The organism is Streptomyces sp. NPDC027663, from assembly GCF_055566415.1.
Map to the genome: position 1 here is coordinate 12,131 of NZ_JBVHSK010000001.1, position 456,783 is coordinate 468,913.

At 71.6% G+C, this 456,783-nt stretch carries 389 protein-coding genes, 8 tRNA genes, 1 other RNA gene, 10 pseudogenes and 1 riboswitch (1 of these 409 running past the window's edge); of the genes and pseudogenes, 226 read left to right on the plus strand and 182 right to left on the minus strand.

Annotated features, from left to right (window positions below):
* Nucleotides 1-354: 354 nt before the first annotated feature.
* The 3 genes from ACZ4SF_RS00050 (at nt 355) to ACZ4SF_RS00060 (ending at nt 3,178) form a co-directional block, all read left to right on the plus strand.
* Nucleotides 355-1,224, plus strand: coding sequence for a ComF family protein (locus tag ACZ4SF_RS00050; RefSeq protein ID WP_468375975.1), 870 nt, complete (start codon nt 355-357; stop codon nt 1,222-1,224).
* Nucleotides 1,225-1,537: 313 nt separating this feature from the next.
* The gene (gene hpf, locus ACZ4SF_RS00055) at nt 1,538-2,230 is read left to right on the plus strand and encodes a ribosome hibernation-promoting factor, HPF/YfiA family (RefSeq protein WP_468375978.1); all 693 of its coding nucleotides are present in this window, start codon (nt 1,538-1,540) and stop codon (nt 2,228-2,230) included.
* A 201-nt stretch (nt 2,231-2,431) separates the two neighbouring features.
* Complete coding sequence (locus tag ACZ4SF_RS00060) at nt 2,432-3,178, plus strand: response regulator (protein WP_468375980.1); 747 nt, start codon at nt 2,432-2,434, stop codon at nt 3,176-3,178.
* Between the two features lie 8 nt (nt 3,179-3,186).
* Here the strand turns inward: ACZ4SF_RS00060 and ACZ4SF_RS00065 are convergent, their stop codons facing one another.
* Nucleotides 3,187-4,362, minus strand: a complete 1,176-nt coding sequence (locus tag ACZ4SF_RS00065) for a winged helix-turn-helix domain-containing protein (RefSeq protein ID WP_468375983.1) — start codon at nt 4,360-4,362, stop codon at nt 3,187-3,189.
* Nucleotides 4,363-4,413: 51 nt separating this feature from the next.
* Nucleotides 4,414-4,983 (minus strand): GNAT family N-acetyltransferase, encoded by a 570-nt coding sequence (locus ACZ4SF_RS00070; protein WP_468375986.1) that lies wholly within the window; start codon nt 4,981-4,983, stop codon nt 4,414-4,416.
* A gap of 253 nt (nt 4,984-5,236) precedes the next feature.
* On the opposite strand from ACZ4SF_RS00070, the gene secA reads away from it, so the two are divergent.
* Entirely contained in the window at nt 5,237-8,047 is a 2,811-nt protein-coding gene (gene secA / locus ACZ4SF_RS00075) for a preprotein translocase subunit SecA (RefSeq protein ID WP_468375989.1), read from the plus strand.
* 217 nt (nt 8,048-8,264) lie between these two features.
* Here secA and ACZ4SF_RS00080 read toward each other — a convergent pair whose 3' ends face one another.
* Nucleotides 8,265-8,924: an Rv3235 family protein gene (locus ACZ4SF_RS00080; protein WP_468375991.1), complete on the minus strand. Its 660-nt coding sequence runs from the start codon at nt 8,922-8,924 to the stop codon at nt 8,265-8,267.
* 330 nt (nt 8,925-9,254) lie between these two features.
* On the opposite strand from ACZ4SF_RS00080, the gene ACZ4SF_RS00085 reads away from it, so the two are divergent.
* A complete protein-coding gene (locus ACZ4SF_RS00085) occupies nt 9,255-9,767 on the plus strand; it encodes a DUF6912 family protein (RefSeq protein WP_468375993.1) in 513 nt (170 codons plus the stop codon).
* 48 nt (nt 9,768-9,815) lie between these two features.
* Nucleotides 9,816-10,484, plus strand: a complete 669-nt coding sequence (locus ACZ4SF_RS00090; protein ID WP_468375995.1) for an HAD family hydrolase — start codon at nt 9,816-9,818, stop codon at nt 10,482-10,484.
* Nucleotides 10,485-10,726: 242 nt separating this feature from the next.
* Here ACZ4SF_RS00090 and ACZ4SF_RS00095 read toward each other — a convergent pair whose 3' ends face one another.
* Complete coding sequence (locus ACZ4SF_RS00095; RefSeq protein WP_468375997.1) at nt 10,727-11,293, minus strand: DJ-1/PfpI family protein; 567 nt, start codon at nt 11,291-11,293, stop codon at nt 10,727-10,729.
* A gap of 768 nt (nt 11,294-12,061) precedes the next feature.
* On the opposite strand from ACZ4SF_RS00095, the gene ACZ4SF_RS00100 reads away from it, so the two are divergent.
* On the plus strand, nt 12,062-17,005 hold the full coding sequence (locus ACZ4SF_RS00100) for an NAD-glutamate dehydrogenase (protein WP_468376000.1): 4,944 nt from the start codon (nt 12,062-12,064) through the stop codon (nt 17,003-17,005).
* 87 nt (nt 17,006-17,092) lie between these two features.
* On the opposite strand, the gene ACZ4SF_RS00105 is transcribed toward ACZ4SF_RS00100, so the two are convergent.
* The 6 genes from ACZ4SF_RS00105 to ACZ4SF_RS00130 form a co-directional block, all read right to left on the minus strand.
* Nucleotides 17,093-18,364: a hypothetical protein gene (locus tag ACZ4SF_RS00105; protein WP_468376003.1), complete on the minus strand. Its 1,272-nt coding sequence runs from the start codon at nt 18,362-18,364 to the stop codon at nt 17,093-17,095.
* 92 nt (nt 18,365-18,456) lie between these two features.
* Nucleotides 18,457-19,686 carry a hypothetical protein gene (locus tag ACZ4SF_RS00110; RefSeq protein WP_468376006.1) on the minus strand — a complete coding sequence of 410 codons (1,230 nt, stop codon included), beginning with the start codon at nt 19,684-19,686 and terminating at the stop codon, nt 18,457-18,459.
* 60 nt (nt 19,687-19,746) lie between these two features.
* Complete coding sequence (locus ACZ4SF_RS00115) at nt 19,747-21,411, minus strand: glycosyltransferase family 2 protein (RefSeq protein ID WP_468376009.1); 1,665 nt, start codon at nt 21,409-21,411, stop codon at nt 19,747-19,749.
* Entirely contained in the window at nt 21,408-23,618 is a 2,211-nt protein-coding gene (locus tag ACZ4SF_RS00120; RefSeq protein WP_468376011.1) for a CDP-glycerol glycerophosphotransferase family protein, read from the minus strand. Before ACZ4SF_RS00120 ends, ACZ4SF_RS00115 begins: the two co-directional genes overlap by 4 nt.
* Before the next feature lie 102 nt (nt 23,619-23,720).
* Nucleotides 23,721-24,668 (minus strand): ABC transporter ATP-binding protein, encoded by a 948-nt coding sequence (locus ACZ4SF_RS00125; protein ID WP_468376014.1) that lies wholly within the window; start codon nt 24,666-24,668, stop codon nt 23,721-23,723.
* Nucleotides 24,661-25,575 carry an ABC transporter permease gene (locus tag ACZ4SF_RS00130; protein WP_468376016.1) on the minus strand — a complete coding sequence of 305 codons (915 nt, stop codon included), beginning with the start codon at nt 25,573-25,575 and terminating at the stop codon, nt 24,661-24,663. The genes ACZ4SF_RS00125 and ACZ4SF_RS00130 overlap by 8 nt, the downstream gene beginning before the upstream one ends.
* 206 nt (nt 25,576-25,781) lie before the next feature.
* On the opposite strand from ACZ4SF_RS00130, the gene ACZ4SF_RS00135 reads away from it, so the two are divergent.
* Nucleotides 25,782-26,420, plus strand: coding sequence for a TetR/AcrR family transcriptional regulator (locus ACZ4SF_RS00135; RefSeq protein WP_468376018.1), 639 nt, complete (start codon nt 25,782-25,784; stop codon nt 26,418-26,420).
* Between the two features lie 182 nt (nt 26,421-26,602).
* On the opposite strand, the gene galE is transcribed toward ACZ4SF_RS00135, so the two are convergent.
* The 3 genes from galE to ACZ4SF_RS00150 form a co-directional block, all read right to left on the minus strand.
* Nucleotides 26,603-27,583 carry a UDP-glucose 4-epimerase GalE gene (gene galE / locus ACZ4SF_RS00140; RefSeq protein WP_468376021.1) on the minus strand — a complete coding sequence of 327 codons (981 nt, stop codon included), beginning with the start codon at nt 27,581-27,583 and terminating at the stop codon, nt 26,603-26,605.
* 41 nt (nt 27,584-27,624) lie between these two features.
* Nucleotides 27,625-29,226, minus strand: a complete 1,602-nt coding sequence (locus ACZ4SF_RS00145) for a glycosyltransferase family 2 protein (RefSeq protein WP_468376024.1) — start codon at nt 29,224-29,226, stop codon at nt 27,625-27,627.
* A gap of 82 nt (nt 29,227-29,308) precedes the next feature.
* On the minus strand, nt 29,309-30,580 hold the full coding sequence (locus ACZ4SF_RS00150; RefSeq protein ID WP_468376027.1) for a glycosyltransferase 87 family protein: 1,272 nt from the start codon (nt 30,578-30,580) through the stop codon (nt 29,309-29,311).
* Nucleotides 30,581-30,811: 231 nt separating this feature from the next.
* Between ACZ4SF_RS00150 and ACZ4SF_RS00155 the strand changes: the two genes are divergently transcribed.
* Nucleotides 30,812-32,425: a glycosyltransferase family 39 protein gene (locus ACZ4SF_RS00155; protein ID WP_468376030.1), complete on the plus strand. Its 1,614-nt coding sequence runs from the start codon at nt 30,812-30,814 to the stop codon at nt 32,423-32,425.
* Here the strand turns inward: ACZ4SF_RS00155 and ACZ4SF_RS00160 are convergent.
* Nucleotides 32,373-32,864: a MarR family winged helix-turn-helix transcriptional regulator gene (locus ACZ4SF_RS00160; protein ID WP_468376032.1), complete on the minus strand. Its 492-nt coding sequence runs from the start codon at nt 32,862-32,864 to the stop codon at nt 32,373-32,375. The genes ACZ4SF_RS00155 and ACZ4SF_RS00160 overlap by 53 nt on opposite strands.
* A 124-nt stretch (nt 32,865-32,988) precedes the next feature.
* On the opposite strand from ACZ4SF_RS00160, the gene ACZ4SF_RS00165 reads away from it, so the two are divergent.
* A complete protein-coding gene (locus ACZ4SF_RS00165) occupies nt 32,989-33,402 on the plus strand; it encodes an organic hydroperoxide resistance protein (protein ID WP_468376035.1) in 414 nt (137 codons plus the stop codon).
* 104 nt (nt 33,403-33,506) lie between these two features.
* Here ACZ4SF_RS00165 and ACZ4SF_RS00170 read toward each other — a convergent pair whose 3' ends face one another.
* The 7 genes from ACZ4SF_RS00170 to ACZ4SF_RS00200 form a co-directional block, all read right to left on the minus strand.
* Nucleotides 33,507-35,738 carry a bifunctional glycosyltransferase/CDP-glycerol:glycerophosphate glycerophosphotransferase gene (locus ACZ4SF_RS00170; protein ID WP_468376038.1) on the minus strand — a complete coding sequence of 744 codons (2,232 nt, stop codon included), beginning with the start codon at nt 35,736-35,738 and terminating at the stop codon, nt 33,507-33,509.
* A gap of 8 nt (nt 35,739-35,746) precedes the next feature.
* Nucleotides 35,747-37,948, minus strand: a complete 2,202-nt coding sequence (locus ACZ4SF_RS00175) for a bifunctional glycosyltransferase/CDP-glycerol:glycerophosphate glycerophosphotransferase (protein ID WP_468376040.1) — start codon at nt 37,946-37,948, stop codon at nt 35,747-35,749.
* Between the two features lie 125 nt (nt 37,949-38,073).
* Nucleotides 38,074-40,287 (minus strand): bifunctional glycosyltransferase/CDP-glycerol:glycerophosphate glycerophosphotransferase, encoded by a 2,214-nt coding sequence (locus ACZ4SF_RS00180; protein WP_468376043.1) that lies wholly within the window; start codon nt 40,285-40,287, stop codon nt 38,074-38,076.
* Between the two features lie 153 nt (nt 40,288-40,440).
* Nucleotides 40,441-41,349, minus strand: coding sequence for a carbohydrate ABC transporter permease (locus ACZ4SF_RS00185; protein ID WP_468376046.1), 909 nt, complete (start codon nt 41,347-41,349; stop codon nt 40,441-40,443).
* Nucleotides 41,346-42,626, minus strand: a complete 1,281-nt coding sequence (locus ACZ4SF_RS00190) for a carbohydrate ABC transporter permease (protein ID WP_468376048.1) — start codon at nt 42,624-42,626, stop codon at nt 41,346-41,348. Before ACZ4SF_RS00190 ends, ACZ4SF_RS00185 begins: the two co-directional genes overlap by 4 nt.
* 70 nt (nt 42,627-42,696) lie before the next feature.
* Nucleotides 42,697-44,076: an ABC transporter substrate-binding protein gene (locus ACZ4SF_RS00195; protein ID WP_468376050.1), complete on the minus strand. Its 1,380-nt coding sequence runs from the start codon at nt 44,074-44,076 to the stop codon at nt 42,697-42,699.
* 304 nt (nt 44,077-44,380) lie between these two features.
* A complete protein-coding gene (locus ACZ4SF_RS00200) occupies nt 44,381-48,217 on the minus strand; it encodes an FHA domain-containing protein (protein WP_468378238.1) in 3,837 nt (1,278 codons plus the stop codon).
* 411 nt (nt 48,218-48,628) lie between these two features.
* Here ACZ4SF_RS00200 and ACZ4SF_RS00205 point away from each other — a divergent pair, with 411 nt between their 5' ends.
* The 4 genes from ACZ4SF_RS00205 to ACZ4SF_RS00220 all read left to right on the plus strand — a co-directional run bounded on the left by ACZ4SF_RS00205 (nt 48,629) and on the right by ACZ4SF_RS00220 (nt 54,726).
* Nucleotides 48,629-50,377 (plus strand): serine/threonine-protein kinase, encoded by a 1,749-nt coding sequence (locus ACZ4SF_RS00205; protein ID WP_468376052.1) that lies wholly within the window; start codon nt 48,629-48,631, stop codon nt 50,375-50,377.
* A 383-nt stretch (nt 50,378-50,760) separates the two neighbouring features.
* Entirely contained in the window at nt 50,761-51,987 is a 1,227-nt protein-coding gene (locus tag ACZ4SF_RS00210) for a serine/threonine-protein kinase (RefSeq protein ID WP_468376055.1), read from the plus strand.
* 400 nt (nt 51,988-52,387) lie between these two features.
* Nucleotides 52,388-53,494, plus strand: coding sequence for a peptide chain release factor 2 (prfB, locus tag ACZ4SF_RS00215; protein ID WP_468376058.1), 1,107 nt, complete (start codon nt 52,388-52,390; stop codon nt 53,492-53,494).
* A 296-nt stretch (nt 53,495-53,790) separates the two neighbouring features.
* Nucleotides 53,791-54,726: a hypothetical protein gene (locus ACZ4SF_RS00220; protein WP_468376060.1), complete on the plus strand. Its 936-nt coding sequence runs from the start codon at nt 53,791-53,793 to the stop codon at nt 54,724-54,726.
* Between the two features lie 214 nt (nt 54,727-54,940).
* Here the strand turns inward: ACZ4SF_RS00220 and ACZ4SF_RS00225 are convergent, their stop codons facing one another.
* On the minus strand, nt 54,941-55,141 hold the full coding sequence (locus ACZ4SF_RS00225; protein ID WP_189995963.1) for a hypothetical protein: 201 nt from the start codon (nt 55,139-55,141) through the stop codon (nt 54,941-54,943).
* A gap of 235 nt (nt 55,142-55,376) precedes the next feature.
* On the opposite strand from ACZ4SF_RS00225, the gene ftsE reads away from it, so the two are divergent.
* The 5 genes from ftsE (at nt 55,377) to ssrA (ending at nt 59,348) form a co-directional block, all read left to right on the plus strand.
* Complete coding sequence (gene ftsE, locus ACZ4SF_RS00230; protein WP_031159396.1) at nt 55,377-56,066, plus strand: cell division ATP-binding protein FtsE; 690 nt, start codon at nt 55,377-55,379, stop codon at nt 56,064-56,066.
* Between the two features lie 37 nt (nt 56,067-56,103).
* A complete protein-coding gene (gene ftsX / locus ACZ4SF_RS00235) occupies nt 56,104-57,021 on the plus strand; it encodes a permease-like cell division protein FtsX (RefSeq protein WP_468376063.1) in 918 nt (305 codons plus the stop codon).
* A 67-nt stretch (nt 57,022-57,088) separates the two neighbouring features.
* Nucleotides 57,089-58,258, plus strand: coding sequence for a S41 family peptidase (locus tag ACZ4SF_RS00240; RefSeq protein WP_468376065.1), 1,170 nt, complete (start codon nt 57,089-57,091; stop codon nt 58,256-58,258).
* Between the two features lie 68 nt (nt 58,259-58,326).
* Nucleotides 58,327-58,869: an SsrA-binding protein SmpB gene (smpB, locus tag ACZ4SF_RS00245; protein WP_468378240.1), complete on the plus strand. Its 543-nt coding sequence runs from the start codon at nt 58,327-58,329 to the stop codon at nt 58,867-58,869.
* 110 nt (nt 58,870-58,979) lie between these two features.
* Nucleotides 58,980-59,348: a transfer-messenger RNA gene (ssrA, locus tag ACZ4SF_RS00250) on the plus strand.
* A 47-nt stretch (nt 59,349-59,395) separates the two neighbouring features.
* Here the strand turns inward: ssrA and ACZ4SF_RS00255 are convergent.
* On the minus strand, nt 59,396-60,610 hold the full coding sequence (locus tag ACZ4SF_RS00255; RefSeq protein ID WP_468376068.1) for an MFS transporter: 1,215 nt from the start codon (nt 60,608-60,610) through the stop codon (nt 59,396-59,398).
* 107 nt (nt 60,611-60,717) lie between these two features.
* Here ACZ4SF_RS00255 and ACZ4SF_RS00260 point away from each other — a divergent pair, with 107 nt between their 5' ends.
* The 11 genes from ACZ4SF_RS00260 to ACZ4SF_RS00310 all read left to right on the plus strand — a co-directional run bounded on the left by ACZ4SF_RS00260 (nt 60,718) and on the right by ACZ4SF_RS00310 (nt 74,888).
* Nucleotides 60,718-61,695: a LysR family transcriptional regulator gene (locus ACZ4SF_RS00260; RefSeq protein WP_468376070.1), complete on the plus strand. Its 978-nt coding sequence runs from the start codon at nt 60,718-60,720 to the stop codon at nt 61,693-61,695.
* A gap of 157 nt (nt 61,696-61,852) precedes the next feature.
* Complete coding sequence (locus tag ACZ4SF_RS00265) at nt 61,853-62,602, plus strand: hypothetical protein (protein WP_468376073.1); 750 nt, start codon at nt 61,853-61,855, stop codon at nt 62,600-62,602.
* A 19-nt stretch (nt 62,603-62,621) separates the two neighbouring features.
* A complete protein-coding gene (locus ACZ4SF_RS00270; RefSeq protein ID WP_468376075.1) occupies nt 62,622-64,781 on the plus strand; it encodes a bifunctional polysaccharide deacetylase/glycosyltransferase family 2 protein in 2,160 nt (719 codons plus the stop codon).
* Between the two features lie 216 nt (nt 64,782-64,997).
* The gene (locus tag ACZ4SF_RS00275) at nt 64,998-66,371 is read left to right on the plus strand and encodes a nitrate/nitrite transporter (protein ID WP_468376078.1); all 1,374 of its coding nucleotides are present in this window, start codon (nt 64,998-65,000) and stop codon (nt 66,369-66,371) included.
* Between the two features lie 87 nt (nt 66,372-66,458).
* A complete protein-coding gene (locus ACZ4SF_RS00280; RefSeq protein WP_468376081.1) occupies nt 66,459-67,610 on the plus strand; it encodes a uroporphyrinogen-III synthase in 1,152 nt (383 codons plus the stop codon).
* 181 nt (nt 67,611-67,791) lie between these two features.
* On the plus strand, nt 67,792-68,385 hold the full coding sequence (locus tag ACZ4SF_RS00285) for a CGNR zinc finger domain-containing protein (protein WP_468376083.1): 594 nt from the start codon (nt 67,792-67,794) through the stop codon (nt 68,383-68,385).
* Between the two features lie 248 nt (nt 68,386-68,633).
* Nucleotides 68,634-69,221 (plus strand): sigma-70 family RNA polymerase sigma factor, encoded by a 588-nt coding sequence (locus ACZ4SF_RS00290; RefSeq protein ID WP_030348495.1) that lies wholly within the window; start codon nt 68,634-68,636, stop codon nt 69,219-69,221.
* Between the two features lie 62 nt (nt 69,222-69,283).
* Nucleotides 69,284-70,054 carry an anti-sigma factor family protein gene (locus tag ACZ4SF_RS00295; protein ID WP_468376087.1) on the plus strand — a complete coding sequence of 257 codons (771 nt, stop codon included), beginning with the start codon at nt 69,284-69,286 and terminating at the stop codon, nt 70,052-70,054.
* A gap of 60 nt (nt 70,055-70,114) precedes the next feature.
* Complete coding sequence (locus ACZ4SF_RS00300) at nt 70,115-72,478, plus strand: HelD family protein (RefSeq protein ID WP_468376090.1); 2,364 nt, start codon at nt 70,115-70,117, stop codon at nt 72,476-72,478.
* 389 nt (nt 72,479-72,867) lie between these two features.
* Nucleotides 72,868-74,283, plus strand: a complete 1,416-nt coding sequence (locus tag ACZ4SF_RS00305; RefSeq protein ID WP_468376092.1) for an NAD-dependent malic enzyme — start codon at nt 72,868-72,870, stop codon at nt 74,281-74,283.
* Between the two features lie 323 nt (nt 74,284-74,606).
* On the plus strand, nt 74,607-74,888 hold the full coding sequence (locus tag ACZ4SF_RS00310; RefSeq protein WP_014673024.1) for an HU family DNA-binding protein: 282 nt from the start codon (nt 74,607-74,609) through the stop codon (nt 74,886-74,888).
* A 194-nt stretch (nt 74,889-75,082) separates the two neighbouring features.
* Here ACZ4SF_RS00310 and murA read toward each other — a convergent pair whose 3' ends face one another.
* Nucleotides 75,083-76,423 carry a UDP-N-acetylglucosamine 1-carboxyvinyltransferase gene (gene murA / locus ACZ4SF_RS00315; RefSeq protein ID WP_468376095.1) on the minus strand — a complete coding sequence of 447 codons (1,341 nt, stop codon included), beginning with the start codon at nt 76,421-76,423 and terminating at the stop codon, nt 75,083-75,085.
* A 278-nt stretch (nt 76,424-76,701) separates the two neighbouring features.
* Here murA and ACZ4SF_RS00320 point away from each other — a divergent pair, with 278 nt between their 5' ends.
* The 7 genes from ACZ4SF_RS00320 (at nt 76,702) to ACZ4SF_RS00350 (ending at nt 86,928) form a co-directional block, all read left to right on the plus strand.
* Nucleotides 76,702-77,274 (plus strand): YqgE/AlgH family protein, encoded by a 573-nt coding sequence (locus tag ACZ4SF_RS00320; RefSeq protein WP_468376097.1) that lies wholly within the window; start codon nt 76,702-76,704, stop codon nt 77,272-77,274.
* Between the two features lie 29 nt (nt 77,275-77,303).
* Nucleotides 77,304-77,591, plus strand: coding sequence for a DUF3039 domain-containing protein (locus ACZ4SF_RS00325; RefSeq protein ID WP_189294548.1), 288 nt, complete (start codon nt 77,304-77,306; stop codon nt 77,589-77,591).
* A gap of 199 nt (nt 77,592-77,790) precedes the next feature.
* Nucleotides 77,791-79,428 carry a beta-N-acetylhexosaminidase gene (locus ACZ4SF_RS00330; RefSeq protein WP_468376100.1) on the plus strand — a complete coding sequence of 546 codons (1,638 nt, stop codon included), beginning with the start codon at nt 77,791-77,793 and terminating at the stop codon, nt 79,426-79,428.
* Nucleotides 79,429-79,785: 357 nt separating this feature from the next.
* The gene (locus ACZ4SF_RS00335) at nt 79,786-80,679 is read left to right on the plus strand and encodes an FAD binding domain-containing protein (RefSeq protein ID WP_468376103.1); all 894 of its coding nucleotides are present in this window, start codon (nt 79,786-79,788) and stop codon (nt 80,677-80,679) included.
* Entirely contained in the window at nt 80,676-83,033 is a 2,358-nt protein-coding gene (locus ACZ4SF_RS00340; RefSeq protein WP_468376106.1) for a 2Fe-2S iron-sulfur cluster-binding protein, read from the plus strand. The genes ACZ4SF_RS00335 and ACZ4SF_RS00340 overlap by 4 nt, the downstream gene beginning before the upstream one ends.
* Nucleotides 83,030-85,339, plus strand: a complete 2,310-nt coding sequence (locus ACZ4SF_RS00345) for a xanthine dehydrogenase family protein molybdopterin-binding subunit (RefSeq protein ID WP_468376109.1) — start codon at nt 83,030-83,032, stop codon at nt 85,337-85,339. Before ACZ4SF_RS00340 ends, ACZ4SF_RS00345 begins: the two co-directional genes overlap by 4 nt.
* A 434-nt stretch (nt 85,340-85,773) precedes the next feature.
* A complete protein-coding gene (locus ACZ4SF_RS00350; protein ID WP_468376112.1) occupies nt 85,774-86,928 on the plus strand; it encodes an SUKH-4 family immunity protein in 1,155 nt (384 codons plus the stop codon).
* A 13-nt stretch (nt 86,929-86,941) separates the two neighbouring features.
* Here the strand turns inward: ACZ4SF_RS00350 and ACZ4SF_RS00355 are convergent, their stop codons facing one another.
* Nucleotides 86,942-87,730 carry a VOC family protein gene (locus ACZ4SF_RS00355; protein ID WP_468376114.1) on the minus strand — a complete coding sequence of 263 codons (789 nt, stop codon included), beginning with the start codon at nt 87,728-87,730 and terminating at the stop codon, nt 86,942-86,944.
* Nucleotides 87,731-87,922: 192 nt separating this feature from the next.
* Between ACZ4SF_RS00355 and ACZ4SF_RS00360 the strand changes: the two genes are divergently transcribed.
* Together ACZ4SF_RS00360 and ACZ4SF_RS00365 are read left to right on the plus strand one after the other, a co-directional pair.
* Nucleotides 87,923-88,228, plus strand: a complete 306-nt coding sequence (locus ACZ4SF_RS00360; protein WP_468376117.1) for a hypothetical protein — start codon at nt 87,923-87,925, stop codon at nt 88,226-88,228.
* A 292-nt stretch (nt 88,229-88,520) separates the two neighbouring features.
* A complete protein-coding gene (locus ACZ4SF_RS00365; protein WP_468376119.1) occupies nt 88,521-89,189 on the plus strand; it encodes a DUF998 domain-containing protein in 669 nt (222 codons plus the stop codon).
* A 53-nt stretch (nt 89,190-89,242) separates the two neighbouring features.
* Here the strand turns inward: ACZ4SF_RS00365 and ACZ4SF_RS00370 are convergent.
* The 3 genes and pseudogenes from ACZ4SF_RS00370 to ACZ4SF_RS00380 form a co-directional block, all read right to left on the minus strand.
* Nucleotides 89,243-89,485: pseudogene (locus ACZ4SF_RS00370) on the minus strand (RNA polymerase subunit sigma-70); the annotation flags it as partial.
* Between the two features lie 246 nt (nt 89,486-89,731).
* A tRNA-Cys gene (locus ACZ4SF_RS00375) sits at nt 89,732-89,803 on the minus strand.
* Between the two features lie 17 nt (nt 89,804-89,820).
* Nucleotides 89,821-89,918, minus strand: a tRNA-Gly gene (locus ACZ4SF_RS00380).
* A gap of 176 nt (nt 89,919-90,094) precedes the next feature.
* Between ACZ4SF_RS00380 and ACZ4SF_RS00385 the strand changes: the two genes are divergently transcribed.
* The 4 genes from ACZ4SF_RS00385 (at nt 90,095) to dapE (ending at nt 96,181) form a co-directional block, all read left to right on the plus strand.
* Nucleotides 90,095-91,540: an MFS transporter gene (locus ACZ4SF_RS00385; RefSeq protein ID WP_468376121.1), complete on the plus strand. Its 1,446-nt coding sequence runs from the start codon at nt 90,095-90,097 to the stop codon at nt 91,538-91,540.
* Between the two features lie 178 nt (nt 91,541-91,718).
* Nucleotides 91,719-93,518: a DEAD/DEAH box helicase gene (locus ACZ4SF_RS00390; RefSeq protein ID WP_468376123.1), complete on the plus strand. Its 1,800-nt coding sequence runs from the start codon at nt 91,719-91,721 to the stop codon at nt 93,516-93,518.
* Between the two features lie 722 nt (nt 93,519-94,240).
* On the plus strand, nt 94,241-94,882 hold the full coding sequence (locus ACZ4SF_RS00395) for an IclR family transcriptional regulator (protein WP_468376125.1): 642 nt from the start codon (nt 94,241-94,243) through the stop codon (nt 94,880-94,882).
* Between the two features lie 243 nt (nt 94,883-95,125).
* Complete coding sequence (gene dapE / locus ACZ4SF_RS00400) at nt 95,126-96,181, plus strand: succinyl-diaminopimelate desuccinylase (protein ID WP_468376127.1); 1,056 nt, start codon at nt 95,126-95,128, stop codon at nt 96,179-96,181.
* On the opposite strand, the gene ACZ4SF_RS00405 is transcribed toward dapE, so the two are convergent.
* Nucleotides 96,162-97,730 (minus strand): PucR family transcriptional regulator, encoded by a 1,569-nt coding sequence (locus tag ACZ4SF_RS00405; protein ID WP_468376130.1) that lies wholly within the window; start codon nt 97,728-97,730, stop codon nt 96,162-96,164. The two genes, dapE and ACZ4SF_RS00405, sit on opposite strands and share 20 nt — an antisense overlap.
* An 87-nt stretch (nt 97,731-97,817) precedes the next feature.
* Here ACZ4SF_RS00405 and ACZ4SF_RS00410 point away from each other — a divergent pair, with 87 nt between their 5' ends.
* The 3 genes from ACZ4SF_RS00410 to ACZ4SF_RS00420 are packed head-to-tail and all read left to right on the plus strand — an operon-like array spanning nt 97,818 to nt 100,512.
* Entirely contained in the window at nt 97,818-98,582 is a 765-nt protein-coding gene (locus ACZ4SF_RS00410) for a chorismate synthase (protein WP_468376133.1), read from the plus strand.
* Nucleotides 98,579-99,688 carry an o-succinylbenzoate synthase gene (menC, locus tag ACZ4SF_RS00415; RefSeq protein WP_468376136.1) on the plus strand — a complete coding sequence of 370 codons (1,110 nt, stop codon included), beginning with the start codon at nt 98,579-98,581 and terminating at the stop codon, nt 99,686-99,688. Before ACZ4SF_RS00410 ends, menC begins: the two co-directional genes overlap by 4 nt.
* 32 nt (nt 99,689-99,720) lie before the next feature.
* Nucleotides 99,721-100,512 (plus strand): S16 family serine protease, encoded by a 792-nt coding sequence (locus ACZ4SF_RS00420; protein ID WP_468376139.1) that lies wholly within the window; start codon nt 99,721-99,723, stop codon nt 100,510-100,512.
* A 57-nt stretch (nt 100,513-100,569) separates the two neighbouring features.
* Here ACZ4SF_RS00420 and ACZ4SF_RS00425 read toward each other — a convergent pair.
* The 5 genes and pseudogenes from ACZ4SF_RS00425 to ACZ4SF_RS00445 all read right to left on the minus strand — a co-directional run.
* Nucleotides 100,570-100,766 (minus strand): annotated as a pseudogene (locus ACZ4SF_RS00425) (hypothetical protein); the annotation flags it as partial.
* Nucleotides 100,767-100,867: 101 nt separating this feature from the next.
* Nucleotides 100,868-101,680, minus strand: a complete 813-nt coding sequence (locus ACZ4SF_RS00430; RefSeq protein WP_468378243.1) for an ABC transporter permease — start codon at nt 101,678-101,680, stop codon at nt 100,868-100,870.
* A gap of 32 nt (nt 101,681-101,712) precedes the next feature.
* A complete protein-coding gene (locus ACZ4SF_RS00435; RefSeq protein WP_468376142.1) occupies nt 101,713-102,960 on the minus strand; it encodes a betaine/proline/choline family ABC transporter ATP-binding protein in 1,248 nt (415 codons plus the stop codon).
* Nucleotides 102,953-103,600 carry an ABC transporter permease gene (locus tag ACZ4SF_RS00440; protein ID WP_468376146.1) on the minus strand — a complete coding sequence of 216 codons (648 nt, stop codon included), beginning with the start codon at nt 103,598-103,600 and terminating at the stop codon, nt 102,953-102,955. The genes ACZ4SF_RS00435 and ACZ4SF_RS00440 overlap by 8 nt, the downstream gene beginning before the upstream one ends.
* A gap of 36 nt (nt 103,601-103,636) precedes the next feature.
* Nucleotides 103,637-104,116, minus strand: coding sequence for an Lrp/AsnC family transcriptional regulator (locus ACZ4SF_RS00445; protein WP_468376149.1), 480 nt, complete (start codon nt 104,114-104,116; stop codon nt 103,637-103,639).
* Between the two features lie 122 nt (nt 104,117-104,238).
* Between ACZ4SF_RS00445 and hppD the strand changes: the two genes are divergently transcribed.
* Both hppD and ACZ4SF_RS00455 read left to right on the plus strand, forming a co-directional pair.
* Nucleotides 104,239-105,387, plus strand: coding sequence for a 4-hydroxyphenylpyruvate dioxygenase (gene hppD / locus ACZ4SF_RS00450; protein WP_468376152.1), 1,149 nt, complete (start codon nt 104,239-104,241; stop codon nt 105,385-105,387).
* Nucleotides 105,388-105,422: 35 nt separating this feature from the next.
* Nucleotides 105,423-106,271, plus strand: a complete 849-nt coding sequence (locus ACZ4SF_RS00455) for a phage baseplate protein (RefSeq protein WP_468376155.1) — start codon at nt 105,423-105,425, stop codon at nt 106,269-106,271.
* Between the two features lie 297 nt (nt 106,272-106,568).
* Here ACZ4SF_RS00455 and ACZ4SF_RS00460 read toward each other — a convergent pair whose 3' ends face one another.
* The gene (locus tag ACZ4SF_RS00460; protein WP_468376158.1) at nt 106,569-108,038 is read right to left on the minus strand and encodes a tetratricopeptide repeat protein; all 1,470 of its coding nucleotides are present in this window, start codon (nt 108,036-108,038) and stop codon (nt 106,569-106,571) included.
* A 92-nt stretch (nt 108,039-108,130) separates the two neighbouring features.
* Here ACZ4SF_RS00460 and ACZ4SF_RS00465 point away from each other — a divergent pair, with 92 nt between their 5' ends.
* The gene (locus tag ACZ4SF_RS00465; RefSeq protein WP_468376161.1) at nt 108,131-109,537 is read left to right on the plus strand and encodes an FAD-binding oxidoreductase; all 1,407 of its coding nucleotides are present in this window, start codon (nt 108,131-108,133) and stop codon (nt 109,535-109,537) included.
* A 103-nt stretch (nt 109,538-109,640) separates the two neighbouring features.
* Here ACZ4SF_RS00465 and ACZ4SF_RS00470 read toward each other — a convergent pair whose 3' ends face one another.
* The gene (locus tag ACZ4SF_RS00470) at nt 109,641-110,054 is read right to left on the minus strand and encodes an SsgA family sporulation/cell division regulator (RefSeq protein ID WP_468376163.1); all 414 of its coding nucleotides are present in this window, start codon (nt 110,052-110,054) and stop codon (nt 109,641-109,643) included.
* Between the two features lie 232 nt (nt 110,055-110,286).
* Between ACZ4SF_RS00470 and ACZ4SF_RS00475 the strand changes: the two genes are divergently transcribed.
* Entirely contained in the window at nt 110,287-112,020 is a 1,734-nt protein-coding gene (locus ACZ4SF_RS00475; protein WP_468376166.1) for an RDD family protein, read from the plus strand.
* A 75-nt stretch (nt 112,021-112,095) separates the two neighbouring features.
* Nucleotides 112,096-112,821 (plus strand): RDD family protein, encoded by a 726-nt coding sequence (locus tag ACZ4SF_RS00480; protein ID WP_468376169.1) that lies wholly within the window; start codon nt 112,096-112,098, stop codon nt 112,819-112,821.
* 58 nt (nt 112,822-112,879) lie between these two features.
* On the opposite strand, the gene ACZ4SF_RS00485 is transcribed toward ACZ4SF_RS00480, so the two are convergent.
* Nucleotides 112,880-113,116, minus strand: a complete 237-nt coding sequence (locus ACZ4SF_RS00485) for a hypothetical protein (RefSeq protein WP_468376172.1) — start codon at nt 113,114-113,116, stop codon at nt 112,880-112,882.
* A gap of 364 nt (nt 113,117-113,480) precedes the next feature.
* Here ACZ4SF_RS00485 and ACZ4SF_RS00490 point away from each other — a divergent pair, with 364 nt between their 5' ends.
* Entirely contained in the window at nt 113,481-115,838 is a 2,358-nt protein-coding gene (locus tag ACZ4SF_RS00490; protein ID WP_468376175.1) for an immune inhibitor A domain-containing protein, read from the plus strand.
* Between the two features lie 121 nt (nt 115,839-115,959).
* Complete coding sequence (locus ACZ4SF_RS00495; RefSeq protein WP_468376177.1) at nt 115,960-116,286, plus strand: hypothetical protein; 327 nt, start codon at nt 115,960-115,962, stop codon at nt 116,284-116,286.
* Nucleotides 116,287-116,517: 231 nt separating this feature from the next.
* Here ACZ4SF_RS00495 and ACZ4SF_RS00500 read toward each other — a convergent pair whose 3' ends face one another.
* A complete protein-coding gene (locus tag ACZ4SF_RS00500; RefSeq protein ID WP_468376180.1) occupies nt 116,518-117,111 on the minus strand; it encodes an isochorismatase family protein in 594 nt (197 codons plus the stop codon).
* A 95-nt stretch (nt 117,112-117,206) separates the two neighbouring features.
* Nucleotides 117,207-118,553 carry a nicotinate phosphoribosyltransferase gene (locus ACZ4SF_RS00505; RefSeq protein ID WP_468376183.1) on the minus strand — a complete coding sequence of 449 codons (1,347 nt, stop codon included), beginning with the start codon at nt 118,551-118,553 and terminating at the stop codon, nt 117,207-117,209.
* A gap of 147 nt (nt 118,554-118,700) precedes the next feature.
* Between ACZ4SF_RS00505 and clpS the strand changes: the two genes are divergently transcribed.
* The 8 genes from clpS (at nt 118,701) to ACZ4SF_RS00545 (ending at nt 124,220) form a co-directional block, all read left to right on the plus strand.
* On the plus strand, nt 118,701-119,009 hold the full coding sequence (gene clpS, locus ACZ4SF_RS00510; protein WP_014672994.1) for an ATP-dependent Clp protease adapter ClpS: 309 nt from the start codon (nt 118,701-118,703) through the stop codon (nt 119,007-119,009).
* A gap of 12 nt (nt 119,010-119,021) precedes the next feature.
* Nucleotides 119,022-119,627: a DUF2017 domain-containing protein gene (locus tag ACZ4SF_RS00515; protein ID WP_468376185.1), complete on the plus strand. Its 606-nt coding sequence runs from the start codon at nt 119,022-119,024 to the stop codon at nt 119,625-119,627.
* A gap of 398 nt (nt 119,628-120,025) precedes the next feature.
* Nucleotides 120,026-121,444 carry an amino acid permease gene (locus ACZ4SF_RS00520; protein ID WP_468376187.1) on the plus strand — a complete coding sequence of 473 codons (1,419 nt, stop codon included), beginning with the start codon at nt 120,026-120,028 and terminating at the stop codon, nt 121,442-121,444.
* A gap of 132 nt (nt 121,445-121,576) precedes the next feature.
* Nucleotides 121,577-121,999: a M67 family metallopeptidase gene (locus ACZ4SF_RS00525; RefSeq protein WP_468376190.1), complete on the plus strand. Its 423-nt coding sequence runs from the start codon at nt 121,577-121,579 to the stop codon at nt 121,997-121,999.
* Nucleotides 122,000-122,088: 89 nt separating this feature from the next.
* Nucleotides 122,089-122,184 (plus strand): putative leader peptide, encoded by a 96-nt coding sequence (locus tag ACZ4SF_RS00530; RefSeq protein ID WP_311737150.1) that lies wholly within the window; start codon nt 122,089-122,091, stop codon nt 122,182-122,184.
* Nucleotides 122,185-122,305: 121 nt separating this feature from the next.
* Nucleotides 122,306-122,584: a MoaD/ThiS family protein gene (locus ACZ4SF_RS00535; protein ID WP_468376193.1), complete on the plus strand. Its 279-nt coding sequence runs from the start codon at nt 122,306-122,308 to the stop codon at nt 122,582-122,584.
* A gap of 17 nt (nt 122,585-122,601) precedes the next feature.
* Nucleotides 122,602-123,552, plus strand: a complete 951-nt coding sequence (locus tag ACZ4SF_RS00540; RefSeq protein ID WP_468376195.1) for a PLP-dependent cysteine synthase family protein — start codon at nt 122,602-122,604, stop codon at nt 123,550-123,552.
* Nucleotides 123,553-123,740: 188 nt separating this feature from the next.
* On the plus strand, nt 123,741-124,220 hold the full coding sequence (locus ACZ4SF_RS00545) for a hypothetical protein (protein WP_468376198.1): 480 nt from the start codon (nt 123,741-123,743) through the stop codon (nt 124,218-124,220).
* 216 nt (nt 124,221-124,436) lie between these two features.
* Here ACZ4SF_RS00545 and ACZ4SF_RS00550 read toward each other — a convergent pair whose 3' ends face one another.
* The gene (locus tag ACZ4SF_RS00550; RefSeq protein WP_468376201.1) at nt 124,437-124,895 is read right to left on the minus strand and encodes a type II toxin-antitoxin system PemK/MazF family toxin; all 459 of its coding nucleotides are present in this window, start codon (nt 124,893-124,895) and stop codon (nt 124,437-124,439) included.
* A gap of 239 nt (nt 124,896-125,134) precedes the next feature.
* Between ACZ4SF_RS00550 and ACZ4SF_RS00555 the strand changes: the two genes are divergently transcribed.
* A complete protein-coding gene (locus ACZ4SF_RS00555; RefSeq protein WP_468376203.1) occupies nt 125,135-125,887 on the plus strand; it encodes an MBL fold metallo-hydrolase in 753 nt (250 codons plus the stop codon).
* A 160-nt stretch (nt 125,888-126,047) separates the two neighbouring features.
* Here ACZ4SF_RS00555 and ACZ4SF_RS00560 read toward each other — a convergent pair whose 3' ends face one another.
* Nucleotides 126,048-127,313 carry a PTS transporter subunit EIIC gene (locus ACZ4SF_RS00560; protein ID WP_468376205.1) on the minus strand — a complete coding sequence of 422 codons (1,266 nt, stop codon included), beginning with the start codon at nt 127,311-127,313 and terminating at the stop codon, nt 126,048-126,050.
* Between the two features lie 182 nt (nt 127,314-127,495).
* Complete coding sequence (locus ACZ4SF_RS00565) at nt 127,496-128,824, minus strand: PTS transporter subunit EIIC (protein ID WP_468376208.1); 1,329 nt, start codon at nt 128,822-128,824, stop codon at nt 127,496-127,498.
* Nucleotides 128,825-129,008: 184 nt separating this feature from the next.
* Between ACZ4SF_RS00565 and ACZ4SF_RS00570 the strand changes: the two genes are divergently transcribed.
* The 3 genes from ACZ4SF_RS00570 to ACZ4SF_RS00580 all read left to right on the plus strand — a co-directional run bounded on the left by ACZ4SF_RS00570 (nt 129,009) and on the right by ACZ4SF_RS00580 (nt 130,576).
* Nucleotides 129,009-129,242, plus strand: a complete 234-nt coding sequence (locus ACZ4SF_RS00570; protein ID WP_069780600.1) for a PTS sugar transporter subunit IIB — start codon at nt 129,009-129,011, stop codon at nt 129,240-129,242.
* A 77-nt stretch (nt 129,243-129,319) separates the two neighbouring features.
* The gene (gene rph, locus ACZ4SF_RS00575; protein ID WP_468376211.1) at nt 129,320-130,054 is read left to right on the plus strand and encodes a ribonuclease PH; all 735 of its coding nucleotides are present in this window, start codon (nt 129,320-129,322) and stop codon (nt 130,052-130,054) included.
* A 114-nt stretch (nt 130,055-130,168) separates the two neighbouring features.
* On the plus strand, nt 130,169-130,576 hold the full coding sequence (locus ACZ4SF_RS00580) for a prefoldin domain-containing protein (protein ID WP_468376214.1): 408 nt from the start codon (nt 130,169-130,171) through the stop codon (nt 130,574-130,576).
* 103 nt (nt 130,577-130,679) lie between these two features.
* Here the strand turns inward: ACZ4SF_RS00580 and ACZ4SF_RS00585 are convergent, their stop codons facing one another.
* Genes ACZ4SF_RS00585 through ACZ4SF_RS00600 form a run of 4 tightly spaced genes read right to left on the minus strand, consistent with a single transcriptional unit; the run spans nt 130,680 to nt 134,029 of the window.
* Nucleotides 130,680-131,414 carry a DUF1707 SHOCT-like domain-containing protein gene (locus ACZ4SF_RS00585; RefSeq protein ID WP_468376216.1) on the minus strand — a complete coding sequence of 245 codons (735 nt, stop codon included), beginning with the start codon at nt 131,412-131,414 and terminating at the stop codon, nt 130,680-130,682.
* Between the two features lie 9 nt (nt 131,415-131,423).
* Nucleotides 131,424-132,386 (minus strand): ABC transporter ATP-binding protein, encoded by a 963-nt coding sequence (locus ACZ4SF_RS00590; RefSeq protein ID WP_468376219.1) that lies wholly within the window; start codon nt 132,384-132,386, stop codon nt 131,424-131,426.
* 1 nt (nt 132,387) lies between these two features.
* Complete coding sequence (locus ACZ4SF_RS00595) at nt 132,388-133,227, minus strand: ABC transporter permease (RefSeq protein WP_468376222.1); 840 nt, start codon at nt 133,225-133,227, stop codon at nt 132,388-132,390.
* Between the two features lies 1 nt (nt 133,228).
* Nucleotides 133,229-134,029 (minus strand): ABC transporter permease, encoded by an 801-nt coding sequence (locus ACZ4SF_RS00600; RefSeq protein ID WP_468376225.1) that lies wholly within the window; start codon nt 134,027-134,029, stop codon nt 133,229-133,231.
* Between the two features lie 1,485 nt (nt 134,030-135,514).
* Between ACZ4SF_RS00600 and ACZ4SF_RS00605 the strand changes: the two genes are divergently transcribed.
* Nucleotides 135,515-138,328: a transglycosylase domain-containing protein gene (locus ACZ4SF_RS00605; protein WP_468378246.1), complete on the plus strand. Its 2,814-nt coding sequence runs from the start codon at nt 135,515-135,517 to the stop codon at nt 138,326-138,328.
* Nucleotides 138,329-138,347: 19 nt separating this feature from the next.
* On the opposite strand, the gene ACZ4SF_RS00610 is transcribed toward ACZ4SF_RS00605, so the two are convergent.
* The 3 genes from ACZ4SF_RS00610 to ACZ4SF_RS00620 all read right to left on the minus strand — a co-directional run bounded on the left by ACZ4SF_RS00610 (nt 138,348) and on the right by ACZ4SF_RS00620 (nt 139,527).
* Entirely contained in the window at nt 138,348-138,668 is a 321-nt protein-coding gene (locus tag ACZ4SF_RS00610; RefSeq protein ID WP_225810301.1) for a DMT family transporter, read from the minus strand.
* Between the two features lie 34 nt (nt 138,669-138,702).
* Nucleotides 138,703-138,766, minus strand: a riboswitch (guanidine-III (ykkC-III) riboswitch).
* 55 nt (nt 138,767-138,821) lie between these two features.
* Complete coding sequence (locus ACZ4SF_RS00615; RefSeq protein ID WP_393879221.1) at nt 138,822-139,124, minus strand: GroES family chaperonin; 303 nt, start codon at nt 139,122-139,124, stop codon at nt 138,822-138,824.
* A 73-nt stretch (nt 139,125-139,197) separates the two neighbouring features.
* Nucleotides 139,198-139,527, minus strand: coding sequence for a DUF3618 domain-containing protein (locus ACZ4SF_RS00620; protein ID WP_468376228.1), 330 nt, complete (start codon nt 139,525-139,527; stop codon nt 139,198-139,200).
* A gap of 102 nt (nt 139,528-139,629) precedes the next feature.
* Here ACZ4SF_RS00620 and bcp point away from each other — a divergent pair, with 102 nt between their 5' ends.
* The 4 genes and pseudogenes from bcp (at nt 139,630) to ACZ4SF_RS00640 (ending at nt 141,316) form a co-directional block, all read left to right on the plus strand.
* Nucleotides 139,630-140,097 (plus strand): thioredoxin-dependent thiol peroxidase, encoded by a 468-nt coding sequence (gene bcp, locus ACZ4SF_RS00625; protein ID WP_468376231.1) that lies wholly within the window; start codon nt 139,630-139,632, stop codon nt 140,095-140,097.
* 125 nt (nt 140,098-140,222) lie between these two features.
* Nucleotides 140,223-140,528, plus strand: a pseudogene (locus ACZ4SF_RS00630) (HNH endonuclease signature motif containing protein); the annotation flags it as partial.
* A complete protein-coding gene (locus ACZ4SF_RS00635) occupies nt 140,525-141,220 on the plus strand; it encodes an HNH endonuclease (RefSeq protein WP_468376233.1) in 696 nt (231 codons plus the stop codon). The pseudogene ACZ4SF_RS00630 and the gene ACZ4SF_RS00635, both read left to right, overlap by 4 nt.
* Before the next feature lie 11 nt (nt 141,221-141,231).
* A tRNA-Leu gene (locus ACZ4SF_RS00640) sits at nt 141,232-141,316 on the plus strand.
* 41 nt (nt 141,317-141,357) lie between these two features.
* Here the strand turns inward: ACZ4SF_RS00640 and rdgB are convergent.
* Nucleotides 141,358-141,960 (minus strand): RdgB/HAM1 family non-canonical purine NTP pyrophosphatase, encoded by a 603-nt coding sequence (gene rdgB / locus ACZ4SF_RS00645; protein ID WP_468376235.1) that lies wholly within the window; start codon nt 141,958-141,960, stop codon nt 141,358-141,360.
* A 250-nt stretch (nt 141,961-142,210) separates the two neighbouring features.
* Nucleotides 142,211-143,584, minus strand: coding sequence for an SGNH/GDSL hydrolase family protein (locus tag ACZ4SF_RS00650; protein ID WP_468376238.1), 1,374 nt, complete (start codon nt 143,582-143,584; stop codon nt 142,211-142,213).
* A gap of 197 nt (nt 143,585-143,781) precedes the next feature.
* Here ACZ4SF_RS00650 and ACZ4SF_RS00655 point away from each other — a divergent pair, with 197 nt between their 5' ends.
* Nucleotides 143,782-145,095, plus strand: a complete 1,314-nt coding sequence (locus ACZ4SF_RS00655) for a DUF445 domain-containing protein (RefSeq protein ID WP_468376241.1) — start codon at nt 143,782-143,784, stop codon at nt 145,093-145,095.
* Nucleotides 145,096-145,155: 60 nt separating this feature from the next.
* Nucleotides 145,156-146,700, plus strand: a complete 1,545-nt coding sequence (locus ACZ4SF_RS00660) for an MFS transporter (RefSeq protein ID WP_468376243.1) — start codon at nt 145,156-145,158, stop codon at nt 146,698-146,700.
* Nucleotides 146,701-146,744: 44 nt separating this feature from the next.
* Here the strand turns inward: ACZ4SF_RS00660 and ACZ4SF_RS00665 are convergent, their stop codons facing one another.
* Nucleotides 146,745-147,197 carry a hypothetical protein gene (locus tag ACZ4SF_RS00665; protein WP_468376246.1) on the minus strand — a complete coding sequence of 151 codons (453 nt, stop codon included), beginning with the start codon at nt 147,195-147,197 and terminating at the stop codon, nt 146,745-146,747.
* Nucleotides 147,198-147,348: 151 nt separating this feature from the next.
* Between ACZ4SF_RS00665 and ACZ4SF_RS00670 the strand changes: the two genes are divergently transcribed.
* On the plus strand, nt 147,349-148,299 hold the full coding sequence (locus ACZ4SF_RS00670) for a GlxA family transcriptional regulator (protein ID WP_468376249.1): 951 nt from the start codon (nt 147,349-147,351) through the stop codon (nt 148,297-148,299).
* 30 nt (nt 148,300-148,329) lie between these two features.
* Here the strand turns inward: ACZ4SF_RS00670 and ACZ4SF_RS00675 are convergent, their stop codons facing one another.
* Nucleotides 148,330-148,632: a hypothetical protein gene (locus tag ACZ4SF_RS00675; RefSeq protein ID WP_468376252.1), complete on the minus strand. Its 303-nt coding sequence runs from the start codon at nt 148,630-148,632 to the stop codon at nt 148,330-148,332.
* Nucleotides 148,633-148,812: 180 nt separating this feature from the next.
* Here ACZ4SF_RS00675 and ACZ4SF_RS00680 point away from each other — a divergent pair, with 180 nt between their 5' ends.
* Both ACZ4SF_RS00680 and ACZ4SF_RS00685 read left to right on the plus strand, forming a co-directional pair.
* Entirely contained in the window at nt 148,813-149,238 is a 426-nt protein-coding gene (locus tag ACZ4SF_RS00680) for an Hsp20/alpha crystallin family protein (protein ID WP_468376255.1), read from the plus strand.
* 295 nt (nt 149,239-149,533) lie between these two features.
* Complete coding sequence (locus ACZ4SF_RS00685) at nt 149,534-150,019, plus strand: DUF2267 domain-containing protein (RefSeq protein ID WP_468376257.1); 486 nt, start codon at nt 149,534-149,536, stop codon at nt 150,017-150,019.
* A 68-nt stretch (nt 150,020-150,087) separates the two neighbouring features.
* Here the strand turns inward: ACZ4SF_RS00685 and ACZ4SF_RS00690 are convergent, their stop codons facing one another.
* From ACZ4SF_RS00690 to ACZ4SF_RS00705, 4 genes are all read right to left on the minus strand, one after another.
* Nucleotides 150,088-151,062 (minus strand): hypothetical protein, encoded by a 975-nt coding sequence (locus ACZ4SF_RS00690; protein ID WP_468376260.1) that lies wholly within the window; start codon nt 151,060-151,062, stop codon nt 150,088-150,090.
* Nucleotides 151,063-151,092: 30 nt separating this feature from the next.
* Nucleotides 151,093-152,091 carry an SRA domain-containing endonuclease gene (locus ACZ4SF_RS00695; protein WP_468376263.1) on the minus strand — a complete coding sequence of 333 codons (999 nt, stop codon included), beginning with the start codon at nt 152,089-152,091 and terminating at the stop codon, nt 151,093-151,095.
* Between the two features lie 42 nt (nt 152,092-152,133).
* Nucleotides 152,134-155,271, minus strand: a complete 3,138-nt coding sequence (locus tag ACZ4SF_RS00700; RefSeq protein WP_468378249.1) for a DEAD/DEAH box helicase — start codon at nt 155,269-155,271, stop codon at nt 152,134-152,136.
* A 206-nt stretch (nt 155,272-155,477) separates the two neighbouring features.
* Complete coding sequence (locus ACZ4SF_RS00705; RefSeq protein ID WP_468376265.1) at nt 155,478-156,488, minus strand: tetratricopeptide repeat protein; 1,011 nt, start codon at nt 156,486-156,488, stop codon at nt 155,478-155,480.
* A 151-nt stretch (nt 156,489-156,639) separates the two neighbouring features.
* Between ACZ4SF_RS00705 and ACZ4SF_RS00710 the strand changes: the two genes are divergently transcribed.
* From ACZ4SF_RS00710 to ACZ4SF_RS00720, 3 genes are all read left to right on the plus strand, one after another.
* Entirely contained in the window at nt 156,640-157,833 is a 1,194-nt protein-coding gene (locus tag ACZ4SF_RS00710) for a permease (protein ID WP_468376268.1), read from the plus strand.
* Nucleotides 157,830-158,720, plus strand: coding sequence for a TIGR03943 family putative permease subunit (locus tag ACZ4SF_RS00715; protein ID WP_468376271.1), 891 nt, complete (start codon nt 157,830-157,832; stop codon nt 158,718-158,720). Before ACZ4SF_RS00710 ends, ACZ4SF_RS00715 begins: the two co-directional genes overlap by 4 nt.
* 153 nt (nt 158,721-158,873) lie before the next feature.
* Complete coding sequence (locus tag ACZ4SF_RS00720) at nt 158,874-159,692, plus strand: class E sortase (RefSeq protein WP_468378252.1); 819 nt, start codon at nt 158,874-158,876, stop codon at nt 159,690-159,692.
* Between the two features lie 143 nt (nt 159,693-159,835).
* Here ACZ4SF_RS00720 and ACZ4SF_RS00725 read toward each other — a convergent pair whose 3' ends face one another.
* Nucleotides 159,836-161,227: an MFS transporter gene (locus tag ACZ4SF_RS00725; protein ID WP_468376274.1), complete on the minus strand. Its 1,392-nt coding sequence runs from the start codon at nt 161,225-161,227 to the stop codon at nt 159,836-159,838.
* 146 nt (nt 161,228-161,373) lie between these two features.
* On the opposite strand from ACZ4SF_RS00725, the gene ACZ4SF_RS00730 reads away from it, so the two are divergent.
* From ACZ4SF_RS00730 to ACZ4SF_RS00745, 4 genes are all read left to right on the plus strand, one after another.
* Entirely contained in the window at nt 161,374-161,913 is a 540-nt protein-coding gene (locus ACZ4SF_RS00730) for a winged helix-turn-helix transcriptional regulator (RefSeq protein ID WP_468376277.1), read from the plus strand.
* 32 nt (nt 161,914-161,945) lie between these two features.
* Nucleotides 161,946-162,269 (plus strand): DUF6412 domain-containing protein, encoded by a 324-nt coding sequence (locus ACZ4SF_RS00735; protein ID WP_468376280.1) that lies wholly within the window; start codon nt 161,946-161,948, stop codon nt 162,267-162,269.
* A 117-nt stretch (nt 162,270-162,386) separates the two neighbouring features.
* Nucleotides 162,387-163,097 (plus strand): YidC/Oxa1 family membrane protein insertase, encoded by a 711-nt coding sequence (locus tag ACZ4SF_RS00740; protein WP_468376283.1) that lies wholly within the window; start codon nt 162,387-162,389, stop codon nt 163,095-163,097.
* Nucleotides 163,098-163,251: 154 nt separating this feature from the next.
* Nucleotides 163,252-164,109: a fumarylacetoacetate hydrolase family protein gene (locus ACZ4SF_RS00745; RefSeq protein WP_468376286.1), complete on the plus strand. Its 858-nt coding sequence runs from the start codon at nt 163,252-163,254 to the stop codon at nt 164,107-164,109.
* Between the two features lie 139 nt (nt 164,110-164,248).
* On the opposite strand, the gene ACZ4SF_RS00750 is transcribed toward ACZ4SF_RS00745, so the two are convergent.
* Nucleotides 164,249-164,758 carry a heme-degrading domain-containing protein gene (locus ACZ4SF_RS00750; RefSeq protein ID WP_468376289.1) on the minus strand — a complete coding sequence of 170 codons (510 nt, stop codon included), beginning with the start codon at nt 164,756-164,758 and terminating at the stop codon, nt 164,249-164,251.
* A complete protein-coding gene (locus ACZ4SF_RS00755) occupies nt 164,758-165,831 on the minus strand; it encodes a Gfo/Idh/MocA family protein (RefSeq protein ID WP_468376292.1) in 1,074 nt (357 codons plus the stop codon). Before ACZ4SF_RS00755 ends, ACZ4SF_RS00750 begins: the two co-directional genes overlap by 1 nt.
* A 48-nt stretch (nt 165,832-165,879) precedes the next feature.
* On the opposite strand from ACZ4SF_RS00755, the gene ACZ4SF_RS00760 reads away from it, so the two are divergent.
* From ACZ4SF_RS00760 to ACZ4SF_RS00820, 13 genes are all read left to right on the plus strand, one after another.
* Entirely contained in the window at nt 165,880-167,187 is a 1,308-nt protein-coding gene (locus tag ACZ4SF_RS00760; protein ID WP_468378253.1) for an ROK family transcriptional regulator, read from the plus strand.
* 261 nt (nt 167,188-167,448) lie between these two features.
* On the plus strand, nt 167,449-168,390 hold the full coding sequence (locus ACZ4SF_RS00765; RefSeq protein ID WP_468376295.1) for a hypothetical protein: 942 nt from the start codon (nt 167,449-167,451) through the stop codon (nt 168,388-168,390).
* Between the two features lie 182 nt (nt 168,391-168,572).
* Entirely contained in the window at nt 168,573-169,328 is a 756-nt protein-coding gene (locus ACZ4SF_RS00770; RefSeq protein WP_468376298.1) for a GntR family transcriptional regulator, read from the plus strand.
* 202 nt (nt 169,329-169,530) lie between these two features.
* Nucleotides 169,531-170,655 (plus strand): TIGR03364 family FAD-dependent oxidoreductase, encoded by a 1,125-nt coding sequence (locus ACZ4SF_RS00775; protein WP_468376301.1) that lies wholly within the window; start codon nt 169,531-169,533, stop codon nt 170,653-170,655.
* Nucleotides 170,656-170,660: 5 nt separating this feature from the next.
* Nucleotides 170,661-171,359, plus strand: a complete 699-nt coding sequence (locus ACZ4SF_RS00780; protein ID WP_468376304.1) for an HAD family hydrolase — start codon at nt 170,661-170,663, stop codon at nt 171,357-171,359.
* A 1-nt stretch (nt 171,360) separates the two neighbouring features.
* Nucleotides 171,361-172,416, plus strand: a complete 1,056-nt coding sequence (locus ACZ4SF_RS00785) for an ABC transporter ATP-binding protein (protein WP_468376307.1) — start codon at nt 171,361-171,363, stop codon at nt 172,414-172,416.
* Complete coding sequence (locus tag ACZ4SF_RS00790) at nt 172,409-173,278, plus strand: 2-aminoethylphosphonate ABC transporter permease subunit (protein ID WP_468376309.1); 870 nt, start codon at nt 172,409-172,411, stop codon at nt 173,276-173,278. The genes ACZ4SF_RS00785 and ACZ4SF_RS00790 overlap by 8 nt, the downstream gene beginning before the upstream one ends.
* Nucleotides 173,265-174,062 (plus strand): ABC transporter permease, encoded by a 798-nt coding sequence (locus tag ACZ4SF_RS00795; RefSeq protein WP_468376312.1) that lies wholly within the window; start codon nt 173,265-173,267, stop codon nt 174,060-174,062. The genes ACZ4SF_RS00790 and ACZ4SF_RS00795 overlap by 14 nt, the downstream gene beginning before the upstream one ends.
* A 43-nt stretch (nt 174,063-174,105) precedes the next feature.
* On the plus strand, nt 174,106-175,161 hold the full coding sequence (locus tag ACZ4SF_RS00800) for a 2-aminoethylphosphonate ABC transporter substrate-binding protein (RefSeq protein WP_468376315.1): 1,056 nt from the start codon (nt 174,106-174,108) through the stop codon (nt 175,159-175,161).
* Nucleotides 175,162-175,216: 55 nt separating this feature from the next.
* The gene (locus ACZ4SF_RS00805; RefSeq protein ID WP_468376318.1) at nt 175,217-176,335 is read left to right on the plus strand and encodes an alkaline phosphatase family protein; all 1,119 of its coding nucleotides are present in this window, start codon (nt 175,217-175,219) and stop codon (nt 176,333-176,335) included.
* A 77-nt stretch (nt 176,336-176,412) separates the two neighbouring features.
* Entirely contained in the window at nt 176,413-177,192 is a 780-nt protein-coding gene (locus tag ACZ4SF_RS00810; RefSeq protein WP_468376322.1) for an HAD-IIA family hydrolase, read from the plus strand.
* 115 nt (nt 177,193-177,307) lie between these two features.
* Nucleotides 177,308-177,853 carry a hypothetical protein gene (locus ACZ4SF_RS00815; protein ID WP_468376325.1) on the plus strand — a complete coding sequence of 182 codons (546 nt, stop codon included), beginning with the start codon at nt 177,308-177,310 and terminating at the stop codon, nt 177,851-177,853.
* Between the two features lie 8 nt (nt 177,854-177,861).
* Entirely contained in the window at nt 177,862-178,533 is a 672-nt protein-coding gene (locus tag ACZ4SF_RS00820) for a class F sortase (RefSeq protein WP_468376328.1), read from the plus strand.
* A 36-nt stretch (nt 178,534-178,569) separates the two neighbouring features.
* Here the strand turns inward: ACZ4SF_RS00820 and ACZ4SF_RS00825 are convergent, their stop codons facing one another.
* Nucleotides 178,570-179,250: a FadR/GntR family transcriptional regulator gene (locus ACZ4SF_RS00825; RefSeq protein WP_468376331.1), complete on the minus strand. Its 681-nt coding sequence runs from the start codon at nt 179,248-179,250 to the stop codon at nt 178,570-178,572.
* Between the two features lie 176 nt (nt 179,251-179,426).
* Nucleotides 179,427-179,500 (minus strand) — tRNA-Lys (locus ACZ4SF_RS00830).
* A gap of 186 nt (nt 179,501-179,686) precedes the next feature.
* Here ACZ4SF_RS00830 and ACZ4SF_RS00835 point away from each other — a divergent pair.
* The 5 genes and pseudogenes from ACZ4SF_RS00835 (at nt 179,687) to ACZ4SF_RS00855 (ending at nt 185,240) form a co-directional block, all read left to right on the plus strand.
* Nucleotides 179,687-180,997 (plus strand): peptidoglycan-binding protein, encoded by a 1,311-nt coding sequence (locus ACZ4SF_RS00835; protein WP_468376333.1) that lies wholly within the window; start codon nt 179,687-179,689, stop codon nt 180,995-180,997.
* 102 nt (nt 180,998-181,099) lie between these two features.
* Nucleotides 181,100-182,236 carry an SPFH domain-containing protein gene (locus ACZ4SF_RS00840; protein WP_468376335.1) on the plus strand — a complete coding sequence of 379 codons (1,137 nt, stop codon included), beginning with the start codon at nt 181,100-181,102 and terminating at the stop codon, nt 182,234-182,236.
* Between the two features lie 113 nt (nt 182,237-182,349).
* Complete coding sequence (locus ACZ4SF_RS00845; protein WP_468376339.1) at nt 182,350-182,955, plus strand: lytic polysaccharide monooxygenase auxiliary activity family 9 protein; 606 nt, start codon at nt 182,350-182,352, stop codon at nt 182,953-182,955.
* A 119-nt stretch (nt 182,956-183,074) separates the two neighbouring features.
* A complete protein-coding gene (locus ACZ4SF_RS00850) occupies nt 183,075-183,542 on the plus strand; it encodes a DUF3592 domain-containing protein (protein ID WP_468376342.1) in 468 nt (155 codons plus the stop codon).
* A 40-nt stretch (nt 183,543-183,582) separates the two neighbouring features.
* Nucleotides 183,583-185,240: pseudogene (locus ACZ4SF_RS00855) on the plus strand (AMP-binding protein).
* Here ACZ4SF_RS00855 and ACZ4SF_RS00860 read toward each other — a convergent pair.
* The 6 genes from ACZ4SF_RS00860 to ehuB all read right to left on the minus strand — a co-directional run bounded on the left by ACZ4SF_RS00860 (nt 185,206) and on the right by ehuB (nt 189,406).
* Nucleotides 185,206-185,279 (minus strand) — tRNA-Lys (locus ACZ4SF_RS00860). The pseudogene ACZ4SF_RS00855 and the gene ACZ4SF_RS00860 sit on opposite strands and share 35 nt — an antisense overlap.
* Nucleotides 185,280-185,379: 100 nt before the next feature.
* Complete coding sequence (locus tag ACZ4SF_RS00865) at nt 185,380-186,132, minus strand: IclR family transcriptional regulator (RefSeq protein ID WP_468376345.1); 753 nt, start codon at nt 186,130-186,132, stop codon at nt 185,380-185,382.
* Between the two features lie 197 nt (nt 186,133-186,329).
* A complete protein-coding gene (ehuA, locus tag ACZ4SF_RS00870) occupies nt 186,330-187,127 on the minus strand; it encodes an ectoine/hydroxyectoine ABC transporter ATP-binding protein EhuA (protein ID WP_468376348.1) in 798 nt (265 codons plus the stop codon).
* A complete protein-coding gene (gene ehuD, locus ACZ4SF_RS00875) occupies nt 187,117-187,767 on the minus strand; it encodes an ectoine/hydroxyectoine ABC transporter permease subunit EhuD (protein WP_468376351.1) in 651 nt (216 codons plus the stop codon). Before ehuD ends, ehuA begins: the two co-directional genes overlap by 11 nt.
* Nucleotides 187,764-188,483, minus strand: coding sequence for an ectoine/hydroxyectoine ABC transporter permease subunit EhuC (gene ehuC, locus ACZ4SF_RS00880; RefSeq protein WP_468376353.1), 720 nt, complete (start codon nt 188,481-188,483; stop codon nt 187,764-187,766). The genes ehuD and ehuC overlap by 4 nt, the downstream gene beginning before the upstream one ends.
* Nucleotides 188,480-189,406 (minus strand): ectoine/hydroxyectoine ABC transporter substrate-binding protein EhuB, encoded by a 927-nt coding sequence (ehuB, locus tag ACZ4SF_RS00885; RefSeq protein ID WP_468376356.1) that lies wholly within the window; start codon nt 189,404-189,406, stop codon nt 188,480-188,482. The genes ehuC and ehuB overlap by 4 nt, the downstream gene beginning before the upstream one ends.
* 47 nt (nt 189,407-189,453) lie before the next feature.
* Here ehuB and ACZ4SF_RS00890 point away from each other — a divergent pair, with 47 nt between their 5' ends.
* Nucleotides 189,454-189,948 carry a DUF3830 family protein gene (locus ACZ4SF_RS00890; protein ID WP_468376359.1) on the plus strand — a complete coding sequence of 165 codons (495 nt, stop codon included), beginning with the start codon at nt 189,454-189,456 and terminating at the stop codon, nt 189,946-189,948.
* 92 nt (nt 189,949-190,040) lie between these two features.
* A complete protein-coding gene (gene gcvH / locus ACZ4SF_RS00895; RefSeq protein WP_468376362.1) occupies nt 190,041-190,433 on the plus strand; it encodes a glycine cleavage system protein GcvH in 393 nt (130 codons plus the stop codon).
* Here the strand turns inward: gcvH and ACZ4SF_RS00900 are convergent.
* Both ACZ4SF_RS00900 and ACZ4SF_RS00905 read right to left on the minus strand, forming a co-directional pair.
* Entirely contained in the window at nt 190,409-191,827 is a 1,419-nt protein-coding gene (locus ACZ4SF_RS00900) for an amidase (protein WP_468376365.1), read from the minus strand. The genes gcvH and ACZ4SF_RS00900 overlap by 25 nt on opposite strands.
* A gap of 16 nt (nt 191,828-191,843) precedes the next feature.
* Nucleotides 191,844-192,797, minus strand: coding sequence for a D-2-hydroxyacid dehydrogenase (locus tag ACZ4SF_RS00905; protein WP_468376368.1), 954 nt, complete (start codon nt 192,795-192,797; stop codon nt 191,844-191,846).
* 127 nt (nt 192,798-192,924) lie between these two features.
* On the opposite strand from ACZ4SF_RS00905, the gene ACZ4SF_RS00910 reads away from it, so the two are divergent.
* The 5 genes from ACZ4SF_RS00910 to ACZ4SF_RS00930 all read left to right on the plus strand — a co-directional run bounded on the left by ACZ4SF_RS00910 (nt 192,925) and on the right by ACZ4SF_RS00930 (nt 195,740).
* The gene (locus tag ACZ4SF_RS00910; protein ID WP_468378255.1) at nt 192,925-193,710 is read left to right on the plus strand and encodes a maleate cis-trans isomerase family protein; all 786 of its coding nucleotides are present in this window, start codon (nt 192,925-192,927) and stop codon (nt 193,708-193,710) included.
* Nucleotides 193,707-194,444 (plus strand): maleate cis-trans isomerase family protein, encoded by a 738-nt coding sequence (locus ACZ4SF_RS00915; RefSeq protein ID WP_468376371.1) that lies wholly within the window; start codon nt 193,707-193,709, stop codon nt 194,442-194,444. The genes ACZ4SF_RS00910 and ACZ4SF_RS00915 overlap by 4 nt, the downstream gene beginning before the upstream one ends.
* A 124-nt stretch (nt 194,445-194,568) precedes the next feature.
* The gene (locus ACZ4SF_RS00920) at nt 194,569-194,937 is read left to right on the plus strand and encodes a hypothetical protein (protein WP_468376374.1); all 369 of its coding nucleotides are present in this window, start codon (nt 194,569-194,571) and stop codon (nt 194,935-194,937) included.
* Nucleotides 194,938-195,106: 169 nt separating this feature from the next.
* Entirely contained in the window at nt 195,107-195,676 is a 570-nt protein-coding gene (locus ACZ4SF_RS00925) for a bifunctional DNA primase/polymerase (protein ID WP_468376376.1), read from the plus strand.
* Nucleotides 195,667-195,740: transfer RNA gene (locus tag ACZ4SF_RS00930), tRNA-Lys, on the plus strand. The genes ACZ4SF_RS00925 and ACZ4SF_RS00930 overlap by 10 nt, the downstream gene beginning before the upstream one ends.
* A gap of 337 nt (nt 195,741-196,077) precedes the next feature.
* Here the strand turns inward: ACZ4SF_RS00930 and ACZ4SF_RS00935 are convergent.
* Nucleotides 196,078-197,328 carry a M6 family metalloprotease domain-containing protein gene (locus ACZ4SF_RS00935; protein ID WP_468376379.1) on the minus strand — a complete coding sequence of 417 codons (1,251 nt, stop codon included), beginning with the start codon at nt 197,326-197,328 and terminating at the stop codon, nt 196,078-196,080.
* Nucleotides 197,329-197,649: 321 nt separating this feature from the next.
* Between ACZ4SF_RS00935 and ACZ4SF_RS00940 the strand changes: the two genes are divergently transcribed.
* On the plus strand, nt 197,650-199,455 hold the full coding sequence (locus tag ACZ4SF_RS00940) for a putative bifunctional diguanylate cyclase/phosphodiesterase (RefSeq protein ID WP_468376382.1): 1,806 nt from the start codon (nt 197,650-197,652) through the stop codon (nt 199,453-199,455).
* Here the strand turns inward: ACZ4SF_RS00940 and ACZ4SF_RS00945 are convergent.
* The 5 genes from ACZ4SF_RS00945 to ACZ4SF_RS00965 all read right to left on the minus strand — a co-directional run bounded on the left by ACZ4SF_RS00945 (nt 199,434) and on the right by ACZ4SF_RS00965 (nt 205,624).
* Entirely contained in the window at nt 199,434-200,531 is a 1,098-nt protein-coding gene (locus ACZ4SF_RS00945; protein WP_468376385.1) for an LLM class flavin-dependent oxidoreductase, read from the minus strand. The genes ACZ4SF_RS00940 and ACZ4SF_RS00945 overlap by 22 nt on opposite strands.
* A gap of 150 nt (nt 200,532-200,681) precedes the next feature.
* Nucleotides 200,682-202,019, minus strand: a complete 1,338-nt coding sequence (locus ACZ4SF_RS00950) for an AAA domain-containing protein (RefSeq protein WP_468376388.1) — start codon at nt 202,017-202,019, stop codon at nt 200,682-200,684.
* A complete protein-coding gene (locus tag ACZ4SF_RS00955) occupies nt 202,016-203,605 on the minus strand; it encodes a hypothetical protein (protein WP_468376390.1) in 1,590 nt (529 codons plus the stop codon). The genes ACZ4SF_RS00950 and ACZ4SF_RS00955 overlap by 4 nt, the downstream gene beginning before the upstream one ends.
* Nucleotides 203,596-204,783, minus strand: a complete 1,188-nt coding sequence (locus tag ACZ4SF_RS00960) for a hypothetical protein (RefSeq protein WP_468376393.1) — start codon at nt 204,781-204,783, stop codon at nt 203,596-203,598. Before ACZ4SF_RS00960 ends, ACZ4SF_RS00955 begins: the two co-directional genes overlap by 10 nt.
* Nucleotides 204,680-205,624, minus strand: a complete 945-nt coding sequence (locus ACZ4SF_RS00965) for a phosphatase PAP2 family protein (protein ID WP_468376395.1) — start codon at nt 205,622-205,624, stop codon at nt 204,680-204,682. The genes ACZ4SF_RS00960 and ACZ4SF_RS00965 overlap by 104 nt, the downstream gene beginning before the upstream one ends.
* 251 nt (nt 205,625-205,875) lie before the next feature.
* On the opposite strand from ACZ4SF_RS00965, the gene ACZ4SF_RS00970 reads away from it, so the two are divergent.
* The gene (locus tag ACZ4SF_RS00970; protein ID WP_468376397.1) at nt 205,876-206,472 is read left to right on the plus strand and encodes a histidine phosphatase family protein; all 597 of its coding nucleotides are present in this window, start codon (nt 205,876-205,878) and stop codon (nt 206,470-206,472) included.
* Nucleotides 206,473-206,636: 164 nt separating this feature from the next.
* Here the strand turns inward: ACZ4SF_RS00970 and ACZ4SF_RS00975 are convergent, their stop codons facing one another.
* A complete protein-coding gene (locus ACZ4SF_RS00975; protein WP_468376400.1) occupies nt 206,637-208,178 on the minus strand; it encodes a hypothetical protein in 1,542 nt (513 codons plus the stop codon).
* 266 nt (nt 208,179-208,444) lie between these two features.
* On the opposite strand from ACZ4SF_RS00975, the gene ACZ4SF_RS00980 reads away from it, so the two are divergent.
* From ACZ4SF_RS00980 to ACZ4SF_RS00990, 3 genes are all read left to right on the plus strand, one after another.
* Complete coding sequence (locus ACZ4SF_RS00980) at nt 208,445-208,864, plus strand: hypothetical protein (RefSeq protein ID WP_468376403.1); 420 nt, start codon at nt 208,445-208,447, stop codon at nt 208,862-208,864.
* Between the two features lie 34 nt (nt 208,865-208,898).
* Nucleotides 208,899-209,768: a spermidine synthase gene (locus tag ACZ4SF_RS00985; RefSeq protein WP_468376405.1), complete on the plus strand. Its 870-nt coding sequence runs from the start codon at nt 208,899-208,901 to the stop codon at nt 209,766-209,768.
* A 155-nt stretch (nt 209,769-209,923) separates the two neighbouring features.
* Nucleotides 209,924-210,274 (plus strand): hypothetical protein, encoded by a 351-nt coding sequence (locus ACZ4SF_RS00990; RefSeq protein WP_468376408.1) that lies wholly within the window; start codon nt 209,924-209,926, stop codon nt 210,272-210,274.
* Between the two features lie 151 nt (nt 210,275-210,425).
* On the opposite strand, the gene ACZ4SF_RS00995 is transcribed toward ACZ4SF_RS00990, so the two are convergent.
* On the minus strand, nt 210,426-210,935 hold the full coding sequence (locus tag ACZ4SF_RS00995) for a hypothetical protein (RefSeq protein WP_468376411.1): 510 nt from the start codon (nt 210,933-210,935) through the stop codon (nt 210,426-210,428).
* Between the two features lie 99 nt (nt 210,936-211,034).
* Here ACZ4SF_RS00995 and ACZ4SF_RS01000 point away from each other — a divergent pair, with 99 nt between their 5' ends.
* The 4 genes from ACZ4SF_RS01000 (at nt 211,035) to ACZ4SF_RS01015 (ending at nt 215,268) form a co-directional block, all read left to right on the plus strand.
* A complete protein-coding gene (locus ACZ4SF_RS01000; RefSeq protein ID WP_468376414.1) occupies nt 211,035-211,742 on the plus strand; it encodes a response regulator transcription factor in 708 nt (235 codons plus the stop codon).
* Nucleotides 211,739-213,142, plus strand: a complete 1,404-nt coding sequence (locus ACZ4SF_RS01005) for a sensor histidine kinase (RefSeq protein ID WP_468376417.1) — start codon at nt 211,739-211,741, stop codon at nt 213,140-213,142. The genes ACZ4SF_RS01000 and ACZ4SF_RS01005 overlap by 4 nt, the downstream gene beginning before the upstream one ends.
* A 136-nt stretch (nt 213,143-213,278) precedes the next feature.
* Complete coding sequence (locus ACZ4SF_RS01010) at nt 213,279-214,757, plus strand: glycoside hydrolase family 18 protein (RefSeq protein ID WP_468376420.1); 1,479 nt, start codon at nt 213,279-213,281, stop codon at nt 214,755-214,757.
* A gap of 61 nt (nt 214,758-214,818) precedes the next feature.
* On the plus strand, nt 214,819-215,268 hold the full coding sequence (locus ACZ4SF_RS01015) for an SH3 domain-containing protein (RefSeq protein ID WP_468376423.1): 450 nt from the start codon (nt 214,819-214,821) through the stop codon (nt 215,266-215,268).
* 42 nt (nt 215,269-215,310) lie between these two features.
* Here the strand turns inward: ACZ4SF_RS01015 and ACZ4SF_RS01020 are convergent, their stop codons facing one another.
* The 4 genes from ACZ4SF_RS01020 to ACZ4SF_RS01035 all read right to left on the minus strand — a co-directional run bounded on the left by ACZ4SF_RS01020 (nt 215,311) and on the right by ACZ4SF_RS01035 (nt 220,068).
* A complete protein-coding gene (locus ACZ4SF_RS01020) occupies nt 215,311-216,741 on the minus strand; it encodes a GH1 family beta-glucosidase (RefSeq protein ID WP_468376426.1) in 1,431 nt (476 codons plus the stop codon).
* Between the two features lie 95 nt (nt 216,742-216,836).
* The gene (locus ACZ4SF_RS01025; protein WP_468376429.1) at nt 216,837-217,724 is read right to left on the minus strand and encodes a carbohydrate ABC transporter permease; all 888 of its coding nucleotides are present in this window, start codon (nt 217,722-217,724) and stop codon (nt 216,837-216,839) included.
* Nucleotides 217,721-218,746, minus strand: a complete 1,026-nt coding sequence (locus ACZ4SF_RS01030; RefSeq protein ID WP_468376432.1) for a carbohydrate ABC transporter permease — start codon at nt 218,744-218,746, stop codon at nt 217,721-217,723. Before ACZ4SF_RS01030 ends, ACZ4SF_RS01025 begins: the two co-directional genes overlap by 4 nt.
* Complete coding sequence (locus tag ACZ4SF_RS01035; protein ID WP_468376435.1) at nt 218,743-220,068, minus strand: ABC transporter substrate-binding protein; 1,326 nt, start codon at nt 220,066-220,068, stop codon at nt 218,743-218,745. The genes ACZ4SF_RS01030 and ACZ4SF_RS01035 overlap by 4 nt, the downstream gene beginning before the upstream one ends.
* Before the next feature lie 418 nt (nt 220,069-220,486).
* Between ACZ4SF_RS01035 and ACZ4SF_RS01040 the strand changes: the two genes are divergently transcribed.
* Both ACZ4SF_RS01040 and ACZ4SF_RS01045 read left to right on the plus strand, forming a co-directional pair.
* On the plus strand, nt 220,487-221,542 hold the full coding sequence (locus ACZ4SF_RS01040) for a LacI family DNA-binding transcriptional regulator (protein ID WP_468376438.1): 1,056 nt from the start codon (nt 220,487-220,489) through the stop codon (nt 221,540-221,542).
* 138 nt (nt 221,543-221,680) lie between these two features.
* Complete coding sequence (locus tag ACZ4SF_RS01045; protein WP_468376441.1) at nt 221,681-224,194, plus strand: OmpL47-type beta-barrel domain-containing protein; 2,514 nt, start codon at nt 221,681-221,683, stop codon at nt 224,192-224,194.
* A 42-nt stretch (nt 224,195-224,236) separates the two neighbouring features.
* Here ACZ4SF_RS01045 and ACZ4SF_RS01050 read toward each other — a convergent pair whose 3' ends face one another.
* The gene (locus ACZ4SF_RS01050) at nt 224,237-224,836 is read right to left on the minus strand and encodes a TetR/AcrR family transcriptional regulator (protein ID WP_468376443.1); all 600 of its coding nucleotides are present in this window, start codon (nt 224,834-224,836) and stop codon (nt 224,237-224,239) included.
* An 83-nt stretch (nt 224,837-224,919) separates the two neighbouring features.
* Here ACZ4SF_RS01050 and ACZ4SF_RS01055 point away from each other — a divergent pair, with 83 nt between their 5' ends.
* On the plus strand, nt 224,920-226,395 hold the full coding sequence (locus ACZ4SF_RS01055; RefSeq protein ID WP_468376446.1) for an MFS transporter: 1,476 nt from the start codon (nt 224,920-224,922) through the stop codon (nt 226,393-226,395).
* Here the strand turns inward: ACZ4SF_RS01055 and ACZ4SF_RS01060 are convergent.
* The 4 genes from ACZ4SF_RS01060 to ACZ4SF_RS01075 all read right to left on the minus strand — a co-directional run bounded on the left by ACZ4SF_RS01060 (nt 226,391) and on the right by ACZ4SF_RS01075 (nt 229,268).
* Nucleotides 226,391-226,463 (minus strand) — tRNA-His (locus ACZ4SF_RS01060). The two genes, ACZ4SF_RS01055 and ACZ4SF_RS01060, sit on opposite strands and share 5 nt — an antisense overlap.
* A 114-nt stretch (nt 226,464-226,577) precedes the next feature.
* The gene (orn, locus tag ACZ4SF_RS01065; RefSeq protein ID WP_468376449.1) at nt 226,578-227,180 is read right to left on the minus strand and encodes an oligoribonuclease; all 603 of its coding nucleotides are present in this window, start codon (nt 227,178-227,180) and stop codon (nt 226,578-226,580) included.
* Nucleotides 227,181-227,411: 231 nt separating this feature from the next.
* Entirely contained in the window at nt 227,412-228,620 is a 1,209-nt protein-coding gene (locus ACZ4SF_RS01070) for a helix-turn-helix domain-containing protein (RefSeq protein WP_468376452.1), read from the minus strand.
* A 378-nt stretch (nt 228,621-228,998) separates the two neighbouring features.
* Nucleotides 228,999-229,268, minus strand: coding sequence for a hypothetical protein (locus ACZ4SF_RS01075; RefSeq protein ID WP_468376455.1), 270 nt, complete (start codon nt 229,266-229,268; stop codon nt 228,999-229,001).
* A 326-nt stretch (nt 229,269-229,594) separates the two neighbouring features.
* Between ACZ4SF_RS01075 and ACZ4SF_RS01080 the strand changes: the two genes are divergently transcribed.
* Together ACZ4SF_RS01080 and ACZ4SF_RS01085 are read left to right on the plus strand one after the other, a co-directional pair.
* On the plus strand, nt 229,595-230,122 hold the full coding sequence (locus tag ACZ4SF_RS01080) for a universal stress protein (RefSeq protein ID WP_201830499.1): 528 nt from the start codon (nt 229,595-229,597) through the stop codon (nt 230,120-230,122).
* Nucleotides 230,123-230,267: 145 nt separating this feature from the next.
* Nucleotides 230,268-230,825: a hypothetical protein gene (locus tag ACZ4SF_RS01085; RefSeq protein ID WP_468376459.1), complete on the plus strand. Its 558-nt coding sequence runs from the start codon at nt 230,268-230,270 to the stop codon at nt 230,823-230,825.
* A 148-nt stretch (nt 230,826-230,973) separates the two neighbouring features.
* On the opposite strand, the gene glmS is transcribed toward ACZ4SF_RS01085, so the two are convergent.
* The 3 genes from glmS to ACZ4SF_RS01100 form a co-directional block, all read right to left on the minus strand.
* Nucleotides 230,974-232,791: a glutamine--fructose-6-phosphate transaminase (isomerizing) gene (gene glmS / locus ACZ4SF_RS01090; protein ID WP_468376461.1), complete on the minus strand. Its 1,818-nt coding sequence runs from the start codon at nt 232,789-232,791 to the stop codon at nt 230,974-230,976.
* A gap of 46 nt (nt 232,792-232,837) precedes the next feature.
* Entirely contained in the window at nt 232,838-233,095 is a 258-nt protein-coding gene (locus ACZ4SF_RS01095) for a hypothetical protein (protein WP_468376464.1), read from the minus strand.
* Nucleotides 233,096-233,273: 178 nt separating this feature from the next.
* Entirely contained in the window at nt 233,274-234,146 is an 873-nt protein-coding gene (locus tag ACZ4SF_RS01100) for a DUF4429 domain-containing protein (RefSeq protein ID WP_468376467.1), read from the minus strand.
* A 62-nt stretch (nt 234,147-234,208) separates the two neighbouring features.
* Here ACZ4SF_RS01100 and ACZ4SF_RS01105 point away from each other — a divergent pair, with 62 nt between their 5' ends.
* Complete coding sequence (locus ACZ4SF_RS01105) at nt 234,209-235,810, plus strand: beta-N-acetylhexosaminidase (protein WP_468376469.1); 1,602 nt, start codon at nt 234,209-234,211, stop codon at nt 235,808-235,810.
* Nucleotides 235,811-235,872: 62 nt separating this feature from the next.
* On the opposite strand, the gene ACZ4SF_RS01110 is transcribed toward ACZ4SF_RS01105, so the two are convergent.
* The 10 genes from ACZ4SF_RS01110 to ACZ4SF_RS01155 all read right to left on the minus strand — a co-directional run bounded on the left by ACZ4SF_RS01110 (nt 235,873) and on the right by ACZ4SF_RS01155 (nt 248,999).
* Nucleotides 235,873-237,651 (minus strand): IucA/IucC family protein, encoded by a 1,779-nt coding sequence (locus tag ACZ4SF_RS01110; protein WP_468376471.1) that lies wholly within the window; start codon nt 237,649-237,651, stop codon nt 235,873-235,875.
* Entirely contained in the window at nt 237,648-238,187 is a 540-nt protein-coding gene (locus ACZ4SF_RS01115) for a GNAT family N-acetyltransferase (RefSeq protein WP_468376473.1), read from the minus strand. The genes ACZ4SF_RS01110 and ACZ4SF_RS01115 overlap by 4 nt, the downstream gene beginning before the upstream one ends.
* Nucleotides 238,184-239,461: a lysine N(6)-hydroxylase/L-ornithine N(5)-oxygenase family protein gene (locus ACZ4SF_RS01120; RefSeq protein WP_468376475.1), complete on the minus strand. Its 1,278-nt coding sequence runs from the start codon at nt 239,459-239,461 to the stop codon at nt 238,184-238,186. The genes ACZ4SF_RS01115 and ACZ4SF_RS01120 overlap by 4 nt, the downstream gene beginning before the upstream one ends.
* Nucleotides 239,445-240,887, minus strand: a complete 1,443-nt coding sequence (gene desA / locus ACZ4SF_RS01125; protein ID WP_468376477.1) for a lysine decarboxylase DesA — start codon at nt 240,885-240,887, stop codon at nt 239,445-239,447. The genes ACZ4SF_RS01120 and desA overlap by 17 nt, the downstream gene beginning before the upstream one ends.
* A gap of 112 nt (nt 240,888-240,999) precedes the next feature.
* A complete protein-coding gene (locus ACZ4SF_RS01130; protein ID WP_468376479.1) occupies nt 241,000-241,854 on the minus strand; it encodes a siderophore-interacting protein in 855 nt (284 codons plus the stop codon).
* A gap of 119 nt (nt 241,855-241,973) precedes the next feature.
* A complete protein-coding gene (locus ACZ4SF_RS01135) occupies nt 241,974-243,020 on the minus strand; it encodes an ABC transporter substrate-binding protein (RefSeq protein WP_468376482.1) in 1,047 nt (348 codons plus the stop codon).
* Between the two features lie 228 nt (nt 243,021-243,248).
* Nucleotides 243,249-244,409 carry an acyl-CoA dehydrogenase family protein gene (locus ACZ4SF_RS01140; protein ID WP_468376485.1) on the minus strand — a complete coding sequence of 387 codons (1,161 nt, stop codon included), beginning with the start codon at nt 244,407-244,409 and terminating at the stop codon, nt 243,249-243,251.
* Nucleotides 244,410-244,414: 5 nt separating this feature from the next.
* The gene (locus tag ACZ4SF_RS01145; RefSeq protein ID WP_468376488.1) at nt 244,415-245,356 is read right to left on the minus strand and encodes a hydroxymethylglutaryl-CoA lyase; all 942 of its coding nucleotides are present in this window, start codon (nt 245,354-245,356) and stop codon (nt 244,415-244,417) included.
* Complete coding sequence (locus ACZ4SF_RS01150; protein ID WP_468376491.1) at nt 245,353-247,371, minus strand: acetyl/propionyl/methylcrotonyl-CoA carboxylase subunit alpha; 2,019 nt, start codon at nt 247,369-247,371, stop codon at nt 245,353-245,355. Before ACZ4SF_RS01150 ends, ACZ4SF_RS01145 begins: the two co-directional genes overlap by 4 nt.
* 11 nt (nt 247,372-247,382) lie before the next feature.
* Nucleotides 247,383-248,999: a carboxyl transferase domain-containing protein gene (locus tag ACZ4SF_RS01155; protein WP_468376493.1), complete on the minus strand. Its 1,617-nt coding sequence runs from the start codon at nt 248,997-248,999 to the stop codon at nt 247,383-247,385.
* Between the two features lie 97 nt (nt 249,000-249,096).
* Between ACZ4SF_RS01155 and ACZ4SF_RS01160 the strand changes: the two genes are divergently transcribed.
* The 4 genes from ACZ4SF_RS01160 to ACZ4SF_RS01175 all read left to right on the plus strand — a co-directional run bounded on the left by ACZ4SF_RS01160 (nt 249,097) and on the right by ACZ4SF_RS01175 (nt 252,620).
* Nucleotides 249,097-249,693 (plus strand): SACE_7040 family transcriptional regulator, encoded by a 597-nt coding sequence (locus ACZ4SF_RS01160; RefSeq protein ID WP_468376496.1) that lies wholly within the window; start codon nt 249,097-249,099, stop codon nt 249,691-249,693.
* Between the two features lie 175 nt (nt 249,694-249,868).
* Nucleotides 249,869-251,026, plus strand: coding sequence for an acyl-CoA dehydrogenase family protein (locus ACZ4SF_RS01165; protein WP_468376499.1), 1,158 nt, complete (start codon nt 249,869-249,871; stop codon nt 251,024-251,026).
* A gap of 35 nt (nt 251,027-251,061) precedes the next feature.
* Nucleotides 251,062-251,928, plus strand: coding sequence for an acyl-CoA thioesterase II (tesB, locus tag ACZ4SF_RS01170; protein ID WP_468376502.1), 867 nt, complete (start codon nt 251,062-251,064; stop codon nt 251,926-251,928).
* A gap of 311 nt (nt 251,929-252,239) precedes the next feature.
* Nucleotides 252,240-252,620, plus strand: a complete 381-nt coding sequence (locus ACZ4SF_RS01175; protein WP_468376505.1) for a hypothetical protein — start codon at nt 252,240-252,242, stop codon at nt 252,618-252,620.
* Between the two features lie 67 nt (nt 252,621-252,687).
* On the opposite strand, the gene ACZ4SF_RS01180 is transcribed toward ACZ4SF_RS01175, so the two are convergent.
* Both ACZ4SF_RS01180 and ACZ4SF_RS01185 read right to left on the minus strand, forming a co-directional pair.
* On the minus strand, nt 252,688-253,476 hold the full coding sequence (locus ACZ4SF_RS01180; RefSeq protein ID WP_468376508.1) for a phosphatase: 789 nt from the start codon (nt 253,474-253,476) through the stop codon (nt 252,688-252,690).
* 62 nt (nt 253,477-253,538) lie between these two features.
* Nucleotides 253,539-255,179 carry a PucR family transcriptional regulator gene (locus ACZ4SF_RS01185; protein WP_468376511.1) on the minus strand — a complete coding sequence of 547 codons (1,641 nt, stop codon included), beginning with the start codon at nt 255,177-255,179 and terminating at the stop codon, nt 253,539-253,541.
* A 174-nt stretch (nt 255,180-255,353) separates the two neighbouring features.
* Between ACZ4SF_RS01185 and ACZ4SF_RS01190 the strand changes: the two genes are divergently transcribed.
* The 11 genes from ACZ4SF_RS01190 (at nt 255,354) to ACZ4SF_RS01240 (ending at nt 271,149) form a co-directional block, all read left to right on the plus strand.
* Nucleotides 255,354-256,814 (plus strand): sodium:solute symporter family protein, encoded by a 1,461-nt coding sequence (locus ACZ4SF_RS01190; protein ID WP_468376513.1) that lies wholly within the window; start codon nt 255,354-255,356, stop codon nt 256,812-256,814.
* A 56-nt stretch (nt 256,815-256,870) separates the two neighbouring features.
* On the plus strand, nt 256,871-257,851 hold the full coding sequence (gene speB / locus ACZ4SF_RS01195; RefSeq protein ID WP_468376516.1) for an agmatinase: 981 nt from the start codon (nt 256,871-256,873) through the stop codon (nt 257,849-257,851).
* Nucleotides 257,848-259,536, plus strand: a complete 1,689-nt coding sequence (locus tag ACZ4SF_RS01200; RefSeq protein WP_468376519.1) for a thiamine pyrophosphate-binding protein — start codon at nt 257,848-257,850, stop codon at nt 259,534-259,536. The genes speB and ACZ4SF_RS01200 overlap by 4 nt, the downstream gene beginning before the upstream one ends.
* A 38-nt stretch (nt 259,537-259,574) precedes the next feature.
* Complete coding sequence (locus ACZ4SF_RS01205; RefSeq protein ID WP_468376522.1) at nt 259,575-259,910, plus strand: hypothetical protein; 336 nt, start codon at nt 259,575-259,577, stop codon at nt 259,908-259,910.
* A 394-nt stretch (nt 259,911-260,304) separates the two neighbouring features.
* On the plus strand, nt 260,305-261,648 hold the full coding sequence (locus tag ACZ4SF_RS01210; protein ID WP_468376524.1) for a VanZ family protein: 1,344 nt from the start codon (nt 260,305-260,307) through the stop codon (nt 261,646-261,648).
* 157 nt (nt 261,649-261,805) lie between these two features.
* Entirely contained in the window at nt 261,806-262,729 is a 924-nt protein-coding gene (locus ACZ4SF_RS01215) for a serine hydrolase (RefSeq protein WP_468376527.1), read from the plus strand.
* Between the two features lie 423 nt (nt 262,730-263,152).
* Nucleotides 263,153-264,073 (plus strand): serine hydrolase, encoded by a 921-nt coding sequence (locus tag ACZ4SF_RS01220; RefSeq protein ID WP_468376529.1) that lies wholly within the window; start codon nt 263,153-263,155, stop codon nt 264,071-264,073.
* 53 nt (nt 264,074-264,126) lie between these two features.
* A complete protein-coding gene (locus ACZ4SF_RS01225) occupies nt 264,127-265,185 on the plus strand; it encodes an esterase-like activity of phytase family protein (protein ID WP_468376532.1) in 1,059 nt (352 codons plus the stop codon).
* A gap of 214 nt (nt 265,186-265,399) precedes the next feature.
* Entirely contained in the window at nt 265,400-269,119 is a 3,720-nt protein-coding gene (locus tag ACZ4SF_RS01230) for an ABC transporter ATP-binding protein (protein ID WP_468376534.1), read from the plus strand.
* A gap of 135 nt (nt 269,120-269,254) precedes the next feature.
* Nucleotides 269,255-269,647: a hypothetical protein gene (locus ACZ4SF_RS01235; protein WP_468376536.1), complete on the plus strand. Its 393-nt coding sequence runs from the start codon at nt 269,255-269,257 to the stop codon at nt 269,645-269,647.
* A gap of 92 nt (nt 269,648-269,739) precedes the next feature.
* A complete protein-coding gene (locus ACZ4SF_RS01240; protein ID WP_468376539.1) occupies nt 269,740-271,149 on the plus strand; it encodes a S28 family serine protease in 1,410 nt (469 codons plus the stop codon).
* A 21-nt stretch (nt 271,150-271,170) separates the two neighbouring features.
* Here the strand turns inward: ACZ4SF_RS01240 and ACZ4SF_RS01245 are convergent, their stop codons facing one another.
* Entirely contained in the window at nt 271,171-273,030 is a 1,860-nt protein-coding gene (locus ACZ4SF_RS01245) for a glycoside hydrolase family 3 protein (protein WP_468376542.1), read from the minus strand.
* Between the two features lie 189 nt (nt 273,031-273,219).
* Here ACZ4SF_RS01245 and aroA point away from each other — a divergent pair, with 189 nt between their 5' ends.
* On the plus strand, nt 273,220-274,455 hold the full coding sequence (aroA, locus tag ACZ4SF_RS01250) for a 3-phosphoshikimate 1-carboxyvinyltransferase (RefSeq protein WP_468376545.1): 1,236 nt from the start codon (nt 273,220-273,222) through the stop codon (nt 274,453-274,455).
* 145 nt (nt 274,456-274,600) lie between these two features.
* The gene (locus ACZ4SF_RS01255) at nt 274,601-275,197 is read left to right on the plus strand and encodes an RBBP9/YdeN family alpha/beta hydrolase (protein ID WP_468376547.1); all 597 of its coding nucleotides are present in this window, start codon (nt 274,601-274,603) and stop codon (nt 275,195-275,197) included.
* A gap of 64 nt (nt 275,198-275,261) precedes the next feature.
* Here the strand turns inward: ACZ4SF_RS01255 and ACZ4SF_RS01260 are convergent, their stop codons facing one another.
* Nucleotides 275,262-276,062 (minus strand): sugar phosphate isomerase/epimerase family protein, encoded by an 801-nt coding sequence (locus ACZ4SF_RS01260; RefSeq protein ID WP_468376549.1) that lies wholly within the window; start codon nt 276,060-276,062, stop codon nt 275,262-275,264.
* A gap of 230 nt (nt 276,063-276,292) precedes the next feature.
* Nucleotides 276,293-276,466: a hypothetical protein gene (locus ACZ4SF_RS01265; RefSeq protein WP_468376552.1), complete on the minus strand. Its 174-nt coding sequence runs from the start codon at nt 276,464-276,466 to the stop codon at nt 276,293-276,295.
* Nucleotides 276,467-276,608: 142 nt separating this feature from the next.
* On the opposite strand from ACZ4SF_RS01265, the gene ACZ4SF_RS01270 reads away from it, so the two are divergent.
* Nucleotides 276,609-277,961, plus strand: coding sequence for a hypothetical protein (locus ACZ4SF_RS01270; RefSeq protein WP_468376554.1), 1,353 nt, complete (start codon nt 276,609-276,611; stop codon nt 277,959-277,961).
* A gap of 70 nt (nt 277,962-278,031) precedes the next feature.
* Here the strand turns inward: ACZ4SF_RS01270 and ACZ4SF_RS01275 are convergent, their stop codons facing one another.
* Together ACZ4SF_RS01275 and ACZ4SF_RS01280 are read right to left on the minus strand one after the other, a co-directional pair.
* Nucleotides 278,032-278,217, minus strand: coding sequence for a YxiG-like protein (locus ACZ4SF_RS01275; RefSeq protein ID WP_468378257.1), 186 nt, complete (start codon nt 278,215-278,217; stop codon nt 278,032-278,034).
* A gap of 117 nt (nt 278,218-278,334) precedes the next feature.
* Nucleotides 278,335-279,384, minus strand: a complete 1,050-nt coding sequence (locus ACZ4SF_RS01280; protein WP_468376557.1) for a LacI family DNA-binding transcriptional regulator — start codon at nt 279,382-279,384, stop codon at nt 278,335-278,337.
* 264 nt (nt 279,385-279,648) lie between these two features.
* Here ACZ4SF_RS01280 and ACZ4SF_RS01285 point away from each other — a divergent pair, with 264 nt between their 5' ends.
* Genes ACZ4SF_RS01285 through ACZ4SF_RS01295 form a run of 3 tightly spaced genes read left to right on the plus strand, consistent with a single transcriptional unit; the run spans nt 279,649 to nt 282,775 of the window.
* On the plus strand, nt 279,649-280,800 hold the full coding sequence (locus ACZ4SF_RS01285; protein ID WP_468376560.1) for a Gfo/Idh/MocA family protein: 1,152 nt from the start codon (nt 279,649-279,651) through the stop codon (nt 280,798-280,800).
* Nucleotides 280,797-281,948: a dihydrodipicolinate synthase family protein gene (locus ACZ4SF_RS01290; protein WP_468376562.1), complete on the plus strand. Its 1,152-nt coding sequence runs from the start codon at nt 280,797-280,799 to the stop codon at nt 281,946-281,948. Before ACZ4SF_RS01285 ends, ACZ4SF_RS01290 begins: the two co-directional genes overlap by 4 nt.
* Nucleotides 281,945-282,775 (plus strand): sugar phosphate isomerase/epimerase family protein, encoded by an 831-nt coding sequence (locus ACZ4SF_RS01295; protein ID WP_468376565.1) that lies wholly within the window; start codon nt 281,945-281,947, stop codon nt 282,773-282,775. Before ACZ4SF_RS01290 ends, ACZ4SF_RS01295 begins: the two co-directional genes overlap by 4 nt.
* Nucleotides 282,776-282,786: 11 nt before the next feature.
* Here the strand turns inward: ACZ4SF_RS01295 and ACZ4SF_RS01300 are convergent, their stop codons facing one another.
* Nucleotides 282,787-283,515: a VC0807 family protein gene (locus ACZ4SF_RS01300; protein ID WP_468376568.1), complete on the minus strand. Its 729-nt coding sequence runs from the start codon at nt 283,513-283,515 to the stop codon at nt 282,787-282,789.
* A 193-nt stretch (nt 283,516-283,708) separates the two neighbouring features.
* Nucleotides 283,709-283,936 (minus strand): annotated as a pseudogene (locus tag ACZ4SF_RS01305) (dienelactone hydrolase family protein); the annotation flags it as partial.
* A gap of 221 nt (nt 283,937-284,157) precedes the next feature.
* On the opposite strand from ACZ4SF_RS01305, the gene ACZ4SF_RS01310 reads away from it, so the two are divergent.
* The 3 genes from ACZ4SF_RS01310 to ACZ4SF_RS01320 are packed head-to-tail and all read left to right on the plus strand — an operon-like array spanning nt 284,158 to nt 286,612.
* Complete coding sequence (locus tag ACZ4SF_RS01310; RefSeq protein ID WP_468376571.1) at nt 284,158-284,829, plus strand: DUF4097 family beta strand repeat-containing protein; 672 nt, start codon at nt 284,158-284,160, stop codon at nt 284,827-284,829.
* Between the two features lie 38 nt (nt 284,830-284,867).
* Nucleotides 284,868-285,830, plus strand: coding sequence for an ATP-binding cassette domain-containing protein (locus ACZ4SF_RS01315; RefSeq protein ID WP_468376574.1), 963 nt, complete (start codon nt 284,868-284,870; stop codon nt 285,828-285,830).
* Nucleotides 285,827-286,612 carry an ABC transporter permease gene (locus tag ACZ4SF_RS01320; RefSeq protein ID WP_468376575.1) on the plus strand — a complete coding sequence of 262 codons (786 nt, stop codon included), beginning with the start codon at nt 285,827-285,829 and terminating at the stop codon, nt 286,610-286,612. The genes ACZ4SF_RS01315 and ACZ4SF_RS01320 overlap by 4 nt, the downstream gene beginning before the upstream one ends.
* Before the next feature lie 135 nt (nt 286,613-286,747).
* Here ACZ4SF_RS01320 and ACZ4SF_RS01325 read toward each other — a convergent pair whose 3' ends face one another.
* Both ACZ4SF_RS01325 and ACZ4SF_RS01330 read right to left on the minus strand, forming a co-directional pair.
* On the minus strand, nt 286,748-287,722 hold the full coding sequence (locus tag ACZ4SF_RS01325) for a CorA family divalent cation transporter (RefSeq protein ID WP_468376578.1): 975 nt from the start codon (nt 287,720-287,722) through the stop codon (nt 286,748-286,750).
* Nucleotides 287,723-287,871: 149 nt separating this feature from the next.
* Nucleotides 287,872-288,387 (minus strand): hypothetical protein, encoded by a 516-nt coding sequence (locus ACZ4SF_RS01330; RefSeq protein WP_468376580.1) that lies wholly within the window; start codon nt 288,385-288,387, stop codon nt 287,872-287,874.
* Nucleotides 288,388-288,440: 53 nt separating this feature from the next.
* On the opposite strand from ACZ4SF_RS01330, the gene recD2 reads away from it, so the two are divergent.
* On the plus strand, nt 288,441-290,717 hold the full coding sequence (recD2, locus tag ACZ4SF_RS01335) for an SF1B family DNA helicase RecD2 (protein ID WP_468376583.1): 2,277 nt from the start codon (nt 288,441-288,443) through the stop codon (nt 290,715-290,717).
* Between the two features lie 178 nt (nt 290,718-290,895).
* Nucleotides 290,896-292,185, plus strand: a complete 1,290-nt coding sequence (locus ACZ4SF_RS01340) for a citrate synthase (protein ID WP_468376586.1) — start codon at nt 290,896-290,898, stop codon at nt 292,183-292,185.
* A 628-nt stretch (nt 292,186-292,813) separates the two neighbouring features.
* Here ACZ4SF_RS01340 and ACZ4SF_RS01345 read toward each other — a convergent pair.
* Nucleotides 292,814-295,090 carry a heavy metal translocating P-type ATPase gene (locus tag ACZ4SF_RS01345; protein WP_468376589.1) on the minus strand — a complete coding sequence of 759 codons (2,277 nt, stop codon included), beginning with the start codon at nt 295,088-295,090 and terminating at the stop codon, nt 292,814-292,816.
* Nucleotides 295,091-295,177: 87 nt separating this feature from the next.
* On the minus strand, nt 295,178-295,417 hold the full coding sequence (locus tag ACZ4SF_RS01350) for a heavy-metal-associated domain-containing protein (RefSeq protein ID WP_468376593.1): 240 nt from the start codon (nt 295,415-295,417) through the stop codon (nt 295,178-295,180).
* A gap of 232 nt (nt 295,418-295,649) precedes the next feature.
* Between ACZ4SF_RS01350 and ACZ4SF_RS01355 the strand changes: the two genes are divergently transcribed.
* Entirely contained in the window at nt 295,650-296,411 is a 762-nt protein-coding gene (locus ACZ4SF_RS01355; RefSeq protein ID WP_468376596.1) for a chaplin, read from the plus strand.
* Between the two features lie 323 nt (nt 296,412-296,734).
* Here the strand turns inward: ACZ4SF_RS01355 and ACZ4SF_RS01360 are convergent, their stop codons facing one another.
* Together ACZ4SF_RS01360 and ACZ4SF_RS01365 are read right to left on the minus strand one after the other, a co-directional pair.
* Nucleotides 296,735-297,013 (minus strand): hypothetical protein, encoded by a 279-nt coding sequence (locus ACZ4SF_RS01360; RefSeq protein ID WP_468376599.1) that lies wholly within the window; start codon nt 297,011-297,013, stop codon nt 296,735-296,737.
* 73 nt (nt 297,014-297,086) lie between these two features.
* Nucleotides 297,087-297,731 (minus strand): hypothetical protein, encoded by a 645-nt coding sequence (locus ACZ4SF_RS01365; RefSeq protein WP_468376600.1) that lies wholly within the window; start codon nt 297,729-297,731, stop codon nt 297,087-297,089.
* Nucleotides 297,732-298,189: 458 nt separating this feature from the next.
* On the opposite strand from ACZ4SF_RS01365, the gene ACZ4SF_RS01370 reads away from it, so the two are divergent.
* From ACZ4SF_RS01370 to ACZ4SF_RS01380, 3 genes are all read left to right on the plus strand, one after another.
* Nucleotides 298,190-298,675: a hypothetical protein gene (locus tag ACZ4SF_RS01370; RefSeq protein ID WP_468376603.1), complete on the plus strand. Its 486-nt coding sequence runs from the start codon at nt 298,190-298,192 to the stop codon at nt 298,673-298,675.
* 218 nt (nt 298,676-298,893) lie between these two features.
* Nucleotides 298,894-299,175 (plus strand): hypothetical protein, encoded by a 282-nt coding sequence (locus tag ACZ4SF_RS01375; RefSeq protein WP_468376606.1) that lies wholly within the window; start codon nt 298,894-298,896, stop codon nt 299,173-299,175.
* Between the two features lie 231 nt (nt 299,176-299,406).
* Complete coding sequence (locus ACZ4SF_RS01380) at nt 299,407-299,694, plus strand: hypothetical protein (protein ID WP_468376608.1); 288 nt, start codon at nt 299,407-299,409, stop codon at nt 299,692-299,694.
* A 139-nt stretch (nt 299,695-299,833) separates the two neighbouring features.
* Here the strand turns inward: ACZ4SF_RS01380 and ACZ4SF_RS01385 are convergent, their stop codons facing one another.
* From ACZ4SF_RS01385 to ACZ4SF_RS01405, 5 genes are all read right to left on the minus strand, one after another.
* The gene (locus ACZ4SF_RS01385) at nt 299,834-300,178 is read right to left on the minus strand and encodes a hypothetical protein (RefSeq protein ID WP_468376611.1); all 345 of its coding nucleotides are present in this window, start codon (nt 300,176-300,178) and stop codon (nt 299,834-299,836) included.
* A 256-nt stretch (nt 300,179-300,434) separates the two neighbouring features.
* A complete protein-coding gene (locus ACZ4SF_RS01390) occupies nt 300,435-300,788 on the minus strand; it encodes a hypothetical protein (protein ID WP_468376614.1) in 354 nt (117 codons plus the stop codon).
* Nucleotides 300,789-300,955: 167 nt separating this feature from the next.
* Nucleotides 300,956-301,291: a hypothetical protein gene (locus ACZ4SF_RS01395; RefSeq protein WP_468376616.1), complete on the minus strand. Its 336-nt coding sequence runs from the start codon at nt 301,289-301,291 to the stop codon at nt 300,956-300,958.
* Nucleotides 301,292-301,442: 151 nt separating this feature from the next.
* Entirely contained in the window at nt 301,443-301,685 is a 243-nt protein-coding gene (locus ACZ4SF_RS01400) for a hypothetical protein (protein ID WP_468376618.1), read from the minus strand.
* A gap of 262 nt (nt 301,686-301,947) precedes the next feature.
* On the minus strand, nt 301,948-303,360 hold the full coding sequence (locus ACZ4SF_RS01405; protein ID WP_468376620.1) for a condensation domain-containing protein: 1,413 nt from the start codon (nt 303,358-303,360) through the stop codon (nt 301,948-301,950).
* A 161-nt stretch (nt 303,361-303,521) separates the two neighbouring features.
* Between ACZ4SF_RS01405 and ACZ4SF_RS01410 the strand changes: the two genes are divergently transcribed.
* Entirely contained in the window at nt 303,522-304,565 is a 1,044-nt protein-coding gene (locus ACZ4SF_RS01410) for a zinc-dependent alcohol dehydrogenase family protein (protein ID WP_468376623.1), read from the plus strand.
* Between the two features lie 78 nt (nt 304,566-304,643).
* Here the strand turns inward: ACZ4SF_RS01410 and ACZ4SF_RS01415 are convergent, their stop codons facing one another.
* Complete coding sequence (locus tag ACZ4SF_RS01415) at nt 304,644-304,844, minus strand: helix-turn-helix transcriptional regulator (RefSeq protein WP_468376626.1); 201 nt, start codon at nt 304,842-304,844, stop codon at nt 304,644-304,646.
* A 463-nt stretch (nt 304,845-305,307) separates the two neighbouring features.
* On the opposite strand from ACZ4SF_RS01415, the gene iolC reads away from it, so the two are divergent.
* The 5 genes from iolC (at nt 305,308) to mmsA (ending at nt 311,442) form a co-directional block, all read left to right on the plus strand.
* Nucleotides 305,308-306,258, plus strand: a complete 951-nt coding sequence (gene iolC / locus ACZ4SF_RS01420; protein WP_468376628.1) for a 5-dehydro-2-deoxygluconokinase — start codon at nt 305,308-305,310, stop codon at nt 306,256-306,258.
* Between the two features lie 74 nt (nt 306,259-306,332).
* Nucleotides 306,333-307,202, plus strand: a complete 870-nt coding sequence (locus tag ACZ4SF_RS01425; RefSeq protein ID WP_468378260.1) for a Cgl0159 family (beta/alpha)8-fold protein — start codon at nt 306,333-306,335, stop codon at nt 307,200-307,202.
* A 7-nt stretch (nt 307,203-307,209) separates the two neighbouring features.
* Nucleotides 307,210-308,049, plus strand: coding sequence for a 5-deoxy-glucuronate isomerase (gene iolB / locus ACZ4SF_RS01430; protein ID WP_468376631.1), 840 nt, complete (start codon nt 307,210-307,212; stop codon nt 308,047-308,049).
* The gene (gene iolD, locus ACZ4SF_RS01435) at nt 308,046-309,923 is read left to right on the plus strand and encodes a 3D-(3,5/4)-trihydroxycyclohexane-1,2-dione acylhydrolase (decyclizing) (RefSeq protein ID WP_468376634.1); all 1,878 of its coding nucleotides are present in this window, start codon (nt 308,046-308,048) and stop codon (nt 309,921-309,923) included. The genes iolB and iolD overlap by 4 nt, the downstream gene beginning before the upstream one ends.
* Nucleotides 309,924-309,939: 16 nt before the next feature.
* On the plus strand, nt 309,940-311,442 hold the full coding sequence (mmsA, locus tag ACZ4SF_RS01440; protein ID WP_468376637.1) for a CoA-acylating methylmalonate-semialdehyde dehydrogenase: 1,503 nt from the start codon (nt 309,940-309,942) through the stop codon (nt 311,440-311,442).
* A gap of 53 nt (nt 311,443-311,495) precedes the next feature.
* Here mmsA and ACZ4SF_RS01445 read toward each other — a convergent pair whose 3' ends face one another.
* On the minus strand, nt 311,496-312,326 hold the full coding sequence (locus ACZ4SF_RS01445) for an SCO4651 family lipoprotein (protein WP_468376640.1): 831 nt from the start codon (nt 312,324-312,326) through the stop codon (nt 311,496-311,498).
* Between the two features lie 431 nt (nt 312,327-312,757).
* Here ACZ4SF_RS01445 and ACZ4SF_RS01450 point away from each other — a divergent pair, with 431 nt between their 5' ends.
* From ACZ4SF_RS01450 to ACZ4SF_RS01465, 4 genes are all read left to right on the plus strand, one after another.
* Nucleotides 312,758-314,221, plus strand: coding sequence for an APC family permease (locus ACZ4SF_RS01450; RefSeq protein ID WP_468376642.1), 1,464 nt, complete (start codon nt 312,758-312,760; stop codon nt 314,219-314,221).
* A gap of 366 nt (nt 314,222-314,587) precedes the next feature.
* Nucleotides 314,588-317,278, plus strand: a complete 2,691-nt coding sequence (locus ACZ4SF_RS01455) for a CocE/NonD family hydrolase (protein ID WP_468376645.1) — start codon at nt 314,588-314,590, stop codon at nt 317,276-317,278.
* Nucleotides 317,275-318,129, plus strand: a complete 855-nt coding sequence (locus tag ACZ4SF_RS01460; protein ID WP_468376647.1) for an ABC transporter permease — start codon at nt 317,275-317,277, stop codon at nt 318,127-318,129. Before ACZ4SF_RS01455 ends, ACZ4SF_RS01460 begins: the two co-directional genes overlap by 4 nt.
* A gap of 109 nt (nt 318,130-318,238) precedes the next feature.
* Nucleotides 318,239-320,287 carry an AMP-dependent synthetase/ligase gene (locus ACZ4SF_RS01465; RefSeq protein ID WP_468376650.1) on the plus strand — a complete coding sequence of 683 codons (2,049 nt, stop codon included), beginning with the start codon at nt 318,239-318,241 and terminating at the stop codon, nt 320,285-320,287.
* A 60-nt stretch (nt 320,288-320,347) separates the two neighbouring features.
* Here ACZ4SF_RS01465 and ACZ4SF_RS01470 read toward each other — a convergent pair whose 3' ends face one another.
* Nucleotides 320,348-320,746, minus strand: coding sequence for a rodlin (locus tag ACZ4SF_RS01470; protein ID WP_468376653.1), 399 nt, complete (start codon nt 320,744-320,746; stop codon nt 320,348-320,350).
* 247 nt (nt 320,747-320,993) lie between these two features.
* On the opposite strand from ACZ4SF_RS01470, the gene ACZ4SF_RS01475 reads away from it, so the two are divergent.
* The 3 genes from ACZ4SF_RS01475 to ACZ4SF_RS01485 all read left to right on the plus strand — a co-directional run bounded on the left by ACZ4SF_RS01475 (nt 320,994) and on the right by ACZ4SF_RS01485 (nt 323,286).
* Nucleotides 320,994-321,392 carry a rodlin gene (locus tag ACZ4SF_RS01475; RefSeq protein ID WP_468376654.1) on the plus strand — a complete coding sequence of 133 codons (399 nt, stop codon included), beginning with the start codon at nt 320,994-320,996 and terminating at the stop codon, nt 321,390-321,392.
* 238 nt (nt 321,393-321,630) lie between these two features.
* Nucleotides 321,631-321,858 carry a chaplin gene (locus ACZ4SF_RS01480; RefSeq protein ID WP_468376658.1) on the plus strand — a complete coding sequence of 76 codons (228 nt, stop codon included), beginning with the start codon at nt 321,631-321,633 and terminating at the stop codon, nt 321,856-321,858.
* Between the two features lie 114 nt (nt 321,859-321,972).
* Entirely contained in the window at nt 321,973-323,286 is a 1,314-nt protein-coding gene (locus ACZ4SF_RS01485; RefSeq protein WP_468376660.1) for a chaplin family protein, read from the plus strand.
* A gap of 235 nt (nt 323,287-323,521) precedes the next feature.
* Here the strand turns inward: ACZ4SF_RS01485 and ACZ4SF_RS01490 are convergent, their stop codons facing one another.
* Both ACZ4SF_RS01490 and ACZ4SF_RS01495 read right to left on the minus strand, forming a co-directional pair.
* Nucleotides 323,522-324,778 (minus strand): FAD-dependent oxidoreductase, encoded by a 1,257-nt coding sequence (locus tag ACZ4SF_RS01490; protein ID WP_468378262.1) that lies wholly within the window; start codon nt 324,776-324,778, stop codon nt 323,522-323,524.
* Nucleotides 324,778-326,061: a carboxylate--amine ligase gene (locus ACZ4SF_RS01495; RefSeq protein WP_468376662.1), complete on the minus strand. Its 1,284-nt coding sequence runs from the start codon at nt 326,059-326,061 to the stop codon at nt 324,778-324,780. The genes ACZ4SF_RS01490 and ACZ4SF_RS01495 overlap by 1 nt, the downstream gene beginning before the upstream one ends.
* Before the next feature lie 181 nt (nt 326,062-326,242).
* Here ACZ4SF_RS01495 and ACZ4SF_RS01500 point away from each other — a divergent pair, with 181 nt between their 5' ends.
* Nucleotides 326,243-327,598, plus strand: a complete 1,356-nt coding sequence (locus tag ACZ4SF_RS01500; RefSeq protein ID WP_468376665.1) for a glycoside hydrolase family 26 protein — start codon at nt 326,243-326,245, stop codon at nt 327,596-327,598.
* Here the strand turns inward: ACZ4SF_RS01500 and ACZ4SF_RS01505 are convergent.
* From ACZ4SF_RS01505 to ACZ4SF_RS01545, 9 genes are all read right to left on the minus strand, one after another.
* Entirely contained in the window at nt 327,595-328,719 is a 1,125-nt protein-coding gene (locus ACZ4SF_RS01505) for a GNAT family N-acetyltransferase (RefSeq protein WP_468376668.1), read from the minus strand. The genes ACZ4SF_RS01500 and ACZ4SF_RS01505 overlap by 4 nt on opposite strands.
* Entirely contained in the window at nt 328,716-329,369 is a 654-nt protein-coding gene (locus tag ACZ4SF_RS01510; RefSeq protein ID WP_468376671.1) for a YveK family protein, read from the minus strand. The genes ACZ4SF_RS01505 and ACZ4SF_RS01510 overlap by 4 nt, the downstream gene beginning before the upstream one ends.
* On the minus strand, nt 329,366-330,532 hold the full coding sequence (locus tag ACZ4SF_RS01515; RefSeq protein ID WP_468376674.1) for a glycosyltransferase: 1,167 nt from the start codon (nt 330,530-330,532) through the stop codon (nt 329,366-329,368). Before ACZ4SF_RS01515 ends, ACZ4SF_RS01510 begins: the two co-directional genes overlap by 4 nt.
* Complete coding sequence (locus ACZ4SF_RS01520; protein ID WP_468376677.1) at nt 330,529-331,290, minus strand: polysaccharide deacetylase family protein; 762 nt, start codon at nt 331,288-331,290, stop codon at nt 330,529-330,531. The genes ACZ4SF_RS01515 and ACZ4SF_RS01520 overlap by 4 nt, the downstream gene beginning before the upstream one ends.
* Entirely contained in the window at nt 331,274-333,337 is a 2,064-nt protein-coding gene (gene murJ, locus ACZ4SF_RS01525; protein ID WP_468378264.1) for a murein biosynthesis integral membrane protein MurJ, read from the minus strand. The genes ACZ4SF_RS01520 and murJ overlap by 17 nt, the downstream gene beginning before the upstream one ends.
* Before the next feature lie 334 nt (nt 333,338-333,671).
* Nucleotides 333,672-335,033: an O-antigen ligase family protein gene (locus ACZ4SF_RS01530; RefSeq protein ID WP_468376680.1), complete on the minus strand. Its 1,362-nt coding sequence runs from the start codon at nt 335,031-335,033 to the stop codon at nt 333,672-333,674.
* A 3-nt stretch (nt 335,034-335,036) separates the two neighbouring features.
* Nucleotides 335,037-336,458 carry a sugar transferase gene (locus ACZ4SF_RS01535; RefSeq protein ID WP_468376682.1) on the minus strand — a complete coding sequence of 474 codons (1,422 nt, stop codon included), beginning with the start codon at nt 336,456-336,458 and terminating at the stop codon, nt 335,037-335,039.
* Nucleotides 336,455-337,630 (minus strand): glycosyltransferase, encoded by a 1,176-nt coding sequence (locus tag ACZ4SF_RS01540; RefSeq protein ID WP_468376685.1) that lies wholly within the window; start codon nt 337,628-337,630, stop codon nt 336,455-336,457. The genes ACZ4SF_RS01535 and ACZ4SF_RS01540 overlap by 4 nt, the downstream gene beginning before the upstream one ends.
* A 53-nt stretch (nt 337,631-337,683) precedes the next feature.
* Nucleotides 337,684-338,778 (minus strand): DUF3344 domain-containing protein, encoded by a 1,095-nt coding sequence (locus ACZ4SF_RS01545; RefSeq protein ID WP_468376688.1) that lies wholly within the window; start codon nt 338,776-338,778, stop codon nt 337,684-337,686.
* Nucleotides 338,779-338,990: 212 nt separating this feature from the next.
* On the opposite strand from ACZ4SF_RS01545, the gene ACZ4SF_RS01550 reads away from it, so the two are divergent.
* The 8 genes from ACZ4SF_RS01550 to ACZ4SF_RS01585 all read left to right on the plus strand — a co-directional run bounded on the left by ACZ4SF_RS01550 (nt 338,991) and on the right by ACZ4SF_RS01585 (nt 344,258).
* Nucleotides 338,991-339,230 carry a chaplin gene (locus ACZ4SF_RS01550; protein WP_468376689.1) on the plus strand — a complete coding sequence of 80 codons (240 nt, stop codon included), beginning with the start codon at nt 338,991-338,993 and terminating at the stop codon, nt 339,228-339,230.
* Between the two features lie 188 nt (nt 339,231-339,418).
* A complete protein-coding gene (locus tag ACZ4SF_RS01555) occupies nt 339,419-340,408 on the plus strand; it encodes a hypothetical protein (protein ID WP_468376692.1) in 990 nt (329 codons plus the stop codon).
* A 133-nt stretch (nt 340,409-340,541) separates the two neighbouring features.
* On the plus strand, nt 340,542-340,829 hold the full coding sequence (locus tag ACZ4SF_RS01560) for a hypothetical protein (RefSeq protein WP_468376695.1): 288 nt from the start codon (nt 340,542-340,544) through the stop codon (nt 340,827-340,829).
* 156 nt (nt 340,830-340,985) lie between these two features.
* Complete coding sequence (locus tag ACZ4SF_RS01565; protein ID WP_468376698.1) at nt 340,986-341,489, plus strand: DUF5949 family protein; 504 nt, start codon at nt 340,986-340,988, stop codon at nt 341,487-341,489.
* Nucleotides 341,489-342,073: a vitamin K epoxide reductase family protein gene (locus tag ACZ4SF_RS01570; RefSeq protein WP_468376700.1), complete on the plus strand. Its 585-nt coding sequence runs from the start codon at nt 341,489-341,491 to the stop codon at nt 342,071-342,073. Before ACZ4SF_RS01565 ends, ACZ4SF_RS01570 begins: the two co-directional genes overlap by 1 nt.
* Nucleotides 342,074-342,172: 99 nt before the next feature.
* The gene (locus ACZ4SF_RS01575; RefSeq protein WP_468376702.1) at nt 342,173-342,685 is read left to right on the plus strand and encodes a hypothetical protein; all 513 of its coding nucleotides are present in this window, start codon (nt 342,173-342,175) and stop codon (nt 342,683-342,685) included.
* A gap of 231 nt (nt 342,686-342,916) precedes the next feature.
* A complete protein-coding gene (locus ACZ4SF_RS01580) occupies nt 342,917-343,408 on the plus strand; it encodes a tyrosinase family oxidase copper chaperone (protein ID WP_468376705.1) in 492 nt (163 codons plus the stop codon).
* The gene (locus ACZ4SF_RS01585; RefSeq protein WP_468376708.1) at nt 343,392-344,258 is read left to right on the plus strand and encodes a tyrosinase family protein; all 867 of its coding nucleotides are present in this window, start codon (nt 343,392-343,394) and stop codon (nt 344,256-344,258) included. Before ACZ4SF_RS01580 ends, ACZ4SF_RS01585 begins: the two co-directional genes overlap by 17 nt.
* A gap of 287 nt (nt 344,259-344,545) precedes the next feature.
* Here the strand turns inward: ACZ4SF_RS01585 and ACZ4SF_RS01590 are convergent, their stop codons facing one another.
* Entirely contained in the window at nt 344,546-344,833 is a 288-nt protein-coding gene (locus ACZ4SF_RS01590) for a chaplin (RefSeq protein WP_468376711.1), read from the minus strand.
* 213 nt (nt 344,834-345,046) lie between these two features.
* On the opposite strand from ACZ4SF_RS01590, the gene ACZ4SF_RS01595 reads away from it, so the two are divergent.
* The gene (locus ACZ4SF_RS01595; RefSeq protein ID WP_468376714.1) at nt 345,047-345,607 is read left to right on the plus strand and encodes a DUF2087 domain-containing protein; all 561 of its coding nucleotides are present in this window, start codon (nt 345,047-345,049) and stop codon (nt 345,605-345,607) included.
* Between the two features lie 151 nt (nt 345,608-345,758).
* Here ACZ4SF_RS01595 and ACZ4SF_RS01600 read toward each other — a convergent pair whose 3' ends face one another.
* Complete coding sequence (locus ACZ4SF_RS01600; protein WP_468376716.1) at nt 345,759-346,718, minus strand: D-2-hydroxyacid dehydrogenase family protein; 960 nt, start codon at nt 346,716-346,718, stop codon at nt 345,759-345,761.
* 244 nt (nt 346,719-346,962) lie between these two features.
* Between ACZ4SF_RS01600 and ACZ4SF_RS01605 the strand changes: the two genes are divergently transcribed.
* Nucleotides 346,963-347,211 carry a hypothetical protein gene (locus tag ACZ4SF_RS01605; protein ID WP_468376719.1) on the plus strand — a complete coding sequence of 83 codons (249 nt, stop codon included), beginning with the start codon at nt 346,963-346,965 and terminating at the stop codon, nt 347,209-347,211.
* 826 nt (nt 347,212-348,037) lie between these two features.
* On the opposite strand, the gene ACZ4SF_RS01610 is transcribed toward ACZ4SF_RS01605, so the two are convergent.
* Together ACZ4SF_RS01610 and ACZ4SF_RS01615 are read right to left on the minus strand one after the other, a co-directional pair.
* Nucleotides 348,038-348,286, minus strand: coding sequence for a DUF7660 family protein (locus tag ACZ4SF_RS01610; RefSeq protein WP_468376722.1), 249 nt, complete (start codon nt 348,284-348,286; stop codon nt 348,038-348,040).
* A gap of 51 nt (nt 348,287-348,337) precedes the next feature.
* Nucleotides 348,338-349,092, minus strand: a pseudogene (locus ACZ4SF_RS01615) (GntR family transcriptional regulator).
* A 79-nt stretch (nt 349,093-349,171) separates the two neighbouring features.
* Between ACZ4SF_RS01615 and ACZ4SF_RS01620 the strand changes: the two are divergent.
* The 11 genes and pseudogenes from ACZ4SF_RS01620 to ACZ4SF_RS01670 all read left to right on the plus strand — a co-directional run bounded on the left by ACZ4SF_RS01620 (nt 349,172) and on the right by ACZ4SF_RS01670 (nt 359,659).
* A pseudogene (locus ACZ4SF_RS01620) lies at nt 349,172-349,449 on the plus strand (hypothetical protein).
* Between the two features lie 12 nt (nt 349,450-349,461).
* On the plus strand, nt 349,462-349,770 hold the full coding sequence (locus ACZ4SF_RS01625) for a hypothetical protein (protein ID WP_468376725.1): 309 nt from the start codon (nt 349,462-349,464) through the stop codon (nt 349,768-349,770).
* 199 nt (nt 349,771-349,969) lie between these two features.
* A complete protein-coding gene (locus ACZ4SF_RS01630) occupies nt 349,970-350,191 on the plus strand; it encodes a hypothetical protein (RefSeq protein ID WP_468376728.1) in 222 nt (73 codons plus the stop codon).
* Between the two features lie 7 nt (nt 350,192-350,198).
* Nucleotides 350,199-350,930 carry a GntR family transcriptional regulator gene (locus tag ACZ4SF_RS01635; protein ID WP_468376731.1) on the plus strand — a complete coding sequence of 244 codons (732 nt, stop codon included), beginning with the start codon at nt 350,199-350,201 and terminating at the stop codon, nt 350,928-350,930.
* Nucleotides 350,927-351,229, plus strand: a complete 303-nt coding sequence (locus ACZ4SF_RS01640) for a hypothetical protein (protein ID WP_468376733.1) — start codon at nt 350,927-350,929, stop codon at nt 351,227-351,229. The genes ACZ4SF_RS01635 and ACZ4SF_RS01640 overlap by 4 nt, the downstream gene beginning before the upstream one ends.
* A gap of 1,051 nt (nt 351,230-352,280) precedes the next feature.
* Nucleotides 352,281-352,595: a hypothetical protein gene (locus tag ACZ4SF_RS01645; protein ID WP_468376736.1), complete on the plus strand. Its 315-nt coding sequence runs from the start codon at nt 352,281-352,283 to the stop codon at nt 352,593-352,595.
* Nucleotides 352,596-352,778: 183 nt separating this feature from the next.
* Nucleotides 352,779-352,952 (plus strand): annotated as a pseudogene (locus tag ACZ4SF_RS01650) (tyrosine-type recombinase/integrase); the annotation flags it as partial.
* A gap of 138 nt (nt 352,953-353,090) precedes the next feature.
* Nucleotides 353,091-355,148, plus strand: a complete 2,058-nt coding sequence (locus ACZ4SF_RS01655; RefSeq protein ID WP_468376739.1) for a GNAT family N-acetyltransferase — start codon at nt 353,091-353,093, stop codon at nt 355,146-355,148.
* Complete coding sequence (locus ACZ4SF_RS01660; RefSeq protein ID WP_468376742.1) at nt 355,145-355,624, plus strand: ASCH domain-containing protein; 480 nt, start codon at nt 355,145-355,147, stop codon at nt 355,622-355,624. Before ACZ4SF_RS01655 ends, ACZ4SF_RS01660 begins: the two co-directional genes overlap by 4 nt.
* Nucleotides 355,625-355,832: 208 nt before the next feature.
* A complete protein-coding gene (locus tag ACZ4SF_RS01665) occupies nt 355,833-357,788 on the plus strand; it encodes an ATP-dependent nuclease (protein WP_468376745.1) in 1,956 nt (651 codons plus the stop codon).
* The gene (locus ACZ4SF_RS01670; RefSeq protein ID WP_468376747.1) at nt 357,785-359,659 is read left to right on the plus strand and encodes an ATP-dependent helicase; all 1,875 of its coding nucleotides are present in this window, start codon (nt 357,785-357,787) and stop codon (nt 359,657-359,659) included. Before ACZ4SF_RS01665 ends, ACZ4SF_RS01670 begins: the two co-directional genes overlap by 4 nt.
* Before the next feature lie 211 nt (nt 359,660-359,870).
* Here the strand turns inward: ACZ4SF_RS01670 and ACZ4SF_RS01675 are convergent, their stop codons facing one another.
* The 4 genes from ACZ4SF_RS01675 to ACZ4SF_RS01690 all read right to left on the minus strand — a co-directional run bounded on the left by ACZ4SF_RS01675 (nt 359,871) and on the right by ACZ4SF_RS01690 (nt 364,336).
* A complete protein-coding gene (locus ACZ4SF_RS01675) occupies nt 359,871-360,257 on the minus strand; it encodes a hypothetical protein (protein WP_468376750.1) in 387 nt (128 codons plus the stop codon).
* A gap of 511 nt (nt 360,258-360,768) precedes the next feature.
* The gene (locus ACZ4SF_RS01680) at nt 360,769-363,033 is read right to left on the minus strand and encodes an nSTAND3 domain-containing NTPase (RefSeq protein ID WP_468376753.1); all 2,265 of its coding nucleotides are present in this window, start codon (nt 363,031-363,033) and stop codon (nt 360,769-360,771) included.
* 467 nt (nt 363,034-363,500) lie between these two features.
* Nucleotides 363,501-363,878: a hypothetical protein gene (locus tag ACZ4SF_RS01685; protein WP_468376756.1), complete on the minus strand. Its 378-nt coding sequence runs from the start codon at nt 363,876-363,878 to the stop codon at nt 363,501-363,503.
* Entirely contained in the window at nt 363,875-364,336 is a 462-nt protein-coding gene (locus ACZ4SF_RS01690; protein WP_468376758.1) for an NUDIX hydrolase, read from the minus strand. Before ACZ4SF_RS01690 ends, ACZ4SF_RS01685 begins: the two co-directional genes overlap by 4 nt.
* Before the next feature lie 18 nt (nt 364,337-364,354).
* Here ACZ4SF_RS01690 and ACZ4SF_RS01695 point away from each other — a divergent pair, with 18 nt between their 5' ends.
* From ACZ4SF_RS01695 to ACZ4SF_RS01745, 11 genes and pseudogenes are all read left to right on the plus strand, one after another.
* Nucleotides 364,355-365,134 (plus strand): GntR family transcriptional regulator, encoded by a 780-nt coding sequence (locus ACZ4SF_RS01695; protein WP_468376761.1) that lies wholly within the window; start codon nt 364,355-364,357, stop codon nt 365,132-365,134.
* Between the two features lie 139 nt (nt 365,135-365,273).
* The gene (locus tag ACZ4SF_RS01700) at nt 365,274-365,630 is read left to right on the plus strand and encodes an SCO3933 family regulatory protein (RefSeq protein ID WP_468376764.1); all 357 of its coding nucleotides are present in this window, start codon (nt 365,274-365,276) and stop codon (nt 365,628-365,630) included.
* Between the two features lie 2 nt (nt 365,631-365,632).
* Nucleotides 365,633-366,988 carry an FtsK/SpoIIIE domain-containing protein gene (locus ACZ4SF_RS01705; protein WP_468376766.1) on the plus strand — a complete coding sequence of 452 codons (1,356 nt, stop codon included), beginning with the start codon at nt 365,633-365,635 and terminating at the stop codon, nt 366,986-366,988.
* 83 nt (nt 366,989-367,071) lie between these two features.
* A complete protein-coding gene (locus ACZ4SF_RS01710) occupies nt 367,072-367,236 on the plus strand; it encodes a hypothetical protein (protein ID WP_190219733.1) in 165 nt (54 codons plus the stop codon).
* Nucleotides 367,236-367,907, plus strand: a complete 672-nt coding sequence (locus ACZ4SF_RS01715; protein ID WP_468376768.1) for a DUF2637 domain-containing protein — start codon at nt 367,236-367,238, stop codon at nt 367,905-367,907. Before ACZ4SF_RS01710 ends, ACZ4SF_RS01715 begins: the two co-directional genes overlap by 1 nt.
* A gap of 19 nt (nt 367,908-367,926) precedes the next feature.
* On the plus strand, nt 367,927-368,118 hold the full coding sequence (locus ACZ4SF_RS01720) for a mobile element transfer protein (RefSeq protein WP_468376771.1): 192 nt from the start codon (nt 367,927-367,929) through the stop codon (nt 368,116-368,118).
* Between the two features lie 12 nt (nt 368,119-368,130).
* A complete protein-coding gene (locus tag ACZ4SF_RS01725; protein WP_103784904.1) occupies nt 368,131-368,286 on the plus strand; it encodes a hypothetical protein in 156 nt (51 codons plus the stop codon).
* Nucleotides 368,287-368,303: 17 nt separating this feature from the next.
* Nucleotides 368,304-368,619: pseudogene (locus ACZ4SF_RS01730) on the plus strand (SpdD-like protein).
* Between the two features lie 88 nt (nt 368,620-368,707).
* Complete coding sequence (repSA, locus tag ACZ4SF_RS01735) at nt 368,708-370,114, plus strand: replication initiator protein RepSA (RefSeq protein ID WP_468376774.1); 1,407 nt, start codon at nt 368,708-368,710, stop codon at nt 370,112-370,114.
* Entirely contained in the window at nt 370,111-370,308 is a 198-nt protein-coding gene (locus ACZ4SF_RS01740; RefSeq protein WP_468376777.1) for a helix-turn-helix transcriptional regulator, read from the plus strand. Before repSA ends, ACZ4SF_RS01740 begins: the two co-directional genes overlap by 4 nt.
* A complete protein-coding gene (locus ACZ4SF_RS01745) occupies nt 370,308-371,702 on the plus strand; it encodes a tyrosine-type recombinase/integrase (RefSeq protein WP_468376780.1) in 1,395 nt (464 codons plus the stop codon). Before ACZ4SF_RS01740 ends, ACZ4SF_RS01745 begins: the two co-directional genes overlap by 1 nt.
* Before the next feature lie 177 nt (nt 371,703-371,879).
* Here the strand turns inward: ACZ4SF_RS01745 and ACZ4SF_RS01750 are convergent.
* Nucleotides 371,880-371,952: transfer RNA gene (locus ACZ4SF_RS01750), tRNA-Arg, on the minus strand.
* 321 nt (nt 371,953-372,273) lie between these two features.
* On the opposite strand from ACZ4SF_RS01750, the gene ACZ4SF_RS01755 reads away from it, so the two are divergent.
* The 9 genes from ACZ4SF_RS01755 (at nt 372,274) to ACZ4SF_RS01795 (ending at nt 383,962) form a co-directional block, all read left to right on the plus strand.
* On the plus strand, nt 372,274-373,881 hold the full coding sequence (locus ACZ4SF_RS01755; RefSeq protein ID WP_468376781.1) for a dynamin family protein: 1,608 nt from the start codon (nt 372,274-372,276) through the stop codon (nt 373,879-373,881).
* 507 nt (nt 373,882-374,388) lie between these two features.
* A complete protein-coding gene (locus ACZ4SF_RS01760; protein WP_468378266.1) occupies nt 374,389-376,350 on the plus strand; it encodes a YfjP family GTPase in 1,962 nt (653 codons plus the stop codon).
* A gap of 481 nt (nt 376,351-376,831) precedes the next feature.
* Complete coding sequence (locus tag ACZ4SF_RS01765) at nt 376,832-377,335, plus strand: single-stranded DNA-binding protein (RefSeq protein ID WP_468376784.1); 504 nt, start codon at nt 376,832-376,834, stop codon at nt 377,333-377,335.
* Between the two features lie 282 nt (nt 377,336-377,617).
* Nucleotides 377,618-379,024, plus strand: coding sequence for a Cys-Gln thioester bond-forming surface protein (locus ACZ4SF_RS01770; RefSeq protein ID WP_468376786.1), 1,407 nt, complete (start codon nt 377,618-377,620; stop codon nt 379,022-379,024).
* A 524-nt stretch (nt 379,025-379,548) separates the two neighbouring features.
* Nucleotides 379,549-380,163, plus strand: coding sequence for a DUF1326 domain-containing protein (locus ACZ4SF_RS01775; protein ID WP_468376789.1), 615 nt, complete (start codon nt 379,549-379,551; stop codon nt 380,161-380,163).
* Complete coding sequence (locus tag ACZ4SF_RS01780; RefSeq protein ID WP_468376792.1) at nt 380,160-380,924, plus strand: DUF2182 domain-containing protein; 765 nt, start codon at nt 380,160-380,162, stop codon at nt 380,922-380,924. Before ACZ4SF_RS01775 ends, ACZ4SF_RS01780 begins: the two co-directional genes overlap by 4 nt.
* A gap of 280 nt (nt 380,925-381,204) precedes the next feature.
* The gene (gene ettA, locus ACZ4SF_RS01785; RefSeq protein ID WP_468376795.1) at nt 381,205-382,869 is read left to right on the plus strand and encodes an energy-dependent translational throttle protein EttA; all 1,665 of its coding nucleotides are present in this window, start codon (nt 381,205-381,207) and stop codon (nt 382,867-382,869) included.
* A gap of 5 nt (nt 382,870-382,874) precedes the next feature.
* Nucleotides 382,875-383,288 carry an acyl-CoA thioesterase gene (locus ACZ4SF_RS01790; protein ID WP_468376798.1) on the plus strand — a complete coding sequence of 138 codons (414 nt, stop codon included), beginning with the start codon at nt 382,875-382,877 and terminating at the stop codon, nt 383,286-383,288.
* Nucleotides 383,285-383,962 (plus strand): DUF8185 domain-containing protein, encoded by a 678-nt coding sequence (locus ACZ4SF_RS01795; protein ID WP_468376801.1) that lies wholly within the window; start codon nt 383,285-383,287, stop codon nt 383,960-383,962. Before ACZ4SF_RS01790 ends, ACZ4SF_RS01795 begins: the two co-directional genes overlap by 4 nt.
* Before the next feature lie 26 nt (nt 383,963-383,988).
* On the opposite strand, the gene ACZ4SF_RS01800 is transcribed toward ACZ4SF_RS01795, so the two are convergent.
* From ACZ4SF_RS01800 to ACZ4SF_RS01815, 4 genes are all read right to left on the minus strand, one after another.
* A complete protein-coding gene (locus ACZ4SF_RS01800; protein WP_468376804.1) occupies nt 383,989-384,954 on the minus strand; it encodes an ABC transporter ATP-binding protein in 966 nt (321 codons plus the stop codon).
* A 28-nt stretch (nt 384,955-384,982) separates the two neighbouring features.
* The gene (locus ACZ4SF_RS01805; protein ID WP_468376807.1) at nt 384,983-387,787 is read right to left on the minus strand and encodes an FtsX-like permease family protein; all 2,805 of its coding nucleotides are present in this window, start codon (nt 387,785-387,787) and stop codon (nt 384,983-384,985) included.
* Nucleotide 387,788: 1 nt separating this feature from the next.
* Nucleotides 387,789-391,118 carry an FtsX-like permease family protein gene (locus ACZ4SF_RS01810; protein ID WP_468376810.1) on the minus strand — a complete coding sequence of 1,110 codons (3,330 nt, stop codon included), beginning with the start codon at nt 391,116-391,118 and terminating at the stop codon, nt 387,789-387,791.
* Nucleotides 391,119-391,433: 315 nt separating this feature from the next.
* Nucleotides 391,434-391,838, minus strand: coding sequence for a globin (locus tag ACZ4SF_RS01815; RefSeq protein WP_468376813.1), 405 nt, complete (start codon nt 391,836-391,838; stop codon nt 391,434-391,436).
* Between the two features lie 78 nt (nt 391,839-391,916).
* Between ACZ4SF_RS01815 and ACZ4SF_RS01820 the strand changes: the two genes are divergently transcribed.
* Nucleotides 391,917-392,894 (plus strand): methyltransferase domain-containing protein, encoded by a 978-nt coding sequence (locus tag ACZ4SF_RS01820; RefSeq protein WP_468376815.1) that lies wholly within the window; start codon nt 391,917-391,919, stop codon nt 392,892-392,894.
* 6 nt (nt 392,895-392,900) lie between these two features.
* Here ACZ4SF_RS01820 and ACZ4SF_RS01825 read toward each other — a convergent pair whose 3' ends face one another.
* The 4 genes from ACZ4SF_RS01825 to ACZ4SF_RS01840 form a co-directional block, all read right to left on the minus strand.
* Entirely contained in the window at nt 392,901-394,553 is a 1,653-nt protein-coding gene (locus tag ACZ4SF_RS01825) for an FHA domain-containing protein (protein WP_468376817.1), read from the minus strand.
* A 66-nt stretch (nt 394,554-394,619) separates the two neighbouring features.
* Complete coding sequence (locus ACZ4SF_RS01830) at nt 394,620-395,999, minus strand: vWA domain-containing protein (protein WP_468376820.1); 1,380 nt, start codon at nt 395,997-395,999, stop codon at nt 394,620-394,622.
* Nucleotides 396,000-396,099: 100 nt separating this feature from the next.
* Nucleotides 396,100-397,419, minus strand: coding sequence for a PP2C family serine/threonine-protein phosphatase (locus ACZ4SF_RS01835; protein WP_468376823.1), 1,320 nt, complete (start codon nt 397,417-397,419; stop codon nt 396,100-396,102).
* Nucleotides 397,420-397,422: 3 nt separating this feature from the next.
* Nucleotides 397,423-399,609, minus strand: coding sequence for a serine/threonine-protein kinase (locus tag ACZ4SF_RS01840; protein ID WP_468376826.1), 2,187 nt, complete (start codon nt 399,607-399,609; stop codon nt 397,423-397,425).
* Between ACZ4SF_RS01840 and ACZ4SF_RS01845 the strand changes: the two genes are divergently transcribed.
* Nucleotides 399,569-399,877, plus strand: coding sequence for a hypothetical protein (locus tag ACZ4SF_RS01845; protein WP_468376829.1), 309 nt, complete (start codon nt 399,569-399,571; stop codon nt 399,875-399,877). The genes ACZ4SF_RS01840 and ACZ4SF_RS01845 overlap by 41 nt on opposite strands.
* 1 nt (nt 399,878) lies before the next feature.
* Here ACZ4SF_RS01845 and ACZ4SF_RS01850 read toward each other — a convergent pair whose 3' ends face one another.
* The 11 genes from ACZ4SF_RS01850 to ACZ4SF_RS01900 form a co-directional block, all read right to left on the minus strand.
* Nucleotides 399,879-401,159 carry a coiled-coil domain-containing protein gene (locus tag ACZ4SF_RS01850; protein WP_468376832.1) on the minus strand — a complete coding sequence of 427 codons (1,281 nt, stop codon included), beginning with the start codon at nt 401,157-401,159 and terminating at the stop codon, nt 399,879-399,881.
* A 40-nt stretch (nt 401,160-401,199) separates the two neighbouring features.
* A complete protein-coding gene (locus tag ACZ4SF_RS01855) occupies nt 401,200-402,228 on the minus strand; it encodes a glutamate ABC transporter substrate-binding protein (RefSeq protein ID WP_468376835.1) in 1,029 nt (342 codons plus the stop codon).
* 14 nt (nt 402,229-402,242) lie between these two features.
* Entirely contained in the window at nt 402,243-403,691 is a 1,449-nt protein-coding gene (locus ACZ4SF_RS01860) for a hypothetical protein (RefSeq protein ID WP_468376837.1), read from the minus strand.
* 252 nt (nt 403,692-403,943) lie between these two features.
* On the minus strand, nt 403,944-405,395 hold the full coding sequence (locus tag ACZ4SF_RS01865; protein ID WP_468376840.1) for a purine-cytosine permease family protein: 1,452 nt from the start codon (nt 405,393-405,395) through the stop codon (nt 403,944-403,946).
* Nucleotides 405,396-405,543: 148 nt separating this feature from the next.
* Entirely contained in the window at nt 405,544-406,530 is a 987-nt protein-coding gene (locus ACZ4SF_RS01870) for an N-acetylglucosamine kinase (RefSeq protein ID WP_468376843.1), read from the minus strand.
* Entirely contained in the window at nt 406,521-407,786 is a 1,266-nt protein-coding gene (locus tag ACZ4SF_RS01875; RefSeq protein ID WP_468376845.1) for a 6-phospho-beta-glucosidase, read from the minus strand. The genes ACZ4SF_RS01870 and ACZ4SF_RS01875 overlap by 10 nt, the downstream gene beginning before the upstream one ends.
* Before the next feature lie 90 nt (nt 407,787-407,876).
* Nucleotides 407,877-408,770: a carbohydrate ABC transporter permease gene (locus tag ACZ4SF_RS01880; RefSeq protein WP_468376848.1), complete on the minus strand. Its 894-nt coding sequence runs from the start codon at nt 408,768-408,770 to the stop codon at nt 407,877-407,879.
* A gap of 2 nt (nt 408,771-408,772) precedes the next feature.
* Complete coding sequence (locus ACZ4SF_RS01885) at nt 408,773-409,714, minus strand: carbohydrate ABC transporter permease (protein WP_468376851.1); 942 nt, start codon at nt 409,712-409,714, stop codon at nt 408,773-408,775.
* Nucleotides 409,714-411,057, minus strand: coding sequence for an ABC transporter substrate-binding protein (locus ACZ4SF_RS01890; protein WP_468376854.1), 1,344 nt, complete (start codon nt 411,055-411,057; stop codon nt 409,714-409,716). The genes ACZ4SF_RS01885 and ACZ4SF_RS01890 overlap by 1 nt, the downstream gene beginning before the upstream one ends.
* Before the next feature lie 150 nt (nt 411,058-411,207).
* The gene (locus ACZ4SF_RS01895; RefSeq protein WP_468376856.1) at nt 411,208-412,419 is read right to left on the minus strand and encodes an ROK family transcriptional regulator; all 1,212 of its coding nucleotides are present in this window, start codon (nt 412,417-412,419) and stop codon (nt 411,208-411,210) included.
* Nucleotides 412,420-412,654: 235 nt separating this feature from the next.
* Complete coding sequence (locus ACZ4SF_RS01900; protein ID WP_468376859.1) at nt 412,655-413,482, minus strand: hypothetical protein; 828 nt, start codon at nt 413,480-413,482, stop codon at nt 412,655-412,657.
* A gap of 596 nt (nt 413,483-414,078) precedes the next feature.
* On the opposite strand from ACZ4SF_RS01900, the gene ACZ4SF_RS01905 reads away from it, so the two are divergent.
* Complete coding sequence (locus ACZ4SF_RS01905; protein WP_468376862.1) at nt 414,079-414,510, plus strand: hypothetical protein; 432 nt, start codon at nt 414,079-414,081, stop codon at nt 414,508-414,510.
* A 187-nt stretch (nt 414,511-414,697) separates the two neighbouring features.
* On the opposite strand, the gene ACZ4SF_RS01910 is transcribed toward ACZ4SF_RS01905, so the two are convergent.
* The gene (locus tag ACZ4SF_RS01910; RefSeq protein ID WP_468376865.1) at nt 414,698-415,804 is read right to left on the minus strand and encodes a mechanosensitive ion channel family protein; all 1,107 of its coding nucleotides are present in this window, start codon (nt 415,802-415,804) and stop codon (nt 414,698-414,700) included.
* A 316-nt stretch (nt 415,805-416,120) separates the two neighbouring features.
* On the opposite strand from ACZ4SF_RS01910, the gene ACZ4SF_RS01915 reads away from it, so the two are divergent.
* A complete protein-coding gene (locus ACZ4SF_RS01915; protein ID WP_468376868.1) occupies nt 416,121-416,657 on the plus strand; it encodes an HNH endonuclease in 537 nt (178 codons plus the stop codon).
* A 107-nt stretch (nt 416,658-416,764) separates the two neighbouring features.
* On the opposite strand, the gene ACZ4SF_RS01920 is transcribed toward ACZ4SF_RS01915, so the two are convergent.
* From ACZ4SF_RS01920 to ACZ4SF_RS01940, 5 genes are all read right to left on the minus strand, one after another.
* A complete protein-coding gene (locus ACZ4SF_RS01920) occupies nt 416,765-417,376 on the minus strand; it encodes a hypothetical protein (protein ID WP_468376870.1) in 612 nt (203 codons plus the stop codon).
* A 23-nt stretch (nt 417,377-417,399) separates the two neighbouring features.
* A complete protein-coding gene (locus tag ACZ4SF_RS01925) occupies nt 417,400-418,719 on the minus strand; it encodes a hypothetical protein (RefSeq protein ID WP_468376873.1) in 1,320 nt (439 codons plus the stop codon).
* Nucleotides 418,719-419,489, minus strand: a complete 771-nt coding sequence (locus tag ACZ4SF_RS01930; RefSeq protein ID WP_468376876.1) for an ABC transporter ATP-binding protein — start codon at nt 419,487-419,489, stop codon at nt 418,719-418,721. The genes ACZ4SF_RS01925 and ACZ4SF_RS01930 overlap by 1 nt, the downstream gene beginning before the upstream one ends.
* A 268-nt stretch (nt 419,490-419,757) precedes the next feature.
* A complete protein-coding gene (locus ACZ4SF_RS01935) occupies nt 419,758-420,846 on the minus strand; it encodes a zf-HC2 domain-containing protein (protein ID WP_468376879.1) in 1,089 nt (362 codons plus the stop codon).
* The gene (locus tag ACZ4SF_RS01940; protein WP_468376882.1) at nt 420,843-421,451 is read right to left on the minus strand and encodes an RNA polymerase sigma factor; all 609 of its coding nucleotides are present in this window, start codon (nt 421,449-421,451) and stop codon (nt 420,843-420,845) included. The genes ACZ4SF_RS01935 and ACZ4SF_RS01940 overlap by 4 nt, the downstream gene beginning before the upstream one ends.
* 154 nt (nt 421,452-421,605) lie before the next feature.
* Between ACZ4SF_RS01940 and ACZ4SF_RS01945 the strand changes: the two genes are divergently transcribed.
* The 3 genes from ACZ4SF_RS01945 to ACZ4SF_RS01955 all read left to right on the plus strand — a co-directional run bounded on the left by ACZ4SF_RS01945 (nt 421,606) and on the right by ACZ4SF_RS01955 (nt 424,294).
* On the plus strand, nt 421,606-421,851 hold the full coding sequence (locus ACZ4SF_RS01945; RefSeq protein WP_468376885.1) for a hypothetical protein: 246 nt from the start codon (nt 421,606-421,608) through the stop codon (nt 421,849-421,851).
* Nucleotides 421,852-423,942: a 4-alpha-glucanotransferase gene (malQ, locus tag ACZ4SF_RS01950; protein WP_468376887.1), complete on the plus strand. Its 2,091-nt coding sequence runs from the start codon at nt 421,852-421,854 to the stop codon at nt 423,940-423,942. It abuts the gene before it with no gap.
* Between the two features lie 70 nt (nt 423,943-424,012).
* Nucleotides 424,013-424,294, plus strand: a complete 282-nt coding sequence (locus tag ACZ4SF_RS01955; RefSeq protein WP_468376890.1) for a hypothetical protein — start codon at nt 424,013-424,015, stop codon at nt 424,292-424,294.
* 215 nt (nt 424,295-424,509) lie between these two features.
* On the opposite strand, the gene ACZ4SF_RS01960 is transcribed toward ACZ4SF_RS01955, so the two are convergent.
* The gene (locus tag ACZ4SF_RS01960) at nt 424,510-425,010 is read right to left on the minus strand and encodes a MarR family winged helix-turn-helix transcriptional regulator (protein WP_468376893.1); all 501 of its coding nucleotides are present in this window, start codon (nt 425,008-425,010) and stop codon (nt 424,510-424,512) included.
* Between the two features lie 109 nt (nt 425,011-425,119).
* Here ACZ4SF_RS01960 and ACZ4SF_RS01965 point away from each other — a divergent pair, with 109 nt between their 5' ends.
* Together ACZ4SF_RS01965 and ACZ4SF_RS01970 are read left to right on the plus strand one after the other, a co-directional pair.
* Nucleotides 425,120-426,070, plus strand: a complete 951-nt coding sequence (locus tag ACZ4SF_RS01965) for an EamA family transporter (RefSeq protein ID WP_468376896.1) — start codon at nt 425,120-425,122, stop codon at nt 426,068-426,070.
* A gap of 34 nt (nt 426,071-426,104) precedes the next feature.
* Nucleotides 426,105-427,127 (plus strand): DMT family transporter, encoded by a 1,023-nt coding sequence (locus tag ACZ4SF_RS01970; protein WP_468376899.1) that lies wholly within the window; start codon nt 426,105-426,107, stop codon nt 427,125-427,127.
* Here ACZ4SF_RS01970 and ACZ4SF_RS01975 read toward each other — a convergent pair.
* A pseudogene (locus ACZ4SF_RS01975) lies at nt 427,099-427,808 on the minus strand (MmyB family transcriptional regulator). The gene ACZ4SF_RS01970 and the pseudogene ACZ4SF_RS01975 sit on opposite strands and share 29 nt — an antisense overlap.
* Here ACZ4SF_RS01975 and ACZ4SF_RS01980 point away from each other — a divergent pair.
* Nucleotides 427,722-428,645, plus strand: a complete 924-nt coding sequence (locus tag ACZ4SF_RS01980; RefSeq protein ID WP_468376902.1) for a LysR family transcriptional regulator — start codon at nt 427,722-427,724, stop codon at nt 428,643-428,645. The pseudogene ACZ4SF_RS01975 and the gene ACZ4SF_RS01980 overlap by 87 nt on opposite strands.
* 23 nt (nt 428,646-428,668) lie before the next feature.
* Here ACZ4SF_RS01980 and ACZ4SF_RS01985 read toward each other — a convergent pair whose 3' ends face one another.
* From ACZ4SF_RS01985 to ACZ4SF_RS02005, 5 genes are all read right to left on the minus strand, one after another.
* Entirely contained in the window at nt 428,669-429,145 is a 477-nt protein-coding gene (locus ACZ4SF_RS01985) for a DUF1203 domain-containing protein (RefSeq protein WP_468376905.1), read from the minus strand.
* Between the two features lie 159 nt (nt 429,146-429,304).
* Nucleotides 429,305-431,878: an aminopeptidase N gene (gene pepN, locus ACZ4SF_RS01990; RefSeq protein WP_468376907.1), complete on the minus strand. Its 2,574-nt coding sequence runs from the start codon at nt 431,876-431,878 to the stop codon at nt 429,305-429,307.
* Between the two features lie 188 nt (nt 431,879-432,066).
* The gene (locus tag ACZ4SF_RS01995) at nt 432,067-432,321 is read right to left on the minus strand and encodes a hypothetical protein (RefSeq protein WP_468376910.1); all 255 of its coding nucleotides are present in this window, start codon (nt 432,319-432,321) and stop codon (nt 432,067-432,069) included.
* 308 nt (nt 432,322-432,629) lie between these two features.
* Nucleotides 432,630-433,649 carry an aspartate-semialdehyde dehydrogenase gene (locus ACZ4SF_RS02000; protein ID WP_468376913.1) on the minus strand — a complete coding sequence of 340 codons (1,020 nt, stop codon included), beginning with the start codon at nt 433,647-433,649 and terminating at the stop codon, nt 432,630-432,632.
* Nucleotides 433,650-433,767: 118 nt separating this feature from the next.
* Complete coding sequence (locus ACZ4SF_RS02005) at nt 433,768-435,891, minus strand: TerD family protein (protein WP_468376916.1); 2,124 nt, start codon at nt 435,889-435,891, stop codon at nt 433,768-433,770.
* Nucleotides 435,892-436,035: 144 nt separating this feature from the next.
* Here ACZ4SF_RS02005 and ACZ4SF_RS02010 point away from each other — a divergent pair, with 144 nt between their 5' ends.
* Both ACZ4SF_RS02010 and ACZ4SF_RS02015 read left to right on the plus strand, forming a co-directional pair.
* Nucleotides 436,036-436,569: an RNA polymerase sigma factor gene (locus tag ACZ4SF_RS02010; protein WP_468378269.1), complete on the plus strand. Its 534-nt coding sequence runs from the start codon at nt 436,036-436,038 to the stop codon at nt 436,567-436,569.
* Between the two features lies 1 nt (nt 436,570).
* Nucleotides 436,571-437,548 (plus strand): hypothetical protein, encoded by a 978-nt coding sequence (locus ACZ4SF_RS02015; protein ID WP_468376919.1) that lies wholly within the window; start codon nt 436,571-436,573, stop codon nt 437,546-437,548.
* A 154-nt stretch (nt 437,549-437,702) separates the two neighbouring features.
* On the opposite strand, the gene ACZ4SF_RS02020 is transcribed toward ACZ4SF_RS02015, so the two are convergent.
* Both ACZ4SF_RS02020 and ACZ4SF_RS02025 read right to left on the minus strand, forming a co-directional pair.
* Nucleotides 437,703-440,999 carry a S8 family serine peptidase gene (locus ACZ4SF_RS02020; protein ID WP_468376922.1) on the minus strand — a complete coding sequence of 1,099 codons (3,297 nt, stop codon included), beginning with the start codon at nt 440,997-440,999 and terminating at the stop codon, nt 437,703-437,705.
* A 154-nt stretch (nt 441,000-441,153) separates the two neighbouring features.
* Nucleotides 441,154-441,696, minus strand: coding sequence for a CGNR zinc finger domain-containing protein (locus ACZ4SF_RS02025; RefSeq protein ID WP_468376925.1), 543 nt, complete (start codon nt 441,694-441,696; stop codon nt 441,154-441,156).
* Between the two features lie 106 nt (nt 441,697-441,802).
* Here ACZ4SF_RS02025 and ACZ4SF_RS02030 point away from each other — a divergent pair, with 106 nt between their 5' ends.
* The 6 genes from ACZ4SF_RS02030 (at nt 441,803) to ACZ4SF_RS02055 (ending at nt 448,392) form a co-directional block, all read left to right on the plus strand.
* Entirely contained in the window at nt 441,803-442,249 is a 447-nt protein-coding gene (locus ACZ4SF_RS02030) for a VOC family protein (RefSeq protein ID WP_468376928.1), read from the plus strand.
* Nucleotides 442,250-442,251: 2 nt separating this feature from the next.
* On the plus strand, nt 442,252-443,331 hold the full coding sequence (locus ACZ4SF_RS02035; protein ID WP_468376931.1) for a pyridoxamine 5'-phosphate oxidase family protein: 1,080 nt from the start codon (nt 442,252-442,254) through the stop codon (nt 443,329-443,331).
* 9 nt (nt 443,332-443,340) lie between these two features.
* On the plus strand, nt 443,341-443,829 hold the full coding sequence (locus ACZ4SF_RS02040) for an NUDIX hydrolase (protein WP_468376934.1): 489 nt from the start codon (nt 443,341-443,343) through the stop codon (nt 443,827-443,829).
* Nucleotides 443,830-444,029: 200 nt separating this feature from the next.
* Complete coding sequence (locus ACZ4SF_RS02045) at nt 444,030-445,802, plus strand: TIGR03767 family metallophosphoesterase (protein WP_468376937.1); 1,773 nt, start codon at nt 444,030-444,032, stop codon at nt 445,800-445,802.
* Nucleotides 445,803-445,896: 94 nt separating this feature from the next.
* Nucleotides 445,897-447,057 (plus strand): serine hydrolase domain-containing protein, encoded by a 1,161-nt coding sequence (locus tag ACZ4SF_RS02050; RefSeq protein ID WP_468376940.1) that lies wholly within the window; start codon nt 445,897-445,899, stop codon nt 447,055-447,057.
* 141 nt (nt 447,058-447,198) lie between these two features.
* Nucleotides 447,199-448,392, plus strand: coding sequence for a glycosyltransferase (locus tag ACZ4SF_RS02055; RefSeq protein ID WP_468378272.1), 1,194 nt, complete (start codon nt 447,199-447,201; stop codon nt 448,390-448,392).
* Nucleotides 448,393-448,411: 19 nt separating this feature from the next.
* On the opposite strand, the gene ACZ4SF_RS02060 is transcribed toward ACZ4SF_RS02055, so the two are convergent.
* The 3 genes from ACZ4SF_RS02060 to pepN (ACZ4SF_RS02070) all read right to left on the minus strand — a co-directional run bounded on the left by ACZ4SF_RS02060 (nt 448,412) and on the right by pepN (ACZ4SF_RS02070) (nt 453,233).
* Complete coding sequence (locus ACZ4SF_RS02060) at nt 448,412-449,218, minus strand: SGNH/GDSL hydrolase family protein (protein ID WP_468376943.1); 807 nt, start codon at nt 449,216-449,218, stop codon at nt 448,412-448,414.
* Nucleotides 449,219-449,393: 175 nt separating this feature from the next.
* Nucleotides 449,394-450,443: a hypothetical protein gene (locus ACZ4SF_RS02065; RefSeq protein ID WP_468376946.1), complete on the minus strand. Its 1,050-nt coding sequence runs from the start codon at nt 450,441-450,443 to the stop codon at nt 449,394-449,396.
* A gap of 207 nt (nt 450,444-450,650) precedes the next feature.
* Nucleotides 450,651-453,233, minus strand: coding sequence for an aminopeptidase N (gene pepN / locus ACZ4SF_RS02070; RefSeq protein ID WP_468376949.1), 2,583 nt, complete (start codon nt 453,231-453,233; stop codon nt 450,651-450,653).
* Between the two features lie 142 nt (nt 453,234-453,375).
* On the opposite strand from pepN (ACZ4SF_RS02070), the gene ACZ4SF_RS02075 reads away from it, so the two are divergent.
* On the plus strand, nt 453,376-454,038 hold the full coding sequence (locus ACZ4SF_RS02075; protein ID WP_468376952.1) for a mycothiol-dependent nitroreductase Rv2466c family protein: 663 nt from the start codon (nt 453,376-453,378) through the stop codon (nt 454,036-454,038).
* A gap of 129 nt (nt 454,039-454,167) precedes the next feature.
* Here the strand turns inward: ACZ4SF_RS02075 and ACZ4SF_RS02080 are convergent, their stop codons facing one another.
* On the minus strand, nt 454,168-455,595 hold the full coding sequence (locus ACZ4SF_RS02080) for an FGGY family carbohydrate kinase (protein WP_468376955.1): 1,428 nt from the start codon (nt 455,593-455,595) through the stop codon (nt 454,168-454,170).
* A 201-nt stretch (nt 455,596-455,796) separates the two neighbouring features.
* Nucleotides 455,797-456,783, minus strand: the 3' portion of a protein-coding gene (locus tag ACZ4SF_RS02085; protein ID WP_468376958.1) for a 2-hydroxyacid dehydrogenase. It continues 39 nt past the right edge of the window; the window shows 987 of its 1,026 coding nt (coding positions 40-1,026); the start codon falls outside the window, past its right edge; the stop codon is at nt 455,797-455,799.

Consider the following 456,783-nt stretch of genomic DNA (forward strand, 5'->3'; position numbering starts at 1 on the left):
GTCCTCGGTTCCCCGCCCCGTGCCCGGCGTTCCCTGGCCCGCTCTCGGTTCCCCGCCCCGTGCCCGGCGTTCCCTGGCCCGCTCTCGGTTCCCCGCCCCGTGCCCGGCGTTCCCTGGCCCGCTCTCGGTTCCCCGCCCCCTGCCCGGCCTCCCCTGCCCCGCTCTCGGTTCCCGCCCCCCGCCCGGCCTCCCCTGCCCCGCCCTCGGTTCCCTGCCCCGCCCGGCGCCCCGAGGACCGTGTTCCTCTGGGCTTCCCCCGTGCGAGTGACGCGTCGGGCGCGGTGCTCCGAGTTGTCCACAGGGCGTTGTCCACAGGGGTGGCCGGTCCGTGTCGGCGTTGGCACAGTGGTGGGCATGCGGGGGTGGTGGCAGGACCTCACCGACCTGGTGCTCCCGGCCGACTGCGCCGGCTGCGGGGCACCTCGTACGGCGCTCTGCCCGCGGTGCCGGGCCGCGCTGGACGGCGGCGCGGCACGGCGGGCGCGGCCGGTGCCGGAGCCGGCCGGGCTGCCGGCGGTGTACGCGGTGGCTCCGTACGCGGACGAGGTGCGTGCGCTGCTCCTGGCGCACAAGGAGCGAGGTGCGCTGGCGCTCGCCGGCACGCTGGGTACGGCGCTGGCGGGAGCCGTGCGGGCGGGGCTGGGCAGGCGCGGCGCGCGTACGGAACCGGGCGGGCGGCCCGGGAGCGGGCCCGTTCTGCTGGTTCCCGTGCCCTCCGCGCGGTGGGCCGTGCGGGCGCGCGGGCACGATCCGGTGCGGCGGATGGCGCTCGCGGCGGCCGGGGAGCTGCGGCGCACCGGGACACGGGCCCTGGTGGCGGCCGTGCTGCGCCAGCGGCGCGCCGTCGCGGACCAGGCCGGCCTGAACGCGCGGCGGCGCCTGGAGAACGTCGCGGGCGCGCTGGAGGTGACCGCCGGGGGCGGCCGGCTGCTCGGTGCGGGCCGCATCGTCCTGGTCGACGACCTCATGACGACGGGGGCCAGTCTCGCGGAGGCGGCGCGGGCGCTGCGGGAGGCGGCGGTATCCCGTCGTGATGGCGGTGCGGTCGTGTATGCGGCCGCAACTCGGGAAGGTAGGGAGGAACGACGGATCAGCGCCGGGCCGGAGAGGACCGAGTGGATGCACACTGCACCTGAAATGGTGGTGCCGGACGCCTTCGGGCAGGTTGTCAGCGCCGCCGTGATCGCCGCCCCTCTAGATTCTTTCGAAATAAGCAGGAACTGACCGTCGACCTGCATCGTTGCAGGTAGTGAGACGGGTAATTCACCTGAACGGAGGTACGCCGTAGTAGAGGGTGACGACATCCGTCCGGGCGAGATATGTTCGGTTGTGAGGAAAGGCGCAGGCCACACCTCTCATATCCGAATGCCGCGCTGCGGGTTTTCCGCAATCACCCGCGCCGGTGGGGTGCAGATCTCGCCCAATGGGGGAGGAGGAGGTGGAAGTCACCGAGTCCGAGGTCCGGTGATCACCGGACCTGGTGCAAAAGGGAGATGCTCCGCCGATGCAGCGGAGCGATCCGGGAACGGAGTTCTGCGTGGACATCGTCGTCAAAGGCCGCAAGACCGAGGTGCCCGAGCGGTTCCGCAAGCACGTGGCCGAGAAGCTGAAGCTGGAGAAGATCCAGAGGCTCGATGCCAAGGTGATCAGCCTCGACGTCGAGGTGTCCAAGGAGCCGAACCCGCGACAGGCCGACCGCAGTGACCGGGTGGAGATCACGCTCCGCACCCGCGGTCCGGTGATCCGGGCGGAGGCAGCGGCCAGCGACCCGTACGTGGCACTCGACATGGCGGCGGAAAAGCTGGATGCGCGGCTGCGCAAGCAGCACGACAAGCGGTTCTCGCGCCGAGGCGCGCGCCGGATCCCGGCAGCAGAGGTCGCCGACCACGTCCCCGGCGTGGCGACGCTGAACGGCGACGGCCTTCTCGTCCAGGCGGAGGAGACAGAGGGCGTGCCGACCAAGAAGATCGGCCCGCTGGAGGTCAAGGGCGAAGGCCCCCTCGTCGTCCGCGAGAAGACCCACGTCGCCTCCCCGATGAGCCTCGACCAGGCTCTTTACGAGATGGAACTGGTCGGCCACGACTTCTACCTGTTCGTCGACTCCGAAACCAAGGAGCCGAGCGTCGTCTACCGGCGCCACGCCTACGACTACGGCGTGATCCACCTCAGCACGGACCCGATGGTCACTGAGGCACAGCCCCACGCGGCAGGGGGCACGCTGGGCGGCTGACGCCCGGCCGAAGCTGATCCGGTGCCCCTGGAGCGCGTGTGCGCCCCCAGGGGCACCGGTGTGCGACCACTTCGCGCCCCGCACGTCACCCCGGTGACGCCCGGGCATGAAATCATGGCCACACCGGCCCAACCGGTGGGCCGCTGCCTTGGGTTGGCGATGGCACAGGACCACAGGCCACAGCCTTCAGGGGGAGGAACGATGGCGGACACCTTCGGACCGATGCGGGACGGGGCTGCCGACGACCATGACATCGGCATGAGCCAGGGCGCCGGCTCTCCGCGCAAGGAGCCGATCAGAGTCCTGGTCGTGGACGACCACGCCCTCTTCCGGCGGGGTCTGGAGATCGTGCTCGCGGCCGAGGAGGACATCCAGGTCGTCGGCGAGGCGGGTGACGGCGCCGAGGCCGTGGACAAGGCCGCCGACCTGCTGCCCGACATCGTGCTGATGGACGTCCGCATGCCCAAACGCGGCGGCATCGAGGCCTGCACCTCCATCAAGGAGGTCGCCCCCAGCGCGAAGATCATCATGCTGACGATCAGCGACGAGGAGGCCGACCTCTACGAGGCGATCAAGGCGGGCGCCACGGGATACCTCCTCAAGGAGATCTCGACCGACGAGGTGGCCACCGCCATTCGCGCGGTGGCCGACGGTCAGTCGCAGATCAGCCCGTCGATGGCGTCGAAACTCCTCACCGAGTTCAAGTCGATGATCCAGCGCACCGACGAGCGCCGGCTGGTGCCGGCGCCCCGGCTGACCGACCGGGAACTGGAGGTGCTCAAGCTCGTCGCCACCGGGATGAACAACCGGGACATCGCCAAGGAGCTGTTCATCTCCGAGAACACCGTGAAGAACCACGTCCGCAACATCCTGGAGAAGCTGCAGCTGCACTCCAGGATGGAGGCCGTGGTCTACGCGATGCGGGAGAAGATCCTCGAGATCCGCTAGGGCGGCGGCTATCCGAGCAGACCGGCGAGTTCTCTGGCCAGGGGCTCGCGCAGCTCGGCTGCGTCCACGCGCTCCACACGGACGTCCGTGCAGTTCACCCATGCCGCTGCCTCGACCAGAGCCTGGGCGACCCCCGGGACCGCCTTCGGGCCCTCCAGGGTCACCTGCCTGGCCACCAGCGTGCGGCCCTCACGGGCCGGGTCGACACGCCCGACCAGCCGGCCGCCGGCGAGTACCGGCATCGCGAAGTAGCCGTGAACACGCTTCGGTTTGGGGACGTACGCCTCCAGACGATGACTGAAGCCGAAGATCCGCTCCGTCCGCGCCCGCTCCCAGATCAGCGAGTCGAACGGCGACAGCAGCGTGGTGCGGTGCCGGCCGCGTGGCGGCGTCGCCAGAGCCTGCGGATCGGCCCAGGCCGGCTTGGACCAGCCCTCCACCTCCACCGGCACCAGACCCGAGTCGGCGATCACCGCGTCGACCTGCTCGCCCTTGAGGCGGTGGTAGTCGGCGATGTCCGCGCGGGTGCCGACACCGAGGGACTCACCGGCCAGCCGGACCAGCCGGCGCAGACACTCGGCGTCGTCCAGCTCGTCGTGCAGCAGTGCCTGCGGGACCGCGCGCTCGGCCAGGTCGTAGACCCGCTTCCAGCCGCGCCGCTCCACGCACACCACCTCGCCGTACATCAGCGCCCGCTCCACGGCGACCTTGGTGCCCGACCAGTCCCACCACTCGTTCGTCTTCTTCGCGCCGCCCAGCTCCGTGGCGGTCAGCGGGCCCTCCGCGCGCAACTGCTTGACGACCTGGTCGTAGGCGCCGTCGGGGAGTTCGTGGTTCCAGTGCGGGCGGTTGCGGTAGGCGCGACGGCGGAAGGCGAAGTGCGGCCACTCCTCGATGGGGAGTATGCAGGCCGCGTGCGACCAGTACTCGAAGGCATGGACGTCCGACCAGTACGCGGCCTCCACGGTCTTGCGGCCCACCGCTCCCAGGCGCGCGTACGGCACGAGTTCGTGGGAGCGGGCGAGGACCGAGATCGTGTCGAGCTGGACCGCGCCGAGGTGGCGCAGCACCCCGCGGACACCGGACCGCCGGTCGGGCGCGCCGAGGAAGCCCTGGGCCCGCAGGGCGATACGGCGGGCGTCGTCCGCGGTGAGGGTGGTGGTCGGGCGCGGAAGGGTCGTCATGTGTCGGACGATAGAGGGTGCCACTGACAGTCCGTCCTGAGCTGCGCTTTCTCAGGAACGCGCGGGCAGGTACGGGGCTGTGGACGGCAGGCCCAGGTCCGAGGGGAGCAGGGAGCCGACCCAGCAGTCCCGTCGTACCCCTTTGTTGTTGAGCGCGGAACGCAGGGTGCCCTCGACGGTGAAACCCGCGTGTTCTGCCACCGCGCGGGAGGCGACATTGCCGACCTCGGCGCGCCATTCGACCCGGTCGACGCCGACCGTGGTGAAGATCCAGCGGCAGGCGGTGAGCGCGGCCTCGGTGATGTATCCGTGGCCGCGGTGTTCCCTGGCCGCCCAGAAACCGATCTCGGCCACGGCCGGCCCGCGCATCGTCAGGTCGAGCACGCCGGCCAGTTCCCCGCCGCCGAGAAACACGCCGAAGGCGAACGCCGAACCCTGCGACCAGCCGTCGGGAACCAGTTCCTCCGTGAAGCCGCGCGCGTGTTCGGGCAGGTAGGGCGAGGGGATCGTGGTCCAGCGCTGGATGTCGGGATCCTGGGCGGCCGCGTACACCGCCTCGGTGTCGTCCGGTCCGACGGCGCGCAGGCGGAGACGGTCGGTGGTGAGCGTGACGGGTTCCATCGGCCGATTCTGATCCGAGCGCGCCGAGGCGGCCATGCGTTTGCGCGATCCGTGAGCGCGCGATCACATTTCGCACATTTCCTTGCGCCGATGCGGCACTATCCGGATTCCCCGTCCGTTGTCCTGGGTGAAGCAGCCGCCAGACCGCCAGGCCCTCCCGGCGCAGCCGGGTCCTCGCATACGATGGCCGTTGCTCAGTATGTAGAAGGAAAACCGACCGTCCCAGGCCCGACCGGCAAGGAGACCAGCCCCCGTGTCCGTCCTCTCGAAGATCATGCGTGCAGGCGAAGGCAAGATCCTGCGCAAGCTGCACCGCATCGCGGACCAGGTCAACTCCATCGAAGAGGACTTCGTCGACCTCTCCGACGCCGAGCTGCGAGCCCTCACCGAGGAGTACAAGCAGCGGTACGCCGACGGAGAGAGCCTGGACGACCTGCTCCCCGAGGCGTTCGCCACCGTGCGCGAGGCCGCCAAGCGCGTCCTCGGCCAGCGCCACTACGACGTGCAGATGATGGGTGGTGCCGCCCTCCACCTCGGCTACGTGGCCGAGATGAAGACCGGTGAGGGCAAGACCCTCGTCGGCACGCTGCCCGCGTACCTGAACGCCCTGTCCGGGGACGGCGTCCACCTCATCACGGTCAACGACTACCTGGCCGAGCGCGACTCCGAGATGATGGGCCGCGTCCACAAGTTCCTGGGCCTGTCCGTCGGCTGCATCCTCGCCAACATGACGCCGGCCCAGCGCCGCGAGCAGTACGCGTGCGACATCACCTACGGCACGAACAACGAGTTCGGCTTCGACTACCTGCGCGACAACATGGCGTGGTCGAAGGACGAGCTGGTGCAGCGGGGCCACAACTTCGCCATCGTGGACGAGGTCGACTCCATCCTCATCGACGAGGCCCGTACGCCGCTGATCATCTCCGGCCCGGCCGACCAGGCCACCAAGTGGTACGGCGACTTCGCCAAGCTGGTCACGCGCCTCAAGCGCGGCGAGGCCGGCAACCCGCTCAAGGGTCTCGAGGAGACCGGCGACTACGACGTCGACGAGAAGAAGCGCACGGTCGCCATTCACGAGGCCGGTGTCAGCAAGGTCGAGGACTGGCTGGGCATCGACAACCTCTACGAGTCGGTGAACACCCCCCTCGTGGGCTACCTGAACAACGCCATCAAGGCCAAGGAGCTCTTCAAGAAGGACAAGGACTACGTCGTCATCGACGGCGAGGTCATGATCGTCGACGAGCACACCGGCCGTATCCTCGCCGGCCGCCGCTACAACGAGGGCATGCACCAGGCGATCGAGGCGAAGGAAGGGGTGGACATCAAGGACGAGAACCAGACGCTCGCCACGATCACCCTGCAGAACTTCTTCCGTCTCTACTCGAAGCTCTCCGGCATGACCGGTACGGCGATGACCGAGGCCGCCGAGTTCCACCAGATCTACAAGCTCGGCGTGGTCCCCATTCCGACCAACAAGCCGATGGTCCGCATGGACCAGTCGGACCTGATCTACCGCACCGAGGTCGCCAAGTTCGAGGCGGTCGTCGACGACATCGCCGAGAAGCACGAGAAGGGCCAGCCGATCCTCGTCGGCACCACCTCCGTCGAGAAGTCGGAGTACCTCTCGCAGCAGCTCAGCAAGCGCGGCATCCAGCACGAGGTGCTGAACGCCAAGCACCACGAGCGCGAGGCGTCGATCGTCGCCCAGGCCGGCCGCAAGGGCGCCGTGACCGTGGCGACCAACATGGCCGGCCGTGGTACGGACATCAAGCTCGGCGGCAACCCCGAGGACCTGGCCGAGGCGGAGCTGCGCCAGCACGGCCTCGACCCCGAGGAGCACATCGAGGAGTGGGCGCACGCCCTGCCCGCCGCCCTGGAGAAGGCCCAGCAGGCCGTCAAGGCCGAGAAGGACGAGGTCGAGGAGCTCGGCGGCCTGTACGTGCTGGGTACAGAGCGGCACGAGTCCCGGCGGATCGACAACCAGCTGCGCGGCCGTTCCGGCCGTCAGGGTGACCCCGGCGAGTCCCGCTTCTACCTCTCCCTCGGCGACGACCTGATGCGCCTGTTCAAGGCCCAGATGGTCGAGCGCGTCATGTCGATGGCGAACGTGCCGGACGACGTGCCGATCGAGAACAAGATGGTCACGCGTGCGATCGCCTCCGCGCAGTCGCAGGTCGAGCAGCAGAACTTCGAGACCCGTAAGAACGTCCTGAAGTACGACGAGGTGCTCAACCGGCAGCGTGAGGTCATCTACGGCGAGCGCCGGCGTGTCCTGGAGGGTGAGGACCTGCAGGAGCAGATCCAGCACTTCATGGGCGACACGATCGACGCGTACATCGCAGCCGAGACCGCCGAGGGCTTCCCCGAGGACTGGGACCTGGACCGGCTGTGGGGCGCCTTCCGGCAGCTGTACCCGGTGAAGGTCACCGTGGATGAGCTGGAGGAGGCGGCCGGTGACCGGGCCGGTCTGACCGCCGAGTTCATCTCGGAGTCCATCAAGGAAGACATCCAGGAGCAGTACGCGGCCCGTGAGGCGCAGCTCGGTTCCGAGATCATGCGTGAGCTGGAGCGCCGGGTCGTGCTGTCGGTGCTGGACCGCAAGTGGCGCGAGCACCTCTACGAGATGGACTACCTCCAGGAGGGCATCGGCCTGCGCGCGATGGCGCAGAAGGACCCGCTGGTCGAGTACCAGCGCGAGGGCTTCGACATGTTCACCGCGATGATGGACGGCATCAAGGAGGAGTCCGTCGGCTACCTGTTCAACCTGGAGGTCCAGGTCGAGCAGCAGGTCGAGGAGGTCCCGGTAGAGGAGGCCCAGCCGGTCGCCGAGGGCGTCCAGGACACCGTGCCGGCGCAGGCGGGTGCGCGTCCGGAGATCCGTGCGAAGGGGCTGGACGTTCCGCAGCGGCGGGATCTGCACTTCTCCGCGCCGACCGTGGACGGTGAGGGCGGCATCGTCGAGCGTGACCTCGAGGACGACGAGCCGGTGCGCTCCGAGGCGGACGGGCTCACCCGGGCCGAGCGGCGGCGCCAGGCGAAGGGCGGCCGGCGCCGTAAGAAGTAACGGTCGCCCGCGGCGCTCACGCCGTTGGTTCAGGGCCGGGTCTCCTCTCGGGGAGCCCGGCCCTTCCATGTTCCGGAAGCCCTGCTCCTCTGTTTTCCCGGAGCCCGGCTCCTCCGGTTTCCGGGTGCCCTGCACTTCCGTGTCGCCATGCGGCACGGCTGCCCGCGGCTGGGTACGACCGGCCGCCGCTGCGCCGTGGGTGCGCCTGTCCGCTGGGCTACCGCGTCCCCGTTTCCACCGCCGTGCAGCGCCAGCGGAGGTCCTTGCCCAGCTCCAGGCGGAAGGCCATCGCCCGTAGCTGGTCGCCGGCGGCGATGCGGGCGAAGACCTCCAGGGCGCCTTCGCTGGGGACGTAGTAGCCGATGTCGTGGACGACCGGGCGGGGGCCGAGGCTGCGCAGGGGGCTGCGTTCGGCCAGGCGGGCCAGCTCGTCGTAGGCGCGGCCCGCGGTGTGGCGAAGCATCCAGTGGACGGGGCGCCGACCGCTCAGGACGGCCAGCAGGCGGTCGGCGAAGAGGTCGGTGGGGCGCAGCTGCCGAACGGCCGTCCCGGGCGCGGTACGAGGCGTCTCGGGTGCGGACTGAGGCCTTCCCGGCCCGGTACGGAGCGTCTCGGGCGCGCTGCGGGGCCCGACGGGCCCGGTACGAGGCGTCTTCGGCCCGGTACGAGCCACCTCCGGGCGCATGCCGGCCGACGGACCGGTGATGGCCGTCGGACCGGTGCCGGCCGTCGGGCGGGTGGCAACCGTCAAGCGGGTGGTGGCCGTCGGGCGGGTGGGCGTGCGGGGTGGGGCGCCGCCGGGGCGGCGGGAGTCGCGGCGGGTCGGCGGGCGGTGCCGCGGGCGGGGCTGGGCGGTGCGGCTCATGACCTTGTTCATGGGGGTCCCCGTTCGGCGGGCCCGGGTGATACCGGGCGGTAACTCGCTGTCGGGGTTCTTGTACGGGGTGAGGGAGGGGCCCGCAAGGAAGCCGCGGAGCGCGGCGGAGGAGCCGGAACGTTCACCTATCCGAGGGAGGGCGGGAGGTCTGGAGCCCGAGAACGAGCGGTGGAAGAGGGTGAGTTCCGGGCGTGGAGGTGACGCCTGTGTGGGTGCGGAGAGGGGCCCGAAAGGGGACGGGCGCACGTATCCTGAAGGCCCTCCGGGAGACGCGCCAGCCGCTCTCCCCGGGGCTCCAGCGGCACCTTCGACCAGGAAAGAGCGGCCCGTATGCGCGTCTACGTCCCCCTGACCCTCCCCGCTCTCGCCGAGGCGTACAAGACGGGTGAGCTGGGGAGCGGCCCGTTCGTCGCGTATGCCGTCACGCCCGCGCTGCGCGAGTGGTACCTCTCGGAGGACGTCGAGGAACTGGAGTACGCGGCGCTCGGCCGGGCGGCGCTGGCCTCGCTGCGGCTCCTGGCGGCCGATCCCGGTGCGGTACGGCGCCGGGTCGTGGTCGCCGTGGACGTGTCCGACAATGCCGTGCGCGTCGACCCGGACCGCGCGCTCGAACCGTCCGCCCTGGGTGAGGTGACCGTGACCGCGACGGTGCCGCTCGCGAAGGCGGCCTCCGTGCACGCCGACGCCGACGACGCGGAGGCGGACGTGACCGCGGCGGCACAGGCGCTGGAGGCGGCGGACGGCGGGGACGACGCCGCGCAGTTCGTCGTGGACGGGGCGGACGACCACGAGCTGCTCTGGTACGCCACGCAGGAGATTCCCCACCTGGTCGGACGGGTCTGACCTGGGCCGCAGCCGTGATTGTCAGTGGCGGCGGGTACGGTCTTGGACATGGGGATGCACGGAAGCGCGCACATCGTCTGGGACTGGAACGGGACGCTGTTCCACGACAATGACGCGATCATCGGGGCGACGAACGCGGCCTTCGCCGAGCTGGGGCTCGCGCCGATCACGCTGGAGCAGTACCGCTCGCTGTACTGCGTACCGGTGCCGAAGTTCTACGAGCGGCTGCTCGGCCGGCTGCCGACCGACACCGAGTGGGAGCTGATGGACGGGGTCTTCCACCGGCACTACTCCGAACACCGAGTCCGGTGCCGGCTCACCGAGGGCGCGGAGGAACTGCTCGCGGGGTGGCGGTCGGCGGGGCACAGCCAGTCACTGCTGAGCATGTACGGGCACGAGGAACTGGTGCCGCTCGTGCGGGGCTTCGGGATCGAGGCGCACTTCATACGCGTCGACGGCCGCACGGGTCCCTCCGGCGGCAGCAAGGCCGAGCACATGGTGCGGCATCTGGAGGCACTGGCGGGAGCGGTGGCGACGGAGCGGACCGTGGTGATCGGGGACGCGGCGGACGACGCGGTCGCCGCGCGGTACGTGGGAGCGCAGGCCGTGTTGTACACCGGCGGGTCGCACAGCCGGGCCAGCCTGGAGGATGCCGGGGTCCCGGTGGTGGACACGCTGGCCGACGCGGTGGCGGAGGCGCGGAGGATAGCCGCTTAGGAGCGCCCCCGCAGGGGCGCGGCGAACCGGGCGACCAGCCATCCGCCACCGGGCGACGTACCTGCGATGGGGACCGGGCGACCAGTCAGGAGGGATCCGTCACCGGGCGACGTACCTGCGACGGGGACCGGGCGACCAGTCGGGAGGGATCCGTCACCGGGCGACGTACCTGCGACGGGAACCGGGCGACCAGCGGGACGGACCCGTCACCGGGCGGCGTACCCGCAGGCGCCCGCGCCCGCTCAGCCCACCGGCGCCTTGGACCGCAGCACGTTCAGGAACTCCCGCATCCATGCCGGGTGGTCCGGCCAGGCCCGGGCGGAGACCAGGGTGCCGTCGACGACCGCCTCGGCGTCCTGGAAGCTCGCTCCGGCGACCTGCATGTCCGGCTCCAGCGCGGGGTAGGCCGTGACCCGGCGGCCCCGGAGGGAGTCGATCGCGGCGGTGAGCAGCGGGCCGTGGCAGATCTGGGCGACCGGCTTGTCCGCGTCGAAGAACGCCTTGAGGATCTTGCGCAGTTCGCCGTCGTTGCGCAGGTACTCGGGGGCCCGGCCGCCGGGGATGACGAGGGCCGCGTAGTCCCCGGGGTCGACCTCGGAGAAGGCCAGGTCGGCGGGCCAGGTGTAGCCGGGCTTCTCGGTGTACGTGTCGTAGTCGGGTTCGAAGTCGTGGACGACGAAGCGGAGGGTCTTGCGGCTGGGGGCCGCGATGTGGACGTCGTAGCCCTCCTCGCGCAGCCGCTGGTAGGGGTACAGCACCTCCAGGGACTCCGCTGCGTCGCCGGTGACGATCAGGATCTTCGTGGGCATGGTCGGCTCCTCAGTGGCAGACTCCGGGCTCTGTGACTGCGTGGGCAGAACTCCGGGGCGGGGGCACACCGTCCGGGCACCGCGCCTCCGCCGTCCTGGGCACCGTGCCCCCGCCGGGCGCGCTTGCCAAGAGGGCCCGGCGCTTTCAGGGTGCGACCGCAGCGCCGCAGGCGCGACCGGATGCGCCGCCCGGGGTGCACCACACCGGGCGCACCACCCTGCCGCAGGACGCCCCCCCCCGGCACAGTCCCGCAGCCGCCCGCCCCGCCACCGCGCGACCGGGCCCTGTCGACCCGACACGCCGCCCCTTCGCCGGTTACGTCACCCGCCCCCACCCCGCCGCTGTGCAGAACGTCAAACTTCACCCCTTGGTTTTGTACACATACGGCTCATGACGGGCCCCGGGTAAGTGGCGATAGCCTTGTGGCGTGATCAGCGCGATATCTCGCGGGGGCGACGCTGCCCCTGCCCTGCGCCCGGGTTGCACGGAACACCTCCGTGACCGGGCGGCGGTCGCTGGTCTTCGCGGGCGGGACGGGGGCGCGAACGCCCCCAGGGCGCCGAGGGCGATCCCGGATGCGGTGGCGCCGAGAGCAGCGTCACACCCGGCGGACGTGTCGACAATGGCCGAATACCCCCCGCTCATCTCACCTCGAGGCATAGCGTCGGAACTGACCGGACACCCCGGGACGTGGCGTTATGTCGCAGGGAAAGAGACCGTACTTCCTTCTACGTCACGCAACGGCGCGCGACAGGAGCCAGAGGACAATGCAGACCAAGCTGGACGAAGCCAAGGCCGAGCTGCTCGAGAGGGCCGCCCGGGTTGCTGAGAACAGCCCGGTCGGGGGGCACCTACCGACCGGGACGACGAGCGAGGGCACTCCCGGCACCCCGGACACGGAATCGGTGCTCGCGTTCCTCCAGCGTTACTACCTGCACACCGCCCCGGAAGACCTCACCGACCGCGACCCGGTCGACGTCTTCGGCGCCGCGGTCTCGCACTACCGTCTCGCCGAGAACCGCCCGCAGGGCACCGCGAACGTCCGGGTGCACACCCCGACCGTGGAGGAGAACGGCTGGACCTGCAGCCACACGGTCGTGGAGGTCGTCACCGACGACATGCCCTTCCTCGTCGACTCGGTCACCAACGAGCTGACCCGGCAGGGACGCGGCATCCACGTCGTCATCCACCCGCAGATCGTCGTCCGGCGTGATCTGACCGGCAGGCTCATCGAGGTGCTGCCGACCCCGGCGACCGGCGAGCTCCCGCACGACGCGCACGTCGAGTCCTGGATCCACGTCGAGATCGACCGGGAGACCGACCGCGCCGACCTGAAGCAGATCACCGGCGACCTGCTGCGCGTCCTGTCCGACGTCCGCGAGGCCGTCGAGGACTGGGAGAAGATGCGCGACGCGGCGACCCGGATCGCCGACGGCCTGCAGAGCGAGCCCGTCCCCGGTGACCTGCCCCGGCCCGAGGTCGAGGAGGCCCGCGAGCTGCTGCACTGGCTCGCCGCCGACCACTTCACCTTCCTCGGCTACCGCGAGTACGAGCTGCGCGACGACGACACGCTTGCCGCCGTGCCCGGCACCGGTCTCGGCATACTGCGCTCGGACCCGCACCACGCAGAGGACGACCAGCACCCGGTCAGCCCCTCCTTCGAGCGGCTCCCGGCGGACGCCCGTGCCAAGGCCCGCGAGCACAAGCTGCTCGTGCTGACCAAGGCGAACAGCCGCGCCACCGTGCACCGGCCGTCGTACCTGGACTACATCGGCGTCAAGAAGTTCGATGCGAAGGGCAACGTCGTCGGCGAGCGCCGCTTCCTGGGCCTGTTCTCCTCCGCCGCCTACACCGACTCGGTGCGCCGGGTCCCGGTGGTGCGCCGCAAGGTCGACGAGGTGCTGGCGCGCGCCGGGTTCTCGCCCCACAGCCACGACGGGCGCGACCTGCTCCAGATCATGGAGACCTACCCGCGTGACGAGCTGTTCCAGACGCCCGTCGCCGAACTGCAGTCCATCGTCACGAGCGTGCTCTACCTGCAGGAACGCCGCCGGCTGCGGCTGTACCTGCGCCAGGACGAGTACGGCCGCTACTACTCGGCCCTCGTCTACCTCCCGCGCGACCGCTACACCACCGGCGTCCGCCTCAGGATCATCGACATCCTGAAGGAGGAACTGGGCGGCATCAGCGTCGACTTCACCGCCTGGAACACCGAGTCGATCCTGTCCCGGCTGCACTTCGTCGTCCGCGTCCCGCAGGGCACCGAGCTGCCCGAGCTGTCGGACGCCGACAAGGAGCGCATCGAGGCCCGCCTGGTGGAGGCCGCCCGTTCCTGGGCCGACGCGTTCGCCGAGGCGCTGACCGCCGAGTGCGGCGAGGAGCACGCGGCCGAGGTGCTGCGCCGCTACAACCACTCTTTCCCCGAGGGCTACAAGGCCGACCACTCCCCGCGTGCCGCGGTCGCCGACCTGGTCCACCTGGAGCAGCTGAGCGAGGACAAGACGTTCTCGCTGAGCCTGTACGAGCCGGTGGGTGCCGCGCCCGACGAGCGCCGCTTCAAGATCTACCAGAAGGGGGGTACCGTCTCCCTCTCCAAGGTCCTGCCGGTGCTCAGCCGTCTGGGCGTCGAGGTCACCGACGAGCGGCCGTACGAGCTGCGCTGCGCGGACCGCACCACCGCCTGGATCTACGACTTCGGTCTGCGCATGCCGAAGTCGCTCGGCGGCCACAGCGCGGACCACCTGGCGGACGACGCCCGCGAGCGCTTCCAGGAGGCGTTCGCCGCGACCTGGACCGGCCAGGCCGAGAACGACGGCTTCAACGCCCTCGTGCTGAGCGCCGGGCTGAACTGGCGGCAGGCGATGGTGCTGCGCGCCTACGCCAAGTACCTGCGGCAGGCCGGCTCGACCTTCTCGCAGGACTACATGGAGGACACCCTCCGCAACAACGTCCACACCACCCGGCTGCTCGTCTCCCTGTTCGAGGCGCGGATGTCCCCGGAGCGGCAGCAGGCCGGCCTGGAGATCACCGACGCGCTGCTGGAGGAGCTGGACGCGGCCCTGGAGCAGGTCGCCAGCCTGGACGAGGACCGCATCCTGCGGTCCTTCCTGACCGTCATCAAGGCGACCCTGCGCACCAACTTCTTCCAGGAGGCGCTCGGCGGCCAGCCGCACGACTACGTCTCCATGAAGTTCGACCCGCAGGCCATCCCGGACCTGCCCGCGCCGCGCCCGGCCTACGAGATCTGGGTGTACTCACCGCGGGTGGAGGGCGTGCACCTGCGCTTCGGCAAGGTCGCCCGCGGTGGTCTGCGCTGGTCGGACCGGCGTGAGGACTTCCGTACCGAGATCCTCGGCCTGGTCAAGGCGCAGATGGTGAAGAACACCGTCATCGTGCCGGTGGGCGCCAAGGGCGGCTTCGTCGCCAAGCAGCTGCCTGATCCGAGCGTGGACCGGGACGCGTGGCTGGCCGAGGGCATCGCCAGCTACAAGACGTTCATCTCGGCGCTGCTCGACATCACCGACAACATGGTGGCCGGCGAGGTCGTGCCGCCGCAGGACGTCGTGCGGCACGACGGCGACGACACCTACCTGGTGGTCGCGGCCGACAAGGGCACGGCGACGTTCTCGGACATCGCCAACGGGGTCGCCGAGAAGTACAACTTCTGGCTCGGTGACGCCTTCGCCTCCGGCGGCTCGGCCGGCTACGACCACAAGGGCATGGGCATCACCGCGCGCGGCGCCTGGGAGTCCGTGAAGCGGCACTTCCGCGAGCTGGGCGTGGACACGCAGAGCGAGGACTTCACGGTCGTCGGCATCGGTGACATGTCCGGTGACGTGTTCGGCAACGGCATGCTGCTCTCGGAGCACATCCGCCTGGTCGCGGCCTTCGACCACCGGCACATCTTCATCGACCCGACGCCGGACGCGGCCACCTCCTACGCCGAGCGCCGCCGCCTGTTCGAGCTGCCCCGCTCCAGCTGGGCCGACTACGACACCCAGCTGCTGTCGGCGGGCGGCGGGATCTTCCCGCGCAGCGCCAAGTCGATCACGCTGAACAGTCATATCCGCGAGGCCCTCGGCATCGCGGACAAGGTCACCAAGATGACCCCGGCCGACCTGATGAAGACGATCCTCAAGTCGCCGGTGGACCTGCTGTGGAACGGCGGCATCGGCACGTACGTGAAGGCGTCGTCGGAGTCGAACGCGGACGTCGGCGACAAGGCCAACGACGCCATCCGCGTCGACGGCGCGGACCTGCGCGTCAAGGTCGTCGGCGAGGGCGGCAACCTGGGTCTCACCCAGCTGGGCCGGATCGAGTTCGCGCTGCACGGCGGCCGGATCAACACCGACGCGATCGACAACAGCGCCGGTGTGGACACCTCCGACCACGAGGTGAACATCAAGATCCTGCTCAACGGCCTGGTGGCGGACGGCGACATGACCGTCAAGCAGCGCAACAAGCTGCTCGCCGAGATGACCGACGAGGTCGGCGCGCTGGTCCTGCGCAACAACTACGCGCAGAACACCGCCCTGGCCAACGCCCTGTCGCAGGCCAGCGCCATGCTCCACGCCCAGCAGCGGTTCCTCCGCCACCTGGTGCGCGAGGGCCATCTGGACCGGGCGCTGGAGTTCCTGCCGACCGACCGGCAGATCCGTGACCGTCTCGCCCAGGGCCACGGCCTGACCAGCCCGGAGACGGCCGTCGTGCTGGCGTACACGAAGATCACGGTCTCCGAGGAGCTGCTGCAGACCTCGCTGCCGGACGACCCGTACCTGCGCGGCCTGCTGCACGCGTACTTCCCGACGGCCCTGCGCGAGCGCTTCGCCGAGGCGATCGACAACCACCCGCTGCGCCGCGAGATCACCACGACCGTGCTGGTCAACGACACGGTCAACACGGGCGGTACGACGTATCTGCACCGCCTGCGCGAGGAGACCGGGGCCTCCCTGGAGGAGATCGTCCGCGCCCAGACCGCGGCCCGCGCGATCTTCCGCTCGGCGCCGGTGTGGGACGCGGTCGAGGCGCTGGACAACAAGGTCGACGCGGCCGTCCAGACCCGCATCCGGCTGCACTCGCGCCGCCTGGTCGAGCGCGGCACCCGCTGGCTGCTCAACAACCGTCCGCAGCCGCTGCAGCTCGCCGAGACGGTCGAGTTCTTCGCCGAGCGCGTCGAGCAGGTCTGGCAGCAGATGCCGAAGCTGCTGCGCGGGGCGGACCTGGAGTGGTACCAGCACGTGTACGACGAGCTGTCCGCGGCCGGCGTCCCGGACGAACTGGCCGCCCGCGTGGCCGGGTTCTCCTCGGCCTTCCCGGCGCTGGACATCGTCTCGGTGGCCGACCGCATGGGCAAGGAGCCGCTGGACGTCGCCGAGATCTACTACGACCTCGCCGACCGGCTCGACATCACCCAGCTGATGGACCGCATCATCGAGCTGCCCCGCGAGGACCGCTGGCAGTCCATGGCCCGCGCCTCCATCCGCGAGGACCTCTACGCGGCGCACGCGGCGCTCACCGCGGACGTCTTCGCGGCGGGCAACGGCACCTCGACGCCTGAGCAGCGGTTCACGGCGTGGGAGCAGAAGAACCAGGCGATCCTGGGCCGCGCCCGCACCACGCTGGACGAGATCCGCGGTTCGGACTCGTTCGACCTCGCCAACCTGTCGGTGGCGATGCGCACGATGCGGACGCTGCTGCGCACGCACTCGTAGCCGTACGGCGATGAAGGCGCCCCGGGCCGGTGACGGTCCGGGGCGCCTTCACCGTTTCCGGGAAGCGGCGGCCGGACCGGGGCCAGGTCAGTGGATGCAGCGGGCGGGGCCGGCCGGTTCCTCGGTGGTGCTGCCGGCGCCGGGGACGCACTGTGCCGGGGCCGCACGCCGCCACAGGCGTTCGAGGGCGAGGGGCAGACCGATCACGGGGATGAGCCAGACCTGGACGTAGAGCCGGTCCTGTTCCACGGCCAGCGGGTGGGCTGCCATGGTCGCGAATCCGGTCAGGCCCGTCGCCAGGACGCACAGGGCCACCGGGACCGAGCGCTTCCACACCCCCCACGCGCCGAACGCGAGCAGCGTGAGCAGCAGCGGGGCGAGGGCTTCCTTCTGCAGCCACTGCCACCAGTAGTTGATGTCGAGGCGGACGAGCGAGCGCCAGGGGGCGGCGACCTTGGGGTGGGTCCAGTGCAGGGTGAACATGTCCTGCAGCGAGTCGGTCATGCCGGGCAGCCGGAGCACCCTGCTGACGACGACCGCTGCCAGTGTGCCGGCCGTCGAGAGCACGGCCAGCGTCCAGGTGCCGCGGTGCCGTGTGCGCCGGACGAAGAGCAGGGCGGCGTACGCGGCTGCCGTCAGGAACGGCGCCACGATCAGGAAGCTCGAGTACTTGACGGCGAACCCGAGGGCGAGAGCCCCGCAGAAGAGCAGGGTGCCCCGGGCGATGCGGTTCTGCAGCAGCCAGACCGAGGCCAGCAGCATGGCCGTCATCAGGGCGACCACCGGCCCCTCGGACAGGGGGCGGCCGCCCCACATCGCGAGCGGTGTGACGTAGTACAGGAGCTGGCCGAGCACGGCGGCCGGCGGTGGCGCGCGCAGGGCTCGCAGCAGCAGGCAGACGAGGAATCCGGCGGCCGCCGTGAAGGCGAGCGCCACCGCGGTCAGGCCCGCCTTGGCGCCGAGCAGCGCCACGAACGGCGCGGCCATCAGCGGGTAGGCGGGCCGGGTGTGGAAGATGCGGTCGTACTTCGGGCCGGCCGGGGCGAGGCCGTTGCGGTACTCGGCCTCGCAGCTGCGCCGGTATTCCGCCTCGCGGCCCGGCTCGCGGAACTTCGTCTGGTCCAGCATCCGGTTGCGGTGCACGAGCGCCGCGGTGTCGGTGCAGTAGGCCGTCAGGGCCTTCTTCCGGGCCTGCTGGGGCGAGTCGCCGAGGAACTCGTAGGCCTCACGGGCATAGCGGTACGAGTCGTTGGAGAACCGGGTCGCCGGATAGGCGAAGACGTGCAGGGCGAGGAAGATCACGGCGGCGAGCGCGGGCAGTGTGCGCAGCCGGGCCGGGGAAGCCGTTGCGCCGTCCAATGGTCTCTCCCGTCCGGTCGTCCGAGAATATGGGGTAGCCGGGCATTTCGCGACAACCCAGCATATCGATGCGGTTTCCGGCGAACCGGGTGTCAGGGTGCCGGGCGGAAGAGTACGAGCAGGCCGGCGCCGTACCAGCCGGCGAACGCCGCTCCGCTCACGTACATCAGCCGGCGTACCGGCCAGCGGAGTCTGGCGAGGGAAGGTGCGAGCAGCAGGAACAGGACCGGCAGGAACGGCAGCATGAAGCGGGGCTTGGAGAACGGCGCTCCGGAGACGCCGACCAGCAGCACCCAGGAGGCCGCCACGAGCAGCACCAGGGGCCAGGGCACCCGCCGGTTCATGACCAGCGCGACGACTCCGATGGCGACGGCGGCCATCGTCATGAGCACGGTCACGTACCGCATGTCGGGCGAGTGCGCCCCCATGGCGTGGTCCAGGAAGTCGAGGGTGCCGGCGCCGAAGTCGAAGGACTGGCCCCAGGCTTTCTGGGCCTCGAACCAGCCCGTGACCGAGCCGATCCTGCTGCCGAGGTAGAGCCAGCTGCCGATCAGGCCCAGCGGGGCGAGCACCGTCGCGGCCAGCGGCCGCAGGCCGTCGCCGCGGGGGACCAGCGCCGTGAGCCCTGTCAGGGCGACGACCGCGACGAGCACGGACGCGGTGGGGCGTACCGTTCCGGCCACGGCGCACAGCAGCCCCGCCGTCACCCAGCTCCGGGCGAGCAGCGCCACCAGCGTCCACATGAGCATCGCGGTGAAGACGGCCTCCGAGTAGGGGATCCAGAGCACGAACGCGTACGGCGAACCGGCCCACAGGGCCACGCACGCGTAGGCGGCGGGGGAGCCGACGACGGCCCGCGCCAGCGTGTGCACCCCGCTCGCCGCGACTGCCCCGGCGACCCAGGAGATCAGCACCCCGGCGTAGGCGAAGGACAGTCCCGTCATCAGGTGCAGTCCGCGGATCAGCCCGGGGACGAAGGGGAAGAAGGCGAGCGTGCTGTAGCCGGGCAGCCCGTCGGCGCGGCGGGGGAGCCGGTCGGGGTAGCCGTGCGCGGCCACGGACAGGTAGTTGGCCGCGTCCCAGCGCTGCAGCAGGCTCGTCACGCTGTGGCCCAGGTGCCGGTTCAGCAGCAGCAGGACGACGAAACCGAGGACGGACAGCGTCAGGTAGAGCGCCACGGCCACGCACGTCTCCCGTAGGACGAACGTGATGCGTACGGGGTGCCGGCGCATCGCCGAGCAGAGCCGTGTCCACCAGCCGCCCGGTGCACCGCCGGACGGCGCGAGACTGCTTGCGGCGGACGGAGGGACCAGCTGGGCCACGGGAACTCCACGTGAGTGCTGTGCGGTACGACCGGCGGAAAAGGTGTCCTGCGCCTGCTTTTACCTCAACAGACTCGCAACCAGCCGCGCGGCGCTCCGTACCCGCGGCCGGGCCACCCGTCGGACCACCGGACGGATCACCCGAGCGGTCACCCCCACCGGCCGCCAGCGAAGCTGGAGGCGGCCGGGGTTGCGGCCCTCCGGTTCGACGGTGAGCCGGTGGGGAGCGGCACCGGAGCGGTAGTCGATGCGCGCCGTGCAGGTGGGGAAGGCCAGGGGTGCCAGCAGCAGTCCCGTGTTGCTCAGGCCCTGCTGGTCGAGGCGGACCAAGGGGTGGCGTACGCCGTCGAAGCCCTGGAGGGGGAGCGGTGCGGCGGCCAGGTCGAGGCGGACGGTGCCTTCGAAGACGCCGGGGCGCACCGGGTCGAGGCGGAAGGGGACCGTCATCCGGCGCCGGCCGGGTGTCAGCAGCAGGCAGGCGCGCTGTGGACCGACCGGCAGGCGCAGCCCGGGGTCGTAGGTGCGGATCGCGAGGGCGAGGGACGCTCCCGGGCCGGGGGTCAGCTCCGTGATCTCGTGCCGGAACTGGGCCGCGGGAAAGGGGCGGGTGTCCAGCTCGAGCTCGGACAGGTCGAGTTCGCGGCGGGCCCGGTCCGTGGCCGGGACGCTGCCGCCCCAGTACGGGACGCCCGTCCCGTCGGCCGTCACCTGTCGCGGCGCCACCCCGTGCCCCAGACCGCGCGCCGCCAGCTGTGCCTCGGCCGGGCGGCCTTCCCGCAGCAGTTCCAGCACCACCCGGTCGGGCCGCGGCAGCCGTTCGTACGCGCCGGGGGACAGCGTGTCCAGGTAGGGGTTCATGACGTCCGCGAAGGACGCCAGCCACTCCTCGTCCCGGTAGGGCAGGTCGCCTGCGTACATCCGGAAGTCGTGCTTGAGGAACTTGTAGTCCTTGTCCTCGCGCAGCCCCGCGTGCCCGCTGCTCACCAGGAAGTCGTCGATCAGACGCTGGACGTGCACGCGGTCGCGGACGTTGGCGATCTTGTGCCGCTGGTTGGAGATGGAGGCGGAGTCCGCCGCGGCGAACGGCTCGATGTACCAGACGTACACCGGGTCCGGGATGATCGTGAACGCCCGGGCCAGGCAGTACGCCTGCGCCGAGAACAGCTGGTCCTCGTAGTGGATGCCCTCGGGGAAGCGCAGCCGGTGGCGGTCCAGGAAGGAGCGGGCGTACATCTTGCTGGTCGACAGGTGCTCGAAGAGCAGCCGCGGATCCGCCTCGATGCCCTCGACCGTGCGGCGCTTGCGCACCAGGTGAGGCATCCAGGTCGAGCGGCGCCCGCCGTCCACCCGGACCCGGCGCACCGCGCCCATGGTGAAGTCCACCTCGCGTTCGCGGTGGGCCGCGAGCAGCAGCTCGACCGCCCGCGGCGGGAGCTCGTCGTCGCTGTCCAGGAACATCAGGTACGGCGCCCGGGCGACCTCGATGGCCCGGTTGCGTGGGGCGCTGCATCCGCCGCTGTTCTCCGGCAGGCGCACGTAGCGGATGCGGTGGTCCTTCGCCGCCAGCGCCCGGGCCACGGCCGGGGTGTCGTCGGTGGAGTGGTCGTCGCTGATGACGATCTCGATGTTCGCGTGCGTCTGCGCGCGCAGCGAGTCGACGGCGCGGGGGAGGCGGTCCGCGTCGTTGTACACGATGACCGTGACCGTGACGTCGGGGCGGGTCATGCCGCGGCCTCCTCGGGACTCGGGGCGGGGGTGCGGTCCTCGACGGGGAGCACCGGCGGCAGCGACTCCTCCGGCTCGCCCAGGAACACCCGCCGTACGACCCGTTCGGCGGCGCGCCCGTCGTCGTACTCGCAGAACCGGCGCCGGAACGCGGCCCGCGCCTTGGCCGCGCTCTCGTCCCGCCAGGCCCCGGAGAGGAAGATCTCGGTGAGTTCCTCCTGGGTGCGGGCGACCTGGCCGGGGTGTTCGGCCATCAGGTCGAAGTAGACGCCCCGCGTGGTGCGGTAGGTCTCCCAGTCGTCGGCGTGGATCACGATCGGGCGGTCCAGGTTGGCGTAGTCGAACATGATCGACGAGTAGTCCGTGACCAGCGCGTCCGCGGCCAGGCACAGCTCCTCGACGGGGTCGTACGAGGACACGTCGATGATCCGGCCGGAGCGGCGCAGGCCGGTCAGCGGGGAGGCGGCCCCGCCGTAGAAGTAGTGCGCGCGGACGAGGAGGACCGTGTTCTCGCCGAGGCGGTCGGCGAGGGCGGCGAGGTCCAGCCGGGGGGTGAAGCCGGCCTCGTAGTCGCGGTGGGTGGGGGCGTACAGGACGGCCGTCTGGCCGGGGGCGATGCCGAGGCGTTCGCGGGCCGCGCGCACCGCCCGGGCGTCGGCGCGGTAGAAGACGTCGTTGCGCGGATAGCCGTGGTCGAGGGTGGTGTAGCGGGCCGGGTAGGCGCGCTCCCACATACGGGTGGAGTGGCTGTTGGCGCTGACGCTGTAGTCCCACTTGTCGATGCGCGCCAGCAGGGCGGCGAAGTCCAGGCCCTTCGCGGCGGCCGGATGGTCCATCTGGTCCAGGCCCATGCGCTTGAGCGGGGTGCCGTGGTGGGTCTGGAGGTGGACCTGGCCTGGGCGCTTGACCACCGCGTTGGGGAAGTTGACGTTGTTCGTCAGATACGTGGCGGTGGCCAGCGTCTCCCAGTAGCGGCGGGTGCCGGGGAGGACGTGGTCCGTGCCGGGCGGCAGCAGGGCCGCGTTCTCCTTGTTCACCACCCAGACCTGGCGGACGTGCGGGGCGAGTTCGGCGAGCTTCGCGGCGATCGCGGCCGGGTTGCAGGCCACGCCGCGGTCCCAGTAGGCGGCGAACACGGCGAGGTCCGGGTCGAGCGAGCGGCTCAGGGCCCGCCGGTACTGGTGGTCGCGGACCTTCGCGCCCAGCCGCCGCTTGCGGGTGCGTACGGCCGTGCGGGCGGCGCGGCGGGCCCGGTTGGCGGCCTGGAACGCCCGGTACCTGGTGTACGCGCCCTCCTCCAGCAGCCCGTGCCGTACGCCCTCCAGGCCCCCCGGGCGTCGGTGGCCCTCGGGGCGCCAGCGGACGGCCGCCAGGGAGGCGCGGCGGAAGAACTCGCGGGCCACGGGGTCGGGCAGGTCCTCGCGGGCGAAGGTGCGGAGCAGGTCACGCACCATCAGGTCGTACAGCACCACGCGGGCGGCCCGGCGGCCCCGGGTGAGCGGGAGCAGGGACTCGTAGCGGTCGATGAGCGCGAGCCGGTCCTCGGGTGCCAACGGCGGCAGGCTCTCGGGGCGCAGCACGCGGTTCTCGTAGGCGGCCTGGTTCAGACAGGCGACGCGGCCGGCGTGCAGCAGGGCCGCGTGGGCGGCGCGCGGTTCGTCGTCGGTGGTGAGCAGGTCCTCGTGCGCCCGCCAGAACTCGGTGCGCAGGGCCCGGTTGCCGAGCAGCGGGGCGAGCCGCAACAGGTCGGCGGCCTCGTGCAGGGGGCGACCGGCGCGGCCGACGGCGGCGAGCCGGCGGCCGTCGCGGGAGGGGGCGGCGGCGGTCCGCCAGGTGGTGGTCACGTGATCGAACAGGAGTACGTCGACGGGTCGTGAGGTGTCGGTGGCGTCCAGTTCGGCGGTCCGCTCGGCGATCAGGCGGGGCGCGCCGGCCGGCAGTCCGTCCTTGGCGTGCACGAAGTGCAGCCAGCGGCCGGACGCGCGGGCGGCACCGGCCGAGCGGGCCGCGGCGTCCCGGGTGCCGTCCGGGAGGGGGACGACGACGATCTCCGGGGCGTGGTGCTCGGCCGCCTCCCGTGCCCAGTCGCCGACCGCGGCGACGATCACCTCGGCGTCGGTGAGGGGGTGGGCCGCCAAGGAGTCCAGCAGCTCGGTCAGATGCCCCTGTGCGTTCGGCCCGTAGACGATCACGCTCAGCTGGGGCATCGCAGCGGCTCCTTCGGCTCGTCGTCTCCGAGTGCACCTTCCCTAACATACTGTCACTAAGCGGATGAAAGGGATAATCGTAGTTAGGCCGAAAAGTACGGATCAGGAGGGAAGAGGCACTTTCGCCGCCTCGGGGTTGCCCGCGGCCGGATTCTCCGGTGCCCTCGCGGCCGGCGTCTGCGGCTTCGCCGCGGCCGGAGTCTCCCCCTTCGCCGCGGCCGGCGCCTCCGGCTTCTTGGCAGCGGGCTTCTTCGGGGCCGGCTTCTTGTCGCCGGTGAAGGCCTCGTACTCCTTCATGACCTCCTCCGTCGGCCCGTCCATGCGCAGCTCGCCGCGCTCCAGCCACAGCACCCGCTCACAGGTGTCCCGGATCGACTTGTTGTTGTGGCTGACCAGGAAGACCGTGCCCGCGTGCTGCCGCAGCTCGCGGATCCGCGCCTCGGAACGCTTCTGGAAGGAGCGGTCACCGGTGGCCAGCGCCTCGTCGATCAGCAGGACGTCGTGGTCCTTGGCGGCGGCGATGGAGAACCGGAGACGGGCCGCCATGCCGGAGGAGTACGTGCGCATCGGCAGGGTGATGAAGTCGCCCTTCTCGTTGATCCCGGAGAAGTCGACGATGTCCTGGTAGCGCTCCTTGATCTGCTCCCGGGACATGCCCATGGCGAGGCCGCCGAGGTGCACGTTGCGCTCGCCCGTGAGGTCGTTCATCAGGGCCGCGTTGACGCCCAGGAGGGACGGCTGGCCGTCGGTGTAGATGTGTCCGCTCTCCACCGGGAGCAGTCCGGCGACCGCCTTGAGCAGGGTCGACTTGCCGGACCCGTTGGTGCCGATGAGCCCGATCGCCTCGCCCTTGTACGCGACGAACGACACCTTCTTCACCGCGTGCACCTTGCGCACGCCGGCCGCCTTCTCGGTCTGCTTGCGGCGCAGGATGCGGTTGAGGGCGGCGGTGGCGGTGCCGCGGCCCGCGCCGGTGCCGTTGACCCGGTAGACGATGTCGACGTCGTCGGCGACGACGGTGGGGACCTTCTCTTCGCTGTGCTCAGCCACGGCCGTACGTCTCCTCAGCCTTCCAGAAGTAGATGAAGCCGCCGACGCCGGCGAGCAGGGCCCAGCCGGTGGCCGCCGCCCACACGTGCGGGGGCAGCGACCTGGCGTGGAAGCTGTCGATCAGGGCGAACCGCATCAGGTCGATGTAGACGGCGGCCGGGTTGAGCTGGAGCAGGACGGTCACCAGGTGGGGCAGCTTGTCATGCTCGGTGATCTTGTCGATGCTCCACATCACGCCGGAGACGTACATCCAGGTGCGCAGCACGAAGGGCATCAGCTGGGCGATGTCCGGGGTCTTGGCGCCCATCCGTGCCACGAGCATCGACACGCCGGCGTTGAAGGTGAACTGGAGCACCAGGGCCGGGACGGCCAGCACCCAGGAGAGGGCGACCGGCACGCCGAAGACGAGCAGGATGACGACCAGCGCGGCCATCGAGAACAGCAGCTGCTGGAGCTGCTGGAGCGCGAACGAGATCGGCAGGGCGGCGCGCGGGAAGTGCAGGGCGCGGACCAGGCCGAGGTTTCCGGAGATCGCGCGGGTGCCGGCCATGATCGAACTCTGCGTGAACGTCCAGATGAACACGCCCGTGACCAGGAACGGGACGTAGTCCGGCACGTGCTGCTTGGTGCCGAGCAGCACGCCGAAGATGAAGTAGTAGACCGCCGCGTTGAGCAGCGGGGTCATGACCTGCCAGACCTGGCCGAGCTTCGCCTGGCTGTACTGCGCGGTGAGCTTGGCGGTGGCGAAGGCGCTGATGAAGTGGCGCCGGGCCCACAGCTGGCGGACGTACTCCGGCAGGGTGGGGCGGGCGCCGCTGACCGACAGCCCGTGCCGGGCGGCCAGAGCCGCGAGGTCGTCGTCGGCCGGGGCCTGTGTCGGGGGCGGTGTGTGGAGGACCTGGCTCACATCCGCTGCTTTCGCTCGGGGGAGGGGGGTGCTGCGTATCCGACTGTCGCCGGGGCGGCCGCGTCCGTTCCCGTCGACCGGCGTTTCCTTACGCTTCTCTTCACGTTCTCTTACGTCGGGACGGGACCGTATCGTCGCCACGTGAGACTAGGCCCAGTGGACGTCGGAACGCAACCGTTTCGTCGCAACGCCCTATGCTGTGCGGTATGACGACGAACGCCGCCGGATCCGCCGACGAGCCGCCGACGCGCCCACGCCGCCGGGTCCCCGCCGGAGCGGCCGTGCTCCGGGAGGACGTGACCGAGGCCATCCGGGCAGCCGTCTTCGAGGAACTGGCGGCCGTCGGGTATGCGCGCATGTCCATCGAGGGAATCGCGCGGCGGGCCGGGGTCGGCAAGACGGCGGTGTACCGGCGCTGGCCCTCGAAGCTCCATCTGGTCCTGGACGTCGTCTCGGCGATGGCGGTGACGGGCTTCCCGGTCCCCGACACCGGCTCCCTCGAGGGCGACCTGCGCCTCCTCTACGAGGTCACCTCCCGTGCCCTGCGCCACCCCGTCGCGTCCCAGATCATCCCCGACCTCCAGGCCGAGGCCGCGCGCAGCCCCGAGATCGCGGAGGCCTTCCAGAAGGCGCTGCGGGACGGGCAGGAGGGGGTGGCCAGCAAGGTCGTGGCGGCGGCGGAGAAGCGGGGGGAGCTGCGGCCGGGAGTGGATCCCGACCTCGCCCTGGATCTGATCTCGGGGCCGCTGTACTGGCGCTCGGTGGTGGTCCGCTCGCCGAAGCTGCCGAAGGGCTACCTGGAGAAGCTGGCGCGGGCCACGGCGGGGGCGCTCAGGGCGTTGTGAGGCGCGCTGCGGCTGCCCGCGGGCCACGGCGCCTCGAACGGCCGGCGGCGCGGCAGCACCGTGGGGGCGCGGGGAACTGCGCGCCCAGCCCCTGCGCACACCCCCTGCGGGCCGGCAGACGAGGACCCGCACGGCAACGGCGGGTCTTCTACGACCGCGCACGCATGGCAACGGCGGGCCTTCTACGACCGTGCCGCCTCCGGATGCCACCGCACCCAGCCCTCCCACGCCGAAGTGATCATGTCCTGGACGTCGTACTTGGCGTGCCAGCCCAGTTCCGTGCTGATGCGGTCGGCCGCGGCGACGACGCGGGCCGGGTCGCCGGGGCGGCGCGGCGTGACGGTCGGGGGGCGGTCGTAGCCGGTGACCGCGTTGATGCGGTCGATCATCTCGCGCACGGAGACGCCCTCGCCGCGTCCGATGTTGAGAGTGAGATCGGTGCCGGGGGAGGACTGCAGGGCGCGGGCGACCGTCACGTGGGCCTCGGCCAGGTCGACCACGTGGATGTAGTCGCGGACGCAGGTGCCGTCGGGGGTCGCGTAGTCGTCGCCGAAGATGCGCGGCGGGGTGCCCTCGGTAAGGCGTTCGAAGACCATCGGGATCAGGTTGGACACGCCGGTGTCGGCGAGTTCCGGGGTCGCCGCCCCCGCGACGTTGAAGTAGCGCAGGGACGCCGTGGCGAGGCCGGTCGCCCGCCTGGTCGCGCGGACGAGCCACTCGCCGGCCAGTTTGGTCTCGCCGTAGGGGGAGAGCGGGTGGCAGGGTGTCTCCTCCGTCACGAGGTCGACGTCCGGCATGCCGTAGACGGCCGCTGAGGAGGAGAACAGGAAGGACGGGATCTCCGCCGAGATCACGGCCTCCAGGAGGATCCGCAGGCCCTCCACGTTCTCCCGGTAGTAGTGCAGCGGGCGGTCGACCGAGTCACCCACCTGTTTCTTCGCCGCCAGGTGGACGACCCCGGTGATCTCGTGCTCGGCGAGGGCGCGAGCGAGCCGGTCCGCGTCCAGGACGGAGCCGCGCACCAGCGGCACCTCGGCCGGCACGCGCTCGGCGATGCCCGTGGACAGGTCGTCGTAGACGACGGCACGCTCGCCCGCCTGCGTCATCGCCCGGACGACGTGTGCCCCGATGTATCCGGCACCGCCGGTGATCAGCCAGGTCATGTGCGGCCGTCCCCTCGTCAGCTCGTCGGTCGGTCCGAGTCTCAGTGAAGCAGGCGGCGGAGCCGGCCGCGGACCACCTTCAGCACGCCCCGTGCACCGGTCGCCACACGCAGCGCCAGCGCGCCGGAGTGAGTGGCGTGCGGGTGCGCCAGGAGTACGCCGTGCCGGACGCTCAGGAGGGCGCACCGGCGCAGCCGGCCGGCGCCCGTCACCGCGTGCGCCGTGACCTCCCGCTCCGCACCGTCCGCGAACCGCAAGGTCAGCCGCAGGTCCCAGGTGTCGTTGCCGAACGCGCCCAGGGCGACGGGCAGCTCGGCCCACCACAGGTCCGCGCCGGAGGGCGTGAGGGTTACCGTCGTGCGCCCGCGCGTGCGGCCGTCCGCCCGTGCCTGCCACACCACATCCACCTCGCGCGGGCCCGCCTCGGCGATCCGCCCGTACAGCTCGTGCAGCCGCAGGCGCAGCAGTGAGGCACGCGCGCGCGGACGCAGTTCCGCCTCCACCGCGAGGGGGAGCGCGGCAACGGGCAGGGTCAGGAGTGCGGCCAGGGAGACCTGGGGCAGGTCGGGCGACCATACGGGGGTGCCGTCGCCTGTGCGGGCGTAGGGCGGGAGCAGCCGCGCCGGGCGGGCGGCGAGTTCACGCAGCCGGGGCAGGTCGCGCGGCTCGGGCGAGGCCAGGACGACCCGGGCGAGCAGGCGGCCGGGAGCGGCGGGGTTCCGCTCCCAGTCGGTCGCGTCGTAGCGCTCGAGGTACGCGCGGGTGTACGTCCACCATGCGCGCCGGTAGGGGGCGTCGTGCAACGCCAGCTCACGTGCGTACATGCGCACCTCGTGGTCGAGGAACTTGGCGCGCGCCGCCCGCGCCAGCTCCTTCTGCCCGGCGCCCAGCAGAATGTCGTACGCCAGTGCGCACGCCTCGACACGCGCCGTCCAGTTGTCGATGCGCGCCCGGTCCAGCGAGAGTGACAGCTCCTCGGCCGACCGGCGCACCTGCCACACGTACACCCGGTCCGGTACGAGCACGATGCGCGGGCTCGCGGCCAGTACCCGCGCGGTGAACACGAAGTCCTCGTAGAGGAAGCGGCCCTCGGGGAAGCGGATGCCGTGGTCGCGCAGGAAGCCGGTGCGGTACAGCTTGTTCACGCACAGCGTGTCGTGGACCAGCCGGGGGCGCTGGGAGGGGCGCGCGAGCACGGCGGGCGCCGTGTAGAGGGCACCCTGCCAGGGCTGTTCCCGGCCGGCAGGCAGTTCGCGGCGTACGCACAGCCCGCTCGCCACCTCGGCGTCCGCCTCCTCGGCCGCCGCCAGCAGCGCGTCCACCGCACCGGCCGGCAGCACGTCGTCGCTGTCCAGGAACATCACGTACGGCGCCCTCGTCGCGTCCATCCCGGTGTTGCGCGGGCTGCCGCAGCCGCCGCTGTTCACACCCCGGCGCACCACCCGCAGCCGCGGCTCGCCGTCGGCCAGCCGGGCCAGCAGCTCGGCGCTGCCGTCGGTGGAGCAGTCGTCCACGGCGATCACTTCGGCGACCGCGGGGCCCTGCGCCAGCGCCGAGCGCACGGCCTCGCCCACATGGGCGCGGTCGTTGTAGCCGATGACGACGACGGCGACCTCGGCGGCCGGAGACGGTGACGGTGCCATTGCCGGTGCGGGGTGCGGGTCTCGCGGTTCTGGGTGCATGGGTTCCACGGGCCGAAAACAGTGAAATGTGCGGTATACCCCGTTACGAGACGCTTAGTGCTCGATCCGGAAGACGGTCCGACCCTGGCCGGGGTTCCGTGACCGCCGCGGTCTTTCCGGCCGGCGGCCGCGCGGCCCGCCACAGCCGCAGGAACGACAGCACCGCGGCGGCCGTCAGCAGCCCGTTCCGGGCCAGCATCAGCAGGCAGCCCGCCCAGGTGCCGTCGACGACCTCGCGGTAGTACAGCGGGAACGCCACCGTGCTCAGCGCGGACGCCGCCAGGATCAGCGCCGCCACCGGCCGCTGGCTGGTGTGCCGCGAGGTCAGGCACACGGCGGCGAGCCCGATCAGCCAGATCATGTACTGCGGGCTGATCACCCGGCTGGTGACCGTGAACAGCAGCACCGCGCTCAGTGCCGCGTCGTACGGCGTGGCCTCGCTCCAGTGCCGCGCCCGCACCCGCCACAGCAGCAGCAGCCCGAAGGCGAGCGCGGTGAGGGCGAGGCAGACGGTGGCGACAGCGACCACGTGCGGGCCGACGAGTTCGATCGCGCCGTACCGGTAGCGGGTCCGGCCGGACCAGCCGGCGTGCCGGGCCAGGTTGAGCGCCGTACCGCCGAGCGACTCGATCTGCACGCCCCGGCCGCCCTGCTCCCGCAGGAAGGACAGCGGGTGGGCGAAGAAGACCGCGAGCAGCCCGAGGCAGGCGACCCCGGCGCCCGCCGCCCATGCCCACGCCGTGCGGGTCGTCCGTCCCCGGGGCGTGCCCAGCAGCGCCAGCGCCGGCCACACCTTCACCAGGCCGCCCAGCGCGGCGAGCACGCCGCCCGCGCGCGCGGAGCGCGCCGATGCCAGCAGGGACAGCACGGCGAGGGCGGTGACCTGGACGTCGTACCGGGCGAGCGGCAGCTGCAGCAGCAGCGGCAGACCGCCGATCCACACGGCCGCGCCGAGCAGACTGCGTCCGGTCCGGACGCCCGCGCGGATCAGCGCCGCCGCGGTCAGCGCGTCCACGGCCAGCGTGAGCGTCACGAACGCCTGAAAGTACGTCAGTCCCGGCAGCAGACCCGGCGCCAGCAGGACCGCGCCCGCGCCCGGCGGGTACTGCCACAGCGTGTCGTGCACCGGGAAGGCGCCGTGCGCGAGGACCTCGTACCACTGGAAGTACAGCCGCCACACCTCCCGGGTCACCGAGCCGCTGCCCAGCAGCCGGGCGCTGTTGTGTTCGAGCAGCCACAGCATCAGGGCCCGGGTGATGAGCCACATGGCGGTGATGGCGAGGACCGGGCCGGAGGTGACACGGAGACGGTTCATCACATGGGAGCGTAGGCGGTGCGGATGGTGTATCCATGCTGATACGCCGTCAAGCGGCGCAAATATTGGCTAATCGCAAGAGATCGGGCCATGGTGAACGTCGGGCTTCCTGCGAAACCGCAGTCGCGTCGGGCGGCTGGAGCGACCACTGCCGCGCCGACCGGTGCAACGAGCCAGGCACCGCAACGGGTACCGTGGCGCGCCCGGGCGCGGCTGAGCCGGGCCGTCGCCGTGGCCGTGCCCGCGCTGGTGATGCTGCTGCTCGGGCTCTGGCGGCTCGACCGCGGCGGCATGTGGCGGGACGAAGCCGTCAGCTATCAGGTCGGGCGGCGTACGGTGCCGCAGATCTGGCGGCTGCTGCACGAGGTCGACGCGGTGCACGGCCTGTACTACCTCTTCCTGCACGCCGTCCTGGCCGTGCACCCCGGCGAGGTCGTCCTGCGCCTGCCGTCGGTGTGCGCGGCGGCCGTCACGGCGGGGCTGGTGGCCGCGCTCGGCACGCGACTGGCCCGCCCGCGCGTCGGGCTCTGGGCGGGCCTGCTGTACGCCGTCACGCCGATGGCCGGCCACTACGCCCAGGAAGGCCGCTCGTACGCCCTCGTCGCGGCCGGCGTCGCGGGTGCGACCCTGCTGCTCGTGCGGGCCGTCGAGGGGGGTTCCTGGTGGCCCTACGGCGCTCTCCTCGGCCTCACCTGCTGGCTGCACGAGTTCGCGGTCCTGCTGCTCCTCGCGCACGCGGCGACGCTGGCGCTGGCGCGGGCGGGGCGACGGGTGTGGCGGGGGTGGGGGTGTGCGGCGGGGGCGGTCGTCCTCGGGCTGCTTCCGATGGTGCTGGTGTCGCAGGGGCAGTCGGCGCAGGTGGCATGGCTGAGGCCGCCGACGATGGACACGGCGGAAGCCCTGCTGCGAAGATTCCTCGGCCCGACGGACGGGGTGTACCGGGTCTGTCTCGTGCTGGCTCTGCTGGGCCTGCTGGGGCTTGTGGGGCGGCGGGGGAAGGTCACGTGCGCGGGGGTGGGGCTGCCGCTGGCGGTGGTGCCGCCGGTGGTCCTGATGCTGGCGTCACAGGTGTCGCCGCTGTACGTCGACCGGTACGTGCTGTTCGCGCTGGCGGGGGCGCCGTTGGTGGTGGCGGCGGGGGCCGAGCGGGTGGCCGGGGCGGTGGGGCGCCTGCGGGCCGGTGGACGCCGTATGCCCGGCGTCCCCGGAGCCCCCCGCCACTCCTGGCTCCGCTCCGCCGGCGGGACCCCCGTCGCCCTGCGCGGCACCTGCCCCCACCACGGTGGCAGGCTCACCCCGCACTCCCTTCCGCGAGCCCCCTACGTCACCCTCACCGGCATCCTCGCCATCGCCCTCTCCCTCGTCCACCAGTTCCCCGTCCTGCACAAGGACCGGGATCCCGGGCGGCGGGCCGACGACCTCGCCGCCGTCTCGCGGGTCGCCGGGCGGGCGATGGGGCCCGGGGACTCCGTGGTGTTCCTGCCGGTGCAGCTGCGGAACGTGGCGCTGACGTATCCCCGGGCCTTCCGCGGGGTGCGGGACGTGACGCTGGCGGCCGGGGCGGCCGGGTCGGGGACGCTGTACGGGCGGGAGGCCGGGCCGGCCGAGGTGCGCCGGAGGCTGGCGCGGCTCGACCGGGTCTGGGTCGTCGCGGACCGCAGGATCCTCGCCGGCCGCTGGGCCCCGCGCAGCCCCGTCGAGCGGGCGAAGTACGCCGTGCTGCAGCAGGAGTTCACCGGCCGTGAGCAAACGGTGCTGCACGGGGTGACCGTACGGCTGTACGTCCGCCCGGTCAGCGCCCGCCCCGCGCCTCCGCCTGCGCCGCCGCGTCCAGCGCGGTCGTGAGCTGGTCGAGCCGGGCGCGCAGTTCGACGATCTCCTCCAGGGCGAAGCCGGTCGCCGTCATGATCCGGCGCGGCACCTCCAGGGCCCGCTCGCGCAGCGCCACGCCCTCCTCGGTGAGGTGGACCCGCACCGACCGCTCGTCCTCGGCGCTCCGCTCGCGCCGTACCAGTCCGGCCCCCTCCAGCCGCTTGACCAGCGGGGAGAGTGTGCCCGAGTCGAGCCGCAGCTGCTCGCCGAGCTTCTTGACGGGCAGGTCGCCCTGCTCCCAGAGCACCAGCATCACCAGGTACTGCGGGTAGGTGAGCCCGAGGTCCTTGAGGATCACGCGGTAGACGCCGTTGAAGGCGCGCGACGCGGCATGCAGCGAGAAACAGATCTGGCGGTCCAGGCGGAGCCAGTCCGTGCCGGGGGTTTCGGGGGTGGTGGGCGTGGCGGTCATGTCTCCAGGGTAGCTCTTGCGGACCATTTAGTTGTGCACAACTTAATTGTGTGCTCTACTTGTGGTCGTACGGCGGCCGGGACAGGCGCCGCCGGAACACCGACTTCGCAAAGGGATGGTCTTCATGGACGCGCTCTACACCGCCGTCGCCACCGCCACCCACGGCCGCGAGGGCCGTGCCGTCTCCTCCGACGGCAAGATCGACCTCAGGCTGGCCCCGCCGGTGGAGCTGGGCGGCAACGGAGAGGGCACCAACCCGGAGCAGCTCTTCGCCGCCGGCTACGCCGCCTGCTTCGGCAGCGCCCTCGGCCTCGTCGGCCGTCAGGCGAAGGTCGACGTCAGCCAGGCGGCCGTGACCGCCGAGGTCGGCATCGGCAAGCAGGGCGAGGGCTTCGGGCTCAAGGTGACCCTGCGGATCGAGCTGCCCGACACCGTGGACGAGGCGACCGGCCGCAAGCTGGTCGAGACCGCCCACCAGGTCTGCCCGTACTCCAACGCCACCCGCGGCAACATCGAGGTCGACCTCGTCATCGAGTAACCCCCTCAGCGGCCCACGGGGGTGCGGCCCTACGGGGTGGAGAAAGCGCGGACGCCGGGCACCCGGCGTCCGCGCTTCCGTGTGCCGTGATCACGGCTCGCCCGTCACCTCGGCGAGTGCACCCGTTCCGTGGCGGGTGCGGGCACGACCGCGGCCGCCCGAGGACCCGGCAGCTGCTCGCCCAGCAGCACCGTGCGGACGACGCGCTCGGCGGCGTGCCCGTCGTCGAACTCGCAGAACCGGGCGCGGAAAGCGGCCCGCAGGCCCGCCGACTCCTCGTCCTGCCAGGTCCCCGAGGCGAACAGCCATGCCAATTCGCGGTAGGAGCGGGACACATGGCCCGGCGCCTCGGCGGTGATGTCGAAGTAGGCGCCCCGGCTCGCCGCGAACGCGTCCCAGTCGTCGGCGTGGATCACGATCGGCCGGTCCAGGTTGGCGTAGTCGAACATCAGGGCCGAGTAGTCGGTGACCAGCACGTCGGCGGCGAGCATCACGTCCTCGACGTGCGGCTCGTCCGTCGCGTCGACCAGCACGCCGCGCGCATGCAGATCGGCGAGCCCGAGGCCGCGCGCCGTGCCCGTGGCGAGGGAGGGGTGCAGGCGGACGACGAGGGTGTGGCCGGCGCCGAGGTCCGCGGCGAACCGGGCCAGGTCGATCCGGTCGACGTGCCCGCCCCGCCGGTACTCGCGGCGGGTCGGGGCGTACAGCACGACCGTGTTCCCCTCGGGGACGCCGAGCCGCGCGCGGACGGCCGCGGCACGCCCGGCGGGGGCGTCGACGAGCACGTCGTTGCGCGGGCTGCCGGTCCGCAGCGAGGTGAAGTGGCAGGGGTAGGCCCGGTCCCACACCAGCTCGGAGTGCCGGTTCGCGACCAGGCTCAGGTCCCAGCGGTCGGCGCGGTGCAGCATCTTCGGCACGCTGAACCCGTGCCGGGCGCCGGGCTTGTCCAGCAGGTCGGCGCCCATGTACTTGAGCGGGGTGCCCTGGTGGGTGTGCAGGTGGACGCTGCCGGGGCGCTTGGCCAGGGAGCCGGGCCAGTTGACGTTGTTCACCCAGTACGTGGCCCGCGCCATGACCGCGTGGTAGCGCCGCGAGCCCGGCGTGACGTGGTCGATGCCGGGCGGCAGCGCGTCCACCGCGTCCTCCCGCACCACCCACACGCCCCGGATGTGCGGAGCGAGTTCCCGGGCCTTGGCGTGGATCGCGGCCGGGTCGCCGTGCACGCCCGCGTGATGGGACGCCGAGTAGACGGCGAGGTGCGGGTCCAGCGGGAGCCTCGACCGGACGCCGTACCAGCCGCGCCGGGCCGCCTCCGCCGCCCTGCCCACCGTCCGCCGCTTGCCGGCGCCCGCCAGCCTGCGCAGCCCACGCGCACCGCGCAGCGCCGCGTACGACGCGTACGGCGCCGACGCCAGCAGCCGCATCTCGGTGCCGCGGTCGCCGTCCGGCGGGGTGAAGCCCTCGGGACAGTGACGCTGGTGGAAGGCGCGCATCTCGCGGTAGAAGTCGCCGCGGTCCGCCACGGTCACCCGGTCCTCGCGCGCGATCACGAACAGCATGTGGTCCAGGGCCCGTTCGAACAGCAGCGGCCGCGCCCACGCGAGGTCCTCGCGCTCCTCGACGAACGCGAACAGGCCCTCGTACTGCGCGAAGATGTCGAAGTGCCTGCGTCCCGGGGTCTTGGTGATCGCGCCCTGCCGGCGCTGCCGGTACTCGACGCCGATCCGGTTCAGACAGGCGATGCGCTCCGCAAGCACCATCGACCGGTAGGTGACCGGCGCGTCCTCGTACAGACCCGGCGCGTACTGCAGGCCGTGCCCCTGGAAGAACGCACGCCGGTACGCCTTGTTCCAGGCGACCAGGAACAGGCGGATGTACTGCGGGCTCTGCCGGAGGCCGAAGACGTCCTGGCCCGCTGCCGCCAGCAGCGCGGAGGCGTCGCTGGGGCCGCCCCGGCCCCACCAGTGGGTGCGGACGTGGTCGAAGACCAGGATGTCCGGGTCCTCGGCGCTCCGCAGCCGGTCGGCGACGGCGGCCAGCAGACCCGGGGTGTAGAAGTCGTCGCTGTCGAGGAAGAGGACGTAGTCGCCGCGCGCCTGCTCGAGCCCCGCGTTGCGGGCCCGGCCGAGGCCGACGTTCTCGGGCAGGTGCAGCACCCGCACCCGCTCGTCGCGCTCCGCGTACTCGTCGAGGATCGCGCCGCAGCCGTCGGGCGAGCGGTCGTCGACGGCGATCACCTCGAAGTCCGGGTACGACTGTCCGAGCACCGAGTCGATGCACTCGTGCAGGAAGCCCTGCACCTTGAAGACGGGGACGATGATGCTGAAGCGGGGCACTGCTGAGCTCAGCTCCTTACGAGGGTGGAGGCGGCGGGGGCCGGGACGCGCTCCGCGAGCGGGACCACGGGCGGGATCGACTCGGGCGGCTCGCCCAGCAGCACCCGGCGTACGACACGCTCGGCGGCGTGCCCGTCGTCGAACTGACAGAAGCGCTCGCGGAAGGCGGACCTGGCCGCGGCGGACTCCGCACCCGACCACGAGCCGTCGCGGAAGACCCGGGCCAGCTCGCCGGGCGTCCGGGCCACCGGGCCCGGCGGGCTCTCCATCAGGTCGAAGTAGACGCCCCTGAGCTCCCGGTAGACCTCCCAGTCGTCCGCGTACACGACGACCGGCCGGTCCAGGTTGGCGTAGTCGAACATGATCGACGAGTAGTCGGTGATCAGCGCGTCCGCGGCCAGGCACACGTCCTCGGACGAGCGGTGCGCGGTCACGTCGATGATCCGGCCGGCGGTCCGCGCGGCGCCCCGGTCGTAGAAGTAGTGGGCGCGCAGCAGGACGACGAAGTCCTCGCCGATCTCCTCGCAGAAGGCCTCCAGGTCCAGGCCCGTCTCGAAGCCGGTGTGGTGGTCGCGGTGCGTGGGCGCGTAGAGCAGGGCCGCCTTGCCCTCCGGGATCCCCAGCTCGCGCCTGACGCGGGCCACGTCGTCCGCGGTCGCCGTGTAGTAGACGTCGTTGCGCGGATAGCCGTACTCGAGGGTCTCGTGCACGGCCGGGAAGGCCCGTTCCCACATCTGGGTCGAGTGCCGGTTGGAGGTGAGGTTGTAGTCCCAGCGGTCGACGCGGGACAGCAGCTTGGCGAAGCTGCCGGTCGCGGCGGCCACCACGGGGTACGCCGCCTGGTCCACGCCCATCTTCTTCAGCGGGGTGCCATGCTGCGTCGACAGGTGCACGCTGCCCTCGCGCTTGACGACGGCGTCGGCGAAGTTGGCGTTGTTCACCAGGTACTTGGCGCGGGCGAGCACGTCCCAGTACTTCGCGCTGCCCATCACCGCGTACTCGACGCCCTCCGGCATGGTGCGCGCCTGGTCCGGCTCGACCAGGAACACCGAGCGCAGGTGCGGGGCGAGTTCGCGGGCCTTGGCATGGATCGCGGCGGGATTGCAGGCGTAGCCGCGGCCCCAGTAGGCGCTGTAGACGACGAGGTCGGTGTCCAGCGGGCGGCGCAGTGCGCGTGCGTAGCGCAGGCGCGTGCGCACCATGCGCGGGCGCGGGAGGCGGCCGGCCGCCCTGGACGCCGACCGGTTGACGCCGCGCAGGGCACGGAAGGCCGTGTACGCGCCGGTCGCCAGCAGCCGGTGCTGCACGCCGACGCTGCCGCCCGGCATGCGGAAGCCGGCCGGGCGGTGCCGGCGGTAGAGCCTGCCCGCCAGCCGGAAGTAGGCGCGGCGCTTGGCGGGCAGCCGCCGGGGGTGGGCGGCGGTCTTCAGCACCGCCGCGAAGAGCTGCTCGAACAGGTGGGACGTCCGCTCGGCGGACACGCCCTGTTCGGCGGCGCGGGTCAGCACCAGGTCGGTCTGGGCGAGCAGTTCGAAGTGGTGCTCCCCGGGACGGCCGAGCCTGCTGCCCTGCCTGCGCGCCAGATGCCGTACGACGACCTCGCGCAGGACCGCCACCTTCTCGGCCTTCAGCATGACCAGACCGCCGAAGCCGACGTCGGTGAAGTGGCCGTCCGGGAAGGTGAGTTGCTGCTCGGCGAGGAAGGTCCTGCGGTAGGCGGCGCTCCACGCCGGGAGCTGCACGCCGGTCAGCTGCGGCGCCTCGTCGGGGGAGAAGACGCCGTCCGGTGTCTTCGCCAGGAGCGGCGCGGCCGGGTTGGTGGTCTCGCCCTCCCACCACGGGACGCGCTCGTGCTCGACGTGCAGGACGTCGACGTCGCCCGTCTCGGCCAGGCGGGCGTCCAGCGCCGCCAGGGCGCCGGGGGCGAGGACGTCGTCGCAGTCCAGGAACAGCAGGTACGCGCCGGTCGCCGCCCGCATCCCGGCGTTGCGCGCCCCGCTCGGACCGGCGGACGGCGGCGAGTGCACGGGGGTCACCCGGCAGTCCCGCTCGGCACAGCCGGCGGCGACCCCGGCGGCCGGGGCGTCGGGGTCGCCGCAGACCGGGATCAGCTGCAGGTCGCCGAAGGACTGGCCGAGGACGGAGTCCAGCGCCTGGGACAGCCGGCCGGCGACCCCGTGGGACGGGACGATGATGCTGAAGCGGGGCATTCTGTTCTCTCTGTCGTCTTGCGGACGCGGCCGGGCCGCCCCGCCGGACGCCAGGTGGACGGCCGGCTCGGGGTGGGCCGCGTCGAGCCGAGGGGCATGGGAACTCCCGGGAGGACCAACGGTGTTCAGAGGCTCTCGGTGACGGGGAGGGGGCCGGAAGGTTGCGGCACGGTGGCCAGCGGGGAGCGCGCGCACGCCGACGGCGCCGGGAACCGGTCCGCGAGCGGCACCACCGGCGGCAGCTCCGTCTCACCCAGCACCACACGCCGTACGACCCGCTCGGCGGCGCGTCCGTCGTCCCAGGGGCAGAAGCGCTCCCGGAACGCCGCCCGCAGCTGCGCCGAGCGTGAGCCGCGCCAGTGTCCGGTGGCGAAGATGTCGATCAGCTCGTCCTCGCTGCGCGCCACCGCGCCCGGCGGAAAGGCCCGCAGGTCGAAGTAGGCGCCCCGGGCCGCCTCGTACGCCGCCCAGTCCTCGGTGTGCACCACGATCGGCCGGTCCAGGCCCGCGTAGTCGAACATGACCGACGCGTAGTCGGTGAGCAGCACGTCCGAGGCCAGGCACAGGGCGGACAGGTCCGGGCGGCCGGAGACGTCGATGATCCGGGTGCCATGGGCGGGAACGGGGGTACGGGCCAGGACGACGAAGCGCGGGCCCAGGCGGCGCAGGATCCGTTCCAGGTCGAGCAGCGGGTGCTGGGTGCGCCGGTGGTCGCGGTGTGCGGGCGCGTACAGGATCGCGACGGCGCCCTCCGGGATGCCCAGCGACGCCCGCAGCCGGGCCACGTCCGCCGCGGTCGCCCGCTGGAAGACGTCGTTGCGGGGCAACCCGTACTCCAGCGTGGTGTAGCGGCCCGGATACACCCGCTCCCAGGTCAGGGTGGCGTGCCGGTTGCCGGACAGGACGTAGTCCCACTGGTCGACACCCCGCAGCAGCTCCGCGAAGTCGGTGTCCCGGGCCGCCGCCGGGCGCTCCTGGAGATCGAGGCCCGCGTGCCCGAGCGGGGTGCCCGCTCGGGTCTGCACGAAGACCTGCCCGGGCCGCTTCCGCAGCCGTCGCTCCGGACAGGCGTCGCTGACCAGGTAGCGGGAGCGGGCCAGCGCCGTCCAGTACGCGGCCGTACCCGGCCGCAGCCGGCGCGGGCCCGGCGGCACCGCGCTCTCCTGCCCGGGCCGGGCGATCCACGCCGTGCGCAGCTGCGGGGCGTGCGACCGGAACGCCTCCTCCAGCGCGGCCGGATCGCCGTGCCCCTCCTGGGCGGCGAACACCGCCCGGTCAGGCCGCAGCGGCAGGCGCAGCTGGAAGCGGTAGTGCAGCCGGAGCGCGGCCGTGCGCAGGGCGCGGGCCGACTTCACCGCGGACTTGACCGTGCGCCGCCGGACGGCCGCGGCCAGCTGGAGGGCCCGGAACGTGCGGTGCAGCCCGAAGCGGACCAGGGCGTGCCGCAGCCGGATCCGCCCCCCCGGCACGCGGTGGCGGCGGTAGTGGACGCGGGCCCGGCGCAGGAAGTCACCGTGGCTGCCGTGCGGCAGCCGGCCCCGCCTGGTGAACACCGCGGCGTAGTGGTCGACCATCCGCCGGAACAACTCCGGCCGCCAGCGGTCGAGTTCGGGCCGCTCGTCGACGTACGCGAACACCCGGTCGTACTGCTCGAACACATCGAAGTGCTTGCGGCTGGTGGTGCCCAGGATGCTGCCCTGCCGGCGCTGCCGGTAGTGCACGCACACGCGGTCCAGGGTGGCGATCGACTCCGCCGTCATCAGCACCGGGAAGGTCCAGGGGGTGTCCTCGTAGTAGCCCGGCGGGAACGCGAACGCGCGGTCCTGCACGAACTCCCGCCGGTAGGCCTTGTTCCAGGCCACCATCAGCACCCGCAGTAGCCCCGGCCGGTCCTCCAGCCGGAACGGCGCCGGACCCTGCTCGGTGAGCTGGGCGGAGAGCTGGTTGCGTACCGTCAGGCCGTCCCAGTGGGTGCGCGCGTAGTCGAAGACCAGGACGTCCGGGTCGCCGGTCTCCTTGAGGCGGTCGGCGACCGCCCGCAGCGCGTCCGGGGTGAGCGTGTCGTCACTGTCCAGGAAGACCAGGTAGTCGCCGGCCGCCTCGGCCATGCCCGCGTTGCGGGCGCGGCCGAGTCCCTGGTTCTCGGCCAGGTGCACGGCCTTCACCCGCGCGTCCCGGGCCGCGTACTCGTCGATGATCGCGCCGCTGGCATCGGGTGAGCAGTCGTCCACGGCGATCAGTTCCAGATCGGGATACGACTGCGAGAGCACCGAGTCCAGGCACTCGGAGAGGTACGCCTGGACCTGGTACGCGGGAACAATGACACTGAACCTGGGCAAGGGACATCCATGGGTCGGTCGGCGCGGGCGTTCTGCCCGGGAACGGCCGATGGAGTGAATTGGTTACGGTTCGTACGGCATCCGGGGGACACCGCGTGAACGCCGAAGGGCGGGCCCCTGAAGACCCGCCCCTCGAAATCGCCCGCCGCGTGGCTACTTGACCGCGCCCGCCATCACACCGGACACGAACTGCCGCTGGAACGCGAAGAACACGGCCAGCGGGATCACCATGGAGATGAACGCACCGGGCGCCAGTACGTCGATGTTGTTGCCGAACTGCCGTACCTGCGTCTGCAGGGCGACCGTGACCGGCTGCGTGCCCGACTTGGTGAACACCAGCGCGACCAGCATGTCGTTCCACACCCACAGGAACTGGAAGATGCCGAGGCTCGCGATCGCCGGACCGCCGAGCGGCATCACCACCCGGGCGAACAGCCGGAGTTCGCCCGCGCCGTCCAGCCGGGCCGCCTCCAGCAGCTCCCGCGGGATCTCCGCGAAGAAGTTCCGCAGCAGGAACACCGCGAACGGCAGTCCGAAGCCGGTGTGGAACAGGATCACCCCGAGGATCGTCCCGAACAGGCCGATCCTGCCGAACAGTTCGGCGATCGGGATCAGCGCCACCTGCACGGGCACCACCAGCAGACTCACCACGCCCAGGAACCACCAGTCCCGGCCCGGGAACTCCATCCACGCGAACGCGTACCCGGCCAACGCGCCGATCACGACGACCAGGACGGTCGCCGGCACCGTGATCAGCACCGTGTTCACCAGCGAGTTGGTGATGTCGCCGTTCTCCAGCAGCTTCTGGTAGCTGTCCACGGTGAGCTGGGACGGCTTGCTGAGCACCGTCCACCAGCCGCTCGCGCTCATGTCCTCCGGCGTGCGCAGCGAGGAGATGAGCAGGCCGATGGTCGGCACCAGCCAGAACAGGCTCACGACGAGCAGCACCACCCGGACCAGACCGCCGCTCAGCTTCCCGGCGATCCGGGAGCCGACCGACTCCCTGGCCCCTGCCGTCCGGACCGGGTCGGCCTTCCGGACGCTTCCGGCGGTCGCCGTCATCGCCGCACCTCCCGCCGCAGCCTGCGAATGTTGAAGAGCATCACCGGGATCACGAGCAGCAGCAGGAACACCGCGATCGCGCTCGCGATGCCCGGCTGACTCTCCGCGAAGCCCTTGCGGTACAGCTCCAGCGCCAGCACGTTGGCATCGTCCTGGGAGGAACCCGGCGCGATGATGAACACCAGGTCGAACACCTTCAGCACATTGATCATCAGCGTGACGGTGACCACCGCCAGGACCGGGGCGAGCAGCGGCACGGTGACCCTGCGGAACACCTGCCACTCGCCCGCACCGTCCACCCGTGCCGCCTCCAGCAGCTCCCGGGGCACACCCGCGAGCCCGGCCGCGATCAGCACCATCGCGAAGCCCGCCCACATCCACACGTACGCCCCGATGATCGAGGGGGTGACCAGCGCCGGGCCGAGCCACGCGACCCCGTTGTACGGCTCCCGGAAGTTGCTCGCCGGCAGCCGCAGCCGGGCCCCGTCGGCGGACGCGGGCAGCGTGAACGTGCCGTCGCCGGCCGCCTCGGTGGACGCCACCACCTCGCCGTCCTTCACGGCCTCGATACGCATCCCGGCGTATCCCACCTCGGACGGGTCGGGCGCACCCAGCCGGCCCACGCCCTTGCCCCGGGTGAAGTCCTGCCAGGTGGTGCCGGTGACCTTCCCCGGCTCCGTCCTCGCCGCGGCGGCCTTCTTCACCCCGTCCGGCAGCTGGTCCGGGGCGACACCGACGAGGGGCAGGCCGACCGGCTGCCCGGCGTGGACGGCGGCCTTGGTGACGAAGCCTCCTTGGTCCGCCTGGAGCGGCGAGTTGCGGCCCGGGTGGGCCTTCGGGAACGCCGACGACTGCGCGAACGTGTCGTGCACACCGACCCACACGGCGTTCGCGACACCCTTGTCCGGGTCCTGGTCGTACACCAGCCGGAAGATGATCCCGGCGGCCAGCATCGAGATCGCCATCGGCATGAAGACGACCAGCTTGAACGCCGTTCCCCAGCGCACCCGTTCGGTCAGCACCGCGAAGATCAGCCCGAGGGCGGTGGAGACCGTCGGCGCGAACACCACCCAGATGACGTTGTTCTTCAGGGCCGTCCGGATGCCGTCGTCGGTGAAGAGCGCCTTGTAGTTGTCGGCCCCGGCGAACCCGTCACCGGAGGCGTTGTAGAAACTGCGGACGATCGAGTACCCGATCGGGTAGACCACGAGCGCGCCGAGCAGCACCAGCGCGGGCAGCAGGAACAGCGCTGCCACGGCCTTGCGGGTACCGGTCACGCTCTTGCGACTGCGAGGCGCGGCGGGGCCCGGTGGGGCCCCGGCCGCCGCTGCCGACGCCATCGCCGGATCAGCTCCCGCTTCCGTACGCGGCCGCCGCGTCCTTCTCCAGCCGCGCCTGGGCGCCCGCGACGTCCTTCGGGTTCTTCAGGAAGTCCTGCAGGTCCTTCCACTCACCCTTGCCGGGGGTACCGCCGAAGGCCTGCGGGGCCTGGTCGGACATGTCGAAGCGGAAGGCGTCGCCGGACGCGATCAGCGCCTTGGCGATCTTCTGCTGGACCTCGTTCGGGTACGCCGACACCGGCACGTTCTTGTTCGGCGAGAGGTAGCCGCCGAGCTTCGCCTGGATCGTCGCCGCGTCCGGCGAGGCCAGGAAGGTGGCCAGGGCCTGCGCCGCCTTGGAGTCCTTCAGGATCACCGCCGCGTCACCGCCGGAGACCACCGGCGCCGCGGAGCCGACCGCGGGGAACGGGAACACCTTCGCGTCCGTGCCCACCTTCGCCTTGGTCTCGCCGATGTTGACCTGCACGAAGTCGCCCTCGTAGACCATCGCGGACTTCGGCTGGTCACCGCCGGTGAAGGTCTGGGTGACCGACTGCGGGAACTCCGTCTGCAGTGCACCGCTCTGGCCGCCGGCCAGGTAGTCCTTCTTGCCCCACAGCTGGGCCAGCGTGGTGAGTGCCTGCTTGACCGACGGATCGGTCCACTTGATCTTGTGCTGGGCGAGCTGGTCGTACTTCTCCGGGCCCGCCTGGGACAGGTAGACGTTCTCGAACCAGTCGGTCAGCGGCCAGCCGTCCGCGCCGGCCACGGAGAAGGGCGTGACACCGGAGTCGTACACCGCCTGCGAGGTGGTCAGCAGGTCCTGCCAGGTCTTGGGCTCCTTGGCGCCCGCGTTCTCGAATACCTTCGCGTTGTACCAGATCAGCGACTTGTTGGCCGCCTTGTAGTAGACGCCGTACTGCTTCCCGTCGACCTTGCCGATGTCCTGCCAGCCCTGCGAGTAGTTCTTCGCCAGCTCCTTCTGGCCCTCCGGTCCGACGGGCTTGGCCCAGCCCTTCTCCACGGCCTGCTTGATGGCGCCGGGCTGCGGCAGCAGCGCGACGTCCGGCGGCTGGCCGCCCGCGACCTTCGAACCGAGGAAGTTGATGATCGGATCCTGTGCGGGCACGAACGTGACCGTGGCGCCCGTGCGTTTCTCGAACTCGGCGAGAACCTTCTTGAAGTTGGCCTGCTCGGCACCGGTCCAGACGGCGGCCACCTCCAGATGGGCGCCGTTCAGCTTCGGCAGGGTGACGGTGGAGGTACTGGGTTCGCCGCTCTTGCCTCCGTCGCCCTTCTTGTCGTCGTCACCGCTGGAACAAGCGGAGAGCGCGAGGGCTCCCGCGAGCAGTGCGGCGAGTGTGGTGACGGCCCTGTGGGTCCGGAACGTGCTGCTCTTGCTGCGCATCACTTCCCCGTTCGTCGTTCTCCGTTGAACGTCGTTGAACGTCAGAACTCTGTCCCGTGCGGTCCGGTCTACGCCGGGCCGCTCGGGACGGGCAAGAGCGCCTGCGGTGCCAACCGGCTCATCGTGACCGGCTCGTGACCAGGGGCGTATGCGTACGGGTTTCCGCCGACGCCGGGGACGGCGCAGTCACCGGGGCCTGAGAGGTTCACCTGGAGGGGGGACGGCGCCGCGTGGCGGGCACGCGGCGGACGGAGGCGGACCGACGGCGCGTGGTGGGGCGGCTGTGGCTGGTGGCCCGCTCCGGTCAGAGCAGTGACGGGACCTCCGCCGCCGCGACCTCCCGGGCCGCCCGCTGCACCGCGCTCGCCAGCAGTGCCAGGTCGGTCGGGCCGTTGCCCAGCTCCCGCACCGGCCGGCGGGCCGGCGGGTCGCCCATGCGCTGCCAGTCCAGCGGCACCACCGTGGGCCGCTGCGTCGCGGTCCGCGGGATACGGCCCGTCACCCGGCCGCCCTGGAAGCCGACGGTACGACCGTCCGGGTGCGTGAGCCGCCCACGACCCGGTGCCGGTTCGTCCGGCCCCGGCTGGGGCGCGTCCAGAGAGACCCGCAGGGCCGCCCGGCGCGCGGGCTCCGACTCCGCGGTACGGCCACCGGTCCCGGCCGCGGCCACCAGATGCACGCCCAGCCGTGCACCCTCCCGGGCCACCGCCTCCAGCGCCCGCATCACCGAGCCCGCGGCGGGCCGGCCCGGGGAGCCGAGCGCGGGGGAGACCAGCGCGTCCAAGTCGTCCACGACCACCACGAGCCGGGGCAGCGGCGGCGTCGCATCGGCGCGTTGCCGGGTGCGGCCCGGCCGCAGGCGCAGGGTGGAGCTGGGCGGGGTCTCGATGTCACCGGACGACGCGGCCGCGGACATGGACGCGGAACCGCGGGGCGGGCGCGCGTCCGGGGAGACGGGCGTGTCCGCGGCGGCCGACGTCCGCTGCGCCACCATCCGGCCGGACACCTCCCGCCCCGCGTGCCACTGGGCGAAGTCCGTCCGGCCCAGCAGCTCCGCCCGCCGCTTCAGCTCGGCGGTCAGCGACTGCGCGAACTCCCGCATGCGCACGGGGTCGTTGGCGATGAGGTGCGTGGTGGCATGCGGTATGTCGGTGCAGACGCGCAGGCCCTCGCCGCGCCCGGCTCCCGTGCCGATCCCGTCCCGGCCGTCGAGCAGCACCACGGCCAGCCGGTCCGGGCGCTCGGCCGCGGCCAGCGAGGCGACCACGGCCCGCAGCAGCTCGGTACGACCGCTGCCGGCCGGCCCCTCGACCAGCAGATGCGGTCCGTCGGCCACGAGGTCGGCGGTGACCGGCCCGCGCGGCCCGGCACCCAGTACCGCCCGCGCCCGGCCGCCCAGCGACTCGGTGTCGTCGGCCGCGTCCGCCCAGCGGGCCATCAGCGACGCCGGGGTGGCCCGGGCCAGCCCCAGCTCGTCCAGCAGCCGTGCCGACTGCGGCAGCGGTGCGGACACGCGTGTGTGCCGTTCACCGGCCGGGCCGTCCGGCCGCAGCGGCGCCAGCGCCCGCGCGAACCGCTCCGCCCAGGCGGCGGAGACGGCATCGACGGTGGCGGGGACCCCGGGGCCGACGGGACCGGCCGGCGCGACCCGCAGCAGCTGCAGCGCGGCAGCGACATCCCCGCTGAGCAGGGCCACGGCACCGCAGTGCCGGAACGTCGGCGTCGCGGCGCACGCGGCTTCGTACGTCTGTGTGACAGGGGAGGCCGGCGAAGCGGGTTCGGTCTCGGCGAGACACACCACATGGACCCCGGCCCGCGGCCCGGCCACGGCCAGCCGGGCAAGGGCCTCCTGCAGCCCGGCGCCCCCCGGATCCCCGTCCACGACGACGACGGTGAAGGGCCCGCCGAACCCTCCGGCACCGTCCGCCCCGGCGTCGTCCTTGGCCCACGAGGGACGACGGGTGGGCGTGGCCGGGCCGCCGGAGGCGCCGGGATGGGCAGCGGCGCCGTGGGCGTCGGCGCCGGGGTGTGCTGTGATGCCGGGGCGGGCTTCGGTGCCGGCGTGCGCGGAGACCGCTCCGTGGAGTGTGCTGTGGCCGGGCAGGGAGTGTCCGGGACCGCCAGGGGCTGCGGGGCCGGCGCCGGAGCGGCCGTAGGACGGACCGGGCGTGGTCGGGGTGGGCATGCCGGCCGGGGGTATGGCCGTGTCCGGGGCCGGGGCACCGGAACCGGACGTGCCGGACGGCGTGGCCGGCCCGGGGGGCCCGGTCGTCGTCGCGCCGTCCACGACGCGTGCCGTGGTGGGGTGGGCCGCGGTCCGGCCCGTCGCCGCGTGGTCCTCCACCCGGCGCAGCAGTTCCTCCGTGCGGGCCGCCGCCTGCTCGCGGTCGTAGGCCAGCAGCAGACGGCAGTCCTGGCCATGGCCCGGCCGGACATGCGGGAGCCAGCCCAGCCAGGCCCACTCGGCCGTGCGCTCGGCCACCGGCCGCGAGCGGTCCGCGCTGATCAGCACTATTTCCAGCAGGTCGGGGGAGTGCAGCGCGGCGAGCTGGGCCAGCACCGAACGGGTCAGCCCGGACAGCCGGGGCCGCGGACCGGCCAGGCCCAGCGCACCCGCCTCACGCAGCGCCGCGGTCACCGGCACCGCAGGCAGCAGCCCCGAGCCGTCCGGCACGCTCCGGTCGGCCGTGCCGAGCCGCACGGTCAGCGCCTCGGAGTGACCCGGCCCGCGCTCCCAGAGCCGGGGGCCGGGACCGAGCGCGGCCAGCAGCAGGGCCGCCGGGTCCGGCCAGGTCTCCGGCTGCCGGAACGCACCGGCTGCCGGGGCGTCACCGGCGCGGGTGGCCGTGCCGTCGTAGGCCTCCCGGCTGCTCGGCTGCTCCCCGCGCCCGCCTGCCAGCCGGCGTGCCCAGGCGCCGAACCCGCGCCGCCGGGCCTCCTGCGGGGCGTCGGTACCCCTGAGCGGTGTGTCCTTGCGCCCGCCCACCCGCGCGTTCTCACCGGCGTACGCGGCACCCGCCCCGCCGACACCGAAGCGTCCCGCGTGGGTGTCCCCGCCGGACGCCGTTCCGGCAGCACCGGCTCCGTCGCCCCGACTCTCGACGCCCGGCGCCCCGGCCTGTCCCGGTACGGCCGGCGCCTGTCCACGCCGGTGCTCCTGAGCCCCGGCACCACCGCCGGAGGCGTCCCAGCCGGCGGAACCGTAGGGGTCGTAGTCGTGATGCGCGCCCCCGGATGCCCCGAGTGCACCCTCATGAGCCCGGCCGATCCCACCGGAAGCCCCTGCGCCCGCACCGCCGGAAGCACCCGCGCCCGCGATCTCGGAGGCGCCCGTGCCCGCGCCGCGGGGAGCGCCGGCACCGTCACGCGACGCGGCTGCCCCGCCGGGGCGACCCGCACCCGGCGACGCTTCCCGTACGGCCGGTGCGGGCGTGCGGTCGGAGCCGGATGCGGACCGGGCACCTTCCGGCACGACCCGTACGCACCCCTCCCCGTCGGGCACCGTCCGCACCCTGGCCCGCGGTCCCCCGGACGGAGTGACCCGCAGGGCCGACTCCCCGATCCGCAGCAGGCCCCCGGCAGGGAACCGCACGGGCCGTTCCGTCAGCCGCACGCCGTCGAGCGACGTGCCGTTCGTGGAGCCGAGGTCGGCGACCGAGACGCGGCCGTCCGCGCCCACGGTGACCGCGCAGTGCAGGCGGGAGACGTCGGGGTCGTCCAGCGGGACGTCCGCGTCGGCGGAGCGGCCGACGGTGATCCGGCCGCCGTGCAGCAGGTGGACCCCGCCCGCGTCGGGACCCGCGATCACGTGGAGCTGGGTCGGGGCGTCGTCCAGCTCGGGGTGCGGCTCGGCAGCGGCAGGGGCACCGAGGGACAGCACGGCGCCGTCGACCAGCGGCGGCTCGCCGAGCGTGGCGCGGCGCGGATCGAGCCGCTCCGTGCCCGCGTACAGGACGACGGTCGCGCCGCCGGTGTCCCGGCCGCCCTGTCCGCCCTCACCGGTGACCGCGCCGGCCAGCGCCGACGCCACCGCGGCCAGCTCCGTGCCCGTCGGCGCCGTGACCAGCACGTCGCGGCTCGCGGCGCGGCCCCGTTGCGGGGACGGGCCGAGCGGGTCTACGACGGTCAGCCGGATCTGCATCGGCGTCAGCGGTCCCTTCTGCGCGGGTCTGCGCGGGCGCGGACTTCCCCCCACCCCCACGAGCACGTCGGCCAGCAGCCGCTGGAACCGTCCCAGCGAGCTGCTTGGAGGCATCCTCGCACCTGCCACCGACAACGCGCCCGGGACCCGGGCACAAGTGATCTTGATTGGTCGGCTCTGCCCCCAAAAGTGCCTGACCAGGGCACCACCGGCGATCAGTTGAGATCGGTCACGTCCGGCCCCGGCAACCAGGAGACCGGCCCAGGCGTCTTTCCGTCGAACACCCCGAACATGCTCGGGAACGCATACGTAGTGCCTCGAAGAGCCCCACTACAGTTGGGTCGGAACACCGAAACGCAGGCAAGCAAGCAAGCAACAGCAAGCAACAGCAAGCAGCAGGGAGCGCGTGACGTGCGGCCAGTCGGCAGCAAGTACCTGCTTGAGGAGCCGCTCGGACGCGGCGCCACAGGCACCGTCTGGCGTGCCCGCCAGCGCATGACCGCGGGCGCCGAGGCGGCCGTGCCCGGGCAGCCGGGAGAGACGGTCGCGATCAAGGTCCTCAAGGAGGAACTGGCGAGCGACCCGGACATCGTGATGCGCTTCCTGCGGGAGCGCTCCGTCCTGCTCCGGCTCACCCACCCCAACATCGTCCGGGTCCGCGACCTGGTCGTCGAGGGCGATCTGCTGGCGCTGGTCATGGACCTCGTCGACGGCCCCGACCTGCACCGCTACCTGCGCGAGAACGGTCCGCTCACCCCGGTCGCCGCCGCGCTGATGACGGCCCAGATCGCCGACGCGCTCGCCGCGAGCCACGCCGACGGCGTCGTCCACCGCGACCTGAAGCCCGCGAACGTGCTGCTCATGCAGGACCAGGGCCAGATGCACCCGATGCTGACCGACTTCGGCATCGCCCGCCTCGCCGACTCCCCGGGCCTGACCCGCACCCACGAGTTCGTCGGCACGCCCGCGTACGTGGCGCCGGAGTCCGCCGAGGGCCGCCCGCAGACCTCCGCGGTCGACATCTACGGCGCCGGCATCCTGCTGTACGAGCTGGTCACCGGGCGTCCGCCGTTCTCCGGCGGCAGCGCCCTCGAGGTCCTGCACCAGCACCTGAGCGCCGAGCCGCGCCGCCCCTCCACCGTCCCGGAACCGCTGTGGACGGTCATAGAGCGCTGCCTGCGCAAGAACCCGGACGAGCGGCCGAGCGCCGAGAACCTCGCGCGCGGCCTGCGGGTCGTCGCCGAGGGCGTCGGCGTGCACGCGAACGCCGCGCAGATCGCCGCCGCCGAGGGCGTCGGCGCGCTGCTCGCGCCCGACCCGGCCCCGACCGCCGTGCCGGGCGTGCCCGGTGCCGCCGACCCCACCCAGGTGCTGCCCACGAACGCACCGCAGGGGGCGTACGGCCAGCACGATCCGAATGCGGCGACCAGCGTGCTGCCGCACACCGGCGGGCCGGCCGGCGCCGCCGACCCCACCGCAGTCCAGCCGCACACCGGCGCGGCGGACCCGACGGCCGTCATGCCGCCCGTCCCGCCGGGCCAGTACGGCCAGCAGGGGCAGCAGGGCCAGTACGGTCAGCAGGGGCAGCAGCCCGAGCAGCCCGAGCAGCCGCACCCCTGGCAGACGCAGCTGCGAGCCGCCCGCGACCGCAACGAGCAGACGCAGATCCAGTACCTCGACCCGAACGAGGACCCGCTGCGCCGCCGCCCCCAGCGGCAGGTGGCCCGGCCCCAGCAGCAGCCGCGCCAGGCCCCGCAGGCCCGCCCGCAGCAGCCGCAGCCGCGCGGCCGGCAGCCCCAGCAGGCCCCGGGGTACGGCTATCCGCAGCAGCAACCCCAGCAGTACGCCCCGCCGCCGCAACCCCAGCCGCAGCGGTACGCGCCCCCCGCCCGGCCCGAGCCGCAGCGGCCCGCGCGGGAGCCCCGGGCGCCGCGGCAGCGCAGCGCCAACCGGATGAAGATCCCCGGCCTGGGCTGTCTGAAGGGCTGCCTGTTCACGATCGTCATCCTGGTCGTGGCGAGCTGGCTCATCTGGGAGCTGACCCCGCTGCACACCTGGGTCGGCCAGGGCAAGGGCTACTGGGACCAGATGACCGAGTGGATCGGCAAGGTCGGCGACTTGATCAAGGGCCTGGGCGGCTCCTCCGGCAGCGGAAACTGACCAAGGGAAACCGGCCCCGGGAAACCGGGGCGCTGGAACCGGGCACCGGAATGCCGGGACCCGGTCGCCGGAGACCGATCACCGGAGTACCGGGACCGGGCCGCTGGGGACCGATCACCGGAATCCGGGGCCCAGTCGCCGGAGACCGATGTGCGGAATGCCGGGACCGGGCTGCCGGAGACCGATCACCGATGCCGGGACCCGGTCCCCGGAGACCGATCGCCGGAACCGGCCCTCAGGAACGGACCGCCGCCACCATCACCGGAATTCGATCGCCGGCTTGGGGATTTGTCGACATCCGACGGGTGATTTCTGTCTCCGCGGTGAAGGTTGGCTCGCCGGACGCGTAGTTTTGTCGGCAACACGCGTCTGTAGGAGCAGTCTTGGCACGGAAGATCGGCAGCCGGTACACCGCGAACCAGATCCTGGGGCGGGGCAGCGCCGGCACGGTGTGGCTGGGCGAGGGACCCGACGGTCCCGTCGCCATCAAGCTCCTGCGCGAGGACCTCGCCTCCGACCAGGAACTCGTCGGACGCTTCGTCCAGGAGCGCACCGCGCTGCTCGGCCTGGAACACCCGCACATCGTCACCGTGCGTGATCTGGTGGTCGACGGCAACGACCTGGCCCTGGTCATGGACCTCGTGCGCGGCACCGACCTGCGCACCCGGCTGGAACGGGAGCGGCGGCTCGCCCCCGAGGCGGCCGTGGCGGTCGTCGCCGACGTCGCCGACGCGCTGGCCGCTGCGCACGCGGCCGGGGTCGTCCACCGGGACGTCAAGCCCGAGAACGTCCTGCTCGACATGCAGGGTCCGCTCGGGCCGGGCGGATCCCACCCCGCCCTGCTCACCGACTTCGGCGTCGCCAAGCTGATCGACTCGCCGAAGCGGACCCGGGCCACGAAGATCATCGGTACGCCCGACTACCTGGCCCCGGAGATCGTGGAGGGGCTGCCGCCCCGGGCCGCCGTGGACATCTACGCGCTGGCCACGGTCCTGTACGAGCTGCTGGCCGGCTTCACCCCCTTCGGCGGCGGACACCCCGGTGCGGTCCTGCGCCGGCACGTCACCGAGACCGTCGTACCGCTGCCCGGCATCCCCGAGGAGCTGTGGCAGCTACTGGTCCAGTGCCTGGCCAAGGCGCCCGCCTCCCGGCTGCGCGCCTCCGAGCTGGCGGCACGGCTGCGCGAACAGCTGCCGATACTGGCCGGGATGCCGCCGCTGGACGTGGACGAACCGGGGCCCGCCGAGGAGGAGACGGACGATCCGGCCCCGGCGGCGCCGGTGGACGGTGAGCCGGTACGGCGGCGGGGTGCGGTCTCCCTGGTCCCCGGAGCCAGGCCGGACTCCAACCGGGACACGCATACGTCGATGCGGGTGCCCGCGCCGGACGAGCTGGCCGGCGGGGCCCACGGGACCGCGCGCGCTCCCCGGCCCACCGGTGCGCCCCGGCCGGGCTCGGCCCGCCACAGGGCAGCGGTGCGGCGGCGCAGGGTGACTCTGGGAGTGGCCGGGGTGGTGGTGGCCGCTGTGGTGGCCGTCGGTGCGTGGTTCGCGTCGGCCGACGGGGACGACCAGCCGGCGCCGGCCACGCACAGCACGTCGGCCCCGTGATCCACCCAGGGGGCTCCGCCCCCTGGACCCCCGGTCCTGCCCACCCACCCACCCGACTCGGTCGGCTGTGACGGCACCCTCTCGGTCCACCGGTCTGTGGCGGCGCCTTCTCGGTCCACCGGTCTGTGGCGGCGCCTTCTCGGTCCACCGGTCTGTGGCGGCGCCTTCTCGGTCCACCGGTCTGTGACGGCACCCTCTCGGCCCCCCGGCCTGTGGCGGCACCCTTCGGACCGGTCGGCTGGGACGGTGGTCTCTCGGTAGGTCAGGTGGGTCGGGTGGGTCCGGTGAGTCGGGTGGGCGGGCGGGAAAAGGGGGGCCGGGGGCGGAGCCCGTAGGGGGGCGCTGCAGTGCTGGGTACCGTTCGGCCGAGGTCGCTTGCCGTAGCCGTTACGCTGGAGGCGTGGCAGTCGTCGATGTATCCGAAGAGCTGAAGTCCCTCTCCTCGACCATGGAGTCGATCGAGGCCGTCCTGGACCTCGATGCGATGAGGGCAGATATCGCCGTGCTCGAGGAGCAGGCGGCGGCCCCGTCCCTGTGGGACAACCCGGACGAGGCGCAGAAGGTGACCAGCAAGCTTTCCCACCTTCAGGCCGAGGTCAGGAAGGCGGAGGCGCTGCGCGGCCGCATCGATGACCTCGCGGTCCTCTTCGAGATGGCCGAGGAGGAGAACGACCCGGACACCCGGGCCGAGGCCGAGTCCGAGCTGGCCGCGGTGCGGAAGGCGCTGGACGAGATGGAGGTCCGTACCCTCCTGTCCGGCGAGTACGACTCCCGCGAGGCGCTCGTCAACATCCGTGCCGAGGCCGGCGGCGTCGACGCCGCGGACTTCGCCGAGCGGCTGCAGCGCATGTACCTGCGCTGGGCCGAGCAGCGCGGCTACAAGACGGAGCTGATCGAGACGTCGTACGCGGAAGAGGCCGGCATCAAGTCGACCACCTTCGCCGTGCAGGCGCCGTACGCCTACGGCACCCTCTCCGTCGAGCAGGGCACGCACCGCCTGGTGCGCATCTCGCCCTTCGACAACCAGGGCCGCCGCCAGACCTCCTTCGCGGGCGTCGAGGTGCTCCCGGTCGTCGAGCAGTCCGACCACGTCGAGATCGACGAGAGCGACCTGCGGATCGACGTCTACCGGTCCTCCGGCCCCGGTGGCCAGGGCGTCAACACGACCGACTCCGCGGTCCGGATCACCCACCTCCCCACCGGCATCGTGGTCTCCTGCCAGAATGAGCGGTCGCAGATCCAGAACAAGGCCACCGCGATGAACGTCCTCCAGGCCAAGCTGCTGGAGCGGCGCCGGCAGGAGGAACAGGCCAAGATGGACGCCCTCAAGGGCGACGGCGGCAACTCGTGGGGCAACCAGATGCGTTCCTACGTGCTGCACCCGTACCAGATGGTCAAGGACCTGCGCACCGAGCACGAGGTGGGCAACCCGGAGGCCGTGTTCAACGGTGAGATCGACGGGTTCCTGGAGGCCGGGATTCGCTGGCGCAAGCAGCAGGAGAAGTAACTTTGTCGACATGACAACTGCCGCCCCGAGGGCGGCAGTTGTCATTTGTCTGGGTTTTACATCACACTCACAGGCTTCAACTCCCCGCAAACGCCACCCCACTGGACATTGCGCCCGCAACGCCCTTGACGTTGCTTTGAAAAATCGGAAGGGTGAGCCGCGGCATGCGTACTTGAGGGGCGCATGTGAACCGGGGGAATCGAGTTGACGCGCATTCGTCACCAGCTGCCTCCGTCGATCACGGCACGCCCCACGCGACGCCTCATTGACGAACAGCTACTGGGGGTAGCAACCATATGACGAAGAAGACGCGGATCCGGGTCGCGCGGATAGCCGCCGGCGCCGTGATCGCGGCCGGTGCATCGCTGACCGCGGCCGGCGCGGCTTCCGCCCTGGACCTCGACGTCCAGGCGGGCCCGATCAGCCTCGGTGTGAGCGGCGTCGGTGCCGACGGTGGCAACACCGACGGCGGCACCACGGACGGCGGCACTGACGGTGGCTGCCCGATCGGCATCTGCACCACCGACGGCGGCACCACGGACGGTGGCACCACCGATGGTGGCTCCACGGACGGTGGCACCACCGATGGTGGTTCCACGGACGGTGGCTCCACCACCGACGGCGGCACCGTCACCATCGGCGGGTCCACCACGACCGACGGCGGCACCACGGACGGCGGGTCCACCGACGGCGGCACGACCGACGGCGGGTCCACCGACGGCGGCTCCACCAGCACCGACGGCGGCAACGGCAACTCCGGCGGTAACGGCAACGGCGGCAACGGCTCCGACGGCGGCAACGGCAACTCGGGCGGCAACGGCAACTCGGGCGGTAACGGCAACGGCGGCAACGGCTCCGACGGCGGCAACGGCAACTCGGGTGGCAACGGCAACTCGGGCGGCAACTCCGGCGGCGACAGCGGCACCAGCGGTTCCACCACCGGCGGTGACTCCGGCAGCACCGGTGGCTCCGGCGACGGCGGCTCCGGCACCGGTGGCAACCACACCACCCCCGAGGGCGGCAACAACAACGTCCCGCAGGACGAGGGCTCCTCGGCGCTGACCGACACCGGTTCCGACACCACGGCGCAGGGCGGCGACAAGCAGCTCGCCGAGACCGGTGCCGGCCAGACCGCGTTCCTGCTCGTCGGCGCCGCGACGATGATCGCCGGCGGCATCGGCTTCCGCATCCTGCCGCGTCTGGTGACCGGACGGGGCGGCGCCGCCGCCTGAGCGTAGCGATACGTTCACGCACCGCGCGCACAGTGCAGAGGTAAGGGCCCGGAGCAGGCGCTCCGGGCCCTTACGGCGTTTTCTCGTCCCGCGCGTAGAGGTTTCCGCCTCCAGTGCGTACAGCGCCTCTGCGTTTCCGTGTTTCCGCTTCCAGCGCGTACGGCGGCTGGGGTTCTGCGCGCTCACGCGCCCAGCGGCGCTCGTGCGCGCTTTCTCACACGGTCTGGTGCGCCAGCAGCGCCACCGCGGCGATCAGAACCGCCAGCAGTGCGATCAGTGCCATAGGGTTCAGCCCGTTCAGGCCGCCGAAGAAGCCCTCCTGCTGCAGTCGCTCGCGGTTGGCACGGCACACCGGGCACCGGCCCTCGCTCACGGGCGCCGCGCAGTTCGCGCACACCAACCGGTCGTACGTCATGCGCTCGCCCTCCTTGCACCGGCCATCACACGTACAACGTTCACGGGAACGAGAACGTTCCCCTCCCACTGTGCCAGGTTCCCGCGGTGCGTGCGCGGGCCCTCCGGAGAGGGCCGGGGGCAGGGGCCGGTACAAAAACGTACAACTCTTGCCCAACCTGAACCTGCGACTGCACTTGCACACCCGGTTCGCGTATGGTCACGCTCATCTACCCCCGGCGACCCGTGGTGCATCCGTGATCCGATTCGACAACGTCTCCAAGGTCTACCCCAAGCAGACCCGCCCCGCACTCAGGGATGTCTCCCTCGAGGTGGAGAAGGGCGAGTTCGTCTTCCTCGTGGGGTCCTCCGGCTCCGGAAAGTCCACCTTCCTGCGGCTCGTCCTCCGCGAGGAGCGGTGCAGCCACGGCCAGGTGCACGTGCTGGGCAAGGACCTCGCCCGCCTCTCCAACTGGAAGGTGCCGCAGATGCGCCGCCAGCTGGGGACCGTGTTCCAGGACTTCCGGCTGCTGCCCAACAAGACGGTCGCCGAGAACGTGGCCTTCGCGCAGGAGGTGATCGGCAAGTCCCGTGGCGAGATCCGCAAGTCCGTGCCGCAGGTGCTCGATCTCGTCGGGCTCGGCGGCAAGGAGGACCGGATGCCGGGCGAGCTGTCCGGTGGTGAGCAGCAGCGCGTGGCCATCGCGCGCGCCTTCGTCAACCGGCCCAAGCTGCTCATCGCCGACGAGCCCACCGGCAACCTCGACCCGCAGACCTCCGTCGGCATCATGAAGCTGCTCGACCGCATCAACCGGACGGGCACCACCGTCATCATGGCGACGCACGACCAGAACATCGTGGACCAGATGCGCAAGCGCGTCATCGAGCTGGAGAAGGGCCGCCTCGTCCGCGACCAGGCCCGCGGCGTCTACGGCTACCAGCACTGACCGCACCCAGCTTCCCGAAAGGCCTGAAGAACCCGCCATGCGCGCCCAGTTCGTCCTGTCCGAGATCGGTGTCGGTCTCCGCCGCAACCTGACGATGACCTTCGCCGTCATCGTGTCCGTCGCCCTGTCCCTGGCCCTGTTCGGCGGCTCGCTGCTGATGAGCGACCAGGTGAGCACCATGAAGGGCTACTGGTACGACAAGGTCAACGTCTCGATCTTCCTGTGCAACAAGCACGACGCCGAGAACGACATCAACTGCGCCAAGGGTGCGGTCACCGAGGACCAGAAGAAGCAGATCATCGCGGATCTCAAGGACATGCAGGTCGTCGAGCAGGTGACGCACGAGTCGCAGGACGAGGCGTACAAGCACTACAAGGAGCAGTTCGGCAACTCCCCGCTGGCCGGCTCGCTGACGCCGGACCAGATGCAGGAGTCGTACCGGATCAAGCTCAAGGACCCGCAGAAGTACCAGGTGATCGCCACCGCGTTCAACGGGCGGGACGGCGTGCAGTCGGTGCAGGACCAGAAGGGCATCCTGGACAACCTCTTCCAGCTGCTCGGCCTGATGAACCAGGGTGCGCTGTTCGTGATGGCGCTGATGCTGCTGATCGCGCTGCTGTTGATCGTCAACACCGTGCGGGTGTCGGCGTTCAGCCGCCGGCGCGAGACCGGCATCATGCGCCTGGTCGGTGCCTCGGGCTTCTACATCCAGGCGCCGTTCATCGCCGAGGCGGCCGTCGCCGGTCTCATCGGCGGCAGCCTCGCCTGTGTCTTCCTGGTGGCCGGCCGGTACTTCACCATCGACCACGGGATGGCCCTGGCCAGCAAGCTCCAGCTGATCAACTTCGTAGGCTGGGACGCGGTGTTGACCAAGCTGCCGCTGATCCTCGCCACGAGCGTTCTGATGCCGTCGCTTGCGGCGTTCTTCGCGCTGCGCAAGTACCTGAAGGTGTGACGCATGCCAAGAGGGCCGTACGGGCATCCGGCCGTACGGCCCTTCGAGTTGTCCTAGACTCACCGCCATGTCAGGCCGTGACCTGTTCTGTCAGCCCCGTCGCATCCGCCGCGGGGCCGCCCTGACATTGGTCTTCGCCGGTGTGCTGATCACCGGCGCCGCCACCGGCTCCTTCCCGGAACCCGGCGACGCGGCGGGCAGGGCCGCCGCGGGACCGGCGGGCCCGGCCAGCCGGCACGAGGCCGTCGAGCGGGCCGCCGCCGAGGCGATGGCCGACGGCAAGTCCCCGATGGAAGCCGCCGAGCGGGCCGTCAGCCGCAGTGGGGACCGCTGGGGCGCCGTCTACTCCGAGGGCGACTACGAGGAGTTCCGGGACGCGCTCGACGGCCGGTACACCGGCGTCGGGCTGTGGGCGCGGCAGGAGGCGGACGGCGGGATCGCGGTCACCAAGGTGCAGCCCGGCTCGCCCGCCGGCGACGCCGGGATCCGCGCCGGCGACCGGCTGAGCAGCGTCGACGGCAACCGGGTCGAAGGGCGTCCGGTCACCGAGGTGATCTCGTTACTGCGCGGCGACGCCGAGGACGCCCCGGCGGGTACGACGGTCACCCTCGGTCTCGAACGCGGCACGCGCGCGTGGACGAAGACCCTGCACCGGGCCCGGCTGTCCACCGACTCCGTCACCGTGCACCGGCTGCCCGGCTCGGTCACCGTCCTGAAGGTCGCCGCATTCACCAAGGGCACCGCCGACGCGGTCCGCGAAGCCCTGGAACCCACCCCGGCCGACGGCCGGACCGTCCTCGACCTGCGGGGCAACTCCGGCGGCCTGGTCACCGAGGCGGTGGACACCGCCTCCGCGTTCCTGGACGGCGGCCTGGTCGCCACCTACGACGTCGACGGCGACCAGCGCGCCCTGCACGCCGACCCGGGCGGCGACACCACCCGGCCCCTGGTCGTCCTCGTCGACGGCGGCACCATGAGCGCGGCCGAGCTGCTCACCGGCGCACTGCAGGACCGGGGCCGCGCGGTCGTCATCGGCTCCCGCACCTTCGGCAAGGGGTCCGTCCAGATGCCGACGAAACTGCCCGACGGCTCGGTGGCCGAGCTGACCGTCGGCCACTACCGCACCCCCTCCGGCCACGCGGTCGACGGCCGGGGCATCACCCCCGACCTGGAGGCGGGGGCCGAGGCCCTGGAACGGGCCGAGACGGTCCTCGCCGGCCTCGGCGACCCGTCGTAGCCGCCGTTAATACGCTTCCCTCGCACCCCCTGTGTGGTGCGAAAATGGTCGGCACTATGAGCAAGGGAATGTACGTACCCAAGGAGTCCCAGCCCAAGCAGGGCGGGGCAGCCGCGAAGGCGAGGGACGGCGAGAAGGGCGGCAAGCGCAAGATCGTCGCCCAGAACAAGAAGGCCCGCCACGACTACGCGATCATCGACACCTACGAGGCCGGTCTCGTCCTCACCGGTACCGAGGTCAAGTCGCTGCGCGAGGGACGCAGCTCGCTGGCCGACGGCTTCGTCCAGATCGACCGGGGCGAGGCGTGGCTGCACAACGCCCACATCCCCGAGTACCACCAGGGCAGCTGGACCAACCACTCCGCGCGCCGCAAGCGCAAGCTGCTCCTGCACCGGGAGGAGATCGACAAGCTGGAGTCCAAGGCCCAGGAGACGGGTCACACGATCGTGCCCCTCGCCCTGTACTTCAAGGACGGTCGCGCCAAGGCCGAGATCGCCCTCGCCCGAGGCAAGAAGGAGTACGACAAGCGGCAGACCCTGCGGGAGCAGCAGGACCGGCGCGAGTCCGACCGGGCGATCGCGGCGGCGCGGCGCAGGCAGCGGGGCGTCTGACCCGGCCGCCCGGAATAGGCTGGCACCCTCGTGCGTTGGTCACGTACGATGGGACTGCACTCCACAGAGGGTGCGCGCCCCCTCCCCGGAGGGGATTGAAAAAACAACATGGGGATGATCGGTTTCGACAGCGGCTGTCGAAGCAGGGGAAGCGTGTCGAGGAAGCGGCAATGATCTCGTAAACCATATGTCGCAAAAAATAATCGCCAACACCAAGCGCGATTCCTTCGCCCTCGCTGCCTAAGTAGCGACTTGCGAAGTGTCAGCCCGGGGCTGTTCCCGACCCGGATCCTGGCATCAGCTAGGGAACTAAACCTTGATCCCGGTCACGGGGTGAAGAGGGAAATCAAACAGTGACTGAGCCCGTCGGCGACTTGTTCGCGTGATCGCCGGGGCCGAGAAAATCACAGCGAACTGCACACGGAGAAGCCCTGATTCCGCACCGTTGGACGCGGGTTCGATTCCCGCCATCTCCACTTACCCCATGTGGGCACAGGCCCCGTCGCTGCGAGCGGCGGGGCCTTTGTCATGCCTGTGTGGTGTCGGCCGCGCTGATGAGCAGTGCAAGAGCGGCCGCCGCGGCCGGCACGGCGTAGGCGGTGACGGGGGAGAGGTGCTCCGCCGCCCAGCCGCCCGCCGCGGAACCGCAGGCGATACCGGTGAGCAGACCGGTCACGACCAGGCTCATGCCCTCGTTGAGCCGGTCGGCCGGAGTGCGCCGCTGCACCACCGTCATGGCCGTGACCATGGTCGGCGCGGTCGCCATCCCGGCGACCAGGAGCGCACCGGCGAGCACCACCAGCGAACCCGTGGCGGCCGCCGCCCAGGGCAGGAGCATGAGGACGGCCATGGCCGCCAGGCACCGGGTCAGCCGCGGCCCGGCCGGCTTCAGCGCCCCGTACGCAAGACCTGCCGCGCACGAGCCCGCCGCCTGCAGCGCGAGCACGGCGCCGGCCGCCGCGCGATGCCCCTGCGCGTCGGCATGGGCGATCGTGACGACCTCCATCGCACCGAACACCGCACCGGTGGCCGTGAAGCAGGCCAGCAGCGGCAGGAGGCCAGGGCTGCGCAGCGGGGACGGCCCCCGCGAAGCCGCCCGGGCGGGCGGTTCGGTCGCCCGACGGCTGGTGAACAGCAGCATGCCGGCAAGCAGCAGCCCCGCTCCCACGAGTGTCCCCGCCTCCGGGAAGAAGGTGCCGGTCAGGAAGGACGCGAGCACCGGTCCGAGCATGAAGCACAGCTCGTCGGCGGCCTGCTCGAAGGAGTTCGCGGTGTGCAGCGCGTCCGGGTCGTCACGCAGCAGATGGGCCCAGCGGGCGCGGGACAGGCCGCCGATGTTCGGGGTGGCCGCGGTGCCTGCGTAGGCGGCGAACAGCGTCCAGTCCGGCGCGTCGCAGCGGACGCACAGCAGCAGGGCGAGGCTGCCGAGCACGGAGACGATCGTCGCGGGCACGGCGATCCGGGCCTGCCCGTGCCGGTCGACGAGCCGCGCGAGGAACGGCCCGGCGAGCGCGGTCGCCGCGAGCCCGGTCGCGGTGACGGCACCGGCGAGGGCGTACGAGCCCCGCGATCCGGCGATCATCACGACCGCACTCACGCCGAACATGCCGATGGGCAGACGGGCGAGAAGGTTGCCGACGGTGAACGCGCGGGTGCCGGGAAGGGCGAAGAGGTGCCGGTATAGGTCGAGTCGACTTCTTTTCTGCTGTATTCGGGCGTCGTGGAGGGTCTGTTGCGGCATGGGTCAACGGTCGCCGGAAGTGGATCAGTAGGTCCAACACCTGCTGAGAGCCGATTCACGCACCTGCGTTGTCAGTACTCACGCACGCACGTTGTAGGTTCGCCGCCATGTCCGCACCCGCCCACATAGACCCGCGCCTGCTGCGGGCTTTCGTCGCCGTCGCCGAGGAACTGCACTTCACCCGGGCCGCGGCCCGCCTGTACGTCGCCCAGCAGGCGCTCAGCAGGGACATACGGCGCCTGGAGCGCGAGCTGGGTGCCGAGCTGTTCGTGCGGACCACCCGGCAGGTCACGCTGACCCCGGACGGCGAGCGGCTGCTGCCGTTCGCGCACCGGATCCTCGCCGCCCAGGACGACCTGCTCGCCGCGTTCGCCCCCGGCCAGGCCCGCCCGCTGCTGGTCGACCTCAACTCGCCGGCCCTGGTCACCGGCCGCCGTGTGCTGCACCGGGCCCGCGAACTCGCCCCCGACTGCGAACTGATGGCCCGCTACGAGAGCGGCCTGACCGGAGCCGCCGCCGAACTGCTGGCCGGCCGCCTGGACGCCTCCTTCGGCCGCTTCGCCGGCCTCGATCCGGCGCTCCGCTCCGCCCTGGAGCAGCAGCCGGTGCGGTACGAGCCGATGACCGTCGTCCTGCCCGAGGAACATCCGCTGACCGCGCTGCCGGAGGTGCCGCTGGCCGCACTGGCCGGGGAGGCGGTCTACGCCGGCGCCGGGAATCCCCGCACGCGGGAGTGGACCGACCTGGCCCTGCGGCTCTTCGAGGGCCGGGGCATCCGGCCGGCCCCGCCGCTCCCGCTGGCCGTCGGGGACGAGGAGTTCAGCCGCATCATGGCGAAGACCCGGGCCCCGGTGCTGGCGGTCGTGGACTTCCCGGCCTTGCCCGGCACGGTATGCCGCCCCCTTGTCGACCCCGTCCCGCTGTCGCCGGTCTCCCTGGTGTGGCGGAAGGGGCTGGTTCATCCCGGACTGACCGCCCTGCGGAGCGCGGCGGCCGAGATCGCCCGGGTGGAGGGGTGGTTGACGCGGCCCACTGATGGATGGATTCCAGCCATGGACGAGGCCGTGATGTCGGTCGGCGACTGAGGGCGTGGCGACCGGCATCGCTCCGCGTGCGCTACATTCATGGCCCGGGCGCAGGCCGGTGGTGAGGGCGCTCGGACCGGGTGGGGGCCTGGTTCGCATGACGGGCGCCCGAGATCCCGAGCGCGCCCGGAACTGTCCCGTGGGGGGATGTACGAGCGTGAAGAAATGGCCAGAAGACACCCAACTGGAAAGCGCCGAAGAGGCGCCCACCGGATGCGGTCTGCCCACGGCTGAGAGCGACGAGCGGATGCTTCCGGACACGGGGACGGAGTCCGGTGAGCCGCACGACGTGACCGTCGAGCTGGACGGCGTCCGGATCGGTCCCGGAGACGGGGAACCGGTGGCCGTGGGTGGTTCACAGGGCTCCGACGGGCCCGTTTTCGTGGACGAGTCCGGTCGCCGTAGCCGCCGTTTCCGGCGTCTCGGCGTAGGTGTGGGCGTCGCCTGCGCCGGTTACGCCGCCGTCATCGTCGCGACCCTGCTGTCGGGCAACTCCGCCGCCCCCTGGCTGCCGGTGCCGGGACAGAACGAGGGCAGGCCGGCCGGCAAGGTGGACACCTCGCCGCGGCCCAGTGCCTCCACCGCCCTGGCCCCGCCGGGAACCGGCACGGTGACGGGGCCGGCCGAAGGCGCCGCGGCGACCGGCATCGCCGTGTCCGGCAACGGAACGCCCGCCACCCCCGGTGCCCCTGCCTCGGCCTCCGGGGAGCCGGCGGCCGGAACCTCCTCCGCGCCCGGTACCGCCGACGGCACCACGGACTCCCCGTCCCCGGCGGCGCCGTCCACCGACGTGACCCCGGCCCCGTCCGCCTCCGCCACCGCTCCGGCACCCTCGCCGTCCACGCCGGGCCGTACCCACACCCCGCCCGGCCGCACCCGGCACCCGCACCCCAGGCTCCCGCTCTGACCGGCAGAAACACACGCTGATGGCCACACGTCCCCGCCGCCCCCGCCGTGCTCGGATTCCGCTGCGGTACCTGCTGCCCCTGCTGGTCCTGGGCGCGACCCTGGCGATGCTCATGCTGCGCGGCTATGTGCACAACGAGATACTCGCGGACCACCGCGTCCGGCCCGCGGCGGCCGACGACGAGGTGCCGCGCAGGATCCTGGACGGCGGGCCGGTCATCGACACCCGCCACGGCCGCAGCAGCAGCCTGCGCATACCCGACCACCGCATCGTCCTCACCTTCGACGACGGACCCGACCCCACCTGGACCCCGAAGGTGCTCGACGTGCTGAAGAAGCACCACGCGCACGCGGTCTTCTTCGTCACCGGCACCATGACCTCCCGCCACCCCGAGCTGGTCCGGCGCATGGTCGCCGAAGGACACGAGGTCGGCCTGCACACCTTCGGCCACCCCGATCTGTCGTACCACTCCACCAAGCGCATCGACTGGGAGCTGTCCCAGAACCAGCTGGCGCTCGCCGGCGCGGCCGGCATCCGCAGCTCGCTGTTCCGGCCGCCGTACTCCTCCTCGGCGAACGCCATCGACAACAGGTCGTGGCCGGTCACCCGGTACGTCGGCAGCCGCGGCTATCTCACCGTCGTCGACGACACCGACAGCGAGGACTGGCGCAGGCCGGGCGTCGAGGAGATCATCCGCAGAGCCACGCCCCACGGCGGCCGGGGCGCGGTCGTCCTCCTGCACGACTCGGGCGGTGACCGGCACCAGACCGTCCAGGCGCTCGACGTGCTCCTGCCCCGGCTGCAGCAGCAGGGCTACACCGTCCAGACCCTCACCGGCGCGCTGCGGGCACCGAGCGCGGACTCCCCGGTCACGGGCCCCGACCTGTGGAAGGGGAAGGCCTGGGTCTTCCTGGTGAAGGCGTCCGACCACGCCACCACCGGTCTCGTCGCCGGTCTCGCCGCCGTCGGTTTCCTCGTCCTCGCCCGCTTCGGCCTGATGCTGCTGCTGTCCGGCGCGCACGCCCGCCGTACCCGGCGGCGCGACTTCCGCTGGGGCGAACGGCCGGTCACCGAGCCGGTGTCGGTGCTGGTGCCGGCGTACAACGAGGCCAAGTGCATCGAGAACACGGTCCGTTCGCTGATGCGCAGCGAGCATCCGATCGAGGTGCTCGTCGTGGACGACGGTTCTTCGGACGGCACGGCGGAGATCGTCGAGGCGATGGGCCTGCCCGGCGTCCGGGTGATCCGCCAGGAGAACGCGGGCAAGCCGGCCGCCCTCAACCGGGGCCTGGCGAACGCCCGGTACGATTTGGTCGTGATGATGGACGGCGACACCGTCTTCGAACCGGCCACCGTCCGCGAACTCGTCCAGCCCTTCGCCGATCCGCGCGTCGGCGCCGTCGCCGGCAACGCCAAGGTCGGCAACAAGAACACGCTCATCGGCGCGTGGCAGCACATCGAGTACGTGATGGGCTTCAACCTCGACCGCCGGATGTACGACGTCCTGCGCTGCATGCCGACCATCCCCGGCGCGGTCGGGGCGTTCCGCAGGTCCGCCCTGGAACGCGTCGGCGGCATGAGCGACGACACGCTCGCCGAGGACACCGACATCACGATGGCCCTGCACCGCGACGGCTGGCGCGTGGTGTACGCAGAGAAGGCCCGTGCCTGGACCGAGGCACCGGAGTCGGTCCAGCAGCTGTGGTCCCAGCGTTACCGCTGGTCCTACGGCACCATGCAGGCCATCTGGAAGCACCGCCGCGCGCTGTTCGAGCGGGGCCCGTCGGGCCGGTTCGGCCGGGTCGGGCTGCCGCTTGTCTCCCTCTTCATGGTCGTCGCCCCGCTGCTGGCCCCGCTGATCGACCTGTTCCTCGTCTACGGGCTGGTCTTCGGCCCGACCGGGAAGACGATCGTGGCCTGGTTCGCCGTCCTGGCCGTCCAGGCGACCTGTGCGGCCTGTGCCTTCCGTCTGGACCGTGAGCCCCTGACCCCGTTGCTCTCCCTCCCCCTCCAACAGCTCCTCTACCGCCAGCTCATGTACGTCGTCCTGCTCCAGTCCTGGATCACCGCCCTCACCGGTGGCCGCCTGCGCTGGCAGAAACTCCGCCGCACGGGCGGAGTGGCGGCCCCGCCGGAGGCACCGGCCGAGCGGCGGCCGGAGGGGGCCCCGGTGGGCTGACCGGCAGGGCACCGCCTTGGCGCGGCACCGTGGTGCTCCGCGCCCGGGGACACCGGGGCCGGCCGCCTCACCGGCCGCTGTCCGCCCGAGTGAGAGCAACGTTCCCTTCCGGTCACCCACAGCCACAGGGCCGGAAACGCGCCCTCCCTACCTTCGGGCTCAGTCAGCGGTCGGCAGAGCGAGCGGACCGAGCAGCCGGAGCACCGTGGAGGCGTGATGACAGTCCCAGCCCGAACCCGTCGCAGTGGCCGCTGGATCGAGCGCTGGGATCCGGAGGACGAGGCCTTCTGGGAGGCGACCGGGGAGCGGATCGCCCGCCGGAACCTGTGGTTCTCCGTGATCAGCGAGCACATCGGGTTCTCCGTCTGGACCATGTGGTCCGTGCTGGTCCTGTTCATGGGCCCGGAGTACGGCCTCACTCCCGCCGACAAGTTCCTGCTGACCTCGATGGTCACGCTGGTCGGCGCGGTCGTCCGGGTGCCGTACACCTTCGCGGTGGCCCTCTTCGGCGGCCGTAACTGGACGGTCGTCTCGGCGGGCCTGCTGCTCGTCCCGACCGTCGTCGCGTTCGCGGTGATGGAGCCGGGGACGTCCTTCTCCACCTTCCTCGTGGTGGGCCTGCTGGCCGGGATCGGCGGCGGCAACTTCGCCTCCTCGATGACCAACATCAACGCCTTCTTCCCGCTGCGGAAGAAGGGATGGGCCCTCGGCCTCAACGCGGGCGGCGGCAACATCGGCGTGCCCGTCCTCCAGCTCGTGGCGCTCGCCGTCATCGGCGCGAACGGCGGCCCGCGGCTGCTGCTCGGGATCTACATCCCGCTGATCGTCGTGGCCGCCGTGCTCGCCGCGCTGTTCATGGACAACCTGGCCTCGGTGCGCAACGACACCGGTGCGGCCCGGGACGCCGCGAAGGACCCCCACACCTGGATCATGGCCTTCCTCTACGTGGGCACCTTCGGCTCCTTCATCGGCTACAGCTTCGCCTTCGGCCAGGTGCTGACCAACCAGTTCGGCCGGACCCCGCTGCAGGCGGCGTACCTCACCTTCATCGGCCCGCTGCTCGGCTCCCTGATCCGCCCCGTCGGCGGCCGGCTCGCCGACCGCTACGGCGGCGCCCGCATCACCCTGTGGAACTACGTCGGCATGGCCGCCGCCACCGCCGTCCTCGTCGTCGCCGGCATGCAGAAGTCGCTGCCGCTGTTCGTCTCCGTCTTCGTCGTCCTGTTCGTGCTCAGCGGGCTCGGCAACGGGTCGACGTACAAGATGATCCCCGGCATCTTCCAGGCCAAGGCGGTCGCCCAGGGCCTTGCGGGCGAGGAGGCCGTCCTCCACGGCCGGCGGCTGTCCGGCGCCGCCATGGGGCTCATCGGTGCGGTCGGAGCGCTCGGCGGGGTCGGCATCAACCTCGCCTTCCGCCAGTCCTTCCTCTCCTATGGCTCCGGAACCGGCGCGTTCGTCGCCTTCCTCGCCTTCTACGGTGTGTGCTTCGCGGTCACCTGGGCCGTATACCTTCGCCGCCCGATCACGCAGGTTTCGGCCACGGCGTCCACCTCGGAGGCGAAGACCCAGCTCAGCTATGCCGAGGTGTGACGTAACACCGGTGACATCAAGCCGAACCGAGCCTGTCACGCTTCGTTGACAGGCTCGATCGGCGTGCCGGTCAGCTAGGAGAGCCCCATGTACGACGTAGAGCAGCAATCCGAGCACGGCCCCCTCGCCGGGTTCACCGTGGGCGTCACCGCCGCGCGCCGGGCCGACGAGCTGGGCGTCCTGCTCCAGCGGCGCGGTGCCGTGGTCCTGCACGCCCCCGCCCTGCGGATCGTGCCGCTCGCCGACGACGGCGAACTGCTCGCCGCCACGAAGGAGATCATCGACCAGGTGCCGGACGTCGTCGTCGCCACCACGGCGATCGGCTTCCGGGGCTGGGTGGAGGCCGCCGACGGCTGGGGGCTCGGCGAGCAGCTGCTCGGCGGGCTGCGCGGGGTACGGCTGCTGGCCCGGGGCCCGAAGGTCAAGGGCGCCATACGCGCGGCCGGCCTCACGGAGGAGTGGTCACCCTCCTCGGAATCCCTGGCCGAGGTGCTCGACCGCCTCCTGGACGAAGGCGTGGACGGCCGGCGCATCGCCGTACAGCTGCACGGGGAGCCCCTGCCCGGTTTCGTGGAGTCCCTGCGGGCCGCCGGCGCGGAGGTCGTCCCCGTGCCGGTCTACCGCTGGATGCCCCCGGAGGACATCAGCCCCCTGGACCGTCTGCTCGACGCGGCCGTCACCCGCGGCCTGGACGCCGTCACCTTCACCAGCGCCCCCGCCGCGGCCTCCCTGCTGTCCCGCGCGGAGGAGCGGGGCCTGCTGGACGAGCTGCTGACGGCCCTGGCCCACGACGTCGTGCCGGCCTGCGTCGGCCCGGTCACCGCGCTGCCGTTGCAGGCCCGCGGGGTGGACACGGTCCAGCCGGAGCGCTTCCGCCTGGGCCCCCTGGTCCAGCTCCTCTGCCAGGAACTTCCGGCCCGCGCCAGGCCGTTGCCGATCGCCGGGCACCAGATGGAGATCCGCGGTCACGCCGTCCTGGTCGACGGCGACCTGAAGCCGGTCCCCCCGGCCGGCATGTCCCTGCTGCGCGCCCTCTCCCGCCGCCCCGGCTGGGTGGTGGCCCGCGCCGACCTGTTGCGCGCCCTGCCGGGCACGGGGCGCGACGAACACGCCGTGGAGACGGCGATGGCCCGCCTGCGTACGGCGCTCGGCGCCCCGAAGCTGATCCAGACGGTGGTGAAGCGCGGTTACCGGCTGGCCCTGGACCCGGCGACGGACGCGAAGTACGCGGACACCTGAGCCGGTGCCGGCTTCCCGCTCGCTGGGGAAGTTCGCCGGGGCGGGCCGGCAAGAAGGGCCGACCGGGCAACAGCACGGGGTACCAGGGGTTCCGGTGCACCCTCCGGACGGGCAGGGTGGGGGGAGGGACGGGACGGGTCCCTGCCCGCTTCGCGGTTTCTGCCTAGGCGGTGACTGGCACATGGCACTCGGTGGCGTCATGCCCCCCTACGAGTTGCGGTTCGATGCCGGGCGGGTCTGTCTGGACCTGCTCGCCACCACGCATCCGGGCGAACGGCTGGACGGGGTCGGGTCGTTGTGCGCGTGGATCGGGGGTGCCGGGCTCGTGCCGGCCGGTACGCCGCTGAGCCATGCCGACGGCTCCTGGGTGGCCGGGTTCCGGGAACTGCGGGGGCACCTGGGGCTGTTGGTGCGGGGGATGCAGGGCGCCGACACGGGGGCGTACGGGCGTGCCCTCGGGCGGGTCAACGAGGTCGCCCGGGGTGCGACTCCCGCCCTCGTCGCCGTCCGTGCGGAAGACGGCTGCCTCGTGCGGCAGTTGGCCGGTGCGCCCGAGTGCGCCGAGCTGCTCGCCGTCGTGGCCCGGGACACCGTCGAGTTGCTCACCGATCCCGTCGCCCGGGCCGCCGTACGGGAGTGCGAGGGCGACAATTGCCCCATCGTGTACCTGGACACGTCCCGCGGGCGCCGTCGGCGCTGGTGCTCCAGCGAGGTCTGCGGGAACCGGGAGCGGGTGGCCCGGCACCGGCGGCGAGCCGCGCTCGAGCGCGCCTGACGGGGCCGGGAGGGCCGTGGGGCGGAGTGATTTCCGTAACACCACGTTTTCGTTGCCGTCTACACGGGTAGCTCACGGCGCCTCCGGCGATGTGTCGGAAATGCAAAGATCACGCGGTGGGAATGTGTCTCCATGTCCCGCTCGTCACGTCACCGCAGAGAAATCTGTCACTCCGGTTTGAACACAAGGCGGCCCCGCTCCGTACGGGTGGGCGAGCGACCGACTGGGGGAACCCCCGGACACCGGAGGTGGGCGTGCGCAAGGATGCGGCCGTGGCCAATGAACGTGGAGCGAGGGCCCGACATCGCATGTCCTCATCGCAACCCTCCGAACCAGACGAGGAGCTGATGCGTGCCCTCTACCGGGAGCACGCAGGGCCCTTGCTCGCGTATGTCCTGCGGCTGGTCGCCGGTGACCGGCAGCGCGCCGAGGACGTCGTACAGGAAACGCTCATCCGTGCCTGGAAGAACGCCGGTCAGCTCAATCGGGCGACCGGTTCGGTACGCCCCTGGCTGGTGACGGTCGCACGCCGCATCGTCATCGACGGCCACCGCAGCCGGCAGGCCCGGCCGCAGGAGGTCGATCCGTCGCCGCTGGAGGTCATCCCCGCGGAGGACGAGATCGACAAGGCGCTGTGGCTGATGACGCTGTCGGACGCGCTCGACGACCTGACCCCGGCCCACCGGGAGGTGCTGGTCGAGACGTACTTCAAGGGGCGTACCGTCAATGAGGCGGCCGAGACGCTCGGTATACCGAGCGGCACGGTCCGTTCCCGGGTGTTCTACGCCCTGCGGTCGATGAAGCTGGCACTGGAGGAGCGGGGGGTGACGGCGTGATGAGCAACGGGTACGGGGGGATGCAGGGATTCGGACCAGGTGGTCCGGGTATGTCTGGTCCCATGAGCCCCAGTCAGGGATCTTCGGTGCCGAGCGAGCACGAGACCGTCGGCGCCTATGCCCTCGGGATCCTCGACGACGCCGAGGCAACCGCTTTCGAAGCGCATCTCGCGGGCTGCGAGTGGTGCGCCCAGCAACTGGACGAGCTGGCCGGGATGGAGCCGATGCTGGCCGCGCTCGCGGACCTGCCGGGCTCCGGCGGCACGACCGCCATCGGCGAGTCGCTGTCCGCCAGGCCGAGTCCCCGGCTGGCGGAGAAGCTCGTCGACGAGGTGGCCGAGCGGCGCGCCCAGAAGCGCCGGCGCAGCTTCTACATGATCGCTGCGGCCGCCGCGCTGATCATCGCCGGTCCGCTGGCCGCGGTGGCGGTGGGCGGCGGCTCGGACGAGGGCAAGCAGGTCGCCACGGCGACACCGGCCCAGCAGACGTTCCGGACGATGACCGACAAGAAGTCGGGCACGGACGCGTCGACCCACGTCAGCGCGACCGTCGCCACGGCGCAGAAGGCCTGGGGCACCGAGGCCGTTCTGGAGCTGAAGAACGTCAAGGGGCCGCTGAAGTGCTCCCTGGTGCTCGTGGCGAAGAACGGGCAGCGCGTGACCATGTCGTCGTGGTCCGTCCCGGACTGGGGGTACGGCATCCCGAACGCCACGTCCGAGAACGCGAAGAACCCGCTGTACATCGGCGGTGCCGCCGCGTTCCAGCCGAACGAGATCGATCACTTCGAGGTGGTCACCTTCGAGGGCAAGAAGCTGGTGCAGGTGGACGCGTAGCCTCTCCCGGCCCCCTTCGCGTACGGTTGACGGCTGCCCAGCACGTCAGAAGGGGGCCCGGTGGCCGCTCAGGTTCAGCAGTCCGCGGTCGGCTCGGTACACGACGCACACGATTCCGTGCGTGACCGAGAGATCAGCGTCGAACAGGAACACCTGGACCGGGTGTACCGGCGGCTCGAGGAGAAGATCCACGACGCCGAGTTCCTGCTGAGCGACGCGGCCAAGCGCGGCCAGGTCGGCACGCCCGGCGCGCTGGCCGAGCGGGACGCGCAGGTCTACCGGGCCGGCATCCACCTGAACCGGCTGAACAACGAGTTCGAGGACTTCCTCTTCGGGCGCATCGACCTGCTGCTCGGCAAGGACGGCAAGAAGGGTCCCGACGGCGCCTACACCTCGGTGGAGCCCGCCGAGGGCGCCGTACGGAACGACAACACCGCCGACATCGCCGAGACCCTGCACATCGGCCGCATCGGCGTCCTCGACGAGGACTACGCGCCGCTGGTCATCGACTGGCGGGCGCCCGCCGCGGCGCCCTTCTACCGTGCCACGCCGGTGGATCCGGGACGGGTGGTCCGGCGCCGGGTCATCCGGTCCAAGGGGCGCCGGGTGCTCGGCGTCGAGGACGACCTGATGCGGCCGGAGCTGACGGCCCACCTCGACGGCAGGGAACTGCCGGTCATCGGGGACGGTGCCCTCATGGCCGCACTCGGCCAGGCCCGCAGCCACACCATGCGGGACATCGTCTCCTCCATCCAGGCGGAGCAGGACCTGGTCATCCGCGCCCCCGCCGCCTCCATCACCTATGTCGAGGGCGGCCCGGGCACCGGGAAGACCGCCGTCGCCCTGCACCGCGCCGCCTACCTGCTCTACCAGGACCGGCGGCGGTACGCGGGCGGCATCCTGATCGTCTCGCCGACCCCGCTGCTCGTCGCCTACACCGAGGGCGTGCTGCCCTCGCTCGGCGAGGAGGGCCAGGTCGCGATCCGTGCGATCGGCTCCCTGGTCGACGGCGCGCAGGCCACGCTGTACGACTCGCCGGCCGTGGCCCGCGCCAAGGGCTCGTACCGGATGCTGAAGGTGCTGCGGAAGGCCGCCCGGGGTGCCCTGGAGCTGGGGCCGGCCGCTCCTGCGGGGCAGCTCGCCCTGGACGAGGGCACCGAACCGGAGCCGGTCACCGGCCCGCCCGCCCGGCTCCGTGTGGTCGCCTTCGGGCGCAGGCTGGAGCTGGAGGCCGACGAGCTGGAACGTATCCGCCGTACCGCCCTCGGCGGCACCGCGCCCGTCAACCTGCTCCGCCCCCGTGCCCGCAGGCTGCTGCTGGACGCGCTGTGGGCCAGATCCGGCGCCGCCACCCGGCACGCCGACCCGGAGCTGGCCGCCGAACTGCGCGCCTCCTTCGACGAGGACGTCACCACGGAGGACAGTTTCATCGGCTTCCTCGACGCCTGGTGGCCCGAGCTGACCCCGAAGGCCGTGCTCGCCGCCATGGCGGACGAGAAGCGGCTCGGCCGCTGGGCCCGGCGGATCCTCAACCCCGGCGAGGTCCGCAAGGTCGCCCGCTCCCTGAAGCGGGACGGCCACTCCGTGCACGACATCGCCGTGCTCGACGAGCTCCAGGCGATCCTCGGCGCGCCGCCCCGGCCCCGGAAGAAGCGCGACCTGGACCCGCTGGACCAGCTCACCGGCCTGGAGGAGCTGATGCCGGTGCGCGAGGAGACCCAGCGGGAGCGTGCCGAACGCCTCGCGCAGGAGCGCACCGAGTACGCGCACGTCATCGTGGACGAGGCGCAGGACCTCACGCCGATGCAGTGGCGCATGGTCGGCCGCCGGGGCCGGCACGCCACCTGGACGGTCGTCGGCGACCCGGCGCAGTCCTCCTGGTCCGACCCGGACGAGGCGGCCGAGGCCCGCGACGAGGCCCTGGGCACCCGGCCCCGGCGCCGCTTCCAGCTGACCGTGAACTACCGCAACCCGTCCGAGATCGCCGAGCTGGCCGCGAAGGTGCTCGCCCTCGCCATGCCGGGCTCCGAGGCGCCGAGCGCCGTACGGTCCACCGGGGTCGAGCCGCGCTTCAGCGTCGTGCGGGACGGCCTGGAGCGGACGGTCCGGGCGGAGGCCGAGCGGCTGCTCGGGCTGGTCGACGGCACCGTCGGCGTGGTCGTCGCGATGAACCGGCGCGAGGAGGCCAGGCGCTGGCTGGCCGGGCTCGGCGACCGGGTCGTGGCGCTCGGCAGCCTGGAGGCCAAGGGCCTGGAGTACGACGCGACGATCGTCGTCTCGCCCGCGGAGATCGCCGACGAGTCCCCGGCCGGCTTGCGCGTGCTCTACGTGGCGCTGACCCGCGCGACGCAGCAGCTGACGGTCGTCTCGGGGGAGCGGGACGAGCCGGACGCAGCCGGGGTGCCGGACCTGCTGCGGGACTAGGTCCCGAGGTGCTCCCGGATGAACTCCCGGATGAACTCTCGGCGCGGGAATGGCCGTCGGCGATCCGTTTGTTAGCCTTGATGTGGCACCGGCCCGATCCAAGCCCCCGGGCCCAACCTTTGTCCCTGCGAGGGACCACTTGCCGCGAGGCGAGCATGGCGGGTCGGTGTCACTGAACTTCGAGAGACCCACGTCCGATGTGACGTGGGTCTCTTTCTTTTGCCTGATCACTTCTCGTATGGTGGAAGTGGTTTTCCGAAATACGCACCCGGCTGGAAGCGCGCGTGAACAAAACGTCCGTAACCCAGGGCGACTACCACGTACTGAGCGGTAGGTGCGACGATCGGACGGCACAACTCGCGACACGGTGAAAGCAGAGGAAGTCGGCCATGGCAACGGCGCCCAGCGTCTCCTACTCGATGACCATCCGGTTGGAGGTGCCCGCGAGCGGAACAGCCGTCTCGCAGCTCACCACCGCCGTGGAGTCCTCCGGAGGCTCGGTCACCGGCCTCGACGTCACCGCGTCCGGGCACGAGAAGCTCCGTATCGACGTCACCATCGCGGCCACCTCCACGGCCCACGCCGAGGAGATCGTCGAGAAGCTGCGCGGTATCGAGGGCGTCACGCTGGGCAAGGTCTCGGACCGTACGTTCCTCATGCACCTCGGCGGCAAGATCGAGATGGCGTCGAAGCACCCCATCCGCAACCGTGACGACCTGTCCATGGTCTACACGCCCGGTGTCGCCCGCGTCTGCATGGCCATCGCCGAGAACCCCGAGGACGCCCGCCGCCTCACCATCAAGCGCAACTCCGTTGCGGTCGTGACGGACGGCTCCGCGGTGCTCGGCCTCGGCAACATCGGCCCGAAGGCCGCGCTGCCCGTCATGGAGGGCAAGGCGGCCCTCTTCAAGCGCTTCGCCGGCATCGACGCCTGGCCGATCTGCCTGGACACCCAGGACACCGACGCCATCGTCGAGATCGTCAAGGCGATCGCCCCCGGCTTCGCCGGCATCAACCTCGAGGACATCTCCGCGCCGCGCTGCTTCGAGATCGAGGCCCGGCTGCGCGAGGCCCTCGACATCCCCGTCTTCCACGACGACCAGCACGGCACCGCCATCGTCGTCCTCGCCGCCCTGACCAACGCCCTGCGCGTCACGGACAAGGCCATCGAGAACATCCGGGTCGTCATGTCCGGCGCCGGCGCGGCCGGCACGGCCATCCTCAAGCTGCTGATCGCGGCCGGTGTGAAGAACGCCGTCGTCGCCGACATCCACGGTGTCGTCCACGCGGGCCGTGAGGACCTGGTGGGCGCCCCGGCCGACTCGCCGCTGCGCTGGATCGCCGACAACACCAACCCCGAGGGCCTGACGGGCACCCTCAAGGAGGCCGTCCGCGGCGCCGAGGTCTTCATCGGCGTCTCCGCCCCGAACGTGCTCGACGGCGATGACGTGGCCGCCATGGCCGACGGTGCCATCGTGTTCGCGCTCGCGAACCCCGACCCCGAGGTGGACCCGGCGATCGCCCGCCAGACGGCGGCCGTCGTGGCCACCGGCCGCTCCGACTTCCCGAACCAGATCAACAACGTGCTGGTCTTCCCGGGCGTCTTCCGCGGCCTGCTGGACGCCCAGTCCCGCACGGTGAACACCGAGATGATGCTCGCCGCCGCAAAGGCCCTGGCCGACGTGGTGACCGAGGACGAGCTGAACCCGAACTACATCGTCCCCAGCGTCTTCAACGACAAGGTCGCGGGCGCGGTGGCCGGAGCGGTCCGCGAGGCCGCCAAGGCCGCCGGCGCGACGGCCTGATCCACCGCGTGCCGTACCGTGCAGGGGCTGTGAGGATCACCACGGCAGCCCCTGCGACGGCGCGTCGTGGAACCACCGGATGCCGGGCGCGCTCTAGGGTGACGGCCGAGCGGGCGCTTTTCGTGTGACTCCCCAGGGTGTTCCCACGACTCCTACGGGTGCCGGATTGGCTTTCCCGCCGCAGGTAGGGGCAGGATGCTCCCCCAGGGACTACGTCCAGGGGGCACCCCCAAGGGGCGCGAGCGCATCGGCATCGCAGTGCCTACTATGCGGCCCCGCCGCGTGGCACACCCCAACGGCAAGAAAAACACGGGAGTAACAACATGAACCGCAGTGAGCTGGTGGCCGCGCTGGCCGACCGCGCCGAGGTGACCCGCAAGGACGCCGACGCCGTGCTGGCCGCGTTCGCCGAGACCGTCGGCGAGATCGTCGCCAAGGGCGACGAGAAGGTCACCATCCCCGGCTTTCTGACCTTCGAGCGCACCCACCGTGCCGCTCGCACCGCGCGCAACCCGCAGACCGGCGAGCCCATCAACATCCCGGCCGGCTTCAGCGTGAAGGTCACCGCGGGCAGCAAGCTCAAGGAAGCCGCCAAGGGCAAGTAGGCGCAAGCGCTCCGCTGTGAGCGCCGTCCCACGTGAGCGCCGTGGGCGACTGCCGGTCCGCCGTGGCTGGTCGCGCAGTTCCCCACGCCCCTTCCGGGGCGTGCCTCAGCCGGAGACGCCGAAAGGGCGGCCCCCCTTCCACCGAGGGGAGCCGCCCTTTTGCCGTTTGCGGGGCCTGACCGGAGTTCTGCGGCCTAACCGAGTGCCTTGCCCGGCAGCTCGACCTTCGCGCCCAGTTCCACGAGCTTCTCCATGAAGTTCTCGTAGCCGCGGTTGATCAGGTCGATGCCGTGGACCCGGGACGTGCCCTCGGCGGCGAGGGCCGCGATGAGGTACGAGAAGCCGCCGCGCAGGTCGGGGATGACCAGGTCGGCGCCCTGGAGCTTGGTCGGGCCGGAGACGACCGCGGAGTGCAGGAAGTTGCGCTGGCCGAAGCGGCAGTCCGAGCCGCCCAGGCACTCGCGGTAGAGCTGGATGTGGGCGCCCATCTGGTTCAGGGCCGAGGTGAAGCCCAGACGGGACTCGTACACCGTCTCGTGGATGATGGACAGGCCCGTGGCCTGCGTCAGGGCCACCACCAGGGGCTGCTGCCAGTCCGTCTGGAAGCCCGGGTGGACGTCCGTCTCCAGGGCGATGGACTTCAGCTGGCCGCCGGGGTGCCAGAAGCGGATGCCCTCGTCGTCGATCTGGAAGGCGCCGCCCACCTTCCGGTAGGTGTTCAGGAACGTCATCATCGAGCGCTGCTGGGCGCCGCGGACGTAGATGTTGCCGTTGGTCGCGAGCGCGGCCGAAGCCCAGGACGCGGCTTCCAGGCGGTCGGACAGGGCGCGGTGGGTGTAGCCGCCGAGCTTGTCCACACCGGTGATGCGGATGGTCCGGTCGGTGTCCATCGCGATGATCGCGCCCATCTTCTGCAGCACGCAGATGAGGTCCTCGATCTCCGGCTCGACGGCCGCGTTGGACAACTCCGTGACGCCCTCGGCCAGTACGGCCGTCAGCAGCACCTGCTCGGTCGCGCCGACGGACGGGTACGGCAGGCGGATCTTCGTACCGCGCAGGCCCTTCGGCGCCTCCAGGTACTGCCCGTCGGCCCGCTTCTCGATGGTCGCGCCGAACTGCCGCAGCACGTCGAAGTGGAAGTCGATGGGACGGCCGCCGATGTCACAGCCGCCCAGGCCCGGGATGAACGCGTGGCCGAGGCGGTGCAGCAGCGGGCCGCAGAAGAGGATCGGGATACGGCTGGAACCCGCGTGGGCATCGATGTCAGCCACATTGGCGCTCTCGACGCGCGTCGGGTCCATCACCAGTTCGCCGGGCTCCTCGCCCGGACGGACCGTCACCCCGTGCAGCTGGAGCAGGCCGCGGACGACCCGCACGTCACGGATGTCCGGAACATTGCGCAGTCGGCTCGGCTCGCCGCCCAGCAGGGCGGCGACCATGGCCTTCGGCACGAGGTTCTTCGCACCGCGGACACGGATCTCGCCCTCCAGCGGGGTTCCGCCGTGGACAAGCAGGACATCGTCGTTGACGGTCATGAATCTCGCGTTCCGATGAGTTGGTCAGGGGCCGGCCGATCACTGTGCGCAGGGGCCGGGAAGACAGGGTAATCGCCGATTACCCCCCGCCCGTAAGCCCAAGTACGCCCCAGTCCCGTCATAGCTGTGTCACAACACGAACCGTTCCCCACCGGACACATGGGGTCACCGGCGCGCGGTCGTCCGCCCGCCGGCTTCCCGTGCGCCCTGAGCTGCCCTCACTCCCACGCCCCGGATTGGCTCCCCACACCAGGGCAAGATGCGGGATCATGTCTGGCATGACCGAGGTGTCCTCGCTCACAGGGCGGCTGCTCGTGGCCACTCCCGCCCTGGCGGACCCGAACTTCGACCGCGCGGTGGTGCTCCTTCTCGACCACGACGAGGAGGGCTCCCTGGGTGTCGTCCTCAACCGCCCCACCCCGGTGGACGTGGGCGACATCCTGGAGGGCTGGGCCGAGCTGGCCGGGGAGCCCGGCGTCGTCTTCCAGGGCGGGCCGGTCTCGCTGGACTCGGCTCTCGGCATCGCGGTCATCCCGGGCGGCGCGAGCGGTGACGGAGCTCCGCTCGGCTGGCGCCGGGTGCACGGCGCGATCGGCCTGGTCGACCTGGAGGCCCCGCCGGAACTGCTCGCCTCCGCCGTCGGGTCCCTGAGGATCTTCGCCGGATACGCCGGCTGGGGCCCGGGCCAGCTGGAGGACGAGCTGGTGGAGGGCGCCTGGTACGTCGTCGAGTCCGAACCGGGCGACGTGTCCTCGCCGGCCCCGGAGCGGCTCTGGCGCGAGGTGCTGCGCCGTCAGCGCAACGAGCTGGCGATGGTGGCCACGTATCCGGACGACCCGTCGCTCAACTGATGCCTGTGAGCTTCAGTACCCTGGCTGGTATGAGCACTCTTGAGCCCGAGCGCGGGACTGGTACGGGGACACTCGTAGAGCCGACGCCGCAGGTGTCCCACGGCGACGGCGACCACGAGCGCTTCGCCCACTACGTCCAGAAGGACAAGATCATGGCGAGCGCCCTCGACGGCACCCCCGTCGTGGCGCTGTGCGGCAAGGTCTGGGTGCCGGGCCGCGACCCGAAGAAGTACCCCGTGTGCCCCATGTGCAAGGAGATCTACGAGTCCATGGGCAGCGGTGGCGACGAGGGCAAGGGCAAGGGCGGCGACAAGTAGCCCCCGGCCCGCCTGCCGGTGATGAGGTCCCCGGGACCGCGTTGTGAAGCGCGGCCCGGGGACCTTTCCGCTTTTCGGATCGCAAGTGGTCCAGACCTCTTGTGAGGGGCCCGCGCAATCCCTAGCCTTCGCTCTGTTGTGCAGGGTGAAGCAGGCGTTGCGTGCTACGCAACGCACCGCGGGGTGAGGGGCTGATCTCATGGAACTGATTCCGGCGCCGGATGCCGTCGAGGGACCGACGCGGCGCCATGTGACGCTCGACCACGACACCACCCTGTGGGCCGGCCCGGGTACCGACCGCACCGAACGCTGGCTGCGGGCCACGCTCGGCGCCGCCCTGGGCCTGCCGCTGCGGCCCGGCCCGCAGGACGGCCGCAACGGAGTGCGGCTGCTCCTGGACGACACCCTGGAAGCCGAGGCGTACCGGCTCGGCGCCGTCCCGGACCGGGGCGTGGAGATCCGCGGCGGCGGGCCCGCCGGCGTGTTCTGGGGCGCGCAGACCCTGCGCCAGCTCCTCGGCCCCGACGCCTTCCGGCGTGCCCCCGTACGCCCGGACACCACCCTCGCCGTCCCCCACCAGGTCATCGAGGACGCCCCGCGCTTCCGCTGGCGCGGCCTGCTCCTCGACGTGGCCCGGCACTTCATGTCCAAGGACGGCGTGCTGCGCTATCTGGACCTGATGGCCGCCCACAAACTCAACGTCCTGCACCTCCACCTGACGGACGACCAGGGCTGGCGCATCGAGATCAGGCGGTATCCCAAACTGGCCGAGACCGCTTCCTGGCGGGCCCGGACGCGATTCGGTCACCGCGCCTCACCGCTCTGGGAGGAGAAGCCGCACGGGGGTCACTACACCCAGGACGACATCCGGGAGATCGTCGCCTACGCCGCCGAACGGCATATCAGCGTCGTCCCGGAGATCGACGTACCGGGCCATTCGCAGGCCGCCGTCGCCGCGTATCCCGAACTCGGCAACACCGACGTCATCGACACCACCGCCCTTTCCGTCTGGGACGACTGGGGCATCTCCGCCAACGTACTGGCCCCCACCGACACCACCCTGCGGTTCTACGAGGGGGTGTTCGAGGAAGTCCTGGAGCTGTTCCCCGCGGACGCGGCCGAGTTCTCGCGGTTCGTCCACATCGGCGGCGACGAGTGCCCCAAGGGGCAGTGGGCCGAGTCCGTGGCCGCCAAGACCCGCATGGCCGACCTCGGCCTCGCCGACGAGGACCAACTGCAGGCCTGGTTCGTCGGGCACTTCGACGCCTGGCTCGCCGCGCGCGGACGCCGCCTCATCGGCTGGGACGAGATCCTCGAGGGCGGGCTCGTGCCGGGCGCCGCGGTCTCTTCCTGGCGCGGCTACGCGGGCGGGATCGCCGCCGCGCGGGCCGGCCACGACGTGGTCATGTGCCCCGAGCAGTACGTGTACCTGGACCACCGTCAGGCCCCGGGCGAGGACGAGCCGGTGCCGATCGGCTTCGTCCGCACCCTGGAGGACGTCTACCGGTTCGAACCCGTGCCGGAGGGACTCACCGAGGAGGAGGCCGGGCATGTGCTGGGCACCCAGGCCAACGTGTGGACCGAGGTGATGGAAGATATCGCGCGCGTCGACTACCAGGCCTTTCCCCGGCTCGCGGCCTTCGCCGAGGTCGCCTGGAGCCGGCTGCCCGCCCCGGCGGAACGGGACTTCGCGGACTTCGAGCGCCGGATGGCCACCCATTACCGGCGACTTGACGCCCTCGGCGTCGGCTACCGGCCGCCCACCGGACCCCGGCCGTGGCAGCGTCGCCCCGGTGTGCCCGGCCGCCCGATCGAGGGACCGCCGCCGGCGAGGTGACCGGGAAGCCACCCCGTCGCGTGCCCCGGAACCCTCGAACAGGTGCCGCGTCCCCTCGAACCCTCGAACAGGTGCCGCGTCCCCCCGAACCCTCGAACACGTTCCGCGTACCCCTGAACCCTCGAACAGGTAACGGGAAAACCACGACAGGATCACCGAAGAGTGGCAATCGGTGCGCACCGGTGATGCCGTGCGAAAACGGACCATCTCGCCGGTGAGGTGGGCGAATGCCTCCTAGCGGACCCCCGCGTTCGGGCCTTGCGAAGATGTGCCAGAGTTGCGTCGTCCGCCCTGTCAGCACGTACCGTACGGCAGCACAGGCGGGACCAGGTGGGGCAGCGGGAAGGGGCAGCCGGTTTGACCACGCACGCACCGCAGGCGGCGCAGGCCGTCACGCTGCCCACGACGCTGGACGAGGCCGTGGCGGCCCTCACCGCCATGCCCGCCGCCGTCCCGGTCGCGGGCGGCACCGACCTGATGGCCGCCGTCAACTCCGGCCAGCTCAGGCCCGCCGCCCTGGTGGGCCTCGGCCGGATCAGCGAGATCCGCGGCTGGCAGTACCAGGACGGCCACGCGCTGCTCGGCGCCGGCCTCACGCACGCGCGCATGGGCCGCCCGGACTTCGCGGCACTGATCCCGGCGCTCGCCGCCGCCGCGCGCGCCGCGGGCCCGCCGCACATCCGCAACGCGGGCACCCTGGGCGGCAACATCGCCACGGCCGCCCCCACCGGGGACGCGCTGCCGGTGCTGGCCGCCCTGGAAGCGACGCTGATCATCGCGGGCCCGGGCGGAGCCCGCCGGGAGATCCCGGTGTCGCACCTGCTGGCCGGCGTGGAGATGCTCCGCGGTGGCGAACTCATCGGCTACGTGCGCGTACCGCTGCTGCACGCCCCGCAGGTCTTCCTGAAGGCGACCGGGCGCACCGGACCCGGCCGTGCGGTGGCGTCCGTGGCCGTCGTCCTCGACCCCGCCCGGCGCGGTGTGCGCTGCGCCGTCGGGGCCATAGCGCCCATGCCGCTGCGGCCCCTGGAGGCCGAGGAGTGGGTCGCGCAGCTCATCGACTGGGACAACGACCGCGCCCTCGTCCCGGAGGCCCTGCACGCCTTCGGCGAGTACGTCGCCGCGGCCTGCATCCCCGACCCGGCTCCCGAGCCCGACGGCTCGGTGACCCCGCTTCCGCCCGCCGTACTGCACCTGCGGCGCACCGTCGCCGCGCTGGCCCGACGAGCACTGGGGAGGGCGCTGTCGTGACCGACGACCAGCACGGAGAGGGCACGTCCCAGGGCGGCGGCCGCTGGAACCCGCTGCCCCAGGGCGACTACGACGACGGCGCCACCGCCTTCGTCAAGCTCCCCGAGGGCGGGATCGAGGCCCTGCTGTCCGGCGACAGCCCGCTGGCCGCGCCCGGACACGGCTACGTGCCGCCGCGGATAACGGCCACGCACCCCGCCCCCGACGCGTGGCCCGCGCCCGAGGCCGGCAGCCAGTGGCCCGACCCGAACGCCACGCCGGCCCAGCCGCAGGCCGCCGACGACCGGTTCACGTACCAGCCCGGTGCCACCCAGCACTGGACCTTCGAGGAGCCCGCGGCGCCGGCCGCCCCGGGGCACGACGTCACCGGGCAGTGGTCCATCCCCGTCGCCGGCGGCGACCTTCCGGACGAATCGGGCGAGTTCACCACGTCCTCGCTGGTCGAGCAGTGGGGCGGCACCCCGCCCGCCACGCTGCCCGGCGGCGCGCCCGCGCCCTGGGCGACGGACGGCGCGGGCCGGTCCTGGAGCCGCACCGCGACTCCGCAGACCCCGGCCGGCCCCGACGCCCCCGCCCCTGCTCCCGCAGACCACACCGACCAAACCGACCAAACCGACCACACCGGTCACACGGCCCTGCCGGACCACACCGGCGCACACCCGGCGGGCGGCACACCGACGCCCGCGCCCGACGCGTACGGTCCGCAGGACGGATTCGTCCCGGACGACGGGTACGGGCACGACGGGTACGGGCACGGGCCGGCAGGCCACGAGCCCGACCGTCCGGTGCAGGCCGGGCAGTTCGAGGACGGGTCCGCGGAGCACGGGTCCGCGGAAGCCCGGTCCGCGGAAGCCCGGTACGCGGAGAACGGGTCCGCCGAGGCCGAGCACGCGGAGAACGGGCGGCCGGAAGACGGGTACGAGGGCGCCGGCTACGAGGACGCTGGGTACAAGGGCGCCGGGCATGCGGAAGCCGGGCAGGCGCGGGACGCGTACGCGGACCCGGGGCACGCTGAGGCGGGGCCGTCGGAGGCCGGGTACGCCGATGCAGGGCACGCCGAGGCCGGGCGGCCGGAGGCCGGGTACCACGGTGCCGGTCCCGCGGGCCCGCGGGACGGCGACACGCCCGGCGGTCCGGCCGCACAGGCGGCGCCCGGAGAGCCGTTCCCGGGCGCGCACGGGCCCACCGAGCCGGGCCCGGTGCCGGACGCGGACGCACACGGCCTCGCCGAGGCCCCAGAACGCCCCGCTGACGGCCCCGCGGGACACGACCGGCCCACGGGTCGGACCAGGGCCTCGCAGCCCGCGACAACGCCTGTCACGGCCGAAACGGCGGCACCCCCGGCCTCGACGGCGACTGAGGGCCCCGCTTCCACCGCCGGCGCGGCCGGCGCCCGGGAGACGCCGGACACGCCCGGCACCGAGACGGCGGACGCCGGCCTCGCCGCGGGTCCGCTCCTGACGGACGAGCCCGGCGAGACCGCCGACGCCGCCGGCCCGCCCGAGGAGGCCGCGCCCGCGCGGGAGGCCGCCCCCGAGGGCACCGAGGAGCAGGCCGCCCTCCCGCCGCACGACGACCACCCCCTCGCCTCCTACGTCCTGCGCGTCAACAGCACCGACCGCCCCGTCACCGACGCCTGGATCGGCGAGTCCCTGCTGTACGTGCTGCGCGAGCGGCTCGGCCTCGCGGGCGCCAAGGACGGCTGCTCGCAGGGCGAGTGCGGGGCGTGCAACGTGCAGGTGGACGGCCGCCTGGTCGCCTCCTGCCTGGTCCCGGCGGTCACCGCGGCCGGCAGCGAGGTGCGCACGGTCGAGGGCCTGGCCGCCGACGGCCGGCCCTCCGACGTGCAGCGCGCGCTCGCCCGGTGCGGTGCCGTGCAGTGCGGTTTCTGCGTGCCCGGCATGGCGATGACCGTGCACGACCTGCTGGAGGGCAACCCGGCGCCGACCGAGCTGGAGACCCGGCAGGCGCTGTGCGGCAACCTGTGCCGCTGCACCGGCTACCGCGGTGTCCTGGATGCCGTGAAGGAGGTCGTCGCCGAGCGCGAGACGTCCCAGGCCGGCGCCGAGACGGACGCGGAAGAGGCACGTATTCCGCACCAGGCGGGCCCCGGCTCCGGCGGCGTCCACCCGTCGGCGTTCGAGGCGCCGGGCGCGTTCGCCACCCCGCAGACGCCGGGCTCCTACGAGGCGGCTCCCGACGGCTACGGGGACACGCAGGGCGGCACGTACGCGGACACGCAGGGCGGCGCGTACGGCGACACCCCGGGTGCCTACGGCGACACGCCGGACCCGTACGGCACACCGCCGGGTCCGCAGGACCAGCACTACGGCCAGGACGGAGGCCAGGCGTGAGCAACGAAGCCGGCACCGCGACCACCGCCGCGGAACCCGTTCCCGCGGCCGAGCCGTTGCCGCACGGCATCGGCGCGTCCCTGCCGCACGCCGACGCCCGCGCCAAGACCGAGGGCACCTTCCCGTACGCGGCCGACCTGTGGGCCGAGGGCCTGCTCTGGGCGGCCGTACTGCGCTCCCCGCACGCGCACGCGCGCATCGTCTCCATCGACACCACCCATGCGCGCGAGATGCCCGGCGTACGGGCCGTCATCACCCACGAGGACGTCCCCGGCACGCCCCGCCACGGCCGGGGCACGCCCGACCGGCCGGTGTTCGCCTCCGAGGTCGTACGGCACCACGGCGAGCCCATCGCCGCCGTCGCCGCCGACCACCCGGACACCGCGCGGATGGCCGCCGCTGCCGTCATCGTCGAGTACGAGGTGCTCGACCCGGTGACCGACCCCGAGCAGGCCTTCGAGGCGGAGCCGCTGCACCCCGACGGCAACCTGATCCGGCACATCCCGCTGCGCCACGGCGACCCGGACTCGGCCGGCGAGGTGGTGGTCGAGGGCCTGTACCGCATCGGCCGCCAGGACCCGGCCCCGATCGGCGCCGAGGCCGGGCTCGCCGTACCGCGGCCCGACGGCGGGGTGGAGCTGTACCTGGCCTCCACAGACCCGCACGCCGACCGCAACACGGCCGCCGCCTGCTACGGCCTGTCCCCCGATCGAGTGAAGATCGTCGTCACCGGGGTGCCGGGCGCCACGGCCGACCGCGAGGACCAGGGCTTCCAGCTCCCGCTCGGCCTGCTCGCCCTCAAGACCGGCTGCCCGGTGAAACTCACCGCCACGCGCGAGGAGTCCTTCCTCGGCCACGCCCACCGCCACCCCACCCTGCTGCGCTACCGGCACCACGCCGACGCCGACGGCAAGCTGGTCAAGGTCGAGGCGCAGATCCTGCTGGACGCGGGCGCGTACGCCGACACCTCCTCCGAGGCCCTCGCCGCCGCCGTCTCCTTCGCGTGTGGCCCGTACGTCGTCCCCAACGCCTTCATCGAGGGCTGGGCCGTCCGCACCAACAACCCGCCCTCCGGCCATGTGCGCGGCGAGGGTGCCCTGCAGGTCTGCGCCGCCTACGAGGCCCAGATGGACAAGCTCGCGAAGAAACTCGGCCTGGACTCGGCCGAGCTGCGCCTGCGCAACGTCCTCGCCACCGGAGACGTGCTGCCGATCGGCCAGACCGTGACCTGCCCGGCGCCGGTCGCCGAACTCCTCCAGGCGGTAAGGGACTTCCCGCTGCCCGCGCTGCCCAAGGACACGCCCGAGGAGGAGTGGCTGCTGCCCGGCGGACCCGAGGGCGCGGGCGAACCGGGCGCGGTGCGCCGCGGCGTCGGCTACGGCCTGGGCATGGTGCACATGCTCGGCGCGGAGGGCGCCGACGAGGTGTCCACGGCGACGGTCAAGGTCCACGACGGCATCGCCACCGTGCTCTGCGCGGCGGTGGAGACGGGCCAGGGCTTCACCACCCTCGCCCGGCAGATCGTCCAGGAGACCCTCGGCATCGAGGAAGTCCACGTCGCCCCCGTCGACACCGACCAGCCGCCGGCCGGCGCGGGCTGCCGGGGCCGGCACACCTGGGTGTCCGGCGGCGCGGTGGAGCGGGCCGCGAAGATGGTCCGCACGCAGCTGCTGCAGCCCCTCGCGCACAAGTTCGGCATGTCCACCGAGCTGCTCCAGATCACCGACGGCAAGATCACCTCGTACGACGGCGTCCTCTCGACGACCGTCACCGAGGCGATGGAGGGCAAGGAACTGTGGGCCACGGCCCAGTGCCGCCCGCACCCCACCGAGCCCCTGGACGCCGCCGGCCAGGGCGACGCCTTCGTGGGCCTGGCCTTCTGCGCCATCCGCGCGGTCGTGGACGTCGACGTCGAGCTGGGCTCGGTGCGCGTGGTGGAGCTGGCGGTGGCCCAGGACGTGGGCCAGGTGCTGAACCCGGCGCAACTCGCGGCACGCATCGAGGCGGGCGTCACCCAGGGCGTCGGCATCGCCCTCACGGAGAACCTCCGCACGCCCCGCGGCCTGGTCCGGCACCCCGACCTGACCGGCTACGCACTCCCGACCGCGCTGGACGCGCCCGACATCCGCATCGTCAGACTGGTCGAGGAGCGTGACGTGGTCGCCCCCTTCGGCGCCAAGTCCGTCAGCGCGGTTCCGGTGGTCACCGCTCCCGCGGCGATCGCCTCCGCCGTGCGCGCGGCCACCGGCCGCCCGGTCAACCGCCTCCCGATCCGCCCGCAGGCGGCGGTGGTCACGGACCGCTGAGCAGGTCCGGCGAGACGCCGCCGGTACGAGCCACCGGCCGGTGGATCCGCGGACGGTCCTCGCGTTCGTCACGGGCTCCGGCCGTGCTGCTGAGCATGGTCCGGTGCTTCGTGGCACGGTACCGCTTCGTGCAACGGATACCACTTCGTGTGACTGATACCGCTTCATGTGATGGACGGCGATGTCCCGTTCACCGGACGGTGGCCGCGAGCGAGCCGGCGGTGACCCGGCACCTCCTCCCACCCCGCCACGGCAGCCGGCCGGAGGCGATTCCCGCAGGCACGCAACGGCCCCGGGGCGCCCGACGTCCTTTCCCGCGAGGGCCGTTGTCAGTGGGGCGGCGTAGTGTGCTGAGCAGTGAGGGCACCTGTCCGAGGGCCGCGTACGCCGGTGTACGCACGCCTGTCACGCACGGGGAAGATCGCGGGGGAGCGATGAGCACGACCGACGCCGGATTTCCGGCGATCACGCTGACCGAGGCGGAGCTGGAACGCTACGTCACGCACGCGCCGACGCGCGGCCTGCTCACGGGCCCCGGTCTGCCCGCGGACACCGACCTGCTGACCTTCTCCCCGCTGCGCACGCACGGCCTGCGCACGCTCGCCGACGCCGCCGACGGCCCCCTCCGTCTGGCGGAGGAACTGCGCAGCCGCCTGGTGATAGGGGAACTCCTCACCCCGGCCGGCATGAAGCGCGAGTCGATCCTGCTCGACGGCGCCACGGGCGAGATCACGACGGCCTACCTGGTCGACCCGTCCGACCCGCGCCCCTTCGCGCCCTCCCTGCACACCCTGCTGCGGTTCGCCGCGGTCACCGAGGAACTGTCCGGCCTGCGCGGCCGTTTCGCCTCGCTGTCCGGCCAGTACGGCCCCAAGACGGTGACCGAGGCCTCCCGCCGGCTTCTCGCCCTCTTCGAGGAGGGCACGGACGGTGAGGTCCCGCCGTACTGGAAGGCGGCGGCCCTGATCCGCCCGCTCGCCCTCATCGCCGGCCCGGGCACCGCCTCGGGCCTCACCCTCGACGTGCCCCCGCGCGTCCTGGACCAGGAGTTCGGCCAGGGCAGGATGGCCCGCTTCGAGGAGGTCGACTTCCCGCCGACGCTCACCCACGAGCCCACCCGGCGCTTCCTGCGCGAGACGGGGCTGCCGGAGGAGGCGGTCTTCTTCCGCACCGACACGGACGTGCCGCTGCCGACCCTGCGGGAGTACTTCACGCAGGAGCGCGCCGACTACCCCGGCGAACTCCCCGCCCACTGCGACCACTTGATCCGCCTCGGGTACCTGCTGGAGGAGAACAGCCTGGTGGTCGACGGCAGAACGGGTGCGGTCCTCACCTTCAGCGAGCCCGAAGCCACACTCCACCCGCTGAACACCGACGTCTCCACCCTGTCCTTCACGCTCTGGCTCCTGCACCACGAGCGCAGGATCGACACCCACCTGTCCGGCGAACTGGCGACGACCGCCTACGACCAGCTGGCCGCCGCCATGATCCACACCCTGAACTCCCTGGATCCCACGGGCACCCTGTCCGACACCACCTGGCACTACTGGACGGAGCTGTTCCAGGACGAGGCGGGCGGGGTGCTCTGAATGCCGCGCCCTCTCAGGCCGTTGCCGTCGTGATGACGGCGAAGGGCGCACCGGCGGGGTCGAGGAACATGGCGAAGCGGCCGATGCCCTCGGCGTCGGTGGCCGGGATGATGACGGTGGCTCCGGCCTCACGGGCTCTGCCGACCGTCGCGTCGCAGTCGCTCACCTCGAAGTACGGATGCCACTCCGGTGTCGATCCGGCATCGAGGTTCTCCTGGGGCAGCTGCATCAGCCCGCCGTGGGCCGCCTCCTCGCCGGCACCGGCCGGGGTGAGGACGGTATAGGTCAGTTCCGGGCTCATGGCCAGATCGTTCATCTGCCAGGAGAACACCGACCGGTAGAACGCCTTCGCCGCCTCGGCGTCGGTGGTGTACAGCTCCACCCACGAGAGGCTGTCGGGGGCGCTGACGGCCTCCAGGCCGCCCGTCTCGCCGGGCTGCCAGACGGCGAAGTCCGCGCCCGTCGGGTCGGTGAAAGCGGCCATCCGCCCGAAGGAGAAGACATCCGCCGGGGCGACCCGGACCGTCCCGCCCCCCTGCTCCACGGCCTTGGCGGTGGCGCCGGCGTCCGGCGTCAGGAAGTACACCGTCCAGGAGGGGCTCGCCCCCTCTTCGGTGAGCGGGCCGAGCCCGGCGACCGTCCTGCCGTCCTTCCGGAAGAAGCCGTAACCGCCCGCCTCCGGTCCCGCCGACTGGAACTCCCAGCCGAAGACGGCGGAGTAGAAGGCAGCGCTCGCACCGGTGTCCGGGCTCCCCAGATCGAGCCAGTTCGGCGCGCCCGGCACATACGTGGTCGTCAGCATGGTGTGGTCCTCCACCGTGGGTTCGGGACACCGCGATACCCGGGTCCGCACTGAGGAACGAATACGGCCCTTCGAGGTTTCGTTCCCACGGCGCTGCCGACGGGCGGCGGGGGCCGGTTACTGACGGGTTCACAGGTCTTTGTAAGATCCGCTACGACCCAACTCAAGTTCAATTCATGGGGGATTCAACTCATGACCAAGCGCTTTTCCGCCCTGGCCGTCTCCGCGGCCATCGTCGGAGGCCTCTTCGTCACGTCGATGCCCGCTCACGCCGTCACCCCGGCCGGGCGGGGCGTCGTCTCCAAGGCCGCCATCACGTGCAACAAGAACCAGATGCGCCAGCAGATCGCCAACCTCAAGACCAAGGCCGCGAAGCTGAAGCAGCTGGGCGAGGACGCGGCGGCCCGCAAGGCGCTCGCCGACGCGGCCGCCATCCAGCGGAAGCTCGACGCGTGCATCAAGGCCGAGGACGAGGCGAGCAAGCCGTTCCCCGGCTAGTTCCCCGCTCGACGCGTGTGTGGCGCCGCCCGTCCGTTCCGCGGACGGCCGGCGCCACACACGCGTCACCGGGCCCGCGCACCGGAGGCCGTGGCGGGATCCCAACCCACGTAACCCACCTTGCGAGTTCGCCCGAGGGGGGCGGGACCCCCTGGCCCGGACGGTCTCGTGACCGAGCTCTCCCGTCGGACCACCGGCGTGATGTGATCCAGGACATGCACCTCTGAGCGATGACTTTGCCGCCGGCCGTCGGTCATGTGAGCGACAACTTCGGAGCCAGGAAGGCTTGGTCATGACTCACGCGCTCAGCGCCCCCCAGCAGGTCACCTCCGCCGCGACCGCGTCGCGCCCCGCGGTCCGGCGTGCCCTGGCCGGCGGCATGGTGGCGGGCCCGTTGTTCCTCGCGGCGGGGATCGTGCAGGGTCTCACGCGGGACGGGTTCGACTTCACCCGCAATGCGATCAGCCAGCTCGCCCTCGGTGAGGCGGGCTGGATCCAGACGGTCGACTTCCTGGTCACCGGGTGCTTGTTGATCGCCTGTGCCGGCGGACTGCGCAGAGAGCTGCGCGGTGGTGCGGCCGGCACCTGGGGGCCGGTACTGGTGGGGGTGTTCGGCGCCTCTTTCTGGGCCGCCGCGGCCTTCGAGGCCGACGCCGGCGCGGGATTCCCGGCCGGCGCCCCGGACGCCACCGCGCTGAGCGGGCACGGAACCGTCCACATGGCCGCCGGGATGGCCGGCTACCTCGCCCTGTGCGCCGCGTTCGTCGTCTTGGCCCGCCCGCTCGCCGCGCGCGGCCACCGTGGCTGGGCCGTGGCCTCGCGCCTCGTGCCCGTGGCCGTCCTGGCCGGCTTCATGGCCTCCGCCGCCTCCGTCCTGGCCTTCACCGTGGGCGCGGGTCTCGGTCTGCTGTGGCTGACCGCGGTGACGGCACGGCTCATCACCGCACCGGCGAAGAGCTGACCGACTGCCGCTCCCGCGTGCGCTCCCGCCTCCACGGGGACTGCGGCCCGTGGTCAGAGAAGAGCGCCGGGCGTGGAATCCGCGCCCAGATGGTCCGGCAGGCCGAAGAGCGGGAAGAGGCGGTCGGTGTCGCGGAAGGCCGTGATGTCTGTGATGCGGTCGCCGGAGAACTCGACGACCTGGAGGGCCCAGGGGGCGAAACCCGCACCGTCCGGGCGGGGGCGGTACTGCCCGAAGGCGGGGGTGCCGTTCGCCATGGCCGGGACGAGACGGGAGCCTCGCGCCGGGTGCGCCGGCGCAGGAGAGATCCGCCGGACGACCCTAGCCCGCTCCCGCCGGCCGCAGCAGTGCCGTCGTCGTGGCCGCTCCAAGACCACCACGGCGAACGGGGCCCGGCACCACGCCAGGCATCGCCTGCGGGCGGGTGCACCCCGGACCACGACGCGATGCGGTCGACCGAGACGAGGAGTGGGACGAACGAGTGACCGCGCGGCACCCCTCCAGGGGCGCCACGCGGCCGTTCTGCCGGATCAAGGCAGTAGAGGCCGTGGCGGGATTCGAACCCACGTAACTCGCTTTGCAGGCGAGCCCCTGAACCACTCGGGCACACGGCCGTGTTGTGTTGTCGTATCGGCCGTGGTGGGGTTCGAACCCACGTGACTCCCCGCGAGCGGAGCTCGCTGTCGGGTGCGGTGCGGGTGCGTCCCTGAACCACTCGGGCTCACGGCCGTGTACTTGCGACGAACGTACGGGGGTGCGGGCGGCGGGCTCAAGGAGATCGGCCGGGCTGCAACGGGACTGCCATGCGGCGTTCATGAAGCGGGCCGGGGTGTACGACCATCGGCCTAGTGGAGGTCGGACTCCCGACAGGGGCAATTGGTGGTTGTGGGCCTTACTCTGACCGCATGAGTGCCCTCGAGTCCCGTGACCCCGCCGTCCTCGCTGCATCCGTCGAGCAGGACGGCGGCGTGCTGAGCCGGTCGTACCGGGCGCTCAGCGTCGGGATCGTGTCCGTGGTGCTGCTCATCGCCTTCGAGGCGACCGCCGTCGGCACCGCGATGCCCGTTGCGGCGCGAGATCTGGACGGGGTGGCGCTGTACGCGTTCGCCTTCTCCGGGTACTTCACGACCAGCCTGTTCGGGATGGTGCTAGCCGGTCAGTGGTCCGACCGCCGGGGACCGCTGGGGGCGCTCACCACCGGCATCGGTGCCTTCGCGGCGGGACTGGTCGTCGCCGGGACCGCACAGGTCATGTGGGTGTTCATCCTCGGCCGGGCGGTGCAGGGCCTCGGCGGTGGGCTGGTCATCGTGGCCTTGTACGTCGTCGTCGGGCGGGCCTACCCGGAACGGCTGCGGCCCGCGATCATGGCGGCGTTCGCGGCCGGCTGGGTCGTACCGTCCATCGTCGGCCCCCTCGCCGCCGGCGCCGTCACCGAGCACCTCGGCTGGCGCTGGGTCTTCCTCGGCATCCCGGCGCTCGTCGTGTTCCCGCTCGCGCTCGCCCTGCCGCAGATACGGCGCCGGGCGTCGGGCCCGGTGGACGAGGAGGCCGGCGCCGGCTCCTTCGACCGGCGGCGCATCCGGCTCGCCCTCGCGATCTCTCTCGGCGCCGGGCTGCTGCAGTACGCCGCCCAGGACCTGCGCCCGCTCTCCCTGCTCCCGGGGCTGGCCGGTGTCGCGCTGCTCGCGCCGGCCGTCCTCGGGCTGCTGCCGCGCGGCACCTACCGGGCGGCCCGCGGTCTGCCCTCCGTCGTGCTGCTGCGCGGCCTGTCCGCCGGCTCCTTCATCGCCGCGGAGTCCTTCGTGCCGCTGATGCTGGTCACCCAGCGCGGTCTGTCGCCCACCCTTGCCGGGTTCTCGCTGGCGGCGGGCGGCGGCACCTGGGCGCTGGGGTCGTTCGTGCAGTCCCGGCCGCGCGTGGCCCCGTACCGGGAACGGCTGATGACCGTGGGCATGGTGCTGGTCGCCGCCGCGATCGTCACCGCGCCGAGCGTGCTCGTGCACTCCGTGCCGGTGTGGACCGTCGCCGTGGCCTGGGGCGTCGGCTGCTTCGGGATGGGGCTGGTGATCTCCTCCACCAGCGTGCTGCTGCTGAAGCTCTCCGCCCCGGAGGAGGCCGGCACCAACTCGGCCGCCCTCCAGATCTCCGACGCCCTCTCCAACGTCGTCCTCCTGGCGGCGACCGGCGCGGCCTTCGCGGCCCTGGGCGGCGGCACGGCGGCCGGCACGGCGGCGAGCACGGCCACGGCAGCCGACGGCGGCCGTCCCGCCGCCTTCGCCGCCGTCTTCCTGCCGATGGCGGTGGTGGCGCTGGCGGGGGCCTGGGTGACACGGCGGCTGCGGCGGCCGTGACCCCGAGAGAGCCAGCCGTAGCAGGTGCCGGCGCGGCGTGAACGATCTCCTCTGCTGTGACGTGGGTCCCACCCGCGGGCGACCCGGGGTCGTCCGCGGGTGGACCGGAGGGCGGCGCCGGTAGGGTGGCCCGGTTGTCATACGTAGCCGAGCCGCCCGACCCTGATCCACGGAGACCGTGACTACCACCGCCGCTTCCTCCGCTCACTCCCACCACCTCTCGCCCGCATTCCCGGGCCGGGCCCCCTGGGGTACCGCCAGCAAGCTGCGTGCCTGGCAGCAGGGGGCGATGGAGAAGTACATCCAGGAACAGCCGCGTGACTTCCTCGCCGTCGCCACGCCCGGCGCCGGCAAGACGACCTTCGCGCTGACGCTCGCCTCCTGGCTGCTGCACCACCACGTCGTGCAGCAGGTGACCGTGGTCGCGCCCACCGAGCACCTGAAGAAGCAGTGGGCGGAGGCGGCCGCCCGGATAGGGATCAAGCTGGACCCTGAGTACAGCGCGGGACCGCTCGGCCGGGAGTACGACGGGGTCGCCGTGACGTACGCCGGCGTCGGCGTACGGCCCATGCTGCACCGGAACCGGGTGGAGCAGCGCAAGACCCTCGTGATCCTGGACGAGATCCACCACGCCGGTGACTCCAAGTCCTGGGGCGAGGCCTGTCTGGAGGCCTTCGAACCCGCGACGCGGCGGCTCGCGCTGACCGGTACGCCGTTCCGGTCCGACACCAACCCCATCCCCTTCGTGACGTACGAGGAGGACAACGCCGGCATCCGGCGCTCCGCCGCCGACTACACGTACGGCTACGGGTCCGCGCTCGGCGACGGCGTCGTCCGGCCCGTCATCTTCCTCTCCTACAGCGGCAACATGCGCTGGCGCACGAAGGCCGGTGACGAGATCGCCGCCCGGCTCGGCGAGCCGATGACCAAGGACGCGGTCAGCCAGGCCTGGCGTACGGCCCTCGACCCGCGCGGTGACTGGATGCCGAGCGTGCTGCGCGCCGCCGACCAGCGGCTGACCGAGGTCAGGAAGGCCATTCCGGACGCGGGTGCGCTCGTCATCGCCTCCGACCAGGACTCCGCGCGCGCGTACGCCAAGCTGATCCGGGAGATCACCGGTACGAAGGCGACCCTCGTGCTCTCCGACGACGCCGGTGCCTCGAAGAAGATCGACGAGTTCAGCGACAGCAACGACCGGTGGATGGTCGCCGTCCGGATGGTGTCCGAGGGCGTCGACGTGCCGCGGCTGGCGGTCGGGGTGTACGCGACGACCATCTCGACTCCGCTGTTCTTCGCGCAGGCCGTCGGGCGCTTCGTACGGTCCCGGCGGCGCGGTGAGACCGCGTCCGTGTTCCTGCCGACCGTGCCCGATCTGCTGACCTTCGCCAACGAGATGGAGAAGGAGCGGGACCACGCCCTCGACAAGCCGAAGAAGGAGGGCGAGGAGGACCCGTACGCCGAATCCGAGAAGGAGATGGAGGAGGCGAACAGGGAGCAGGACGAGGACACCGGCGAGCAGGACATGCTGCCCTTCGAGGCGCTGGAGTCCGACGCCGTGTTCGACCGTGTGCTGTACGACGGCGCCGAGTTCGGCATGCAGGCCCACCCCGGGAGCGAGGAGGAGCAGGACTACCTGGGGATTCCGGGGCTGCTGGAGCCCGAGCAGGTGCAGTTGCTGCTGCAGAAGCGGCAGGCCCGGCAGATCTCGCACAGCCGGAAGAAGCCGGACAGCGAGGCCGATCTGCTGGAGCTGCCGGCCGAGCGGCGGCCGGTGGTCACGCACAAGGAGCTGATGGAGCTGCGGAAGCAGCTGAACACGCTGGTCGGCGCGTATGTGCACCAGAGTGGGAAGCCGCACGGGGTGATCCACACCGAGCTGCGGCGGGTGTGCGGGGGGCCGCCGAGTGCGGAGGCCACGGCGGGGCAGTTGCGGCAGCGGATCGACAAGGTGCGGGAGTGGGCTACGCGGATGCGGTGATCCGCCCGCCCGCCCCCCCGACTCGCCCGCCCACCCACCCGACTCGGCCGGCCAAGCCCTGACCGCCACGGGGCTCCGCCCCGGACCCCGGATGGGCGCCTGGCTTCCGAGCCGCTCACGACGTGACTGCCGCGGGACTCCGCCCCGGACCCCGGATGGGGCGGCCGGGTTACGTGCCGGTCGAGACGTGACTGCCACGGGGCTCCGCCCCGGACCCCGGGTGGGTGGCTGGGTTACGCGTCGGCCGCGACGTGACTGGCGCGGGGCTCTGCCCCGGGTCCCGGGTGGGCGGCTGGGTTACGTGCCGGTCGCGACCTGACCGGCGCGGGGTTCGCCCCGGACCCCTGGCGGGCGGCTGGGGCCGTGCCCGGGTGGGTGGCTGGGCCTCGGTCGCGGTGGGGGTTTGGAGCAGGGGATCGGGCTGTTCGCTTTGTTTCGGTCCTTTGTGCGGTGTGCGTATCCGGACGAATGCAGGCAGGCCGGATCTGGCCTTGCCCGGATTCTGGACGAAGACTTCCGCTCAGCGAACCGGCTTCGCTACTGTCCCGCTACGCACACGCCCCGTGGCAGCGCCGCCGCGGAGCGCAGCCGTGAAGCGACTCGGCCCGGAGCAGCCGGGCCGTTCTGCCGATCGGCGGCCTCTGAAGCGCGTCGCCGACGGGACTCGGTGACGCATCTGCCGCTCAGGGTCCGCCGACCTCACCACCAAAGGAGTGGGCGTCGTGACCGCGGAGACCTCTCAGACGCTCGACCGGGGACTGCGCGTCCTCAAATTGCTGGCCGACACGGACCACGGGCTGACCGTCACCGAGTTGTCCACCAAACTGGGCGTGAACCGGACCGTGGTGTACCGGTTGCTCGCCACGCTGGAGCAGCATGCGCTCGTACGCCGTGACTTGGGCGGACGAGCCCGGGTCGGGCTCGGGGTGCTGCGGCTCGGGCGGCAGGTGCATCCGCTGGTACGGGAGGCCGCGCTGCCCGCGTTGCGGTCGCTGGCCGAGGACATAGGGGCGACGGCGCATCTGACGCTCGTGGACGGGAGCGAGGCGCTGGCCGTAGCGGTGGTGGAGCCGACGTGGACCGACTATCACGTGGCCTACCGGGCCGGATTCCGGCATCCGCTGGACCGGGGTGCGGCCGGCAAGGCGATCCTCGCCGCGCGGCAGTCGCCGTCCGCCGATCCCGGGTACACGCTGACCCATGGTGAGCTGGAGGCGGGCGCGAGTGGGGCCGCCGCACCGCTGGTCGGGGTCACCGGGGTCGAGGGCAGCGTGGGTGTGGTGATGCTGGCGGATTCCGTGCCGGAGCGGGTGGGGGCGCGGGTGGTCGAGGCGGCGCGGGAGGTCGCGGAAGCGCTCCGCTGAGCGAGGGGCTCGGCTCCGCCCCGAAGGCGGGCGGGCTGGTGCGCGTCCTACGGCTTCGGCGCGAGGATGCGCGGGCCCTCCCCGGCCGTGCTTTGGCCGATCCGCAGATCCCGTCCATCGCCCTTTGGCCGATCCGCAGATCCCGTCCATCGCCCTTTGGCCGATCCGCAGATCCCTTCCCCTTTCCCGGTGCGCATCATCGAGGCACGTCCAGCTCGTCCGGCACCAGGAAGACCACCGCGCATGACCTCCCTCGATCTCACCGCCGACGTCGTGACCCTGACCCGGGCCCTCGTCGATCTGCCCTCCGAGAGCGGGGAGGAGGGGCGTATCGCGGATGCCGTCGAAGAGGCTCTGGGTGCCCTGCCTCACCTCGCCGTGGACCGTGTCGGTGATTCCGTCATCGCCCGTACCGACCTCGGCCGGCCCGAACGCGTCCTGCTGGCAGGGCACCTGGACACCGTGCCGGCCGCCGGGAACCTGCCCTCCCGGCTCGCCGGCGGCCGGGTGTACGGGCTCGGTGCCTGTGACATGAAGGGCGGGGTGGCCGTCGGTCTGCGGCTCGCGGCGACCGTGCCGGAGCCCGCCCGTGATGTCACCTACGTCTTCTACGAGTGCGAGGAGGTGGCGGGGGAGCGGAACGGGCTGGGGCGGATCGCCGCCGCCCGGCCGGGACTGCTGGAGGAGGCCGGCCTCGCCATCCTCATGGAGCCGTCCGACGCCGGTGTCGAGGCCGGCTGCCAGGGCATCCTCACCGCGGACATCGTGGTCGAGGGCGCCCGCGCGCACACCGCCCGCGCCTGGCAGGGCACCAACGCCGCGCACAAGGCGGGACGGGTGCTGCAGCGGCTCGACGCGCACATCCCGGAGCGGGTCGTGATCGACGGGCTGGAGTACCGGGAGGGGCTCAACGCCGTCGCCGTACGGGCCGGGGTCGCCGGGAACGTCGTACCCGACGAGTGCGTGGTGAGCGTCGACTGCCGTTTCGCGCCGAACCGCTCGCCCGAGGAGGCGGAGGCGTACGTGCGCGGGCTCTTCCCGGAGTACGAGGTCCGGGTCACCGAGGTCGTCGCCGGTGCGCCGCCGCATCTGGACCGGGTCGGCGGCCTTGCCGCGGCGCTGGGCGCCGAGCCGCGGCCCAAGCTGGGCTGGACGGACGTGGCCCGCTTCGCGGCGCTGGGCGTGCCTGCCCTCAACTACGGCCCCGGTGATCCGAAGCTGGCGCACACCGCGGGGGAGTACGTGCCCGTCGGGCATCTCGGGCAGTGTGAGGCCAGGCTCAGGGAGTGGCTCCGCTGAGCCCTGCCAGCACTCTCAACTGCAGCCAGAGCACGAGGCGTTCGTCGGGGTCGTCCAGGTCGATCCCGGCGTGCTGCTGGAGCTGCCGGAGGCGGTAGCGGCAGGTGTTGGGATGTACGGCCAGCAGCCTGGCCGCGCCCGCCATGTCGCAGCCCGCGTCGAACCAGCACACCAGCGTGCGGGCGTACTCGGTGCCGTGCCCGGCGTCGTACGCCAGCACCCGCCGCCAGCCGCCCGCACTCAACTCGCGCCGCTCGCGCATCACTTCGGACAGACGCAGCAGGACCACCCGGGTCCGGACCTCGTCGGCCGCGGCCACCGGCAGTTCCGCGTCCAGCACCCGCAGCACCAGGTCCGCGTCCGCCCGGGAGTCCGCGAGCCCGTCCGCTCCCGGCACCATCTCGCCCAGTGCCGCCCGAACCGGCACCCGCAGCGCCTGTCCGGCCCGGCCGACGATGTCCTCGGCGAGCCCGCGGTGGCGCTCCCCGGGACCGGGCAGCACCGCGTAGACCACCCCGTCCTCCAGCACGCACGCGTGCCGGCCGTACCGGGCCTCGCACTGCAGGCGTACGACGTCCAGCAGGCGCAGCGCGGTGCGCTCGGCGTCCGGGACGCTCGCGGCGGAGTCCAGCACGAAGGCCGCCACCCTGGCGGAACCGTCCATGCCCAGACGCGCGGCGGCCGTCGCCGCGTCGTCGGCCGTGCCGTCCAGCAGCCTGCGCAGCAGCTCGCTGCCCCGGTGCCGGGTCAGCTCCCGCGCGGCACGGGCCTGGAGCAGCAGCAGGGCTGCGGTGGAGGCGCCCTGGGCGAGGGTGTCCTCGGCGTCCGGGGCGAGCGAGCCGCCGTCGACGACCCACACCGAGCCGAGGGTCTCCCCGCCGGCCCGCACCGCCACCGCCAGCCGGGGGAGGTCCGCGTCGGTCAGGGCGGGCAGCCGCACCGGCCGGCCGGCGGCGAACATCCGCCGGTACTGCTCGGTGTTCATCGCGCTGGCCGGCACCTGCCGGCCGAGGATGCCCTGCCGGCGGTCCTCGTCCACCGGCTGGCCCGGGACCGTGGAGTAGGCGAGGATCCGCTGCCTGGCGTCCTCGACCGCGGTGGCCCCGCCGGTCGCCGTGGCGATCGCGTCGGCCAGCGCGAACAGGTCGCCGAGCCCGGTGCCGGCGGAGGCGGCGGCGGGCCGGGCGGCGATGGCCGAGGCCAGCAGCAGATGGACGTGGTGCCAGGCCGCGTCCTCGGCGACCGACAGCAGGGCCACGCCGTGCGCCTCCGCCTCCGCGACCGGGCCGCCCTCGCCCCGCACCACCACCCCGGTCAGCCCGGCCTCCGCCGCCACCCGCAGCAGCGGTCCCGCCTCCGCCGGCCGCACCCCGACCGCCAGCAGCAGCGCGCCGGGCATCCGGAGCAGCGGGGTCCGGCCGTCGTACAGCACCGCCTCGGTGACCGGCACCGCGCAACCGGCGGGGGCCGTGTGCAGGCGCAGGGCCGGGCCGCCGACGACGTCCAGGAGGTCGCCGAGGGTGCAGGCGTCCATGAGGGTCCTCGACATGCTGGTTGGCGGATGGTGCAACGAACGTACGCAGGTGTTGGCCGCATGCACAACACATGGCCCTGCGGCCCCTCGCAGACTCGTGCCATGGCAGCAGCAGTGACGACCGACCGGGTCACCGTCCGTACCGTCCACGACGTCGCCGGGCTGGCGGCCGTGGCCGGCCATTTCAGCGACGTCTGGCAGACGCCCCGTACCGCACCGCCGTATCCCGCCGAGGTGCTGCACAGCCTGGTGCACGCCGGCGGCGCGGTGCACGCCGCCTTCGTCGGCGAGCGGCTGGCCGGCGCCGCCGTGGCCGTCCTCGGCGCGGAGCAGAGCACGTACTCGCTGGTGGCCGCCGCCGAACGGGGCCTCGGGTACACCCTGAAACTGGCCCAGCGCGACTGGGCCGTCGGCCTCGGCGCCCGCACCATGCGCTGGACCTTCGATCCGCTGGTCGGCCGCAACGCCCGCTTCAACCTGGTCAAGCTGGGCGCCGTCGGCACCGACTACCTGGTCGACTTCTACGGCCCCATGACCGACGGCGTGAACGAAGGCGACGAGAGCGACCGGCTGACGGTGAGCTGGGACCTGACGGCGCCGGCGGCGTCGTACAGCGCCGAACCCCAGGGGCCGGTGCTGTGCATCGCCCCCGACGGCGGGCCCCTCGTCCGGCGTCACGGCCGGCACCTGTGGTGCCGGGTCCCGCAGGACGTCGTCGCGCTGCGGGCCGCCGACCCGGGGCCGGCGCTGCGCTGGCGGCGGGCGGTGCGCGATGTGTTCCTGGACGCCTTCGTCGAGGGCTTCCGGGTCACCGGGATGTCCCGCGACGGCTGGTACACGCTGAACCGGGCGGAGGCGGCCGCGTGAAGCTGGAGCGCGTGGAGATCGTGCACGTGGCGATCCCCCTGGTCACGCCGTTCCGTACGTCCTTCGGGACCATGACGGCCAAGGACACTTTCCTGCTGCACGTCGTGACGGACGAGGCCGAGGGCTGGTCGGAGTTCGCCGCCGACCCCGAGCCGCTGTACTGCCCGGAGTTCGTCGCCGGTGCCGAGATCGTGCTGCGGGACTTCCTGCTGCCCCGCGTGGCCGCGCTGCCGAGGCTCACCACGGCCGCGCTCGCCCCCGCGGTGGCGAAGATCAAGGGGCACGAGCTGGCGAAGGCGGCCCTGGAGACGGCCGTGCTGGACGCCGAGCTGCGTGCGCACGGCATGCCGCTCGCGACGTATCTCGGCGCGGTGCGCGACCGGGTGCCCGCAGGGGTGTCGGTCGGGATCAAGAACTCGGTCCCCGAACTGCTGGACGACGTCGAGCGGTACCTCGCCGAGGGGTACGTCCGCATCAAGCTGAAGATCGAACCGGGCTGGGACGTCGAGCCGGTACGGGCCGTCCGTGAACGCTTCGGCGACGAACTGCCCCTCCAGGCCGACGCCAACACCGCCTACACCCTCGCCGACGCCGAGCACCTGCGGCGCCTGGACGCGTTCGGGCTGCTGCTGATCGAGGAGCCGCTGGAGGAGAACAACCTGCACGCGCACGCCCGGCTCCAGCAGCGCATCGCCACCCCTGTCTGCCTGGACGAGTCCCTGCACCACGCCCGCGACACCGCCGCCGCGATCGCCATGGACGCCTGCCGGGTGGTCAACGTGAAGCCCGCCCGGGTCGGCGGCTACCTGGAGGCCCGCCGGGTCCACGACGTGGCCCACGCGCACGGGGTGCCGGTGTGGTGCGGCGGCATGCTGGAGACCGGCATCGGGCGGGCCCCGAACCTGGCGCTCGCCGCCCTGCCCGGCTTCACCCTTCCCGGAGACACCTCCGCCTCCTCCCGGTACTTCGCCGAGGACCTCACCGAGCCGTTCGTCCTGCAGGACGGCCACCTCCCGGTGCCGGCCGGGCCCGGCATCGGCATCGAGCCCCTGCCGGACGCCCTGCGCCGGTTCACGCGGGAGCGGCGGGACCTGTACGCGGCATAAGGCGCAGGCCGGGGTCACGTTAGATTGATGGCGTGCTCTCTCGTCTCACGCGTCCCCAGGCCGTAGCCGTCTGCGCGGTCCCCGTCGTGGCCCTGCTGGCCACCGCGGCGTTCGCGCCGCTGCCGTTCTCGGTGGCCCAGCCCGGATCGACGGCGAACGTGCTGGGCGCGAACAAGGGCACCCAGGTGATCAGCGTTTCCGGGGCGCCGGTCCGCAGGACCAGCGGGCAGCTGCGCATGGTCACGATCCAGGCGACCAACCCGGACGCCACGGTGACGCTCGGGGACGTCGTCGGCAACTGGTTCCGCACCGACCGGGCCGTCATGCCGCGCGACGTGGTCTACCCCAGCGGCGACACCGTCAAGGAGATCGAGAAGTACAACCTGGCCCAGATGGACGAGTCCCAGCACAACGCCACCCAGGCGGCGCTGAAGTACCTCGGGCTCAGCGCCGACAAGGTCAAGGTCGATCTGAAGCTCGCCGACGTGGGCGGCCCCAGCGCCGGACTGCTGTTCAGCCTCGGCATCATCGACAAGCTGGACGGCGACGGCAGCGGCGGCGACCTCACCGGGGGCCGCACCATCGCCGGCACGGGCACCATCGACCCCTCCGGCAAGGTCGGCGCGGTCGGCGGGGTGGCCCTGAAGACACAGGCCGCGCGCCGGGACGGGGCCACCGTGTTCCTGGTCCCCAAGGCGGAGTGCGCGGACGCCAGGTCGGAACTGCCGAAGGGCCTGCGACTGGTGCCGGTGACCACGCTGAAGAACGCGGTCGACTCGCTGGTGGCCCTGGAGAAGGGCAAGGGCCCGGTCCCGAGCTGCTAGGCGGTGTCCTCGGGATCATCCCGAGCCTGATCCGCACGCCGCTCCCGGGGCCGGCCTGGTGTTGTCGAGCCGCGAGGGCGGCAGCCAGGTCAGCCCGTTCCCGCGGTCGGCGTCCCGCACGGCCTCCCGGTGAGGTGGGCGCCCTCCAGCGGCCGGCCCTGCCCGACCGTGCCGGGCTCGACGGCGTCGGCCATGGGCGAGCCGCTGGTCAGCCCGCAGCCGGACGGTACGACGAGCAGCCCGGCCGGCAGCAGGCAGGTGCGGCCCCTCTGAGGTGCCCGGATGATCCGGCGGTGAGGTGCCCGGGTGATCCGGCGGTGACGTGCCCGGGTGATCCGGCGGGCCGGGGGATGTCTCATGTGCCCGCCTCCAGGCCCCGTGGCCGCAGCAGCACTTCCGCCAGCGAGGCCAGCCAGCCCACCAGGAGCGCCAGCGCCACGGTGAGGACCGAACCGAGCACCAGCACCGGCATGCGCTGGGTGGTGATGCCGGTGGTGATCAGCGTGCCGAGGCCGCCGCCCCCGCCGAAGGCGGCCAGGGTCGCCGTGCCGACGTCGAGGACCAGTGCGGTGCGCACGCCCGCGAGGATCAGCGGGACGGCGAGGGGGAGTTCGATCCGGGTGAGCACGCCGAGCGGGGACATGCCGATGCCGCGGGCCGCCTCCAGCAGGAGCGGGTCGTTCGCCTTCAGGCCGGCGATCGTGTTGGAGAGCACCGGGAGGACGGCGTAGACGATGATGCCGATGAGGGCCGCCTTCGTACCGGTCCCGTGCCAGATGACGAGCAGGGCCAGCAGGCCGATCGCCGGGGTCGCCTGGCCCGCGTCGGCGAGCGCCATGGCCGCCGGGGTGGCTCGGCGGAACGTCCGCCGGGTCAGGACGACGCCCAGCGGGACGGCGATGATCAGCACGAAGAAGGTGGAGATCACCGTCAGCTGCACGTGCTGCCACAACGCCTTGGAGACCTGGCCGCCCGACAGCGCGTTCGCGGAGATCGTGTCCAGGCGCGCCTGCCGGAACCACAGCCAGGTCGCGAGGAGCACCGCGATCAGGAACACGGGCAGCACCGTCAGCCGCTGCCAGGACAGCCGGCGTCCGGGCGGGCGCCGGGGCGGGGGCGGCGCCTCCCGCTCGGCCTCGCCCTCGTCCCGGAAGGCGAGCCCCTTCACCTCGTGCGCGCCCTCCGGGCGCCGGGCGGTGCTCACGCCTTCTTCTCCCCGGCGTCGCCCTCCTGCTCGAAGTGGGTCTGCCGGGACCGGGCCTCCTCCAGTTCGTGCTGGTGCTCCATCGCTTCGAGCCGGTCGGCCTCCAGCAGCTCGTGCACGCAGTGCATCAGCGTCTCCATGTCGACCATGCCGGTGAACTCGCCGCGCCGCCCGGTCACCGCGACCCGGCCCGCGTTGTCGGTGAGGACGGCTTCCAGGGCGTCCCGGAGGGTGGCGTCCCGGGTCACCGTGCCGTGCACCAGCGTGCCCGCGCGGGCGAGCGAGCCGCGGGCCCGCATCAGGTCGCCGCGGCGCAGCCACTTGCAGGGCCGGCGGCGCCTGTCGAGGAGCAGGATCTCGTCGGTGCCGCTGCCCCGCAGATACCCGAAGATCTGCTGGAGCGGGGTGTCCACGGTCACCGTCGGACAGCCCCGCAGCTCCACGTCCCGCACCCGGGTCAGGTTGAGCCGCTTCAGGGCCGCGCCGGCGCCGACGAAACCGGAGACGAAGTCGTCGGCGGGGTGGGTGAGGATCGCCTCCGGTGTGTCGAACTGGGCGATGTGGGAGCGTTCGCGCAGCACCGCGATCCGGTCGCCCAGTTTGATCGCCTCGTCGAAGTCGTGGGTGACGAACACGATCGTCTTGCGCAGTTCGCGCTGGAGCCGGATCAGCTCGTCCTGGAGGTGGTCGCGGGTGATCGGGTCGACCGCGCCGAACGGTTCGTCCATCAGCAGCACCGGCGGGTCGGCGGCGAGCGCCCGGGCCAGGCCGACGCGCTGCTGCTGGCCGCCGGAGAGCTGGCGCGGATAGCGGCCGCGGAACTCGCCGGGGTCGAGCCCGACCAGGTCGAGCATCTCCTCGACCCGCTCCCGGATCCGCGGCTTCGGCCATCCGGTCATCCCGGGCACGAGCGCGATGTTCTGCGCGACGGTCATGTGCGGGAACAGGCCCGAGGACTGGATGGCGTACCCGACCTTGCGGCGCAGCTTCACCGGGTCGATGTCGGTGACGTCCTCCCCGTCGATCCGGATCCGCCCGCTGGTCGGCTCGATCAGCCGGTTGATCATCTTGAGCGTCGTGGACTTCCCGCAGCCGGACGGGCCGACGAAGACGACCGTCTCGCCCGCCCCGATCTCCATGTTCACCCGGTCCACGGCCGGCTGTGCACTGCCCGGGTACCGCTTGGTCAGGCCCTCCAGTTCGATCGTGGCCCCGTGCGTGGCGGTGGAGGTCGGCTCAGACACGGATCCCCCTGGGGATGGTCAGCCGTCCGATCAGCACGTACGCGGCATCGAACAGAAGGGCGAGGACGATGATCCCGAGCGTGCCCGCGAGCACCTGGTTCAGCGCATTCCTGCTGCCGGGGGAGGCGAGTCCGCGGCAGATCTCGTTGCCGAGTCCGGGGCCGGAGGCGCAGGCGGCGATCGCGGCGATGCCCATCAGCATCTGCGTGGAGACCCGGATGCCGGTCAGGATCGGCGGCCAGGCCAGCGGCAGCTCCACCCGCGCCAGCCGCATCGGGCCGGACATGCCGATGCTGCGGGCCGCGTCCACCAGCGCCGGATCCACTCCGCGCAGACCCACGATGGCGTTGCGCACGATCGGCAGCAGCCCGTACAGCGTCAGCGCGATCACCGTGGGCGGCACGCCCAGCCCGACGACCGGGACGAGCAGACCGATCATCGCGAGCGACGGGACGGTGAGGCCGGTGGAGGTGGCGGTGGTGGCGAGGTTGCCGGCCCATTCGGAGCGGTAGGTGGCGATCCCGATGAGCACGCCGATGACGGAGGCCAGGACCATGCACTGGAAGACCGCGCTGGCGTGCTGGTAGGCGTCCGTGAGCAGCTGCTGGTGCCGGCTGCCCAGGTACTCCCAGAAGCTCACCCGCGCTCACCCCCGGGTCGGCTGCGTTCCTGCCGGTCAGGTCCTTGTGCTGTCCGCGGCCGCCTGCTCCACCAGCGGGATGATCCGCAGTGGAACGGGGGTCTCCATGACGATCGTCGTGGAGGCCCGGACGATGCCATCAAAGCCGACAACCCGGTCGATCACTCGTTGGAGATCGGCGTTCGAGCGGGCCACCAGACGGCACAGCATGTCGCCGCTGCCGGTGGTGGTCAGCAGCTCCAGTACCTCCGGCACGGTCGCCAAGTGGGCTCGTACGTCGGCTCCTTGCCCCTGCCGGATCTGCAGGGTGGCGAAGGCGGTGACCGGGTAGCCGAGGGCCGCCGGGTCCACCTGGGGGCCGAATCCGCGGATGACTCCGTTCGACTGAAGCCGGTCCAGCCGCGCCTGCACGGTCCCGCGCGCCACGCCCAGCCGGCGGGACATCTCCAGCACCCCGATGCGTGGCTCCTGGGCCAGCAGCACGATGATGCGCCCGTCCAGATGATCGATCGCCACGAGACCCCCTGAGTTGGTCACCCTGTACAGAAAGGCTGCTGATACCGCTGTGTCACTGGTCAGGTTGCCCAGTGAATGCGCGAACTATTGCGCACCTTGCAGACCAGAGCGAGTCTTCCGCCATGACGCAGACCACAGACCACACTCCCGACGCGACCGCCCGGCAGGCCGACCCCTTCCCGGTCAAGGGAATGGACGCGGTCGTCTTCGCCGTGGGCAACGCCAAGCAGGCGGCGCACTACTACTCCACCGCCTTCGGCATGCGGCTGGTCGCCTACTCCGGACCGGAGAACGGCAGCCGCGAGACCGCGAGCTACGTGCTGGAGAACGGCTCCGCCCGCTTCGTCTTCACCTCGGTGATCAAGCCGGCCGGCACCTGGGGCCACTTCCTCGCCCAGCACGTCGCCGAGCACGGCGACGGTGTCATCGACCTGGCCATCGAGGTGCCGGATGCCCGCCGCGCGTACGCCTACGCGATCGAGCACGGCGCCCGCTCGGTCGCCGAGCCGTACGAGGTGAAGGACGAGCACGGCACGGTCGTCCTCGCCGCCATCGCCACCTACGGCGAGACCCGCCACACCCTGGTCGACCGCTCCGGCTACGACGGCCCCTACCTCCCCGGTTACACCGCCGCCAAGCCGATGGTCGAACCGCCCGCCCAGCGCACCTTCCAGGCCGTCGACCACTGCGTGGGCAACGTGGAACTCGGCCGGATGAACGAGTGGGTCGCGTTCTACAACAAGGTCATGGGCTTCACGAACATGAAGGAGTTCGTGGGCGACGACATCGCCACCGAGTACAGCGCGCTGATGTCGAAGGTCGTCGCGGACGGCACCCTGAAGGTGAAGTTCCCGATCAACGAGCCCGCGATCGCCAAGAAGAAGTCCCAGATCGACGAGTACCTGGAGTTCTACGGCGGCGCCGGCGTCCAGCACATCGCGCTCAACACCAACGACATCGTGCAGACGGTCCGTACGATGCGCGCGGCCGGCGTCGAGTTCCTCGACACCCCCGACTCGTACTACGACACCCTCGGCGAGTGGGTCGGCGACACCCGGGTGCCGATCGAGACCCTGCGCGAGCTGAAGATCCTGGCCGACCGCGACGAGGACGGCTACCTGCTGCAGATCTTCACCAAGCCGGTCCAGGACCGGCCGACGGTGTTCTTCGAACTCATCGAGCGCCACGGTTCGATGGGCTTCGGCAAGGGCAACTTCAAGGCACTGTTCGAGGCGATCGAACGCGAGCAGGCCAAGCGGGGCAACCTGTAACCGACGGTCCCCCCGCCGGACGCCCAGGGGGGACCGTGGAGCAGCGCATCGACCTCGCCGCACCGGCCGTCCGCTGGCTGCGGCAGCAGGACACCCTGCGCGAACCCACGGTCCTCCAGTCCTTCGCCTTCGACGAGGTCCACCACCACCTCTACGTCCTGCAGCTCACCCGGGGCGGCCGGGACACCGGCGACCTCTGCCTCAACCGCCTGGACCACGCGGGCAGACGCCTCGGCCACATGTACCTCGAGGGCTTCGGGCACGGCGTGAGCATGGGCGTCCAGCACGACGGCGACGGCACGGTGTGGATCTGGACCGAGACGGATGCCGTGGGCGGCTACGGCCGGGGCGTCACCCGCTTCCGGTTCGCCGCCGGCGCCACCCGCACACCCGCACAGGTCAAGGTCCGTCACCCGATAGCGGGCTCACGCGCCAACCAGCCCGGCATCTGCCCGGCCACCGGCCGTATCGCCGTCCGCCACCGGATGGGCGGCACCCCGCGCTACCGCGTCTGGGACCTGGCCGCCTTCACCGCCCGCGACTACGCCTCGCCGCTCGCCGACTTCCCGCAGACCGGCGCCCATCCCGACCCGGACGTCCCCTTCCAGGGATTCGCCCTGCACGGCGACCGCCTCTACCAGCTCGCGGGCTCCGCCTACGACCCGCGGACCAACCCGCCCGCCGGCCACGGCAACACCTACCTGTCCTGCCTGGACATCCGCACCGGCGAACTCCTCGCCCGCCACCGCACGGAGGCGGCCCGCTCCCTCGACCTCCGGGAACCGGAAGGCCTGGCCGTCCGCCACACCGGCACCCCGCGCCTGTACGTGGGGTTCGCGTCCGGACCGGAGGGGGCACGGAAGTTCTCGATCTACTACAAGTGACCCTCTGCTGCTCCAGCGGTTCTCGCTACCCCAGCGGTCTCCGGTTGTTCCAGCGGTTCTCGCTGCTCCGGCGGTCTCCGGTTGTTCCAGCGGTTCTCGCTGCTCCGGCGGTCTTCGGTTGTTCCAGCGGTTGTTCCAGCGGTTCTCGCTGTCCCAGCGGTCTGCTCCGGCGGTCTTCGGCTGCTCCGGCGGTCTTCGGCTGCTCCGGCGGTTCTCGGTTGTTACGGCGGTTCTCGGCTTGCCCGGCGCTCTTCGGCTGCTCCAGTGGTCCATGGCTGTTCCAGCGGTCCCCGGCTGCTACAGGTGGTCCTCGGGCAGCTCGTCCTCCGGCGGCTCGCCCAGCGCCCGCAGCGCCGCCTGCGCCACCGGCACCCCCAGCGGCGAGAAGTACGGGTTGATCCGCAGCGCCTCCTGGAGATGCCGCCGCGCGGGCCCGAACTGCTCCAGCTCCCCCTCGATCACCCCCCGATGGAACGCGTACAGCGCGCTGCGCACCCCGCCGCCCTTGGCCTTGTCCGTCGCGATCGACGCGTAGGTCAGCGCCTCCTGGTCCTCGCCGGCCCGGTGCAGCGCCCAGCCCAGCGCGTCGGCCACCTCGATGCCCGGCTGGCGCTGCCACTCCTCCCGCAACCGCTCCACTCCGTCCACCGGGTCCCCGTGGTCCGCCTCGAACCGCCCGATCAGCAGCTCCTCGTCGACCCCGGCCGCCACCTGCCGCCGTACCGCGGCCTTCAGCCGGGTGTACTGCTCCTCGGCGAGCTGCTCCTGCCCCAGCGACTCGTACAGCTCGCCCAGCTCCAGCAGGTCCGCCGGGTCCGGCTGCTTCTCGAGTGCGGTCCGGTACGCGCTCAGCGCCTCCGTCGTACGCCCCAGGGCGGCCAGCGTCCGCGCCCGTCCGGCCGGCGCCGTCCGCTCGTCGGGGTCGAGACGCAGCGCGGCCTCGAAGTGCCGCAGCGCGTCCGGCAGGTCACCGCGCTCCCAAGCCAGCTGGCCGACCCCGGCCAGCCAGGCGGCCTGCTCGGCCGGGGTGCGGGCGGCGGCTGCCGCGTCGGTCAGCTGGGCCACCGCGTCCTCGCGCCAGCCCCGGTCCCGGTACACCGCCGCGGCCCGCGCCATCACGGCCGGCCGCGCCGCCGCACCGGTGCGCAGCCCCATCAGCCTGTCCAGGGTGGAGCGGGCGTTCTTGTAGTCACCGAGCCCGGCGTACGCGTCGATCAGCGGCGCATACGCCGTCCACCGCTTCGGCGCCGCCTTCAGCGCCTGCTCGCCGTACTGTTTCGCCGCCGGGAAGTCCCGGCGGGCCAGCGCCAGCGCGGTCAGGCCGTCCAGCGCCTCGGTGTTCTGCCGGCCGTGCACCTCCAGCGAGGTTCGCAGCGCCCGGTCGGCCCGCGGAAAGTCGGCCGCGTCGCCGGTCCGGCGCCCGCGCTCCACGTACGCCGTCCCCAGCACCGCCCAGGCCCGGGCGTCCCGCGGCTGCGCCCGCACCCGCTCCTCCTGCCGCCCGATGAGCGTCGTGAGGCCCGGCAGGCCGGCCGGCACGCCGTAGGTCACCGCCGTCAGCGTCTGCGGCTGTGCCCGCGGACCCGGGGCGGGCGGCCGGGCCACCCGCTGCTGCTGCTCCTGCGGCAGAAGCAGCAGCACCGCACCGGCGACGACCCCGCCCGCCAGCGCGGTGACCAGCACCCGCCGCAGCAGCCGCCGCCGGCGACGCGGCGCGGGCGGCTCGGGGATCAAAGAAGTACCCGGCACGCGGAGTCGGTTGTCCATGCGGCTCACTGTGCGTCAATACGACGAGCACATCCGGGTGGCCCAAGGGCGGCGCGGACGGGGTTCACACCGATGGCCGCGAGTGCGAACCTGTGATCATGAGCCGTATCGAAGCGCCGCGCGACGAGGCAACCGGGAATCTCACCGACCGGCTCCTGGCCGGCCTGCCGGCCGAGGCCGTCCTGACCGACCCCGACGTCACCGCCTCCTACGCCAACGACATGGCGAGCTTCTGCCCGGCAGGCGTCCCCGCCGTCGTCGTGCTGCCGCGCACGGTCGAACAGGTGCAGCACGTCATGCGCACCGCCACCGAACTGCGCGTGCCCGTGGTCCCGCAAGGCGCCCGCACCGGCCTGTCCGGCGGTGCCAACGCCACCGACGGCAGCATCGTGCTGTCACTCACCAAGATGGACCGCATCCTGGAGATCAGCCCCGTCGACCGGATCGCCGTGGTCGAACCGGGCGTGATCAACGCGGCCCTCTCCCGCGCGGTCGAGGAACACGGCCTGTACTACCCGCCGGACCCCTCCAGCTGGGAGACCTGCACCATCGGCGGCAACATCGGCACGGCCTCCGGCGGCCTGTGCTGCGTGAAGTACGGCGTGACCGCCGAGTACGTGCTCGGCCTGGACGTCGTCCTCGCCGACGGCCGCCTGATGTCCACCGGCCGCCGCACGGCCAAGGGCGTCGCGGGCTACGACCTGACCCGGCTCTTCGTCGGCTCCGAGGGCTCGCTCGGCATCGTGGTCCGCGCCGTCCTGGCCCTCAAGCCCAAGCCGCCCCAGCAGTTGGTGCTGGCCGCCGAGTTCGCCTCCGCTGCCGCCGCCTGCGACGCCGTCTGCCGCATCATGGCGGGCGGTCACGTCCCGTCCCTCCTCGAACTGATGGACCGTACGACCGTCAAGGCCGTCAACGACCTCGCCCGCATGGGTCTGCCGGAGACCACCGAGGCGCTGCTGCTGGCCGCCTTCGACACCCCGGACCCGGCCGCCGACCTCGCCGCGGTCGGCGCCCTGTGCGAGGCGGCCGGCGCCACCCAGGTCGTGCCCGCCGAGGACGCCGCCGAGTCCGAACTCCTCCTGCAGGCCCGGCGGCTCTCGCTGACCGCGCTGGAGGCGGTCAAGGGCACGACGATGATCGACGACGTGTGCGTGCCCCGGTCGCAGCTCGGGGCCATGCTGGAGGGCGTCGAACGGATCGCCGGCAAGTACGACCTCACCATCGGCCTGTGCGCGCACGCCGGCGACGGCAACACGCACCCCACCGTGTGCTTCGACGCCCGGGACCCCGACGAGTCCCGGCGGGCCCGCGAGTCCTTCGACGAGATCATGGCCCTCGGCCTGGAACTCGGCGGCACCATCACCGGCGAGCACGGCGTCGGCGTGCTGAAGAAGGAGTGGCTGGCCCGCGAGATCGGCCCGGTCGGGGTGGAGATGCAGCGGGCGGTGAAGCAGGTCTTCGACCCGCTGGGCATCCTCAACCCGGGCAAGCTCTTCTGACCCCGGCCGGGAACCCCGGCACGCTCTTCCCGGCCGGGAACCCGGCACACTCTCCCGAGCCCCGGCCGGGAACCCCGGCACGCTCTTCCGACCCCGGCCGGGGTCACTGGGCGAGCAACTGGTCGAGCGCGTCGTCGATGCCCAGCCGGCCGCCCTCCGTCCCCGGGGGCACCAGCCGCAGCGTCCGCTCCAGCCAGGCCGACACCTGCGGGACCGGCGCCTGAAGCAGCGCGTCGCCGTCCGGTGAACTCAGCGCCATCAGTACGACGCCGTGCCCCTCGACCTTGGTCGGCCACACCCGCACGTCCCCGTGCCCGCACGGCCGGAACACCCCCTCCACCAGCAGGTCGCGGGCGAACGTCCAGTTGACGGGGTGCTCGGAGGTGATGTGGAAGGAGATGTGGACGGCGTAGGGGTCGTCGCAGCGGTACCCGAGCCGGGCCGGGACCGGCACGCTCCGCTCCGGCGACAGAATGAGCCTCAGCTCCAGCTCCCGCTCCACCACGGTGTCATCCATGACCTGCGTCTCCCTTCGCCCGGGGCCGCTCGGAACGGACCCGCACGGGTGGAGAGCGGGCTCGGGCCGGGCCATTACGCGGGTTCGGGAAACTTTCTCCGCGGCCCGTGACAGCGTCGTGCGGCGTTGCCCGGAAAGGGGTGGGTCCGGCGGGACTGGCGGTGGGAGATGCCCGCGTCTGATAGATGTGGAGCCCCCCATCCCACCCCCGAGCAGATACGGGACGACGGACATGAGCGCCCCAACCCCGGCCCCAGGTGACGAACGGCCCCGCGAGGGCTACTACCCGGACCCGTCCATCCCCGGCTACGTCCGGTACTGGAACGGCGCCTCCTGGGTGCCCGGCACCAGCCGCCCGGCGCCGCAGGACGGCGAGCCGCTCACCCCGCCGCCCGGCGTCCGCCCGGCGCCCCCGTCCGTGGAGGAAACGGGCCCCCACTTCTTCGACGAGGACCCGGCCGGCCCGCTCCGGCAGGACCCTGCCGCCCAGCAGGGTCACGCCGGCCGGTCCGGCCAGTGGGCACAGCAGGGCCCGTCGGCCCAGGCCGCCCCGGGCGGCCAGGGCGCGCAGTGGGCCCGGACCAGTGGTCCCGCTGCGCAATGGGAGCGGCCGGGTCAGCCGGCCGGACCGGGTGGCTCCGGCGGCGCCGGGCAGTGGGGCGAGCCGAGTGGGTCCGGCGGTGCCGGGCAGCCGGTCCAGGGCGCCCGGTCCCAGCAGGCCGACCGGTCCGCGCGGCCCGGTTCCGGCGCCGACGCCGGCCAGGGCGGGGCGTGGCCGGCCGACCCCCGGGTGCCGGCGGACTCGCCGGGCCACCCCGACGGCAGCGCCACCAGCCGCACCGACGGCACCGCGACGATCCCTCCGGCGGAGGACGGCGCCCCGGACCCCGGCACCTTCATCTTCCGGCGCCCGATTCCGGGCCCGGCGGCCCGCGCCGACGACGGCACGATGACGTTCCGCCCGGTGCCGTCCGGCGCTCCGGGTCCGTCCGGTCCGTCCGGCGTGCCAGGTCCGTCCGGCGCCGAGGGCACCCCGCCCGGCGGTTCCGGCCCGGCCGGCTTCGGCGCGCAGGGACCGGCCGGCGCCCCCTCCCCGTCGTCCGCGGCCCCGTCGCCCCCGGCCCCGGCCGCGAGCCCCGGCTTCGGTGCCGGCAAGGCGGCCGCGGCCCGCGCCACCACGCCGGCCCCTCGCACCCCCGAGGCACCGGCCGACACCCCGCGGACCCCCCACGTACCGAAGCCCGCACCGGCCCCGCACAGCGCACAGCCCTCGCCGGCCGCCGCCACCCCGTCCCTGCCCCAGCAGGCCGGGCCCCAGCAGGCCGCCGCTCCCGCGACCCCGCTGAGCAGCGGTGCCGGTGGCGGTCAGGCCTCCTGGGCGCAGCAGGTGCACCGGCTGGCCGGCGGCGGGGAAGAGCAGCCGGTGGCACCGTGGAAGCCGCCGGTGGAGGACCCGTTCCAGGCCGCCGCCCGCCGGCAGGCCGCCGCCCGGCCCGCCGGACTCGGCAGGCGTCTCGCGGCCCGCCTGATCGACCTGCTGGCCGTGGGCGCGGTGACCGCCGCCGCTGCCGTGCCGCTCGGCACCCGGGCCGTGGACCACGTCCAGGAGAAGCTCGACGCCGCCCGGGTGTCCGGCCACGAGGTCACGGTCTGGCTGGTCGACGGCACGACCGGCACCAGCCTCGGCATCGTCCTCGCCGTCCTGCTCCTGGCCGGCGTGCTGTACGAGGTGCTGCCCACCGTCAAGTGGGGCCGTACCCTCGGCAAGAAGCTGTGCGGCCTGGAGGTCCGCGACATCGAGGCGCACGAGCCGCCGACGTTCGGTGCGGCGCTGCGCCGCTGGCTGGTGTTCAGCGTGCCGGGTCTGCTCGTCGTAGGGATCGTGGGCGTGCTGTGGTGCCTGTTCGACCGGCCCTGGCGCCAGTGCTGGCACGACAAGGCGGCCCGCACGTTCGTCGCGGGCTGACACCGGGCGCGGGGGCGTACGCCGTACGGCCGCCCGCGGGATGCGGAACCGGGGCGCGCGGGTTCCACTCGGGCCATGAGCAGCGAACCGCCCCCCGGCTCCGGAGAGGAGCCCCCCGAGGACGACCCGTTCAGGAAGCGGCCCCCGTCGGAGCAGGGGCCGGGTTCGCCGTACGACACCCCGCCCGGCGGCCCCGAACCGCCCCGGTACGGCGGCGGTCCGTACGGCGGTTCCCCGTACGGGGGTTCCCCGTACGGCGGTTCCCCGTACGGCGGAGGCCCGGGCGGCCCGTACGGGACCGGCGGTCCCGAGGGCACGGGCGGTTACCCAGGTGACCCGCTCGCCGGGATGCCGCCGCTGGCCGACACCGGCAGGCGCATCGTCGCCAGGCTCATCGACTTCGTCCTCGTCGGCATCGTCGACGTCCTGCTCTTCATCCCCGTGCTGCTCTCGGTCAGCGAATCGGACACCGACATGGTGCTGACCGGCAAGGGGTTCGTCCTGCAGGCGGTCGGCACGGTGCTCTACGTCGCCTACGACACCCTGCTGACCGCCAAGTGGGGGCAGACCCTGGGCAAGAAGCTGCTCAGCCTGCGGGTGGCCGACCTGGCCGACGGCTCGACCCCCTCCATGAGGACCTCATTCATCCGCGCGCTCGTCCTGTGGGGTCCGTCCATCGTGCCCTGCTGCTTCTTCGGCCTGTGGTGGATCGTCTCGTCGTCCTGGAGCTTCTTCGACAAACCGTACAAGCAGGGCATTCACGACAAGGCGGCCAAGACAGTGGTGGTCAGTACGAGTTGACCCGTACACGTGCGGCGGGCCGGTGACTTCGGCGGCCCGCCGCACGTGCACGGGTCGGTCACAAGGTGGTGGGAACCCGCTCGCTCTCCGGGGCGTTTCCGGCCGGCGCCTCGACCACGTGGGGCTTCGGGACCGGCACCGTCATGGCCACCAGCAGCCCGAGTCCGAGTGCGGCGACGGCGATGACGGTGATCCCGAGGCCCGAACTCGTCTGCGACAGCAGCAGCATGGCGAGCGTCGAGAGGATCACGGTGCAGGAACCGTAGGCGAGCTGTGCGGCGGTCGGACGAGGCATGGCAATCGTGTCCTCGGCAGTCTTCGGGGGTGGGTGTGCCGTGGGGCTCTCTTGGCCTGCATGCCCGAGCGGGACGCCGGGTAAGCGTGACCTAACCCACCGTACCGGGTGCACGGGGGGCGCATGGAGTCACCACCCCCCTCAAGAGGGGCGATCCCTGCGCCCGTTGCGGGGCGGCCATCTGTTCGCAAAGCGAACGCCACCTCCGCATAGTGCACTTGTCCTGCTCAAGTCAAGGTCTGTCTTTTCCGCTAAACCTCTAGTCAAATGTCGTCACTTGATTACACGCGTTGATCGTGCGCGCACGGATCCTCCATGACCCGGAACCCCCTGTCCGTGTGCGCGGCGCGGGGGAGGAACTCAAGTGACCAGTAGATCCTGGACGTTCAGAACCGCGGCCATCGGTGTCGCTCTCGCGGCGGCATCCGCCACGTTCGCCACCTTCGCCGTCGCGGAGGCGAGCCCCCAGTCCCGGTCCGCCGCCGTCAACCGGCACGACCCGGCCGGGGTGAAGCAGCAGAAGCACGACCTCGACGGCCCGCTGAGCAAGACGCAGGACGCCCAGCGCGAGGAGGCCCTGAACCAGCTCATAGCCGGCAAGGCCACCGCGCAGGACCGCAACGGCTCCAAGGTCGTCAAGCTCAAGAGCCGCAAGGGCGAGAGCAAGTACGTCGAGCTGAGCCGCGAGAAGACCGACAAGATCTTCACGATCCTGGTGGAGTTCGGGAACCAGGCCGACCCCAAGTACGGGGGCACGGCCGGCCCGCTGCACAACAAGATCGCCAAGCCGGACCGCAAGAAGGACAACTCGACGGCCTGGCAGAAGGACTACAGCAAGAAGCACTACCAGGACCTCTACTTCGGCACCGGCAAGAAGACCGAGTCGCTGAGGAAGTACTACGAGAAGCAGTCCTCGGGCCGCTACTCGGTCTCCGGTGAGGTCACCGACTGGGTCAAGGTCCCGTACAACGAGGCGCGCTACGGCAACAACGCCTGCGGTCAGACCAACTGCCCGAGCGTGTGGAACGTCGTCAGCGACGGCCTGAACTCCTGGGTCGCCCAGCAGAAGAAGGCCGGCAAGTCCGACGCCGACATCAAGAAGACCCTGGCCAAGTACGACCAGTGGGACCGCTACGACTTCGACGGCGACGGCAACTTCAACGAGCCCGACGGCTACGTCGACCACTTCCAGATCGTGCACGCCGGTGAGGACGAGTCCGCGGGCGGCGGCGCCCAGGGCAAGGACGCGATCTGGGCCCACCGCTGGTACGCCTTCGGCACCGACGCCGGCGCCACCGGTCCCGAGAACAACAAGCTCGGCGGCACCCAGGTCGGCAGCACCGGTGTCTGGGTCGGCGACTACACCATCCAGCCGGAGAACGGCGGCCTCGGCGTCTTCGCCCACGAGTACGGCCACGACCTCGGTCTGCCGGACGAGTACGACACCGCCGGCGGCGACAACTCCACCGGTTTCTGGACCCTGATGTCCTCCGGTTCCTGGCTCGGCACCGGCAAGGAGTCCATCGGCGACCTGCCCGGCGACATGAACGCCTGGGACAAGCTGCAGCTGGGCTGGCTGAACTACGACACCGCCAAGGCCGGCAAGCAGTCCACGCACAAGCTGGGTCTCGCCGAGTACAACACCTGGGACAAGCAGGCCCTCGTGGTGACTCTGCCGGAGAAGGCCGTCACCACCACCATCACCCAGCCCGCCGAGGGCGCGAACCAGTGGTGGAGCGGCAGCGGCAACGACCTGAAGAACACGCTGACCCGTTCCGTGGACCTCACCGGCAAGTCGTCGGCGAAGCTGGACCTGGACGGCTGGTGGGCCACCGAGGAAGGCTACGACTACGTCTACACCGAGGTGTCGACGGACGGCGGTGCCAACTGGACCGCCCTGGACGGCACCGCGGACGGCCAGGCCATCCCGCGTGACGCCAGCGGCAAGCCCGCGCTGAGCGGTTTCTCGCAGACGCACAAGAAGCTGTCGTTCTCGCTCGACGCCTACGCGGGCAAGAAGATCGACCTGCGCTTCCGCTACGCCACCGACGGCGGTGTCGCGGAGAACGGCTTCACGGCCGACCAGATCGCCGTGACCGCCGACGGCACCCCCGTCTTCTCGGACAACGCCGAGACGCAGGACGGCGCGTGGACCGCGAACGGCTTCTCCCGCATCGGCGCGTCCTTCACCAAGGACTACAAGCAGTACTACATCGCCGAGAACCGCCAGTACGAGTCGTACGACAAGACTCTCAAGGTCGGCCCGTACAACTTCGGCTTCGCGTCGCGTCCGGACTGGGTGGAGCACTACCCGTACCAGAACGGCCTGCTGATCTGGAAGTGGGACACCTCCCAGGCGGACAACAACACGAACGACACCAACGGCCACCCGGGCACCGGTCTGATCCTGCCGATCGACTCGCACGCGAAGGCGCTGAAGTGGGCGGACGGCACCCTGCTGCGTAACCGCATCCAGGCCTACGACTCCCCGTTCAGCCTGTACGGCACCGACGGCCTCACGCTGCACAAGGCCGACGTCAAGCTGAAGATCAAGGGCTCGAAGGGTGTCTCGGTCTTCAACGACCACGCCAGCACCTACTACGACGCTTCGAACCCCACGGGTGGTGTGAAGGTCACTGACACCAACACCAAGATAACGATCGTCAAGGAGGCCAAGGACGGCTCGACGATCTCCCTCAAGGTTGGTCCCGCGGTCAAGTAGTTCTTAAAACTGCAGGTCAGAGACGTATCGGCGGCAACCCCTTGGCGGGTTGCCGCCGATCGTGTTTAGGTGCGTCCTGTGGACCGCTTATTGACACCGACCGGAACGGGGATGTGACCGCATGGCCGCAGGAGGCTTCTGCAAGCTGCCGAACGGCACGGTGGTGGTGGCGCTGAATCTGCCCTACGGCTCGGCCGGGGTGCGGGTTCTGGTACACGCCCAGAACCGGGCCCGGGCCCTGACCAGGCTCCGCAATCTGGGCCTGCGGTCGATCTACCTCCGGGGGAACGCCGCGCCTCCGACACCGGACGAGATCACGGCGGTGCTGCACCATCCCGACGGCCTGATATGGCGCACGGCCCCGGCCGACAACGGTGTCCTCGTGACCGAGCTGTGGCATCCGATCCGAGCGCTCCTGCGCAGACCGCCGGTGGTGCAGCAGGGGTGACGCCGGTGTGGGGGGTGGTGGCGCAGGCACGGCGACCGCGGGCCCGTGGCGGCCGATCGCGCCGTTCCCCGCGCCCGTCGCGGCCGATCGCCCCGTTCCTCGCGCCCTGGGCCGACCGCCCTGCCCGGAACCGGCCCTGAGTCGACCGCCCGGCCCGGAACCGGCCCTGAGTCGACCGTCCGGCCCGGAATGGCCCGGAACCGGCCCGGCACCGGTCCGGCGCCGGTGCTCCTAGCCGCTCACCACGGGCTTGCCTGTCAATTCCACGCCTGTTTCCCGCAGCTCCTCCAGGGCCTTCTCGGTCGTCCCGGCGGCGACTGCGGCCGTGAGGTCCAGGAGCACCTGGGTGCGGAAGCCCTCCCGGGCGGCGTCCAGGGCCGTGGCCCGTACGCAGTGGTCCGTGGCGATGCCCACCACGTCCACCTCGGTGATCTCGCGTGCCCGGAGCCAGTCGGCCAGCGGGACGCCGTTCTCGTCGGTGCCCTCGAAGCCGCTGTAGGCCGCCGAGTACTCGCCCTTGGAGAACACCGCGTCCACCGCACCGGAGGCGACCGCGGGGGCGAAGTTCGGGTGGAAGCCCACGCCCTCCGTGCCCGCGACACAGTGCGCGGGCCAGGAGCGGACGTAGTCGGGGTTGTCCGCGAAGTGGCCGCCGGGCGCGATGTGGTGGTCGCGGGTGGCCACCACGTGCCGGTATCCGGTGCCCCCGGCCTGGCCGATCAGCTCGGTGATGGCGGCGGCCACGTCCGCGCCGCCGGCGACCGCGAGGCTGCCCCCTTCGCAGAAGTCGTTCTGCACGTCTACGACGATCAAGGCGCGGCGCATGGTGGGTGTCCTTCGACTGAGAGTTAAGTAACTGAGCCTAGAGAATTCCGGGCTCCTGCGGGAGGGGGCGTCGAGGGGCGGACGGCGGTCCCGCTCTAGCTACCCGAGCGCCCGTGCACGTACTCCGTCGGAAGGACGGGTTCCCCCCGGGACAGCTGGATCGCCGAGAGCGGCAGGTTCGCGCGGGCCGCGATGTGCCGGTCCCGGGGCGCGTCCAGCGGCTCGCGGGCGACGACCTCGCCGCACTCCACCAGCCGGACCAGCAGCTGCCGGTCGGCCAGCTCGGCCGGGACCGGCCCGGTGCCGACGACCTCGGCCTCCGCGATTCCCTCCGCGTCCAGCCGGCGCGCGGCCCACTTGCGCCCGCCGATGGAGGTCTTGCCGCCGGTCGACTTCTTCGCGACCGCCAGCAGCGGAGCCTTCGGGCCGGTGGTCTCGGCGCGGGCGACCAGCTTGTAGACCATGGAGGCGGTCGGGTGCCCGGAGCCGGTGACCAGCTGGGTGCCGACGCCGTACGCGTCGACGGGCGCGGCGGCCAGCGAGGCGATGGCGTACTCGTCCAGGTCGGACGTCACGACGATCTTCGTGTTCGTCGCGCCCAGCTCGTCCAGCTGCTGGCGCACCCGGTGGGCGACCAGCAGCAGGTCGCCGGAGTCGATGCGCACGGCGCCCAGCCCGGGTCCGGCCACCTCCACCGCCGTTCGGACGGCCTCGGCGACGTCGTAGGTGTCCACCAGCAGGGTCGTCCCGCGGCCGAGGGTGTCCACCTGGGCCTGGAAGGCGTCCCGCTCGCGGTCGTGGAGCAGGGTGAAGGCGTGGGCGGAGGTGCCGACGGTCGGGATGCCGTAGCGGAAGCCGGCGGCCAGGTCGGACGTGGTGGAGAAGCCGCCGACGTAGGCGGCGCGGGCGGCGGCCACGGCGGCCAGCTCGTGGGTGCGGCGGGCGCCCATCTCGATCAGCGGGCGCTCCCCGGCGGCGGTGGCCATGCGGGAGGCCGCGGCGGCGATCGCCGAGTCGTGGTTGAGGATGGAGAGGATCACGGTCTCCAGCAGGACGCACTCGGCGAAGCTGCCCTCGACGCGCATGATCGGCGAGCCCGGGAAGTACACCTCGCCCTCGGGGTAGCCCCAGACGTCACCGCTGAAGCGGTAGCCGGCGAGCCACTTCAGGGTCTCCTCGTCGACGATCTTCCGCTCGCGCAGGAAGTCGAGGACGCCCTCGTCGAAGCGGAAGTTCTCCACCGCGTCCAGGACGCGTCCGGTGCCGGCCACCACGCCGTAGCGGCGCCCCTCGGGCAGCCGCCGCGTGAAGACCTCGAACACGCTCCGCCGTTCGGCCGTACCGGCCTTCAGAGCGGCCTGGAGCATGGTCAGCTCGTACTGGTCCGTGAAGAGCGCCGTCGACGGGACTGCCACCGGCAGCCCAAGGTCCGCCACGTCCACCGAAACCTCCCCTAGCTCGCGACTGCCCGGGTACCCCCGGGACCGGCCGGGGGACCGGGGGTACCCCCGGTGTGTGCAGCACGGGGACCGATCGTACTCCCTTTTCGTCGGTGTGACGATTTATCGGGGCCGTGGCAGCATGGCTGTGTGACGTCACCCGCGCCCGTAGAGATCGAACGCACCGAATCGGCGGAGGAGGTCTTCGCCGTACCCGAGCCCGACGTCCCCTGGGTCACGATCGTCCACAACGACCCGGTCAACCTCATGAGCTATGTGACGTACGTCTTCCAGACGTACTTCGGCTACACCAAGGACAAGGCCACCAAGCTCATGCTCGACGTCCACCACAAGGGCCGGGCGGTCGTCTCCAGCGGCACGCGCGAGGAGATGGAACGCGACGTGCAGGCGATGCACGGCTACGGTCTGTGGGCCACCCTGCAGCAGGACCGGAAGTAGCGACCGACTCACATGCCCGGACATTTCGAACCGCTTCCCAGCGGCGGCGCGGCCGTCGCGCTCGACGACGTCGAGATCTCCATCATCCGGTCGCTGGCCGTCCAGCTGCTGGAGCTGATCGGCCCGGGGCCCGGCGCCGACGCCCCTGACGACCCACTGGCGGAGCTGTTCGCCGAGGGGCCGAGCGAGCCGCCCTCGGATCCGGTTCTCAGGAGGCTCTTCCCCGACGCCTACGGCGACCCGGAGCAGGTCTCCGGCCCCTCCGCCGAGGCCGAGGAGCGGCGGGCGCACTCCGCCGAGTTCCGCCGCTTCACCGAGAACGACCTCAGGGCCGGCAAGCGGGAGAACGCGCTCGCCGTGATCCGCACCCTCGACGCGCTCGCCCCGGTGGACGAGGGCGGGGCGGTGCTCAAGCTGGCCCCGGAGGAGTCCCGGCAGTGGCTCGGCGCCCTCAACGACCTCCGGCTGGCCATCGGCTCCCGCCTGGAGATCACCGACGAGGACGACACCGACCTCCTCTACCGGCTCCCGGACGAGGACCCGCGCAAGCCGATGGTGCTGGCCTACCTGTGGCTGGGCGGTCTCCAGGAAACCCTGGTGACGACCCTGATGCCGTAAGGGCGCCGGCTCCTGAGGCGCAGGGCCGGCGGTCCTCGGTTCTGTGTTTCGCCCGTTTTATGGTGCACGAGTGTTCGCTCAGCGGACGCTCAAATCCGGATAACGATCCCGTCACCGTTGCGGCCTGTTTTGCCGCATTCGGGCGGTCTTTGTCCGCTTTTACCTGTGGGGTGTGCCACAACGCGCCTCTGTGATCAGTATTGCGGCCGTGATAAATCTTCACGACCGCCCGGCCAACACCACCCATGTTCGGCCGGGTGCGCCACCGAGCCGACGACCGTCGGCCAGGCACGGGCGCGCTTCCCGCAAGCCGCCCAGCTCCATCAATCCGGGGGGATCGAAACCCGATCCGAGGCCGACGAAAGGCCCGGGTCGGCATGGAGAAAGGCGCACCACACATGACCTCTGAGAAGGTCACCATCGCCCCCGAGGAGGGGTACGAGCGAGGGCTCGGCAGCCGTCAGGTCCAGATGATCGCCATCGGCGGTGCCATCGGCGTCGGCCTGTTCCTCGGTGCCGGGGCGAACATCGCCAAGGCCGGTCCCAGTCTGATCCTGATGTACGCCCTCGCAGGCGTGATCATCTTCTTCATCATGCGAGCCCTGGGCGAACTGCTGCTCTACCGTCCGGTCTCCGGCTCGTTCGCCGAGTACTCCCGGGAGTTCCTCGGCCCGTTCTTCGGCTACTTCACCGGCTGGACGTACTGGCTGATGTGGGTCGTGACCGGCATGGCCGAACTGACGGCCGCCGCGATCTACGTCAACTACTGGTTCCCGTCCGTCCCGCAGTGGGTGACGGCGCTGGTCTTCCTGGTGGTCCTGTTCGTGGCCAACCTGATCTCGGTGAAGCTGTTCGGCGAGATCGAGTTCTGGTTCTCCATGGTCAAGGTGACCGCGCTCATCGGCATGATCGTGATTGGTCTCGGCGTGCTCACCTTCGGGTTCAGCGCCGCCGGTGACACCGCCACGGTGACGAACCTGTGGCAGTTCGACGGCTTCTTCCCCAAGGGCATCGGCTCCTCGCTGATGACCCTCCAGGGCGTGATGTTCGCCTACCTCGCCGTCGAGCTGGTCGGCGTCACCGCGGGCGAGTCCGAGGACCCGGAGAAGACCCTCCCGAAGGCCATCAACACCCTGCCCTGGCGCATCGCCCTGTTCTACGTCGGTGCCCTCAGCGTCATCCTGTGCGTGGTGAAGTGGACCGAGTTCGCGGAGGGCGTCAGCCCCTTCGTGAAGGCGTTCGCGATGATCGGCATCCCGGCCGGCGCCGGCATCGTCAACTTCGTGGTGCTCACCGCGGCCCTGTCGTCCTGCAACTCGGGCATGTACTCCACGGGCCGCATGCTGCGCACCCTCGCGGACAACGGCGAGGCGCCGCGCGTCTTCTCCAAGCTGTCCTCCACCAAGACCCCGGCGCTCGGCATCACCGTCTCGGTGGCCTTCATGGGCATCGGCGTGATCCTCAACTACATCGTCCCGGAGAAGGCCTTCGGCTACGTCACCTCCGTCGCCACCGCGGCCGGTATCTGGACCTGGCTGATGATCCTCGTCAGCCACGTCCTCTACCGACGTGCGGTCGACGCGGGCCGGCTGCCCGCCAGCTCCTTCCCGGCGCCGGGCGGCGCGGTGTGCTCGTACATCGCCATCGCCTTCCTGCTGTTCGTCACCGGCCTGATCGCATACGATGCCGACTCCCGCATCTGCCTGTACGTGATGGCCGTCTGGGCGGTCGCCCTCGGCATCGGCTGGCTGGTGGTGAAGTCCCGCACCCCGGAGGTCGCGAGCCGCCGGGAGCCGGAGTTCGAGAACGTGGGCTGAGCCCCTCCACGGACGTCCGGTCACCGGGGGCACTCGTGGCGCCCCCGGTGACCGCCGCTCAGGACGTCCACCATGTGGGCCGCCCCGTACCGTCCATCGGTACGGGGCGGCCCTCTGCTTATCCTGACGGACATGCTGACCATCACCCAGGCCCTCGTGGACCAGATCGTCGCGCACGCGCGCAAGGACCACCCCGACGAGGCGTGCGGCGTCATCGCGGGCCCGGCCGGCTCGGACCGCCCCGAGCGCTTCCTGCCGATGCTGAACGCGGCCATGTCGCCGACCTTCTACGAGTTCGACTCGGGCGACCTGCTCAAGCTCTACCGCGAGATGGACGACCGCGACGAGGAACCCGTGGTCATCTACCACTCCCACACCGCGACCGAGGCCTACCCGTCCCGTACGGACATCTCCTACGCCAATGAGCCCGGCGCCCACTACGTCCTCGTCTCCACCGCCGACACCGACGGCCTCGGCGACTTCCAGTTCCGCTCGTTCCGCATCCTGGAAGGCGAGGTCACGGAGGAGGAGGTCAAGGTCGTCGAGGCCTACTGACCGGCCCCGGTCCCGGGATCCGGGCAGGAATGTTCCAGCATGCGAGATCACATTCCAGTGACCGGACCGGGAATCGATACGATGAGCCCATGGTTCTGAACGACGTGAGCGACAAGGCGCCGAGCGTGCTGCTCGTGGCGCGGCTGCACGTCGACCTGTGCAGGCTGAACAGCGCCATCTGTTGACGTTCCCCGCCGCCGTACGGCCGTGAGCCGCGGCGCCGCCCCCGCGCCCGAAGCCCGGGGGACCCCGGTCGCGCGCCGCGCGCCACCACCCGACGAACCCTTCCGACAGGAGCCCGCAACCATGGCCATCGAGGTCCGCATCCCCACCATCCTCCGCACGTACACCGACGGTCAGAAGGCGGTGGAGGGCAGCGGGAACACCCTCGCCGAGCTGTTCGCCGACCTCGAGACCCGGCACGCAGGCATCCAGGGCCGCATCGTGGACGGCGAGCAGCTGCGCCGCTTCGTCAACGTCTACCTGAACGACGAGGACGTCCGCTTCCTGGACGGCATCGACACCAAGCTGTCCGACGGCGACAGCGTGACGATCCTGCCGGCCGTGGCCGGCGGCATGCGCTGATCGGCCGCTGAGCAGCGATGCGCTACGACTCCCCGCTGGCCGCGGTGGGCAACACCCCCCTGGTGCGCCTGCCGCGGCTGTCGCCGTCCCCGGACGTCCGTATCTGGGCCAAGCTGGAGGACCGCAACCCGACCGGCTCGGTCAAGGACCGCCCCGCGCTGCACATGATCGAGCAGGCGGAGAAGGACGGCCGGCTCACGCCGGGCTGCACGATCCTCGAGCCCACCTCCGGCAACACCGGCATCTCCCTCGCCATGGCGGCCAAGCTCAAGGGCTACCGCATGGTGTGCGTGATGCCTGAGAACACCTCGCAGGAGCGCCGGGACCTGCTCGGCATGTGGGGCGCCGAGATCATCTCCTCACCGGCCGCGGGCGGCTCCAACACCGCCGTGCGCGTGGCCAAGGAGCTGGCCGCCGAGCACCCCGACTGGGTGATGCTCTACCAGTACGGCAACCCGGACAACGCCGGTGCCCACTACGCCACGACCGGCCCGGAGATCCTCGCCGACCTCCCCTCGATCACCCACTTCGTCGCCGGTCTCGGCACTACGGGCACCCTGATGGGCGTCGGCCGCTACCTGCGCGAGCACAAGCCGGACGTGAAGATCGTCGCCGCCGAACCGCGCTACGACGACCTGGTGTACGGACTCAGGAACCTCGACGAGGGCTTCGTACCGGAGCTGTACGACGCCTCCGTGCTCACCACCCGCTTCTCGGTCGGCTCCGCCGACGCGGTCACCCGCACCCGGGAACTGCTGCGGCAGGAGGGCATCTTCGCGGGCGTCTCCACCGGCGCGGCCCTGCACGCGGCGATCGGCATCGGCAGGAAGGCGGTCAAGGCGGGGGAGTCCGCCGACATCGTCTTCATCGTGGCCGACGGCGGCTGGAAGTACCTCTCCACCGGTGTCTACACGGCGGCCACCACCGAGGAGGCCATCGAGACGCTCCACGGCCAGCTCTGGGCCTGAGACCCGGCCGGCGACGCATCCGCCGCGCGTCGCCCGCGCCCGTCCCGGGCCGCACCTTCTGTTACTCCGTCCGGCCCCCTCCGACGAGGGGGCCGGACGCGTGGGATCCGTTTGCGCGGGTGGTACGTCACATCTGCACCAGGCCCCGGGCCGGCCGGCCCGGCAGCAGACGGCAGAAAGGCGGTCCCATGCGCCGTACGACCCCCCTCGCCCTCGCGGCGGCAGCGCTGCTCCTCGCGGGTTGCGGCTCCCAGCAGGACACGGGGGCCAGCGACAAGGTGTCCGCGCCGCCCCGCAGCGGCTCACCGTCCCCCACCCGGCCCGCCGGCGCGTGCACCGCCCACGTGGAGCTGGCCGCCGCCGACCACGGCCGTACCGTCTGCGTCACCAAGGGCGGCGAGGTCCGGCTCACCCTGGACGGCACCAAGACCCGCCCCTGGAAGCCGGTCACCGCCGACGGCAGCGGACTGGAGGCCATCAACGCGGGCTTCGTGCTCCAGCCCGGGGACGCCACGGCCGCGTACCGGGCGAAGGCCGCCGGCACCGTGCGCCTCACGTCGTCCCGCCCGCTGTGCGCCGAGCCCACCGCGCCGGGCCAGGTGTCCTGCAAGGGCATCGAGGAGTGGGCGGTCACCGTGCGGGTGAGCCAGGGGGCGTCCTCGGGATGAACCCGGGCCCGCGACGCCGGCGCGGCACCTCGCCGCGCCGTCGGACCACCCCGGGCGTCGTCGGGATGAGCCCGGGCCCGCGACGCCGGCGCGGCACCTCGCCGCGCCGTCGGATCACCCGGGTACGCCCGGTGCGCGGGAGATCCTCCGCCTCGCGAGGCACCGCACACGCACCGGACGCCGCGGCACGCTCCGACCTGATCCGGACGACACCCTCTAGCCGGCCAGGTGCCGCACCTGGTCCCACAGGACCGGGTCGACCACGCCCACCCGGCGCCGGAAGCCCTCCACCGGCACCTCGCGCAGCTCGTCGGTCTGCAGGAAGCTGGGCCGCCCCTGCGCGTCACCGACCGCGCCCGGCGGCAGCGGGATCACCCCGCTGCGCTCGTCGTGGTACTTGCTGGTGATCTTCGCGACCGTCGCCCGGTTGCCGCGCACGGCCAGCACCAGGCAGGGCCGGTCCTTCACCACGGTCCGGTCCTCGTAGGGCACGTTCGCCCACCAGATGTCCCCGGGGGACGGCCGTGGCGCGTGCCTCGTGCGGGTGCCCGCGCGGCCGGGCGGGCGCAGCCGCCGTCCGCCGGGCCGACGGCCCCCGCCCCAGCCGTCGACGAGCGTGGCGACCAGGGCGAGCAGTACCACCGCCGCGAGCGCCAGCCACCAGGACGTGTCCATACGACGACGTTACCGGCGCGCGCCGCACATCGCGCGCCCTCTCGTCATCCTTGTGCGCCCCCGGTCCAGCCGAACCGGTGACAGCACAGGTGAGTTCGCCCACAACGGCCCCTGGTGGAGGAGCGACCCGTGCTTTTGCGCCTTACGCTCGACAAACCGCACGACCCCTGACAGCCCTCCTCCCGAGTGGCTCCCCGATCCCCGCTCACCGCTTTCCCGCCAACGGAGGTTTCTGCTTCATGAAGCTCACCGTCGTCGGCTGCTCGGGGTCGTTCCCGTCCGCGGAATCGGCCTGTTCGAGCTACCTCGTCGAGGCCGACGGCTTCCGGCTGCTTCTCGACATGGGCAACGGCGCCCTGGGCGAGCTGCAGCGCCACTGCGGTCTCTACGACCTCGACGCGATCTTCCTCAGCCATCTGCATGCCGACCACTGCATCGACATGCTCGGCTACTTCGTCGCGCGGTACTACCGCCACGAAGGCGGCCGCTGCGCCCCGATGCCCGTCTACGGGCCCGAGGGCACCGAGCACCGGCTGACCACCGCCTACGCGGACACCCCCTCCGCCTCCTCCATGAGCGAGGTCTTCGACTTCCACACGGTCAAGCCGTCCACGTTCGAGATCGGACCGTTCACCGTGCACACCGAGCGGGTCCGTCACCCCGTGGAGGCGTACGCCATCCGCGTCGAGCACGGCGGGAAGTCCCTCACGTACTCCGGCGACACGGGCCTCACGGAGGTCCTGGACGAGCTGGCCCGGGACACCGACCTGTTCCTGTGCGAGGCCGCGTTCACGCACGGCAAGGAGAACATCCCCGACCTGCATCTCAACGGCCGCGAGGCGGGTGAGACGGCGGCCCGCGCGAGCGCCCGCCGCCTGGTCCTCACCCACATCCCGCCGTGGACCGACCCCCAGGTCAACCTGCGGCACGCCCGCGAGGTCTTCGCCGGTCCGGTGGAGCTTGCCGCTCCGCGGGTCGTCTACGAGATCTGAGACCGCGGCGGCACGGCCGCCGGCCGGCCACGGCGCCGTCGTGGCCGGCCGCGCCCCGCGACGGAGTCGCAGACCAAGCACAGCCCCGCGCCCCTCGGGTGCAGAAGGCCCCCGGAACCGTCGTGGTTCCGGGGGCCTTCGGCAGCTGTGCGGGGCCGGCCTACTTGGCCTCTGCCTTCTGCAGTTCGGCGAGCTCCTCGTCGGACTCGCGGCCCGGGGTGGGCAGGTTGAACCTGATGATCGCGAAGCGGAAGATCACGTAGTAGGCCACCGCAAAGCACAGGCCGACCAGGACCAGCCCCCACGGGTTGCTGGCGATACCCAGGTTCAGCCCGAAGTCGACCGCGCCCGCCGAGAAGCCGAAGCCGTCCTTCATGCCGAGCGCCCAGGTCAGCGCCAGCGAGACACCGGTGAGCACCGCGTGGATGGCGTACAGGACCGGCGCGATGAACATGAAGGTGAACTCGATCGGCTCGGTGACACCGGTGACGAAGGACGTCAGCGCGAGCGAGAGCATCATGCCGCCGACGACCTTGCGGCGCTCGGGCCGGGCGCAGTGGACGATGGCCAGGCACGCGGCGGGCAGGGCGAACATCATGATCGGGAAGAAGCCGGTCATGAACTGGCCCGCGTGCGGGTCGCCGGCCAGGAAGCGCCCGATGTCACCGCTCTTGCCGTGGTACTCGCCCGCCTGGAACCACGGGAACGAGTTGAGCAGGTGATGCATGCCGATCGGGATCAGCGCACGGTTGGCGACACCGAAGATGCCGGCGCCGACCGCGCCCGACTTGACCAGCCACTCGCCGAAGTTGTGAAGGCCCGTGCCGAGGACCGGCCAGATGTAGCCGAAGACGATGCCGATGACGAGGCCGGCGAAGGCCGACAGGATCGGCACGAGGCGACGGCCGCCGAAGAAGCCCGCCCAGTCGGGCAGTTTGGTGCGGTAGAAGCGCTGGTACAGCAGGGCCACCACGATGCCCATCACCACACCGCCGAGGACCTTGGCGTCCACCGGGGCGTTCTGCATCACGATCTTGCCGTCGACCACGGTCGCGACCTTCGGCAGGTTCTTGTCGGTGAACGTGGCGAGGACGTTCTTGAAGACCAGGTAGCCGGTGACCGCGGCGAGGGCCGTGGAGCCGTCCGCCTTCTTCGCGAAACCGATCGCGATGCCCACGGCGAACAGCAACGCCATGTTGTCGAGGATCGCGTTGCCGCCGGCCGCCATGAAGGAGGCGATCTTCGTAAGGAAAGTGGGGAAGGAGGGGCGGCCCAGCATGTCGGTGTTGCCGAGGCGCACCAGCAGGGCGGCGGCCGGCAGCACGGCCACCGGCAGCATCAGGCTGCGGCCGATGCGCTGCAGAACAGCCATCGCGCCCGCGCCCTTCTTCTTCTCGGCCGCGGGAGCGGCGCTGGCCGTGGTCACAACTTCCTCCAGTGGGCAAGGCGCCGCCCGGGAACCAAGGAAGGGGACGGCAGCGTCTCTGGTCTACACCACCCAGTGGTGTAGACCTGTTGTAGCACGATGAAGGCGGGATAAGGAACCCGCGAATCCGCTACCGCGGCGCTACGCCCCGTACCCGCCCGCACGGGCGGAGGAGCGGTGCCTCACTTCACGTTGTCCCGCTCCATCTCCTCCGCCAGTTCCTGCGGTTCCCGCCCCGGCGTCCTCAGGTCGAACCTCGTGATCGCGAACCGGAAGACGGCGTAATAGACGACCGCGAAGCACAGGCCGATCGGGATGATCAGCCAGGGTTTCGTCGCCAGCTGCCAGTTGATGACGTAGTCGATCAGTCCGGCCGAGAAGCTGAAGCCGTCGTGCACCCCGAGCGCCCAGGTCGCCGCCATCGAGACACCGGTGAGCACCGCGTGCACGGCGTACAGCGCGGGTGCGATGAACAGGAAGGAGTACTCGAGGGGCTCGGTGATGCCGGTCACGAACGAGGTCAGCGCGACCGAGAGCATCAGACCGCCGACCTCCTTGCGGCGCTCCGGACGGGCGCAGTGGGTGATGGCGAGCGCGGCGGCCGGCAGCGCGAACATCATGATCGGGAAGAAGCCGGAGGTGAACTGGCCGGCGTGCGGGTCGCCCTGCAGGAACATGTTGATGTCGCCGTGCACCACCGTGCCGTCCGGCTTGGTGTAGCTGCCGAACTGGAACCAGATGGGCACGTTGAGGAACTGGTGCAGGCCGATGACGAGGAGGGCGCGGTTGGCGACGCCGAAGAGGCCCGCGCCCCAGGAGCCCGCGTCCCGCAGCCACTGGCTGAAGCTCTCCAGGGCGTCGCCGACCGGCGGCCAGACCCACAGACACAGCACCGCGAACACGATGGCGACGAACGACATGATGATCGGCACCAGCCGGCGACCGTTGAAGAAGCCCAGCCAGTCCACCAGCCTGGTGCGATGAAAGCGGGCCCAGAAGAAGGCCGTCAGCAGGCCCATGACGATGCCGCCGAAGACGCCCGGGTTCTGGAAGACGAAGGGCGTCACCTTGTCGGCGCCCACGTCGACGACGACCTGGCAGCCGACGTCCTTCACGTCCTTCGCACCGCCGGGGCACGGCTCGTGGAACTGGCGCAGGACGGTGTAGTAGACGAGGAAGCCGGCCACCGCAGCGAGCGCCGTCGAGCCGTCGGCCTTCTTGGCCATGCCGATCGCGACGCCCACGCAGAAGAGCAGCGGCAGACCGAGGGAGCCGTCGAGCAGTGCGCTGCCCGCACCCTTCATCACCTTGGAGACGGCGGTCCAGCCGAGGCCGTCGGCCCCGAACACATCGGGCTGGCCCAGCCGGTTCAGGATGCCCGCCGCCGGCAGCACCGCGATCGGCAGCTGGAGACTCCGCCCCATCTTCTGCAGCCCCTGGAACGTGCGGTTCCAGCGCTCCCGGGCCGGAGAGGTGGTTTTCCCGGCGCTGCCTGCGCTCTCGGCGCTCATGGGCGTCCTCCGGCCACTCGACTCGGACGCGGTTTGGCGACCGTCCCCACGGTGGTGTAGACCAGTCGGCAGACGGTTCCGCTGTCGTGATCGCCATCCTTCGGCACGCACGGCATGACCGCTCGCGAAGATGGGCCAACTGTGGGTTACTGCGACAAAGCGGTTCGGATCAGGGAGAAGGAACATGGCCAGCAAGGCTGAGAAGATCGTCGCCGGGCTCGGTGGCATCGACAACATCGAGGAGATCGAGGGCTGCATCACCCGGCTGCGCACCGAGGTGTCCGACCCCAGCCTGGTCGACGAAACCGCCCTCAAGGCCGCCGGCGCCCACGGCGTCGTCAAGATGGGCACCGCCATCCAGGTCGTCATCGGCACCGACGCCGACCCGATCGCCGCGGAGATCGAAGACATGATGTGAGCCGACGCGCTCACCATCGAGGGGCTCATCCCGACGCGGGAGGAGCCCCTTCCATCTGTACGGCTAGGCTCATCGGCATGTCTCGCATCGACGGCCGTACCCCCGAACAGCTCCGCCCGGTCACCATCGAACGCGGCTGGAGCAAGCACGCCGAGGGCTCCGTCCTCGTCTCCTTCGGCGACACCAAGGTCTTCTGCACCGCCTCCGTCACCGAAGGCGTCCCGCGCTGGCGCAAGGGCAGCGGCGAGGGCTGGGTCACCGCGGAGTACGCCATGCTGCCCCGTGCCACCAACACCCGCGGCGACCGCGAGTCCGTCAAGGGCAAGATCGGCGGCCGCACCCACGAGATCTCCCGGCTCATCGGCCGCTCCCTGCGCGCCGTCATCGACTACAAGGCGCTCGGCGAGAACACCATCGTCCTCGACTGCGACGTCCTCCAGGCCGACGGCGGCACGCGTACCGCCGCGATCACCGGCGCCTACGTCGCCCTCGCCGACGCCGTCGCCTGGGCCCAGGGCCGGAAGCTGATCAAGGCCGGCCGGCAGCCGCTCACCGGCACCGTCAGCGCGGTCTCCGTCGGCATCGTCGGCGGCGTCCCGCTGCTCGACCTCTGCTACGAGGAGGACGTGCGCGCCGAGACCGACATGAACGTCGTCTGCACCGGCGACGGCCGCTTCGTCGAGGTCCAGGGCACCGCCGAGGCCCAGCCCTTCGCCCGCGATGAACTCGACGCCCTGCTCGACCTCGCCGTCACCGGCTGCACCGAACTGGCCGCGCTGCAGCGGGCGGCGCTGGCGAGCACCAGCGCGTAAAGAAAACCCCAAGGCCGAGGGCAACCCGCCGGGCCTGACCGACGTCCATGTGGGTACGGGCGCACGACCCACCAGCGTGCGCCCGGCCAGCCGTATCAGGGGAGGGAACACACCATGGCCGCCAGTCGACGCTCACGCCGGGGCCGCGTCACCGCCATAGCCGCCGTCGTGGCCGCCGCCGCGCTCACCACCGGCCTCACCACCGGCTGCGACGCCGTGAACAAGGCTCTGGACTGCGTGCAGACCGCCGACGCCATCGCCGACAGCGTCACCGACCTCCAGCAGGCCGTCGAGAACGCCGCGAACGACCCCTCCCAGGCCGACGCCTCGCTCGACTCCATCGACAAGAGCCTGCGGAAGATCGGCGACAAGACGGACGATGCCGACGTCAACAAGGCCGTGGACGACCTGAACAAGGCCGTGGACAACGTGCGTACGGCGATCAAGAACGGGGACAGCACGCCCGATGTGCGGCCGGTCACCGATGCGGCGGGCGAACTGACGAAGGTGTGCACGTCGTAGCAGAACACCGCCGCCCGCGAGCGCCGTCCCGGGGCGGCGCCCTGAAGCGGCGCGGGGCCGCCGTGGCCGGCCGTGCAGTTCCCCGCGCCGCTTCAGGGCGCTCCTAGCGCCCCTCCTCGCCCCGCTCCTCGTGGCGCGCCCGGTGCAGCTCGTGCCGTCGTTCTCTGCGCTCCAGCCGCTCCAGCCGGCGCTGTTCCTTCAGGCGCCGGCGTTCGGCGCGAGGGAGTTTACGGGCCACGCCCACCCCGCCCCAGAACGCGAAGCCGCTGATGACCACCCGCGGGGCGGCCGGGTCGACGGGGCCGTCGTCCCTCGGGTGTTCGAAGCCGCCCATGATGCCGATGCCGCGGACGACCACCTCGACACCCGGCTCCACGATCACCTGCACCCCGCCCATGACCGCCACACAGTGGATCTCGACCTCACGGTCCGCGAAGTTCGCCTCGCGCAGGTCGATCTCGCCGCCGCCCATGAACGTGAAGCAGCCGAACCGCTTCGGCACCGTCCAGCGGCCCTTGCGCTCGAACCCCGACAGGACCGCGAACCCGCCCGTCGAGGAACCCTCGCCCCCGACGATCCGGGAGGCCCAACTCCCGCTCTCCGCCGGTTCCTTGACGAAAGAGACCGCAACCGGCGGCACCACCGCGCCGGCGGCCGGCAGATCACGGGTCAGCGGCACCAGCTCGCCGTACGTCCGCGCCTTGTAGGCCGCCTCCAGCCGCTCCTCGAACTCCTCCATGTCCAGCCGCCCCTCGGCCAGGGCGTCCCGCAGAACCTCGGCGACCCGCTCACGGTCGGCGTCGGACGCCCGGAGGTCCAGGGCTGCGTCGTCGCTCATGACAGCAGCCTACGAGACCGCCTTCCCGGCGTACATCCTGGCGATGACGGCCTCGATGTCCGGTTCCCGCACCGACAGGTCCACCAGCGGATAGCGAGCCGCCAGATCCGCCACCAGCGGGGCCGCCGACTGCCCCGCCGGGAACGCCAGCCACTGCCGCGGCCCCTCGACCTTCACCACCCGCGCCGCCGTCACCTCCACCGGCGGCAACTCCCGCTCCAGGTCCACCACCAGCGTCCGCTCGCTCTCCCCGGCCTCGTGCAGACCGGCGAGCGGGCCGTCGTACACCAGCCGCCCGTGGTCGATCACCATCACCCGCGAACACAACTGCTCGATGTCCTGCAGATCGTGCGTGGTCAGCAGCACGGTCGTGCCGCGCTCGGCGTTCAGCTCCCGCAGGAAGTCCCGCACCCTGGCCTTCGACACGACGTCCAGACCGATCGTCGGCTCGTCCAGGTACAGCACCTCCGGATCGTGCAGCAGCGCCGCCGCGATGTCGCCGCGCATCCGCTGCCCCAGCGACAGCTGCCGCACCGGAACGTCCAACAGGTTCCCCAGACCGAGGAGTTCCACCAGACGGTCCAGGTTCTCCCGGTAACGGGCGTCCGCAATGCGGTACATGCGGTGCGCCAGCCGGTACGAGTCGATCAGCGGCAGATCCCACCACAGCGTGGTCCGCTGCCCGAAGACGACGCCGATGCGGTGCGCGAGTCGCGTCCGCTCCCGCGACGGATCGATGCCCGCAACGCGCAGCCGCCCGGCGCTCGGAGTCAGGATGCCGGTCAGCATCTTGATCGTGGTCGACTTCCCGGCGCCGTTCGGCCCGATGTACCCGACCATCTCCCCGCGCGCCACGGTGAACGACAGCGAGTCCACCGCCCGCACCTCCCGCCGTTCCCGCTTGAGGAACCCGGTCTTCCTGCGCACCTCGAAGACCTTCTCGACGTTCTCCAGCGCGATGAAGTCGCTCACTTCAGCTCCCTGTGCTGCGGTACGAACGAAGTCCCGCCCGCCAGGCCAGCCCCGCCAGCGCACAACACCCGGCCGCCACCAGCGGGGATGTGAACGCGGCCCACTCCGGCAGGTCCAGCGGATACGGCCGGCCCAGCACCTGGCTCGCGGGCACCCAGTTGACGAAGGCCAGCGGCAGGACGAACGTCACCCCGCGCACCAGCTCCTTCGCGAACACCGTCGGCGGATACTGCAGCAGCGTCGTACCGCCGTAGGTGAACGAGTTCTGCACCTCCGAGGCATCGTGCGCCACGAACTGGAACGCCGCCCCCGCCACGAACACCGCGCAGAAGATGGCGCAGCCGCTCACCAGCATCACCGGCATCAACAGCAGCCTGGCCGCCGTCCAGTGGATGTCCAACCGGGTCAACGCCCAGCCCAGCACCAGCAGCCCCTGCGTCACCCGGCCCAGCCGCCGCAGCGCGAACCGGTCCGCCGCCACCTGCGCCAGCACCGGCACCGGCCGCACCAGCAGCGTGTCCAGCGTGCCGTCCCGCACCCGCCGTCCCAGCCGCTCCATCGACCCGATCGCCAGATCCGCCACCCCGAAAGGGACCGCCGACAGCCCGTACAGGAACGCCACCTCCGGCAGCGTGTAGCCGCCCAGCGCGTCCACCCGGGAGAACATCAGCATGATCGCGACGAAATCGAAGAAGGTCGCCGCGAAATTCCCGAACGTGGTCATCGCGAAAGACGCGCGATAGGCCATCGTGGACCGCACCCACATCGCCGCGATCAGCCGGTACGCCCGCACGGCCTCGGCCGCCCGGCCCGGCCGCCTCTCCCGTGCCGGCGGGCTCACCTCAGCCACCCTGCACCACCACCCGGCGCGTCGCCGCCGACTGCACCACCCGCCCGGCACCCAGCAGCACCGCCGCCCACGTCGCCTGGAAGAGGTACGTCCGCAGCGGCTCCCCCTGCCCCAGCAGGATGTCCGCCGGCGCCTGCAGCAGCGACGACCACGGCAGCGCCCGCACCACCTCGCCCAGCACGCCCGGGAACACGTTCAGCGGCAGCAGCATCCCCGAGCAGAAGTACCCGAGCAGCCACGCCATCTGAGCCACGCCCGTGCCGTCCAGCAGCCAGAACGCGGTCAGCGCCACCAGGTACCGGATGCCGAAGCCGACCAGCATCGCGAGCAGCACCGCGCCGAAGAACGCCACCCAGGTCCCGGTGTCGGCCGGCAGGTACACCGGGAAACACAGCGCGCCGAACAGGAACGGGACCAGCCCCCGGGCCAGCAGCTGGAAGAACGACCGGCCCAGGTCCGCCGCCAGCCACCACAGCTGCAGATCGGCCGGCCGGTACAGATCGATCACCACATCCCCCGTACGGATGCGTTCCATCAACTCTTCCTCGACGCCGCCACCCCCGATCGCGAGCGTCGACAGCAGCGCCTGCGCCAGCCACACATAGGTCACGACCTGCGCCTGGTCATATCCGCCGAGGTGCGGCTTCTCGTCCCACAATGCGCGATACGTGTACACGAAGATCAGACCGAAGACGGTGTTCGTGAACACCCCTGCCGCAGTGGCGGCCCGGTAGGTCGCGTACCGTCGGAACCCCCCTGCCGCGACGGCCGCGTACAACCGTTCCGCGCCCACGCAAGTCCACCTCCTCGGACCGCTCGACACCGAAGCGCGGGAGCGTAGTCCGCAGGCTCGGCGGCCGGCAACGCGTTTTCCGGCCGGAAGCAGCCGGAATCCGGGAACGGAACGCCGGGTGCGAGAGTCTTCAAACAGGGGGAGCGCAGAAGGCGTACGAGGCGTACGGGAACGTACGACGCGAAACAGGAGTCCGTGCACGACATGAGCGACGAGCCGCAGCCGCAGCAGCCGACCGACGGCGTAGCACCGGAGAAGCCGCTGCCGGCTGAAGGGCCCGGGAACCCGGGGGGCCGCGAGGAAGCGGCCGACGAGCCGCGCAAGGCACCGATCCGCCCTGCCCCGGAGAAGGGACCCGGCGGCCCTGACCGGCCCGAGCGACGCACCACGGGCACTCCGGGCAGCCACGGCGGCACGGATGCCGACGGCAGCGACAGGACCGCGGAAGCCTCGCGCCCTGCGAGCGCCGGGCGGCCCACCGACGCCGGAGCCGAGTCCACCCGCGCGGGTGACCCCGGAACGCCGGAGCGCGGCACCGGTCGGTCCAGCTCGGCCGCCGCCGGCTCGCCGTCCCGCGACGCCTCCGGCCAGGCGGCCTCGGCGGCGAACGACCGCACGACCTCCATCGCCCGCGCCCGCCAGGCAGCCCGCGGCGCCCGCACGGAACAGCCGGGGACGGGGACGGCCCGGACGGAAGGGCCGGGGACGGGGACAGCAGGGACGAACGGTGGCGCGGCCTCCGGCCGTACCTCGGCGTCCGGCCGGAATGCCGCTTCTGCAGGGGCTTCGGAGGGCCGGGGCGCATCGGCTTCCGGCGGAGCCCCGGCGGCGGCCCGTGGTGCTTCCGCGTCCGGTGGGGACTCGGCGGCGACCCGTGGTGCTTCCACGTCCGGTGGGGACTCGGCGGCGGCCCGTGGTGCTTCCACGTCCGGTGCGGCCTCGGCGCCCGGCGCCGGTAAGGCGGACGCCTCCGAGCAGGCTCAGCCGGCCGACAGCACCCAGGTGCTCCGGCGGATCACACCGCCCCGGGGGCCCCAGGCGCCCTCGGCCGGGTCCGCGTCCTCGGCGCAGACGGGCAAGGGCGACCGGAAGACCCCGACCGACAAGCCGGCCGGTGCCGCGCAGGGCTCCAGTACGGCCGGCGGTGCTGCTCAGCGCGTCGACAAGGCGGCCGGTGCTCCGCAGCGCTCCGGCGGGGCGGGCGGTGCTGCCCAGGGCTCCGGTACGGCTGCCGGTGCTGCGCAGGGCTCCGGCAAGGCCGGCAGTGCTGCTCAGGGCTCCGGTCAGGGAGGCGCGCCCGATACCACGCAGGTGCTCCGGCGCATCAGTGCGCCCCGCTCGGGTGAGCCGGGCGATGCCTCGTCGGCCTCGTCCACCTCCGCGGCCTCCTCCACCTCTTCGGCCCCCTCCACCCCCCCGGCCTCAGCATCCCCAGCCTCCTCCTCGGGTGAGCCGAAGTCCGGCGGACGGGCTTCCCGGCCTTCCGTGCCCCGGCCCGGCGGCCAGAACCGCGCCGCCCAGGCCACCGGCGCCAATGCCGCTGACACGGCCGGCAAGGCGGGTGCCGCCGCTCCGGGCTCCCCGGCCGCCGCACGCGCCGCCCGTGCCGCCCGCGCGGCTGGCGTCGCTGCGGGCGCTGCCGGTGCTGCCGCGGGCGCTGCCGCCGGGGCCGCCAAGCCCGGCGCCGGAGCCGCAGCGGGCGCCGCAGCCGCAGTGGGCGCCGGAGCCGGTGGTGCCGCCGGCGCTGCTGTCCCGGGCGCTGCTGCCTCCGCCTCCCGCGCCGCCCGTACCGGAACCAACCCCCGTACCGGAGCCACCCCCCGTACCGGCTCTGCCGACGACGAGACCACCGTCCTCGCCGCCACGGACGGCGGAACCTCCGGAGGCAACGGCAACGGCAACGGCAACGGCAACGGCAACGGCGACGGCAAGGCCAAGGTCAAGACAAAGGCCAAGGCCGCGAAGGGCAAGCGGCCCAAGCGCACCGGCTGGCGGCGGCTCCTGCCGACCTGGCGCATGGTGCTCGGCACCTTTGTCCTCGGCGTCGTCCTGCTCGGCGGGCTCTTCTTCCTCGGCTACTCCATGGTGAAGATCCCGCCGGCCAACGCGTTCGCGACCAAGCAGAGCAACGTCTACCTCTACGCCGACGGCTCCCAGCTGGCCCGCGACGGCAAGGTCAACCGCGAGAACGTCTCCCTCGCCCAGGTCTCCAAGGATGCCCAGCACGCCGTACTGGCCGCCGAGGACCGCGACTTCTACACCGAGTCCGCCGTCGACCTCAAGGCCATGGTCCGCGCCGGCTGGAACACCGCCACCGGCAAGGGCAAGCAGTCCGGCTCGACCATCACCCAGCAGTACGTGAAGAACTACTACCTGGCCCAGGAGCAGACGCTCACCCGCAAGGCCAAGGAATTCTTCATCGCGATCAAGCTCGACCAGAACAAGTCCAAGGACGAGATCTTCGAGGGCTACCTCAACACCAGCTACTTCGGCCGCAACGCCTACGGCATCCAGGCCGCCGCCCAGGCCTACTACGGCCGCGACGCCGCCGACCTGGACCCGGCCCGCGCCGCCTACCTCGCCGCACTCGTCAACGCGCCGAGCGAGTACGACGTCGTGGCGCACCCGGAGAACAAGAAGGCGGCCGTCGCCCGCTGGAACTACGTGCTGAACGGCATGGTCGGCAAGGGCTGGCTCAGCGAGTCCGAGCGGGCCGGCATGAAGTTCCCCATGCCGAGGGAGCAGACGATCTCCACCGGCCTGTCCGGCCAGCGCGGCTACCTCGTCGAGGCGGTCAAGCAGTACCTGATCACCAACAACATCATCGACGCCGACCACCTCGCGCTCGGCGGCTACCGCATCACCACCACCATCCAGAAGAACCGGCAGGACGCCTTCGTCAAGGCCGTGGACGACCAGCTGATCTCCAAGCTGGACAAGAAGAACCGCAAGGCCGACACCTACGTCCGGGCCGGCGGCGCCTCCGTCGACCCCAAGACCGGCAAGGTCGTCGCGATGTACGGCGGCATCGACTACGTGAAGCAGTACACCAACGGCGCCACCCGCGGTGACTTCCAGGTCGGCTCGACCTTCAAGCCGTTCGTCTTCACCTCCGCCGTGCAGAACGGGTCCACCACCCAGGACGGCCGCACCATCACCCCGAACACCGTCTACGACGGCACCAACCGGCGCCCCGTCCAGGGCTGGAGCGGCGGCACCTACGCCCCCGAGAACGAGGACCAGCACTCGTACGGCAACATCACCGTCCGCAGGGCCACCGACTCCTCGGTGAACTCGGTGTACGCGCAGATGGCCGTCGACGTCGGCCCCGCCAAGGTCAAGCAGACCGCGATCGACCTCGGCGTCCCCTCCGACACCCCGGACCTCCAGCCCTACCCGTCCGTCGCCCTCGGCACCGCCACCGCCAGCGTCCTGGACATGGCCGAGGCCTACGCCACGCTCGCCAACCACGGCAAGCACGGCACGTACACCCTGGTCGAGAAGATCACCAAGGAGGGCACCGAGGAGGTCAAGCTGCCCGAGCAGCGCGTCAAGCAGGCCGTCAGCCGGGAGGCCGCCGACACCACCACCTCCGTCCTGCAGAGCGTGGTCCAGAGCGGCACCGCCACCGCGGCACAGGGCGCGGGCCGCCCGGCCGCCGGCAAGACCGGCACCGCCGAGAACGACACGGCCGCCTGGTTCGCCGGCTACACCCCCAACCTGGCCACCGTGGTCTCCGTCATGGGCCAGGACCCCGTGACGGCCAAGCACATGCCGCTGTACGGCGCCCTCGGCGAAGGGCGCATGAACGGCGGCGGCCCGCCCACCCGGATCTGGGCGCAGTACACGCACGACGCGCTGAAGGGCAAGCCGGCCGCCGACTTCGACCTCGAACTCGAACAGGGCGCCGACCAGATCCAGGAGCCGCCCGCCACCGGCACGACCCCGCCCGGCACCGACGCCGGCCAGGACACCGGCGGCACCGCCACCGACGGCGGCCAGAACGACGGCGGCGCGACCGCCACCCCCACCGACGGCGGCACCACCGGCACCCCCACCGACGGCGGTCCCACCACCGACGGAGGCACCACCACCGACGGCGGCCCCACCACCGGCGGGGACCAGACCACCGGCGGCACGAACGACGGCGGTCCCACCACCGACGGCGGCACCACCACCGACGGCGGCCCCACCACCGGCGGGGACCAGACCACCGGCGGCGGCACACCGGGCGGCGGAACCGACGCCGGCGGCACCACCGGCACGATCGACGGCACCGGAGGCGGCCCCGGGACATGACACCCCGGCCCCGGTCGGCTCAGTGACCGCTGGTCGCCTTCAGCCCCACCACGGCGACCAGCAGCAGACACACGAAGAAGATCCGGGCGGCGGTGACCGGCTCACCCAGCACCACCATGCCGAGCACCGCCGCACCGGCCGCGCCGATCCCCACCCACACGCCGTACGCCGTACCGATGGGCAGGGACTTCGCGGCGTACGACAGCAGCACCATGCTCGCGACGATGCCGGCGCCGGTGAACAGACTGGGAACCAGCCGGGTGAACCCCTCGCTGTACTTCATCCCGATCGACCAGCCCACCTCGAGCAGACCGGCGACGACAAGCAGAACCCAGGCCATGACAGGCACCTCCGAGACGTGGCGACTCTTCTCCGGTGCGTCGTCTTTGCCTTCGACCCGGTACGGCGCGTCTCGTCGGGCTCGCTCCCGAACATAACAAAAACACGACAAGAGGGCCGGTGACGATCGTCACCGGCCCTCTTGTCGGTTGCTTCAGAGATAGAGGCCCGTGGAGTCCTCCGACCCCTCGAACCGGTCCGCGGCGACGGCGTGCAGATCACGCTCACGCATCAGCACGTACGCCACGCCCCGCACCTCGACCTCCGCCCGGTCCTCCGGATCGAACAGGACACGGTCGCCCGGCTCCACCGTCCGGACGTTCTGGCCGACCGCGACGACCTCGGCCCAGGCCAGCCGCCGCCCCACCGCCGCCGTGGCGGGAATCAGGATGCCGCCCCCCGACCGACGCTCGCCTTCACCGGCCTCCTGCCGCACGAGAACCCGGTCGTGCAGCATCCGGATGGGCAGCTTGTCGTGATGGGGGGTGCTGTTTCTGTTGGCGCTCACGCCTTGAACCTACCTGCCCCGGTCAGTCCTTGCGCCGCCGGGCCCCGAAGGCCAGCAGCCCCACCACACCCACGACGACCAGCGCGACCGGCACGACCCGTTCCAGCCGAGGCGCGCCCTCGTCGTCCACCAACCGCGCCCGGACATCGCTCACCACCCGGTTGACCTGCACATAGGCCCGCCCGACCGTGTGATCGACATGGGCGACGACCTTGGCCTTCGCATCCCCGACGATCGTCTTCGGATGCACCCGCATCCCGATCTCGTCGAGCGTCTCGGCCAGCACGTCACGGCGACGCTTGATGTCCGCCTCGATCTGCGCCGGGGTTCTGGTGTCCGACGTGTCCGCCACCGTACGGCCTCCGAAGTCTGCCGAATCTGCTGCTGCTGTTCCGGACAGTCTGTCAGCTCATGCCCGCGCCGCACCGCAAGGCCCCCCGGTTACGCTAGTCCGATGAGCGAGCGACTCCAGCCCGGGGACGTTGCCCCCGCCTTCACCCTCCCCGACGCCGACGGCAACGAGGTGTCCCTTTCGGACCACGAGGGCCGCAAGGTCATCGTCTACTTCTACCCGGCCGCCCTGACCCCGGGCTGCACCAAGCAGGCCTGCGACTTCACCGACAACCTGGAGGTCCTGGCCTCCGCCGGCTACGACGTCATCGGCATCTCGCCCGACAAGCCGGAGAAGCTCGCGAAGTTCCGCGAGAAGGAGTCCCTCAAGGTCACCCTCCTGGCCGACCCCGACAAGCGGGTCCTGGAGGCGTACGGCGCCTTCGGCGAGAAGAAGCTCTACGGCAAGACGGTCGTCGGCGTCATTCGCTCCACGGTCGTCGTGGACGGGGAGGGCAAGGTCGAACGGGCCCTCTACAACGTCAAGGCCACCGGCCACGTGGCGAAGATCCTCAAGGACCTCGGCATCTGAGCCCTCTGCCGCATGAACGGCCCGCACCGGGAGAACCCGGGTGCGGGCCGTTTTCCATGATCCCGGGAGTGAGATTCCGGGCGTGACTGTCCGATAAACGGTTCGTTACTCCGAACGGGCAGCGGAAGCCCTGGCGCCCCCGTACACCGGAGGCACTGCTCGTCGAGCAGCCGGCCGGGCACGCCCGGCGCATCCAGAGCGACCGGCTCAGGCGGGCGATGACGGCGGTGGTCCTGCCGGAACGCTGCGCCCGCTGCGGAACGGAGCCGGTGTGGCGGGGCCGTCCGCTGCCGCTGGAAGTCGATCACATCGACGGGAACTGGCGCGACAACCGCATCGAGAACCTTCGGCTGCTCTGCCCCAACTGCCACGCCACGACCGACAACTACCGAGGGCGAGGCAAGGGGCGCGCGACTGGCGGCGCCGCATGAGCGGCGGCGTGCAGTACACCCGTGAGCGGTTGGCCGAGGCGGCCAGGCGGTTCTCCAGCATCGAGGAAGTCATCGCCCACTTCGGCACCGAGCCGTACGCCAAGCTCGATCGCTACCTTCTGCGGCGCTTCGCACATTTCGGTATCGACGTGTCTCACTTCGGCGGTCCCCGCGGGATTCCGCGCCCCGATCCCGAAGAGTCGCGTGCCGCGGTTGCCGCGTCGCTCTCCATCGCGGCGGTACTTCGCCACTTGGGGCGCCCGGACAACGGCGCGCAGCGCGTGGCGCTACGTCGCTGCATCGCCGAGGAAGGCCTGGTGACCACTCATTTCCTCGGGCAGGCTCATCAACGCGGCAAGCCCGGTGTGGTCCCGGCCAAGGGGCCCGACGAGATCTTGGTCCTGAACGACGGCAAGCGCCGGACCAGGACCGCGCTGCTGCGCCGCGCACTCCGCGAAGTCGGAGTCCCCGAAGCGTGTGCGGAGTGCGCGGTGGGCCCGGAGTGGCTCGGTGACCCGATGACGCCGGAGGTCGACCACATCAACGGGGACTGGAGCGACGACCGGCGCGAGAATCTCCGGCTGCTCTGCCCCAACTGCCACGCAACCACGACCATCTGGTGCCGAGGGGGCGGCCGGCGAAAGGTGCAGCCCCGTACACTGGGCGAGGCAAAACGGGCTGCGAGTGAATAGCCCGTTTTGGGGCGGCCGTGGCGAAATAGGCGATACGCGCGGGTTTTAGGTGCCCGTGGGAGAAATCCCGTGTGGGTTCGAGTCCCACCGGCCGCACATGTGAGGGGCCGTCCGTCTGGGCGGCCCCTCCGCCGGTCTCAGCCCAACAGCTCCCGCACCACCGGCACCAGCGCCCGGAACGCCTTCCCCCGATGGCTGATCGCGTTCTTCTCGTCCGGGCTCAGCTCGGCGCACGTCCGGCTCTCGCCCTCAGGCTGCAGGACCGGGTCGTAGCCGAAGCCGTTCGTGCCGGCCGGCGCGTGCCGCAGTACGCCCCGCAGCTGTCCCTCGACCACCCGCTCCGTGCCGTCCGGCAGGGCCAGGGCGGCTGCGCACGCGAAGTGCGCCCCCCGGTGCTCCTCCGCGATGTCGGAGAGCTGGGCGAGCAGCAGGTCGAGGTTGGCCCTGTCGTCGCCGTGTCGGCCGGCCCAGCGGGCGGAGAAGATGCCGGGGGCGCCGCCCAGGACGTCGACGCAGAGCCCGGAGTCGTCCGCGACGGCGGGCAGGCCGGTGGCCTGGGCCAGGGCGTGGGCCTTCAGCAGGGCGTTCTCGGCGAAGGTGACGCCGGTTTCCTTGACGTCGGGGACGTCGGGGAAAGCATCGGCGCCGATCAGCTCGTGGGTCAGCCCGGCTTCGGCGAGGATCGCCCTCAGCTCGGTGATCTTTCCGGCGTTGCGGGTGGCGAGGATCAAGCGGGTCATGACGGCCAGTATTCCTCGCCGCCCAGCGCACCGGGACCGCGCCTCCGCCGTTCCGCGGCTCGGCCGAACCGGGCCTCCGCCGATCCGCGCCTCCACCTATCCGCGCCTCCGGCGATCCGGGAACCCGGCCTCCTCCGATCCGCGGCTCGGCCGAACCGGGCCTCCGCCGAACCGAACCTCCACCGATCCGCGGCTCCACCGAACCGGGCCCACCGCCGAACCGAACCTCCTCCGATCCGCGGCTCCCGGACTACAGCTCCGCCTGCCCCGCGCCCTTCAGCGTGCGCAGGTCGAATACCTCGGCCATTCTGGCGAAGCCCAGGTCGCTGGGGTGGAGGTGGTCGCCGGAGTCGTAGTCGGCGCGCAGGCGGCGGGGGTCGTAAGGGTCGCGGAGGGCCTGGTCGAAGTCGACGATCGCGTCGTAGACGCCGCCGGACCGGATCTCGGCGTTGACCTGCTGCCGTACTGCTTCGCGGGCCGGGGTGTAGCCGCGGTGGCCCTTGAAGGGCATCAGGGTGGCGCCGACGACCTTCAGGCCGCGGGCGTGGGCCTGGCGGACGAGGGTGCGCAGGCCGGTGACGATGCGGTCGGGGTCGGCGAGTTTCCGGTTGCGCAGGATGTCGTTGACGCCGAGGTCGATGACGACGGCCTTGACGTTGGGGTGGGAGAGCGCGTCGCGGCCGAAGCGGCCGAGGCCGCTCTGGTTCTCGGCGGTGGGGGTCCCCCCTGCCTGGGCTTGTTCGATTGTTTGGGGGAGGCCGAGGCCGTCGGCGAGGACCTGGTTGCCGCTGATGCCTTCGTTGACGACGCTGTAGCGCGGGAGTTGCTGCCCGTTCTCGAGGGCGCTGCGCAGGCGGCCGGAGAGGATGTCGGGCCAGCGGTGGTTGGCGCCGACGGTGGCGGTGATGCCGTCGGTTATGGAGTCGCCGAAGACGACGACGGTGCCGTCGGCTTCGTTGCTGAGGACGTCGAGGGCCGTCAGATACCGCCAGTAGGGGGTTTGTTGGGTGTAGGCGGTGCCGGTGGCGTCTTCGGTGCGGTCGCCGTCGGCGGCGTAGGAGACCTGACGGGCGTGGGGGTGGTAGGTGACCGGCCCTGAGGGGGTGGGGGAGTAGGTGGTGACGAGGACGTCGGTGCCGCGCGGGATGGTGAGGCGTACGGCGTCGCTGACGGTTTGTCCGCCGGCAGGTATGACGATGCTGGGGCTGCCGTTGAAGGTGAGGCGCCGCATCGTTTCTGCGTCGGCTGCGGCGGTGCCGTCGCCGGTCGCTAGGGCGAGCGTGGCGTGCGAGATGGTCAGCGCCGACTGGCCGTAGAGGTTGGACAGCGTGATCCGGGCACTCGTACCGCCGGTGGCCGCGTGGACGACGTTGCGGACCGAGCGGCCTGCCAGGCCGGTCGCCTCGGTGCCGGGTTCGCCGCCGACGGGGGCGGTGGCCCAGGCGCCGACCCAGGTGCCGGTGGAGGCGGGGGCGGCGTTGGAGTCGCGGTGCGGGCGGTTGTCGGTGAGGGTGCTGCGGGGGGTGCCGGCATCGGCCGCGACGGTGACGTAGATGGCGGCGGACAGGACCACGACCAGCGCGACGAGCGCGCTCAGGACGGCATAACCATGACGCTTGGTCACGCTTGTGTTGTTCTCCTCGGGAGATGGGAGCCCGAGGCTCCGATCTTGTTGAACCCATGATGCGTCATGGGCCGGAGAGGTCTGACAGGACCCTGCCCAAAACCCCCGTCCAGACAGACGCCGGGAACTCTCGTTCCGTTCCGGGAGTCGGTCAGGAAGGGACAATTGTGTGCGGGATCACCGAACGGGTGGAGCTGATGGAACCTACCGAGACGGGAACGCCGGGGCGGGTCACGTCGTACCGCACCATGACGGCGTTCACCCCGGCCGACGAGGAGCGCCGGCGCGGGGTGCGGCGGATGAAGCTCACGGCGACGGGCCTGCTGTTGCTGGTGGCCGTGATCTATGTCCTGGCGAAGACGGCCGGGCATGCGGGGGCCGGGGCGTGGACGGGCTATGTGGCGGCGGCGGCCGAGGCGGGCATGGTGGGCGCGCTCGCCGACTGGTTCGCGGTCACGGCCCTGTTCCGGCACCCGCTCGGGCTGCCCATCCCGCACACCGCGATCATCCCCACCAAGAAGGATCAGCTGGGTGTCTCGCTGGGCGAGTTCGTCGGGGAGAACTTCCTCTCCGAGGACGTCGTGCGGCAGCGGCTGCGCGCGGTCGGTATCGGCAGCCGGCTGGGGGTCTGGCTGGCGGAGCCGGAGCATGCGGACCGGGTGACGGCGGAGCTGGCGACCGCTCTGCGGGGTGCGCTGACGGTGCTGCGGGACGCGGATGTGCAGGCGGTGGTCGGTGAGGCGATCACGCGGCGGGCGAACGCGCAGGAGGTCGCGCCGGGCCTCGGCAAGATGCTGGAGAAGATCGTCGCGGACGGCGGGCACCGGCGGGCGGTGGATCTGGTGGTGGCCCGGGCGCACGACTGGCTGGTGCTGCACCGGGACGATGTGATGGTGGCGGTGGAGGGGGGTGCGCCGGGCTGGACGCCGCGGTTCGTGGACCGCAGGGTCGGTGAGCGGGTCTACAAGGAACTGCTGCGGTTCGTGACCGAGATGCGGGACATGCCCTCGCATCCGGCGCGTGGCGCGCTGGACCGCTTTCTGCACGACTTCGCCTCCGACCTGCAGTCCGACACGGACACGCGGGCGCGGGTGGAGCGGCTGAAGGGCGAGGTGCTGGGCCGGGGCGAGGTGCAGGATCTGATCGCGTCCGTGTGGACGGCCGTGCGGTCGATGATCGTGGCGGCGGCGGAGGACGAGCGCAGCGAGCTGCGGTTGCGGGTGCGGGCCGCGTTGCTGTCGCTGGGTTCGCGGATGGCGACCGAGCCGAAGGTGCAGGAGAAGGTGGACAGCTGGGTGGAGGGTGCGGCGGTGCACGTGGTGACGACGTACCGCAAGGAGATCACCTCGCTGATCACGGACACCGTGGCGGGCTGGGACGCGGAGCACACCACTCGGAAGATCGAGGCGCACATCGGTCGTGACCTGCAGTTCATCCGGATCAATGGCACGGTGGTGGGTTCCCTCGCGGGCTTGTTGATCTACGTGGTGGCGCGCGGGCTGGGGGTGTGACCGGACTGTTCCGACAGGGCCAGGGCACCCGGTATCCGTCCTTCACGGAGGAGGGAGCCCATGAGCGAAGCATCCGGAGCGCCGTCGCCGGACACCGGCCGGACCATCACGACCGATATCCCCGCCCGTCTGGACCGGCTGCCCTGGTCCCGCTGGCACTGGACGATCGTGATCGGTCTGGGCACGGTGTGGATCCTGGACGGTCTGGAGGTCACGGTCGTCGGCAACATCGCCGGCCGGCTGTCGGAGCCCGGCAGTGGTCTGGAGATCAGCTCGGGGCAGGTGACGGGCATCGCCGCCGCGCTGTATGTGGCGGGTGCCTGTTCGGGTGCGCTGTTCTGGGGCCGGCTGACGGACCGCTTCGGCCGCAAGAACCTGTTCATGATCACGCTGGCCGTGTATCTGGCGGCGACCGCGCTGACGGCTGTGTCCTGGGAGGCCTGGTGGTTCTTCCTGTTCCGCTTCCTGACCGGTTTCGGTATCGGTGGTGAGTACGCGGCCATCAACTCCGCGATCGACGAGCTGATCCCGGCGGACTACCGCGGCCGGGTCGACCTCATCATCAACGGCAGCTTCTGGCTGGGCGCGGTCGGCGGCTCGCTGCTGTCGATCGTCGCGCTCGACACCGGTCTGCTGGCCGCGAACGTGGGCTGGCGCCTGACCTTCGCGCTCGGCGCCGTACTCGCCCTGGTCATCCTGCTCGTACGACGGCACGTTCCGGAGAGTCCGCGGTGGCTGCTGATCCACGGCCGGGACCGGGAGGCGGAGGAGATCGTCTCCGGCATCGAGTGCCAGGTGGAGGCGGAGAGGGGCGAGCGGCTGCCCGAGCCGGAGGGTGAGCTGGAGATCCGTCAGCGCAAGGACGTGACGTTCCTGGAGATCGCCCGTACCGTCTTCGGCCGTTACCGCAGGCGGGCGGTGCTCGGCTTCTCCCTCTTCATCGGGCAGGCGTTCCTGTACAACGCGATCACCTTCGGTTTCGGTGCGATCCTGACGAAGTTCTTCGACGTGCCGTCGGACCGCACCGGCTACTACTTCGCGGTGATCGCGGTCGGCAACTTCTGCGGCCCGCTGCTGCTCGGCAAGCTCTTCGACACGGTGGGCCGCAGGGTGATGATCTCCTCGACCTACCTGCTCTCGGGTCTGCTGCTGTTCGGTACGGCGTGGCTGTTCGACCGGGGTTCGCTGACCGCGGGCACGCTGACGGCGTGCTGGTGCGCGGTGCTGTTCTTCGCGTCGGCGGGTGCCTCCAGCGCCTACCTGACGGTCTCGGAGATCTTCCCGATGGAGACACGGGCGATGTCCATCGCCTTCTTCTACGCCCTCGGCACCGCGGCCGGCGGTATCAGCGGCCCGCTGCTCTTCGCCGACCTGACGGGTACGGGCCGGGTCGGTGACACGGTCCTCGCGTTCTCGATCGGCGCGGCACTGATGTGCGTGGCCGGTCTGGTCGCGGCGGCGTTGGCGGTACGGGCCGAACGCCGTTCCCTGGAGGACATCGCCCGACCGCTGGCGGCGGTGGCCGGCCGGGCGAAGACGGCGGCGAAGAACAGCAGCCGGCCGGGGCGCGGCCCTTCGGCTCCGACGGCGGCGAGCAGGCCGTAGCGGCGCTCGCGCGGCTGTCGTGGCCGGCTCCTGGCGGGGGCCGGTCACGCGCCTGTGGTGGATCCCGGCCGGACGATCATCAGGACGGTGACGGCGGCCCACAGCAGGTTGAACAGCCCGGTGAACATGGCGAGCCGTGCGGTCAGCGCGGCGGTGCCGCCGCCCTCGACGAAGGTGCTCTGGACCGGCAGGACCAGCGCGGCGAGGACGAGGGCGGCGAGGGCGGTCAGCGCGATCGACACGATCAGCCAGGCACTCCTGAGGACGCCCATCTCACTGGCGGTGGCGAACCCGAAGACGGGGACGACGACACCGACGACGGCGTAGACCCGGCAGATCCGGTGCAGCAGCCGGAGTGTGCCGGCGCCGTCCGGATCGCCGGCCCCGGCGGCCAGGGCGCGGCGGGCGGCCGGCGGGAACATGCTGGCGGCGACGGCGACGGGTCCGATGGCGAGGATCGCGGCGATGACGTGGACGGCGAGGAGGAACTTGGTCACGGGAGGACGGTAGGGGCGACGGCGATCTCCCAGAAGTGGCGAGATTGCCAGTCACCGACGGATTCTCGCCAGCCCGTCTCAGGGGAGTCATACCTCAAGAACCGGCCGGCAGCCGATTGGCGCCGGTCAGCCGTACGACTAGATTCCCGCCATGCACACCGTGGCCGTACTGGCGCTGGACGGCGTCGTACCGTTCGACCTCTCCGCCCCCGTCGACACCTTCGGCTGGGCACGGCTGCCCGACGGCCGGCAGCCGTACCGGGTGCGAGTGTGCTCGGTGCGGGACGAGGTGAGCGCGGGGGCCTTCACCGTGCGGGCGCCGTACGGCTTGGAGGCGCTGGCGGAGGCGGACACGATCATCCTGCCGGGCGTCGCCGACCCGACCGCGCCGCTGCCGCCGGGAGTCGCGGAGGCGCTGCGCGCGGCGGCGGCGAACGGCACGCGCATCGCGTCGATCTGCGTGGGCGCGTTCCTCTTCGCGGCGACGGGCCTGCTGGACGGCCTGCGCGCGACGACCCACTGGATCGCGGCCGCGGACCTGGCCGAGCGGCACCCCCGGGTGACGGTCGACCCGAACGTCCTGTACGTCGACAACGGCCGGTTCCTGACGTCGGCGGGTGCCGCGGCGGCCCTGGACATGTGTCTGCACATGATCCGCAAGGACTTCGGCTCGGCGGTCGCCGCGCACGCGGCCCGGATGTCGGTGATGCCGCTCGAACGGGAGGGCGGACAGGCCCAGTTCATCGTCCACGACCTGCCCCCGGCCCCCGCCGGCACCACCCTGGAGCCGCTGCTGTCCTGGCTGGAGGACCACAGCGGCCGGGACCTGACGCTGGAGGAGATCGCGGCACAGGCGGGCATGAGTACCCGCACCCTCAACCGCCGCTTCCGCGAACAGACCGGTACGACACCGCTGCAGTGGCTGCACCGGGCGCGGGTGCGGCGGGCCCAGCACCTGCTGGAGACCACCGCGCACCCGGTGGAACGCATCGCCGTACAGACGGGCTTCGGCTCACCCACGGCCTTCCGCGAACGCTTCCGCCGGGTGGTGGGGACGAGCCCACAGGCGTATCGGAGGGCGTTCAGGGCGAGGGTGCCGTAAGGGCGGACCCGCGCGGAAGCCGGACCCGGCTCAGGCCTTGCGGTCGGCGACGGCCCAGGAGGCCAGGGCGACGGCACCGGCCACGCCGAGGACGGACGGCCAGGCGCCGACCTTCTTGGCCAGCGGATGGGATCCGGCGAACGCGGCCACGTACGCGGCGGTCAGCGCGCCCGCGGCCTTGCCGCCGGCCTGCTTGCGCCACTGCTGTGCCGCGGCGGCCCCCGCGGCGGCCAGCACGACCCCCCCGAGCTGCCGCTTCTTGGTCCACCGGGCCACGCCGTACCCACCGACGAGCCCGGCGCCGGCGACGACCGCGCTGGGAACCCTGGCCATGACTGCCTCCCGTATCCCTGTATCCACCCCTAGGTCTGCCCCGAGGTCTGCCTCCGAGGCTAACGCGCAGTCCCGCCATGACCCCGAAGGTGAGTCGAGGCTTGTCAAGTTTCCGACGGCGGACTATATAAAGAGCCGTAGGGCATCGCACCCAGTCCCTGAGAAGAGGAGTGACCCGTGATGCTCATGCGTACTGACCCGTTCCGCGAATTCGACCGCCTCGCGCAGCAGGTGTTCGGGACCGACGCCCGCCCGTCGGTGATGCCGATGGACGCCTACCGGGCCGGGGACGACTTCCTCGTCCACTTCGACCTTCCCGGCATCGACCCCGAGACGATCGAACTCGACGTCGAGCGCAACGTCCTCAACGTCCGCGCCGAGCGCCGCAGCCCCGCCCCCGAGGACGCGGAGAAGCTCGTGGCCGAGCGGCCCACGGGCACCTTCACCCGCCAGCTCTTCCTCGGCGACACCCTGGACACGGACCGCATCGACGCGTCGTACGAGGCCGGCGTTCTGACCTTGCGCATTCCGGTTGCCGAACAGGCCAAGCCGCGGCGTGTCCGGATCAGCGGCGGGACCGGCGGCCGCAAGCAGCTCAGCGGCTGACCGCACGCCCCCTGGCGCGATGTCGGCCGCCACGACGGCGCCGGCTGCCCGCCGACGCCGCGCCCGCCGCACCATGACGGATGCGGCGGTGACGCCATACAGCCCGTACGGCCCGTACGGGCTGTATGAGCCGTATGGGCGGTACCCCCGCGCGATCACCATATGGCGACGGCTCACCACACACGCCGCATGACATCACATGCCGCACATTGGCCGAACTCCCGCTCATGTCCGCCGCGTTACGGGGTACCGGGCTTCCGGTGCCCCGAAGTGTCCCGGAGAAGGAGCCCGCACGATGACCGTGACGACCCCGCAGCCGAGAGCGACCATCCCCGCTCCGACCCCGCCCCTGCGCCCCCGAACCTCTGAAATGGTTGAGGACGCCGGCTGGCTGGGCCTGACCGAGGCGATACGCGAGGCGGGTCAGTACCCGACGAGGGCCGAGGCGGAACGCATCACCCGCACCGTCCTCTCGGCCCTGGGCAGCCACGTCACCGGCGACGAACGCGTGTCCCTGGCCCAGGCCCTACCCCGGGAGGCGGCCCACCTGATCGCCTCCCAGATCCCGGCCCGCCACCCCCTGACGGCCCGTGAGTTCGTCGACACGCTGGCCACCAACATCGAAGGCGCGACCCCGGCAACGGCCCGCTGGCACGCCAGCTCGGTCCTGAGCGTCCTGTCGGCCCACATCGGCGCCCCCCTGACCACGGCCCTCCTCACCCAACTCCCGCCGGGCTACGCCCTGCTGTTCGGCCGGGCGGACCTGGCACCGACGGCCTAGCCGCCGGGGCACCGGGCGCCGCCGAGAAACGGGCGGCGCCCACTGGCACCCGCGGCAGGAGACCCTGGCTATCTCGAAGCTGACATAACCGAAGCCGATGGCAACTCGAAGTATGGTTCGGGCCAATGTACGGATCCATCCGAATCGGCTTGGGCCACATGCTGCAAAAGCAGGGCGGTATGGTTTTGCAAGTCGACCTCAGCATCTTTACCTATCAGCCGAGTTGTCGTCGGTATCGAGGTATAGGATATGCCGAGCAGGCTGCATATATGCTCGAACTCTACGTTTCTATTGCCCTCACCAAGGTCTCCACTTAGGTAGTCACGCAGGCGTGAGCAGATGTCGAGCATTGCCTTGCCGCTCTCGGTGACTTGATATATGCCACCCTGTAGGCTCTCGCTTTCGAGGAAGCCGATAATAAAGAGTCGCTCGGTTTCATACTTGAGGGCGTTCATGTTCGCGCCCAGGGCCGTTGCTGTGTGCTTGTGGCTGCGGTAGCCGTTCTTCTTGATGTGCGAGAGGATCGCCACGGGAAGGCCGGGGCGTTTAGAGGAGGAGAAGCGTATCGCGTCCCGACGGGTAAGGCCGCCGAGGGTTACGTGCATGAGGAGGTCCTTGGTGATCTCCTCCTTCAGTGCCTTGTAGATTGAGTCGTTGACTTTCTCATCGCCTACCTTGAAGTCTGCAGGCACCCAGAAGACGCGCAATCGAGATAGGCGGTCCCTCATCGGTGTATCGAGGTAGGATTGGGTCACCTCAGCAAAACGAGAGCGAAGTCGGCTTTCGTGGCGTGCAATATATACGGCAGCCGCGACATCTCGCTCGTTGAGCAGGGTTCTGAGGTCCTTGTCGATGCCATCGCCGCCATGCTGCCACAAGGTCTGTCCTGCGACGACCTTCGACCAGTCCTTCTTCAGGTCGCAGGAGAAGTCGAAGAGCTTGCGCTGCCCTTCTGTGTAGCCAAATAGTCCTGACTTTGACGCGCTCTCCATAATCCGAAGCGCCGCGTTTGAAAGAAAATCGTGCTCTCGCGATGTTGCCATGGCGACTCCAGGTGCGTGACTGAAGGAGCTTTACTTGGCGGGGTCTCTCGTGTACCTGCTGCCGTTTTGGTAAATGAGATCAACCCCTTCGGTGTGGAGGAGATTTACCAAGTCATCTTGCGGCTTTCCCGGGAGTAGGGTAATTAGTTTGGGGTTGCCTGGCTCTATGTGGCGCACGTAGTCTTTGAGCTGACCTATTGCTGTGCGTACTTCCTCGCGGCTCGTTTCTCCCCTTACTGAATATAGTTCATGTGTCGTAGCGTCGTAGAGGTCGGTCGTAAGAGTGGTTGTTGTGTCGGCGATCTTTATTTGATAGGCGAATACTTGATGCCCTTGCTGGGTCAGTTCCTTGAGATACTCATCCCGGAGGCTCGACTGGCGAAGGTCGGCTATCACGCTGGGTTGAGCCGCGCGCCTACTCTCGGTCGCCCGTTTTCTCTTGGGTGCCACCATCCGGGGCTCAGGCATTCTGCTCTCGGCGACGGTCGCCAAAACCCGCTGGGCCTTGGTGTCGCCTGCGCGCGCAACTGCGTCCTTGGCTAGGCGCTCATATTCCCCTGTGGGGCGCAGGCGGAAGACGATGATGCGGCGCGCTTTGCCGTGTCGGTCATGCGCCTCGCGTACGGTATAGGGCTGCTGTGAGTCCAATGCGAACTCGCCGACATATCGCTGCTGCTTGGCGTCAGAGGTGGGGTCGGGGACCTTTCCTTCTGCCATGAAGACCCGCAGAGACTTGCGGGCCTCCGCGTGATACAGGACAGCAGCGTTGCGAGAGCCCTTCGTTCCCAGAAACGTTTGGTCTCCGCTGGTGCCTTGTCCCGTGTACTCGAAAACCGGACCCAGCTCGTCCTCTTCCGCCAGCCAGCCATCCTCGTAGCCATACCGCTTACCGCTGTCGTGATCTACGTAAATGAGGATGTTTGGGGTGGTTGTGGAGGGGAGGATCCCTGCCTGGCTCCCTCCACCGAACAACTCGTCCATCTCTGCTCTCGTGGTCAGGAGTCCAGGGGTGATCGAACGTATGCCCATGCTTTGACGTTAGCTGATCACACGGACATCGAAGTTGTTCAACTAGCCTGCGTTGATGGCCGCGTAGGTCCATACGTCGGCCGGTAGTTCGTGGTCCAGACGCCAGGTGATGGCCATCGGCTTGCTGCCGGTGTGGTCGTTGTACGTGGCAGGACCAAGGAGCATCCACGGCTGGGACTTGCCTATGTCGGTGCTCTTGTAGCGGCGCATGAACAGCAGGACGTGGCTGCCGCGATCCTTGTGGTGCTGGTAGCGCTGGCCAGTGGGGGAGTCGGCGGCCGTTGCGTTCTGGGACTCCCAGTGGAAAAGCGTCGGGCTCAACGCGTAGTCCTTGTACCGGATGGTCGGTGAGAAGTCCTTCTCGTTCTTGTCCAACGTGATGAGAAGGGCATCCGTCTTGAGCTCCTCGACCCATTGCACGCCCTGCGCGAAGGATCGGGGCATCTGACCACCGAAGCGAGCTACGCCAAGGGCGGCGAGGATCTCGGAGCGGTTGTAGGAGCTGTGCACCTTCAGCGGGACGTCGCTGAGGTGGCCCGACAGGGAGATAGGGAAGTGGTCGACCTGCTCGATGACGTGTGAAAGAACTTGCCTTAGCTCGGCTCGGAAGACCCGCTGGGAACGGAGCGACTCCAGGCCCTCCTGGAAGCTGGTGAAACCGCCCGCGTTGTCCCAAAGGTTGAAGAACAGCATGCGGGCGTACGCCTGCTCGGTGGGGCCCAACTCCTCGTACGGTCGAGCGTCGTCCTGGAGGAGGCGCAGGTAGGCCTCCGCGCGTCCCGGGTCGTCCACGTGGAGGAAGGCGTGCACTCGCTTGAGGAGTGCGGCTTCCTCGGCGGGCGCTGGCTCGTCGATCAGGCCGGCGCGGCGCAGGACTGTCGTCCACGAGTTGTCGCTCTTGTACAGCTCCTTGATCCCCCGGCGGCTCTCTCGAAGGTAGTCGGCGAGACGGGCCGTCCCGTAGGTCTTGACCTCCTTCACCAGGGTCTTCACCGTGGCACCCAACTGAGTACGGATGTTGTTGATGACAAGGTCTTTCGCCTTGCCCTCGAGGATGATTTGGCAACCAGACGGCAGCTGGGGGAAGCCGTGCTCCATGTGGTCGATGAGCCGATTCCGCGACAGATTGGTCAGGGCGCGGAACTGCTCCTCGAAGCGGAACTCGGCTCGGTGCTGCCCGATGAAGTCGAGGACGGTGAGAACCGGCTTGGTTTCGGTTCGCCTCAGGCCCCGGCCCAACTGCTGGAGGAACACGGTGGCGCTGTTGGTGGGGCGGAGGAGGAGCAAGGTGTCGACGTCAGGGATGTCGAGCCCCTCGTTGAACAGATCGACAGAGAAAATCACTTGGAGTTCTCTGTCCCGAAGGTCGGACAGCGCGCGGGAGCGCACATCGGAGGGCGAATCACTGTCCAGCGCCACTGCCTTGAAGCCCGCCTGTCGGAAGAAGTCCGCCATGAAGTGGGCGTGCGCCTTGGTCACGCAGAAGCCCAGCGCCCGCATGGCGCCTGGATTGGAGACCTTGTCCCGGACCTGCTTGACCACGATCCGGGCGCGCGCGTGGTTGCCGGTGTAGAGGTTGTCGAGTTCCTGGTCCGCGTACGAACCCTTCTGCCAGCCAAGATTCGTCAGATCCGTGCCGTCGGGGATGCCGAAGTAGTGGAAGGGGCAGAGCAGGTCATTTTCCAACGCCTCCCAGAGCCTCATCTCAGCGGCGATCCGGCCCTCGAAGAACGCATCCTGGACGTTCAGGCCGTCCATCCGCTCCGGCGTAGCCGTCAGGCCCAGCAGTTCCTTCGGTGCGAAGTGGTCGATGACCCGTCGATAGGTGGCGGCGGTGGCGTGGTGGAACTCATCGATGACAATGATGTCGAAGTGGTCGGGGGCCAGTTGCTCGAGGCGCTGCATGTTGAGCGATTGGACGCTGGCGAAGACGTGGTTCCACTCGCGTGGATCCTCGCCCGTGTGTAGTAGCTCTCCGAACGAAGCGTCGTCCAGCACTTCCCGGTAGGTGCGCAGAGACTGCTTGAGGATCTCCTTGCGGTGGGCCACGAACAGCAGCCTCGGCCGGCCGTCGTCCGACGTGCCGCACAGCTTGCGATAGTCCAGTGCGGCCATCACCGTCTTCCCGGTGCCGGTCGCTGCGACCAGAAGGTTACGATGCCGCCCCCGAAGCTCCCGCTCGACGGTGAGCCGCTCCAGCATGTCCCGCTGGTGAGGGAAGGGGCGTACCTCAAGACCGGAAAGGCTGATCTTCAGGTCCGTGCTGGAGGTGGTTCCACTGGCCTGCGCCAGCGCTTCATCGAGGCGTGCGCCGTGTACGTCAGGGTCGTACGTTTCGAAGGCGATGTCGTTCCAGTACGCCTCGAAGGTCGCCTCGAACTTGTTCAGTACGGCCGGTGTTGCGATAGACGACAGACGTACATTCCACTCCAGGCCGTCTAGAAGCGCCGCTTTCGATAGGTTGGAGCTGCCGACGTACGCGGTGTCGAAGCCCGTCTTGCGTCGGAACAGCCAGGCCTTGGCATGAAGGCGAGTGGACCGGAGCTCATAGTTGACCTTGACGGTCGCGCCGAAGTCCCGGATCAGACGGTCGAGTGCCTGGCGGTCCGTGGCACCGATGTAGGTGGTCGTAATGACCCGGATCGGCACGCCTCTTTCCTTCGCGGCGCGAAGTGAGTCTTCCAGGACGCGTATGCCGTACCACTTCACGAACGCGCAGAGCAGATCGATACGGTCCGCCGTAGCGAGCTCAGCTCTGAGTTCGGCACCGAGACTGAGGTCCTCTGGGGAATTGGTGATGAGCGACGTCTCGGACAGGGGCGTCAAGGGGCGCACAGCGTACACACCCGGAGCCTCCTGCCTCGCGAGAGTCAGAAGCTGTCGCGGACCTTCGACGATCGTGCTGACCCCGTCGACATCACTCGACTCGTAGCCACTGGTGGGAACGAGTGCCTCGAGGATGCGATTGGCGGCCTGGACCCTTTCCGCGGCCGGAAGTTGAGCCAGCCTGTGACTGACAGCTTCACCGATGTATCGAGCCAGGACGTGGGGAGCTGACTCAGCGCTGACCTCGGCGTCGATGGCTTTCCAGCCGGCTGCCTCGAATCGCTGCAGCTCGTCGCGTACGTCATGCGTGATCAGCTTCTCGTAGACGCCTGCGATCGGCTCCGATAGATCCATCGGTTCTGCCACGCCTGTTCCCCTTGATCCCTCGTGGCGCTCGTGCAGGGCCTCACGCGCCGACGTGGATCAGATTTAACAGCAGCCACTGACATCGGAAGGTCGTGCGCCGAAAGCGACCAGGGTGGTGCTGGGGGAAAGCGGCCATGGGGCCGCTCGCTTCCCAGCACAGGTGAGAAGCGAGCGGGCGGCGCTGGGTTCGTCGACTAGGACCCGTGGCAGGTGTCGTAGATCTCGGTGGAGCCACACCAGCACCCCGCCCCCCTCTGCGGCGGCCAAGTCACCGCCCGCCCCCGGGCCGCCAAGGTCGTCGCGTACTGCGGTAGCAGCGCCGCGTCCGCCGGGGTGGAACCCTCCGACGCCGCGAAGGCCTCGTACGAGGGGACCGTGCCCGTGACGATGCCGAGGTTCGGGGTGCCGGAGGAGGACAGTTCGCGCAGCGAGGACTCTATGGTCGCCAGGTGGGTCTCGTGGGACGGGTACTCCGAGGAGAGGGCCGGGTACGCCGAGAGGAGCTCCTGGAGTTCCGGTGCCGGCCAGTGGAGGATCGCCACCGGGAACGGGCGGGAGAGGGCCTCCCGGTAGGCGCCCAGTTCCGCTCGGAGGCGGGAGATCTCCGCCTGGAGTTCCGCCGGGTTGTCCGAACCCAGGGACCACACCCGCTTCGGGTCGTGGAGTTCGTCCAGGGCGACAGGGGAGGTGTGGAGGGTGTCCGCGAGGGTGTCCCAGGCGTCGTGCGGGAGGCCCAGCATGCGGCGGACGCGGTGGCGGCCGTAGAGGAGGGGGTGCATGGCGGGCGCGGGCTCCGTGGAGTCCGGCAGGAGCAGGCTCGCCGCCTGCGTGAAGGTGTCCGCCGCCGCCTCCAGCTCGTCGTGGGCTTCGAGGGCCTCGGCCACGATCACCCAGGGCGCCGGGTCCCGGGGTGCCGTCGTACGAATGCCGTCGATGATCGCCCTGGCTTCCGCCTCGTGGCCGTACTCCCAGAGGTTGGAGGCCTTGAGGGCGCGCACCAGGTGGGGGTTGTCCAGCCCTTCCCCGGAGCTGAGCAGGCGGTCGTAGAGCGTGGTCGCCGCAGGGCGGTCTCCGGACAGTTCCAGGTGGGCCGCCGCCCGGAGGAGGAGAGTCTCGGCGTCCTCGGGGTACAGGCCGGCGGTCCGCTCCAGGCGTGCCGCTTCTACGGTGTGGTCGACGTTCTCGGCAGGCGTGTCGGGGCGCATGGGGGACACCGTACTGCCGGGTGGTGACGAAAGTGAGGCGCGGGAGGGGGTGTGCGGGGGCAGGCACTGTCCTGCGTGCGGATGGGCCGGCCGTCGTTCTCCCCGTACGCCGTCCCGTCGGCGGCCGCGTCCTTCGGTGTGGATATCTTCGGTGCCGACATCTACACGCGGAGTCGGCATGCAGAAGACGGGTGAGCCGGCGGTCAGGGTGCCGGCCGAAGCCAGGACCGGGAATGGAGCCGAAGCCGAAGGCAGGGCTGAGGCCGGGGCTGGAGCCGGTGAGGGGGCCGGGGTCGGGTCTGGAGCCGATGAGGGCGCTGGAGTCGGGGCTGGGGCTGGGGCAGCGGCCGGGGTTGGGTTCGAGGGTGTGGATGAGCAGGTGGGTGCCGGGTTGCCTCGGTTGTGGCCCCTGTTGCTCCTGGGTGCCGCCGTCGTTCCCGGTACGGCTCTTTTTCTCCTCGGGCGCTGGGGCGACGCTCCGGCCGTGCAGGCGTGGCGGACGGTGTGTCTGGCGGTCACCGTGCAGGCCCTGCCCTTTCTGCTGCTCGGTACGGCGCTGTCCGGGGCGATCAACGCCTTCGTGCCGGAGCGGGTGTTCCAGCGGCTGCTGCCGCGGCGGCCCGGGCTCGCCGTTCCGGTGGCGGGGGTCGCGGGCGTCGTCCTGCCGGGGTGCGAGTGCGCTTCCGTGCCGGTGGCCGCCAGTCTGATCGGGCGGGGCGTCACCCCGGCCGCGGCCTTCGCGTTCCTTCTCTCCGCGCCTGCCGTCAATCCCGTCGTCCTCACGGCCACCGCGATCGCGTTCCCCGGGAACCCCGTCATGGTGTCGGCCCGGCTCCTCGCCTCGCTCGCCACCGCCCTCGTCATGGGCTGGCTCTGGCTGCGGTTCGGGCGGGCGGAGTGGCTGCGGCCCGTCGTCCGGCACACCGGTCATCACCGGGGGCACAGTCGGTGGGACGAGTTCCGCACCGGGTTCCAGCACGACTTTCTGCACGCCGGCGGGTTTCTCGTCCTCGGCGCGATGGCTGCGGCCACCTTCAACGTCGTCGTACCGCGGTCCGTGCTCGACACCTTCGCAGGGACGCCCTGGCTGTCGGTGCTGTTCCTGGCCGGGCTCGCCGTGCTGCTCGCGGTGTGTTCCGAGGCCGACGCCTTCCTCGCCGCATCGCTGACCGGGTTCCCGCCGGTCGCGCGGCTGGTGTTCATGGTGGTGGGGCCCATGGTCGACCTGAAGCTGATCGCCCTGCAGACGGGGACCTTCGGGCGGGCCTTCGCCGTGCGGTTCTCCGCAGCCACCGTCGTCGTCGCCATCACGTGCAGTGTTCTGATCGGTGGGGTGTTGCTGTGAAACGGTCGTTTCAGGCGGGGCTGCTCGTGCTGTGCGGGCTCGGGCTCCTGCACGTCGCCCTCTTCACCGATCTCTGCCTGCGATACGTGAAGGACGGGATGCGGCCCCTGCTCGTCGCTTCCGGGGCCGTACTGCTCCTGCTCGGTCTCGCGAGTGCCGTTCTCGACAGAGGGCGCAAGGACGGCGAGGAGGATGCGGGCCGGGGAGAGAAGCACGCAGGCCAGGGGGAGGAGGACGCGGGCCAGGGAGAGAAGCTCGCGGGCCAGGGAGGGGAGGACGCGGGCCTGGGAGAGAAGGACGCGGGCCAGGGAGACGGGGGCCATCGGCATGCTGGCCGTGGCGCCGGGGACCTTGGCGGCACAAGCCATGGGCACGACCATGCGGCCGTTCCCGGTGTCGCCTGGCTGCTCCTCCTCCCCGCGCTCAGCCTGCTGTTCTACGCCCCGCCCGCCCTCGGCGCCTACACGGCCTCCCGGCAGCCGGCCAAGCCCGTCACCCACGCGGACGACTTCGGTCCGCTGCCCCGTACCTCGCCCGTCCCCATGACGCTGTCCGACTTCACCAGCCGGGTGCGGGAGGACCGTGGGCAGGCCATCGAGGGGCGCAGCATCCGGATGGTCGGGTTCGTCACCCCCGGCGGGCAGGGCGGTGGCTGGGATCTGACGCGGATCATCCTCAACTGCTGTGCGGCGGACGCCCAGTCCGTGAAGGTACGGGTCCACGGCGGTCCCGCCCTGCCCGCCGACACCTGGGTGGAGGTGACCGGGACCTGGCACCCGGGCGGAAAGCTGGGCACCGGCTCCGCCGCGGTCGCAGTCGACGCCCGTACGGTCACGAAGGTGGCCCGGCCGACGAACGGTTACCAGGACGCCCTGCCACTGGGCTGAGACCCCGTACCCGGTGGCCTCGCCCAGCGCAGCGTGTGCACCGACTTCGCCGTGGAGGGGACGGACACCGGTCTTCCATTGCCCTTCTGTCTCTGGTCAGTTGAGGCCGCTGCGCCTATCGTGCGGGCGGCTCCGGCTGGAGGTGGCATGCGGATGCGGATGCGGACGACGGGGGGCGTACGGGTCGTGCGGCACGGCGATCGGCGTCGGCGTGCCCGGCGCAGCCGGGTGCTGTGGGGCGGGGGCGAAGTGCTCGTCACCGTCGGGCTGGTCCTCCTGCTGCTCGTCGTGCACCAGTTGTGGTGGACCAACCGTGAGGCCCGGCGCGCGGCCGAGCGGAAGGTGGAGGCGCTGGAGAAGGAGTGGGCGAGCGGGGGTGGGGGTGGTGGCGACGGCGGGGGCGAGGCCACCGGCGGTGGTGTCTCCCGCGGTTCCGGTTCGGACTCTGCCTCCGGGCCGGCCTCGCCCGGGGTGTCCCGGGCGCCGCAGCGGTCGTACACGCCCGTGGCCCTGCCCCGGCGGTCCCAGGCGTACGCCGTGCTCACCGTCCCGCGGCTCGGCCTGCGCGTCCCGGTCGCCGAGGGCGTGAGCAGGGCCGGTGTTCTCAACAAGGGGTACGTCGGTCACTACCGCGGGACGCAACAGCCGGGTCAGGCAGGCAACTTCGCGCTCGCCGGGCACCGGAACACGCACGGCGAGCCCTTCCGGTACCTGCCCCGGCTGCGGGCGGGGGACGCCGTCGAGGTGGAGACGCGGACGGCCGCGTACACGTACCGGGTCGACAAGATCCTGCCGCGGACGTCGGCGAGGGACTCGGGGGTCGTCCGGCCCGTTCCGCGCTCTCTCGTCCGGAACGGGTACGGGTACGACGAGCCGGGCTACTACATCACGCTGACCACCTGCACTCCCGAGTTCACCTCCCGGTACCGGCTGGTGGTGTGGGGGAAGCTGGTGTCCATGCGGCCGAGGTGAAGCCGTCGTGACCGGGGCGAAGTCGTCGTGACCGAGTGAAGTCGTCGTGACCGGGGCGAAGTCGTCGCGGCCGAAGGCAAGTCGTCGGATCCGGCCGTCCGGTGTCCCGGGCCCGTTGTCCCAGGGCCCGTCGTCCCGTCGGCTCACCCCCGCTCCCGCAGCCCCAGCACGCTCACCGCGCCCGCCGCCGCCAGTCCGCCCGACACCAGCAGGGCGGTGTTCGCGCCCTGGGCCAGGCTGTCCGCCGAGGTGGTGAGGGCGATGGTGAGGGCCACGCCGGCGCAGGAGCCGATGTAGCGGAAGGTCTGCTGGGCGCCGGAGCCCATCGCGGCCCGTTCCCGGGGCACCGACTCGACGGCGAGCAGGGGCAGGGCGCCGTTCAGCAGGCCGCTGCCGATGCCGCCGACGATCAGGCCGGGCAGCAGGCGGGTCCAGGTGCCGGAGCCGATGGCGCCGAGCATCGTCACGACGGCGACCGTGTGCAGGGCGAAGCCGACGGCGAGCTGGGTGCGTGAGGAGACGCGGCCGGCCAGGTGCTTGACCTGGAGGGCGACGACGAAGCTCAGGCCGGACCAGAGCAGCAACAGCCAGGCCGTGGCCGACGGGGACAGCCGGAGCGTCTGCTGGAGCAGGGCCGGCAGGAAGCTGAACGTGCCGAGCACGCCGAGGCCGGTGAACAGGCCGCCCGCGGAGGAGGCAAGGAAGCGCGGGCGGCGCAGCAGGCCGAGGTCGATCATCGGGGTGCCGACCCGGTGTTCCACCGCGACGAACACGGCTGCCAGGAGGACGGCCGCCGCGAACAGCAGGCCGACCGGGGCGCGCAGCCAGCCGTCCCGGCCCAGGGTGAGGGCCGCGACGAGGGCCACCAGGGCCAGACCGAACGTGAGGGCGCCGAGCACGTCCGGCCGGCCGCCGCGCGGGGCACGGGACTCGGTCAGCGCCCGGGTGCCGAGCGCGGCCACGGCGAGGGCGGTGACGCCCAGGACGACGTAGCAGAGCCGCCAGTTCGGCAGCGCGCCGGCGATCAGCGGGCCGACGGCGATTCCGGCGCTGACGAAGGCGCCCCACACGCCGGTGGCGTGCAGCCGGCCGCGCGGGCTGGGGAAGGCGTGCACGATCAGGCCCAGGCTGCTGGCCAGCAGGGCCGCGCTGGCCGCGCCCTGGGCGATGCGGGCCAGGGTGAACAGCCAGGTCGACGTCGTGAACGCGCCGAGGACGGTGGTGAGGCCGAGGCCCAGGGTGCCGGCGAGGAAGATCCGGCGGCGGCCGTAGTCGTCGGCGAGGCTGCCGGCCACCAGGAGGAGCGCGGCGAGGCCGAGCGGGGTGCCGTTGAGCAGCCAGGCCTGGGCGGAGAGCGGGGTGTGCAGGGCGGCCGCGGTGTCGGGCAGCGTGACCATCGGGGCGGTGTACGTCATCAGGGCCACGGCGGTGGCGGCGCTGGTCAGGGCGAGGGTGGCCCGCGGGCGTGCGGGGGTGTCCCGGCCGGTCGCGCTGCGTACGGCGGCGGGGGCGGTGACGGTGTCGAGCCCGGTCATGGCCTGTCCTGTCCTTCCGGGCCCCTGGGCTGTCCGCCGGGGCCGCGACTGATGGTTCGGTCATTGAACTGACATGTCCGGGCCAGCGTAACACCATCGGTTCGTTCACCGAACTAACTGCCCGGGGAGTGGTTACAGTGGACGGCATGGCACTGGGCAAGGACTACGCGACGCAGGAGTGCTCGATCGCCCGCGCGCTGGAGGTCGTCGGCGAGCGGTGGACGCTGCTCGTCGTCCGCGACGCCATCTACGGCGTCCGGCGCTACAACGACTTCCTCGTCCACCTCGGCATCCCGCGCGCCGTCCTCTCGGCCCGGCTGCGGACGCTGACAGAGGAAGGCATCCTCGAGAAGCGCCGGTACCAGGAGGCGCCGCCCCGGGACGAATACGTCATCACCGAGCGCGGTGCCGCCCTCTGGCCCGCGCTGCGCGCCCTCGGCCGGTGGGGGCGCGACTACGTCGACGGCAGCCGGCTGCGGACCTTCCAGCACGCGGACTGCGGCGGGGACCTCGAGCCGTACGGAATGTGTGCCGCATGCGGAACTCTCGTGCCGGTCTCGGACGTTGTGATGATGCCGGGGCCGGAACTCGAGTCCGCACCGGCGGATCCGGTCAGCAGGGCACTGCTGCGGCCCAAGCGGCTGCTGGAGCCCCTGGAGGCCGATCCGGTGCAGCCCGCACACTGACAGTCGCCGAAGAAAAAAGGGGGGATGCGCTGATGCGCAGCAGTGTCGCCGCCGTGCGTCCCCTCGCCCTCCTGCTGGTCCTGGCGCAGCTGTTGCTGCTCCAGACCGCGCTGCTCGGCACCGGCGGCCTCAGCACCGCCTTCGCCCTCGCCGCGACCGCCACCGCGGCCGCGGTGCTCGCCGCCGGCCTCCTGCTGGCCGCACGCTGCGCACCCGCCGTGCGCCCGGCCCGCGTCCGTACGGCGATACGCGACCGGGCCCGCCGTACGGCATTCCTGCCCCAGCGCGACCCCGACGCGCCCGGCCGGCGGCGGCCCAGAGCCCCCGGACACGCCGGTCCGGCGACCGCCGCGTAGGGCACGTTCCGCACACCTCAGTGCGTGACCCCGCGCGGGTCGTCATGCCGATCTCCCGCTTCCGACCGGCTGTTTCCGGTCGCTCCCGGCACGACGAGACCCCCGGAGGGCTCACCCATGTCCGTTTTCGCCCGCCTGGTCGAGCAGCTCGCCGACCTGCTGACCCCGCTCTTCCACGCCTCCGCGGCCGCCGCCGCGATCGTCCTGTTCACCGCGCTGGTACGGCTCCTCGTCCACCCGCTGTCCCGGGCCGCCGCCCGCGGCCGGCGCGCCCGCGCGGCACTCCAGCCGAGAGTCGCCGAACTGCGCCGCAAGCACGCCGAGGATCCGCAGCGGCTGCAGCAGGCGGTGCTGGCACTGCATGCCGAGGAGAAGGTCTCGCCGCTGTCCGGCTGCCTGCCCAGCCTGCTCCAGGTGCCCGCCTTCTTCCTCCTCTACCACCTCTTCTCCAGCGGCACGATCGGCGGCGCGGACAACGGTCTGCTCGCCCACCGGCTGTTCGCGGCCCCGCTCGGCGGACACTGGGCCGACGCGCTCGCCGACGGAGGGCTGTTCGGCCCGGCGGGGACGGTCTACCTGGTCCTCTTCGCCGCCGTCGCGGCCGTCGCCGCCGTCAACTTCCGGCGCGCCAGGCGGACGATGGCCGAGCAGCCGATACCGGCCGGCCCCGGCGGAGAGCTGCCCGGGCTCGGCACGGTCACCCGGATCATGCCGTTCCTGTCCTTCTTCACGCTCGTCACCGTGGCGGTCGTCCCGCTCGCCGCCGCGCTCTACCTCGTCACCAGCACGGCCTGGAGTGCGGCGGAGCAGGCTCTGCTGTCCCGCTGACCAGGCGGACGGCCACCGCCCGGGCCGGGACCTGGTTACGGTCCAGTACGTGAACAGGGTCTTGCAGAGTGGACAGAGGAATTGGAGGATCGGCCAGTTCCTCCGATGGCTGCACCCATCGGTGGGGCGCCCGCGATCGAGGGAGATTGTGACCATGAAGCTGCTGCGAGTCGGTACGGCAGGTGCGGAGCGCCCTGCCCTGCTCGACGCCGAGGGGACCCTGCGGGACCTGTCGGGCCTCGTGGACGACATCGACGGCGCGCTCCTCGCCGACGTATCCGCGCTCGGCCGGGTCCGGGCGGCCGCCGAGTCCGGCGAGCTTCCGGCGCTGGACCCGGCCGGACTGCGGATCGGGCCCCCGCTCGGCCGTATCGGGAAAGTCGTGTGCATCGGCCTCAACTACCACGACCACGCCCGCGAGACGGGGGTCGAGCCGCCGCCCGAGCCGGTGGTCTTCCTCAAGGCGCCGGACACGGTCGTCGGGCCGCACGACACCGTCCTGGTGCCGCGCGGCTCGGTGAAGACCGACTGGGAGGTCGAACTCGCGGTCGTCATCGGCCGTACCGCCCGCTACCTGGAGTCGGCCGAGGAGGGGCTCGCGCACGTCGCCGGGTACGCGGTGGCGCACGACGTCTCCGAGCGGGAGTTCCAGATCGAGCGCGGCGGGACCTGGGACAAGGGCAAGAACTGCGAGACGTTCAACCCGCTGGGCCCCTGGCTGGTGACGGCCGACGAGGTGCCGGACCCGCAGCGGCTGCCGCTGAAGCTGTGGGTGAACGGCGAACTGAAGCAGGACGGTACGACGGCCGAGCAGATCTTCTCCGTCGGTGAGGTGGTGCAGTACCTCAGCCGGTTCATGACGCTGTACCCCGGGGACGTCATCAACACCGGCACACCGGCCGGGGTCGCCATGGGGCAGCCCGAGCCCAAGCCGTATCTGCGGGGCGGGGACGTGGTGGAGCTGGAGATCGAGGGGCTGGGCCGGCAGCGGCAGGAGCTGAAGGAGGCGTAGGCGCTTCGCCGGAAGCGCCGGGGAACCGCGGTTTTGCCATCGGCTGCGGGCGGGCCTGACTCGTCGCGCCCATCACGCGCCCATCACGTGCCCAGTCCCCGCCGGCCCGAGGCCGTCCCGGGTGACTCCCGCCGCTCCCTCAGCCGGTCGAACGGCCGAGGAACTCCTCCAGCGCCTCCACCACGAACCGGTGGTCCTGGAGCTGGGGCAGGCCGGAGACGGTCACCGCGCCGATCACGCCGACGCCATCGACCGTGATCGGGAACGAGCCGCCGTGGGCCGCGTAGGTGTCCGGATCGAGACGGGAGGACTCCTCGAACGTGGTGCCCTTGGCGCGGAAGCGGGCACCGACCAGGTAGGAGGAGACGCCGTAGCGTTCCACCACCCGCCGCTTGCGGGCGATCCAGGCGTCGTTGTCCGGGACAGAGCCCGGCAGGGCCGCGTGGAAGAGCTGCCGGCCGGCGCGGTGGATGCCGATGGCGACCGGTGCCTGGCGCTCCCGGGCCAGCCCGACCAGCAGGGAGCCGAGAGCCCATGCGTCGTCGTACGTGAACTGCCGGAAGACCAGGCGGCGTTCCTGTTCCTCCAGCTCCTGCACGCTCGGGGTGAGTTCCGGCGTCGGCCTGGGGGTGATCTGCGGCTCGTGCATCAGAGGGTCACCGTCACCTTGTCCCGGGCGGACCTGCGGGCCGCTTCCAGCACGTCGAGCGTGGCGGCCGCCTCCAGGGCGGTCACCGGGTTGGGGCCGGCGCCGGTCACCGCGGCGGCGACGGCCGCGTAGTAGGCAGGGTAGTCGCCGGCGAGAGTCGGTACGGGGGTGCCGCCACCGCTCACCGGGGACTCGCCGGAGCCGATACGACCCCACAGGGCCGTGTCCTCCGCGCCCCACTCCGGGGTGGTGCCGGGGCGGCTGCCCTCGCGCAGGGCCGCCTCCTGCGGGTCCAGACCGTACTTGACGTAGCCCGCGCGGGAGCCGAGCACCCGGAACCGGGGGCCGAGCTGGGCAGCCGTCGCGGAGACGTAGAGGTGGGAGCGGACGCCGCTCGCGTGGGTGAGTGCGATGAAGGTGTCGTCGTCGGTCTCGGCGCCGGGGCGGCGGATGTCCGTCTCGGCGTACACCTCGCTGGCCGGGCCGAAGAGGACCAGGGCCTGGTCGACGACATGGCTGCCGAGGTCGTAGAGCAGCCCTCCGATCTCCGCCGGGTCACCGGACTCGCGCCAGCCGCCCTTGGGCTGGGGGCGCCACCGCTCGAAGCGGGACTCGAAGCGCCAGGCGTCACCGAGTTCTCCGTCGGCGAGGAGCGCGCGGAGGGTCAGGAAGTCGTTGTCCCAGCGGCGGTTCTGGAAGACCGACAGCAGCAGACCGCGCTCGTAGGCCAGGGCGGCGAGCCCCCGGGCCTCCGCCGCGCTACCCGCGACCGGCTTGTCCACGACCACGGGCAGCCCCGCCTTGAGCGCGGCGGTGGCCAGCGGGACGTGGGTCTTGTTCGGGGAGGCGACGACGATCAGGTCCAGTTCGTCCGCGCGGTCGAACAACTCCTCGGGGGTGGCGGCGAGCCGGACGTCCGGGAACTCGGCACGGGCCTGCTGCTGCCGCTCGGGGTTGGCGGTGACCACGGTGTCCAGGGCGAGGCCCTCGGTGGCGGCGATCAGCGGGGCGTGGAAGACGGAGCCGGCGAGGCCGTAGCCGATCAGACCCACGCGGAGGGGGGCAGTAGTCATGTCTCCCACTTTGGCAACGCTGTTGCCAAAGTGCAAGCGGTGGAGAGAATGGATGGCGTGAACAGGACGAGGACCACGAGGAGCGGCGGACCGGCGGGGGCGAACCTGGGCGTGCTGCGCAGCCACAACACCGCACTGGTGCTGGGGCTGCTGCGGGACGCCGGAGCCGAGGGCATCAGCCGCCTGGAACTGGCCGAGCGCACGGGTCTGACCCCGCAGGCCGTCAGCAAGATCACCGCCCGCCTGCGCGAGGAGGGCTTCGCGGCGGAGGCCGGACGACGCGCGTCGACCGGGGGCAAGCCGCGGACGGTACTGCGCCTGGTGCCGGAGGCGGGGCACGCGGTGGGGGTACATCTGGACCGCGACGAGCTGCGGGTCGTGCTCGTGGATCTGGACGGCGCGGTGGTGGGGGAGCGACGCGGCGCACTGGACCTGGGGGCCGGGGCGGAGGCTGTGCTGGGGGCGGTGTGCGGGGCGGTCGAAGGCTTGGTGGGGGAGAGGCTGGACGCGGCGGCCGGTGATGGCGTGGCGGGGGGTGCGTGTGGGCCGGTGGCTGGTGCCGGTGCTGGTGTCGGTGCTGGTGGTCGGGTTTCTGGCACTGGCAGTGGCAGTGGCAGTGACGGTGGCGGTGGGGGCGTCGACGGTCCGGAGGTCGAGGGTGCCTGGCTTGCGGGGGCCGGGTCGCTGCTGGGGGTGGGGGTCGCGCTTCCGGGGCCGTTGGACCATGCGCGAGGCGTACTGCACCGGGTCACCGGGTTTCCTGAGTGGGACGGCTTTCCGCTGCGGGACGCGCTCGCGGAGCGGCTCGGGGTGCCGGTGGTCGTGGACAAGGACACCAACGCCGCCGCTCTCGGGCTGGCGGTCGGGGGCGCGGAGGGGGCCGCGGACCGGTCCTTCGCCTATCTGCACCTCGGTACGGGCCTCGGCGCCGGGCTCGTGATCGGCGGCAGCGTGCACCGCGGGGCGCGGACCGGGGCCGGCGAGTTCGGGCACCAGGTGATCCAGCTGGACGGACCGCGGTGCGAGTGCGGGAACCACGGGTGCGTGGAGGTGCTGTGCCTCGGGGCCGTGGCGCGGGGGGAGATCGCCGAGGCGGCGCGGGTGCTGGGCGTGGCGGCCGGGAACCTGGTGGGGCTGCTGGACATCGACGTGGTGCTGCTCGGAGGGCGGACGGTGGCGGGGGCGGCCGAGGTGTTCGTGCGCGGGGTGGGTGAGGTGCTGGACGAACAGGCCCGGCGGGAGGGGGCGAGCGGGGATCCGGTGCCGGTACGGGTCGCTCCGCGGGGGGAGCGGGTCGTGGCCGAGGGAGCCGCACAGTTGCTGTTGGCGCCGTTGTTCGGGCGGGGGGACGTTTGAGGGGTGCGGCGGGCGATCGCCCCGTAAGGGGCGCGGGGAACCGCGCGACCGGCCACGGCGGACCCGCGGACCGCTACGGCCCGGACCCCGACGGCTCCGGCGGCTACAACGCCGCCCTCATGGCGGAACTCGTCGGCCCCACCGGCAGCGTGGCTGCCGCTCCGGCCGACCGAAATCCGCTCCGCTGATCGAGCGGACTTCGCCACCGCTCCGGAGCGGCAGTCCTGCGCTCCGCACCCCACCCGGCATGGTCATGTGTTCATGAGACTGCGCCCGTCCCTGCCCCTCGGTCTCTCCGCAGCCGCCGCCACGCTCGCCCTCCCGGTGGCTCCGGCAGTCGCCGCCACGCTCGCTCCCACGGTGGCTCCGGCAGCCGCCGCCCCCGGTACGGCCTCCTGTGCCGGCACCGACGCGCGGGCCTTTCCGCTGGCCACCCGGATCCGCGGCGGGCCCGACTCCTACGAGGCGGGGGGCGAGTACGGCACCTGGTACATCGACCTCAGCAACAGCACCAGCCGGACCTGCGCCGGGGTCCACCCGGTCGTCGTCCTCGTCGACGACAAGCGCTCCCTGCGCCCGGGGCAGCCCCGGCTGGACTTCTACGACGGCTCCCGTGCCCGTCCGGTGGCGTTCGAGACCACCGACGAGCAGGAGCTGGTCGGCGTGCTCGACGGCGCCGGGTTCGACGGCTTCACCGTGCCGCCCGGCGAAACCGTCAGCGTCCGGCTCCGGCTCGCGCTCAGCTCCGACGCCGTGGCCGACCGGGTCACCGCCAGCGCCGCCGTCGTGCAGCGCCGGGACCAGGACGGCGACTGGGTCGGGGAGTCCAACGCCTACCACTTCGGTATCGGCGAGAAGGGTGAGGAACCGCCGGACGTCGGGGAAGTGCAGGCCAGCCCTTCCGGCAGCGCGCCGGCCACCGCCGACACCACCTCCGGGACCGATACGACCTCCGGCACCGGTACGACCTCCGGCACCGGTACCACCTCCGGTACCACCTCCGGGACCACCTCCGGTAGCGGCACCGGTACCGCCACGCCGGACTCGTCCCTGCCTTTCGCGGAGGAGGCCGAGCAGGTCGGAGCACGGGCGCGCGAGCTGGCGCGTACCGGGCCCGGACTCGCCCACGGGCTGCTCGCCGCCGCCACCACCCTGCTGACCGTGGGAGCCGGCGCGTTCCTGCTGGCCCGCCGACGCCACTGAGCCCCGCACCCAACCGCCGCCCGCACCCCCGGCCCACACCCCACCCCCGCCCGCACCCACCCTCCCCGAGCCCCGCTTCCCCGGCCGCACCCCCAGCCCCAGCCGCCGCCCGGCCCGCCGCCCCCATCCCCCGCCCGCACCCCAAGCCCCGCCGGCCTCGTTCCGTCTGCGACGATCCACCCGTGGACTACCCGAACGACCAGGCCCCCGGCGCCCCCGTCCGCTCCGGCATTCCGGAGCACGGGCGCATCCCCAAGTACTACGCGGTGAAGGCGCGGATCGCCGCGCAGCTGGAGGAGCTGGGGGAGGGCAGCGTCATCCCCACCGAGCGGGATCTCGCCGAGCGGTACGACGTCGCGCGCGAGACCGTGCGGCAGGCCGTGCGGGAACTGGTGCTGGAGGGCCGGCTCCGGCGCCGCGGCCGCGGAACGGTCGTCGCCGGACCCAAGCTGGCCCAGCCGCTGTCCCTCGCCAGCTACACCGAGGGCGTGCGCCGCCAGGGCCGTACGCCGGGCCGAACCCTCGTCACCCTGGACCGTTTCCCGTGCCCGGACGCCCTCGCAGCCGAGACCGGGCTGACCCGGGGCGAGCCGGTGTGGCACCTGGAGCGCGTGCTGCTGGCCGACGAGGAGCGGGTCGGCCTGGAGAGCACGTACGTGGCCGTCGAGCGGGTGCCGCGACTGGACGTCGACTTCGACCCCGACTCCTCGTTCTACGTCTACCTGAAGGCCCAGGGCATCCACTTCGGCGACGCCGACGAGCGGCTCGAGACCGTGCTGGCCACCCCCCGCGAGGCCCTGCTCATCGGCACCCCGCCCGCCCTGCCGATGCTGCTGATCCACCGGGTGTCCCGGGACACGGAGGGTCGCTCGCTGGAGCGGGTGCGGTCCTTGTACCGGGGCGACCGCTTCTCCTTCACCACCCACCTGCGCGGCTGAGCCCCCACCCACCTGCTCCGCCGATCCCCCGCCCACCTGCTCCGCCGATCTCCGCCCCACCCGCGCCGCTGGAACAGCACCCCTCGCGACCACCCCAATATCGCGAAACGATAACGGGTCTAGCCCAAACGTGATGGGTCGTTCACGCTCTCGTTGTCAGCCGGATGTCTCCGGTTCCCGGATCGCGAGGAGCGTTGCCGCCGTGAGAGTCACAGTCGTAGGAGCCGGCGTGGTGGGCACCATGCACGCCTGGCAAGCAGTGGAGCGCGGCCACCAGGTCGTCCAGATCGAGCGTGAGGCCGAGGCGCGCGGCGCCTCGCTGCGCAACTTCGGGCAGATCTGGGTCAGCGGGCGCGCCGGTGGAGAAGAGCTGGAAGCCGCCCTGCGGGCGCGGGAGCTGTGGGAAGGGATCGGCGGCCGGGTGCCCGGCATCGGGTTCCGGGCCATCGGCTCCCTCACCCCCGTCCGCGACCCTCTCGAACTCGCCGTCGCCGAGGCCGCCGTGGCCCGCCCGGACGCTGCCGCCCGCGGCTACAAGCTGCTCACCCCGGGCGAGGCCCGGGCCCTCAACCCCGCCCTGCGCGGCGAGTTCACCGCCGCCCTGTACTGCGAGCGGGACGCGGCCGTGGAGCCCCGCACCGCCCAGCTCGCCCTGCGCGAAGAGCTGCTGAAGTCGCCGAACTACACGTTCCTGCCGGGCCGAGAGGTCCGAGAGGTGACCGGTGCCGGCACCGTCCGCGACGACCACGGTGACGTGCACCGCGCCGACGCCGTCGTGCTGTGCACCGGCGCCTGGCTCGGCGGGCTGGTCCGCGAACTGGCGGGACCCGATCTGCCCGTGCGCCGCGTCCGGCTGCAGATGATGCAGACCGACCCGCTCGGCGAGCCGCTGACCACCTCGGTCGCCGACGCCGACAGCTTCCGTTACTACCCGGCCTACGCCTCCCCGGCGCTGGACGAGCTGAACGCCCGCCGGCCGCAGCCGGAGACCGCCGCCGCGCACCGGATGCAGCTGCTGATGGTGCAGCGCGCCGACGGCGGCCTGACCATCGGCGACACCCACGAGTACGAGCACCCTTTCGCCTTCGACACCGTCGAGGAGCCGTACGAGCACCTCACCGCTGTCGTGGAGTCCTTCCTCGGCCGGCCGCTGCCGCGCATCCGGCACCGCTGGGCAGGGGTGTACGCGCAGTGCGCCGAGCCCGGGCGGGTGGTGCACCGCGGGCAGGTGCGTGACGGGGTGTGGCTGGTCACCGGGCCCGGCGGGCGCGGGATGACCTGCGCTCCCGCGATAGCCGAGACCACCGCGAACGAACTGGGCTGGTGAGCACCATGACCGACACTCCGGAAGACATCCGTCTCGTCGTCCTCGACATGGCCGGTACGACCGTCGCCGACGGCGGTCTGGTCGAACGGGCCTTCGCCGTGGCCGCCGCCGAACTGGGCGTCGAGCACGGCTCGGCCGAGCACGCCGCACACCTCGCGTACGTCCGCGCCACCATGGGCGAGTCCAAGATCTCCGTCTTCCGGCACCTGTTCGGGGACGAGGACCGCGCCCGGCGCGCCAACTCCGTCTTCGAGAAGGCGTACGGCGACCTGGTGGACGACGGCCTGATCGCCCCCGTCCCCGGTGCCCGCGAGACCATCGAGGAACTGGCCGGCAGCGGCCTCACCGTCGTCCTGACCACCGGTTTCGCCCGGGTCACCCAGGACGCCATCCTCGGCGCCCTCGGCTGGCGGGACCTGGTCCCGCTCACGCTCTGCCCGGCCGACGCCGGCGGGCGCGGGCGGCCGTACCCGGACATGGTCCTGGAGGCCTTCCTCCGCACCAAGGCCGCCGAGGCCGTGACGCAGGTCGCCGTCGTCGGGGACACCTCGTACGACGTGCTGAGCGGCGTACGGGCGGGCGCGGGTCTGGTCGCCGGCGTGCGCACCGGCGCCCACGGCGACGACGCGTTCCGTGCCGCCGGGGCCACCCACGTCCTCGACTCCGTCGCCGGGCTGCCCGCCCTGCTCACGGGAGACCGGTGAGATGGGCATCCGCTTCGACTCCGTCACGGTCGCCTACGACGGCAACGTCGTCCTCGACTCCCTCGATCTGACCGTCGAACCGGGCGAGGTCATGGCGCTGCTCGGGCCGTCCGGATCCGGCAAGACCACCGCGCTGCGGGCGGTCGCCGGGTTCGTCCGGCCCGCGTCCGGGCGGGTGCTCCTCGGCGGCAGGGACGTGACGGACCTGCCGCCGTACCGGCGGGGCATCGGGATGGTCGTCCAGCAGTATGCGCTGTTCCCGCACATGCGGGTGGACGAGAACGTGGCCTTCGGCCTGAAGGCCCGCAGAAGTCCGAGGGTCCCGAGGGGCGAGATACGGCAGCGGGTCACCGAGGCGCTGGAGATGACCGGCATGGCCGCGTACGCCCGCCGGCACCCGCGCGAGCTGTCCGGCGGACAGCAGCAGCGGGTCGCCATCGCCCGCGCACTCGCCATCCGGCCGGACGTGCTGCTGCTGGACGAGCCGCTGTCCGCGCTCGACGCCCGGCTGCGGTCCGGGATGCTGGCCGAACTCGCCCGGCTGCACCGGGAACTGCCGGACGTGTCGATGCTGTACGTCACCCACGACCAGGTCGAGGCGCTGACCCTGGCCGACCGGATCGCGGTGATGGACCAGGCGCGGCTGCAGGCCTGCGGCACGCCGAGGGAGCTGTACCGGTCCCCGGCCAACGCGTTCACGGCGTCCTTCGTGGGCAACGCGAACCTGCTGCCGGTGACGGTGGGCGCCGGGGGCGTCGGCTTCGCGGGCACCGAACTGAAGGTCGACACCGCGGATGCGGCCGTGGGGGCGCAGGCCACGTTGTGCGTACGGCCGCATCTCGTCGGGCTGGGCGAGGGGCCGAACCGGCTCGCGGGCGTCGTGCGGGAGATCCAGTGGCGCGGGGCCACGCATCGGCTGTACGTGGAGGTCGACGGGCACGCGGTGATGGCGGACGTGCGTGAGCTGAAGGATCCGCCGCGGCACGGGGACTGCGTGAACCTGCACTTCGCCTCCGACGACGCGGTGCTGCTGCCCGCGGGGGTGAGCCATGGCTGAGGCCGCACAGGACGGCCGGACCGTCCGCGGCTCGGCGCGCCCGCGCGGCGGCAGCCGCCGGCCGCACACGGCCCCGCGCTCCCACGGGGCGCTCCTGTGGGCCTTGCCTCCGGTCGCGCTCCTCGCCCTCTTCTTCCTCTACCCCCTCGGCCTCGTCGTCCGGCAGTCCTTCCAGCCGGGCATGGGAGGCACCTCCGTCCAGCCGTACGCCGACGTGTTCGCCTCCGAGGCGTTCCGGCATGCGCTGTGGACCACCGTGTGGCTGGCGGGGGCCTCCACCGCCGGCTGTCTGGTCCTGGGGTTCACGCTGGCGCTGGTCATCGCGTTCGTGCCGTTCCCGGGAGCCAAGGCGGTGGCGCGCTTCATCGACGTGTACCTGTCGTTCCCGTCCTTCCTGATCACCCTGGCACTGCTGTTCATCTACGGCACCACCGGCATCGTCGGTTCCTTCCAGTTCCTCACCACCCCCTGGGGGGTGCTGCTGGCGGAGGTCACCTACTTCACGCCGTTCGTGATGCGGCCCCTGCTCGCCGCGTTCTCGCAGCTGGACACCGCGCAGCTGGAGGCGGCCAGTTCGCTGGGGGCGCGGGCACCGCGGATCGTGCGGCAGGTGATCCTGCCCGAGGCGCTGCCCGCGCTCGCGGCCGGCGGCAGCCTCGTACTGGTGCTCTGTCTCAACGAGTTCGGCATCGTGCTGTTCACCGGCGCGAAAGGGGTCACCACCCTGCCGATGCTCGTCTACGGCAAGGCGATCCTGGAGTCCGACTACCCGGGTGCCTGCGTGGTCGCCGTCGTCAACGTCCTGATCTCCGTGGGCCTGTACAGCCTCTACCGGGTGGTGAGCCGTCGTGCTGGTGCATAGCCGCAAGGCCAGGTGGGCCGTGTGGGCGGTGTTCCTCGTCCTCTTCCTGCCGCTGTTCGCCCTGCCTCTCCTCGTCGTCCTGGGCGCCTCCTTCGCCACCCACTGGTCCGGCGTCCTGCCCTCGGACCTGACCACCGCCAACTACCGTTCCGCCACCCGGGGCGAGGCCCTGCAGGCGCTCACCACCAGCCTGCTCACGGCCGTCGCCGCCAGCCTGCTCGCGCTGACCGTCGGCACCTGGGCCGCGCTGGCCGGGGCGGCCCTGAAGGAGCGCTACCGGCGGCTGCTGGACGCGCTGTTCGTGTTGCCGGTCGCCGTGCCCTCGGTCGTCGTGGGACTGTCGGTCCTGGTGGCCTTCTCCCAGCCGCCGATGCTGCTCAACGGCACCCGGTGGATCGTGATCGTCGCGCACACCGTGCTGGTCACCGCCTTCGCCCACCAGTCCGTGTCGGCGGCGGTCACCCGCCTCGACCCGGCCCTCGAACAGGCCGCCGCCTCCCTCGGGGCCCGGCCCTCCTACGTGCTGTGGCGGGTGCGGCTGCCCCTGCTGCTGCCCTCCCTCACCGCCGCAGCCGGCCTCTGCTTCGCCCTCTCCATGGGCGAGCTGAGCGCCACGATGATGCTCTATCCGCCCGACTGGACCCCGCTGCCCGTCCTCATCTACGCGGCCACCGACCGCGGTGCCCTGTTCACCGGCTCCGCCGTCGCCGTGGTCCTCATGGCCGCGACCCTGCTCGTCCTGTTCGCCGTCTCCCGGGTCCGCACCCGGGCGTCGTACCGCTGACACTCCCCGAACCCCTCCGCACACGCCAGGAGTTGGCCTCGCCATGCCCAGAACCCGTGTCACGCTCGCCGTAGCCCTCGCCCTCCTTTCCGCCCCCGCGCTGTCCGCCTGCGGCGGCTTCTCCGCCGCCTCCGATGCCAAGGTGGTCACCGTCTACAGCGCCGACGGCCTCAAGGGCGAGAACGGCGAAGGCTGGTACGACCAGGTCTTCAAGGACTTCGAGAAGCAGACCGGCATCAAGGTCAAGTACGTGGAGGGCGGCTCCGGCGAGATGGTGCAGCGCGCCGTCCGCGAGAAGAGCAACCCCCAGGCCGACGTGCTGGTCACGCTCCCGCCCTTCATCCAGCAGGCCGACGGCAAGGGCCTGCTGCAGAAGTACGCCCCCGAGGGCGCCGACCAGGTCGGCGGCGCCGACAAGGCCGCCGACGGTACCTGGACCTCCGTCGTCAACAACTACTTCGGCTTCGTCTACAACAAGAAGGAGCTGAAGCAGGCTCCCAAGACCTGGGACGAACTGCTCGACGGCACGTACAAGAACAAGCTCCAGTACTCCACGCCCGGCGTGGCCGGCGACGGTACCGCCGTGCTCATCAAGGCCGTCCACGACTTCGGCGGCAAGGACCAGGCCCTCGCCTACCTGAAGAAGCTCCAGGCCAACAACGTCGGGCCGTCCGCCTCCACCGGCAAGCTCGCCCCCAAGGTCGACAAGGGCGAACTCCTCGTCGCCAACGGCGATGTGCAGATGAACTACGCCCAGTCCAAGGACATGCCGAACCTCGGCATCTGGTTCCCGGCCGGCAAGGACGGCAAGCCCACCACCTTCGGCCTGCCCTACGCGGCCGGCCTCGTCACCAAGGCCCCGCACAGCGAGAACGGCAGGAAGCTGCTCGACTTCATGCTCGCGCAGAAGCAGCAGCGGGAGGTCAGCGAGATCGGCGGTGGTTTCGCCGCCCGCCAGGACGTCAAGGCCACCGACGCCAACGCCATCGCGCTGACCAAGCTGATGGACGGCGTGGAGGTCTTCGAGCCCGACTGGAACGACATCGACAAGAACCTCACGTCGTACGTCGAGGACTGGAAGTCGGCCACCGGCAGCTGAGCCCTCCGGGGGTCCGGCCGCCCCCACGGGTGCCGCCCTGCGGTGCCGGCCCGCCGTGTTCGTCCCGCCCGCCGCCGTGGCCGGTGGCGCAGTTCCCGACACGGTCTTCTCGCCGAAGGTCGACACCCGCGTCTCCACCCCGAGCGCCGAGTACGACACCGGCACCACCTCCCGCGCGGTAGCCCGGCTCCGGGACGGCAACCCCGACGCCGTCTTCGTCCACCTCGACAACATCGACCACGCCGGCCACAGCCACGGTGCCGCCTCCCAGCAGTACCTGGACGCCGTCCACGGCGCCGACGCCCAGGTCGGCCAGATCGTCGCCGCCGTCGAGTCCCGGGCGACCTACGCCGACGAGGACTGGCTGATCATGGTCACCGCGGACCACGGTCACACCGACGCCGGCGGCCACGGCGGCTCCACGCTCCAGGAGCGCCAGACCTTCCTGATCGCCACCGGGTCCACCCTGGCGCCCGGCTCGGTCCGCTACGACGTGAAGATGCCGGACGTCGCCGCCTCCGCCCTCGCCCACCTCGGCATCGCGCTCGACCCGGCCTGGGACCTGGACGGCCGTCCCGTGCAGCAGCCCGTGCCGGACGACTTCGACAGCCTGCGCGGCCGGCTGCAGACCCGCGTCGACGAGACCGGCATCCCCGCCGGGCTGCTCGGCTTCACGCACACGCCGCCCGCCGGCTGGTCCGTCGACAACTCCCCCATGGGCACCGGCGGGGTCACCGAGTGGCGCGGCTGGTCCTTCACCACCGACGAGTTCTGGACCCAGGCCCAGCGCGACCAGAACCGCGAGTGCAACATCCGCGCCCGGAACGTCTTCGCGGTCGCCGACGGAGACGAGTGGAACGACAAGGCCCTCACCGGCACCTTCGACTCCACCCTCGTCAGCCCCGCCTACCCGGTGACCGGGGGCCGTACGGCGACCCTGACGTACACCACCCACTACCGGCATGAGGCCCCGCAGAAGGGCGAGGTCCTCGTCTCCTACGACGGCGGCACCCCGGTGCGCGTGAAGACGTACACCGCCGACGTCTCCTCCCGCACCGAGACCGTGACCCTCCAGGTCCCGGCGGGCGCCGCCGGCGTCCGGGTCCGCTTCCGGTACACCGGCGGCAACAACTGGTACTGGATGATCGACGGGGTACGGATCACGCAGGTCTGACTAGGCTGGGGGCGTCGGTACGCCGTGGTTCCGGCGCCCCCGCTCGTTGTCCGTACGTATGCCAGGAGACGCACAACATGGCAGACCGCAAGCCCATCGAATCGTGGCTCACCGACATGGACGGCGTCCTCATCCACGAGGGAGTGCCGATCCCCGGCGCCGACGCCTTCCTGAAGAAGCTGCGCGAGTCCGGCCGACCCTTCCTGGTGCTCACCAACAACTCCATCTACACCGCCCGTGACCTGCACGCCCGGTTGCGCCGGATGGGCCTGGACGTGCCGGTGGAGAACATCTGGACCTCGGCGCTGGCCACCGCCCAGTTCCTCGACGACCAGCGGCCCGGCGGCAGCGCCTACGTCATCGGCGAGGCCGGCCTGACCACCGCGCTGCACGACATCGGCTACATCCTCACCGACCACGAGCCCGACTTCGTGATCCTGGGGGAGACCCGCACCTACTCCTTCGAGGCGCTGACCAAGGCGGTCCGGCTGATCAACGCCGGCGCCCGGTTCATCGCCACCAACCCCGACAACGTCGGCCCCTCCACCGAGGGCGACCTGCCCGCCACCGGCTCGGTCGCCGCGCTGATCACCGCCGCGACCGGCAAGAAGCCGTACTTCGTCGGCAAGCCGAACCCGCTGATGATGCGGGCGGGCCTGAACGCGATCGGCGCCCACTCCGAGACCTCCGCGATGATCGGCGACCGCATGGACACCGACGTGCTCGCCGGCCTGGAGGCCGGGATGCGCACCTTCCTGGTGCTCACCGGCGTCACCCGGCCCACGGACGTCGACCGCTACCCCTTCCGGCCCTCCCAGGTCGTGGACTCCATCGCGGACCTGGTCGACCGGGTCTGAGCACAGGTCCCACCGGGGCCGAAACCCGGCCTCACCCGTTCGGAGCAATCGGGCGCCTCCCGAGGATGCGGGGGCGCCCGGGCCGGGGGAGCCTCCTGATAACTGGAGGTTCACGATGGGCTCACTACGCCTCACTGTCTGTACCGGAATCCTTGCCGCCGTCGTGTTCGCCCCGGCCGCCCACGCGGCCGAGGGCGGCTCGGTCTCCGTGATCCCCGCCCACCCGGGGCCCGGATCCGACATCACCGTGCGGGTCGGCGGCTGCAGCGGCGACCAGGGCGCCGCCTCCTCGCGCGCCTTCGTCGCCGACGCCCGGCTGACCGGTACCCAGGGCACCCTGACCGGCGAGACCCGGATCCGCTCCTCCGCGGCCCCCGGCACCTACGACGTGCGGATCAGCTGTGGCGGCGGCGAGATCACCGGCACGATCACGGTCGGGGCGGCCGGCGCCACCCGGCCCGGGGAGCCCACCGGGCCGTCCGGCGCCGCCTCGCCCGTCGCCCCGGTGGACGCGGGCGGCGGCGGCGCCGCGCACTTCGCCACGGTGGCCACCAGCGGCTCCGGCCCCGGCACCGGCCAAGCCGTGACCGGCCTCGCGCTCGCCGGCGTCGCCTCGGTCGCCGTCGGGCTCCGCGCCCGTCGGAGCCGCCGTACGCGCTGAGCGCCGCCATGTCGGACGACGACGGGCACAAGCCCGGCACCGGACGGATGATCACCGGCCTGGCCTGGGCGCTGTTGCTGGCGGGGCTGTGGCTGTGGGGGCGTGAGGTGAGTGACGTCCGGCCGAGCGCGGAGCGCCCGGCCTCGGGTGACGTCTTCGCCCTCGGCCGCCCCGCCGACCCGGCCATGCTGCCGCGCGCGGCGAAACCGCTGGCCGCGGCGGTGCCCCAGCGCATCGACATCCCGCGGCTGGGCGTCCAGGCGCCGGTGGTGGTCCGCGGTCTGGACGCCCGGGGCGCGATCGACCCGCCGCCCTACGACCAGCCGGGCGTGGTCGGCTGGTACGGCGCCGGGACCGCACCCGGCGCCGCGGGAGCGGCCCTGATGGTGGGGCACGTCGACACCACGACCAGGCCCGCCGTGTTCTACCGGCTCAGCACCCTCGTGGCCGGCGAGACCGTCCGGGTGGTCCGCTCGGACGGCAAGGTCGCCGAGTTCACCATCGACGACGTCAGCGTGCTGCCCCGCGAGGGCTTCGACGCCCGCCGGGCCTACGGCCCCCACAAGGCGGGCCGCGCCGAACTGCGTCTGATCACGTGCGGCGGCACCTTCGACCGCGTGGGCCGCAGCTACACGGCGAACGTGGTGGTCTCCGCCTACCTCACCGGAACCGGCCGCTGACCGCGCCGAGCGGCTTCGTGCCGGCCACGGGCGGGGTCACACGGACACCGGGGACAGGCGGGTGCGGATGTTGCCGAAGTGGTCCCTTATGGCCCGCTCGGCCCGCAGGGAGTCGCCGGACCGGACCGCGTCGAGGATCTCCCGGTGCTGGCGGCAGGTGACCCGCGGATCCTGCGGCACGTCCACCAGGTCCTGCCGGACGCGGTGAAAGGCCTCCCAGAACGCCTCCAGCACCTCGCCCAGCAGTACGTTGTCCAGCCCCCGGTAGAGGGTGGCGTGAAAGGCACGGTCGGTCTCGGCGAGGCCGGCCCCCTCGGCGGCCTCCCGTTCCATGCGGTCCACGAGTGCGTCCAGCTCCACCAGGTCCGCCTCCGGCAGCCGCCCGGCCAGCCGTGACACCAGTCCGGTCTCGACCGCCTCGCGCAGCTCCAGCAGCTGGAGCAGGGAGTCCTCGCCGCGGTAGTGGCCGGCGACGGTGCGGAAGGCGAGCCCCTCGATCATCGGCGCGAACGACATCGAGCCGACGTACGTCCCGAAACCGTGCCGGATCTCCACGATGCCCATGGCCTGGAGCGCCTTCAGGGCCTCGCGCACCGAGTTCCGGCTCGCCCCGAGCAGCCGCATCAGCTCCGGCTCGGTGGGCAGCGGCGCACCCGAGGGCAGCCGCTGGTCCACGATCAGCTTCTTGATCCGCTCTTGGAGGTCCCGGGCTGCCATGGCCAGAGGGTATCCGGCCATTCGTGAGGAGGGCCCGGTTCCGGCCGCCCGGAGACGGCCCACCGCGGCTCAGGGGGGGCGTGGCGAGGCCCCAGCGCGCGCGGCGCAGACGTGCAGAAACAGAGATGGCGAGCCGGATCCGCCTGGTGTGCGGACGTGGCTCGCCATCGTCATCGTGCGCCGCCAGGGACTCGAACCCCGGACCCGCTGATTAAGAGTCAGCTGCTCTAACCAACTGAGCTAGCGGCGCCTGCTGACGGGAAAACTCTACCTGACCTCCGGGGGTGCTTCCGACCACCCCCGGATGGCCCGCAGGTCGCACGGAGGAGCCGCGTACATCATTCGGACCGTCAAAATGCGCGTTCTGAGCACAGTTGGGAAACTGATCAACGTGCACACTCGCGGACACATCACCCCCGAATGTGAGGCAGGTCGCATGAGCGCTCCGGTGTTCGAGGACGTCGCCCCCGAGAGCGACTGCGACTGCCCCGGCTGCGTCGACCGGCGACGGACCACTCCCGGCTCGCTGCCCGGCCGCCTCGGCGGCCACCCCGCCGCCCGTGGAGTCGTGGTCGTGGCCGCCACGTCCGCGGCCCTCGGTGCGGTCCCCCCGGCCGCCGCCCTCACCCTTGGCCACTCCCCGCACCGCCAGGCCGTGCCCGGCGACGGCGAGCCCGACACCCCGCAGGGCACCAAGGCCCCGCTGCACGGATCGGGGGGCAGACCGGGGGCGTCCACCGCCCCGCTTCCCACCACCACCCGCACCGACATCATCAAGCGGGCCAAGGTCTGGGTGACCGCGAAGGTGCCGTACAGCATGTACGCCTTCTGGTCCGACGGCTACCGGCAGGACTGCTCGGGCTATGTCTCCATGGCCTGGGGCCTGCCGGGCAACGAGTGGACGGGCAGCCTCGACCAGTTCGGGGTGAAGATCACCAAGGAGCAGCTGCAGCCCGGCGACATCCTGCTCTACCACAACCCGGACAACCCCGAGAAAGGCTCCCACGTGGTGATCTTCGGCGGCTGGACGGACTACACGCACACCTACTACACGGTCTACGAGCAGACGCCCCCGCACGCCCGCCGCCAGACCACGCCCTATCCCTACTGGAGCCACACCGACAAATACGTCCCCTACCGCTACAAGGGCGTGACGAAGGCCGGCGCCGCAGCGGCCGCCGGTGCCGGGCCGGCGGCCGGCGCGAAGGCGCAGGTGCCCTACCCGGGTGCGGCCCACTTCGGGCCCGGCGCCGACAACAAGTACGTCACCCTGCTCGGCGAGATGCTCATCGGCCGGGGCGGGCGCGCCTACTACGCGAAGGGCCCCGGTCCGGTCTGGGGCGAGGCGGACCAGCAGGCCACCCAGGCGTTCCAGCAGGCCCAGGGCTGGACGGGTGCCGAGGCCGACGGGCTGCCCGGGCCGCGCACCTGGGAACTGCTCACCAAGGGCCAGGGCAGGAACATCGCCTCGGGCGCCGCCGGGCCGGGCCGCCCGGCCTCGCACGGCGTGCCCGGCTATCCCGGACGGAACCACTTCCGGCCGGGTGCGGCCAACGACTACGTGACCGAGCTGGGCGTCCAGCTGGTGAAGAAGGGGTTCGGCCGGTTCTACGCCCTCGGCCCGGGCCCGCACTGGGGCGAGGCGGACCGCAGGGCGGTGGAGGCCTTCCAGCGCACCCAGGGCTGGCGGGGCGGCGCGGCGGACGGCTATCCGGGGCCGGAGACCTGGCGCCGCCTGTTCGCCTGACCGTCCCCCGCCGTCCGGGACCGGGCCCCGGCGCGTTCCTGCCCACACCTGCACATCCCACCCCTGTTCATGACGCATCTGGCGCGGAGGCTGGAGGCACGCATGAGTACGACCACGTCACACACACCGCCGGAATCCGAGGAGCAGCCGGAGGGCGGCGCCGTGAGCCCCGGCACCCGGCCGGCCCGCCTCATCCAGAACGAGGCGACCACCGAGATCCCCGTCCATCTGCTCTTCAGGGACGACCCCGACCCGGTGGAGGTGCCGCTGAAGCCTGCCGTGGTGGCCCGCAGGCAGGGCACCGGCGAGCAGCCCCGGCTGCGCCGCCCGGTCCCGGTCCGCCGGCGGCCGCTGCCGGAGGTGGACTCGGAGCTGGTGGAACGCCCGGCGCGGGTGCTGCCCGGCGCGGCCGGGGTGCTCGCCGGGGCCTGTGGGGTCACCGGGTGCCTGGCCGCCACATGGTGGGCGGGTCTGCTGCCGCCGCTGCTGGCGGAGGCGCTGCGCCTGCCGGTGTACGCGGGCGCGGGCCTCGGCCCGGCCCAGTGGGCGGCGTACGCCGGGGCCGGTGCGCTCGGTGCGGCCGGCTTCGGCGGGCTGACCCGGGGGCGGACCGGACGGGCCTGGGTCCTCGGCCTGTTCGGCCGCTACCGGGGGACGGTCCGGCGCACCGGGCTGCTCTGGGTGAACCCGCTGGTGCTGCGGCGCCGGGTGGATGTGCGGCTGCGGCACTGGCGCAGTGAGGCGATGACGGCGACGGACCCCGACGGTATGGCGCTGCGGGTGGTCGTGCTGGTGGTGTGGCGGGTGCGGGACACCGCGCGGGCCCTGCTCGGCGTCGAGGACCACGAGACCTATCTGCGCGAGTGCGTGGAGTCGGCGCTGGCCCGGGTGCCGGTGGAGCCGGCGGGCGGCACGCGGGGCGGGACGACGGCGGCCGGGGACGCGCTGACCCGGCTGGTGGCGACGGAGGCGGCTCCGGTCGGCATGGAGGTGTTCTCGGTGCAGCCGGTGCGGGTGGAGTACGCCCCCGAGGTGGCCGCCGCGATGCACCGGCGCCGGATCGCCGCGCTGGACGCCCGGCAGCGGGCCAGCATGCTCAGCTCGGTGGTGGACTCGGTGGAGGACACGGTGACCCGGCTGACCGTGCGCGGACTGGTCGAACTGGACGACTACGAGCGCAAGGTGCTGGTCCGTGACCTGACGGTGGCGTTCTGTTCGGGGCGCGGGGAGCCGGTGTAGCAGGCCGGCTGCGTATTGGTATGGACATGTTCAACTAACGGCAATAATCTGAGACTTGGTCTAGACCTACCTGCACAGCTCACCGAACTCCCCACGTTCCAAGGAGCGGCAGCATGCGCACCAAGACCAAGTTGTCCGCAGTCGTGCTGGGCGCGGTGACCGCCGGAGCCTTCGCGCTCTCCACCGGCGGCGCCAGCGGGCACGGCTACACCGACCTCCCCATCAGCAGGCAGAAGCTCTGCCAGAACGGCACCGTGGCGAACTGCGGTTCGATCCAGTGGGAACCGCAGAGTGTCGAGGGCCCCAAGGGATTCCCGGCCGCCGGGCCCGCGGACGGTCAGATCTGTAACGCGGGACTGAGCCAGTTCGCCCAGCTCAGCTCTCCGAAGACGCCGTCCGGCGCGACCTGGCCCACCACCCGGGTGACGGGCGGTCAGTCGTACACCTTCCGCTGGCAGTTCACGGCCATGCACGCCACGACCGACTTCAGGTACTACGTCACCAGGCCGGGCTGGAACCAGAACCACAACCTCGCCCGCTCGGACCTCAACCTGACCCCGTTCCTGACGGTGCCCTACAACGGCCAGCGCCCGCCGGCCACGCTCAGCCACAGCGGCACCCTGCCGTCCGGCCTGAGCGGTCATCACGTCATCGTCGCGGTATGGACGATCGCCGACACGGGCAACGCGTTCTACGCCTGCTCGGACGTCACCTTCTGATCCGCCTTCCGGTACGGCTTGGAAACTGAGGTTCCCTTGAGGCCGAGTGCCCCACGCGCCGGATAGGTTCCCGCCACACCGTTCGACCGGAAGCGGCGGACCGACCTCGGGGGAACCTCATGTTCGAATTCTTCTTCTACGCCGTGCCCAGCCTCGTGATCGCGGGCTTCGTCGCCGCCGCCTGTCTGCTGATCCGCCGCGCCCGGCGGATCAGCAGGACGTGGGAGCACGGCCTGACGGCCGAGGCGCGCTGCCTGCGGATGTACACGACGACCAGCGGGGGCGGCGGGGACACGTCCGTGCGCACGACCCTGCACCACGTCTACGAGTTCACCACCCGGGAGGGCCGCACGGTCCGTTTCGAGGAGGAGGACGGTTCGTCCACCGTGCTGGAGGGCGACTTCGTGACCGTCCGCTACCTCCCGGAGGTGCCCGAGCTGGCCACCGCGCTGCCGCCCGCGCCCGGCAAGCTCGCCGCCGGCACCGGCTGCGGTCTGGTCTTCGTCGGCGTGGCCATCGCCTTCTGCGTCGGCTTCATGCTCCTCGCCCACGGGATGTTCGCCGAGTCGGACGGCATGCTGCCCTGACCCTCCCTTTCTGACAGACAGTCAGCTACCGTGCCGGGCCATGGAGTCCACGCTGCGCACGGTAGCCGAGCTGGTCGCGGCCCGCTGGGACGACCACCGGCCGGGGCTGTGGTGCGAGGGCCGGGTGCTGACGCAGCACGAGGTGGCCGCCGGTGCCGCAGCCCGGGCCGCGCTGCTGGCCGACCTGCTGCCCCCGGGTGCACCACCACACGTCGGGGTGCTGCTCGACAACACCGAGGAGTTCCCGCTCTGGCTCGGCGCCGCCGCGCTCGCCGGGGCGGCCGTCGCCGGGATCAACCCCACCCGCCGCGGACCCGAGCTGGCCCGGGACATCCGGCACACCGAATGCCCGCTCCTGGTCCTGGAGCGGGCCCGGCTGCCGCTGCTGGCCGGGCTCGACCTGCCCGGGGTACGGCTCCTCGTCACGGACACCCCCGAGTACGGCGCCCTCCTCGCCCCCTACTGCGGCGCCGTGCCGGACCCGGCCCGGGCGACCCCGGCCGACCGGCTGCTGCTGTACTTCACCTCCGGCTCCACCGGCGCCCCCAAGGCCGCGATCTGCTCCCAGGGCCGGCTGGCGACGGCCGGGCAGGCCCTGCGGCGGCAGTTCGGGGTCCGCCCGGACGACGTGCACTACATCTGCATGCCGATGTTCCACGGCAACGCGGTGATCGCGGACTGGGCGCCCGCGCTGGCCGCCGGTGCCGGGGTGGCGCTGCGCCGTCGCTTCTCGGCCTCCGGATTCCTGCCCGACGTGCGCCGCTACCGGGCGACCTACTTCACCTACGTCGGCCGTGCGATCCAGTACCTCCTCGCCACCGAGGCGCGGCCGGACGACCGGGACCATCCGCTGCGGCTCGGTTTCGGCACGGAGGCGGGCGCGGTGGACGCGGCGGCCTTCGAGCGGCGGTTCGGGGTGCGGCTGGTGGAAGGGTACGGCTCCTCCGAGGGCGGGGCGGCGATCCAGTGGGCGCCCGGCACCCCGGCGGGCGCGGTGGGCCCGGCCGGGCCCGGCCTGGTGGTGCTGGATCCCGGCACCGGGCGGGAGTGCCCGCGCGCCCTCTTCGACCGCGCCGGGCGGCTGCTCAACGGCGAGGAGGCGATAGGTGAGCTGGTGAACCGGGCGCCGAGCCCCTTCGAGGGCTACTGGCGCAACCCCGCCGCCGAGGCGGAGCGGCGCAGGGGCGGGGCGTACTGGACCGGTGACCTCTTCTACCGCGACGCCGACGGCTATCTCTACTTCGCGGGCCGTACCGACGACCGGATCCGGGTCGACGGGGAGAACCTGGCCGCCGCGATGATCGAGAACATCGTCGCCCGGTACGCGGGCGCACAGGCCGTCGCCGTGTACGGGGTGCCGGACCCGGTCACCGGGGACCAGGTGATGGCGACGATCGCCGGGTCCTTCGATCCGGCGGGCTTCGCGGAGTTCCTGGCGGCCCAGCCCGACCTCGGCACGAAGATGGCGCCCCGGTTCGTGCGGGTGGTGGAGCGGATGCCGGTGACGGCGACGAACAAGATCGAGCGGGCCCGGCTGCGGCGGGAGGGGTACCTGTGCGCCGATCCGGTGTGGTGGCGGCCACCGGGTGAGGAGTCGTACCAGCGGCTGAGCAGGGAAGACGCCGAAGGGCCCCTCGCTTTCGCGAGGGACCCTTCGATCTCGTGCGCCGCCAGGGACTCGAACCCCGGACCCGCTGATTAAGAGTCAGCTGCTCTAACCAACTGAGCTAGCGGCGCATGACTCCCGCCTTTCGCGGATTTCTGCTTCCCGCGGCCGGCGACGAAGAAAATAATACCTGGTCCTCGGGGGTGCTCGTGACCACCCGAACGACACCCTCTAGATCGCCAGCGAGAGCAGGACCGGCGCCGCGCTGCGGTTGAGCGTGTCCGCGGCCTGCCTCAGCCGGTGCGCGTGCTCCACCGGGAGCGAGAGCGCCAGGCAGCCCACCGAGGAGCCCGCGGTGATCGGTACGGCCGCGCAGACCGTGCCGATCGCGTACTCCTGGAGGTCGAGCACCGGGACCGTGGGCGGCTGGGACTCCAGGCGGGAGAGCAGCAGCTTGTCGCTGGTGATGGTGCGCGAGGTGAGGCGGGCCATCTTGTACCGGGAGAGGTGGTCGCGGCGCGCGTTGTGGTCCAGCTGGGTCAGCAGGCTCTTGCCGACGGCGGTGGCGTGGGCGGAGCAGCGGAAGTCCACCCACTCGTTGACCGCCGGGGTGGTGGGCCCGGCGGCGTACTGGGTGACCCGGACCTCGCCGTCGACGTACCGGCTCATGTAGACGGCCGCGCCGACCGAGTCGCGCAGCCGGTCCAGGGTGCGCTGGAGCTTGTCGCGCAGGGCCTGCTCCCGGTCGTGCGAGGAGGTGAGCCGGCGCAGGGTCTCGCCGGTGACGTACGCGCCGTCGGTGATCTGCTGGACGTAGCCCTCGCGGCGCAGCATGCGCAGCAGGGCGGTGAGCCGCTCGGGGCCGAGGCCGGTGCGGCGGGCCAGCTCGGTGTCGGTTATGCCGGCGCTGTGCCGGGCCACCGTCTCCAGCACACGCAGCGCGTCCTGGGCGGAGTGGTTCGGGGCGGTCGGCTCGATCCTCATGTCGGTTCCCCCTCGGCCGCGATCCGGGTCGGCGGATCGTGTCCACGATAGCCGTCAAAGGCGCGCCGGGGAGAGGGGGTTGACGAGATTGGACCGGGTGCGCCCGGGCTCCCAGCAGGGGCGCAGATCCTCTGGCATATGCCAAGGGCATTGCCCAGAGGCTGGACCTCGGCCTTCCACCCCGGCGCACCCCGTGTTCACAGCACCGCGCCGAGGAATTCCCGGGTGCGCTCGTGCTCCGGGTCACTGAAGATCTTCTCCGGCGAGCCCGTCTCGATGACCCGGCCCGAGTCGAACATCAGCACCTGGTCGGAGATGTCCCGGGCGAAACCCATCTCGTGGGTCACGCACAGCATCGTGATGTCCGTGCTGCGCGCGATGTCCCTGAGCAGGTCGAGCACGCCCGCGACCAGCTCGGGGTCGAGCGCGGAGGTGACCTCGTCCAGCAGCAGCACCTGGGGCCGCATGGCCAGTGCCCGGGCGATCGCCACCCGCTGCTGCTGGCCGCCGGAGAGCCGGGTCGGCCGCGCGTCGCACTTGTCGGCCAGGCCCACCAGGTCCAGCAGCTCCCGGGCCCGCGCCTCGGCCTCGTCCTTCGACATGCCGAGCACCCGCACCGGGGCCTCGGTGATGTTCCGCAGCACCGACATGTTCGGGAACAGGTTGAACTGCTGGAACACCATCCCGATCTTCTTGCGGACCTCCCGGACCTGCTTCTCCGGCGCCGGGAACAGCCGCTGCCCGTCGACGGTGATCGTGCCCTCGTCCGGTTGGGTGAGGGTCATCAGCAGTCTGAGGATCGTGGTCTTGCCGGAGCCGGAGGGGCCGATCAGGGTCACGTGCCGGCCGGGCTCGACACGGAAGTTCAGGTCGTCGAGCACGGTGTTGGTCCCGAAGCGTTTGGTGATGCCCTCCAGGCGGATCAGCTCACCGCCGGCCACGGCCGTGCCGGTGCTCGCGTCGGGTTCTTTCGTCAGAGGCGTGTCAGCGGACAAGGCGTCGCTCCAGGGCTCGCAGCAGCAGGGAGGCCAGATAGGAGGTGAGGATGAAGGCCACCCCGATCACGGTCAGGGGCTCGGTGAACTGGAAGTGCTCCTGGGAGAAGAGCCGGGCGTGCCCGAGCATCTCCAGCACGGTGATCACCATCAGCATCGGGGTGTCCTTCAGCATGGAGATCACGTAGTTGCCCAGCGCGGGCACGACACGGCGGATGGCCTGCGGAAGGATCACCGCGGTCCAGGTCCGCCCCCGGGGCAGGTTCAGCGCCGTCGCCGCCTCCCACTGCCCGGCCGGCACCGCCTCGATGCCGGCCCGGTAGACCTGCATCGTGTACGTCGAGTAGTGCAGGCCGATCGCGAACACGCCGGTGGCCAGCGCCGAGAAGGTCAGGCCCCACTCGGGCAGCACGTAGAAGAGGAAGAACAGCTGGACCAGCAACGGGGTGTTGCGCACGAACTCGGTGACCACTCCGACCGGCCAGCGCACCCACCGCGACGGCGCCCGCATCAGCAGCGTCCACACCAGGCCCAGCGAGAAGGAGAGCAGCGACCCCAGGGCCACGGCCTCCAGGGTGACCAGCAACCCCTTCCAGAAGTCCGGCATGAAGTCGCTCACGGCGTTCCAGTCCCACGTCATGCCACGCTCCCGCCCACTCCGGTCGTCTGCGCCCGCTTCAGCTCACGCGCCGCCGACTCCGTACCGGGGTCCTTGCCGATCCCGGCCTTCAGCCGCTTCTCCAGACCGCGCATCAGCCGGGTCAGCACGAAGGCGATCGCGAAGTAGATCAGCAGCACGTACGTGTAGATCTCCGCGCTCTGCTGCAGCGCGAGCCGCACCAGATTGGCGCTGAAGGTCAGATCGCCCATGCCCATCACCGACACCAGCGCGGTGCCCTTGAGCAGCTCGATCAGCAGGTTGCAGAAGGAGGGGATCGTCTCCGGCACCGCCTGCGGCAGCACCACCAGCCGCATCCGCTGCCAGGGCGTGAAGCTGAGCGCGAGGGCGCCCTCCTTCTGCGCCGGCTCGACCGCGTTCAGCGCGCCGCGCACGATCTCCGAGCCGTACGCGCCGTACGTCAGCCCGAGCGCCAGCGTGCCCGCCCACATCGGCACCAGCTGCCAGCCGAACGCGACGGGCAGCACGAAGAACACCCAGAAGATCATCACCAGCGCGGAGGTGCCGCGGAACACCTCGGTGTAGAAGCCGGCGACGAAACGCACGATCCACAGCCGGTGGGTGCGCGCGATGCCGGCGACGAAGGACACCGCCGTGGCCAGCAGCGCACTGAACACGAGCAACTGGACGGTGGTCCATATGCCCTTGAGTACGAGTTCCCAGAGCCCCGAGGTCATCCGCCGCACAGCTCCTTCGCGGTCAGGTCCGTCATCTCGGCCTCGGTGAAGCCGAAGGGCCGCAGGATGCGGAGCAGCTCCCCGCTCTTCTTCAGCTTGCGCAGCTCCACGTTGAAGGCGTCCCGCAGCCTCGTCTCGGCCGGCCGGAAGGCGAACGCCCCGCCGTCGGTGTGCGGTTCGCCCTTCACCAGCGGGGCGAAGGGCTTGGTGGCCTCCGCCTTGGCCGACTTCTTCACCACTTCGCGGGTGGTGAGCGCCGTACCGGCGAAGACGTCGACGCGGCCCGCCTCGACGGCGTTCAGCCCGGCGACCTGGTCGGGGACGATCAGGATGTCGCCCTCCTCGTACCCGGCCTCCACCGCGTACTGGATCTCCGCGTAGCCGGTGCCGGTGGCGAACTTCGCCTTCTTCTCCACGACGTCCCGGTAGGAGTGCAATCCCTTCGGGTTCCCCTTGCGGACGATGAACGAATCCAGCATCTGGTAGTCCGGGTCGGCGAAGATCACCTGCTCGCAGCGCTCGGGATTGACGTACATCCCCGCGGCCACGACGTCGAACTGCTGGGAGTTGAGCCCGGGTATCAGCGAGCCGAACTCGGTCGGCACCGGCTGCACCCGGTCCACCCCGAGCCGCTTGAAGATCACCTTTGCCAGCTCCGGCGCCTCCCCGGTGAGCTGCCCGTCCCTGTCGATGTACCCGAACGGGATCTCACCGGCGATACCGAGCCGTACGACACCCTGCGCGCGCAGCCGGTCGAGCAGGTCGCCGCCCTTCTCGCCGGACGCCGCCGCCACCCGTGTGCAGCCCGCGGCGCCCAGCGCGCCGAGCACCCCGAGCGCGGAGACACCCGCGAGCACCGAGCGCCGGCTGTGTCTGTGTTCCGGCCGGATTGTGTGTACGTCGTTCCCAAGTGGTGGAGCCATGGCGGCGCGGCTACCCAAGCGCATCCGGGCTATGCACCCTGGGTTTCATGGCCGATCGATTCGTCACCGTCTCGCTCGAGAAGCGGGACGTGCACTGCACGGCACGACTGCTGGACGACCGCGCGCCCCTGACCTGCGCGGCAGTGTGGGAGGCACTGCCGCTCACGGGCGACGTCTATCACGCCAAGTACGCGCGCAACGAGATCTACGCCCTCTTCCCGCCGTTCGCCTCCACGGAACCCCCACTGGAGAACCCGACGGTCACCCCGATCCCCGGCGACCTCTGTTACTTCTCCTTCACCGGAACCGAACTGGGCACGCGGGCCTACGGATACGGCCGCGAGGTCCGCCCCGGAGCCACGGTGGTCGACCTCGCCCTCTTCTACGAGCGCAACAACCTGCTCCTCAACGGCGACGTCGGCTGGGTGCCCGGCATCGTCTGGGGCCAGGTCGCCGACGGCCTCGACCGGATGGCCGAGGCCTGCAACGACCTGTGGCGCAGCGGAGCGGCGGGGGAGAGGCTCCGTTTCCGGCGGGCGTGAGCCTCCGCGCCCCCCGTCCGGGTGACATTGCGTTCCGCACGGCCCCGAGGGCGGCAGGCTGATCTCAGTCGATCGCCCACCGAGGAGCCCTGATGGCGAACATCCCGGAAGACCTCCGGTACACACGCGAGCACGAATGGCTTCGGACCCAGAGCCCCACCGCCCGCATCGGCATCACCGATTTCGCGCAGCGGCAGCTGGGTGACATCGTCTTCGTGGAGCTGCCCAGGGCAGGTGACCGGTTCGAGGCCGGGGAACCGTTCGGCAGTGTGGAATCGGTCAAAGCGGTGACCGAGGTCTACCTGCCCGTGGCCGGCACGGTGACCGAGGTGAACACCGCGCTGAACGACTCGCCGGAGGACTGCAACACCGACCCGTACGGCGACGGATGGCTGATCGAGATCGAGCCGTCCGCGCCGGCGGAGCTCAAGAGCCTTCTCACCCCCAAGCAGTACGAGGACTACCTCACCGAAGAATCCGGCTGACCCGGCCGCCCCACGGCCGGTGCCACCCCCGCCTCGTACAGCGCATGCGCGGCCCGCAGCACCAGATCGTCCCGGTGCCGGGCCGCGACGATCTGCATGCCCACCGGCAGACCGTCCCCGTCCGCCCCGACAGGCACCGTCGCCGCGGGCTGCTGCGTCAGGTTGAAGGGGTACGTGAACGGCGTCCACCCCGTCCAGCGCCGGAACACCGAGCCCCTCGGCACCTCCACCCCCGCCTCGAACGCCGTCACCGGCAACGTCGGTGTCACCAGCAGCTCGTACCGCTCGTGGAAACGTCCCATCCGCCGTCCGAGGTTCATCCGGACGTCCACCGCCGCCAGGTACTCCAGCGCACTCATCCGGGCACCCTGCGCACAGATCTCCCGTAGCCCGGGGTCCAGCTGCTGCCGCCGGCGGGGCGAGAAGTTCTGGGTCAGCCGGGCCGCGCCGCTGAACCACAGGGTGTGGAAGGCGTCCACCGGGTCGCTGAAGTCGGGGTCGGTCTCCTCGACGTAGGCACCGAGGTCGGCGAGGCGCGCCACCGCCTGCCGTACGGCCGCAGCGACCGCCGGCTGCACCGCCACCTGCCCGCCCAGCGTCGGCGAGTACGCCACCCGCAGCCCGTGCACGCCTCCCCGCAGCGCCTGCGTGAAGGAGCCCGGCGCGGCCGGCAGCGCCGACCAGTCCCGCGGGTCGGGCGTGCCGATCACGTCCAGGAGCAGGGCCGCGTCCGCCGCGTCCCGGGTCATCGGACCCGTGTGCGACAGCGTGCCGAACGCGCTCGCCGGATACAGCGGCACCCTGCCGTAGGTCGGTTTCAGCCCGAAGATCCCGCAGAACGCGGCCGGAATGCGGATGCTGCCGCCGCCGTCCGTACCGAGGGACAGCGGCCCCGCGCCGAGCGCGACGGCTGCCGCGCTGCCGCCGCTGGAGCCGCCCGCGGTGCGCGTGGGGTCGTGCGGGTTGCGGGTGATCCCGGTCAGCGGGGAGTCCGTGACGCCCTTCCAGCCGTACTCGGGCGTGGTCGTCTTGCCGATGAAGACGGCGCCGTGCTCCCGCAGCCGGGCCACCGGGGGCGCGTCCTCGTCCCAGCTGCCCTGCTCAGAGACGGTCGTCGAGCCGCGCAGGGTCGGATGGCCGCGCAGCAGCAGGATGTCCTTGACCGTCACCGGCACCCCGTCCACCAGCCCGGCCGGCTCACCGCGCCGCCAGCGCGCCTCCGACTCCCGGGCCCGGGCGAGCGCGTCCTCCTCGGTGAGCCGCACGAACGCGTTCACCGCCGGCCGGCTCCGCCGCGCCCGCTCCAGCGCCTGCTCGGTCGCCTCCACCGGGCTGAACTCGCCCTTGCGGTAACCGTCGAGGAGCCGGCCGGCGGTCAGGTCGGTGAGCTGCATGCACCCTCCCAGGGGTTCAGTGACCGGGCACGTAACCGCGCTTCTTGTCGACCACGTTCCGCAGAGATCTGCCCGCCGCCCACCGCTCGTACAGCTCCACGAACTGCGCACCCAGTTCATCGCGCCAGCCGACCGTGTCGCCGCTCATGTGCGGGGAGACGATCAGCCCCGGCAGTTCCCACAACGGGCTGCCCGCGGACAGCGGTTCGGTGCTGAACACGTCCAGGGCCGCACCCGCGATCCAGCGCCGGGTCAGCGCCCGGACGAGGGCCTCCTCGTCGACCAGGCCGCCCCGGCCGACGTTCACGAAGAACGCCGAGGGCTGCATCACCCCGAACCGGTGTGCGTCGAACATCCGGTCCGTCTGCTCGGTCAGCGGAGCCGCCGCGATCACCCAGTCCGCGCGCGAGATCAGCCGGTCCAGGTCGTCCGGGCCGTGCACGCCGGTCCGCGGCACCCGCCCGACCAGTGCCGTCGTCACCCCCAGCGCCTTCAGGGTGCGCACGATCGCCCGGCCGATCGGGCCCGAGCCGACCACGCACGCGCGCGTGCCCGCCACCCGCCGCCCCTCCCGGTGCCGCCAGGTCCGCTCCCGCTGCAGGTCCAGGGTGCGCGGCAGGTCCTTGGCGACCGCCAGCACCAGAGCCGCCACGTACTCGGCGATCGGCTGGTCGAAGATCCCGCGCGCGTTGGTCACCACCGTGCCGGACGCGGCCAGTTCCGGGCACATCAGATGGTCCACGCCCGCACTCGCCGTGTGTACCCAAGCCGGCCGGGGCCCGTCCCCGGGCCAGGCCTCGCGTACCGCGTGCGAGGTGAAGTCCCACACCAGCAGCGCGTCCGCCTCCGGCAGCCGCTCGGCCAGGTGCGCCGCGTCGGTGTGCACGATCCGGGCGCGGCCGGTGAGGCGGCCGAGCCGGGGCGGCGGATCGGCGTCGAGGACCACAAGGGTGGGGACGGTCGGCGTCATGCGGGGCGGCTCCCGGCGTCTGACATGCGCGGATTGACCACGCTCGCACCCGAACCTACCTTCGTCAACACGGGCGTACCCACGATCCGTTGCCCACTCGTCTCCCAGCGTGAGGCCGGTGTCAGCCATGGACGTCTCCTTTCTCGGCGGCCCCCGCCCTCAGCGCGGTGTGGGCGTCGTGGCCCCCTTCGACTTCGCCCTGGACCGCGAGCTGTGGCGCTGGGCGCCCGACGAGGTCTCGCTGCATCTGACCCGGACCCCGTTCGTGCCGGTCGAGGTGAGCCTGGACCTGGCCCGGCTGGTCAGCGAGCACGAGACGCTCGGCGAGGCGGTCCGCGCGCTGACCGCCGTCGCCCCCGAGGTCGTCGCCTACGCCTGCACCTCCGGCAGTTTCGTCGCCGGGATCGCCGGGGAACGGGCGATGTGCGCGGCGATGACCCGGGCCGGCGACCTGCCCTCGGTGACCACCTCCGGGGCGCTGCTGGAGGCGCTGGCGGAGCTGGGCGTGCGACGGGTCGCGCTGGTCACGCCGTACACCGTGTCCGTCACCCGGGCGCTGGAGGGGTACGTCGCGCAGGCCGGCGTACGGGTCACCGGCTGCGCCTACATGGGGCTGACCCGGCACATCTGGCGGGTGCCGTACCGGGACGTCGTCACCATGGCCCGCCGGGCGGCCCGCCCGGGCACCGCCGACGCCCTCTTCCTCTCCTGCACCAACCTCCCCACCTACGACGTCATCCCGCAACTGGAGGCCGAGCTGCGCATGCCCGTGCTGTCGGCCAACCAGGTCACGATGTGGGCTGCGCTGCGCCGACTGGGTACCCGAGCCGTGGGGCCTTACCAGGCGCTGCTGGACGCGGCCGCCCGCGCCTGGCCCGCACTGCCCGAAGAACAGCAGGAAGGCTGGACATGACCGCACTCGGATTCCTCTACCCGGGCCACTCCGCCGAGGACGACTATCCACGCATCGAGCAGCTCCTGGGCAGCGACATCCGGGTGGATCTGGCGCACACCGACATCGGCGAGGACGCGCACCGGGTGGACGCGCTGCACGAGATGGGCTCCGCCGAGCGGCTCGCCGAGGGAGTGGAGGGGCTACGGCTGTGCGGGGCCGAGACGGTGGTGTGGGCCTGCACCAGCGGCAGCTTCGTGCGCGGCTGGGAGGGCGCCCAGGAGCAGGTGCGCAACCTGGCCAGGGCGGCCGGGATGCCGGCCTCGTCGACGTCGTTCGCCTTCGTGCACGCGGCCCGCGAGCTGGGCGTACGACGGGTCGCCGTAGGCGCGACCTACCCGGACGACATCGCCGCGCTCTTCACGGAGTTCCTGCAGGCCGGCGGCCTGGAGGTGACCGGTGTGCGGTCCTCCGGGATCCTCACGGCGGCCGAGGTCGGCACCTGGGGCGAGGAGGACGTGCTGACGCTGGCCCGCGCGGCGGACGCGGACGCCTCCGGCGCGGAGGCCGTGCTGCTGCCGGACACGGCGCTGCACACCGTCGCGCACCTCTCACTGCTGGAGAAGGCGCTGTCCAAGCCGGTGCTCACCGCCAACCAGGTCACCGTCTGGGAGGGGCTGCGGCTCGCCGACCGGCGGGTGAACGCTCCGCAGCTGGGCATCTTGTTCACGCGGGAACCCTTGGTCCAGGTGTGACGCCTGCCTCCTCGTCGGGATCCGGCCCGAGCGGCCACCCGGCCCCTTGCGCCGGCGCGGGACAATGGACGGTGGCCCACCCGCACCGGTGGTGCCGGCGACCCGTACGAGGAGGAGACGAGACATGGCGGAGCCCACGCCGCGTCGTAACGAACCGCGGCTACGCCCCGCGCCCCTGATCTTCGAGCCCGCGGAGGCTGCCTCCGATCCCGAGCACTTCTTCGATCTGGAGTCGATCGAGGACCCGCGGGCGCTGCTGGCCCGGGCGACGGAGCTGGCCCAGGCGTTCCGTGCGGCCGCCGACCGTGCCGTGGAGTTCCAGGCCGTCGCGGCGGCCCAGCTCGCCGACCCGCGCCGGTTCGACCGGCTGACCCCGGCGGACATCGCCGAGCGGGCCGAGTGGACCGAGGACTACGCGAAGAAGATGGTCGAGTTCGGGCAGGACCTGCTGCGGGGCAACGGCGAGGGCCGGACGTCCGCCGATCCCGTGTAGCCCGGCTGCCTGCGGAGCCTGTGCAGCCCCGGATGCCCGGCCTCGCCGTGGCCCGGAGAGCCCGCCCGGCATATGCCAGGCGGGCAAGATACTCCTCCGCTCCCGCACCTGTCCGGATTTTCGGCAACTCAGCAGAACGGCCCGCTCACGGCCGGTACACCTTAATGACATGAGCAGCGCACCGAACGTCACCCGTGTCAGCTCCGCCGGCGTCGCCTGGCTCGCCTCGGCAGGAACGTATCCCCGGAGCACGCTGGCCCTGTGGCAGGACCGCCCTGACGCCCCGGTCGTCCTGCCCTGCGGCACCGCCTTCGACGTGGTGAACACCCCGGCGATCTTCGGCCGCCGGATACTGGACCGCCTGTGGGACGAGGGGCCGGGAACGGGCCCGGTCGCGGTGTTCCGGGGCCGGATGCTGCTGTTCGCCGCCCCCGGCACGGCCCAGCGGCTGCCCTCGCTGCTGGCCTGGGAGGAGTGGGGGTCCCAGCGGACCGAGGCGGTGCCGCCGCTGCTGTGCCACGGCGCCGGGGACGCGGTGACCGTACCGCCCCTGACCGGCGGCGATGCCCCCGGTGCCACGCGCTGGCTGGTCGCCCCCGACACCCGGCACCCCTGGCTGCCCGGCCCCGAGGTCCTGCTCTGGGCGGCCGTCCGGGCCGCCCGGGCCGCCGTACGGATATCGATTTTTCCTCCCGCCGAGCAGGATGCTAAGGTCTACGACGTCAGCAGGCGCCGCTAGCTCAGTTGGTTAGAGCAGCTGACTCTTAATCAGCGGGTCCGGGGTTCGAGTCCCTGGCGGCGCACGATGGCGATGGCGAGTCATGACCGTGGAAAGCGCGGTCCTGGCTCGCCATCGTTGTTTTTGCGCGGCTTCGATGCGCGCTGTGGGGGCTTCGCCACCCACACCCCATTCGGGCCGGTGTCGTGGCCGTCGGCCGGGAAGGGGGAGCGCTCCCGTGGCCGTCGGCCGAGAGGGGCACCCCGTGGCCGTCGGCCGGGGAGGGGGTCGGTCTCCTGGGTGCGGCCGAGAGGGGGCACCTCGTGGCCGTCGGCCGTGAGGGAGCGGTTCCCTGGGTACGGCCGAGAGCGCTGCGTGGCCGTCGGCCGGGGTGGCCGGTGCCCTGGTCGTCGGCCGGGAGGTCAGCCCGGGGTGATCTGTACCGTCCAGGCTCCCGATGCCGTTCGGTCCTCCACCTCCACCCTCACGTTCTCTCCGGGCACGGTGAAGCTCTCGCCGAGGCCGACCGGGGCGTCGGCGAGGGGCGGATAGACCGAGTTCTCCCAGCAGGCCTCGGTGTGCGGGTGGGCGTCCACGACCTGGACGGGGCCGCCGCCGGACTGGGCGCCGCCCTGCACCCGGTAGACCAGGATCCCCTGCCGGCAGGACGCGTGGTCGTTGCCGGCCGCGCCGCGCGCCTCGAAGGCGAGGGCGCTGTCCGGCCCGGTGCGTACGACGGCCAGCTTGGCGCCGTGGCCGAGGCCGAAGGCGGGTGCGCCGGCCGCGCCCTGCACCGGGACGTTCGGACCGGCGGCGAGCGGCTCCAGGGTCAGACGGGTCGGCTCCGTGCCGCGCACGCAGACCACCTGGCGCTGGTCCAGCCAGCCGAGTTTCCACTTGTGCCAGGCGAAGAGGTCGGGTGAGAGGCCGAACTGGCTGCCCATCAGGTCCCAGTCCCCGACGTACGTGTCCCAGTCGCCCTTGCCGTCGGCCGGGCGGTGGTACAGGTCGGGCAGGTCGAAGACATGGCCGGTCTCATGGGCGAGAACCAGCCGGTCGGGCGGATGGTGTTCGAACACGGTGACGACCCGGCGGACCTCGGTGCCGTCCACGCGCAGGGGGGTGTCGAGGTTCACGACCTTGGTCGCGTCGGAGTCGACGCCGGGCGCGTCCGGGTCGGCGATGAAGTACACGACCGGGTAGCGCGCGAAGTCGACCTCCTTGTCGGCCACGGTGAACGCGTCGCTCAGATAGGCGGCCCGGTCCTCGGCGCTCCAGTCCCGCTTCATGGCGTACGCGGTCGACGGGCGCGGCATGCGCAGCCAGCGCTTCAGCGGATGCGGGCGCAGCCTGAACCTGCCGTAGGAAGCCTGTTCGTAGTAGCGGCTGGTGGCCGGGAAGTGGTCCGCGGCCAGCTCGCCGGGGGTGGTGCCCGGAGTGGCGTCCGGGAAGGAGAGGAAGATCATCACCGCGTCGAGCGAGTGGGACGGCCGGGTGTAGACGGCGTTCCAGGTGTCCACGCCCTCCGAGTGGTGGACCTCGCTGCGGTGCAGGGCGCAGGGGGCGGGCGAGAACGGCTCGGCGACGGACGGGCCGGTGAGGATCGAGGTTGCGGCGAGCGCCGACATCGTGGTGCACACGGCGGCGGTGCTGCGCAGCTTGGGCACGGACATGACCTCCGGATGCGGTTCGCGGGACCCGCACCCAGATTGCTGGTATCGGCCATGGTTTGCCCTGTTTGCCTGCACCAGAAGGGTGAGGGCGTCTTTCGCGAGCGCCGGCGTACTCCGGCGCTCGACACCCCGAAACACTCACGGAACGTCACAACTGGTCGGTGGCTTGAAGAACCCGTCCAGGTGCGGGCAGAAACGATCTGTCAGATGCTGTGCTCCGTCCGGGAGACTGGAGAGTGGCTGGAAGGGCCCGGGGCCAGCCTCTATGATCGGCACACTTTCCGGCACGGACACAGATCGAGTGCACTGCGGGAGCAAGCGGTGAACGGAACGTCCGAAGGGCCGACGCCCGTGGCAGACCTTGACCGGTCGGCCGTTACAGACAGTGACCACGCCACCTATCACCGTGTCTTCGTGACCGCCCCGCTCGCCATGGCCGTCGTGAACCCCGAGGGACTCGTCGTCAGCGCCAACACCGCCTTCGGTGAACTGCTCGGAAGCGATCCGGAGACACTCGCCGGGCGGGTCGGCGCCGACCTCGTGGACCTCGCCTCGGACGCCCGCAGCTGGCACGCCTACCTCGAGGTGCTGCGTGGCCGGCAGGCCCGCCTGCGCTGCACCCGCCGGCTCAAACACCCCGAGGGGCACTCGGTGTGGGTGCAGGTCACCGTCGCCCCGCTGACCGGTGGCGAGCCGGGCGTGCTGCTGTCGGTCACCGACATCAGCGCCCGCCGCGAACTCCAGGCCAGGCTGCGGCACTTGCAGATGCACGACCCGGTGACCCGGCTGCCCAACCGCACCCTGTTCTTCGAACGTCTGACGGCCGCGCTGGAGGCGGAGTCGTACGAGCAGAGCGGCACCGGCCGGATCGGCCTGTGCTATCTCGACCTCGACGGCTTCAAGGCCGTCAACGACACCCTCGGCCACCGCATCGGCGACCGGCTCCTCGCGGCCGTCGCCGAACGCCTGACCCGGGTCGCCGACGAGGCCGGGTACGCCCGGACCGCAACTCCCTTGGTGGCCCGGCTCGGTGGCGACGAGTTCGCCCTGCTGGTGGAGGACTCCACCGGCACCGAACAGCTCGCCGACCTCGCCGAGTCGGCGCTGAAGGCGCTGGAGGAACCCTTTGATCTGGCCGGGCAGCGGCTGTCGTTGACGGCGTCCATCGGGGTCGTCGAACGGCATGCTGCGGGGACCACCGCGACCGGGCTGATGCAGGCCGCGGACACCACCCTGTACTGGGCGAAAGCCGACGGCAAAGGCCGCTGGACCCTGTTCGACCCGGAGCGCAACGCCCACCGCATGACCCGCCAGGCCCTGTCCTCCACCCTCCGCCCCGCCATCGAGCGGGGTGAATTCGCCCTGGAGTACCAGCCATTGGTCGGCATGGAGGACGGGCGGCTCAGCGGGGTCGAGGCGTTGATCCGCTGGAATCATCCTCAGTTCGGCACACTGACGCCGAATCGGTTCATCGGACTGGCCGAAGAGGACGGTTCGATCGTGCAGCTCGGCCGCTGGGCGCTCGCCACCGCCTGCCGGCAGGCCCGCCGCTGGCAGTTGGACCACCCCGGTGAGCCGCCCATCTTCGTCAGCGTCAACGTGGCCGTGCGCCAGGTGTGGGACTCCGACCTGGTGGCCGACGTGGCGGAGACCCTCGCCGAGACCGGACTCGCCCCGCATCTGCTCCAGTTGGAGCTGACGGAGTCCGCCGTGATGGGCTCGGCGGGCCGGCCGCTCCAGGCCCTGCAGGCGCTCAGCGACATGGGTGTACGCATCGCCATCGACGACTTCGGCACCGGTTACTCCAACCTCGCCTATCTGAGCCGGCTGCCGGTGTCGGTCCTGAAGCTCGACGGCTCCTTCGTGCGCGGCTTCCAGTACGAGGGCGACAAGAAGGCGATCGCCCCCAACCCCGCCGACGAGGTCATCGTGGAGGCGATGATCCAGCTGGCCCACCGCCTCGGCCTCACGGTCACCGCCGAGTGCGTGGAGACCTCGGCCCAGGCCACCCGGCTGCGCCGGATCGGCTGCGACACCGGGCAGGGCTGGCTGTACTCCCGCCCGGTGTCGCCGGACCGTATCTCCGAGCTGCTGGGGGCGCAGGCCTACGCGGTCGGCAATCCGTAGGCGTCCGCGATCAGTTCGTAGGAGCGCAGCCGCAGTTCACCGCGGTGGGCGTGGGAGACGAGCATCAGTTCGTCGGCGCCGGTGCGCTTGTGCAGGTCGTCCAGGCCGGAGCGGACCTCGTCGGCCGTACCGTGCACGATGTTGCTCGTCCAGGAGACGACGAACTCCTCCTCCATCGGGCTGAACTCGTGCCGCTCGGCCTCCGCCGGGTCGGGGAACAGGCCGGGGCGGCCGGTGCGCAGCCGGAGCATGTTCAGCGCCATCGCCCGGGTCTGCCGGCGGGCCTCCCGCTCGTCGTCCGTGGCGAGGGCGGAGACGCCGATGAGGGCGTACGGCTCGTCGAGCACCGCGGAGGGGCGGAACGTCTTCCGGTACACGTCCAGGGCCGGGATGGTGTTCTGCGCGGAGAAGTGGTGCGCGAAGGCGAACGGCAGGCCGAGCATGCCGGCCAGACGGGCACTGAAGCCGGAGGAGCCGAGCAGCCAGACCGGCGGCCGGTGCGGGGACTGGACACCGCCGGGGGCACTGCCCTGCACCGGGCCCGGGATCGCGTGGATCCGCCGGTACGGGTGACCGTCGGGGAAGTCGTCGTCCAGGAACCGGATCAGTTCCGCGAGCTGCTGCGGGAAGTCGTCGGCGCCCTCGTTCAGGGTCTCGGTACGGCGCAGGGCCGCGGCCGTCGCCCCGTCCGTGCCAGGCGCCCGCCCCAGCCCCAGGTCGACCCGCCCCGGCGCCATCGCCTCCAGCGTGCCGAACTGCTCGGCGATCACCAGCGGGGCGTGGTTGGGCAGCATGACGCCGCCCGAGCCGAGCCGGATGCGGTCGGTGTGGGCGGCGAGGTGGGCGAGGATCACGGCGGGCGAGGAGGAGGCCACGCCGGGCATGGAGTGGTGCTCGGCGACCCAGTACCGGTGGAAGCCGCGGGACTCCGTGAACCGGGCCAGCGCGACGCTGGTGCGCAGCGCGTCGGTGGCGGTACTGCCCGCACCGACGGTCACCAGGTCCAGTACGGAGAGGGGGACGGGGGCGGTCCCGTGCGTCGTGCCCCGGATCTCGTCTGCGTCGGCTGCGGACACGGTGTGGGCCTCCAGATTCCAAGATGAGCAGTCCTGGCACGCATTAACCGGAGATTGTCTCCGCTTATTCCCGCTCCCGGCTCGCTCAGTGCCGCAGGCCCACGACCAGGGGAAACCGCGTTGTCACGGAGCATGCTTGTCGGGAGCACGTCAGGGGCGCCAGACCACCCTGTGTTCGGCGAGGTGGGACAGGACCGCGTGGTTGGCCTCCCAGCCGTCCGGGAACTTCACCAGCGTGCCCAGCTGGACCGGTTCCGTGGACGGGTAGTCGTCCAGGAGGCCGGTCACACCCGCGCGGCAGACCACGATGCAGGCGTGACGGTGGCGGGAGGCCAGGACGCACAGACGGCCGGTCTCCAGGTGGAAGGCCGTGGCGTCGGGGCGGCCGGAGAGCGGGTGCAGGACGACCGTGATGTCGTACTCACGGCCCTGGAGCCGGTTCGCGGTGTCGACCGTCACGTCCGGCACGCCCAGCTCGGCCAGGGCCGCGCGGACCGCCGCCGCCTGGTCGCGGTGGGCCGTGCCGACGGCGATGCGGTCGGCGGTGAGCGGAGCCGGGTCCGGTGAGCGCTCGGACGTCGCCGCGCCGCCTCTGTCCAGCAGCCGGCGGACGACCGCCGCCACCGCCCGCACCGCCTCCGGGTCCGTGCGCGGGGTGCGCCGGGCGGGCAGCTCCAGCAGGCCCCAGCCGGATTCGGTGGCCTCGTCGATCACCCGGTCCGGGCCGGAGCCGTCGGAGGGGACGGCGAAGGTCAGGCGGCGGTCGCCGTGGTCCGTGCCGCTGCGGAAGGGGGTGTACGGATAGAAGGCGTCCGAGACCAGCGGGGCCGCGGAGGCCGGCAGGCGCCAGGAGACCGGAAGGCGGTGCTGCGGCAGGCCCGGGTTGTGGGCCAGGAGGGTGGTGACCGCGGAGGCCGAGGGGTCGTACGACAGGCCCGCCCACTGCTCGCTGCCGACGATCGCGAACGGGTCCAGCTGCCCGGGGTCGCCCACGAACAGTGCCCGCTCGAACAGCCCGGCCACGGCCAGCAGCGAGTCCGAGCGCATCTGGTACGCCTCGTCCACGATCGCGTGCCGCCACGGCTCGTCCACCTTCACGTGCGCCCACTTCGCGGCGGTGGACAGCACGACCGGCAGACCGTTCAGGTCGGCTGCCTTCGCCGACGTGCGCACCTGCGGCAGGTCGTCCAGTGCCTTGTCGTACGGGTCGGTGTCGCTGCTGTGCAGCCGGCCCACCGGCAGGTCCGGGTTCTTCTCGGCGAGGCGCAGGACCAGATCGTCCACCTGGGCGTTCGTCTGGGCCACCACCATCAGCGGGCGGCCTGCCCCAGCCAGTTCCAGCGCCGCGCGGACCACCAGCGTGGACTTGCCGGCGCCGGGCGGGGAGTCCACGACCACGCCCCGCTCGCCGCCGTGCAGCGTGTCGTGCAGGATCGCGTCGGTGGCGCGGGCGGCCGCGGCTGCGGGGCCGAATTCGACGGTCGTCACAGCACGTCCTCCTCGGTCACGGTGTCGGGGGCCTCGGCCGCGGGCTCGCCCGGCGGGCCGCCGTGCGTCCACGGGGTCTCCTCCGGGCCGGGCAGCTTCGCGCCGCCCCGCTGCTCGTGCTCGAAGAGCGTGAAGCAGATCCGGTCGCCCTTCTCCGGCACCGACCCGGGCTCGGGCTCCTTGCCGCGGCCCATCTTGTCCAGGATCCGCAGCACCAGAACGTCCTCGCCCTCGTACCCGACGACCTCCGCCGACTGCGGCTTGCCGCCCAGAGAGCGGTACACCTTCGTCCGCTCGGACAGCTGCGGCCGGTCGTCGGTGCGGACGGTCACCAGCGGGCGCGGGCTCGGCCGCTTGCCCTCGCCGTACGCCATCACGGCATCGGTCACCTCGCCCGCGAACGCCTCCCCGGCCAGCCGCCGCCCGGCCATCACCAGCGGATCGTCCAGCGCCTCCTGCGCCTCCAGGCGGGCCTGCTCCCGTTCCCGGGTGGCCAGCTTGTTCGCCGCGGTGACCGCGTCGTCGCGGCGGGGCTGCGGGGGCTCACCGGCCAGCACCCGGTCCCGGTGCCCGGTGAACGACCAGCGGTCCCGGGTCCACCGCTCCTCGGCATGCGCCCCCTCGGGCAGCGCCCGCAGCAGATCCAGGCCCCGCCACACCGCGTCCCAGGTGGGCCGGGTACGGCTCTCGACCAGCTCGCGGACCGCCAGTTCGGCCCTGGTGAGCGCGGCGAGCCGGTCGTCGGCCTGCAGCGGGTCCTCGGCCGCGGCGAGCGCGGTACGCGCCCGGTCGTAGCGCTCGATCGCCGGGGCCAGCAGCTTGTTGTCGAACGCCGGGTCGGTCGCCGGGCCGGCCGGCGGGCACAGCAACTGGCCCGCCGCGTCCCGCTCCAGCTCGGCCCGGCGGGCGGCCTCCGCGCCGGTCAGGCCCTCCGGGGGATCGATCCAGGCGAGCAGCGCGCCCAGATGCTGGTCCTCCAGGCCGGACTGGCCCGTCGCCCAGTGCCGGGACAGCACGTCGGTCAGCGCGAGCAGCAGCGAGGAGCCGGGCACCCGGGCCCGCTCGCCGTAGTGGGTCAGCCAGCGCCCGAGGAGCGGCACCCGGGGCGGCGCCGGGTAGGGCGCGTCCGGGTCCTGCTCGGCGGTGCGCCGGAACCGCATCGAGCGGCCCAGCAGCCGTACGAAGTCCAGGCCCGCGCGGCTCGGCACGATCAGCTGGGGCGCGTCCGCGCACAGCTCGACCTCGACCTTGACCCGCTTGCCGGTCTCCGGGTCGGTCTCCGTGCGCTCGGCCGCCTCCACGGACTCGGCGTACGCGTCGATGCAGGGCAGGACGACGTCGGCCAGGTCGGCGAGGAACGAGAAACGCAGATCGCGGTCGCGGGGCTGCGGTACGACCAGCAGCCGGGGCGCGTCGCGGTCGGTGCCGACCAGCGCGCCGAGCGGGGCGCCGGTCTCGCCGGCCGTGACGAGTGGCACGAACACCAGCGGGCGGTCGGACAGATGCCGGTGCCGGACGGTCGCCGCGGGCTGGGCCCGGCCACTGCCGATGGCCTCCAGCCGGGCGAGGGTGGTGATCAGGGACACGCGGTCACCTCCGCGGCTGCCGCCAGTGCCTCGGCGCGCAGGGCCGCCGCCCGGCGCAGGGCGGCCACCGCCGGGTCGTCCGGGTCGCCGGCCTCGCCGCGGGCCGCCGCGAGGACCTCCTCGACCGTGGCCAGTCCGCCGAGTTCGGCCCGCAGGGGCCGGCCGAGGCGGGTGACAGCGCCCGCCGCGCCGGCGCGTTCCCGGCAGTGGAAGGCCAGTTCGCAGGCGGACAGGCACTCGGGCGCGTACATCGCCGGCACCGCCTCCACCGCCGCCGTCAGCTCCTCGGCGGGCCGCCCGGGCGCGAAACAGACGCCCTCGGGCAGGGCGCCGGCGATCTCCTCGATGCGGGTGAGCCGGGCGAGCTGGCGTGCGGTGACCGCGCGTTGCTTGCGGATGTCCACGGCGGAGCCGGTGGGCAGGTTGGAGAAGTCCTTGGGGCACACCAGCAGGACCCGGTGGTGCACGCGCGGGGCGGGGTCGAGCCGGGCGGCAACGTCCTCAAGGGCGAGCACGTACACCGCCGCCTGCCGGGCCGCCGCGCCCACCTTCGCCGGGTCCGCGGAACCGTCCACCATCGGGAAGGACTTGATCTCCACCACCGACCAGCTGCCGTCCGGGTGCACCACCACCGCGTCCGGCTCCAGGAAGGCGAGCGACCCGGCCACGTCCAGGGCGAGCATCGGATGGTCCAGCAGCGTCCAGCCGCCGGCCTGGACGGCCTCGCGCAGCGCCAGCGCCGTACGGGCCGTGCGGCCCTCCGGGCCGTGCGCGGTCAGGTCCGGCACGGCCGCCGCGGCGGGCGGTTCGGCGCCCGGGTCGAGCCGGGCGTGCACCAGTCGCAGCAGTTCCGCACCGCCGTCCGCCTTCACGCGCGCCTCGAACGCGTTGCCCCGGGTCAGCGCGAACTGGGACTGCCCGAAGCCGGACGGTGCGCCCAGTTCGGTCGCCAGCCGGGCCTTGTCGACCCCGGCGCCGTCCAGGATCGCCCGCCGGGCGCACCCCGGGTTGGCGGCGAGCGCCGCGAGGGCGCGTGCGTCCAGGGACTTGGCCGGTACGTCGGGGCCACGCAGCTCAGCGAGCCGGTGCCGGAGCCCCTTCTCCCGCGTCGGTGGGGGAGGCGTCCGGTCCGGCCGCGGTGTCGAGCTGCGACTCGCGCTGCCGTGGAATTCGCTCACCCGCGGAAGTCTGGCATCCGGCACTGACAATCGGGGAACGGGTGCCCTCCGGGACAGGCGCGGTGCGCCGGAACACCCGGACCCGGGCCCGGTCCACGGCCCGCATCACGCGCGGCGCCAGCAGGTAGCCGACGCCCATCACGGCGACGCCCGCGGCCGCGTCCAGGAAGTAGTGGTTGGCTGTGCCCATGACCACGAGCGCGGTCACCAGCGGATAGACGACGGCGAGCACCCTCGTCAGGCGCGTGCCGCCGAACCGCCACAGCATCACACCGCACCACAGCGCCCAGCCCACGTGCAGGCTCGGCATCGCCGCGTACTGGTTGGTCATGCCGCCCAGGCCGCGCGGGGCGCTGGCCTGGCCGCCCCACCAGCCGTAGTCGCTGTACTGCGCCATGCTGTCCACGAAGCCGTGGCCGGCGGAGAGCAGGCGGGGCGGGCAGGTCGGCAGCAGCGTGAAGCCGATCAGACCCAGGAACGTGGACGTCATCAGCCAGGTGCGGGCCGCCCGGTAGTGCCGGGCACGCGCGCGGAAGAGCCAGACGAGGACGGCGGGCGTGACCAGGTAGTGCAGTGACGCGTACCAGAAGTCGGCCGGCACCCCGATCCAGGCCTCCCGCGTGAACAGCCGGTTCAGCGGGTGCTCGGCGTCGAGGTACAGGGCCTTCTCGATGCGCAGGATCGCCAGACCGTGGTCGACGGCGCTGTTGACGTCACCGCGCGCGAGGAGCCGACCGGCCGAGTAGCAGCCGTAGACCAGCAGTATCAGCGGCAGCTCGGTCCACCAGCGCAGCCGGGATCGCAGGGCCACCTCGGTGCCCGGTGTCTCGGTCTGCGGCAATCCGATCGCCCTCCCCCTTCTGCTGTGCGGCGCCCCCCGGCGGGCGACCGTGCCACTTTACGGTGTCCCTACGGCGCCCATGACGGGCACTGCCGGATCACGCCCGGTCGGCGTTCAGCCCTCGAAGACGCCGCAAGCGCCCTCCCGGTTGCCTGGGACCGGGGTGCGCGATGATGGAGAGACCAAAACCACTCGTCGTCCCCCGTCGTCCGTGGCGTCCCGGTGGCGTCGCTTTCCCGGAGAGGTCTCCCATGGCACCGCGCATCCTGCTGGCCCGGCACGGACAGACGGCATGGTCGCTGTCCGGCAAGCACACCGGCAGGACCGACGTGCCACTCCTGGAGGAGGGCCGGCGCGGGGCCAAGCTGCTCGGGGAGCGGCTGCATCACGCACCGCTGGACGGGCTGGCGGGGGCGGAGGTGCGGACCAGTCCGCTGGCACGCGCGCGTGAGACGTGCGAACTCGCCGGGTTCGGGGAGCGCGCGCAGAGCTGGGACACGCTGATGGAGTGGGACTACGGCGCGTACGAGGGTATGACGCCGGCCGAGATCCAGGCCGTGCGGCCGGGGTGGCTGATCTGGCGGGACGGCGTCCCGGAGGGCGAGACCATCGCCGACGTGACCGCGCGCGCGGACGAGGTGGTGGCGTGGGCGCGGTCGGCCGACCGGGACGTGCTGGTCTTCGCCCACGGGCACATCCTGCGGTCCATCGGGGCGCGGTGGCTGGGGCTGCCGTTGGACTTCGCGGCGCGGATACGGCTGAATCCGACGTCGCTGTCCGTGCTGGGGTGGGCGTACGGGGAACCGGCGATCGAGAGCTGGAACGACGTGGGGCACTTGGCCGGCTGACCGGTCGAGGTGTGCCGGGCTGAGGTGGGGCGGGTTCCGCTTGCCCGCGGCTGCGTAAGCGCCCCGGATGCGCAAGCGCCCCGCAGGGGTGCGGGGAACTGCGCGGCCGGGCCGTCGCCGGGCCGCGGACCGGCGGCCCCAGGGCCCCCACTCCGTACCCGGAACTAGGCCCTTGCGGACCGTGGCATGGACGCATGCCGGTCCAGGAACTCCGACACCCCCGTAGCCCGCCGGTGCGGCAGCAGAACCCGTGCCGTGCCCGCCAGCATCGTCTGGATGCGGGAGGACTGGACCTGGTCCAGCAGGGCGAGGACGCGCAGCCCCGCCTCCGCCGCCTCGTCGGGACGGCCCTCGCGGGCGAGGTCGTCGGCCAGTTCCGCGGTGTAGAGCGCGATGTTGCGGGTGAAGTGCGGATCCTGCAGACGCGTCGCACGGCGGGCGTGCCGGGACGCCCGCCGCCAGTCGCCCAGCGTGGACCAGCACTGCGCCTCGAGGCCCTCCAGCTCGGCCTCTCCGTAGAAGCTCATCCACTCGGGGTCGGCGTCCGAGCGGCCTCGCTCGAAGAGGGCATGCGCCCTGGCCAGTGCCTGTTCGCAGCCGGTGCGGTCGGCGAGGCCCGCCCAGCCGCCCGCCTCGCGCAGCGCGAGCAGGGACATCAGCCGGGCGGAGCCGAGGGGCTGCGCGGCGCGTTGCGCGGCCTGTGCGGCCCGGACCGCCTCGCGGGGGCGCCCGGTGTCCCGGGCCAGGAACGCGGTGTTGCAGAAGGCGTGCGCCTCCAGCCCCGCGTCTCCGGTCATGCGGGCGGTGGCCAGCGCCTCCGCGTAGTGCGAGCGTGCGTCGTCGAAGCGGCCCGAGTCGTGGGCCAGCCAGCCGACGGAGATGGCGAGTTCACCGGCGCCCGAGTGCAGTCGGTCGGCGGTGGTCTGCCGGGTCGCACCGGCGTCCAGCAGCGCGTAGGCGGCACGCAGCGGAGCCGCCGCGCGCCGGTAGAGGCCGTCCGCGCCGTGCCGGTCGTCGAGCAGCCGGATGCGGCGGACGGCCTCCTCCAGGGCGGCCGCCTCCGGGGTTCCGGCACGCCGCAGCGGCCGTTCCGCCGCCGTGGCCGCGGTGTTGAGCCCCAGCGGGGCCAGTGTGGCGGCGGCCACCGTGGCGCCTCCACCGGTCATGAATGCGCGACGCAGCACGTCGCTCTCCTCGTGGTTCAGGGGGTCTTTCTCTTGGTGGTCCCCTCTGTTCGAGCGTTGCCGTGAACGTGGGGGTGGTTCGTTCGGTTCGTGCGGGTCGGCCGGATCCTTCCTGCCGTACGGCTCGCGGCCCCCCGGTGACTCACCGGGCGCCCTGCCCGGCTCCGCCCCGGCCGTTCGCCCCTCCGGCGTCTCCGGCGTCAGCGGCGCGTCCAGGGCCGTACGGGCCGCTCGTCCGCGGACGGACGAGCGGGGCGCGAAGCCCAGGTCGGTGAGCGTGCGGCCGGGGAACATGTGCAGGAACACCCGTTCGTATGCGTAGTTCGGGCAGCGGATCTCGCCCGCCTCGACCCGGCCGATGTAGCGCGCGTCACAGCTCACCCGCTCACCGATCTCACGCGCCGCCCGCCGCACCAGCGCCGCGAACTCGGCCGGTGAGCGCCGGCCGCGCAGCTGCCGGAAGGCGATGTTCGGCCGGGGTGGCCGGTCGGGCTGTGACGAGGTCACGGTTGACGACGCCATGGCCGGGTCCTCTCGTGCGAACCGTCGAACCATGCCGGGACGGGGGCGTTCCGGGGACGAGTTGTCCGTGTGACGCCCTGGTTCCGGCGGGCATGAACGTACCTGTTGTGAAGGGCCCGCCACGCACTGTTTGGCTACAAAACGGATATCTCATGCACGATCTGCCATGAAGTGCCATCCTTTGCGGCGCACTTGTGCCGTAGCCGTTGACGCGCTCGTGCGTTGGACTCCACGGACCGCAACAGGGCTGTGTGGTGGAGGCCGGCATGGTGACCAGCCAGAGCAACGAACCTTGTATGTCGCCGTCGGCGCCGCCGTCGTCCGTGTTCGCGGTGGGCGACCCGGCATGCGACCTCGTGACGGTGCCGGCACGGCAGGGGCTGGAGGCGGTCGACATCCTGCGGCGTGGCGCCTCGGACGCGGTGGGACCCGTCCTGCACGACGACGGCCGTGACACCCTCGGCTTCCTGGTCCCGGCAGGTACGGCGGCCGGCTGGGACGTGCCGGGCAGCACCTGTACCGAGACCAACGGGCACGGGCTGCGGCTGAACCCCGAGCCGCCGGTGGAAGGCTCCGACTGGCTGCTCCCGCCCGGCGAGGCCGACCTCGCCACCGATCCGATGGTGCTGCGCCGGGCCCTGGGGGAGGCGGCCCGGACGATCGAGGCCGCCGACAGCTGCCGATGACGCACACGCGCGTGGCGGCTGCGAAAATGGACGGATGGGCAGATCCAGGAACTCGCGGCGCGGGCCGTGCGCCGTCACGGCCGTCGAGGAACCGGTCGACGGCGGGCTCGCGCAGCTCGTACCCGATCCGGACCGCCGCCGCGCCTGGACACTGCTGATCGACGGGGCGCCCCAGTCGCACGTCGACCTGGACGATCCCGCGTACCTGTCGTTCGAGTACCAGCGCCGCATCGGCCATGTCGTCGACCTCGTCGCCCCACCCGGCAAACCCGTGCACGCCGTGCATCTCGGCGGCGGCGCCTTCACCCTCGCCCGGTACGTCGCCGCGACCCGGCCCCGCTCCACCCAGCAGGTCGTGGAACGGGACGCAAGCCTGGTCCAGCTGGTCCGCCGCGAGCTGCCGCTGGATCCGGGCGCGCGGATCCGGGTGCGTGCGACGGACGCCCGCGCCGGACTGGCCAAGGTGCCGGACGGCTGGGCCGACCTGGTCGTCGCCGACGTCTTCAGCGGCGCCCGCACCCCCGCGCACCTCACCTCCACCGAGTTCCTGGACGAGGTCCGCCGCGCCCTGAAACCCTCCGGTGTCTACGCGGCCAACCTCGCCGACGGGCCGCCGCTCGTGCACCTGCGCGGCCAGATCGCCACCGCCGCCGCCCGGTTCGGTGAACTCGCGCTGATAGCCGACCCGGCCGTGCTGCGCGGCAAGCGCTTCGGCAACGCGATCCTGGTCGCCGCCGACCTGCCGCTGCCGCTCGCCGAACTCACCCGCCGCGCCGCCTCCGACCCGCACCCGGCCCGGGTGGAACACGGCGGCAGGCTCACCGACTTCACCGGTGGCGCGGTTCCCGTGACGGACGATGCCGCGGTGGCCTCCCCGGCCCCGCCGCCCTCGGTGTTCCGCTAGGACCCCGCTGCCGTCCCCGGAACGGTCGCCACCGGGATCACGTTCCGCCGAAAACGGTCAGTCTTGCTGCAACTCATGCCATTTGAGGCGGTGTCGGCGTGTCGTTCCACGGTCACTGATGACCTGGTCTTCCACCACTCCGGAAGGAAACGGTCATGAGCGCTGCCGTCCGACGGACCGCGTACGCCCTGGGCGCGGTCGCCGCGGTCCTCCTCGCCCTGGTCGCGTCCGCCTCGTCCGCCTCGTCCGTGGCCGATGCCGCGGCCGCCAGTCCCGTCGTCAGGTCGAAGTACTTCACGACCGGCGCCACCACGATCTCCTGTCCGACCGGCTGGTCGGCCACCGGTGGCGGCGTCGGCGTCGACCTGCAGAGCAGCATGTACGTCGCGCGCACGGAGCCGGTCAAGAACTCCGCCGGCAGGCCGGTCGGCTGGAAGGGCGACATCCGGCAGCGGGCCAACGGCGGTGCCGCCAGCGGCAGCATCTACGTCGTCTGCGTGCCCTGAGCCAGGTGCCCTGGCGCGGGACGTCCTGAGCCGGAAGGCCCTGGCCGGGACGTCCCGAGTCGGAAGGCCCAGGCCCGGACGTCCTGAGCCGGGATGCCCTGGCCGGGACGCCTGAGCCGGGAGGCGCCGGCGGTCACGGGCCGCCGTCCGGTCAGTAGGTGCCGACCTCGACCCGCGGCGGCCCGTCGTGCCAGGTGCAGAACACCGACACCCGGTCCGCGCCACGGCTGAACTCCACCCGGATCCAGCTCTCCGTCTTCCACACCTGCATCGACCAGCCCGTGCCCGGTGTCGCCGAGACGAGGGTCGCGTCGGCCGTGCCCAGCTCGAACACCGCCCGGCCGCCGTCCGTGTCATAGGACTTGACCCGGCCGGACGAGGCGGCGGAGGTGGTGGAGGAGGTCTGCGGGCGGGCCGGTGTCCGTGTGGGCGTGGGCGTCGGCCGGGCCGGCGGCTTCCGCGACGGGGCCGGGGGCGAAACCGGTGGCTGCGACGCCGACTTCACGTCACGGTCCCGCGCGTCGGCCGCCGCGACCGGCAGGGCGCGCGGCGGGTCGTAGGCCGTCCCCGCCATCACCGTGTGCACACCCCACCACGACAGTGTGACCGCCGCTCCCGTCGCGAGCAGCCACGCCAGTACGTGTACGAGTCCTCTGCGCATCGCGGCCCATACTGCCCCAGGGGTACGGCGGTGCGCACCTGCCCCGAGTTGTCCACAGGCGCCCGCCCGGCGTCGCCCGCATGGCGTACGGTGCGGCGCATGGCAAGTGTGCTCGTGGTCGAGGACGACCAGTTCGTACGCTCGGCGCTCATCCGGCATCTGACCGATGCCGCACACACCGTGCGCAGCGTCGGTACGGCCCTGGAGGCGCTGCGCGAGGTCGCCCATTTCCGCTTCGACCTCGTCATCCTGGACCTCGGACTGCCCGACCTGGACGGCTCCGAGGCCCTGAAGATGCTGCGCGGCATCACCGACGTGCCGGTCATCATCGCCACCGCCCGGGACGACGAGACGGAGATCGTCCGGCTGCTGAACGCCGGGGCGGACGACTACCTCACCAAGCCCTTCTCCGTCGAGCACCTCTCCGCCCGCATCGCCGCCGTCCTGCGCCGGGCCCGCGCAGGCGGCCAGGAGGCCCCGCCCTCGTCGGTGCTCCGCGTCGGCGGGCTCACCGTCGACCCGCTGCGCCGTCAGGCCGAACTCGACGGCGTCGGACTCGACCTCACCCGCCGTGAGTTCGACCTGCTGGCCTTCCTGGCCGGCCGGCCCGGGGTCGTCGTCCCGCGCAAGGAACTCCTCGCCGAGGTCTGGCAGCAGTCCTACGGCGACGACCAGACCATCGACGTCCATCTGTCCTGGCTGCGCCGGAAGCTGGGCGAGACGGCCGCCCGGCCGCGCTATCTGCACACGCTCCGGGGCGTCGGCGTGAAGCTGGAACCTCCGGCGGACGGAGAGGGCCCGCGATGAGATGGGCTCTGGTCAAGGTCTGCCTGGCGGTGACCACGATGGTCGTGGTCGCCTTCGCGGTGCCGCTCGGCCTGGTCGTCGAGGAGATGGCCCGCGACCGTGCCTTCTCCAATGCCGAGCGGGAGGCCGCCGCGGTCGCGCCCGCGCTGTCCATCACCACCGACCGGGACGAGCTGGAGCGGGTCGTGGCCTCGGCCGGCGCCGACTCAGGGATGGCCGTGCACCTGCCTGCCGGCGGCACCCGGGCCGCGCTCGACCTCGGCCGGCAGCGCGCCGCCGACCGCGACATCGAGACCGTGCGCAGAATGGGCCGCGCCTCCACCACCTCCGTGCCCGGCGGCTCCACCCTGCTGCAGCCGGTCGCGCTCGGCACCGGCGCCATCGCGGTGGTCGAGGTGTACGTCCCCGAGTCCGAGGTGACCAACGGCGTCGGCACGGCCTGGGCGGTGCTCGCGGCCGTCGGCCTCGCGCTGATCGTCGGCTCGGTCGCGGTCGCCGACCGGCTCGGAGTGCGCATGGTGCGGCCCGCGCAGCGGCTCGTCGAGGGCGCGCACGAGCTGGGCGAGGGCAAGCTCGGCGCCCGGGTGCGGGAGGAGGGCCCCACCGAACTGCGCCTGGCCGCGGTCGCGTTCAACTCCATGGCCGACCAGGTGGTCCAGCTCCTCGCCAACGAGCGGGAGCTGGCGGCCGATCTCTCGCACCGGCTGCGCACCCCGCTCACCGTGCTCCGGCTGAACGCGGCATCGCTGGGCGCCGGGCCGGCCGCCGAGCAGACCCGGACCGCGGTCGCCCAGCTGGAGCGCGAGGTCGACACCATCATCCGTACGGCCCGGGAGGCCAAGCCGCAGACGGCCGCCGCCGTGCCCGGCGCCGGGTGCGATGCGGCCGAAGTGGTCAGGGAACGCATGGAGTTCTGGTCCGCGCTCGCCGAGGACGAGGGCCGCAAATGGCGGGTGGCCGGCGTCGACCGGCCGGTGCGCATCCCCGTGGCCCGCGCCGACCTGGCCGCCGCGCTCGACGCCCTGCTCGGCAACGTCTTCCGGCACACCGCCGAAGGCACCGCCTTCGCGGTCGACGTGCACAACGGCGACGACGCGGTGATCGTGCTGGTCTCCGACGCGGGCCCCGGCATACCCGACCCGGAGGCGGCGATGGCCCGCGGCCGGGGTTCCGGGAACACCGGCTCGACCGGCCTCGGCCTGGACATCGTGCGCCGGCTCGCCGAGTCCACCGGCGGCGACGTCCGCATCGGCTCCTCGGTGCTGGGCGGCACCGAGGTGCGGATCTGGTTCCAGCTCGACGGGCGGAAGCCGGGGGGCCGGGGCCACCGCGGGGCGGTGCGCCGCCGACGGCCGGGCAAATTGGTCTCGACCTTTAACCGACCCCGATCGCTCCCTTAAGCGCACCATAAGGTCTGCAACCCCCGTCTTGAACAAGCAGTTTGTCCGATTCGGGCTCGCTAGCGTGCTGCCGCACCCCACAGGACCCGTACACCCCTGTGAACCCCCCCAGTGAGCAGTGAAGGCAGGCACGCGCATGAGCACGCACCGGCGCAGGATCAGTGGCAGGAACAAGGCGATAGGCGGCCTGGTGGCCGCGGCCGTGATCGGCGGCGGCGCGGTCCTGCTCACCGGCACCGCGAACGCGGCCGGTGGCGCTGCCGCGTACACCAGGACCAGCGACTGGTCGACCGGCTACACCGCGCAGTACGTCGTCACCAACAACAGCGGCCAGGCCGAGAAGACCTGGACACTGGAGTTCGACCTCCCGGCGGGCGCCAAGCTCGGCTCCCTGTGGAACGGCGAGTCCAGCGTCAGCGGCCGGCACGTCACCGTGAAGCCGGCCAAGTGGGACACCGGGAGCCTGGCCCCCGGCAAGTCGGTGACCGTCGGCTTCGTGGTCAACGGCACCGGCGACCCGACGGGCTGTCGTATCGACGACGCACAGTGTTCCGCCGACGGCGGCGCGACCCCCGAACCGAGCGGCCGCCCCACCGAGACCCGGCCGCCCGCCCCGACCCGGACGGCCACACCCACCAGGACGGCCACCCCCACGCAGAGCGCCACCCCCACGCAGAGCGCCACCCCGACCCCCACCGGCGGCACCGGCAGCGGCACCACCGCCTCGGCCGGCTTCGCCCCCTACGTGGACACCTCCCTCTACCCGGCCTTCGACCTCCTCGGCGCGGCCGACGCGACCGGCGTGAAGAACTACACCCTCGCCTTCCTCACCGACGGCGGCGGCTGCACCCCCAAGTGGGGCGGAGTCACCGATCTCACCAGCGACGGCGTGGCCGCACAGATCGGTGCCCTGCGCGCCGAGGGCGGCGACGTCCGGGTCTCCTTCGGCGGTGCCTCCGGCTCCGAGCTGGCCACCACCTGCTCCTCGGCGGACGCTCTGGCGACGGCGTACGGCAAGGCGGTCGACGCGTTCAAGCTGACCAAGGTCGACTTCGACGTCGAGGGCGGCGCGCTGCCGAACACGGCCGCGAACACCCGCCGCGCCCAGGCCATCGCCAAGCTCCAGGCCCGGCACCCCGGCCTGGACGTCTCCTTCACCCTCCCGGTGATGCCCGAGGGCCTGACGCAGGACGGCGTGAACCTCTTGTCCGACGCCAAGGCCAACGGCGTGAAGATCAACACCGTCAACATCATGGCGATGGACTACGGCCCCTCGTACAGCGGCGACATGGGCACCTACGCCGAGCAGGCCGCGACCGCCACCCAGGCGCAGATCCGAAGCGTGCTGGGGCTGTCGGACTCCGCCGCCTGGAAGGCGGTCGCCGTCACCCCGATGATCGGCGTCAACGACGTCTCCACCGAGGTCTTCAAGGTCGACGACGCCACCCAGCTCGTGGACTTCGCCAAGTCCAAGGGCCTCGGCCGGCTGTCCATGTGGTCCGCGACCCGCGACAAGGCCTGCGCCGGCGGCACCAAGCCCACCGCCGACGCCACGTGCAGCTCCATCGCCCAGGACACGTTCGCCTTCTCGAAGGCCTTCGGGGCGTACAAGTAGTCGCGCGAAGTGCCGATGCATCCATAACGGGCCCGGCGGATCACATTCGCCGGGCCTACAGTTGCCCCCGGCCGCCGACGGGGACCCGGGCCCCGGCGACAAGATCACCGCCGACGCCGGGCAGCCGGCCACGGTCTACGTCTCCGGGCCCGCTGTCACACCGAGCCCCTCGACGACCGACGGCTCGCCCTCCCCGGCCGACTCCGGTCCCTCGCCCGTGGACACGCCCGACGCCACCCCGGACGCGCTGCCCACCGGCACCACGTCCGTCCACGCCCACGCCGGTGCGCCCGTGCGTTCGGCACCGGGCACGGCGGGCGCGCAGGTCAGCAGTGTCGCGGCCGGCAACGATCACCCGGCGCTCTGCATCCAGCAGGGCGAAGAGGTCACCGCCAACGGCGCGACCAGCAGCGTCTGGGTCCGGCTGTACCTGACCACCGGCGGGACGGGCTGGGTCACGGCGACCGCGTTCGACGGCGACCCCGAAACCCTCGTACCCACGCCCTGCTGACCGTGGCGGCGGCCCGCCCCACGACGGGCCGCCGCCCTCCCGCTAGGCGGACTCCACCGCCGGCAGCAGCCCTGTCCGCGCCGCCTGCCCATACCACCGCGCGCTCGACTTCGGCGTCCGTTCCAGCGAGCCGTAGTCCACGTACACCGCGCCGAACCGCTTGCCGTAGCCGTACGACCACTCGAAGTTGTCCATCAGGGACCACAGGAAGTAGCCCCGGACGTCGGCGCCGTCGGCGATGGCACGGTGCACCGCAGAGAGGTGGCCGTGCAGATAGGCGATGCGCTCCGGGTCGTGGACGCGGCCGTCGGGGTCGGGCTTGTCGTCGTACGCCGCGCCGTTCTCCGTCACGTACAGCGGCAGTCCCGGCGCCTCGCGCGTGTAGCGCAGGAGCAGGTCGTACAGACCCGTCGGGTCGATCGTCCAGCCCATCTCCGTACGGTCACCAGGGGTCTGGTGGAAGAGGACGTCGTCGGCGCCGGGCCAGGGGGAGTGGTCGCTGGCGCCGTGGCCGTCCGCCCGGGGGCCCCTGACCTCGCCGGGCGCGGCCGAGACCAGGGCCGGGGTGTAGTAGTTGAGGCCGAGCGCGTCCAGCGGTGCGCTGATCGTGCGCAGGTCGCCGTCGAGGACGTACGACCAGTCCGTCACCGAACGTGTCGCGTCCAGCAGCGACGCCGGGTAGGACCCGTGCAGCATGGGACCGTGGAAGACGCCGTTGGCCAGGTCGTCGATGCGGCGCGCCGCCGCCAGATCGGCCGGGTCCTGGGAAAGCGGCCGTACCACCGAGGAGTTCAGGCTGACCGCGATCCGGTTGCGGGCCGGCATCGCCGCGCGCAGCGCCGAAGCCCCCAGTCCGTGCGCCAGGTTGAGGTGGTGGGCGGCGCGCAGGGCGGCCACCGGGTCGGTGCGGCCGGGCGCGTGCACGCCGGAGCCGTAGCCCAGGAAGGCGCTGCACCACGGCTCGTTGAGGGTGATCCACTGCTCCACCCGGTCGCCCAGGGCCTCGCCGACGAGCCGCGCGTACTCGGCGAACCGGAACGCGGTGTCCCGCTCCGGCCAGCCGCCGGCGTCCTCCAGCTCCTGCGGCAGGTCCCAGTGGTAGAGGGTGACCGCGGGCCTGATGCCGTGCGCCAGCAGCTCGTCCACCAGCCGGCGGTAGAAGTCCAGGCCCCGCTGGACCGCCGGCCCCCGGCCCGTCGGCTGCACCCGGGACCAGGAGACGGAGAACCGGTACGCGGTCAGGCCCAGCTCCGCCATCAGCGCCACGTCCTCGCGGTAGCGGTGGTAGTGGTCGACCGCGGTGTCCCCGGTCTCGCCGCCGGCCGTCCTGCCCGGTGTATGGCTGAAGGTGTCCCAGATCGAGGGGGTGCGGCCGTCCTCGCGCACCGCTCCCTCGATCTGGTAGGCCGAGGTCGCGGCGCCCCAGAGGAAGGCGGGCGGGAAGGACACGGACGACGGAACGGAATCAGGCATGGAAGCGCTCCCATCGGGGGTCGGAAGAGCCGGCGGATGACGGGGGAGGAGGGGCCGGGACAGCGGTGCCCCGGCCCCGGTGAGGGGCGGGCGGATCAGCCCTTGATCGCGCCCTGCATGATCCCGCCCACGATCTGCTTGCCGAACAGCAGGAAGGCGACCAGCAGCGGCAGCGTGCCGAGCAGCGCGCCCGCCATGATCACCGCCTGGTCCGGGACGTACCCGGTGCCGAGCGAGTTCAGGGCCACCTGCACGGTCGGGTTCTGCTGGTTCAGGGCGATGATCGGCCACAGGAAGTCGTTCCAGGCGAACACGAACGTCAGCAGGCCCAGCACCGCCATCGCCGGGCGTGCCGCCGGGAAGACCACGTGCCAGACGATCCGCAGGCTGCTCGCCCCGTCCACCCGGGCGGCCTCGATCAGCTCGGCCGGCAGGGCCTGCAGCAGGTACTGCCGCATGAAGAACGTGCCGAACGCGGTCACCAGGCTCGGCAGGACCACCGTCTGCAGCTGGTTCGACCAGCCGAGGTCCGACATCCACAGATACAGCGGTACGACGGCCAGCTGCGGCGGGATCATCATCGTGCCGATGGTCAGCAGCAACAGCAGGCCGGAGAAGCGGAACCGCAGCTTGGCGAAGGCGAAGCCGGCCAGCGTGGAGAACAGGACCGTGCTCACCGTGATCGCGCCCGCGACGATCACCGAGTTGAACATCGCGGTGCCGAGCCCGGCCTGGTCCCAGGCCGCCTCCAGGTTCTCGAACAGGTTGCCGCCGAACCACAGCGGGGGCGGGGTCTGGGCCAGCCGGCGGTCGGTGCGCGAGGCCGCGATCGCCGTCCACACCAGTGGGGCCAGCGAGACCAGCGCGAAGACGGTCAGCACGACGTACGTGAGCGGGCCCGCGTGCAACTGCCTGCCCGCGCCCGTGCGGCCCCGGCGCCGCGGCTCCTTCCGCACGGCCCGAGGGATGGTCGGTTCGGTCATTGGGACTTCCTCAGCCGTCGGGTGAGCAGCAGATTGACCGCGGCGACGATCAGCAGGAGCAGGAACATCGACCAGGCGATCGCGGACGCCTTCCCGAGGTTGCCGATGATCCAGCCCTGGTCGTACATGTACAGGCCGAGCGTCTGGAACTGGTGCTCGGAGCCGCCCTTGGAGCCGCTGACCCCGCCGAACAGCAGCGGCTCACCGAAGAGCTGGGTGGCGCCGATGGTGGAGACGACGACCGTGAAGAGGATCGTCGGGCGCAGCTGCGGGACGGTGACGTGCCGGAACTGCTGCCAGCGGTTGGCTCCGTCGATCGCCGCCGACTCGTACAGGTCGGCCGGGATCGCCTGCATGGCGGCCAGATAGATCAGCGCGTTGTACCCGGTCCACCGCCAGATCACGATGGACGACACCGCGAACTGCGAACCCCAGTCGGACTCGCGCCAGTTGACCGGGTCGACCCCGAAGAAGTGCAGGATCCAGTTGACCATGCCGCCGTCCCAGGAGTACAGCAGCGTGAACACCAGGGTCGCCGCGGCCACGGAGGTGGCGTACGGGGTCAGCATCACGACCCGCCACACGGTCGAGCCGCGCAGCCTGTAGTTGAGCAGGTGGGCGAGCCCGAGCGCCGCCAGCAGCTGCGGCACGGTCGAGAGCACGCCGATGGTGAGGGTGTTCCCGAGCGCGTTCCAGAAGAAGTCCGACGACCACAGGTTCTCGTAGTTGTCCAGGCCGGCCCAGGTCTGGTGGTCCAGCGCCGACAGCTGCACACGGTGCAGCGAGTACCAGGCCGTGTAGAGCAGTGGGACCAGGGTGAACGCCCCGAACAGGACGAAGAAGGGGGCCACGAACGCGTACGGCGACGCCTTCATGTCCCAGCGGTACAGCCGGCTGCGCCAGGAGGCGGCGCCCGCCGGCCCACCGCGACCACGAGCGCCCCGGGCCGCGCCCGGCGGGGTGCCGGGCGCGGCCTCGGCGCTCGACGCGGAGTGCGCGAGAGCCTGCTTGGAGACGCTCACTGGCCGAGCACGTCCTTGATCTCCTTGGACGCGGCGTCCCAGCCCTGCTCGGGGGACTTGCCCTTCTGTTCGACCTGCAGGATGCCGATGTCACTGATCGCGTTGTCGATCGGCTTGTCCTTCGGGCCGAGGGGCTGCGCGGGGATGGTCTTCGCCGAGTCGGAGAAGATCTGGGTGATCGGGGCGCCCGAGAAGTACGCCGTGGTGTCGGGCTGCGGCTTCAGGCTCGGGTACACCGACGGGGTCGACGGGAAGCTGGCCTGCTTGGCGAAGACCTTCGCCTGCTGTTCGGGCGCGGTCAGCCACTTCGCCAGGGCGACGGCCTCCTTCTGGTGCCTGCTCGCGGTCGGCACGCCGAGGAAGGAGCCGCCCCAGTTGGACGCCGCCGGTGCCGCGGCCACGTCCCACTTGCCCTTGCCGGAGTCACCGGACTTCTGCTCGATGTAGCCGATCATCCAGGCCGGGCAGGCGACGGAGGCGAAGGTGCCGTTGGCGAAGCCCTGGTCCCAGGTCGGGTCGAACTGCTTCAGCTTCGCCGACATGGTGCTCGTCGCGACGCTCATGGCGGTGTCCCAGGCCTTCTTCACGCCCTCGGACTTGTCCCAGACGACGTTGCCGTCCTTGTCGTAGTACCGCTGGCTCGCGCCGCCCACCGCGGCGTTGTAGACGGACGCGGCCGAGTCCACGAACTTGGTGCCGCCGGGCGCCTTCTTCATGTACTGCCTGCCCACGTCGACGTACTTGCTCCAGTCGCCCTTCCACATCTCGGCGAGCTTGGTGCGGTCGGTCGGCAGCCCGGCCTTGCGGAACAGGTCCTTGCGGTAGCAGATGGCCATCGGCCCGGTGTCGGTGCCGAGTCCGATGAGCTTGCCGTCCGCGGTGGTGGCCTGGGCGTTCTTCCAGTCCAGCCACTGGGACTTGTCGACCTCCTTGCCGAGGTCCGTGAACTTGCCGGCCTGGGTCTGCACGGCCTCGGTGATGTTGCCGATCTCGATGGCCTCGATGTCGTCCGTGCCCGAGCCGGCCTGGAGGCGGGTGAGCACTTTCGGCCAGTAGACGTCGGTACGAGTGGTGACGTTCTCCTTGATGCTGATGTCCTTGTGGAGCTTCATGTACTCGTCGTAGAGGCCGGCCTGCTTGTAGCCGAAGACGCCGAAGGTCCCGATGGTCAGCGTGATCTTGCCATTGCCGTTGCCGCCGTCCGAGTTGTCCGACGAGCCGTCGTCCGAGTCCTTGGCGCAGCCGGCCAGCAGCCCCGTGGTCAGGGCGGCGACGGCCGCGAGGGCCATCAGCCGCTGGGACCGGCGGATGCTCGTGCGCATTGCGTCCTCCTGTTGCCTGACGTGCCGACCCCCCGGCCGACTGCATGGAAATCGGGCCCGTTCGTACTCGCTGCGGCTCGGGCGGGGAACGTGCGGGATGTGTAGGGGTCAGGTAGCGTGGGAGCGCTCCCACAAGTGATGTGTTGAAGAGTCGTCGGTTCCCGGCGGGGTGTCAAGGGAGCGGACAAGCCCAACCGCGCTCAGTTACCGGGACGTTGGACGGCTCCACCCGGTCGGCCCCGGCCTCGTGCCGGACGCCCGTCCGGTGCGGCGTGCGGGGCCGCCCCCGGGACGCCCGTCCGGTGCGGCGGGCAGGGTTCCGCGGAGCGTGGCCCGGGGCCCGCGGGGCGGGTCAGCACCGCCCGACGGCACTGTTAGATTCCAGCCGGAACAGGACACGGCGAGAAAGGCGGAGCCCATGGCAAGCCACGGAGGGCGGGGCCGGGGCGGGGGACGGCCCACGCTCGAAGAGGTCGCCGCCCGGGCCGGGGTCGGACGGGGCACGGTCTCCCGGGTGATCAACGGCTCGCCCCGGGTCAGTGACGCCACTCGCGCCGCGGTCGAGGCGGCCGTCGCCGAACTCGGCTACGTCCCGAACACCGCGGCCCGGGCCCTCGCGGCCAACCGCACCGACGCCATCGCCCTGGTCGTCCCGGAGCCGGAGACCCGGTTCTTCGCCGAGCCCTACTTCTCGGACATGCTGCGCGGTGTCGGTGCCGAACTCACCGACACCGAGATGCAGCTGCTGCTCATCTTCGCCGGCAGCGACCGGGAACGGCAGCGCCTCGCCCAGTACCTGGCGGCCCACCGCGTCGACGGCGTCCTCCTGGTCTCGGTGCACGCCGACGACCCTTTGCCCGATCTCCTGGCCCAGCTGGAGATCCCGGCCGTGATCAGCGGCCCGCGCTCGGCGGCCGAGTCGCTCACCTCGGTGGACTCGGACAACTACGGCGGGGCCCGCTCGGCGGTGGAGCACCTGCTGGCCCGTGGCCGCCACCGGATCGCGCACATCACCGGCCGCCTGGACGTCTACGGCGCCCAGCGCCGCGTCGACGGCTACCGCGACGCCCTGCGCGACGCGGGCCTCACGGCGGACGAACTCCTCGTCGAGCCCGGCGACTTCACGGAGGAGGGCGGCCGTCGTGCGATGACGACCCTGCTCGCCCGCCACCCGGACCTGGACGCGGTCTTCGCCGGCTCGGACGTGATGGCGGCGGGCGCCCGGCAGGTGCTCCGCGAGGCGGGCCGCCGCATCCCGGACGACGTGGCCCTGGTCGGCTACGACGACTCGGCCATCGCCCGTCACATGGACCCGCCTCTCACCAGCGTCCGCCAGCCCATCGAGGAGATGGGCCGCGCCATGATCGACCTCCTCCTCACGGAGATCGCCGACCGCCGCCCGGCCGTGTCACGAGGCCTGGACCGCCGCCGGGCGGTGCTGCCCACGGAGCTGGTGGTACGGGCGTCGTCGTGAGCGGGCGCCCCTGTCCTCCGGCGGAGTGAACCTCCCCGCCCCGGGTTCCCGTTCGGCTCCCTCTCGGTGTCGCAGGCTGTCGGCTCCCGCAGTGTGAGTACCAACGATCATGCTGAGCACGGTGACGGGGAGTGCGGTATGCGAGTGGACGGCGGCGTGCGCTCCCGGCGGGCGCGGATCTGCAGAATGCTGGCGGTGCTCGGTGCGATGGTGCTGTGGACGGCCGCGCTGCCACCGGCCGTGGCCGCTTCCGCGTCGAGAGCGTTCCGTACCACCGAGGTGGTCCTGACCAACAACAGCGATCTGCCTCTGATCCGCACCGGCCACAACCTTGATCACGGCTGCTGGACCTTCGACCCGCCCGAACGGATCGAGCCGGGTCAGAAAGTGAACTGGAAGTCGGAGTCCTGCGGGATCGGGACGGGCGTCGAGGGCTCGGCCTTCTACCGGGTCGACAATGACCAGGGCCCCCGCCTCCGGATGCACTGGGACAACCCCGCCGTCGGCTCCAACAGCTACGACGAGACGGTGCCGCGCGGCTATGTGCTGTCCCGCGAGGGCGGAGGCGGAGCCGACGCCGTCCGCTACTACGGCTTCGACTGCAACTCGCGGATGTGCGACGGGATCCCCGACGACTGGAAGCTCCACGGCGTGACGATCGATCCGGGAGACGGCAGCGGACCGCAGTTCATCGACCTGCCGGCCATGGGCGCCGACATCGACCGGCCCGACATCTTCGTCCATGTCGACTGGATGCAGAAGGACGACCGGCACAGCCACCAACTGACCTGCTCGGCCGTCAAACGGGTGGTCGACGCCTTCGCCGACGCACCCTACCGGCGCCGCGGTGCCCCCAGGTCCGGCATCAACCTGCATGTCGACGCCGGGCCGGACAGCCTCCTCGACTACACCGTCCGGGAGGGGCGGCAGCCCTGCGACGACCCCGCGCACCCGAAGTGGGGGTCGCTGAGCCGGGCCCGGCGGCTCCCCGAGAGGGCGAACATCGGCACCTGTGACGGCAACTGCAAGAACGACAACGGCAGATACAAGTGGGACGAGATCGAGGACATCAAGCGGGAACCCGGGGGCTTCGTCGGCTCCGGCCGCCCGGCGGTCTTCCACTACGTACTCTCCGCGCACCGCCTCGCCCCCGAACTGGAGGAGGCGGATGTCGCAGGCCTCGCCCCCAGCGGTGGCAGCGAGTTCGTCATGAGCCTCGGAGACGCCTACCGCAACCCGACCGACCAGTCGGCCACCTTCATGCACGAACTCGGCCACAACCTGAGTCTGCAGCACGGCGGGTTCGACGGCGTGAACTTCAAACCGCAGTACTTCAGCGTGATGAACTACGCCTACAACAGGGGGATGAAGTTCGCGGGTGGCAACAGAATCGACTACTCGCGGGTGGCGACCACCCTCGACGAGAAGCGGATGGACGAGAGTTCCCTCCCGCCCACAGGGTCCGACCAGGTGTACGACGTCATGCGGAACTGCCGTGGGGAACACCTCCCCTGGCTGGTCAGGATCTACAAGTACATCGACTGGAACTGCAACGGCACCCAGGACGAGGGCACCTTCGAAGCCGACATCGACGGCGACGACGAGATCAGTACCGCACTCGCCGGACAGGACGACTGGGCCCATCTGAAACTGACCGGCGGATCGATCGGCGGCCGGGACATGCCGGGACGCACCGGGGCGGTGACCATCGAGGAGCGTCCCCGGGAACTCGCCCGGCGGCCCCGGGTGGACGACGTGCCGCCGGTCACCACGGCTGTCGCCGACCCCGCACCGAACGCCGCCGGGTGGAACAACACCGACGTCGCGGTCACCCTCACGGCCACCGACGACCGCAACGGCATCGCCAGGACCGAGTACGACGTCGACGGCGCCGGCTGGACCGGCTACACGGATCCGGTCCGCCTCGCCTCCGCCGGCAGTCACGTCCTCTCCTACCGGTCGATCGACGGTTGGGGGAACCTGGAGGAGACCAAGACCCTTCCGGTGCGGATCGACCGCACGGCACCGGTCACCACGGCCGCCGTCAGCCCGAGCCCCAACCCGGCCGGATGGATCTCCGCCGACGGCTCGGTCACCCTCACCGCCACCGACGAGGACGGCGGCTCCGGAGTGGACGGCATCACCTACAGCACCACCGGCGCCCGGACGGCACACGCCACCGCCGTCCCCGGCCACACCGTGAAGCTCGACATCGCCGAAGAGGGCGAGACGGTCATCACCTTCCACGCGACCGACCGGGCCGGAAACGCCGAGGCGGACCGGACGCTCACCGTCAGACTCGACAAGACGCGGCCCGTGTCGGCCTTCATCACCGCACCGAAGACGATCTTCGTCGCCCGGCCCGCCGGTGGGCCGCACGACGACCAGTACATCTCCGGCACCGCCGCCGACTCCGGCTCCGGCTCCGGCCATGTCGACCTCACGTTCACCCCGCAGGTCCCCGGCCAGACCCTCGTCCGGCGCGCGGACCTCACCTGCCCCGACGCGGCACGACGCGACTGCACCTGGCGGGTACGGCCGCCTTCGGGCGTCGGCATCTACCAGGTGACCTCCGCAGCCACCGACATCGCCGGGAATGCGGAGACTCCGGGTCGCGGCATCCACGTCGTCGTCGTCCGGACACCGTGGTGATGCCGGGGGAGGGACGAGAGGGCACGGCCGGTCCGGCCGGCTTCAGCAGGACCGCTCCTGCCTCGGCCGTACCGCCTCCCAGCCCTTCTCCAGCAGGTCGAAGACGGCGTTGACGGCGGCCTCCGGGTCGGGGGCGGTACCGGCGAGGGCGCGGGCTTCCAGGGTCATGTGGGCGAGGGCGGCGCAGACCGGGTCGTCGGCGGGGGCGCCGGTGTCGTCGGCGATCGCCGCGGCCAGGGCGCGTTCGTGGCGCATCCACATGCGCCGGTGGTACTCGATGAGTGCCGGGGTGCTGGTGACCAGCCGCCGGAACGTCTCGATCTGCTCGCCGTACTCCGCCTTGACGGCCCGGGCGCCCAGCATGTGGGTGCGCAGCGCACCGAGGAGCGGTGTGCCGGGCGACCGGTCGCGCACCGCCGCGACCAGGGCCTGCTCCAGGTCCGTGTCCATGTCGAAGAGCAGCGCTTCCTTGCTCGGGAAGTGCTTGAAGAGGGTCGTGGTGGAGACGTCCGCGGCCTCGGCGATGTCCCGGATGCTCACCTGATCGAAGCCGTGTTCCAGGAAGAGTTCCAGGGCCGCGTCCGCCAGTGCCTGGCGGGTGGCGGCCTTCTTGCGTTCGCGGCGCCCCATCGTCTCCGTCATGTCCGTAGCGTACCCAGCTCGGTTGTCCCGAGCAAAAAGTTGACTCGTTGCACTTAGTGAGTCGGTGTGCTTTTCTGAAGCGCATGACCACACCTGCCAAGAACGTCCGCTGGACGCTCCTCGGTGTCATGCTCGCCATGCTGCTGGGGATGCTCGACAACAACATCGTCGGGACGGCGACGCCGACGATCGTCCGTGACCTGGGCGGCCTGGACCACATCTCCTGGGTCGTCACCGCCTACACGCTGACCACCGCGGTGTCGACTCCCGTGTGGGGCAAGCTCGGTGACCTGTACAGCCGGGGGCGCGTCTTCCGTGCCTCGATCGTGCTCTTCCTGCTGGCCTCGCTGCTCGCCGGCGCCGCCGGGTCGATGACCCAGTTGATCGGGTTCCGGGCCCTGCAGGGCATAGGTGCCGGTGGACTGGCCGCCGGCGGGTTCGCGCTGATCGGCACCCTGGTACCGCCGCGGGAGCGGGGCCGGTACCAGGGCATGACCGCCTCGGTGATGGCCCTCGGCGTGGTCGGCGGCCCCCTGGTCGGCGGCCTGGTCACCGGACACCTCGGCTGGCGCTGGGCGTTCTACGTCAATCTGCCGCTCGGGATCGTCGCCCTGCTCTGGGTCCAGCTGACGCTCCGGGCGCCGGCCAGGGCCACGAAGACGCGGGCGCGCATCGACTGGGCGGGCATCGCCGTGCTGACGACCGCGATCGGCGCGGCGGTCCTCGCGGCGACCTGGGCCGGTACGACGTACGCGTGGACGTCCTGGCAGATCCTGACCCTGGGGGCGCTGGCCGTCCTCGGCACGGCCGCGTTCGTCGCCGTGGAGCGGCGCGTCGCCGAACCCGTGCTGCCGGCCCGCGTGTTCACCGGGCACCGCAACTTCCCGCTCGCCATCGGCCTGCTGGTGGCGGTCGGTGTGGTGATGTTCGGCTCGGCCCTCTATCTGCCCCTGTTCCAGCAGACGGTCCAGGGCGCCTCGGCCACCGGTTCCGGTCTGCTCCTGCTGCCGATGATGGTCCCCGTGGTGATCACGTCCAACATCGCCGGGAAGGTCATGTCGCGCACCGGCCGGTACAAGGTGTTCCCCGTGCTCGGCACCCTGCTGCTGACGGCCGGCACCGTGGCGCTCGCCACGGTGGACGCGGACACCTCCCGTCTCACCACCGGCTGCTCCATGGCCCTCGTCGGCCTCGGCCTGGGCTTCACCATGCAGATGGCCACCACCCTCGCGCAGAACAGCGTGGAACTGCGGGACATGGGGGCGGCCATGGCGGCGACGAACCTGTTCCGCACCCTCGGCGGCTCCGTGGGCGTGGCCGTCTTCGGCTCGCTGTTCACGCGGGCAGTGCCGGGCGCGGTGACGGGCGAGGCGTACCGGGAGGCGGTGGCGACCGGCACGCGGCACGTCTTTCTGGCCACGGCCGGGGTGTGCGCGGTGGCGGTCGTGCTGGCGCTGCTGCTGGAGGAGGTGCCGCTGCGCGGCGGGCCGGCGCGGGCACAAACGAATCAGCCGGCGACCCGTCTTGCGACGGAGTCACCGGCTGATCACTCAGGGTGAGTGACGGGACTTGAACCCGCGACATCCTGGACCACAACCAGGTGCTCTGCCAGCTGAGCTACACCCACCATGACCGGCAGTCGAACGTGTCGTTTCCCCGACCGGCCGAGAAGAAGTCTACAGGGTCCGATGGGGTGCTCGCGCACACGTTTTCGCGCGGGCTTCCGAGCGGACCCTGGCGGCTACTGCGCGGGCAGGACGTGCTTTGCGGCGATCGCCTTGGCGGTGTCGGAGTCCGGGCCGGGCTGCGGGACGAAGACGGCCTCGCGGTAGTAGCGCAGCTCGGCGATCGACTCGCGGATGTCGGCGAGGGCCCGGTGGTTGCCGTTCTTCTGGGGGCTGTTGAAGTACGCCCGCGGGTACCAGCGGCGGGCCAGCTCCTTGATCGAGGACACGTCGACGATGCGGTAGTGGAGGTAGTCCTCCAGGGTCGGCATGTCACGCAGCAGGAAGCCCCGGTCGGTGCCGACGGAGTTGCCGCACAGCGGGGCCTTGCCGGGCTCCTTCACATGCTCGCGGACATAGGCGAGCACCTGCTCCTCGGCCTCCGCCAGTGTCGTGCCGCTCTCCAGTTCGGCGAGCAGCCCGGACGCGGTGTGCATCTGACGCACCACCTCCGGCATCGTCTCCAGTGCCCGGGCCGGCGGCCGGATGACGATGTCCACCCCCTCGCCGAGTACGTTCAGCTCGGAGTCGGTGACGAGGGCGGCCACCTCGATGAGCGCGTCGTCGGACAGCGAGAGGCCGGTCATCTCGCAGTCGATCCACACCATGCGATCGTTCATGCGACCACCCTAAAGCGGACCTGTGCTTTTGAGTGCCCCCGTGCTCCTTGCGAAGCGCCGGGAAGCCCCGGGAAGCGCCGGGCAGGGACGCCGTTCGCCTGCGGCTCGTCGTGGCCGAACGCGTCCACACGGCGGCAGCCGCATCTCGACACGGCCCCGTACCCTTCGGGGCGCGTCAGGCCCGCGAGCGGAAAAGAGGGAGGCGAGCACATGCTCGCCCCCCTCTTTCTCTCAGCTACCGCTCCGCGGTCCCGGCAACAGACCCACCGCGCCGGCCGCCGTCCGGCGGCTCTGCATCGGCACTCCGCTGTCCGGGTGCAGCACGGCGGGCACATGTCCCATCGGCCCGGGACCGCCTCCCAGGCCCGGCGGCGGGCCCGGCTGCTGCACCGCCGGCTCCGCCTCACCCTGCTTGTCGCCCTGTGGCCTGCGGGCCCGGTAGGCGGCACGGTAGGCGGCGGGGGACGAGCCGAGCTGGCGGCGGAAGTGCCCGCGCAGCGCGACCGGTGAGCGGAAGCCGCACCGGCCCGCCACCTCGTCCACCGAGTAGTCCGACGTCTCCAGCAGCCGCTGCGCCTGGAGCACGCGCTGAGTGATGAGCCACTGCAGCGGAGCGCTCCCGGTGAGCGAGCGGAACCGGCGGTCGAACGTACGGCGGCTCATATAGGCGCGTGCCGCCAGTGTCTCCACGTCGAACTGCTCGTGGAGATGTTCCAGCGCCCAGGCGACGACCTCGGCCAGCGGGTCGGCGCCGATCTCCTCCGGTAAAGACCGGTCGAGGTAGCGCTCCTGCCCGCCTGTCCGGCGCGGCGGGACCACCAGGCGCCGGGCGAGCGCGCCGGCCGCCTCGTTGCCGTGGTCCGTCCGCACGATGTGGAGGCAGAGGTCGATCCCGGCCGCCGTACCCGCCGACGTCAGCACATCGCCGTCGTCGACGAACAGCTCCCGTGGATCGACGTGCACCGACGGATAGCGCTTGGCCAGCGTCGGCGCATACATCCAGTGGGTGGTCGCCGGGCGGCCGTCGAGCAGTCCGGCCGCTGCGAGCACGAAGGCGCCCGTGCACAGCCCGACGATGCGGGCGCCTTCCTCGTGTGCCCGGCGCAGCGCGTCCAGTGCCTCCTCCGGCGGCGGCGAGGTGATCGAGCGCCAGGCCGGTACGACGACCGTCCCGGCGCGTGAGATCGCCTCGAGCCCATGCGGTGCGGTGAGTTCCAGGCCCCCTGTGGTCCGCAGCGGGCCTTCCTCGCCGGCACTCACCAAAAGGCGGTAGCGCGGCACGCCGGCGTCCTGGCGGTCGATCCCGAACACCGACAGCGGAATGGAACTCTCGAAGATGGGGCCGCCGCTGAACAGCAGCACCGCGACGATCTCCTTGCGGCGTCGTCCGGACAGTTTCCGGACGCCGGCATCCTGCGTGGCAGTGGAGTCGTGGCTCATACTGCTAAGCCCCCCTCGGTGGTCGCGGCTCCTCGGTTGTGTCGCTCCTGCACGTTTCCCCTCGGTCCTGCACGAGTCCCCCGCCGTAAGACAGTCAAGATCGAATTTACTGGCTCCCGCGATCGCACGGTGACCAGTTCCCCACGCGGCACATTGTCGACATGACAACTTGGCGTGAAGCATTCGATCACGAAGCGTTGCACTCACGAGCCGTGCAGGGAAGTGCGCCTTGTCGCCGTGGCCAAACCGCGTAGGGTGCGCAGCGGCCCGTAGACCCTTTCCCTGCAGGTGGAACGGGGGTTGGGGGGTGGTTCGGACCCCTCCTGGCCGGTATCCAGAAGTTGGCTGAAAACCAGCGCTCTGAGGTATGGAAACCGGTCAGTCGACCGGTGTCTGCCCCCGGGTGTGACGTCCGCCTCTTTGCGCGGCGCAACGCTCGGCCCCTCGCTCGGAGCGGCGCAGCAGCACCCGGCAGACCGCCGTGACGGCGGCGAGGCACAGCGCGGCGCCCGCCGCGCCCGCCAGCGAGGTGCCGTACCAGAGGAGGATCACGGGCACGAGCACGCAGCTGAAGGCGGCCCAGCGGATCACATCGCTCGCCGTGTCCGGTGCGGGCTGCGGATCCCGAGGGGCGCGTGGTCCGGGCATCTGGTACTCCCTGTGGCGGTGGTTCACCCGGGTTCAACGTCCGTTCGACCTGTCGGTCACCGGCCGCGCATCTGTGAATCCTGTGCAAACCGCCTGTACGGGGCAGCAACCATTGCGTTACGGGCGCGGCTCGTGCATGCTCCGGTGAACCCCTACGGACGTCGGGGACCGCTTACGGAGCGTGCGCGGGATCTGTGCTCAGGAGGCGTGCCGCCGTACCCTTGGGGGTATGGGGTTGGGAAGATGTTTCCCGGACACAGCTCCGCCGCACGCTTCCGCCGCACAGTGTCGTCCCATCCATAAAGGATCACAACGCCGAGACAGCCATGGCCGGTCACGAATTCTTCGAACCCGCGGACCGCAAGCGGCCGGTCGCCGATCCCACGGCGGCCGATCCCCTGGCGGCAGCGGAGTCACGCCCGTCCTGCGACCCCGCCTTCCGGCACGGAGTCGTCGTCGGCTTCGACGGCTCCACCTCCAGTGAGCGCGCCCTGGCCTACGCGATCGGCATGGCCCACCGCTCCGGCTCCGGCCTGATCATCGTCCACGTCGCCAACCGGCTCCCCACCACCGTGTGGGCCGGCTGTGAGCCACCCGTCTTCGTCGACGTGCCGGATCACCGCACCGAGGTGCTGGGACTGGAACTGGCCTGTGCGGACTATCTGGCCGAGGTGCCCTGGATCCTGGTCGAGCGGGGCGGGGACATCTGCCACGAACTCGAAGAGGTGGGGCGGGAGTACGAGGCCGACGCGATCGTCGTCGGCTCCACGCACGGCATCGTCGGCCGGATCTTCGGCTCCGTCGCGGGACGGCTCGCCAAGCGGGCGAAGCGGCCCGTGATCGTCATCCCGTAGGCGCCACACGCTTCGCCGCACACCTCACGCTTCGTCACATCCCTTTGTGTACAGGTGAACTACTCACGCGTAGTAGGTGTTTGTGCTCTTGTGAAGGGCATATACCGGTCACCGCACAACTGCACATGCACGAAGGGAGCCCGCCGTGGACAACGACGTCTCTGCGGGAAGCGTGAGCACTACCGTGGTCGGCCGACTCGCCCTCGGGGTAACCCTGTTGGCGTTCGGGCTCGGTCTGACCGGCGTGATCGACGGCGTCGGAGCCTCCGACGCCGTGACCGTCGCCCACTACGTGGGCGGGGTCGCCCTCTTCCTCGTCGGCCTGCTGGCCCTGCGCGAATCCGGCGCCTCCGGGGCGGGATTCGTCGCTCTCGGCGCCCTCTGGTTCACCTGGGCCGTGTCGAGCCACGGCTCGGCGAACGCGGCCGGGCTCTTCCTGCTCCTGTTCGCCCTCGTGGCGCTCACCCTGACCCTTGCGGGCGGGGACACCCTCGGACAGCTGATGTACGCGCTGCTGTTCCTGGCGATGCTGGTGCTGGCCGTCGCGGCCTTCGCCGACAGTTCCGCTCTCACGAAGGCCGGCGGCTGGGTCGCCGTCGTCTCCGGTGCGGTGGCCTGGTACGCGGCGACGGCTGCGGTGGCTCACTGGCCGACGGCTCTTCCTGGGCGTGCCGCCGGCCGGGGGGTGACGGCCACCGGCTGACAACGCAGCGGCACGGAAAGGACCCCCACGTGGCAGGTGGCCACACGTGGGGGTCCCCTTTTTGCGCCTACGCCGGCGCCGCTCTCGCGGACGTGGTTGTTCGCCGCGGGGGTCGCTCGATCATCGCTTCGGTGGTCGCGTGAAGTCCCTACTCCACCGTCACCGACTTCGCCAGGTTCCTCGGCTTGTCGATGTCGCGGCCCAGGGCCTTCGCCGTGTGGTACGCCAGGAGCTGGAGCGGGATGCCCATCAGGATCGGGTCCAGCTCGTCCTCGTTCTTCGGGACGATGATCGTCTGGTCGGCCTTCTCCTGGTGCTGGTGGGCCACCGCAAGGATCTTGCCCTCGCGGGCCTTGATCTCCTCCAGAGCCGCGCGGTTCTTCTCCAGCAGGTCGTCGTCGGGGACGATCGCGACCGTGGGGAGGGCCGGCTCGATGAGGGCCAGCGGGCCGTGCTTCAGCTCGGAGGCGGGGTAGGCCTCGGCGTGGATGTAGGAGACCTCCTTGAGCTTGAGGGAGGCCTCACGGGCCACCGGGTAGCCCCGGACGCGGCCGATGAAGAGCATCGAGCGGGCGTCGGCGTACAGCTCGGCCAGCTCCTTGACCTTCTCCTCCTGCTTGAGGATCTCGGTGATCTGCCCGGGCAGCTTCCGCAGGCCCTCGATGATCCGCTTGCCGTCGCGGACCGAGAGGTCACGGGTGCGGCCGAGGTGCAGGGCGAGCAGCGCGAAGGCGACCGTCATGTTGGTGAAGCACTTGGTCGACACCACGCAGACCTCGGGGCCGGCGTGCACGTAGATGCCGGCGTCCGCCTCGCGGGCGATCGCCGAGCCGACCACGTTGACCACGCCGAAGACCCGGGCGCCCTTGCGCTTCAGCTCCTGGACGGCGGCGAGCACGTCGTACGTCTCACCGGACTGGGAGACGGCCACGTAGAGGGTGTCGGGGTCGACCACCGCGTTGCGGTAGCGGAACTCGGAGGCCGGCTCTGCGTCGGCGGGGATACGGGCCAGCTCCTCGATCATCTGGGCGCCGATCATGCCCGCGTGGTACGAGGTGCCGCAGCCGAGGATCTTCACACGGCGGATCTGCCGGGCCTCACGGGCGTCCAGGTTGAGGCCGCCGAGGTGCACGGTGGAGAACCGGTCGTCGATGCGGCCGCGCAGCACGCGGTCCACGGCGTCGGCCTGCTCGTGGATCTCCTTGTGCATGTAGGTGTCGTGGCCGCCCATGTCGTACGACGCCGCCTCCCACTCCACGGTGGTCGGCTCGGCCGAGGTGCGGGTGCCCTCGGTGGTGTACGTCCGGAAGTCGTCGGCCTTGAGGGTGGCCATCTCGCCGTCGTCCAGCGTCACTATCTGCCGGGTGTGGGCGACCAGGGCGGCGATGTCCGATGCGACGAACATCTCCTTCTCGCCGATGCCGAGGACGACGGGGGAGCCGTTGCGGGCCACCACGATGCGGTCGGAGAAGTCGGCGTGCATCACCGCGATGCCGTAGGTGCCCTCGACCACCCGCAGGGTCTCGCGGACCTTGTCCTCCAGCTTCTCGGCCTGGGAGCGGGCGATGAGGTGGACGAGGACCTCGGTGTCGGTCTCGGAGAGGAACTCGACGCCGTCCGCCTCCAGCTTGCGGCGCAGGTCGGCGGCGTTGTCGATGATGCCGTTGTGGACGACGGCGACCTTGTTGTCGGCCGACATGTGCGGGTGGGCGTTCACGTCGGAGGGGGCGCCGTGGGTGGCCCAGCGGGTGTGGGCGATGCCGGTGGTGCCCTTGAAGCGCGCAGGGACCTTGGTCTCCAGGTCACGGACCCGGCCCTTGGCCTTGACCATCTTCAGGCCGGGCGTCTTCGGGGAGGTGACGACGATGCCCGCGGAGTCGTAGCCGCGGTACTCCAGCCGCTGCAGCCCTTCCAGGAGCAGGGGGGCGACGTCACGCTTCCCGATGTATCCGACAATTCCGCACATATATAGAGGTATCCCTTGGCTGTCGCTGGTCCGGAACGGCTGGTTCTCAGCCGTAGACCATGCGGCGCAGCTGCCTGAGCGTCAGCTCCGGCGGCGCCACCGCCCGGTATTTCAGGTCCGCCTCGATCCGTTCGAAGATCTCCGTGTTCACCAGGCCCCGGGCCTGTAGTTCACGGTGGCGGCGACGGACGAAGTCCTGCGTCGTCTCGTCGAAATAGGCGAGCACGTCCTGGACCACCCGCAGCGCCTCGCCCCGGCTCAGGGGCGTGGACCGCGTCAGATGATCAACCAGTTCGTCGTGCACCCGGTAGATCCTGGAGTAACGGCGGCCGTTTCGCAAGATTCGTGCCCGATTCCGGGCAGGTGCCTGTGGAAACCCTCAAGGTGTGGTGTACGTCACCGCGGGCTCGGCCGGCCGCAGCCTCTACGCCTTCTCCGCGCCGGACTCCTGGGGGGACGAGCACGAGACCGGCGGGCGGTCCTCACAGCCGTCTGAGGACCGCCTGCTTGGCCAGGGTGAACTCCTCGGCCGTCAGCACACCGTCGCGGTGCAGCTCGCCCAGCTCGCGCAGCCGCCGCAGCAGCGCGTCATGGTCGTCCCCGGCCGCCTCATCGGCCGGCCGCGGGGCGGCCTTCGGCCCGCCGGGCTCCGCCGCCGCGGGGTGCGGCAGACGTGCCTGCACCGCCGCCGCGACCAGGGCCATCAGCGGGTCCTTGCGGAAGCCCCACAGCTCGACCGCGTTCGGGTCGTATTTGGGCGGCGCGGTGACCGGGGCCCCGCGCACCAGAAACCGCAGATGCCCGTTCTCCAGCCCGGCCGCCGGCTGCCACTCCACGCCGGTCACGTCCGTCAGGGCGATCGTGCGGGGGCCGGCGGCGGCCTTGGCGTCCTCGGTCTTCCAGTTCCACTCCAGCCGCACCCGCTCCCCGTCGAAGCTCGCCGTGCCGTCCCCCGCAGACGCGGACACCGGAAGCGACGGGCCCGGCAGCAGGTACCCGGCGACCGGATCCGGGGAAACCCCGTCCAGCAGCAGGGCGTTGCGCACCTCGTCCGCGACGTACTCGGCGACGCCGTACCGGTCGGACTCCACGGTCAGCTGATAGGGGTCGTGCGGCTCGGTGAGCCGGCCGCCGGTGGCCTGCAGCAGCGGATCGGCGCCGTCGCGCAGCCGGAGCCTGAGCCGCCCCGACTTCCGGCCCTGCTCGAAGGAGACACCGGCCAACGCCCCCAGCGGTACGACGAGTTCGCCCAGCTCACGACGGAACGGACTGACACTCTTGTCCCGGCCCGGAGTGATGCGCAGGGCGTCGCCGTCGAAGACCCAGGTGCCGTCCTTCTGGATGATTTCCGCCATGCGGGGATTGTTCCACCGGATCTGCGGGACAGTGGTCTCGACCACATCTGAAGGGAGCGCATGTGAGACGGAACCACAGCACGACTCCCCGGACACCCCGCATCCTCGGTTCCCTGCTGCTGCTCGCGGCAGCCGGCGTCTGCACCGTCGGTGCGGCCCCCGCGGACCGGGCCGCCGCCCCCACCCCGCTGGACCGGGTGGTCCCCGCACCCGCCCAGGTCACCCCGGGCGGAACCCCGTACCGCATCACCCGCGCCACCAGCATCCGCGTGGACGGTTCCACCGAGGTCCGCCGCATCGGCGCCTACCTGGCCGGCCTCCTGCGACCTGCCACCGGCTACCCGCTGCCGCTCACCGGACAGGGCACCGGCGGCATCCGACTCCAGCTGCGCAGCGGCGAGTTCGGCACCGAAGGGTACCGGCTGCACAGCAGCGCCGGCGGCGTGGACATCACCGCGCGAACCCCCGCCGGGCTCTTCCACGGCGTCCAGACGCTGCGTCAGCTGCTGCCCGCGGCCGTGGAGAAGAAGACCGTGCAGTCCGCGTCCTGGCGGATCGCCGGCGGCACCGTGCAGGACCGCCCCCGGTACGCCTACCGGGGTGCCATGCTGGACGTCTCCCGCCACTTCTTCACGGTCGCCCAGGTCAAGGGCTACATCGACCAGTTGGCCCTCTACAAGGTCAACGAGCTGCATCTGCACCTCAGCGACGACCAGGGCTGGCGCATCGCGGTCGACTCCTGGCCGCGCCTGGCCTCGTACGGCGGCTCCACCCAGGTCGGCGGCGGCCGGGGCGGCCACTACACCAAGGCCGACTACCGGGAGATCGTCCGCTACGCGGCCTCCCGCTATCTGGAGGTCGTGCCCGAGATCGACATGCCCGGCCACACCAACGCGGCCCTCGCCTCCTACGCGCAGCTCAACTGCAACGGCGTGGCGCCCCCGCTGTACACCGGCACCGACGTCGGCTTCAGCTCGCTGTGCGTGCCCAAGCGGGTCACCTACGACTTCGTGGACGACGTGATCCGGGAGCTGGCCGCCCTCACCCCGGGCCGCTACCTGCACATCGGCGGCGACGAGGCGCACTCCACCAGCCACGCCGACTACGTGGCGTTCATGGACCGCGTGCAGCCGGTCGTGGCCGGGTACGGCAAGAAGGTCATCGGCTGGCACCAGCTCACCGGCGCGCACCCCGCCGAGGGCGCCCTCGCCCAGTACTGGGGCCAGGACGGCACCGGCGCGGCGGAGAAGGCACAGGTCGCGGCGGCCGCCCGGAACGGCACGGGCCTGATCCTCTCCCCGGCCGACCGGCTCTACCTCGACATGAAGTACACCAGGTCCACCAGGCTCGGCACGGACTGGGCGGGCCTGGTGGAGGTGAAGCGGTCCTACGACTGGAACCCGGGCGCCTGTCTCGCCGGGGTCCCCGCCTCCGCGATCAGGGGCATCGAGGCACCCCTGTGGTCGGAGACGCTGAAGAACTCGGCCGACATCGAGTACATGGCGTTCCCGCGGCTCGCCGGCGCGGCCGAGCTGGGCTGGTCCCCGGCGGCCGGCCACGACTGGAACACCTACAGGGTGCGGCTGGCCGCGCAGGCCCCACGCTGGGACGCCCTCGGCATCCGCTACTACCGTTCGCCCCAGGTGCCCTGGCCGGCACGCTGACCGATGCCGGACGAACACCCCGGAGGACCGTACTCCGGGGTGTTCGTCCGTCTGTGCGGGCGTCAGAAGGCCGCGAGGGGGTTCTTCAGGCTGCCGACCAGCTGGAGCGCGCCGGACGGGTCGGCGAGGTCCACCATCTGCTTGTTGTTGCGCAGCTGGAGCCGGTTGAGGCAGGAGAGCGCGAACTCGGGGGCGAACATGTCGTACTGGCGGAACCTGTCGGCCAGTTCGGGGTTCGCCTCCTGGTACTCGCGGGTGACCTCGGCGACCGTGCGCCAGAACGCGTCCTCCTCCAGGACGCCCTCGGTGGCGAGGTGGGCGGCGAGAAAGCGGAAGAAGCAGTCGAAGACGTCCGTGAAGACGGACAGGAGCTTCTTCTCCTCCGGGACCTCGACACGGATCCGCTGCACCTCGGGCGGCAGGGCCGCGTCCGGGTCCATGACGACGATCTCCTCGGCGATGTCCTTGTAGACCGCCCGCTGCACGGCCCCGTCCTTCAGCACCAGGATCGTGTTCTCGCCGTGCGGCATGAAGGCCAGGTCGTAGGCGTAGAAGCTGTGCAGCAGCGGGGTGTAGTAGGCCCGCAGGTACTGCCGCAGCCACTCGGTGGGCACGAGGCCCGAGCGCTCGATCAGCGCGCCCGCGAACGAGGCGCCCTGGTCGTCCACGTGCAGCAGGGAGGCCATGGTCGCGAGGGACTCACCGTCCCGGAGCGAGGGCACGGGGCTCTCCCGCCACAGCGCGGCCAGCATCTTGCGGTACGGCGAGTAGCGGTCGGTCGCCTGCTCGTACTCCAGGTGCCGGTAGCCGACCGCCGCCCGCTCCCGGATGATCGTGAGGCCGGTCGACTTCAGCACCGGGTCGTTCTCGATCAGCTGGGCCAGCCAGTCGTTGATGGCCGGGGTGGCCTCCATGTAGGCGGCCGAGAGCCCGCGCATGAAGCCCATGTTGATGACCGACAGTGCGGTCTTCACGTAGTGCCGGTGCGGGTTGCTGGTGTTGAAGAACGTGCGTATGGACTGCTGGGCCAGGTACTCGTCGTCGCCTTCGCCGAGACACACGAGGTGGCCCCGGGCCACCTCGGCGGCGAACGTGACGCTGAGCTTGTTCCACCACTGCCAGGGGTGGACCGGGATGAACAGATAGTCGGCGGGGTCGAGACCGCGGTCCGAGAGGGCGGCGCGGAAACGGTTCACCGTCGGTTCGCCCAGCTCCTCCCGCAGGAAGGACTCGTACTCGATCCCGGCGCCCGCCGTGAACGCGGCCCGCGAGCGGTGCGCGGCCAGCCACACCAGCCGGACCGGGCTCGCGGTCTCGGGCGCGTACGACAGGTATTCGTGGACGCCGAACCCGAGCCGCCCGTTGTTCGCGACGAAACACGGGTGGCCCTCGGTCATCCCGGTCTCGATCGCCTGGAAGTCGCTCGCCGCCAGCTCCGCGGAGGTGACACGGGGCTTGGTGAGCTTGTAGCAGGTGCCCGAGAGGGTGGAGGAGATCTCCTCCAGGTAGACCGGGAGGACCTCGTCGCTGAGCCCCAGGGCGTGCCGGAACTCGATGAAGAAGTCGAGCGCGGCCAGCGGCAGCTGCTCGCCGTCGCGGTGCCGGGTGATGGACTCGGCGTCGATCTGCCAGTGGTCGAGGGCCCGGCGCACGGCCGAGAACCGGTAGGAGGTCCGCCCGTCGTCGCTCCGGACGACGTAACTCCCGTCCTCCTCCTCGCGCTCCTCGGGCGTGAGCAGCCGCTCGTGGGCGAACTCGGCGAGCGCCTTGCGGATCAGCAGCCGGCCGGCGGTCTCCCAGCGCTCGGGGGACAGATGGGCCACGGTGTCGGCGAGGGTCATGCGGCCACCGCCTTCTCGAACTGCTCACGGGTGCAGAAGCTCAGCAGCGCCCGCTTCTCGGGCTTGTCGATCTCCCGCTCGGGCACGAACCCGACGGCGGCGTTCAGGGCGTGCACGGCCGTGTTCTGCACGTCGGGCTCGACGACCACCCGCCGGGTCGCCGGGTCGGCGAACAGGTGCTCCATGACGGCGGTGATGACGGCCCGGGTGAAGCCGTGCACGGGCCGTTCGGCGGGCGCGACCAGGAAGTGCATGCCGACGTCACCGGGCTGCGGCTCGTACAGCCCGACCAGCTCGCGGTGGGCCGGGTCGTACTTCTCCATCAGGAAGGCGGGCTTCCCGTCGTGCAGCCCGAGCAGCGCGTGGTGGTGCTCGTCGGCCGCGATCTCCATGTAGGCCCGCTCGACGTCCTCCAGCTTCGCGTCCTGCATCATCCAGAACATGGCCTTGGGCTGCGTGACCCAGCCGTGCAGCAGCTCGGCGTCCTTCAGCGGGTCGAGCGGGCGGATCGTGAAGGTCAGGGTCTTGCTGGTCATACGGAGAACTCCTGGAAAGCGATGGTCTTCTCGACCGGGTAATACTCCGTGCCGAGCAGCTCACGGATGATGTACGCGTTGCGGTAGGCACCCATGCCCAGGTCGGGGCTGGTGATGCTGTGGGCGTGGACACCGGCGTTCTGCAGGAAGACCCCGCGGCCGGTGACGTCGATGGCGTAGTTCCGTGCGACGTCGTAGTTGCCCTGGGAGTCGTAGCGCAGCCGGTCGCGGACGGGCTTCAGGAACTCGGGCTCGGCGTACTTGTAGCCGGTGGCCAGGACCAGGCCCTCGCTGGTCAGCTCGTAGTCCTTCTCCTGCTCCTCCTGGCGCAGGCCGAGGGTGTACGTGCCGTTCTCGTGCCGGGCCGTGGTGAGCGCGGAGTTGGTGAGCAGGCGGGTGGGGACCGGGCCCCCGAGGTTCTTCTGGTAGAGCAGGTCGAAGATCTCGTTGATCAGGTCGCCGTCGATGCCCTTGAACAGGCCCTTCTGCTGGGCCGTGAGCCGGTAGCGGGTGGCCTCCGGGAGCCCGTGGAAGTAGTCGACGTACTCCGGGCTGGTCATCTCCAGCGTGAGCTTCGTGTACTCGAGCGGGAAGAAGCGCGGCGAGCGGGTCACCCAGTTCAGCTGGTAGCCGTGGACGTCGATCTCGCTCAGCAGGTCGTAGTAGATCTCGGCCGCCGACTGGCCGCTGCCGACCAGCGTGATCGACTTCTTGCGCTGCAGCTCCGCCTTGTGCTCCAGGTAGCGGGAGTTGTGGATGAAGTCGCCGCCCAGGCCCTGGCAGGCGTCCGGGATGTGGGGCGGGGTGCCGGTGCCGAGGACCAGGTGGCGGGCGCGGTGGACGTCACCGGCCGCGGTGCGCACGACGTAGCGCTCGTCCTCGTACGTCACCTCGGTGACCGTCGAGCCGAAGCGGACACTGCTGAGCTTGTGCGCGGCCCAGCGGCAGTAGTCGTCGTACTCGACGCGCAGCGGGTAGAAGTTCTCGCGTATGTAGAACGAGTACAGTCTGCCCTTCTCCTTCAGGTAGTTGAGGAAGGAGTACGGCGAGGTCGGGTCGGCCAGGGTGACCAGGTCCGACATGAACGGGGTCTGCAGGTGGGCGCCGTCCAGGAACATGCCGGCGTGCCACTCGAAGTCGGGCTTGGACTCCAGGAAGACGCCGTCCAGCTCGGCGATCGGCTCGGTGAGGCAGGCCAGGCCGAGGTTGAAGGGGCCGAGCCCGATCCCCACGAAGTCGTAGGTCTTGCTGTGGGCTTCAGGACGCGCGGTCAAGAGACTCTCCCAGGTACTGCTCGGCATGGCCGGCGATCAGATCGAGGACGGCGGCGATGTCGGCCGTCGTGGTCTCGGGGTTGAGCAGGGTGAACTTCAGGTAGTGGCGGCCGGCCACCTTGGTGCCCGCGACCGCGGCCTCGCCGGAGGCGAACAGTGCCTTGCGGGCGTAGAGGTTGGCCCGGTCGATCGCGGCCGGGTCGGTGACGGCCGCCGGGATGTAGCGGAAGACGAGGGTGGACAGGGTGGGCTCGACGACGACGTCGTAGCGCGGGTCGGCCGCCAGCAGCCGCCAGCCCTCCCGGGCCAGGTCGCAGACCTCGTCGAAGAGCTGGCCGATGCCGTCGGCGCCCATCGTGCGCAGGGTCAGCCACAGCTTGAGGGCGTCGAAGCGGCGGGTGGTCTGGAGGGACTTGTCCACCTGGTTGGGAATACGTTCCTGCACCATGCGGCGCGGGTTGAGGTACTCCGCGTGGTAGGTGGCGTGCCGCAGGGTGGCCGCGTCCCGGACCAGCACGGCGGAGGAACTCACCGGCTGGAAGAAGGACTTGTGGTAGTCGACGGTGACGGAGTCGGCGCGCTCGATGCCGTCGATGCGGTCCCGGTACTTCACGGAGGCGAGCAGCCCGCAGCCGTAGGCCGCGTCCACGTGCATCCACACGCCGTACTGGGCGCACAGTTCGGCGATCTCCGGCAGCGGGTCGATGGAGCCGAAGTCGGTGGTGCCGGCGGTGGCGACGACGGCCATGGGGACGAGGCCGTCCTGCTCGCAGCGCTCCAGTTCGTGGGCGAGGGCGACGGTCTGCATCCGCTTGTCGTGGTCGACGGGGATGGTGACGACGGCGTCCTGGCCGAGGCCGAGCAGTTTCGCGGACTTCTTGACGCTGAAGTGGCTGACGTCGGAGGCGAAGATGCGCAGTCGTGCCAGGTCGTCGCTCTTGGCCTCCTCCCTCGCCAGCAGCAGCGCCTGGAGGTTGGACTGGCTGCCGCCGGAGGTGAACACGCCGTCGGCGGCCGGGCCGAGGCCGATGCGGGCGGCCGTCCAGTCGACGAGTTTGCGCTCGATGAGGGTGCCGCCGGCGGACTGGTCCCAGGTGTCCAGGGAGGAGTTGACCGCGCCGAGCACGGCCTCGCCGAGCACCGCCGGGATGACGACGGGGCAGTTGAGGTGGGCGAGGTAGCGGGGGTGGTGGAAGTAGACCGCGTCCCGCAGATACACGTCCTCCAGCTCGTCCAGGACGGCGGTGGTGTCGCCCAGCGGGCGGTCGAGGTCGATCGCGTCGATGCGGGGAGCGAGGGCGTCCACGGTGACGCCGGTGAACGGACGGTCGGTGGTGGCGAGTTTGGCCGCCACCCGCTCGACTCCTTCGGTCACGGAGCGGCGGTACTGCTCCGCTGTGAGGCCATTGAGCAGGTGCGAGCGCATGTGGGGGTCCTCCGAGGGGACGGTCCGTGCGGGGATCAACTTAGGTAAGCCTAACCTAAGTTTCACGATGCGGGGCATACCTCTCCGGTGACCGGTGTCACGTCACGAAAGGTTACTCGGCGGCGCGGAGTTGTTCCTCCGTCATCCCCTGCCGCCAGTAGCCGACAAAGGTGACGCGCCGTCGGTCCACCCCGCGCTCGGAGACGAAGTGCCGCCGCAGCACCTTGACTTGGCCGGACTCGCCCGCGATCCACACGTACGCCCCCTCGGGGCCGGGCAGTTGGGCCGCCCGCACGGCGTCGACGGCCATGGGGGGCCCGTCGTGCCGTACGAGCCACGTGATCTCCGCGTCCGCGTCGGTGCGCACGTCCTGGATGTCACCGGCGTGCGGGACCTCCAGCCAGGCCCGGACCCGGGTGCCGGCCGGGAGGGACTCGAGGATCGCGGTCGCGGCGGGTACGGCGGTCTCGTCGCCGCACAGCACGACGTGCCCGGTGTCCTCGGGCGGGCGGAAGCGGATCGCGCGGTTGTCGGCGATGGCCGGCCCCAGCAGCAGCACCCGGTCACCGACGCCGGCCCGCGCGGCCCAGCGGGAGGCCGGGCCGGCGGGGGAGGGGGCGCCGGGCTCGATGCCGTGCAGAGCGAAGTCGATGTCGATCTCGGCCGTGTGCCCCGAGGCGTCCCGCCGCAGGGCGCGCAGCGTGTACGAGCGCATCACCGCCCGTACCTCGTCCGGCAGTTCCCGCCAGCCCTGCCACCAGCCGTCGCCCAGCTCCAGCGGGACGACCGGCTCGGGCTGGCCCGGGTGCGGCAGGAACAGCGACAGGGACTGGTCCCGGCCGTGCGAGTGGAAGGCGTGCAGATCGGGGCCGGCGAAACCGACCCGGACCAGAGACGGGCCGAGCCGCCTCGTCCGTACGACCTGAAGAGAGAAGAAACGGAACGGGGCGGCCACGGCCGTCGTCATGTGGGCTCCTGATTCAGGTGGGGGAGTTCAGCGGAGCTCAGGGGCACGGCGAACTGCGCGACCAGCCACACACGGCCCGCAGTTCGCCCACGAGGCAGACCGCCCCTTCGCACGGGCGCCTAGCGCACCTTCTTGGCCTTCTCCAGGGCCTCGGCCAGAGTGGTGAGCAGCGGCACGCACTTGTCGTAGGACAGGATCGGTTCCGGGGAGCGGGAGATGACCTGGCCGGCCTTCACCGCGGCGAGCTTCTTCCAGGTCGGCTTGGTGATGTCGGCCGGCTGGATCGCCGAGGACCGGTCGTCCAGCATGATGATGTCGGCCTTGTACTTGTCGACGTTCTCCCAGCTCAGCGACTCGTACCAGCCGCCACCCTGCTTCTTGGCGCTCTCCGGCGGCTCGACGAAGTTCACGCCGAGAGCCTTGAAGTACTCCAGGTCGATGGAGAGGTTGGTGCCGGAGACATAGAACAGCTCGTCGCTCGCGCTGCCCGCCAGCACCTTGATGTCCGGCTTGGCCTTGGCGGCGGCGCGCAGCCGGGCCGCGGCGTCCTCGAAGCGCTTCTTGGCGTCGGTGACCTTGGCGGCCTTCATGTCCGCGCCCAGCGACTCGGCGAGGTTCCACATGCGCTGCAGCGGCTGGGTGAGCTGGCGGTCGTAGACCGAGATGCCGACGCTCGGGGCGAGCTGGGTGATCTTCTTCTTGGACTCCTCCGGGACGTACCAGAGGGTGCCGGCGTCGTCGAACATGGTGCTGATGAGCACGTCCGGCGCGAGGGACGCGTACTTCTCGATGTTGAACTGGCCCCAGGCGTTGCCCAGGATCGTCACCTTGCTGATGTCCATGTCGCCGGCCTGGACATCGGCCTTGCCGCCCGCGGCCTTCGTGGGACCGAAGACGCCCTTGACCTGGATGCCGTAGTCGTACAGCGCGGCACCGACGCCGGTGAACGCGACGATGTTCGCCGGGGTCTTGTCCAGCTTCACAGCCGTGCCGCGGTCGTCCTTGAAGGACCAGGGGCCGGACTTGCCGTTCTTGGCCGCTGCGCCGGAGCCGCTGTCGTTGCCCTTGTCGTCCCCGCAGGCGGCGAGCGCGGCACCGAGTCCGAGGGCGCCGCCCGCGGCGAGCAGGCCGCGGCGAGTGAGATGGGTGGCACGGGCTTGGGACATGGGTATGACTGCTTTCGAACGGGGCGGAGCGCCCGCCGGACAAGTTCGAAGGTAGGTTAGCCTAACCTCAGATGATGTCCAGAGGGTGGCGGTGCGTCCCGGCCGGTGAGCCAACGCACCGGCGCCTGCTGCCCGGTGTCGTCGGCACCCGGACGTCGGCCGACGGCGAGAACTGTCGTTCGCCGCCGACCACACCTCACGTCCCGGGGCCTCGGCTCGAGGAAAGCCTCAGCCGACCAGTCCCAGCTCCCGTGCGATCAGCATGCGCTGGACCTCGCTCGTGCCCTCGCCGATCTCCAGGATCTTGGAGTCCCGCCACATCCGCGCCACCGGGTACTCGTTCATGAAGCCGTAGCCGCCATGGATCTGGGTGGCGTCGCGGGCGTTGTCCACGGCGACCGTGGAGGAGTGCAGCTTGGCCAGGGCCGCCTCCTTCTTGAACGGCTCACCGGCCACCAGACGGGAGGCCGCGTCACGCCAGGCCAGCCGGGCCGTGTGCGCCTTCATCTCCATGTCGGCGATCTTGAACTGGATGGCCTGGTTGGCGCCGATCGGCCGGCCGAAGGCGTGCCGTTCCCTGGCGTACTTCACCGACTCGTCGACACAGCCCTGGGCCAGACCCGTCGCGAGCGCCGCGATCGCGATCCGGCCCTCGTCCAGGATGCGCAGGAACTGGGCATAACCCCGGCCCTCCTCGCCCAGCAGATTCGCGGCCGGGACCCGGACGTCCTGGAAGGACAGTTCGCGGGTGTCGGAGGCGTTCCAGCCCACCTTCGAATACGGCGCCGCCACCGTGAAACCCGGCGTGCCCGACGGCACGATGATCGAGGAGATCTGCGGCTTGCCGTCCGGTGTACGGCCGGTCACCGCGGTGACCGTGACCAGGCCCGTGATGTCGGTACCGGAGTTGGTGATGAAGCACTTCGTGCCGTTGATCACCCATTCGTCGGTGTCCGGATCCAGACGAGCCGTGGTGCGGGTCGCGCCGGCGTCGCTGCCGCCGTCCGGCTCGGTCAGGCCGAACGCACCCAACATCTCACCCGCACACAAACGCGGCAGCCACTCACGCTTCTGCTCCGGCGTGCCGAACAGGTGGAGCGGCATGGCACCCAGGGAGACGCCCGCCTCCAGGGTGATGGCCACCGAGGAGTCGACCCGGGCCAGTTCCTCCAGGGCGATGCCGAGGGCCAGGTAGTCGCCGCCCATGCCGCCGTACTCCTCCGGGAACGGCAGTCCGAACAGGCCCATACGGCCCATCTCACGCACGATCTCGTACGGGAACTCGTGCCGCTCATAGAAGTCGCCGATCTTCGGCGCCACCACGTCATGCGCGAACTCCTCCACCGTACGGCGGAGTTCCTCCAGCTCAGGGCTGAGACGATGGTCCATGCTGATCACTGATCCTTGTGGGAAAGAGCGCGGACGGTACGGGACGGGCTGGGCCGGCCCAGATGGGCGGCCATCCACACGCTGGTGGCGGTCAGACGGCCGAGGTCGACCCCGGTCTCGATGCCGAGTCCGTGCAGCATCCAGACGAGGTCTTCGGTGGCGAGGTTGCCGGTGGCGGACTTGGCGTACGGGCATCCGCCGAGGCCCCCGGCGGATGCGTCGATCGTGGTCACGCCGTGTTCCAGGGCCGCGTAGGTGTTGGCGAGCGCCTGGCCGTAGGTGTCGTGGAAGTGCACGCCGATCGTGTTCGTCGGCACGCCCTCCTCGTTGAGCAGGGAGAGCAACTCCAGGACATGGCCCGGGGTGGCGACCCCGATGGTGTCGCCGAGGCTCAGCTCGTCGCAGCCCATGTCGCGCAGGGCCGTGCAGACCCGGGCCACCTGGTGCAGCGGGACCGCGCCCTCCCAGGGGTCGCCGAAGCACATCGAGACATAGCCGCGCACGTGCATCCCCGCGTCCTTGGCGCGGCGCACCACCGGCTCGAACACGGCCAGCGACTCGTCCACCGTGCGGTTGAGGTTGGCCTTCGCGAAGGACTCGGTGGCACTGGCGAACACCGCGACGCGGCCCGCGCCCAGGGCCAGTGCCCGGTCCAGGCCGCGCTGGTTGGGCACCAGCACGGGCAGGTCGACAGCGAGGTCGCTGACCTGTGGGAACAGCTGCTCGGCGTCCGCGAGTTGAGGTACCCACTCGGGGCGGACGAAGCTCGTCGCCTCGATCGTCGTCAGGCCCGCGCCGGCCAGCCGGCGGATGAACTCGGCCTTCACCGGCGTCGGTACGGCCATCTTCTCGTTCTGCAGCCCGTCCCGCGCTCCGACCTCGTGGATCCGCACCCGCGCGGGCAGGTCCTGGGCCGGTACGACCATGGGCAGTCCCTCGGCGGTCACCGTGCCACCTCCTCGTGCGGGGCGATGACGGCCAGCACCTGGTCCATGGCGACCGTGGTGCCGGGTGTCACGTCCAGTTCGGCGACCGTGCCGGCGTGCGGGGCGGAGATGACGTGCTCCATCTTCATCGCCTCGACCACCAGCAGGCTCTGGCCCGCGACCACCTCGTCGCCCACGGCCACCTTCACGACGGTCACCGTGCCGGGCATGGGCGCGGTCAGCGAGTCGGCACCCGCGTGCGCGGACCGGGTGAGGGAGGCGGCGACCGGGTCGTGGTCGCGCAGGTGCCAGGCGTCGCCGTCACGGCCGAGCCAGCTGCCGTCCGGCAGGGCGGCGAAGCTGTGGGAGACACCGTCCAGCCGGAAGGTGAAGCGGCCCGCGGCGCCGGGACGCGGGACCACGTCCCCGGACCCCCGCAGCGGCTCGTCCGCGCCGGGGAGCAGCAGCTCGGTCCCTCCGTCCGGCGTGCTGCGCACACGCACGGTCACCGGCTCGTGGCCCGGCATCTGCAGGTGGTGCGGTGTCCAGGCCCGCGCGCCGCCCAGCCGCCAGCCGTCGCCGGCGGCGAACGGGTTCGCCCAGCCGGAGCCGTCGGCGGGCGCGAGCGCGCCCTGGCGCAGCAGCGCCGCCGCCGCGTGGACCTCCGCGGGCACGCCGTCCGGGACGAGCCCGTCCACCTCGCGCTCGACCAGTCCCGTGTCCAGCTCTCCGGCCACCACCGCCGGATGGCCCAGCAGCCGCCGCAGGAACCCGGCGTTGGTCTGCACGCCCAGCGTGACCGTCTCGGCGAGGGCCGCCCGGAGCTTGCGCAGGGCGGTCTCGCGGTCGGGGCCGTAGGCGATCACCTTGGACAGCATCGGGTCGTACAGGCTGCCGACCTCGGTGCCCTCACTCAGCCCCGAGTCCGTGCGGATGCCGTTGCCCTGCGGCTCGTTCAGCCGCAGCACCGTGCCGCCGGACGGGAGGAACCCGCGCGCCGGGTCCTCGGCACAGATCCGGGCCTCGACCGCGTGCCCGGTCAGCGTCACGTCCTGCTGCCCGAACCCGAGCCGCTCCCCGGCCGCCACCCGCAGCTGCCACTCCACCAGGTCGAGGCCGGTGACCAGTTCCGTGACCGGGTGCTCCACCTGGAGGCGGGTGTTCATCTCCATGAAGTAGTACGAGGAGGGATCGCCGCCCGGCACGATGAACTCCACCGTGCCCGCGCCCCGGTACCCGCATGAGCGGGCCGCCTGCACGGCCGCCTCGCCCATCGCGGCCCGGGTCTCCTCGTCGAGGAGCACGCTCGGCGCCTCCTCGATGATCTTCTGGTGCCGCCGCTGGAGCGAGCACTCGCGCTCGCCGAGGTGCACCACGTTCCCGTGGCCGTCGGCCAGCACCTGGATCTCGATGTGCCGGGGACGGTCGATCCACCGCTCCACCAGCAGCGTGTCGTCACCGAAGGAGGCGCGGGCCTCGCGGCGGGCGGCGGCGATCTCGTCGGCCAGCTTCTCGGCGTCCCGGACCAGCCGCATGCCCTTGCCGCCACCGCCGGCGGACGGCTTCAGCAGCACGGGCGTCCCGATCTCGCGGGCCGCCTCGGCGAGCTGGGCGTCGGTCAGCCCGCTGCCGCTCGACCCGGGCACCACCGGCACCCCGGCCGCCTTCACCGTCTTCTTGGCGCGGATCTTGTCGCCCATGAGCGCGATCGCGTCCGCCGACGGGCCGATGAAGACCAGCCCCGCCTCCTCGCACGCGCGGGCGAAGCCCGCGTTCTCGGCGAGGAAGCCGTACCCCGGATGCACTGCCTGGGCGCCGGTGCGGGCGGCGGCATCGAGCAGCCGCTCCACCGACAGATAGCTCTCGGCGGCCGGCGCAGGGCCGATCCGGACCGCGGTGTCGGCCTCCCGGACGTGCCGCGCGTCGGCGTCGGCGTCGGAGAAGACCGCCACCGAGCGAACGCCCAGCGAGCGGAGCGTACGGATGACGCGTACGGCGATCTCGCCCCGGTTGGCGACCAGCACTGTGTCGAACACGGTTCCCCTCCTCACATCCGGAAGACGCCGAACTGGGGATCTCCCAGGGGCGCGTTGGCGCAGGCGGTCAGGGCGAGGCCCAGCACCTGGCGGGTGTCCAGCGGGTCGATGACGCCGTCGTCCCAGAGCCGGGCGGTGGCGTAGTAGGCGTTGCCCTGGCGCTCGTACTGTGCGCGGATGGGCGCCTTGAAGGCGTCCTCGTCCTCGGCGGCCCACTCCTCGCCGTGTGCCTCCAGCTGGTCGCGCTTGACCGTGGCGAGGACGCTGGCGGCCTGCTCGCCGCCCATGACGGAGATCTTGGCGTTGGGCCACATCCACAGGAAGCGGGGGGAGTAGGCCCGGCCGCACATCGAGTAGTTGCCCGCGCCGTAGGAGCCGCCGACGACGACGGTCAGCTTCGGCACGCGCGTGCAGGCCACCGCCGTCACCATCTTGGCGCCGTGCTTGGCGATGCCGCCGGCCTCGTAGTCCTTGCCGACCATGAAGCCGGAGATGTTCTGCAGGAACACGAGCGGGATGCCGCGCTGGTCGCACAGCTCGATGAAGTGGGCGCCCTTCTGGGCGGACTCGGAGAACAGGATGCCGTTGTTGGCGACGATCCCGACCGGGTGGCCGTGGATCCGGGCGAAGCCGGTGACCAGGGTCTGCCCGAACTCGGCCTTGAACTCGGCGAACCGCGAGCCGTCGACCACGCGGGCGATGATCTCCCGTACGTCGTAGGGGGTACGGGAGTCGACCGGGACGGCGCCGTACAGCCCGTACGGGTCCGCCTTCGGCTCGGCGGCCGGCCGGACCTCCCAGGGGAGAGCCTGCCGGGCGGGGAGCGTGGCGACGATGTTCCGGACGATCCGCAGGGCGTGCGCGTCGTCCTCGGCGAGGTGGTCGGTGACCCCGGAGATCCGGGAGTGCACCTCGCCGCCGCCCAGCTCCTCGGCGGTGACGACCTCGCCGGTGGCGGCCTTCACCAGGGGCGGCCCGCCCAGGAAGATCGTGCCCTGATTGCGGACGATCACGGCCTCGTCGCTCATCGCCGGGACGTACGCGCCACCGGCCGTGCACGAGCCGAGGACGGCCGCGATCTGCGGGATCCCGGCGCCGGACATCCTGGCCTGGTTGTAGAAGATGCGCCCGAAGTGCTCCCGGTCCGGGAAGACCTCGTCCTGCATCGGCAGGAAGGCGCCGCCCGAGTCCACGAGATAGACGCACGGCAGCCGGTTGTCGAGGGCCACCTCCTGCGCGCGCAGGTGCTTCTTCACGGTCATCGGGTAGTAGGTGCCGCCCTTGACCGTGGCGTCGTTGGCGACGATCACGCACTCGCGCCCGCTCACCCGGCCGATCCCGGCGATCACGCCGGCGGCCGGGGCCTGCCCCTCGTACATCCCGTCGGCCGCGAGGGGCGCCAGCTCAAGGAACGGCGACCCGGGGTCGAGCAGCGTGTCCACCCTGTCCCTCGGCAGCAGCTTTCCACGCGCGGTGTGCCGGGTCCGCGCCTTCTCGCCGCCGCCGAGCGCCGCCGCGGCCAGCTTGCCGCGCAGCTCCTCGACGAGCGCGAGATGGGCCTGTTCATTGGCCCGCCAGGCCTCCGACGCGGGATCTGCCGCGCTCGTCAGCTCCGGTGCCTCGTGCATCCTGCGGTCCCCTCACACGGTGATCGAACCTGTTAATGAGCGTTAACCATTTCCATCAGGTTAACGACCGCTAACCTCGCTGTCTAGAATTGCCTGCATGGTCACCAGAACCGACGCCACCACCCGCCGCGAGCAGATCCTCAAGGAGGCCGCCAGGCTCTTCGCCGAACGCGGTTTCCACGGTGTCGGGGTCGACGAGATAGGTGCCGCGGTCGGCATCAGCGGTCCCGGGCTCTACCGGCACTTCCCGGGCAAGGACGCGATGCTCGCCGAACTGCTGGTGGGGATCAGCGGCCAGCTGCTGACCGGGGCGAAGCGGCGCCTGGCGGAGGCCGACGGGGTGCCCGTGGCCCGCGTCCTCGACTCCCTCATCGAGGGCCACATCGACTTCGCGCTGGACGACCGTCCGCTGATCACCCTGCACGACCGCGAGCTGGACCGCCTGCGCGACAGCGACCGCAAGCTGGTCCGCCAACTGCAGCGGCAGTACGTCGAGCTGTGGGTGGAGGTGGTCCGCGGGGTGTACCCCGACCTGACCGAGCCGGCCGCCCGCTCGGCGGTCCACTCGGTCTTCGGCCTGCTGAACTCCACCCCTCATCTGGGCCGCGCGGGCACGCTCCCCGGCCGGGGGACCACGGCCGCACTGCTGCACCGGATGGCGCGGGGGGCGTTCGCGGCGGCGGGCGAGCGGTGACGCGCCCCGGCGGCCGGCCGCTCACCCGCACCCAGGGGTGAGCGACCAGTTCCCCGGCCGCCCGGCCCCGGGTGTCGCCCCGGGTGGGGAAGCTCACCCTGGACGCCTGCCGTACTCGTCGGTATCTTCGGATGAGCAAGCGCTTAGACATGCCGAGGTACGTGGAGGTGGCGGCGTGCGCCGTACGGTGTTCAACGAGGATCACGAGGCGTTCCGGGAGACCCTTCGCGCCTTCATCGAGGCCGAGGTCGTTCCGGTCTACGACGAGTGGTTCGCCGCCGGCCAGGCGCCGCGCGACTTCTACTACAAGCTCGGTGAGCTGGGCATCTTCGGCATCAACGTGCCCGAGGAGTTCGGCGGCGCGGGCATGGACAGCCACAAGTTCGAGGCCGTCCTCTACGAGGAGACCGCCCGCGCGGGCGTCCAGTTCGGCGGTTCCGGCGTGCACGTGCTGCTCGCCCTGCCGTACATCAAGATGCTCGCCACCGACGAGCAGAAGAAGCGCTACCTGCCGAACTTCGTCACCGGCGAGGAGATGTGGGCCATCGCGATGACGGAGCCGGGCACCGGCTCCGACCTCGCGGGCATGAAGTCCACCGCCAAGCTCTCCGAGGACGGCACGCACTACGTCCTCAACGGCGCCAAGACCTTCATCACCGGCGGTGTCCACGCCGACCGCGTGATCGTCTGCGCCCGCACCGCCGCGCCGACCGCCGAGGACCGCCGCCACGGCATCTCCCTGTTCGCCGTGGACACCAAGTCCGAGGGCTACTCCGTCGGCCGCAAGCTCGACAAGCTCGGCCTGAAGACCTCCGACACCGCCGAGCTGGCCTTCGTCGACGTCAAGGTCCCGGTCGAGGACCTGCTCGGCGAGGAGAACAAGGGCTTCTACTACCTCGGCCACAACCTGGCCTCCGAGCGCTGGGGCATCGCCTTCGGCGCCTACGCGCAGGCCAAGGCCGCCGTCCGGTTCGCCAAGCAGTACGTGCAGGAGCGCACCGTCTTCGGCAAGCCGGTCGCCCACTTCCAGAACACCAAGTTCGAGCTGGCCGCCTGCCAGGCCGAGGTGGACGCCGCCGAGGCCGTCGCCGACCGCGCCACGGAGGCCCTGGACGCCGGCGAGCTGACCCCCGCGGAGGCCGCCTCCGCCAAGCTCTTCTGCACCGAGGTCGCCCACCGCGTCATCGACCGCTGCCTCCAGCTGCACGGCGGCTACGGCTACATGAACGAGTACCCGATCGCCCGCCTGTACGCGGACAACCGCGTCAACCGCATCTACGGCGGCACCAGCGAGATCATGAAGTCGATCATCGCCAAGGACATGGGTCTGTAAGGTCCCCGCAATCACTGGCCGGTACAACTGACGCCATGAGCCAGGCACTCCAGGATCTCCTCGATCTGCTTGACCTCGAGCAGATCGAGGAGAACATCTTCCGCGGCCGGTCCCGCTCCGCCGTCGTACCCCGCGTCTTCGGCGGGCAGGTCGCGGCGCAGGCGCTGGTCGCCGCCGGGCGGACGGTCCCCGCGGACCGGCCCGCTCACTCCTTGCACGCGTACTTCCTGCGCCCGGGCGACCCCGGAGCACCGATCGTGTACACCGTGGACCGCATCCGCGACGGACGGTCCTTCACCACCCGCCGGGTGGTCGCCGTCCAGCACGGCAAGCCGATCTTCCACCTCTCGGCGTCCTTCCAGACGTACGAGGAGGGCCTGGAGCACCAGGCACCGATGCCCGCCTCGCCCGACCCGGCGACCCTGCCCACCTCCCAGGAGCGGCTGCGCGGCTACGGCCACCTCGCGCCCGAGGTCGTCGAGAAGTTCCTGGAGGCCCGCGAGGCGATCGACCTCAGGTATGTGGACGAGCCGCCGTACGGGCAGTACGGCGAGCCGCGCGAGCCGCACTCCCAGGTGTGGTTCCGCACCAACGGCAAACTCGACGACGACCCCTTGCTGCACGTCGTCCTCGCCACCTACGTCTCCGACATGACCCTGCTCGACTCGGTGCTGCTCGCGCACGGGCGCGGCGGCTGGGCCGTGGGGGATGTCGTGGGCGCGTCCCTGGACCACGCGATGTGGTTCCACCGGCCCTTCCGCGCCGACGAATGGCTGCTGTACGACCAGGAGTCGCCGTCCGCGCACGGCGGCCGTGGCCTCGGTCAAGCCCGTATCTACACCCAGGACGGGCGGCTCGCCATCACGGTCATCCAGGAGGGTGTCGTCCGCGTCCCGAGGTGACTGTGACAGGGGGGACGCTCAAGATGACGAGTGGCGCAAGCGGGTCTAGGCTCTTTGAGTGAAAGCCGCAGCGAACGGCATGCCCCATACACGGGTTTTCCGGACCCCGGGATCCCCGGCTGCAGTACCCGTGCTTCGATCACGCGCGCGGGTGGGCTGCGGGGGTTATCGGTGAATGCGCCGCTTCGTTCAATCCTGCTGCGGGACACCTGAAGACCGCGCCGCATCTCCCCTTATCGCCGCGGCGACGGCCATCCACCTCGCACCTCCTCCGGGAGTCGCGAGAGACGATGGAGATGGAAGGTATTCCCATGCGATCACAGCGCACGAGGCGCCTTGTCGCGTTGTCCGCCTCCGGCCTGCTGCTGGCCGGCGGAGCCGCGATCGGCACATCCGGAACAGCCTTTGCGTCCGGGCACAGCGACCACAGTTCCTACAGCTCGGACTGGGGCGACCACAGCGACCACAGCTCGTGGGACGACGACGACGATGACGACGACTACGGCTGGGGCGGCGGCTACGACGACGATGACGACGACGGCGGCTACGGTGGCGACCACGACGGTGGCTACGGTGGCGACCACGGCGGCGGTGGCGACCACGGTGGCGGTGGCGACCACGGTGGCGGTGGCGACCACGGCGGTGGCGGCGGTCACGGCGGCGGTGGCGGTCACGGAGGTGGCGGTCACTGACCCGACCACGAACTGAGCACGGTCTGCGGCCCCGCCGACGGAGCCGCAGACCGCGCCTGTCGCCGCGTCAGGCCAGGTCCGCCGCGGCGAGCAGATACGCCGTCATCGGGTCGTAGTAACGGGGGCTGACCACATGGTCGTCGAGCGGGACGACCACCTGCACGGTGCCCTCCGCCTCCGCGAGGAACAGCGCCGGGTCGTTGCAGTCCGCGTACCCGACCGAGTCCAGTCCGTGCTGTCCCGCGTACCCGGCCCAGCCGTGGTCGGCGACCACCAGGTCGGGCAGCGGACGCCCCTCGCGCTCAAGTCCGGCGAGAATGGCCCGCATCGGCTCTCCGGAGTGGGTGTGCCACAGCGTCGCCCCGTGCTCCAGCACGGCCACGTCCGCGAACTGCATGACGTACCCCTCGTCCGTCTGCAGCCCGTCCGGGATGACGACGATCTCGCAGCCGGCGGCGCGCAGCGCGGCGGCCGTGGCCCGGTGCACGTCCAGCAGGCCGCCCGGGTGGCCGGTCGCGAACAGCACCCGCTGGCGCCCCTCGGCCGCCTTGCGCAGCCGTGCCGCCATGCGGTCGAGCGCGTCCACGGTCAGTTCGGGGTCGATGGTGTCCTGCCCGTACCGGTACTCGGGGTCGTCGTTGACGCCCACCCGTTCGGCCATGACGGCGAGCACGTCCTGTTCGTCCGTCCAGCGGTCGCCCAGCTCCAGGCCGAACCAGAAACTGCGGACACCGTTGGCGAGCTGGCGGTAGTGGGAGAGGTTGTTCTCGCGGGGCGTGGCGACGTCCCCCGCGATACGGGTCCTCACCAGGTGGTCGACGAGCTGTGCGCGGCTGGGTGTCCCGGATATCGGCATGCCTCCCATTGTGAGGCAGCGCGCCGCGGGCGTCCTCGGCATATCGCCCCCTGGGACGGGTGTCACTCGCCCCCGCGGTCGGCCCTGCGCAGCGCGAACCACAACTCCATGCGCACGTCGGGGTCGTCCAGGTCGGCCGCCAACAGGGCGGCGCAGCGGGCGATCCGCTGCCGCACGGTGTTGCGGTGCACGCCCAGCGCCACCGCGGTGCGGTCCCAACTGCCGTGCAGCGACAGCCAGGTGCGCAGGGTCTCGGCGAGCGCGGTCTGCCCCGCCAGCGGCGCGAGCAGCGCGCGGGCGTGCGACTCGGCGTCCGCACCGGCCACCAGGTCCTCCAGCGCGGGCCGGGCCGCGTGCCGGACCAGCGGGGTGCGGGTGGCGCGGGCGCGGGCGAGGGCACGGGCCGCCTGGGTGTCGCCGGCCGGCCAGTCGTGCGGCTCCACCGCGGCGCTCACCCCGAGCGTCCAGCCGGGCTGCGGCTCCGGTTCGCGCCCGGCCGGCACCAGCACCCGTACGACGTCACGGTCGAGGTCGACCAGCGGTGATCCCAGGGCGGCGCCGAGGGCGGAGGCGGCGACGGCGTCCTGGGGGTCACCCCTGCCGGAGCGCGACAGGGCCCTGCTCTCCGGCCGCGCGTGCACGACGAGCCACTGTCCGCCGGAGCCGAGCAGGGGAGCCACCTGTGCGGGCGGGGCGCCCAGCAGCAGCCGTACCAGGGCGGAGGAGAGGGCCGCGCCGGTGCCGCCGCGGTGCTCGCCGGTCAGCAGGGACAGCAGTACGGCGGCGACGGAGGCGATGGTGTGGTCGCCGGGCTCGCGCCGGGACGTGGCCACGCCGAGCACCAGGCCTTCGCCGGCGCCGAGCGCGTAGACGGCGAGGTGGGTGGAGCCGAGGGTGTCGGTGGCGGACGTGGGCAGCGGGCGGGGGGCCGGCGCAGGACCGCCGCCCCCCGTGTGGTCCGTGGCCTTCGCCGTACCGGCCGCCGTCCTGGCCGCCGGCCTGACCACCGCGGTCAGCGCCGCCAGCGCCGCGCGCGCCCCGTCCGCCGGCTCGCGGCCCGCCGCGACGATCTCGGTCCCGTCGGGGCCGTGCAGCGACGCATGGCCGCCCAGCCGCTGGGCCAGCCGGTGCAGCACCGACGGCACCGGGTCGGGACGGGAGGCCGCGGCGGCGAGGCTCTGCTGGGCCTCCGTGACACGGCGCAGCTCGGCCAGGCGGGCCTGGGCCATCAGCTGCCACACCGCGCGGGCCACCCCGGAGAACGTGGTCTGCGGCGGGACCTCCAGCAGGGGCAGACCGTGCCTGTCGCAGGCGGCGACCAGGGCGTCCGGGACCGTGTCGTGCACCGGCGCCAGGCCGAAGCCGAGGGCGGCGCCACCCGCCGCCACGATCCGGGAGACGTAGCCGTCGAAATAGTCCCCCAGGCTCTCGGCTTCGCCCGGGCCGGGGGAACCCCCGTCCGGTCCGGCCGCCTCAGGGACGTGCACCCCGGCGCTCAGCAGCAGCTCGCCGCCGAGCAGATACGGATAGGGGTCGGCCATCTCCGAGGTGTGCGCCCAGTGGATCACGATGCCGGGATCCGAGGGCCCCGCGATCTGGCGCAGGGCGAGATCCTCCCGTGCCAGCAGGGCCGACAGCGGGACGGGTGGGGTCGGTGGGACTGCTGGGGTGATCGTTTCCGGCATGGTGTGCGTTTCCTCCATTCCACCCCGTCCATATGGATGAAACGTACACTTCGCAGTCGCTTTCCGGCCACTTAGTGTCAAGTCCAGACCGGCGCCCGCGGGTACGGGCGGATGTCCCTGCGATCAGGTGCCGGCACACCCCACGTCTCTGCACGACACGCCACCGGGAATGTGCGCGAAGGAGGGCCCCACATGGCCGTCGACTACACAGTGATCGTCGTCTATCTCGCCGGCATGCTGGCCATGGGCTGGTGGGGCATGCGCCGCGCCAAGTCCAAGAGCGAGTTCCTGGTCGCCGGGCGCCGCCTCGGCCCCGCCATGTACTCCGGCACCATGGCCGCCATCGTCCTCGGCGGCGCCTCCACCATCGGCGGCGTCGGCCTCGGCTACCAGTACGGCCTCTCCGGCGCCTGGATGGTCTTCACCATCGGCCTCGGCCTGCTGGCCCTCTCGGTCTTCTTCTCGGCGCGCATCGCCCGGCTGAAGGTCTACACGGTCTCCGAGATGCTCGACCTGCGCTACGGCGGCCGGGCGGGCGTGATCTCCGGCGTGGTCATGTGGGCGTACACCCTCATGCTCGCCGTCACCTCGACCATCGCCTACGCCACGATCTTCGACGTGCTCTTCGACATGAACCGCACCGTCGCGATCATCCTCGGCGGCTCGATCGTCGTCGCGTACTCGACCCTCGGCGGGATGTGGTCCATCACGCTCACCGACATGGTCCAGTTCGTCGTCAAGACCATCGGCGTGCTGCTCCTGCTCCTGCCGATCGCGGTCGTCAAGGCGGGCGGCTTCTCCGAGATGAAGGCCAAGCTGCCCACCGAGTACTTCGACCCGCTGGGCATCGGCGGCGAGACGATCTTCACCTACGTCCTGATCTACACGTTCGGCATGCTGATCGGCCAGGACATCTGGCAGCGCGTGTTCACCGCCCGCAGCGACAAGACCGCCAAGTGGGGCGGCACGGTGGCCGGAACCTACTGTCTGGTCTACGCCCTCGCCGGCGCGGTGATCGGCACGGCCGCCAAGGTGCTCTACCCCAAGCTGGGCAGCCCGGACGACGCCTTCGCGACCATCGTCAAGGACGAACTGCCCATCGGCGTGCGCGGCCTGGTGCTGGCCGCCGCCCTGGCCGCCGTGATGTCCACCTCCTCCGGCGCCCTGATCGCCTGCGCCACCGTCGCCAACAACGACATCTGGTCCCGGCTGCGGGGTGCGGTGCGGCCCTCCGGCGAGGAGCACGACGAGGTCAAGGGCAACCGCGTCTTCATCCTGATCATGGGTGTGGGAGTGATCGGCACCGCCATCGCGCTCAACAACGTGGTCGAGGCCCTCACCGTGGCCTACAACCTCCTCGTCGGCGGCCTGCTCGTCCCGATCCTCGGCGGCCTGTTGTGGAAGCGGGGCACCGTGCAGGGCGCGCTGGCCTCGGTGATCGTCGGTGGCCTCGCCGTGATCGGTCTGATGGCCGGCTACGGCATCCTCGCCAACGAGCCCGTGTACTACGGCCTGCTGGCCTCCCTCGCCGTCTACATCGCCGTCTCCCTGGCGACCAGGCCCACCGACGAGACCGTCCTCGCCACCTGGCGCGAACGCCTCGCCGGACAGTCCCCCGAACTCGCGTCCGAACCGGTCCCGGCTCACCAGTAGAGTCGTATGGAAAGCAGTGCATGCGCGACGTAGCGCAAGAAAGAAGGCATTTCACAATGAGCAGCAACGAGACGCCCCGCGGCCCCGTCGACTCCTCCCGCATCCCGCGGTACGCCGGACCCGCGACCTTCGCCCGGCTGCCCCGCCTGGACGAGGTCGGCACCGCCGACGTCGCCGTCGTGGGCGTGCCGTTCGACTCCGGCGTCTCGTACCGGCCGGGCGCCCGCTTCGGCGGCAACGCCATCCGCGAGGCGTCCCGGCTGCTGCGCCCGTACAACCCGGCGCAGGACGCGTCCCCCTTCGCCCTGGCGCAGGTGGCCGACGGCGGCGACATCGCCGTGAACCCGTTCAACATCAACGAGGCCGTCGACACCATCGAGGCCGCCGCGGACGACCTGCTCGGCACCGGCGCCCGCCTGATGACCCTCGGCGGCGACCACACCATCGCCCTGCCGCTGCTGCGCTCGGTCGCGAAGAAGCACGGCCCGGTCGCCCTGCTCCACTTCGACGCCCACCTGGACACCTGGGACACCTACTTCGGCGCCGAGTACACGCACGGCACCCCGTTCCGCCGCGCGGTGGAGGAGGGCATCCTCGACACCGAGGCGCTCTCCCACGTCGGCACCCGCGGCCCGCTGTACGGCAAGCAGGACCTCACCGACGACGAGAAGATGGGCTTCGGCATCGTCACCTCGGCGGACATCTACCGCCGCGGCGCCGACGAGGTCGCCGACCAGCTGCGCCAGCGCATCGGCGACCGCCCGCTGTACATCTCCATCGACATCGACTGCCTCGACCCGGCCCACGCGCCCGGCACCGGCACCCCCGAGGCCGGCGGCATGACCTCCCGCGAGCTGCTGGAGATCCTGCGCGGGCTGGCGTCCTGCAACCTGGTGTCGGCGGACGTGGTCGAGGTCGCCCCGGCGTACGACCACGCCGAGATCACCTCGGTCGCGGCCTCCCACACCGCCTACGAACTGACCACCATCATGAGCCGCCAGATCGCGGCGGCCCGGAAGGACGCGGAAGCGAAGTGACCCACGACCACGACCTGGTACTCCGTCCGACGCCGGCGCAGATCACCGCTGCCCTGACGCCTCCCCCGGGGCGCAACGGCGGAGACCTGGTCGTGGAGACGCTGGCCGGGCTCGGCGCGACCACGGTCTTCGGCCTGCCCGGCCAGCACGCCCTCGGCATGTTCGACGCCCTGCGCCGCTCCTCCCTGCGCTACATCGGCCTCAGGGTGGAGAACAACGCGGGCTTCGCGGCGGACGCGTACGGCCGGATCACCGGCGAGGCGGCCCCGCTGCTGCTGTCGACGGGGCCGGGTGCGCTGACCTCGCTCGCGGCTCTCCAGGAGGCGGCCGCGGCGTCCGCCCCCGTCCTCGCGATCAGCAGCCAGATCCCCACCGCGGGCCTCGGTGGCGGCCGGCACGGCTACCTCCATGAACTCCCCGACCAGGCGGCCTCGTTCCGGGGCGTCGTCAAGTCGGTCCACACGGTCCGCACGCAGTCCCAGATCCCGTCCGCCATCGCGGCGGCCTGGAAGTCGGCGCTGACCGCTCCGCACGGCCCGGTGTGGGTGGAGATCCCGCAGGACGTGCTGCTCGCCGAGACGTCCCTGCCCGTGGTGACGGCGGTGGACGCGACCCCGGACGACCTGGTGCCGCGCCCCGAACTGACGGCGGTGGCGGCGGACCTGCTCTCCCGCGCCGTCCGCCCGGCGATCATCGCGGGCGGCGGAGTCGTACGGTCGGACGCCTCCGGAAAGCTCCTGCAACTGGCCGAGAAGCTGGACGCCCCCGTCGTCACGACCTTCGGCGGCAAGGGCGCCTTCCCCTGGGAGCACCCCCTCTCGCTCCAGTCCTGGCTGGAGGACCGGCACACGACGGACCTCCTGGAGGACGCGGACGTACTCCTGGTGGTCGGCTCGGGCCTCGGCGAACTCTCCTCGAACTACCACACGTTCAAGCCCCGGGGCCGAGTGATCCAGATCGAGGCGGACCTCGGCAAACTGGAGTCCAACCACCCGGCCCTCGGCATCCACGCCGACGCCCGCCTCGCCCTCCAAGCCCTGCTGGAGACGGTGGAGGAGCGCACGGACGAGTCGGCGCCGGAGCGGGTACGGGACCTGCTCGCGAAGGTCTGCGCCCGTATCGCGTCCCAGGAACTCACCCTGGAACAGGACGTGCTGACAGCGGTGCGCCAGGCGCTCCCCGCTGATTCCCCGTCCTTCTGGGACATGACGATCCTGGCCTACTGGGCCTGGTCGGCGTTCGACCCCCGGGGCACGAACACCATGCACTCGGCCCAGGGCGCCGGCGGCCTCGGCTACGGCTTCCCGGCGGCACTCGGCGCGGCGGCGGCCGACCCGGCCACCCCGGTGCTGGCGGTGTCCGGCGACGGCGGAGCCCTGTACTCGATCGCCGAGCTGGCGACGGCGAGGCAGTACGACCTCCCGGTCACCTGGCTGATCATCGACGACGGCGGCTACGGCATCCTCCGCGAATACATGACGGACGCCTTCGGACAGGCCACGGCGACGGAACTCACCCGCCCGGACTATGTGGCCCTGGCGGAGTCCTTCGGGGTGCCGGGGGTCCGCACGACCCCCGAAACGCTGACGGAGGATCTGGCGAAGGCCCTGGCCACCCCGGGTCCCTCGGTGGTCGTACTCCCCGCCGTCCTGCGGATGTTCGCACCGACGCATCTCGGCCATTGACGCCCGTCGCCATTGAGTGGGTAAAGAACATCCCATAGATGGGAATTGGCGTGAGCAGGGAACACTTCCGGGTCAATCGATTCGGCTTCGCCGAATACGAAGACATGATCGAACTCTCTCGTGGAGTGGACGCCCCTGAACTGGCAGGATTCTTGAGTTCGATCGTGGAGCTGGTTCTCTCGGAGGAATCTGATTCGCTCGATTCGCTAACGGACGAAGCTCAAGCGGACTTTGCGGTCCCTCTGGGAATGTGTGCCAGGATGCTGTCGAGCGGAGAGTATTCGGCGATGGAGTTGGTCTCTGCGGCCTGCACCGTGAGGTACTGCGCCGAATCGCAGCTCGTTTGGCTGGGAGGCGGCCGGGGTGCGCCGTGAGGCGGATGCCATCGTGGCAGGTCTGGAGCGTGTCGGCTTCGCCTGTCAGCGGCCTTGCTGGACTTGAGTTCTTTAAAATTCAGCGCCCTCTCGGCTGAGGCTTCAGAAGCCTGAAAAACCGTGCACGAGCCATCATTGACAGTGATGTCGGCGAGGGCTCTGCGCCGTTCGACGGCAGCGCTGACGGCGACGTCAGCGGACGACGGCTGTGGCGGGTGGGTCGTCAGGGTCGTCGTCGGTCTGGCCGGGAACCATGACCCCTTCGGCGTGTCGTGTCATCACGTCGGACGCGTGCGCGACCGGAACGGAACTGCGTCGGCCCGTGCGGTCGTCCTCCGTGCTGATCATGAGCCGACGGCCCCGACCAGGCCGTCACCGACGGGGGAGAGCAATCGTGTTCGAGGCTGTGTTCGGCGATGAACGGGGGTTCCTGGGCGGGCTCACCGTCGTCGCCGCCGTGCTCGGGGGTGCGGCGTGGTGGCTGGCCCGACGGCGGCGGGCCGCGCATGCCTTCTGGTGGTTGCCGTTCGTCTTCTGTCTGACCGGCGTGCTCGGGGTCACCCTCGCGCTGCGGGCCGGTGAGACCGGCGGCTCCGTCGAGTGTGTGATCAACCACGAGGTCACCGAGCCGCTCCACACCACCCAGGGCCTGTGGAACCTGGCCATGTTCGTGCCAGTCGGGTTCTTCGGGGTGCTCGCGCTGCGGCGGCCGGTGCCGGTGCTCGCCGGGGTGCTCGTCCTGCCCTGCCTCATCGAACTGGCCCAGGCGCTCGCGCCGTTCACCGCCGGCATCTGTGACAGCGCCGATGCCGAGATGAACGTGGGCGGGGGACTGGTCGGTCTGGCCGCGGGACTCCTGGCGGTGCTCGGGCGGGTCGCCTGGCGGGCCTGGGCCAGGCCCACCCTGGTGCTGGCCGGGGCGCTCGGTGTGCTCGGCGCGGGCACGTTGCAGACCGCGGTCACCCTGACCCATGTCGACGGCTCCAGCATCCGCGACGCGGACGGCGCCGAACGGCAGGCCGCCGAACGGGCCGTACGTCAGGCCTTCGGCGACCGGTACGAGATCGGGAGAGTACAGATCAGTCCCGGCCTCGACGGCTACAACGGATGGATGCACGTCCAGCTGGCCGAAGCGGTTTCGGCAGAGCTGATGTGGCCCGGCGGGCGCCGGCTCATCGCCGACTTCGACCTCGCCTCCGGCCCGGGTTTCGCCGTCCCCGGCACCACCCCGCCGCACGACGCCCAAGGCGCCTACCGCATCGCCCGCGCATACATGCGCGCCCACTACCCGTGGGCCGGGTCGGCCTCCTGGCACGTGACGCGGCCGGCCGGCAAGGACCAGGGCGGTGACGGGTGGACCACCTCCTGGCGGTTCAAGGAGGGTGAAGTGGCCATGCCCCGCAGCCTCGACGTGCGGATCGGCCGGACAGGCCGCGTCCAGGGGCTCCAGGTCGACCTCGGGCCCATGCGCGTGGAGCTTCCCGCCCGGCTGATCTCGGCACGGCAGGCCGAGAAGGCCGTACGGCAGAGCGTGCTGAGTAGCGGTGTCGAACCCGGGCGACTGCGGTTCCACGCCCGCGAGCTGACGACAGAGCGCACCAAGGGCAACCGGGGTCCCTGGCGCGCGGTGTGGCACGTGGAGGTCGCCGACCCGGACTGCACGCCCGTCGGGGACGAGGGCGGCTGCGATCCCTACGACAGGACGGTGGACGCCGCGACCCGTCGACTGGCCGAGTGACGCGTATCACCGAGTGACGCGTCCGCAGGCCCCGCGTTCCTACCCTGCGAACATGCGTACAACTTCCGGGTGCCCCGGTGAGTCTCATCAGGCAGCGCACGGGTGCGCTCAACGGCGTTCAGGGGGACGCCCGTACGAGGCTCAAGGGGAACTTTTCATGACTTACCGGACATCCAGCCGGGCTGGGGTGCTCGCGGCTGCGCTCAGCGCCGCGCTGGTCATACCCGCCGTCACCGCGGCCACGCCCGCTGTCGCGGTCGCGCCGACCGTGACCTGCACGTCCGCCAAGGCGGGCCTGGCCGACAAGCTGAAGAAGGACATCACGGCCGCGCTGGCGAACCGCAAGGGCACGGTCGCCGTCGGCCTGTACGACCGCAGCACCAAGACCACCTGCACGCTGCGCGCCACCAGTGCCTACGACTCGGCCAGCACCGTCAAGGTGACCGTGCTCGCCACGCTGCTGTGGGACGCGAAGAAGCACAACCGGTACCTGACGAGCACCGAGCAGTCGCTCGCCAAGGCCATGATCACCCAGTCCGACAACACCGCGACCAGCAAGCTGTGGAAGCAGCTGGGCATGACGAAGATCAAGGGCTTCCTGTCCGCCGCCGGGATGACGAAGACCGTGCCGGGCGCGAACGGTTACTGGGGTCTGACCCAGGAGAACGTCACCGACGAGCAGAAGCTGCTCAAGCTGATCACCGCCAAGAACAGCGTGCTCAGCGACAACGCCCGTTCCTACATCCTGAAGCTGATGGGCCAGGTCGTCTCCTCGCAGCGCTGGGGCACGCCCGCCGGCGCCCCGTCCTCCGTCGCCGTGCACGTCAAGAACGGCTGGCTGCAGCGCTCCACGCACGGCTGGCGGGTGCACAGCCTCGGCACCTTCAACGGCGCCGGCCACGACTACATGATCAGCGTGCTGACGCAGGACAACAGCACCATGAGCTACGGCGTGACCACCATCCAGAACGTCGCCAAGGCGATCCACAAGGACCTGGTGCCCACCACCTCCGGCGTCACCCGCTACGTCCCGACCAGCCGGCCGACCGAGGCGTTCGTCGCCGCACCGCCGCAGGGCTGAGTGCACGGCCTCGCGGCCGCCCTCGCGAGGCCCCGCCACTGGTCTCGCGATTGCCTTCGCGAGGCCCGTCCCTGTCCTGCCGGCATCCCCGGGACCGTCGGACAGGCCACGACGGGCCGGCGGCCGTGGCGCCGAGCCTCGCGGGGGGCCGGCGGCGGCCGTGAAAGAGGCACGGCGGGGCGCACGAACGCGCACGGGCGGCACCAGCCGGCGTGAACGGGTCGCCGACGTAAGTGAGTTGCCCGTCGGCGGTCCGTGCCGACGTGCTGCCGTCCCGGTGGCCAACCCCCCGACTCGCCGAACTCCCGTTCCTGCGAACATGCGTACAGCCGTCGTTCGTCCCGGCCGCCGCGGCAGGCGGTGCGGGATGCGTCCGACGGCATCCGCAGGACGACCGAACGACGTTCAAGGGGGAAGTTCTTCATGACCCACCGGATATCCGGCCGCGCCGGAGTGCTCACGACCGCCCTCGGCGCCACGCTGCTCGTCGGTGCCGCCGCCCCTCCGGCCACGGCGGCACCGACGGGCACCGTCAACTGCACGTCCGCCAAGGCCGGCCTCGCCGACAAGCTGAAGAAGGACATCACGGCCGCCCTGGCGGACCGCAAGGGCACCGTCGCCGTCGGCCTGTACGACCGCAGCACCAAGACCACCTGCACGCTGAACGCCACCACCGCCTTCGACTCGGCCAGCACCGTCAAGGTGACCGTGCTCGCCACGCTGCTGTGGGACGCGAAGAAGCAGAACCGGTACCTGACCGACACCGAGGACGCACTCGCCAAGGCCATGATCACCCAGTCGGACAACGACGCGACCAGCAAGCTGTGGAAGCAGCTCGGTGTGGCGAAGGTCCAGGGCTTCCTGACCGCGGCCGGGATGACGAAGACCGTGCCGGGCGCCGATGGTTACTGGGGTCTGACCCAGGAGAACGTCACCGACGAGCAGAAGCTGCTCAAGCTGATCACCGCCAAGAACAGCGTGCTCAGCGACAACTCCCGTTCGTACATCCTGAAGCTGATGGGCCAGGTCGTCGCGGACCAGCGCTGGGGGACCCCGGCCGGTGCGCCGTCCTCCGTCGCCGTGCACGTCAAGAACGGCTGGCTGCAGCGCTCCACGCACGGCTGGCGGGTGCACAGCCTCGGCACCTTCAACGGCGCCGGCCACGACTACATGATCAGCGTGCTGACGCAGGACAACAGCACCATGGACTACGGCGTGACCACCATCCAGAACGTCGCCAAGGCGATCCACAAGGACCTGGTGCCCACCACCTCCGGCGTCACCCGCTACGTCCCGACCAGCCGGCCGACCGAGGCGTTCGTCGCCGCACCGCCGCAGGGCTGACGTTTCACGAGGCGGTCTCCCGTACGTCACCGACGGGCTCTACGGTGACGGCCATGCGCCTGAGAACCGTACTCGCCGGCCTCACCGCCGGCCTGGCGGCGGCCACTTGCCTCACCGCCGGGCCGGCCGCCGCCAACCCGCCCAGCAGCCACGCCTGTTCACCCCGCGTCCTTCTCGACCGCTTCTCGGACGCGCTCGACAAGACGACGTACGACGGCACCTTCGTCGGCAACTTCTCCGCGCTCGCCGTGGACCGGGACGGCTCGCTCCTGGCCCTGGCGGACCGCTCGTTGCTGTTCCGGCTGGACGCCCGCACCCTGAAGCCGGAGGCGGCCGTCCACCTCGCCGACGAGAGGGGCGCCGACCTCGACTCCGAGGGCCTCGTCGTCGACCAGCCCCCGTCCCGGCCCCGCTCGACCGGGGGGACTGCCGTCGGCACCCTGCTCATCACCTCGGAAACCGAGCCGTCCGTCCGCCGCTACTCCCGCACCGGCACGCTCCTCGAGCGGCTCCCGGTGCCCCCCTCCCTCCAGGTCGCCCCGGCCGGCCGCGCCACCGCCAACCAGACCTTCGAGGGCCTGACCCTGCTGCCCGGCGGCCGCGCCCTGCTGGCCTCCATGGAGTACGCCCTCGCGGGCGACTCGCCCGGCATCGTCCGCTTCCAGACCTGGGAGCGCCACGAGGGCCGCTTCGAGCTCTCCGCCCAGTACGCCTACCGCACCGACACCGGCCTCGGCGTCCCCGAGGTCCAGGCCACCCCCGACGGCCGCCTGCTGGTCCTGGAGCGCGGCTTCACCGCCGGCGTCGGCAACACGGTCCGCCTCTACCTGGCCGACCCCCGCCACGCCACGGACACCGGCACCACCGAGCACCTGACGGGACAGCCGGACGTCCGCCTGATCAAGAAGACCCTCCTCGCGGACATCGCCGCCTGCCCCTCCCTGGGTGCCACGGCGAAGCAGCCCCAGCCGAATCCGCTGCTGGACAACATCGAGGGCATGACGATCACGGGCCGCGACCACCGGGGCCGCCTGAAGGTCCTCCTGGTCAGCGACGACAACCAGAACGCGGCCCAGACGACCCGGTTCTACTCCTTGCGGGTGGCGATCTGAGTCCGGTGCGACAGCCGGCCTGACGGGGGCGCGGGGCCGTAGCGGCATGCGGCTGCGCCGCGGGGGCGCGGGAAACCACGACGAAGCCGCCGCCCCGCCGGGCGGCCGCACCCGGCAACTGTCACGGCGGGATTTGTTACGGCGGGATGAAATCGCCGCCCCAGGACGTTGGTGTCTTCCGGTAGAGCAGGCCGAAAAACTGGAGGGCACCGGCGTGGCGACGCAACGGGGATGGGCAAGACGACTCGCGGAGTACGCCTGGCGTTATCCCACGGACGTGATCCTCGCTCTGGGCTCGTCCCTGGCCGGCATGGCCGTCATGGCCGTCGTCCCGCTGATCACCAAGGTGATCATCGACGACGTCATCGGCGACCACACCCGCGCCATGGCCCCCTGGGCCGGCGCCCTGACAGGCGCGGCCGTCCTCGTCTACGCCCTCACCTACATACGCCGCTACTACGGCGGCCGGCTCGCCCTGGACGTCCAGCACGACCTGCGGACCGAGATGTACGGCACGATCACCCGGCTGGACGGCCGCCGCCAGGACGAGCTGTCCACCGGACAGGTCGTCGGCCGTGCCACCAGCGACCTCCAGCTGATCCAGAGCCTGCTCTTCATGCTCCCGATGACCGTCGGGAACGTCCTGCTCTTCCTGATCTCCCTGGTGATCATGGCGTGGCTGTCGCTGCCGCTGACCCTGGTCGCCCTGGCCGTCGCACCCGCCCTCGCCTGGATCGCCGGGCGCAGCCGCAGCAGGCTGCACCCGGCCACCTGGTACGCCCAGGCCCAGGCCGCCGCCGTCGCCGGGGTGGTCGACGGCGCGGTGAGCGGCGTACGCGTGGTGAAGGGCTTCGGGCAGGAGGAGCAGGAGACCGGGAAGCTGCGCGAGGTCGGCCGCCGCCTGTTCGCCGGACGACTCCGCACGATCCGCCTGAACAGCAAGTACACCCCGGCCCTGCAGGCCGTCCCGGCGCTCGGCCAGGTCGCCATGCTGGCCCTCGGCGGCTGGCTCGCCGTACGCGGGCACATCACGCTCGGCACCTTCGTGGCCTTCTCCACCTACCTCGCCCAGCTGGTCGGCCCGGTCCGGATGCTCGCGATGGTCCTCACGGTCGGCCAGCAGGCCCGGGCCGGCACCGAGCGGGTCCTGGAGCTGATCGACACCGAGCCGACCCTGAAGGACGGCACCAAGGAGCTGCCCGCCGACGCGCCCGCGACGGTCGAGTTCGACGATGTGTCCTTCGGGTACGCCGACGAGCGCCCCGTCCTCGAAGGGCTCAGCTTCGAGATCCGGCCGGGCGAGACCCTGGCCGTAGTCGGCTCCTCCGGCTCCGGCAAGTCCACCGTGTCCCTGCTCCTGCCGCGCTTCTACGACGTCACGCACGGTGCCGTCCTGATCGGCGGCCACGACGTGCGCGAGCTGACCCTGGACTCGCTGCGGGCCGCGATCGGCCTGGTGCCTGAAGATTCGTTCCTCTTCTCCGACACCGTGCGCAGCAACATCGCCTACGGCTGCCCGGACGCCACGCAGGAGGAGATCGAGGCCGCCGCCCGCGCCGCCCAGGCGGACCGTTTCATCAGGGAGCTGCCGGACGGCTACGACACCAAGGTCGGCGAGCACGGACTCACCCTCTCCGGCGGCCAGCGCCAGCGCATCGCGCTCGCCCGCGCCCTGCTCACCGACCCGCGGCTGCTCGTCCTGGACGACGCCACCTCGGCCGTGGACGCCCGGATAGAGCACGAGATCCACGAGGCGCTGCAGCAGGTCATGCAGGGCCGTACGACCCTGCTGATCGCCCACCGCCGCTCCACCCTGAACCTCGCCGACCGCATCGCCGTCCTGGACGGCGGCCGGCTCGCCGACGTCGGCACCCACGAGGAACTCCAGCAGCGCTCGGCCCTCTACCGCCGGCTGCTCACCGACCCGGACGAGCTGGGCGGCGTCTCGCCGGGTCACGTGGCACCGGCCGTGCCGAGCGAGGACACCTCCGTGCGCGAGGAGCTGGACGCCGAGTTCGACGCCGAGCGCGGAGTCACCCCCAGGCTGTGGAACGGTGACCGCGCCCCCAAGGACCAGGCGCTCTCCGGCACCCCGGCCACCCCGGAACTCCTCGCCAAGGTCGAGGCGCTGCCCCCGGCCACCGACACCCCGGACGTCGACGAGGAAAGTGCGGTCCGCCCCGAGGACTCCTACGGTCTGCGCCGGCTGCTGGCCGGGTTCCGGCTGCCCCTGCTGGTCAGCCTGTCGCTGGTCGCCGTGGACGCGGGCGCGGGCCTGCTGCTGCCGGTGCTGATCCGGCACGGCATCGACTCCGGCGTGACCAGGATGGCGATCGGCGCGGTGTGGTCGGCGTCCCTGCTCGGCCTGCTGACCGTGCTGGTGCAGTGGGTGGCGCAGATCGGCGAGACCCGGATGACCGGCCGTACCGGTGAGCGTGTGCTGTACACGCTGCGGCTGAAGATCTTCGCCCAGCTCCAGCGGCTCGGGCTCGACTACTACGAGCGCGAACTGACCGGCCGGATCATGACGCGCATGACGACCGACGTCGACGCGCTGTCGACGTTCCTGCAGACCGGACTGGTCACGGCGTTCGTCTCGGTCGTCACCTTCTTCGGGATCATGGTCGCCCTGCTGGTGCTCGACGTACAGCTCGCCCTGGTCGTCTTCGCCACCCTGCCCCCGCTGGTCGTGGCCACCTTCTTCTTCCGCCGGGCGAGCGTGAAGGCGTACGAACTCGCCCGCGAGCGCGTCTCGACGGTGAACGCCGACCTGCAGGAGACCGTGGCCGGGCTCCGGATCGTGCAGGCCTTCCGGCGCGAGCGGGACGGCGGGCGGCGCTTCGCCGAGCGCAGCGACGGCTACCGCAGCGCCCGCATCCGCGGCCAGTGGCTGATATCCGTCTACTTCCCGTTCGTGCAGCTGCTGTCCTCGGTCGCCGCGGCGGCCGTGCTGATCGCGGGCGCCGGCCGGGTGGAGGCGGCCACCCTCACCACCGGCGCGCTGGTGGCCTACCTGCTCTACATCGACCTGTTCTTCGCCCCCGTCCAGCAGCTCTCCCAGGTCTTCGACGGCTACCAGCAGGCCACGGTCTCGCTGGGCCGTATCCAGGAGCTGCTGCGCGAGCCGACCTCCACCGAGTCCGCCGAGGAGCCGCTCGGTGTGCGGTCCCTGCGCGGTGACATCACCTTCGAGGACGTGCACTTCTCCTACGGCGAGGACGAGGAGGCGCTGACGGGCATCGACCTGACGGTCCCGGCGGGGCAGACGGTCGCCTTCGTCGGTGAGACCGGCGCCGGAAAGTCGACGCTGGTCAAGCTGGTCGCCCGGTTCTACGACCCCACCGGCGGGCGGGTCACCGTGGACGGCACGGACCTGCGCGCCCTGGATCTCACCTCGTACCGGCACCGGCTCGGGGTCGTCCCGCAGGAGGCGTACCTCTTCCCGGGCACCGTCCGTGACGCCATCGCCTACGGCCGCCCCGACGCCACCGACGCCGAGGTGGAGGCCGCGGCCCGCGCGGTCGGTGCGCACGAGATGATCGCCACGCTGGAGGGCGGCTATCTGCACGAGGTCGCCGAACGCGGGCGCAACCTCTCGGCGGGCCAGCGCCAGCTGATCGCCCTGGCCCGCGCCGAACTGGTCGACCCCGACGTCCTGCTGCTGGACGAGGCCACGGCCGCCCTGGACCTGGCCACCGAGGCGCAGGTCAACCAGGCCACCGACCGCCTGGCGGGCCGCCGTACGACTCTCGTGGTCGCCCACCGGCTGACCACGGCTGCCCGCGCGGACCGGGTGGTGGTCATGGACCACGGCCGGGTCGCCGAGGACGGCACGCACGAGGAACTCCTCGCCCGCGGTGGCCGCTACGCCGAGCTGTGGCGGACCTTCGTGGGCCGGTCGGAGCCGGAGGAGCCGGTCGGGGCGTCCCGCTGAGGCCAGGTGCCGCGGGCGCGGGGCACCCCCGTCGGCACGTACCGCTGACGGTCGTGCAACCATCCGACATATGTCGTGCGTCCGTACATCAGTACGGGCACGGGGGAGTGTGACCGCGGTACGGGGAGGACGACAGTGGACAGTGGTGCGATACGCCGGCGACTGGCGCTCGGTGCGGCCGTTCTGGCCGCGTCCGGCGCCTTGGCATTCACGGCAGCGGGTACCGCGCAGGCCGGCACGGCCGGCAGCTGCGCCGGGCGCGAGGTGCGGACCCTGCCGTTCAGAACCGGCGTCACCCACGTCTACAAGCGCAACGGCTACGTCTGCGCCGTCACCGTCGCCAAACACCCCGGCCGCGCCCAGACCATGTCGGTCAGCGTGCAGGCCCGCGGCAACCTCCCGGTCGTAGACAAGGGCCGCTACAAGCACCACGCCGGCCCGGTGACGGTGAACGCGGGCCACCGCTGTGTCTGGATCCGCGGCTCGGTGGGCCGCTACTCCGTCAGTTCCGGCTGGATCCTGTGCTGAGCGGATGATCTGGAGCCGCCAATTCCCTCTGGTGTGACAGCAGTTGCTGGGATAGCTTCCGGCGCACATCTGTCTCACAGGGGAGAGTGCGCATGCGCAAGGCGCTCAGATGGCTGCTGGCGCTCACGGTCTTCATAGGCACGCTGAGCACCGCGGCCGGTGCGGCCACCGCCGCCGAGCCCACCGACATCAAGGACCGGCTCCTGTCGATACCCGGCATGAGCCTGGTCCAGGAGAAGCCGTATCCCGGCTACCGCTACTTCGTCCTGAACTACACCCAGCCGGTGGACCACCGCCACCCGGACCGCGGCACCTTCCAGCAGCGGATCACCGTGCTGCACAAGGACACCAGCCGCCCCACGGTCTTCTACACCAGCGGCTACAACGTCTCCACGACCCCCTCGCGCCGCGAGCCCACCCAGATCGTGGACGGCAACCAGGTCTCCCTGGAGTACCGCTTCTTCACCCCGTCCCGTCCCGCCCCGGCCGACTGGTCGAAGCTCGACATCTGGCAGGCGGCCAGCGACCAGCACCGGGTCTACGCGGCGCTGAAGCCGCTCTACTCCGCCAACTGGCTGGCCACGGGCGGCTCCAAGGGCGGCATGACGGCCACCTACTACGAGCGTTTCTACCCGCGCGACATGGACGGCGTCGTCGCCTACGTCGCCCCCAACGACGTCGTGAACAAGGAGGACTCCGCCTACGACCGCTTCTTCACCCGCGTCGGCACCAAGGAGTGCCGGGACCGGCTGAACGCCGTCCAGCGCGAGGCGCTGGTGCGCCGCGAGCCGCTGGAGAAGAGGTACGCGAAGTACGCCTCCGACAACGGCTACACCTTCGCCACCATCGGCAGCCTGGACAGGGCGTACGAGGCCGTCGTCCTCGACTACGTGTGGGGCTTCTGGCAGTACAGCCTGCTGAAGGACTGCGAGACGATCCCGGCGGACGCGGCCACCGCGAGCGACGACGAGATCTGGAACTCGGTCGACACCATCTCCGGCTTCTCCGCCTACACCGACCAGGGGCTGGAGACCTACACGCCGTACTACTACCAGGCCGGCACCCAGCTCGGCGCCCCCACCATCCACTTCCCTTACATCGAGCGGAAGTTGATCCGCTACGGTTACCAGCCGCCGCGCAACTTCGTGCCCCGCTCCATCCCGATGCGCTTCCAGCCGCGGGCGATGCGGGACGTGGACTCCTGGGTGAGGCACCACGCCACGCACATGCTCTTCGTCTACGGCCAGAACGACCCGTGGGGATCGGAGCGCTTCCGGCCCGGTGCGGGCGCCCGTGACTCCTACGTCTTCACCGCGCCCGGCATGAACCACGGCGCGAACGTGGCGGGCCTGGTCCCGGACCAGAAGTCCCTCGCCACGGCCCGCATCCTGCAGTGGGCGGGCGTCTCCCCGGCCGCCGTGGCCCAGGCGAAGCCGCTGGCGAAGTACGACGCGAAGCTCGACGGCCGGGACGTGGAGCGGGAGCCCGCGCTGCGGCCCTGAGCAGGCCGGGCGGGCCCGTCGCTAGTACGTCAGCCCGTGCCCGATCGGGTACAGCACCCGCGTGGGATCGTCGGCCCGCTGCACCGGCACCGGCAGTTTCCCGCGCGGTGCCACCCGGCCGGCGATCACCCGTGCAGCGGCGCGCAGTTCGACGTCCGTCCAGCAGTACGTGGCCAGGAAGGCCCGGACGGAAGGGAACTGCGCGACGTCGTACGGGTTGCGGACCGCCACCACGACCACCGGCTTGCCCGTCGCCAGCAGCCGGTCCACCAGGGTCCGCTGGGAACTGCCCGCCGTCACGTTGTACGTGCCCACGACCACCGCGTCCGCGTCCTGCGCGGCCGTGACCGCCTTGCCGATCGTCGCGGCGGAGGGCGCGGTGCCGGTGGACAGGGCCGTGGCGGTGAAGCCGAGTCCGGTGAGGGCGGCGGCCAGGACGCCGGTGGGCGGTCCGGTGGTGCCGGACGGCGAGGCCGGGTCGGCGCCGACGACCAGGACCCTGCCCTGCCTGCGGCGGTCGAGAGGCAGGACGTCGCCCTCGTTGACCAGCAGCGTGGTGGTGCGTTCGGCGATGCGGCCGGCGGCGGCCAGGTGGGCCTCGGTGCCCACCGTGCGGTCGACGTCCGCCGGGTCGGCCCAGGGGTCGCGGAAGAGTCCGAGCCGGGCCTTCAGACGCAGGATGCGCAGGATCGATTCGTCCAGGCGGGCCTCGGTCAGCTCGCCGTCCTGCACGGCCTTCAGCACCGCCTGCCAGGCCACGTCCAGCCTCGGCGGGTTGAGCAGCTGGTCCACGCCGGCCTTCAGCGCGAGCACCGGCACCCGGTCGTCACCGTACTTGGTGCGCACGCCCTCCATCCCGAGCGAGTCGGTGATCACGACCCCGTCGTAGCCGAGTTCGCCGCGCAGGATGCCGGTGAGGACCGGGTGGGAGAGGGTGGCCGGGTCGCCGGAGCCGTCCAGCGCAGGGAACTGGATGTGTGCGGTCATGACCGAGTCGATGCCCGCCTCGATCGCCGCCCGGAACGGCACCGCGTCCAGCTTCTCCCACAGCTCCCGGCTGTGGGTGATGACCGGGAAGCCGTAGTGGCTGTCGACGGCGGTGTCCCCGTGGCCCGGGAAGTGCTTGGCGGTGGCCGCGACCCGGGACGCCTGATAGCCCCTCACCTCGGCGGCGACGAGTCCGGCGACCGCCTCCGGGTCGGCGCCGAAGGACCGTACGCCGATGACCGGGTTGGCCGGGTTCACGTTCACGTCGGCGTCGGGGGAGTAGTCCTGGTTGATGCCCATCGCGCGCAGCTCGGCGCCGGAGATCCGGCCCAGGGTGCGGGCGTCGGACCGGGAGCCGCCCGCGCCGATCGCCATCGCGCCCGGGAAGAGGGTCGCGGGCTTGCCGACCCGGCAGACGGCGCCGTGCTCCTGGTCGGTGGCGATGAGCGCCGGCAGACCGCGCGGCTGCTCCAGACAGGCCCGCTGGATGCCGTTGGACAGGTCCGCGATCTGGTGCGGGTCACGGGTGTTGTGCGCCCAGGTGAAGTAGATGATGCCGCCGACGCGGTACTGCGCGATCAGCTCGGCGGCGGTGCGGACGCCGATCTCCTTCAGGTTGGCGTCGACGTCGGCCTGGTCGGGGGCGGTGGCGGAGTGGCCGTAGACCCGCATCACGAAGAGCTGGCCGACCTTCTCCTCCAGCGTCATCCCGGAGACCAGGGCGCGCAGCCGGCGCTCGTCGTGGGCGCCGTGGGCGCCGGGCACGGCGGCGTGAGCGGTCGTCGGTACGGTCAGCGCGGCGGTGAGACCCGCGCCGGCGGCGAGGACGGCGCGTCTGGACGGCCGTGCGGTGTTTCCCGTGCTTCCCGTGCTTCCCGTGCTGGTGTCGTGCACGTGCGCTCCTTCCAGAGGAGAACCGCTGAAGGAAACTTCCGAGGAGTCACCAATATCCGGGAAGTTTCTTTCCGTCAAGGGAATGCACAGTAACCACGAAGGGGCCGCCGCCCGCGCATTCCGGCGGAGGGCGCGTCCAGCCCCTGGACATGCGTGACCGGACCCCGGACGAGCCGTCATCATGCGGCCATGCCCGCAGTCGACATCCCCGGATCGAAGTCCATCACCGCCCGCGCGCTCTTCCTCGCCGCGGCGGCCGACGGTGTCAGCACCCTCGTACGGCCCCTGCGCTCCGACGACACGGAGGGCTTCGCGGAGGGACTCACCCGGCTCGGCTACCGGGTCGGCCGCACCCCCGACAGCTGGCAGGTGGACGGCCGCCCGCAGGGACCGGCGCACACCGAGGCCGACGTCTTCTGCCGCGACGGCGCCACCACCGCCCGCTTCCTGCCCACCCTGGCCGCCGCCGGTCACGGCACCTACCGCTTCGACGCCTCCCCGCAGATGCGTCGCCGCCCCCTCGGCCCGCTCACCCGTGCCCTGCGCGACCTCGGCGTCGACCTGCGGCACGAGGAGGCCGAGGGCCACCACCCGCTCACCGTGCACGCGGCCGGCGTGCAGGGCGGCGAGGTCGTGCTGGACGCCGGCGAGTCCTCCCAGTACCTGACCGCACTGCTGCTGCTCGGCCCGCTCACCCGCACCGGACTGCGGATCCGGGTGACCGACCTGGTCTCGGCGCCGTACGTGGAGATCACCCTCGCGATGATGCGGGCCTTCGGCGTGGACGTCGTCCGGGACGGCACGGTGTACGAGGTCCCGCCCGGCGGCTACCGGGCCACCACCTACGCCATCGAGCCCGACGCCTCCACCGCGAGCTACTTCTTCGCCGCGGCCGCCGTCACTCCCGGCCGTGAGATCACCGTGCCCGGCCTCGGCGCCGGCGCGCTCCAGGGCGACCTGCGCTTCGTGGAGGTGCTGCGGCGGATGGGCGCACACGTGGAGGTGGCCGAGGACCGTACGACGGTACGCGGCACGGGGGAGCTGCGCGGGCTCACGGTCACCATGCGGGACATCTCCGACACCATGCCGACGCTGGCCGCGATCGCGCCGTTCGCCTCGGGGCCGGTGCGCATCGAGGACGTGGCCAACACCCGGGTGAAGGAGTGCGACCGCCTGGAGGCCTGCGCGGACAACCTGCGGCGGCTCGGCGTGCAGGTGGCGACCGGCCCCGACTGGATCGAGATCCGGCCCGGCACGCCCGCCCCCGGAGTCGAGATCAAGACCTTCGGCGACCACCGCATCGTGATGTCGTTCGCCGTCACCGCCCTGCGCACGCAGGACCTGACCTACGACGACCCCGGCTGCGTGCGCAAGACGTTCCCCGGCTTCCACGAGGCATTCGCGGCGCTGCCCGCCGTCAGCTGACGGGAGGCCGGCAGCTCTTCGCGGACGGCGGCCGGCACCGGATCCCCCTCTCGGCCCAGGCCCGGACCGTGAAGGCCCCGCTGACCCGTTCCCCGCAAAAACATCGGCTGGACGTGGAGCGACGGCCGAGGAAAGGATCACGGCCATGACCACGCGCGCGTATCTCGTCCTGCACGGCTGGCAGAACCACCGCCCCGAGGCGCACTGGCAGCACTGGCTCGCCGACCGGCTCACCGCACTCGGCCACTGCGTCGGCTACCCGCAGCTGCCCGACCCGGACGATCCCGACCTCGAGGTCTGGCTCCGCGAACTCGCCCGCCACCTGGAGGAGATGGACGGCTCGGGGGAGCGGGTCGTGGTGGCCCACAGCGCATCCGCAGTGCTGTGGCTGCACGCCGCCGCCCGGGGCATGGAGCAGCTGCGGCTCGCGGACCGGGTGCTGCTGGTCGCGCCGCCGTCCGGATCCGTCCTCGCCCGGTTCCCGGAGGTCACCGACTTCGCCCCGCCCCGCCTCGACTTCGTCCTGCCGGGGCCGGCGCGGCTGGTCGCGGGCGACGACGACCCGTACTGCCCCGAGGGCGCCGGCCGCCTCTTCGCCGAGCCGCTGGGCATCCCCGCCGACATCCTGCCGGGCGCCGCCCACCTGGACCTGGACGCCGGCTACGGACCCTGGCCGGCCGTGCTGGACTGGTGCCTCCACGGCACCGCACCGCTCACGGCGCGTCAGGCCGCTGACGGGTGACGGCGCTCGGCCGCCACCGCACCGCTCACGGCACGACGGACCGCTGCCGGGTGACGTGCCCGGCCTACGCCGCCTCGCCCAGCAGCCGCAGCAAGTGGTCCCGGCCCGCGCCCAGCAGCTCCGGCAGCGGGGCGGCCCCCTCGTACCAGCGCTTCTCGTACTCCCAGCACAGCCAGCCGTCCCAGTCGTGCCGGGACAGGACGTCCACGCACTCGGCGAGCGGCAGCACGCCCGCGCCGAGCGGCAGCGGGGTCCTGTCCTCGGCCGATGAGATGTCCTTGACCTGGACGTATCCCAGGTGCGGGGCGAGCGCCGCGTAGCTGTCCGACGGCTGTTCGCCGCCCAGCCAGGTGTGCATCACGTCCCACAGCGCGCCCACCTGACGGTGGCCGACCGGGCCGAGGACCCGGATCACGTCGGCGCCGGTGCGGTGCGAGTCATGGGTCTCCAGCAGGATCCGCACGCCGAGCGCGGAGGCGTCCTCCGCGGCGGTGCCGAGCCGCCGGGCGGCGAGCGCGTCGGACTCCTCGCGGGGCTGCTCCGGCTCGGCGCCGGGGAAGACGCGGACGTAGGGGGCACCCAGGTCATGGGCCAGCTGGAGGAGGTCACGGATCTCCGCCAGTACCGGCTCGTCCTCGCCGGGAGCGGCGACGCGCACGTACCCGGCGAGGCCCAGGACCGCGACCCCGGCGTCCTTGAACAGGGCCGCGACGTCGGCGCGTTCGGCCGGGGCCAGGCCCGGGTGCACCGGTTCCTCCGGATGGGCGCGCAGCTCCACGCCGTGGTAGCCGTGCGCGGTCGCGAGCGCCAGGACCTCCGGGACGGGCAGGCCGGGGACACCGAGTGTGGAGAACGCCAGCTTCATGGAAACGGACCGTACCCCTCATTCGCCGGGGCCATGCAACCCCGGCCGCCGGTCCTGGCCGACCGGGGCCCGGCCGAGGGGCCGCAGGGCGCCGTGGCACTGCACGATCCAGCCCGCCTGATCCGGCCGGGGCCCGGCGGCACGGACTCCCCGGACTCCGCCGCCGGGACGCCTTCGAGAATCCCCCGAATGGTCCGCATCGCCCGGCCGGGCGGAGGAGCCCGCCGGACTCATCGCTGTGGCGGGCCGCCGTTGCCGCGCCAGGCCGCGTAGAGACCGGAGACGGCGACGGCGATCGTCGCCAGCGACTCGGGTGCCACACCGCGCAGCACGAGCACGGCGGTGGTGAGGAGAACGGCGAGGAAAACGAGCAGATCCCTGAAACCCTTGCTGTGCTGCGGCATGGTGAAGTCCCCGTTCCTGGTTGGGTGTCGTACCTGACGGCGTACGCCCAGGCTCGCCGGGGCACGGGGTGCTGCGGCAGATGCAGCGGTGCTGCCGGACGACTGGCAGCACCAGGGGTGCACACGATGGGGGCGCGGAGCGATGAGCGAGCTGAAGCGGATCGACGACGGGCTGCCGCCGGAAGTGGCTGCCCTGGCCGGTGCGTTACGAGACCTCTTCGCCGGCCTGGGCGTCTCCGTCCGCCGGTACGCGGCCCGCCGGTCCTACGACTCCGGCACCGTCTCCCGCTATCTCAGCGGACTGCGCCTGCCGCCCTGGGAATTCGTACTCAACCTGCTGCACGACGTCGCCGAGAGTCGTGGCACCGTGCCGACGCAGGAGACGGTCGAGCTGCTGCGCAAGCGGCACACGGCGGCGGTCGGAGCGGGCAGCAGTCCGGCGCACAGGGTGCAGTTGCTGGAACGGAAGCTGGCCGACGCGGACCGGGACGCACGGCGGGCGGCGGCGCGCGAACGCTGGCTGGAGGACACCCTGCAGGATCGCGAGCACCGCATGCACGACCTGGAGATGCGCAACCGTGAGCTGCTGTCCGTGACCGGGCCGCTCACGGAGCAGCAGGCCGGCGAGCCGGCCGGGGAACCGGACCAGGAACGGGCGCGGCTGCAGGCGGAGATCCGGGAACTCCAGGAGGAGCTGGCCCGGGTACGGAACCTGCACCGGCAGGCGGAGGAACGGTGCGAGCAGCTGGAACGTCAGCTGGCGGAGGCGGAGGAGCCCCCGACGGGGGCGGAGGGGGCGGAGGGGACCGTTCCGGCACTGGAGGGGCCGCTGCCGGACGTAGGGGCCGGCCCTCGCCCGGTGGGCGGAACGGCGGGGCCCATGTACCAGATCGGCACGGTCCACGGAGACGTCTCGGTGATCACCGACGGCTGGCAGGTGGACGAGGACCACGTCGAGTCGGTGACCGTCCGGGTGTGCGACGACGGTGGCCGGCACCTCGGCAACGGACTGCTCGTCGCTGCCCGCACGGTGGTCACGCTGGACGGTCTGGCGCACGGCGGACCGGAGGGCTCCACGCTCGACGAGGCGACGATCCTGCGCGGTGACCGGCGTGCCCGGGGCGTCGCCGTCGTGCGCCACACGATCACCCACCAGGGACGGCCGTACTCGCTCGTGGCCCTGCGTCTGTCGGAGCCGATGCCCCTTCCGCCGTCGCCGCCGGCCCTCGACCGGCGGCTGGTGCCCGGCGGCCGGCTCCTGGTGAGCGCTCACGCGATGCAGGGCCCCTACTCGTGCGTCCTGGAGGTCACGGGCCGTACGGGGGACTGGCTGCGGGTCACCGGAGACCTCACCACCGGCCTCACCGGCGCCCCCGCGTTCTCCAGCGCGGGCGGCCTCGTCGGGCTCCTGGCAGGCCGCACCGCCGCCGACCGTGGCCTCGTCCTCCACGTGGGGGCACTGCTCGGCCTGACCGGGGAGACTCCGGACGCCTAGGACCTGTCCGGCCGGTCACGTCCGGAGCCGGATGGCCGGGGCTGCAGCTGTTGCACGGTGTCTCAGGTCCTCAGCCCGCGATGAAGGGTGCGTGTCCGAACGGGACCCCACTCACCCGAAGGTCCGGGAAGGCCAAGGTCACGTCGTGCGCGCTGGTCTCGAGGCGGACCTCACGGAAGTCGATCCAGACAGCCTTCGTCCAGCGGCGGGCAGCCTCCGGCCCGGGACGAAGTTCGGCTCCATCGGACAGGCCCAGGCGCCCGCCGTCCGGACCGTGCCGGGTCGGCGGGGTCTGCCCGGGCCGGCGAAGGGGCGCGGCTTTCCGGAGCCGGTCCGGTTCGGGCGGCTCCGGTGAACGTGCGGCCGCGCGCCGTCAGGAAGCCCGCGGCACCCCGGAGGACCCGCGCACCATCAACTCCCCCCGCACCGAGGCGATCCCGCCGGGCGGGGGCTCCTCGCGGCCCATCGCGATACGGCCGGCCCGGGCGCCCGCCTCCGCCAGGGGGAGGCGGACCGTGGTGAGGGCCGGTACCGCGTCGATGCTGAACGGCAGGTCGTCGAAGCCGGCCACCGAGACGTCCTCGGGGATGCGCAGGCCGGACTCGCGCAGGGCGGCGCATGCGCCGAGGGCGACGGAGTCGTTCGCGGCCACGATCGCCGTCAGGGAGGGGTCGCGGCGCAGCAGCTCCAGCGTCGCCTCGTGGCCGGACCGGCGGTCGTAACGGCCGTACACCGTCCGGCGCGGGTCGTCCTCGATGCCCGCCGCGCCGAGCGCGGCCCGGTGGCCCTCCAGGCGGTGCCGGGTGGTCGTCCGTTCCTTCGGCCCGGCTATGTAACCGAGCCGGCGGTGGCCGAGGCCGATGAGGTGCTCGGTCAGCGCCCGGGCACCACCCCGGTTCTCGAAGGTCAGCGCGACGGACTCGGTGTCCGGCGCGGGCGGGCGCCCGCACAGCACCACCCGTGTCCCGGCCTCCGCCAGCTTCCGCAGCTTCGCCGCGACGGCCTCCGCGTGCGGCGGCGTCTCCACGGCCCCGCCGGTCAGCACCACGGCCGCGGCCCGCTGCCGCTGGAGGAGGGTCAGGTAGGTCAGTTCGCGCTCGGGGGAGCCGCCGGTGTTGCACACGACCGCGAGGCGTTCACCGCCGGCCCGGCCGCCCGGACCGCCGATCTCCGCCTGGATCGCGCCGGCCATGATCCCGAAGAAGGGGTCGGCGATGTCGTTGACGAGGATGCCGACGAGGTCGGAGGTGGCCGCGGCGAGCGCGCTGGCGGGGCCGTTGAGGACGTAGTCCAGCTCGTCCACCGCCCGCAGCACCCGCTCGCGCGTGGAAGCGGCGACCGGGTAGTTGCCGTTCAGTACGCGCGACACCGTCGCGGGGGAGACCTGGGCGCGGGCCGCCACGTCCGCCAGGGTCACCGTCATGTCGTCGTCCTTCGGTCGCGCATCGTGTCGTACGCCCTCGTAGACAGTCGGGCATGCGTCCTGGTTCCGACAGACCTTAAGGCCATGGCCCCGAGTTGTTCGCCCCCTCGAACAACTCGAAGGGGGCACGGTCTTGTACGGACTCGGAGCAAGGGCTAGCTTCGGACGTGTAGAAAGCGCTTGCTGCACTGCTCTCACTGTACTGCCGCCCCACGGCAGCCGCCGCTGCCGGACGGGGCGCGCGGCGCCCACGAAGGGACTGACGTGACACGCAAGACGGTGCGTATCGCCATGAACGGCGTGACCGGACGCATGGGCTACCGCCAGCACCTCGTCCGGTCGATCCTCGCCCTGCGCGACCAGGGCGGCCTCGACCTCGGCGACGGCAGCGTGCTCTGGCCCGAGCCGGTCCTGCTCGGGAGGCGTGAGCACGCCCTGAGGGAGATCGCCGGACGGCACGGCCTGGAGCACGTCTCCACCGACATCGACGCGGTCCTCGCCGATCCCACCGTCGACATCTACTTCGACTCCCAGGCCACCTCCGCCCGGGAGGAGGCCCTCGCCAAGGCGATCGCCGCCGGCAAGCACGTCTACACCGAGAAGCCGACGGCGACCGGCCTCGCGGGTGCCCTGCAACTGGCCCGCCTGGCCCGGGAGAAGGGCGTCAAGCACGGCGTCGTCCAGGACAAGATCTTCCTGCCGGGCCTGCTCAAGCTGAAGCGGCTCGTCGACGGCGGCTTCTTCGGCCGAGTCCTGTCCGTCCGCGGCGAGTTCGGCTACTGGGTCTTCGAGGGCGACTGGCAGCCCGCCCAGCGGCCCTCCTGGAACTACCGTGCCGAGGACGGCGGCGGCATCGTCGTCGACATGTTCCCGCACTGGGAGTACGTGCTGCGCGAGCTGTTCGGCCGCGTGAAGTCCGTGCAGGCCCTGGCCACGACCCACATCCCGCAGCGCTGGGACGAGAACGGCAAGCCGTACGACGTCACCGCCGACGACGCCGTCTACGGCGTCTTCGAGCTGGAGGGCGGCGCCGTCGCCCAGATCAACTCCTCCTGGGCCGTCCGCGTCCACCGCGACGAACTGGTGGAGTTCCAGGTGGACGGCACGGAGGGCTCCGCCGTGGCCGGGCTGCGCACGTGCCGGGTGCAGCACCGTTCGGCGACCCCGAAGCCCGTCTGGAACCCGGACGTCCCCGCCACCGAGGCCTTCCGCGACCAGTGGCAGGAGGTCCCCGACAACGCCGTGTTCGACAACGGCTTCAAGGCCCAGTGGGAGCTGTTCCTCAGGCACGTCCACGCCGACTCGCCCTACCGCTGGGACCTGCTGGCCGGTGCCCGCGGTGTGCAGCTCGCCGAACTGGGCCTTCGATCCTGCGCCGAGGGCCGCCGCATCGACGTACCGGAGATCACCCTGTGACCATCCAGCTCCCCTCCGCCGGCGGCACCCTGCGCACGTACGAGCCCCGCGCCGAACCACTGGCCGTCTCGCCCGGCACCCCCCTCACCTCCCGTACGGTCTTCTCGGCGGCCCACGTCGTCGCCGATCCGCTCGCCGACGTGTCCCCCGGCGCGCCCGCCGCCGTCGACTGGGACGCCACCCTCGCCTTCCGCCGCCACCTGTGGTCCCACGGTCTCGGTGTCGCCGAGGCGATGGACACCGCCCAGCGCGGCATGGGCCTGGACTGGGCGGCCGCGGCCGAGTTGATCCGCCGGTCGGCGGCGGAGGCGCGCGGCGTGGGCGGCCGGATCGCCTGCGGAGCCGGCACCGACCAGCTCACCGGCGGCACCCTCGCCGACGTCCGCGCCGCCTACGAGGAACAGCTCGCCGTCGTCGAGGAGTCGGGCGCCCGGGCCGTCCTGATGGCCTCCCGCGCCCTGGCCGCCACGGCGAAGGGCCCCGAGGACTACCTCGACGTCTACGGCCACCTCCTGCGCCAGGCCGCCGAGCCGGTGATCCTGCACTGGCTGGGCCCCGTGTTCGACCCGGACCTGGACGGCTACTGGGGCTCGTCCGACCCGGACACGGCGACGGACACCTTGCTGGAGGTGATCTCGGCGCACCCGGACAAGGTGGACGGCATCAAGGTGTCGCTGCTGGACCCGCAGCGGGAGACCGGCCTGCGCCGCCGCCTCCCGCGGGGCGTGCGCTGCTACACCGGCGACGACTTCCACTACCCCGGGCTGATCGCCGGCGACGAGAAGGGCTTCAGCCACGCGCTGCTCGGCATCTTCAACCCGCTCGGACCACTGGCGGCGGCGGCCGTACGGGCGCTGGACTCGGGCGATGCGGCGGGCTTCCGCGCGCTGCTGGACCCGACGGTCGCGCTCGCCCGCCACCTCTTCCAGGCACCGGTCCGCTTCTACAAGACGGGCGTCGTCCTCCTCGCCTGGCTCGCGGGCCATCAGTCCCACTTCACCATGGTCGGCGGCCTGCAGTCGGCGCGCTCGCTGCCGCACCTGGCCCGCGCCTACGAGCTGGCCGACGGACTCGGCCTGTTCCCGGATCCCGGGCTCGCCGAGGAACGCATGAAGACCCTGCTGTCGTTGTACGGGGTGGACCGATGACCGCTCTCGCCCGTCTCAGCATCAACCAGATGACGGTGAAGCAGCTGTCTCTGCCGGAACTAGCCGCCGCCTGCGGCCGGTTGGGCATCACCCGGGCAGGTCTGTGGCGCGGGCCGGTCCGTGAGCACGGACTGGAGGAGACCGCCAGGCTGGTCCGGGACGCGGGCCTGACCGTCACGACCTTGTGCCGGGGCGGCTTCCTCACGGCGGCCGGCCCGTCCGAGCGGGCGAGGGCGCTGGCCGACAACCGCCGTGCGGTGGAGGAGGCGGCCACCCTGGGCACCGACACCCTGGTCCTGGTCTCGGGCGGTCTTCCGCCCGGCGCCAAGGACCTGCGCGCGGCCCGCGAACGGGTCGCGGACGCCCTGGCCGTGCTCGCGCCGTACGCCGAGCACCACGGGGTCCGCCTCGCCATCGAACCCCTGCACCCGATGTACGCCGCCGACCGCTGCGTGGTGTCGACCCTCGCCCAGGCCCTGGACCTGGCCGAACGCTTCCCCGCGCACCAGGTCGGGGTGGCCGTGGACACGTACCACGTCTGGTGGGACGACAACGCCCCCGCGCAGATCGCCCGGGCAGGCGCGGCCGGCCGGATCCACGCCTTCCAGCTCGCCGACTGGACCACTCCCCTGCCCGCGGGCGCCCTCGACGGCCGGGGCCAGCTCGGGGACGGCGCGATCGACATGCGGGAGTGGAGGGGATACGTGGAGACCGCCGGCTACACCGGCCCCATCGAGGTCGAGCTGTTCAACGAGGGTCTGTGGGCGCGCGACGGCCGCGAGGTGCTGGCGGAGACGGCGGCACGATTCGCGGAGCACGTCTCCTGAGGGAGAACCGCCTAGCCCTGGGCGGCGGCGGAGGCGGCCGCGGCGGCGCGTTCCTCGCCTCTGCGCCGCGCCCGCTTGCCGTACATGGCCGTCCACACGATGAGGCCTGCGAGGACGCCGTAGATCAGGACCGGGCTGAGGGTCACCATGGTGTCGGTGCTCAGCGCGCAGGCCAGGGCGATGCGGACGACGGCTTCGAGGCAGTAGGCCACGCCCCACACCGTCGTCATCGTCCGTACGGTCGTGCGGAACCCCTCGAACTGCCAGAGGCCGTTCCACCAAGAGGTGCTCGCGGGGGTGCCGTCGGTGGCGAACTTGCGGCCGAAGTAGAACATGAGCGGTCGCGGCGCCAGCAGCGTCGCGAGGCACAGCAGGCCGAAAAGGCCGGTGACGGCCGAGTCCTTGACCAGCAGGGCCCGGGCCGAGTGGGGCCCGACGAGTGAGACGACGGCCGTGATGACCAGGAACACCAGGGTCACGACGGCGAACTCGTCGAGGCGGCGCCGCCAGGCGAGGTGCACGGCACTGTCGACCACCGGCCAGGCACCGCTTGCCAGCAGCGCGGCGAACTCGCTCCACCCCTGGTCACGCAGGGCGTTGTAGGTGAGGATCGGCGCCGCCACGTTCAGCGCGATGGTGAGGATCCAGCCACCTGCGGCGCTCCCCCCGGACCGGGCGGGCGGCAGCGGGCGTTCCTCCGTCTGCACGGCCCGCGCGTCCGGCCTGATTGGCGTGTCCATGGCATCCTGCGCAGGCATGGCTCCCCCTGGTGTTCCTGCTGACGGAAGTGGTCGGCGTGATCATTCATGACCAACTTCCTTTTTGGCAAGAACTGGTGGGTGTCCGTCAGGCGCCCCTGAGCCGGACGTCTCCACGCCTTACGCACCGCCCGCTTCCGCACCGCCCGCGTCCTTCACCCGCCGGCTCCGCGTTCTCCTCTCCGATGTGCTCGGGAAGTTCGGTCACCGGTGCCGGGCCGTGCCGGTGGTAGAGGTGCGGGAGGAGCGCGTAGTACCCGTGGCCGGCCAGTTCGCGGGCCTTCTGCTCCGACTCGGGCCGCACATCGAAGGCGTCCGAGTGCAGCAGCACTCCAGGGTGCCGCTCGCCATGGCCGGGGCAGGCCGCGAAGGCGTCGGCCTGGCCGTCCGGGCCGAGTGCCATCCGAGGCCGGCAGAGCGTTCATTCTCACCCATTGCAACGAGTCGGAATGGCGTTCGTTGCATTACAGGCAGAACCATTGCAACAAAATATGGGCTTTGAGCTGCAAAGTTAGCGATTTAGTGAAACAAGCTGGTTGCCAATATCTGTGAATGCAACGTAGCGTTTCCGTCATCAGAAACGACGGGCCGGAAGGGCCCGCGCAGCCGATGAAGGAGCCCGCGATGCAGAAGTTCGACACCCCCGCCCCGGTCGCCGCCGTCCTGGACATCCCCGCCGGCCGCATCCAGCTCATCGCCGCCGACCGCACCGACACCACCGTCGAGGTCCGTCCCGCCAACGCCGCCAAGAGCCGCGACGTCAACGCCGTCAAGGAGATCGAAGTCGCCTACAGCGACGGCGTCCTGCACATCAAGGCGTCGGAGGCGAAGAACCGGCTCCTCGGCAACTCCGGGTCCGTCGAGGTGACCGTCCAGCTGCCCGCCGGCTCCCACGTCGAGGCGAAGGCGGCTGCCGCCGAGTTCCGCGGCGTCGGACGGCTCGGCGACGTCGCCTTCGTGGGCGGCTACCGCTCGGTCAAGCTCGACGAGGCCGCAAGCGCCCGCCTCGCCGCCGTCGACGGCGACGTCTCGGTCGGCCGCCTGGGCGGCCCGGCGGAGATCAGCACCCAGAGGGGCGACATCCGGATCACCGAGGCCGTGCGCGGCACGGTCACCCTGCGGACCGAACACGGCACCATCGCGGTCGGCGCCGCCCCCGGCGTCTCCGCCTCCCTTGACGCGGGCACCGGCCACGGCCGGATCCGCAACGCGCTCAAGAACGCCGACGGCGGCGACGCCGGCCTGAACATCCACGCCACCACCAACTACGGCGACATCACCGCCCGCAGCCTCTGAACCCGCAGCCTGCCAAGCCCTGGAAAGAGGAGCACCCCATGACGACCCCGGCCATCGCGGCGAACAGGCTGCACAAGTCCTACGGCGACAAGACCGTCCTCGACGGCATCGACCTGACCGTCCCCGAAGGGACGATCTTCTCCCTGCTCGGCCCGAACGGCGCCGGCAAGACCACCGCCGTGAAGATCCTCTCCACCCTCATCTCCCCCGACCCCGGCTCCGGCCCGATCCACGTCGGCGGCCACAACCTCGCCACCGACCCGCAGGCGGTGCGCGCCGCGATCGGCGTCACCGGGCAGTTCTCCGCCGTCGACGGGCTGATCACCGGCGAGGAGAACATGTGGCTCATGGCGGACCTGCACCACCTGTCCAGGAGGGAGGGGCGGCGGGTGGCCGCCGAACTGCTGGAGCGGTTCGACCTGGTCGACGCGGCGAAGAAGCCCGCCTCCACCTACTCCGGCGGTATGAAGCGCCGCCTGGACATCGCCATGACCCTGGTCGGCAACCCGCGGATCATCTTCCTCGACGAGCCGACCACCGGCCTCGACCCGCGCTCACGCCACACCATGTGGCAGATCATCCGCGGCCTCGTCTCCGACGGCGTCACCGTCTTCCTCACCACCCAGTACCTGGAGGAGGCGGACGAACTCGCCGACCGCATCGCCGTGCTGAACGACGGTGTGATCGCCGCGCAGGGCACCGCCGAGGAACTGAAGCGGCTGATCCCGGGCGGACACGTGAAGCTCCGCTTCACCGACCCCGCCGCCTACCAGTCCGCCGCCACCGCCCTGCGCGAGGCCACCCGCAAGGACGAGTCCCTCTCCCTGCAGCTCCCGAGCGACGGCAGCCAGCGCGAGCTGCGCTCCCTCCTCGACCGGCTGGACTCGGCCGGCGTCCTGGCCGACGAGCTGACCGTGCACACCCCCGACCTCGACGACGTCTTCTTCGCCCTGACCGACACCGCCGCCACCCTCGACCAGCCCAAGGAGACCGTCCGATGAGCACCCTCTCCCTCGCCGTGCGCGACTCCTCCACGATGCTGCGCCGCAACCTGCTCCACGCCCGGCGCTACCCGTCGCTCACGCTGAACCTGCTGCTGACGCCGGTCATGCTGTTGCTGCTCTTCACCTACATCTTCGGAGACGCGATGAGCGCCGGCATCGGCGGCGGGGACCGCTCCGACTACCTCGCCTACCTCGTGCCCGGCCTGCTGCTGATGACCATCGGCTCCACCACCATCGGCACCGCCGTGTCCGTCTCCACCGACATGACCGAGGGCATCATCGCCCGCTTCCGCACCATGGCCATCCACCGTGGCTCCGTCCTCATCGGACACGTCATCGGCAGCGTCCTGCAGTCGGTCATGAGCGTGGTCCTGGTCGGCGCGGTCGGCGTCGCCATCGGCTTCAGGTCCACCGACGCCACCGCCCTGGAATGGGTCGCGGCCTTCGGCCTGGTCACCCTCTTCGCCCTGGCCCTCACCTGGATCGCCGTCGGGATGGGCCTGGTCAGCCCGAGCGCCGAGGCCGCCAGCAACAACGCCATGCCGCTGATCTTCCTCCCGCTGATCTCCAGCACCTTCGTCCCGGTCCATTCGATGCCCGGCTGGTTCCAGCCCATCGCCGAGTACCAGCCCTTCACCCCCACCATCGAGACCCTGCGCGGCCTCCTCCTCGGCACCGAGATCGGCCACAACGGATGGCTCGCCCTCGCCTGGTGCATCGGCCTCGCGGTCCTCGGCTACTTCTGGTCCACCTCCAAGTTCGACCAGGACCCCAAGTAGTCGTCGTGACAGCGCGGGCAGCCCCCCGCCGGCACGAACCCCGCGAAGGCGGCGTACCCCGACACCACGTCGGAGTACGCCGCCCTTTTCGGTTACGACGACGCGGCCGCACCCGGCGCCCTTCGGCTCCGGCGGTCAGTCGTCCTCACGCAGCCTGCGCCAGATCCGGGTGCGATGGAGCATGTAGAGGGAGACGAACACGGCGAGCACCTGCAAGCCCACGGCGAGCAGCCAGAACTCGTCCCTGCTCTCCAGCCTGTCCGTCAGGAACGTGAAGTTCATGCCGAAGAATCCGGTCAGGAACGACAAGGGGAGGAAGATCACCGACACGATGGCCAGCCGGTTGATCACACCGTTCTGTTCGCCGGCGACGAGCGAGGAGTAGCTGGCGAAGGCCCGGCGGGTGGCCTCCTGAAGGGACTCGATGTCCGCGAGCACCAGTCGCCCACTGGTCTGGAACTCCCGGGCGAGCCGTTGCCGCTTCTCCGGAAAGGCGGAACTGGTCATGCGCCGGGCCAGGATCGCGTCGGTCACTTCGAGGAAAGGCCGCAGGAAGTGGTGCAGCATGGCGGAGCGGCGTCGTAGGCGCGCCAGGCGGTAGACCTGATCGGGATGCCGTGCATCGAACATGTCGTCCTCGATCTCCTCTGCCTCCAGCAGGGCCTGCACGGCGGCCCCCCGAAAGGTGCTCAGAGCCTCCCCGAGCACGAGGAAGAGCACGGCCACCGGGTCGGCGGGCCGTTCGTGCAGCAACCCCTCGGTGAGGGTCCCCGCCAGGCCGGCCCGGCCCCGGTGCACGGTGATCAGGAAGCGCTCGGTCACCACCATGTGGATGTGGACGATCCGCTCCTCGGCGACCACGGGCACGACGAAACCGGTCCGGTCACCCAGGTACTCGGCCCGCGGGGGCTCATCCGCTCTGCCGAACCAGTCCAGGCCCTCGCTGTTCAGGCCCAGTTGACCGGCGACCGGCCGTGCCTCCGCCTGCGCCTCCACCGGCAGTTCGACGTCGACGAGCACGAACCGGTCCGTGGCCAGCCGGCGGCGTGCCTCCGCCACGTCCGTACGGGTGACGACCCCCTCCGGCATCGACACCACCGTTACGATCATCGCCCCTCGCCGTTCGTCTCGAAGCCCGCGGACTCCAGCGTCCGCGGGCTTCGGCGCTCCCGCATGCGCAGGCACTCGTGTGCCTCGCCGGGCAGCCCGAACGGATGACGGATCCGGCGCCGCTCAGGGCCTGGTTCGCGTTCAAGCGCTCAGGGCCAGAAGGCGATCGCGAGGCCTATCAGCGTGCCCAGGGCGATCACGCCGCCGAAGATCCCCGCGCCGATGGCGACCTTGACACTGGCGGGCCGGACTTCCTGCCAGCCCAGTTCACGCGCGGCGGCCCGGATCAGGCGGTGGCCGTCGGCGGACGAGAAGGAGTAGTCCAGCGTGCCGTCCAGGTTCCAGCGCTTCTCGACGTACACGCTCCGGCCGATGGAGACCGTCCTGCCGAGCCGCACTCCGCCGAGTCCCACCTCGTACTCGACGGTGCGCACGACGTCCGTGAGCGTGAAGCGCTTCTCCTGGGGGCGCAGGGCCACCCGGAAGGTGTGCACCTGGCTGACCCGGCTCCTGGTCAGCATCTCCCGCAGCTGCGGCTCGTTGACGTCCACGAGGAGGTCGAATCCCGGCACAGTCCGGTGCATCCGGTACTGCGTGCCTGCGGTGGCGGCCTCGATGCGGGAGTACAACTCCTGGCAGTCGTCTGTGCCGTTGGCGTCTGTCACGGGCACGCACAGTAACAGTGCCCGTTGTCAGACCCCACCGGTACCGTCGGATCATGGCTCACCAGGCGGGGAACCCCACGGCCGATCGCAAGCTCGCCGTGCTCGAAGGCGTGCTGGAGCGGATCACGTACGCCAATGAGGAGAACGGCTACACGGTCGCCCGGGTCGACACCGGAAGAGGCGGCGGCGACCTCCTCACGGTCGTCGGCGCGCTGCTCGGTGCCCAGGTGGGGGAGTCCCTGCGCATGGAGGGCCGCTGGGGTTCGCACCCGCAGTACGGGCGGCAGTTCCACGTGGAGAACTACACGACCGTGCTGCCGGCGACCGTGCAGGGCATCCGGCGTTATCTCGGCTCCGGGCTGGTCAAGGGCATCGGCCCGGTGTTCGCCGACCGGATCACCCAGCACTTCGGGCTGGACACGCTGCGGATCATCGAGGAGGAGCCGAAGAGGCTCATCGAGGTCCCCGGTCTCGGCCCCAAGCGCACCAAGAAGATCGCCGACGCCTGGGAGGAGCAGAAGGCGATCAAGGACGTCATGCTCTTCCTGCAGACCGTCGAGGTGTCCACGTCCATCGCCGTGCGGATCTACAAGAAGTACGGCGACGCGTCGATCTCCGTCGTCAAGGAGCAGCCGTACCGGCTCGCCGCCGACGTCTGGGGCATCGGGTTCCTGACCGCGGACAAGATCGCCCAGTCCGTCGGCATCCCGCACGACAGCCCGGAGCGGGTCAAGGCGGGACTGCAGTACGCGCTGTCGCAGTCCGCGGACCAGGGGCACTGCTTCCTGCCCGAGGAGCGGTTGATCGCGGATGCCGTGAAGCTGCTCCAGGTCGACACCGGGCTGGTCATCGAGTGCCTCGCCGAGCTGGGGCAGGCACCGGAGGAGGGGGTGGATCCGGGGGTCGTACGGGAGAAGGTGCCCGGGCCGGAGGGCGACTCGGAGCCTGTCAGCGCCGTGTATCTCGTGCCCTTCCACCGCGCCGAGCTGTCGCTGTCCGCCCAGCTGCTGCGGCTCCTGCGCACCGGCCAGGACCGGATGCCCGCCTTCCGGGACGTCGACTGGGGCAGGGCCCTCGGCTGGCTGAAGGACCGTACCGGCGCCGATCTCGCCCCGGAACAGGAGGCCGCCGTCAGGCTCGCGCTGAGCGAGAAGGTCGCCGTCCTCACCGGCGGTCCCGGCTGCGGCAAGTCCTTCACGGTGCGTTCGATCGTGGAGCTGGCCCGGGCCAAGCGGGCCAAGGTGCTGCTCGCCGCCCCGACCGGCCGGGCCGCCAAGCGGCTGGCGGAGCTGACCGGTGCCGAGGCCTCCACCGTGCACCGGCTGCTGGAGCTGAAACCCGGAGGCGACGCGGCCTACGACCGGGACCGCCCGCTGGACGCCGACCTGGTGGTCGTGGACGAGGCGTCCATGCTGGACCTGCTGCTCGCCAACAAGCTGGTGAAGGCCGTACCACCGGGGGCGCACCTGCTGTTCGTGGGCGATGTCGACCAGCTGCCCAGCGTCGGGGCCGGTGAAGTCCTCCGGGATCTGCTCGCCGACGGGAGCCCGATCCCGGCCGTCCGGCTGACCCGGGTCTTCCGGCAGGCGCAGCAGTCCGGCGTCGTCACCAACGCGCACCGGATCAACGCGGGGCAGCATCCGCTCACCGACGGGCTGAAGGACTTCTTCCTCTTCGTCGAGGACGACACCGAGGCCGCGGGCCGGCTCACCGTGGAGGTGGCCGCCCGGCGGATCCCGGCCAGGTTCGGGCTGGACCCGCGCCGGGACGTGCAGGTGCTCGCGCCGATGCACCGGGGCCCGGCCGGTGCGGGGGCGCTCAACGGGCTGCTCCAGCAGGCCGTCACACCGGGGCGGCCCGATCTGCCGGAGAAGCGGTTCGGCGGCCGGGTCTTCCGCGTCGGCGACAAGGTCACCCAGATTCGCAACAATTACGAGAAAGGCAAGAACGGTGTCTTCAACGGCACCGTGGGCGTCGTCACCTCGCTCGATCCGGTCGACCAGCGTCTGACGGTGCTGACGGACGAGGATGAGGAGGTTCCGTACGAATTCGACGAACTGGACGAACTGGCACATGCCTACGCGGTCACGATCCACCGTTCACAGGGGAGTGAATATCCGGCGGTGGTGATTCCGGTCACCACGGGAGCATGGATGATGCTCCAGCGGAACCTGCTCTACACGGCGGTCACGCGGGCCAAACAGCTGGTCGTCCTCGTCGGTTCACGCAAGGCGATCGGGCAGGCGGTGCGCACGGTGTCGGCCGGACGCCGCTGTACGGCCCTCGACTTCAGACTCCTCGGCAAAAATGATCGATCAAATGAGTCATGAAGGTCACAGAGCACTTCCGGATGCCCCTTCCAGGGGGCAGGATGAGCAGGTTGGCGGCACTGAGTGCCGCCAATAGGCCCAATGGTCGACCCCGAGTGCACTCTGCTGAGCCAAATGGGGGATGGTAGAGACAGTCAGGGCACCTCGAAGATGAGGCACTACGTCGGTGAGGGAAGACGTGAGCGACAACTCTGTAGTACTGCGGTACGGCGACGGCGAGTACACCTACCCGGTGGTCGACAGCACCGTCGGTGACAAGGGCTTCGACATCGGGAAGCTCCGCGCCCAGACCGGTCTGGTGACTCTGGACAGCGGTTACGGCAACACGGCCGCCTATAAATCCGCCGTCACCTACCTCGACGGCGAGGCGGGCATCCTCCGCTACCGCGGCTACCCCATCGAGCAGCTGGCCGAGCGCTCCACCTTCCTCGAGGTGGCGTACCTGCTGATCAACGGTGAACTGCCGACGGTCGACGAGCTTGCCACGTTCAAGAACGACATCACGCGGCACACCCTCCTGCACGAGGACGTCAAGAACTTCTACAGGGGCTTCCCGCGCGACGCCCACCCGATGGCCATGCTGTCCTCGGTCGTCTCGGCGCTGTCCACCTTCTACCAGGACAGCCACAACCCGTTCGACGAGAAGCAGCGCGACCTCTCCACCATCCGCCTGCTCGCCAAGCTCCCGACGATCGCGGCGTACGCGTACAAGAAGTCGATCGGCCACCCGTTCGTCTACCCGCGCAACGACCTCGGCTACGTCGAGAACTTCCTCCGCATGACCTTCTCGGTCCCGGCGCAGGAGTTCGAGCTGGACCCGGTCGTGGTGGCGGCGCTGGACAAGCTGCTGATCCTGCACGCCGACCACGAGCAGAACTGTTCGACCTCCACGGTCCGCCTGGTCGGTTCCTCGCAGGCCAACATGTTCGCGTCGATCTCGGCCGGCATCAGCGCGCTGTGGGGTCCGCTGCACGGCGGCGCCAACCAGTCCGTCCTGGAGATGCTCGAGGGCATCCGCGACTCCGGCGCCGGCGTCGACACCTTCATCCGCAAGGTGAAGAACAAGGAGGACGGCGTCCGCCTGATGGGCTTCGGCCACCGGGTCTACAAGAACTTCGACCCGCGCGCGAAGATCATCAAGGCCGCCGCGCACGACGTGCTCTCCGCGCTGGGCAAGGAGGACGAGCTCCTCGAGATCGCCCTCAAGCTGGAGGAGCACGCGCTGTCCGACGACTACTTCGTCGAGCGCAAGCTGTACCCGAACGTCGACTTCTACACGGGTCTGATCTACCGGGCCATGGGCTTCCCGACCGAGATGTTCACGGTCCTGTTCGCCCTCGGCCGCCTGCCGGGCTGGATCGCCCAGTGGACCGAGATGATCAAGGAGCCGGGCTCCCGCATCGGCCGCCCGCGCCAGATCTACACGGGCGTCGTCCAGCGCGACTTCGTGCCGGTCGAGGAGCGCTGAGCGCACTGAAGGGCAGGGCCTGCCGGAACGGTGGGCCCTGAATCGGCAGCGTCGAAGAAGCGAGACAAGCGGAAGGCGCCCTGACGCCGGTCCCCCCACGGGCCGACGACCAGGGCGCCTTCCCATGTCCCGGTGCGGATTCCCCCCACGGGATCCGGCCGGGCGCTCGGAGAGGACAGCGCCTGAATCGCTGTCTGAGTACGACGGGCGGAACCCGCCGTACTCCAGTGATGCGGTGCGGTCTGCCGGGACAACGCACGCTGGGAGGGCCGCTCAAAGCTTCCCGGTGTACGTGCCCCGGCAACGCTCCCCCAAGCTCTGAACTTTGTTCGAGCAGGGAGGTGCCCCGATCTGGGAAAGTCCCCCAAGACATCCCCAGATGCCAGTCAGCGCCCCCCAAGACGCTGGTCTGACATCGCCAACTTAGACCTTCGAACCCCTTCGATGGTTACGTTCGCACCACTGTGATCTGCGTCTCTTGCATATGTCCCTTAGGCGCGCAAGAGCCCCGATATGGCAATCGGGACTCAAGCGTAAGGATGATGCGCGAGCCTTGTGAAGAGCTTATGTGAGGCTCGCGCCGGACTCCAGGGGGACTCTTACATCGGTCCCGCCGTTTGCCGCCGGGTCACCGGAAGGTCCGCAGCCGCAGGCTGTTGGTCACGACGAACACCGACGAGAAGGCCATCGCCGCTCCCGCGATCATCGGGTTGAGCAGCCCCGCGGCGGCCAGCGGCAGCGCGGCGACGTTGTAGCCGAAGGCCCACACGAGATTGCCCTTGATGGTGGCGAGGGTGCGCCGGGCGAGCCGGATCGCGTCCGCGGCCACGCGCAGGTCCCCGCGCACCAGCGTCAGATCGCCGGCCTCGATCGCCGCGTCCGTGCCGGTGCCCATGGCGAGCCCCAGGTCGGCGGTGGCGAGCGCGGCCGCGTCGTTGACGCCGTCGCCGACCATCGCCACGGCGCGTCCCTCACGCTGCAGCCGCCGTACGACCTCCACCTTGTCCTCCGGCAGTACCTCGGCGATCACCTGGTCGATGCCGACGGTCTTCGCGACCGCCTCGGCGACCGTCCGGTTGTCCCCGGTGAGCAGCACCGGCGTGAGCCCCAGCGCGCGCAGTCCGCGGACCGCCTCGGCGCTGGTCGGCTTCACCGCGTCGGCCACGGCGAGGACCCCACGGGCCCGCCCGTCCCAGCCGGCCACGACGGCCGTACGGCCCTCCTCCTCGGCCGCGCGGGCCGCACGGGCCAACTCCTCCGGGAGCGTGTCGTACAGGCGCCCCACGGCCACCTCACGGCCGTCCACGCGACCGCGTACGCCCCGCCCGGGGACGTTCTCGAAGTGCTCGACCGCCGGCAGCGCCCACCCGGGAGAGCGCTGCGCGCTCGCCCCGTTCAGGCGCTCCTCGGCGCCGGCGGCGATCGCCCGTGCCACGGGGTGCTCGGAGGCGTGCTCCAGGGCGCCCGCGAGCCGCAGCAGCTCCTTCTCGTCCTCGCCCTCGGCGGCGTACACCGCCTGCAGGCTCATCCGGCCGGTGGTGACCGTGCCGGTCTTGTCCAGGACGACCGTGTCCACGCGGCGCGTGGACTCCAGCACCTCGGGTCCCTTGATCAGGATGCCGAGCTGGGCGCCGCGCCCGGTGCCGACCATCAGCGCGGTCGGCGTGGCGAGGCCCAGCGCGCAGGGGCAGGCGATGATCAGGACGGCGACGGCGGCCGTGAACGCGGCCGCCGTGTCCCCGGTGACGCCCAGCCACACGCCGAAGGTGCCGAGCGCGACGAGGACGACCACGGGAACGAACACCGCGGAGATCCGGTCGGCGAGCCGCTGCACCTCGGCCTTCCCGTTCTGCGCGTCCTCCACGAGCTTCGCCATCCGGGCGAGCTGGGTGTCGGCACCGACCCGGGCGGCCTCCACGACCAGCCGGCCGCCCGCGTTGACCGTGGCGCCGGTGACCCGGTCGCCGGGGCCGACGTCCACCGGCACGGACTCGCCGGTCAGCATGGACGCGTCCACCGCGGAGACACCCTCCACGACCGTGCCGTCGGTGGCGATCTTCTCGCCGGGCCGTACGACGAACCGGTCGCCGACGGCGAGTGACGACGCCGGTACGCGCACCTCGCGGCCGTCCCGCAGCACCACCACGTCCTTGGCGCCCAGCTCCATCAGGGCCCTCAGGGCCGCGCCGGCGCGGCGCTTGGAGCGGGCCTCCAGGTAGCGGCCGAGCAGGATCAGCGCGACGACTCCGGCGGCCACCTCCAGATAGACGGTGGAGGCGCCGTCCATGCGGGAGACGGTGAAGCGGAACTCGTCGTGCATGCCGGCCATGCCCGCGTCACCGAAGAACAGCGCCCACAGTGACCAGCCGAACGCGGCCAGCGTGCCGACCGAGACGAGGGTGTCCATCGTGGCCGCGCCGTGCCGGGCATTGGTCCAGGCGGCCCGGTGGAAGGGGGCGCCGCCCCAGACGACCACCGGCGCTGCGAGCGTGAGGGAGAGCCACTGCCAGTTGTCGAACTGCAGCGCGGGGACCATCGCGAGCAGGACCACGGGCGCGGCGAGCAGCGCGGAGACGAGCAGGCGGTGGCGGAGCGCGCCGAGTCCGGGATCGTCCTGGGGGGTGTCCGGTCCGGCCTCGGGCGCGGGTTCCGGCGGCGGGGGCTCCTCGGCGGTGTACCCCGTCCGCTCCACGGTGGCGATCAGGTCGGCGACCCGGACACCGTCGGTGATGCTGACCCTGGCCTTCTCGGTGGCGAAGTTGACGGTGGCGCTCACACCGTCCATCCGGTTGAGCTTCTTCTCCACCCGGGCGGCGCAGGAGGCGCAGGTCATCCCGCCGATGAGCAGCTCGACGTCGGCGGTGCCGCCTATCGCGGCGGCGTTCTCTGCGGTGGTGCTCGTCATGTCCGGACTCCAGACATCGGACCGGACCGTACGGAATCCAGTATCAGCTGGTCGGCACGGCCCGGTCGGGGAAAGGGAGAGGCGTTCTCAGGCCTTGCCGGCCAGCTCGAAGCCGGCCTCGTCCACGGCGGCGCGCACGGCCTCGTCGTCCAGCGGGGACTGGGAGACGACGGTCACCTCGCCCGTGGACGCGACGGCCTTCACCGAGGTGACGCCGGGGATCTGGGAGATCTCGCCGGAGACGGAGCCCTCGCAGTGGCCACAGCTCATGCCGGTCACCTTGTAGACGGCGGTGACAGAGCCCGGGGTGTCGGTCTGGGCGGTCATGTCGTTGCTCCTTGTGGCGATGTGGTGCGGTCAGTGAGGTCCATGGGAAACCCGCTCCACCGACTGTATACCCCTAGGGGGTATTTCACCAAGCACGTGGCGTGACGGTCCTCCGCACCGGTGGCTCACTCGGAGCAACTGAAGGACGGCACGCCATAACCCCGATGGTTCGCCCCGCGTTCTATGAGGTGCGGGTAAGTGCCCGCGACGATGTCAGGAAGGCAGGAAACTCATGAGACGGACTACCCGATACGGTGCGATCGCCGTCGCCGCGTCCGGCGCGATGGCCGTGGCCCTGCCGGTGTCCGCCGCCTTCGCGGCCGAGGGGACCGGTGCCGACGCCACGGCGAGCGGCTCGCCCGGGGTGCTCTCCGGAAACTCCGTCCAGGTCCCGGTGCACGTGCCGGTGAACGTGTGCGGCAACACGGGGGACGTCGTGGGGCTGCTCAACCCGGCCGCGGGCAACGCCTGCGCGAACAGTGGCTCGGCGAAGGCCGGCGGTGCGGGCACCAGCGGCTCGGAGAAGGCCGGCGGCGCAAAGAAGGCCGGCGGCGCGACGACGGGCGGCGCGGAGCATGCCGTCCGTGCTCAGGGGAACGGCGGATCGGCCGCATCCGGCGGGGCGTCGGCTCACGGCGGCACCGCGGACTCGCCCGGGCTGCTGTCGGGCAACAGCCTCCAGCTCCCGGTCGACGTGCCGCTGAACCTCTCCGGGAACAGCGTCAACGTGGTCGGCGTGGGCAATGCGGTCTTCGGCAACGAGTCGGTCAACGACTCCGGTGACCACCCGGACCAGCCCCCGCACACCACGGTCCCGAAGCCCCGGGCAGCCAAGCCCCCGGCCGCCGTCCGGTCCCACACCCCGCGCCATGTGGCGCCCTCGCTGGCCCACACCGGAGCGGACCTCACGGCCCCCGGCCTCGCCGGCAGTGCCGCGCTCATCGTCGCGGGCGGGATCCTGTACCGCCGCTTCAGCCCCGGCCGCACCCGCTGACCGGGCCCCCCGGTCCTCGGGCACGCCCCGGTCCGGACGAGCACCGTGAGCCTGTCCCGACCCCCCGGCTGCCACCGCGTCACCGCTGGATCACCGCGTGACCCCCGGAGCGCAGCGTCGTTGAAGAGATGCGTTCCCTTCGAATCGGGCCCCAGGAGCCACAGCAGTTGCTCCTGGGGCCCGTGGCGTGTCCGGACCGCTCAGGACGCCGGTCCGAGCCGGACGGGCACACAAGGACGGCGAGACCACCTCACCACCGCGAGGGTGGTGAGGTGGTCTCGCCGCAATGGTCTGTGTGCGCCCGAACGAAAAGTGACGGACCGTCAGAGGGCCGAGTTGTTGCAGCCCATGTCCGAACCGAGGTGGTTCTGCTGCGCGCCCGGGTTGCCTTCGCCGTTCAGCAGGTTGCCCGCCAGGCCGGTGATGGCACCGATGCTGCCGATCACCTCGATGTTCATGTCGTGCGAGCGGCACTCGGTGTTCTGCGTGACGTCGAGGTCGTGGCCCGGCTCACCGTGGGCGAAAGCGACGGTGCTGCCGCCGAGGGCGCCGACGCTGCCGAGGATGGCGCCCACGAGGACTGCCTTCTGGATCTTGCGCATGAGTTCTCCGTTGGTTGGGCGGACGGGGTCCGCAACAGATCGATCGGGGATTGCGGACGACTGCGGGAGGTCGTCAGCCGAGTCGGGGAAGACCCAGCTGGCCGATGGGAGGTGCCGCGATCTGCCCGAGGCCGACCGGAGCCACCTCCGGCACGCTCCCCGGCGTGACCTGCGGGTTGAGGAGTGGGTTGATCTGCGGGTTGATCTGCGGGTTCACCTCCGGGGCGACCCACGCCGGCGGCTCCGCGCCGAGCGCCTGGGGCATGGCCACCTGCGGGGCGACCTGGGGCATGACCTGCGGCATGACCTGCGGCACGACCTGCGCCGGCGGTGCGGGGGCCGCCTGTACCGGCTGCGCGGGCGCTGCCTGCACCGGTTGTGCGGGAGCGGCCTGTTGCGGGTACGGCGAGGTGGCGGCCTGTGCCGTTCCCTGTGACGTGGCCGCGGCGGCGGCGTAACCGGTCTGCTGCTGCAGTGGCGGGGCCGGCTGGGGAGCGGGTGCCGTGAGTACGGCCGGCTGGGGGGCGGGTGCCGTGAGTGGGGCCTGCTGAGGAGCAGGTGCCGGGGGTGCGGCCTGGGGGGCCGGGTAATCGGGAGCCGGCGCCGGAGCCGGACCGACGGGTCCGGCGAGAGTGTCGGCATGGCTGACGCCGACTCCGATGGCGGACAGACCGCTGGCCGCTGCTACGACGAGCGCGGCCTTGTGAAGCTTGCGCATGAAACCCTCGGCCCTTCGATACCTGAAACATTGCATTTCCGCGGTCGCGCATACGACTCGTGCGATGTTCGTACTGCACGATCGGCAGCGTCATTGCTTGGCTGCACGCGGACTTCGCGTCGGAGCCGACAACGAATTCCCTCATCCCTACTACGGGTCAACGGTCGCTGCCCTCTCCCCGTTGGAACGACGATTCCTTCGCTGTGGTCACGGTCCTGATGGCCCGTCACCCGAATGCCGCTCACCGGGGCGTCCATGCGTTTCCCGGGCCCTTGCGGCAAATGGGTGACCCCCATGTACCGCCCGTATCCGAGTCCGCGCTCGTCTCGTTCCCCACGGAGCCGAGAGCGATGCTCCATCGCCGCCGCATATGGCAGCAAGAACAGCGACAACTGCGCTGCCGCATTCGGCATTTCACCAGATTCCGTGTACAGGTCAATGAAGGGCCGAGGATTTCCATGCGCAAGCTTCAGCAAGTCGCGCTCGTCGTAGCAGCAGCCGGCGGTCTGTCCGCCGTCGGCGCCGGCCCCAGCTCCGCCACAACCCCCGCCGCCTACAACGGCGCTGCACCGCCTCCCGTTTCGCAGCCGGACGCCCAGGCCCGCGCGGCCACCTCGTCGCAGGCGACCGCGCAGACGTACGGCTCTCCGGCCCAGCAGCAGGCGGCCCCGCAGCGGGGCACCCAGGTCGCCCCCCAGATCAACCCGCAGCTCAATCCGCAGATCAGCCCGCAGATCACTCCGCAGGCTTCGCAGTCGCAGCAGGGCGCCCCGGTGCACCAGAACAATCTGTTCCGCCCGTACCAGGAGTGCAGCCCGCAGACCCTGCTCGACGCGAACGTCCCGGTCGCCCTGCTCGGCGCGTCCGAGACGCGGGGCGTCGACTGCACGCAGGCCAGCAGCCAGGCGAACTCCCTCGCCAGTGCGACCAGCATGCGGCAGTGACGTCGGCCGACGGCCGAACACCGGCGTACGGCACGGGCCCTCGGGGATTCGCGACCCGGGGGCCCGTGCGCGGGCGTTACGGCTTTCGGGTGGACCTGCGACGCGAGCGCGAAACACGGTGCGCCCGTGTCCGTTTTGGGATAGTTCGTACTAGTCTCTCGTGACGGTAGCAAGTCGATCTGTCACAGATCGCACCCACTCACTCCACCGGAGATGACATGCGCAAGCTTCGTAGCGTCGCCGTTCTGATTGCCGCGCTCGGCACCATCGGACTCGTGAGCGGCACGGCTCACGCAGGCGGCGAGGGCAAGGGCCAGGGTGACAAGTTCAACATCGGGCAGAGCTCTCACTGCAAGTCGCACGACCTGAACCTCGACGTCCTCGGCGAGGTTGGCGTGCTCAACGGCGTGCTGGGCAACGCCCTCAACGGCGAGGGCAACCCGGGCGCCCAGGCCACGGACATCGGCTCGAGCATGGGCTGCAACAACAGCGCCCTGTAATCACCTGGTTCGGCGCCCAGGCGTCGGACGATCAATGGTCCCGGCGCTCGGGCGTCAGGCAGAGTGCCGGGGCCATTTGCATGCACCAGCAGGCTCTCCGAGGTGACAAGGATTGTTCGAGTTCGGCGCGTCGCTGGCTGTTTCGGGAATTGCATACCAGTCTTCATGGCTGAACGAAATGCCGATCCCTCAGGGATCGCATCCACCCCCCCCCACTTCACCGGAGATGACATGCACAAGCTCCGCATGGCTGCCGTCCTTGTCGCCGCAATCGGGAGCGTCGGGCTTCTGGGTGCCGGCGCCGCCCACGCTGACCAAGGCCGGGGCAAGGGCGGCGACGAGTTCACCATCAAGCAGAGCAGCACCTGCAGGTCGCACGACAGCAACGTCGACATCCTCGGCGAGGTCGGCATCGGCAACGGTCTGGGCGGCAACTTGCTGAACGGCGAGGGCAACCCGGGCGCCCAGGCCACGAACCTCGGCTCGACCATGGGCTGCGACAACAGCTTCGGCGACTAGTAGGGCAGAACCCCTTTCCCGGTGCCCCCGGCCGACGGCCGGGGGCACCGGGATTTCTCCTTTCGCGGGCAGGGGTGCCTCGTGGAGAACAGAAATGCCGGGCCGGGGATGTCCCCGGTCCGGCATTCGCCGACAGTGATCAGAACTCGATGTGCGGCTTCTTGAAGCCCTTGGGCAGCTCCGCCGTGCTGGAGCAGTCCACCACCGGCCCGACGTTGGCGGACCCGCCCTCCGTCAGCCGGTCGCCCGGGAACACCCCGCGCGGCCGGTCGGACGTCGAGCAGTCCTGCTCCTGCTTGATGGTGAGAGTGCCGTTCTTGTCGGTGCGCGTCTCCTTCTTGCGGATGCAGACGGTGTCACCCTGTGCGGTGGTCTTGCAGTCGCCCCGGTCTCCGTCTGCGTACGCGTGTCCCGCGCCGACGCAGATCACGGCGAGACTGCCGACGAGCGCCGAGACGGTGGCAATCTTCTGCGAAGTGAGCATGTGCTGCATTCCTTTACGACGGAGGCCCGGGCGCCTGTGCCAGGTGACTGGCGTGCGCCCGGGCCCGAGACGGTCGAAAACAGAGACTCCAGTTGCCTTCACTCGCTGCGAGCTGCGCGCGAGGGCGGGATGGCAGCAGCCCGGACGCGCACCCTGAGGGGCTGCCGCGCGTCCGGGCCGCTTTCGCGTGCATCAGGCTTCCGGAGAAGGTCGGTGCACCGCTGCAGGCGCCGAGAGAACGAGCTCTCGTTAGGTCTTACTCGCCCTGGTGCTCGCCGTAACCCTGCTCGGGCTTGTCGTCCTTCTGGTCCTGCGAGTGCTCCTCCGGGTGCTCCTGCGGCTGGCCGTAGTAGTGCTCCTCCGGGCGCTCCTCCGGCTGGGCCTGCGGCTGGCCGTAGTAGTGCTCCTCCGGGCGCTCCTCCGGCTGGGCCTGCGGCTGACCGTAGTAGTAGCCGCCGCCTACGGCAACGGCGTTGGCCGTCGAGTTGGCCACGGCGGTGATCTCCGGGGCCGCGTTGTCGCCGCCGTAGGCGAAACCGACGCCGGCACCGAAGGCGGACAGCCCCATGACCGCCACCGCTACGACTGCAGCACGCTGAAACTTGCGCATGTTTGACCCTTCCTCACCCAGGCGCGGCGCCTGGCTTGACTACTTGACGTGAGCTTATGCACACGCTACGTAGTAATTCAGGATCTACACTCCACATGTCGTGTCGGCCCCTCGTATGCCGTATCGGCACCACGAGGCATCGGTCGGGGTTCCCGGGTGCGGAGGTGCTAACGCGGCAGACCGGGCAGTACCGGCTCGCTGTCGGCCTCTTCGGGCACCCCCCGTGTCGCCGGGGAGCAGGTCACCTCGGGGCCGAGTCGCGTCCTGCCGTTGCCCAGGGCGGCGGGCAGCGTCACGGGCTGCACCGTCTTGCAGGTTTCCTGATGGGGTACGACACCGTCCTCGGGGATCACGCCTTTGATCCGTTGCGTGCACGTGATGCTGCCCAGGAGGTCACGCGTGCACCTTCCCGGATCGGCTGCGGCATGCGCCTGGGCGATGCCGGTCAGGGCGAGGCTGCCGAGGAGCCCCGAGACGGCCGCGATCTTCTTCGCGCTGAACATGTGATGGGTTTTCCCTCTGTCGGGGTGCCCGGGCGCCGGCCCTGCCGGGCTCTGTCTTCGACACTCGGTCAACCGGCCGGAGGGACCAGGCCCTTCGGAGTCGACCCGAAGGGCCCCGTGCCAAGCGTCGCGAACGATGACGCCGTCGAGCTCAGCCGGTGAAGGCGTTGTTGTACTGACCGCAGGTGGTGTCCGTCGTGCCGGCGAGGCCGAGTACGGCGATCGGGACGTCGTTCTCGGAGACCGTCTGCGGACTGCACTCCTGGTAGGGGCGGTAGAGGTCGGACACCTGCAGCCCGCCCTCGGGGCTGTCGGCGATGGCGGTGCCGGCACCGATGGCCGACAGACCGCCGGCCGCCACCGCTGCGATCACGACCTGCTGAAGCTTGCGCATGGAACCCTCGGTTCTTTGCTTGTACGAGAGGCTTGTTGCCGAGTGTGACTGGTCAAACACTAGCAGTAGCGAGAGTGGCGTTCCACGCCGGACGGCTGTGTCATGAGGGGTGCAAGAGCCCGGAAAAAGACACCGAGTCGGCCGCCGGTCACCTGCTCGGACACCGGAGTTGCCGTCCGGCGCCCACCGTCCTGACAGGCGATGTGCCGTCAGGTGCGGCGCGGCGCCGACACCAACATGGGTGAAGCGGGGTGAAGTTGGCTCACGAGAACGTCGGCTCCGCGACCCGCGGGTGGCCGCGTGCCGGCGCGGAGGCGATCAGATCGCGCAGCCCCTCGGCGTACCGCCGCACGTTCTTGCAGGCGACATCGGTGTCCGGGTAGCGGCAGGCGAACCACAGTCCCTCATGCAGCCGGTTGACCCAGACGCACACCTGGTCGCCGTACGACACCCGGATCAGTCCGTACGCCTTCTTCTCGGTCCAGCGGGCCGATCCGGGGACGGCGCGGGCATCCATGTACGAGACGATCGAGTATATGTCCGGCGAGGTCGGGCGGAAGTCGGCGCCGAGCAGGCGCAGTACGCGGGCGAGCGGAATGCGCGCCAGCGACCGGTTGGCCCGCAGCTCGGCGCGCACCGTGGTGAGCGCGCCCTCGAAGTCCCGTGCCGCGGGCACCTCGATCGGTGCGCCGCCGACGTACCAGCCCACGGAGTCCGACCATGCGGACTTCAGCCGGGTGTGCAGCGGCACGACCGTGCGATAGTACGGCTGCCCGCCCAGCTCGTGGACGATCAGACTGGTCGCGGCCAGGACGCCGACCATGCTGCCGCCGTAGGGCCGGCAGTGCGCCTCGAACGAGGCTGCCGCGTCCGCGTCCAGGAGCGGCTCGCACATCAACTTCTGGGCGGGCAGCACACCACCGGGCCGCAGACCCAGGTCGACGGGAAACTCCGGCAGCCTCCCGTCGCACCGGCCGATGAACTCCCGCCAGCGCGCCACGATCGTGTGCGTGTCGTCGATCCCGTCCGCGTCCGCCCGTTCCTGTTCGCAGAAGTCGACGTAACTTCCCGCGGCCGTCCCGGTGACGGGCCGGCCTGTGACGTCCGCCGTGTACAGGTCGTGGATCTCGTCCGGGATGCGCTGCAGCGAGTAGGCATCGACATTGGTGTGGTCGAAGGCCATGTAGACACTGGTGGAGTCGTCGCGGACGACCGCCGCATAGATGAGGTTCGGCCAGCCGAGCGCGTCCGCCGCGACGTCGAATCGGTCCTGCAGGTACCGGATCAGCGCCCCGGCGTCGGTGAAGTCGCCGACCACGTCCCGGTGCAGCGACACGTCCCCTTCCCGCAGCGTGAACCGGTGCATGTCGTCGCCGGCCCACCGGAAGCCGCTGCGCAGCGTCTCGTGCCGCAGCGTCCAGCCGCGCAACGCCCGTTCCAGCGCGTCGAGGTCGGCGCGGCCCGGCAGGTCGAACGCCGCGCCGAGCCAGGTGGGTACGAACAGCCCGTCCGCACGCACCGAGCGCGCCGTTCTGATGTGCGACTCCTGGATGTACGCCGGCGGTCTCGGGTCCGGCCGCAGGGCTGCCGCTGCCGCGATGGTCGCCGGGCTGAACGTCCACTCGACGAGGCGTCCGGGCCGGACCTCGCAGCGCTGAATGTCAGAAATTCGCACGGTGGCGTCTCCTTCGCAGAAGACACCAGCTTGATCAAGGGGGAGCCGTGCGCGAGCGATGGCAGCTGTGTTGCGGGGTTTTCAGCGGGATGTGTGACGACTCGAACGGCGAAGCGACCGCAGCATCTAGCCTTCGCGCAGGTTTTCCGAAAGGAGTACGCATGCGAGCCATGGTCTTCGAGCGCTACGGCGACCTCCCCGAAGTGCGTGAACTGCCTGACCCCCGCCCGGCTCCCCATGGCGTGGTCGTCCGCGTCGAGGCGACCGGGCTGTGCCGGAGCGACTGGCACGGCTGGATGGGGCACGATCCGGACATCACGCTGCCCCACGTGCCCGGGCACGAACTCGCCGGTGTGGTCGAGGCGGTGGGCGCACGGGTGAGAGGGTGGCGGCCCGGCGACCGGGTCACCGTGCCGTTCGTCTGCGCCTGCGGCAGCTGTCCGTCCTGTGCGGCCGGCGACCAGCAGGTGTGCGAACGGCAGACCCAGCCCGGCTTCCATCACTGGGGTTCCTTCGCGCAGTACGTCGCGCTCGACCACGCCGACGTCAACCTCGTCGCCGTTCCGGACGGCGTGACGTACGCGACCGCCGCCGCCCTCGGCTGCCGGTTCGCCACCGCCTTCCGCGCGGTGGTGCAGCAGGGCCGGGTGGCGGCCGGGGAGTGGGTCGCGGTGCACGGCTGCGGCGGTGTGGGCCTGTCGGCGGTGATGATCGCGGCTGCCTCGGGAGCGCGGGTGGTCGCCGTCGACGTGTCACCCCAAGCCCTGGATCTGGCACGGAAGTTCGGGGCCGCCGAGTGCCTGGACGCGACCGGCCTGCCCGACCCCGCCGCCGCCGTCCGTGAGCTGACCGGCGGCGGCGCCCATCTCTCCCTCGACGCCCTCGGCTCGCCCGCCACCTGCGCGGCCTCCGTGAACGGCCTGCGCCGCCGCGGCCGGCACGTCCAGGTCGGCCTGCTGCCCTCGGCCGACGGCACCACCCCGGTCCCGCTGGCCCGCGCGATCGCCCTGGAGCTGGAACTCCTCGGCAGCCACGGCATGGCCGCCCACGCCTACCCCGGCATGCTCCACCTGGTCCGCGCCGGAGTGCTGCGCCCCGACCTCCTGGTGACGTCGACCCTCCCGCTCGACGCGGCCCCGGCGGCCCTCGCGGCGATGGGTACGGCACCGGGAGCGGGGGTCACGGTCATCGAGCCCTGGAGCTGACGGCCCGGCGACAGCTCGTGCCCCGCCGCCGGGAGCGGACGGGGCACGGTACGCGCGCAGGAGCGCAGCGCGGCGGGGTCAGTCGTCTCTTCGGCCGCGGTTGCCGGGGCGGGAGGCGGCCCAGGCGCGGACGGTGTCGGCGTACCAGTAGGGCTTGCCGCCCTCGACGTGATCGGGCGGGGGCAGCAGCCCGTGCTTGCGGTACGAGCGCACGGTGTCCGGCTGCACCCGGATGTGTGCCGCGATCTCCTTGTAGGACCAGAGCCTTCGGTCGGTCATGGACAGCACCTCCCTGCGCGTGCCGCGGCGGCGACCGGGGACGGCCGCCGGGGGGACCGGGCACTGCGCTGGCGATCACCAAGCCTGTGCCCGGTGAACGACACAGAGTGACCAGCGGATGACGCCTGTCGACCGGGTGTGACCGGGGGTTCGCGTACATGTGACATCCGTGACGCGAGGGGGGCTTTTGTGACACACCCGCCGCAAAGGGCAGGCATTGAAGCAGCGGCCGCGCGAAGGCCGCCGCGGACGCGGGTGACCGCGGGTCCGGCTCGGCGCGGCGCGTGCTCGCGCTCCGCCGGGAACCCGGCACGCGCGTGCTCGCGCCCGCCGGGAACCCGGCACCCGGGTGGGCGCCCCGTGCGCCCTCCGGAGTGACTGGTCCGAATGTCTGGACAAAACATTGACAGGGCGAGCCGTACGGGACTAGAAAGCCGGGGAGAGCCATGACGAAGGGAAGCCGATGGCCTACGACCTGATCACCATGGGGCGGATCGGAGTGGACCTCTACCCGCTGCAGACCGGTGTCCCGCTCGCCCAGGTGTCGTCCTTCGGCAAGTTCCTCGGCGGGTCGGCGGCGAACGTCGCGGTCGCCGCGGCCCGGCTCGGCCGGCACACCGCCGTCATCACCCGCACCGGCGACGACCCGTTCGGCGCCTACCTCCACGAGGCACTGCGCGGCTTCGGCGTCGACGACCGCTGGGTCACCCCCGTCCCCGGGCTGCCGACCCCGGTCACCTTCTGCGAGGTCTTCCCGCCGGACGACTTCCCGCTGTACTTCTACCGGCAGCCCAAGGCCCCCGACCTGGAGATCGACGCCCCCGAGCTGGACCTGGACGCCGTCCACGCGGCCCGCATCTTCTGGATCACCGGCACCGGCCTGAGCGAGGAACCGAGCCGTACGGCGACCCTCGCGGCCCTCGCCCACCGGGCGAAGTCCGGCACGACCGTCTTCGACCTCGACTGGCGCCCCATGTTCTGGAAGGACCCGGACACCGCACGGCCCTTCTATGCCGAGGCCCTGCGCCACACCACGGTCGCCGTCGGCAACGTGGACGAGGTCGAGATCGCGACCGGGCTGCGCGAGCCGCATGCCGCCGCCCGTGCGCTGCTCGACGCGGGAGTGGAGATCGCCGTGGTCAAGCAGGGACCCAAGGGCGTCCTCGCCGTCCACCGCAACGGCGAGTCCGCGGAGGTCCCGCCCCTGCCCGTCACCGTCCTCAACGGGCTCGGCGCCGGTGACGCCTTCGGCGGCTCGCTCTGTCACGGCCTGCTGGAGGGATGGGACCTGGAGACGGTCATGCGGCACGCCAACGCGGCCGGCGCGATCGTCGCCTCCCGCCTGGAGTGCTCCTCCGCGATGCCCACGCCGGCCGAGGTGGCCGCCGCGCTCGAGGCCGGAGCGGTCCGGTGAGGGCGGGCCGCGTAGCGGGGACGCACACCCACGGCGGTGACGGCGTCCGGCAGTCCCGCGTCGACGTCGCCGAACTGGTCCGCGTCCGCACCCGCCACCCCGAGGCGATCGCCGAGGCCGCCGCACGCCGGGCCCGCCGGCCCCTGCTGAACGAGAACGGCCGGCTGATGATCGTCGCCGCCGACCACCCGGCCCGCGGCGCGCTCGGCGTCGGCGACCGCAGGCTCGCCATGGCCAACCGTGCCGACCTCCTCGAACGCCTCTGCCTCGCCCTGTCCCGGCCCGGCGTCGACGGAGTCCTCGCCACCGCCGACATCCTGGACGACCTGCTCCTGCTCGGCGCCCTCGACCACAAGGTCGTCATGGGCTCCATGAACCGCGGCGGCCTGCAGGGCGCCCGCTTCGAACTGGACGACCGGTTCACCGGGCACCGCCCCGAGGACATCCACCGCCTCGGCTTCGACGCGGGCAAGCTGCTGCTGCGCGTCGACTACGACGACCCGGGCTCCCTGACCACCCTGGAGTCCACCGCCCGCGCCATCGACGCCATGGCCGCGCACCGGCTGCCGGTCTTCGTGGAGCCGTTCATCAGCCGCCGCACCCCCGAGGGGAAGCTGCGCAACGACCTGTCCGCCGAGGCGGTCACCCGGTCCATCGCCATCGCCTCCGGGCTCGGCGGCTCCTCCGCCTACACCTGGCTGAAGGTGCCGGTCACCGAGGACCCCGACGACATGGCCCGGGTCATGGAGACCTCCACGCTGCCCGCCGTGCTGCTCGGCGGGGACATCGGCGACTCGCCCGAGGACCAGGTCGCCGCCTACGAGAAGTGGCGCGGCGCGCTCCAACTCCCGACCGTTCGCGGCCTGGTGGTCGGCCGCTCGCTGCTGTACCCGGCGGACGGCGACGTGGCCGCCGCCGTGGACACCGCCGTAGGACTGCTGTGAGGGCCGCATGACCAGCACCGACCTGCACCTGCCCAAGGGCGCGACCGCGAACGCGCAGTACGCCGTCGACATCGGCCCCAAGTCGGCCGGCTGGACCCACAGCAGCCTGCGCGTGGTCGAGTTGGCGCCCGGCGGCAGCCATACGTTCACCACCGGGGACAGTGAATGGATCGTGCTTCCGCTGCAAGGCGGATGTACCGTACAAATCGACACTGCGCCGACCGGGCAGGCCGAGTTCCAACTCCTGGGCCGTGAGAGCGTGTTCGCCGCAGTCTCCGACTTCGTGTACGCGCCCCGGGACGCCCGGGCCCTGATCGCCTCCGGCGCGGGAGGCCGCTTCGCCCTGGCAGGAGCGAAGTGCGAGCGACGACTCCCCGCCCGCTACGGCCCCGCGCCGGAGGTCCCCGTCGAGGAGCGCGGCAGCGGCAACTGCGCCCGCCGGGTGCGCAACTTCGCGTCCGCCGACTCCTTCGACTGCGACAAGCTGATCGCCGTGGAGGTGATCACCCCCGGCGGCAACTGGTCCTCGTACCCTCCGCACAAGCACGACGAGCACCGGCCGGGCGAGGAGTCCGAGCTGGAGGAGATCTACTACTTCGAGATCGACGGCCCGAGCGGCCTCGGCTATCAGCGCGTGTTCCCCTCGCGCGAGGGCGGCTCAGACGTCCTCGCCGAGGTCCGCTCCGGCGACGCCGTCCTCGTCCCCGACGGCTGGCACGGCCCGTCGATCGCCCAGCCCGGGCACGACATGTACTACCTGAACGTCATGGCCGGCCCGGGCGAGACACGGGAGTGGCGGATCTGCTTCCACCCCGATCACACCGACACCACAGGGGGGTACCGATGACGACCCGGCTGACCGTCGCCCAGGCACTCGTCCGCTTCCTCGCCGCCCAGTACACCGAGCGGGACGGCGAACGGCAGCGGCTGATCGGCGCCACCTGGGGCATCTTCGGCCACGGCAACGTCGCCGGGATCGGCCAGGCGCTGATCGAGTACGCCGATGTCATGCCGTACCACCAGGGCCGCAACGAGCAGTCCATGGTGCACGCGGCGGTCGGCTACGCCCGCCAGTCGAACCGCCTGTCCACGCACGCGGTCACGACCTCCATCGGCCCCGGCGCGACCAACCTCGTCACCGGCGCCGCCCTCGCGACCATCAACCACCTCCCGGTCCTGCTCCTGCCCGGCGACGTCTTCGCCACCCGCCCCGCCGACCCGGTCCTGCAGCAGCTGGAGATGCCGTACGCGGGCGATGTCTCGGTCAACGACACCCTGCGCCCGGTGTCGAAGTACTTCGACCGGATCACCCGCCCCGAGCAACTGATCCCGAGCGCGCTCCAGGCCATGCGGGTCCTCACCGACCCCGTCGAGACCGGCGCGGTCACCCTCGCCCTGCCGCAGGACGTACAGGCGGAAGGCTTCGACTGGCCCGAGGCGTTCTTCGCGGAGCGCGTGTGGACCGTACGCCGGCCGGGTGCCGACCCGACCGAGCTGGCCGAGGCGGTGACGGCGATCCGTGCCGCGAAGCGGCCGCTGGTCGTCGCCGGCGGCGGAGTCCACCACAGCCGCGCCGAGGCAGCGCTCGCCGAGTTCGCCGAAGCCACCCGCATCCCGGTCGCCTCCACCCAGGCCGGCAAGGGCTCGCTGCGGTACGACCACCCGCAGGACGTCGGCGGGATCGGCCACACCGGCACCGCCACCGCCGACGAGCTGGCCCGCACCACGGACCTGGTGATCGGCGTCGGCACCCGCTACACCGACTTCACCACCGCCTCCGGCACCCTCTTCGAGAACCCGGACGTCCGCTTCCTCAACCTCAACATCGCGCCCTACGACGGTCACAAGCTGTCCGGCCTCCCGCTGATCGCCGACGCCCGCAGCGGACTGGGCGAACTGACCGAGGCGCTGGTCATGCACGGGCACACGGCGGCCGGCTCCTACGTCACCGAGTACACCGAGGACAAGGAGCGCTGGGAGCAGCGCGTCGACGCCTGCTTCGAGGCCGACGAACCGGACGTACGGCCGACCCAGCCGCAGGTCATCGGCGCCCTCGACGCCCTGGTGGACGAGTCGGACATCATCGTCAACGCGGCCGGCTCGCTCCCCGGCGACCTGCACAAGCTGTGGCGGGCGCGGTCGTACGACCAGTACCACCTGGAGTACGGCTACTCCTGCATGGGCTACGAGATTCCGGCCGCGCTCGGTGTGAAGCTGGCCGCACCCGAGCGGAACGTGTGGGCGCTGGTCGGCGACGGCACCTATCTGATGATGCCGACCGAGATCGTGACGGCCGTGCAGGAGGGCGTCGCGATCAAGCTCCTGCTGGTGCAGAACCACGGGTACGCCTCGATCGGCGGCCTGTCGGAGTCGGTGGGTGGCGAGCGGTTCGGCACGGCCTACCGGTTCCCGTCCGGCGAGGGGACGTACACGGGCGCCCCGCTGCCCCTCGACCTCGCCGCCAACGCCGCCAGCCTGGGCATGCGGGTGCTGCGCGCGAAGACCGTACGGGACCTGCGGGCGGCGCTCGCCGAGGCGCGGGCCGCCGACACTCCCACATGTGTCTACGTGGAGACCGAAACGTCCGACACTGTGTCGGGCGCGCCTCCGGCGCAGGCCTGGTGGGATGTTCCTGTGGCCGAGACCGCGACCCGACCGTCGGCGGTCAAGGCACGTGAGCTGTACGAACGGCACGTCTCGACCCGACGCCGCCATCTGTAATAAGGAGTCTCTGGGCATGACGAAGATCGTCAACCACTGGATCGGCGGCAAGACCGTCGAAGGCGCGTCGGGTACGTACGGGCCGGTCACGGACCCGGCGACCGGCGCGGTCACCACCAAGGTCGCGTTCGCGTCGGTCGAGGAGGTGGACGCGGCCGTCGCGGCGGCCAAGGACGCCTTCGCCACCTGGGGTCAGTCCTCGCTGGCCCAGCGGACCTCGATCCTCTTCAAGTTCCGCGCGCTGCTGGACGCCCACCGCGACGAGATCGCCGAGCTGATCACCGCCGAGCACGGCAAGGTCCACTCGGACGCGCTCGGTGAGGTGGCCCGCGGTCTGGAGATCGTGGACCTCGCCTGCGGCATCAACGTGCAGCTGAAGGGCGAGCTGTCCACCCAGGTCGCCAACCGCGTCGACGTGGCCGCGATCCGCCAGCCGCTCGGTGTCGTCGCCGGCATCACGCCGTTCAACTTCCCGGCGATGGTCCCGATGTGGATGTTCCCCATCGCCATCGCGACCGGCAACACCTTCGTGCTGAAGCCGTCCGAGAAGGACCCGTCGGCCTCCCTCAAGATCGCCGAGCTGCTCTCCGAGGCCGGTCTGCCCGACGGCGTCTTCAACGTCGTGCACGGCGACAAGGTGGCCGTCGACCGTCTGCTGGAGCACCCGGACGTCAAGGCCGTCTCCTTCGTCGGCTCGACCCCGATCGCCCGTTACATCCACACCACCGCCTCCGCCAACGGCAAGCGGGTGCAGGCCCTGGGCGGCGCCAAGAACCACATGCTGGTGCTGCCGGACGCCGACCTGGACGCGGCGGCCGACGCCGCGGTGTCCGCCGCCTACGGCTCCGCGGGCGAGCGCTGCATGGCCATCTCCGCGGTGGTCGCGGTCGGCTCCATCGGCGACGAGCTGGTGGAGAAGATCCGCGAGCGCGCCGAGAAGATCAAGATCGGCCCCGGCAACGACCCGGCCTCCGAGATGGGCCCGCTCATCACGAAGGTGCACCGCGACAAGGTGGCCTCCTACGTCGAGGGCGCGGCGGCCGAGGGCTGCGAGGTCGTGCTCGACGGCACCGGCTACACGGTCGAGGGCCACGAGGACGGTCACTGGATCGGCATCTCGCTGCTCGACAAGGTGCCGACCAGCGCCAAGGCCTACCAGGACGAGATCTTCGGCCCGGTGCTGTGCGTGCTGCGCGCCGAGACGTACGAGGAGGGCGTGGCCCTCATCAACGCCTCGCCGTTCGGCAACGGCACCGCGATCTTCACCCGGGACGGCGGCGCCGCCCGCCGCTTCCAGCTGGAGATCGAGGCCGGCATGGTGGGCGTGAACGTGCCGATCCCGGTGCCGGTGGGCTACCACTCCTTCGGCGGCTGGAAGGACTCGCTCTTCGGCGACCACCACATCTACGGCAACGACGGCACGCACTTCTACACCCGCGGCAAGGTCGTCACGACCCGCTGGCCCGACCCGGCCGACGCCCCGGCCGGCGTGGACCTGGGCTTCCCGCGCAACCACTGAGCCGGACAGCACGGTGCCCCGTCCTCCGCGCGGAGGACGGGGCACCGGTGTGCTCAGCCCTGCTGCTTCCGCTGCTTCGCGATCACGTCGGTGAGGTCGGCGGTGCGCGCGGCGGGCGGGGCCTCGACGCTGACCGTCTTGCCGAACTTCTCGAAGTCCATGGTCACCGTCATCGTGCCCATCTTCTGCTTCAGCCGTACCGGAAGGTCGTCGGAGCCCACCCACACGTCCATGACGATCGAGCTGGCCCCGGTCGCCGCGCTCAGCGGGCTGCCCTCGCCGTAGGCGTCCTTGAGCCTGCCCATGTGGTCCTGGTCGACCACGGCGCGGTAGTGCGTGGTGCTCCGGCCGTTCACGGTCTGCTTGCCGAGGTCCTTGGTGTCGTTGGCGTACTTCAGGCCCTTCATGGAGGCCGAGGGGCTGCCGTTGTCGCCGGCGAGGGCCTGGGCGCCCTTCTTGCCGAACACGGCCGAACCGTCGACCTTGATCCAGTCCTTGCCCTTGTACGGGCCGGAGGTGAAGGCGTCGACGTCGTAGTAGTAGACGCCCTTGACGAACAGGACGTGCGTCTTCGGGGCGTGGTTGACGGCCTGCATGTTCGCGGCCCTGGTGTCCATCTGGACGTCGAAGAGGTAACCGTCGCCCCAGGAGTACGTGCCCTCCATGGCGATCGGGCCGCTGGTGCCGGTGTCGGTCGTCATGCGTACCTCGGCCGAGCCGAGAGCCTCCGTCCGGTCCGTCGCCCTCGTCAGCGCCGCCATCACGTCGTCTGCCTCGGCGACCGCCTTGACCGCCGACCCGGCGCTCTCCGTGCCACAGCCGGAGGCCGTCACCAGTGCCGCCGTCGTGAACCCCACCCAGGCAGCGGTGTGCCGTTTCCTCATGTCCCACCCCAAGTGCCGTGTGCCAGTCATGCGCGGCGCACTCTATCGGGCAGTACTGACATGGACGCGACCGGTTTAGCCGTCCGGATAGCGGACGGCTGACATTTTTTTGAAATGTCGGCTGCGGTTCCCGTTCAGGCCGGACGAAACGGGTGTCGAAGGGTTTAGCGCAGGCTGTCCTTTGAAATCAAGGTCATATCTGGCTGAGGCTTGATGGATGCACCAATTCGGCGTCACAGCCTGGGAAAGTGATGCGGCACGCGGCTGTTCGCAAGTGCGGATTCCGAAGGTAAACGGCCATTGACGTGGCGGTTTTCGTCGGGGTTCTCTATGCAGCGCCGGGAGCGGACGAGACGAACGTACGACGATCCGCCGGAGGCGATAGCGCTCCCGACCCCCCTTCAGTCGCACGAGTCGATCGGAACCGCCGCATGACCGACACGCTCCAGAAGTCCGTGGCCGACACCGCCACAGCCCCCGCACCGGGGCTGAAGCGATCCATCGGTGTCGTGGGCGGCACCCTGCTGACGCTGTCGTGCGTCACGCCCGCCTCCACGCTCTTCGTCGTCGTCCCCGACCTGTTCGGTTCCCTCGGCACCGCCACCGCCCTGACGATCGCCATCGGCTCCCTCCTCTGTATCGCCGTGGCCTTCTGCTACTCCGAGCTGGGCACCCTCATCCCCAGCGCGGGCGGCGAGTACGCCATGGTGTCGACGATGGCCGGACGGCTCGCCGGCTGGCTGGTCTTCGTGCTGTCCTTGCTGGTCGTGATGATCGTCCCACCGGTGATCGCCATGGGCACGGCCGACTACCTCGCGCCGATCGTCCACCTCGACCCGTCGATGACCGGCGCCGGCGTCATGCTGCTCGCCACCCTCGCCGGCCTGCTCGACCTGCGTGCCAACGCCTGGATCACCGGCATCTTCCTGGTCCTGGAGGTCGTCGCCGCCGGCGTCGTCGCCCTGCTCGGCTTCTCGCACAGCCACCGCGGGGTGGGCAGTCTGGTCTCCATGCAGGTGGCCGGCGCCCACGGCCACACGGACACGGTGACGGCCATGCTGGTGGTCTCCGGGCTCGCCATCGCCCTCTTCGTCACCCAGGGCTTCTCGACCGCCGTCTACCTCTCCGAGGAACTGGAGAACCCGCGCCGCAACGTCGCCCGCACCGTGCTGGCCACCCTCGCGATCTCCACCGTGGTCATCCTGGTGCCGGTCGCCGCCATCACCATGGGCGCCGGCGACCTGAAGGAACTGACCGGCGGCGACATCAGCTCCATGGTCACCGCCTGGTCCAACTCCGCGGTCGGCACCTTCGTCAGCCTCTGCGTGGCCCTCGCGATCATCAACGCGGGCATCGTCATGGTCATCCAGAACTCCCGGGTGCTGTTCGCCTCCGCCCGCGACAAGGCCTGGCCCGGCCCGGTCAACACCGTCTTCGCCAAGCTCGGCCGCTTCGGCTCCCCCTGGGTCGCCACGCTCGCGGTCGGCGTCCCCGGCGCGGTGCTCTGCTTCGTCAACCTGGACACCCTGTACGGCGTCACCGGCGTCTCGGTGACCGGCATGTACCTGCTGGTCGCGGTCGCCGCGCTGCTGTCCCGCCGCGGCTCCCACAAGCACACGCCCGCCTGGCGGATGCCGCTGTGGCCCGCGGTGCCGGTCCTGCTGATCGCCGTCCTCGCCTACATCCTGACCCAGCAGGAGACGAGCTACCTCCTGTGGACCGGCGGCATCACCGCCGCAGCCACCCTCTACTGGGCCCTGTACCTGCGCCCGCGCCGCGACACCCGCTGGCTGGTGTCGATCCCGGAGGACGCCCAGGTGCCGGAGGTCCGGCTGCCCGCCCAGGCCACGGAGTCCCCGGTGCCCGCCCCGGTCCCCGGCGAGGCCCGGGCCTGATCCGCGGCCGGAGGTGCCTCCCCCGACATCCCCGGCCGCAAGCCGCCGCCCCCGTCACCCACTGCCAGGTTGGGTGCCGGGGGCGACGGCGTTCCCGCCACCCGTGCCGGTTCGGGGGCGCCGGGGGCGACGGCGTTCCCGCCACCTGCCGTTCGGGGTGCTGGGGTCGGCGTGGGTGTCGCTCGTGCCGTCCGGGGTGCTGAGGGCCGGCATACGCATCACCCGTGCCGGTTCGGTGCCGTGGTGCGACGGTGTTCCCGTACCGCGTTCGGTGTACGCCGGCCCGGGCCCGTACGCCCGGAGGAGGGGCCGGGGCTCCGCCCGACGGCAGCAGCGGTTGTCGGTGGCGGCCCGTACCGTTGACGCATGGATCTTCGACTGCCCGCACTGCGGGGGCTGCTGCGCCGGCCGCGTCGGCTCACCGCCGCCGCGGCAGCCGTCGTGGTGCTCGCCGGCGCCGGGACGTGGACGGCGGCCGTCGCCTCCGACGACACGCGGACCGTGCGCAGCAGCGAGCAGGTCATGGCGGTCGACGGGGTGCGACTGGACACCTCGTTCTTCGCCCCGGCCGACGCCGGCCGCCACCCCGCCGTGCTGCTCGCGCACGGCTTCGGCGGCAGCAAGGACGACATGCGGGAGCAGGCCGAGGACCTCGCCCGGGACGGGTACGCGGTCCTGACCTGGTCCGCGCGCGGTTTCGGCCGGTCCACCGGGAAGATCGGGCTCAACGACCCCGAGGGCGAGGTCGCCGACGTCTCCCGGCTCATCGACTGGCTGGCCGAGCGGCCCGAGGTGCGGCTCGACAAGCCCGGCGACCCGCGCGTGGGCATGGCCGGCGGCTCCTACGGCGGCGCGGTCTCCCTGCTCGCCGCCGGGCACGACCGGCGCGTCGACGCCATCGCCCCGGCCGTCACCTACTGGAACCTCGCGGACGCCCTGTTCCCGAACGAGGTGTTCAAGAAGCTGTGGTCCGGCGTCTTCTTCAACACCGGCGGCGGCTGCGACAAGTTCGAGGCCGGGCTGTGCCGGATGTACGACCGGGTCGCCGAGTCCGGCTCCCCGGACCCGGCTGCCCGCAAGCTGCTGGAGGAGCGCTCGCCGTCCGCCGTCGGCGCCCGCATCAAGGTGCCGGCCCTGCTGGTGCAGGGGCAGACCGACTCCCTGTTCACCCTCGACCAGGCCGACGCGGCCGAGAAGGCGATCCGTGCGAACGGCGCCCCTGTCGCCGTCGACTGGATCGCGGGCGGACACGACGGCGGCGACATGGAGACCAGCCGGATCGAGGCACGTGTGCGCGCCTGGTTCGACCGGTACCTGAAGGGCGACAAGAACGCCGGCACCGGCCCGGCCTTCCGGATCACCCGCACCGGAGGCGTCGACTCCACCGACGGCACCGCCCAGCTGCGCGGCGCGAGCGCGGCGGCCTACCCCGGCCTGCGCGACCACCGGCGCACCGTCGCCCTCACCGGCGGCACCCAGCGCGTCGCCAACCCGGCCGGCGCCAGCCCGCCCGGCGTCTCCGCCCTGCCGGGCCTCGGCGGCTCCGGCGGCCTCTCCCGGCTGTCCGCGCTCGGAGTCGGCGTCTCCCTGGACTTCCCCGGCCAGTACGCCAAGTTCGACTCGGCACCCCTCACCCACGACCTGCAGATCACCGGCGCCCCGACCGCCACCGTCCACATCACCTCCACCCGCGACGACGCCGTCCTCTTCGGCAAGGTCTACGACGTCGGCCCCGGCGGCGTCCAGCAGGTGCTGCCCGCCCAGCTCGTCGCGCCGTTCCGGGTGACCGGCGCCAAGGCCGGCAAGGACGTCACCGTCACCCTCCCGGCGATCGACCACGAGGTGCAGAAGGGCCACCGGCTCCGCCTGGTCCTGGCCTCCACCGACCTCGGTTACGCCTCACCGGCCACCCCGGCCCGCTACACCGTCTCCCTGAAGGGCGCCCTGAGCGTGCCGACGGCGCCCGCGGTCACCACGGCCGCCGCACCGCTGCCCGCCTGGGTCTGGTGGCTCCCCGCGGCCGGCGCGGCCACCGCCCTCGCCCTGCTGCTCACCGCCCGCCGCCGCACGGCCGCGCCCCCACCCGATCCGGAGCTGGCCGAAGTCCCGCTGGTGATCGAGGACCTGAGCAAGCGGTACGCGAAGTCCACCGACAGGTACGCGGTGCGCGAGCTGTCCTTCCGTGTCGAGAAGGGCCAGGTCCTCGGCCTGCTCGGCCCCAACGGCGCCGGCAAGACCACCACCCTGCGCATGCTGATGGGCCTGATCCGGCCGGACGACGGCGAGATCCGCGTCTTCGGCCACGCGATCCGGCCCGGCGCGTCCGTGCTGTCCCGGGTGGGCGCCTTCGTCGAGGGCGCGGGCTTCCTGCCCCACCTGTCCGGCCGCGAGAATCTGGAGCTGTACTGGCGGGCCACCGGCCGCCCGCCCGGGGACGCCCATCTGGACGAGGCCCTGGAGATCGCCGGGCTCGGCGACGCTTCCCCACGTGCGCGACGGCGCTCGAACAGGGGAGACCCCATCGACCGCGCGGTGCGCACCTACTCCCAGGGCATGCGCCAGCGCCTCGCCATCGCCCAGGCCATGCTCGGCCTGCCCGACCTGCTCATCCTGGACGAGCCCACCAACGGCCTCGACCCGCCCCAGATCCGGGAGATGCGCGAGGTGATGATCCGGTACGCGGCCGCCGGCCGCACGGTCATCGTCTCCAGCCATCTCCTCGCCGAGGTCGAACAGTCCTGCACCCACCTGGTGGTGATGGACCGCGGCCGGCTCGTTCAGGCGGGCCCGGTCCGGGAGATCATCGGCTCCGGGGACACCCTGCTGGTCGGCACCGCCACGCCCGTGGAGGAGGCGGTGGTGGAGAAGGTGGGCGCGCTGCCCGGCGTCTCCTCCGCCGTGCGCACCGACGACGGGCTGCTGATCCGGCTCGACCCCGGCGGCACGGCCGAGCGGCTGGTCGTGGAGCTGGTCCGGCTCGAGGTGCCGGTCGCCTCGGTCGGCCCACACCGCCGCCTGGAAGACGCCTTCCTCACCCTGATCGGAGGTTCCGCATGAGCACGCTCACCGAGGTCGCCTCCGGCTATCAGGCCGGCCGCACCCTGCCGGCGCGGGTGGAACTGGTCCGCCAGCTGAAGCGGCGCCGCACGCTGGTCATGGGCGCGATCCTGGCCGTCCTGCCGTTCGTGCTGCTGATCGCCTTTGCCCTCGGCGGCGACCCGGGCAGCCGGAACGGCCAGGTCACCCTGATGGACACGGCCACCGCCTCCGGCGCCAACTTCGCCGCCGTGAACCTCTTCGTCTCGGCGGGCTTCCTGCTGGTGATCCCGGTCGCCCTGTTCTGCGGGGACACGATCGCCTCGGAGGCGAGCTGGTCCTCGCTGCGCTATCTGCTCGCCGCGCCCGTGCCCCGGGCCCGGCTGCTGTGGTCCAAGCTCGTCGTGGCGCTCGGGCTGAGCCTCGCCGCGATGCTGCTGCTGCCGCTGGTGGCGCTCGCCGCCGGAACGGCCGCCTACGGCTGGGGGCCGCTGCAGATACCGACCGGCGGGGTGCTGGACACCGGCACGGCGGCCCAGCGGCTCCTCGTGGCCGTGGTGTACATATTCGTCTCCCAGCTGGTCACGGCCGGGCTGGCGTTCTGGCTCTCGACGAAGACGGACGCCCCGCTGGGCGCGGTAGGCGGCGCGGTCGGCCTGACCATCGTCGGGAACGTCCTGGACGCCGTCACCGCCCTCGGCCACTGGCGCGACTTCCTGCCCGCCCACTGGCAGTTCGCCTGGGCCGACGCCGTCCAGCCGCACCCCGAGTGGTCCGGCATGGTCCAGGGCACCGCGCTGTCCCTCACCTATGCCCTGGTGCTGTTCGCCCTGGCCTTCCGGGGCTTCGCGCGAAAGGACGTCGTCAGCTGAGCCGTCGCGAACGGATCCCGCGCATCCCATTGACCTTTCCTTACCTGCGAGTAAGTTGACTGTCCCGCAAGGGGATTCGGCAGACCACGCATCGCCACCGGGAGCGGTCATGGGCGTACGCAGGGATCTGGAACGGGCGCGCAGGCGCATCGGCCCGGCGGCTCGCGCCCCGGTGGAGATCGTCCGGGACGCGGCCGGCGCCGTACGCGAGGTGCGCACAGCACCCCTGGCGCCCCCGCTCACCACCGGCTCCCTGGCCGACCTGCCCTTCACGCACGCGGCCGAGGCGCCCGACGCGGTACTGCTGCGCCGCCGCGAGCAGGGCGCCTGGCGGCCGGTCACGGCGGCCGGCTTCGCCGCCGAGGTGGCCGCCGTCGCCAAGGGACTGATCGCCGCCGGACTCGAACCGGGCGGCCGGATCGTCGTCATGTCCCGCACCCGCTACGAGTGGACCGTCCTGGACTTCGCCGTCTGGGCGGCCGGCGGCCAGTCCGTGCCGGTCTACCCGACCTCCTCCGCCGAGCAGGTGGAGTGGATCGTCCGTGACTCCGGCGCCCGCTTCGCCGTCACCGAGACCGCCGAGCACACGGCCGTCGTGTCCGCCGGCACGGCCGGCCACCCCCGCCCGCCGCGCGTATGGCAGATCGACCCGGCTGCCCTGAGCGGGGCAGCGCATCGAGGCGACGCCGGGCTCGGCCCGGCGGGCGGCCACCGCCGCGAGGGCGCGACCGGCCACGACGGTGCCGCAGCCGGCCCGCGGCCCGCCGCGGCACTTCCGGCGGAGCCCCTGGCCGACCTCACCGCCATCGGCCGGGACGTCCCCGACGACGACCTCGCCAAGAGACGCGGCGCGCTGACCCCCGACACCATCGCCACCATCTGCTACACCTCCGGCACCACCGGCAGGCCCAAGGGCTGCGTCCTCACCCACGGCAACCTGCACGCCGAGGCCGCCAACGCCGTCGAACTGCTGCACCCGGTCTTCCGGGCCGCCACCGGCCGGAGCGCCTCCACCCTGCTCTTCCTGCCGCTCGCCCACATCCTCGGCCGCACCCTGCAGCTCGCCTGCCTCCTGGCCCGGATCGAGACCGGCCACTTCCCGAGCGTGAAGCCCGACGAACTGCGGCCCGCGCTCAAGGAGTTCCGGCCCACGTTCCTGGTCGGCGTGCCCTATCTCTTCGAGAAGATCCACGACACCGGGCGTGCCACCGCCGAGAGGATCGGCCGCGCCGCCTCCTTCGACCGTGCCGAACGGATCGCCGTCCGCTTCGCCGAGGCCGGCCTGCGCGAGTTCCTCGGCACCGGCAAGGGCCCCGGCCCGGGCCTGTACGCCGCATGGGCCCTCTACGACCTGCTGGTCTACCGCCGTATCCGCAACGAGCTGGGCGGCCGGGTGCGGTACGCCATCAGCGGCGGCTCCCCGCTGGACCGCAACCTCAACCTGTTCTTCCACGCGGCCGGCATCGTCGTCCACGAGGGCTACGGCCTGACCGAGACCACGGCCGCCGCCACCATCGTGCCCCCGCTCGGCCCCCGCCCCGGCACGGTCGGTCTGCCGGTGCCCGGGGTGTCCGTGCGCATCGCCGAAGACGGCGAGGTACTGGTCAAGGGCGGGATCGTCTTCGGGTCGTACTGGAACAACCCCGGCGCCACCGATGCCGTGCTCCACGACGGCTGGTTCGCCACCGGCGACCTCGGCGCGCTGGACGACGACGGCTATCTCACGATCACCGGCCGCAAGAAGGACATCCTCGTCACCTCCGGCGGCAAGAACGTCGCCCCGGCCGTGCTGGAGGACCGGCTGCGCAGCCGCTCGCCGGTCGGCCAGTGCCTGGTCGTCGGTGACAACCGGCCCTTCGTCGCCGCGCTGGTCACCCTGGACCCGGAGGCGGTCGCCCACTGGCTGTCCGTGCACAGACTCCCGCGGGACACCCCGCTGTCCGAGCTGGTCGGTGACGAACGGCTGCGCGCAGAGGTGCAGAAGGCCGTCGACTACGCCAACGAGGCCGTCTCCCGGGCCGAGTCCATCCGTGCCTTCGCCCTGGTGGAAGGGGAGTTCAACGAGGAGAACGGACTGCTGACCCCCTCGCTGAAGGTCAAGCGGCACGCGGTCACCGCCGCGTACGCCGAGCAGATCGAGGCGCTGTACCGCCGCTGACGCCGCTGACAGGCCGAAGCGGGCCGCCGAACCACTCGGCGGCCCGCTTCGCTCACCGGATCAGCTCTCGCCGTTCTGGGACAGGACCGACACGTCCTCCAGCAGGTGTGCCAGCGCGCCGTCGCGCTTGACGTTCGAGGAGTTCTCGGTGCACTGCTGCTGCATGTGGTCGGACAGGATCGGCAGGTCATGGACATTGACGCCGGCGAGGGCGCCGACACCCACCGGGAGGTCGCTGACCGCGATGCACGGCTTGTTGAAAGAGCCCTGGATCAGGGCGATCTGCGGACTCATGTTCCCGTACGTGGCCGAGTTGCCGTAGGTCTGCCATCCCGCGTTGCCGTTCGCGACGGTCGGCCCGTCGTCGTTCCCGATCGCCAGCGCCTGTGGTGCCGCGGCAGCGGAGGCGCCCAAGGCGGAGGCGGCGACGGCCGCAGTCGCAACAATCTTCTTGATCACTGGCCAGTCCTTTCTGAGGAAACCCCGTCCACCGGAGCCATCTGGACAACTCCGCGCGCGTCCCGCGGTTTCTCCCGTTCACCCTGTCGGCCGACGGGGTGAACGGGTCGTGTGGTTTTCGGATTGGTGACTTCTCGTCACCTCGCAGGTGTTTGCGCTCCAACCGAGTGAATCAGCGGAACCATTCCCGGTGGGTCGGGTTGATGAGGCCGTAGGGCATGCGTCGCTACAAGGAAAGGAACGCGAAGTGCTCAAGAAGGCAATGGTCGCAGCTGCGGCCGCCGCTTCTGTCGTGGGAATGGCGGTGGCGGCCGCGCCGCAGGCGCTTGCCATCGGCAACGACGACGGGCCGACCGTCGCGAACGGCAACGGCGCCGTGTCGTCGTTCGGTAACTCGGCGACGAAGGGCAACATGAGCCCGCAGCTCTCGCTGGTGCAGGGCACGCTCAACAAGCCGTGCGTCGGCGTCCAGGACGTCGATGTCGCCGTCACCGCGATCGTCGCTGCCACGCTCCAGGACATTCCGATCGCCTCGGACCACCTGCAGCAGCAGTGCTCCGACAACTCCTCCAACGCCAAGCGCGACGGTGCGGTCTCGCATGTCCTGGAGGACATCTCGGTTCTCTCGGCCAACGGCGAAAGCTGAGCCGACCTGGCCGGCCCGGGCCGTCCGCTGCCTCGCGCGCGGACTGTCCGGGCCTTTTTCCACGTACTCCGGCGAGGGAAGAGGCATGAGGGATCCGCGCGATCGAGTGATTGTCGCGCGGTCCGTGTTCCGTGCTCTCCCATTGTGTCTATCCCTCATTCCGTGTCGCGGCCTTTCTCGTCGTGCGCACACGGTTGTGGCCGTTATTCGGGGCATGACCCCAGAGAAGGGAACATTCATGAAGAAGACCGCCGCTCTCGTTACGGGCGCCATCCTGGCCCTGGGCCTGGCCGGTCCCGCCTTCGCCGACGCGGACGCCACGGGCGCCGCCATCGGTTCCCCGGGCGTCCTGTCCGGCAACGTCATCCAGGTCCCGATCCACGTGCCGATCAACATCTGCGGCAACACGATCGACATCATCGCCCTGCTGAACCCGACGCTTGCCAACTACTGCGTCAACCGCTGACGACGCAGCACCACACACCAGCCCCGGCTGTGTCTGGCCGGCCCCGGACCGTCGAACACCGATTCTTCGTTCCGGGGCCGGCCTTCCCACTGCTCCGAGCAGGAAGGCACGAGATTGCGACAGACCCTCGGCAAGGGCATGGTCGTGGCCGCCGCCGTGACCGGCGTCCTGTCCTTGTACGGCAGCTCCGCGCTCGCCGACGCACATGTGCAAGCCGCCACCCACAGGATCCCCGGGGTGGTGTCCGGGGACGACATCCAGGCTCCGGTGCACCCACCGGTGGACGCCTGCGGAGACTCCGCCGACGCGGCCGCGGCTCTGGACCGGGCGTCCGGCAACTCCTGTGCCGCCGACCACGGTTCGAAGGAGGGCGCCGACAGTCCGGACCGTGACGCCCACGGCGACGCCGACGAACGCCTCGACTACGCCCGCTCCGTCGTGCGAGACGCACACGACGGCTCCGAAGACTCCGCCTCGGCCGACTCCGCTTCCGAGGACTCGGGCTCGGCGGACAAGGGCTCGGGGGACTCCGGCTCGGCCGTCTCTGCCTCCGTGGGCTCCGGCTCGGACGTCTCCGCCTCCGTAGGCTCCGGCTCCGCCGACGCCGCCTCGGAGAAGTCCACCTCGGCCGATTCCGCCTCCCTGGACTCGGGCTCTGCCGATTCCGCCTCCGATAACTCGGGCCCTGCAGAATCCGCCTCGGAGAAGTCCAACTCGGCCGATTCCGCCTCCGTAATCTCCGGCTCGGCCGACTCTGCTTCCGAGGACTCGGGCTCGGCGGACTCGGGCTCGGGCTCGGAGAACTCCACCTCGGCCGACTCCGCCTCCGTAATCTCCGGCTCGGCCGAGTCCGGTTACGGCGACTCCGGACAGGGTGGCGCCGAAGCCTCCGTCGGTGACGGCGATCACTCCAGCTCCGGCAGCGACCACACCCTGCCTGACCGCGAGGGTGCCGAGAGCACTCCGCCGGTCGTCAGCGGGACGCCGCTTCCCTATGGCGGGGACGAGACGACCGCGCCCACCGGCAGCGGGACTCCGCCTCCTTATGGCGGGGACGAGACGACCGCGCCCACTCACAGCCAGACGCCGCCTCCCTACGGCGGGGACGAGACGACCGCGCCCACCCACAGCCAGACGCCGCCCCCCTACGGCGGGAGCGAGACGACTCCGCCCGTCGACAATCACACGCCGCCTCCGTATGGCGGGGGCGAGAGCACGCCCCCCGGTGGGGGCCACAGCACACCCCCCGGCGGCGACCACACCACGCCCCCGCCCGGCGGCGGGGAGCACCACCCCGGGCAGCCGCCCACGCTGCCGCACACCGGTGGTGACGCCCGTGCCATGATCGCGACCACGGCCGTCAGTGCCGTGCTGATCGGCCTCGGAACGCTCCTGTTCAGGCGAGGACGGGCAGCCTCCCGTCGTTAGCGGTGCCGGGTGCCGGGTGCCGGGTGCCGGACCGAACACCCGGCACCCCGCTCGCCAAGAACCCCTCGCTACCGGGCCTGCCTATGGCCGCCCCCGAGCGCCGCCAGCGCCCCGCGCCGCCGCGCCCCGGCGCCGCCAGCCCGCGCGCCGCCGCCCGCCGGCACCGCCAGCCCCCGCGCCCCCCCGCGCCGCCGGCCCCCCCGCCGCCGCCGGCCCCCCTGGCGCCGCCGGCCCCTCAGTGCCGTACCGCCTCCGGCATCTCGCCGCGGCGGCCGGCTGGGATTCGCCAGTCGGCCGGGCCCGTGCGCAGCCGCCGTCGTACCCCGCGCACCAGCGCGCCCGCCGTGAAGGTCGCGCCGTGCACGAACCGCATCGCCGGACCGAAGCCCGCGGCCGTGATCAGGCCGGCCAGGAACAGCCCGGGGTACGACGACTCGAACTCCGGCCCCACCTGCGGCGCCCCGTCGGTGCCCGTCGCCAGCAGGGCACGCAGGTCGGGGGAGAGCAGCCGCAGCCGGTCGCGGGTGGCCCGGAACCCGGTCGCGGCGATGACGTGCCCGGTCTCCAGCACCGCCGGACCACCCCGCCGGGCCGCGATCTCCAGGCGCAGCCCGCCCGGCACCTCATGGGCGGTCTCCACCTCCTGCCCGAGCAGCAGTTCCACCCGGCGTTCCACCCGTTCGCGCACCCACCAGGCGCCGGCCGGCCCGAGCGCGGCGGCCGCGATCCGGGTCCGGGTGCGCTCCGGCAGCCGCCGGAACAGACCGGGCCGCTCGGCGTAGAACCAGTTCCGCCAGCCGGGGCCGAGGGCACTGTGCGGGGAGCGGGCCGAGCGCCACCAAGGGCGCTCCCAGGGTGGGGGTACGTCGTTCCAGCACAGCCGGTCCGCGCGGGACAGCACCCGCACCCGGGTGCCCTGTTCGGCGAGCAGCGCGGCCGTCTCCAGGGCCGCCTGCCCACCGCCGATCACGGTGACGTCCTGGTCACGGAACCGGTCGAGGTCGGCGTGGTGGCTGCTGTGGGACACCAGGTGCGGCGGCAGGCCGTGCAGGACGGCCGGGGTCTCGGTGAACGGCAGTACGCCCACGGCCAGTGCGACCGTCGTCGCGGTGCACGTCTCCCCGTCCTCGGTGACGGCCTCGAAGCCGCCGGTGCACGGCGCCACCCGGGTCAGGGTCCGTTCGTCCACCCCGGGCACGGCGTTGCGGGCGAACCACAGGCCGTACTCGGCGAACACGTCCAGCGGGATCGGCTCGGCGTGCCGGGCCGTCATGCCACGGAAGGCACAGAAGACGTCGAGCCGCCAGCGGCCCTCGGGGTCCGACAGGTTGGAGGCCCACGGCTCCGACTTCAGGAACATGCCGCTGGGCATGTGGTCCCGCCAGGAGGCCATGGGCCGCCCGTGGACGCGGACCTTCAGGCCGGCCGCGGCGGCGTGCGACGCGATGGACAGGCCGTACGGGCCGGCGCCCACCACCAGCAGGTCGTACATCAGCATCTGCTCGCTTTCTCGTCGTCGGTCAAGCCGTGCGGCAGGCTCGGCGTGCCGGCCCGGGGGACCTGGCCGGGCCGGGGTGCCGGGACCGTCGTCGGTGCCGGCCCGGGGCGCCGCCGGCCGGTCAGCCGGCCCGTCACGTGCCGGGCCCACAGCGCCCACATCGCCCGGCCCGGAGCCGGGTCGTCCGCCGCGTGCCAGGCGAGTTCACGGCCGCCGGGCACGGGGCGCAGTGCGGCCAGCGGTGCGTAGTTCTCGACCACGAACTCCCGCCCCGGCAGCGGGACCCCGTCCGGCAGCGGACGGTGTGTCAGGTCGAGATGCAGGGCGCGTACGACGTCCAGGCCGGCGCTGTCGGTGAACAGCCGGAACTGGGCGCCGGGGCGCGGGTTGAAGTCGAGCAGGTGGTAGCGGCCGGTGCTGCCGCAGCGACGGAAGTCCAGGTCGAAGATGCCCCGGTAGCCCAGCTCGCCGGTGAGCCGCTCGGCCGGCGCCTGCACCTGCGGGTTGGGTGTCCACCGGCCGACCGCGGTCAGTCCCGCCCCGCGCGGCCAGGCCAGCTGCTTGCGGCCGGGCCCGCCGGCGCGCAGGACGCCGCTGCGGTCGGCGTACCCGTGGAAGAACCAGTCGCGGTCCGGGCCGGGCGGCAGGAACGCCTGGAGCAGCAGTGGGCTGCCCGCCTCCCCGGTGCGCAGGAACAGCTCCCGCGCCTCCCGTGCCGAGCGCAGCAGCACGGTCGAGCGCAGCCCGCTGCCGGCCGGCAGCAGCCAGGGCCGGCTCCACTTGGCCACCACCGGCAGCCCGAGGCGCCAGGCGGCAGCCGCCGCGTCCTCGGCGCTGTCCGGGATCAGGGTCGGCGGGTGCGGGATGCCGGTGGTGGCGCACACCTCGGCCAGCTGTGCCTTGTCGGCCACGCGCGCGGGCAGCTCACCAGGCTGCTGCGGCAGCAGATACGCGGGCGACAGCTCTTCGCGCAGCCGGCCGGCCGCGATGGCGCTCGCGTCGTCCAGGGGGACCAGCACCGCGGGCCGGCCGACCCGGGACGAGACCCGGCGCAGCACGGCGGCGATGTCGTCCGGGGACGCGCCCGGCGACGGCGGGGGATGCAGTTCCCCTACGAAACGCGAGGTGCGTACCGGGCTTCCGGCGGAGTCGGCGACGACGTGGACCTCGACGCCGGCTCTGCCGAGCGAGCGCACGGCACCCAGGGTGCCGTGGTGAAAGGGATTCCGGTCGATCCGCAGCAGCACCGCGGGGACCCGGATGTCCAGCAGCGACACGGGTTTTTTCTTCTTTCTCGATCCGTTCGCCCGTGCGGGGGTTCGGGCCACCTGATAGCCGTAATCGCACTGGCGGAATTCATACCGATATGACTGTGTGTCAATAGCGCCGCATGTCATCCGGTTTCTGTCACCGGTGAACGCAACGCGAGAAAGCAGTCGAGCGGAGAGAGGAGCAGGCATGGCTCCACAGCAGCGGCGGGACCGCCCCCGGCGGCTGACCGTGGTCGCGGCGGGGGTCGCCGCGTCGGTCGCCGTGGCGACAGGTCCCGGATTCGCGGCAGGGGTGGTGCGGGTCGCCGATCCTCCCGCGCCCGCCCCGGCCACTCCGGCACAGGCGACGGCTACGGTCGCCCCGCAGGCGAGCCCGCAGGCGACCCCTCCGGTCACGCCCTCGGTCGCACCACCGGTCACACCGAAGCCCCTGGTACCGGCGAGCACGGCTTCCGCAACGGCCACGACGTCCACGACGCCCGCGATTCCCGCGCCCGCCAAGGCGCTGCCGCCCTTCGGCGCCTTCCTCGACTCCGGGGCCCCCGGGGTCGCACGCATGGCCGAGCTGAGCCACTGGCTCGGCGGCACCGAGCTGAAGGTCGCCCACACCTATCTGCCCGGTGGCCGCTGGCGGGACATCGAGGGCTCGCCCGGCTTCCTGGACGTATGGGCGCAGTGGCGGCGCCAGAAGGCGGACCGGACACTCGTCCTCAACGTGCCGATGCAGGAACGCAACGAAGCGAACGTGCCGGACAGCGAGGTGCGGTGGCTGCTGCGGCAGGCCGCGGCGGGCATGTTCGACCATCACTTCAAGGCCCTGGCAGAACGGCTGGTGAAACTGAAGGTGCCGGACACGGTGATCGTGCTCGGCTGGGAGATGAACGGCACCACCTACACCCATCGCTGCGGACCGGACCCTCAGGCCTGGAAGACGTACTGGAACAGGATCGTCGCCACCATGCGCTCGGTGCCGGGCCAGAAATTCCGGTTCGACTTCACGCCGAGCCGCGGCCGGGACGCCGTGCCCTGGACCGAGTGCTATCCGGGGGACGCCACGGTCGACATCATCGGAATGGACTCCTACGACCAGCCGAGTGGACTGACGTTCGACGAACAGGTCAAGGAACCCTACGGCCTCCAACAGCACGTGGATTTCGCGAAAAGCCACGGCAAACCCATTTCCTATCCGGAATGGGGGCTCTTCCGCAACGGTGACAACGCCGAATACATGCGGCGCATGCTCGCCTGGATCGGCGAGCACAAACCGCTCTACAACACGCTGACCGACTACTGCCCGCACGGCGTGTGGCAGTGCTCCGCCAACCCGCGGGCGTCGCAGGTCTACCGGGCTGCCCTGTACGGCCGCACCGAGCAGCCGGCGCCGGCCGCCACGACGGCCCCGACGCCCACCCCGACGCCCACACCCGTGCCGACGCCCGAGCCACAGGTCAACTGCGCCCCGATGGACCTGGGCGACTGGGTCGAGCACTGGCTCGGCGGGAAGCTCTGCGTCCGCTTCGACTGGTGGTCGCGGGACCGCTAGTCCTGGCCGCGTTCCCGCCACCGGTGCAGCACCTCCTTGCCCCGCTGCCGGGCAGCCGCGTCGCACAGCGCGGCCGTCAGCAGTGGGGCGGTGCGCCGCCGGGCCATGAGCATCCGCCGGTTGACGACCCGTTCGGGCCGCCAGTGCTGCTTGTACGGCTCGTCGCCCCGCAGCAGGCTCAGCGTGCGCTCGCCGCCGCCGGAGTACTCGGTGCATGCGTCCAGCAGCATCACCGCCACATCCGCCTTCTGCCTGCGCAGATCCGGATGGGCGCCGTAGAGGTAGCCACCGGCCAGACTGCGCGAGAGCAGGGTCAGATCGACGGCCACCACCTCGTCGTCGACCCGGAACTCGGTCACCACCGCATTGCCCGCGCGCACCATCGGGCCCACCGCCCGCACCAGATGCTCACGGAACCGGGACTGCAGGTGCTCGCTCGTCACCTTCCGCCCCTCCCACTGCAGCCGGTGCAGCTCCAGCAGCCGGCCGAGCGCCGCGTCCACCTCCTGGGGACCCACCGCCTGCCGCTGCACACCCAGCACGGTCAGCCTGCGCAGCTTGGCCCGCACCCGCTGGCCGGCCTTGTTCGACGACAGCCGGGCGATCAGCTCGTCCATGGGCACGGCGGGCAGCTCCAGGCACACCGAGTCGCGGATCGTGCGGCGCGGTCCGCGCCAGCGGTCGTAGACCCGCTCCACCGCGCCGCCCGGACGCACCTCGCGGAAATCGACCAGCGCCGTGCGGGCCGCGTCCGCGAGCGCCTCGGCCAGGGCGCCGGCCGCCCGCCCGTCGTCGGCGTCGTCCAGGAGCACGTCCGCATAGTCGGAGATCGCCCCGCCGAGCGGCACCAGTGCGGGCAGCGGCCGGAGGACCAGCATCAGCGGTGCGACGGCCACCAGCTCGCCGCCGGCCCGTACCACCAGCAGCCTGAGCCGACCCCGCCTGCCGTAGGACAGCCACCACGAGTGCAGCCAGGCGTGGCTCTGGAACGGGGTCGCGGCGGCGCACCGCCCGTACAGCCGTCCCCACGCCGGGGCCAGAGCGGCGAAGGCGTCCTCGTCGGTGACGAGTTCCGCGCTCAGGGCGGGGAGTGCGGTGCGCGCCGTGAACGTCGTGCTCACAGCTGTCCGTGCGCGTCGGCGGCGACGGCGGGCCCGGGCACGGAGGCAGGACGGGCGGTCTCCTCCTCCGGCCGGCGCCGCGGCCTGGCCAGCAGCGCGAGGGCGCCGAGCAGCCCACCCGCGCTCGCCCCGACCAGTCCGGTCACCACGGCGGGCGCCGAGGCGGGCTCGGCCGGCTTGGCCGCGCGCGAGAACTGCAGCAGTTCGACGTGGGTGGCGGCCTTGGACGCGTTGGCGTGCCGGGTGAGGGCGCGGGCGACCGCGTTGGCCATGTCGGCGGCCTCGGCCCGGCGGACGGAGGTCGCGGAGACGGCCACCATCGGGGCGTCCGGCGAGGTCGCCGTGCGCACGCTGCTGCGCAGGGTGGACACCGGCACCCTGGCCCACACCTGGGCGTCGCCGAGCACCGCGACCTGGGTGGCGACCCGGCCGTAGGCCTGCGCGAAGCCCAGCGCGGTGGCGGTGTCGGACCGCTCGGTCGGGACGGCGACGACATAGCTGGTCGCCGTGTACTCCGGCGGCTTCAGCACGCCGTACCCGCCGCCGAGCAGCCCGCCCACGAGGACGCCGGCCGCCACCACGGACCAGGGCGGCAGCGCGCGGGCACGGGAGAGACGGGAGGTACGGAGCGGGGCGTGGTTGTCGGTCATGACGGGCTGACTCCCTGGAGGGACTGAGGGGATCGGGACTTGGGGACCGTGCAGGAGAGCGCCGCCGCGTAGACGTCCATGAGCCGGGCGGCGCTGCGGGTGATGCAGTAGTGGCGGGCCGCCTCCGGAGCGGCCCGGGGGCCGGGCCCGGCGGCACGGACCGCGGCGAGCGCGCGGGCGTAGGCACCGGCGTCGCACGGGACCCGCAGCGCCTCCGGGGCGGCCTCGGGCGGCAGGTCCTGGAGGGCCGGGCAGGAGGTGTAGCGCACCGGCAGCCCGGCCGCGAGGGCCTCCACGACCGCGAGGCCGAAGGCCTCTTCGGTGGAGGGGGCGGCCAGCACGTCCATCGCGGAGGCCAGCGCGGGCAGAGCGGGACCGGACGAGCCGTCGGGCAGACCAGGCCGCTCCCCCGCGAACAGCACCCGGCCGGCGACCCCCGCCCGCTGCGCGGCCCGTCGCAGCGCGGGCTCCTGCGGGCCGCCGCCGACCAGCAGCAGCCTGCAGTCGGCGGGCAGCCCGGTGAGGGCGCCGATCAGGACGTCGAAGCGTTTGCCGGGGACGAGCCGGCCGACGCCGCCGACGACGAACGCCTCCTCGGGCAGCCCCAGCAGGGCCCGGGTACGCCGGCGGGACGCCGGGTCGAAGCCGAACCGCGCCAGGTCGATGCCGTTGGGCACGACCGCGATGCGCGGCTCGGGCACGCCCCAGCGGGTGAGCCGGGCGGCGACCGTCGGAGACACGGCCACGGTGGACCGGCCCAGCCGCTCACCCATCAGATACAGGGCGCGGACCCCCGACGTGAGCGGCCGGCCCTCCATCTGCGAGTCACCGAGGGAGTGTTCGGTGGCGACGACCGCGCGCACCCCGGCCAGCCGGGCGGCGATCCGCCCGTACAGGCAGGCCCGGTACAGGTGGGTGTGCACGAGGTCGTACCGGCCGCGCCGGATGAACCGGGCCAGCCGGGGCAGTGCGGCCAGGTCCCGGTTGCCGGCCATGCCGAGGTGCGCCACCCGCACCCCGTCGGCGGCCAGCCCCTCGGCCACCGGGCCGGGGTTGGTCAGCGTCACCACGTCGCAGTCGACGGGCAGGTGCCGCAGCAGCAGCCGCAGTTGTTGCTCCGCACCGCCCACCCCGAGCCCGGTGATGACGTGCAGGACCTTCACCGCAGCCCCTCGACGGGCCGCCGCCGCAGCCGGTGCAGCCGGTACTTCAGGAACAGGCGTACGGTGGTGTCGTTCTGTCCCACGTGCACGCGCGGCAGGACGTGCAGGCCGCTCAGCTCACCGGGGTCGATGGCACAGGCGTAGCCGTAACCGGCCGCCCGTACGGCCTCCACGGCACGCCGGTCGACGGTGCCGTACGGATAGCAGAAGCCGGTGACCGGGGCGCCGGTCAACTCCTCCAGCGCGGCCCGGCTCTGCACGGTCTCGGCCTTCAGCAGGATGTCGTCGGCCCGGGTGAGGTCGACATGGGTGAGGCCGTGCGAGCCGATCTCCACGCCCGCGGCGGCGGCCTGCCGGACACCCTCGGCGGTCAGCAGCGGTTTGCGCGGGCCCAGCGGATCCCACGCGTTGTCGCCGCCGAGCCGGCCGGGCAGCACGAACAGGGTGGCGGTGCACTCCCAGCGGGCCAGCAGCGGCAGGGCGTGCCCGAGGAAGTCGGCGTACCCGTCGTCGAAGGTGACGCCCACCAGATCCTGCCCCGCGCCCCGCGCCCGCGCGGCGAGCAGCTCGGTCACCGACACCCCGCGCAGCCCCCGCCGGCGCAGCCAGCGCAGCTGTCTGTCCAGCCGGCCCGGGGTGACCGTGATGCGGTACGGATCGTCGGAGCAGTCGCCGACCGAGTGGTACATGGCGATCCACGGGACCGCGCCGGAGGTGAGAGTCCGGGCCGGTGCCGGGGACTCAACGCAGGACGGCATGGGCGAGCCTTCGGGTGAGAGTACGGACGGAACGGAGTGCGGGTGCGAAGCCCTGGGCACCCAGGGCCATGCCGAGCAGGACGAACACCACGGTCACCGTGGCGCCGCCGGCGGCCAGTCCGGCGAGCGGCCCCGACGTCAGGCGCGCCACCAGTCCGCCGGCCACGGCGGCCACCGCCGCCGCCCGCAGCGGTCGGCTCAGCTCGCGCAGCAGCGACCCGGTCCGGATGGGCACGCTGCGGTTGCCCATGCCGGCGAGCAGCAGGACGGCGGTGACGGTGATGCCGGCGGCGTTGGCGGCGGCGATCCCGGTGACTCCCCAGGGACCGACCGTCCAGGCGCCGGCCCAGGAGGTCGCGACGATCCCCGCGGCCATCGCCGACATCGGGTACCAGGTGGCCCGGCCGGCCGAGAAGTAGGAACGGACCAGGACGCCGGTCAGGGTCTGGCCGAGCAGCCCGAGCGCGTAGATCCGCATCACCCCGGCGGTCGCCGCGGTGTCCTCGGCCGTGAACGCGCCCCTCTGGAACAGCAGCCCGATCAGCTGCGGGGCACACGCCACGACCGCGGCCGTGCCGAGCAGCACCAGGCAGGCCGCCAGCGCCAGATCCCGCTCCACCCGGCTGCGGGCCCGTTCGGTGTCACCGTCGGCCAGCGCCCGCGCGACCACCGGGAAGGTGACCGTGCACAGCATCATCGACAGCGTCATCGGGATCTGCGCGACCTTCTGCGCGTAGTTGAGATGCGAGATGGCACCGGCGGGCAGACCGGAGGCGAGGAACCGCTCGATCAGCACCTGCGACTGCCGGCACAGCGCGAACAGCAGCACGGTGGCCAGCAGCGGCACGTCCAGGGGCCGGGCCTCGGCGATGTCCTTGGCGACCGAGCCACCGGTCCTCCGGCGACGCAACTGCCCCACCAGCGAGGGCAGCTGGACCAGCACCATCAGACAGCCGCCCGCCGCTACCCCGGCCGCCGCCGACCGCACTCCCCAGTGGCCGCCGAGGGCGTACATCGCCGTGACGATGCCGAGGTTGTAGACGATGTAGATGGCGGCCGGCGCCAGGAAGCGGCGGTGCGCCCGCAAGGCCGCGCTGCAGTACCCGGCGAGACCGAAGCTGAGCACACAGGTCGCGGTGAGCCGGGTGCAGTCCACGGCGAGGGCCTGGTCGGGCAGGCCCGGCGCGAGCACCCCGACGAACTGCGGCGCGAGCAGCGCGAGCAGCGCCCCGACCGCCACGAACGCCAGCGCCAGCCGTGGCAGGGTGCCCGTGACCAGCGACCGCACGGGGTCCCCGGGGGCGCCCTGGGCGCGGCGGGCCAGGGCCCTGCTGAACGCCGGGATCAGTGCGAAGGCCAGCCCGTCCTCGATGAGCAGCGTGGCCGCGAACTCCGGCACGGTCCAGGCCACCAGAAAGGCGTCCGTGTCCTGCCCGGCCCCGAACAGCCGGGCCAGCGACTGATCCCGCACCAGCCCGAGCAGCGCCGCCGCGACCGAGAGCCCGGCGGTGATCAGCGTGGCCCTGGCGAGAAACCGGCCGGTGGGCGGGGCCTGTTCGGCGGGCGGGGATGGTGTGGGCGGGGTGCCGTGGCTGTGGGTGGGCGGTGGTGCGGTGGGGGTGTCCTGGCCGGGGGGCGGGGGTGGGGTGGCCGGGACGTCGCGGTCTGGGGTCGGGGGTGGTGTGGTGGGGGTGTCTTGGCTGTGGGTTGGGGATGGTGCGGCCGGGACGTCGCGGTCTGGGGTCGGGGGTGGTGCGGTGGGGGTGTCCTGACCGAGGGTCGGTGGTGGTGTGGCCGGGGTGTCTTGGTCCGGGGGAGGGGATGGTGTGGCGGGGATGCGTGGACCGAGGGCCGCGGGTGGCGCGGCCGGGACGTCTTGGATCAGGATCGCGGGGGGCGTGGCCGGGGTGTCCTGGCCGAGGGCCTCGGGGGGTGTGGCCGGGGTGTCCTGACCGAGGGCCGCGGAGGGTGTGGGCGGGGCGTCCTGGCCACGGGGCGCGGGCGGTGCGGGCGGAATGCACTGGCCGGGAGCCGCGGGTGGCCGCAGGGCGTGCCCGGCGCCGGAGGGCTCCGCGCTGGAAGGCTCCGCGCTGGAAGGCTTGGCGCCGGGCGGCTTGGCGCCGGAAGGCTTGGTGCCGGGCGGCTTGGTGCCGGAGGGCTCCGCGCCGGCCGGCTTCGCGCCGGGAGCGGCGGGTACGGCCGAACGCGCCACCGGCAGCGAAACCGCGCCGGACGGCGTCTGGTTCCCCGGCCCCGCGTCCGCCGCCGATGCCTGACCCGCACGGACCATCGGCCCCGGCACACCACCGGTTCGGAAACTCGTCATCGTTCGGGCCTCCGGCTCCGCGCCACGGCACGGGACGTACAGGGCGTTGTCACCCTCATCGCAGGGCCGCCTCCCCGGTCGCCGCTTCCTGCGCGGCCGGAGCGGCGGTGTGCTCGCCGTCGCCGGTGCGGTCGCCGCCCACCAGCGCCCACCAAGCGATCAGGCCGAAGCACACGGCCGTCAGCACGGTGGACGGGCCGCCGATGTCGGCGTACGCGAAGTCCACGAGCTGCCACACCAGCAGCCCGCAGGAGACCAGAGCGCAGTCCAGGCCCCGGCCGCCGGCCGCGCGGGTCCGCCACAGGCCGCGCAGGGCGCGGACCAGCAGGGCGAGCCAGCCGCCCGCCAGGCACAGCAGCCCGATCAGGCCCTGCTCGCTCAGCACCAGCAGGTACATGTTGTGCGGGGAGAGCAGCGGCTGCCGGCGGTAGGCCGCGCCCGCGCCCTCGGTGTCGCTGCCCGAGGACAGTGCGAGCGAGGCGTGTCCGTCGCGGTAGTCCGGGAAACCCTTCAGACCGACGCCGGTCAGCGGCCGGTCGCGCCACATGTCGGTGGCCGCCGCCCACATCGTGTACCGGTCGGTGACCGACTGGTCGGGCGCGTCGGTGACCTGGGTGATGCTGTCCATCCGCTCCTGCAGCATCGCCGTACCCACCCCGAGTCCGCCCACCAGCACCACGCCCGCGGCCACCACGACCGCCGCGACCTTGACCGCCCGGCGCAGCCCGGCCAGCACCAGCTGGACGGTGAGCGTGAGCGCGGTGGCGATCCAGGCACCCCGGCTGAAGGACAGGGCGAGGGGGACCGTCAGGGCGAGCGCACAGCAGGCGGCGATCGCGCGTTCCCGCGCGGCCCGGCGGCCGAGCGCCAGACCCACCGCGCACACCAGCCCGAACGCCACCACGGTCGCCATGCCCATCACGTCGGTCGGCCCGAAGGTGCCGACCGCCCGGATGTCCTCGCCCTGGTAGGAGGCACCGGTCCCGGTGACGTACTGGTGCACGCCGATCGCCCCCTGCCAGCCCGCGAGGCCCACGAACGACCAGGCCAGCAGCCGGAAGTCGGCCCGGCCGCGGACGAGGAGCACGACGGCGGACGGGACCAGGACGAAGATCTGGAGGTAGCGGCCCAGACCGGTGATCCCGGCGCCCGGCGAGACCGCGTGCACGGCGGCGAGCGCGAGGCCGGTCACCGGCAGACCGAGGATCACCGCGGCGGTCCGGCCGAGCGGGCGGCGGCGCGCGCGCAGCTGGCGTACCGCGCAGAAGACGACGACCAGCGCGGACAGCGCATCGGCGGGGCCGGCGCCGCCGTCGCCGCCGGGGGCGACCGGCAGCGCGAGCAGCGCGACCACGGCCACGACCGGCAGCACCGGAGAGAGCCGGGCGGGGTGGCGGAGCGGCAGAGCGAGGGCCATCGGTCAGCTCCCCGTGGAACGCACGAGCGCGGCGGCGGTGCGCAGCAGGATGCAGACGTCCTGCCACAGCGACCAGTTGTCGATGTAGGCGTTGTCGAAGCGGGCCCGGTCCTCGATGGACGTGTCGCCGCGCAGCCCGTTGATCTGGGCGAGCCCGGTGATCCCGGTGTGCATGCGGTGGCGGGCCGCGTAGCCCGGGTAGGCCTTGCTGAACTGGGCGACGAAGTAGGGGCGTTCCGGGCGCGGGCCGACCAGGCTCATGTCGCCCCAGAAGACGTTCCACAGCTGGAGCAGCTCGTCCAGCGAGGTCTGCCGCAGGAACCGGCAGAAGGGGCTCATCTGCCGCTCCCCGGCCACGCTCCACCGGGTGGCCGCCTCGTGCTCGTCGACCGGGCGGTGGGTGCGGAACTTCAGCAGCGTGAAGGGGCGGCCGTCCTTGCCGATGCGCTCCTGCCGGAAGACCACCCCGGGCCCGTCGGTGAGCCGCAGCGCCGCCGCGCAGACCAGCAGCACCGGGCTGGCCAGCACCAGCAGCGTGCCGGACACCAGCACGTCCAGCAGCCGCTTGCCGGCACTGCCACGCCGCCGCGAGCCCAGGTCGAGCCGGCGTACGGCGAACCCGGCGAGCTGGTCGCGCAGCTCGTACGCCGGAGTGTCCGCGTCCACCTCCCACAACGTGCAGCCCGACTCGGCGAGCGCCCGCAGCAGTGGCCCCTTCTCGGTGCGCACGGCCGGGTGCACGGTGAGCACGACCCGCACCCCGTTCTGGATCAGCGCCCGCTCCACCTCCTCGCCGGTGGTCAGCACCGGCAGTCCGCCGGCGCCCTCCGGGTGTTCGGCGACCACGCCCACCGGCCGCACCCCGCAGCGCGGATGCCTGAGCAGGGCGGACGCCACGCGCTGCGCGGTCGCGGCGGACCCGATCACCAGGGCGGTACGGGGGCGGCGCACCGCCGCCACCCGGCGCCGCCAGTGCACAGCGCCCCGGCCGGCACAGGCCGCCGCCGCGTGCAGCGCCCAGCCGAGCAGCAGAGCCGGGACGGTGAGGGCGCGTTGCGGTTCGCAGGCGGCGAGCAACGCGGCGACGCCCAGCCAGGCCACCGCGATGCGCCCGCACACCAGGGGCAGTTCGTCGAGCACACCGGGTACCGGCCGCGCGGAGGGCGGACGCAGCAGCAGCGCACCGGACACCAGCACGGCGACCAGCACCGGCCGGTGGGCGGCCCCCTCCAGCGAGACCGCGCCCACCAGCGCGGCGAGCAGATCGGCGGCGAGCAGGGGCAGTGGCGAGGCGGGCCGAGCGGGCGGGCGCCGCAGCGGGAACCGGAAGCCGCCGGCGGCGCGGGCCGGCAGGACCGAGACGGGCGAGAAACCGGAGTCCCATGGCTGCGCGCCGGGGGAGGGGACGGTACTTTCCGCAGTCACGAGTGGATGGACTCCCTGCACTCGGAGGGCACGGGCTGGGCTGTTTCTGTGTGCGCCGCGGGGGCACGGTCGAGAAGCTCGCGGTAGAGCGCCGCGACCCGCTCGGCGGTGTGCCGCACGTCGTGCGTGGCCAGGACATGCCGGCGCCCCTGGTCGCCGAGCGCCGCGAGCGACGGCCGGTCGGACAGCAGCCCGGTGACCGCCCCGGCCAGCGCCACGGGGTCCTCCGGCGGCACCAGGCAGCGCGCGGCGTGGGCGGCCGGCAGACTCTCGCGGGCGCCGTCGACGTCGGTGAGCACCACGGGCCGGCCACAGCCCAGCGCCTCCAGCGGGGAGAGCGCCATGCCCTCCCAGCGCGAGGGCAGCACCACCAGATCGGCGGCCCGGTACCAGGGCACGACGTCGTCGACCGCGCCGGCGAACTCCACGGAGGGGTGCGCCTGTTGCTCCAGGGCCGCGCGGTCGGGGCCGTCGCCGACCAGCACGAGCCGGGCCTGCGGCAGCGCGCCGAGCACGTCGTGCCAGGCGCGCAGCAGTACGTCCTGGCCCTTCTGGCGGCAGAGGCGGCCCACGCAGACGACGAGGGGGCGGGTTGCTTCGGCGGGCTGCGGTGCCGGAGACGGCGCCGGTGCGAAGTGTGCCGTGTCGATGCCGTTCGGGATGACGGTGTACACGGCGCGTACTCCAGCGCGCAGCCCTCTCGTGCGCTCTGCCTCGCTGACGCACACCACTCGGTCGGCCCAGCGCGCCCCCCACCGCTCCCAGCGCAGCGCGAGCGCCGCGGTGAGTGAGCCGACCGCCTCGAAGGACCAGGCGTGCGGCTGGAAGACGGTCGGGATGCGGCCCCGGACGGCGAGCCGGGCGGCCAGTCCCGCCTTGGCGCTGTGTGCGTGCACCAGTGCGGGCCGTACCTCCTCGATCAGTTGTGCGAGCCGTCGTACCTCGCCGGGCAGCGCGGGCCCCGGTGAGCGGCCCGCCTGCCAGTCGCGTACGTCGGCGCCCAGCTCTCGCAGGCCCGCGGCCAGTGCGCCGCCGGGGCAGGCCGCCGTGACCTGCAGACCGGCCGTGAGCTGGGCCCGAGCCAGGTCGAGCACGACCCGGGCGACACCGCCGTCGACGGGTTGCGCGAGGTGCAGGACCCGGGGCAGAGGGTCGGCTGCTGACTGGTGCATTCGCGGATTACCTCGCTCATGGGGGGCGCTCGGGCTGCGGTCGTGAACGCGCCTCAGTCCCGGGCGTCCACGGCGACGAAGAGCGCGCCGGCCCATGCCGCGTCCGCGTGGGAAACGAGCCGGAAGCCTGGCTGGTCACCGCCCCGACGCAGAGCCGCGCCGAGATCGAACACGTCGGAGTCGTAACCGAGCGTGTTGGCGTAGGCCGGAATCCGCCGAGCCGGTACGGCGCCCGGTTCGCTGATCGTGGAGTTCAGTACGTCGTCCGGGGGATTGGCGGAGTCGCCGAGTGCGACGGGCGTGCGCCGGGGGCTGGGGGAGAGCGTGAGCGTCTCGCCCGCGCTGCCCCGGTCGCCGTCGTACGCCACCAGGCCGACTCGGCCGCCGGCCCCTTCCGGCACCCGCACCCCCTCCAGCCCGACGTCGACGGGGGAGTCCAGCGACTCGAAGCCGTCCCACAGGGTCAGGTCCCGCAGCGGTTCCGCCGGGTGCTCGTACGCCACCACCAGCGTCCAGCCGCCCCACACCCCTACCGCCGACCTGCCGTTGGCGACGTTGACCTGGGCGACGGTGTACAGCCCCGAGCCGCTGTCGCGGACCAGTCCGGTGACGTCGGCCGAGGCCTGGAAGGCGTCCACGCCGGGCGCCGCCCGGCGGCTCACGACCGCGTCGGCGAGGAGTTCCTTGTACTGGCCGCCCGGTTCGGCGACCAGTACCCGTCCGTCGTCCTGCGACGGCTTGTGCTCGCCGGCCAGCAGACTGCCGCCCCAGTACAGCCGGGCGTAGGTCACCCGGCCGCCCGCGGGGACGCGCACCTCGGCCTGGGAGGAGTTGTAGGTGCCGGGGTCGCTGTCGACGTCGACGCAGAACATGTCGAAGTCGCCGTTGGCCGCGGTCTCTCCGTCCCGCACCGCCTGGCAGGCGGACGCCTCCGGGGTGCGGCAGCTGACCGAGGCGTTGGCCGCTCGGACGAACCCGCCGTGCTGCACCGCGTGGTGGCGCTGGGCGAAGGCCGGCCGCGCTGCCCCGGGGGCGGGCGGCGCGGCGGGCCGGCCGGCGGGCCGGGCGGCGGCCGGGTCGGAGAGGGCGGCGAGGACAAGGGAGGCGCCGGCCGTCGTACGCAGCAGCGGACCCAGGAACTTGCGCATGACCGGCGGTGCCCTTTCGCACGTGCTGGAGAGGTCCGCAACACTACTGGCAATACGGGCGAATACGGAGAAACCGGGCAAGTGTGTCGGAATCGTGAAGGCGTACTTATTCGTACATCACCCCATTGGCGGCACAACCCCCAGGGGTGCCGCGCGTTGACACAGCGCCGGGCGTCCGCCCGGATGTTGTCGATCCCAAGGAGCACCTCTCCATGTCGCGTATCGCGAAGGGCCTGGTTCTGACCTCCGCCGCCGTCGCGGCCGTCGCCGGCGGTGCCGGCGTGGCCTCCGCCGACTCCGACGCGCACGGCGTCGCCGCCAACTCGCCGGGTGTGGTGTCGGGCAACGTCATCCAGGTTCCGATCCACATCCCGATCAACGTCTGCGGCAACACCATCGACGTCATCGGTCTGCTGAACCCGGCGTTCGGCAACACCTGCCTCAACGACTGACGTCGGGACGCAACCCCTTCGGCCGGCCGTCCGCCCCGCGCATCCGCCGCGGGGCGGACGGCCGGTTCTGTGCACCCGTTCGGTACTCCCTCGGACGGATCACACGGGCGTCCGAGCGGTTGCGAGGCGCGATCGGTGAACGGACGGTGGGCTCAGGTCCCACCGTCCCACCGAAAGGAACCCCCGCCATGCGTGATCTGCCTGCCCGGCGTCTCGCGTCCACCGCTCTCTGCGCGGCCGTCCTGGTCGGCATCACCGGCCCGGCCGCCGTCGCCGCCGACTCGGCCCGGGAGCACGACCGCGCCGCCTCCCGGGCGCCGGTTCCCGCAGCGGAGAGGGAGAAGTTGCTCGCCCAGGTGAGAGCACTCGGCACCACCGGCTCCGTCCTCAACCCGGTCGTCGACCTGCTCGACCAGTCCCTGCAGAAGGGCAGCCTCCCGGCCGGCGAGGCCAGAAGGCTGGGCGACGCGGCGAAGAAGGCCATCGCCGAGGCCGTCGCGCACCCGTCGTCGCTCACCCCCGTGGCCCTGGCGACGCCCACGGCCCCCACCCAGCCGGCGAAGCCCACTCGGCCGGCGAAGCCCACGACCGCTGCGTCCCCGACAGTCCCCGCATCCCCCACGACGGCTGCCAAGCCCGCAGCGCCCACGACCCCCGCGTCCCCGACGGCCCCGGCATCTCCCGCGACGACTGCCAAGCCCGCGAACCCCGCGTCCCTGACGGCTTCGGCGGCTCCGGTGACCGCCGCGAAGCCCGCCGCGCCCGCCTCACCCACCGCGCCCGCCGTGCCCAGCAGCCCGGCCGCCCCCACCGTGCCCGCGGCTCCCACGGCCCCCGGTGCGTCGGTGGCGCCCGCCGTTCCCGCGGCTCCGTCCGTGCCGGCGGCCTCCGCCGCGATGATGCCGGTGAAGCACGCGGTCGTCGTCGGCAAGCTGCCCTCGTCCCGTGACATCACCAGCGACGCCCTCGCCGCCCTGCAGGCCGCGATCGACAACCTGGTGAAGACGGTCACCGACGGCCTCGGCGGCCTCCTGTCGTCCGCCTCCGGCGTGGTGTCCGGCCTGGTCGACCTGCTGACGTCGACGCTCCTCGGCAACGACCTGCCCGCCCCGGAAGTGGCCTCGCTGCCGTCCCTGCCCTCGCTGCCCCCGGCACCGAGCCTGCCGACGACCGGCTGACGCGGGCATCCCGGCTGATCGCAGAGGGATTTCATATGTCTTCTCCGCACGGGGTTTCCGGCCCGGCCGGAAGTCGTTGGACACGGCGTCCGGAATCCCTGGGGTGACGTGAGTCGCCGATGAAAGGAACACGATGAAGTCCCTGAAGGCTGCCGCCGTTGTCGCCGGTTCCGTGGCCCTTGCCGGCGTCGCCGCACCCGCGTTCGCCTACAACGCCCACGACCTGCCGCCCATGAGCCTCAACGGTGCCGTCGCCGAACTGGCCGAGAAGCCCCCCACGGTCAAGGACCTGATGCCGCTGCAGCACCAGTCGGACGCGCTCGACACCGAGAACAAGGACTCCGTCCTGAGCAGCGTCAAGGGCGCCACCACCACCCTCAACAAGAAGGGACTGCTCGGCGGCCTGCCGGTCAAGCGCTGAGGCTCTCGTCCCGCAGGGGCCGGTACCGCACCCGCGGTACCGGCCTCTGGCGTCTTCGGTGCCGGATCCCCCGATCGTGTGGAGCGTCCCCGGGCACTGCTCCGGAAGGGTGAGAAGCCGCCCGGGCGTGCCGCGGCCCGTCGATATGGTCGCGCGGTGACCTCAGTACCGAGCGAAACCCGTCCCTTCCGCGCCGCCGATCTCGGCACGCTCGCCCTGCTCGCCTGGATGGCCAGGAACGAGCAGGGCGAAGGCCGGACCCCCTGTCTCCTCGCCTGCTCCCTCGGTGACGGCCCGGACGGCCCCGAGGCCGCCTCCGCCGCCGTCGAGCGGCTCCTCGGCGACATGGGCCTGCCCGTCGGCGGCGAGCCCGTCGACGGCACCACCCGGCCGAGCCTGAAGGTCAGCATGCTGGTCGCGGCCGGGCAGATCGTGCTGCAGATGCCGAACGTCACCAGCCAGGTCACCCCGCCCGCGGACTGGCTGCAGGCGGTCGAGAAGCTCGGCTACACCTACTTCATGTTCACCACGCGCATCTGCCCCTCGACCGGTCCGCGCCGGCCGGTCACCGGGGTGGCGCTGGCCGCGTTCGCGGGCGCCCCGGAGACCACGAGCGCCGCGGCGCACGTCTACCTGCCCGCCCGCAGCCTGCGCGTTTGATGCCCCGTCAGGTGGGCGGCGGCCGTTGCCCAGCCCTGCTGCTCGTGCTCTGCGGAGCGGCCGGGCTGCTCGCCTCCTGGGTCATCACCCTGGACGAGTTCAAGCTGCTGGAGAACCCGGCCTTCGTCCCCGGGTGCAGCCTGAACCCGGTGGTGTCCTGCGGCAGCGTGATGAAGAGCGACCAGGCCTCGGTCTTCGGATTCCCCAACCCGATGCTGGGCCTGGTGACCTACGGCATCGTGATCTGCGCCGGAATGAGCCTGCTGGCCGGCGCCCGCTTCCCCGGCTGGTACTGGCTGCTCTTCGAGGCCGGCTGCCTGTTCGGCGTCGGGTTCGTGACCTGGCTGCAGTTCGAGTCGCTGTACAGGATCAACGCGCTGTGCCTGTGGTGCTGTCTGGCCTGGGCCGCCACGATCCTGCTGTTCTGGTACGTGACGTCCGTCTGCGTGCGCAACGGCTTCATTCCCGCCCCCGGCCCGCTGAAGTCGTTCTTCGCCGATTTCACCTGGGTGCTTCCGGTGCTCCACATCGGTGTGGTCGGAATGCTCGTACTGACCCGCTGGTGGGACTTCTGGACGAGCTGACTAATACGGCACCCGGGCGAAATGTGCACTCAAGGAGTTTTCCGCTCGTTACGCGGTACGGACGTCGAACCCCGCATCCTGAAAGGGACCGTACCTGACATGAAGCCGACCACCCGAGGAACCCTCGCCGCCGTCGTCACGGGCATCGCGGCCACCGTGGGGGCCGTCGGCCCTGCCGCGGCGGCCGGTACGGTCCCCATCCCCGTGCCCCTGGGCGGCGTCTCCAACGCCCTCGGCATGGAGATGCCGCACGTCGGCGCCGAAATGCCGCTGGTGACGCCGGGCGCCCCCCACGGACCCCGGTTCGTCACGGGCCGGCTCCTGCCGGACCCGGTCGTGCCCCAGGTGCCGGTGGCCGGCGGACTGCCGGGCCTGGACGCCAGGGCCCCGCTGCCGCACGTCCTCGGCGAAGGCGTCGACCACCTCGGCGTGGACGCCCCCGCCAACGACCTGCGGGCGCTCGGCCCCGGCCTGTCCGCGGACGCCCCCCTGACGCCGCCCACCCCCGGGCGCTTCGGCGTCCCGGCAGCCAAGCTTCCCGACGTCGCCGTCCTCGCCCCGGCCCTGCAGACCGTCGCCGGCACCGACCTGACCGCCGGCACCGGGCTGTAGTCACTTACGGCCGAACACGCGGCCGTTCCCCCGCCCGGACGCGCGGTCGTACCCGCGGGTGTCCCCACCGTGGCCGTACCCGCGGGTGTCCCCACCGTGGACGTACCGCGGCCGTTCCCACCGCGGCCGTTGCCGGCACGGCCGTACCTCCTATGGCTCTTCGGCAGTGACCCCGTGCGGCCTGCGCCGGTTAGCCGGTACGGACATCTGAACCCGGACGAGGAGTGAGCGATGGTCGTCGGTGTCGGCGGAGCGGCGGTCGGTGCGGAGCAGCAGGCCAGAGCGGGGGCGGCCGCACCTACGCGGAGGGAGGTGGCACGCGGACTGCTGGGCTCCGCCGCCGCACTGGCGCTGGCCCCGCTCGTCGCCGCCTCCCGGCCCGTGCCCCCCGCGGACGGTCCCGTCGGCCATTCCTTCGACGAGATGTACCAAGGCCGCCGGATCCGGGGCGCCCTGATGCCGGCCGTGGGCCCCGAGGAGGCCGGCGGCGGCTGGGAGATCACCGTCGACGGCCGCCCGCTGCACCTCATGCGCCGGGCCGACGGCACCTGGCTGAGCATGGCCGACCACTACACGTCGTACCGGACACCGCTGGAGGCGGCCCGGGCGGCCGTCGAGCAGATCGGCCCCGGCCAGCGGCTGCGCGACCTGGCGCCGGGACCGGTCGGCGGCGCACACGGCGGACACCTGCACACGGGGGGACAGCATGGCGTACGTGCGTAAGGACGTCAGCACGCTCACCCGCACCGAGCGCCGGCGGTTCGTCAACGCACTGCTGGAGCTGAAACGGCGCGGCGAGTACGACGAGTTCGTGCGCATGCACATCGACTTCTACACCTCCGACGGCGAGGACGGCCTGCGCACCGCGCACATGACGCCGTCCTTCCTGCCCTGGCACCGCAGATTCCTGCTGGAGCTGGAACGGGCGCTGCGCCGCGTCGACTCGTCGGTGACCGTGCCGTACTGGGACTGGACCCGCAACCGCACGACGACCTCCGTGCCCTGGACCAAGGACCTGCTCGGCGGCAACGGGCGCCGCTCCGACCGTCAGGTGATGACCGGTCCCTTCGCCTACTCGGCGGGCCACTGGACCATCCGGGAGGGCATCACGGACGGCAGGTTCCTCACCCGGGACCTGGGGCGCGCCGCCGCCCCCATCCAACTGCCCACCCGCAGCGAGCTGCAGAGGGCGCTCGGCGACCCCGTCTACGACGCGTGGCCGTGGGACTCGACGGTGCGCAAGGGTTTCCGCAACAAGCTGGAGGGCTGGGGGAGCGGCGCGGGCAGCGCATCCTGGCGCAACCACAACCGGGTGCACCGCTGGGTCGGCGGCGCGATGATCGGCGGCGCGTCCGTCAACGACCCGGTGTTCTGGCTCCACCACGCCTTTCTCGACCTGGTGTGGCAGCGGTGGCAGCGGGCCCACCGCAGCCACCGGTACCTGCCGGCCCGCCCGCCCGGGCCCAGCGACAAGCAGCACAAGCGGATCGTCGCCCGGTACGAGAAGCTGCCGCCGTGGAACGAGACCCCGGACCAGCTGGACGACGTCAGCCGCATCTACCGGTACGCGTGAGACCGGTTCGTGAGGCACGGGACCTGCCGCACGGAAGCTGAGGCAGGGGACCCGACGCACGGGACCCGGAGACCGAGGCACGGGACGTCCGAGACGTGATGTACGGGACCCGATGTACGGGGACCCGATGTACAGGACCTGATGTCCGACACCTGATGTACGGGGACCCGATGTCCGAGACCTGATGTCCGAGACCTGATGTACGGGACCTGATGAACGGGACCCGATGTACGGGAAGAGCCCCGGCGCTCGGAATGCCGGGGCTCTTCCTTGTGGTGCGGGTCGGCTCAGCTGCCGTAGCCCTCGCTGCCGCCGGAGCCGGCCTTGCCGTGGTGGCTGTCGTTCAGGCAGGCGTTGCCGAACGCCGGGTTCAGCACGCCGATGACGTCGATGGTGTTGCCGCACACGTTGACCGGCACGTGGACCGGAATCTGGATCACATTGCCCGACAGGACGCCGGGGGAACCGACGGCCGCGCCCTCGGCACCGGCGTCGGCCAGGGCCAGACCGGCCCCGCTGATCATCACGGCGCCGGTGCCGAGAGCGACCACGGCCGCCTTCGCGATGCGAGACATCACGTTCTCCTTCTTTAGCTCGGAAAGCGCAGCGACAGGCCAGCCGCCGCACTTCCCGTTCAACGGCGCCGCGCGGGGCTGGTCACGGTGATCAGCCGCGGATCACTCTTTCAACGGCAACGGTCCCCACCAGGGGCAACCCGGGCGGGCCGCGCGGGGCACCCCGGCGTTATTCACAGGCAGCGGGCCGGGACGTTCGCCTACCCTCCGGCCATGGACAACGACAACGTTCCCGACGCGCGCGAGCGGTCCCGGCAACTGATCGGTGTGCTGGCCGACGAGAGCCGGCTGCGGGTCTTCGCCGCGGTGGCGCTGGGCGCGAAGAACCCCGAGGAGGTCGCCGCAGCCGCCGGCCTGTCGCCGAAGGACACGGCGCTCGCGCTGCTCAGGCTGCGTGAACAGGGGGCCGTGGCCGGCAGTGGGACGGACGGCGGCCTCGCCGTCTCCTACGACCTCCTGCGCGAGCTGGCCCGCCCGGAGCGACCTGCACGCCCGGCCGGGAACGACGTGGTGAGCACCTTCGTACGGGACGGCCGGCTGGTACGGCTGCCGGCCCAGTGGACCCGCAAGCAGCAGGTGCTGCGGCACATCGCGGAGCAGACCTTCGAGCCGGGCGTCGCCTATCCGGAGCGGGTCGTGAACGAGCGGCTGCGGGCCTGGTGCAAGGGATCCGACCAGATCGACCATGTGACGCTCCGGCGCTGTCTGGTGGACCTCCACGAGCTGCGCCGGAGCGAGGGCGTCTACGAGCGGGTGACGGCGGGAGCTTCCTGACCCGGACCTCAGGTCCGGCGGCCACTCGGATTACAGATCTGACCTGTCGTCAAATCTGACCCAACGTCAAACAAGTTGCCGTAGCGCGGTGGTCCCCCTGCCCGGCCGTCGGGGCAGGCGTCCACCGCGGGGCCGCCCCTTCCTCTCGCTGTCAGGGCAGGCGCCGCACCGGAGAACCCGCCAGGTAGGCCCGGATGTTCTCCACCGCCTGGCCGTAGTACGTCGTGTAGTTGGCGTGCGAGACGTAGCCGAGGTGAGGCGTGGCGAGCAGGCGGGGCGCGGAGCGCATCGGGTGACCGGCGGGCAGCGGCTCGCTGTCGAAGACGTCGACGGCGGCGCCGGCGATCCGGCCCTCGTGCAGGGCGGCCAGCAGTGCCTCCTGGTCGACGATCGCCGCGCGGGAGGTGTTGACCAGGTAGGCGGTCGGCTTCATCAGGCCGAGTTCGGCGGCGCCGAGCAGTCCGCGGGTTCGGTCGCCGAGGGCGAGGTGCACGGACACGAAGTCACTCCCGGCCAGCAACTCCTCCTTGGACCCGGCAAGTTCCACCCCCACCTCCGTGGTCCGCTCCTTGCCGAGGTTCTGGCTCCACGCACTCACCCGCATCCCGAAGGCGAGCCCGACCTGCGCCACCCGGCTGCCGATCTTCCCCAGTCCCAGCAGGCCCAGCCGGCGCCCGTACAGATCGGCACCCACGGTCGACTGCCAAGGACCGTTGTCACGCAGGGCGTTGTTCTCCAGGACGATCCCCCTGGCCAGCCCGAGCAGCAGCGCCCAGGTCAGCTCCACCGGCGGGGTGCTCGAACTCGCCGTACCGCACACGGTCACACCGTGCGCCTCCGCGCCGGCGTAATCGATCACACTGTTGCGCATCCCCGAGGCGATGAGCAGCTTCAGCCGGGGCAGCCGGGCGAACAGCGAGCCTGGAAAGGGAACGCGCTCGCGCAAGGTGACGACGATGTCGTAGCCGGCGAGAGCCGAGGCGAGAGCATCCTCCCCTTCGAGATGCTCGCGCAGCGCAACGACCTCCACCTGCTCACCGATCACCGACCAGTCGGCCAACTCGGCGGCCACACCCTGGAAGTCGTCCAGTACGGCACAGTGAAGTCGCACGTCGTCTCCCTTCTTCGTCGGGGTGACTCTAGCGAGTGGGGTTGCGCAGCCGGACGGTCAGTGCCGTCGCGCACCTGGAGCCCGGGCGCTCGACCCGGGATTCTGCGCTGCGAGTTCCGCCGAGTGGCCGGTGCGCCCCGTATGGCTCCCCCGGTGAGCGCCGGGGGAGATGCCGATCTAGCCTCCGAAATGAGCGCTTATTGGATCTTCTGACAGTGCGCTCTACTCAGCTCAAGGAGGAGACATGCGCAAGCTTCACAAGGCAGCTGTCGCGGTCGCCGTCATCGGTGGCGTCAGCTTCATGGGCACCGGCCCTGCCACCGCCCTGGCGGCGAAGGGCATGTACGGCGGCGGTGGCGGGTGCAAGTCGCACGACATGAACATCGACATCCTCGGTGAGGTGGGCATCCTCAATGGACTGGGCGGCAACCTGCTGAACGGCGAGGGCAACCCAGGCGCACAGGCCACCGACATCGGCTCCGATTGCGGCTGACGGCAGGGTCACGCGACGCACTGCACCGGGTCTCGGTGCCAGGGCGGTAGGCCCTGCGCCCGCCAGGCCACCAGTGGTCGCGTGTCATGGGTTCATCTCGGAGTGAGTGACAAAGGCTCCGGACCGTGATCGGTCCGGAGCCTTTGGGGTCCCCGTACGGGGCCGCGGGCGGCACCTGCCGTGTTCCCCGGCAGAGGCAGCGGGCGGCACCTGCCGCGTTCCCCGGCAGGATGGCGACGGTCAGTGCTTGAAGGGGCCCCTGGTCCTCTCCTTCGCGCCCCGCATCCTGCCCCGCGTTTCGAGGGCGGCACCCTTTGCTGCGAGAGTTTCCTTGTGAACCGCGTGGGCCACCTTTCGCACGGTCTTTCCCACTACCTGTTCGGCCTTGGCCTTGGCTTTCTCTCCAGTACTCATCTCAGTCCCTCCGTGCTCACCGGCCGGGTGCCCTTGAGCCAGGGGAAATAACCTGAGTGCCGGGGCACCCGCCCTGGCGCGCGTCCTGTGCAGCACATGGCCGACGAACAGCTCCAGCCGGGTGATTTGCCCTGAAGAGGCGGCTCGAAGCTGCCGGGCAGCCCGGAAGTCGGCCTCTGATCAGCGAAAAGGCGTCCGGGGCTGGCTCGAGTCGAGTGGAACCCGCTCCGACCAGCAAAAAGCCCTCCCGATGGGGAGGGCGGTGCTCGGCGCCCCCGGCAGGACTCGAACCTGCGGCCAAGCGCTTAGAAGGCGCTTGGCGGGTAGTGCGCCACCCTGTCGCTGACCTGCTGCTTTTACCGCGCCGCGCGCGTCACCGTTCGGACTTCGACACGCATTCGACCCGCTCGGACTACTCGTACATCGTCGCTGCTTGGAGAGCTCGCGCGAAGAACGTCCAGTCACCGGCAGGAGGCAACTCCTGGCCGGTGTTGCGGTACCAGCCGTCCGCGTCGTCGACCCAGGCGGCCAGCGCTTCCAGGAAGCTCGGAAGGTCCGCGTTCTCCCATGAGCCTCCGTCCTCGGCGTGATTGCGCCGCAAGGAACGAACGAAGGCTGCCAGGTCTTCTCTGCTGTCGACGTGATCAGGAGAAGTGGTCATGCCTCCGGACCCTACTTGGCTCGCCAAGCGGAGGTCGCCCTGTGAGCGGAGCTAGCGGTTGATCGGGATCTCGTAGACGATCTCGCAGTGAGCGGCGGGCACCACGATGTCCGCCGTCTCCACGGGCCGCCCCTCGTCGCTGTAGTACGTACGCCGGATGTGCGTGACGAGTGCGGACTTCTGGATGCCAAGAAGCGAGGCTTCCTCGGAGGTCGCCTGCCGAGGCTCAGGCTGCTCCACGGCATGGCTGACGGTGATACCGATGGCGGCCATGCGGTTCACGACCCCGCCCCGGCGTGCGGCCCTCCCTCGGGGAGGACGACGAGTGTGCCGGCGGTGAGGTCGTACGGCTCCCAACTGGTCGATAGTTGCAGCGGCCTACCGTCGGCCAGGAACTCGTACGTCGTCCGAACGCAGAGGTCATCCTCAGCGATGCCGAGCCGTGCCGCGATGTCCGCCGGCGCCGGGACCTTGGCGTCGGTCCGGCTCTCCCAATCCCCTTGCCTGCCGACGGCCTTCATGTCCGACCGGAACGGCGACCCGTCGGGCCGCTCACGCGCGGACGATCGCACCATGCGCACGCGCTGCCGTGGCTCGGCGACATACGTCCCCGACCCTGCACGGCCCTCCAACACACCCTGGGAGATCAGCAATTCCTGAGCCCGGCGGACGACGTTCTCGCCCACGCCGCACTCCTGGCCGATCTGGGCGCGGGACGGCAGGCGATCCCCGGGCCCCCATACGTGTTCCGCGATGCGCCGCCGGAGTTCGTCGGCGATGCGGAGATAGGGCGGTTGCTCAGGCATATGGAAAATCTAGTCCACTAGCTCTAACCTAGTTAACTAGCTTCACGCAAAGTGATCGCCGGTTGACGGAGGCTGCCCTGTGCCCGCTTCGGGAGTTACTGCGGCGGCCATCGCCGCCCGGCTGTCCGCCGTCGGGCTCCCCGCGCGCGTCGAGGAGCACGACCGGTACACGACGGTCGAAGTGGAGGTGCCGGAAACGCTCCCCGCCGACTTGTGGCGGGAGGTCCTGGATGTGGTGGCGGAAGCCGATCGATTCGGACTGCTCGCCACCAACCTGAACGGTCGCACCCTCTGGGCGGCCGTACACAAAGCGGTCCCCACGACGGGCAGGTCGGGGGACCGAGCCATCAGCGATAGGAGCTGAGCAGCGTGCTCAACCGTATCCGCCGTGCCGCCTCGCTCACCAGAGAGCGGTACTTCTCCAAGGGCCGGCACCGCCGCCCCTTAGTGCCCCATCGGCTCCCGGCTGTTCCCGCTCGTGCAGTGTCTGTCGGTGAAACGGCCACCTGTGGCTCGGCTCTGAGCACTCCGCACCACCGACACTTGCTCCGGGGCGAGGACGTCGCGCTTGTGCGTCCGTACGTGCTGGCTTCGGAGAAGCGCGCCCGAAGGCGTGCGCTGGTCGTAGCTCCCCACCTACCAGCCGAGGCCTGGTCGGCCCTCGCGGGAGTTCACTGATGCCCTCTCGCAGTCCCGCTCGCATCACCGAGGTCGCGGCCATGCCCTACCGCTCGACCTCATGCCGGATCGGCACGCACTCCAGCTGCACTGAGTCCTCCCCGCTCTCCGCGCCGATCGACGTCCCAGTGGTCTACGAGGCGTGCGACTGCCCGTGCCACTCGGCGGTCGGCAGGCTCAAGCCTGTGGAGGTAGAGCAGTGATCGAACGGGTACCTGGCGGCGCGCTGGTCTCCAATGTCGAGGTCACCGCGGCGACCGTGCAGCGTGGCGACATCATCCAAGTCGGCGGCCGAGCCCACCGTGTGAGCGACCTCTTCCAACTTGCCCAGGGCGCCAAGCAACTCCTCTTCGAGTCAGGCGAGCTGCTGACCATACACGCGCGGACCCGGCTCGTCGCCGTGCGCATGAGAAGGCGGTGACTGGTCCATGTCCACGCGCCATCACGACATCGCCAACGACCTGCGGCACCAGATTGCGACCGGCCGCATCCAGCCCGGCGAACGACTCCCCTCCGAGGCCGGCCTGGCCGACCGATACAAGGTGAGTACCGTGACGCTGCGGAGGGCCCTCGCCCTGCTCCAGAGCGAAGGCCTCGTCGAGAAAATTCACGGCAAAGGCAACTTCGTCCGCCGCTCACACCGCAAGATCGTGTACATCGGCGGATGGGGAACGCTGGACCCGTGGACGGCTGCTGAAACGGACCTACGCGTCACGGTACGCAGCAACACGATTCAGGCAGACGGTCATCTGACAACCTTGCTGAAGGTGCCACAAGGCAGTCCGCTCGCGGAGTTCGTCTGCATCAGCCACGAGGGGGAGTCACCGCACGGACTTGCCCGGATCTACATCCCCAGCGACCTGGCACCGGCTGAGGTACTCGACGATGACCCATCGCGCCGCGAAGCTGTCACAAGATTCGCCATCATGAGCATGACGCCAGCTGCTGTCCGAGAGACGGTCTGCGCCCGCCCGCCAACATCGGAGGAAGCATCGTCCCTCCGGACCGACCCCACCGCACCAGTCCTCACGATCACACGAGTCGCGACCGACGCGGCCGGCCGAGTCGTCGAAGCCGCGCTGTTGGTCTTCCCGGGGAACCGCGTCGAAGGGGTCTTCACCGCACACCACAGGACCGACGAGAGGCAGACGCAAGCATGACGGCATCGGACGAATTGCGGCTCCTCCCGTGGGCAGGGCCGGAGGGCAAGCCCTGCTATCTGAGCACCAACGACAGGGGCGGCTACATGTCCCGCCTGGCGGACAACATCGAGGCGGCGCAGCTGGGGTTGGCAGCAGAGTTGCTGGACCGAGGCGTGGAAATGCTGGGCGACGAGGATGCCGACCGGGCGGACGTACGGCAGCTGGCGAAGGAGCTGACCAGGGCTCTACGAGACGTGCTTCGCGTTGCCACCAGCCGGGGGCACCTCCTGGCGGTGAACGAGCTGCCCCTCCTCTGACCGGCAGCGCTGCGTTTGGCGGCTACAGGCTGTTCAGTGCGGTCTAACTTGCCGGTCTACTGATCACTGGCCTGCCTCACCAGCGGGCCCTAAGAAGCCCACGGCTCTGACGCGCTCAGACGCCGTGGGCTTCTGTCGTTGTTGGGTGCTGCCGGCTGCCCTCGGACGGCCCCAGGACGGCCCAAGAGTGAGCCTCGTAGCGCTTCTGCTACTGCCATATGCGCTCTTCCGGCAAGCTGCCGAGGACTGCACAATCGCCACATGCCGGACAGCACCCTATGGGTGGCCTGCCTTACCGCGGGCACAGCTATCGCAGCGAGTTGGGTAACAAGTCACGGCAGCCTGCGCGCTGCAAGGGAGCAGGCCCATGCTTCTGCAACGGCTCAGCGGGCCAACGTGTTGGCCCAGTCACGCCGAGACTCGTACATAGGAGTTGTCGACCAAGCGCATCGCATGGGCGCTTTATACCGGGAACTGCCAGGCGTCCTATCGATGCCGGCCGGCTCCGACAAGGAAGCTGCTGTGCAGGAGCATGCTAAGCGCCTACGCGAAGCCTACGGACCCTTCACGCGTGCTTGCGACGTGATGATCGTTGACGGAGGCAACCCCGTGGCCGAGGCGGTCAAGGCCGTCTTCAGGGACTCCCGGGCGATCTACATGGGTCTGCTCACTGGGGCGGACGGTGAGGAGGCCAGCACTTCGTACGACATCGCGATCCGGTCCTACTGGGACTCCGTGAACGTGATGGTTTGGGAGATGCATTACGAGGCGAACCGCGACAGAGCTGATAGCCCGATGCGTAGAGCGACTGTGCGCCGTCCCTGGCGTCCGATCTCTCGTGACTCCTAGCACAGCGGCCGGACGATGTGCTCGCCGGCCGTGCCGACGACCACCGCTTTAGGAGTTCGATCACTCCTCGGCTCTGCCGGGGAGCCACTTGACCACGCTGGCCATGCCAGGTCACATAGGAGTGCTGGCGTCCGGCGCCGTTGATGTCACTCATGGATGTCAGAGCGGCCCAACTGCGCTCGCTCGCTGGCACGATGGTCCCGTGGTTGACCTGAAACGAATCGCGGCAGAGATCACGGCGTACCTGCGAGCACTCGACGAGAGCGCCACGCTGCGGCACCACTTCCGCCACGCTGACGAAGAAGGCGGCCTCTGGTACATCGAGGCCGTACCCGACCGCGGCGAGTTGATCGTCATCAAGCAGGCCGAGCTGACCTCGGCCGGCCAACTCCACCGGTACAGCTGGGAGCACTTTGAGGACGAGCACGGCGGCCTGACAGACCAAGCGATCGATCCTGAAGAAGATCCGCTGGAGGCCATCCCGGCCGAAGAGTTCCAGAGAGTGTGGACTCGGTGAGCGCGCTGGACAACCACTTCAGGAGAGAGGCTGGGTGATCTCGCGCCTGAACTGCGACTTCTCTGGCCAAGGCCGCAGGCGGGTACGCGACGCGGGTCACCGGTGCTGACCGTGGCTGACCCCTGCATCTGGCACGGTTGTGGCACGAACTTCAGCCGACGACAGACAGCCACGATGGCGTGTGCCAAGTCGAAGGACCTCATGGTCCGCGTGGGCCAGTCCTCGGAGCGGGCGCAGCTGATCTACCAGCACTCAATGGCGAAGCATCAGCGCACGCTGGCCAAGGGGATCGATGCCGGGGTGCGCCAGCAGCTGCGTGAGCCAGATGCCAAGCAGGCGGGAGCCGAGGAGGCGTAATGGCGTTTCTGACGGTCTCCGGAGTACCGTGCGCCCCTTGCGCCCCCTTGAAGGACGGCAGTGAATGAGATCAGCTTCTCCTGCATGTAATGACAGGGGAGTTGTGGCTGCGCGTCCGGCCCAACTGGAGGGGGAGCGATGGCGATCAAGTTGGTGTCCGTTTCGCCCGCGCAGGACGAGCTGATCGACAAGGCAATAGCCCTGGGCGATCGCTACACGAAGACGCTGGGGCTGCTGACGCCTCCTGCTTACCGGAAGGCAGCGGAGGACGGCGGCCTTCTGGCTGCGGTCGAAGCGGACGAGGTGCTCGGCTACGCGCTGTTCGGACTGCCGAAGAGGAGCGCGCGTATTCGGCTCGCACACCTGTGTGTGGCGGAGGAACAGCGCGGCCGGGGAATCGCCCGCCGACTGGTGGAGGGCATCAAAGGGCGCTACCCGCAACGACTCGGGATCAAGGCCAAGTGCCGACGGGACTACAACCTGAGCGGGATGTGGAGGAGTCTCGGCTTCGTCCCGGACGGCGAGGTGCGAGGGCGGGGCCGTGACGGTGAGATCCTGGACGGCTGGTGGTTGGACCTTGGCCATCCGGACCTGTTCACCGAGATGGAGAGCGACGCGCTCCTGGTGGTGACGGTCGACTATGGAGTGTTCGCCGATCTTCGCGGCCTCGCTGACACGGCCGACGCGGAGGAGTCCCGCGCGCTGGAAGCCGGCTGGATGGCGGATCTCGTCGAGCTCGCCTACACACCCCAGCTGGGCCATGAGATCCGGGATCTCTCGGACACGGCAGAGCGGCAGCACCAGCGGGCGGCGCTGACGGGCCTGCGCAAGCTCTCCCCCGACTTGGCGGCCGTGGATGAGCGAAGCCGTGAACTGCTTCAAGCCGCTACGCAGGCCATGCCCGATCTGACCGTCGACGCTGCGCTTCGGTTCCGTCTGCGGTATGTGGCCGAGACGTCGTGCGCCGGTCTGCAAGTCCTAGCGACGCGTGATCCGCTGCTGTCTCGTATGGCCGACGTGGCCTGGGGGGTCGCCCGCGTCCGGGTTGTCTCACCTTCTACGGTGACGCTGCACGTGGACGAGTTGCGGCAGGCCCAGGTGTACCGTCCGGCCGATCTGATGGGGACGGAGTTTCGGTCCGGAGAGGTGGCACCAGGTGCGGAGGATGAACTGGTCGCCTTCTTCCACCAGTCGGGTGGCGATGACGGGTCGGCCTTCGCCGATCGGCTGCGGTCGCTGAACGAGGGCGCGGTCGCCTGGCGTCGCGAGTTGCTCCGGGATGGTCAGGGCCGCCCGGTTGCCCTCTACGCATGGGCACTGGACGGACGGACCCTGGTTGTCCCCGTCCTCCGTACTGCCGGCCATCCACTGGAACAGACTCTGGCCCGGCAGCTCCTCTTCCTGATCAAGCGGCTCGGCCGGGACTGCGGTGCAGAGATCATCCGCATCAGTGACCCGCATCCCTCCGCGGCCGCCAGGTCCGCGGCCGGCGACGATGGGTTCTTCGAGCATGACGGCAGGCTCGTCGCCCTCCTCGTGAATGTGTGCGGCGCGGCAGCCGAGGTGGAGGCTGTGGCCGGAGGGCTCGCCCGCGAGCTGACTGTCGATACGACCGAGCTCCGCCCCGGCATGCCCGCCGAGGTGGCTGCCGTGGTGGAGCGTGCGTGGTGGCCTGCGAAGGTCATCGACTCGAAGCTGCCGTCCTTCCTGGTGCCCATCAAGCCGCGCTGGTCGACCGAGCTGTTCAACGTGCCCGCCATGCTCATTCCGCGCAGTGACGTCTTGGGCATCAGCAGAGAGCACGTCTATTACCGCTCCTCGGGTCGCCGCGGAGAGAGCGTTCCGGCTCGCCTGCTCTGGTACGTCAGCGAGGGCAACTCCCCAGGCGAAGGCCAGATGGTGGTGGGCAGTTCGCGCCTAGACGAGGTGCTCGTCGACACACCCGACACCCTCTTCTCGAAATTCGAACACCTGGGCGTATATGGTCGGACTGAGGTTCAAGAAGCCGCCGACGCCTCCGGCCGCGCCATGGCACTGAGGTTCTCGGACACCGAGATCTTCCCGAAGCCGGTGACGCTGCGGCGATTGACCTCACTGGCGAAGGAGCTGGGACTACCGTTGTCGCTGATCTCCCTGTCGAAGATCAGTAACGAGCTGTTCCAGGCGGTCTACCAAGAGGGGCACCGAACGACGTGAACGATCCGGAACGCGCGATGCTGCTGTCTGTCCACCCGCGCTTCGCCACCGCGATCCTGGCCGGCAGTAAGACGGTGGAGGTCCGCCGCCAGCGCGTCGCTGCGCCGCCCGGAACCCCGGTTCTGCTGTACGCGACCGCGCCCACCATGGCCCTGGTGGGCATGGCGCGCATTGCCTCAGTCCATGTGGGCTCCCCCAAGGAGGTCTGGTCGGCGCATCGTGCCCAAACAGGGATCACTCAACGCGAGTATGACGCCTACATGGACGGTGCTACCCAGGCGAGCGGTTTGACCTTGGAGGATCCCGTGCCCTTTGACGAGCCGGTGCCCCTCAGTGCACTGCGCGCTGTGGGGACCTTCCATCCGCCGCAGAGCTATCGCTACCTGAGAAGTACTGATCTGCGTCAGGTATCAGAGGCTGGCCCCGCCGTGGGCAGTGCGCTTCGCAAGGTGCTGCCGGACGCGGTTCACGCGTAGCGGCCGCCTAAATCTCAGGCAGCCCGTCGGGGTGAGTCAGCCCAATCAGGATACGGCGGACAAAGGGCCTCCAGGCTGACGCGACGGTGTGGCCGCGGCACTTGTTGGAGCAGCGCCGGCAGCGATTTTTAGAGATCTAGGGACTTGTCGCGCTAATCCGGCTTAGGGTGAGCCTTAGTCGGTCGCGTACGTGGGGCGGGTACAGGGCATGCGGATCAGTCGGGTCCTTATCGAGAACTACAGGAACTTCCGGAAGCTCCTGATTGACCCATTTCCGCCCTCAGCGGTCATCGTGGGTGAAAATGGTGTTGGTAAGACGAATTTCCTGCGGGCTTTGCGAATTGTGCTTGACCCCGAGCTTCCTGACTCGGCGCGGTGGCTTCGTCCTGAGGATGTCTGCGAAGCCTCTGAAGCTAGCTACTCAGAGGGCGTCACAGTTCGCATTGAGGTCGACATCACCGACTTCGCGGGTGAGCTCGCGGCGGAAGCATCGCTTGATGGCTGCTTTGTTGACCTTGATCCACTCACTGCCCGCTTGGTTTATGTCTTTGAGCCGCTGGCCTCCGTTACTGAATCAAATGGGAGGCCGCTAACTCGGGACGACTACACGTGGGACATCTCGGCGGGGATTGACGGGGACCGGGATGGGAAGCGAATTCGTCGCGACATCAATTTTACGGTTATGCAAGCCTTGCGTGATGCGGTGGGCGACCTATCTAGGTGGCGAGATTCTCCCCTGCAAGACCTACTCGAATTGCGGCGGCCGCAGCAGACAGCGTTGACTAGCACTGCTGAAGAAGTCACGAAAGCCATGAAAACTCTGGCTCGCGAGCCTGAGATTGGCCAGCTCACCGAAGAGTTGTCGAACCGTCTCGCGTCTATGGCGGGTGAGCGAACCGATATCGCCCCGAGCTTCGGATTTGCATCGAGCGATCCGGATCGACTTCTTAGGTCTATCCGCCTGTTCGTGGATCGAGCTGGGACGCGAAGTGTCTCGGATGCGTCAACAGGAAATGCCAACATCCTCTACCTTGCCTTGCTTCTGGAGCGCATCAGACTCCGCAAGGAGTCGGATGCGATTGTTGACACGATTTTGGGTGTCGAGGAACCCGAGGCGCACTTGCACCCCGTCTTGCAGCGACAGGTCTTCAGCCACCTTCTTCATGACGAAGGGTCGCTGATGGTGACAACTCATAGCCCACACATTGCGGCGGTGTCACGATTGGATTCTTTGATCCTCCTGCGAAAGCTCGCTGACGGATCTACCGGGACGTCCTATACGTCACGTGCCAATTTCTCGGTCGATGAAAAAGAGGACTTGGAGCGCTACCTCGACGTTAGTAGGGCCGAAGTGCTTTTCTGCTCGGCGGCGATCTTGGTTGAAGGAACTGCTGAGGTCTATCTGGTTCCCGCTATCGCTCAGGCATTGGGTTTCAACTTGGATTCACACGGGGTTATTGTTGCCAACATCGGCGGGACAGATTTCTTCCCCTTCAGGCAGTTGCTGGGTAAAAAATCTCTGAATATTCCCCATGTGATCCTGACTGACGGCGACCCAACTAACAAGAAGGGCGAATACCTTCACTACGGGTTGAGCCGGGCAGCCAAGCTAATGAGCGGTGCGGCCGCCGATGCGTTCACTCGGAGAGTGGAAGAGTTCTTGGCTAAGGATCCCGAGTCTGCCACCCTGGATCTGAGGCTGGAAGCCGCTAAGGTGGGCGTATTTATGGGTCCGAAAACTCTTGAAGTAGACATGGCGCCGTTGCTGGGTCCCCACATGGTCAAAGCGCATGACCAGTTCAACGATGTTTCGGATCAACTTAAGGAAAAGTTCAAGGTGGCTGTTGACGGGCTGAGCAAGGGCGACGCTTCACATCAGAAGCAACTGCTTCTCCGGATCGACTCCATCAGTAAAGGCCGCTTTGCACAGCGCCTGGCTCACCACGTAGAGCAGGACGGCCTGGCGAGCTTCCGTGATGCGGTGCGTGGGCGGGCTCCTTCGGAGTTGCTGCCGTCCGGTGATGCCTCCAAGTTTAGCGAGTGGTTGTTCACGGACTCGACCTATGGTTACCTGATCAGTGCCCTGGATTATGTGTCCCGGCGCGTTAGAAACCAAGGCCTGTTTGAAGAGAAGTCGACGCCTCCTTCCTCGGAGGCTCGGTGACTAAAGATCTAAGGGTCCGTCCCGTTCTGGCCCGCGAGATACTGGCACTCAATGAGGATCAGCAAGAGGCTGCTACGCATGAGGGTGATCTCGTAGTTCTCGCTGGACCGGGATCGGGCAAGACACGCACGCTCGTGGCCAGGGTCGGATACCTTCTTGAAACTGAAAAGTCGAGAAGCCGTGGCGTGGCTGCAATTACGTATACCAACCACGCCGCCAGGGAAATCAGTGAGCGGCTCACGCGGCTGGGGATCTCTGCGAGCGGCAGATTGACGGCTGGAACTCTCCACTCTTGGTGTTTGTCAAACATCCTGCGCCCCTACTCGACCCTAGTAGGGAGGTGCCATCCGGATCAGCTTACCGTGCTCGACGAAAAGTCCAAGCAGTGGGTGAACCTTCTGGAAGAGTGTTTTGAGCGCGCTGGCGTAATGCTTATCGCTAAGTATGAAGTCCCTGCCTTCACGAAGGCACGGCGTCGGCTCGCAGTAGGAGATGCAGGTGAGCCCGGAGATCCGATGGTCGACGCTGTGCGGATCTTCGAGAGCGAGATGAGCGACAGAGGCTTTATCGATTTCGATCTGATGGTCTCAAGCTCTCTCTCGCTACTTGTGGAGAATCCACGCGTAGCTCAGCTTATCGCTGCGAAGTATCCGAATGTCGTTGTTGACGAGTACCAAGACCTAGGGCCAGTTCTTCACGGACTAGTGACTTTACTGAATGAAGCGGCCGGCATCCAGGTCTCCGCCTTCGGTGATCCAGATCAGACCGTCATGGGGTTCACTGGTGCCAATCCCCGATACTTGAACGAGCTTGCAGAAAAATTCCACCCCGTACCGCTCAAAGTGAACTATCGCAGCGGGCGAGCGATCATCGCAGTGAGTCATGCCGTCCTCGGAGAGAAGCGTGACCACCGAGCTCGCCAGGACCGTGAGGACCATGGAGTAATTGAGCCAATTGAGGTCCGTGGCGGGTTGCGTCAGCATTCCGAGATTGTGGTCCAGAAAATTCTGGAGTTGACTGCTTCAGGAGTGCCGGCACACGAAATCGCAGTACTATATCCGCGTAAGGGCCCGCTGCTTACATCGTTGCTCCGCGAGTTCTCCTTCGGATCTGTCGACTATGTTCACGAGCGAGATGAGCTCCTTCCCTCCGGTCCGGTAGCTGATTTCATTCGAGCATGCGCCGCAAGAGTTGTATCGGGTTATCAGCCGTCGATCGGCAGGGAGTCATCCGCGGACGCTGTTCAAACGGTTGGCGAGCTCGCTGCTACATACGGCGCACTTCGACGGGACAGCGGACTGGAGGATGTTCCGCACAGGTTCGTATGCAAAACAATCGCATCCCTAGTGCGAATGAACGAATCAAGGGAATTTCCTGAGACCCTAGAGTGGCTTAATGGGCTTGTTGGCCATCTAGGATTGGCTGAACTCGCGAAGGCAAGTCCGCGCCGCCTCGACGTCGACAGCATTGAAGTCTTCAAGGAGTGCTGCATAAACAACGCTTTGACTCTTGTTGATATTTCGGCGGGCGAGCTAAGGACCGGAAAGGTCGCTCTTACGACATATCACTCCGCTAAGGGTAGGGAATGGCAAGTTGTGATTCTCCCGGGTCTGGTGGACGGGATCATGCCGAGTCGATTCTGGGATCGAAAGAGGAAAACATTTCCGCAGCCGCCGCCTGACCGGCTTAGGCAAGATAGGCTGGCCTTCTATGTGGGTCTTACGAGGGCGAAAAGTGCTGTCGTCCTCATCTACGGCGACCATTGGGAGACTGACTGGGGTGGGCGGAACACGCTGGGCATCTCGCGGTTTGCCCGTGCTGTGCTGACTGAGCTCTCCACCTCTGGAGATTCACTGAGCCCTCCTCAGTGAGGTGCGGTGATCTCCAGACCTGCCTGTCGAAAGCTCAAGGCGAAGCACCCGGGAAGCTGCGATCACCAACGGCCCGTTCGAGCACTGACCTGGGCGAACGGCCTGGGCGCTGCCGCGTCGTCCGCGGCGCTCTCACTGTGGTTCCCCGCTGTTCCCCGCTTAATCTGGTGCGCTCGTGGTGCGGCCGTGATCACCGCGTTAGAACCCGATGTCACCTGAACGCGCAGACGACGCGCCCATAGTCTTCGATCTGCTGCTGTTGTTCGTCTGGGCGCGGGGCGTGCTCGTCGTCTCCGCACCTGAGGACTGTTCCGTCGTCTCCTTCAAACATGGAGACAACGCCTCCGTGATGGCTACAGGCTCCCTGGCGGCCGACGGAGTCAGACGGCCACCCGTCTGCGCACTCATTGCCCTGATACGTCCAGTGAACCGGCTTGTATGTGGCTGATGGTGTTCCAGAGATGACCGACGGATCCTCGCTCGGACCCTCAATGAGCATGACCAGCCCGGCAAGTGCAGCGCTAGCGAGAAACGCCACCGGGATCAGGAGGAGGCCCTTAAACGTGAACTCGCTTCGTATCTTCCTGAGGCTCCACACGTGCTACCCCTCCATGCCGGCGCTACGAGGCGGGTGCGCTCCACTCCATGGCGGCGCTGACCAGAGTGAGCACAGTACTGCGATGAGTGGGCGCATCCGTGGTCCTCTGCGGAGGTACAGTCCGGAACGGCGCTTTGAGCTTGGCAAGCTAGCGTTTTCTGGCGGTCGTGTTGATCTGACGTGGGGCGGGGCGGTGTTGCAGCCCCCGACCAGTCCCCGTGGTTCCCGCGCAGGATCTGGCGCGCGATGGCACGCTCCGTTCGCTCTGGAGAACCCTGGGCGCAAGCTCGGTCTTGGGGGTCTGGGCCTCAGCCGACGACAGCCAGCCACGATGGCGGGTGCGTGGAGCAATTAGGCGCGCGTGTGTCTCGCTGTACCTCCACCGGCCTCAGCCACGCTGCTGGATTGACGTCTGCCAGAGCAAGCTGCGACGGAAGAGCCGTGATGTCGAGGCATGGGGTGAGGGCTTGTCCGTCCGAAACAACCTTGGTGGAGAGCACTGCTTAGGGCTTTAGAGACGCAGCGTACCCATCATCTGGTCGACCGCTAGCAACTCAGCATAATGACTTCCATCGTTGCCTCTCGGAGTGGACTCCGCTGGCTCGCTCGCGCTCCGAGAAGTTCTCATGTTGGCTTGCTCCGCCTCTTCCACCTTTACTGCAACGGCCTCTACATCTGTGAGCCAAAAGTGCGGGTCACCAACAGTCCTCGCAAAGTCGACCATCTCCCTGACGTCAGTGATGCTCCAAACGGAGTCAGAACCTCGCTCCAACCAGTCTTCAAATGCATATTCGGCCAAAGAAATTTTGCTCTGCATGACTTCTTCGTGCACGGAATCCGGGACGTAGTCAGCAATCTCATCCAGCCAGCCCTCGGCAAATCTGAGGTTGTCCCATGTACTCACGTCCTCGGTTAGCCAAGCCACCGCAGATTCGAGGACCGTTGGGGCGATCGCTCGGGCTTCAACTACAGGTGAGGTGTAGAGATCCCGTACGATGCCTACCACGTCTTCGCCGTCGTAAGCGCCATTCAAGCAATCGGGCATCCGCAAATACGCGAGCGCTTGATCGAGAATCCGCCTTGAACTTAGCTTCTCTCCAATGTCCAGATAGAGTCGCGCCCGGTGCGCGTAGTCATAACTATTGTTTACGCCGTCAGGTCGAAGTCCTGCTGAAGCGAAGGAAGCGGTCGCCGACTTTTCGAATAGATCCTGATTCTCCAACAACATGCGCCAGATCTTTTCACCCTTCCAGCCGCTGGCAAGTGCCCAAATGTTTTCCACTTGCTCGAAATGCTGGATCGATGACAAGAGTGTCTGGAACTCATCATCCCTGTCCGCGATGTAATCGCGCATGTAATCGCGCACGGATGGATTATGGAACCCAACGAATACCGACTCTCCCTTCACGTATGTCCTTACCATGGTCCCATCGAGGACCTGGATGCCTGACATGAGTGACTTGATATCTCCGACGCGAGACTTCCAGTAGCTTCGCAGGTCACCCAGTGAGACGTCGACGCCAAAGATGAGCAGGGCGAGCAATAGACGCACGTCGGACGCCGAGATCTGATAATTGACAATATGATCCCAGACTTCGGACGGCGACTGTAGATTATCCAGTATCCTCTGCCCAATTGGCTTGCGAGAACCCTTAAGGAGTGCGGCCTGCCGTAGGGTGGAATCAATGATGCGTGGATTGAAGTTTGGGTGCTGAATGATCGGCCCGTACACTTTATGAGCCGCGAATGCAGACTTTGCTTTTGGTGTGAGATGCGAGTGGTAAACATGGTTGTACAAAATAGTGCCACGCGCTTTGTAGGTATAGTCTGCTAGGTCCACGACGCATGTTTGCATCTCAAAAGGATGAGAATGCATACGCTCGTAGCATTGCTTTGCCTGAGCGAGAATGTACTCACGCGTTGTTAGAACGAACCGCTTCGTGCGCGATTGTTCGACTCTAGACATCAAAGACAACAGACGGCTGTCTTCATTCTTATGCAGTTTGTCCTCCAGGGTGGTGAGCCCAAGAAAATCGTCGTAGTAGAAAATCTGCTTGGTCTTGTCATCCCATAGCTGATTGACTTCCTCGACGTCACCGGACACCTCGACCAGTTCGAATCCTTGACTGACGTAATGAGCGCAAAGGACGCGAGCGAGGGTGCTTTTCCCGATGCCTGGGATTCCTGCAATTACGCATACGCGTCGCGACTCTAGGAGCTTAAGGGCCCTTTCGTGGCTAGCGTTTGGAGCGTAAGTCTTGAAGGTCTCATCGAGCTGGGTGGTCAGATGCTGCGATCGGGTGGCAATGCTCTTTGCTAGCATTGCGTTTAGGATGGAAGCGCTGCACAACCAGAGTCGCATATGTCGCCGCACGATATCATCGTGCTTTTCCAGAAGGGCGTTCAGTTCATGCCTTCCGTAAATGTCACTTGGCGTCCTCACGTAAGGCTGCAGGATGTTGAAGAGCTTATCCTTGCTATCTTTCGACAGCTCTGTTGATGTGGCCACTATGTACCGGGAAGGGTTGAGTTTGACAACTTTCGGAAGTTCGACACTTCCCATGTGGCGCAAAAGCTGAGCACGCGAACTTTTTACCCAATGCTTGCATTGAACAACAATATTTGAACCCTCTGGACGAAAATGCCTTAGGTCGACTCCTTCATCGGCGCCCTGGCTGAAGATTTCAAGACGCAGGTTGAGTTCCCTTTCGAGTAGGTCTTTACAGACAGCTTCAAAATCAAAGTCCGTCAGCCTACTCAGTTCGAATGAGTCCACCTTGATCCCCCTTCGCCTGTCACAGTATGAAGGGCGCGGACCGTCGTCCCGCAAGGAACTATCAAAATGTGATCACGTGCTGTGCGCTCGCTTGAGGTGTCACCCTGCCGAGCAGTTGGCGGCCGGCGACCCTCCGCAGGGTGCCCACGTCTGCTATCTCCGTCCGCGAGCAGCGAAGGTGCGCCTCGTCATCGGGCCTGAGTTCTTCGCGTCGGGCGGTCTGTTGACCTACCCGGTAAAGCGCGACCTTGAGGCCGTGATCTTCGAGGCTCGGGCCAAAGTGGCTGCCTAGCCGACCGCCCCAGCCATGATGTACCCCTTCTCTGACATCAGGCGGCTGATTGCTGAGAGCGCGGCACGGGCGTCGGCCGGGCTGGAGCGGGGCGGAGACAGGAGCGCAGGCCCGGCCGGGGGCCGTGCCGCGCGCGGTGAGCGGAGCGAGCCGCCTTGATGAAGTAGAGAAAGTCTTATCCCGCCGTCGGCTGGGGCACCCGTCGGTACTCCTCCCACAGGGCGAAGAACAGCTCGGTCGCCGGTACGCCGGCCTCTTGGGCCTTGCGCTCGATCTCGGCGGCCCATCCAAGGGAGCTGTGACGGCCGAGCCGTTGCCATAGCCACTCGGCGAACGGTCCTTGCGTCCCGGGGCTCCAGAAGGCGAAGTCTTCCTCGATGCCGTGCACGGCCATCGCGGCTCGGTAGCCGATCAGCATGGACTCCAGGTGCTGGAGGGAGTCGCCTCGTAGCCACATGCCGGGGCGGAGGCGTATCTCATCGAGGAAGTCGTGGATGCTGGACAGCTCGGTGAGGTGTCGTGGCTGTCGACGTGCGTTGCTCGGGTCTGTCATCGGGCGAGGAGCTGCCTGCCGTCGTGGCTCCGCACGTGCGGGCCGTCGCCATCCAAGGCGTCCAGCAGCCGGATCGCGTAGACCTCGGCCATGCGCACGCTGACCTCGTCGGGCGTAAGCCACTCGACGGCTGTCGACTCGCTCGACGTCCGCTCAGCGCCGCCCGATGGCTTGCAGCGGAAGACCAGGGCCACGACGCCTCGGGTGGTGTTCTTGTAGACGCCGGTCAGCTCGTCCACCTCGACCTGGATGCCTGTCTCCTCCAGGACTTCGCGTGCTACGCCGGCCTCCGGGGTCTCGTCGAGTTCGAGCACTCCGCCCGGCAGTTCCCAGGTGCCGTTGTCGGCACGGCGAATCGCCAGGAGCCGCCCGTCTTCACGCACCACCACCCCGGCTACGGATACCGAGTGCAGCGGCGCGGGCGTTGCTCCTTGTGATTCACTCATGTACAGGAGCATAGGAGGCAGAGAAGGACTATGGGAACCGCAGCAGGAGGTGAGCGGTCCGTACCTCGGTACGTGCAGATCGCCGAAGAGATCGTGGACCAGATTCGGGCTGGTGTCCTCAAGCCTGGGGACATGGTGCCGAGTGAATCCGAGCTGGTCGACCGCTACGGCGTGTCTGGCGGCACTATCCGCAAGGCCATGGTCGAGGTGCGGGCCAGCGGGCTCGTGGAGACCCGCCACGGCAAGGGTTCGATCGTGAAGGACCGGCCGCCGGTACGGCACCGCTCCTCCGACCGCTTCCGTCGTTCGCACCGGCGCGGCGGCAAGGCCGCCTACCTGGCCGAGTCGGCGCAGTCCGGCGCCACTGCCAAGGTGAGCGTCCTGTACATCGGCCCTATGGAGGCCCCCGCGGACGCGGCCCAACGGCTCGGCGTCGACGCCGGCGCCCAGGTGCTCGCCCGTCGTCGCCTCTACTTCCGCAACGGCACCCCCGTCGAGACCGCCACCTCCTACCTCCCGTGGGACGTGGTGAAGGAGATCCCGGAGCTGTTCGCCGAGAACCCCGGCGGCGGTGGCATCTACGCCCGACTAGAGGACCACGGGCACGAGTTCGCAGAGTTCGCCGAGACCTTGCAGGCGCGGCCGGCCTCGAAGGCGGAGGCGTCGGAACTCGCCCTCAGCCCCGGCGCACCCGTGGTCCACCTGATTCGCGAAGCCCGTACGACCGAGGGTCGCGTCGTCGAGGTCTGCGACACGCTCATGGCCGCTGACCAGTTCGTTTTCGAGTACCGCATCCCCGCTGCCGACTGACGCACACTCAACTCCCTGCAACCCGTCGCGACTTCTGAGCCGCGGCGGGTTGACTCATGTACAGGAGTCATGCACTCTTCTTCATGTCACTCATGTACATGAGTGACGGAGTCCCACCTCTGTAGAGGAGTGCTTTGGCATGCGTCAGATCCCCGTCGACACCACCGCCGCCACCGTCATGGTCGCCAAGACCCCGCAGCCCAAGCTGAAGGACCGCCGCACCGGCGAGATCGCCATGGACGCCGACACGGGCGCCAAGCTCATGACCGTCGACGTGATGTTCGCCGCCAACGAGGAGGTCGAGATCCTGTCCATCACCGTCCCCGAGACCGGCATCACCGGTGACCTGGCCATGGGCACCCCGGTCGCCCTCACCGGGCTCATCGCCCGGCCCTGGGAGAACGAGTTCAACGGCCAGAAGAAGCACGGCATCGCCTTCCGCGCGGTCGCCGTCACCTCCCTCGCCGACATGGCCGCGAAGGCCAAGGCGGCCTGACCATGACCGCCTTCACGGTCACGCTCGTGCTGGTCGTCGCCACTGCGGGGCTCCTGCGGTGGCGGCGCCCCGCCTGGTACTGGCCGACCTTAGGGGTCACCCTCGCCGCCATCCGCGTCCTGGTCCGGTACGCCTCGGTCATGGACGCCTGCGGACTGACCGTCCCGCCCTCGCGCTGGCGCCTCGCCCTTGCCCGGATGACCAACCGGCCGGTCCCGGAGTCCCGCCCGCCGCGCATCCTGAGCCTGCGACCCACCCGCACCGGCCTGGTCTTACGGCTCAAGCTGCGGCCCGGACAGGACGCCTTCGACTTCGCCGCCGCCTCCGACCGACTCCGCCACTCGTTCTCGATGTACGGCGTCACCTCCCGTGAGCTGCGCTCCAGCGTCATCGAGCTGAGGATGACCGGCTACGACGTACTCAAGCGGGTGCAGATGCCTGCCCGGCTCGACACCCGCCCGATGCGGGTCCCGGTCGCCCTGCGCGAAGACGGCTCGGTCCACTACCGCGACTACCGTGCGATACCCCACGCGCTCACCCTCGGCGCCACCGAGTCCGGCAAGTCCGTCTATCAGCGCAACCTCGTCGCCGGGCTCGCCCCCATGGACGTCGCTCTGGTCGGCATCGACTGCAAGCAGGGCGTCGAACTCTTCCCGCTGGCCCGCCGCTTCTCCGCCCTCGCCGACAACCCCGACACCGCCGCCGAACTCCTCGACGCACTCGTGACCCGCATGGAGGACGTCTACCAACTCATCCGCGCCGAACAGCGCATCACCGCCGACGTCCCGGACGCCGAGATCGCCGCCGACATCTGGGACCTGCCCGACCACCTCCGCCCGACCCCGATCGTGGTCCTGGTCGACGAGGTCGCCGAACTTGCCCTCTTCGCCACCAAGGAAGAAGAGAAGCGACGCGACCGCATCATCACCGCCCTGGTCCGCCTGGCTCAGCTCGGCCGCGCCGCCGGCATCTACCTCGAAATCTGCGGCCAGCGCTTCGGCTCCGAACTCGGCAAGGGCATCACCATGCTCCGTGCCCAGCTCACCGGCCGCACCGCCCACCGCGTCAACGACGAGACCAGCGCCAACATGGCCTTCGGCGACATCTCCCCGGACGCCGTCCTGGCCGCCATCCAGATCCCCGCCGAGACGCGCGGTCTCGCCATCGCCGGTGACTCCACCGGCGGCTGGCACCGCATCCGCGCCCCGCACACCTCGCTCCGCCAGGCCGCCAACATCTGCAACCGACACGCCGACCGCACCCCGGAACTGCCCGAACTGGCACCGTTCCGCCCCGCGCTGACGGCCGCCGCCAAAGCCCCGGTGCCGCTGTCCAAGACAGCCCCCGTCACGGCCTGACCTTCCCGCCTCCCCGGTCGGCGCGACCGCCTTCGCGCCAAGTCCCTACCCCCTCCATGCCTGATGAAGGGAGAACGACCGCCATGTGCCCCGACTGCGAGGACTTCGCCCGCACCGTGCTCCTGCTCGGCCAACTCGCCCTCTATGCCGACATGAACGGCGCTGACCTCGACTTCGTCGAAGCCGTCAGCCCCTCGCTGGCCGCATCGCTCCCCGAGCCGCCCGACACCGCCGCCGAGGGTTCCTGATGGCCACCCGAACCAGTCTGCGCGTCGACGCCGTCCTGGTCCAAGCCGTCATCGCCGGAGCCCTCTCCTTCGCCCACCTACACGACCTGGCCGCTGCTGCTGGACAGGACGGCTGGAAGGCCTGGGCCTACCCGGTCAGCGTCGACCTGCTCCTGGTCGCCGCCTGGCGACGGCTCCGCAGCGAGGGACCCTCCCGGCTCGCCTGGTCCTGGTTCCTCATCGCCCTGTTCGCCTCACTCGGCGCGAACGTCGCCACCGCCGGATTCCTCGACCTGGCCGACCCGCCCGCCCTGCTCCGCCTCGGCATCGCCGGATGGCCCGCACTCGCCTTCCTCGGCGGCACCCTGCTCGCCCACTCCGCCAAGCACCAGACACAGCCAGAACCGCCGGCACCCGAGCCCGACCCCGCCCCCGTGCGGGACACAGCCCCCGAGCCCGACCCGGAGCCCCCGGCCCCTGCAGCCGACGAGCAGCCGGCCTCGCAAGCCGACGAGACGCCGGCACTTCCGCCCCCGGCCCCCGCGGTTCCCCCCGTCCTCGTCGACCACGCCCGCAAGGTCGCCGACGAGTACCGCGTCCGCACCGGCTCCCCGATCGACACCGACACCCTCCGCGCCCGCCTCGGCGTCCCGCCCCACCTGGCCGACGCCATCGCGGCCCACCTCGCCTGACCAGGAAGGAGAACCAGCCATGCCCGCCCGCGACAACTTCCACTCCGTGATGTGCATCGGCCCGGTACAGATCGGCACCCACCGCGACCGCAACGGCCAGACCAAGCACGCCGCCGTGTGCAGCTCCGACGGCTGCGGCTGGTCCGCCGACTACACCAGCCAGACCGCCGCCCAGCTCGCCGCCCGCACCCACCGCTGCCGCGTCCGCTAGGAGGCCACCGCCATGCAGGTCCCGCTCTGGTTCGCACTCCTCGCCGTCGGCTACCTCGGCGTCAAGCTCATCCGCCCGCCCGCCTGGCTCATCGCCGTGTTGCTCCTCGGCGGCTTCCTTCTCGCCGACAGCGTCCTCGCCCCCGCGATCAACAGCCTCATCAAGTGATCGAAGGGAGATCACCGATGCTCCGCCCGAAGATCCCCACCATGCCCAAGCCGACCGGCCTCGCCCCCCCCGCCCGCCGTCGCCGAGCTGACCACCATCACCCCGAGCACCACGACCCCGCCGGCCTCCCCGACGCCTGCAACGCCGACCCGACCTACGGTCCAACTCACCCCCGGCACCGCACTCGCCCTCGTCGGCGGCGGCACGGCCGTGGTCCTGGTCGTCGGCGCCGTCCTCGTCTCGATGCTCCTGGCCGCCATCACCGGCGCCTCACTCGCCATCTGCGCCCTGGTGATCCGCTCGCTCGTCCACGCGGACGCCAAGCGACGCTGACCGGCCCCCGGGCGGCCTCGATACCGCCAAGCATCCGCCGCCCGGGCGCCGTCGCTGTCCGATCTCGCAACCGGAAGGAACATCCAGCATGGCCTACCGCGCCTCATCCGCGACACCGAGTGCGCCCACGTCAGACGTTTTGCTCGACCCGATCACCCTCGGCGACGTGCTCCGAGTCGCCTCGGCCTCCGACTACAGCCGGTGGGCGGACCAGGTCCGCCGCACTGGTGGCTGCTCCGACCCGATCCACCTGACGGGGTGGGTCCTCCACAAGGACAAGGCCAGCGGCGAGACACTGCACCACTACTCGACCGCGAACGAGCCCGGCGGCCGCCTCCGCCTCGCCTGCGGCAACCGCCGCGCATCCCGCTGCCCCGCCTGCGCCTGGACGTACGCGGGCGACACCTACCACCTCATCCGCGCCGGCCTGGCCGGGGACGACCGCCGCGACATCCCCACCACCGTCCGCGACCACCCCCGCGTCTTCGCCACCCTCACCGCACCCTCCTTCGGCCCGGTCCACAACCGCCCTGACCGAGGCACCTGCCGCTGCGGCAACCGCCACCCGGTCGATGACCCCGCCCTCGGCACAGCCATCGACCCGGAAACGTACGACTACGCGGGCGCAGTCCTGTTCAACAACCACGCCGGACAGCTCTGGCAGCGCTTCACCACCCGGCTCCGCCGCGAGATCGCCGCCCGCGCCGGCCTTTCCCGCCGGGAGCTCGTCGACCACTGCCGCGTGTCCTACGGCAAGGTCGCGGAGTTCCAGAAGCGCGGTGCCCTGCACTTCCACGCCGTCGTACGTCTCGATGGCCCCGACGGTCCGGGCACTCTGCCGCCTGCCTGGGCCACCGTCGACCTCCTCACCGACGCCATCCGCGCGGCAGTGGCCCACTCCTACACGTCGGTCTCCGTTCCGGCTGCCGCAGACCAACCGGCCCGGACCTTCCGCTGGGGCGCCCAGCTCGATGTACGGCCCGTGAAGGCCTTCGGCGACGGCTCCGACATCACGGAACAGGCCGTCGCCTCCTACGTCGCCAAGTACGCGACCAAGGCCGCCGAGAACACCGGCACTCTTGACCGCCGAATCGGCGAACTCTCCGAACTCGACCGCCACCAGGTCCCCGACCACACCCGCCGGCTCATCGCTGCGTGCCGCGACCTGGACAGCCTTTACCCGGACCGGCGCCTCTGGGCCTGGGCCCACATGCTCGGCTTCCGCGGGCACTTCTCGTCCAAGTCGCGCGCTTACTCCACCACCCTCGGTGCCCTCCGCCAGGCACGCGCCGAATACCGGGCTGCCCAGGAGCGAGATGCCTTCGGCTTCGACGACCGAGAGCCGGACACCGTGCTCGTCCTCGCGGACTGGCAGTACGCCGGCCACGGCCACACGCCGGGCGAGGCTGCCCTCGCTGCGACCATCGCCCGCGACCTCCAGACCAACCGCGAGACCGCCCGCGAAGCGCTCCTGAGCGAAGGGAGTACCGAATGACCACGGCCGTTCAGTCGCGCAACATGCTTACCCTCGCGGAGGTCTGCGAGGAACTGGCCATCTCACGCTCGACCTTCTACGACTGGCGGGCCAAGCGGCGTGCGCCGCGCTGCATCAAGCTCCCTAACGGCGACCTCCGGATCCGGCGCAGCGACCTCGAACACTGGCTCGACGACCGTGAGGACGCTGCCTGATGGAGACGACGTACGACGTCAAGATCTACAAGATCCTCACCTACAAGGGTGCTCGGAAGACCACGTACACCGTGCGCTGGGTCGTGGCAGGGAAGCCCTGGCGTGAGCCCTTCGGGACCGTCGCGCTCGCCGAAGGCTTCCGCTCCGAACTGATCCGAGCGACGGGCAAGGGAGAGGCCTTCGTCGTTGCCACCGGCCTACCCGTCTCCCACCGCTCCAAGTCGGCGGCCATGAGCTGGTACAAGTTCGCCGTCGAGTACGTGGACGCCCGTTGGCCCCAACTCGGCGGCAACAGCCGCAAGAACCTCGCCAAAACCTTGACCGCGACCACCATCGCACTGTTGCGCGTTCAACCCACCGCATTCACGCCCGTGGCCGTACGCACCGCTCTGCGAGAGTGGGCCTTCAACACCAACCGACGCCCGGACGCGCCCCGAGACGTCGTGGACATCCTCCGCTGGGTCGAGCGGAACTCCCTGCCCGTCTCGGCCTGGGAGGACCCGGAGAAGGCCGACGAGGTCTTGCGGGCCATCGACACCCGCCTCGACGGAAAGCAGGCGGCGGCCTGGTCGCGGAAGCGCAACCGCCGGATCCTCAACGTCGCCATGAAGTACGCGATCCGGCGGCGCATCCTGCGGACCAACCCCCTGCCCAAGGGCAAGGAGTCGACGGCCGTCACCAAGACCACGAACGCCGTCGACAAGCGGTCACTGCTGAATCCCGAGCAGGCGGCGGCCATCCTCGAATGGATACGGCGCCGGCCTCGGGGTGGCAAGCGGCTCCATGCCTTCTTCGCCACCCTGTACTACTGCGGCCCCCGGCCCGAGGAAGCCGTGGCCATGCGCGTCGAGGACGTGACCCTGCCCGACCCCGACGCCGACGACCAGTGGTGCGAGCTGATGATCCACACCGCGACCCCTGAGGTCGGGAAGCAGTGGACCGACACCGGGCAGATCCACGAGCAACGCGACCTGAAAGGCCGGGCGGAGGGCGAGACGCGTACCGTGCCGGGGCACCCGGCCCTGACTCGCATCCTGCGGCAGCACATCGAGGACGAACAGCTCCAGCCGGGTGATCTGCTCTTCCAGGGTGAGTCCGGCGGCATCCTGGCCGGATCCGTCATTCGCCGGGCGTGGCGCAGCGCACGGAAGGCCGTACTCCCCCCGCACGTCTACGAGTCGCCCACCGGGCGCCGCGTGTACGACAACCGCAACACCCGGCTGACGAAGTGGCTCAACGACGGGATCCCGCCAGCCCAGGTGGCGGAGTGGGCCGGAAACAGCGTCGCCGTGCTCCTCGCCACGTACGCCCGATGCATCGACGGACAGCTACCGGACCTCAAGCGGCGACTCGAAGCCGCGGGGGACCTGCCGGAGCTGCCTGGCGCCGGCTGATCGCCCGCCGAAAACTTCGACACGTATTCGACACAGCCACCCGCGAAAACCCGGTGACAGCCGTACAGCCCCGGACTCCACCCTTGATCACCGAGGGGGCGTCTGGGGCTTCGTCACGCCAGCCCGCACCCACCCTGACCAGCAAAAAGCCCTCCCCAGAGGGAGGGCGGAGACATGCGCCCCCGGCAGGACTCGAACCTGCGGCCAAGCGCTTAGAAGGCGCCTGCTCTATCCACTGAGCTACGGGGGCCGGGTGGGTTGGCCTCGTGCCCGGGGCCCTGGTGCGGGCTGGTCCGTGACGTTGCCGGGGTCAAGGATAGGGCTCCCGGTTCCTTGACCCTGTCGCTTCGCCTCCGTGGCTCGATGTGGAGGTTCGGTGAAGCGGTCCTGATAATCGCAGGCAGGTACGAATCGTGCACCGCTTTTGGCGGCTGACGCACCGGGTGTTGTGTACTCGTTATGCCTGGACTGTGCCCGTGTCCTGGTCGCCCCTTCCGTCCTTTCTGTTCCGTCGGCGCGCAGACATGTCCATATGCTTCAGAATTCCCCTAAAATTGGGCATTCTTCGCATGTGGTGACCTTGGACGTACGGCCTCAGCTGCTCGACACACTCTCCGCTCTGCGCGACCGTGTCGCCGCCGCACGCTTTCCGCTGCCCCTTGCCGGGGCACCACGCGCGCGTGCCAACCGCGACGAACTTCTCGCGCAGCTCGACGACTATCTCGTACCCCGCCTACGTGAGCCCGAGGCGCCGTTGCTGGCCGTCGTCGGCGGCTCCACCGGCGCGGGCAAGTCGACGCTCGTGAACTCGCTCGTCGGCCGGCGGGTGAGCGAGGCGGGCGTGCTGCGGCCGACCACCCGGACGCCGGTGCTCGTCTGCCATCCGGAGGACCATCACTGGTTCAGCGGCATGCGTGTGCTTCCGGACCTCACGCGCGTGTGGATGCCGCAGCGGGACCCGGCGGACGACCTCTTCGGCGCGGAGGAGGATCCCGGGCGCGTGCTGCGCATCGAGACCGCCGACACCCTTTCGCGCGGCCTCGCCCTCCTCGACGCCCCCGACATCGACTCCCTGGTGGCCGGCAACCGCGTCCTCGCCGCGGAACTGATCTGTGCCGCCGACATCTGGATCATGGTCACGACGGCGGCCCGCTACGCCGACGCCGTCCCCTGGCATCTGCTGCGCACCGCCAAGGAGTACGACGCGACCCTCGTGACCGTGCTGGACCGGGTTCCGCACCAGGTGGTCTCCGAGGTCTCCCGGCAGTACGGGGCCCTGCTCACCAAGGCCGGCCTCGGTGACGTACCCCGCTTCACCGTGCCCGAGCTGCCCGAGTCCGCGTGGGGCGCGGGCCTGCTGCCCGGCACCGCTGTCGCACCCCTGAAGAACTGGCTCCTCCAGCACGCCCAGGACCCTGTCGTCCGGCAGCACGCGATGGCGCGCACGGCGTACGGCCTGCTCGACTCGCTCAAGGCGCGCATGCCCGAGCTGGCCGGCGCAGCCGCCGCACAGTACGCGGCAGCCCTCCGGCTCACCTCCGCCGTGGACAGCGCCTACGACAGCGAGCACGCGCGCGTGCGGGGCCGGATCCAGTCCGGCGCCGTACTCGCCGGGGACGCCCTCAAGCGCTGGCGCGCCTTCCCCCTGGACTGCACCGCCGGGGAACTCCTGGACGCCCTGGTGGAGAGCCTGGCCGCCCTGCTGCTGTGCGTCGTCACCGCCGCCGACGAACGCGTCGACGACACCTGGCGGCGCGAACCCGCCGCGGGCGCCCCCGGGCTCATCGGCCGAGACACCTCGCCGGAGCACGCCGAGCACCGCATCGGCCTCGCAGTACGGCGCTGGCGGCGCGAGCTGGAGGAGTTCGCCGAGGAGGAGGTACGGCACCTGGAACGGACCACCGCACCTGACGCGGAGGTCGTCGCCGCGCTCGTCGCCACGGCGGTGCTGGGCGGACGCCGGGCACGTACCGCGGGCGAGGGGCTCGCCGAGCGGCTCGGCGCCCACGGTGCGCTGCGGCTGCGCGACCGGGCCGGGCGACTGCTCGGCGACCACGTGGACCGAGTCATGCACGCCGAACGCGAACGGCGCCTCGCCCCGCTCGACGCCCTGGACGTCCATCCCGAGCAACAGGCCGAACTCATCGCCGCGCTGTCCGTACTGCAGAAGGAGAGGTGACCGGTGACCGCCGTCACTGACCACGACCACACGGATCACACCGACCACATGACGCGCATCGATCACGGCAGCGACCGCGACAACAACGGCGACAGCGGCGACGAGCGGCCCACGGAGCACCTCGGCCCCGGTGCGGCGGAGGACACGGACGACGATGCCGGGCGCGCCGGGAATCCTTCGGAGAACGGCCTGAGCCTCCTGGAGGAAGGGCGTGGGCCCGGCAGCGGCCGCGCCGCCGATCCCCGCCCTGCCGAGGAGGCGGAGGCGCTCGGGGGCGGCGACGGGAACGTGGGCGGCGACCCGGACGAGGACAAGGGCACGGACACCGCCGGAGGGCCGCACGCGCGCGTGAGGGACGAGAACGGCGACCGCGACCGCCCCGCGCGCGGGCTCGGTGCCGAGGAAGGCGTCCCGGTTCCCCGTCCGCATTCCCCCTCGTCCTCGTCGTCGAAGCCCCTCTCGCCCAAGCCCCGTCCCGCAGCGGAGGCCACCCCGAAGACAGAGGCCATGCCGAAGGCGGAGGCCGTGCCGAAGGCGGAGGCCACGTCCGAGACGGAGGCCACGCCGAAGACGGAGGCCCCGGCCAAGACGGAGGCCACGCCGAAGAGGGAAGCCACGCACAAGGCCGCGACGGCCCCGGCCCCCGCCCCGGCCCGCGCTCCCGCTCCCGCCCCCGCTCCCGCCCGCGCCGACACCGGCAGCGGCACCGGCTCCGCCGCCTCCGATTCCCCCGCCGACGCCGACTCCCAGGACGCATGGGACGACGGACTCATCGCCCGGCGCGTCACCGAGGCCTCCGCCGCCGCCCTCGCCGCCGAGCGTGCCTCCGCGCTGGAGACCACGCACCGCGGCCCGGGCAGCCACACACCCGCCCCGCTGGCGTACGACGGCCCCCTGCGCTCCCGCCTGGACGCCCTGCGCGAACTGGTCGGCCTCTCCCGCACCCGCCTGGACAGCCACACCCTCGCAGAGGCGGGCCGCGTCCTGGACGAGGCCGCCGCGCGCCGCAAGCTGTCCGGCAGGCACACCGTCGTCGCCCTCGCCGGGGCCACCGGCAGCGGCAAGTCCCAGCTGTTCAACGCCCTCGCCGGAGTCGCCATCTCGGAGACCGGCGTACGCCGCCCGACCACGGCCGCGCCCATCGCGTGCAGCTGGAGCGACGGCGCGGCAAGCCTCATCGACCGGCTCGGCATCCCGGGCCGGCTGCGCCGCAGGCCGCTGCACAGCCCGGAGAACGAGGCGCAGCTGCGCGGCCTGGTCCTGATCGACCTGCCCGACCACGACTCCGCAGCCGTGCAGCACCGCGAACAGGTCGACCGGATCCTGAAACTGGTCGATGCGGTCATCTGGGTGGTGGACCCCGAGAAGTACGCCGACGCCGTCCTGCACGAGCGTTATCTGCGGCCCATGGCCGGCCACGCGGAAGTCATGTTCATCGTCCTCAACCAGGTCGACCGGCTCCCCGGGGACGCCGCCGACCAAGTCCTGGACGACCTGCGCCGGCTGCTGGACGAGGACGGCATCGCGCTCGGCGAGTACGGCGACCCCGGCGCCACCGTGCTCGCGCTGTCCGCGCTCACCGGCGACGGCGTCGGTGAACTGCGCGAGGTGCTCGGTCAGTTCGTGGCGGAGCGCGGCGCGGCGGCCCGCCGGGTGGCGGCCGACCTGGACGCGGCCGCGGTCGAACTGCGACCCGTCTACGCCACCGGGCGGCAGAGCGGCCTCACCGAGGAGGCGCGCGAGGAGTTCGCCGCGCGGCTCGCGGACGCCGTGGGCGCCACGGCGGCGGGCGAGGCCGCGGAGCGCGCCTGGCTGCGCAACGCCAACCGTGCGTGCGGCACGCCCTGGTTGCGGCTGTGGCGCTGGTACCAGGGCCGCGGCGACTCCACGACCGGTCGCATCCAGGTGCGCACCCAGGCGGACGAGGAGGCCACGGCGCGCCAGCAGGTCGAGCAGGCGGTCCGTACGGTCTCCGAGCGGGCCTCGGCCGGGTTGCCCGCGCCCTGGGCGCAGGCGGTGCGCGAGGCGGCCGTACGCGGCGCCCACGGGCTGTCCGAGGCGCTGGACGAACTGGCGGCGCGTGCCGGCCTCCCGCCGGGCCGCCCGCCGCGGCCGGGGTGGTGGCCGGTGGCCGTGCTGGTCCAGGCGGCGATGACCCTGCTGCAGATCGCGGGTGGTGCGTGGCTGGCGGGGCAGATCGGCGGCGTGATGGCGCCCAACCTGGGCGTTCCGGTCCTGCTGATGATCTGCGGGATCGTCGGCGGACCGCTGGTGGAGTGGGCCTGCCGGATGGCGGCCAGGGGGCCCGCGCGGCGTTACGGCCAGGAGGCGGAACGGCGACTGCGGGAGGCGGCGGCGAGCTGTGGCCGGGCCCGGGTGCTCGATCCGGTCGCGGCGGAGCTGCTGCGGTACCGGGAGGTGCGCGAGCAGTACGGGAAGGTCGTGCGGACCGGGGCCACGGTGGGGTGAGTGCGGAACGGCTGAGTGGGGGGTACGGGCGGCGCCGGTGAGGGGTCGGTAGCAGTCGCTGGCGTCGGTAGGGGTCGCTGGCGTCGGTAGGGGTCGGTGGCGCCGGCAGGGGTGGATGGCGCCGGTGAGGGTCGGTGGTGCCGGCAGGGGTGGACGGCGCCGGTCGGGGTCGGTGGCGTCGGTGAGGGGTGCGTGAGGCCTGCGGGGACCGTGGGTCACTCGTGCGGGTGGCGGGGTTCTCCACAGGCCGGTGGTCGTCCACAGCGCTCAGCGGGCCCGGCCCGGCGGAGGCAGTCTGAGGTCACGGCGATCGCACGGCGGGTCCGGCCGGAGACACGGCGGACGCAGCGGTCGGCCGGCGGGACGTGCGGGCGGGTACGGAAGTCGTGCGCGCCGGCGCGGCAGACGCAGCCGTACGGGAGGGGCCCGTACGCGTGTCCGCCCGGCCGGAGGGCCATGGGCGGGGGAGGGGAGCAGCGACGTGAACGAGACCATCGTGTGTGTGGTGGGCAATGTGGCGACCCAGCCGGTGTACCGCGAGGTGGCGGCAGGGCCGTCGGCCCGGTTCCGGCTGGCGGTGACCGCGCGCTACTGGGACCGGGAGAAGAGTGCCTGGACGGACGGGCACACCAACTTCTTCACGGTGTGGGCGAACCGCCAGCTCGCGGTCAACGTGGCCGCGTGTGTGGAAGTGGGCCAGCCGGTCCTCGTCCAGGGCCGGCTGAAGGTGCGTACGGAGGTGCGCGAGGGACAGCAGCAGTGGGCCTCCGCCGACATCGACGCCGTGGCGATCGGCCACGACCTGGCGCGGGGTACGGCGCTCTTCCACCGTGCGGCCAAGCCGGACGCGCCACCGACGGCCGCCGGGCCGGACGCGCCACCGACGACGGCCCGGCCGGAGCCGGACTGGGAGACACCGCGGCCGGCCGGCCCGCGGGACGGCCGGCCGGCACAACAGGAACAGGAGGCGGCCGCGGTGACGTGACGTCAGTCTCACTTCACAGCACGGTCTTTGGGCGGCCCGTTGCGGACGGAATGTGAGTGCCGCGTGAACACGCCGTACTCGCAAGGTGGATTTGTCGATATGACTGGCTCGCGGACGGGCCCCGGCGATAACGATTATGGATCGGATCGGCCATCGGATGATCGCACCGGCCGGTGAGGCCGCGGCTGATCCATAGGATGCCGGGCGTGCCCCTAGGGGCTGCCGATTCTGCTGGTGGGACCGTCCCCCACGTCCAACGGGTCCTGCTCGAAGGGGAATTCTGTGCTTGCTGCGCTCTCTGGGATCTGCCGGTCCACCGGAGCGGCCCGCCTGGCCGCCGCCGCCACGGTGACGGGGCTCGTGGCGGCCGGCGTGCTGTCCGGCGCCGGTACGGCCGTGGCCGAGGAGGCACCGCAGACCCAGGGCGGCGCGGCAGCGACGATCAACGGGCTGAAGACCTACGGCCAGGCCGTGATCCACGACGACGGCGGCGAGCAGCGGGTGGCCGCGGGCCTGTTCGAGATGTCCGTGGACGGCGGCGGCACCCTGCAGACGTACTGCGTCGACCTCCACAACCCCACTCAGCGCGACACCAGATACCAGGAGACGCCCTGGAGCGGGACCTCGCTGGGCACCAACAAGGACGCCGGCCGGATCCACTGGATCCTGCGCAACTCCTACCCCCAGGTCAACGACCTCGCCGCCCTCGCGCGGCGGGCGGGCGCGAGCGGGCTGACCGAGCAGGACGCGGCGGCCGGCACCCAGGTGGCCATCTGGCGCTACTCCGACGGCGCGAAGGTCGACGCCGTCGACCCGCAGGCCGAGAAGCTCGCCGACTACCTGGAGAAGAGCGCCCGGAGCGTCGCCGAGCCGCAGGCCTCGCTCACCCTGGACCCGCCCGCGGTCTCCGGCCGGCCGGGCGATCTACTCGGACCGGTGACCGTGCACACCAATGCGGGCGCGGTCACGGTGACCCCGCCGTCGGACGCGGCCGCCAGCGGAGTGCGGATCATCGACAGGACCGGCAAGGTGATCACCACGGCGAAGAACGGCAGCCGCCTGTTCTTCGACGTGCCCGAGGACGCGGCGGACGGGACGGCCCGCCTGACCGTCCAGGCGTCGACGACCGTGCCGGTGGGCCGGGCCTTCGCCTCGGAGAGCCGCAGCCAGACCCAGATCCTGGCCGGCTCCAGCGAGTCCACGGTCTCGGCGACCACGACGGCCGGCTGGGCCACCGGGGGTGCCATACCGGCGATCTCGGCCCGCAAGAACTGCGCCGAGGGTGGCGTGGACATCATCGCGGCCAACAAGGGCGACCAGCCCTTCACCTTCGAGCTGATGGGCGGCGAGCACACCATCCCCGCGGGCACGACCCGCACGGTGACCGTCCCGCTCCAGGAGGACCAGGCCTACGACTTCACGATCACCGGTCCCGCTGGCTTCAGCCAGCGCTTCACCGGCGTGCTGGACTGCAAGACCCAGGGAGCGATCACGACGGAGACGGCCCAGCTCCGCAACGACCCCAGCCCCGCCACGGTGGGCGGCAACACCGTGGACACCACCGACCTGGCCGCGACCGGCGGCTCGGCGATCACCCCCTTGATCGGCGGCCTGGCCATCGGCCTGGTCGTGATCGGCGGCGGAGTCCTGATCCTGCTGCGCAGGAAGGAAGCCCGCACCGGCGACTGACACCGCCCCTGGGCCTTGAGCCGGCCCCAGGGTGGGAGTCGGCCCCCATGTCCCGAGTCGGCCCCGGGCGGCCTCAAGTCGGCTATCGGGGCGCCGAGCCGTCCCCCGAGCGCCGAGCCGTCCCCCGAGCGCCGAGCCGTCCCCCGAGCGGTGAGTCGTCCCCCGAGCGGTGAGCTGTCCCCCGAGCGGTGAGTAGGCCCCGGGATGGTGGGTCGGCCCTCCGGTCCCGAGTCGGCCACCAGGACCGGAGCCCGGTCGGCCGGGATCGGGCGTGCCGCAGAAGAACGGCCCGATCGCGGGCCCGGGGATAGCCTGGGAAGTACTCGGGCGGCCGTATCGGCCAAGGAGTTCTTCCGATGTCGATCTTGTGGTCGGCGGACGCGCGGCACACGTCCGCAGCCCCGAAGTTCCTTCCTGACACCGAGGCGCCGCACAGGCAGGCGCCCGCGTCGGGCCCTGCCCTCTGTCGGCCGGACACCGCTTCGCATCGCTGACAGGCGGGTGCACCAGGCAGGAGTACGGAGATGGCTTGGAATGTGAACGGTACCTACCTCGAAAGCTGCAACTGCGACACCGTGTGTCCGTGCACCACCTCGGGCCTGACCGCACCCGCCGACAACGAGCGCTGCCAGGTGACGCTCGCGTTCCACGTCGCACAGGGTGAGGTCGACGGCGTCGACGTGTCGGACCACAGCGTCGTCGTCTTCGCGGACGCGCCGCGCGTGATGGCCGACGGGGGCTGGCAGGTGGCGCTGTACGTCGACGCCTCGGCCGACGACAGCCAGGCGGAGGCGCTCGGCAAGGTCTTCTCCGGGCAGGCGGGCGGCCCGATGGCGGCGCTCGGCCCGCTCATCGGTGAGGTCCTCGGCGTGGAACGCGTCCCCATCGAGTTCCACGACGACGGCCGCCGCCACACCGTGCAGGTGGCGAACGCCATCGACATCGAGATCGAGGACCAGGTGGCTCCGCAGTTCGGTGAGAGCGGTCCCGTGATGAGACTGACCGGCATGTTCCACCCGGCGAACAGCACGTTGACGGTCGCCCGGTCTACACGGGCCGTCGGCCACGGCGTACACGGACGGTCCTGGGACTTCACCGGCCGCAACGCACACTCGGCGCCCTTCTCATGGTCGGCGTGACCCGGACAGCGATCACGGTCCGCCACCCCGCGACGTACACCGGACTGGTGCTGCTCACGGCGGCCGCGGCCTGGACGTGGACGGCACTGCGGTGGGCGGACATGGGTTCCCCGGACATGGCCGGGCAGCCGGCCGCCTTCCTGGGCGCGTGGACGGTCATGATGGCCGCGATGATGCTGCCGGCCACGGCGCCGGTCGCCTCGCTGTACGCACGGACGGTGCCCGCGCACCGGACACCGCGGGTGATCGCCTTCACCGCCGGCTACGTGCTGATCTGGGCTGCGGCCGGGCTGCCGGCCTACGCCCTGGCCACCGGTGCGACGCGCGCCGTCACCGCGCATCCGGCGGCGGGGACTGCGGTGGCCGCCGCCGTCTTCGCCGTCAACGGTGTCTACCAGCTCACCCCGCTCAAGGATCTCTGCCTCGCCAAGTGCCGCTCGCCGGTCGGTTCGCTGCTGCGCTACGCGTCGTACCGGGGCCCCGCGCGGCACGTGCGTGCCGGAGCCCATCACGGGGCGTTCTGCCTGGGCTGCTGCTGGTCCTTGATGCTGCTGCTCACTGCGTTCGGTGTCATGAACCTCTGGGCCATGGTGGGCCTGGCCGCCGTCGTCACCGCGGAGAAGCGCCTGCCGCGGGGGCATCTCCTCGCCCGTGCCGTGGGGCTCGCCTCGCTCGCGCTCGCGATCACCGTCCTCTGGGTGCCGCTGCTGGCGCCCGGCCTCACCGGCGGCGGCATGACCGACATGAGCCTCCTGCGGTGACGTCGTGAGCCTCCGGCAGTGACTGACCGTGAGCCTCCGGCAGTGACTGACAAGGAGAGCCACCTCGGCCGGGCTGCCGAGCCGGGCCGTCCCTGGGCCGTGCGAGGGCGCCCGAGACCGACCGATGGTGACCGGCAGTGACAGGCGAGCAGTACCCGCCAGGCGGCGAAGCCCCAGGTCAGCGAACCCCGCTGAGACGGGTTTCCATCAAAGGGTGGCAGTCAGGCAAGATGGGCTGTATCTGCCCACTGCCAGATTTCAAGCTGCCGGACGGTTTCTCTTGGCTGAGTTCATTTACACCATGCGCAAGGCGCGCAAAGCGCACGGCGACAAGGTGATCCTCGACGACGTCACCCTGAGCTTCCTGCCGGGAGCGAAGATCGGTGTCGTCGGCCCGAACGGTGCCGGTAAGTCGACCGTGCTGAAGATCATGGCGGGGCTGGAGCAGCCGTCCAACGGCGACGCGTTCCTGTCTCCCGGCTACAGCGTCGGCATCCTGCTGCAGGAGCCGCCGCTGAACGAGGAGAAGACCGTCCTGGAGAACGTCCAGGAGGGTGTCGCCGAGATCAAGGGCAAGCTCGACCGGTTCAACGAGATCGCCGAGCTGATGGCCACCGATTACTCGGACGCGCTGCTCGACGAGATGGGCAAGCTTCAGGAGGAGCTGGACCACGCCAACGCCTGGGACCTCGACGCCCAGCTGGAGCAGGCGATGGACGCCCTCGGGTGCCCCCCTGGCGACTGGCCGGTCACCAACCTCTCCGGTGGTGAGAAGCGCCGCGTCGCGCTCTGCAAGCTGCTGCTGGAGCAGCCCGACCTGCTGCTCCTCGACGAGCCCACCAACCACCTCGACGCCGAGTCGGTGAACTGGCTGGAGCAGCACCTGGCCAAGTACCCGGGCACCGTCGTGGCCGTCACCCACGACCGGTACTTCCTGGACAACGTCGCCGGCTGGATCTGCGAGGTCGACCGCGGCCGCCTGCACGGCTACGAGGGCAACTACTCCAAGTACCTGGAGACCAAGGCCACCCGCCTCAAGGTCGAGGGCCAGAAGGACGCCAAGCGGCAGAAGCGGCTCAAGGAAGAGCTGGAGTGGGTGCGCTCCAACGCCAAGGGGCGCCAGGCCAAGTCCAAGGCCCGTCTCGCTCGCTACGAGGAGATGGCCGCCGAGGCCGACAAGATGCGGAAGCTGGACTTCGAGGAGATCCAGATCCCGCCGGGCCCGCGCCTGGGCAACGTCGTCGTCGAGGTCGACAAGCTGAGCAAGGCCTTCGGTGAGAAGGTGCTCGTGGACGGCCTCAGCTTCACGCTGCCGCGCAACGGCATCGTGGGCGTCATCGGTCCGAACGGTGCCGGCAAGACCACCCTGTTCAAGATGATCCAGGGTCTGGAGACGCCGGACTCCGGTGACATCAAGGTGGGCGAGACCGTCAAGATCTCGTACGTCGACCAGAGCCGCGAGAACCTCGACCCGAAGAAGACGCTGTGGGAGGTCGTGTCCGACGGGCTCGACTACATCAACGTCGGCCAGGTCGAGATGCCGAGCCGGGCGTACGTGTCCGCCTTCGGCTTCAAGGGCCCGGACCAGCAGAAGCCGTCCGGAGTCCTCTCCGGTGGTGAGCGCAACCGCCTCAACCTGGCGCTGACCCTGAAGCAGGGCGGCAACCTGCTGCTCCTCGACGAGCCCACCAACGACCTCGACGTCGAGACCCTCAGCAGCCTGGAGAACGCGCTGCTGGAGTTCCCCGGCTGCGCCGTCGTCGTCTCCCACGACCGGTGGTTCCTCGACCGGGTCGCCACGCACATCCTCGCCTACGAGGGCGAGTCGCGGTGGTTCTGGTTCGAGGGCAACTTCGAGTCGTACGAGAAGAACAAGGTCGAGCGGCTCGGCCCGGACGCCGCGCGTCCGCACCGTGCCACCTACAAGAAGCTGACCCGGGGCTGATCGGTTTGCGCCACCTCTACCGCTGTCCCCTGCGCTGGTCCGACATGGACGCGTACGGACATGTCAACAACGCGGTCTTCATCCGCTACCTGGAGGAAGCCCGCATCAACTTCCTGTTCCGCCCGGACAAGGAGTTCAAGCAGGGGTCCGTGGTGGCGCGCCACGAGATCGACTACAAGCGGCAGCTCGTCCACCGGCACCACCCGGTCGACATCGAGCTGTGGGTCAGCGAGATCAAGGCCGCGTCCTTCACCATCACCTACGAGGTGAAGGACGACGACGTGGTCTACGTACGGGCCTCGACGGTGGTCGTGCCGTTCGACTTCGAGGCCCAGCGGCCGCGCCGGATCACGGCGGAGGAGCGCGAGTTCCTCCAGGAGTACACGGACGAGGCCGACGAGGAGGCCGTCGCCGCATGACGGTGCTGCACCTGGCCGACGAGACGGAGGCGGCGGACCTCGCCGCCTTCCTCGCCCGGCTGCTCCACTACGACCGTGGAGCCGCGGTGCGCCTGCAGGCGGCCGGCACCGCCCTCGCCGTCTTCGGCCGCCCGCCGTCCTTCGAGGTGCTGGCGGTCCGCGCGGTACGGCTGGCGAAGCCGTACGAGCACGGGCTCGACGTCACCCTCGACGTGACCGTCTCCGCCGGTGAGTTCCTGGAGTCCGTGGACGAGCGGGCGGCCACCGCAGCGGTGCCGCGGGCCGTCACCGGGCCGCCGTGGGCCGGTGTACTGCCGCCGCGGGCCGGCTGGCAGTCCGAACCGGGGCTCCCCGCGCCGGACGCGCTGCGGGCCACGGTCGCCGCCGCGGTGGCCGAATTCCGGGCGCGTACCGAGGAATTGGCACCGGAGGGCCGTACCCGCGCGGAGCTGGACCGGATCGGCCGGGACATCTGGTCCCGGCAGATCAAGGGGACCCGGCTGCCGGTCCGGGCCGTGCACGCGGCGCAGTCCCTGGGCTTCCTGCGGCCCGGGACCCGACCGCAGGACATGGGGCTGCTCGCCTCGGGGGCATGGCTGCGACTGCGTACCCCGTACGGGTCGGTGGTCGTACGGCAGGCGGGGCTGGGCTCCTTCGGGCTCAGCGTGCACTGAGCCGCACGCCGTTCTCTCCGCGCCGCTCAGTCGGTGTCGTCCGGCCAGACCCCGATGTGGTCCGACTCCAGTTCCAGGGCCACGCGGTCGCGCATGTCCAGGGCGCGGAGGTAGTCGGCGGGCAGTTGGAGGCGGCCCGCGCGGTCGAGCATGGCGTACTCGCGGGCCACGACGGTCTCGTGGCCGGTCGCCGCGTCGATCTCGCTGCGGCGCAGCACCTCGGTGGAGGTACGGCCGTCCCGGATCGCCACCGTGCGGCGGACCTCGCCCGCCACCGCCTGATCATGGGTGACGATCACGATCGTGGTGCCGAGGGTCTCGTTGGCCGTGCGGAACGCGTCGAAGATCTGCGCGGCCGTCCGGGAGTCCAGCTCGCCGGTGGGTTCGTCGGCGAGCAGGACCGCGGGGTCGTTCGCCAGGGCCACGGCGATGGCGACGCGTTGCTGCTGGCCGCCGGACAGCTGCTGCGGGCGGCGGTCGCGGCAGTCGGCCACCTGTAGCAACTCCAGGAGTTCCAGGGCGCGTTCGGTGCGGGCGCGGCGGCGTCCGCGGGTGCCGGAGAGCTGGAGGGGGAGGGCGACGTTCTGCGCCGCGGTGAGGTAGGGGAGGAGATTGCGGCCGGTCTGCTGCCAGACGAAGCCGACGATCTCGCGGCGGTAGGCGAGGCGGTCCTTCGCGGTCATGGTGAGCAGATCGCGGCCGGCCACGCGGGCCGCGCCGGCGGTGGGGGCGTCCAGGCCGGCGAGGATGTTCATGAGAGTGGACTTGCCGCTGCCCGACGCCCCTACCAGGGCCATGAGTTCGCCCTTGCGGACGAGGAGGTCCAGGCCCTGGAGGGCTTGGACCTCTATGCCGTCCGTGCTGAAGATGCGGACGAGACGGTCGCAGCTGATCAAGGCGTCGTGGCCGTAGGCCGGGGCGTCCTTGGCCTGCGCGACCCGTCGGGCGAGGTCGGTGAGGGTGGGAGCGGTGCGGGTGGGGTCGGTTGTCATGAGGTCTCCTGGGTGCGTGCCCTGGGGGTCACCGGTCGTCCCCGGCTCGGAGGTCCGTCGCCGAGCCCCGTCTTCCCGTCCACCATGCCTGGGCGCTCGCGAGGGTCACGGACATCGCTGCGACCAGGAGGGCCGGGACGGTCAGGGACCAGGTGTCGGGGCGCAGTCCGGCCGCCGTGACGGGTGTCTGCGTGGACGGCAGGGCGATCGTCGTCAGGTCGATGCCGGGGGAGAGGAGCTGGATGGCGGACCAGCCGGTCAGCGCGCCGCCCAGGGCCGACAGGAGGGACTGGGGAAGGGACTCCAGGATCAGGAGGCGGCGGCCCTGGGCGCGGGTGAGGCCCATCGTGCGGAGGCGGGCGAGGAGTGCGGCCCGTTCGGGGGCCGCCCGGAGCAGCGCCAGGAGCAGGGCGAGGACGGCGAGACCGGCGCCCGCGGCGACCGCCGCCGTGTACACGTGCTCGGCGCCGGACTGGAGGGGCGAGCCGGCGTACCGGGCGCGTTCGTCGGCGCGGACCCGGACGACGGCCGGGGCGCCCACGGCGTGGCGCAGCGCGCGTGAGTGGAGGTGGTCGCCGGTGAGCAGCAGTGCCGTGGGGCGGTCGGCCGGGGCGGTGAGGCCGGCCCGGTTCACCACGAGGAAGTCGGTGCCGGACAGGGCCGGGGTGCGGTCGCGGACGAGGACGATGCGCACCGTGACCGCGCTGCCGTCCGCCAGCCGGACCGGGAAGGGCCGCCGGGTGCCGTACGCGGAGGCCACGGAGGGGGAGGCGACGGCGGGGAGCGTGCCGGAGCGGGCCGTCAGCCGGTCGGGCGGGAACGTGCCGAGGCCGGTGTGGGCCGTCAACTCGGCGTAGCTGCGCGGGTCGACGCCCACCAGTGGCACCGAGTCCTGGCCGTCCTCCGGTCTGGCCTGGTAGGCGATGCTGACGGGGCTCACCGCGCGTACCCCGGGGACCGCCCTGACCCGGCGGAGGTCATCCGCCGGCAGCGGGGCGTCGGCGTCCGCCCGGGCGTCGGCACCGACGGTGAGCAGCGCCGCCCGGTCCCGGGCCTCGGCGATGCCCGCCAGTACCGAGCCGCCGAACGCGGCCGTGGTCAGCGCGGTCAGCAGGGCGAGGAGCGGAAGCACGGCGGAGGCCTGGGTGCGGCCCGCCCGGGCCAGGGAGAGGTGGCCGACCGCGCCGCGCAGGCGCCCGGCGGGGGCGGACAGCCGGCGCAGCAGGAGTGGGTGGAGACGCAGCAGCAGCAGCGCGGCGATGACACCGACCAGGACCGGGGCCACCGCCACCAGCTGGTCACCGGTCGTGCCCCGCCGGCGCAGCGTGGCCACCGCACCGGCGGCCAGCACCAGCAGGGTCAGCTCGGCGACCGTGCGGCGCCGGGAGGGCCGCACGGAGGCGACGTCCTCGCGCGGTGCCGTCAGCCGGACCGTGCGGTGGACGAGGGCGGCGCGCAGCGGCAGGGCCGCGCACGCGGTGAGCGTGGTGACCAGAGCGGCGGCGACGGCGGGGGCGGTCCGGCCGGCGGGGACCGCGAGCAGGGCCACGGCCAGACCGAGCGCGCCCGCCGGTACGGCGATCACGGCGGTCTCGGCGAGCAGCCGCCCGGCGAGTCCGGACAGCGAGGCGCCGCGGGCGCGCAGCAGGGCGAGTTCGGCGCGGCGCCGGTCGGCGGCAAGGCCGCCCGTCATCAGCAGGACCACGCCGACGACGGTGGCGGTGCCGGCGGCGGCCACGGACACCAGGGGCGAGATCTCGGAGCGCAGCCGGGAGAAGCCGGTGAGGGCGTCGTCCAGCTCGGTGCCGATGCCGGCGCCGTGGTCGGTGAGGGCACGGGCGCGTTGCAGCGCCGGGCCGGCCTCCAGGGCGGCGACGGCCGGCTGCAGCCGGTCCAGGTCGTGGGCGTGCAGGCCGCCCAGGTCGGGGGCGAGGTGCCAGTAGCGGATCGGGTTGGTACCGGTGCCCAGCAGGACGGGGGCGGCATCGGGCGCGAGCAGCAGCGCGCCGAGCCAGTACGTGGCCGGGTCCGGGCCGGGGGTGGGCAGGGTCACCAGGACCGGGGTGCGCAGCAGCGGCATCGTGGACCAGTAGGCGCCGTCAGGGTCGCGCGGGGTGAGGGTGCCGGTGATCCGCACGGCGACCGGCCGGCGGCCGGGTGCCGGCACATGGATGACCGAACCCACCTTGATGTGCATGCGCTCGGCGGTGGCCGCGGACACGGCGGCCTCGACCTCGGGGGTCCGCTCGCCGACCGGGTGCGCGGCGCGCGGCAGCCGCCCCGTGCGGACGCGGGCGTGCTCGGCGAGACCGTTCTGCGCGATCAGCGAGACATGGGCGGGCAGCCCGCTCGGGCGGGGCAGCCACGGATCGGGGACCGCCGGGCTGACGGTGCCGCCGACGCCGTACGCGGACTGGGTCCGGTCGACGGTCAGCGGGCTGCCGACCGTGCCGAGCAGCTTCCGGTACTGCCGTTGCAGTGCGGCGGGGCGCAGTGCCGCGGCCCGCCGCTCGGGCGGCAGGCCGAGGTCGGGCTGGGGCGCCGACACCCGCACGGTGGTGTGGTCCGGGCGGGCCTGCCGGAGCGCCTGCCGCAGGCCCGCGTCCTCGTACCGGTCCACCGCGCGCGGGAAGGCACCGGCCAGGCACGCGGTCAGCGCGACCAGCAGGGCGAGCGCGACGGCGGCGCCGGGCGCGGCCCGCAGCCGGGTCCGTACCCAGGGGGCGGCCGGGTGCGGCAGCCGGCCGCCGGCGCGCGCGGCGGTGGTGCCGCGGGTGTCCCGGAGCCGGGTCCGTACGCGGAGGGCGGCCCTGCGCGGCAGCGGACGGCCCATGTCACTCACCTCCCTGGGTGCGCAGCGCACCCGCCGGATCCGCCCGGCGCAGGGCCGGCACCGCCGCGACCACCAGCGGCACGACGGCGACGGCGGCGAGCAGCAGCGCCACCCGCCCGGGCGGAAGCAGGACCAGCAGGCCGGGCACCGGCCGGGTCGCCTCGCCGGTCAGGACGATCAACGGCAGGACGGCACGGGCCAGTACGGCGCCCAGGCCCCAGCCGACCACGAGCGCCAGGCCCACCAGGACGGCCTGCTCGCCGGCGACCGTCCGGGCCATCCGGCGGCGCGGCACGCCCAGGGCGTGCAGGACGGCGAACTCGGCGCTCCTGGCCCGCTGTGCGCCGGCGGCGCCGACGGCGAAGCCGACCGCGGCGAGCGCCGCCGCCACGACGGCCGCCGCCGTGAAGGCGGCCTCGGGGCCGGCACCGAACGGGTCGTCGCGCAGCTCGGCGGCGATCTCGTCGCGCACCACGACCTGCCCGGGGCCCACGTCCGGCAGTGCCCGTACGGCGTCGGCCACTCGGGCGGCAGCGCCGGGGGCGGTGCCGAGCCACCACTCGGTGGGGGTCGCACTCTCGCCGTACCGGCCCTGGAGCACCTGGTTCACGGCGCGCAGGTCGAGCAGGACGGCTCCGCCGTCGCGGGCGCCGGTGCCGGCCGGGTCGGCGGTGGCCGGCAGCGCCCGTACCGACCGGACGATCCGCACCGGCACGGTCCGGTCGCCGATGGTGACGTCGACCCGTTGCCCGATGCGGGCGCCTGCCGCGTCCAGGTAGCGGTCGGTCGCGAGGGCCGGCACCTCGGCGGGCGCGGTCTGGGCCACCTGGAGCCGGAACGTGAGCGAGGCGACCGTCCAGATGTCGGCGCCCGGGAGATAGCCGGTGCTGTAGACGAAGGCCGGCGGGCGGGTGGAGGTGACCCTCGGGCGGGTGGGGCTGGTGGCGGCGCTCGGTACGGCGGCGCCGCCGGTCTCCGCGGTGGTGGTCCACCGGGCGGGCAGCGTGAGCCGCCGCTCCTTGCCGTCGGTTCCGGAGGCGGTCAGCCCGTCGATCGTGAGCCGGTGCTGTTCGGCGCGCTCGCCGGGCTGGGCGAGGTCCAGCCGGAGACCGGTGAGCGTCGCCGGTCCCGAGGCCGCCGCGAGGCCGGCGGTCAGGGTGTGCGGGCGGCCGTCGGAGGGGAGCTGCCCCGACGGCACCCGGTACGGCACCCCGTACCGGTCCGTCAGGGTCACCGTCACCGAGGTCGTGGTGCCCGGTCCGGCCGAGCTGTGCAGGCGTGCCGTGAGCCGGAGCCGGGCGGTGCCCGCCGGCACCGGGGTCCCGGCGGGGGAGCCCTTCGGCGCGAGCCGGGCCAGCAGCGGCCGCACCGGTTCGTCCGCCAGGTCGGGCCGCATCAGGAGCGCGTCCGCCGCATGGGCGGTGTCCAGGGCCAGCAGGGTCGCCGTCCGGTCGCCGGACAGCGGCTGGGCGGCGCGCACGGCGGGGGCGGCGTCGCGCACCTGCGGCAGGTCCGCGTACATGTCCGTACGGCCCGGCCCCTCCTCCCCGGCGGCCAGCACCCGCACCGGCACACCAGCCCGGAAGTCGGCCTGGTCGTCCTGCGAGCGGTCCCAGGAGGCGCCCTGCCCGATGGCGAGCATGCCGAGCGCGACGGCGAGGACGAGCAGCAGCACCGGGCCCGACGCGCGCGCGGTGCGCCGGCTGAACTGCCAGCCCGCCAGCGCAACCGGCAGCCCCCGCCCGCCGGCCGCCCACCGCTCCGCGAACCGCGCCACGGGCGGCAGCAGCCGCAGCGTGAGCACGGTTCCGGCGAGCAGGGCCAGGGCGGGCGCGGTCACCAGCAGGGGGTCGATGCCGAGGGTGCCCGACCTGTCGGCGGCCACGCCTCCGGAGCCCTGCCGGCCCAGCTGCCAGTAGGCCACCCCGGCGATCGCGAGCAGCCCGAGGTCGGCGCCGGCCCGCAGGGGGGCCGGGACGGCGCGGGAACCCGTCGGCCGGGCCGTCCCCCTGCGCAGCCGCACCGGCAGCGGCCAGGTACGCCGGGGACCGGACCGCCGTACCGGGCGCCGCACCTCGGCACCTGCTCCGGTGACCGCCGGCAGGGTCACCGCCAGCGCACAGCCGAGGGCCGCCCCGGCCGCCACCAGCCAGACGACGGGCCGGCCGGCCGGCGGGAGGTCCAGGCGCAGGCCGAGCCGGGCCAGTGGGCCGTGTCCTGCCAGCAGCGCGGTGAGCGGTCCGGCGAGCAGCGGGGCGCACCCGGCCGCGGGCAGCGCGAGCAGCAGGGCCTCGGCCGCGGCGAGGGCGCCGATCCGGGCGCGGGAGGCGCCGCGGGCCCGCAGCAGCCGCGTCTCGTCCGCGCGTTCGGTGCTGAGCAGCCGGGCCACCAGCAGCAGGGCGTAGCCGGCGAGCAGTACGAGCTGGAGCGCGACGATCAGCAGGGTGGAGCGGGCCACGAGCAGCGATCGCTCCACCCGGTCCAGCACCTCGGGCAGCGCGGTCTGCGACACGGTCGTGCCGCTGAGCGCGGTGGGCCTGCGCAGGGCCGCGCTGCCGTCGCGGGCCGCCGTGCGCAGCTCCCCGATCCGCGCGGTCGTCACCGAGGCGAAGTCCGCCGAGGCCAGCCAGGCCGTCGGACCGGCGCTGACCCGGCCGCCGGTGACGACGGCGGGGTCGGCGAGCAGCGGGCCGTACGTCGTGAAGCCGGACTTCTTCGCCCCGCGGCCGAGCAGGTCGTCCAGCCGCCAGTACGGTGCCGTCACCGAGGCCGGCCGGTACACGCCGACGACGCGGATGCGGACGGCCGGACCGTCCAGCCGGTTCGCCAGGGTGAGCCGGGCACCGGGCTTCAGCCGCAGGGTGTGGGCGGCGGCCTGGGGGACCGCCACCTCGGCCGCGCCGGCGGTGCGGCGCGGGAAGCGGCCGGCGGCCAGGCGCAGCTGGGTACGGTCCAGCGACGCGAAGTAGGTCAGGTCCGGGTCGTCCGGCCTGGCCGCGGGCGGGTGGAGCGAGCGGGGCAGCGCGTACGGCCCCGAACGGCGCAGGGTGCGCACGTGCACCGGTAAGCCGTCGAAGGTCTCACGGGCTCCCGCGCGTACGGCGGTGTCGGCGGTGGCTCGTCCGGCCGGCGGCACGTCCGCCTTGACGATCAGTGCGGTGTCGCCTGCGGTGCGGGGATCGGCCAGCACATGGCGCAGGGCCGCGTCGCCGATGGCGCCGGAGTACGCCGTGAGGGTCGCCAGTACCGCGGTGGTCAGCACCACCGTGAGCAGCGCGGCGCCGAGCAGCAGGCGGTGCGCACGCGCGCGTGAGAAGACGAACCCCGTCACCCTGCCCCCGTGTGTCCGGACTTCCAGACTTTCGGGCGATGCTCGCAGAGGGCTCGGGCGCCGGGTAAGCGGTTGTCGGCCGGTCTATACCGGATCGTGATCGGAATGAGGCGACGAGTGACCGGAATCCGACCTTCAGTGACGACCCGTCAGTCCTAGCGCCGGCCCCGCGTGCGCGACAGTTCGACGTGATCGGTACGGCGTGATCGGTACGGCGTGACCGGTAAGGCTTGATCACTCGCGGGTGTTCACCAGAGGGTGATCACGCGAGGGTGTTCAGTCGGGGGTGTTCAGCCGACGTATTCAGCGGCGTGTTCAGTCGGGGGTGTTCACCATCGACGCGGCGGCGTACGTCAGGTAGTTCCACAGCGTCTGCTCGTGCTCCTCGGAGAGTCCCAGCTCGTCGACGGCCGTCCGCATGCGCCGCAGCCAGGCGTCGTGCGCCGCCCGGTCCACCGTGAACGGTGCGTGCCGCATGCGCAGCCGGGGGTGGCCGCGTTGGTCGCTGTAGGTGGTGGGGCCGCCCCAGTACTGCATCAGGAACAGGGTCATCCGCTCCTCGGCCGGGCCGAGGTCCTCCTCCGGGTACATCGGCCGCAGGATCGGGTCCTCGGCGACTCCCTGGTAGAAACGGTGGACGAGCCGGCGGAAGGTCTCCTCCCCGCCGACCTGCTCGTAGAAGGTCTGCTCCTGAAGCGTGCCACGCCGAATCTCTTTCACCCGTCCATCGTCTCAGACAGGGTGACCCAGGACTCAAGGCTTAGGACCAGCCGCCGCCGCGGCCCCTAGTGTGGACCCATGGGCGCCTACGACACGGAGATCGAGGGTCTCGCCGCCGCGGCGCGGGCCGCGCTGGTGCGGGAGATCGACGCGGACGGGGCCTGGGGCGGGGACCCGGTGTGGCGGGAGACGTTCGCGGCGGTGCCCCGGCACCTGTTCGTGCCGTACTACTACGTGGCCGGACCCGGCGGCTACGAGCGCCGCTGGGGCGAGAGCCCCGATCCGCGGGCCCGGGAACGCTGGGTGTGCGGCGCCTACGCGGACGTACCGCTGGCCACCCGGCTGCGCGACGGCGAACTGCTCTCCTCCAGCAGCCAGCCCTCCCTGATGGCACGGATGCTGGCGGCCCTGCAGGTCGAGGACGGCGACCGGGTGCTGGAGGTGGGCGCCGGCACCGGGTACAACGCGGCCCTGCTCGCTCACCGGCTCGGTGACGACGGCCTCGTCACCTCGGTCGACCTGGAAACGGAGATCACCGAGTCGGCCCGGCAGCACCTGGCGGCGGCCGGCTTCCACCCGGTCGTCGTCACCGGCGACGGAGCGCGCGGGGTGCCCGAACGCGCCCCTTTCGACCGGATCATCGCCACCTGCGAGCTGCCGACCGTCCCCCGCGCCTGGCTCGCCCAGTGCCGCCCCGGTGCCCGCATCCTCACCCCGCTCGCCACCGGACTGCTCGCCCTCACCGTGCAGGACCCGGAGCACGCCGAGGGCCGCTTCCTGCCCACGGCCGCCTTCTTCGTGCCGCTGCGCGGTGAGGGCAAGGCGGAGCCGGAGGGCGTGTCCCTGGCCGGGCTGCCGGGCCGGGCCCGCGAGCAGGAGCCGTTCCGCTTCCTGCTCGCGCTGATCCGGGGAAGGCTCGACCCGGCCGAGGCGTACGCGCTGTGGGAGCGCGAGGGCGAGCCGGACCGCGAGCGGTACGGCGTCACGGTCGGCGGCGAGCACGCCTGGGCCTGGCTGGACGAGCCGGAGGGGCCGTACGTCTGGCCCCTGCCCTGACCGCCCTCAGCCCCGGCGGATGGTGATCGTCGTCCAGGCGCCCACGTGCACCCGGTCGCCGTCCTGCAGCGGAACCGGCACGAACGGCTGGATCGGCTCGTCCGACATGTTGACCGTGGTGCCGTTCGTCGAGTTCTGGTCGACGACGGCCCAGCTCCCGTCCGGCTGCTGCACCAGCACGGCGTGCTGGTGCGAGACGCCCGGGTCCTCCGGCGGCACCGCGAGGTCGATGTCGGGGGTGTCGCCGGTGGAGTGCCGGCGGCGGCCGATGCTGACCTGGTTGCCGCCCAGGGTGCGCTGCTGCTCGGGCGAGTACGCGGGCAGGTTCAGGCCCGCGGCCTCGGGGCCGGAGCGATGCATCATCGCCATGAAGTACTCGCGGTCCGGACCGATGGTCGCGGTCCACGTCGCCGGACCCTGCGGCGCCGGCGGGAAGCCGTTGCCGGGAGGGGCCTGGGTGGCGCCGGGCTGCGGGTAGCCGTACCCGCCGCCCTGGCCGCCGGGGCCCTGGCCGGGTGCCTGTCCCGGTCCGGACGGGCCGGCGGACGACGGCGGGGAGATCACCCAGTCGTCGTCACCGCCGCCGAAGCCCGAGCCGCCGGCCGGGGGACGGCCGGTCTCCCGCGGGAAGGCGGGCGGCGCCGACGCACCGGACTGCTGGAACGCCTGCGGGGCACCGCCGGGACCGTTGGGCGTGGGCCCGGGCGGCGGCACAGGACGCGAAGGATCACCGCCGAAGCCGGAGGGGCCGGGACCCTGTCCCTGCCCGCCGCCGAAGCCGGACGGGCCGCCGGGGCCCTGTCCCGGACCGCCCCCGAACCCGCCGGGCCCGGACGGGCCACCGGAGCCGGGACCCTGTCCCTGCCCGCCGAAGCCGGGCTGACCGGACGGCCCACCGGGGCCCTGTCCCTGCCCGCCGCCGAAGCCGGACGGGCCACCGGAGCCGGGACCCTGTCCCTGTCCGCCGAAGCCGGGCTGACCGGACGGGCCGCCGGGGCCCGGAGGCTGGTTCTGACCGCCGCCGTAGCCGGACGGTCCCGAAGGGCCGCCGGAACCCTGGCCCGGCACCGTGCCCTGGCCCCCGCCGAAGGCCGGCGGAGGGCCGGGCGGACGCTGGTTGCCGCCGAAGGCGGACGGACCCGCGGGGCCGGGAGAGGTGGGCGGGCCGGACGGGGCGCGCTCGCCGCCGAACGGCGTGGGGCCCGACGGCTCGCTGCCGAACGACGGGATCGGCTCGGCGGGACGGTTCATCTGCGAGGGCCGCGAACCCTGGTACTCGTACGCGTCACCACTGCCGTACGTGGCGCTCGGCGGCTGGAACCGGGGCTGCGGCGGGCGCGGGGCGGCCGGGGTGTACGAGGTCGCCGTGTTGGTCAGGAAGTTCCACCGGCACTCCTCGCAGAAGGGCGCTCCGCCCTCACGGGGCGTACGGCACTGCGGGCACAGCTCCGGCTCCGGGGCGGGCCCGGCGGACGGGTGCGGACGGCCGCCGCCCTGGACACCGGGGCCACCGGGTCCGGAGGGCGGCGGAAAGCCGTAGCCACCGCCGGCCGGGGGCGGCGGCGGAGGGGGCGGAGGTACGGCACCGGCCATGCGGTGACCGCAGACCTCGCACCAGTCGTCGGAACCCGACTGGTGTCCGTTCGGGCAGGTCGGCATGTCGGTGCTTCCCCTTCTCCTGAGGGTCCGTCTGGATCGCTGCGATCGCTGCGATCGCTTCCAGGGTCACTTCTTTACACGAACAGTTTTTGTGGACCGGGTCTCCAGAGTCATCTCGTCGGCCTCCGCGACCCTCGTCTTCAACCGCACAGTACCTGTCGCGGCGTCGACCACGTCCACCACCTTCGCAAGCAGTTTCGCAGTATCCGCGTTCCCCGAGGCGCTCGCGAGCTGAACCGCGCGCCCCAGTTTGGCCGTTGCTCCATCGAAATCACCCGCTTTGCGCAGATCGAGACCTTTCTGGATGGCCTGCGCCAGTTCGGCCTGTCCGGTGTAGTGGGCGACTTGGGGGTTCATCGCGGTGGAGGCCGTCATGTCGTCCGTCCACACGGCCCGTACGAGCCCCTGCGCGCCGAGGTTCTGCACGTTCCCTCCCCCGCGTTCGGCTTCGCTCGTGCGGGTGGTGCCGCCGGGCTGAGGCGCCACCAGGGAGACCCGGGCGGCGAGCATCTCCCGGCCGAGCCCGGCCGGCGGGACCGTCACACACAGGTGGTAGTCGCGGGACTCGTCGCCCCAGGACCCGGTCGGGTAGTCCCCGGCGCGCGGCCCGGCCTCGCTGCGGCGGCCGGTCAAGTCCTCGACGCTGGGGGCGACTTGCTTGATGAACCGGATGGCCGTCCCGACCGGGGTCCACACCCGCAGGGCGACGTCGGCGACCTCCTTGCCCATCGCCGTCTCCATCAGTCGCGTGAAGTCGGCGGCGAGACCCGCGGGGTCGGCGACGATGTCGGCGGTGCCGAGCAGCGCGGAAGCGATCCCTGTGACTTCTTTCACTTCCCAGTCGGTGCCCACACCCCGCGCGTCACAGGTGAACCGGCCCGCGCACGCGTCCAGCGTGGCCCGCAGGTCCTCCGCGGACTCGTGCTCGTTGCGGCCGTCGGTGAGCAGGATGCCGTGCCGGATGGTCACGTCCGCCGACGACAGCAGCCGGTCGGCGAGCCGCAGCCAGGTGCCGATGGCCGTACCGCCGCCCGCGCTCAGCCGGCGCAGTGCCTGTTTGGCCTGTTCGCGGGTGACGGGGTCGGCGACCGCGACCCGCCCGCCGCCCGGGTAGACCTCCTTGGCGACATGGGTGCCGCCGATCACGGCGAAGTGCGTACCGTCGCGCAGGGTGTCGATCGCGGCGGCCGTGGCGTCCCGGGCGTTGCGCATCTTGGTCGGCGGGTAGTCCATGGAACCCGAACAGTCGACCATGATCGCCACGGCGGCGGACGGCCGCTGCCCCGGCGTGTACAGGGGCGCGGTGACGGCGCCGCCGATGGTGCCGCCGCCGGTCGCCGTCACCGTGACGATGGCGTTGACCTCGCTGCCGCCCTCGGGCAGGTACTCGTTCTGGTAGACGTCCACCGAGAACTGCGGCACGTTCGGTTTCGCGAAATTGGCCATGCTGGTTCACATCCCCCTCGGACACCCCGCTCGCGCGAGGCAGCGCATGACGACGGACCGGTCCCCTCCGGTCCGTCGAGGCTTCCCCGTTCGTACGGCCTCAGGCCGATCCTGCCCCCTGGGACGGCGCCGGGAACGGCAGGACCGCCACTGTTACGTTGTCGTGGCCCCCGCCGTCGAGGGCGTGACCGACCAGCACCCGGGCGCTGTGCAGCGGGCGGACGGCCGCGTCCGGCGGTACGACCTCGCCCATCTCCTCGGCCGTCTCGGCGTAGTTCCACAGTCCGTCGGTGCACACCACCACGGCACCGGGCCGGTCCGGCTTGAAGGAAGCGGTGTGCGGCTCCAGTTCGTAGGCGTCCGCACCGAGCCAGCCGGTGATCGCGTGGGCACGTTCGTCGGCGTACGCCTCGGCCTCGCTCATCAGACCCGCGGCGACCATCTGCGCGGCCCAGGAGTCGTCCTCGGTCAGCCGGGCGGGCGGTGCGCCGCGGTCGTCGGGCACCCAGTAGGCGCGGCTGTCACCGACCCAGCCGACGACCAGCAGCCCGGAGGTGACCACCGCGCCGACGATCGTGCAGGCCGGCGCGTTCTGGTGCGGGGCGTGCTCGCGGGCCGTGGCGGGTTCCTCGGCGAGCGCGTTGACCGCCTGCGCGGCGGCGACGATCGCCTCGTGCATCGCCGCTTGCGGGTGGGTGCCGCGCGGCAGGGCGGCCAGCAGGATGTCACCGGCCGCCTGGGAGGCGGCCAGCGAGGCGTCGTCGGGGCGGGTCGCGGAGGACACGCCGTCGCAGACGACCGCCAGCGCGGCGGGAGTGCCGTCGGGCAGCACGGTGTGACCCACCGCGAAGGCGTCCTCGTTGCGGTGGTGGCGCAGCCCGCGGTCGCTGACCGCGGCGACCGGGCCCGACTCCCGCTCGACGTGGTCGCGTTCGCGCGGCTGGGCGTGCCCGCAGTTCTCGCAGTAGCCGTCGCTGTCCACCCGGCCCGCCCGGCAGGCCACGCAGACCTGCGCCGGATCGGCCGGAGGGGTGGCGCCGGCGGCCAGCCGGGGATCCGGTGCCTGCAGCGGGTACTCGTCGGGCTCCGCGGGCCGGTCGAACCGCACCCCGGAACCCGTGGACGGTTCGGGTCCGGGCTCGTGCCCCGGCAGCGGTGAGCCGCCCGAGTCCGTGCCGGGCGGGCCGGCCGGCTGATGCGCGGGCGGACGGCCGTGGCCGTCCGGGCCGGCTTCGGGCCAGGCCATGCCGTCCCCGCGCTCGGCGGAGCCGGTCATGGTCAGCGTCGGATGGTCCTGCGGCGGAGCGGGCACCACCGAAAGGTCGTGTCCGCACGCTCCGCAGAACAGGTCACCCGACTCGACGGGCTCCGCGCAGCTCGGGCACTTCTGCAGTGCGGCCTGCTGGGGCTTCTGCGACATCGACTACACCCACGTCCGGGGGCGGTAACGGTTGGCCCGTTCCACCAGCTCGATCCTCTCATCGCCGGGCGCCAGCCGGGCCAGCGTGCGGTAGGCGCGCTCCAGTCCGAAGCGGAGGCCCCGCTCGTCCAGACCGCTGCCCAGCAGCACCCGGCCTCCGGCGGCGGGCCCGGTGCCCTGACCCCCGGAGAGTATCCAGTCCAGCGCGCAGCCGAGCACCTCGGCCGACAACTGCTCACGCCGGGCCGGGTCCAGGCCGTACGCCTGGAGCGCCTCGACCTGACCGGCGGCGGCCGTCAGGTCGTCCAGGAACGGTACGTCACCGGCGCTCGCCGTGCGCTGTCTGAGCCGGGCCCGGACGGCGGCGACCCGGGCGGCCGTGTAGTGGATGGAGGACTCCGCGACCGACTCCAGCGTCGTCACCGCGCTGTGCCGGTCCCCGGCCGCGAGCTGCACCCGGGCCAGCCCGAACGCGGCGCTCACATAGCTGGGATCGGTCGCCCACACCAGGCGGTAGTACTCGGCGGCGTTGTCGAGCTGGCCCAGCACCTCGGCGCACAGACCGAGCGCCAGCTTGGGCGCGGCCTCGCCGGGAAAGGCGTCGTAGATCGCGTCGAAGGCGAGCGCGGCGCCCTCGAAGTCGCCGGTGGCAAGGGCGGCCAGGCCCCGGTACCACACCACCCGCCAGTCGTCGGGCCGCTCCTCGTCCAGCTCGGCCAGGGACATCAGCGCTGCCTGGTGGTCGCCGCTCTCCAGCCGGGCGCGGATCTGCCGCAGCCGGGTCTCCACGGTCTGCTCGGGCGCCGCGGCCAGCGCGCCGATCAGCTCGGCCGGCGCCGAGGCCATGAGGCCCGCCAGGAAACCGGCGTTGGGGTCGTTCGGGTCGACCAGCGGCACCGGCAGGGCGAGCGCGGCGGCCCGGACGTCGACGGGCCTGACCAGGGCCGGCGGGACGGTGACCGGCGCCGGGACCCGCAGGCGCCTGCCCACCGGCCGGGCCCCCAGCCGCGACACGTCCCCGTCCAGCCGCGGGAACAGCTCCGTGTCGGTGACCTTCACCTCGGGCCCGAACAGGGTCGACAGCGCGGGCCGGGCCTGCCCGGTCTGCAGCGAGACGACCTCCCGCAGCACGCCCGTCAGCTGCTCGGACATCTCCTGCGCGGAGGCGAACCTGCGGGCCGGGTCGGGGTCGGTGGCGCGGACCAGCAGCCGGTAGAAGGACTCGTACCGGCGGAAGACCTCGATGGTGTCGGGGTCGGGCAGGGAGTCGGCGTAGACGTTGGTGTAGCCCTGGAAGTCGAAGGTGAGCACCGCGAGCGTCCGGCCCACCGTGTACAGGTCGCTCGCCACCGACGGGCCGGCGTCGGCCACCTCGGGTGCCTGGTAGCCGACGGTGCCGTAGATGGCCGACTCGTCGTCGTCCATCCGCCGGACCGCGCCCATGTCGATCAGCTTGAGCTGGTCCTCGGTCTGGATGGCGTTGTCGACCTTGAAGTCGCAGTACAGCAGGTTGCGGCTGTGCAGATGGCCGAGCGCCTCCAGCGCCTCGATGCCGTACGCGCACGCCTGCTCCACCGGCAGCGGGTCGCGCCGGCCGTCGGGCGTGCGGCGGGCGTTGGCGATCTCCTTCAGGGACTTCCCGCCGACGTACTCCATGACGATGTAGCCGTCGAGGGAACCGGTGCGCTGGTCCAGGTGCTCCACGAAGTTGTAGATCCGCACGATGTTGGCGTGCTCGATCTCCGCGAGGAACCGCCGCTCGGAGATCGCCGCGGCCATCGCGTCCTGGTCGCCGGTGTCCAGCAGGCCCTTGAGCACCACCCAGCGGTCGGAGACGGCCCGGTCCACGGCGAGGTAGATCCAGCCGAGCCCGCCGTGCGCGAGGCAGCCCGCGACCTCGTACTGGCCGTGCACGATGTCCCCGGCCTTCAGCTTGGGCACGAAGGAGTACGGGTGGCCGCACTTGGTGCAGAAACCCTCCGTGCGGCCCGGCCGGTCACCCCGGGCCCGGCCCACCGGCGCGCCGCAGTCCGACCGCGAGCAGAACCGCTTGCGCTCGGGCACCTCCGGGTTCTCCAGCACCATCGCGCGCGGGTCGGGGCGCGGCACCTGCGGTACGGAGACCAGCCCGGCGCCCAGCCGCCCGCGCGTGGAGGTGCCCGAGGAGGAACCCGAGCTGCGCACGGACACCGAACGGCCGGTGGACTTCCCCGACAGCGACCGGGAGAGCCTCCCGGACACGGAACGGCGCGAGCGCGACGACTGCGAGGACGTCCGGGAACTGCGCGCACTGCCGTTGCTCGACGAGCCCCTGGTGACTCCGGTGGGCGGCGAGCCCACCATCCCCCTGGCGGACACCACGGGTGCGAGACCGCACGTGTCGCAGTACAGCTCACCGCCGCCGACGTCCTCGTACGCCCCCTCGCAGCCCGGCCGCTGGCAGCTCTGCCCCGGCTGACTCATGACTGGTCCCCCTTACGGTCCTCCGGCGCGCCCGGGCCCGCGAGCAGTTCGGCCGCCAGCTGCTGGTAGCGCAGCACGGCCTGTTCGGCCACGCGCAGGTCGCAGGGTGCGCTCCACAGCATGCGGCGGGCCGCGTCGTACCGCTCGACGAGGAACGGGTCCTCGGCCAGGCCGTGCCGGGCGACCTTCGCCTTGTAGGCGTCGAGCCGGCCGCGCAGTTCGGCGCGGACCGCGAGCGGCGCGGTGACCGCGGTCAGTGACTCGCGGGCGCGCAGCAGTTCGTCCTCCGCCTTCTGCTCCAGGGACTCCAGCAGCGGGGACAGCCGGTGCCACTGGGCCTGCCTGCGGTACTCGGCGGCGGTCGCCAGCTGCTCCTGCAGCACGGTCGGCGGCCCGCTGACCACCGGCACCTCGGTCGCGGCGATCTTCGCCAGCACCTCGCCGCGCGCGGTACGGGCCTCGGCGAGGGTGCGGTCGGCGCGCGAGAGCACGTCCCGCAGCCGGATCAGCCGTGCCTCGGCGTCCTGGCGCACCGTCAGCACGGCGCCGATCTCCCGGCGCACGTCCTCCAGGGCGCGCGCCTCACGGTCGTACACCGTCGTGTCCGGGCGGCCGCCGCCCGGCGCCGAACTGCCCTCGGCCGGCACCCAGAAGGAGAGCGGGTCGGAGACGACGTCCTCGCGCAGCTTGGTCAGCGTGCGGGTGATGCGCTCCAGGTCGTCGCCGGCCGGGTGCTCGCCGGGGCGCACGCCGACGGAGTGCGCGAGCTGCCGGGTGCGCTGGAGTTCCGCGGCGAGTAAATCGATCCGCGCGGGCAGCGCCGACCACACCGCGTCGGCGGCGACGACCATGTCCAGGCTCGTCGCGTACAGCTCGTTCATCCGGTCCACCAGTGTGGACAGCGAGAACGTCTCGCTCAGCCTGCCGGTGCCGCCGCCGGGGACGGTCACGGACGCGCCGCGCAGCAGCTCGGTGAGTTCCGTCAGGTCCTCGCGGCTCGACCAGCGGCGCCGGGCGCGGATCTCCCGGGCGCTGCGCAGCGCGGCCGTGTAGGCGTCGAAGTACGCCCACAGCAAGGTGATCCGGTCCTCCGCGGACTGCCAGCGTTCCCGGGTGACCCCGGTCAGCTCGGCGCCTTCGAGGAGTCTGCGGCCCGCGTGGTCCTGCAGCGCCAGCAGCGAGGTCTCGATCGCCTCGTGCTCCTGGCCGAGCCGCGCCAGCGCACGGTCCACCTCGTCCCGGTCCATCACCGGCCCGGCGGGGTCCGTGACGCCCATCGATCACCTCTCGCTTGCTGTCTGTTCCGGTGGGGTGCGCTCAGCTGGACTGCAGGTACTGCGGCTGGGGCGGCTCCGACGCGGCCGCGTCCTTCCCCAGTGTCGCCGACAGCCACTTGTCGTACGACGCCTGCCACCCGTTCGCGCGGTAGCTCACCAGCACGCGATTGACCCGGCCTACCAGATCGGTGGCACCCTTCTTCATCGCCACGCCGTAGTACTCGGCGGTGAACGCCTCGCCCTTCAGTTCGACGGTCGGATCCTGGGCGGCCTGGCTCGCGGCGAGCGCGCCGTCGGTCACCACCGCGTCCGCTTCGCCGAGTTGCAGCCGGACCAGGCAGTCGAGCTGGTTCGGGACGGTGGCGGAGATGTCGGTGGAGGCGGGCAGCCGGCCGGACTTCCGGTCGGCGTCCAGCTTGGTGTACGCCGTCGAACCGGCGGCCGTGCAGACCTTCTTGTGCGCCAGCGAGTCGTTGTAGCCGGTGACCGGCGACGACTTCGGGGCGAGGACCTGCTGACCGGTCTTGAAGTAGGGCGCGGAGAACGCGACCTGCTGGAGCCGGTCACAGGTGATCGTCATCGTCCGCACGACCATGTCCACCCGTCCGTCCTCGATGGCCGGGATGCGCTGGCTGGTCGGGATCGCCTTGAACTGCACGGCGTCCGGGTCGCCGAGTATCTCCTCGGCGATCCGGTGGGCGAGGTCGATGTCGAAGCCCTCCAGCTCCGCGCCCTCGGTGTTGGGATTGCGGTAGCCCCAGCGGTAGCTGTTCTGGTCGACGCCGACGATCAGCTTGCGCTTGGCGCCGGTACGGGCCTTGATGGCGTCGATCGTCGGACCGTCCGCGCCGGAGGGGGCGAGCGTCCGCTTGTGCACGTCGGCGTCGCTGCACCCGTCGATGACGTCGGCCTGGGTGCCGGTGGCCACCCGCTGCCCGCCGCGGCCCGGCTCCGGCTGCTGGGTGCGCGGCAGCAGCAGGACGAACGCCAGTGCCAGTGCGCACAGCACCGCCATGGCGGCGACCCCGCCCCAGCCCCGCAGGGCGGACCGTGCACGGTTCACGTACATCGCCTTGCCCCCTGTCACCGGTACTCCGAAAGCCTGCGCCCGATGCCGGCGACCGCGCCGGCCGCGGCCAACACCCCGAGGACGGCCGCGCCGACCGTCAGCCCGGTCATCGCGTCCCGCCCGTCACCGGCCGCCTGCCGGAACTCGGCCTGCTCGTGGTCGATGGCCCGGGCGAGGTTGCGGTCGACGCTGTCGAAGCACTCACCGGTCGCGCCCTTCGCGCCGATCACCTTGTCCAGCGCCTGCTGGTAGTTGCCGTTCTCGTCCTCGGCCCGCGCCGCGGCGTGGCGCTGCTTCCACACCGCCATGTTGCCCTCGGCCGCCTTGACCGGCGCGGTGCCCCCCTGGTCGTCGGCGAGCTTCTGCGCCGCGGTCAGCCCTTCGCCGAGCACGGACATGTCCTTGTCGAAGTCGTGGTAGTAGGCGTCGTACGGCTTTCCGCCGACCGTGACGGTCTCCGCGCCGCGCGCCACCAGGCTGAGGTTCTCGTTGCCCCGCGCCTTCAGGGACGCGATCCGGGCGTCGTGCAGCACGGTGAGCGAGCGGATGCCGTTGTCGTACGAGCCGTCGAGTTCGGCGCGGGCCACCGCATGGCCCACGACGAGCCACAGCAGGGCCACGGTGGTGGCTGCGCAGGCGGCGACCAGACCGTGGTTGAGGACGCGGTTGGTGCGCCGGTACATGCGGTGCTGGGCCCAGCCGAGCCCGGCGAGTGCGAGCACCCCGAGCGCGATCGCCGCCCACGGGTACGGCGTGGCGTCGCCGTAGTCGGCGTCCAGGCGCCGGTTCTCCGTCGTGTAGAGATCCTCCGCCGCCGGGAGCATCTCCTTCTGCATCTTCTCGTTGGCGTAGCGCAGATAGGCGCCGCCCACCGGGTAGCCCTGCCGGTTGTACGTCCGCGCCCGCTCGACCAGCCCCTTGTACTCGGGCAGCAGCCGGTTCAGCTCGGCGATGGTCGCCTCGGAGGCCGAGCCGGGATCGGCGTTGGCGGCGGCGGTGACGAGTCCGGAGGCCGCGGTGCGGATGTCCTTCTCGTACCGGTCCCGGGAGGCCGCGCTCTCCTGACCGCCCGCCAGGAAACCGCTGGACGCGGCCGTGTTGGCGTCGGCCAGCGAACGGTAGATGCCGGCCGCCCCGGAGCTGAGCGGCTGACTGCGGTGCAGCACGTCGTCGGCGGCGGCCGAGCGTGCGCTGGTCTGCCAGGCGGTGACCGCCCCGAACGCGACGACCAGCAGCGCCAGTACGGCACCGATGATCCGCAGCCGCCCCGGTTCGGTCGTCGCGGCGGCCCGCAGGCGCTCGGCCCCCTCGGCGAAGGCGGTGCGCCGGGCCGGCGGCACCGGCGGGACGACGGCCGCGGACCGGCCGGGCTGAGCGGGAATGCCAGGGGCACCGGCGGGCCCGGCGGGCCCGGCGGGCCCGGCCGGCGGTGGCGCCGTGCTGCTCTTCGGCGGATGTGTCACCCGACCTCCCCCATGGTCATCCGTTCGCCGCCAAGTATCGCCGCCCGGACCGGCATCCGCACCGGCCTTCACTCGATCTTGATCGGATCGCAGCGCGCGCTGCTCATGTATACGCCGGGAGCGTTTGTTCGGTTCCACCCGGGAGCGCGGGACTGCCGGGCCCGGCCGCGGGCCTGCGCCGCCCGGCCCGCCTCGGTCTCCCTCGGTCCGTGGACCGCCCTCCAGGGTGGCCGGTGTCGGAGGGCCGCCCTCTCAGGGCTCCCGGTGTTCGTGGGCCGCCTTCTCCAGTGCCGCCGCCTCCGCCTCGGCGACCCGGGTCTCGGCGGCCACGTCGATGGAGCGGGTCAGCCACCAGTACAGGGCCGCGGAGACCGGCAGTCCGATGAACAGGGAGATGTCGGCGCCGCCCAGGGCCTTCGCGGCGGGGCCGACGAACAGGGTCCCGACGGAGAAGAACGGGATCATGGCGGCGAAGCCGACGAGGTAGGCGATGATGCCGTGCCAGCCCCAGCGCCCGTAGATGCCGTGCGGGTTGAAGATCTCGGCGACGGCGTAGTGCCCGCGGCGCACCACGTAGTAGTCCATCAGGTTCACCGCGGTCCACGGGATGAACAGGTAGAGCACCAGCAGCAGGAAGTTCTCGAAGTTCTCCAGGAAGTTCGACGTCGCGACCAGTGCGCCGACGAGGGAGAGCGCCGCGGTGAACGCGATGGTGAGCAGCCGTACGGCGAGCGTCGGCCGGACCCGTTTGAACGAGTCGACGCCGCTGATGAGGGTCAGGGAACCGCCGTACATGTTCAGCGCGGTCACCGAGACCAGGCCCAGTGCCGAGAACAGCAGCACGATCGCACCGAACCCGGTGAACACCTTGTCGCCCGCGGCGTTGATCGAGCGGATCGCGTCGAAGTCCTTGCCCGCCCACGCGGCCAGCAGCGCGCCGAGGACCATCAGCCAGACTCCGCCGAGCGCGGAGCCGAAGTACGTCCAGTAGAAGGTCTTGCGGACGGTCACGTCCGGCGGCAGGTACCGCGAGTAGTCCGAGACGTAGATGGCCCAGCTGATCTGGTAGCCGGCGACGACACCGAACTGGGCCAGGAACGGCGTCCACTTGAAGGCGCCGAGGTCGAAGGAGCCCGCCGGGTAGTGCAGGGTGACCAGGACGCCCACGGTGAAGATCCCGAAGATCACCAGGAAGGTGTACGTCAGGACCCGCTCGGCCTTGTGGATGACGTCGTAGCCCACCAGCGCGATGACCAGCGCCACCACGGTGACCACCACGATCCACAGATGCACGCCGCCGTGGACCGTGGTGTCCAGCGCTTCGGCGGCGAGGCTGCTGTTGAAGACGTTGAACCCCGCGTACTGCACGTAGGCGAAGAGCCATACGAGGAGGGCGCCGACGTAGCCGAACTGGGGCCGCGACTGGATCATCTGCGGCAGGCCCAGCTGGGGGCCCTGGGCCGAGTGGAACGCCATGAAGAAGGTACCGATGACGGTGCCGGAGACGATGGCCAGCAGCGACCAGATGAGGTTGCCGCCCTGGGTGATGCTGACCAGCCCCACCGCCAGGGTGGCGATCTGGGCGTTCGACATGAACCACAGGGGTCCCAGGTGCCACAGCTTCCCGTGCCGCTCGTCCAGCGGGACGTAGTCGATGGACCGGACCTCGATGCCCGACACCCTTGGCTCGGCCGATGTGCTCATGGCGCCTCCCGAGTGCCGGCCGGTATCCCTGGTCACTGTGTTCCCCGGCTCCCCTCCCACGACGCCTAGGGGGAGGGCCGGTCACCGGGCGCCATGACCGGTCACCACCCGCGCCCGGGCCCTCGCCGCCCGCCGCACCGGCGCCGGCTCAGCCCGCCTCCCAGTGGCCCCGCGCCCGCCGCTGCGCCTCGGCCCCCGCCGCCAGCCGGTCCAGGCCCAGCAGCGCCGCGCCCAGCACCGGGCTCGCCGTCACCACCCGGACGTCGGCCTTGGGGGCGCGGACCGCCAGCAGGTCGCGGACGGTGTCGTTCAGCTGCGGGTGGCCCGCCGTGAGGACGCTGCCGCCCAGCAGCACCGGGGTCTCCTCGGCGAGGAGATCCAGGCGGGACAGGGCGACCGTGGCCATCACCGTGACCTCTTCCGCGAGCCGGGTGACGAGCGTGCGGGCCACCCGGTCGCCGTCCGCCGCCGTGGCGAACAGGACCGGCGTCAGTTCGTGCCGCCGGTCGTGACCGACGTGCTCCAGGTGCAGGGCCTCGATCAGGGCGTACATGGTCGGCAGGCCGAAGTGCGCGGGGAGCGTGCGGGCCAGGGCCGTCGGCTCGCCCCGCCCGTCCTCCGCGCGCGCCGCGTGCCACAGCGCCTCCTCCGCCAGTCCCCAGCCGCCGCCCCAGTCACCGGAGATCCGGCCGATGGCCGGGAACCGGGCGGTACGGCCGTCGGGGCGCATGCCCACGCAGTTGATGCCCGCACCGCACACCACGGCCACCCCGCGAGGCTCGGCGATGCCCGCGCGGAGGATCGCGAAGGTGTCGTTGCGGACCGCCACCGATGTGCCCCACGCGCGCGCGTGCAGCGCGTTCGCCAGTTGCTCCTCCTCCACCGGGAGGTCCGCGTTGGCCAGGCAGGCCGAGACATGGGTCACGGCCCCCACCCCGGCGTCCACGAAGGCCCGGGCCACCGGATCCGCCAGCGTGTCCAGCGCCGCGGCCACGCCCACCGCGGGCGGGCGGAAGCCGCCGCCGCGGGCCGTCGCCAGGACCTCGCCGGCGGCGGTGACCACGGCGACGTCGGTCTTGCTGTTGCCCGCGTCGATGGCGAGGACCGTCAGGGGGTCGGGTGCGGTCAGGCCCACGCGAGGTGCTCCCGGTTGTGTGCGACCAGCTGGTCGGTCAGGGTCTCGGCGTACGCGTACTGGCCGATCAGGGGGTGCGCGAGCAGTGCCCGGAAGACGCGGTCCCGGCCGCCGCGCAGGGCCGCCTCCAGGGCCAGGTCCTCGTACGCCGTCACGTTCGCGATCAGGCCCGAGAACAGCGGGTCCGGCTCCGGGACCGGCAGCGGGACCGGACCCGCCGGGCCGACCGCCGCCTGCACCTCGATCACCGCGTCGTCGGGGAGGAAGGGCAGGGTGCCCTTGTTGAGCGTGTTCGCCACCTGGTACGGGCTGCCGCCACCGCCCAGCAGAGCCGCCGCCAGGTCCACGGCCGCCTCCGAGTAGTAGGCGCCGCCCCGCTTGGCCAGCAGGGCCGGTTTCTCGTCCAGGGCCGGGTCGCCGTACATCGTGAGCAGCTCGTGCTCCATGGCGGCCACCTCGGAGGCCCGGGAGGGCCTGGTCCGCAGGTCCCGTACGACCTCGTCGTGGGCGTAGTAGTAGCGCAGGTAGTAGGAGGGCACGACGCCGAGGCGGTCCAGCAGGCGGCGGGGGAGGCGGAGGTCGTCGGCGAGTGCCTCGCCGTGTTCGGCCAGGATCTTCGGCAGGACGTTCTCGCCCTCCGGGCCGCCCAGCCGCACCGCCGTCTCCCAGGTGAGGTGGTTGAGTCCGACGTGGCCGAGGTGCACGTCGGCCGGGGCCGTGCCGAGCAGGGCCGCGAACTTGCGCTGGAAGCCGATCGCCACGTTGCACAGGCCGACCGCCCGGTGCCCGGCCTGGAGCAGGGCGCGGGTGACGATGCCGACGGGGTTGGTGAAGTCGATGATCCAGGCACGGGGGTTGGCACGGCGGACCCGTTCGGCGATGTCCAGCACCACGGGGACCGTGCGCAGGGCCTTCGCCAGGCCCCCGGCGCCGGTGGTCTCCTGGCCGATGCAGCCGCACTCCAGCGGCCAGGTCTCGTCCTGCTCCCGGGCCGCCTGGCCGCCGACGCGCAGCTGGAGCAGGACCGCGTCGGCCCCCTCGACGCCGGCGTCCAGGTCGGCGGTGGTGACGATCCGGCCCGGGTGGCCCTGCTTGGCGAAGATGCGGCGGGCCAGGCCGCCGACCAGCTCCAGACGGCCGGCCGCCGGGTCGACGAGGACGAGTTCCTCGACGGGCAGGGTCTCGCGCAGGCGGGCGAAGCCGTCGATGAGTTCGGGCGTGTAGGTCGAGCCTCCGCCGACCACGGTGAGTTTCACTGAAGGTTCCCTCGCTTCCATGGGGTGCGGGCAGCAGTCATCGGCCGGGGGTTCGCGGGTCGTCCCCCGGGTGAGCACGGCATGTGTGGTTCAACCCTTCACTCCGGTGAGCGTGACGCCTTCCACGAACGCCTTCTGGGCGAAGAAGAACACGAGGATCACGGGAGCCATGACCAGCACCGTCGCGGCCATGGTGAGGTTCCAGTCGGTGTGGTGGGCGCCCTTGAAGGACTCCAGGCCGTAGGACAGGGTCCAGGCGCCGGGGTTCTCGGACGCGTAGATCTGCGGGCCGAAGTAGTCGTTCCAGGCGTAGAAGAACTGGAAGAGGGCCACGGCGGCGATGCCGGGCCTGGCCATCGGGAGCACGACCCGCAGCAGGGTGCGCAGGTCTCCGCAGCCGTCGATCCGCGCCGCGTCCAGGTACTCGTTCGGGATCGTCATCAGGAACTGGCGCAGCAGGAAGACGGAGAACGCGTCCCCGAACGCCATCGGGACGATCAGCGGCCACAGCGTGCCGGAGAGGTCCAGCTGCTTCGCCCAGAACAGGTACATCGGGATGACGACGACCTGCGGGGGCAGCATCATCATCGAGATCACCAGCATGAGGGAGAGATTGCGGCCCCGGAAGCGGAACTTGGCGAGCGCGTACGCCACCGGGATCGAGGACACCACGGTCAGGGCGGTGCCCAGGCCGGCGTAGAGCAGCGTGTTCCGCCACCAGGTGAGGAAGCCGGGAGTGTCGAGCACGCTCTTGTAGTTGCCCCACTCCCAGGTGTGCGGGACCAGGTCCCTGCTGAGCGCCTGGGTGTCGCTCATCAGCGAGGTCAGGAACACGAACACGAACGGCAGCGTGAAGAACAGCGCGGCGGCGACGCCGAGCGAGTGGACCGCGATCCACTCCAGCACCGCCCTGCGGCGGGCGGTGCGTTCGGCACCGGAGACGAGCGGCGCCTGCTTCACGGGCGGGTCCAGTACCTGGGTCATCATCAGTCACCTGCCTGGATCAGGCCGCCCCGGCGCCGCATGAGCAGTGCGGTGAACGCCATCGACAGGGCGAACAGCACCAGCGCCACCACGCAGGCCGAGCCGTAGTCGAAGCGCTGGAAGCCGAGGTTGTAGACGAGCTGGGGGAGGGTGAGCGTGGACTTGTCCGGGTAGCCGGGTTCGAACTGGGTGCCCGCCCCCTGGATCACGCCGGAGGCCACCTTCCCGGCGACCAGCGGCTGGGTGTAGTACTGCATGGTCTGGATCACTCCGGTGACGACGGCGAACATCACGATGGGGGAGATGTTCGGCAGGGTCACGTACCGGAAGCGTTGCCACGCCGAGGCGCCGTCCAGTTCGGCCGCCTCGTACTGCTCCGCCGGCACGTCGAGCAGCGCGGCCATGAAGATGACCATCAGGTCGCCGACGCCCCACAGGGCCAGCAGGGTCAGTGCCGGCTTGGACCAGGTGGGGTCGTTGAACCAGCCCGGCGCCGGCAGGCCGGCCTTGTCCAGGAGGGAATCGACCGGGCCCGTCCCGGGGTTGAGCAGGAACGCGAAGGCCATGGTCGCCGCCACCGGCGGGGCGAGGTACGGCAGGTAGAACAGGGTGCGGAAGACGCCCGTGGCCGTCTTGATCCTGGTGATGAGCAGGCCGATGCCCAGTCCGAAGACCACCCGCAGGGACACCATGACCAGGACCAGCCACAGCGTGTTGCGCAGGGCGGGCCAGAACAGCGGGTAGTGCTCGAAGACGTAGGCCCAGTTCTTCCCGCCGCTCCACTCCGGCGGCCGGAAGCCGTCGTAGTGCATGAAGGAGAAATAGACCGTGGAGATCAGCGGGTAGGCGAAGAAGACCGAGAAGCCGATCAGCCACGGGGACATGAAGGCGAGCGTGCGCAGGGCTGAGCGGCGGCGTTTCGACGCGAGGGTGACGGTGCTCATCACTGCGCCTGCGCGATGTCCGTGTCGATCTGCGCGGCCGTCCTCTTCAGTCCGGCCTTCAGATCGGTGGCCTTGCCGCTCTCGTAGTCGTAGCCGAACTGCTGGATCGTCACCAGGTACACACCGCCGTTGACCGAGGCGGGTGTGGTGGTGGAGTCCGGGTGGGCGGCGATGTCGAGGAAGGTCTTGAACCGCGGGTCGTACTTCAGCTTGGGGGACTTCAGGGCGGCCAGCGTGGAGGGCACGTTGTGGATGTCGTTGGCGAAGCCGACCACCGCGTCCGTGTCCGTGGTCATGTACTTCACCAGCTCCCAGGCCGCGTTCTGCTGGTGGCTGGTGGCTGCGATGCCCGCGATCGTGCCGGTGATGTAGCCCTTTCCGTACTGGTCGGCCCGGTCGTCGGGGACGGGCAGCGGGGCCACCCCGATCTCGAATCCGGGATCGGCCTCCTCGGCCATGCCGAGCCGCCACTCGCCGTCGAGCTGCATGGCGACCTGGCCGGTGTGGAAGGGGTGCTTGGGGCCCCACTCGTCGCCCAGGGTGGCCCGGAACTTCTCCAGCCGCCGGAATCCGCCGAGTTCGTCGACGAGTTTCTTCTGGAGCGTGAAGCCCTTTTCGAAGGCGGGGTCCTTCGCAAGGGCGGACTTGCCGTCCTTGTCGAAGTAGGTCGGCGAGAACTGCCCGAAGTAGTGCTCGGTGGTGGACTCCCAGCCGTGGTAGTTCGGCATGAAACCCAGCTGCTTGTAGCCGTCGCCCTGGCGGATCGTCAGCTTCTGGGCGTCGGCCTCGAACTCGGACCATGTCTTCGGCGGGGCGGTGATGCCCGCCTTCTCGAACGCCGTCTTGTTGTAGTAGAGCCCGTACGCGTCACCGAGCAGCGGGACCGCGCAGCGGTTGCCGTCGAACCGGGTGTACTCGTTCATCGGCTTCGGGAACGTCGCCTCCGGGTCGATGTGCGACTTCTCGAAGAACGGGTTCAGGTCCACGAGCGCGCCCGAGGAGCAGAACTTGCCCACGTTGTTGGTCGTGAAGGAGGAGATCACGTCCGGTGCCTTGTCGCCGCCCGCGCGCAGCGCCTGGTTGATCTTGTCGTCGGTCATGTTGCCGACGACGTTCACGTGGATGTTGGGGTGCGCCCGCTCGAAGCCGGCGACCAGCGACTTGACCGCCTTCACCTCGTTCGGCGCGCTCCAGGCGTGCCAGAAGTTGATCGTCGTGTCCTTCGACGGGTCGTCCGTGGCGCCCGAGCCGGACTGGCCGGTGCATGCGGCGGTGAGGAGCACGGCAGAAGCAGTCAGGGCAAAAGCCGCTTTTCGGGTGACTCCGGGTATGGCTGTGGGCATGGCGAGGTCTCCCAGGGACGGGGGCGGGAAATACAGGGCGCGGGGGCGGGAAATTTCAGGGCGCGGTGGGCGGGAAGAAGGCGCGGCTGGGGGGAGAAGGTGCGGCTGAGGGGGGGCGTGGCGGGGCGGGAAGAAGGCCGGCGGGGGCGCTCAGCGCGAGGTGTCGAAGACCTCGTCGCGGGTCGTGGCGAGCGCGGACTCCAGCGCGCCGCGCAGCACGGGGTGTTCACGGACCTCGCCGACGACCAGCCGTGGCCGGGCCGCGGCCAGCTCCTCCAGTTCGGCCTGGACGAGGGCGCGCAGTACCTCGCCGCCGGCCGTCAGGGCGGAGCCGCTGAGGATGACGAGTTCGGGATCGAGGACGGAGACGAGCGAGGCGAGACCGGTGGCCAGCCGGGTCGCATAGGTCTGGAGCAGTTCCCGGTGAGGGCCGCTCGCATGGTCGGCGGCGCGGGCGACGAGCGCGGCGGCGGCCTCGGCGCACGGCCCCGGCGGCACGTCGGAGACACCGAGTTCCCGGGCCAGCTTCGGTACGGCCTGGGAGCCGGCCAGCTCCTGGTAGCCACCGCTGTTGGCCTTGGTGACCTGGCGGACCAGCGGGGTGCCCGGCACCGGCAGGAAGCCGACCTCGCCGGCGCCGCCCGTCCAGCCGCGGTGCAGCCGGCCGCCGAGGACCAGGGCGGCGCCGAGGCCTTCCTGGTTCCACAGCAGCACGAAGTCCGCGTGGCCGCGGGCCGCGCCGAGCCGCTGTTCGGCGATGGCGGCGAGGTTGACGTCGTTCTCGTACTCGACCGGCATCGGCAGCGCCGCCGCGAGTTCGCCGAGCAGTGTGGGGGAGTGCCAGCCCGGCAGGTGGGAGGCGTAGCGCAGCCGGCCGGTGTTGGGGTCGAAGGCGCCGGGTGTGCCGATGACCAGCCGGTGCACGTCGGACCGGGTGAGCCCGGCGGCCTTCACCGCGCCGTCGAGGGCGTCGGTGACCTGCTGGACCACCGGGTGGGCCGGCCGGCGGCCCGGGGTGGGCAGCTCGAACTCGCCGACCGTGCGGCCGGTGACGTCGGCGACAGCGGCGCGGATGCGGTGCGGGGTGACGTCCAGTCCGGCGGCGTACGCGGCGGCGGGATTGACCGCGTACAGCTGGGCGTTGGGGCCCGGCCGGCCCTCGCTGGTGCCGGTGACCCGGACCAGGCCGGCCGCCTCCAGGCGGGCCAGCAGCTGGGAGGCGGTGGGCTTGGACAGGCCGGTGAGCTTGCCGATCCGGGTGCGCGACAGCGGCCCGTGCTCCAGCAGCAGATCCAGGGCGGTGCGGTCGTTCATGGCGCGCAGGACGCGCGGGGTGCCCGGCGTGCCGGCGGTTCCTGCCATCGGGGTCGACACCTGCCTTTCAGCCGCCCAGCTTTTCAGTGGCCCGGGCACGGCGTCCAGTCTTGATCAGCGGACGCCCTGCCTGATCACTGTTAGGAAAGTTTCCTATTTGGGTGGGAGGAACGTAAGCCCAGGACGAAGAGGGCGTCAATAGACAACGCCCCCGAGGCAACAGAGTCGTTACCTCGGGGGCGCGTGTCACGGGGGCCCGGGCCCGAGGGGGCCCGGTGCCGTCCTACTTCACCGTCACGTGGTCACCGGCGGACGTCTTCGCGCCCGTGGTGGCCGTACCGGCGAAGACGAAGCGGTAGGTGCCGCTCCTGGTCGCCTTCACCGTGGTGGACAGGGCGCCACCGGTGCCGGAGGTGATCGCCTTGACGTTCGCGTACGAGCCGCCGTCCGCCTTGAACTGCAGCACGACCTTCTGGCCCTGGTAGCCGGTGTACCTGCCGGCCGCCCAGTCCGCCCGGGTCAGCTTGCCCTTGACGGTCAGCGTCCTCCCCTTCGCCACGGGCTCCGGGGCGGCGTCCGCGGTCAGCCGGGCGGCGCGCTGCACCTTCACCGAGGCCAGATTGCCCCACGCGGTCACGTCGTTCTCGCTGTGCAGGTAGTCGTCCGAGACGCTGCCGTCGCTGTGGGCGTAGACGCCCGCGGCCTTCCAGGTCGTGGCGTCGGCGGCCTCGTAGAGCGACTCGTCCGGAGCGACGACGATCTTCTCGGTGCAGCTCTCGGTGACCGTCGTGTCCGTCGCGGCGGTCGTCGTGCAGGTGGGCGGCGTGTCCGGGCCCAGGTCGTTGTCGACCGACCTCAGCGTCCCGCGGTACAGGATGACCGCCTGCACGTTCTTGTTCTGGTCGATGACCAGGTCCTTCGGCCGGGTCAGGGTGTACGTCACCGGCACGGTCACGGCCTTGCCGATGCCGGCCACGATCGGCTTGCCCTTGTTCACGGTCACGCCGGCGAACGTCAGGTCCGGCGTGCCGGCCGCCGACGCGGCGGGCGCGGCCAGGCCGGCCAGAGCCAGGGCACCGGACAGGGCGGCGCCTATGGCGAGCTTGCGCATGTTTCCCCACCTTCGAGGCGGACCCCCGGGCGACGTCGCGCTCCAGATCAAGGGTCCGCGGGTGAGGTGACCCTAGAGGATCGGGAAATGCGGACGGAACGCGGGGTTCCTGTGAAGGCGGGCTGGATCCGGGGCCACGTCACGAGTGCATCACGGGTGTGGTTTCCGCTGGTCACAGGGCCTAGATTCAGGGCGTCCGGCGTCTTGGCCACCCTGCACCGGACAGGGGTGCCGGGGGCTGGGGCGGACGAGGGGTCGGGGACGGGCGGATGCGTGACGGAAGACTGCCGGCCGAGGGGCATGCCGTTGCGGCGCCGGGTGGGCGCGCTCGTGGCGCTGCGCAGGCCGGCGCGCTTCGGGGAACCGGAGTGAGCGGGCGCCGGGCGGCGCTGCTGCTGGGTGTGCTGCTGCTGGGGGCGGGGGGTTGTACGGCCCAGCATCCTTCGAAGGCACGGGCGGCGGTGGTCTCGGCGGCGCCCTCCACGAAGCCCGCGTCATCCGCTGCGTCACCCTCCGCGTCACCCTCTGCATCACCGTCCTGTGCCTTCGATGCCGTCCGCTGGGGCCGTGTGCTGCAGGAGACGCGGCTGATCGGGATGTCTGCGGTAATCACGCCCGGCAAGGACGACGGATGGACCACCTTCCGGAACGTGCCCCTGCGCGTGGTGGACGCCCGGATCATGACCAACGGCGCGGACGTCCCCCACCGGCAGGTGGTGGCCTCGCTCGCGCGGCACCTGGGCTACGAGCCGGACGACCTGATGCTTCCGGGAGAGAGCACCGTCCACCATGCGCAGCGGCCCCAGCGGATCGACTCCGACGGCGCCGGCCGCTTCGCCACCACGGAGGGCGTGAAGGTCGTGGAGGCGAGCTTCGCCGTGAAGTGCCCCGACGGGCTGCACTACGGCAGCGTCACCACGTGGCTCACTCCCACCCGGACCGACTCCATCGGCTGCGGCCACGACCCCGGCGAGGAAGCGTGGCTCCGCGAGGCCTACCGGCTTGCCTGCGGGCCGCTCGACCGCTGACGAAGGGAGCGGGCCGGGAGGGGCCGGCCGGGCTCGACCCCCACCCGGCGCAACGACGGGGCACCCCGTGCGCGCCGGGAGGAGGAGGGCCGGCGGGACTCGCCCTCCCCGGCGCAACGACGGGGCACCCCGTGCGCCGGAATGCCCCGTGTGCTCGCTCGGACGAGCGTGCTGAACGTTTCGTTCGCTACTTGCCGGCAGCCGGGGGCGGGACGAGCGGGGCCGTCGCCCTGGTCTGGGGGGAGTCCGCGTTGGAGTACGCCGACGGCGCGGCCACCGCCGCCGTCGGATCCGGGGTGTCCTCCAGGTCCTCCGTCGCCGTCGCACCGCCCACGATGCGGATGCTCGCCGCGTCGAACGCCCGCTTGATGCGCCAGCGCATCTCGCGCTCGACCGTCACCGACTTGCCCGGCATGGTCTTGGCCGAGACCCGGACCACCATGGAGTCGATCAGCACCGAGTCCAGGCCGAGCACCTCGACCGGGCCCCACAGCAGCTCGTTCCAGGGCTCTTCCTTGCTCATCTTCTCGGCGACCTCGTCCAGCGTGGCCTTGACCTTGTCCAGGTCCTCGCTCGCCTTCACGGTCACGTCGACCCCGGCCGTCGCCCAGCCCTGCGACAGGTTGCCGATCCGCTTGACCTCGCCGTTGCGGACGTACCAGATCTCCCCGTTGTCGCCGCGCAGCTTGGTCACCCGCAGCCCGACCTCGATCACCTCGCCGGAGGCCACACCCGCGTCGATCACGTCACCGACGCCGTACTGGTCCTCCAGGATCATGAACACGCCGGACAGGAAGTCGGTGACCAGGTTCCGCGCGCCGAAACCGATCGCCACACCCGCGACACCGGCGGATGCCAGCAGCGGCGCCAGGTCGATCTTGAAGGTGGAGAGCACCATCAGCCCGGCCGTACCCAGGATCACGAAGCTCGCCACCGAGCGCAGCACCGAGCCGATCGCCGCGGCCCGCTGCCGCCGCCGCTCGGCGTTGACCAGCAGCCCGCCCAGCGCGGTGCCGTCCACGGCCTGCACGGTGCGGTTCATCCGGTCTATCAGCTTGGTGATCGCCCGCCGCACCACCGCTCTGAGCGCGAACGCCACGACCAGCACCAGCAGGATCTGCAGACCCATCGCGAGCCACGTCGACCAGTTCTGCTCGACCCAGCTCGCCGCGTTCGTCGCACTCTCCTGGGCGTCCTGGAGCGTCGGCACGGCCGGGGTCGTCGACTGCGCGGGCGACGGCGACGGGGACGGCGATGCACCGGCGGCCGGCAGGACGGCGGGCAAGGTCGACACGGCAGGTACCTCCCAGGTGCTGCGCGGTCCGTACCGGCGGGCGGTCAAGGTCACGAAAAGGTCACCGGACGGACAGGACCACCACACTAACGGGGCATTGTGAGTGGCTCGTGCCGATCCGCGCAGGAGGCGCGAAGGAGAGACACGGCTCACGCGGGCTTGAACCGGCCATGCCCCGGGGGATGCATCAGGTGTGGTCGAAAACACTCCCAGCCCGTTACCGGGACATGGTGGCGCTACCACCAGGCATGAGGGGAGACTGACTGCAGATCGTCCCGGCGCGAGCCACGCGCCGCCGACGCCCAAGGAGGCACCCGTGCCGCACGTCCTGGTCCTCAACGCGTCGTACGAGCCGCTCGGCGTCGTACCGCTCCGCCGCGCGCTCGTCCTCGTCCTGGAGAACAAGGCCATCTCCCTGGAGGAATCCGGCGCCTATATGCACAGCGCGACCGTCACAGTCCCCGCACCCAGCGTGGTCCGGCTCAAGCGATTCGTCCGGGTTCCCTATCGGGGGCCCGTTCCTCTTACCCGTCGTGCGCTCTTCGCGCGGGACGGGGGCCGGTGCATGTACTGCGGTGGCGTCGCAACCAGCGTCGACCACGTCATCCCGCGCAGTCGCGGGGGCAAGCACGTCTGGGACAACGTGGTGGCCTCCTGCCGCCGCTGCAACCACGTGAAGGCAGACCGCCACCTCGTCGAGCTGGGCTGGCGGCTGCGGCACAAACCGGCTCCGCCGACCGGCCTGGCCTGGCGCATCATCGGCACCGGCCACCGGGATCCGCGCTGGTTGCCCTACTTGCAGCCGTACGGCGCGGACGACGCCATGGCCCGGATCGACGGCATCTCTGCCTAGTCGCTCCGGGCCGGTCGTATGTGCGGACGGGGCGTGGTCGTGCCGTGGGTGCGCGGGGCTGCGTGCAGTTCCCGCGCCCCTTCGGGCCGGAGTCGCCTTGCGGTGTCTCAGCCGCGCGGACCCTCCGCGCGGGCACCGCGCACCGCGTACAGACTCGCCCCCACCACGAACGCCGTCAGCGCCGCCGCCCACGCGCCGGGCTGGGCGCCCGGCTGCGTCGGCCACGCCCACACCGTGGCCGCGCGGCCGTGGGCGGCGGTGGAGCCCAGGTAGACGGCGGTGACGTAGCCGAACGCGGGCAGCCAGCTCAGGCGGGCACCCAGGAGCACGGCCGCCGTCGCCGTGAGACCCGTACACCCCAGGGTGTTGCGGAGGACGGCGGGCGGCCCGAAGGTCTCCATGTGGCCGAGTACGGCCGGTGTGATCAGCAGTGCGGCCAGTGCGGTCAGAGCCGCCAGCTGGACCAGCCGGCGGGGCCACCAGGGGCGTACGGCCGTGCGGTCCAGCTCGTCCGACGCGCTGTACAGGCTCGCCCCGATCACCGCCGACGCCAGCAGCGGCGCCAGCGCGACGATCGGCACCCGGCGGTCGGGATCGAGATAGGCGTCCAGCCGGCCGGCCGCCCAGGCCGCGAAGGCAGCCGTACCGGCTAGCGCGGCCACCGTGAGAGGGAGCGCCCGGGAGCGGGCGTAGAGCAGGGGGCCGCGGGTCGTCGTCACAGGGCGGGGAGCGTGGGTCGTCGTCACAGTGCGGGAACCCCCTTCGGGTCGCAGGCCGCGCGGGCCGCGAAGTACGCCGACAGCCACTCCCGGCGCTCGTGCTCGTCCATCCCGGCGAGCCTGGCCCGGGCGGCAAGGAGCTTGCGTTCCTCGTCCGGGCCGTCCCCGGGCACCTTGCCGCTCTTCTGCAGCGTGTTCGGCGCGAGGTAGAACTCCACCGCGTCGTCCGCCCACATCACGCGGGTGGTCCTCGCGGACTCGGGGCAGTCGTACCCCTCGAGCGCGGCGACGGCCTCCCACGCGAACTGCTCCGGATCGGTCAGCCGCCCCCGTACGACCGACCAGCCCAGCGTGATGCCCGGCAGTGCGGCCTCGTCGGCGTGCGGCTCACCGTCGTGGCCCGCCCAGCGCACCGGCAGGTTCCGCACCCCCTCCAGCTTCCCCGTGACCCCCGACAGGGCGTCACTGACCTGCGGGAGCATCCCGGCGTACCGGGCGTTGACACAGACCGCCGGGGCCACGGAGGTGTCGCACACCTGGCGGCGGCCGAGCGGGTCGGTGTGCCAGAGGCCGTCCCCGGTCTGCGCGAGCAGGGCGCCCGCGGACAGCGCGGCCGCCAGCGGGAGCAGGGCCGTCACCCGGCGCCGGGCCGCGTACGCCAGCGCGGCGGCGACCGCCGGCCCGCCCGTCCACGCGGCCATGGCGAACGACTGCCACCACACCGGCAGCCCGCCGTTCAGCGACGACGTGGTCGGACTCAGGGCGCGGCCGGCCTCCGAGCCGTCGGCCGTCATGATGCCGAGTCCGACGTACCCGCCGATCGCCAGCAGGGGCGCCATCAGCCGCATGGGCACCACCCGGCCCACCACATGCCCGGCCAGCGCGCCCGCCGCCATGGTGGCCGTGTCCCCCGGCAGCAGCACCAGGTGAGGGCGGTCGCCCTGAGCGTAGGGCCAGGTGGCGAGCAGCGCTCCGGCCGCCACGAGCAGATAGCCGACGGCCACCCACACCGCCACGGGCAGCGCCGCGACCAGCAGGCGGGTCAGCGGCGGCCGTACGGTCGTCGCCCACAGGTCCCCGGTACCGCGCCGCCGCTCCCGGCCGCCCTGCCAGCAGCCCGCCGCCGCGGCCAGCGGAAGGGTGATGAGCATCGCGGTGTGCACCTGCTCCGCGGTCTCCGCCCACCCGCCCTGCCACTGCTCCGCCTTGCCGCACAGCGGGGCGCCCAGCGTCAGCAGCACCGCGACCCCGGCCCACGGCGCGAAACCGCGCACCCACTCGGCCCGCAGCGGATGCGGCGCCCGCGCCCGCGCCGGCGCCTTCGGTTCGGTGACGACGGCCATCACACCGCCTCCCGCGCACCCGGGGCCCGGTGCGCCCGCAGCGCCGCCGTGTACCCGCGCTCGATCGGATGGTCGCCCGGTCCGCCGGACGTCTCGCCGAGCAGGGTGAGCGCCTCGGGCGTGCCCCGGTACGCGATCCGGCCCGCGTCCAGCAGGGTCACCTCGGTGCAGGCGGCGGCCACGTCCTCCACCAGGTGGGTGGAGACCACGACGGTCGCCGAGGCACCCAGTTCGCGCAGCAGCTCGCGGAACTCCACCCGCTGCTCCGGGTCCAGGCCGGCGGTCGGCTCGTCCAGCAGCAGCACGGCGGGGTCGTTGACGACGGCCTGCGCGATGCCGACCCGGCGGACCATGCCGCCGGACAGCGTGCGGACCTTGGCGTCGATGCGGTCCGCGAGGCCCACCCGGGCCACCGCCCGCTCCACGGCCGCCGGCACCCGTGCCGCCGGCATCTCCTTCAGCCAGGCCACGTAGGCCACGAACTCCCGCACGGTGAAGCCCGGGTAGTAGCCGAACTCCTGCGGCAGATAACCCAGCCGGCGCCGCACCCCGGCCAGGCCGCGGTGGCCGGCGATGTCCTCGCCGAGCAACTCCACCCGGCCGGCGTCCGGCCGCGCCACCGTGGCCAGCACCCGGATCAGCGAGGTCTTCCCGGCCCCGTTCGGCCCGAGCAGCCCGTGCACACCGGTGCCGAGAGCCAGGTCGAGCGAGTCGAGGGCGAGGGTCTTGCGGTGCCGGACCCGCAGGCCGGTCACACGTATGGACGTCATGTCTCTCCAGGAGCGGGGTCCGGGACCACGGTGGCGGTGGGTCCCGGTGTGTGGTCAGGGGGGAGGAGCGAGGAGCGGGGGGTCTGGGGCCACGGTGGTGGTGGGTCCCGGTGTGTGGTCAGGGGGGAGGAGCGAGGAGCGGGGTCCGGGGCCACGGTGGTGGCGGGTCCCGGTGTGTGGTCAGGGGGGAGGAGCGAGGAGCGGGGTCCGGGGCCACGGTGGTGGCGGGTCCCGGTGTGTGGTCAGGAAGGAAGAGCGAAGAGCGCCGTCACGGGCGCAGCGGGCGCTCGTACGCCGGACGGCGCGCGGTCAGCAGGACCGCGCTCAGGACGGCCGCCGCCGCCCACGCGCTCTGCGCGGCCGTGCCGTCGAGGCAGCGGGAGAGCTGCTCGGCCAGCCGTGCGGTCGCCGTGCCGCCCGGCGCGACGGCCACCGGTGACAGCACGGCGCACAGCCAGCCGCCGCCCGTGACCCCGGCCGCCGCCCGGCACCCGACGAAGGAGGCCAGGGCCAGCGAGGCCAGCGCCAGCGCCAGCCCGGGCAGCAGCCAGGCCGCCGCGGCCGGGGCGCCCGAGGCCGGCAGCAGCAGCCCGGTGAACGTCAGCAGCGGCAGGCTCACCGCGAGCACGGCGACCGTACGGGTCAGCGCCAGCCGCAGCCCCCCGCCCGGTGTGGCCGCGGCCACCTCGTGCAACGGGTCGGCGTGCGGACCGTAGGACAGGGCCACCCCAGCCACGGGCACCAGCGGAGCGACGGCCAGCAGCAGCGCCCGTACCCCCGGGATACCGGCCCCGTACGACAGGGCCAGCGCACCCAGGGCCACGCCCAGCACGGCCGGCAGCCACGCCCCGCGCACGGCGGGCCCGGCGGCCCACAGCAGCCGGACCGGCCGGGACGGCCCGGGCCCTCCGATCGCCTTGCCGGTCGGCCGGGACGGTGCGGGCCCTCCGATCGCCTTGCCGGTCGGCCGGGACGGCGCGGGGCTCCCGGCTGCCGCGGCCGACGGGCGGGACGGCGCGGGTTTCCCGGTCACCTTGCCGTCCGGCCGGAACGGCCCCGGCCGGACGGTCGCCCCGACGGACGGCCGCTCCGCCGGTACGGCGGCCGCCGGTGCCGGTGCCGGTGCCGGTGCCGTTGCCGGGGCGGGGGCGGAATCCAGTACCGCCGCCCGTACCTGCGCGAGCACCGTGGCCGCCGCCGTACCGCGCACCGCGGCCGACACCCGGGACGCACAGGCCGTGCAGCCCTCCAGATGCTTCTCCAGGGACCACGCGTCCGCCTCCGGCAGGACGCCGTCGGCATAACGGGCGGCCAGGTCCTCGGAGGCGTGCCAGTGCTGCCTCTCGCGGTTCGTCATGCCGTGCCTCCCAGCGGGGACGGGTTCAACTGGGCGAGTGCTTCCCGCAGTTCCGCACGAGCCCGGCGGGCCCGGGACTTGACCGTGCCCTCCGGTATGCCGAGCAGCCGGGCCGCGTCACGGGTGCTCAGCCCGTCGACGACCGTCGCCCGCAGCACCGCGCGCAGCTCGGGCGAGATCCGGTCCAGCGCCGTACCGACATCGCCGTACTCCAGCCCCGCCAGCACCCGGTCCTCGGCGGACGGCGCCGCGGCGGGCTCGTACCGCCGGGCGGACTCCGGCTCCGGCAGCGGCGCCGCCACCCGCGCGGTCCGCTCCTGCGCCCGCCGCGCGTCGACCAGCCGGCGCGCCGCAATCGTCCACAGCCAGCCGCCGGCCTCCTGCCCGTGGTGCCCGGCCGCCGACCGCCACACCGTGACGAACGTGTCCTGCAGCACCTCCCGCACCAGCTCGGGATCCGCGCAGCGCCGCGTCAGCCGCGCGTGCAGCCATCCGGCGTGCCGGTCGTACAGGTCGGCCATCGCCGTCGCGTCACCTTGCGCGACGGCCCGGAGCAGGGCCGCGTCCCCGCCGGTCCCGTCCTCGTTCTTCCGCTGGCCCCCCATGGGGCGGAACAGTCTCACACCCCCTCTATCGACCGGCGGACCGCTGCCGGATCACTCCGGCCCGGGTTTGCCTGGCGTGGCGACGGCATCCCTGGGTAGGCCTGCCGTAACCCGTCCAAAGCCGAAGCATCGGCGCACCGACAAGGAGGCCTCCGTGGCCGCACCGGCTCGACTCACGATCCCGGCCCAGCTCAAACCCGTGGCGGACCCGTCCGCCGAGACCGACGAGATGCAGGCGTGCGTCTTCAGCGCGGAGAGCGCATGCGCCCAGACGCCGCTGACCAGCGAGCCGCCGCTGCCCGACGCCGAGCCCCTGACCAGCGAGCCCCCGCTCGCCGAGGCCGCCCCGCTGACCAGCGAGTCCGACCCGGTCCCGGACTTCTACGCGCCGGGGCTGTAGATGGCCGCGGCGCACGACGAGCCCCCCGACAGGCACTCCGCGGACCTCGCCCGGCTCGCCGGGCTGCACGGCGTCGCCACCTCCTACCGCCCCGCCCCGGACCGCACCGTCCAGGTCCCCGCCTCCGCCGTGACCGCCGCCCTCGCCGCCCTCGGCGTCGACGCGACCGGCCCGGACGCCGTCCGTATCGCCCTCGCCGCCCGGGAACGCGAACTGCGCGAGCGCCTGCTGCCGCCGACCGTGGTCCAGTGGGCCGGCGACGAGCCCCCCGCCGCCCTCACCGCCCTGCCCGCCGGCACCCGGCTGCGCGTCGAGACCGAGGACGGAGCGGACCGGGACGGAACCGCGGACCTCCCGCTCGGCGTCCACCGGCTGACCGCCACCGCCCCCGACGGGCGCACCGGTGAGGCGTCCTACGTCGTCGCCCCGGACCGGCTGCCCGCCCCGCCCGGCCGCTCCTACGGCCTCCTCGTCCAGCTGTACTCCCTGCTCTCCCACCGCTCCTGGGGCATGGGCGACCTCGCCGACCTCGCCGAGCTGGCCGGCTGGGCCGGACGCACCGCCGGCGCCGGATTCGTCCAGGTCAACCCGCTGCACGCGGCCGTACCCGGCGCCCCCACCGACCCCTCCCCCTACCGCCCCTCCTCCCGCCGCTTCCCCGACCCCGTCCACCTGCGCATCGAGGACATCCCCGAGTACGCCTACGCCGAGGACCGCGAACGGCTGAGCGAGCTGCTGCGGCGGGCCGGACGGCTGCGCACCGCCGTCCTCGACAAAGGCGCCCTCATCGACCGGGACGCCGTCTGGGAACTGAAGCGCGAGGCACTGGAAGCGGTCCTGGCCGTCCCCCTCGGCCCCGGCCGCCAAGCCGCCTACGACGCCTTCCGCGCCGCACACGGACAGGCCCTCGACGACCACGCCACCTGGTACGCCCTCGCCGAGCTGCACGGCTCCGACTGGCGCACCTGGCCGGACGGCCTGCGCGACCCCCGCTCGGCGGCGACCGCCCGCGCCCGCACCGCCCTCGCCGACCGCGTCGCCTTCCACACCCGCCTCGCCTGGCTCACCGACGGCCAGCTCCGCGCCGCCCAGCGCGCCGCCCGCGAGGCAGGCATGCCCGTCGGGATCGTGCACGACCTCGCCGTCGGCGTGCACCCCGCCGGCGCCGACGCCTGGGCCCAGCAGGACGTGTACGCCGCCGGCATGTCCGTCGGCGCCCCGCCCGACGCCTTCAACGCCCGCGGCCAGGACTGGGGCCTGCCGCCCTGGCGCCCCGACCGCCTCGCCGCATCCGGCCACGCCCCCTACCGCGACCTCCTGCGCGCCCTCTTCCGCTACGCCGGCGCCCTGCGCATCGACCACGTCATGGGCCTGTTCCGGCTCTGGTGGGTCCCCCAGGGCAGCCCGCCCACCGAGGGCACCTACGTCCACTACGACGCGGACGCCATGCTCGCCGTCCTCGCCCTGGAGGCCCACCGGGCCGGAGCCGTCGTGATCGGCGAGGACCTCGGCACCGTCGAGCCCGGCGTGCGCGAGACGCTCCAGCGGCGCGGCGTGCTCGGCACCTCCGTGCTCTGGTTCGAGCGCGACTGGGAGGGCGACGGCCGCCCGCTGCCCCCGGATCGGTGGCGCGCCGACTGCCTGGCCACCGCCACCACGCACGACCTGCCGCCCACCGCCGCCCGCCTCACCGGTGACCACGTCGACCTGCGCGACCGCCTCGGCCTGCTCACCCGCCCGGCCACCGAGGAACGCGCCGAGGCCACGGCCGACGCCGCCGAGTGGCTCGCCCTGCTCGGCAGCCTCGGGCTGCTGGACAGAGCGGCGGCCGGACCGCCCGGCTCCGACGAGGAGGAGGAGATCCGTGCCGTCCACCGCTTCCTGCTGCGCACTCCCGCCCGCCTGATCGGTGTCTGGCTGCCGGACGGCATCGGTGACCGCCGCCCGCAGAACCTGCCGGGCACGTGGGACCAGTACCCGAACTGGCGGCTGCCGGTCGCGGACCGGCGGGGCAGGCCGGTGCCCCTGGAGGAGCTGGTGGACTCGGGACGGCTGAAGGGACTTCTCGAGGTGCTTCGGTCAGGCCGGTGAGGTCCCTCGCGCCGCATCGGTAGGGCACCCCGGGCGCGCGGCTCCGAGAAGGGTTCGCTAACTTGATTCCGTGGACAAGAAGAACGCCCTGCGCGCCGGCGCCCTGGCCGCCGGTACGACGCTGATGATGCTGCTCATGTCGTCCCCCGCGCTCGCGCTGACCCGCGACGACGGTGACGACCCCGGTCCGGGCCTGAGCGTCATCGAGACGCTGGGCCTCTACGTCATCCTTCCGGTGGTGCTGTTCCTGGTCATCGCCGGCCTGACGATGGTGCTGGACAAGTCCCGGAACAAGAAGGACACCACCTCGTCCAACATCAACGTCAAGTCCGACGCCCGGGCCAAGGCCTGACCGGACTGCCCTTCCGTTCGCCGGGGGCGCCGCTCCTCCCGCCGGTACGCGCACACGCCGTACCCGGGTGAGACCGGCGCCCCCGGCGTTTTCGCGCGCCCGGCCCAGGCCCCGAACGGCACCCGGCCTCCGGAACCGAGGCCCCCGAACGGCACCCGGCCCCGTGAACCGGGGCCCCCGACGGCACCCGGCACGGGACGGACGCCCCGGAAGGGCTACTCGGCCGTCGCGTCCAGCAACTCGCGCAACAGGTCGGCCAGCTGGCCGGCCCGTTCGGTGTTCAGGGCGGACAGTGCGGCGCTCTCCTCCGCCAGTCCCGCGCCGACCGCCTCGTCGATCAGGCGCAGCCCCTCCTCGGTGAGGGTCACCTGGAGGCCGCGCCGGTCGTGCGGGTCGGGGGAGCGGCGCAGCAGGCCGGCCCGCTCCAGCTTGTCGAGGCGGCCGGTCATCCCGCCGGTGGTGAGCATGAGGGTGGCCGACAACTGGCGCGGCGAGAGGGTGTACGGCTCGCCGGAGCGGCGCAGGGTGGCAAGGACGTCGAATTCGCCGCGCGAGATGCCGTACGGCTTGTAGGCCTTCTCCATCCGGTCGCCCATCGTGCGCGAGAGCCGGAAGATCCGGCCGAAGACCTCCATCGCCCGGGTGTCGAGGTCGGGGCGGACCCGGGCCCACTGCTCGACGATCGCATCCACGGGGTCGGCGGGCTGTTGCTGCATGCGGAGAGTATCGACCCCATTCCGGTGGTTCGCAAGAAAGCCACTTGTAACTAAGTAGCTTGCTGCTAAGCTACTTAGCGCTGACCTAGTCCTAGGAAGGGGCCCCGCCATGGCCACCAGCCGCCCGGCCACCACGACCGCCGCCGTCATCGCCCTCACCGCACTCGCCCCCGTCTCCTGGGGCACCACCTATGCGGTCACCACCGAGTTCCTGCCACCGGACCGCCCCCTGTTCACCGCCCTGATGCGGGCCCTCCCCGCCGGTCTGCTGCTGCTCGCCCTCACCCGGGTGCTGCCCCGCGGCATCTGGTGGGCCAAGGCGGCCGTCCTGGGGGCGCTGAACATCGGCGCCTTCTTCCCGCTGCTGTTCGTCGCGGCGTACCGGCTGCCCGGCGGGATGGCCGCGGTCGTCGGCTCGGCCGGGCCGCTGTTCGTCGTCGGGCTCTCGGTGCTGCTGCTCGGGCAGCGCCCGGCGCCGCGCACCCTGCTCACCGGGCTGGTGGCCGCGTTCGGCGTCAGTCTCGTCGTGCTGAAGGGGGCCGGCGCGCTCGACCTCGTCGGCGTTCTCGCGGCCGTCGCCTCCACCGGCTCGATGGCCGCCGGGACCGTGCTGACCAAGCGCTGGGGCCGCCCCGAGGGCGTCGGCCCGCTGGCGCTCACCGGCTGGCAGCTCACCGCGGGCGGTCTGCTCATCGCGCCGGTGGCGTTCCTGGCCGAGGGTGCCCCGCCGGCCCTCGACGCCCCCGCCGTCGGCGGCTACCTCTACCTCGCCCTGGTCAACACGGCCGTCGGCTACTGGCTCTGGTTCCGCGGCATCGGCCGGCTCACCGCCACGCAGGCCGGCTTCCTCGGTCCGCTGTCCCCGCTGACCGCGGCGGTCGTCGGGTGGGCGGCCCTCGGCCAGGCCCTCACGCCGGTGCAGACGGCCGGTATGGCGCTGGCCCTCGCCGCGACGCTGGCCGGACAGTTCACCGGCGGCCGTCGTCGATCGTTCAGGTTTGCTGAAAAGACTGGTCGAAATGATTCGATGGACCTGACGGTTCCCGCCCTGCGACGGTAAAGGCACAGCCACCACCGCTCAGGAAAGGACCCCTGTGACCGCAGTCGCGCACCGGACCCCCACCGCCACTGCCCCGGCCGCCTCAACCACTGCCCCGGCCGCCTCAACCACCGCACCGGCCGCCTCAACCACCGCACCGGCCGCCCCCGCCCCGGCTGCCACCACCGCGCCCGCCACCACCGGCCCGCGCCGGGCCGCCACCCCCCTGCTCGGGCTCGCCTGTGCCGCGCTCGCCACGGTCGTGTGGTCCGGCAGTTTCGTCACCGCCCGCGGCCTGCACGACAGCGTCCCGCCCGTCCAGCAAGCCTTCTGGCGCTGGGTGATCGCCCTCATCGCCGTCGCCCCCTTCGGCGCCCGGCAGGCCTGGCGGCAGCGGGCGCTGATCCGCCGGCACGGCCGCTACGTCCTGCCCGCCTCGCTCCTCGGCGTGGCCGTCTACAACACCCTGGTGAACCAGGCGGCTCTGAGCACCCCGGCCGCCACCATGGGCATGGTCATGGCCGCCTCGCCGGTGCTCATGGCGGTGTCCGAGCGGCTGGGCGGTGTACGGCTGGGGGCGCGGCGCACCACCGGGCTGCTCCTGGCCTGCGCGGGCGTCACGCTGCTCGTCGGCGGCGGCGCGGGCTTCTCCGCCGGTGCCCTGTGGATGCTCGCCGCCGCCTGCTGCTTCGCCGGCTACAGCGCCCTGCTGCGCCGCCGGCCGGCCGAACTCGGCGGCACCGCGTTCCTGTTCACCACGTTCCTCGCCGGCACGGTCCTGCTGCTGCCCGCACAAGCGGCGAGCCTCACCCTCCAGGGCGGCTTCCGCCCGGCCCCCGGCACGGTCCTGCCCCTCCTCTACGTCGGCGTGGCCTCCTCCGCGCTCGCCTTCTTCGCCTGGAACAAGGCCATCGCGCTGATCGGCGCCGTCCGGGCGGGCATCGTCTACTACCTCCAGCCCGTCTGCATGGCCCTGCTCTCCTGGGCGCTGCTCGGCGAGACCACCACCGGGCCCCAGCTCCTGTGCATGGCGCTGATCCTGGGCGGGGTCATGCTGGGCGCGGGCTCCCGTCGGTGACGGCCGGGTCCGCCATCCCGAGCAGGACCATCGCATCGTGGTCGGGGCCGTGGGGCTCGGCCTGGTACACGATCAGCCGGTGCCCGTCGGTGCGGGCGATCTCGTACGCCTCGTAGCCGAGCGTCATGGTGCCGGTGGACGGATGCGCGAAACACTTGCGGCCATGGGTACGGCTGCGCACCTCGTAGCGCTGCCCCAGGGCCGCGAACTCTCGCTCTTCACGACGAGTTCCCCGACGATCCCCGTGACGTCGGGAGCGTTCGGACGGCGGCCTGCCGCCGCGCGCAGATGGGCGACGGTGGCCGCCGCGACCTCCTCCCAGTTGCCGTACAGACGGCGTGCGGCCGGATGCAGGAAGGTGCAGCGGGCCGGCACCCGCACCCGCTCCTCGACGCCGTCCTGTCCCTCTTCTCCACCGCACTCCGCGAGGGGCGCGGCGAGGAGGACTGGAGCACGGCGAACCCGGTCGCCCCGGAAGGCCGGGGCGTAGCGGTACCGGCGCCGTGCGAGGCCGGTGCGCAGCCGTGCCGATGGTGCCGCAGGCCGGCCTGTAGCGTGCCGGTGGTGCCGCAGGCCGGCCTGTAGCGTGCCGGCATGGCCGAGTGGGACCTGAGGAAGCTGCGCATACTGCGCACCCTGCGCGAGCGGGGCACCGTCACCGCGACGGCCGAGGCCCTGCACATGACCCCGTCCGCGGTGTCCCAGCAGCTCACCAACCTCGCCGCCCAACTCGGCGTGCCCCTGCTGGAGGCCCACGGCCGCCGGGTCCGGCTCACCGACGCCGCCCGGCTGGTGCTGCGGCACACCGAACCCGTCTTCGAGCAACTGGAGTCCGCCGAAGCCGAGTTGGCGGCCTACCTTCAGGGCGAGGCCGGAGAGGTCCGGGTCGCGGCCTTCTCGACGGCGGTCCCGGCGCTGGTCGTACCGGCAGTACGGGCGCTGCTGACCGCGCACCCCGGAGTGAACGTACGCGTCCGGGAGGCGGAGGCCGCCGAGGCGTACGAGCTGCTGACGGCCGGGGAGGTGGATCTCGCCCTGTCCCTGGCGGCGCAGGCACCCGACGCGACCGACGGACGCTTCACCAGGGTGCCGCTGCTGGCCGACCCCCTGGACGTCGCCCTCCCGCCCGGACATCCACTTGCATCGGCCGCCGCCCCACGGCTCACCGATCTCGCCGCCGAAGCGTGGATCTTCGGCGGCAGCGGCCCCTGGTCCGACATCACCCGCCGCGCCTGCGAGGCGGCCGGCTTCACTCCCCACCAGGGCCACTCGGCCTCGGGCTGGACCGCGATCCTCGCGATGGTGGAGGCGGGCATGGGCGTCGCCCTGGTACCCCGGATGGCCGCGGGGCGCCGCGACGGCGTGGTGATGCGGGAGCTGGGGGAGGACCGGCCGGTCCGGCACGTGGTGGCGGCGGTGAGGAAGGGCGGGGAGACCGGACGGGCGGTGTCCCGAGTACTCCAGGCCCTGCGGGAAGCGGCCGCAGCCGGTGCTCACTCGGGTGCGGACCACTCCTGAGGGCGGATCTGCTCGGACACGGCTTACGGCCGCCGCACCTCGTACAGGAAGCACCCGTACTCCACCGCCCGCACGTGTACGAGTGCCACCTCCGGGTCGGCGAAGGCCTCGGCGAAGGCCGGTTCGAAGGCGGCCGGGGACTCGACCAGGCGGCCGCCGAGGATGCGGCCGCCGGCGGAGTAGCGGCGCAGTGTGCGGTGGGCGTTCGTGAAGGGCAGGGCGTGGGTGTCCGGTCCGGCGCAGTCGTCGGCGTGGATGAAGACGGGGCCCTGCTCGTCGTAGGCACCGGGGTCGGCGCCCGTCCCGGCCGCCCAGCGGCGCAGGGGCGCGTACGAGACCAGGGCGATCCGCTCGCCGGGTGTGCTGCGGCGCAGACAGCAGCGCAGGGGTGCGCCGCCCTCGTCGTCGGTGAAGGGGAGCAGGGGGCGGCCGGCGTCGTCGGAGGTGCGCAGTTCCCCGAGGGCCGTGGGCGTCAGCGGCCGTGCGGTGTACGTCGTCATGCGGCCAGCGTGGCGCACCGCCGGGCTGTGGACCGGCGGAATACGGACATGGCCTTGGGACCGGCCGGCCGGCTGCGCAACGCGCACAGGATGTGCGGCCGAGCACAGAAGAAGGGCGCCCGGCTCGGTGCCGGGCGCCCTTCACTGTCGTGCGGTGGGCTACTGAGCGGCCGCGTCCGCCGCCTGCGCCTTCAGGGCGCGCTCGATGCCCGAACGGGACTCCGAGACCAGGCGGCGCAGGGCCGCGTTCGGCTCGGCCGACGCCAGCCAGCTGTCCGTCCTGGCCAGGATCTCCGCGGAGACCTGGACCGACGGGAACAGCCCGATGGCGATCTGCTGGGCGATCTCGTGCGAGCGGGACTCCCAGACGCCCTTGACGGTCTCGAAGTACTTGTCCGCGTACGGCGCGAGCAGCTCCCGCTGGTCGGTCTGCACGAAGCCGCCGATCACGGCCTCCTGCACGGCGTTGGGCAGCTTGTCGGAGTCGACGACCGACGCCCACGCCTCCGCCTTGGCCTCGGCGGTGGGCCGGGACGCACGGGCGGTGGCCGCGTGCCGCTCGCCGGCGGCCGTCTTGTCCCGCTCGTACTCGCCGGCGATCTCTGCCTCGTCGTAGCGGCCGACGGCCGCGAGCCGCTGCACGAACGCCCAGCGCAGCTCGGTGTCGACGGCCAGGCCCTCGACGGTCTGCGTGCCGTCGAGCAGGGCCTCCAGCAGGTCCAGCTGCTCCGGGGTGCGGGCGGTGGCCGCGAAGGCACGGGCCCAGGCCAGCTGGTGGTCGCTGCCCGGCTCGGCCGCGCGCAGGTGGGCCAGTGTGGCGTCGGTCCAGCGGGTCAGCAGGGACTCCCGGGCGGCCGGGTCGGCGTACAGGTCGATGGCCAGCTTGACCTGGCGGTGCAGGGACTGCACGACGCCGATGTCGGACTCCTTGCCGATACCGGACAGGGCCAGCGCCAGGTAGTCCCGGGTGGCCAGCTCGGCGTCCCGCGTCATGTCCCAGGCCGAGGCCCAGCACAGGGCGCGCGGCAGCGACTCCGCGAAGTCGCCCAGGTGCTCGGTGACGGTCTTCAGGGACTCCTCGTCCAGGCGGACCTTGGCGTACGAGAGGTCGTCGTCGTTGAGCAGGACCACGGCCGGGCGGGGCTTGCCGGTCAGCTGCGGTACGGCGGTCAGCTCGCCGTCGACGTCCAGCTCGATCCGGTCGGTGCGGACCAGCTTGCCGGAGTCCGCGTCCAGGTCGTACAGGCCGATCGCGATGCGGTGCGGGCGCAGGGTCGGCTCACCCTGGGCGCCGGCGGGCAGGGCCGGGGCCTCCTGGCGGACGGCGAAGGAGGTGACGACGCCCTCGGCGTCGGTGGCGATCTCCGGCCGCAGGATGTTGATGCCGGCCGTCTCCAGCCACTTCTTCGACCAGGTCTTCAGGTCACGCCCGGAGGTCTCCTCCAGCGCGCCCAGCAGGTCGGACAGCCGGGTGTTGCCGAACGCGTGCCGCTTGAAGTAGGCCTGCACGCCCTTGAAGAACTCGTCCTCGCCGACGTACGCGACGAGCTGCTTGAGCACGCTCGCACCCTTGGCGTAGGTGATGCCGTCGAAGTTGACGAGGACGTCGTCCAGGTCGCGGATGTCCGCCATGATCGGGTGCGTGGACGGCAGCTGGTCCTGCCGGTACGCCCACGTCTTCATCGAGTTGGCGAACGTGGTCCAGGCGTGCGGCCACTTCGACCCGGGCGCGGCGGCCTGGCAGGCGATGGAGGTGTAGGTGGCGAACGACTCGTTCAGCCACAGGTCGTTCCACCACTCCATGGTGACCAGGTCGCCGAACCACATGTGGGCCAGCTCGTGCAGGATCGTCTCCGCGCGCACCTCGTACGCCGCGTCGGTCACCTTGGACCGGAAGACGTACTGGTCGCGGATGGTGACCGCACCGGCGTTCTCCATCGCGCCCGCGTTGAACTCGGGTACGAAGAGCTGGTCGTACTTGGCGAAGGGGTAGGCGTAGTCGAACTTCTCCTGGAACCAGTCGAAGCCCTGCCGGGTGACCTCGAAGATCGCGTCCGAGTCCAGGAACTCCGCGAGCGAGGGCCGGCAGTAGATGCCGAGCGGCACGCTCTGCCCGTCCTTCTCGTACACGCTGTGCACGGAGTGGTACGGGCCGACGATCAGCGCGGTGATGTACGTCGAGATCCGCGGGGTCGGCTCGAAGACCCAGACGCTGTCCTGGGGCTCGGGCGTCGGCGAGTTCGAGATGACGGTCCAGCCCTCGGGCGCCTTCACGGTGAACTGGAAGGTCGCCTTCAGGTCCGGCTGCTCGAAGGAGGCGAAAACGCGGCGGGCGTCCGGCACCTCGAACTGGGTGTACAGGTAGGCCTGCTCGTCCACCGGGTCGACGAAGCGGTGCAGGCCCTCGCCGGTGTTGGTGTAGGCGCAGTCCGCGACGACCCGCAGGACGTTACGGCCCTCCAGCAGCCCCCGGAGCGCGATCCGCGAGTCCTCGAAGACGTCGGCGGGATCCAGGTGGTCGCCGTTGAGCACGACCTCGTGGACGGCCGGCGCCACCAGGTCGATGAAGGACTCGGCGCCGCCGCGGGCGACGTCGAAGCGCACCGTGGTCACGGACCGGTAGGTGCCGCCCTCCTGCGCGCCGGAGAGGTCGAGATCGATCTCGTACGAGTCAACGGTGAGCAGCTCCGCCCGCTGCTGTGCCTCTTCGCGAGTCAGGTTTGTGCCAGGCACCCGGTCATCTCCTCGTTATGTGTCGGTTGCGCCATCCTTCCATGGGATCCACACGTGACGCGATGTCCGGATCCCGACGGTGCCGACGGACCCGGCCGGGGCCCGGCACGGGCCCGGGCACGCCGCCGCCGGACGGCTGGAAGACCGTCCGGCGGGGGCACCACTGGCTCAGCGGTTCACGACCGCGTTCAGCTCACCACGACCACCACGACACCACCGCCGAAGCCGAAGCCGTTGTTGAAGCCGAAGCCGTTGCCGAAGAAGTTGTTCCGGAAACCGCCGCAGCCGCCGTTCCAGCCGCCGCCCCAGCAACCGCCGTGGGACGGCACCTGGGCCGGGGTGGCGGCCGAGGCCGTGCCCGCGGCACCGAGCGCGGTGCCACTGGCCAGGACGAGGCCGATTGCGGATGCTGCGAAGAGGCGCCTCGCGCGTAGTGCTTTCATTGGGCCTACCTTCCTTCCACGCCCTCGCGGTGTCGCCGGTGCGGGGGCTATGGCCGCGGCCGCCGTGGGAACGGTCTTGGCGCGGTCGTAGGTGTTGCCGCGGGGGACGAGGACAGGGCCTGCGCCGCGGGGGTCTTCTCAGCCCCGCTCAGCAGGGCACCTCGTCGACACCGGGCACACCGCCCGATCGCGGCCCTCACCCATCACGCTAGCGGCCGATCGATGGCTCGGCATCTCGGACCGAGAGGGCCCGGGAACGCGAAGAGGGGCGGCCGCGTGATCGTGACCGCCCCTCCCGACCGGGCGCGTCACTTGGCGGACAGCTCCGCCGCCACCAGCTCCGCGATCTGCACCGCGTTCAGCGCGGCGCCCTTGCGGAGGTTGTCGTTGGAGATGAACAGGGCCAGGCCGTTGTCCACCGTCTCGTCGCGGCGGATGCGGCCGACGTACGACGGGTCTTTTCCGGCCGCCTGCAGCGGGGTCGGGATCTCGGAGAGGGCGACGCCCGGGGCCTTCGCGAGCAGCTCGGTGGCGCGCTCGGGCGGGATCGGGCGGGCGAAACGGGCGTTGACCTGGAGGGAGTGGCCCGAGAACACGGGGACGCGCACACAGGTGCCGGAGACCTTCAGCCCGGGGATCTCCAGGATCTTGCGGGACTCGTTGCGCAGCTTCTGCTCCTCGTCGGTCTCGTTCAGACCGTCGTCGACGATGTTGCCCGCGAGGGGGAGCACGTTGAAGGCGATGGTGCGCTTGTAGACCTGCGGCTCGGGGAAGTCGACCGCCTCGCCGTCGTGGGTGAGCTTGTCGGCCTCGGCGGCCACCTTCTGCACCTGCCCGTGCAGCTCGGCCACGCCCGCGAGACCGGAGCCGGACACCGCCTGGTAGGTGGCGACGATCAGCGCCTCCAGGCCGGCCTCCTCGTGCAGCACCTTCAGCACCGGCATCGCGGCCATGGTGGTGCAGTTCGGGTTGGCGATGATGCCCTTGGGGCGGTCGGCGATGGCGTGCGGGTTCACCTCGGCGACGACCAGCGGGACGTCGGGGTCCTTGCGCCAGGCCGAGGAGTTGTCGATCACGACGGCACCCTGGGACGCGACCTTCTCGGCCAGGGCCCTGGAGGTCGCACCGCCCGCGGAGAAGATCACGATGTCGAGGCCGGTGTAGTCGGCGCTCGCCGCGTCCTCCACCGTCACGCCGTCCAGGATCGTCCCCGCCGAGCGGGCCGAGGCGAACAGGCGCAGCTCGTCGACGGGGAAGTTCCGCTCGGCGAGGATCCTGCGCATGACCGTGCCGACCTGGCCGGTGGCTCCGACGATTCCTACCTTCACGGGGACTCCTCTGCGTGACGTGCTGGTACGTACCCGGGCGGCCGGGACCCTCCCATCATGCGGGGGACCCGGGCGCCCGTGTCCAATCGTTTGCCCAAGGGATGGACGGGTACTCGGGTCAGTCGCGCATCTCCATCACCCACTCGCCGAGCGCCCGGACGTGGAGGATTCCTTCCGAGATGCGGTACGGACCGGAAGTTGCGGTCACTTTGCGCCGGGGGAACAGGTTTTCGTCCAGCTGGTACAGGTGCTGGATGCCTGCCGTGGAGACGAACGACACCTCGACGTCGGGTCCGGTGTGACGTACGACTCCGTACGCGGTCCCCTCGGTCCGCCGGCCCAGCAGGGGCGCTTCGGAGAACGCCGCCGGCTCCAGCCGCCACTTCGTGTGCTCGGGGGCGCTGACCACCACGAAGCAGGAGCCGCCCGGATCGACCCAGACGGGACCGAGGGCGGGGCGGTGGCGGTTGCTGACGTCGGCGATGACCGCCGACTTCCCGTACGGGTGGTTCCAGGCGCGTGCGGTCAGCTGTCCGTCCTTCTTCCTGGAGGTCCGCCGGAGGGTCATCAGGGTCGGCGGCCCCTGGTGGCGCAGGACCGTGGTGCCCCTGCCCTCGACCGGCCCGGTGATCAGCGGCGCCTCGTCCTCGGGCAGCAGCCGCAGGCTCCACTCCCCGGAGTGCTTGATCCGCACGGTCCGCTCGGTCGCCCCCGAGCCGAAGACCAGGGCCGTCCCGCGGATGCCGTTGGTGTGGGTGGTCAGCCAGTCGGTCTCGTCGCCGTACTCGTCGACGAGCCGCACCTCGACGCCGTAGCTGCGATCGGCGCCCTTGAGCTCGTACCGCACCAGGGCCGGCCGCCCCGGCCGGGGGTTGACCAGCGTGAGCGTCTTCTCGCCCCGGCCCTCGTAGACACCGGACCCGCGGCCCTCGGCGGGCTTGCGGACGGGCAGCGGGGAGGCGGTGAGCTCCCATTGGTGCCGGCTCTTGTCGATCACGAGCAGGAGGGGGCCCTCGGGGAGACGGACGCTCTCCTTGACCCGGCGGCCGTTCCACGCGTGCACCAGCTCCTCGGGGCGCCTGAACTCTCCCGGGGTGTCGCCCTTGTGGTAATTCACCTGGAACCAGCCGTTGTGGCGGTCCGTCGCCCGGACCTTCAGGTCGGCGGCGCCGCCCGTGTGGACGAGCACCTCGGTGCCGCTGCCCTGGAGCGTCCCGGTGCCGATCGGACGGGCCGCCGACAGGGGCAGGACGGTCAGCGTCCACTTCCCGGAGTGGCGCACCTTCAGCTTCACCGGGCCGCCCTTGCGCGGCGGCACGAGCAGGGCACGGCCGCGGAAGTCGGGCAGGTCGGTGCACAGGACGTCGTCGGACCGGCCGGGGATCTGGACCTGGATGAACTGGTACTCCTCGAGCCGTGCCTCCAGGATCACCGGTGCCGAGTCCGCCGGGAACGGCAGGTCCACGGTGACGGTGGCCTCCCCGCTGCCCTTGTGGACCCACGGCTCGAACTCGAAGAAGTGGGGCTCCCAGGAGGAGGGGGAGCCCGGTGCCGTGACGGGCGCCGAGGGCACCTGTACGGAGGGCACCGGTATGGAGGGCGCATGTACGGCGGGGGCCGGCATCGGTGGCGCGGCCGTGCCCGCCGGCGCCGAGCCGGTCTTGGACACGCCCTGCAGGGGCACCGGCCCGGACGCCGGAGCCGGAGCCGGCGTCGGTTCCGCCACCACGATCCCGAAGTCCGTCGCCAGTCCCGCGAGCCCCGAGTCGTAGCCCTGGCCCACCGCCCGGAACTTCCACACCCCGTCGCGCCGGTAGAACTCGCCGAGGACGAAGGCCGTCTCGGTGGAGGCGTCGGTCACCTCGTAGTGGACGGCGATCGAGCCGTCGTGGGCCACCGCCTGCACATACAGCCCGGGCACCTGCCCGAACGCGCCGCCTTCGCAGGAACCGGCGATCACCACGCGCTGGACGGCGGGCTCGACGTTCGGCAGGTCCAGTTCCAGCCACTCGGCGAACTGGCCGCCGCCCTGTCCGACACCCGCGTGCCGGACCGTGCCGGACGGGTGTGCCGGCTGGTTGTGGAAGACGAGGTCCGCGTCACCCCGTACCCGGCCCGTGGCGTCCAGCAGCAGCGCGGACGCGTCCACGGCCGGCGTGCCGGGGACGGCACTGCGGCCGACCGCGACCCGCAACGGACCTGCGGGGACAGGTGTGTTGGCGCCTTTGGTGATGTGCGTCATGGGGCACATGGTGGCAGTGAAGACAATGTGAAGAAAAGATCGAATGAGGGGTTCCGGAAAACAGGCGAACGTTCCCGCGATCGGGCCGAACGTTTCCGCCCCTGCTCGCGTCATAGGGGAAACGCGGCGAGGGGAGGGGTGGCTGTGCTGCGCGGAAAGGCCCGCCGCGGCCAGGGGGGAGACCATGGTGTCGACGATCCGCTGGACGTGGCCCAGGAGCGCCGGGTGCGGGCGGTGCTCGCGCTGGGCGGGGTGCCGCAGGCGGACCTGATGGACGGTGTCCAGCAGGTGCGTCTTCGACTGTTGGAGCGGGCGGCGAGCGGGCGCGAGGCGCCGCGGGACGTGTCCGCGTGGGCGGCGGTGGTCGCCTCCAACCTCGCCATGGACTGGCACCGGGCCAAGCGGCGCCAGGAACGGCTCGGGGAGCGGCTGGCCGCTCTGCGCGAGCCCGCGCACCCCTCCGGCGAGGAGACCAGCCTGCTGTCCCTCGCCCTCGCCCGGGGCCTGGACGAGCTGCCCGCCGCCCAGCGGCAGGTGGTCGTGCTGCGCTTCTTCGCGGACCTGCCCGTGCGGGGCATCGCCGAGGAACTGGGCATCCCGGAGGGCACGGTCAAGAGCAGGCTGCACACGGCGGTCCGCGCACTGCGCGACCGGCTGCACGAGGACGAGGTGGTGTGAGGTGACCGCCGAACACGAGCGCGCACGCGGCGCCGAGGGCGGGGAGTACGGCGGCATGGACGCCCTGATGGCCGCGATCACCGGCGACCCGCTGCCGGAGAGTGCCCGTCGCGACCCCGCTTTCCTCGCCGAACACCGGGCGGCGCAGGCCGACGTCGCCCTGCTGCGCGGACAGCTGTCCTGGCTGGCGGAAACGCTGACGGGGGAGGCGGGGCAGCAGAGGGCGCCGGGGGACAAGAAGGTGTTGGGGGAGGCGCCGCTGACCTCAGGGACGCCGGGTCCCGCCGATGCGCTCGGCTCCGCCCGGCCCGCCGGCTTCGCTCAGCCCCCCGGTCCCGTCGAGCCCGCCGTGTCCGATGGCGCCATGTCGTCGGCGTCCCCCGCGCGGCGTCCCCGCAGCCGTAGCCGCCCCGCGGGAACGAGCGGGCCGTCGCGGCCGGGGAGGCAGGGCGGGTCCCGCCGGGCCCTGCGTGTCGCGTTCGGCTCGCTCGCCGGGGCCGCGGCCTTCTCGCTCGTCCTCGGGTTCGGCTGGCTGGTGAGCCGGAGCCACATCGGCGCGGACGACACCGCAGGCGGGGCGTCGGCCAAGAGCGCCGGCGATGCCGGGCACGAGGTGGCAGGGGACAGCGGACGGCCGACGGAACCGGAGCGCGAGCTGGCCTGCTCCCGGCTGGTCGTGGAAGGCACCGTGGCGAAGGTGGAACGGCAGCGGGGTTCCTCCGGGAGCCGCGTCACGCTGACCGTCATCCGCTCCTACAAGCCCGCGCACGGCCCGGCCGAGGTCGGCATCCTGCTCGACGCCGGTGCGGAACCGGCGCCACGCAAGGGACAGCACGTCCTCGTCGGGGCGGAGCAGGGCCGGGAGAGCGCGAGCCTGTGGGCCGTCGGCGACTCCCGCGTGGCCGCCAACCGCACCTGGATCACCGACGCCCTGCCCGCCTCCCGGCACCTGACCTGCCCTGCCGACGGCGCGTCCTGATCCCGCGAGCAGTCGTGTCCCGGCCGTGGCCCGGCCGCTTCGCGTCCCGCGACGCCGGCCGGTCCGAAGCCGGGTGCCGGTCTCGGCCACCGCCACAGGCAGGAGGGGCGGGCGTCCGCCAGGACACCCGCCCCTCCGCTCACCGGTCACCCCGTTACGGCGTGACCTTCTCGATCTTCACGCTGCCGCTGCCCGCGACCGTGCCGCGCGCGTTCACCAGCTGCACCTGGCCGAAGAACTCACGGCCGGCCGGAGCCTGCGCCGCGGCCGTGACCTGGCCCGACACCGTCGCCGAGGCGCCCGTGCCGAGCTTGACCGGACCCGAGCCGTCGACCGTGACGGAACCGAGCGTGGCGGAGAAGAACACGTCCCGGTAGTCGTAGTCGGTCGAGCCGGACGGGACCGAGTAGCCCACGACCTGGATGGTGTAGGTGCCGGCGGCCGGGGACGGCACCGAGACCGCCTCCTCCGAGTCGCCGTCGGCGGACAGTCCGACCTGCTTGCCGCTCGCGTCGTACACCGTCAGGTCCAGGTCGGCGGCGGTGTCGGAGACGCCGCCGATCGCCACGTCCAGGGACTTGGCGCCGGCCGGGACCTCGACCGTGGTGGCCTGGGTCTCGCCCTGCTTGATGGCCGGGCGGGCCGACTTGGCGGAGCCGAGCGGGCCGCCGACCAGCTTGCCGTCCAGCGCCGCGTACGTGTTGGTCACCTTCCAGGAGGCGGTGGCCGGGGTGCCCACCTTGGCCTCGGGGACGGTCACGGTCTCCGGGTCGAAGGCCGCGCCGAGCACGGTGACGTCCAGCTTGTACGGGTTGTCCAGCAGCGGCGACGTACGCCGGGCCTCGACCTCGACCTCCCAGACGCCGGGCTGCGGGTCGGCGTACGAGCGCACGTCGGGCTTGCAGCCGTTGCCGTCCAGGTAGTTGTTGTAGCAGTTCGGCGTCGAGGTGGTGTCGGACGGGACGCCGTACGGGTGGATGGCGATGAACCGGGTCTGGCTCTTGTCCTTCAGCCCGCCGATCGCGACCTCCAGCGACCTGGCGCCCTCGGGCACGGTCAGGAAGTACGACTGCGTGCTGTTGCGCTGCACCGAGCCGGCCGCGGAGTACGTGTAGTCCACCGGGGCCGCGACCACGACCGTGGAGAGGATCTGCTTGTCGATGCCCTCGGTCCTCGGGTCGTCGACCTCCAGGATCGCGCTCTTGAGGCCCGCCGACTCCGGTGCGGCCTGCACCTTGACGGTCACCGGCTGGTTCAGCGGCAGCTTCACCACGTCGTCGCCGACGATCCGGAAGGTGTGCCCGGCGTTGTTCTCGAAGTGCAGCTCGTGCCGGACCGCCTTGTCGGGGCCGGACGTACGGGTGATGGTCACGTCGTACGTCTTCTTCTGGCCCGCCTTCAGACCGCCCTCGCGGTCGTACAGGCCGGTGCCGAAGCCCGGGGTCTTCAGGGCGTAGTCGATCGCGGTGTCGACCGGCGCCTTGACGGTGTAGTCGTGCGCGGTGGCGTCGTCCTTGACCGACTCCCACGCGTCCACGATGTTGATCAGGCCCGCGCCCTCCTCGTACGCCTGCACACCCTTGATGTGGTCGGCGGTCGAGGTCAGGGCCGTCCGCAGGGTGGCGGGCGTCAGGTCGATGCCCTTCTGCTTCGCGGCGCTCAGCAGCAGCGCGGAGGCGCCGGCGGCCTGCGGGGACGCCATCGAGGTGCCCTGGAGCATCGAGTAGCCGGCCGGCAGCGAGTAGCCCGCCTCGGCGACCGGGGAGCCCGGCAGCCAGGTCTGGGTGGTGTTGATCGCGGCACCGGGCGCGGTCAGGGTCGGCGTGAAGCCGCCGTCCTCACGCGGGCCGCGCGAGGAGAAGGGCATCATCGCGTACTTCTTCTCCACCACGGAGCCGTAGTTGGCGGCCCAGGTCTCCTTGGAGACGGCCGCACCGACCGAGATCACCTTGTCGGCCAGGCCGGGGTCGCCGATGGTGTTGGCACCGGGGCCGGAGTTGCCGGCGGAGATCACCAGCTGGACGCCGTAGGTGTCGATGAGCCGGGTGTACAGCTCGGCGCGCGCGTTGTTGCCGTCGTTGAGCGCCGGCAGACCGCCGATCGACATGTTGACGATGTCGACGCCGCGCTTGGTGACGAGGTCGATCATGCCCTCGGTGAGGGCGACGTTGGTGCAGCCGCCGCTCCAGGTGCAGGCCCGCGAGGAGACGAGCTTGGCGCCCGGGGCCGCGCCGTCCATCTTGCCGCCGAACAGGCCGTTGGCGGCGGTGATGCCGGCGACGTGGGTGCCGTGCTCGGACTCGATGACGCCGATGTTGACGTAGTCGGCCTTGGCGCCCGAGGAGTTGTAGACGACGTCCTTGCGGGTCTCGACCACGAACGGGACGCGCTCGGCGACGTCCGTCGACGGGTCGTCGGTGCCGAAGTACCCGACCTGGTAGTCGTCCTTGTAGGGCTTCATCGGCGTGTCGTCGGTGAAGTCCAGGTTGTCGTTCGTGTCGACGCGGACCGTGCCGGCGGCCGGGTCGTACAGCACGCCCCAGGCGTCGGTGGTGTCACCGTCGCGGTTGAGGTCGCCCTTCTCGTCGCCACCGGTGGTGGCGGACTCGTACATGTAGTTGAACTTGTACGAGCCCTCGGGGGCCGTGAACTTCTCGGTGCCCAGCGAGGCGGTGGTGATGGAGAAGGACGGGCCGGAGACACCGGTGGTCATGCGGCGCCAGGTGCCGTCGCCGTCGGCGACCGGGTCGGTGGCGGTCACCCAGTCGACGATCTTCCGCTCGCCGGTGGTGGTCTTCTGCAGCGCCGGGTGCCCGAGGTCGATGCCCGAGTCCAGGATGCCGATGGTGATGCCGCGGCCGTCCGCCTTCGGGTGGTCCTCGACGAAGTCGACGGCACCGGTCTCGAAGGACGGGTTGTACGGGTTCTCCGCCGGGGTGTTCCTGCCCGGGGCCGGGTGAGCGGCCTTGCCCGCCGCGGCCTTGGCGCCGCCGGGCGCCGGGTCGTCGAGCGGGATCTCCTGCCTGAGGTCGATGGCCTGCACGGAGGACAGCTTCACGGCGGCGGCGATGGCCGAGTCCGCCTTCGCCGTCGGGACGGTGGCCCGGACGTAGCCGAGCTTGTCGTCGGTACGGCCGACCAGGCCGCCCTTGACCGCGTCCAGCTCCTCGGCGACCTGCTCCGTCTTCCCGGGCGAGGTCGCGATCATCATCGTGACGTTCTTGTCGCCGTCGGCCTTGGCGTCGGCGAGCAGGGCGGCGTCGTCCGAACCGAGCTTGTCGTCGGCGGACTTGACGCCGGAGTCGGCGGCCGGGGCGGGCGGCGCGTCGGCGGCGAGGGCCAGGGGTATCGGCCCCGCCGCGGAGAGGGCGGCCACGACGCCCACGGCCACGGCTATGCGGGCCAGGCGTCTCGGACCGGGTATGGGATCACGCTCGGGCGTGTGGGTCATCGGCATCCCTCAGGTAAAGGAACGAGCGGACGGGAGCGCTCAGCCTTACCCAAGGGCCCCTTCATGGGGGACCGTTGACCGAATCGATATGAATGTATGGGGAAAACCCGCGATGGGATGTGGGCGGATCCGGGCTGATTGGCCCGTAATTCGCTCAGTTCTCCTTCGAGCGGGCGTAATGCCGGGACGCCTTGGCCCGGTTGCCGCACACGGCCATCGAGCACCAGCGGCGGGTGCCGTTCCGGGACGTGTCGAAGAAGTGCAGGATGCAGGTGCCGCCGCCGCAGGTACGGATCCGCTCCGGTGCCCTGGTGAGCAGCTCCAGGTAGTTACGGGCGGCGAGCCAGGCCGGGCCCCAGGCCGGGTCGGCGAACTCGGCCTCCTCGGCGGGGCCCGCGAAGGTGAGCCGGGCCCGGATCCGGCCGTGCGCCAGTACGGCGTCCACGAGCGGCACGGCCTGCTCGGCCGCACCGTCCACCGCGGCCTTGATCGCCTCGCGCGCCTCGCGCAGGTGCCCGAGCACCTCCGGGCTCGCCGGGTGGGCCCCGGCCAGCCCGTTGCTCCCGAGCCACACCGCCAGCCCCTCCGGGTCCGCGAGGAGGTCCTGGGTGACGCCCTCCTTGTTCCACCGGGTGTTGAGCAGGTCCAGTGCGAGGGGCTCACCGGTGAGCGGGCGGGGATCACGGGCGGCGGACATGGACACTCCTTCTCGTCTAACCCCTCAAGGTTACGTCACCGGTTGACTCGCCCCATCTAACCTCCTACTGTTAATAACGAAGGTTAGACACATCGAAGGGGGACCCATGACTCTGCACACCGCGCACATCGGCCTGAACGTCACCGACCTCGACCGCTCGCTCGCCTTCTACCGGGACGTCCTCGGCTTCACCCTGCTCGCCGAGGGCAAGGAGGACGACCGGCGCTACGCGTACCTCGGCGACGGCGGCGACCAGCTGGTCCTCACCCTCTGGCAGCAGGCGCAGGGGTCGTACGACGGCGGCCGGGCCGGACTGCACCACCTCGCCTTCGCCGCGGCCTCAGTGGACCGGGTGCGGGAGTACGAGACGGCGCTGAAGGCGGCCGGCGTGGAGTTCGCCCACGAGGGCGTGGTCGCCCACCGGGAGGGTTCCGCCTCGGGCGGGATCTTCTTCCACGACCCGGACGGCACGCGCCTGGAGATCTCCGTCCCACACGGCGCGGAATCCGCTCCGGCCCCGCACGCCTCCGCCCCGACCTGCGGCTTCTTCTAGCCATGAGCTTCTATCACGCCGGCTCGCGGGCCGTTCAGGACCTGGCCGGCGTCCGCGAACGCGCCGACCACGTGGGCCGCTCCGTGGGCCAGGACATCAAGCCGGTCGCGGCGGCCTTCCTGCAGCTCCAGCCGCTGCTGATCGCCGGCGCGGCGGACCCGTGGACGGGCCGGGTATGGGCTTCGGCCCTGACGGGCATGCCCGGTTTCGTCCGGGCGACGGGCCCCCGGCAGATGTCCGTGACCACCCCTCACCCCTTCGGCCAACGGCAGGCAGGCCGGCCCGAAGAGGCGCGGGGAACTGCGCGATCAACCACGGACGACCCGCACCCGGACGTCGGCCCGTCCTCGTCCGTCACCGGGAACACCCCTCACCCCTTCGGTCACCGGCAGGCGGGCCGACCCGAAGGGGTGCGGGGAACTGCGCGATCAACCACGGACGACCCGCACCCGGACGGCGACGCGGACCCCCTCGCACGGACCCTGAGAACGGCCGGCACTTTCATCGGCACCGTCGCCCTCGACCCCCGCACCCGCCGCCGCATGCGCCTCAACGGCCGGCTCGAGCCCACGGCAACCGGCTTCGCAGTGACCGCGGACCAGGTGTTCGCCAACTGCCCCAAGTACATCCAGCGCAGGGAGTCCTACGAGCACGTCCCGGCCCGCACACCGGACACACCCCGTCGGCTCACCGAACTCGGCTCCGAACAGCGCGCGTTCGTCCGGGCCGCCGACACCTTCTTCCTCGCCACCGTGCACGGCACCGGCGCCGACGCCGGCCACCGCGGCGGCAACCCCGGCTTCGTGCACGTCGCTTCACCGCACGAACTGACCTGGCCCGACTACCCCGGCAACGCCATGTTCCTCAGCCTTGGCAACCTGCGCACCGACCCGCGCGCCGGTCTGCTCTTCCTCGACTGGGACACGGGGACCACCCTCCAGCTCACCGGTGAGGCCCGTACCGAGTTCGCGGCCGACGGCGCGCGGACGGTCCGCTTCACCCTGGCCGAGGCCCTGTGGACCCCGGCCGCCCTGCCGCTGCGCTGGTCCGCGCCGGAGCACTCACCGGCCGGTCCCGGCTAACTTCAGGGGATGCGACGGAACTTGAGGGTGGCGGCCTACGCCGTGTGTGTACGCGACGGACAGATCCTGCTGGCCCGTTCACCGGCGCCCGACGGGACGCCCGAGTGGGTACTGCCCGGCGGCGGCATGGAGCACGGCGAGAGCCCCTATGACACCGTCCGCCGCGAGGTCACCGAGGAGACCGGCTACCGCATCGAGGTGACCGGCCTCCTCGGCGTGGACTCCCGGCGTCATCTCTTCCGCGGCCGGGGGCTGCGCCGCGGCACCGACCATCACGCCCTGCGGCTCATCTACACGGGCGAGATCGTCGGCGGCGAAATCAGTCATGAAATAGGTGGATCCACGGATTTCGCGGCATGGCAGGACCTTTCCATGCTTTCGGCACTGAATCGGGTGAGGCTGGTCGACGTGGCGCTGCGGCTGTGGCGGGAACGCCCCGCGAACGGTCATCTCGCCGCCGAGGACCGTTCCCTACCCCAGGAGATGAATGAGGAGTAACCGCCTTCCGGCCACCCGCAATCCACTCCATGACCGCATCAGGTACCCAGTGATCCACGTACGGTGATCGGCGCTGCGCGTTGCCGCCGCGTTCACGCGCAGGTCATCCCCGCTGCCAACGATCCACAGTGAGCGGGACGTTCGCGTCCGTGACGGCCCGCGACCACTGCCGACGCGTTCGCACTCGGGGAGATCGCGCCATGTCGCGCATACGCTCTGTCGCCACCTCCGCTCTGGGGGTCAACCGCCGTACCGTCCTCGCCGCCGCCGGAGCGGTCTCGCTCTCCGCGGGCGTCGGCTACGCCCTCCGCCCCACCGACAGCGCGGCCGCCACCACCTCCGCGGCCGCGGCACCGGAGGCGGAGACGCCCGTCGCGCACTCCGGGCGGGCCGCCGCGGCGGCCCCGCTCGCCCCCTACACCAAGGGCACCACCGTCGCCTCCGTCGCCGCCCCCCGGAACAGCTCCGGCTACCGCCGGCTCGGCGACGGGGCCGGCTGGAAGCGGGTCGTACGCAGCGAGCTGGCGACGCCCAAGTCCGGCCGCGCCGCCCGCCGTACGGCACTCGCCGCGTTCGTGCAGTTCACCGACCTGCACCTGATGGACGTCCAGCACCCGCTGCGCCTGGAGTACCTGCGCTCCCACGACGTGCACGCCTGGCGCCCGCACGAGGCGCTCACCGTGCCCGGCGCGATCTCCCTCGTGGAGCGGGTCAACGCGCTGCGCGGCGCTCCCGTCACCGGCGCCCCGCTGCACTTCGTCATGACCACCGGCGACAACACCGACAACAACGCCCACTCCGAGCTGGAGTGGTTCATGAAGGTGATGAGCGGCGGCCGGATCACCCCGAACTCCGGTGACCCCCGGCACTACGAGGGCGTGCAGAACAGCGGCCTGAAGCTGTACTGGCAGCCCGGCACCACCTCCCGCGACAACGACAAGGCGCTCGGCTTCCCCTACCTCAAGGGCTTCCTGGCCGCCGCGATCCGCGAGGTGAAGAGCCCCGGCCTCGGCGTGCCCTGGTACTCCACCGTCGGCAACCACGACTCCCTGCCGCTCGGCTGCTACGGCTCCCACGGCGACCGCTACCTCGCCGAGGCGGCCATCGGCGGCAAGAAGCTGATGAGCGTCTCCGCCGCCGACGCCAAGAAGCTCCAGGACACCATCAAGAACGCCAAGGACCCCAGGGGCACCGGCTACCGCGACTTCCTCAAGGCCCACGCCCGCTCGATGCGCTCCGTCACGCCCGACGAGAAGCGGGCCCCGTACACCCAGGCCGACTACCTGAAGGCGCACCTGGACCCGGCCTACCAGGGGCACGGCCCGGTCGGCCACGGCTACTCCTCGGCGAACCTGGACGCGGGCACCCAGTACTACGCCTTCCGCATCTCCGGCGACGTCATCGGCATCAGCCTCGACACCACCGACGCCGGCGGCCACTACGAGGGCTCCATCGGCACCGCCCAGCTGAAGTGGCTGGACAAGACGCTGAAGGACAACAAGGACTCCTACGCCGTCGTCTTCAGCCACCACACCGGCAAGACGATGACCAACACCCGCCCCGACCCGGCCCGGCCCGGCGAGAAGCGGCACGGCGGCGCCGAGGTGATCTCGCTGCTCTCCTCCCACGCCAATGTGCTGGCGTGGGTGAACGGGCACATCCACAAGAACGTCATCACCCCGCACAAGGCCTCCGGCGGGCGCTCCTTCTGGGAGATCTCCACCGCCTCGCACGTCGACTACCCCCAGCTCGCCCGGATCATCGAGCTGGTCGACAACAAGGACGGCACGATCTCCCTGTTCACCACGCTGATCGAGTCCGCCGCCCCGCACCGCACCGACTACGCCGACCTCTCCCAGACCGGTCTCGCCGCCCTGTACCGCGAGCTGTCCTACAACGCCCCCGGCGCCGCCAAGACCCTCGCCGGCACCACGGCCGACCGGAACACCGAGCTGGTGCTGAAGAAGGGCTGAAAGTCACTCAACCGGCCTACACCGGGGCAACCTTCGCACGAGGCCCCCGGTCCCTCCCCCCGACCGCACCGGCACATCACAGGTTGGGGAAGACATGCGTGTACGCGCGACTCTGGTGGGCGGCGCCGCCCTGCTCCTCACGGCGGCGCTGGCGGCTCCGGCCGTGGCAGCAACCGCCACCGCGAGCCATCCCCGCGGGAGCCGCCCCGGCGGGGGCCACTCCGCCACCCGCAAGGCGATCGAGGAGGCGGTCGAGGCCGGCGTGCCCGGCGTGACCGCCACCGCGAAGGACGCCCACGGCACCTGGTCCACGACGGCGGGCACCGGCGACCTCCGCACGGGCGAGCCCCGCTCGGCCGCCGACCGCTACCGCGTCGGCAGCATCACCAAGACCTTCGTCGCCACCGTCCTGCTCCAGCTGGAGGCCGAGGGACGGCTCTCCCTGGACGACAAGGTCGACCGCTGGCTGCCCGGTGTCGTGCGCGGCCACGGCCACGACGGCAGCCGCATCACCGTCCGCCGGCTCCTCAACCACACCAGCGGCATCTACAACTACACGGCGGACGAGGACTTCGCCCGCGCCTACTTCACCAAGGACGGCTTCTTCCGGCACCGCTACGACACCGTCGCCCCGCGCGAACTGGTGGCGACCGCGATGCGGCACGAGCCGGACTTCGCGCCGGGTGCGTCCTGGAACTACTCCAACACCAACTACGTCGTGGCCGGCATGGTGATCGAGAAGGTGACCGGCTGCCCCTACGCCACCGAGGTCCGGCGCCGCATCATCGAGCCCCTGCACCTGACCGCCACCTCCGTGCCCGGCACCCGGGTCACCGTGCCGGGGCCCAGCAGCCGCGCCTACTCGAAACTCGCCGGGCCGGTCACGGACCCGACGTACGACGTCACGACCCTCAATCCGTCCATCGCCTTCTCGGCCGGGGAAATGATCTCGAATTCCGCGGATCTGGATCGCTTCTACAGCGCCCTGCTGCGCGGAAAGCTCCTTCCGGCGCACCAGCTGAAGGAAATGAAGACGACGGTGAAGATCGACGGTGCGCCGAACACCGGCTACGGCCTGGGCCTCATGGACACCAAGCTGACCTGCGGTGTTCATGTCTGGGGCCATGACGGGGGCATCCATGGCTCCGCTTCCTCGGTCGCGTCCACGGCGGACGGCCGGCATTCCTTCGCCCTCAATTTCAACGGGGACTGGGCGGGCGACACGGCGGCCGTGATCGAAAAGGAATTCTGTTAGCCAACGTTTCATCGGCGTCATTGTGCGTTAACCGGGATGTAACGTCTGTACCGCCTCATATCGGCTAACCCGCTGTTGACGGGGATGGCTCGATTTCTGTGCAAGGCGGGTGATCGTGTGCGCGCGAGGCACGAACTGCGTGTGCTGTCGGTCTACGAGGGGTTCTTCTCCGGAGGAGCCCGGATCGTGCACACCGACGTCGTACTGGGACTGGCCGAGGGCGGCCAGTCCCACCAGGTACTCAGCATCCATGGCGAGGTCCACCGCGAGGCCAGTCGGCAGCGCATGGAGGACGACGCCTGCTACCGGTCGCTGACGGCCGGCGGGGTCCCGGTGACCTCGCTCGGCCGTACCGCGGGCCTGGTGGACGGCGCCGTCGCGGCGGATGTTTTCAGCGGCCCGGAGCTGGCCGAGACCGCTCGGTCCATGGCCGGGGCGGACGTGATCCTGTCGCTGAAGGAGCAGCCGCTGGCGCTGCTCAACCAGGCCGGGCTGCCCCGGCGGCCGGTCGTGGTCGGCCTGCACCGCTCCGACCCCGAGAACCAGGGCCCCGCCCTGGACGAGCTGAAGGCCGCGATCGCCGACGGCACGGTGGTGGCCTGCGTGTGCTGCGCCGAGTCCACACGGGCGGCGTACGAGGCCGCGGGCATCCCGCGCGAGGTGTTGCACGTCATCCCCAACGGAGTGGACCTGCTCCGCTTCCGCCCGGACCCGGCGGCCCGGCTCGGGTTCCGCGCGTCGCTGGGCATCCCGGCGGCGGCACCGGTGATCGTCTTCGCGGCGCGTTACGCCACGATGAAGAACGTCCCGCTGTTCCTCCGTGCCGCCCGCGCCTGGCTCGCCCGCGAGCCCGAGGGCCGGATCCTGATGTGCGGTGCGGGCATGAACAGCGGAAACCCGGCCCTGTGGGCGGACATCGAGGTCGCCTTCGGCGCGGACCGGCGCCTTGCAGAAAGGATTCTTCTGCTCGGTGTGCGCCGCGACATGGAGACCGTCTACGCCGGCTCCGACGTCGTCGCCCTGACCTCGGCCTCCGGGGAGGCGGCCCCGCTGTGCCTGATCGAGGGCATGATGTGCGGCGCCGTGCCCGTGACCACCGACGTCGGCGACAGCGCGGAGATCGTCCGGGGCCACGGTTTCGTCACCCCGCAGGACCCGGAGGGCATCGCCCTGGCCTGGACGGCGGCGGTCGCCGGCCGTGCCGACTTCGCCCCGGCGCTGGCGGCCGGCCGGGAGCGGTTCAGCCGTACGCGCATGATCGCGGCGTACGCGGCGCTGCTCGACGGCGTCCACACCAGGGCCTCGACGATGCCGACGCTGCCCGGGCCGCTGTAGCGCGCGCACGTCACCGGGGTCAGGACACGCGGTTGAGAACCGGCAGATAGCCCAGGGACTGGCCCGGTGCCGTGGGGTGGTACGACTCGGTGATCGCCAGCACGTCCACGCCGTGCAGCCAGGGCCGGGAGGAACAGATCTCGTGGCCGGCGAAGGCGCCGGTGACATCGGCGAAGGTGAACCCGTGATCGGCGGCGCGCTTGGCGATGACACCGTTGAGGTGGTCCACGGCGTCGTTGACCGCGGAACGCTGTGCCTCCGGCAGGCCCACCACACAGGAGCCCCTGAGGTGGTACAGGTGCGGATAGCCGAGCACCACGACGTGCGCGCCGGGCGCCCTGTTCCGGATCGTCGCGTAGAGACGGTCGAGGCTGTCCACCAGGGGCCCGTCCATGGTGGCGCGGGCGCTGGAGACGGCGGACAGGCACCGGGTGCCGCCGCCCAGCGCGCAGACCGTCATGACGGTGGCGAAGCCCACGTCGCTGCCGCCGACGGTGAGGGTGACCAGGCGGGTGCGCGCGCCGAGCCGGTCGAGCTGGTCGGTCAGGACGTCGCTCGCCCGGGCGTGGTTGCACGCGGCGAAGCTGAAGGACGACGGCGAGCGGGCCTCGGCCCACAGGACGGGGTACGCCCGGCTGCTGCGCTTGCAGCCCGTGCCGGAGGGCAGGTAGGCGCCGGCCCCGACACCGGCGGAGTAGGAGTCGCCGAGGGCCACGTACTCGGCGGCCAGGGTCTGCGGGACGTCCGCCGTCGCGGGATCGGCGAAGGCGCAGGCGGCCGCGAGGAGCAGGGAGGCCGCACAGGCCGCTGTCCGGGACTGTCTCATGTGTCTCCTGTATCGCGGCCCGCTCACCTCCCGCCCGTCGTGCTCGTCCGTTCCGGTGAGCCCTCACCCGGGCGGCGCAGCAGAAGTTGGCGGTGGCGGCACGCATGAGGACGGGCCACCGGTACCCGGCCCGGTGGCCCGTCCTCTCCCCTCCTGACACCCGCCCGGTCCGTCACTACCGGGGCAGCACCACGACGTACGCGGCCGGATCACGGTCGCCCGACGCCATCAGCGCCGTGCGGACCACCGCCGCCTGCTGCTCCAGGGACTCCCTGAGCTTCCTGGGGGTGATGTGGACGACCGTGATCCCGAGGCGTTCCAGGTGCTCGCGCTTGCGGGCGTACTCCGACCACAGCGCGTCGTCGTCCTGCCGATGGCCCTGGCGCGGTGTCCGCGTGTCCAGTTCCAGCGCCACGGCCTGCTCCGGCCAGTAGGCGTCCAGGCCGCCGAGGTGGGGGCCGCCGGGCAGGCGCAGGTCCACGTTCCAGACCGGGTCGGGCAGGCCGTACTCCAGGACCATCCGGTACAGCCGGTCCTCGGCGACGGCCCGGCCCTCGGCGAGCAGCGAGTCCACCGCGTCCACCACGTGCGGGCGGCTCAGCAGCTTCGCGTTGGTCAACTCCCGGACCACCGCCGCCGGTTCGCAGTGGCCGCCGCGCACCGCCTCGGTCAGCAGCCGCCGTACCGCCTCCGCGTCCGTCAGCTCCGCCACCGCGTCCGCCAGCGCCCGCGGCACCGGGGCCAGCGGCAGGCCCGTCACGGTGTGCGCGGCGGGCAGGGCGGAGGTGCGCAGGACGCGGACGTAGCCCGAGGAGCGCAGCCGGCGCATGCGCGGGACCAGGACGTCGACGCGGTCCAGGGACAGCGGCGGCGGGGTGGACGCGAAGCCGTGCAGGGTCAGCGCGGCCAGTCCCGTGACGACCGCCTCCGTGTACACCGGCCGGTGCGGGCCCCCGGCGCCGGGCTGGGACGGGACCGCGGGTGCCGTCTCGCGCGCCGCGTACAGCAGCGCGCCGTGCAGCCGCTCCTCGCTGGTCGGCGGGCCGGGGTGGAGCAGGACCACGCCCGGCAGCAGGAGCTGCCAGGGGCCGCCGGGGCGGCACTGCTCGGTCAGTTCGGCGTGGGTCACGCCGTGGGCGCGGAGCCGGCCCGCCGTCAGGACGCGGCGGTGGACCTCGGACAGATGGCGGAGGGGGCGGGGGGAGAGCGGGGTGTTGTGGGTCATGGCGTCGGGATTCCCGCGCCCGGCCCCGTCCTTAACCGCTGTTACACGGCCGTCGAAAAATGCGGACAAGGCGGGACTAAAGGTCAGGTGTTCGGGTGCCGAGTAGGGACGGAAAACCCCTGGTCCGATCAGGTGCGGACCAGGGGTTACGGCTATGTTTGCCTGAATTTCGTAACGGTCACCCAGGCGCAAAGCTCAGGCCAGAGGTCAGTGGTCCGCTGCCACCGCATCGCACGCCTGTGCGCGCAGCGCCCGCGCCAGGTCGTCCCGCGCCTCCAGCACCAGCCGGCGCAGCGCCGGCGCCGCGTCCCGGTGCGCCTCCAGCCATGCGTCCGTCGCGTCCAGGACCTCCTGACGGTCCTGGTGCGCCGGGAACAGGCCCCGCACCACGTCCATGCCGATCTGGATCGACCGGTCCTGCCACACCCGCTCGATCGCCGCGAAGTACAACTGCGCGTACGGCGCGGTCAGCTCCCGCTGCGACGGCTGGGCGAAGCCCGCGATCGTCGCCTCCACCAGCGCGTTCGACAGCGCGTCGGACTCCACCACCTGCGCCCACGCCTGCGCCTTGACCGCTGCCGAGGGGCGCGCGGCCAGGCAGCGCACCTGGTGCCGCTTGCCGGACGCCGTGTCGTCCCGGCCCAGTTCGGCCGCCAGCACCGACTCGTCGGCCACCCCGTGCGCCGCCAGCGGCTCCAGGAACGCCCAGCGCAGCTCCTGGTCCACCTCCAGACCGTCGACCGCGGTGGTCCCGTCCAGCAGGTCCTTCAGCAGCGTCAGGTCCGGCTCGGCGGACGCCACGGCCGCGAAGAACCGCGCCCACGCCAGCTGGTGCTCACTGCCCGGCCCGGCCGCCCGCAGCTCCCGCAGCGCCCCCTCGGCCAGCAGCTGCCCGCCGGTCTCCCGCCACTGCGGCGCCGTGTAGTGCACCAGCGCCGAGTTCGCCCAGGCGTGCAGCATCTGCAGCACACCGATGTCCGACTCGCGGCCCGCGAACCGCAGCACGAGGCCGATGAAGTCCCGCGCTGGCAGCAGCCCGTCCCGGGTCAGGTTCCACAGTGCCGACCAGCACAGCGCGCGGGCCAGCGGGTCCGTCAGCGCGCCCAGATGCGCCCGCAGCGTGGCCAGCGAGGTCTCGTCGAACCGGATCTTGCAGTAGGTGAGGTCGTCGTCGTTGACCAGCACCAGCTCCGGAGCCTCGGCGCCCGCCAGCTCCGCGACGACCGTACGCGGCCCGTGCACGTCCGTCTCCACGCGCGCGTACCGCTCCAGCGCACCCTCCGGCGTGCGCCGGTACAGGCCCACCGCCACCCGGTGCGGGCGCAGCTCCGGGTGCGACTCCGGGGCCTCCTGGAGCACCGCAAGCTCGGCGATCCGGCCGCCCGTGGTGTCCAGCAGCACCTGCGGGGTCAGCGCGTTCACCCCGGCCGTCTGCAGCCAGGACCGCGCCCACTCCGACATGTCCCGGCCGCTGGTCTCGGCCAGCACCGACAGCAGGTCGCCGAGGCGCGTGTTGCCGTACGCGTTGCGCTTGAAGTAGCGGCGGGCGCCCTCCAGGAACGCGTCCTGGCCGACGTACGCCACCAGCTGCTTCAGCACCGAGGCGCCCTTGGCGTAGGTGATGCCGTCGAAGTTCAGCTTGGCGTCCTGCAGGTCACGGATGTCCGCCGTGATCGGATGCGTGGACGGCAGCTGGTCCGCGCGGTACGCCCACGCCTTGCGGCGGTTGGCGAAGGTGATCCACGCGTCCTTGAAGCGGGTCGCGCCCACGTTCGCGAACGTGCCCATGAAGTCCGCGAAGGACTCCTTCAGCCACAGGTCGTCCCACCACACCATGGTGACCAGGTCCCCGAACCACATGTGCGCCATCTCGTGCAGGATGACGTTGGCCCGGCCCTCGTACGACGTCTGCGTCACCTTCCCGCGGAAGATGAACTCCTCCCGGAAGGTCACCAGCCCCGGGTTCTCCATCGCGCCGAGGTTGTACTCGGGCACGAACGCCTGGTCGTACTTCCCGAACGGGTACGGGTAGTCGAAGTGGTCGTGGAAGAAGTCCAGGCCCTGCTTGGTGACCAGGAAGACGTCGTCGGCGTCGAAGTGCGGGGCGAGGCCCTTGCGGCACAGCGCGCCGAGCGGGATCTCCAGCTTGGTGCCGTCCTCGAAGGTACGGGTGTAGGAGTCCGTCACATGGTGGTACGGGCCGGCCACCACACACGTGATGTACGTCGAGATCGGCTTGGTCTCCGCGAACCGCCAGACGCCGTCGGCGAGTTCACCGGCGCCGTTGCTCCACACCGTCCAGTCCTCGGGCGCCCGCACCTCGAACCGGTACGGCGCCTTCAGATCCGGCTGCTCGAAGTTCGCGAACACCCGGCGGGAGTCGGCCGGCTCGTACTGCGTGTACAGGTAGACCTCGCCGTCCTCCGGGTCGACGAAGCGGTGCAGGCCCTCACCGGTGCGCGAGTAGGCGCACTGCGCGTCCACCACCAGCTCGTTCTCGGCGGCCAGGTCCTCCAGCACGATCCGGGAGCCGTCGAAGACCTCGCCCGGGTCCAGGTCCCGGCCGTTGAGCGAGACGGAGGTGACACTCGGGGCGATCAGATCGGCGAAGCTCGACGCGCCCGGCTCGGTGCAGCGGAAGCGGATGGTGGTCACCGAGCGGAACGTGCGCGGCTCACCGTCCCCGTCGCCGACGGCGGACCGGACGTCCAGGGACACGTCGTAACCGTCGACGGACAGCAGGGCGGCCCGCTCCCGGGCCTCGTCGCGGGACAGATTCTCACCGGGCACGGACGGCACTCCCTCGTGATCACGTGAATGGTGACTGAACAGGACCGATCCTGCCATGCGCCCCTGACGTCGGACAGCAGGGAATGCGGACGGCCACGGCTCGGTTGAGGCGTGAAACAGAGCGCTTTCGCCGAGGAGACCCATGTCCGAGACCGCCGCACCGTCCGGCAAGACCCCCGTCGACTTCTGGTTCGACCCGCTGTGCCCCTGGGCCTGGATGACCTCCCGCTGGGTCCTGGAGGTGGAGAAGGTCCGCGACATCGAGGTCCGCTGGCACATCATGAGCCTCGCCGTCCTCAACGAGGACAAGCTCGACGAACTGCCCGAGGAGTACCGGGACATGCTCGCCCGTACGGCATGGCAGCCGGTGCGCGTGGTCACCGCGGCCTGGCAGAAGCACGGCGCCGACATCCTCGGCCCCCTCTACACCGCGCTCGGCACCCGCATCCACAACAACGGCGAGGGTCCCACTGTGGAGGCCATCGCCGGCGCCCTCGCGGACGTCGGCCTGCCCGCCGGCCTCGTCGACTACGCCGAGCAGCAGGACTTCGAGTTCGACGCCGAGCTGCGCGCCTCCCACAAGGAGGGCATCGAGAAGGTCGGCCAGGACGTCGGCACCCCGGTCATCGCGCTGCCCGGCCCCGACGGCGAGCAGATCGCCTTCTTCGGCCCGGTCGTCACCCCCGCCCCGAAGGGCGAGGACGCGGCCCGCCTGTGGGACGGCACGATCGCCGTGGCCTCGGTGCCGGGCTTCTACGAGCTCAAGCGGACCCGCACCCAGGGACCGGACTTCAGCAACCTGTAGGTCTGCGCGGGGCAGCGCCCGGGAGGCGCGCGGGGCTTACTTCATGTGCCTCTCCGCCGCGCGGGCGCGACCGGCCACGACGCCGCCGCGGACGACCGGCGGCACACCGCGGCAGGCCCGGCGGAGCGCTCAGTTCCGCGCCCGTTCGCGTGCCCGGTCCAGCAGCTCCAGGTGCTCCTCGTAGCCCTTGGTGTAGTACGCCGCCCGGCCCGGGTCCGGCTCGATCACCCGAGTCGGCCCGGTCCAGGCGGCGGTGTCCAGGGGGACGCCGTACCTGGCGGCAGCCGCGAGCACCGCGCCCCGCGCGCCGACCTCGCCCTCCACGACGGCGAGCGGCCGGCCCAGCACGTCCGTGAGGAGCTGCATCCAGGCCGGGCTGCGGGTGCCGCCGCCGCACACCGCGAGCGTCCCGGACAGGCCCGCCGCCGCCAGGCAGTGCCGGGCCGCGTAGCCGATGCCCTCGCAGGTGGCGCGGACCAGGTGGGCGGGGCGGGTCTCCAGCGAGACGCCGAGCAGTTCGGCCCGCAGCCCCGGCTCCACGAACGGCGCGCGCTCACCGGAGGGCGCGAAGTACGGCAGCACCCGCACTCCCGACGAGCCGGGCGGTGCCTCGGCCAGCAGGGCGTCCAGCTCCTGGTGCCGGGCGCCCGTCGTGGCCAGCACCCAGTCCAGGGCGGCCGTACCGACCATCGCGGGCATCGCGCGCAGCCAGTGGCCCGGCCGGTCGGTCGAGATGTACAGCCCGGCCGGTTCACCGCCGAGGGCCGGCTCGGTGGTGGCGACCAGGCTCGCCAGACAGGTGCCGACGATCAGCAGCCCGTCGCCGGGCGCGGTGACGCCGGCGCCGAGCGCACAGGCCGGCAGGTCGTACGGGCCGTTCGCCAGCCGGGTGCCGGCCGGCAGGCCCTCGCCGGTCGCCTCGCCCGTCGCGACCGGATCACCGATCGCGGGCAGCAGCCGCCGCCGGTGGGCCAGCCCGAGCAGTTCCACGACCCCGTTGTCGTACGACCGGGTGCGCGGGTCCAGGAACGGCATCGACGCGTCCGACACGTCCGTCACCGCCCGCCCGGCGCCGGTCAGCCGCTGGAATACCATGTCCTTGCAGTAGACGGCCGCCGCCGCCCGGTCCAGGGCGGCCGGCTCGTGCCGGTCCAGCCAGGCCAGCAGCGGACCCGGGCAGCCGGGGAACATCGCGCTGCCGGTGCGCCGGAAGACCGTCTCGAAAGTGCCGTCCGCCAGCCACTGGTCCACCAGCTCGTGCGCCCGGCCGTCCATCCAGGAGACTGCCGGCCGCACCGGCCGGCCCGCCGCGTCCACCAGCCACACCCCGTCACCCTGCCCGGTCAGCCCGGCCAGCTCCACGGGCTCCGGCATCCGCGCGGTCAGCTCCGCCAGCACGGCGACGACGGCCCCGTACACCTCCGTCATGTCCTGCTCCACGGCCCCGCCCCGCAGATCCAGACCCACCGGCCGTGCCTCCACGTCCAGTTGACGGCCGCCCCGGTCGAAAGCGGCGGCCTTCACCATGGACGTGCCCACATCGATCCCGACGTACATCACAGCCCTTCCCTCGGCTTCGTTCGCCTTCGAGGGCGCCTCGGCCGGTGCCGAGGACGCCACCGCGCCCGAGCCCTCCGGGCCTTCGAGCACCCCCGGGCCCTCGACTTCGTCCGAGCGATGCCCAAGGGGGCCCCGCCACCGGCGTGCTCCCCGGTTCTCTTCGCGGCCGACGCGCCGCCACGTGCCTACCGGCGGCCCCTACCGGAGACAGTGCGCGAGCGGCTCCCCGCGCACCCACCGCCCCACCTCGGCCGCCGCGATCCGGGCCGCCTTCTCCGCCACCGCGCGGCTGGCCCCGCCCAGGTGCGGGGTCAGCACCACCCGGCCGGCCAGCGTGCGCAGCCGGGAGTCCGGTGGGAGAGGTTCGCGGGCGTAGGTGTCCAGGGCCGCCGCGCCGAGCCGCCCGTCCGCGAGCGCGTCGCACAGCGCCTCCTCGTCCAGCAGCCCGCCCCGCGCCGCGTTGACCACCACCGCGCCCGGCGGCAGCAGCGCCAGCTCCCGGGCGCCGATCAGGCCGCGGGTCTCCGCGGTGAGCCGGGCGTGCAGGGTGATCACGGCCGAGCGGCGCAGCAGGTCGTCCAGCGCGGGCAGGCGCAGCCCGAGCACCTCGCCGCGCACGTACGGGTCGTACACCATCACCCGTGCCCCGAACGCGCACAGCACCCGGGCGACCCGGCTGCCGACCGCGCCGTAGCCGACGAGCCCGACCGGCAGGTCCTCCAGCTCCAGGCCGCTGTGCTCATAGGTGTAGTACGAGGACCCGGCCCAGCTTCCCTGTCCGGCGAGGAGGTCATGGGCCTGTGGGATGCGGCGCAGGGCGGCGAGCAGCAGGCCGACGGTGAACTCGGCGGTGGCGGCGGCATTGCGGCCGGGCGCGAAGCACACGCGCACACCGTGCCGTTCGGCCGCATCCAGGTTCACGTTCACCGGTCCGCCCCGGCAGACGACCACCAGCCGCAGCGCCGGGCAGGCCGCGAGGACACGTTCGGTGACCGGGCCCATCTGTGTGACCAGGACCTGCGCGTCCGCGAGCGCGCCGATCAGGTCCTCCTCGGCGTCGCTGGCCTCGCTCACCTCGGCGACCGGCCCGAACGGTTCGAGCGGCCAGCCGAGCGTCAGCTCCCGCACCGTGCAGTCGGCCTCCTTCTCCAGCGCCCGGGTGATGAGGGACGGCAGGACGAAGTG

Excerpts from the sequence above, each read along its gene's own strand:
- ACZ4SF_RS01500 (WP_468376665.1), top strand. The coding sequence starts at position 326,243 with ATGGCTCCACAGCAGCGGCGGGACCGCCCCCGGCGGCTGACCGTGGTC.
- ACZ4SF_RS01985 (WP_468376905.1), bottom strand. The coding sequence starts at position 429,145 with ATGACGACGTACACCGCACGGCCGCTGACGCCCACGGCCCTCGGGGAA.
- ACZ4SF_RS01310 (WP_468376571.1), top strand. The coding sequence starts at position 284,158 with ATGCAGAAGTTCGACACCCCCGCCCCGGTCGCCGCCGTCCTGGACATC.
- ACZ4SF_RS01700 (WP_468376764.1), top strand. The coding sequence starts at position 365,274 with ATGCGTCAGATCCCCGTCGACACCACCGCCGCCACCGTCATGGTCGCC.
- aroA (WP_468376545.1), top strand. The coding sequence starts at position 273,220 with ATGCCCGCAGTCGACATCCCCGGATCGAAGTCCATCACCGCCCGCGCG.
- ACZ4SF_RS00730 (WP_468376277.1), top strand. The coding sequence starts at position 161,374 with ATGGCACTGGGCAAGGACTACGCGACGCAGGAGTGCTCGATCGCCCGC.
- ACZ4SF_RS01805 (WP_468376807.1), bottom strand. The coding sequence starts at position 387,787 with ATGGGCCGTCCGCTGCCGCGCAGGGCCGCCCTCCGCGTACGGACCCGG.
- ehuB (WP_468376356.1), bottom strand. The coding sequence starts at position 189,406 with ATGGCTCCACCACTTGGGAACGACGTACACACAATCCGGCCGGAACAC.
- bcp (WP_468376231.1), top strand. The coding sequence starts at position 139,630 with ATGAGCGAGCGACTCCAGCCCGGGGACGTTGCCCCCGCCTTCACCCTC.
- ACZ4SF_RS00985 (WP_468376405.1), top strand. The coding sequence starts at position 208,899 with ATGGGCAGATCCAGGAACTCGCGGCGCGGGCCGTGCGCCGTCACGGCC.
- ACZ4SF_RS01040 (WP_468376438.1), top strand. The coding sequence starts at position 220,487 with ATGGCAAGCCACGGAGGGCGGGGCCGGGGCGGGGGACGGCCCACGCTC.
- ACZ4SF_RS00305 (WP_468376092.1), top strand. The coding sequence starts at position 72,868 with ATGGCAACGGCGCCCAGCGTCTCCTACTCGATGACCATCCGGTTGGAG.
- ACZ4SF_RS00800 (WP_468376315.1), top strand. The coding sequence starts at position 174,106 with ATGCCCAGAACCCGTGTCACGCTCGCCGTAGCCCTCGCCCTCCTTTCC.
- dapE (WP_468376127.1), top strand. The coding sequence starts at position 95,126 with ATGACCTCCCTCGATCTCACCGCCGACGTCGTGACCCTGACCCGGGCC.
- ACZ4SF_RS00915 (WP_468376371.1), top strand. The coding sequence starts at position 193,707 with ATGACCGCACTCGGATTCCTCTACCCGGGCCACTCCGCCGAGGACGAC.
- ACZ4SF_RS00680 (WP_468376255.1), top strand. The coding sequence starts at position 148,813 with ATGCTCATGCGTACTGACCCGTTCCGCGAATTCGACCGCCTCGCGCAG.
- ACZ4SF_RS00485 (WP_468376172.1), bottom strand. The coding sequence starts at position 113,116 with ATGCCTCGTCCGACCGCCGCACAGCTCGCCTACGGTTCCTGCACCGTG.
- ACZ4SF_RS02075 (WP_468376952.1), top strand. The coding sequence starts at position 453,376 with ATGTCCGAGACCGCCGCACCGTCCGGCAAGACCCCCGTCGACTTCTGG.
- ACZ4SF_RS00185 (WP_468376046.1), bottom strand. The coding sequence starts at position 41,349 with ATGACGGCGACCGCCGGAAGCGTCCGGAAGGCCGACCCGGTCCGGACG.
- ACZ4SF_RS00835 (WP_468376333.1), top strand. The coding sequence starts at position 179,687 with ATGAGCGCTCCGGTGTTCGAGGACGTCGCCCCCGAGAGCGACTGCGAC.
- ACZ4SF_RS01180 (WP_468376508.1), bottom strand. The coding sequence starts at position 253,476 with ATGCCGATATCCGGGACACCCAGCCGCGCACAGCTCGTCGACCACCTG.
- recD2 (WP_468376583.1), top strand. The coding sequence starts at position 288,441 with ATGGCTCACCAGGCGGGGAACCCCACGGCCGATCGCAAGCTCGCCGTG.
- ACZ4SF_RS01110 (WP_468376471.1), bottom strand. The coding sequence starts at position 237,651 with ATGACCCTCGCCGACACCGTGGCCCATCTGTCCCCCGAGCGCTGGGAG.
- ACZ4SF_RS01665 (WP_468376745.1), top strand. The coding sequence starts at position 355,833 with ATGCGGATCAGTCGGGTCCTTATCGAGAACTACAGGAACTTCCGGAAG.
- ACZ4SF_RS01355 (WP_468376596.1), top strand. The coding sequence starts at position 295,650 with ATGAGACGGACTACCCGATACGGTGCGATCGCCGTCGCCGCGTCCGGC.
- ACZ4SF_RS01820 (WP_468376815.1), top strand. The coding sequence starts at position 391,917 with ATGGGCGCCTACGACACGGAGATCGAGGGTCTCGCCGCCGCGGCGCGG.
- ACZ4SF_RS00135 (WP_468376018.1), top strand. The coding sequence starts at position 25,782 with ATGACGACGAACGCCGCCGGATCCGCCGACGAGCCGCCGACGCGCCCA.
- ACZ4SF_RS01035 (WP_468376435.1), bottom strand. The coding sequence starts at position 220,068 with ATGCGCACGAGCATCCGCCGGTCCCAGCGGCTGATGGCCCTCGCGGCC.
- ACZ4SF_RS01590 (WP_468376711.1), bottom strand. The coding sequence starts at position 344,833 with ATGTCTCGCATCGCGAAGGCGGCCGTGGTCGCTCTCGGCACCGGCGCC.
- ACZ4SF_RS00925 (WP_468376376.1), top strand. The coding sequence starts at position 195,107 with ATGAGCAGCGCACCGAACGTCACCCGTGTCAGCTCCGCCGGCGTCGCC.
- ACZ4SF_RS01560 (WP_468376695.1), top strand. The coding sequence starts at position 340,542 with ATGAAGTCCCTGAAGGCTGCCGCCGTTGTCGCCGGTTCCGTGGCCCTT.
- ehuD (WP_468376351.1), bottom strand. The coding sequence starts at position 187,767 with ATGACGTGGGACTGGAACGCCGTGAGCGACTTCATGCCGGACTTCTGG.
- ACZ4SF_RS01000 (WP_468376414.1), top strand. The coding sequence starts at position 211,035 with ATGGCAAGTGTGCTCGTGGTCGAGGACGACCAGTTCGTACGCTCGGCG.
- ACZ4SF_RS01370 (WP_468376603.1), top strand. The coding sequence starts at position 298,190 with ATGCGCAAGCTTCAGCAAGTCGCGCTCGTCGTAGCAGCAGCCGGCGGT.
- ACZ4SF_RS00100 (WP_468376000.1), top strand. The coding sequence starts at position 12,062 with ATGCAGACCAAGCTGGACGAAGCCAAGGCCGAGCTGCTCGAGAGGGCC.
- ACZ4SF_RS01130 (WP_468376479.1), bottom strand. The coding sequence starts at position 241,854 with ATGACGACGGCCGTGGCCGCCCCGTTCCGTTTCTTCTCTCTTCAGGTC.
- ACZ4SF_RS01345 (WP_468376589.1), bottom strand. The coding sequence starts at position 295,090 with ATGACGAGCACCACCGCAGAGAACGCCGCCGCGATAGGCGGCACCGCC.
- ACZ4SF_RS00260 (WP_468376070.1), top strand. The coding sequence starts at position 60,718 with ATGTCCGCACCCGCCCACATAGACCCGCGCCTGCTGCGGGCTTTCGTC.
- ACZ4SF_RS01865 (WP_468376840.1), bottom strand. The coding sequence starts at position 405,395 with ATGAGCACATCGGCCGAGCCAAGGGTGTCGGGCATCGAGGTCCGGTCC.
- ACZ4SF_RS00195 (WP_468376050.1), bottom strand. The coding sequence starts at position 44,076 with ATGCGCAGCAAGAGCAGCACGTTCCGGACCCACAGGGCCGTCACCACA.
- ACZ4SF_RS01390 (WP_468376614.1), bottom strand. The coding sequence starts at position 300,788 with ATGCGCAAGTTTCAGCGTGCTGCAGTCGTAGCGGTGGCGGTCATGGGG.
- ACZ4SF_RS01995 (WP_468376910.1), bottom strand. The coding sequence starts at position 432,321 with ATGAAAGCACTACGCGCGAGGCGCCTCTTCGCAGCATCCGCAATCGGC.
- ACZ4SF_RS01540 (WP_468376685.1), bottom strand. The coding sequence starts at position 337,630 with ATGCACCAGTCAGCAGCCGACCCTCTGCCCCGGGTCCTGCACCTCGCG.
- ACZ4SF_RS00735 (WP_468376280.1), top strand. The coding sequence starts at position 161,946 with ATGCGCAGCAGTGTCGCCGCCGTGCGTCCCCTCGCCCTCCTGCTGGTC.
- ACZ4SF_RS01900 (WP_468376859.1), bottom strand. The coding sequence starts at position 413,482 with ATGCGCAAGCTCGCCATAGGCGCCGCCCTGTCCGGTGCCCTGGCTCTG.
- ACZ4SF_RS01490 (WP_468378262.1), bottom strand. The coding sequence starts at position 324,778 with ATGTACGACCTGCTGGTGGTGGGCGCCGGCCCGTACGGCCTGTCCATC.
- ACZ4SF_RS00815 (WP_468376325.1), top strand. The coding sequence starts at position 177,308 with ATGGGCTCACTACGCCTCACTGTCTGTACCGGAATCCTTGCCGCCGTC.
- ACZ4SF_RS01115 (WP_468376473.1), bottom strand. The coding sequence starts at position 238,187 with ATGACCAGCAAGACCCTGACCTTCACGATCCGCCCGCTCGACCCGCTG.
- ACZ4SF_RS01385 (WP_468376611.1), bottom strand. The coding sequence starts at position 300,178 with ATGCTCACTTCGCAGAAGATTGCCACCGTCTCGGCGCTCGTCGGCAGT.
- ACZ4SF_RS01885 (WP_468376851.1), bottom strand. The coding sequence starts at position 409,714 with ATGAGCACCGTCACCCTCGCGTCGAAACGCCGCCGCTCAGCCCTGCGC.
- ACZ4SF_RS00820 (WP_468376328.1), top strand. The coding sequence starts at position 177,862 with ATGTCGGACGACGACGGGCACAAGCCCGGCACCGGACGGATGATCACC.
- ACZ4SF_RS00750 (WP_468376289.1), bottom strand. The coding sequence starts at position 164,758 with ATGCACGAGCCGCAGATCACCCCCAGGCCGACGCCGGAACTCACCCCG.
- ACZ4SF_RS01450 (WP_468376642.1), top strand. The coding sequence starts at position 312,758 with ATGACCGACACGCTCCAGAAGTCCGTGGCCGACACCGCCACAGCCCCC.
- ACZ4SF_RS00065 (WP_468375983.1), bottom strand. The coding sequence starts at position 4,362 with ATGACGACCCTTCCGCGCCCGACCACCACCCTCACCGCGGACGACGCC.
- ACZ4SF_RS01025 (WP_468376429.1), bottom strand. The coding sequence starts at position 217,724 with ATGACCGAACCGACCATCCCTCGGGCCGTGCGGAAGGAGCCGCGGCGC.
- ACZ4SF_RS01640 (WP_468376733.1), top strand. The coding sequence starts at position 350,927 with ATGACGGCATCGGACGAATTGCGGCTCCTCCCGTGGGCAGGGCCGGAG.
- ACZ4SF_RS00900 (WP_468376365.1), bottom strand. The coding sequence starts at position 191,827 with ATGCAGCTCACCGACCTGACCGCCGGCCGGCTCCTCGACGGTTACCGC.
- ACZ4SF_RS00610 (WP_225810301.1), bottom strand. The coding sequence starts at position 138,668 with ATGGCCTGGGTTCTGCTTGTCGTCGCCGGTCTGCTCGAGGTGGGCTGG.
- ACZ4SF_RS01155 (WP_468376493.1), bottom strand. The coding sequence starts at position 248,999 with ATGCACGAGGCACCGGAGCTGACGAGCGCGGCAGATCCCGCGTCGGAG.
- ACZ4SF_RS00500 (WP_468376180.1), bottom strand. The coding sequence starts at position 117,111 with ATGCGCCGCGCCTTGATCGTCGTAGACGTGCAGAACGACTTCTGCGAA.
- ACZ4SF_RS00920 (WP_468376374.1), top strand. The coding sequence starts at position 194,569 with ATGGCGGAGCCCACGCCGCGTCGTAACGAACCGCGGCTACGCCCCGCG.
- ACZ4SF_RS00555 (WP_468376203.1), top strand. The coding sequence starts at position 125,135 with ATGAAGCTCACCGTCGTCGGCTGCTCGGGGTCGTTCCCGTCCGCGGAA.
- ACZ4SF_RS01830 (WP_468376820.1), bottom strand. The coding sequence starts at position 395,999 with ATGGCCAATTTCGCGAAACCGAACGTGCCGCAGTTCTCGGTGGACGTC.
- ACZ4SF_RS01940 (WP_468376882.1), bottom strand. The coding sequence starts at position 421,451 with ATGGGGGGCCAGCGGAAGAACGAGGACGGGACCGGCGGGGACGCGGCC.
- ACZ4SF_RS01070 (WP_468376452.1), bottom strand. The coding sequence starts at position 228,620 with ATGAGCCACGACTCCACTGCCACGCAGGATGCCGGCGTCCGGAAACTG.
- ACZ4SF_RS01260 (WP_468376549.1), bottom strand. The coding sequence starts at position 276,062 with ATGAAGCTGGCGTTCTCCACACTCGGTGTCCCCGGCCTGCCCGTCCCG.
- ACZ4SF_RS01135 (WP_468376482.1), bottom strand. The coding sequence starts at position 243,020 with ATGTCCCAAGCCCGTGCCACCCATCTCACTCGCCGCGGCCTGCTCGCC.
- ACZ4SF_RS02050 (WP_468376940.1), top strand. The coding sequence starts at position 445,897 with ATGCGTGTACGCGCGACTCTGGTGGGCGGCGCCGCCCTGCTCCTCACG.
- ACZ4SF_RS00995 (WP_468376411.1), bottom strand. The coding sequence starts at position 210,935 with ATGCGCAGAGGACTCGTACACGTACTGGCGTGGCTGCTCGCGACGGGA.
- ACZ4SF_RS01980 (WP_468376902.1), top strand. The coding sequence starts at position 427,722 with ATGGCCGAGTGGGACCTGAGGAAGCTGCGCATACTGCGCACCCTGCGC.
- ACZ4SF_RS00090 (WP_468375995.1), top strand. The coding sequence starts at position 9,816 with ATGGGGATGCACGGAAGCGCGCACATCGTCTGGGACTGGAACGGGACG.
- ACZ4SF_RS01895 (WP_468376856.1), bottom strand. The coding sequence starts at position 412,419 with ATGGCAGGAACCGCCGGCACGCCGGGCACCCCGCGCGTCCTGCGCGCC.
- ACZ4SF_RS01935 (WP_468376879.1), bottom strand. The coding sequence starts at position 420,846 with ATGACGAACCGCGAGAGGCAGCACTGGCACGCCTCCGAGGACCTGGCC.
- ACZ4SF_RS02030 (WP_468376928.1), top strand. The coding sequence starts at position 441,803 with ATGACTCTGCACACCGCGCACATCGGCCTGAACGTCACCGACCTCGAC.
- orn (WP_468376449.1), bottom strand. The coding sequence starts at position 227,180 with ATGAACGATCGCATGGTGTGGATCGACTGCGAGATGACCGGCCTCTCG.
- ACZ4SF_RS01720 (WP_468376771.1), top strand. The coding sequence starts at position 367,927 with ATGCCCGCCCGCGACAACTTCCACTCCGTGATGTGCATCGGCCCGGTA.
- ACZ4SF_RS00410 (WP_468376133.1), top strand. The coding sequence starts at position 97,818 with ATGGCAGCAGCAGTGACGACCGACCGGGTCACCGTCCGTACCGTCCAC.
- ACZ4SF_RS00295 (WP_468376087.1), top strand. The coding sequence starts at position 69,284 with ATGAGCCCCAGTCAGGGATCTTCGGTGCCGAGCGAGCACGAGACCGTC.
- ACZ4SF_RS00850 (WP_468376342.1), top strand. The coding sequence starts at position 183,075 with ATGTTCGAATTCTTCTTCTACGCCGTGCCCAGCCTCGTGATCGCGGGC.
- rdgB (WP_468376235.1), bottom strand. The coding sequence starts at position 141,960 with ATGACCCGCTTGATCCTCGCCACCCGCAACGCCGGAAAGATCACCGAG.
- ACZ4SF_RS01715 (WP_468376768.1), top strand. The coding sequence starts at position 367,236 with ATGGCCACCCGAACCAGTCTGCGCGTCGACGCCGTCCTGGTCCAAGCC.
- ACZ4SF_RS00520 (WP_468376187.1), top strand. The coding sequence starts at position 120,026 with ATGACCTCTGAGAAGGTCACCATCGCCCCCGAGGAGGGGTACGAGCGA.
- ACZ4SF_RS00675 (WP_468376252.1), bottom strand. The coding sequence starts at position 148,632 with ATGGCCAGGGTTCCCAGCGCGGTCGTCGCCGGCGCCGGGCTCGTCGGT.
- ACZ4SF_RS00275 (WP_468376078.1), top strand. The coding sequence starts at position 64,998 with ATGACAGTCCCAGCCCGAACCCGTCGCAGTGGCCGCTGGATCGAGCGC.
- ACZ4SF_RS01480 (WP_468376658.1), top strand. The coding sequence starts at position 321,631 with ATGAAGAAGACCGCCGCTCTCGTTACGGGCGCCATCCTGGCCCTGGGC.
- ACZ4SF_RS00615 (WP_393879221.1), bottom strand. The coding sequence starts at position 139,124 with ATGCTGCACGACCGGGTTCTCGTGCGGCAGGAGGCCGGTGAAGGCGAG.
- ACZ4SF_RS00825 (WP_468376331.1), bottom strand. The coding sequence starts at position 179,250 with ATGGCAGCCCGGGACCTCCAAGAGCGGATCAAGAAGCTGATCGTGGAC.
- ACZ4SF_RS02025 (WP_468376925.1), bottom strand. The coding sequence starts at position 441,696 with ATGTCCGCCGCCCGTGATCCCCGCCCGCTCACCGGTGAGCCCCTCGCA.
- ACZ4SF_RS01745 (WP_468376780.1), top strand. The coding sequence starts at position 370,308 with ATGGAGACGACGTACGACGTCAAGATCTACAAGATCCTCACCTACAAG.
- ACZ4SF_RS01605 (WP_468376719.1), top strand. The coding sequence starts at position 346,963 with ATGCGCAAGCTTCACAAGGCAGCTGTCGCGGTCGCCGTCATCGGTGGC.
- ACZ4SF_RS00360 (WP_468376117.1), top strand. The coding sequence starts at position 87,923 with ATGACCAAGCGCTTTTCCGCCCTGGCCGTCTCCGCGGCCATCGTCGGA.
- ACZ4SF_RS01010 (WP_468376420.1), top strand. The coding sequence starts at position 213,279 with ATGAGCACGCACCGGCGCAGGATCAGTGGCAGGAACAAGGCGATAGGC.
- glmS (WP_468376461.1), bottom strand. The coding sequence starts at position 232,791 with ATGTGCGGAATTGTCGGATACATCGGGAAGCGTGACGTCGCCCCCCTG.
- ACZ4SF_RS01215 (WP_468376527.1), top strand. The coding sequence starts at position 261,806 with ATGACTTACCGGACATCCAGCCGGGCTGGGGTGCTCGCGGCTGCGCTC.
- ACZ4SF_RS00725 (WP_468376274.1), bottom strand. The coding sequence starts at position 161,227 with ATGACCGGGCTCGACACCGTCACCGCCCCCGCCGCCGTACGCAGCGCG.
- ACZ4SF_RS00405 (WP_468376130.1), bottom strand. The coding sequence starts at position 97,730 with ATGTCGAGGACCCTCATGGACGCCTGCACCCTCGGCGACCTCCTGGAC.
- ACZ4SF_RS00660 (WP_468376243.1), top strand. The coding sequence starts at position 145,156 with ATGAGCGAAGCATCCGGAGCGCCGTCGCCGGACACCGGCCGGACCATC.
- ACZ4SF_RS02045 (WP_468376937.1), top strand. The coding sequence starts at position 444,030 with ATGTCGCGCATACGCTCTGTCGCCACCTCCGCTCTGGGGGTCAACCGC.
- ACZ4SF_RS01315 (WP_468376574.1), top strand. The coding sequence starts at position 284,868 with ATGACGACCCCGGCCATCGCGGCGAACAGGCTGCACAAGTCCTACGGC.
- ACZ4SF_RS00060 (WP_468375980.1), top strand. The coding sequence starts at position 2,432 with ATGGCGGACACCTTCGGACCGATGCGGGACGGGGCTGCCGACGACCAT.
- ACZ4SF_RS00050 (WP_468375975.1), top strand. The coding sequence starts at position 355 with ATGCGGGGGTGGTGGCAGGACCTCACCGACCTGGTGCTCCCGGCCGAC.
- ACZ4SF_RS00080 (WP_468375991.1), bottom strand. The coding sequence starts at position 8,924 with ATGAACAAGGTCATGAGCCGCACCGCCCAGCCCCGCCCGCGGCACCGC.
- ACZ4SF_RS00655 (WP_468376241.1), top strand. The coding sequence starts at position 143,782 with ATGGAACCTACCGAGACGGGAACGCCGGGGCGGGTCACGTCGTACCGC.
- ACZ4SF_RS01140 (WP_468376485.1), bottom strand. The coding sequence starts at position 244,409 with ATGGACCATCGTCTCAGCCCTGAGCTGGAGGAACTCCGCCGTACGGTG.
- ACZ4SF_RS01320 (WP_468376575.1), top strand. The coding sequence starts at position 285,827 with ATGAGCACCCTCTCCCTCGCCGTGCGCGACTCCTCCACGATGCTGCGC.
- ACZ4SF_RS01100 (WP_468376467.1), bottom strand. The coding sequence starts at position 234,146 with ATGGCGGAAATCATCCAGAAGGACGGCACCTGGGTCTTCGACGGCGAC.
- ACZ4SF_RS00635 (WP_468376233.1), top strand. The coding sequence starts at position 140,525 with ATGAGCGGCGGCGTGCAGTACACCCGTGAGCGGTTGGCCGAGGCGGCC.
- ACZ4SF_RS00990 (WP_468376408.1), top strand. The coding sequence starts at position 209,924 with ATGAGCGCTGCCGTCCGACGGACCGCGTACGCCCTGGGCGCGGTCGCC.
- repSA (WP_468376774.1), top strand. The coding sequence starts at position 368,708 with ATGGCCTACCGCGCCTCATCCGCGACACCGAGTGCGCCCACGTCAGAC.
- ACZ4SF_RS01555 (WP_468376692.1), top strand. The coding sequence starts at position 339,419 with ATGCGTGATCTGCCTGCCCGGCGTCTCGCGTCCACCGCTCTCTGCGCG.
- rph (WP_468376211.1), top strand. The coding sequence starts at position 129,320 with ATGTCTCGCATCGACGGCCGTACCCCCGAACAGCTCCGCCCGGTCACC.
- ACZ4SF_RS02060 (WP_468376943.1), bottom strand. The coding sequence starts at position 449,218 with ATGAGACAGTCCCGGACAGCGGCCTGTGCGGCCTCCCTGCTCCTCGCG.
- ACZ4SF_RS01300 (WP_468376568.1), bottom strand. The coding sequence starts at position 283,515 with ATGGACACGCCAATCAGGCCGGACGCGCGGGCCGTGCAGACGGAGGAA.
- ACZ4SF_RS00350 (WP_468376112.1), top strand. The coding sequence starts at position 85,774 with ATGAGCACGACCGACGCCGGATTTCCGGCGATCACGCTGACCGAGGCG.
- ACZ4SF_RS00200 (WP_468378238.1), bottom strand. The coding sequence starts at position 48,217 with ATGCAGATCCGGCTGACCGTCGTAGACCCGCTCGGCCCGTCCCCGCAA.
- ACZ4SF_RS01455 (WP_468376645.1), top strand. The coding sequence starts at position 314,588 with ATGGATCTTCGACTGCCCGCACTGCGGGGGCTGCTGCGCCGGCCGCGT.
- ACZ4SF_RS00740 (WP_468376283.1), top strand. The coding sequence starts at position 162,387 with ATGTCCGTTTTCGCCCGCCTGGTCGAGCAGCTCGCCGACCTGCTGACC.
- ACZ4SF_RS01760 (WP_468378266.1), top strand. The coding sequence starts at position 374,389 with ATGCCGAAGGCGGAGGCCGTGCCGAAGGCGGAGGCCACGTCCGAGACG.
- ACZ4SF_RS02005 (WP_468376916.1), bottom strand. The coding sequence starts at position 435,891 with ATGACGCACATCACCAAAGGCGCCAACACACCTGTCCCCGCAGGTCCG.
- ACZ4SF_RS01465 (WP_468376650.1), top strand. The coding sequence starts at position 318,239 with ATGGGCGTACGCAGGGATCTGGAACGGGCGCGCAGGCGCATCGGCCCG.
- ACZ4SF_RS01685 (WP_468376756.1), bottom strand. The coding sequence starts at position 363,878 with ATGACAGACCCGAGCAACGCACGTCGACAGCCACGACACCTCACCGAG.
- ACZ4SF_RS00910 (WP_468378255.1), top strand. The coding sequence starts at position 192,925 with ATGGACGTCTCCTTTCTCGGCGGCCCCCGCCCTCAGCGCGGTGTGGGC.
- ACZ4SF_RS00670 (WP_468376249.1), top strand. The coding sequence starts at position 147,349 with ATGCACACCGTGGCCGTACTGGCGCTGGACGGCGTCGTACCGTTCGAC.
- ACZ4SF_RS01855 (WP_468376835.1), bottom strand. The coding sequence starts at position 402,228 with ATGTACGTGAACCGTGCACGGTCCGCCCTGCGGGGCTGGGGCGGGGTC.
- ACZ4SF_RS01575 (WP_468376702.1), top strand. The coding sequence starts at position 342,173 with ATGAAGCCGACCACCCGAGGAACCCTCGCCGCCGTCGTCACGGGCATC.
- galE (WP_468376021.1), bottom strand. The coding sequence starts at position 27,583 with ATGACCTGGCTGATCACCGGCGGTGCCGGATACATCGGGGCACACGTC.
- ACZ4SF_RS00355 (WP_468376114.1), bottom strand. The coding sequence starts at position 87,730 with ATGCTGACGACCACGTATGTGCCGGGCGCGCCGAACTGGCTCGATCTG.
- ACZ4SF_RS00460 (WP_468376158.1), bottom strand. The coding sequence starts at position 108,038 with ATGGACAACCGACTCCGCGTGCCGGGTACTTCTTTGATCCCCGAGCCG.
- ACZ4SF_RS00320 (WP_468376097.1), top strand. The coding sequence starts at position 76,702 with ATGACCGAGGTGTCCTCGCTCACAGGGCGGCTGCTCGTGGCCACTCCC.
- ACZ4SF_RS01610 (WP_468376722.1), bottom strand. The coding sequence starts at position 348,286 with ATGACCACTTCTCCTGATCACGTCGACAGCAGAGAAGACCTGGCAGCC.
- ACZ4SF_RS01580 (WP_468376705.1), top strand. The coding sequence starts at position 342,917 with ATGGTCGTCGGTGTCGGCGGAGCGGCGGTCGGTGCGGAGCAGCAGGCC.
- ACZ4SF_RS01800 (WP_468376804.1), bottom strand. The coding sequence starts at position 384,954 with ATGACAACCGACCCCACCCGCACCGCTCCCACCCTCACCGACCTCGCC.
- ACZ4SF_RS00755 (WP_468376292.1), bottom strand. The coding sequence starts at position 165,831 with ATGACTACTGCCCCCCTCCGCGTGGGTCTGATCGGCTACGGCCTCGCC.
- ACZ4SF_RS02065 (WP_468376946.1), bottom strand. The coding sequence starts at position 450,443 with ATGACCCACAACACCCCGCTCTCCCCCCGCCCCCTCCGCCATCTGTCC.
- ACZ4SF_RS00270 (WP_468376075.1), top strand. The coding sequence starts at position 62,622 with ATGGCCACACGTCCCCGCCGCCCCCGCCGTGCTCGGATTCCGCTGCGG.
- ACZ4SF_RS01280 (WP_468376557.1), bottom strand. The coding sequence starts at position 279,384 with ATGACGGTGACCCTGGCGGACGTGGCGGCCCGCGCCCAGGTCTCCCCC.
- ACZ4SF_RS00285 (WP_468376083.1), top strand. The coding sequence starts at position 67,792 with ATGGCACTCGGTGGCGTCATGCCCCCCTACGAGTTGCGGTTCGATGCC.
- ACZ4SF_RS00695 (WP_468376263.1), bottom strand. The coding sequence starts at position 152,091 with ATGGGCATACGTTCGATCACCCCTGGACTCCTGACCACGAGAGCAGAG.
- ACZ4SF_RS00385 (WP_468376121.1), top strand. The coding sequence starts at position 90,095 with ATGAGTGCCCTCGAGTCCCGTGACCCCGCCGTCCTCGCTGCATCCGTC.
- ACZ4SF_RS00325 (WP_189294548.1), top strand. The coding sequence starts at position 77,304 with ATGAGCACTCTTGAGCCCGAGCGCGGGACTGGTACGGGGACACTCGTA.
- ACZ4SF_RS01325 (WP_468376578.1), bottom strand. The coding sequence starts at position 287,722 with ATGATCGTAACGGTGGTGTCGATGCCGGAGGGGGTCGTCACCCGTACG.
- ACZ4SF_RS00530 (WP_311737150.1), top strand. The coding sequence starts at position 122,089 with ATGGTTCTGAACGACGTGAGCGACAAGGCGCCGAGCGTGCTGCTCGTG.
- ACZ4SF_RS01175 (WP_468376505.1), top strand. The coding sequence starts at position 252,240 with ATGCGATCACAGCGCACGAGGCGCCTTGTCGCGTTGTCCGCCTCCGGC.
- ACZ4SF_RS02080 (WP_468376955.1), bottom strand. The coding sequence starts at position 455,595 with ATGTACGTCGGGATCGATGTGGGCACGTCCATGGTGAAGGCCGCCGCT.
- ACZ4SF_RS01740 (WP_468376777.1), top strand. The coding sequence starts at position 370,111 with ATGACCACGGCCGTTCAGTCGCGCAACATGCTTACCCTCGCGGAGGTC.
- ACZ4SF_RS01890 (WP_468376854.1), bottom strand. The coding sequence starts at position 411,057 with ATGCCCACAGCCATACCCGGAGTCACCCGAAAAGCGGCTTTTGCCCTG.
- ACZ4SF_RS00550 (WP_468376201.1), bottom strand. The coding sequence starts at position 124,895 with ATGGACACGTCCTGGTGGCTGGCGCTCGCGGCGGTGGTACTGCTCGCC.
- ACZ4SF_RS00145 (WP_468376024.1), bottom strand. The coding sequence starts at position 29,226 with ATGGCACCGTCACCGTCTCCGGCCGCCGAGGTCGCCGTCGTCGTCATC.
- ACZ4SF_RS01160 (WP_468376496.1), top strand. The coding sequence starts at position 249,097 with ATGGTCACCAGAACCGACGCCACCACCCGCCGCGAGCAGATCCTCAAG.
- ACZ4SF_RS01005 (WP_468376417.1), top strand. The coding sequence starts at position 211,739 with ATGAGATGGGCTCTGGTCAAGGTCTGCCTGGCGGTGACCACGATGGTC.
- ACZ4SF_RS01635 (WP_468376731.1), top strand. The coding sequence starts at position 350,199 with ATGTCCACGCGCCATCACGACATCGCCAACGACCTGCGGCACCAGATT.
- ACZ4SF_RS00700 (WP_468378249.1), bottom strand. The coding sequence starts at position 155,271 with ATGGATCTATCGGAGCCGATCGCAGGCGTCTACGAGAAGCTGATCACG.
- ACZ4SF_RS01595 (WP_468376714.1), top strand. The coding sequence starts at position 345,047 with ATGGACAACGACAACGTTCCCGACGCGCGCGAGCGGTCCCGGCAACTG.
- ACZ4SF_RS00585 (WP_468376216.1), bottom strand. The coding sequence starts at position 131,414 with ATGAGCGACGACGCAGCCCTGGACCTCCGGGCGTCCGACGCCGACCGT.
- ACZ4SF_RS01375 (WP_468376606.1), top strand. The coding sequence starts at position 298,894 with ATGCGCAAGCTTCGTAGCGTCGCCGTTCTGATTGCCGCGCTCGGCACC.
- ACZ4SF_RS00745 (WP_468376286.1), top strand. The coding sequence starts at position 163,252 with ATGAAGCTGCTGCGAGTCGGTACGGCAGGTGCGGAGCGCCCTGCCCTG.
- malQ (WP_468376887.1), top strand. The coding sequence starts at position 421,852 with ATGGCCGCGGCGCACGACGAGCCCCCCGACAGGCACTCCGCGGACCTC.
- ACZ4SF_RS00540 (WP_468376195.1), top strand. The coding sequence starts at position 122,602 with ATGCGCTACGACTCCCCGCTGGCCGCGGTGGGCAACACCCCCCTGGTG.
- ACZ4SF_RS00980 (WP_468376403.1), top strand. The coding sequence starts at position 208,445 with ATGGTGACCAGCCAGAGCAACGAACCTTGTATGTCGCCGTCGGCGCCG.
- ACZ4SF_RS01220 (WP_468376529.1), top strand. The coding sequence starts at position 263,153 with ATGACCCACCGGATATCCGGCCGCGCCGGAGTGCTCACGACCGCCCTC.
- ACZ4SF_RS01460 (WP_468376647.1), top strand. The coding sequence starts at position 317,275 with ATGAGCACGCTCACCGAGGTCGCCTCCGGCTATCAGGCCGGCCGCACC.
- ACZ4SF_RS00685 (WP_468376257.1), top strand. The coding sequence starts at position 149,534 with ATGACCGTGACGACCCCGCAGCCGAGAGCGACCATCCCCGCTCCGACC.
- ACZ4SF_RS01075 (WP_468376455.1), bottom strand. The coding sequence starts at position 229,268 with ATGCCCGGACCACGCGCCCCTCGGGATCCGCAGCCCGCACCGGACACG.
- ACZ4SF_RS02035 (WP_468376931.1), top strand. The coding sequence starts at position 442,252 with ATGAGCTTCTATCACGCCGGCTCGCGGGCCGTTCAGGACCTGGCCGGC.
- ACZ4SF_RS01080 (WP_201830499.1), top strand. The coding sequence starts at position 229,595 with ATGGCCGGTCACGAATTCTTCGAACCCGCGGACCGCAAGCGGCCGGTC.
- ACZ4SF_RS00935 (WP_468376379.1), bottom strand. The coding sequence starts at position 197,328 with ATGTCCGTGCCCAAGCTGCGCAGCACCGCCGCCGTGTGCACCACGATG.
- ACZ4SF_RS01965 (WP_468376896.1), top strand. The coding sequence starts at position 425,120 with ATGGCCACCAGCCGCCCGGCCACCACGACCGCCGCCGTCATCGCCCTC.
- ACZ4SF_RS01410 (WP_468376623.1), top strand. The coding sequence starts at position 303,522 with ATGCGAGCCATGGTCTTCGAGCGCTACGGCGACCTCCCCGAAGTGCGT.
- ACZ4SF_RS00865 (WP_468376345.1), bottom strand. The coding sequence starts at position 186,132 with ATGAGGATCGAGCCGACCGCCCCGAACCACTCCGCCCAGGACGCGCTG.
- ACZ4SF_RS01050 (WP_468376443.1), bottom strand. The coding sequence starts at position 224,836 with ATGACGGAGACGATGGGGCGCCGCGAACGCAAGAAGGCCGCCACCCGC.
- ACZ4SF_RS00720 (WP_468378252.1), top strand. The coding sequence starts at position 158,874 with ATGCGGATGCGGACGACGGGGGGCGTACGGGTCGTGCGGCACGGCGAT.
- ACZ4SF_RS01510 (WP_468376671.1), bottom strand. The coding sequence starts at position 329,369 with ATGACCGACAACCACGCCCCGCTCCGTACCTCCCGTCTCTCCCGTGCC.
- ACZ4SF_RS01655 (WP_468376739.1), top strand. The coding sequence starts at position 353,091 with ATGGCGATCAAGTTGGTGTCCGTTTCGCCCGCGCAGGACGAGCTGATC.
- ACZ4SF_RS01880 (WP_468376848.1), bottom strand. The coding sequence starts at position 408,770 with ATGACCCAGGTACTGGACCCGCCCGTGAAGCAGGCGCCGCTCGTCTCC.
- ACZ4SF_RS00255 (WP_468376068.1), bottom strand. The coding sequence starts at position 60,610 with ATGCCGCAACAGACCCTCCACGACGCCCGAATACAGCAGAAAAGAAGT.
- ACZ4SF_RS00480 (WP_468376169.1), top strand. The coding sequence starts at position 112,096 with ATGAGCAGCGAACCGCCCCCCGGCTCCGGAGAGGAGCCCCCCGAGGAC.
- ACZ4SF_RS00165 (WP_468376035.1), top strand. The coding sequence starts at position 32,989 with ATGGACGCGCTCTACACCGCCGTCGCCACCGCCACCCACGGCCGCGAG.
- ACZ4SF_RS01710 (WP_190219733.1), top strand. The coding sequence starts at position 367,072 with ATGTGCCCCGACTGCGAGGACTTCGCCCGCACCGTGCTCCTGCTCGGC.
- ACZ4SF_RS01045 (WP_468376441.1), top strand. The coding sequence starts at position 221,681 with ATGCGAGTGGACGGCGGCGTGCGCTCCCGGCGGGCGCGGATCTGCAGA.
- ACZ4SF_RS00905 (WP_468376368.1), bottom strand. The coding sequence starts at position 192,797 with ATGACGCCGACCGTCCCCACCCTTGTGGTCCTCGACGCCGATCCGCCG.
- ACZ4SF_RS01825 (WP_468376817.1), bottom strand. The coding sequence starts at position 394,553 with ATGCCGACCTGCCCGAACGGACACCAGTCGGGTTCCGACGACTGGTGC.
- ACZ4SF_RS01380 (WP_468376608.1), top strand. The coding sequence starts at position 299,407 with ATGCACAAGCTCCGCATGGCTGCCGTCCTTGTCGCCGCAATCGGGAGC.
- tesB (WP_468376502.1), top strand. The coding sequence starts at position 251,062 with ATGAGCCAGGCACTCCAGGATCTCCTCGATCTGCTTGACCTCGAGCAG.
- ACZ4SF_RS01055 (WP_468376446.1), top strand. The coding sequence starts at position 224,920 with ATGACCACACCTGCCAAGAACGTCCGCTGGACGCTCCTCGGTGTCATG.
- ACZ4SF_RS00120 (WP_468376011.1), bottom strand. The coding sequence starts at position 23,618 with ATGCCCCAGCTGAGCGTGATCGTCTACGGGCCGAACGCACAGGGGCAT.
- ACZ4SF_RS01960 (WP_468376893.1), bottom strand. The coding sequence starts at position 425,010 with ATGCAGCAACAGCCCGCCGACCCCGTGGATGCGATCGTCGAGCAGTGG.
- ACZ4SF_RS01835 (WP_468376823.1), bottom strand. The coding sequence starts at position 397,419 with ATGTCGCAGAAGCCCCAGCAGGCCGCACTGCAGAAGTGCCCGAGCTGC.
- ACZ4SF_RS00070 (WP_468375986.1), bottom strand. The coding sequence starts at position 4,983 with ATGGAACCCGTCACGCTCACCACCGACCGTCTCCGCCTGCGCGCCGTC.
- ACZ4SF_RS01395 (WP_468376616.1), bottom strand. The coding sequence starts at position 301,291 with ATGTTCAGCGCGAAGAAGATCGCGGCCGTCTCGGGGCTCCTCGGCAGC.
- ACZ4SF_RS01415 (WP_468376626.1), bottom strand. The coding sequence starts at position 304,844 with ATGACCGACCGAAGGCTCTGGTCCTACAAGGAGATCGCGGCACACATC.
- ACZ4SF_RS00565 (WP_468376208.1), bottom strand. The coding sequence starts at position 128,824 with ATGAGCGCCGAGAGCGCAGGCAGCGCCGGGAAAACCACCTCTCCGGCC.
- ACZ4SF_RS00225 (WP_189995963.1), bottom strand. The coding sequence starts at position 55,141 with ATGACGTACGACCGGTTGGTGTGCGCGAACTGCGCGGCGCCCGTGAGC.
- ACZ4SF_RS01550 (WP_468376689.1), top strand. The coding sequence starts at position 338,991 with ATGTCGCGTATCGCGAAGGGCCTGGTTCTGACCTCCGCCGCCGTCGCG.
- ACZ4SF_RS01925 (WP_468376873.1), bottom strand. The coding sequence starts at position 418,719 with ATGGCCGTCGTCACCGAACCGAAGGCGCCGGCGCGGGCGCGGGCGCCG.
- ACZ4SF_RS00570 (WP_069780600.1), top strand. The coding sequence starts at position 129,009 with ATGGCCAGCAAGGCTGAGAAGATCGTCGCCGGGCTCGGTGGCATCGAC.
- ACZ4SF_RS01270 (WP_468376554.1), top strand. The coding sequence starts at position 276,609 with ATGAGCGAGCTGAAGCGGATCGACGACGGGCTGCCGCCGGAAGTGGCT.
- ACZ4SF_RS01185 (WP_468376511.1), bottom strand. The coding sequence starts at position 255,179 with ATGGAGGAAACGCACACCATGCCGGAAACGATCACCCCAGCAGTCCCA.
- ACZ4SF_RS01545 (WP_468376688.1), bottom strand. The coding sequence starts at position 338,778 with ATGCGCAAGTTCCTGGGTCCGCTGCTGCGTACGACGGCCGGCGCCTCC.
- ACZ4SF_RS00580 (WP_468376214.1), top strand. The coding sequence starts at position 130,169 with ATGGCCGCCAGTCGACGCTCACGCCGGGGCCGCGTCACCGCCATAGCC.
- ACZ4SF_RS01530 (WP_468376680.1), bottom strand. The coding sequence starts at position 335,033 with ATGGCCCTCGCTCTGCCGCTCCGCCACCCCGCCCGGCTCTCTCCGGTG.
- ACZ4SF_RS01520 (WP_468376677.1), bottom strand. The coding sequence starts at position 331,290 with ATGCCGTCCTGCGTTGAGTCCCCGGCACCGGCCCGGACTCTCACCTCC.
- ftsX (WP_468376063.1), top strand. The coding sequence starts at position 56,104 with ATGCGCGCCCAGTTCGTCCTGTCCGAGATCGGTGTCGGTCTCCGCCGC.
- ACZ4SF_RS00095 (WP_468375997.1), bottom strand. The coding sequence starts at position 11,293 with ATGCCCACGAAGATCCTGATCGTCACCGGCGACGCAGCGGAGTCCCTG.
- iolB (WP_468376631.1), top strand. The coding sequence starts at position 307,210 with ATGACCAGCACCGACCTGCACCTGCCCAAGGGCGCGACCGCGAACGCG.
- ACZ4SF_RS00705 (WP_468376265.1), bottom strand. The coding sequence starts at position 156,488 with ATGCGCCCCGACACGCCTGCCGAGAACGTCGACCACACCGTAGAAGCG.
- ACZ4SF_RS01905 (WP_468376862.1), top strand. The coding sequence starts at position 414,079 with ATGTCTGCGGTAATCACGCCCGGCAAGGACGACGGATGGACCACCTTC.
- ACZ4SF_RS02040 (WP_468376934.1), top strand. The coding sequence starts at position 443,341 with ATGCGACGGAACTTGAGGGTGGCGGCCTACGCCGTGTGTGTACGCGAC.
- ACZ4SF_RS01795 (WP_468376801.1), top strand. The coding sequence starts at position 383,285 with ATGACGGTGCTGCACCTGGCCGACGAGACGGAGGCGGCGGACCTCGCC.
- ACZ4SF_RS01585 (WP_468376708.1), top strand. The coding sequence starts at position 343,392 with ATGGCGTACGTGCGTAAGGACGTCAGCACGCTCACCCGCACCGAGCGC.
- ACZ4SF_RS00845 (WP_468376339.1), top strand. The coding sequence starts at position 182,350 with ATGCGCACCAAGACCAAGTTGTCCGCAGTCGTGCTGGGCGCGGTGACC.
- gcvH (WP_468376362.1), top strand. The coding sequence starts at position 190,041 with ATGGCGAACATCCCGGAAGACCTCCGGTACACACGCGAGCACGAATGG.
- ACZ4SF_RS00310 (WP_014673024.1), top strand. The coding sequence starts at position 74,607 with ATGAACCGCAGTGAGCTGGTGGCCGCGCTGGCCGACCGCGCCGAGGTG.
- ACZ4SF_RS00365 (WP_468376119.1), top strand. The coding sequence starts at position 88,521 with ATGACTCACGCGCTCAGCGCCCCCCAGCAGGTCACCTCCGCCGCGACC.
- ACZ4SF_RS01695 (WP_468376761.1), top strand. The coding sequence starts at position 364,355 with ATGGGAACCGCAGCAGGAGGTGAGCGGTCCGTACCTCGGTACGTGCAG.
- ACZ4SF_RS01020 (WP_468376426.1), bottom strand. The coding sequence starts at position 216,741 with ATGCCTGATTCCGTTCCGTCGTCCGTGTCCTTCCCGCCCGCCTTCCTC.
- ACZ4SF_RS00765 (WP_468376295.1), top strand. The coding sequence starts at position 167,449 with ATGAGACTGCGCCCGTCCCTGCCCCTCGGTCTCTCCGCAGCCGCCGCC.
- ACZ4SF_RS01240 (WP_468376539.1), top strand. The coding sequence starts at position 269,740 with ATGCGCAAGGCGCTCAGATGGCTGCTGGCGCTCACGGTCTTCATAGGC.
- ACZ4SF_RS00970 (WP_468376397.1), top strand. The coding sequence starts at position 205,876 with ATGGCACCGCGCATCCTGCTGGCCCGGCACGGACAGACGGCATGGTCG.
- ACZ4SF_RS00160 (WP_468376032.1), bottom strand. The coding sequence starts at position 32,864 with ATGACCGCCACGCCCACCACCCCCGAAACCCCCGGCACGGACTGGCTC.
- ACZ4SF_RS00280 (WP_468376081.1), top strand. The coding sequence starts at position 66,459 with ATGTACGACGTAGAGCAGCAATCCGAGCACGGCCCCCTCGCCGGGTTC.
- ACZ4SF_RS01255 (WP_468376547.1), top strand. The coding sequence starts at position 274,601 with ATGACCACGCGCGCGTATCTCGTCCTGCACGGCTGGCAGAACCACCGC.
- ACZ4SF_RS01295 (WP_468376565.1), top strand. The coding sequence starts at position 281,945 with ATGACCGCTCTCGCCCGTCTCAGCATCAACCAGATGACGGTGAAGCAG.
- ACZ4SF_RS01265 (WP_468376552.1), bottom strand. The coding sequence starts at position 276,466 with ATGCCGCAGCACAGCAAGGGTTTCAGGGATCTGCTCGTTTTCCTCGCC.
- desA (WP_468376477.1), bottom strand. The coding sequence starts at position 240,887 with ATGCGCTCGCACCTGCTCAATGGCCTCACAGCGGAGCAGTACCGCCGC.
- ACZ4SF_RS00840 (WP_468376335.1), top strand. The coding sequence starts at position 181,100 with ATGAGTACGACCACGTCACACACACCGCCGGAATCCGAGGAGCAGCCG.
- ACZ4SF_RS00330 (WP_468376100.1), top strand. The coding sequence starts at position 77,791 with ATGGAACTGATTCCGGCGCCGGATGCCGTCGAGGGACCGACGCGGCGC.
- ACZ4SF_RS00240 (WP_468376065.1), top strand. The coding sequence starts at position 57,089 with ATGTCAGGCCGTGACCTGTTCTGTCAGCCCCGTCGCATCCGCCGCGGG.
- ACZ4SF_RS00495 (WP_468376177.1), top strand. The coding sequence starts at position 115,960 with ATGGCCGCAGGAGGCTTCTGCAAGCTGCCGAACGGCACGGTGGTGGTG.
- ACZ4SF_RS01705 (WP_468376766.1), top strand. The coding sequence starts at position 365,633 with ATGACCGCCTTCACGGTCACGCTCGTGCTGGTCGTCGCCACTGCGGGG.
- ACZ4SF_RS00975 (WP_468376400.1), bottom strand. The coding sequence starts at position 208,178 with ATGGCGTCGTCAACCGTGACCTCGTCACAGCCCGACCGGCCACCCCGG.
- ACZ4SF_RS00760 (WP_468378253.1), top strand. The coding sequence starts at position 165,880 with ATGGATGGCGTGAACAGGACGAGGACCACGAGGAGCGGCGGACCGGCG.
- ACZ4SF_RS00785 (WP_468376307.1), top strand. The coding sequence starts at position 171,361 with ATGGGCATCCGCTTCGACTCCGTCACGGTCGCCTACGACGGCAACGTC.
- ACZ4SF_RS00470 (WP_468376163.1), bottom strand. The coding sequence starts at position 110,054 with ATGGATGACACCGTGGTGGAGCGGGAGCTGGAGCTGAGGCTCATTCTG.
- ACZ4SF_RS01205 (WP_468376522.1), top strand. The coding sequence starts at position 259,575 with ATGGGAATTGGCGTGAGCAGGGAACACTTCCGGGTCAATCGATTCGGC.
- ACZ4SF_RS01850 (WP_468376832.1), bottom strand. The coding sequence starts at position 401,159 with ATGGGCGTCACGGACCCCGCCGGGCCGGTGATGGACCGGGACGAGGTG.
- ACZ4SF_RS01360 (WP_468376599.1), bottom strand. The coding sequence starts at position 297,013 with ATGCGCAAGATCCAGAAGGCAGTCCTCGTGGGCGCCATCCTCGGCAGC.
- ehuC (WP_468376353.1), bottom strand. The coding sequence starts at position 188,483 with ATGACCTCGGGGCTCTGGGAACTCGTACTCAAGGGCATATGGACCACC.
- speB (WP_468376516.1), top strand. The coding sequence starts at position 256,871 with ATGAGCAGCAACGAGACGCCCCGCGGCCCCGTCGACTCCTCCCGCATC.
- ACZ4SF_RS01350 (WP_468376593.1), bottom strand. The coding sequence starts at position 295,417 with ATGACCGCCCAGACCGACACCCCGGGCTCTGTCACCGCCGTCTACAAG.
- ACZ4SF_RS01930 (WP_468376876.1), bottom strand. The coding sequence starts at position 419,489 with ATGACGTCCATACGTGTGACCGGCCTGCGGGTCCGGCACCGCAAGACC.
- ACZ4SF_RS02020 (WP_468376922.1), bottom strand. The coding sequence starts at position 440,999 with ATGACCCACACGCCCGAGCGTGATCCCATACCCGGTCCGAGACGCCTG.
- hppD (WP_468376152.1), top strand. The coding sequence starts at position 104,239 with ATGACGCAGACCACAGACCACACTCCCGACGCGACCGCCCGGCAGGCC.
- ACZ4SF_RS00810 (WP_468376322.1), top strand. The coding sequence starts at position 176,413 with ATGGCAGACCGCAAGCCCATCGAATCGTGGCTCACCGACATGGACGGC.
- ACZ4SF_RS01775 (WP_468376789.1), top strand. The coding sequence starts at position 379,549 with ATGGCTTGGAATGTGAACGGTACCTACCTCGAAAGCTGCAACTGCGAC.
- ACZ4SF_RS00525 (WP_468376190.1), top strand. The coding sequence starts at position 121,577 with ATGCTGACCATCACCCAGGCCCTCGTGGACCAGATCGTCGCGCACGCG.
- ACZ4SF_RS00890 (WP_468376359.1), top strand. The coding sequence starts at position 189,454 with ATGGCCGATCGATTCGTCACCGTCTCGCTCGAGAAGCGGGACGTGCAC.
- ACZ4SF_RS01400 (WP_468376618.1), bottom strand. The coding sequence starts at position 301,685 with ATGCGCAAGCTTCAGCAGGTCGTGATCGCAGCGGTGGCGGCCGGCGGT.
- iolC (WP_468376628.1), top strand. The coding sequence starts at position 305,308 with ATGGCCTACGACCTGATCACCATGGGGCGGATCGGAGTGGACCTCTAC.
- ACZ4SF_RS01445 (WP_468376640.1), bottom strand. The coding sequence starts at position 312,326 with ATGAGGAAACGGCACACCGCTGCCTGGGTGGGGTTCACGACGGCGGCA.
- ACZ4SF_RS00475 (WP_468376166.1), top strand. The coding sequence starts at position 110,287 with ATGAGCGCCCCAACCCCGGCCCCAGGTGACGAACGGCCCCGCGAGGGC.
- smpB (WP_468378240.1), top strand. The coding sequence starts at position 58,327 with ATGTACGTACCCAAGGAGTCCCAGCCCAAGCAGGGCGGGGCAGCCGCG.
- ACZ4SF_RS01570 (WP_468376700.1), top strand. The coding sequence starts at position 341,489 with ATGCCCCGTCAGGTGGGCGGCGGCCGTTGCCCAGCCCTGCTGCTCGTG.
- ACZ4SF_RS00115 (WP_468376009.1), bottom strand. The coding sequence starts at position 21,411 with ATGACCCGCCCCGACGTCACGGTCACGGTCATCGTGTACAACGACGCG.
- ACZ4SF_RS01725 (WP_103784904.1), top strand. The coding sequence starts at position 368,131 with ATGCAGGTCCCGCTCTGGTTCGCACTCCTCGCCGTCGGCTACCTCGGC.
- ACZ4SF_RS00690 (WP_468376260.1), bottom strand. The coding sequence starts at position 151,062 with ATGGCAACATCGCGAGAGCACGATTTTCTTTCAAACGCGGCGCTTCGG.
- ACZ4SF_RS00545 (WP_468376198.1), top strand. The coding sequence starts at position 123,741 with ATGCGCCGTACGACCCCCCTCGCCCTCGCGGCGGCAGCGCTGCTCCTC.
- ACZ4SF_RS01690 (WP_468376758.1), bottom strand. The coding sequence starts at position 364,336 with ATGCTCCTGTACATGAGTGAATCACAAGGAGCAACGCCCGCGCCGCTG.
- ACZ4SF_RS00790 (WP_468376309.1), top strand. The coding sequence starts at position 172,409 with ATGGCTGAGGCCGCACAGGACGGCCGGACCGTCCGCGGCTCGGCGCGC.
- iolD (WP_468376634.1), top strand. The coding sequence starts at position 308,046 with ATGACGACCCGGCTGACCGTCGCCCAGGCACTCGTCCGCTTCCTCGCC.
- ACZ4SF_RS00150 (WP_468376027.1), bottom strand. The coding sequence starts at position 30,580 with ATGAACCGTCTCCGTGTCACCTCCGGCCCGGTCCTCGCCATCACCGCC.
- mmsA (WP_468376637.1), top strand. The coding sequence starts at position 309,940 with ATGACGAAGATCGTCAACCACTGGATCGGCGGCAAGACCGTCGAAGGC.
- ACZ4SF_RS01365 (WP_468376600.1), bottom strand. The coding sequence starts at position 297,731 with ATGCGCAAGCTTCACAAGGCCGCGCTCGTCGTAGCAGCGGCCAGCGGT.
- ACZ4SF_RS00175 (WP_468376040.1), bottom strand. The coding sequence starts at position 37,948 with ATGCCCCGCTTCAGCATCATCGTCCCGTCCCACGGGGTCGCCGGCCGG.
- ACZ4SF_RS00220 (WP_468376060.1), top strand. The coding sequence starts at position 53,791 with ATGACGAAGAAGACGCGGATCCGGGTCGCGCGGATAGCCGCCGGCGCC.
- ACZ4SF_RS01225 (WP_468376532.1), top strand. The coding sequence starts at position 264,127 with ATGCGCCTGAGAACCGTACTCGCCGGCCTCACCGCCGGCCTGGCGGCG.
- ACZ4SF_RS00535 (WP_468376193.1), top strand. The coding sequence starts at position 122,306 with ATGGCCATCGAGGTCCGCATCCCCACCATCCTCCGCACGTACACCGAC.
- ACZ4SF_RS00780 (WP_468376304.1), top strand. The coding sequence starts at position 170,661 with ATGACCGACACTCCGGAAGACATCCGTCTCGTCGTCCTCGACATGGCC.
- murA (WP_468376095.1), bottom strand. The coding sequence starts at position 76,423 with ATGACCGTCAACGACGATGTCCTGCTTGTCCACGGCGGAACCCCGCTG.
- ACZ4SF_RS00085 (WP_468375993.1), top strand. The coding sequence starts at position 9,255 with ATGCGCGTCTACGTCCCCCTGACCCTCCCCGCTCTCGCCGAGGCGTAC.
- ACZ4SF_RS01190 (WP_468376513.1), top strand. The coding sequence starts at position 255,354 with ATGGCCGTCGACTACACAGTGATCGTCGTCTATCTCGCCGGCATGCTG.
- ACZ4SF_RS00515 (WP_468376185.1), top strand. The coding sequence starts at position 119,022 with ATGCCCGGACATTTCGAACCGCTTCCCAGCGGCGGCGCGGCCGTCGCG.